The 387,729-nt window shown below is 44.9% G+C and carries 359 protein-coding genes, 6 tRNA genes and 1 riboswitch; of the genes, 146 read left to right on the top strand and 219 right to left on the bottom strand.

Annotated features, from left to right (window positions below):
* Positions 1-149: 149 nt before the first annotated feature.
* The 6 genes from R7Q09_RS12105 to zapE all read right to left on the bottom strand — a co-directional run bounded on the left by R7Q09_RS12105 (position 150) and on the right by zapE (position 5,625).
* Positions 150-887, bottom strand: coding sequence for a cytochrome c1 (locus tag R7Q09_RS12105; RefSeq protein ID WP_005372881.1), 738 nt, complete (start codon positions 885-887; stop codon positions 150-152).
* Positions 884-2,149, bottom strand: coding sequence for a cytochrome b (locus R7Q09_RS12100; RefSeq protein WP_005372880.1), 1,266 nt, complete (start codon positions 2,147-2,149; stop codon positions 884-886). The genes R7Q09_RS12105 and R7Q09_RS12100 overlap by 4 nt, the downstream gene beginning before the upstream one ends.
* Complete coding sequence (gene petA / locus R7Q09_RS12095) at positions 2,149-2,739, bottom strand: ubiquinol-cytochrome c reductase iron-sulfur subunit (protein WP_005372877.1); 591 nt, start codon at positions 2,737-2,739, stop codon at positions 2,149-2,151. Before petA ends, R7Q09_RS12100 begins: the two co-directional genes overlap by 1 nt.
* A gap of 694 nt (positions 2,740-3,433) precedes the next feature.
* Positions 3,434-3,826: a 30S ribosomal protein S9 gene (gene rpsI / locus R7Q09_RS12090; protein WP_005372876.1), complete on the bottom strand. Its 393-nt coding sequence runs from the start codon at positions 3,824-3,826 to the stop codon at positions 3,434-3,436.
* A gap of 15 nt (positions 3,827-3,841) precedes the next feature.
* The gene (gene rplM, locus R7Q09_RS12085) at positions 3,842-4,270 is read right to left on the bottom strand and encodes a 50S ribosomal protein L13 (protein ID WP_005372872.1); all 429 of its coding nucleotides are present in this window, start codon (positions 4,268-4,270) and stop codon (positions 3,842-3,844) included.
* A 251-nt stretch (positions 4,271-4,521) separates the two neighbouring features.
* On the bottom strand, positions 4,522-5,625 hold the full coding sequence (gene zapE / locus R7Q09_RS12080) for a cell division protein ZapE (protein ID WP_005387411.1): 1,104 nt from the start codon (positions 5,623-5,625) through the stop codon (positions 4,522-4,524).
* Between the two features lie 196 nt (positions 5,626-5,821).
* Here zapE and zapG point away from each other — a divergent pair, with 196 nt between their 5' ends.
* From zapG to degS, 3 genes are all read left to right on the top strand, one after another.
* Positions 5,822-6,265 (top strand): Z-ring associated protein ZapG, encoded by a 444-nt coding sequence (zapG, locus tag R7Q09_RS12075; RefSeq protein WP_213987294.1) that lies wholly within the window; start codon positions 5,822-5,824, stop codon positions 6,263-6,265.
* Between the two features lie 200 nt (positions 6,266-6,465).
* On the top strand, positions 6,466-7,833 hold the full coding sequence (locus R7Q09_RS12070) for a Do family serine endopeptidase (protein WP_025768400.1): 1,368 nt from the start codon (positions 6,466-6,468) through the stop codon (positions 7,831-7,833).
* A gap of 190 nt (positions 7,834-8,023) precedes the next feature.
* Positions 8,024-9,088: an outer membrane-stress sensor serine endopeptidase DegS gene (degS, locus tag R7Q09_RS12065; protein ID WP_318070470.1), complete on the top strand. Its 1,065-nt coding sequence runs from the start codon at positions 8,024-8,026 to the stop codon at positions 9,086-9,088.
* Between the two features lie 37 nt (positions 9,089-9,125).
* Here degS and parC read toward each other — a convergent pair whose 3' ends face one another.
* From parC to nudF, 6 genes are all read right to left on the bottom strand, one after another.
* Positions 9,126-11,411, bottom strand: coding sequence for a DNA topoisomerase IV subunit A (parC, locus tag R7Q09_RS12060; protein WP_017633605.1), 2,286 nt, complete (start codon positions 11,409-11,411; stop codon positions 9,126-9,128).
* Between the two features lie 3 nt (positions 11,412-11,414).
* Positions 11,415-13,295 carry a DNA topoisomerase IV subunit B gene (gene parE / locus R7Q09_RS12055; RefSeq protein WP_005379872.1) on the bottom strand — a complete coding sequence of 627 codons (1,881 nt, stop codon included), beginning with the start codon at positions 13,293-13,295 and terminating at the stop codon, positions 11,415-11,417.
* 249 nt (positions 13,296-13,544) lie between these two features.
* Positions 13,545-14,129 (bottom strand): esterase YqiA, encoded by a 585-nt coding sequence (gene yqiA / locus R7Q09_RS12050; RefSeq protein WP_064353617.1) that lies wholly within the window; start codon positions 14,127-14,129, stop codon positions 13,545-13,547.
* Positions 14,130-14,176: 47 nt separating this feature from the next.
* The gene (gene cpdA, locus R7Q09_RS12045; protein ID WP_005387419.1) at positions 14,177-14,983 is read right to left on the bottom strand and encodes a 3',5'-cyclic-AMP phosphodiesterase; all 807 of its coding nucleotides are present in this window, start codon (positions 14,981-14,983) and stop codon (positions 14,177-14,179) included.
* Positions 14,984-15,044: 61 nt separating this feature from the next.
* On the bottom strand, positions 15,045-15,488 hold the full coding sequence (locus R7Q09_RS12040) for a DUF1249 family protein (RefSeq protein ID WP_005379879.1): 444 nt from the start codon (positions 15,486-15,488) through the stop codon (positions 15,045-15,047).
* Positions 15,488-16,138: an ADP-ribose diphosphatase gene (gene nudF / locus R7Q09_RS12035; RefSeq protein ID WP_017633602.1), complete on the bottom strand. Its 651-nt coding sequence runs from the start codon at positions 16,136-16,138 to the stop codon at positions 15,488-15,490. Before nudF ends, R7Q09_RS12040 begins: the two co-directional genes overlap by 1 nt.
* 229 nt (positions 16,139-16,367) lie before the next feature.
* Here nudF and tolC point away from each other — a divergent pair, with 229 nt between their 5' ends.
* Complete coding sequence (tolC, locus tag R7Q09_RS12030) at positions 16,368-17,696, top strand: outer membrane channel protein TolC (protein WP_005379884.1); 1,329 nt, start codon at positions 16,368-16,370, stop codon at positions 17,694-17,696.
* 177 nt (positions 17,697-17,873) lie between these two features.
* On the opposite strand, the gene hldE is transcribed toward tolC, so the two are convergent.
* The 3 genes from hldE to R7Q09_RS12015 all read right to left on the bottom strand — a co-directional run bounded on the left by hldE (position 17,874) and on the right by R7Q09_RS12015 (position 23,585).
* Positions 17,874-19,304, bottom strand: a complete 1,431-nt coding sequence (hldE, locus tag R7Q09_RS12025) for a bifunctional D-glycero-beta-D-manno-heptose-7-phosphate kinase/D-glycero-beta-D-manno-heptose 1-phosphate adenylyltransferase HldE (protein WP_017633601.1) — start codon at positions 19,302-19,304, stop codon at positions 17,874-17,876.
* A 67-nt stretch (positions 19,305-19,371) separates the two neighbouring features.
* Complete coding sequence (glnE, locus tag R7Q09_RS12020; protein WP_213968481.1) at positions 19,372-22,215, bottom strand: bifunctional [glutamate--ammonia ligase]-adenylyl-L-tyrosine phosphorylase/[glutamate--ammonia-ligase] adenylyltransferase; 2,844 nt, start codon at positions 22,213-22,215, stop codon at positions 19,372-19,374.
* 113 nt (positions 22,216-22,328) lie between these two features.
* The gene (locus tag R7Q09_RS12015) at positions 22,329-23,585 is read right to left on the bottom strand and encodes a methyl-accepting chemotaxis protein (protein ID WP_005379890.1); all 1,257 of its coding nucleotides are present in this window, start codon (positions 23,583-23,585) and stop codon (positions 22,329-22,331) included.
* 105 nt (positions 23,586-23,690) lie between these two features.
* Here R7Q09_RS12015 and R7Q09_RS12010 point away from each other — a divergent pair, with 105 nt between their 5' ends.
* Positions 23,691-24,464, top strand: a complete 774-nt coding sequence (locus tag R7Q09_RS12010) for a potassium channel family protein (RefSeq protein ID WP_005387432.1) — start codon at positions 23,691-23,693, stop codon at positions 24,462-24,464.
* Between the two features lie 41 nt (positions 24,465-24,505).
* Here R7Q09_RS12010 and R7Q09_RS12005 read toward each other — a convergent pair whose 3' ends face one another.
* Positions 24,506-26,038: an inorganic triphosphatase gene (locus tag R7Q09_RS12005; protein ID WP_005379894.1), complete on the bottom strand. Its 1,533-nt coding sequence runs from the start codon at positions 26,036-26,038 to the stop codon at positions 24,506-24,508.
* Between the two features lie 212 nt (positions 26,039-26,250).
* Here R7Q09_RS12005 and R7Q09_RS12000 point away from each other — a divergent pair, with 212 nt between their 5' ends.
* From R7Q09_RS12000 to R7Q09_RS11990, 3 genes are all read left to right on the top strand, one after another.
* Positions 26,251-26,931: a TIGR00153 family protein gene (locus R7Q09_RS12000; RefSeq protein WP_005379896.1), complete on the top strand. Its 681-nt coding sequence runs from the start codon at positions 26,251-26,253 to the stop codon at positions 26,929-26,931.
* A 131-nt stretch (positions 26,932-27,062) separates the two neighbouring features.
* Entirely contained in the window at positions 27,063-28,322 is a 1,260-nt protein-coding gene (locus R7Q09_RS11995) for an inorganic phosphate transporter (protein ID WP_005379898.1), read from the top strand.
* A 178-nt stretch (positions 28,323-28,500) separates the two neighbouring features.
* On the top strand, positions 28,501-29,112 hold the full coding sequence (locus R7Q09_RS11990; protein ID WP_005379900.1) for a TIGR04211 family SH3 domain-containing protein: 612 nt from the start codon (positions 28,501-28,503) through the stop codon (positions 29,110-29,112).
* Positions 29,113-29,200: 88 nt separating this feature from the next.
* Here R7Q09_RS11990 and ggt read toward each other — a convergent pair whose 3' ends face one another.
* The 3 genes from ggt to R7Q09_RS11975 all read right to left on the bottom strand — a co-directional run bounded on the left by ggt (position 29,201) and on the right by R7Q09_RS11975 (position 33,507).
* On the bottom strand, positions 29,201-30,931 hold the full coding sequence (gene ggt / locus R7Q09_RS11985) for a gamma-glutamyltransferase (RefSeq protein ID WP_318070469.1): 1,731 nt from the start codon (positions 30,929-30,931) through the stop codon (positions 29,201-29,203).
* Between the two features lie 273 nt (positions 30,932-31,204).
* Positions 31,205-31,891, bottom strand: coding sequence for a general secretion pathway protein GspB (locus R7Q09_RS11980; protein WP_005379904.1), 687 nt, complete (start codon positions 31,889-31,891; stop codon positions 31,205-31,207).
* The gene (locus R7Q09_RS11975) at positions 31,891-33,507 is read right to left on the bottom strand and encodes an ExeA family protein (protein ID WP_213903643.1); all 1,617 of its coding nucleotides are present in this window, start codon (positions 33,505-33,507) and stop codon (positions 31,891-31,893) included. Before R7Q09_RS11975 ends, R7Q09_RS11980 begins: the two co-directional genes overlap by 1 nt.
* Positions 33,508-33,645: 138 nt before the next feature.
* Between R7Q09_RS11975 and R7Q09_RS11970 the strand changes: the two genes are divergently transcribed.
* On the top strand, positions 33,646-34,866 hold the full coding sequence (locus R7Q09_RS11970) for a multifunctional CCA addition/repair protein (protein WP_213962863.1): 1,221 nt from the start codon (positions 33,646-33,648) through the stop codon (positions 34,864-34,866).
* 52 nt (positions 34,867-34,918) lie between these two features.
* Here R7Q09_RS11970 and R7Q09_RS11965 read toward each other — a convergent pair whose 3' ends face one another.
* Genes R7Q09_RS11965 through folB form a run of 3 tightly spaced genes read right to left on the bottom strand, consistent with a single transcriptional unit; the run spans position 34,919 to position 36,575 of the window.
* Positions 34,919-35,722, bottom strand: coding sequence for an undecaprenyl-diphosphate phosphatase (locus R7Q09_RS11965; RefSeq protein ID WP_137281697.1), 804 nt, complete (start codon positions 35,720-35,722; stop codon positions 34,919-34,921).
* Between the two features lie 14 nt (positions 35,723-35,736).
* Complete coding sequence (gene folK / locus R7Q09_RS11960; RefSeq protein ID WP_005387457.1) at positions 35,737-36,219, bottom strand: 2-amino-4-hydroxy-6-hydroxymethyldihydropteridine diphosphokinase; 483 nt, start codon at positions 36,217-36,219, stop codon at positions 35,737-35,739.
* Positions 36,216-36,575, bottom strand: coding sequence for a bifunctional dihydroneopterin aldolase/7,8-dihydroneopterin epimerase (gene folB / locus R7Q09_RS11955; protein ID WP_005387458.1), 360 nt, complete (start codon positions 36,573-36,575; stop codon positions 36,216-36,218). Before folB ends, folK begins: the two co-directional genes overlap by 4 nt.
* 250 nt (positions 36,576-36,825) lie before the next feature.
* On the opposite strand from folB, the gene plsY reads away from it, so the two are divergent.
* Positions 36,826-37,437, top strand: a complete 612-nt coding sequence (gene plsY, locus R7Q09_RS11950) for a glycerol-3-phosphate 1-O-acyltransferase PlsY (RefSeq protein WP_005379857.1) — start codon at positions 36,826-36,828, stop codon at positions 37,435-37,437.
* Positions 37,438-37,471: 34 nt separating this feature from the next.
* Here the strand turns inward: plsY and R7Q09_RS11945 are convergent, their stop codons facing one another.
* Together R7Q09_RS11945 and tsaD are read right to left on the bottom strand one after the other, a co-directional pair.
* Positions 37,472-38,287 (bottom strand): alpha/beta fold hydrolase, encoded by an 816-nt coding sequence (locus tag R7Q09_RS11945; RefSeq protein ID WP_065274166.1) that lies wholly within the window; start codon positions 38,285-38,287, stop codon positions 37,472-37,474.
* A gap of 176 nt (positions 38,288-38,463) precedes the next feature.
* The gene (gene tsaD, locus R7Q09_RS11940) at positions 38,464-39,480 is read right to left on the bottom strand and encodes a tRNA (adenosine(37)-N6)-threonylcarbamoyltransferase complex transferase subunit TsaD (protein ID WP_005379854.1); all 1,017 of its coding nucleotides are present in this window, start codon (positions 39,478-39,480) and stop codon (positions 38,464-38,466) included.
* 230 nt (positions 39,481-39,710) lie between these two features.
* Between tsaD and rpsU the strand changes: the two genes are divergently transcribed.
* The 6 genes from rpsU (at position 39,711) to R7Q09_RS11910 (ending at position 45,572) form a co-directional block, all read left to right on the top strand.
* Positions 39,711-39,926 carry a 30S ribosomal protein S21 gene (gene rpsU, locus R7Q09_RS11935; RefSeq protein WP_001145625.1) on the top strand — a complete coding sequence of 72 codons (216 nt, stop codon included), beginning with the start codon at positions 39,711-39,713 and terminating at the stop codon, positions 39,924-39,926.
* A gap of 27 nt (positions 39,927-39,953) precedes the next feature.
* The gene (locus R7Q09_RS11930; protein WP_054574265.1) at positions 39,954-40,397 is read left to right on the top strand and encodes a GatB/YqeY domain-containing protein; all 444 of its coding nucleotides are present in this window, start codon (positions 39,954-39,956) and stop codon (positions 40,395-40,397) included.
* Positions 40,398-40,546: 149 nt separating this feature from the next.
* Positions 40,547-42,313 (top strand): DNA primase, encoded by a 1,767-nt coding sequence (gene dnaG / locus R7Q09_RS11925; RefSeq protein ID WP_054576656.1) that lies wholly within the window; start codon positions 40,547-40,549, stop codon positions 42,311-42,313.
* 99 nt (positions 42,314-42,412) lie between these two features.
* Positions 42,413-44,275 (top strand): RNA polymerase sigma factor RpoD, encoded by a 1,863-nt coding sequence (gene rpoD / locus R7Q09_RS11920; protein ID WP_005395986.1) that lies wholly within the window; start codon positions 42,413-42,415, stop codon positions 44,273-44,275.
* Between the two features lie 155 nt (positions 44,276-44,430).
* Positions 44,431-44,506, top strand: a tRNA-Ile gene (locus R7Q09_RS11915).
* A 262-nt stretch (positions 44,507-44,768) separates the two neighbouring features.
* Positions 44,769-45,572, top strand: a complete 804-nt coding sequence (locus tag R7Q09_RS11910; RefSeq protein ID WP_017633488.1) for a MetQ/NlpA family ABC transporter substrate-binding protein — start codon at positions 44,769-44,771, stop codon at positions 45,570-45,572.
* 95 nt (positions 45,573-45,667) lie between these two features.
* Here the strand turns inward: R7Q09_RS11910 and R7Q09_RS11905 are convergent, their stop codons facing one another.
* Complete coding sequence (locus R7Q09_RS11905; protein ID WP_005383040.1) at positions 45,668-45,943, bottom strand: hypothetical protein; 276 nt, start codon at positions 45,941-45,943, stop codon at positions 45,668-45,670.
* Positions 45,944-46,172: 229 nt separating this feature from the next.
* On the opposite strand from R7Q09_RS11905, the gene R7Q09_RS11900 reads away from it, so the two are divergent.
* On the top strand, positions 46,173-47,222 hold the full coding sequence (locus R7Q09_RS11900) for a DUF4382 domain-containing protein (protein WP_262658967.1): 1,050 nt from the start codon (positions 46,173-46,175) through the stop codon (positions 47,220-47,222).
* Positions 47,223-47,265: 43 nt separating this feature from the next.
* On the opposite strand, the gene R7Q09_RS11895 is transcribed toward R7Q09_RS11900, so the two are convergent.
* On the bottom strand, positions 47,266-47,985 hold the full coding sequence (locus R7Q09_RS11895) for an SIMPL domain-containing protein (RefSeq protein WP_005379714.1): 720 nt from the start codon (positions 47,983-47,985) through the stop codon (positions 47,266-47,268).
* 233 nt (positions 47,986-48,218) lie between these two features.
* Here R7Q09_RS11895 and R7Q09_RS11890 point away from each other — a divergent pair, with 233 nt between their 5' ends.
* The 5 genes from R7Q09_RS11890 (at position 48,219) to dhaR (ending at position 56,479) form a co-directional block, all read left to right on the top strand.
* On the top strand, positions 48,219-49,970 hold the full coding sequence (locus R7Q09_RS11890) for a lysophospholipid acyltransferase family protein (RefSeq protein ID WP_239932134.1): 1,752 nt from the start codon (positions 48,219-48,221) through the stop codon (positions 49,968-49,970).
* Positions 49,971-50,578: 608 nt separating this feature from the next.
* On the top strand, positions 50,579-52,531 hold the full coding sequence (locus R7Q09_RS11885; RefSeq protein WP_005379710.1) for a PTS mannitol transporter subunit IICBA: 1,953 nt from the start codon (positions 50,579-50,581) through the stop codon (positions 52,529-52,531).
* Positions 52,532-52,642: 111 nt separating this feature from the next.
* Complete coding sequence (locus tag R7Q09_RS11880) at positions 52,643-53,791, top strand: mannitol-1-phosphate 5-dehydrogenase (protein ID WP_262658968.1); 1,149 nt, start codon at positions 52,643-52,645, stop codon at positions 53,789-53,791.
* Positions 53,792-53,877: 86 nt separating this feature from the next.
* On the top strand, positions 53,878-54,408 hold the full coding sequence (locus R7Q09_RS11875; protein WP_005379708.1) for an MltR family transcriptional regulator: 531 nt from the start codon (positions 53,878-53,880) through the stop codon (positions 54,406-54,408).
* 145 nt (positions 54,409-54,553) lie between these two features.
* Positions 54,554-56,479, top strand: a complete 1,926-nt coding sequence (gene dhaR / locus R7Q09_RS11870) for a dihydroxyacetone kinase operon transcriptional regulator DhaR (protein WP_318070468.1) — start codon at positions 54,554-54,556, stop codon at positions 56,477-56,479.
* 80 nt (positions 56,480-56,559) lie between these two features.
* Here the strand turns inward: dhaR and ptsP are convergent, their stop codons facing one another.
* Genes ptsP through dhaK form a run of 3 tightly spaced genes read right to left on the bottom strand, consistent with a single transcriptional unit; the run spans position 56,560 to position 60,670 of the window.
* A complete protein-coding gene (ptsP, locus tag R7Q09_RS11865) occupies positions 56,560-58,959 on the bottom strand; it encodes a phosphoenolpyruvate--protein phosphotransferase (RefSeq protein WP_318070467.1) in 2,400 nt (799 codons plus the stop codon).
* A gap of 1 nt (position 58,960) precedes the next feature.
* Positions 58,961-59,596 (bottom strand): dihydroxyacetone kinase subunit DhaL, encoded by a 636-nt coding sequence (gene dhaL / locus R7Q09_RS11860; RefSeq protein ID WP_213912270.1) that lies wholly within the window; start codon positions 59,594-59,596, stop codon positions 58,961-58,963.
* Positions 59,597-59,611: 15 nt separating this feature from the next.
* Complete coding sequence (gene dhaK, locus R7Q09_RS11855) at positions 59,612-60,670, bottom strand: dihydroxyacetone kinase subunit DhaK (protein ID WP_020904270.1); 1,059 nt, start codon at positions 60,668-60,670, stop codon at positions 59,612-59,614.
* 353 nt (positions 60,671-61,023) lie between these two features.
* Here dhaK and R7Q09_RS11850 point away from each other — a divergent pair, with 353 nt between their 5' ends.
* The gene (locus R7Q09_RS11850) at positions 61,024-62,106 is read left to right on the top strand and encodes a glycerol dehydrogenase (protein WP_005379703.1); all 1,083 of its coding nucleotides are present in this window, start codon (positions 61,024-61,026) and stop codon (positions 62,104-62,106) included.
* Between the two features lie 90 nt (positions 62,107-62,196).
* Here R7Q09_RS11850 and glmS read toward each other — a convergent pair whose 3' ends face one another.
* Together glmS and R7Q09_RS11840 are read right to left on the bottom strand one after the other, a co-directional pair.
* A complete protein-coding gene (gene glmS, locus R7Q09_RS11845; RefSeq protein ID WP_033906046.1) occupies positions 62,197-64,029 on the bottom strand; it encodes a glutamine--fructose-6-phosphate transaminase (isomerizing) in 1,833 nt (610 codons plus the stop codon).
* Between the two features lie 110 nt (positions 64,030-64,139).
* Positions 64,140-64,901: a DeoR/GlpR family DNA-binding transcription regulator gene (locus R7Q09_RS11840; protein WP_005379701.1), complete on the bottom strand. Its 762-nt coding sequence runs from the start codon at positions 64,899-64,901 to the stop codon at positions 64,140-64,142.
* A 433-nt stretch (positions 64,902-65,334) separates the two neighbouring features.
* On the opposite strand from R7Q09_RS11840, the gene pykF reads away from it, so the two are divergent.
* Positions 65,335-66,747 carry a pyruvate kinase PykF gene (pykF, locus tag R7Q09_RS11835; RefSeq protein WP_005392243.1) on the top strand — a complete coding sequence of 471 codons (1,413 nt, stop codon included), beginning with the start codon at positions 65,335-65,337 and terminating at the stop codon, positions 66,745-66,747.
* Positions 66,748-66,904: 157 nt separating this feature from the next.
* Positions 66,905-67,591: a GntR family transcriptional regulator gene (locus R7Q09_RS11830; protein ID WP_081248147.1), complete on the top strand. Its 687-nt coding sequence runs from the start codon at positions 66,905-66,907 to the stop codon at positions 67,589-67,591.
* Between the two features lie 54 nt (positions 67,592-67,645).
* Here R7Q09_RS11830 and R7Q09_RS11825 read toward each other — a convergent pair whose 3' ends face one another.
* The 8 genes from R7Q09_RS11825 to R7Q09_RS11790 all read right to left on the bottom strand — a co-directional run bounded on the left by R7Q09_RS11825 (position 67,646) and on the right by R7Q09_RS11790 (position 78,472).
* Complete coding sequence (locus R7Q09_RS11825; RefSeq protein WP_064353597.1) at positions 67,646-69,526, bottom strand: GGDEF domain-containing protein; 1,881 nt, start codon at positions 69,524-69,526, stop codon at positions 67,646-67,648.
* Between the two features lie 110 nt (positions 69,527-69,636).
* Positions 69,637-70,131: an acetolactate synthase small subunit gene (ilvN, locus tag R7Q09_RS11820; protein WP_005379697.1), complete on the bottom strand. Its 495-nt coding sequence runs from the start codon at positions 70,129-70,131 to the stop codon at positions 69,637-69,639.
* A gap of 1 nt (position 70,132) precedes the next feature.
* A complete protein-coding gene (locus R7Q09_RS11815; RefSeq protein ID WP_005379695.1) occupies positions 70,133-71,857 on the bottom strand; it encodes an acetolactate synthase 3 large subunit in 1,725 nt (574 codons plus the stop codon).
* Between the two features lie 449 nt (positions 71,858-72,306).
* Entirely contained in the window at positions 72,307-74,115 is a 1,809-nt protein-coding gene (locus R7Q09_RS11810; protein ID WP_005379694.1) for an AMP-dependent synthetase/ligase, read from the bottom strand.
* Between the two features lie 293 nt (positions 74,116-74,408).
* Positions 74,409-75,368, bottom strand: a complete 960-nt coding sequence (gene calR, locus R7Q09_RS11805) for a LysR family transcriptional regulator CalR (RefSeq protein ID WP_005379693.1) — start codon at positions 75,366-75,368, stop codon at positions 74,409-74,411.
* Positions 75,369-75,923: 555 nt separating this feature from the next.
* On the bottom strand, positions 75,924-76,970 hold the full coding sequence (locus R7Q09_RS11800; protein ID WP_005379691.1) for an MJ1255/VC2487 family glycosyltransferase: 1,047 nt from the start codon (positions 76,968-76,970) through the stop codon (positions 75,924-75,926).
* A gap of 3 nt (positions 76,971-76,973) precedes the next feature.
* The gene (locus R7Q09_RS11795; RefSeq protein ID WP_005379690.1) at positions 76,974-77,522 is read right to left on the bottom strand and encodes a phosphatase PAP2 family protein; all 549 of its coding nucleotides are present in this window, start codon (positions 77,520-77,522) and stop codon (positions 76,974-76,976) included.
* 152 nt (positions 77,523-77,674) lie between these two features.
* The gene (locus R7Q09_RS11790) at positions 77,675-78,472 is read right to left on the bottom strand and encodes an SH3 domain-containing protein (protein WP_025768373.1); all 798 of its coding nucleotides are present in this window, start codon (positions 78,470-78,472) and stop codon (positions 77,675-77,677) included.
* A 519-nt stretch (positions 78,473-78,991) separates the two neighbouring features.
* On the opposite strand from R7Q09_RS11790, the gene leuA reads away from it, so the two are divergent.
* The 5 genes from leuA (at position 78,992) to R7Q09_RS11765 (ending at position 84,956) form a co-directional block, all read left to right on the top strand.
* Positions 78,992-80,539 (top strand): 2-isopropylmalate synthase, encoded by a 1,548-nt coding sequence (gene leuA / locus R7Q09_RS11785; protein WP_005379685.1) that lies wholly within the window; start codon positions 78,992-78,994, stop codon positions 80,537-80,539.
* Between the two features lie 82 nt (positions 80,540-80,621).
* Positions 80,622-81,713 (top strand): 3-isopropylmalate dehydrogenase, encoded by a 1,092-nt coding sequence (leuB, locus tag R7Q09_RS11780; RefSeq protein ID WP_005379683.1) that lies wholly within the window; start codon positions 80,622-80,624, stop codon positions 81,711-81,713.
* Between the two features lie 110 nt (positions 81,714-81,823).
* Complete coding sequence (gene leuC, locus R7Q09_RS11775; RefSeq protein WP_005379681.1) at positions 81,824-83,224, top strand: 3-isopropylmalate dehydratase large subunit; 1,401 nt, start codon at positions 81,824-81,826, stop codon at positions 83,222-83,224.
* Between the two features lie 11 nt (positions 83,225-83,235).
* A complete protein-coding gene (gene leuD / locus R7Q09_RS11770; protein WP_005379679.1) occupies positions 83,236-83,838 on the top strand; it encodes a 3-isopropylmalate dehydratase small subunit in 603 nt (200 codons plus the stop codon).
* Between the two features lie 335 nt (positions 83,839-84,173).
* Positions 84,174-84,956, top strand: a complete 783-nt coding sequence (locus R7Q09_RS11765) for a DUF547 domain-containing protein (protein WP_213968490.1) — start codon at positions 84,174-84,176, stop codon at positions 84,954-84,956.
* A gap of 140 nt (positions 84,957-85,096) precedes the next feature.
* Here R7Q09_RS11765 and djlA read toward each other — a convergent pair whose 3' ends face one another.
* Entirely contained in the window at positions 85,097-85,951 is an 855-nt protein-coding gene (gene djlA, locus R7Q09_RS11760; protein WP_005383076.1) for a co-chaperone DjlA, read from the bottom strand.
* Between the two features lie 266 nt (positions 85,952-86,217).
* On the opposite strand from djlA, the gene lptD reads away from it, so the two are divergent.
* From lptD to apaH, 6 genes are all read left to right on the top strand, one after another.
* Positions 86,218-88,563 carry an LPS assembly protein LptD gene (gene lptD / locus R7Q09_RS11755; RefSeq protein WP_005379673.1) on the top strand — a complete coding sequence of 782 codons (2,346 nt, stop codon included), beginning with the start codon at positions 86,218-86,220 and terminating at the stop codon, positions 88,561-88,563.
* A 59-nt stretch (positions 88,564-88,622) separates the two neighbouring features.
* Complete coding sequence (surA, locus tag R7Q09_RS11750) at positions 88,623-89,906, top strand: peptidylprolyl isomerase SurA (RefSeq protein ID WP_053306855.1); 1,284 nt, start codon at positions 88,623-88,625, stop codon at positions 89,904-89,906.
* Positions 89,896-90,894 (top strand): 4-hydroxythreonine-4-phosphate dehydrogenase PdxA, encoded by a 999-nt coding sequence (gene pdxA / locus R7Q09_RS11745; protein ID WP_005383085.1) that lies wholly within the window; start codon positions 89,896-89,898, stop codon positions 90,892-90,894. Before surA ends, pdxA begins: the two co-directional genes overlap by 11 nt.
* Positions 90,891-91,700: a 16S rRNA (adenine(1518)-N(6)/adenine(1519)-N(6))-dimethyltransferase RsmA gene (rsmA, locus tag R7Q09_RS11740; protein ID WP_085569674.1), complete on the top strand. Its 810-nt coding sequence runs from the start codon at positions 90,891-90,893 to the stop codon at positions 91,698-91,700. Before pdxA ends, rsmA begins: the two co-directional genes overlap by 4 nt.
* Positions 91,701-91,775: 75 nt before the next feature.
* The gene (gene apaG / locus R7Q09_RS11735; protein ID WP_005379668.1) at positions 91,776-92,156 is read left to right on the top strand and encodes a Co2+/Mg2+ efflux protein ApaG; all 381 of its coding nucleotides are present in this window, start codon (positions 91,776-91,778) and stop codon (positions 92,154-92,156) included.
* Positions 92,157-92,171: 15 nt separating this feature from the next.
* A complete protein-coding gene (apaH, locus tag R7Q09_RS11730; protein WP_005383087.1) occupies positions 92,172-92,978 on the top strand; it encodes a bis(5'-nucleosyl)-tetraphosphatase (symmetrical) ApaH in 807 nt (268 codons plus the stop codon).
* Positions 92,979-93,247: 269 nt separating this feature from the next.
* Here apaH and folA read toward each other — a convergent pair whose 3' ends face one another.
* From folA to rplU, 6 genes are all read right to left on the bottom strand, one after another.
* Positions 93,248-93,727: a type 3 dihydrofolate reductase gene (folA, locus tag R7Q09_RS11725; protein WP_005379666.1), complete on the bottom strand. Its 480-nt coding sequence runs from the start codon at positions 93,725-93,727 to the stop codon at positions 93,248-93,250.
* 9 nt (positions 93,728-93,736) lie between these two features.
* Positions 93,737-94,210, bottom strand: a complete 474-nt coding sequence (locus R7Q09_RS11720) for a threonine/serine exporter family protein (RefSeq protein ID WP_005379665.1) — start codon at positions 94,208-94,210, stop codon at positions 93,737-93,739.
* Complete coding sequence (locus R7Q09_RS11715; protein ID WP_005383089.1) at positions 94,210-95,010, bottom strand: threonine/serine exporter family protein; 801 nt, start codon at positions 95,008-95,010, stop codon at positions 94,210-94,212. Before R7Q09_RS11715 ends, R7Q09_RS11720 begins: the two co-directional genes overlap by 1 nt.
* Positions 95,011-95,205: 195 nt before the next feature.
* The gene (cgtA, locus tag R7Q09_RS11710; protein ID WP_005383091.1) at positions 95,206-96,381 is read right to left on the bottom strand and encodes an Obg family GTPase CgtA; all 1,176 of its coding nucleotides are present in this window, start codon (positions 96,379-96,381) and stop codon (positions 95,206-95,208) included.
* A gap of 212 nt (positions 96,382-96,593) precedes the next feature.
* Positions 96,594-96,851, bottom strand: a complete 258-nt coding sequence (rpmA, locus tag R7Q09_RS11705; protein WP_005383095.1) for a 50S ribosomal protein L27 — start codon at positions 96,849-96,851, stop codon at positions 96,594-96,596.
* 20 nt (positions 96,852-96,871) lie between these two features.
* Positions 96,872-97,183: a 50S ribosomal protein L21 gene (gene rplU, locus R7Q09_RS11700; RefSeq protein ID WP_005383096.1), complete on the bottom strand. Its 312-nt coding sequence runs from the start codon at positions 97,181-97,183 to the stop codon at positions 96,872-96,874.
* Positions 97,184-97,439: 256 nt separating this feature from the next.
* Here rplU and ispB point away from each other — a divergent pair, with 256 nt between their 5' ends.
* The gene (ispB, locus tag R7Q09_RS11695) at positions 97,440-98,411 is read left to right on the top strand and encodes an octaprenyl diphosphate synthase (protein WP_005383097.1); all 972 of its coding nucleotides are present in this window, start codon (positions 97,440-97,442) and stop codon (positions 98,409-98,411) included.
* Between the two features lie 93 nt (positions 98,412-98,504).
* Here the strand turns inward: ispB and R7Q09_RS11690 are convergent, their stop codons facing one another.
* Positions 98,505-98,696: a hypothetical protein gene (locus tag R7Q09_RS11690; protein ID WP_005379661.1), complete on the bottom strand. Its 192-nt coding sequence runs from the start codon at positions 98,694-98,696 to the stop codon at positions 98,505-98,507.
* A gap of 113 nt (positions 98,697-98,809) precedes the next feature.
* Complete coding sequence (gene mdh, locus R7Q09_RS11685; protein ID WP_005383098.1) at positions 98,810-99,745, bottom strand: malate dehydrogenase; 936 nt, start codon at positions 99,743-99,745, stop codon at positions 98,810-98,812.
* Between the two features lie 359 nt (positions 99,746-100,104).
* Between mdh and argR the strand changes: the two genes are divergently transcribed.
* The 4 genes from argR (at position 100,105) to R7Q09_RS11665 (ending at position 105,303) form a co-directional block, all read left to right on the top strand.
* On the top strand, positions 100,105-100,575 hold the full coding sequence (gene argR / locus R7Q09_RS11680) for a transcriptional regulator ArgR (RefSeq protein ID WP_005379659.1): 471 nt from the start codon (positions 100,105-100,107) through the stop codon (positions 100,573-100,575).
* Between the two features lie 405 nt (positions 100,576-100,980).
* Positions 100,981-101,949, top strand: coding sequence for a TAXI family TRAP transporter solute-binding subunit (locus tag R7Q09_RS11675; RefSeq protein ID WP_005379657.1), 969 nt, complete (start codon positions 100,981-100,983; stop codon positions 101,947-101,949).
* A gap of 291 nt (positions 101,950-102,240) precedes the next feature.
* Positions 102,241-104,820, top strand: coding sequence for a TRAP transporter permease (locus tag R7Q09_RS11670; protein WP_005383099.1), 2,580 nt, complete (start codon positions 102,241-102,243; stop codon positions 104,818-104,820).
* 45 nt (positions 104,821-104,865) lie between these two features.
* Positions 104,866-105,303: a universal stress protein gene (locus R7Q09_RS11665; protein WP_005379654.1), complete on the top strand. Its 438-nt coding sequence runs from the start codon at positions 104,866-104,868 to the stop codon at positions 105,301-105,303.
* A gap of 63 nt (positions 105,304-105,366) precedes the next feature.
* On the opposite strand, the gene R7Q09_RS11660 is transcribed toward R7Q09_RS11665, so the two are convergent.
* A complete protein-coding gene (locus R7Q09_RS11660) occupies positions 105,367-106,443 on the bottom strand; it encodes an alkene reductase (protein ID WP_025768366.1) in 1,077 nt (358 codons plus the stop codon).
* 92 nt (positions 106,444-106,535) lie between these two features.
* Between R7Q09_RS11660 and R7Q09_RS11655 the strand changes: the two genes are divergently transcribed.
* Positions 106,536-107,483 carry a LysR family transcriptional regulator gene (locus R7Q09_RS11655; protein WP_042522435.1) on the top strand — a complete coding sequence of 316 codons (948 nt, stop codon included), beginning with the start codon at positions 106,536-106,538 and terminating at the stop codon, positions 107,481-107,483.
* A gap of 18 nt (positions 107,484-107,501) precedes the next feature.
* Here R7Q09_RS11655 and thiQ read toward each other — a convergent pair whose 3' ends face one another.
* The 5 genes from thiQ to mpl form a co-directional block, all read right to left on the bottom strand.
* The gene (thiQ, locus tag R7Q09_RS11650; protein ID WP_005379648.1) at positions 107,502-108,206 is read right to left on the bottom strand and encodes a thiamine ABC transporter ATP-binding protein; all 705 of its coding nucleotides are present in this window, start codon (positions 108,204-108,206) and stop codon (positions 107,502-107,504) included.
* On the bottom strand, positions 108,206-109,792 hold the full coding sequence (thiP, locus tag R7Q09_RS11645) for a thiamine/thiamine pyrophosphate ABC transporter permease ThiP (protein WP_017820277.1): 1,587 nt from the start codon (positions 109,790-109,792) through the stop codon (positions 108,206-108,208). The genes thiQ and thiP overlap by 1 nt, the downstream gene beginning before the upstream one ends.
* 41 nt (positions 109,793-109,833) lie before the next feature.
* Positions 109,834-110,826, bottom strand: coding sequence for a thiamine ABC transporter substrate binding subunit (gene thiB / locus R7Q09_RS11640; protein WP_104978741.1), 993 nt, complete (start codon positions 110,824-110,826; stop codon positions 109,834-109,836).
* Positions 110,827-110,898: 72 nt separating this feature from the next.
* Positions 110,899-111,035: riboswitch (TPP riboswitch) on the bottom strand.
* Between the two features lie 37 nt (positions 111,036-111,072).
* Positions 111,073-111,711 carry a flavin prenyltransferase UbiX gene (locus R7Q09_RS11635; protein ID WP_025768362.1) on the bottom strand — a complete coding sequence of 213 codons (639 nt, stop codon included), beginning with the start codon at positions 111,709-111,711 and terminating at the stop codon, positions 111,073-111,075.
* 5 nt (positions 111,712-111,716) lie between these two features.
* Entirely contained in the window at positions 111,717-113,075 is a 1,359-nt protein-coding gene (gene mpl, locus R7Q09_RS11630) for a UDP-N-acetylmuramate:L-alanyl-gamma-D-glutamyl-meso-diaminopimelate ligase (RefSeq protein ID WP_054728440.1), read from the bottom strand.
* 312 nt (positions 113,076-113,387) lie between these two features.
* Here mpl and fbp point away from each other — a divergent pair, with 312 nt between their 5' ends.
* Both fbp and ppa read left to right on the top strand, forming a co-directional pair.
* On the top strand, positions 113,388-114,404 hold the full coding sequence (fbp, locus tag R7Q09_RS11625; protein WP_005383114.1) for a class 1 fructose-bisphosphatase: 1,017 nt from the start codon (positions 113,388-113,390) through the stop codon (positions 114,402-114,404).
* A 127-nt stretch (positions 114,405-114,531) separates the two neighbouring features.
* Positions 114,532-115,062, top strand: a complete 531-nt coding sequence (gene ppa, locus R7Q09_RS11620; RefSeq protein ID WP_005379635.1) for an inorganic diphosphatase — start codon at positions 114,532-114,534, stop codon at positions 115,060-115,062.
* A gap of 73 nt (positions 115,063-115,135) precedes the next feature.
* Here ppa and R7Q09_RS11615 read toward each other — a convergent pair whose 3' ends face one another.
* Genes R7Q09_RS11615 through R7Q09_RS11600 form a run of 4 tightly spaced genes read right to left on the bottom strand, consistent with a single transcriptional unit; the run spans position 115,136 to position 121,413 of the window.
* Positions 115,136-115,498 carry a DUF2799 domain-containing protein gene (locus tag R7Q09_RS11615; RefSeq protein ID WP_042522443.1) on the bottom strand — a complete coding sequence of 121 codons (363 nt, stop codon included), beginning with the start codon at positions 115,496-115,498 and terminating at the stop codon, positions 115,136-115,138.
* Positions 115,499-115,547: 49 nt separating this feature from the next.
* Positions 115,548-115,895 (bottom strand): gamma-glutamylcyclotransferase, encoded by a 348-nt coding sequence (locus tag R7Q09_RS11610; protein WP_005379626.1) that lies wholly within the window; start codon positions 115,893-115,895, stop codon positions 115,548-115,550.
* Between the two features lie 44 nt (positions 115,896-115,939).
* On the bottom strand, positions 115,940-119,704 hold the full coding sequence (locus R7Q09_RS11605; RefSeq protein ID WP_318070466.1) for a translocation/assembly module TamB domain-containing protein: 3,765 nt from the start codon (positions 119,702-119,704) through the stop codon (positions 115,940-115,942).
* On the bottom strand, positions 119,701-121,413 hold the full coding sequence (locus R7Q09_RS11600; protein WP_005383121.1) for an autotransporter assembly complex protein TamA: 1,713 nt from the start codon (positions 121,411-121,413) through the stop codon (positions 119,701-119,703). The genes R7Q09_RS11605 and R7Q09_RS11600 overlap by 4 nt, the downstream gene beginning before the upstream one ends.
* Before the next feature lie 167 nt (positions 121,414-121,580).
* Here R7Q09_RS11600 and msrA point away from each other — a divergent pair, with 167 nt between their 5' ends.
* On the top strand, positions 121,581-122,219 hold the full coding sequence (gene msrA / locus R7Q09_RS11595) for a peptide-methionine (S)-S-oxide reductase MsrA (RefSeq protein ID WP_005379620.1): 639 nt from the start codon (positions 121,581-121,583) through the stop codon (positions 122,217-122,219).
* Positions 122,220-122,289: 70 nt separating this feature from the next.
* Here msrA and R7Q09_RS11590 read toward each other — a convergent pair whose 3' ends face one another.
* A complete protein-coding gene (locus tag R7Q09_RS11590) occupies positions 122,290-122,490 on the bottom strand; it encodes a DUF1107 domain-containing protein (protein ID WP_005379612.1) in 201 nt (66 codons plus the stop codon).
* Positions 122,491-122,705: 215 nt separating this feature from the next.
* Between R7Q09_RS11590 and R7Q09_RS11585 the strand changes: the two genes are divergently transcribed.
* From R7Q09_RS11585 to R7Q09_RS11555, 7 genes are all read left to right on the top strand, one after another.
* Positions 122,706-123,257, top strand: coding sequence for a YtfJ family protein (locus R7Q09_RS11585; protein WP_182015966.1), 552 nt, complete (start codon positions 122,706-122,708; stop codon positions 123,255-123,257).
* A 227-nt stretch (positions 123,258-123,484) separates the two neighbouring features.
* The gene (locus R7Q09_RS11580) at positions 123,485-123,784 is read left to right on the top strand and encodes a DUF2607 family protein (protein WP_080996158.1); all 300 of its coding nucleotides are present in this window, start codon (positions 123,485-123,487) and stop codon (positions 123,782-123,784) included.
* 134 nt (positions 123,785-123,918) lie between these two features.
* A complete protein-coding gene (zrgA, locus tag R7Q09_RS11575; protein ID WP_033906016.1) occupies positions 123,919-124,572 on the top strand; it encodes a zinc uptake protein ZrgA in 654 nt (217 codons plus the stop codon).
* Positions 124,573-124,624: 52 nt separating this feature from the next.
* Positions 124,625-125,353: an ABC transporter ATP-binding protein gene (locus R7Q09_RS11570; RefSeq protein ID WP_005379603.1), complete on the top strand. Its 729-nt coding sequence runs from the start codon at positions 124,625-124,627 to the stop codon at positions 125,351-125,353.
* A complete protein-coding gene (locus R7Q09_RS11565; protein WP_005379602.1) occupies positions 125,350-126,609 on the top strand; it encodes an ABC transporter permease in 1,260 nt (419 codons plus the stop codon). Before R7Q09_RS11570 ends, R7Q09_RS11565 begins: the two co-directional genes overlap by 4 nt.
* Positions 126,610-126,613: 4 nt before the next feature.
* The gene (locus tag R7Q09_RS11560; RefSeq protein ID WP_005379600.1) at positions 126,614-127,108 is read left to right on the top strand and encodes a DUF3299 domain-containing protein; all 495 of its coding nucleotides are present in this window, start codon (positions 126,614-126,616) and stop codon (positions 127,106-127,108) included.
* Positions 127,109-127,430: 322 nt separating this feature from the next.
* Positions 127,431-128,336, top strand: coding sequence for a TIGR03899 family protein (locus R7Q09_RS11555; RefSeq protein ID WP_005379599.1), 906 nt, complete (start codon positions 127,431-127,433; stop codon positions 128,334-128,336).
* A gap of 89 nt (positions 128,337-128,425) precedes the next feature.
* On the opposite strand, the gene cysC is transcribed toward R7Q09_RS11555, so the two are convergent.
* The 5 genes from cysC to cobA form a co-directional block, all read right to left on the bottom strand.
* Positions 128,426-129,043, bottom strand: a complete 618-nt coding sequence (gene cysC, locus R7Q09_RS11550) for an adenylyl-sulfate kinase (RefSeq protein ID WP_005379598.1) — start codon at positions 129,041-129,043, stop codon at positions 128,426-128,428.
* A gap of 24 nt (positions 129,044-129,067) precedes the next feature.
* A complete protein-coding gene (locus R7Q09_RS11545; protein WP_005379596.1) occupies positions 129,068-130,792 on the bottom strand; it encodes an SLC13 family permease in 1,725 nt (574 codons plus the stop codon).
* Between the two features lie 251 nt (positions 130,793-131,043).
* Entirely contained in the window at positions 131,044-132,474 is a 1,431-nt protein-coding gene (gene cysN / locus R7Q09_RS11540) for a sulfate adenylyltransferase subunit CysN (protein ID WP_017633444.1), read from the bottom strand.
* A gap of 18 nt (positions 132,475-132,492) precedes the next feature.
* Positions 132,493-133,401 carry a sulfate adenylyltransferase subunit CysD gene (gene cysD, locus R7Q09_RS11535; protein WP_005379592.1) on the bottom strand — a complete coding sequence of 303 codons (909 nt, stop codon included), beginning with the start codon at positions 133,399-133,401 and terminating at the stop codon, positions 132,493-132,495.
* A gap of 59 nt (positions 133,402-133,460) precedes the next feature.
* On the bottom strand, positions 133,461-134,336 hold the full coding sequence (gene cobA, locus R7Q09_RS11530) for a uroporphyrinogen-III C-methyltransferase (protein WP_318070465.1): 876 nt from the start codon (positions 134,334-134,336) through the stop codon (positions 133,461-133,463).
* Between the two features lie 275 nt (positions 134,337-134,611).
* Between cobA and cpdB the strand changes: the two genes are divergently transcribed.
* Positions 134,612-136,573, top strand: a complete 1,962-nt coding sequence (gene cpdB / locus R7Q09_RS11525; protein WP_262657352.1) for a 2',3'-cyclic-nucleotide 2'-phosphodiesterase — start codon at positions 134,612-134,614, stop codon at positions 136,571-136,573.
* A gap of 97 nt (positions 136,574-136,670) precedes the next feature.
* Positions 136,671-137,249, top strand: coding sequence for a Crp/Fnr family transcriptional regulator (locus R7Q09_RS11520; RefSeq protein ID WP_318070464.1), 579 nt, complete (start codon positions 136,671-136,673; stop codon positions 137,247-137,249).
* A 54-nt stretch (positions 137,250-137,303) separates the two neighbouring features.
* Here R7Q09_RS11520 and dbpA read toward each other — a convergent pair whose 3' ends face one another.
* Positions 137,304-138,683 (bottom strand): ATP-dependent RNA helicase DbpA, encoded by a 1,380-nt coding sequence (dbpA, locus tag R7Q09_RS11515; protein WP_005379583.1) that lies wholly within the window; start codon positions 138,681-138,683, stop codon positions 137,304-137,306.
* 142 nt (positions 138,684-138,825) lie between these two features.
* On the opposite strand from dbpA, the gene R7Q09_RS11510 reads away from it, so the two are divergent.
* Positions 138,826-139,287, top strand: coding sequence for a GNAT family N-acetyltransferase (locus tag R7Q09_RS11510; protein ID WP_017820295.1), 462 nt, complete (start codon positions 138,826-138,828; stop codon positions 139,285-139,287).
* A 91-nt stretch (positions 139,288-139,378) separates the two neighbouring features.
* Here the strand turns inward: R7Q09_RS11510 and R7Q09_RS11505 are convergent, their stop codons facing one another.
* Positions 139,379-139,975 carry a LysM-like peptidoglycan-binding domain-containing protein gene (locus R7Q09_RS11505; RefSeq protein WP_017820296.1) on the bottom strand — a complete coding sequence of 199 codons (597 nt, stop codon included), beginning with the start codon at positions 139,973-139,975 and terminating at the stop codon, positions 139,379-139,381.
* A 232-nt stretch (positions 139,976-140,207) separates the two neighbouring features.
* On the opposite strand from R7Q09_RS11505, the gene R7Q09_RS11500 reads away from it, so the two are divergent.
* Together R7Q09_RS11500 and R7Q09_RS11495 are read left to right on the top strand one after the other, a co-directional pair.
* On the top strand, positions 140,208-140,828 hold the full coding sequence (locus tag R7Q09_RS11500; protein ID WP_005383137.1) for an FKBP-type peptidyl-prolyl cis-trans isomerase: 621 nt from the start codon (positions 140,208-140,210) through the stop codon (positions 140,826-140,828).
* 153 nt (positions 140,829-140,981) lie between these two features.
* On the top strand, positions 140,982-141,461 hold the full coding sequence (locus R7Q09_RS11495) for a DUF2780 domain-containing protein (RefSeq protein ID WP_318070463.1): 480 nt from the start codon (positions 140,982-140,984) through the stop codon (positions 141,459-141,461).
* Positions 141,462-141,596: 135 nt separating this feature from the next.
* Here R7Q09_RS11495 and rplQ read toward each other — a convergent pair whose 3' ends face one another.
* The 29 genes from rplQ to rpmE form a co-directional block, all read right to left on the bottom strand.
* On the bottom strand, positions 141,597-141,977 hold the full coding sequence (gene rplQ, locus R7Q09_RS11490) for a 50S ribosomal protein L17 (RefSeq protein WP_005383141.1): 381 nt from the start codon (positions 141,975-141,977) through the stop codon (positions 141,597-141,599).
* A gap of 26 nt (positions 141,978-142,003) precedes the next feature.
* Positions 142,004-142,996: a DNA-directed RNA polymerase subunit alpha gene (locus R7Q09_RS11485; RefSeq protein ID WP_005383143.1), complete on the bottom strand. Its 993-nt coding sequence runs from the start codon at positions 142,994-142,996 to the stop codon at positions 142,004-142,006.
* Between the two features lie 24 nt (positions 142,997-143,020).
* Positions 143,021-143,641, bottom strand: a complete 621-nt coding sequence (gene rpsD, locus R7Q09_RS11480) for a 30S ribosomal protein S4 (RefSeq protein WP_005383146.1) — start codon at positions 143,639-143,641, stop codon at positions 143,021-143,023.
* Positions 143,642-143,668: 27 nt separating this feature from the next.
* Complete coding sequence (gene rpsK, locus R7Q09_RS11475; RefSeq protein WP_001118870.1) at positions 143,669-144,058, bottom strand: 30S ribosomal protein S11; 390 nt, start codon at positions 144,056-144,058, stop codon at positions 143,669-143,671.
* Between the two features lie 18 nt (positions 144,059-144,076).
* Entirely contained in the window at positions 144,077-144,433 is a 357-nt protein-coding gene (gene rpsM, locus R7Q09_RS11470) for a 30S ribosomal protein S13 (protein WP_005383154.1), read from the bottom strand.
* Between the two features lie 149 nt (positions 144,434-144,582).
* Positions 144,583-144,696, bottom strand: a complete 114-nt coding sequence (gene rpmJ, locus R7Q09_RS11465) for a 50S ribosomal protein L36 (RefSeq protein WP_000868186.1) — start codon at positions 144,694-144,696, stop codon at positions 144,583-144,585.
* 38 nt (positions 144,697-144,734) lie between these two features.
* Positions 144,735-146,069: a preprotein translocase subunit SecY gene (secY, locus tag R7Q09_RS11460; protein ID WP_005379562.1), complete on the bottom strand. Its 1,335-nt coding sequence runs from the start codon at positions 146,067-146,069 to the stop codon at positions 144,735-144,737.
* Positions 146,070-146,089: 20 nt separating this feature from the next.
* Positions 146,090-146,524: a 50S ribosomal protein L15 gene (gene rplO / locus R7Q09_RS11455; protein WP_005383155.1), complete on the bottom strand. Its 435-nt coding sequence runs from the start codon at positions 146,522-146,524 to the stop codon at positions 146,090-146,092.
* A gap of 5 nt (positions 146,525-146,529) precedes the next feature.
* The gene (gene rpmD, locus R7Q09_RS11450; RefSeq protein WP_005379565.1) at positions 146,530-146,706 is read right to left on the bottom strand and encodes a 50S ribosomal protein L30; all 177 of its coding nucleotides are present in this window, start codon (positions 146,704-146,706) and stop codon (positions 146,530-146,532) included.
* 7 nt (positions 146,707-146,713) lie between these two features.
* Positions 146,714-147,217, bottom strand: a complete 504-nt coding sequence (gene rpsE, locus R7Q09_RS11445; protein WP_004745894.1) for a 30S ribosomal protein S5 — start codon at positions 147,215-147,217, stop codon at positions 146,714-146,716.
* A gap of 14 nt (positions 147,218-147,231) precedes the next feature.
* Positions 147,232-147,585 (bottom strand): 50S ribosomal protein L18, encoded by a 354-nt coding sequence (rplR, locus tag R7Q09_RS11440; protein ID WP_005379568.1) that lies wholly within the window; start codon positions 147,583-147,585, stop codon positions 147,232-147,234.
* A gap of 9 nt (positions 147,586-147,594) precedes the next feature.
* Positions 147,595-148,128 (bottom strand): 50S ribosomal protein L6, encoded by a 534-nt coding sequence (gene rplF, locus R7Q09_RS11435; protein WP_005379570.1) that lies wholly within the window; start codon positions 148,126-148,128, stop codon positions 147,595-147,597.
* Between the two features lie 13 nt (positions 148,129-148,141).
* Positions 148,142-148,534, bottom strand: coding sequence for a 30S ribosomal protein S8 (gene rpsH, locus R7Q09_RS11430; protein WP_005379572.1), 393 nt, complete (start codon positions 148,532-148,534; stop codon positions 148,142-148,144).
* Positions 148,535-148,563: 29 nt separating this feature from the next.
* Positions 148,564-148,869 carry a 30S ribosomal protein S14 gene (rpsN, locus tag R7Q09_RS11425; RefSeq protein ID WP_004410442.1) on the bottom strand — a complete coding sequence of 102 codons (306 nt, stop codon included), beginning with the start codon at positions 148,867-148,869 and terminating at the stop codon, positions 148,564-148,566.
* 17 nt (positions 148,870-148,886) lie between these two features.
* Complete coding sequence (rplE, locus tag R7Q09_RS11420) at positions 148,887-149,426, bottom strand: 50S ribosomal protein L5 (RefSeq protein ID WP_005379573.1); 540 nt, start codon at positions 149,424-149,426, stop codon at positions 148,887-148,889.
* A gap of 23 nt (positions 149,427-149,449) precedes the next feature.
* Positions 149,450-149,767, bottom strand: a complete 318-nt coding sequence (rplX, locus tag R7Q09_RS11415; protein ID WP_005379574.1) for a 50S ribosomal protein L24 — start codon at positions 149,765-149,767, stop codon at positions 149,450-149,452.
* Positions 149,768-149,780: 13 nt separating this feature from the next.
* Positions 149,781-150,152: a 50S ribosomal protein L14 gene (gene rplN / locus R7Q09_RS11410; protein WP_004410450.1), complete on the bottom strand. Its 372-nt coding sequence runs from the start codon at positions 150,150-150,152 to the stop codon at positions 149,781-149,783.
* 162 nt (positions 150,153-150,314) lie between these two features.
* Entirely contained in the window at positions 150,315-150,569 is a 255-nt protein-coding gene (gene rpsQ / locus R7Q09_RS11405; RefSeq protein ID WP_005379575.1) for a 30S ribosomal protein S17, read from the bottom strand.
* Positions 150,569-150,760, bottom strand: a complete 192-nt coding sequence (gene rpmC / locus R7Q09_RS11400; RefSeq protein WP_005379576.1) for a 50S ribosomal protein L29 — start codon at positions 150,758-150,760, stop codon at positions 150,569-150,571. The genes rpsQ and rpmC overlap by 1 nt, the downstream gene beginning before the upstream one ends.
* The gene (gene rplP, locus R7Q09_RS11395; protein WP_005379577.1) at positions 150,760-151,170 is read right to left on the bottom strand and encodes a 50S ribosomal protein L16; all 411 of its coding nucleotides are present in this window, start codon (positions 151,168-151,170) and stop codon (positions 150,760-150,762) included. The genes rpmC and rplP overlap by 1 nt, the downstream gene beginning before the upstream one ends.
* A gap of 11 nt (positions 151,171-151,181) precedes the next feature.
* Entirely contained in the window at positions 151,182-151,880 is a 699-nt protein-coding gene (gene rpsC, locus R7Q09_RS11390; RefSeq protein WP_005383161.1) for a 30S ribosomal protein S3, read from the bottom strand.
* Between the two features lie 18 nt (positions 151,881-151,898).
* Positions 151,899-152,231, bottom strand: coding sequence for a 50S ribosomal protein L22 (rplV, locus tag R7Q09_RS11385; RefSeq protein ID WP_005383164.1), 333 nt, complete (start codon positions 152,229-152,231; stop codon positions 151,899-151,901).
* Positions 152,232-152,241: 10 nt separating this feature from the next.
* On the bottom strand, positions 152,242-152,520 hold the full coding sequence (rpsS, locus tag R7Q09_RS11380) for a 30S ribosomal protein S19 (protein WP_004394525.1): 279 nt from the start codon (positions 152,518-152,520) through the stop codon (positions 152,242-152,244).
* Positions 152,521-152,541: 21 nt separating this feature from the next.
* A complete protein-coding gene (rplB, locus tag R7Q09_RS11375; RefSeq protein ID WP_005383168.1) occupies positions 152,542-153,366 on the bottom strand; it encodes a 50S ribosomal protein L2 in 825 nt (274 codons plus the stop codon).
* 15 nt (positions 153,367-153,381) lie between these two features.
* Positions 153,382-153,684, bottom strand: a complete 303-nt coding sequence (gene rplW / locus R7Q09_RS11370; RefSeq protein ID WP_004398471.1) for a 50S ribosomal protein L23 — start codon at positions 153,682-153,684, stop codon at positions 153,382-153,384.
* Positions 153,681-154,283: a 50S ribosomal protein L4 gene (gene rplD / locus R7Q09_RS11365; protein ID WP_005379556.1), complete on the bottom strand. Its 603-nt coding sequence runs from the start codon at positions 154,281-154,283 to the stop codon at positions 153,681-153,683. The genes rplW and rplD overlap by 4 nt, the downstream gene beginning before the upstream one ends.
* 17 nt (positions 154,284-154,300) lie before the next feature.
* The gene (gene rplC / locus R7Q09_RS11360) at positions 154,301-154,930 is read right to left on the bottom strand and encodes a 50S ribosomal protein L3 (RefSeq protein WP_005379555.1); all 630 of its coding nucleotides are present in this window, start codon (positions 154,928-154,930) and stop codon (positions 154,301-154,303) included.
* A gap of 14 nt (positions 154,931-154,944) precedes the next feature.
* Complete coding sequence (gene rpsJ / locus R7Q09_RS11355; RefSeq protein WP_004410492.1) at positions 154,945-155,256, bottom strand: 30S ribosomal protein S10; 312 nt, start codon at positions 155,254-155,256, stop codon at positions 154,945-154,947.
* A 456-nt stretch (positions 155,257-155,712) separates the two neighbouring features.
* Positions 155,713-155,934 (bottom strand): 50S ribosomal protein L31, encoded by a 222-nt coding sequence (gene rpmE / locus R7Q09_RS11350; RefSeq protein WP_005379546.1) that lies wholly within the window; start codon positions 155,932-155,934, stop codon positions 155,713-155,715.
* A gap of 296 nt (positions 155,935-156,230) precedes the next feature.
* Between rpmE and priA the strand changes: the two genes are divergently transcribed.
* The 7 genes from priA (at position 156,231) to rraA (ending at position 165,176) form a co-directional block, all read left to right on the top strand.
* Positions 156,231-158,435, top strand: a complete 2,205-nt coding sequence (priA, locus tag R7Q09_RS11345) for a primosomal protein N' (RefSeq protein ID WP_318070462.1) — start codon at positions 156,231-156,233, stop codon at positions 158,433-158,435.
* Between the two features lie 303 nt (positions 158,436-158,738).
* Complete coding sequence (gene cytR / locus R7Q09_RS11340; RefSeq protein ID WP_254901949.1) at positions 158,739-159,767, top strand: DNA-binding transcriptional regulator CytR; 1,029 nt, start codon at positions 158,739-158,741, stop codon at positions 159,765-159,767.
* 224 nt (positions 159,768-159,991) lie between these two features.
* The gene (ftsN, locus tag R7Q09_RS11335; RefSeq protein WP_017820300.1) at positions 159,992-160,540 is read left to right on the top strand and encodes a cell division protein FtsN; all 549 of its coding nucleotides are present in this window, start codon (positions 159,992-159,994) and stop codon (positions 160,538-160,540) included.
* A gap of 115 nt (positions 160,541-160,655) precedes the next feature.
* Positions 160,656-161,207, top strand: a complete 552-nt coding sequence (gene hslV, locus R7Q09_RS11330) for an ATP-dependent protease subunit HslV (protein ID WP_005383176.1) — start codon at positions 160,656-160,658, stop codon at positions 161,205-161,207.
* A 23-nt stretch (positions 161,208-161,230) separates the two neighbouring features.
* A complete protein-coding gene (gene hslU, locus R7Q09_RS11325; RefSeq protein ID WP_318070461.1) occupies positions 161,231-162,562 on the top strand; it encodes an HslU--HslV peptidase ATPase subunit in 1,332 nt (443 codons plus the stop codon).
* Between the two features lie 1,113 nt (positions 162,563-163,675).
* Positions 163,676-164,593 carry a 1,4-dihydroxy-2-naphthoate polyprenyltransferase gene (locus tag R7Q09_RS11320; protein WP_005383178.1) on the top strand — a complete coding sequence of 306 codons (918 nt, stop codon included), beginning with the start codon at positions 163,676-163,678 and terminating at the stop codon, positions 164,591-164,593.
* Positions 164,594-164,669: 76 nt separating this feature from the next.
* Entirely contained in the window at positions 164,670-165,176 is a 507-nt protein-coding gene (gene rraA / locus R7Q09_RS11315; protein WP_005379537.1) for a ribonuclease E activity regulator RraA, read from the top strand.
* A gap of 135 nt (positions 165,177-165,311) precedes the next feature.
* Here rraA and zapB read toward each other — a convergent pair whose 3' ends face one another.
* Positions 165,312-165,554, bottom strand: a complete 243-nt coding sequence (zapB, locus tag R7Q09_RS11310) for a cell division protein ZapB (RefSeq protein WP_005379536.1) — start codon at positions 165,552-165,554, stop codon at positions 165,312-165,314.
* Between the two features lie 348 nt (positions 165,555-165,902).
* Between zapB and glpX the strand changes: the two genes are divergently transcribed.
* From glpX to R7Q09_RS11295, 3 genes are all read left to right on the top strand, one after another.
* Positions 165,903-166,910 carry a class II fructose-bisphosphatase gene (gene glpX / locus R7Q09_RS11305; protein ID WP_047101877.1) on the top strand — a complete coding sequence of 336 codons (1,008 nt, stop codon included), beginning with the start codon at positions 165,903-165,905 and terminating at the stop codon, positions 166,908-166,910.
* 717 nt (positions 166,911-167,627) lie between these two features.
* Positions 167,628-168,248, top strand: coding sequence for a helix-turn-helix transcriptional regulator (locus tag R7Q09_RS11300; RefSeq protein ID WP_213885605.1), 621 nt, complete (start codon positions 167,628-167,630; stop codon positions 168,246-168,248).
* Between the two features lie 160 nt (positions 168,249-168,408).
* Positions 168,409-168,759 carry a DUF3135 domain-containing protein gene (locus R7Q09_RS11295; protein ID WP_239938882.1) on the top strand — a complete coding sequence of 117 codons (351 nt, stop codon included), beginning with the start codon at positions 168,409-168,411 and terminating at the stop codon, positions 168,757-168,759.
* Here R7Q09_RS11295 and R7Q09_RS11290 read toward each other — a convergent pair.
* The 3 genes from R7Q09_RS11290 to R7Q09_RS11280 form a co-directional block, all read right to left on the bottom strand.
* Positions 168,753-169,019, bottom strand: coding sequence for a GIY-YIG nuclease family protein (locus tag R7Q09_RS11290; protein ID WP_373417398.1), 267 nt, complete (start codon positions 169,017-169,019; stop codon positions 168,753-168,755). The two genes, R7Q09_RS11295 and R7Q09_RS11290, sit on opposite strands and share 7 nt — an antisense overlap.
* Positions 169,020-169,937: 918 nt before the next feature.
* The gene (locus R7Q09_RS11285; protein ID WP_005384868.1) at positions 169,938-170,360 is read right to left on the bottom strand and encodes a DUF805 domain-containing protein; all 423 of its coding nucleotides are present in this window, start codon (positions 170,358-170,360) and stop codon (positions 169,938-169,940) included.
* Between the two features lie 162 nt (positions 170,361-170,522).
* The gene (locus tag R7Q09_RS11280; protein WP_017820736.1) at positions 170,523-170,870 is read right to left on the bottom strand and encodes a 5-carboxymethyl-2-hydroxymuconate Delta-isomerase; all 348 of its coding nucleotides are present in this window, start codon (positions 170,868-170,870) and stop codon (positions 170,523-170,525) included.
* A gap of 270 nt (positions 170,871-171,140) precedes the next feature.
* Between R7Q09_RS11280 and tpiA the strand changes: the two genes are divergently transcribed.
* A complete protein-coding gene (tpiA, locus tag R7Q09_RS11275; RefSeq protein ID WP_005384863.1) occupies positions 171,141-171,911 on the top strand; it encodes a triose-phosphate isomerase in 771 nt (256 codons plus the stop codon).
* Between the two features lie 97 nt (positions 171,912-172,008).
* Here the strand turns inward: tpiA and galU are convergent, their stop codons facing one another.
* From galU to wecA, 12 genes are all read right to left on the bottom strand, one after another.
* Positions 172,009-172,887, bottom strand: a complete 879-nt coding sequence (gene galU / locus R7Q09_RS11270) for a UTP--glucose-1-phosphate uridylyltransferase GalU (RefSeq protein ID WP_021487153.1) — start codon at positions 172,885-172,887, stop codon at positions 172,009-172,011.
* Positions 172,888-172,955: 68 nt separating this feature from the next.
* A complete protein-coding gene (locus R7Q09_RS11265; RefSeq protein WP_169628330.1) occupies positions 172,956-174,122 on the bottom strand; it encodes a nucleotide sugar dehydrogenase in 1,167 nt (388 codons plus the stop codon).
* 97 nt (positions 174,123-174,219) lie between these two features.
* A complete protein-coding gene (locus tag R7Q09_RS11260) occupies positions 174,220-176,325 on the bottom strand; it encodes a YjbH domain-containing protein (RefSeq protein WP_256901139.1) in 2,106 nt (701 codons plus the stop codon).
* 24 nt (positions 176,326-176,349) lie between these two features.
* Complete coding sequence (locus tag R7Q09_RS11255; protein ID WP_318070460.1) at positions 176,350-177,501, bottom strand: glycosyltransferase family 4 protein; 1,152 nt, start codon at positions 177,499-177,501, stop codon at positions 176,350-176,352.
* 8 nt (positions 177,502-177,509) lie between these two features.
* On the bottom strand, positions 177,510-178,517 hold the full coding sequence (locus tag R7Q09_RS11250; RefSeq protein ID WP_005384851.1) for an NAD-dependent epimerase: 1,008 nt from the start codon (positions 178,515-178,517) through the stop codon (positions 177,510-177,512).
* Entirely contained in the window at positions 178,514-179,416 is a 903-nt protein-coding gene (locus R7Q09_RS11245) for an ATP-grasp fold amidoligase family protein (RefSeq protein ID WP_025768342.1), read from the bottom strand. Before R7Q09_RS11245 ends, R7Q09_RS11250 begins: the two co-directional genes overlap by 4 nt.
* The gene (locus tag R7Q09_RS11240) at positions 179,382-180,578 is read right to left on the bottom strand and encodes a glycosyltransferase family 4 protein (RefSeq protein ID WP_222716777.1); all 1,197 of its coding nucleotides are present in this window, start codon (positions 180,576-180,578) and stop codon (positions 179,382-179,384) included. The genes R7Q09_RS11245 and R7Q09_RS11240 overlap by 35 nt, the downstream gene beginning before the upstream one ends.
* A 4-nt stretch (positions 180,579-180,582) precedes the next feature.
* Complete coding sequence (locus tag R7Q09_RS11235; RefSeq protein ID WP_318070459.1) at positions 180,583-181,644, bottom strand: glycosyltransferase; 1,062 nt, start codon at positions 181,642-181,644, stop codon at positions 180,583-180,585.
* Between the two features lie 9 nt (positions 181,645-181,653).
* The gene (locus R7Q09_RS11230) at positions 181,654-182,832 is read right to left on the bottom strand and encodes a hypothetical protein (protein ID WP_054729053.1); all 1,179 of its coding nucleotides are present in this window, start codon (positions 182,830-182,832) and stop codon (positions 181,654-181,656) included.
* 39 nt (positions 182,833-182,871) lie between these two features.
* On the bottom strand, positions 182,872-183,774 hold the full coding sequence (locus R7Q09_RS11225; RefSeq protein WP_054729049.1) for an ATP-grasp fold amidoligase family protein: 903 nt from the start codon (positions 183,772-183,774) through the stop codon (positions 182,872-182,874).
* Positions 183,758-184,969, bottom strand: coding sequence for an oligosaccharide flippase family protein (locus tag R7Q09_RS11220; protein WP_167415640.1), 1,212 nt, complete (start codon positions 184,967-184,969; stop codon positions 183,758-183,760). Before R7Q09_RS11220 ends, R7Q09_RS11225 begins: the two co-directional genes overlap by 17 nt.
* A 101-nt stretch (positions 184,970-185,070) precedes the next feature.
* Complete coding sequence (gene wecA, locus R7Q09_RS11215; RefSeq protein ID WP_005384836.1) at positions 185,071-186,153, bottom strand: UDP-N-acetylglucosamine--undecaprenyl-phosphate N-acetylglucosaminephosphotransferase; 1,083 nt, start codon at positions 186,151-186,153, stop codon at positions 185,071-185,073.
* Between the two features lie 1,147 nt (positions 186,154-187,300).
* On the opposite strand from wecA, the gene R7Q09_RS11210 reads away from it, so the two are divergent.
* Both R7Q09_RS11210 and R7Q09_RS11205 read left to right on the top strand, forming a co-directional pair.
* On the top strand, positions 187,301-188,617 hold the full coding sequence (locus R7Q09_RS11210; protein WP_318070458.1) for an MBL fold metallo-hydrolase: 1,317 nt from the start codon (positions 187,301-187,303) through the stop codon (positions 188,615-188,617).
* Between the two features lie 239 nt (positions 188,618-188,856).
* On the top strand, positions 188,857-189,864 hold the full coding sequence (locus tag R7Q09_RS11205) for a sugar transferase (RefSeq protein WP_005384832.1): 1,008 nt from the start codon (positions 188,857-188,859) through the stop codon (positions 189,862-189,864).
* A gap of 110 nt (positions 189,865-189,974) precedes the next feature.
* On the opposite strand, the gene R7Q09_RS11200 is transcribed toward R7Q09_RS11205, so the two are convergent.
* The 9 genes from R7Q09_RS11200 to R7Q09_RS11160 form a co-directional block, all read right to left on the bottom strand.
* Positions 189,975-190,706 carry a glycosyltransferase family 2 protein gene (locus tag R7Q09_RS11200; RefSeq protein ID WP_411913106.1) on the bottom strand — a complete coding sequence of 244 codons (732 nt, stop codon included), beginning with the start codon at positions 190,704-190,706 and terminating at the stop codon, positions 189,975-189,977.
* 57 nt (positions 190,707-190,763) lie between these two features.
* The gene (locus tag R7Q09_RS11195; RefSeq protein WP_182038472.1) at positions 190,764-191,738 is read right to left on the bottom strand and encodes a glycosyltransferase family 2 protein; all 975 of its coding nucleotides are present in this window, start codon (positions 191,736-191,738) and stop codon (positions 190,764-190,766) included.
* A gap of 7 nt (positions 191,739-191,745) precedes the next feature.
* On the bottom strand, positions 191,746-193,002 hold the full coding sequence (locus R7Q09_RS11190; RefSeq protein WP_213874579.1) for a lipid II flippase MurJ: 1,257 nt from the start codon (positions 193,000-193,002) through the stop codon (positions 191,746-191,748).
* Between the two features lie 4 nt (positions 193,003-193,006).
* Positions 193,007-193,837 (bottom strand): polysaccharide pyruvyl transferase family protein, encoded by an 831-nt coding sequence (locus R7Q09_RS11185; protein WP_182038468.1) that lies wholly within the window; start codon positions 193,835-193,837, stop codon positions 193,007-193,009.
* A 1-nt stretch (position 193,838) separates the two neighbouring features.
* Positions 193,839-194,969: a glycosyltransferase gene (locus R7Q09_RS11180; RefSeq protein WP_213874580.1), complete on the bottom strand. Its 1,131-nt coding sequence runs from the start codon at positions 194,967-194,969 to the stop codon at positions 193,839-193,841.
* Positions 194,970-196,010 (bottom strand): EpsG family protein, encoded by a 1,041-nt coding sequence (locus R7Q09_RS11175; protein WP_182038462.1) that lies wholly within the window; start codon positions 196,008-196,010, stop codon positions 194,970-194,972.
* A gap of 96 nt (positions 196,011-196,106) precedes the next feature.
* Positions 196,107-197,093, bottom strand: coding sequence for a Wzz/FepE/Etk N-terminal domain-containing protein (locus R7Q09_RS11170; protein WP_213874581.1), 987 nt, complete (start codon positions 197,091-197,093; stop codon positions 196,107-196,109).
* 65 nt (positions 197,094-197,158) lie between these two features.
* On the bottom strand, positions 197,159-199,861 hold the full coding sequence (locus tag R7Q09_RS11165; RefSeq protein WP_213874582.1) for an SLBB domain-containing protein: 2,703 nt from the start codon (positions 199,859-199,861) through the stop codon (positions 197,159-197,161).
* Positions 199,862-199,925: 64 nt separating this feature from the next.
* Entirely contained in the window at positions 199,926-200,444 is a 519-nt protein-coding gene (locus tag R7Q09_RS11160; protein WP_017820722.1) for an outer membrane beta-barrel protein, read from the bottom strand.
* 404 nt (positions 200,445-200,848) lie between these two features.
* Between R7Q09_RS11160 and R7Q09_RS11155 the strand changes: the two genes are divergently transcribed.
* The 12 genes from R7Q09_RS11155 to R7Q09_RS11100 all read left to right on the top strand — a co-directional run bounded on the left by R7Q09_RS11155 (position 200,849) and on the right by R7Q09_RS11100 (position 213,025).
* A complete protein-coding gene (locus R7Q09_RS11155) occupies positions 200,849-201,070 on the top strand; it encodes a hypothetical protein (RefSeq protein ID WP_005535462.1) in 222 nt (73 codons plus the stop codon).
* Between the two features lie 68 nt (positions 201,071-201,138).
* Positions 201,139-201,819 carry a YjbF family lipoprotein gene (locus R7Q09_RS11150; protein WP_104974573.1) on the top strand — a complete coding sequence of 227 codons (681 nt, stop codon included), beginning with the start codon at positions 201,139-201,141 and terminating at the stop codon, positions 201,817-201,819.
* Positions 201,816-202,574, top strand: a complete 759-nt coding sequence (locus R7Q09_RS11145; RefSeq protein WP_104974574.1) for a capsule biosynthesis GfcC family protein — start codon at positions 201,816-201,818, stop codon at positions 202,572-202,574. Before R7Q09_RS11150 ends, R7Q09_RS11145 begins: the two co-directional genes overlap by 4 nt.
* Positions 202,571-204,766, top strand: coding sequence for a YjbH domain-containing protein (locus R7Q09_RS11140; RefSeq protein ID WP_262645659.1), 2,196 nt, complete (start codon positions 202,571-202,573; stop codon positions 204,764-204,766). Before R7Q09_RS11145 ends, R7Q09_RS11140 begins: the two co-directional genes overlap by 4 nt.
* Positions 204,767-204,914: 148 nt before the next feature.
* The gene (gene rfaD / locus R7Q09_RS11135; protein WP_017634969.1) at positions 204,915-205,856 is read left to right on the top strand and encodes an ADP-glyceromanno-heptose 6-epimerase; all 942 of its coding nucleotides are present in this window, start codon (positions 204,915-204,917) and stop codon (positions 205,854-205,856) included.
* 127 nt (positions 205,857-205,983) lie between these two features.
* The gene (gene lpxM, locus R7Q09_RS11130) at positions 205,984-206,970 is read left to right on the top strand and encodes a lauroyl-Kdo(2)-lipid IV(A) myristoyltransferase (RefSeq protein ID WP_262645658.1); all 987 of its coding nucleotides are present in this window, start codon (positions 205,984-205,986) and stop codon (positions 206,968-206,970) included.
* Positions 206,967-207,689, top strand: a complete 723-nt coding sequence (locus R7Q09_RS11125) for a glycosyltransferase family 25 protein (protein WP_318070456.1) — start codon at positions 206,967-206,969, stop codon at positions 207,687-207,689. Before lpxM ends, R7Q09_RS11125 begins: the two co-directional genes overlap by 4 nt.
* The gene (gene waaF / locus R7Q09_RS11120) at positions 207,686-208,741 is read left to right on the top strand and encodes a lipopolysaccharide heptosyltransferase II (RefSeq protein WP_262645657.1); all 1,056 of its coding nucleotides are present in this window, start codon (positions 207,686-207,688) and stop codon (positions 208,739-208,741) included. Before R7Q09_RS11125 ends, waaF begins: the two co-directional genes overlap by 4 nt.
* Positions 208,735-210,009 carry a lipid IV(A) 3-deoxy-D-manno-octulosonic acid transferase gene (waaA, locus tag R7Q09_RS11115; protein WP_318070455.1) on the top strand — a complete coding sequence of 425 codons (1,275 nt, stop codon included), beginning with the start codon at positions 208,735-208,737 and terminating at the stop codon, positions 210,007-210,009. Before waaF ends, waaA begins: the two co-directional genes overlap by 7 nt.
* 103 nt (positions 210,010-210,112) lie before the next feature.
* On the top strand, positions 210,113-211,723 hold the full coding sequence (locus R7Q09_RS11110; RefSeq protein ID WP_017634974.1) for an aldolase catalytic domain-containing protein: 1,611 nt from the start codon (positions 210,113-210,115) through the stop codon (positions 211,721-211,723).
* Positions 211,707-212,342: an HAD family hydrolase gene (locus R7Q09_RS11105; protein ID WP_054701124.1), complete on the top strand. Its 636-nt coding sequence runs from the start codon at positions 211,707-211,709 to the stop codon at positions 212,340-212,342. The genes R7Q09_RS11110 and R7Q09_RS11105 overlap by 17 nt, the downstream gene beginning before the upstream one ends.
* Before the next feature lie 2 nt (positions 212,343-212,344).
* Entirely contained in the window at positions 212,345-213,025 is a 681-nt protein-coding gene (locus R7Q09_RS11100; protein ID WP_318070454.1) for a cytidylyltransferase domain-containing protein, read from the top strand.
* 48 nt (positions 213,026-213,073) lie between these two features.
* Here R7Q09_RS11100 and R7Q09_RS11095 read toward each other — a convergent pair whose 3' ends face one another.
* The 9 genes from R7Q09_RS11095 to R7Q09_RS11055 all read right to left on the bottom strand — a co-directional run bounded on the left by R7Q09_RS11095 (position 213,074) and on the right by R7Q09_RS11055 (position 220,101).
* Positions 213,074-213,937, bottom strand: a complete 864-nt coding sequence (locus R7Q09_RS11095; RefSeq protein WP_017820716.1) for a hypothetical protein — start codon at positions 213,935-213,937, stop codon at positions 213,074-213,076.
* Positions 213,934-214,866: a glycosyltransferase family 2 protein gene (locus tag R7Q09_RS11090; protein ID WP_017820715.1), complete on the bottom strand. Its 933-nt coding sequence runs from the start codon at positions 214,864-214,866 to the stop codon at positions 213,934-213,936. The genes R7Q09_RS11095 and R7Q09_RS11090 overlap by 4 nt, the downstream gene beginning before the upstream one ends.
* Positions 214,866-215,975, bottom strand: coding sequence for a DegT/DnrJ/EryC1/StrS family aminotransferase (locus R7Q09_RS11085; protein WP_262636628.1), 1,110 nt, complete (start codon positions 215,973-215,975; stop codon positions 214,866-214,868). The genes R7Q09_RS11090 and R7Q09_RS11085 overlap by 1 nt, the downstream gene beginning before the upstream one ends.
* Positions 215,975-216,496 carry a GNAT family N-acetyltransferase gene (locus tag R7Q09_RS11080; protein ID WP_262636627.1) on the bottom strand — a complete coding sequence of 174 codons (522 nt, stop codon included), beginning with the start codon at positions 216,494-216,496 and terminating at the stop codon, positions 215,975-215,977. The genes R7Q09_RS11085 and R7Q09_RS11080 overlap by 1 nt, the downstream gene beginning before the upstream one ends.
* On the bottom strand, positions 216,483-216,896 hold the full coding sequence (locus tag R7Q09_RS11075; RefSeq protein WP_005489486.1) for a sugar 3,4-ketoisomerase: 414 nt from the start codon (positions 216,894-216,896) through the stop codon (positions 216,483-216,485). The genes R7Q09_RS11080 and R7Q09_RS11075 overlap by 14 nt, the downstream gene beginning before the upstream one ends.
* Positions 216,897-217,763, bottom strand: coding sequence for a glucose-1-phosphate thymidylyltransferase RfbA (gene rfbA, locus R7Q09_RS11070; RefSeq protein ID WP_025520720.1), 867 nt, complete (start codon positions 217,761-217,763; stop codon positions 216,897-216,899).
* Complete coding sequence (gene rfbB / locus R7Q09_RS11065) at positions 217,763-218,827, bottom strand: dTDP-glucose 4,6-dehydratase (RefSeq protein WP_213872026.1); 1,065 nt, start codon at positions 218,825-218,827, stop codon at positions 217,763-217,765. Before rfbB ends, rfbA begins: the two co-directional genes overlap by 1 nt.
* A 144-nt stretch (positions 218,828-218,971) precedes the next feature.
* A complete protein-coding gene (locus R7Q09_RS11060; RefSeq protein WP_005379425.1) occupies positions 218,972-219,682 on the bottom strand; it encodes a 3-deoxy-D-manno-octulosonic acid kinase in 711 nt (236 codons plus the stop codon).
* Between the two features lie 11 nt (positions 219,683-219,693).
* Entirely contained in the window at positions 219,694-220,101 is a 408-nt protein-coding gene (locus R7Q09_RS11055) for a diacylglycerol kinase (RefSeq protein WP_005395798.1), read from the bottom strand.
* Between the two features lie 107 nt (positions 220,102-220,208).
* On the opposite strand from R7Q09_RS11055, the gene R7Q09_RS11050 reads away from it, so the two are divergent.
* From R7Q09_RS11050 to R7Q09_RS11040, 3 genes are read left to right on the top strand one after another with little or no spacing between them, the layout of a single operon-like run.
* On the top strand, positions 220,209-221,264 hold the full coding sequence (locus tag R7Q09_RS11050; protein ID WP_005384789.1) for a glycosyltransferase family 9 protein: 1,056 nt from the start codon (positions 220,209-220,211) through the stop codon (positions 221,262-221,264).
* Positions 221,265-221,299: 35 nt separating this feature from the next.
* The gene (locus R7Q09_RS11045) at positions 221,300-222,067 is read left to right on the top strand and encodes a glycosyltransferase family 2 protein (protein WP_318070453.1); all 768 of its coding nucleotides are present in this window, start codon (positions 221,300-221,302) and stop codon (positions 222,065-222,067) included.
* Positions 222,064-222,852: a glycosyltransferase family 2 protein gene (locus R7Q09_RS11040; protein WP_137281652.1), complete on the top strand. Its 789-nt coding sequence runs from the start codon at positions 222,064-222,066 to the stop codon at positions 222,850-222,852. The genes R7Q09_RS11045 and R7Q09_RS11040 overlap by 4 nt, the downstream gene beginning before the upstream one ends.
* Positions 222,853-222,882: 30 nt before the next feature.
* On the opposite strand, the gene R7Q09_RS11035 is transcribed toward R7Q09_RS11040, so the two are convergent.
* The 8 genes from R7Q09_RS11035 to R7Q09_RS11000 form a co-directional block, all read right to left on the bottom strand.
* The gene (locus R7Q09_RS11035; RefSeq protein ID WP_017820710.1) at positions 222,883-223,818 is read right to left on the bottom strand and encodes a glycosyl transferase family 90; all 936 of its coding nucleotides are present in this window, start codon (positions 223,816-223,818) and stop codon (positions 222,883-222,885) included.
* A complete protein-coding gene (gene coaD, locus R7Q09_RS11030; protein ID WP_017820709.1) occupies positions 223,805-224,287 on the bottom strand; it encodes a pantetheine-phosphate adenylyltransferase in 483 nt (160 codons plus the stop codon). Before coaD ends, R7Q09_RS11035 begins: the two co-directional genes overlap by 14 nt.
* 86 nt (positions 224,288-224,373) lie before the next feature.
* Positions 224,374-225,183 (bottom strand): bifunctional DNA-formamidopyrimidine glycosylase/DNA-(apurinic or apyrimidinic site) lyase, encoded by an 810-nt coding sequence (gene mutM, locus R7Q09_RS11025; protein WP_150916115.1) that lies wholly within the window; start codon positions 225,181-225,183, stop codon positions 224,374-224,376.
* A 102-nt stretch (positions 225,184-225,285) separates the two neighbouring features.
* Positions 225,286-225,762, bottom strand: coding sequence for a hypothetical protein (locus R7Q09_RS11020; protein WP_031777180.1), 477 nt, complete (start codon positions 225,760-225,762; stop codon positions 225,286-225,288).
* A 275-nt stretch (positions 225,763-226,037) separates the two neighbouring features.
* Positions 226,038-226,208, bottom strand: a complete 171-nt coding sequence (rpmG, locus tag R7Q09_RS11015; protein ID WP_004410866.1) for a 50S ribosomal protein L33 — start codon at positions 226,206-226,208, stop codon at positions 226,038-226,040.
* Between the two features lie 13 nt (positions 226,209-226,221).
* On the bottom strand, positions 226,222-226,458 hold the full coding sequence (rpmB, locus tag R7Q09_RS11010; RefSeq protein ID WP_005384783.1) for a 50S ribosomal protein L28: 237 nt from the start codon (positions 226,456-226,458) through the stop codon (positions 226,222-226,224).
* A gap of 302 nt (positions 226,459-226,760) precedes the next feature.
* Positions 226,761-227,435: a RadC family protein gene (gene radC / locus R7Q09_RS11005; protein ID WP_017820707.1), complete on the bottom strand. Its 675-nt coding sequence runs from the start codon at positions 227,433-227,435 to the stop codon at positions 226,761-226,763.
* Between the two features lie 114 nt (positions 227,436-227,549).
* Positions 227,550-229,223 carry a methyl-accepting chemotaxis protein gene (locus tag R7Q09_RS11000; protein ID WP_318070479.1) on the bottom strand — a complete coding sequence of 558 codons (1,674 nt, stop codon included), beginning with the start codon at positions 229,221-229,223 and terminating at the stop codon, positions 227,550-227,552.
* Positions 229,224-229,416: 193 nt separating this feature from the next.
* Here R7Q09_RS11000 and coaBC point away from each other — a divergent pair, with 193 nt between their 5' ends.
* The 3 genes from coaBC (at position 229,417) to R7Q09_RS10985 (ending at position 232,335) form a co-directional block, all read left to right on the top strand.
* Positions 229,417-230,616 carry a bifunctional phosphopantothenoylcysteine decarboxylase/phosphopantothenate--cysteine ligase CoaBC gene (gene coaBC / locus R7Q09_RS10995; protein ID WP_025768318.1) on the top strand — a complete coding sequence of 400 codons (1,200 nt, stop codon included), beginning with the start codon at positions 229,417-229,419 and terminating at the stop codon, positions 230,614-230,616.
* A 171-nt stretch (positions 230,617-230,787) separates the two neighbouring features.
* Positions 230,788-231,378 carry a nucleoid occlusion factor SlmA gene (slmA, locus tag R7Q09_RS10990; protein ID WP_005379386.1) on the top strand — a complete coding sequence of 197 codons (591 nt, stop codon included), beginning with the start codon at positions 230,788-230,790 and terminating at the stop codon, positions 231,376-231,378.
* Positions 231,379-231,384: 6 nt separating this feature from the next.
* Positions 231,385-232,335, top strand: coding sequence for a Kdo(2)-lipid IV(A) acyltransferase (locus R7Q09_RS10985; protein ID WP_033905948.1), 951 nt, complete (start codon positions 231,385-231,387; stop codon positions 232,333-232,335).
* A gap of 84 nt (positions 232,336-232,419) precedes the next feature.
* On the opposite strand, the gene pyrE is transcribed toward R7Q09_RS10985, so the two are convergent.
* Both pyrE and rph read right to left on the bottom strand, forming a co-directional pair.
* Positions 232,420-233,061: an orotate phosphoribosyltransferase gene (pyrE, locus tag R7Q09_RS10980; RefSeq protein ID WP_104979943.1), complete on the bottom strand. Its 642-nt coding sequence runs from the start codon at positions 233,059-233,061 to the stop codon at positions 232,420-232,422.
* A 104-nt stretch (positions 233,062-233,165) separates the two neighbouring features.
* The gene (gene rph / locus R7Q09_RS10975; RefSeq protein WP_017634994.1) at positions 233,166-233,882 is read right to left on the bottom strand and encodes a ribonuclease PH; all 717 of its coding nucleotides are present in this window, start codon (positions 233,880-233,882) and stop codon (positions 233,166-233,168) included.
* 184 nt (positions 233,883-234,066) lie between these two features.
* Between rph and R7Q09_RS10970 the strand changes: the two genes are divergently transcribed.
* Entirely contained in the window at positions 234,067-234,933 is an 867-nt protein-coding gene (locus tag R7Q09_RS10970; RefSeq protein ID WP_151514496.1) for a YicC/YloC family endoribonuclease, read from the top strand.
* A gap of 55 nt (positions 234,934-234,988) precedes the next feature.
* On the opposite strand, the gene R7Q09_RS10965 is transcribed toward R7Q09_RS10970, so the two are convergent.
* The 6 genes from R7Q09_RS10965 to R7Q09_RS10940 all read right to left on the bottom strand — a co-directional run bounded on the left by R7Q09_RS10965 (position 234,989) and on the right by R7Q09_RS10940 (position 241,260).
* Positions 234,989-235,414: a phosphate-starvation-inducible protein PsiE gene (locus R7Q09_RS10965; RefSeq protein WP_222712365.1), complete on the bottom strand. Its 426-nt coding sequence runs from the start codon at positions 235,412-235,414 to the stop codon at positions 234,989-234,991.
* Positions 235,415-235,582: 168 nt separating this feature from the next.
* Complete coding sequence (locus R7Q09_RS10960; protein ID WP_005379372.1) at positions 235,583-236,422, bottom strand: ABC transporter ATP-binding protein; 840 nt, start codon at positions 236,420-236,422, stop codon at positions 235,583-235,585.
* 35 nt (positions 236,423-236,457) lie between these two features.
* Positions 236,458-237,315, bottom strand: a complete 858-nt coding sequence (locus R7Q09_RS10955) for an ABC transporter ATP-binding protein (protein WP_005379371.1) — start codon at positions 237,313-237,315, stop codon at positions 236,458-236,460.
* 9 nt (positions 237,316-237,324) lie between these two features.
* Entirely contained in the window at positions 237,325-239,151 is a 1,827-nt protein-coding gene (locus R7Q09_RS10950) for an extracellular solute-binding protein (RefSeq protein ID WP_017634997.1), read from the bottom strand.
* A gap of 38 nt (positions 239,152-239,189) precedes the next feature.
* The gene (locus R7Q09_RS10945) at positions 239,190-240,233 is read right to left on the bottom strand and encodes an ABC transporter permease (protein ID WP_053303397.1); all 1,044 of its coding nucleotides are present in this window, start codon (positions 240,231-240,233) and stop codon (positions 239,190-239,192) included.
* A gap of 1 nt (position 240,234) precedes the next feature.
* On the bottom strand, positions 240,235-241,260 hold the full coding sequence (locus R7Q09_RS10940; RefSeq protein ID WP_005384771.1) for an ABC transporter permease subunit: 1,026 nt from the start codon (positions 241,258-241,260) through the stop codon (positions 240,235-240,237).
* Between the two features lie 820 nt (positions 241,261-242,080).
* Here R7Q09_RS10940 and R7Q09_RS10935 point away from each other — a divergent pair.
* The 13 genes from R7Q09_RS10935 (at position 242,081) to R7Q09_RS10875 (ending at position 258,094) form a co-directional block, all read left to right on the top strand.
* Positions 242,081-244,681: a TonB-dependent receptor plug domain-containing protein gene (locus R7Q09_RS10935; RefSeq protein WP_137281641.1), complete on the top strand. Its 2,601-nt coding sequence runs from the start codon at positions 242,081-242,083 to the stop codon at positions 244,679-244,681.
* Between the two features lie 65 nt (positions 244,682-244,746).
* Positions 244,747-245,511, top strand: a complete 765-nt coding sequence (locus tag R7Q09_RS10930; RefSeq protein ID WP_005379365.1) for a DUF3450 domain-containing protein — start codon at positions 244,747-244,749, stop codon at positions 245,509-245,511.
* A 3-nt stretch (positions 245,512-245,514) separates the two neighbouring features.
* The gene (locus tag R7Q09_RS10925) at positions 245,515-246,876 is read left to right on the top strand and encodes a MotA/TolQ/ExbB proton channel family protein (RefSeq protein ID WP_017634999.1); all 1,362 of its coding nucleotides are present in this window, start codon (positions 245,515-245,517) and stop codon (positions 246,874-246,876) included.
* A 9-nt stretch (positions 246,877-246,885) separates the two neighbouring features.
* Positions 246,886-247,413, top strand: coding sequence for a MotA/TolQ/ExbB proton channel family protein (locus R7Q09_RS10920; RefSeq protein WP_005379363.1), 528 nt, complete (start codon positions 246,886-246,888; stop codon positions 247,411-247,413).
* A gap of 25 nt (positions 247,414-247,438) precedes the next feature.
* Positions 247,439-247,846 carry an ExbD/TolR family protein gene (locus tag R7Q09_RS10915; RefSeq protein ID WP_005379359.1) on the top strand — a complete coding sequence of 136 codons (408 nt, stop codon included), beginning with the start codon at positions 247,439-247,441 and terminating at the stop codon, positions 247,844-247,846.
* 4 nt (positions 247,847-247,850) lie between these two features.
* Positions 247,851-248,483, top strand: a complete 633-nt coding sequence (locus R7Q09_RS10910; RefSeq protein WP_005379353.1) for an energy transducer TonB — start codon at positions 247,851-247,853, stop codon at positions 248,481-248,483.
* 9 nt (positions 248,484-248,492) lie between these two features.
* The gene (locus tag R7Q09_RS10905) at positions 248,493-249,716 is read left to right on the top strand and encodes a tetratricopeptide repeat protein (RefSeq protein ID WP_005379348.1); all 1,224 of its coding nucleotides are present in this window, start codon (positions 248,493-248,495) and stop codon (positions 249,714-249,716) included.
* 448 nt (positions 249,717-250,164) lie between these two features.
* Positions 250,165-250,788: a guanylate kinase gene (gene gmk, locus R7Q09_RS10900; RefSeq protein ID WP_005379347.1), complete on the top strand. Its 624-nt coding sequence runs from the start codon at positions 250,165-250,167 to the stop codon at positions 250,786-250,788.
* 181 nt (positions 250,789-250,969) lie between these two features.
* On the top strand, positions 250,970-251,242 hold the full coding sequence (gene rpoZ, locus R7Q09_RS10895; RefSeq protein WP_005379346.1) for a DNA-directed RNA polymerase subunit omega: 273 nt from the start codon (positions 250,970-250,972) through the stop codon (positions 251,240-251,242).
* A 39-nt stretch (positions 251,243-251,281) separates the two neighbouring features.
* Complete coding sequence (gene spoT / locus R7Q09_RS10890; RefSeq protein ID WP_005379340.1) at positions 251,282-253,402, top strand: bifunctional GTP diphosphokinase/guanosine-3',5'-bis pyrophosphate 3'-pyrophosphohydrolase; 2,121 nt, start codon at positions 251,282-251,284, stop codon at positions 253,400-253,402.
* Positions 253,403-253,454: 52 nt separating this feature from the next.
* Positions 253,455-254,138, top strand: a complete 684-nt coding sequence (trmH, locus tag R7Q09_RS10885; protein WP_017820702.1) for a tRNA (guanosine(18)-2'-O)-methyltransferase TrmH — start codon at positions 253,455-253,457, stop codon at positions 254,136-254,138.
* Positions 254,139-254,391: 253 nt separating this feature from the next.
* Positions 254,392-256,473 (top strand): ATP-dependent DNA helicase RecG, encoded by a 2,082-nt coding sequence (gene recG, locus R7Q09_RS10880; protein WP_205391079.1) that lies wholly within the window; start codon positions 254,392-254,394, stop codon positions 256,471-256,473.
* A gap of 232 nt (positions 256,474-256,705) precedes the next feature.
* Positions 256,706-258,094: a uracil-xanthine permease family protein gene (locus R7Q09_RS10875; RefSeq protein ID WP_318070448.1), complete on the top strand. Its 1,389-nt coding sequence runs from the start codon at positions 256,706-256,708 to the stop codon at positions 258,092-258,094.
* A gap of 71 nt (positions 258,095-258,165) precedes the next feature.
* Here R7Q09_RS10875 and envZ read toward each other — a convergent pair whose 3' ends face one another.
* The 5 genes from envZ to R7Q09_RS10850 all read right to left on the bottom strand — a co-directional run bounded on the left by envZ (position 258,166) and on the right by R7Q09_RS10850 (position 263,400).
* Complete coding sequence (gene envZ, locus R7Q09_RS10870) at positions 258,166-259,458, bottom strand: two-component system sensor histidine kinase EnvZ (protein ID WP_017820700.1); 1,293 nt, start codon at positions 259,456-259,458, stop codon at positions 258,166-258,168.
* Between the two features lie 102 nt (positions 259,459-259,560).
* Positions 259,561-260,280 carry a two-component system response regulator OmpR gene (gene ompR, locus R7Q09_RS10865; RefSeq protein ID WP_005379333.1) on the bottom strand — a complete coding sequence of 240 codons (720 nt, stop codon included), beginning with the start codon at positions 260,278-260,280 and terminating at the stop codon, positions 259,561-259,563.
* Positions 260,281-260,409: 129 nt separating this feature from the next.
* Positions 260,410-260,805, bottom strand: a complete 396-nt coding sequence (locus R7Q09_RS10860; protein WP_171343037.1) for a DUF1090 domain-containing protein — start codon at positions 260,803-260,805, stop codon at positions 260,410-260,412.
* A 105-nt stretch (positions 260,806-260,910) separates the two neighbouring features.
* The gene (gene greB, locus R7Q09_RS10855; protein ID WP_176311232.1) at positions 260,911-261,402 is read right to left on the bottom strand and encodes a transcription elongation factor GreB; all 492 of its coding nucleotides are present in this window, start codon (positions 261,400-261,402) and stop codon (positions 260,911-260,913) included.
* A 117-nt stretch (positions 261,403-261,519) separates the two neighbouring features.
* Positions 261,520-263,400: an ATP-dependent zinc protease gene (locus R7Q09_RS10850; RefSeq protein ID WP_086013892.1), complete on the bottom strand. Its 1,881-nt coding sequence runs from the start codon at positions 263,398-263,400 to the stop codon at positions 261,520-261,522.
* A gap of 229 nt (positions 263,401-263,629) precedes the next feature.
* On the opposite strand from R7Q09_RS10850, the gene R7Q09_RS10845 reads away from it, so the two are divergent.
* Positions 263,630-265,951, top strand: coding sequence for a Tex family protein (locus R7Q09_RS10845; RefSeq protein ID WP_213867103.1), 2,322 nt, complete (start codon positions 263,630-263,632; stop codon positions 265,949-265,951).
* A 104-nt stretch (positions 265,952-266,055) separates the two neighbouring features.
* On the opposite strand, the gene R7Q09_RS10840 is transcribed toward R7Q09_RS10845, so the two are convergent.
* Together R7Q09_RS10840 and bioH are read right to left on the bottom strand one after the other, a co-directional pair.
* A complete protein-coding gene (locus tag R7Q09_RS10840) occupies positions 266,056-266,520 on the bottom strand; it encodes a hypothetical protein (protein ID WP_005379316.1) in 465 nt (154 codons plus the stop codon).
* 124 nt (positions 266,521-266,644) lie between these two features.
* Entirely contained in the window at positions 266,645-267,412 is a 768-nt protein-coding gene (gene bioH, locus R7Q09_RS10835; RefSeq protein WP_005384724.1) for a pimeloyl-ACP methyl ester esterase BioH, read from the bottom strand.
* Between the two features lie 84 nt (positions 267,413-267,496).
* On the opposite strand from bioH, the gene R7Q09_RS10830 reads away from it, so the two are divergent.
* The 4 genes from R7Q09_RS10830 to cysQ all read left to right on the top strand — a co-directional run bounded on the left by R7Q09_RS10830 (position 267,497) and on the right by cysQ (position 270,522).
* Entirely contained in the window at positions 267,497-268,222 is a 726-nt protein-coding gene (locus R7Q09_RS10830; protein ID WP_025998648.1) for an amidophosphoribosyltransferase, read from the top strand.
* Between the two features lie 97 nt (positions 268,223-268,319).
* On the top strand, positions 268,320-268,904 hold the full coding sequence (nfuA, locus tag R7Q09_RS10825) for a Fe-S biogenesis protein NfuA (RefSeq protein WP_005379313.1): 585 nt from the start codon (positions 268,320-268,322) through the stop codon (positions 268,902-268,904).
* Between the two features lie 176 nt (positions 268,905-269,080).
* Positions 269,081-269,650 (top strand): ADP compounds hydrolase NudE, encoded by a 570-nt coding sequence (nudE, locus tag R7Q09_RS10820; protein WP_005379309.1) that lies wholly within the window; start codon positions 269,081-269,083, stop codon positions 269,648-269,650.
* 44 nt (positions 269,651-269,694) lie between these two features.
* The gene (gene cysQ / locus R7Q09_RS10815) at positions 269,695-270,522 is read left to right on the top strand and encodes a 3'(2'),5'-bisphosphate nucleotidase CysQ (RefSeq protein ID WP_005379308.1); all 828 of its coding nucleotides are present in this window, start codon (positions 269,695-269,697) and stop codon (positions 270,520-270,522) included.
* Between the two features lie 303 nt (positions 270,523-270,825).
* Here cysQ and R7Q09_RS10810 read toward each other — a convergent pair whose 3' ends face one another.
* The 12 genes from R7Q09_RS10810 to gspC are packed head-to-tail and all read right to left on the bottom strand — an operon-like array spanning position 270,826 to position 282,134.
* Positions 270,826-271,587 (bottom strand): type II secretion system protein N, encoded by a 762-nt coding sequence (locus tag R7Q09_RS10810; RefSeq protein ID WP_062730773.1) that lies wholly within the window; start codon positions 271,585-271,587, stop codon positions 270,826-270,828.
* Position 271,588: 1 nt separating this feature from the next.
* Entirely contained in the window at positions 271,589-272,080 is a 492-nt protein-coding gene (locus R7Q09_RS10805) for a type II secretion system protein M (protein WP_005383002.1), read from the bottom strand.
* A 7-nt stretch (positions 272,081-272,087) separates the two neighbouring features.
* Positions 272,088-273,290: a type II secretion system protein GspL gene (gene gspL, locus R7Q09_RS10800; RefSeq protein ID WP_213867102.1), complete on the bottom strand. Its 1,203-nt coding sequence runs from the start codon at positions 273,288-273,290 to the stop codon at positions 272,088-272,090.
* On the bottom strand, positions 273,259-274,269 hold the full coding sequence (gene gspK / locus R7Q09_RS10795) for a type II secretion system minor pseudopilin GspK (protein WP_318070446.1): 1,011 nt from the start codon (positions 274,267-274,269) through the stop codon (positions 273,259-273,261). Before gspK ends, gspL begins: the two co-directional genes overlap by 32 nt.
* Complete coding sequence (gene gspJ / locus R7Q09_RS10790) at positions 274,262-274,939, bottom strand: type II secretion system minor pseudopilin GspJ (protein ID WP_047103742.1); 678 nt, start codon at positions 274,937-274,939, stop codon at positions 274,262-274,264. Before gspJ ends, gspK begins: the two co-directional genes overlap by 8 nt.
* Positions 274,926-275,315 carry a type II secretion system minor pseudopilin GspI gene (gene gspI, locus R7Q09_RS10785; RefSeq protein WP_017635009.1) on the bottom strand — a complete coding sequence of 130 codons (390 nt, stop codon included), beginning with the start codon at positions 275,313-275,315 and terminating at the stop codon, positions 274,926-274,928. The genes gspJ and gspI overlap by 14 nt, the downstream gene beginning before the upstream one ends.
* Positions 275,302-275,901, bottom strand: coding sequence for a prepilin-type N-terminal cleavage/methylation domain-containing protein (locus R7Q09_RS10780; protein WP_017635010.1), 600 nt, complete (start codon positions 275,899-275,901; stop codon positions 275,302-275,304). Before R7Q09_RS10780 ends, gspI begins: the two co-directional genes overlap by 14 nt.
* Before the next feature lie 29 nt (positions 275,902-275,930).
* Positions 275,931-276,374 (bottom strand): type II secretion system major pseudopilin GspG, encoded by a 444-nt coding sequence (gene gspG, locus R7Q09_RS10775; protein WP_005379298.1) that lies wholly within the window; start codon positions 276,372-276,374, stop codon positions 275,931-275,933.
* 59 nt (positions 276,375-276,433) lie between these two features.
* Positions 276,434-277,651 carry a type II secretion system inner membrane protein GspF gene (gene gspF / locus R7Q09_RS10770; RefSeq protein WP_033905910.1) on the bottom strand — a complete coding sequence of 406 codons (1,218 nt, stop codon included), beginning with the start codon at positions 277,649-277,651 and terminating at the stop codon, positions 276,434-276,436.
* Positions 277,651-279,153: a type II secretion system ATPase GspE gene (gene gspE, locus R7Q09_RS10765; RefSeq protein WP_005379296.1), complete on the bottom strand. Its 1,503-nt coding sequence runs from the start codon at positions 279,151-279,153 to the stop codon at positions 277,651-277,653. Before gspE ends, gspF begins: the two co-directional genes overlap by 1 nt.
* On the bottom strand, positions 279,153-281,171 hold the full coding sequence (gene gspD / locus R7Q09_RS10760) for a type II secretion system secretin GspD (RefSeq protein WP_005379295.1): 2,019 nt from the start codon (positions 281,169-281,171) through the stop codon (positions 279,153-279,155). The genes gspE and gspD overlap by 1 nt, the downstream gene beginning before the upstream one ends.
* Before the next feature lie 36 nt (positions 281,172-281,207).
* Complete coding sequence (gene gspC / locus R7Q09_RS10755; protein WP_115385654.1) at positions 281,208-282,134, bottom strand: type II secretion system protein GspC; 927 nt, start codon at positions 282,132-282,134, stop codon at positions 281,208-281,210.
* Positions 282,135-282,387: 253 nt separating this feature from the next.
* On the opposite strand from gspC, the gene hslR reads away from it, so the two are divergent.
* From hslR to R7Q09_RS10735, 4 genes are all read left to right on the top strand, one after another.
* On the top strand, positions 282,388-282,774 hold the full coding sequence (gene hslR / locus R7Q09_RS10750; protein WP_005379292.1) for a ribosome-associated heat shock protein Hsp15: 387 nt from the start codon (positions 282,388-282,390) through the stop codon (positions 282,772-282,774).
* A 31-nt stretch (positions 282,775-282,805) separates the two neighbouring features.
* Complete coding sequence (hslO, locus tag R7Q09_RS10745; protein ID WP_031780788.1) at positions 282,806-283,681, top strand: Hsp33 family molecular chaperone HslO; 876 nt, start codon at positions 282,806-282,808, stop codon at positions 283,679-283,681.
* A gap of 336 nt (positions 283,682-284,017) precedes the next feature.
* Entirely contained in the window at positions 284,018-285,646 is a 1,629-nt protein-coding gene (gene pckA / locus R7Q09_RS10740; RefSeq protein ID WP_017820689.1) for a phosphoenolpyruvate carboxykinase (ATP), read from the top strand.
* Positions 285,647-285,836: 190 nt separating this feature from the next.
* Positions 285,837-287,954 carry an AsmA family protein gene (locus tag R7Q09_RS10735; RefSeq protein WP_318070445.1) on the top strand — a complete coding sequence of 706 codons (2,118 nt, stop codon included), beginning with the start codon at positions 285,837-285,839 and terminating at the stop codon, positions 287,952-287,954.
* Here the strand turns inward: R7Q09_RS10735 and R7Q09_RS10730 are convergent.
* From R7Q09_RS10730 to R7Q09_RS10720, 3 genes are all read right to left on the bottom strand, one after another.
* Positions 287,940-288,857 (bottom strand): bifunctional GNAT family N-acetyltransferase/hotdog fold thioesterase, encoded by a 918-nt coding sequence (locus R7Q09_RS10730; protein ID WP_005379283.1) that lies wholly within the window; start codon positions 288,855-288,857, stop codon positions 287,940-287,942. The two genes, R7Q09_RS10735 and R7Q09_RS10730, sit on opposite strands and share 15 nt — an antisense overlap.
* A 106-nt stretch (positions 288,858-288,963) precedes the next feature.
* Entirely contained in the window at positions 288,964-289,398 is a 435-nt protein-coding gene (gene dtd / locus R7Q09_RS10725) for a D-aminoacyl-tRNA deacylase (RefSeq protein ID WP_267922946.1), read from the bottom strand.
* The gene (locus tag R7Q09_RS10720) at positions 289,370-290,314 is read right to left on the bottom strand and encodes a virulence factor BrkB family protein (RefSeq protein WP_033905908.1); all 945 of its coding nucleotides are present in this window, start codon (positions 290,312-290,314) and stop codon (positions 289,370-289,372) included. The genes dtd and R7Q09_RS10720 overlap by 29 nt, the downstream gene beginning before the upstream one ends.
* Before the next feature lie 34 nt (positions 290,315-290,348).
* Between R7Q09_RS10720 and R7Q09_RS10715 the strand changes: the two genes are divergently transcribed.
* A complete protein-coding gene (locus R7Q09_RS10715; protein WP_005382972.1) occupies positions 290,349-290,990 on the top strand; it encodes a DUF2959 domain-containing protein in 642 nt (213 codons plus the stop codon).
* A 31-nt stretch (positions 290,991-291,021) separates the two neighbouring features.
* On the opposite strand, the gene R7Q09_RS10710 is transcribed toward R7Q09_RS10715, so the two are convergent.
* Both R7Q09_RS10710 and typA read right to left on the bottom strand, forming a co-directional pair.
* A complete protein-coding gene (locus tag R7Q09_RS10710; RefSeq protein WP_065275007.1) occupies positions 291,022-291,564 on the bottom strand; it encodes an AAA family ATPase in 543 nt (180 codons plus the stop codon).
* A gap of 72 nt (positions 291,565-291,636) precedes the next feature.
* Positions 291,637-293,466, bottom strand: a complete 1,830-nt coding sequence (gene typA, locus R7Q09_RS10705; RefSeq protein ID WP_005379276.1) for a translational GTPase TypA — start codon at positions 293,464-293,466, stop codon at positions 291,637-291,639.
* A 530-nt stretch (positions 293,467-293,996) separates the two neighbouring features.
* Between typA and glnA the strand changes: the two genes are divergently transcribed.
* The 6 genes from glnA to add all read left to right on the top strand — a co-directional run bounded on the left by glnA (position 293,997) and on the right by add (position 302,625).
* Positions 293,997-295,406, top strand: coding sequence for a glutamate--ammonia ligase (gene glnA / locus R7Q09_RS10700; protein ID WP_005379275.1), 1,410 nt, complete (start codon positions 293,997-293,999; stop codon positions 295,404-295,406).
* 195 nt (positions 295,407-295,601) lie between these two features.
* Positions 295,602-296,183, top strand: coding sequence for a DUF4124 domain-containing protein (locus tag R7Q09_RS10695; protein WP_130544867.1), 582 nt, complete (start codon positions 295,602-295,604; stop codon positions 296,181-296,183).
* Between the two features lie 133 nt (positions 296,184-296,316).
* Positions 296,317-297,363: a nitrogen regulation protein NR(II) gene (glnL, locus tag R7Q09_RS10690; protein WP_017821940.1), complete on the top strand. Its 1,047-nt coding sequence runs from the start codon at positions 296,317-296,319 to the stop codon at positions 297,361-297,363.
* A 57-nt stretch (positions 297,364-297,420) separates the two neighbouring features.
* On the top strand, positions 297,421-298,824 hold the full coding sequence (glnG, locus tag R7Q09_RS10685; protein WP_005379267.1) for a nitrogen regulation protein NR(I): 1,404 nt from the start codon (positions 297,421-297,423) through the stop codon (positions 298,822-298,824).
* A gap of 102 nt (positions 298,825-298,926) precedes the next feature.
* On the top strand, positions 298,927-301,473 hold the full coding sequence (locus tag R7Q09_RS10680) for an EAL domain-containing protein (RefSeq protein ID WP_318070444.1): 2,547 nt from the start codon (positions 298,927-298,929) through the stop codon (positions 301,471-301,473).
* A gap of 147 nt (positions 301,474-301,620) precedes the next feature.
* Positions 301,621-302,625 (top strand): adenosine deaminase, encoded by a 1,005-nt coding sequence (gene add / locus R7Q09_RS10675; RefSeq protein ID WP_137281630.1) that lies wholly within the window; start codon positions 301,621-301,623, stop codon positions 302,623-302,625.
* 68 nt (positions 302,626-302,693) lie between these two features.
* On the opposite strand, the gene hemN is transcribed toward add, so the two are convergent.
* The 5 genes from hemN to R7Q09_RS10650 all read right to left on the bottom strand — a co-directional run bounded on the left by hemN (position 302,694) and on the right by R7Q09_RS10650 (position 307,402).
* Entirely contained in the window at positions 302,694-304,085 is a 1,392-nt protein-coding gene (gene hemN, locus R7Q09_RS10670; protein WP_104979917.1) for an oxygen-independent coproporphyrinogen III oxidase, read from the bottom strand.
* A gap of 184 nt (positions 304,086-304,269) precedes the next feature.
* The gene (locus R7Q09_RS10665; protein WP_005379254.1) at positions 304,270-304,758 is read right to left on the bottom strand and encodes a DUF2489 domain-containing protein; all 489 of its coding nucleotides are present in this window, start codon (positions 304,756-304,758) and stop codon (positions 304,270-304,272) included.
* A 7-nt stretch (positions 304,759-304,765) separates the two neighbouring features.
* A complete protein-coding gene (gene yihI, locus R7Q09_RS10660) occupies positions 304,766-305,308 on the bottom strand; it encodes a Der GTPase-activating protein YihI (protein ID WP_005379252.1) in 543 nt (180 codons plus the stop codon).
* Positions 305,308-305,946: a class I SAM-dependent methyltransferase gene (locus R7Q09_RS10655; RefSeq protein ID WP_005379250.1), complete on the bottom strand. Its 639-nt coding sequence runs from the start codon at positions 305,944-305,946 to the stop codon at positions 305,308-305,310. Before R7Q09_RS10655 ends, yihI begins: the two co-directional genes overlap by 1 nt.
* Before the next feature lie 838 nt (positions 305,947-306,784).
* A complete protein-coding gene (locus R7Q09_RS10650) occupies positions 306,785-307,402 on the bottom strand; it encodes a c-type cytochrome (RefSeq protein ID WP_005379248.1) in 618 nt (205 codons plus the stop codon).
* Positions 307,403-307,561: 159 nt separating this feature from the next.
* Between R7Q09_RS10650 and yihA the strand changes: the two genes are divergently transcribed.
* Entirely contained in the window at positions 307,562-308,221 is a 660-nt protein-coding gene (gene yihA, locus R7Q09_RS10645; RefSeq protein WP_017635019.1) for a ribosome biogenesis GTP-binding protein YihA/YsxC, read from the top strand.
* A gap of 747 nt (positions 308,222-308,968) precedes the next feature.
* On the opposite strand, the gene polA is transcribed toward yihA, so the two are convergent.
* From polA to hemB, 3 genes are all read right to left on the bottom strand, one after another.
* Positions 308,969-311,755 carry a DNA polymerase I gene (gene polA / locus R7Q09_RS10640; protein ID WP_005379246.1) on the bottom strand — a complete coding sequence of 929 codons (2,787 nt, stop codon included), beginning with the start codon at positions 311,753-311,755 and terminating at the stop codon, positions 308,969-308,971.
* A gap of 619 nt (positions 311,756-312,374) precedes the next feature.
* The gene (locus tag R7Q09_RS10635) at positions 312,375-312,809 is read right to left on the bottom strand and encodes a GNAT family N-acetyltransferase (protein WP_005379245.1); all 435 of its coding nucleotides are present in this window, start codon (positions 312,807-312,809) and stop codon (positions 312,375-312,377) included.
* A gap of 127 nt (positions 312,810-312,936) precedes the next feature.
* Entirely contained in the window at positions 312,937-313,998 is a 1,062-nt protein-coding gene (gene hemB / locus R7Q09_RS10630) for a porphobilinogen synthase (protein WP_031777176.1), read from the bottom strand.
* A 184-nt stretch (positions 313,999-314,182) separates the two neighbouring features.
* On the opposite strand from hemB, the gene R7Q09_RS10625 reads away from it, so the two are divergent.
* On the top strand, positions 314,183-314,944 hold the full coding sequence (locus R7Q09_RS10625; RefSeq protein ID WP_115385649.1) for a TatD family hydrolase: 762 nt from the start codon (positions 314,183-314,185) through the stop codon (positions 314,942-314,944).
* A 459-nt stretch (positions 314,945-315,403) separates the two neighbouring features.
* Here the strand turns inward: R7Q09_RS10625 and tatC are convergent, their stop codons facing one another.
* The 7 genes from tatC to rmuC all read right to left on the bottom strand — a co-directional run bounded on the left by tatC (position 315,404) and on the right by rmuC (position 321,592).
* Complete coding sequence (gene tatC / locus R7Q09_RS10620) at positions 315,404-316,156, bottom strand: twin-arginine translocase subunit TatC (protein WP_005379234.1); 753 nt, start codon at positions 316,154-316,156, stop codon at positions 315,404-315,406.
* Between the two features lie 68 nt (positions 316,157-316,224).
* Entirely contained in the window at positions 316,225-316,623 is a 399-nt protein-coding gene (tatB, locus tag R7Q09_RS10615) for a Sec-independent protein translocase protein TatB (protein WP_318070442.1), read from the bottom strand.
* A gap of 3 nt (positions 316,624-316,626) precedes the next feature.
* Positions 316,627-316,872 (bottom strand): Sec-independent protein translocase subunit TatA, encoded by a 246-nt coding sequence (tatA, locus tag R7Q09_RS10610; protein WP_005382958.1) that lies wholly within the window; start codon positions 316,870-316,872, stop codon positions 316,627-316,629.
* Between the two features lie 52 nt (positions 316,873-316,924).
* Positions 316,925-318,559 carry a ubiquinone biosynthesis regulatory protein kinase UbiB gene (gene ubiB, locus R7Q09_RS10605; protein WP_005379226.1) on the bottom strand — a complete coding sequence of 545 codons (1,635 nt, stop codon included), beginning with the start codon at positions 318,557-318,559 and terminating at the stop codon, positions 316,925-316,927.
* Positions 318,556-319,191, bottom strand: coding sequence for an SCP2 domain-containing protein (locus tag R7Q09_RS10600; RefSeq protein ID WP_318070441.1), 636 nt, complete (start codon positions 319,189-319,191; stop codon positions 318,556-318,558). Before R7Q09_RS10600 ends, ubiB begins: the two co-directional genes overlap by 4 nt.
* Positions 319,192-319,202: 11 nt before the next feature.
* Entirely contained in the window at positions 319,203-319,982 is a 780-nt protein-coding gene (gene ubiE, locus R7Q09_RS10595; protein ID WP_005379210.1) for a bifunctional demethylmenaquinone methyltransferase/2-methoxy-6-polyprenyl-1,4-benzoquinol methylase UbiE, read from the bottom strand.
* Between the two features lie 77 nt (positions 319,983-320,059).
* Entirely contained in the window at positions 320,060-321,592 is a 1,533-nt protein-coding gene (rmuC, locus tag R7Q09_RS10590) for a DNA recombination protein RmuC (protein WP_005379209.1), read from the bottom strand.
* 168 nt (positions 321,593-321,760) lie between these two features.
* On the opposite strand from rmuC, the gene R7Q09_RS10585 reads away from it, so the two are divergent.
* Both R7Q09_RS10585 and R7Q09_RS10580 read left to right on the top strand, forming a co-directional pair.
* On the top strand, positions 321,761-322,666 hold the full coding sequence (locus R7Q09_RS10585) for a DMT family transporter (RefSeq protein WP_318070440.1): 906 nt from the start codon (positions 321,761-321,763) through the stop codon (positions 322,664-322,666).
* A 194-nt stretch (positions 322,667-322,860) separates the two neighbouring features.
* Positions 322,861-325,308: an EAL domain-containing protein gene (locus tag R7Q09_RS10580; RefSeq protein ID WP_017635024.1), complete on the top strand. Its 2,448-nt coding sequence runs from the start codon at positions 322,861-322,863 to the stop codon at positions 325,306-325,308.
* Positions 325,309-325,326: 18 nt separating this feature from the next.
* Here the strand turns inward: R7Q09_RS10580 and R7Q09_RS10575 are convergent, their stop codons facing one another.
* The 4 genes from R7Q09_RS10575 to R7Q09_RS10560 are packed head-to-tail and all read right to left on the bottom strand — an operon-like array spanning position 325,327 to position 327,568.
* Positions 325,327-326,397, bottom strand: coding sequence for an AI-2E family transporter (locus R7Q09_RS10575; RefSeq protein ID WP_318070439.1), 1,071 nt, complete (start codon positions 326,395-326,397; stop codon positions 325,327-325,329).
* A 45-nt stretch (positions 326,398-326,442) separates the two neighbouring features.
* Positions 326,443-326,769: a hypothetical protein gene (locus R7Q09_RS10570; protein ID WP_005379200.1), complete on the bottom strand. Its 327-nt coding sequence runs from the start codon at positions 326,767-326,769 to the stop codon at positions 326,443-326,445.
* The gene (locus tag R7Q09_RS10565; RefSeq protein ID WP_005379198.1) at positions 326,759-327,271 is read right to left on the bottom strand and encodes a phage holin family protein; all 513 of its coding nucleotides are present in this window, start codon (positions 327,269-327,271) and stop codon (positions 326,759-326,761) included. The genes R7Q09_RS10570 and R7Q09_RS10565 overlap by 11 nt, the downstream gene beginning before the upstream one ends.
* A gap of 48 nt (positions 327,272-327,319) precedes the next feature.
* Positions 327,320-327,568: a hypothetical protein gene (locus tag R7Q09_RS10560; protein ID WP_005379196.1), complete on the bottom strand. Its 249-nt coding sequence runs from the start codon at positions 327,566-327,568 to the stop codon at positions 327,320-327,322.
* Positions 327,569-327,929: 361 nt separating this feature from the next.
* Here R7Q09_RS10560 and R7Q09_RS10555 point away from each other — a divergent pair, with 361 nt between their 5' ends.
* A complete protein-coding gene (locus R7Q09_RS10555; RefSeq protein WP_005379194.1) occupies positions 327,930-328,367 on the top strand; it encodes a DUF2383 domain-containing protein in 438 nt (145 codons plus the stop codon).
* Between the two features lie 148 nt (positions 328,368-328,515).
* Positions 328,516-328,914: a hypothetical protein gene (locus tag R7Q09_RS10550; RefSeq protein WP_005379193.1), complete on the top strand. Its 399-nt coding sequence runs from the start codon at positions 328,516-328,518 to the stop codon at positions 328,912-328,914.
* A gap of 204 nt (positions 328,915-329,118) precedes the next feature.
* Here R7Q09_RS10550 and R7Q09_RS10545 read toward each other — a convergent pair whose 3' ends face one another.
* From R7Q09_RS10545 to R7Q09_RS10525, 5 genes are all read right to left on the bottom strand, one after another.
* On the bottom strand, positions 329,119-330,783 hold the full coding sequence (locus R7Q09_RS10545; protein ID WP_318070438.1) for a diacylglycerol kinase family protein: 1,665 nt from the start codon (positions 330,781-330,783) through the stop codon (positions 329,119-329,121).
* A 144-nt stretch (positions 330,784-330,927) separates the two neighbouring features.
* Positions 330,928-331,359 carry a hemerythrin domain-containing protein gene (locus tag R7Q09_RS10540; protein WP_005379185.1) on the bottom strand — a complete coding sequence of 144 codons (432 nt, stop codon included), beginning with the start codon at positions 331,357-331,359 and terminating at the stop codon, positions 330,928-330,930.
* 103 nt (positions 331,360-331,462) lie between these two features.
* Entirely contained in the window at positions 331,463-331,660 is a 198-nt protein-coding gene (locus tag R7Q09_RS10535; protein ID WP_005379178.1) for a hypothetical protein, read from the bottom strand.
* 8 nt (positions 331,661-331,668) lie between these two features.
* Positions 331,669-331,845: a DUF1328 family protein gene (locus R7Q09_RS10530; RefSeq protein ID WP_005379177.1), complete on the bottom strand. Its 177-nt coding sequence runs from the start codon at positions 331,843-331,845 to the stop codon at positions 331,669-331,671.
* A gap of 45 nt (positions 331,846-331,890) precedes the next feature.
* Positions 331,891-332,442 carry a BON domain-containing protein gene (locus tag R7Q09_RS10525; RefSeq protein ID WP_005379174.1) on the bottom strand — a complete coding sequence of 184 codons (552 nt, stop codon included), beginning with the start codon at positions 332,440-332,442 and terminating at the stop codon, positions 331,891-331,893.
* A gap of 436 nt (positions 332,443-332,878) precedes the next feature.
* Between R7Q09_RS10525 and R7Q09_RS10520 the strand changes: the two genes are divergently transcribed.
* Entirely contained in the window at positions 332,879-334,222 is a 1,344-nt protein-coding gene (locus R7Q09_RS10520) for a sigma-54 interaction domain-containing protein (protein ID WP_005382945.1), read from the top strand.
* A 93-nt stretch (positions 334,223-334,315) separates the two neighbouring features.
* Here R7Q09_RS10520 and R7Q09_RS10515 read toward each other — a convergent pair whose 3' ends face one another.
* From R7Q09_RS10515 to ftnA, 3 genes are all read right to left on the bottom strand, one after another.
* The gene (locus R7Q09_RS10515; RefSeq protein WP_005382944.1) at positions 334,316-335,509 is read right to left on the bottom strand and encodes an NAD(P)/FAD-dependent oxidoreductase; all 1,194 of its coding nucleotides are present in this window, start codon (positions 335,507-335,509) and stop codon (positions 334,316-334,318) included.
* A 179-nt stretch (positions 335,510-335,688) separates the two neighbouring features.
* Positions 335,689-336,012 carry a universal stress protein UspB gene (gene uspB / locus R7Q09_RS10510; RefSeq protein ID WP_005379169.1) on the bottom strand — a complete coding sequence of 108 codons (324 nt, stop codon included), beginning with the start codon at positions 336,010-336,012 and terminating at the stop codon, positions 335,689-335,691.
* A 91-nt stretch (positions 336,013-336,103) separates the two neighbouring features.
* Positions 336,104-336,631: a non-heme ferritin gene (gene ftnA / locus R7Q09_RS10505; RefSeq protein WP_005379167.1), complete on the bottom strand. Its 528-nt coding sequence runs from the start codon at positions 336,629-336,631 to the stop codon at positions 336,104-336,106.
* Positions 336,632-336,913: 282 nt separating this feature from the next.
* On the opposite strand from ftnA, the gene uspA reads away from it, so the two are divergent.
* Together uspA and R7Q09_RS10495 are read left to right on the top strand one after the other, a co-directional pair.
* Positions 336,914-337,339 (top strand): universal stress protein UspA, encoded by a 426-nt coding sequence (gene uspA / locus R7Q09_RS10500; RefSeq protein ID WP_005379165.1) that lies wholly within the window; start codon positions 336,914-336,916, stop codon positions 337,337-337,339.
* Positions 337,340-337,403: 64 nt separating this feature from the next.
* Complete coding sequence (locus R7Q09_RS10495; protein ID WP_065274996.1) at positions 337,404-338,282, top strand: carboxylate/amino acid/amine transporter; 879 nt, start codon at positions 337,404-337,406, stop codon at positions 338,280-338,282.
* Positions 338,283-338,350: 68 nt separating this feature from the next.
* Here the strand turns inward: R7Q09_RS10495 and R7Q09_RS10490 are convergent, their stop codons facing one another.
* From R7Q09_RS10490 to R7Q09_RS10480, 3 genes are all read right to left on the bottom strand, one after another.
* A complete protein-coding gene (locus R7Q09_RS10490; protein ID WP_318070437.1) occupies positions 338,351-338,923 on the bottom strand; it encodes a hypothetical protein in 573 nt (190 codons plus the stop codon).
* 186 nt (positions 338,924-339,109) lie between these two features.
* A complete protein-coding gene (locus tag R7Q09_RS10485) occupies positions 339,110-339,889 on the bottom strand; it encodes a class I SAM-dependent methyltransferase (protein ID WP_053349765.1) in 780 nt (259 codons plus the stop codon).
* Positions 339,890-339,978: 89 nt separating this feature from the next.
* A complete protein-coding gene (locus tag R7Q09_RS10480; protein ID WP_213891690.1) occupies positions 339,979-343,104 on the bottom strand; it encodes an EAL domain-containing protein in 3,126 nt (1,041 codons plus the stop codon).
* A 113-nt stretch (positions 343,105-343,217) separates the two neighbouring features.
* Here R7Q09_RS10480 and asnC point away from each other — a divergent pair, with 113 nt between their 5' ends.
* Positions 343,218-343,682, top strand: a complete 465-nt coding sequence (asnC, locus tag R7Q09_RS10475; RefSeq protein ID WP_005389595.1) for a transcriptional regulator AsnC — start codon at positions 343,218-343,220, stop codon at positions 343,680-343,682.
* A 66-nt stretch (positions 343,683-343,748) separates the two neighbouring features.
* Here the strand turns inward: asnC and prlC are convergent, their stop codons facing one another.
* The gene (prlC, locus tag R7Q09_RS10470; protein ID WP_213893889.1) at positions 343,749-345,791 is read right to left on the bottom strand and encodes an oligopeptidase A; all 2,043 of its coding nucleotides are present in this window, start codon (positions 345,789-345,791) and stop codon (positions 343,749-343,751) included.
* Positions 345,792-346,190: 399 nt separating this feature from the next.
* Here prlC and R7Q09_RS10465 point away from each other — a divergent pair, with 399 nt between their 5' ends.
* Positions 346,191-347,030 (top strand): 23S rRNA (adenine(2030)-N(6))-methyltransferase RlmJ, encoded by an 840-nt coding sequence (locus R7Q09_RS10465; RefSeq protein ID WP_005379158.1) that lies wholly within the window; start codon positions 346,191-346,193, stop codon positions 347,028-347,030.
* 259 nt (positions 347,031-347,289) lie between these two features.
* Positions 347,290-348,645, top strand: coding sequence for a glutathione-disulfide reductase (gene gorA / locus R7Q09_RS10460; protein ID WP_318070436.1), 1,356 nt, complete (start codon positions 347,290-347,292; stop codon positions 348,643-348,645).
* A gap of 81 nt (positions 348,646-348,726) precedes the next feature.
* Here the strand turns inward: gorA and R7Q09_RS10455 are convergent, their stop codons facing one another.
* The gene (locus R7Q09_RS10455) at positions 348,727-349,632 is read right to left on the bottom strand and encodes a LysR family transcriptional regulator (RefSeq protein WP_318070435.1); all 906 of its coding nucleotides are present in this window, start codon (positions 349,630-349,632) and stop codon (positions 348,727-348,729) included.
* Between the two features lie 121 nt (positions 349,633-349,753).
* Here R7Q09_RS10455 and xapA point away from each other — a divergent pair, with 121 nt between their 5' ends.
* The gene (gene xapA / locus R7Q09_RS10450) at positions 349,754-350,578 is read left to right on the top strand and encodes a xanthosine phosphorylase (RefSeq protein WP_318070434.1); all 825 of its coding nucleotides are present in this window, start codon (positions 349,754-349,756) and stop codon (positions 350,576-350,578) included.
* Between the two features lie 105 nt (positions 350,579-350,683).
* Here xapA and R7Q09_RS10445 read toward each other — a convergent pair whose 3' ends face one another.
* Both R7Q09_RS10445 and R7Q09_RS10440 read right to left on the bottom strand, forming a co-directional pair.
* Positions 350,684-351,295: a bifunctional 4-hydroxy-2-oxoglutarate aldolase/2-dehydro-3-deoxy-phosphogluconate aldolase gene (locus tag R7Q09_RS10445; RefSeq protein ID WP_005394384.1), complete on the bottom strand. Its 612-nt coding sequence runs from the start codon at positions 351,293-351,295 to the stop codon at positions 350,684-350,686.
* A 9-nt stretch (positions 351,296-351,304) separates the two neighbouring features.
* On the bottom strand, positions 351,305-352,681 hold the full coding sequence (locus R7Q09_RS10440) for a GntP family permease (RefSeq protein ID WP_005478622.1): 1,377 nt from the start codon (positions 352,679-352,681) through the stop codon (positions 351,305-351,307).
* A gap of 153 nt (positions 352,682-352,834) precedes the next feature.
* Between R7Q09_RS10440 and R7Q09_RS10435 the strand changes: the two genes are divergently transcribed.
* Positions 352,835-353,359 (top strand): gluconokinase, encoded by a 525-nt coding sequence (locus R7Q09_RS10435; RefSeq protein WP_047103696.1) that lies wholly within the window; start codon positions 352,835-352,837, stop codon positions 353,357-353,359.
* On the top strand, positions 353,359-355,155 hold the full coding sequence (gene edd / locus R7Q09_RS10430) for a phosphogluconate dehydratase (RefSeq protein ID WP_318070433.1): 1,797 nt from the start codon (positions 353,359-353,361) through the stop codon (positions 355,153-355,155). The genes R7Q09_RS10435 and edd overlap by 1 nt, the downstream gene beginning before the upstream one ends.
* A 1,601-nt stretch (positions 355,156-356,756) precedes the next feature.
* On the opposite strand, the gene R7Q09_RS10425 is transcribed toward edd, so the two are convergent.
* The 4 genes from R7Q09_RS10425 to R7Q09_RS10410 all read right to left on the bottom strand — a co-directional run bounded on the left by R7Q09_RS10425 (position 356,757) and on the right by R7Q09_RS10410 (position 359,755).
* Positions 356,757-357,086 carry an SMR family transporter gene (locus R7Q09_RS10425; protein ID WP_031780884.1) on the bottom strand — a complete coding sequence of 110 codons (330 nt, stop codon included), beginning with the start codon at positions 357,084-357,086 and terminating at the stop codon, positions 356,757-356,759.
* Complete coding sequence (locus R7Q09_RS10420) at positions 357,083-357,487, bottom strand: SMR family transporter (RefSeq protein WP_005379135.1); 405 nt, start codon at positions 357,485-357,487, stop codon at positions 357,083-357,085. The genes R7Q09_RS10425 and R7Q09_RS10420 overlap by 4 nt, the downstream gene beginning before the upstream one ends.
* A gap of 269 nt (positions 357,488-357,756) precedes the next feature.
* A complete protein-coding gene (locus R7Q09_RS10415; protein WP_005379132.1) occupies positions 357,757-358,692 on the bottom strand; it encodes a LysR family transcriptional regulator in 936 nt (311 codons plus the stop codon).
* A 55-nt stretch (positions 358,693-358,747) separates the two neighbouring features.
* Positions 358,748-359,755 carry a substrate-binding domain-containing protein gene (locus tag R7Q09_RS10410; RefSeq protein ID WP_175413419.1) on the bottom strand — a complete coding sequence of 336 codons (1,008 nt, stop codon included), beginning with the start codon at positions 359,753-359,755 and terminating at the stop codon, positions 358,748-358,750.
* Between the two features lie 219 nt (positions 359,756-359,974).
* Between R7Q09_RS10410 and R7Q09_RS10405 the strand changes: the two genes are divergently transcribed.
* The 6 genes from R7Q09_RS10405 to R7Q09_RS10380 all read left to right on the top strand — a co-directional run bounded on the left by R7Q09_RS10405 (position 359,975) and on the right by R7Q09_RS10380 (position 367,667).
* Positions 359,975-361,327 carry a serine/threonine-protein kinase gene (locus R7Q09_RS10405; RefSeq protein WP_213910739.1) on the top strand — a complete coding sequence of 451 codons (1,353 nt, stop codon included), beginning with the start codon at positions 359,975-359,977 and terminating at the stop codon, positions 361,325-361,327.
* Positions 361,328-361,340: 13 nt separating this feature from the next.
* The gene (locus R7Q09_RS10400; protein WP_318070432.1) at positions 361,341-362,813 is read left to right on the top strand and encodes a chromosome partitioning protein ParA; all 1,473 of its coding nucleotides are present in this window, start codon (positions 361,341-361,343) and stop codon (positions 362,811-362,813) included.
* A 2-nt stretch (positions 362,814-362,815) separates the two neighbouring features.
* Positions 362,816-363,388 (top strand): sigma-70 family RNA polymerase sigma factor, encoded by a 573-nt coding sequence (locus tag R7Q09_RS10395; protein ID WP_005379118.1) that lies wholly within the window; start codon positions 362,816-362,818, stop codon positions 363,386-363,388.
* A 2-nt stretch (positions 363,389-363,390) separates the two neighbouring features.
* Positions 363,391-364,950: a hypothetical protein gene (locus R7Q09_RS10390; protein WP_318070431.1), complete on the top strand. Its 1,560-nt coding sequence runs from the start codon at positions 363,391-363,393 to the stop codon at positions 364,948-364,950.
* Between the two features lie 262 nt (positions 364,951-365,212).
* Complete coding sequence (locus R7Q09_RS10385) at positions 365,213-367,534, top strand: acid phosphatase (RefSeq protein ID WP_318070430.1); 2,322 nt, start codon at positions 365,213-365,215, stop codon at positions 367,532-367,534.
* Positions 367,524-367,667 (top strand): hypothetical protein, encoded by a 144-nt coding sequence (locus R7Q09_RS10380; protein WP_012841245.1) that lies wholly within the window; start codon positions 367,524-367,526, stop codon positions 367,665-367,667. The genes R7Q09_RS10385 and R7Q09_RS10380 overlap by 11 nt, the downstream gene beginning before the upstream one ends.
* A gap of 74 nt (positions 367,668-367,741) precedes the next feature.
* Here R7Q09_RS10380 and R7Q09_RS10375 read toward each other — a convergent pair whose 3' ends face one another.
* The 5 genes from R7Q09_RS10375 to R7Q09_RS10355 all read right to left on the bottom strand — a co-directional run bounded on the left by R7Q09_RS10375 (position 367,742) and on the right by R7Q09_RS10355 (position 374,358).
* Positions 367,742-368,761, bottom strand: a complete 1,020-nt coding sequence (locus tag R7Q09_RS10375; protein WP_262658850.1) for an SPOR domain-containing protein — start codon at positions 368,759-368,761, stop codon at positions 367,742-367,744.
* A gap of 157 nt (positions 368,762-368,918) precedes the next feature.
* Positions 368,919-369,869, bottom strand: a complete 951-nt coding sequence (locus R7Q09_RS10370) for an ABC transporter permease (protein WP_033907403.1) — start codon at positions 369,867-369,869, stop codon at positions 368,919-368,921.
* Positions 369,870-369,871: 2 nt separating this feature from the next.
* Positions 369,872-370,849 carry an ABC transporter permease gene (locus tag R7Q09_RS10365; protein WP_005379110.1) on the bottom strand — a complete coding sequence of 326 codons (978 nt, stop codon included), beginning with the start codon at positions 370,847-370,849 and terminating at the stop codon, positions 369,872-369,874.
* A 147-nt stretch (positions 370,850-370,996) separates the two neighbouring features.
* Entirely contained in the window at positions 370,997-372,550 is a 1,554-nt protein-coding gene (locus R7Q09_RS10360) for an ABC transporter substrate-binding protein (protein ID WP_005379109.1), read from the bottom strand.
* Positions 372,551-372,642: 92 nt separating this feature from the next.
* Positions 372,643-374,358: a dipeptide ABC transporter ATP-binding protein gene (locus tag R7Q09_RS10355; RefSeq protein WP_005379108.1), complete on the bottom strand. Its 1,716-nt coding sequence runs from the start codon at positions 374,356-374,358 to the stop codon at positions 372,643-372,645.
* Positions 374,359-375,019: 661 nt separating this feature from the next.
* On the opposite strand from R7Q09_RS10355, the gene R7Q09_RS10350 reads away from it, so the two are divergent.
* Positions 375,020-375,745, top strand: a complete 726-nt coding sequence (locus tag R7Q09_RS10350; RefSeq protein ID WP_318070429.1) for an HAD-IA family hydrolase — start codon at positions 375,020-375,022, stop codon at positions 375,743-375,745.
* Positions 375,746-375,940: 195 nt separating this feature from the next.
* Here the strand turns inward: R7Q09_RS10350 and R7Q09_RS10345 are convergent.
* The 5 genes from R7Q09_RS10345 to R7Q09_RS10325 form a co-directional block, all read right to left on the bottom strand.
* Positions 375,941-376,017, bottom strand: a tRNA-Pro gene (locus R7Q09_RS10345).
* A 64-nt stretch (positions 376,018-376,081) separates the two neighbouring features.
* A tRNA-His gene (locus tag R7Q09_RS10340) sits at positions 376,082-376,157 on the bottom strand.
* A 48-nt stretch (positions 376,158-376,205) separates the two neighbouring features.
* A tRNA-Pro gene (locus tag R7Q09_RS10335) sits at positions 376,206-376,282 on the bottom strand.
* Positions 376,283-376,351: 69 nt separating this feature from the next.
* A tRNA-His gene (locus tag R7Q09_RS10330) sits at positions 376,352-376,427 on the bottom strand.
* Between the two features lie 33 nt (positions 376,428-376,460).
* A tRNA-Arg gene (locus R7Q09_RS10325) sits at positions 376,461-376,537 on the bottom strand.
* A gap of 335 nt (positions 376,538-376,872) precedes the next feature.
* Here R7Q09_RS10325 and R7Q09_RS10320 point away from each other — a divergent pair.
* A complete protein-coding gene (locus R7Q09_RS10320; RefSeq protein WP_262652863.1) occupies positions 376,873-377,286 on the top strand; it encodes a c-type cytochrome in 414 nt (137 codons plus the stop codon).
* Positions 377,287-377,359: 73 nt separating this feature from the next.
* Here the strand turns inward: R7Q09_RS10320 and rep are convergent, their stop codons facing one another.
* Positions 377,360-379,375, bottom strand: a complete 2,016-nt coding sequence (gene rep / locus R7Q09_RS10315; RefSeq protein ID WP_005379104.1) for a DNA helicase Rep — start codon at positions 379,373-379,375, stop codon at positions 377,360-377,362.
* Between the two features lie 170 nt (positions 379,376-379,545).
* Here rep and R7Q09_RS10310 point away from each other — a divergent pair, with 170 nt between their 5' ends.
* From R7Q09_RS10310 to ubiK, 4 genes are all read left to right on the top strand, one after another.
* A complete protein-coding gene (locus tag R7Q09_RS10310; RefSeq protein WP_005384254.1) occupies positions 379,546-380,127 on the top strand; it encodes a TetR/AcrR family transcriptional regulator in 582 nt (193 codons plus the stop codon).
* A gap of 18 nt (positions 380,128-380,145) precedes the next feature.
* Complete coding sequence (vmeC, locus tag R7Q09_RS10305; protein ID WP_005379101.1) at positions 380,146-381,252, top strand: multidrug efflux RND transporter periplasmic adaptor subunit VmeC; 1,107 nt, start codon at positions 380,146-380,148, stop codon at positions 381,250-381,252.
* A gap of 12 nt (positions 381,253-381,264) precedes the next feature.
* On the top strand, positions 381,265-384,387 hold the full coding sequence (gene vmeD / locus R7Q09_RS10300) for a multidrug efflux RND transporter permease subunit VmeD (RefSeq protein ID WP_005379100.1): 3,123 nt from the start codon (positions 381,265-381,267) through the stop codon (positions 384,385-384,387).
* 131 nt (positions 384,388-384,518) lie between these two features.
* Positions 384,519-384,770: a ubiquinone biosynthesis accessory factor UbiK gene (gene ubiK, locus R7Q09_RS10295; RefSeq protein ID WP_005379099.1), complete on the top strand. Its 252-nt coding sequence runs from the start codon at positions 384,519-384,521 to the stop codon at positions 384,768-384,770.
* Between the two features lie 278 nt (positions 384,771-385,048).
* Here the strand turns inward: ubiK and ilvC are convergent, their stop codons facing one another.
* Positions 385,049-386,533: a ketol-acid reductoisomerase gene (ilvC, locus tag R7Q09_RS10290; protein WP_005379098.1), complete on the bottom strand. Its 1,485-nt coding sequence runs from the start codon at positions 386,531-386,533 to the stop codon at positions 385,049-385,051.
* Between the two features lie 143 nt (positions 386,534-386,676).
* On the opposite strand from ilvC, the gene ilvY reads away from it, so the two are divergent.
* Positions 386,677-387,567 carry an HTH-type transcriptional activator IlvY gene (gene ilvY / locus R7Q09_RS10285; protein ID WP_005379097.1) on the top strand — a complete coding sequence of 297 codons (891 nt, stop codon included), beginning with the start codon at positions 386,677-386,679 and terminating at the stop codon, positions 387,565-387,567.
* Positions 387,568-387,729 lie beyond the last annotated feature (162 nt).

Here is a 387,729-nt window from a genome sequence, read left to right as displayed (position 1 = left end):
TTAGCATGAGTAGTTTTACAGGCAAAGCCGAAACGGATGATAACCACCTACTGAAGTAGGTGGTTTAGGGCTGAAAATAAAAACAATGGAGGCTAAGCCTCCATTGTACATCAATTAAAATTGGGAATTAGCACGGTATTTTAGCACAATTAATGCACATCGCGCCAATACTCTTTCTTGAGCATCACGACAACGATGGTTAGAAGCACTAAGAAGCCCATTACCCACCAGCCTAGAGCGTGACGCTCAAGCTGCACTGGGTCACCTGAATAAACTAAGAAGTTAACGAGATCGCCAACCGCTTTGTCATATTCGCCTTCACTCAGCTCACCCGTGCCATCGGTTTCAGTACCAACAACAACTTGTACTTCTTCGCCATCTACGATTTTCGTATCGTAAATAGGCGTCGGGATGCCCTGTAGCTCTTCAAGCACATGCGGCATACCAACACTCGGGAAGACGATGTTGTTCACGCCGAATGGACGAGATGGATCAACATAGAAAGAGCGTAAGTAAGTGTATAACCAATCAGCACCACGAACTCGTGCAACCAACGTAAGATCTGGTGGTGGAGCACCAAACCAGTTTGCCGCTTGCTTCGGTGGCATAGCATTGACCATTAGATCACCGATTTTCGCTTCAGGATTGAAAATCAGGTTTTCTTTCATTAAGTCTGTTGGAATTTCCAAGTCTGTTGCTACACGCTCGTAACGCTGGTATTGCGTAGAGTGACAAGCAAAACAGTAGTTCATGAATAACTTCGCGCCGTTTTGTAGCGAAGCTTTATCCGTAAGGTCAACATTCGCTTTATCCAGCGGAACATTGGCCCCAGCTGCCATCGCTAGTGATGGCAACATAGCAAATAGAATTACAATCCACTTCTTCATTTGAATGTCACCCTCTCTGGTAATGGTTTGGTTGCTTCATTTTTGCTGTAGAAGAACAGCAACACAAAGAACATGAAGTAACACAAGCTAAAGATCTGAGATAGTAGTGTGTACGTTGGTGTCGCTGGTAACGCACCTAAAATACCCAGAGCGATAAAGGCGATAGTGAACTGTACAATATTCAATAGATGAAGTTTGCTACGGTAACGGTATGAACGAACTTTACAACGATCCAACCAAGGTAAAACAAACAGCACTGCAATTGACGCACCCATTAGGATAACACCTAATAGTTTGTCTGGAACCGCACGTAGGATTGCGTAGAACGGCGTGAAGTACCATACCGGAGCAATATGCTCTGGTGTCTTCAATGGGTTTGCAGCTTCAAAGTTAGGCGGCTCAAGGAAGTACCCACCCATTTCTGGGTTAAAGAACAGCACGTAACAGAAGAAGAACAAGAAACCAGCAACACCGACCAAGTCCTTAACCGTGCCGTACGGATGGAAAGGAATCGAATCAATGATGTCATATTTCTTCGTGTAGTAATCGTGGAACTTGAATTGCGTTTTGTAATCGTCGCCCATTGAGCCTTTTGGCAGCTTAGTTTCGATACCATCCGGGTTGTTTGAGCCTACTTCGTGCAGCGCCAATACGTGCAGAACAACAAGAAGAAGCAAAACAATAGGCAAGGCAATAACGTGTAGTGCGAAGAAACGGTTTAGCGTTGCACCAGAGATGATGTAGTCACCACGAATCCAAAGCGTTAGGTCATCACCGATAACAGGAATAGCGCCAAACAGGGAAATGATTACCTGCGCACCCCAGTATGACATCTGACCCCATGGAAGTAGGTAACCCATGAACGCTTCAGCCATGAGAACAAGGAAGATCAACATACCGAAGATCCACAATAGTTCACGAGGTTTTTGGTATGAACCGTAGATCAAACCACGGAACATGTGAAGATACACAACAACGAAAAACGCTGACGCGCCAGTGGAATGCATGTAACGCAGAAGCCAACCGTACTCTACATCACGCATAATGTATTCGATAGACGCAAATGCACCGTCACCTGAAGGAACATAGTTCATCGTTAGCCAAATACCCGTTAGGATTTGGTTAACAAGAACCAGCATCGCCAGAGAACCGAAAAGGTACCAAAAGTTGAAGTTCTTAGGCATTGGGTATTCAGACAAATGCTTTTTATAAGCATTCATTGCAGGAATACGCTTTTCAACCCAATCTAACATTGCTTGCATTATGCATCTCCCTCATCAACACCCACAATGAGCTTGGTATCGCTCAAATACATGTGCTTAGGAACGACAAGGTTCAACGGAGCAGGTACTCCTTGGAACACTCGACCAGCCATGTCGAACTTAGAACCATGACAAGGACAGAAGAAGCCAGATCTTACGCCCTGCACCTGCTCTGAGAAAGAGTCAGGTAGATAGGTTGGTGAACAACCTAAGTGGGTACAGAAACCAACTGCGACGAAAAACTCTTCCTTAATCGAACGAAACTCATTCTGAGCGTACTCAGGCTGCTGCTCCATTTCAGATTGTGGATCGCGAAGCTTATCACCGATCGATTTTAAGTTATCCAGAACGCTTTGAGTGCGGCGAACAATCCATACAGGCTTTCCCTGCCACTCAACACGAACCAGCTGACCTGGTTCAATTTTACTTATATCCACTTCAACCGGTGCGCCCGCCGCTTTGGCTTTAGCACTCGGATTCCATGATTTGATAAAAGGCACGGCGACGGCGACTGCCCCTAACCCACCAACAACTGCCGTTGTAGCGGTTAGAAAACGCCTGCGACCGTTATTTAAAGGCGCGTTGCTCATCCAAACATTCTCCCATTTGCTCCCTTTGGATCGTTATTATTCCGCTTATAAGAGCATGGCTAACAAATAATGAATTTAGTTCTATTTATTGGAGGGAAATGATAAAGAAAACCCTACTTTTTGACAAGATAAAGCTACCTTTTTGTAACATTTGTGAGGCAAATCGCTCGCGTCGTCACAAAAGCGGCAGAATTATAAAAAATTGATGTGATTTGTAACAAGAAAGCACCACATAGAAGCCCCGCTGAAAGCGGATAAAACCTTTTATCTTGGTAGTTTTCAGTTAATTACACAGAGAAATATTTCGTATTACGCGTTCAGCTTACTGTGTTTATATTTTCAATTTTGTAGCACGCAGAATGCTCAAAAAGGAACGTAAGTCATTTTAAAACATGTTACAGGAAGAATAAGATACAAAGACATTCTTGTTGATGAATACATCTATGCTGCATCGCAAGAGAAAGCGTGGTGAGTCGCGGTTAAATAAGGCACACATATAAAACGGCACTGGCAACCTTTCGACGAAGAGGACGAATAAGAAGGTCTGCTCGGAGTGTGATGATAAGTGAAGGCTGTTCGTTGCTTGAAGACAAGTATGATGTCCTTAAATACAAAAAAGCCCGGCATAGAGCCGAGCTTTTGGTACACAGTTTCCAGAGTAACTCTGAAAAGCATAATTCCCGATAAGAGGAAATTAACGCTTAGAGAACTGTGGACGACGACGTGCTTTACGTAGACCAACTTTCTTACGTTCAACGCAACGAGCGTCACGAGTAACGTAGCCAGCTGCGCGTAGAGCAGGACGTAGAGACTCATCGTATTCCATAAGCGCGCGAGTGATACCGTGACGGATAGCACCAGCTTGACCAGAAATACCGCCGCCTTTAACTGTTACGTAAAGGTCTAGCTTTTCAGTTAGTTCAACTAGCTCTAGAGGTTGTTGTACAACCATACGTGCTGTTGGACGACCGAAGTATTCGTCAAGGTTACGCTTGTTTACTACAATGTTACCGCTGCCTGGTTTAATGAAAACACGTGCAGCTGAGCTTTTGCGACGGCCAGTGCCGTAGTATTGATTCTCTGCCATTTCCGAAATCCCCAATTAGATGTCTAGTACTTGTGGTTGTTGAGCAACATGGTTGTGCTCAGCGCCCGCGTAAACTTTTAGCTTACGGTACATAGCACGGCCTAGAGGACCACGTGGAAGCATGCCTTTAACTGCAAGCTCAAGAGCCATCTCAGGTTTACGATCGATCAACTTTTCAAAAGTGATAGATTTTAGACCACCTGGGAATTCAGAGTGACGGTAGTACACTTTGTTCTTAGCTTTGTTACCAGTTACAGCAACTTTCTCAGCGTTGATAACGATGATGTAATCACCAGTGTCAACGTGAGGAGTGTATTCAGCTTTATGTTTGCCACGTAGGCGAGATGCAATTTCACTTGCTAGACGGCCAAGAGTTTTACCTTCAGCGTCTACAACGTACCAGTCGCGTTTTACAGTTTCTGGTTTAGCAACGAAAGTTTTCATGCTAACAATAACCCGTTAATTAAATTTTAAACTTTAAAGGAACACCCAATAGTGCTCCCACACTGTCTAAGAGCCCAGTCATCACCCCTTCGAGTCGTTGGTACTCTCGACCTTCAATTTCGAAATAACTTCGATAATCAGGTCTGCAGTAACGGTGGGTCGCAGGATTATAGAGAAGAGCGAAGAAAAAATCACCTTTTTTTGCGCCAAATCACTAATTTTTTCTTCACTTTTTTAAGAACCCATTGGATCTAGGCCAAATGTTCACGCGCGAGATACTCATGACTTTGCATCTCAGTAAGCCGAGACAAACAGCGCTTAAATTCGAACTCTAACTGCCCATCAGTATATAAGTCGGCCATTGGCACTTCAGCAGAAATAATCAACTTAACATTGCGCTCGTAAAACTCATCGACCAGCGCGATAAAGCGTCTCGCCGCATCATCGATTTTTCGGTTCATTTGTTGAACATCTGCCAGTAATACCGTGTGGTAAATACGAGACAATTCAATGTAGTCATTTTGACTGCGAGCAGTTTGACACAACTGAGCAAACGACGCATGCAGCACCCCGTCGCTTGCTTCAATCACCGCTAGTTGACGGTGGTTAACTTCGATTTGATGAGCAACAAACTGACGCTCTCCAGTCAGCTGCTGATAATATTTGTTAAGGTTTATGCTAGCCTGCTCATCAAGCGGGTAATGGTATATTTCAGCCTGTTCTAACGTTCTTAAGCGATAATCAACGCCACTATCGACATTCAACACTTCACAACGTGCCAAAATCATATCGATCGCGGGCAAAAAGCGCGCTCTTTGCAAACCGTTACGATATAAGTTCTGCGGCTCGATGTTTGAAGTCGCGACTAGGATCATCTGCCGCTTGAACATTTCTTGAAGTAGCGTTGCGAGGATCATCGCATCAGTAATGTCGGAAACAAAAAATTCATCAAAGCAAACCACATCGGCTTCTTCTTTAAATTTATCCGCCACTTTTGATAGCGGATTTTCCACATCACCTAACAGCTTCAACTCATCATGTACTCGATACATAAATCGATGGAAGTGGACGCGCATTTTTCTTTGGGTCGGTAAAGCATCAAAAAATGCGTCCATAAGGTAGGTTTTACCGCGACCTACTCCACCCCAAAAGTAAAGGCCTTTTGGTGGTTCAGGCTTGTCGATTTTTTTCCCCATTAGCTTTTGCCATTTGGAAAGCTGAGGCACAGGAGCTGACTGAAATTCAACGATAGCATGGTAAAGCTTGTCTAATGCAACGACCGCTTGATACTGAGCTTCATCACGCTGAAACCCGTGTTCTGCTATGTCTTTTTGATATTGTTGTAGTGGTGTCATCGTATGTAAGTCGTATAGAGGTATAGAGAAAAGGGTTACCTCGGGGTCAACTTTGAGAATAGAGAGAAGTAGTTATCAGTCCCCGAAGACATACTGCTATTTTTCTTTATCGGCTGTTCAAGCCATAGTAACATGGACGAGCACCGCGTGTAACTAAGTAGTAAAAGACTTGTTAAAACAACTATAAGGAGCAGTTATGCCTTGGATTTATGCCATTGTGGGTTTGCTGGTCGGTACAATCGTAGGCGTAGTCATTAGTAGACTAACCACCCCTGAATACAAGAAACAAAAGTCTGTGCAGAAAGAACTTGAAGCGGCCAAGTTTGAATTAGAGCAACAACGTCAAGAGCTCGTCGATCATTTTGCACAAACCGCAGAAATGTTGGACACCCTAGGTAAAGATTACACCAAGCTATACCAACATATGGCCAAGACCTCTTCTGAGCTTTTGCCAAACTTACCAGAACAAGACAACCCGTTTGATAAGAAAACGGCAATGTCATCTGAAACCATTGCAGAAGATCAACCAGAGTTTAACGAACAACCAAAAGACTACGCTAATGGCGCCACCGGTCTTTTGAGGGATCAAGAGAAAGAAATCATTAATGCTCCCGAAGCGGTAACCGCAAAAGCATCATAATCCTCTCTTACTTCTATCTAGGGCCGATACATTTGTATCGGCCCTTTTTTGAACTTTTTCACCTCACCTTCGCTCTAACTTGGATGTGCACTGCCTCCCCTTTTGATTGTCCGAACTAGACCCTATATTAGTTATTAACAAAGTGAACTAACCGTTCGGATATTTCTTTTTGGCAGACATGTTTCAAGAGGAGTTATTGGATGAAAAAACCACTGCTTGCGCTCACCGTTCTATCTCTGAGTTTGGGGTCGATTATTGCCCCAGTTCAAGCCACTGCCGCATTACCTTTGAATGTGGATGGCCAACAGTTACCTAGCTTGGCACCAATGCTTGAGAAGGTGACCCCAGCTGTTGTGAGTATTGCTGTAGAAGGTAAACAAGTACAAACCAGCCGCATTCCCGAGCAATTTCAATTTTTCTTTGGCCCAGACTTTCCTATGGAACAAAGGCGAGAGCGCCCGTTCAGAGGTTTAGGGTCTGGTGTCATTATTGATGCGAAGAAAGGCCATATTGTCACTAACTACCACGTGATCAAGGGAGCAGATGAGATTCGAGTTCGCCTCTTTGACGGGCGCGAATATGACGCTACGCTCGTTGGCGGTGATGAAATGGCCGATGTTGCGTTACTTAAATTAGAGAAAGCGAAAAACTTAACGCAGATTAAGGTCGCGGATTCCGACAAACTGCGTGTCGGTGACTTTACGGTTGCGATTGGTAACCCATTTGGACTCGGTCAAACTGTGACTTCGGGTATTGTTTCAGCCCTTGGTCGTAGCGGCTTAAACGTTGAAAACTTCGAAAACTTCATCCAAACCGATGCCGCAATTAACAGCGGTAACTCTGGTGGTGCATTGGTCAACCTTAATGGTGAGCTGATCGGTATTAATACTGCAATTTTAGGCCCTAACGGCGGTAACGTAGGTATTGGTTTTGCGATTCCATCAAACATGATGAAAAACCTCACTGATCAAATTCTAGAGTTTGGTGAAGTCAAACGCGGCATGTTGGGTGTGCAAGGTGGCGAAGTAACCTCTGAGCTAGCTGATGCATTGGGTTACGAGTCAAGTAAAGGTGCCTTTATTGGTCAAGTCGTACCGGACAGCGCAGCCGATAAAGCAGGATTAAAAGCCGGTGACGTAATTGTATCGGTGAACGGCAAAGCGATTAATACTTTCTCAGAGCTCCGCGCAAAAGTGGCAACATTGGGCGCAGGTAAAGAAATCACATTAGGTGTGGTTCGAGATGGTAAGAATAAAACCTTTGATGTAACGCTTGGCGAATCTACGAATATGAAAGCTAAAGCGGAGACATTACATGAGGGACTCAAAGGGGCGGAATTAAGCAATACAACACCAAGTGATGTAATCCAAGGTGTTAAAGTATCGAGCGTTGCAGATAACTCTCCAGCGGCTCAATATCAATTACAACAAGGTGACATTATTATCGGTGTGAACCGTCAACGAGTGAAAAACCTTGCCGAGCTTCGTACAATCGTAGAGAAACACAAAGGTGTACTGGCTCTTAATATTCAACGTGGTGAACGTACTATTTATCTTGTCATTCGTTAACCACTTTCAAAGTGATAGAAAATAAGGTTTTCGATGCATAGTGTTGAGTGATAAGGCTCGATCACTTTTCCTTATCGCTCAATAACTAATGAAAAGGGCAGCGCGATGACGTGCTGCCCTTTTGTTATTTTTCAATGTAATGCTATTCTTCATCTTCGATGCCATTTTGGCGCTCACGCATGGAGAGGATATGCTCAGCTTTTTATTACGTTCTGTCTTTTTAGGCTTGGCTACTGCCGCAGTGGTATTACTGGCGGTTCCATCTTTGCGCAACAACGTAATTCCTGCCGCGCTTGATCCTCAACCTGTTAATATCGCATCAGTCGAGTTGACGTTTAATCAAGCAGTCCGAAGAGCAGCACCTGCAGTGGTAAACATCTACAGTCGTAAGTATGTTGAGAGTGACCGCAGTAAACTCTCGACTCAAGGCCTGGGGTCAGGTGTGATTGTTAGTGAGAAAGGCTACATCATTACTAACTATCATGTGGTTGCTCAAGCTGATCAAATTGTTGTGGCATTACAAGACGGCAGAGCCGCAGCGGCTCAGCTCGTAGGGACAGATAAGCGTACTGATATAGCCGTGCTGCGTGTCGAAGGTTCGAATTTGCCAGTAATCCCTCTGAACTCTAACTACAAACCACAAGTGGGCGATGTAGTACTAGCCATCGGTAACCCATACAACCTTGGACAAACCACAACGTTCGGCATTATTTCTGCCACAGGTCGTTCATCTATTAGCGATGGTCGTCAAGCATTCATTCAAACCGATGCCGCCATCAATGAAGGTAACTCTGGTGGAGCCCTAGTGAACACACAAGGCGAGCTCGTCGGCATTAACACCGCCTCTTTTCAGCAAGCGACAGACTTAGAAACTTACGGTATTTCTTTTGCGATCCCTGCGCCGCTAGCGAGTAAGATCATGCAGAAAATCATCGCTGATGGCCGCGTGATTCGTGGTTATATTGGAATCGACGGCCAAGACATTAATGCGGTCACTGCTCGCCTGCTTGGAAATGAACACATAGGTGGTATTGTCGTACTTGGTATTGATCCAAATGGTCCAGCCAATGCGGCAGGCTTCCAAAAGCAGGACATCATTATCAGTATTGATGGCAATAAAGTACAAGGGCGTCAGAGCGTTATGGATATCGTCACCGATTTACGTCCTGGCACCACCGTGGACGTCGGTATCATTCGCAAAGGAAAAGAGATGACCTTGAAAGTCACCATTGCCGAAGACAAGCAAGAAGCATAAAAAATCCCAGCCATTGGCTGGGATTTTTATTTGTGCGTTACTCGCTATCGCTCGGTGTTTCCGTCGTATCGGAATCATCTAGCTCAACTTCAATACGAGTGACTCGCTGCAAACCTCTCGGTAATAACCCACCTCGGCGACCACGTTCGCCACGGAAGTTATCAAGGTCAGACGGTTTAAGACCCAACTTTCGCTTACCCGCGTACAGCGTTAACGATGCACCTTTTGGTAAAGACATTAAGTGAGATAGTACTTCTTCTCGCTCTTTTGCTTTAGCAGCAGGAATGTTGATGATCTTATTCCCTTTACCTTTCGCCAGTTGTGGCAAGTCTTTGATTGGGAACAGCAGCATGCGACCTTGGTTAGTGATTGCTAAGATTTCATCAGAGTCTAAATCTTCAATCTCTTTTGGCGTCATGATCTCAGAGTTGGCAGGTAAAGTGACGAGCGCTTTACCACTGCGGTTTTTAGACAGCAAGTCCGCGCCTTTACATACAAAGCCGTAACCTGCATCTGAGCCCACCAGCCACAGCTGATCTTCTTCACTCATGATGACTTGGCGAATACTGCTACCAGCCGTAATATTCAAGCGACCGGTAATCGGCTCACCTTGACTACGAGCAGAAGGCAGTGAGTGCGATTCCAGAGAGTAACTTCGACCGTCACTACCTAGGAATACCGCAGGCTGATTACTCTTACCTCGAGCATGCGCTAAATACTTATCACCCGACTTATAGTTTAAGCCTTCGGCATCCACGTCATGGCCTTTCGCGTGACGAATCCAACCTTTCTCAGAAAGCACAACCGTGATTGGCTCACTTGGTACGAGGTCACGTTCAGTCAGCGCTTTTGCTTCTGCACGCTCAACCATTGGAGAGCGACGGTCATCACCGTATTTCTCTGCGTCTGCTTTGATTTCTTTTTTCAGTAGTGTATTCAGACGACGCTCAGAACCGAGTAGCTGTTCTAGCTTCTCACGCTCTTTCTCTAGCTCGTCTTGCTCACCACGGATCTTCATCTCTTCTAGTTTTGCTAGATGACGAAGTTTAGTATCTAAAATTGCATCCGCTTGGATATCGGTAATACCAAAGCGTTCCATCAGCACCGCTTTTGGATCGTCTTCAGTACGGATGATCTCAATCACTTCATCTAGGTTGAGGTAAGCAACCAACAAACCTTCCAAGATGTGTAGACGAGCCATTACTTTGTCTAGCCGGTGTTGTAGACGACGACGCACAGTCGTACGACGAAACTCGATCCACTCAGACAGAATTTGCACCAGACCTTTAACTTGAGGACGGTTATCCAAACCAATCATGTTCAAGTTAACACGGTAACTGCGCTCAAGATCCGTTGATGCGAACAAGTGGTTCATCAACAAATCACAATCGACGCGGTTTGACTTAGGCACCACAACGATACGCGTTGGGTTCTCGTGATCCGATTCGTCACGAAGATCGTCAACCATTGGCAGCTTCTTCGCACGCATCTGGTTAGCGATTTGCTCAAGCAGTTTGGCACCCGATACTTGGTGTGGCAAAGAAGTGATAACAATGTCAGAACCTTCTTTGTGCCAAACCGCACGCATTTTGATGCTGCCACGACCGTTGCGGTAAATCTTCTCGATATCCGCTTGCGGCGAGATGATTTCTGCTTCTGTTGGGTAATCCGGACCTTTGACATACTGCATCACGTCCGGCAGTTCTGCTTTCGGGTTGTCGATCAAATGAATAGTCGCATCTGCGATTTCACGAACGTTGTGCGGTGGGATGTCTGTTGCCATACCAACGGCAATGCCGGTTACACCGTTAAGCAGGATGTGAGGCAGACGTGCTGGCAACATTTGTGGCTCTTTCATTGTGCCATCAAAGTTAGGTTGCCATTCAACCGTGCCCTGGCCAAGTTCGCCAAGCAATACTTCAGCAAACTTAGACAGTTTTGCTTCGGTATAACGCATTGCCGCAAATGATTTCGGATCATCTGGCGCACCCCAGTTACCTTGACCATCCACTAATGGATAGCGGTAAGAGAATGGCTGAGCCATCAATACCATCGCTTCGTAACACGCTGAATCACCGTGCGGATGGTATTTACCTAGCACGTCACCAACGGTACGTGCAGATTTTTTGTATTTTGCTGATGCAGAGAGACCAAGCTCTGACATCGCATAAATGATGCGTCGTTGAACCGGCTTTAAGCCATCACCAATGTATGGCAAGGCGCGGTCCATGATTACGTACATCGAGTAGTTCAGATAAGCGTCTTCAGTGAACTTGCGCATTGGCAATTGTTCGACGCCATCGTAGGTAATTTCTGTAGACATCCGTTACACCTCTGCCAAGTCGCCGTTGTTTTGTAGCCAAGAACGACGGTCATCTGCACGCTTTTTACCTAGCAGCATGTCCATCATTTCCATGGTCGCCGTAGAGTCGTCAATGGTTAACTGCACTAAGCGACGCGTGTTCGGATCCATGGTGGTTTCACGCAACTGAAGTGGGTTCATCTCACCCAGACCTTTGAATCGTTGCACGTTGATTTTGGCTTTCTTCTTCGACAAGCGCTCTAAAATGCCATCTTTTTCATCATCATCGAGGGCGTAGAACACTTCTTTCCCGCAGTCGATTCGATACAGAGGCGGCATCGCCACATAGATATGACCCGCTTCCACTAGTGCGCGGAAGTGACGAGTAAATAGAGCACAAAGCAGCGTTGCGATGTGAAGACCATCCGAGTCCGCATCGGCAAGGATACAGATCTTACCGTAACGAAGACTCTCGAGGTTGTCGCTATCTGGGTCAATACCCAAAGCAACAGAGATATCGTGTACTTCTTGAGACGCAAGAACTTGATCGGCAGAGACTTCCCACGTGTTCAAGATCTTACCACGCAGTGGCATCACGGCTTGGAATTCACGGTCACGTGCCTGTTTTGCCGAGCCACCCGCAGAGTCACCCTCCACAAAGAAGATTTCCGTGCGACTTAAGTCCTGTGCAGAACAGTCGGTCAACTTGCCTGGCAATGCCGGGCCGGATGCCACTTTCTTACGTACGACTTTTTTCGCCGCTCGCATACGACGGTGCGCGTTAGCGATACAGACTTCTGCCAATTGCTCTGCGAGCTGAGGCTTTTCGTTCAACCAAAGACTGAACGCATCTTTTACAACGCCAGAGACAAATGCCGCGGTTTGACGAGAAGAGAGACGTTCCTTGGTCTGGCCTGCAAATTGTGGATCTTGAATTTTAACCGACAGCACGTAAGAACAGCGGTCGAAAACGTCATCACCCGTTAGCTTCACACCACGAGGTAATAGATTACGGAACTCACAGAATTCGCGCATCGCTTCCAACAAGCCTTGGCGTAAACCATTAACGTGCGTACCACCTTGAGCGGTTGGGATCAGGTTAACGTAGCTTTCGGTGATCATCTCACCGCCTTCTGGCTGCCAAATTACCGCCCAGTTTGCCGCTTCAGTATCCGCCAAGAACTCACCAGTAAATGGTTCTTCAGGAATAACTGGATAGCCTTTTACACCTTCCGCAAGATAGTCTTTCAAACCATCTTCGTAGTACCACTTATAGTCTTTGTCATTAACTTTGTCGGTTAATGTGATTTCTAAGCCCGGACACAAAACCGCTTTTGCGCGCAGGTTGTTGACTAAGCGCGTCACAGAGAAGTTAGCCGAATCGAAGTACTTCGCATCAGGCCAGAAATGTACGCTGGTACCGCGATTGCGACGACCACATGTGCCAGTTACGGTCAGATCAGACACTTTCTCGCCGTGTTCAAATGCAATTTCATACACTTGACCATCACGACGAACTGTTACTTCAACGCGTTTTGACAACGCGTTTACTACAGATATACCTACCCCGTGCAAACCACCAGAGAATTGGTAGTTTTTGTTAGAGAACTTACCACCCGCATGTAGCTTACATAGAATTAGCTCTACGCCTGATACTTTCTCTTCTGGGTGGATATCAACAGGCATGCCTCGACCATCATCGATCACTTCGAGTGATTGGTCAGCATGTAGGATGACTTGTACTTTTGAGGCATGTCCGGCTAGCGCTTCATCGACACTGTTGTCGATAACTTCTTGGCCCAAATGGTTTGGGCGCGCTGTATCCGTATACATCCCTGGTCGGCGACGTACTGGCTCTAAGCCATTCAGTACTTCAATGGCACCAGCATTATATTGTTCAGTCATAATACGGAATTATTCTCAAAGTTTACTTGTTGCCTGAGTATCACCAATGGGCGTACCCATACTCAGGAAACGAAAAAGCCACCCTGTTCACATCACTAAGAGTTTGTAAACATGATGCATAACAAAGTAGCCAGGGTCCTCGACCCTTAAGATCTTTTGGCAAAACATAGTCGGAAAGCATACCGCCCATGTCAAGAAACGGTTGGATATATCAATAAAAACTATGAGCCTTTTCCAATCGCTTTCGAATTACAGTTCTAGAAATTCGATAATCTGTGCAGGATAACGCTCAAAGCCTACAAAACTGTGATCACCGCCTTGTTCTACTGTTTGCTTAGCGTCTGCAAACTTATCTACCGCTTGTCGATAGTCTAAAACCTCATCTTCTGTTTGTTGCAATAACCAAAAAGAATGTGGCGACGCGATGCTTTGTACATCAAGAGCTTTTAACTCGTCAATATGACAAGCTTCAAGTGTATAGGTTTCATGCGTATATGGGTTAGTTTGCTTACCCAAATAATCTACTAGCAACTCATAAGGCTTGACTGCGGGGTTGACCACTACCGCTTTAAACCCAAACTTGTCATTTAGCCACGTTGACATAAAACCACCTAATGAGCTGCCCACTAGACCAATTTTATAGTCGTCTTTATATTGCTCGATAATATCCAACAACATTTTCGCCGCTTGCTGAGGATAACAAGGTAACTGGGGAACAATCACCTTAATATCAGGCCTATGTTGCTCGCAGTAGGCTCTCATCACATTCGCTTTAATGGAGAGTGGAGAGCTATTAAAGCCATGGATATAGAGAAGAAGTGAAGGTTTACTCATAGATATCTCGCACAAAAAAGCGAGCCCGAACAGAGAGCTCGGGCGCGTTAGTAGCCGTTAGAAGAGAAGTCTGGTTGGAACTGGCCATCAGGAAGCCGACCTACTTGGGTCGTAATATCGCCACAAGCGTGTAGTTGCAGCTCCCGCCAACCAGGCGAAGTGGTATCAAGGGCAAAATCATCCGAGTTAGGCTTAAACTGAACACAAGTTGAGGGTGTTGCCATCACTCGAATGCCCTTGTGAAGCACATTCATATCTTGATGAACATGACCACAGAGAATGCCTTTCACGTTATCAAAACGCTCGACAACCTGCCAAAACGCTTCGGCATCTTTTAAAGTATGTTGATCAAGCCACGCGCTTCCCACCAGTAACGGGTGATGATGCAACAAAACAAGTGTGTGTCTTTCTGGGTGTTCGGCTAACTTTTCTTCGAGTAGCGTTAATTGCTGATCGCTCAAGCGCCCATGAGGAACGCCAACCACTTGCGAGTCTAAAAGAATTAACTGCCAATGCTCGCCAAGCAACACATGCTCTGCGGCTTTGATTTGTGGCGAAGGCAAAACACTGCCCATATTAGGCTTGTAATCATGATTACCAGGTAGCCAAAAACAGTCTTTCTCTAGCGGTTCAATGCCGTTGGCAAAGCGCTGATAAGATTCTGCACTATGGTCTTGGGAAATATCGCCCGTCGCCAAGATGTAATCAAACGCCACGTTGCGGCGTAAAACATCAGCAACAACAGCATTGAAGCTATCGACTGTTTTTACGCTTAGCAAACTTCCCTCATCGGCAGCAAACAGATGAGTATCCGTAATTTGTAAAAGTTTGATGCTGTCACTAGATGATTGCAAAATGAAAACCTGATTCGTCCACTATATCGTTATTTGTTATTTTCCTTTAGTGACGTGACGATCAATTGAAGGCAAGTGGTGTTCTACTGATACCACTTCGTAAACAAAACGTCAGCCATTCACCGAGGAATGTGTTTAATTGATGCTTTTCATCTTTCTGCATCAGTTGGTCATTGGGATAATCATACTTAGCTTTTATGCGAGAGAACTCTCCGCTTGAGCATACTTCGGCTACTCTCGCATCATGATAAAGCCTGACAGACATCGTCGGTAAAGGAAACACTGGCGTTTCATCACTCTGACATATCTCAACAACTGTGGTGTATTTTGTGATTTCATTCACGGTCAATTGGTAAACCATGTTCGCCGCTTGGTAGCAACGTACATCCCCAACTTCAGCAGAAGCAGGCAATAAGGCATTCAATTTAGCGTAGTTGGTCTCATACGTTCTCATAAGACCAGCTAAATCAACATGATATCTCTGTTTTTCAGCCAATTGTGCCATTACTCACTCTCCACCGTTTGGGATAGTCCCCATTCTGACTTTAACTCTTGATGGTGTAATTGCAGCCATTGCAACGCAATAATCGACGCACCATTTTCAAATTTTCCGTCCTTCACCCATTGATACGCCGTTTCACGACTCATGACATGAACTCGGATATCTTCATTCTCATAGTCTAAACCATGAATGCCGTGCGCTTTAGACGCATCCACTTCACCAACAAAGACGTCTAGCTTTTCCGAGCAACCACCAGCCGAAGGATAATAGGACGTAACAGGTACAACGCGCCCCACCTGAATCCCCGCTTCTTCGACAGCCTCTCGACGAATTACGGCTTCAGCAGATTCATCGCGGTCAATCATACCGGCGACAATTTCTAGCTGCCAAGGGTGTTCATGTTCCAACGCGCCAATACGAATCTGTTCAATGATTACGACCTGGTCCGTCTTTGGATCATAAGGAAGCATCGCTGCTGCGTGACCACGCTCGAACATTTCTCGTTCAACAACTCCACTCCAACCACCAGCAAATAGCCTATGCTGAAATCGGTATTTCACCATTTTGAAAAAACCTTCAAATAAGGTTTCTTTCGAGATGACTTTTACATCTCGCGAAGTAAAATCTTGTTGTTGTTTGTCACGCTGTTGCATTCAACACCTCTCTGAGTGAATCCTGTAGTTTACTCATTGTTATTCGCTTGCTCAAAGGACTTGGCTCAACTTTTTGTATAATAGTTACAAATTAATTTAAGTCTTTGCTAAAAATTTATTGCACAAGTGGATAATTACGTGTAAAAAAGTGCAAACTTTAGAGTAAATATCGTGCAAATTGAGTTAAACTACTGAGAATTAACCAATCTATGGACCGCGGGAATAGAAAATGAAAAAATTGCTTCCACTATTTATCAGTGCAGCGCTAGGTAGCATGAGTACGTCTGCGTTCGCAGACTCTTTGGCTGAAATCTACGACTTGGCAAAACAAAATGATCCACAATTGCTCAGTGTAGCAGCACAACGTGACCAAGCTTTCGAAGCAATCACCTCAAGCCGTAGTGCTCTATTACCACAGATCAACCTTACTGCGGGTTACAATTTAACTCGTGGTGATACTGAATACGATTCAAATCTAATTAGTGACGTATCAAACGATGGCAACGCGCTAACCGCTGGCGTTAGCTTTTCACAAGCACTTTACAACCGCGCATCTTGGATCTCTCTAGATACTGCTGAGAAAAGTGCTCGCCAAGCAGACGCAACTTACGCAGCGACGCAACAGGCACTGATTCTTCGCGTGTCACAAGCGTATTTTGAAGTTCTACGCGCACAAGATAATCTTGTTTTCGTACGTGCAGAAAAAGCCGCGGTTGGCCGTCAACTTGAGCAAACTAAACAACGTTTTGAAGTAGGTTTGTCTGCAATCACTGACGTGCATGACGCACAAGCTCAGTACGACCAAGTGCTAGCGGACGAAGTGTTGGCAGAAAACGCGCTAACTAATAGCTACGAGTCACTGCGTGAAATTACAGGCCAAGAGCACAAAGATCTCAACATTTTGGACACTGGCCGCTTCACTGCTAGCCCATCGACCGTACCTGCTGAATCGCTCATTGATGAAGCAAAAACCAAAAACCTGACCTTGCTATCTTCACGTATTCTTCAAGACATTGCGCGTGACAATATTTCACTAGCAAGCTCTGGCCACCTACCAACGCTCTCTCTAGACGGTGGTTACAACTACGGTGATACTTCTCATAGCTCTCGTGACAACACGACAGACAACTTCAATATTGGTGTGAACCTTGCAGTACCGCTATACACAGGTGGTAACGTAACCTCTCAAACCAAACAAGCTGAATACGCATACGTGGCAGCAAGCGAAGATCTTGAAGCACAGTACCGTAGCGTAGTCAAAGATGTTCGCGCACAAAACAACAACATTAACGCCTCTATCGGCGCATTACGTGCGTATGAGCAAGCGGTTATTTCTGCACGCTCTGCACTAGAAGCAACAGAAGCTGGCTTTGATGTAGGTACTCGTACTATCGTTGATGTACTGGACGCGACTCGTCGTCTATACGATGCGAACAAAAACCTATCGAACGCTCGTTACGACTACATTTTAAGTGTTCTTCAGCTACGCCAAGCAGTTGGTACGCTAAGCGAACAAGACATCTTGGACGTTGATGCAGGTTTGAAAGCGGCAAAATAACCGCGAACTGAATACTTCAGGTCTTAATAAATAAAAACGCCAGTTGAGTTATCAGCTGGCGTTTTTTATTACTTGTAGTTCAGAGCCTAAAAGTGTCTCTGAACTACAAATATCAAAAAGGCCGCACTTAGCGACCTTTATGAGCAAATAGCATTTCAATACTAACAAACAGCAGGCTTAGCCCTTACCGCCTTTGATTGCATTAATGATTTCACTGGTCGAGCAGCCATCTTCAAAGTTCAATACACGAACTTCACCACCCGCCGCAATGACTTCTTTACCACCAGCAATCTCTTCTGGTTTGTAGTCACCGCCTTTTACTAGCAAGCTTGGTAGAACTTCTGAGATCAAACGCTGCGGCGTATCTTCACTAAATGGTACAACCCAATCCACAGCACCCAAACCTGCCAACACCGCCATGCGGCGATCGGTTGGGTTTACCGGACGACCAGGGCCTTTAAGGCGTTTTACTGACTCATCGGTATTTACCGCAACGATTAAGCGATCGCCCAGTTCAGCAGCATGATTTAAGTAAGACACATGCCCAGCGTGTAGAATATCAAAGCAGCCATTTGTCATAACGACTTTCTCGCCACGAGCTCGTGCTTTTTTCACCGCTTCGATCAGTGCTTTTTCTGAAATCACACCGTAATCCGTGTCTTGGCTGCCATGTACCGCTTCTGCTAATTCAATCTCAGAAAGCGTTGACGTGCCTAGTTTACCAACCACAACACCTGCCGCTGCGTTTGCTAATGCACACGCTTCTTCAAATGATTTGCCTGCGGCAACAGACGCTGCCAATACAGAGATAACCGTGTCGCCCGCACCTGTCACGTCGTACACTTCTTTCGCTTGAGTTGGAAGGTGGAACGGTTCCTGGCCACGACGAATCAAGGTCATTCCGTTTTCGCTGCGTGTCACTAAAAGCGCTTCAAATTCAAACTCTTCAACCAAAGCCAGTGCTTTCTCTACTAGCTCTTGGTCAGATTTCACTTTACCTACAACGTCTTCGAACTCTTTCATGTTTGGCGTAAGAAGTGTTGCGCCACGGTAGCGTTCAAAATCAGCACCTTTCGGGTCAATGAAAACCGGAATATTTGCTGCGCGCGCTTTTTGAATGTATGCCTGAACATGCTCTAACGAACCTTTTGCGTAATCAGACATAATCACGGCTTTAACGTTTGGCAGTGCGGCATCCATTCGAGATAACACTGGCGCAGAATCTGTGTTTTCAAACTTGTCTTCGAAGTCGAGACGAATAAGCTGTTGTCCACGGCTCATTACGCGAAGCTTCGTAATCGTTGGGTAATCAGGCAGTGCAACGAAATCGCACTTCACATTGAGTGAGCTCAGCGTCTCCGTCAGCACTTTTGCAGGCTCATCTTCCCCAGTTAGACCAACAATGTGAGCATGGCCACCTAGTGATGCGATGTTCATCGCAACGTTCGCAGCACCACCAGGACGCTCTTCATTGTTTTCTACTTTTACAACAGGAACCGGCGCTTCAGGAGAAATGCGTCCGGTTGGGCCATACCAGTAACGATCTAGCATGACATCACCGATGATGAGCACACCAGCGCTGTTGTAATCAGGTAGAATTGGTTTCATTGTTGGTCTCCAAAAATTAAATCGAAGTGAGTTTATCACAGCCCTTATCGAGGCTAAATATATGGTCTTAACTGAACCACTGATTCCAAGCCTGTTTTACCCACTCCCTTTCGGCAACAAACTTATCTTCCACCACATCAGCGTCTAAATTAAGTAGATTTCGGCGGTGTATTTCGTTTCGCATTGTCGTGTAAGCACGTATCAACTGCATTGCTTGGTCTTCGTCCATAACATCTTGCGCAATGAGCGTTTCAAAGATGCGCACATTATCACACCAACGCGTCAATTTCGGCTTATCGTGACTATAGTTGAGCACTAGGTACTGAGCGAGAAATTCGATATCGGTAATCCCACCTACATCTTGCTTGAGCATAAAGCGGCCTGGCTTTTTCCCCCCAAGATGACCGCGCATTTTTTCTCTCATTTCGACAACGTCTTTTTTCAGTTCAGCTTGATCGCGTGCTTTGCACAACACATCATGCCGCGTATTGTGAAATGCAATTGCCAGTGGTTCATCACCATAAATCATGCGCGCGCGGACAAGTGCTTGATGCTCCCATGTCCACGCGTCTTGATGTTGATAGTCGTCGAACGCGTCCGTTGGGCTAACCAACAAACCCGATGCACCGGACGGACGCAATCGGGTATCGACCTCGTATAAAATACCGGAAGCGGTGCGAGTGGAGAAAATATGAATGATACGCTGTGCTAAACGAAGGTAGAACTGACGACCATCAATCTCTTTTTTGCCGTCAGTGTAGACATTGACTGGGCAGTCATGCATGAAGACAATATCCAAGTCGGAGTTATAGCCGAGCTCCCACCCTCCGACTTTACCATAGCCAATTACAGCAAAGCCTTTACCTTCACGATCTTTCACATGCGTTGGCTCGCCGTACTTTTCAGACACTTGCAACCAAGCCTGACTGATCACCGCATCAACGATAGCTTCCGCTAAATAAGTTAAATGGTCACTCACTTTCATCACTGGCAATGCGCCAGCAATATCTGCCGCTGCAATACGCAAAATACAAATTTGCTTAAACTGACGCAACGCTTCCATTTGCTGTTCCATATCATCTTCAGGAATACGCGCCAAATAATCACGTAGCTCTGTACGGTAACTGTCTAATGGAATGGGATTGTACAGCTGCGCAGGGTCGATCAACTCATCAAGCAAGATAGGATAACGAGACAGCTGCTCTGAAATCATTGGGCTTGCGGTACACAAACGTACGAGCTGCACCAGAGCCGCTGGATGCTCATCCAATAATTCCAAGTAAGTCGTGCGAGTGCAGATGTTGTGTAGCAAGTGAAGTACACGAGATAAACCAAACTGTGCATCAGGATGGGCAAAGACCGCATCAAACACTTTCGGCATCAAACGGTTGAGCACTTCGCGTCCTCGTGGGCCTAACGTTTTTTTGGCCAGATCGGTTTTAAAGTTGATGATGGTTTTTGCGCATGAAGCAAAGTCTTCAATCTGAATATCCTGCTGCAAGATATGCTCAAGAACGTCTTGTTTGTCGGCCATATCCCATAGCTCATGAAAATGACGAGCAACGGTAGTCCCCTCGTCTTCTTCATCATCACCAATTAGTGATTCAAAAACTTGGTGAACATTTGCCATATGCTGCTGGGTTTGCTCAATCAATTGCTCCCAACAGCTCATTTTCATCGCGGTGGCGAGCTTTAAGCGTTCGGTTTCGCAATCAGGCAGCGTCTGGGTTTGCTTATCCGCCATTGCTTGCAACAAGTTTTCTAATTGACGCAAGTACTTGTATGCGGCTTCTAGATCGCTGACTTCTTGTGGAGTAAGCAATGCCAGTTCTTCAATGCCTTGCAGCGTTTCCAACAGCCCTCGATTACGCAAAGAAGGTTCTCGACCACCTCGAATCAATTGAAAAACTTGAGCGATAAATTCAATTTCTCGGATGCCACCCGCACCTAGCTTAATGTTGTTATTCAACCCTCGGCGGCGAACCTCGCTACTGATCATCGACTTCATTCGACGCAAAGATTGAATCGCACTGAAATCAATATAACGACGAAAAACAAAAGGGCGCAGCATTTGGCGTAGCTCTTGATACTGCGGGTACATCTCACATCCCATCACCCGAGCTTTGATCATCGCGTAACGTTCCCAATCTCGTCCCTGTTCTTGGTAATAATCTTCAAGTGCGGCATAGCTCATAACCAAGGGGCCACTTTCTCCAAATGGGCGAAGCCGCATGTCGACGCGGTAGCAAAAACCATCGAAGGTTTGTTGGTCGAGCGCTTTGATGATGCGTTGACCAAGACGAGTAAAGAACTGGGCATTGGCAATGCTTCGGCGTGCGCCTTGGGTTTCGCCATTCTCTGGATACGTGAAAATTAGATCAATATCGGAAGAAAAGTTTAGCTCGCCACCACCCAGTTTCCCCATACCGATAATTAACATCGGCTGCACTTCACCGTCCTCACTTGTTGGCGTGCCCCACTCCTGACAACACACTTGATATTGCCATTGATAGGTTTCAAAAATCATCGCTTCTGCCAACTCAGATAAGTGGCTTAAAGACGTCTCTAGCGACCATGCATGCGTGAAATCCTTCCACGCAATGTACACCATTTCTCGGTTGCGAAACTGACGCAACACGCGATGACCAGACATCTCATCAGGACATTGTTCCAACAGTTCAGCAAGACGTGAGCGGTAAGACTCCTGACGACTTGGCTGCGCTAACATACTTGGCAACTCACAGGCTAGGACTTCATCGCGATGAATGGCTTCAGTTATAAACTGGCTTAAGCCCGCCACATAACGAAATTGCTGCGCAACCTCATCGGGCCAAAGGGGAAAATAACCTGCGTCTTGGGCGTTTTGTACGGCAGATTCAGCGATAGAAATCAGTGGCGAAGGCAGCTGCATTTTTCTTCCTTGTTTGAAAAGCACGGTAACTCATTCTTTATACCAGACTGAAAGCAAATAAAAACGCCCACAAAAGGTTTGTGGGCGTTTTATCAAAAGTTCGGGATCGAATATTAAACTTGGAAAGATTTGATCTTCTTGTCTAGCTCACCTGCATTATTTTGCATCATTTCAGAGGTTTCTAGCAGCTCGGTAACAACAACAACTGAGGCTTCAACCAACTCACGTACATTGGTGAGGTTTTGGCTCATCTCTTCTGCAACACTGCTTTGCTGACCAGACGCCGTCGCGATCTGGAAGTTCATGTCATTGATTTGCGTCACTTGCCCAACAATACCATCGAGCTCAGATCCAGCATTAGAAACCAGCTCGTTTCCATCTGCCGCTTCCACAACGCTTTTTTCCATGAGTTCTACCGCAGATTCAGCACTGGTTTGCAGCTGTGCGATCATCTCTTGAATTTCTACCGTCGCTTGTTGTGTGCGTTGGGCAAGGTTACGAACTTCATCTGCAACCACAGCAAAACCTCGCCCAGCCTCGCCAGCTCGCGCCGCTTCAATCGCCGCATTCAGTGCAAGCAGGTTGGTTTGTTCAGAAATGCCTTGAATCGTCCCCACAACGCTACCAATGGCTTCAACACGTTCTTCAACTTGGTTAACCGCTTGTGCCGATGAAGCGATATCCGACGAAAGTTCACTCATTTTCGCCATTGTACTTTGCAAGAACTGCTGACCAGAAATTGCTTGTGCGGAAGCTTGCTCTGTTAGAGAAGATGCCGTCTGGGCATGTTCCGCAACCGTTTGGACCGTCGACGACATTTCACTCATCGCCGTAGCAAGTTGATCAATTTCGTTAAACTCTTCTTGCGCCGATTCCTTCGTTTCCGACATGCTCAGTGTCATGACTTCGGTGAGCGTTGATAATTCATCAGACGCATTAATTTGCATTTGAATCACATCGTGCAATTGTCGACGTGTCTTTTCTAATTCACGTGCCACGTCTCCGTATTCATCTTTACAATCCATACCAAATGGAACAGAGAGGTTCTTGCTCGCCATCAGTTTGATCGCGTCGCTCAGATACTGTGTTTGACGCAACATCACTCTAGCCGCCGCTAATAAGAGCACGACAAAAACCACTATCAATAAGGCGGTTTGCCAAGCAACTTGCGTTAAGTATGCTTCATAATGCTGTTGGGCAACTTGCGCGTTTTGTGTCGCCGCTAAAAGTGAGTCGTAAAAAGTGTTTGCGTCCCACAGTTGTTTTGCCACGATCAGGACAGTACTGAAGACCATCAACATGACCATTTTAGGCACCAGTCGAATGTCGGATATGACCCTTTCCCATGGCTTAAATGCCAGCTTTTCCATTGTCAGTTCTCCACCGAGTCTTATATAGTCTTTATCTATAATCTTTATATTACTTATAGTTATGTTCGCGCTTTGCGTGGTTACGCGATTTATTTTGAGCTTCGTATGAAAAACAATGATATCAAAGACAGCACACGACCGATGGGCCTGTTGTCACTAATATTGTCTTTTATGGCACTATTTGTGATCTCTGGCTTGTTGTTTTTCCCGATCGATCACGAAACCCGTCAAGTTCTTATCGGTCTGGATTTCATAATCTGTAGTATTTTTCTACTACAGCTCACCATTGATTTGATCCGGTCCACAGATCGCTGGTTATTCCTTAAACGTCATTGGATAGATTTCGTTGCGAGCATCCCATTGATAGAGCCCCTGCGCTTTGCTCGTATTTTTCATATTATGCGAGTGGTATTAGTACTGCGTTCGTCAAAGTTCATTTTGCATCAGCTCAAAGAAAACCGCCGCGAAACCACGGTCGCCTCTATACTGCTATTGATGGTTATCCTCATAACACTCGGTTCTAGTGCAATGCTGTTTATCGAAGCGAAAAACCCAGAAGCGAATATTCGTACTGGCGCCGATGCTTTGTGGTGGGTATTTGTAACAATCTCAACGGTTGGTTACGGCGATCATTATCCAGTGACCTCCATAGGAAAGTTTTTGGCTGTCATCATCATTGTTTGCGGGGTGGGTATCTTTGGTATGATCTCGGGTCTTATCACCTCTATTCTTACTGCCCCAACGAAACAACAGACGCACAGTTCAATCAATAAAGAACGTATGCTCGAGCAGCTCCTAAGCCAACAAGCGCAAATACTAGAACGACTCGATTTCATGGAAAAAGAGCTACAACAACGTAAAACAGAGACAAAAAAATAGGACCATGCGGTCCTATTTTTTTGTTCTTATCACCAGAACGATCATTCACGCCAATAAGGCTGAACTTCCACACTGATCGCTCGGGTTTGATCCATTGCATGCAAAATTGAGCGCTCTTGACGGTGTAACCAGCGTTCTAACTGCTCTTTTTCTGCGTCTTCCAGCATATCAACCAACGGGAGCAAGTGGTTCAGCATTAGCAGATCATCGATACCATGCACTAGATCCGCCCATGGTAAACGGAAGCTGTTACGCTCATCTGAATTATACAAACTCGCGAAACCAATACCAGTATAGAGGTTACGCAATAAGCGATAACGCTGATCAACGTACTCTTGCGCCGTCAGATCGCGCTCTGCTGGGAAAGCTTCCATTAGCTCAGCCCAAGTGCGATCGAGCTGAGTAACTGAAAACGGCATGATGTTACTTGCCATTTTTTCACGTGCTTTTTCATCAAGAAATGGCTGCCAACCGCGCGCTAAGATCCAGCGGCTTAGATCCAGCAGTAACCCTGTGTAACGCGCGGAATTGAGCAACCCTAGCACTTCTTCACGGCTTGGCAACTCTTGTAACTGCTGAGTCAGCTCAGATACTAAGAACTTACGCGCATCCAACTTACGCAGCACATTGCCTTTGTCATCTAAGAGCTCTTCAAGGTGTGCATGCTCATCCAACCAACTCAGTTCTTCTTCCAACCATTTAAGCTCTTGGCGCAGAATCGCGCTCGCGCGACGAGGGACAATCCCGCCAAAAATAGTCAATGTTTGACGAATGAAACGAATGGCATTACTGATTTCACGCAGTGCTTCCACGCTGTCACGCTCAGCATAAATTTGCTCGTGATAATGCCAATGAGACAAAGCGTGCTCTAAAGAGTTGATCAAGCAAAATTCAACGGTATCCGTCGGACTACTGTCCACAAGTGCCAATGATTTTACTTCATCACCCGCATAACCGCTTGCAAGTCGATAACCTTTCGCCGCTTTGCTCAAGTTACCCAAACGCATACCGCCTTGCTCGCAAAAGCTACGTGCCAGCGTGAATAAAGCTTCGGTTTGGCCAGACTTAAGTTCCAGTTCAACTTCGCAAATCGGCTCTTGCTTCTCTTCTTCGTCTTCACCTTTGGCTACAACTAAGCCTTGGTCAAAGGCAACTTCAATCTGACTGCCATCGGGCATGCCAATCAGCCATTGTTCACGTGTGAAGTTGGTCGAGAATAATGGCATAAGCTCGGATTGCAGCGTTTCTGCATCTTTACCTGGAGGCCAAATATCTAGAGGATGAAGCGACAGATTAGGCTCGTCGCTAGTGTGCTCAGCATTGTATTCTGGTCTTTGATGTAAGCCTGCGACGACGCGTCCTGCTGTCTTTACGGTTTGGACGAATACATCATCAAAACGGCGAATTCTTAAACCAATGTCGTGCTTTCTGAGCCATTTATCGGCAGTATCAAAATAGGTGTTACCCAAGTCACGACAACTATGCTGAAGTACTTTTGTCTCAGAAATTTTTTCTTTTAAAGTTTCTGAAAATTCAGGAGAAACAAAAAACTTCAGTTCTATTTCGGTTTCCATAGCTATACCTTTCAAAGCAGATAGAAACAGGATATTGCGTAATTTCTCACACGGCAAGAGAGAAATATCGCCGGATTGATGATCTAAAACAGTTTTAATGAGCGATTTAATGCGTTACCATGCGCGCCTTTATAGCCATCGTTCAACATTTCGCCAAGCACTCAGAAATGGTGTATGTTTTTTTAAGGTTATAGTTATTAGGTTGAATGACCATGCCAGTAAATACAATTATGGGGTTATTTGCAAAGTCCCCAATTAAGCCTTTGCAACGCCACGTTGTGTGTGTCAACGAATGTTGTTCACACTTGGTGAAATTCTTTGAAGTATCTTCAAAGGGTGATTGGGAAAAAGCAGCAGAAATCCGTGCACAAATTTCTCACCTAGAGAAAGAAGCGGATGTGCTGAAACGTGAAATCCGTCTAAAACTGCCTCGCGGTTTGTTCATGCCAGTCGACCGTACTGACATGCTTGAGCTTTTGACTCAACAGGACAAACTTGCAAACCTGGCAAAAGACATTGCTGGCCGTGTATATGGTCGTCAACTTGTCATCCCTGAGGCTCTCCAACCAAACTTCCTCGCTTACGTTCAACGTTGTCTTGATGCTGCCGATCAGGCGCAAAAGGTAATCAATGAACTTGATGAATTGCTAGAAACCGGCTTCAAAGGCCGTGAAGTGACGCTCGTCGCTGAAATGATTCATCAATTAGACGTTATCGAAGATGATACCGATGCCATGCAGATTGAACTTCGCCAACAGTTGATGGTGATTGAAGCTGACATGAACCCTATCGATGTCATGTTCCTGTACAAGATTCTTGAATGGGTAGGTGGTATTGCCGACCAAGCGCAGCGCGTAGGTGCTCGTTTGGAAGTCATGCTATCTCGATCTTAAAACATAAAGTTAACGACATAACGAAGAGCATAATTAACACGTGTCATAGGGACGATGACTATTTTCATCGTCTTATGGTTTGGCGCGCGTAAAATTTTGTTCCGCTTGTTATAAAACAACTAGGTATTACGATGGATATCCTTGCGAACTACGGCACTGTCCTGATTATTGTTGCAGCGATTTTTGGTTTCATGATGGCGATTGGTATTGGCGCGAACGACGTTGCTAATGCGATGGGTACATCTGTAGGTTCAAAAGCGCTAACTGTAAAACAAGCTATCATCATTGCGATGATCTTCGAATTTGCAGGTGCTTACCTTGCAGGCGGTGAAGTAACCGACACTATCCGTAAAGGTGTAATCGAAACTTCTTTATTTGCTAGTCAACCAGATGTTCTTGTCTACGGCATGATGTCTGCGCTTTTAGCAGCAGGTACATGGCTGCTTCTTGCTTCTTACATGGGCTGGCCAGTATCAACGACTCACTCAATCATCGGTGCAATCATTGGTTTTGCATGCGTATCAGTAGGTACTGAAGCGGTTGACTGGGGCAGCGTTCAAGGCATTGTTGGTAGCTGGATTATTACGCCAGTGATTTCAGGTTTCTTTGCTTACGTTATCTTTGTCAGCGCACAACGCCTGATTTTTGATACAGAGAACCCTCTGTTTAACGCGAAACGTTTTGTACCTGTTTACATGTTCATCACAACAATGGTGATTGCACTTGTAACCATCAAAAAAGGTCTAAAACACGTTGGTCTTCACCTGACCAATGGTGAAGCCTGGATGTGGGCAGCAGCAGTTTCAGCACTTGTGATGATTGGCGGCTACGTATACATCCAGAAAAAATTCGCTAATCGCGAAGAGGACCGCAGCTTTTCTGGCGTGGAAGGTATCTTCAGCGTTCTGATGGTTATCACCGCTTGTGCGATGGCATTTGCACACGGTTCAAACGACGTTGCAAACGCCATTGGTCCACTGTCTGCTGTCGTATCGACTGTTGAACACATGGGCGAAATCAGCACGAAAAGCACCATCGCTTGGTGGATTCTACCTCTTGGTGGTATTGGTATCGTGGTCGGTCTTGCGACACTGGGTCACAAAGTAATGGCAACCGTTGGTACAGGCATCACTGAGCTAACGCCTAGCCGCGGTTTTGCAGCACAGCTAGCAACAGCATGTACGGTAGTTCTAGCGTCAGGTACTGGTCTGCCTATCTCTACTACTCAAACTCTAGTGGGTGCGGTTCTAGGTGTAGGTTTTGCTCGTGGTATCGCAGCACTGAACCTAGGCGTAGTTCGTAACATCGTGGCATCATGGATCGTTACACTACCAGCAGGTGCGTTATTGGCCGTAGTATTCTTCTACGGACTTCAAGCGATGTTCGCTTAAGACACTCGTCAATAGAATGTAAGCGCTTTGTCATTATTGACTCAAACGCACAGAAAGGGAGGCTTTGCCTCCCTTCTTTGTTGCACCGAAGTTTGAAACTGCATACTATTCGTCTATTTCCGGCTCCAATCATTCGGTGCCAACGCTGTCTCCAAGAAAAATCGTTAAGGGATTTACTGTGAAAAAACTAATCATCACGGTTTTGTTTACTTTGCTAGCAGCGCCAGCGGCCCTAGCAGCAGACCGTTATATTTCTGATGACCTCTTCACTTTTATGCACTCAGGTCCAAATAACACCTACCGTATTATTGGTAGTGTTAACGCCGGTTCTAAAGTACAACTGATTAAAACCAACCGAGATACTGGCTACACGCAAGTTCGTGATGACCGTGGTCGCACTGGTTGGGTACAAAGCAAGTTTGTGACAAACCAAGAGAGCATGGCAATTCGCCTTCCTCGCATTGAGAAAGAGCTAGCCGAAGTAAAAGAGCAGCTTGCTAATGCTCGTCAAACTTCTGATGCAGAGAAAGCCGGTCTTGTTACCTCTCTCGAAACACGTAACCAACAAATTTCAGATCTAGAAAATAAATACTCTGAGATCAGCGATCAGCTTACTTCTGTTGAAACAGAAAACCGCGAGCTACGCGCAAAACTGGATACTCAAAAAGATGACATGCTGCTTAAGTACTTCACTTATGGCGGCGGTGTCGCAGGTTTAGGTTTACTATTTGGTTTGATTCTTCCGCATGTCATGCCTCGTAGAAAGCGCTCTCCTGCGGGTTGGGCATAAACCCTCACGCTTTTATCTTTAAAAAGAACGCAAAAGCCAGTCGATATCGACTGGCTTTTTAGTTTGCTTCGTTTGACAGAAGTAAGTACTACTCCCCCATTGAACTAGAGGCTCGACGACGATCCGTTGCGCCATAAAGCTTGCCATCTTTTAGCTCAATTGCATTCAAACCGCTTACCACTGGAATAACGTGCACTGGGTAGCCAAGCTCCATAAACTCAGGCACCAGCATTTCTGCGAACGTTTTCTTTTCCACCAGCAAACCAGTCGGGTCATAAGACTTGGTGCGGTCTATCTTAGTGCCATACTGGATGTTTGGTAAGTCAATAGCCTCTTGCGCTGATAAATTCCAATCCAGCACCCCAACCACGGTTTTGAGTACATACCCCGGGATTTGCGAACTGCCCGGAGAACCAACCACCAAACGCAGGTTGTCGTCACTGTCCATCACCATTAATGGCGTAATGGCAGAACGTGGACGTTTACCCTCTTCAATCGAGTTCTGAGTTGGTTTACCGTTAACCGTTGGCAGAGGTGAGAAGTTAGCCATCTGCGCATTCAAGATAACGCCATCGACCATCACACCCGAGCCCATACCCGTTCCTACCGTGCTGGTCATCGCAATTGCATTTCCATCTCTATCGACGATAGAAATATGCCCTGTATCTTTGCTCTCGAAGCCTTGATATTGCGCATACTGAGTTTGCGTTATCTGTCCTGCTTTTGGATCCTCTTTTAAAGTGCCATTATCAGGGATTAAATCACGTCTCTGATCTAGATAGGCTTTAGACAATAACTGTTCAACTGGCGCTTCCACATAATCCGGATCTCCGGCATACGCAATACGATCGGCTTTTGCTATTCGCATCGCTTCAGTCATGAGACGCCAAGGTTCCACATCCGTTTTCGCCATATGGGCAATGTCATAGGGTGCGAGCAGTTCAAGACTCTGAGCGACCATCACACCGCCCGAAGCTGGGTAACCAAAAGAGACGATTTTATTCCCACGGTAGTCGCTCTCAATGATGTCACGCTGCTTCACTTGGTAATGTTTAAAATCTTCTAAAGACAACTTCTCGTGTTGGTCGTCAATACGACTATTAACCGTCTCTACGATGTGCTGACCAAGCTCACCACCATAAAGGTAACGATCGCCTTGTTGCGCGATCTTCCTCAGCGTCTCAGCCATCTTAGGGTTCTTCATCAAGGCTCCCGTCGGCTTAATATCGTCCCCTTGCCAATACAAGGCTTTCACTTCCGGATCTTGCTCAAGTCGGCTTTGCTCTCTTACTACGATGTCGTAGGTGTAGCTGTTCATCGCGTACCCATTGCTCGCCAATGTAATCGCCGGCTTAATCAGCTCTGCCCATGGCAACTTGCCGTATTGTTCATGAGTGGTGTAAAGCAACCGCAATGTGCCCGGAACCGCAACAGAACGAGGGCCTAATATTTCGTTGCGACTGAGTACTTCCCCATTCTCAACAAACATTTCAGGGTTCGCGCTAGAGGGCGCTTCATCTCGACCATCAAGGGCCAGAAATTTTTTCTCGTCATGTTGATAAAACAGCGCGAAAGTCCCGCCGCCAATTCCGGTCATATCTGGCTCAACGACAGACATCACCATCTGCATCGCGACCATAGCATCAACAGCGTTACCGCCTTCTTTCAATATTGAGTAACCGGTACTGCTCACGTAAGGATTCGTCGCACTGACCATGAAATCTTGCCCGCGACTATCTGGTGTAACTGGGAATGGGTCTGGCTTTGCTGCATAGCTTGTCGATGCAACAATGCTTAAAGAAAAAATCAGAATACGCATGTGTCTCTGTTTAGACTCCTATTATGTGATGGGGTCTAACGTGGACCAAGTCATTACTCCGAAGTTCGTGAAGATGGTGTCTTTTTACACAACGCTGACTGGAACCGCGCTATCAATAGATGAATGATATTGGTGCTGTTTAAACGACTGAGGAAAGCTATATTTTGCTTGTTTGAGTATCTAGAAATCATCACCAGAATAGATGCAAAAGATGCTCTGAAAAATAAAAAGCCAGCGATATGATTTCGCTGGCTTGATGTGTTTCTACACGAGTTACCCTTTCCACTCATACAACGCTGGTATACGAATTTGCTCACCTTGGAACTCAACAATCACAGCTTGCGGTTGTATTTCTCTTAGAGTGACCTGATCATCAACGACATCCCCCTGATGATACTCAACATTGTTAATTTTCACCCAACGGCGATTTTCATCACTAGCGTACATATGGGTTTGCAAATTAAGCGCAGGTAGACGCCCTTGCCACTGGTGAGCGTTGCGCTCTAAATCGTTCACGCGTGCCGTTTGTGATGACGAATTGTCATCATCTCGGGATAAGGCATTTTCGACCTTCCTAGCTAAATCAGGAGATAATGAGGATAAATCCAGATCATCCAAAGACAACCCGAGGTCCTCTTCAGCAGCAGAAGTCGTTTGGGTTGATGCTGAGTCGCGTGTTTCATCTCTGCTTGGTGTATGGCTCGTGTATTCATCGGGGGTGGTAAATGTACCAAAATCACGCGATAGCTCTGCACTTGGCCACTCTCTTGGCAATTGGGCCAACTGGGTGTTCTCTGGATAGTCTAATACTTTGAAAGGTGATACCACTTCGACCTTTTCTATCGGGGACGTTGTATCTACTTCAACACTCGGTGCAAAGAGATCTAAGTACCAAGCGACTCCAATAGCAGAAGCAGTGATTGGCAGCAAGAACAGACCTATATGTTTCACAGCTGACATTATGCGTCCTCCTTCTCTATTCTCGCCAGTTGAGGCGCATCTGGCTGAACATTTTGCTGAAGTCGGTCTAGCGTTCGCTTACCTGCAATACCATCGACACCAATTCCTTGCCAGCGTTGAAATAATTCGACTCGCTCTTTCATCGCACCATCAAAAATAGACGTTTCAAGCAGTGGCTCACTCACCGCTTCTGCTAATAATCGGTCTAATACTTCAATCGCAGGGCCTTCCATGTCTAAACGTAATGTTTCATTCAGCGGAGCATGCCACAGTTCGATAATATTGCCCTGCCACAACGGCTTTAGCCATGAAATTGGCAGACGGAGACGCTGCTTACCATTGAGCACTTCAGCTTGATCATTACCGACGGCATATAGAATGACATACCCAACATCACCTTGATAATTCAACTCCAAGATCACAGGGCGATTTTGTTGCATCAACAGCGGCCAAGTCGCCATTTTACGCTCACAACGCATAGTCGACTGCGGTTCTGACAAACAAAGATTATCGCGAACCGATGCTTGATATCCCCACAAACGATACAAATCATTTACAGCGAGGTTCGACTGTTTTTGTGTTAACAATAAATCACGCTGCTCATCCGTTAACTGTTGGCTGACGACGGTTGGTGTTGGCTCTACTCTTGGCTCCGTCACTTGTGTCAACACTGACGTCGCTTGAGCTGGCATATAATTCACGACCGCCCATCCCGTACTTAATGCAGCAATAAGGCCTACCGTGACAGAGCCCCAAGCAGGCCAACGGAAAGTCCGGCGCTCTTTTTTATCTTGCTGATAAATATCTGCCTGAAACTGCATCACCTCTTCACAGGCCTGCTGAACGGTTTGCTTATCCACAACCACATTACCCTGGTGATAACTAATGTTGAGGGATTTGTCACAGATAAGGTTGATGAGCCGCGGTATACCGTGACTGTATTTGGCTATAAGTTTACAAGAAGCACGATTAAACAGTTGCTGGTCGCCACCTGCTGTATGTAGTCGAAATGCGATGTAATCTTCTGTCTCTTTTTCATCCAACGGCAACAGGTGATAACGCCCGGTAATACGCTGGGCAAGTTGGCGTAGTTGTGTTGTTTGTAATAACCGCTGCAATTCAGGCTGCCCGACCAACAACACTTTGAGCAGTTTTCTGGTATCGGTTTCCAAGTTAGTCAACAAGCGCAACTGCTCTAAAACGTCGGCAGCAAGGTGTTGAGCCTCATCAATGACCAGCAATGTCTGCCAGCCTGAACGATAATTACGCAGCAAATATTGATGGATAACCTGGTTTAGCTGTTTGAGGTTTGCGTCTGGCGGATAGGTGATTTTGAACTCATCACAAATGGCCTCGAGCAAGTCTCTACTCGAAAACGTGGGATTGAGAATAAGACCCGCTTTGGTGTTATCACCCAAATTCGCCAGCATCGCTTTTGCGACGGTCGTTTTGCCTGTACCTACTTCGCCAGTAAGCATAGCAAAGCCACCGCCATCGCCTAGCCCAGCTTGGAGATGTGTGATTGCCTCTTTGTGACGTTGGCTTAAATACAAATAACGTGAGTTTGGAACAATCGAAAATGGTTGTTCGACAAACCCAAAAAAGTCCTTATACATTAGGCTCTCCAGCTAAAAAACCACCTGAGAATAGTCAGATATAATATAAACATAGCCGCATCTACTCTCGGGAGTAAAGAAAAGTACCATTGCTTGCTACAATGTCCAACGGCATATCCATAAATTAAGAGGTAATTCGTGCAAGTTTATTTAGTAGGTGGCGCAGTTCGAGATAAATTGCTCGGAATTGATAGTTATGACAATGATTGGGTGGTCGTAGGCGCGACGCCTGAGATGATGTTGTCCCAAGGGTACACCGCCGTTGGTAAAGACTTTCCTGTATTTCTGCATCCCAAAAGTAAAGAAGAACATGCCCTTGCACGAACAGAGAGAAAGTCAGGTTCTGGTTACACTGGTTTTGAATGTTTCTTCGATCAAAACGTCACCTTAGAAGAAGATTTGATACGTCGTGATTTAACCATTAACGCGATGGCAATGGAGAGTGATGGCACGATCCATGACCCATATGGTGGCCAGCAAGATCTCAACGATAAACTGCTACGCCATGTATCAGACGCCTTTATTGAAGATCCTCTACGCGTTTTACGTGTCGCTCGCTTCGCAGCGAAGCTTGCTGATCTAAACTTTACGGTTGCCGACGAAACTATGCGGTTAATGCGTCACATGGCAGAGTCCGGAGAGCTGAGCACACTGACTCCCGAGCGTGTTTGGCAAGAATGGCATAAATCTCTCTCTACTCCTCGCCCTGATATTTTCTTATCGGTTCTACGAGACTGTGGTGCATTAACCGTGGTGTTACCTGAAATTGATGCACTATTTGGCGTACCTCAACCTGAGAAGTGGCATCCAGAAATCGATACTGGCATCCATACTTTGATGGTGGCAGAGCAAGCCGCAAAATTGAGTAACTCACTCCCCGTCAGGTTTGCCGCCCAAGTGCATGACTTGGGTAAAGGCGTGACGCCAGAGAGCGAATGGCCAAGCCACAAAATGCATTGCCATACAGGATTAAAACTGATCAAAAAGCTGTGCGAACGTGTCCGGGTACCAAATGAGTTTCGTGATTTAGCCTTGATGGTGTGCGAACAGCACTCCAATATTCATCGCGCGGCTGAACTTAAACCACAAACCATAATTAAAATACTCAATAAACTTGATGTGTGGCGTAAGTCCGAACGTCTGCAAGATATCTTGCTTTCCTGCCAAGCGGATCACGCTGGTCGTAAAGGACTGGAAACGCAACCATATCCACAGGCGGATATTTTTAGGCAAGCCTACCAAGCAGCAGCGGCAGTTGACGTTCAAACCATAATCAAAGAGGGCTTTAAAGGCCCTGCGATTCGTGACGAGCAAGAAAAACGACGTATTGAAGCAGTGAAAGCAGCACTTAAGAAGTAACGAACAAACAAAAACGCCCGCGGATTTCACGGGCGTTTTTCGTTAACATCAATTATGCACTTAATAGAAAAGCGAACAAACCGACGCCCAAAATCAGACGGTAAATCACAAACGGTGTCATGCCCATGCGTGAAATCATCTTCAAGAAGAAGTGGATACAGATGTACGCACTAATAAACGATGTGATAATGCCAGTAAGTAAGAAACCAACATGGACAGGTTCACCACTGGTCACTAACTTCATACCTAAGTAGCTACCAGCTAATGTAATGATTGGGATCGACATTAAAAATGAAAAGCGGGCAGCCGCTTCTCGAGTAAAGCCAAGGTAAAGCGCTGCTGTAATGGTCGCCCCTGAACGTGAAGTTCCAGGAATCATCGCTAAGGCTTGGGCAATACCGATAAATACAGCTTTCTTCCAACCCGTTTGGTATTCATCGGCAACGAGTTCAGCGTTTTTGTCTACCCACCATAGCAACAAGCCAAATACGATCGTGGTAGTCGCGATGACGTAAGCGCTACGTAGATACACTTCAATGATGTCTTTCATCAATAGGCCGAACACACAAGCTGGAATCGTCGCAATCACGATCATCCAAGCCAATTTAGCTTCTTTACTGCGATCTCCTTTAAAGATCGAAGCAAATAACGCTTGAAACAAAGTGATTACTTCATGACGAAAATAGATCACGACAGCCATTAATGTACCGACGTGAACAGCAACATCAAAGGCTAGACCTTGGTCTTCCCATCCTAAAATAGCGGAAGGCAGGATCAAATGGGCAGAGCTTGAGATAGGCAAAAACTCTGTCAGCCCCTGAATCAGAGCCAAAATAAAGGCTTCAAAATAACTCATGTAAACAACTCAAATTAAAAATGAAAGGAAACGGGTTTGAGCGAATCGACTGGCTGCATAGCATGCCAAATGTCTGCGACTGTGCGTCCATCGCCTGGGATCACTAATTGCGGTTCGAGATCATACAGCGGCTTTGTGACAAAAGGATATTTGTAGATATCACTGCGAGGTAGCTCAGGTTTTTTCTTGGAGACGCGCTCACCGAACAACACTATATCGAGATCCAGTGTTCGATCCTGATACTTTTGCGCGTTTTCTTCGCGTCCCCACTTAAATTCAATCTCGCGTAGTTGATGGCTCAACTCTTCTAATGACAACTCGGTACGCATTGCAACGACAAAGTTGTAGAAATTCTTGCTGCTAAAGCCAATAGGTTCGCATTCATATATCGGTGATACGAGGAGATTTTCTCCAAGCCGTTGCAGCTCCTGATACGCAGCAAGCACATGTTGCTCTCTTTCTACGTTCGTCCCAACACCGATATAAGTGGTGATCATGCTCGTCCTCGCTCAATCACCACACCAACAGCACGTGCTTGCGGCACGGCGCCAGGCTTCGCTAGGCGGATTTTCACCCAAGGCACAGAGAAACGCTGCATGATAAGCTCTGCTACTTCTTCAGCCACGCGCTCGACCAGTAAGAAACGACCATTTTCAATGTGGTTAAGTACCGCCTCACTCACCTGCGAATAATCCAGTGCATCTTGCACATCATCACTTTTGCCCGCAGGTTTATTATCGTGTGCCATTTCAATATCTAGAACCAACTTTTGTTTGATTTGTTGTTCCCAGTCGTACACGCCAATGGTGGTGATTACTTCTAACTGTTCAATAAAAACTTTATCCAGAGCCATCTTATGTCCTTCTATTACAGAGGTCGGATACCCGTGAGGGGTAATTTGATCGTAGTATTCTATACCTAAGTAACATTTACTTTGGTCATCACAATGTTACTTAGGTATAAACTGCGAAAGCATCTTTATATACAAGAAATCACATAATGCAAGCTCTATCACAGTGAGGATTTCTGCATTATGTAAATTCGGGGTATGATAGCAACTACGCGGGAACCGAGCATTAAATTCCAATCCATCAAGGACTTCTATGGACGCACTGGCACTGATAATGACAATGGCCGCCTATTTATTAGGTTCGGTTTCCAGTGCGGTTTTGATCTGTCGACTCTTAAAACTGCCAGACCCACGCAGTGTGGGATCTAACAATCCTGGAGCAACGAACGTATTGCGTATTGGCGGACGAGGAGCCGCTGTTTCAGTCTTGTTGTGCGATATGCTCAAAGGCACTATCCCCGTGTGGGGCGGATACTTTCTTGGTATCGACCCTATCATTCTTGGCGTCATCGCCATTGCTGCCTGTCTTGGCCACATGTACCCCATCTTTTTCCACTTTAAAGGCGGAAAAGGTGTCGCAACCGCGCTTGGCGCTATCGCTCCGATTGGTTTGGACTTAACAGGATTGGTGATGTTAACTTGGCTGTCAGTAGCCGCGCTATTCCGCTATTCATCCTTAGCGGCTCTCGTCACGGTTTTGGTCACTCCGTTTTATACTTGGATGTTTAAACCGCAATACACGTTACCTGTTGCTATGCTGTGTTGCTTAATCGTATTTAAGCATCATCAAAATATTCGTCGGCTTTTGTCTGGCGACGAGCCAAAAATCGGCGAGAAGAAACTGACACAAAAAAACTCGGCTTAATGCCGAGTTTTTCGTTTAAAGAGGGATGCATTGGTTATGCATGAACTCGATTCAGGAAGTTCAACAACATTTGGTTGACGAACTCCGGCTGTTCTAAACAACTGATGTGTCCCGCTTGCGGAATTTCTACCAACTCACTGCCTGTGATACAGTCTTTCATTAAATAAGATTCAAAAACTGGACGGGGTTTATCTTCACAGCCCACTGCAATTAACGTCGGCAGAGCAAATTTTTCCGAATCCTCAATCACATCCCGGCGACCAAACACCATGCGCCCTATGCGAGCTACTTCCACCGCACGCTCACCATTCAGGTCTTCTAAACTGCGTTTGAATGAAGCGACAAGTTTAGGGTTATCCTGATTGACGTTGTTGGCAAAGAACAGCGGCACAACGGCTTCAATAATTGGCGCAGGCACTGCTTGGACTTGGCTGATGGTATCAAGCATTGCAAAATACTTCTTATACGTAACTTCTGGCTCCCAGCCAATGAAGGTATCCATCAATACCAGTGACTTAACACGTTGCGGCGCTTGAGCCGTTAGCTCTGCTCCCCACATGCCGCCAACAGATAAGCCCACTATCGAGAACTCTTCGATATCTAAATGATCCATCAATGCCAACATATGTTGTGCATAGTCGGCCAATGACTGTGTCGATGCAGGTGCAGCGTCCGATTCACCATGTGCCCAAAGATCTGGCACAATACAACGGAATGACTGGCTTAAAACCTCAACTTGCGGCGCCCACATTTGGCTATCCCAAAGGTAACTATGACCAAATAGAAGCACAGGGCCCTCACCTTTATCTAGATAAGCAAGTTGCTGACCTTCAATTTCAAACTTATTCATTGTTATATCCATTTCTTATTCTTCCACGTCATCCTAGCACTGAAACAATAGCGAACTGCTCGCATCAGTCAGAATGTAAAACGAGGCGGTTCATTGAATAATTAAAAATAAAGGCCTCTGAGGAGCAGAGACCTTTATTACACAGAACCGGTTTCAAACCTACCGCATAAATTTGACTAAGCGACAGGTGTTAGTTGATCAATTGGCCAACGTGGACGAGCCTCTACTGACATATCAGCCACTTCGCCATTCTTCAAGCGCTGCATGCCTGCGTAAGCGATCATCGCACCGTTATCTGTACAGAACTCAGTACGTGGGTAGTAAACTTCGCCACCAACTTTCTTCGCTAACTTCTCTAACTCAGCTCGCAAACGACGGTTAGCACTCACACCACCAGCAATAACAATGCGTTTCATGCCTGTTTGCTCAAGCGCGCGCTTACATTTAATAGCCAACGTAGCACACACAGCCTCTTCAAATGCCAATGCGATGTCCGCGCGGGTTTGCTCGTCATCACCGTTTGCAGCAATCGTGTTAGCCGTAAAGGTTTTTAGACCAGAGAAACTCATGTCCAAACCTGGCACATTCGTCATTGGGCGTGGGAACTTAAAGCGGCCCGGTGTACCTTTTTCCGCCAGTTTAGATAATAGTGGACCGCCTGGGTAATCCAAACCCATTAGCTTCGCTGTTTTATCAAACGCTTCGCCCGCCGCATCATCAATCGACTCACCTAGAATTTTGTACTCACCGATGCCTCTCACTTCCACCATCATAGAGTGACCGCCCGATACTAATACCGCCACAAACGGGAACGGTGGAGGGTTATCTTCCAACATTGGGGCCAATAGGTGACCTTCCATATGATGAACAGGTACCGCTGGCACTCCCCAAGCATAAGCAATACTGCGACCGATAGTCGCACCCACTAATAGCGCCCCAACAAGACCAGGCCCTGCGGTATACGCGACACCATCGATGTCTTTTGAAGTTAAGTTCGCTTCTTTTAGTGCCTCTTTAATAAGAGGAATGGTTTTCTTTACGTGGTCACGTGAAGCCAACTCAGGCACCACACCGCCGTAATCTGCGTGCAGTTTTACTTGGCTGTATAGCTTGTGTGACAAGAGACCGTTTTCATCGTCATAAATTGCGATGCCAGTCTCGTCACAAGAGGTTTCAATACCAATAATGCGCATGGTTTTCTCAGTATGCTTTCTGTATAGAGGAAATTTGGGCGTCATATTACCTCGCCTTGGTGCTGCAAACAAATTTTGTACAGACAATAATCGACAAAAGGCTTTACAAAGTAGTTGTGATCGGATTAAAATTCCGCACCATTTTTGATCAAGCTGGTAAGAGACCTAACAATTGTGATTTGGTCTGTTGAATACCAGCGTTAACGAATAACCCCTGAGGTGAAAGGCATATGCCAGTAGTTAAAGTACGTGAAAACGAACCGTTCGACGTTGCTCTACGTCGTTTTAAGCGCTCTTGCGAAAAAGCAGGTATCCTTTCTGAAGTGCGTCGTCGTGAGCACTACGAAAAACCAACTACAGTTCGCAAACGCGCTAAAGCAGCAGCTCAAAAGCGTCACGCTAAGAAGCTAGCTCGTGAAAACGCTCGTCGCGTTCGCCTGTACTAATAACTGAGCTCCAAAAGGAATTTAGTTATGGCTCTGATTGATCAACTCAAAGAAGAGCAAAAATTAGCGATGAAAGCCAAGGACAAATTGCGCCTTGGTACTATTCGTTTAGCCCTATCAGCAATCAAGCAACGTGAAGTTGACGAACAGATTACTCTGAACGATGACGACATTCTTGCAGTATTGACCAAGATGGTTAAACAACGTCGCGACTCTGTAACGCAGTTTGAAGCAGCGGGTCGTCAAGATCTTGCTGATGCGGAACAAGCAGAAATTACCGTTCTTGAGGACTTTATGCCTCAACCACTGACAGACGAAGAAGTAGCGGCTCTCATCGAGAACGCGATTGCTGAATCTGGAGCAGCTGGCATGCAAGACATGGGCAAAGTAATGGGCGTTCTGAAACCGCAAATTCAAGGGCGTGCAGATATGGGTAAAGTAAGCGGTTTAGTTCGCGCTAAATTGGCTTAAGGTACCCCACCCAATTGCAGCAAGCCGTGCTATCCTTTGGAGCGCACGGCTTGTTTGTATCTGGATGGATGGAATGAAATCAATGGGCAATACGCTCATTCTTTTAAGGCATTCACTCCACTCATCATCTTCTTTTTTTGTTAGGTTTTATGGCTGGACACATCCCTCGCAGTTTTATCGATGACCTTCTAGCTCGACTTGATATTGTCGATATCATCGACGCACGTGTGAAACTTAAGAAAAAAGGCAAAAACTACGGCGCATGCTGCCCTTTCCACAACGAAAAGACACCCTCATTCAGTGTCAGTCAAGAAAAGCAGTTCTACCATTGTTTTGGTTGTGGCGCGCACGGAAATGCCATCGATTTTTTGATGGAATTCGACCGACTAGAATTCGTCGAAGCCATTGAAGAACTCGCTTCATACTTGGGTTTAGATGTTCCTCGAGAACAACGTGGCGGCGGTAATGGTTCGTTTCAGTCAGGCCCACAAGCAAGCAGCAGTGAAAAACGTAACCTATACGACTTAATGGGCAGCATTGCTCAATTTTATCGTAACCAACTCAAACAGCCAGCAAGTAAGGTGGCGATTGAGTATCTAAAAGATCGTGGCCTGTCTGGTGAAATCGTCCAGAAGTTTGGCATCGGCTATGTGGCTGATGAATGGGATTTAGTTCGTAAGAACTTTGGCCAGAATAAAGAAAACCAAGACATGCTCGTCACAGGCGGCATGTTGATTGAAAACGATAAAGGCAACCGCTACGACCGATTCCGTGGTCGAGTGATGTTTCCTATTCGAGACAGACGCGGCCGAGTAATAGGCTTTGGTGGTCGAGTATTAGGTGATGGGACACCAAAATATCTCAACTCACCCGAAACCCCGATATTTCATAAAGGTAAAGAGTTGTATGGCCTTTATGAAGTACTACAAGCGTATCGTGAGCCACCACAAATTTTAGTGGTTGAAGGCTATATGGATGTTGTCGCGCTTGCTCAATATGGCGTAGATTATTCCGTTGCCTCATTAGGAACCTCGACAACGGGCGATCACTTGCAGGTGTTATTCAGGCAAACAAGCACCGTCGTGTGTTGTTATGACGGTGACCGCGCAGGCCGTGAAGCCGCGTGGCGTGCCATGGAAAATGCATTGCCTTACCTAACGGATGGTCGCCAGTTAAAATTCATGTTTTTGCCGGATGGAGAAGATCCCGACTCTTATATCCGACAAAACGGAAAACAAGCATTTGAGCAGCAAGTGTCTAATGCGATGCCCTTGTCTGAATTCATGTTCAGCTCATTGACTCAGCAGGTCGACATGAGCACGAAAGAAGGCATGGCAAAACTGAGTACTCTTGCGGTTCCTCTCATTGATAAAGTCCCTGGCGGCACTTTAAGACTATACTTGAGAGAATTGCTTGGCCGCCGTTTGGGTTTGGTTGATGAACGCCAACTACAGCAGCTAATTTCAAAACAAGGTAAAGAGGATAAAAGGCCTCAACCTCATAAAGAAATCAAGCGAACGCCGATGCGAGAAGTGATCGCGTTACTGATTCAAAACCCACAATACGTAAGTATGGTGCCAGATCTAACTAGCGTTAGAGATTTGCCCATTCCTGGTCTAAGTTTATTTGTTGATGTACTTGATAAATGCCAAGCGCATCCCCATATCAACACAGGCCAATTATTAGAGCATTGGCGAAACAGCCAAAATGAGACCCTTCTGTCTCGTCTCGCGAGTTGGGACATTCCACTCGATGAGGACAACCAAGAAGAAATCTTTTTAGACTCACTGGATAAAATTATTGCCCAGTGCGTAGAAAAACAAATTGAAAACCTGCAGGCCAAAGCAAGAAGTGTCGGTTTATCAGCCGAAGAGAAAAGGGAGCTGCTAGCACTTATGCTAGATTTAAAAGCGTAACCCTGTTTAATTAGTCAGCAACGATTTAATTTGTTATAGTAAGTGGTTTGCATTTCGCATACTGATTCCTTCACCAGATTACGAAGTTGGATACCGTCTATGGATCACAATCCGCAGTCACAGCTAAAGTCACTTGTTATTAAAGGCAAGGAACAAGGCTATCTGACCTACGCCGAAGTAAATGACCACCTACCTGCTGAAATCGTAGATTCAGAACAGGTAGAAGACATCATTCAGATGATCAACGACATGGGCATTAAGGTAGTAGAAACTGCTCCTGATGCTGATGATTTAGCACTGAACGATGACACAAATATTACCGATGAAGATGCAGCCGAAGCTGCAGCCGCTGCACTTTCTAGCGTAGAGAGTGAGATTGGTCGTACAACAGACCCAGTACGTATGTACATGCGTGAGATGGGTACTGTCGAACTTCTAACTCGCGAAGGCGAAATCGACATCGCAAAACGTATTGAAGAAGGTATTAACCAAGTTCAATCGTCTGTTGCTGAATACCCAGGCACAATTCCGTACATTCTTGAGCAATTTGACAAAGTTCAAGCTGAAGAACTACGTCTTACAGACCTAATTTCAGGTTTTGTAGATCCAGATGCTGACGACACCGCTGCACCAACGGCAACACACATCGGTTCTGAACTGACTGAATCTCAGTTAGAAGAAGAAGACGATGAAGACGTTGATGACGACGAAGATAGCGATGACGATTCAGATGATTCTGAAGAAGATGTAGGTATCGATCCAGAATTAGCGCTAGAGAAATTCAACCAACTACGCAGCACCTATCAAAATCTTCAATTAGCAATCAACGAGTACGGCTATAACAGCCCGAAAGCAACCGTTGCTAATGAAATGATGCTAGACGTATTCCGCGAGTTTCGTCTAACGCCTAAACAGTTTGATCACCTAGTGAATGAACTGCGTACTGCTATGGATCGCGTTCGTACACAAGAGCGTCTGATCATGAAGTCAGTGGTTGAATACGGCAAAATGCCGAAGAAATCATTCATCGCGCTGTTCACTGGTAATGAATCAAGTGAAGCTTGGCTGGATGAAGTTCTTGCTTCAGACAAGCCATACGCTGAAAAGATCAAACGTAACGAAGAAGAAATCCGTCGTTCAATCGCTAAGCTAAAAATGATTGAAGAAGAGACTTCTCTAAACGTACAGAACATTAAAGACATCAGCCGTCGTATGTCTATCGGTGAAGCAAAAGCTCGCCGTGCGAAGAAAGAGATGGTTGAAGCGAACTTGCGTCTTGTAATTTCTATCGCGAAGAAATACACCAACCGTGGCCTACAGTTCTTGGATCTGATCCAGGAAGGTAACATCGGTCTGATGAAAGCGGTAGATAAGTTCGAATATCGTCGTGGTTACAAGTTCTCGACTTACGCAACGTGGTGGATCCGTCAGGCAATCACTCGTTCAATCGCGGACCAAGCACGTACGATTCGTATCCCGGTACACATGATCGAAACGATCAACAAGCTAAACCGTATTTCTCGTCAAATGTTGCAAGAGATGGGTCGCGAGCCACTACCGGAAGAACTGGCAGAGCGCATGCAAATGCCAGAAGACAAGATTCGTAAAGTTCTAAAAATCGCTAAAGAGCCTATCTCAATGGAGACACCAATCGGTGACGACGAAGATTCGCATCTAGGTGATTTTATCGAAGATACAACGCTAGAACTTCCGCTAGATTCTGCAACTGCAACTAGCCTTAAGGTGGCAACAAAAGACGTGCTTGCAGGTCTAACGCCACGTGAAGCGAAAGTACTTCGTATGCGCTTTGGTATCGACATGAACACTGACCATACTCTAGAAGAAGTTGGTAAGCAGTTCGACGTTACTCGTGAGCGTATCCGTCAGATCGAAGCAAAAGCACTACGTAAACTTCGTCACCCAAGCCGCTCAGAGACTCTGCGCAGCTTCCTAGACGAATAATCGCAGCGCATACAAGCTTTTAGAAATCAAAAAAGGTGACTTTAGGTCACCTTTTTTATTATCTACTGTTCTAAGTGGATAAAAACTAAGCGCAATTGCCCTAGTTGGTATCTAGACACCTTGCAACGCTTCCCCTATAATCGTTGTCCTATTAAGGCCCCTTAGCTCAGTGGTTAGAGCAGTCGACTCATAATCGATTGGTCCGCAGTTCAAGTCTGCGAGGGGCCACCATATTTCGAAAGGCGTAGCAGGTTAATACCTGCTACGCCTTTTTTGTATCTTATATCTTTGGGTACAATTTCGGTTGCGGTAACTCGTCATTAACCTCGTAATAGCTTTTCCTCTTCCCCTTTTCTTTAACTATTATCTGGCTTTCTATATGTAGCAATGAAACAAAATGTCCGCTCGTGATTTAAACCATTGACCCTCAGACAACTTCTGATAGGATGGACATACAAACGTATGGACGTCTAAAACAAAAAATGGAGCTACAATGAAAAGTATTGGTCACTTAAAGAAACTAGCTTTGATTCTCACGGCAGTAGTCGGCTTAAGCGCTTGTGGAGAAAAAGATGACTCTGTCATTAAAGTGGGCGCGACAGTTGGGCCACATGCACAAGTAGTCGAGGCGGTAGCGAAGGAGGCAGCGAAGCAAGGTTTGAATGTCGAAGTCATTGAGTTTTCTGACTACGTGACACCTAATGCCGCTCTTAGCGATGGTAGCATCGATATTAATAGCTATCAGCACCAGCCATTTTTAGACAACTTCAACAGTAGCCATAACGCCCAATTAGTATCAATTGGTCAGTCCATTCTTATGCGTATGGGGCTTTATTCCAATAAGTATCGCTCACTGCAAGAGCTTCCAAACAATGCACGTATAGCGCTTCCAAATGACCCTACCAACGGTGGTCGTGGTCTGTTGCTACTCGCCGATGCAGGTTTAATTGAGCTGAAACAGGGTGTTGGCCATAAAGCCGCCCTAACTGATATCACAAAAAACGCAAAATCATTTGAATTTGTCGAGGTAGATGCCGCTCAGCTACCAAGAACATTAGATGATGTGGACGCGGCTGCGATTACAATGAACTACGTAATGTCTTCTGGTTTAGATCCGAAGAAACAAAGTATCTATCTTGAAGCAAAAGACGCCCCATTAGCAGTCATGGTCATCGCCACTCGTGACGCAGACAAAAATAATGAAGCGTATAAAAAGTTCGTTTCTATTTATCAATCTCAAGCGATTCGTGATTATCTCGATCGCACTTTCAAAGGCACAATCGAAGCAGCTTTTTAATCAATAAAGCAGCGAATATTTTGCTCCACGAATCAGATAGAAAAGAGGCTAATGTTTTCTCATAGCCTCTTCTTTTCATTACTCACTAAATCGACTCATTGTCGACTTTCAGCCTCTAACTTCATTGCCAAATAAGCTTGGTCAGCAGAAACCAATTCAGGACGGTTAATCAACTTCCAGAGGAAGTATGGTGGGATTAAAAATACGATGAAGTAGAGAGATTCATGGAAGAAAACATCGGCTATCGTTTGCTGATGCTCCCAAAGTGCCGTCAGTGCGAAGAGCTCTAACATCACGCCTAATACGCCAAAGACGACAGAGACAACAATCGCTAAACCCAGTAGTTCTCTAATAAAGTGCTTGTATGCCATGATACTAATTCCTTCTAGCAATAAGTCATACTAACTTACGCTCATAAGAAAGAAGCCAGCTTGACTATCATCAAACTCCCCTCATCACAGTTAAGAACTTAGTTTTATAAAAAAGGACTTGTATATAGCACCATTGAAGATTGACCTTTCTATCACAATACAATGACATCATTTCTCGACTTTGAGACTAGCCTTTTACATTTATCAGCAGTGTAAACAAGAGGTCATAATGAAAAAATATACCTATCCTTTACTTGCTATCTCAGGTGGTCTTTTATTGACGGGCTGCGGTAGCGACGACTCTTCATCCGATACAGAAGCAGCCACTTTTTCTCTCAGCGTTTCCGATGCTCCTGTCGACGATGCCAACAAAATCGTTTTAGCGTTTCAAGATGTTGTCCTTGTACCATTTGACCCTGAAACTGGCGAGCAAACTGGAGAACACATTCTGTTAGATGCTAGTGACAATGGAGCACTACACCAAGTTGATCTAATGGAATATCAGGGAAGCAACGCTAAAACGATCATTCACGAACAGGACATCGCTCCTGGTGATTATGCTATGTGTGTGTACGCTAAAGACGGCAAACAATTAAACGATACAACACTGTCATACGTAGAGAAGACAGACGGCAACATCAAAGGCTTAGTTGTACCTAGCCGAGGCAGCTGTTTTGGTTTTAAACCAGATACGAGCGATCAAGGTCGCTTAAAGTTTTCGCAAAAAGGTCAGTATGTAAAAATTCATACTGGTCATAATAGCTATGTTGTCGAGTTTGACTTACGCAAAGGTCTGGCGGATCCAACAGGCAAAGATTACATGAACATGAACTCTAATGCGGTAAGCTTAGTAAACGCATCAGAATCAGGTCATATTAGTGGTGAAGTCAGTGAAATTCAGTATCAAGCATGTGAAGCAGACAGTGCCGCATCAAATGCAATAAATGACGTTCCTGTCGTTCACTCTGTTTATCTGTATACAGGTTCAATGGATCGCTCAACCATGGGCGATATGGGTGCGACAGATCCACTCAACGCGCCAGTTGCGGTAGCTAACGTGAATGAATCGCAAGACGAAGAAGGTAATACAACCTACAGCTACGAGTTTGGTTACATCGGCCCGGGTACTTACAGCATTGGCTACACATGTACTGCGTATATTGATACGCCAGACGCTCATGAAACTTCAGAAGACGGTTTCTTGATTTACCAGCACTACACGCCAGTTGATGTTGTCGAGGCAGAGCTGACAACTCAGGACATTAATCCAATTCTTTAAGTCACCACATTAAAAAAGCCGCTCGTACTGAGCGGCTTTTTACTTAGTCAGAAAGGTAATATTGAACCGTCGATACCACTCGTACTTTCTTAATGTAAGGCGTGTTGCTGTCTCGGTCATAAATCGAGAACTGCCCTTGAGTTGCACGTTTGATCTTACCCAGTGAACTCTGTGAGTCTTTCGCAAATTTCTCAGCCACTTCACGCGCATTCTTAGTCGCTTCTTCGATCATGTCTGGCTTCACATCATTCAGCTTAGTAAAGCTGTACTCAACACGATTTGCATAAGGATCTTGGTTAAGCAAAACGCCTTGTTTTCCTAGCTCACCTATTTCATTGATTGCCGCTCGAACAACATCAACACTCTGGCTGTAAACCGTAACGGTTCGCGAGGCCAAATAACGATACTCAATGTCTTGCTCGCTCCCATATTGCTGTGCTTTTCTGTCAATGACCGCAGGGGAAGAAAGGGAAACGCTGGTTTCAGGAAGCCCTTTGGCACTTAGAAAGTCCAAAATCAAACGGGTTTGCTGGTCAATTTCATCAAACATGGCTCCCATATCATTACTCGCTAGAGTAAATTGAATCGGCCAAATCACCGTATCAGCAGGATACTCACGCTCCGACAAACCTTTTACTGTCACGACTCTTTCATAGGCTCGGTATTTCACCGCCGTCTGCTGCATAAAATAGCCAAGGATGCCAAGACCAAGTATCAAACTTAGCCCAATCCAAAGTGCTGCTTTATTGGAAACTCGTTCCATTATTTCCCCCTGATAAATATCAACTTAGCTTAATCTTTGTTCTAGATAAGATAGCCTATCTATTGTTTTAAGAGGGAGACATAACGCGAGTTTTGATTCATAGCACAGTGATATACCGTTTTCTTTAGTCAATAAAGCTTCATTGGTTTGTCACCAAAGGCTCATGCTTTTGCCTCTTAACTGTCATCTGTAATTTCTACTATCCAATCAGCAACTTGTACGCTGAGGTAAATATGGATAGTTCAACCCCTTTTCGTCTCCCTCGTAAAACGCCGTTTGGCATTGGTGAAAACGTTGCTGAATGGGCAACCGGTTTAAACCAACTTGATAAGTTCTACGCCCAACGCCCCGTTAATGCCGATACCAAAACTTTTCTCCGCTTCACGCTGGATATCTTAGGTATCGATTATCGCATTGCTCATGGTTCACTCGACTCAGTACCTAAACAAGGTGCTACCGTCATTGTGGCGAACCATCCGCTTGGTTGTGTGGAAGGCGTCATCTTGGCCGAACTCTTGTTGATGGTACGAGACGATATCCAAATTCTAGCCAATCAATACCTGAAAACCGTGCCGGAGTTAGATCAGCTCTTCATTGGTGTCGATGTGTTTGAAGGCAAAGACGCCGTCAAATCGAATATGAAGGCCCTCAGAGCGGCTAATAAACACCTAGCAAGTGGCGGCTTACTGCTTGTCTTTCCTGCCGGTGAGGTTTCCCAGTTAGTCGATGCCAAACAGCAACGCTTGGAAGATAAAGCGTGGAGTCGAAGCGTAAGTAGCCTAATCCGCAAAAACAAAGCAACGACAGTTCCAGTATTCATCAGTGGTCAGAACTCGAAACGCTTCTATATGGCAGGGAAAATCCATCCACTTTTGCGTACCCTAATGCTCGGGCGGGAGCTACTGAACAAACATGCACAAACCATCAACTTGTCTTTTGGCCAAGCGATTAAATTCAAAGAGCTCAACACACTTAACGATGATCAAGTGGTGAACTATTTGCGGCTCAACACTTACTTGCTCAATCGTGAACCCCATTCAGTGAAGCCTTCTTCTTCATCAGAAATGCTCTCTCCAATAGCGGCAGGGTTACCCGTAGGCGAATTGCTTGAAGAGCTGAACGGCTTACCAAAAGAGTCCAAGCTGCTAACAAGTGGTGAGTTCGATGTCTACTGCACGGAGTCGCAGAATATCCCTTCCCTACTGCATGAAATTGGTCGCCTACGTGAGCTCAATTTTCGACAAGTTGGCGAAGGGACGGGACTAGCAATAGACATTGACCATTTCGATCATGATTACCTGCATCTGTTTGTGTGGGACAGAGAGAACCAATGCTTGGTGGGCGCGTATCGTTTAGGTCTGGTTGATCAACTGATTCAAAAGCGCGGCGTAGCAGGTCTGTATTCACGAACGTTGTTTAACTATGACCAACGCTTTATCGACCAAATGGGTAAATCCATTGAGATGGGGCGCTCTGTGATTGCACAGCAATATCAAAAGAGCATGAGCGCGCTACTGCTGCTGTGGAAAGGCATCGCAACGTTCGTTCATCAAAACCCAGATTACACTCACCTATTTGGTCCGGTAAGCATTAGCAACGACTATAGTGATACTGCACGCCAACTGCTGGCTCAATCAATGACGCTTCACCACTACGATAACAACTGCGCAGAGTATGTCACACCTTCTAACCCACTTCCTGAGCACCACCGTGACTGGAACACCAGCATGCTCACTGCTCTGGGTGATTTACAGCTATTGTCACGTGTCATTGCCAGAATCGATGAAGGGAAAGGAGTGCCCGTTTTGCTGCGTCAGTACTTAAGCCTCAATGGCAAGCTGGTATGCTTCAACGTCGACCCTGCATTCAATAACGCTCTAGATGGATTGATTATGGTGGATTTGCGCGATGTTCAAGAAAAGACGTTGGCAAGGTATATGGGACGCGAGCAAGCTCATGACTACCTCGTCTATCATACTAAATAGCAACGATGATTAAGAACAGTGATTAAATAGAGAGTTGGGAATCACAAGAAGAACCGTGTGGCGACTCTCTTTATTTACCCTTTCATTAACTAATTAGGCGTGCTCCGTGAAGTGCGCCGAAAAGACTCTTATAGATACAATCTATCGAAAGATCTAGATAGCATTTATCTCGCCAATTCCGTCACAAACTTTCACAAAAAACAAAAACAGATCCAAGTCACACTTTAAATTCACCACAACTCAACACAAAACGTGATATTGATCATCACAAGTATTTAATTCGAATTTCAAAAAAAATTAAAAGTGATCAAAGTCACAAGGTATTTTAATTTTAAATTTGTCAGAAGATCGGATTGATCACTAAGATTTTTATTGACAGATTTGAAAGTGGCTTTTTGTTATTAAGTTACAAGTTAATAAGTTGAACTTGGTCACTTAAAAACCGTTTCTCAGCCTAAGAAATGCGGGCGTAGATCACAAAAAACCCGTTGTCAGTTCCAATTGGAAAATGTGTGGTAAATTGATTGGGTACTAAGCAATCAAACAAACGGTTTTGGCGAACCGTTTACTACAACAAGATTCATCAGAACATCGAACGGGGAATTGTTATGATATCACCAGATGCCAAGATCAAGATACAAAATTTTGGTCGTTTTCTGTCAAACATGGTAATGCCAAACATCGGCGCGTTTATCGCGTGGGGCTTTATCACTGCTCTATTTATCCCAACAGGATGGCTACCAAACGAAACGTTAGCCTCTATGGTTGGCCCAATGATTACCTACTTGCTGCCACTACTTATCGGTTACACCGGTGGTAAATTAGTTGGTGGCGATCGTGGTGCGGTAGTCGGTGCAATCACAACAATGGGTGTGATTGTCGGCACAGACATCCCAATGTTTATGGGTGCAATGATGGTCGGCCCAATGGGCGGCTGGGCTATCAAGAAATTCGATAACTACATCGATGGTAAAGTAAAAAGTGGCTTCGAGATGTTGGTTAACAACTTCTCTGCGGGCATCATCGGCATGCTATGTGCGATCCTTGCTTTCATCTTTATCGGTCCATTCGTAAAAATTCTTTCTGGTGGCTTGGCGGCTGGCGTTAACTTCCTAGTTTCTGCTCACCTACTACCACTGACTTCAATCTTCGTTGAACCTGCGAAGATCCTGTTCCTAAACAATGCGATCAACCACGGTATTTTCTCTCCACTGGGTATCCAACAAGCGTCTGAAACAGGTCAGTCGATCTTCTTCCTAATCGAAGCAAACCCAGGTCCTGGTCTAGGTATCCTGCTAGCTTACATGGTGTTTGGTAAAGGTACGGCTCGTCAAACGGCAGGTGGTGCATCAATCATCCACTTCTTCGGCGGTATCCACGAGATTTACTTCCCATACATCCTAATGAACCCTCGCCTAATCCTTGCGGCTATCGCAGGTGGTATGACTGGCGTATTCGTTCTAACTATCTTTAACGCAGGTATTGTTTCTCCAGCATCACCAGGTTCAATCTTTGCAATCTTGTTGATGACTCAGAAAGGCTCAATCGTTGGTGTTCTAGCGTCTATCGCAGCAGCAACAGGTGTGTCATTCGCGGTAGCAGCACTGCTAATGAAGACGCAAACGTCAACAGAAGAAGACGGTGATGAAGCAGCACTAGAAAAAGCAACATCACAAATGAAAGACATGAAATCTGCATCTAAAAACGATGCGGTGGTAAACAGCCAAAGCAAAGGTGACGTAGACCTAGCGACAGTACAAAGCATCATTGTCGCTTGTGATGCGGGCATGGGCTCGAGTGCAATGGGCGCGAGCATGCTACGCAAAAAGGTTCAAGACGCAGGTCTGAACATCCACGTAACCAACCTTGCCATTAACAGCTTACCAGAGAGTGCAGATATCGTGATTACTCATAAAGACTTAACGGATCGTGCACGTAAGCATGCTCCAAACGCACACCACATTTCATTGACTAACTTCCTAGACAGCGAGATGTACAACCAGCTAGTCACCAAACTACTAGCAGCGCAAAACCAATCCGCAGCCAATGACGACCAAATGGTAAAAGTTTCGCTCGTGGCAGCAAACGACGACAACTTCGAGCCACAGCAAACGTCGGTGTTCCAAATCCAGCGTGAAAACATTCACCTAGGTTTGAAAGCTGCCAACAAAGAAGAAGCGATTCGCTTCGCGGGCAACAAGTTGGTCGAACTTGGCTACGCAGAACCAGAATACGTAGACGCGATGTTTGAGCGTGAAGCATTGGTTCCAACTTACCTAGGCGAATCTATCGCAGTGCCTCACGGTACGGTGGAAGCGAAAGACCGCGTGAAGAAAACCGGCATTGTAATCTGCCAATACCCATCGGGTATCCAATTTACTGAAGACGACGACGATGTTGCGAAACTGGTTATCGGCATTGCCGCTAAGAACGATGAGCACATCCAGGTGATTACCACCATTACGAACGCGCTCGATGAGCCGGAGGCAATTGAGAAGCTAACCAGCACCAACGATGTGGAAGAGATTCTAAACATCCTTGGCGGTCAACAAGCGGCTTAATTACCCCTTTAATTTGCTCCTGAGGCAAATGAGGTCAGCTGTCACCCCCTATGCGGTTGGCCTCCCCCTAGTTTCGTAAGTCAACATTTTAGACATTGGTAGGTAAGAATTATGAAAAACGCAGTTCATTTTGGCGCAGGTAACATTGGTCGTGGCTTCATCGGTAAACTATTAGCAGACGCAGAAGTCGAGGTGACATTCGCAGACGTTGACGCTCCACTCGTCGACCAACTGAGTCACAAGCAAGAATACAAAGTAAAAGTGGTCGGTACTGAGTGCCTAATCGACACAGTAACTCACGTCACCGCAGTAAACTCAGCCAGTGAAGATGTCATTGACCGCCTTGTAAAAACCGACTTGGTCACAACAGCGGTTGGCCCTAACGTACTGGACATCATTGCAAAAACCATCGCTACCGGCATTGCTAAACGCTTTGCAGCAGGTAACGATAAACCATTGAACATCATCGCGTGTGAAAACATGGTTCGCGGCACCACACACCTAAAAGGTGAGGTGTACAAACACTTAGATGAATCATTACACGCAAAAACAGACGAGTTGGTTGGCTTTGTCGATTCAGCGGTAGACCGTATCGTCCCACCAGCAGAAGCGGCGAACGATGACCCACTAGAAGTGACGGTAGAAAGCTTTAGCGAATGGATTGTGGATGAGCAGCAATTCAAGGGCGAAATCCCTGACATAGCTGGCATGGAAAGAACCAACAACCTAATGGCATTCGTAGAACGCAAGCTATTCACTCTCAATACAGGCCACTGCATTACCGCTTACCTAGGTTGCTTGAAAGGCCATCGCACCATTCGTGAAGCAATTGAAGACCCAAGCATTCACGCTGAAGTAAAACAGGCGATGCAAGAGAGTGGTGAAGTGCTGATCAAACGCTACGGCTTCGACCGTGACATGCACAACGCCTACATCGAGAAGATTTTAGGACGCTTTGCCAACCCATACTTAGTGGATGAGGTGGATCGCGTAGGTCGTCAACCAATTCGAAAATTGGGTGCAAACGATAGATTAGTGAAGCCTTTACTCGGTACAATTGAGTATGGCACTGAAAATCAAACACTTTTGAAAGGCATTGCCGCTGCGTTGAAGTACACTAACGACACTGACCCACAAGCCGTAGAGCTACAAAACTCATTAAAAGAAGTGGGAGTGAAGAAGACGCTAGCGACATACACAGGTCTTGCAGAAGACAGCGATGAAGTGGCTCAAATCGAGACACTTTACAACCAACTTTGATTTACCTAGGGGAGCTCGGCTCCCCTTCTATGTCCTTCTCTGCTTGAAGAGTTGGGATAGCTAATAATTAGAAATGTATTCAGTATATGGCAGATAACATCAACGAAACCGAGATCATTGAGCGATTAAACAGCGCACCATCGGTACGAGGCTTTTTCATTGCAGCAGTCGACGTTTTTAACGATTCGATCGACGGGTTAGTGCAAAGAATCTTTCGTAAAGATAACTTCGCTGTTCAATCGGTTGTCGGTCCGCTGCTACAAGACTCTGGACCGCTGGGCGATCTGTCTGTTCGTTTGAAGTTATTGTTTGGCTTGGGAGTGCTCCCCGATGACATTTACCACGACATCGAAGACATCATCAAACTCAAAAACCAACTCAATAGTGACGCTTCAGATTACGAATTCACTGACCCGAATATTCTAGAACCAATTAAGAAACTGCACTTGGTGAAGAAAATGGGCATGGTACAACTGGAAGTCAGCGAACCAGATGACGACATCGACCTTGAGTTTTATCAGCTACAACTGCAACGTCAACAACAAATCATTAAGTCAGGGCTCTCACTTGCCATTGTCGAGATTTGCAATGAGCTCGGCAAAGACAGCCCTTTTTAATCGAAAAACTGGCACGGAAGCCTCCTCAACTCGCCCCTCTTTTTGCACATTCTTCTATACAACGTGCGTGAAAGCCATCACAGTCCATATTCCGATGTCTCTGTAACATCAGACCAATCTATCGCTAGTATTGAAACGGTATCGCATGCTTTCAATCGAAGACACTAAAACTAAGTGGGAGTTTTTCCAGAAACACCACTGGGTATCTCCAGAATTTTCCCGCACTCCCGTCCTCGAGTCGTGGGAGCGTTGCATAAAGCAATGCAGCCCTTACACCTGGTCAAAACCACATATTGCCTCTGGATTTACCTTCTCATCTCTAATGAAGCGCAACGAACATCTCATCGAATGCGCCACGACCGTACTTGAAGACACTTACGACATGCTAGGTGACGAAGACCTGGTATTGATGGTAACCGATGGCAACGGCTGTATTCTCTCCACCGTCGGGCACGACTCTATGCGACAAGAGATGCAAACGCTCGGCATAAAACAAGGCTGTTTTCTCTCCGAAGGAAAGATAGGCACAAATGCAGTCAATCTCTGTATCAACACTCATATCCCGTGTGAAGTTTTTGCCGCCGAACATTTCAATCGCCACTTGCACTCTTATGCCTCTGTAGCGGCGCCTGTTTTCGACCAATTTGGCAAATTACGCGGTACAACATGCCTTTTCAGAAAAGCGGAAAGCTATAAGAAAGAAGACTTAGTCATCATCGCGTCGAGCGCGAAAGAAGTCAGCTTGCAAATCCACATTCAGTCGGAACAAGAGAACATGAACCGCCTCACTTGTGCGCATAACGCAACGTTAGAGTGCATGGATGACGGCCTTCTAGCGTGGGATGAAGAAAATCGCATCACCATGGTAAATCACCAGTCCGAGCGTTTGTTAAACATTGAAGCCAGTCAGGTCTTGGATAAAGAAGTCTTTTCTGTTTTACGCTTCCCACCGAATGTCCTTACTAGTATTGAGTCAGGTGCGAGCATAAACCGTAAACTCACAACGGTAGAGGTTCGTGGCGAGTTTGTTGAAGCGATCATCACCTTGCGTCCACTCAACGACGGCACACACTTATTGTTCTTGCACCCTATCGATAAAATTCGCGAACTTGCTCAACAACAAATAGGTGGCAGTGCGCGCTATACGTTCAGTACTTTGCCAGTCATCTCACGAAAAATGAAGCATGTCATTACCGTGGCAAAACGGGCCATAAAGTCAAAATCACCGATTCTAATTACAGGTGAAGAAGGCGTAGGAAAAGCCACTCTCGCCATGGCGCTCCATAACGAAAGCACTTACAAAGAAGGGCCGTTCATTACGCTCAACTGCCGCTCCATCAATACAGAGCAACTGGTCAAAGAAACTCTGGGGTATGACGAAGGGCAAGGCATGCCTTCAAAGTTTGAGCTCGCCCATGGCGGTACGCTCTTTTTAGAAAAGGTGGAATATCTGTCGCCCGATTTACAAGCAGTGCTACTTAAGTTGTTAAAAACTGGGCTCGTCAGCCGCAGCGACAGTTTGCGATTGATCCCCGTAGATTTTCAACTTATTACCAGCACCGCTTCAGAGATCAGCGAGTATGTCACTCAGCGCTCATTTGGTCGGCAACTTTATTATGAAATCTCCTCGAACGAGCTGCATATTCCGCCACTACGAAAGCGTAAAGAAGACATTGAATTTCTCGTCCAGCAACTTATCAGCCATTATGAACGCCGCCACAATGTGACGATCTCGATAGAGCCAGTCGCACTGGAAGCGTTGATGAATTTTCGTTGGTCAGGCAACAACTCTGAATTAAGAAATCGAACTGAGCGAATTTTGCTTAACCGCAGTTCCAACTTAATCAAGCTGAACGATATTCCTGAAGACATTAAACTGAATTCTCGCCATACCGCAGAAAATACGCCAGTAATCACGTTAGAAGAAGCCGAGAGAAGAGCGATTGTTCAGGCTTGGAATCAGTGTGATGGCAAAATGCATGATATGGCGAAAGCATTGCAAATTGGCCGCACGACCTTATGGAGAAAAATTAATAAGTTTGGGCTGCAGGAGCAAATGAAGCTGTATTAAGTCGTGAATTGGCGTTCCTATAACAAAAGTAAAACCGGCGTAAGCACGCCGGTACAGGTGTACTAACGATAAGGTATCGATTAAACATCGACAGACAACTGACGAATCTGCGCTTTTAGTCCCGGTAGCATGCTCGAACTGGCGCTGAATTTTCGCAACCCCACGCGAAGCAATGTTTCTGTGACATTTGGATCGCCAGCCATCTCACCACACATACTAACCGTTATGCCCGCGCGATCGCCTGCTGCACACGTGAGCTCAATGGCTTTTAGTACCGATGGTTCAAAGTAGTTCACCAATTCAGCAACGGCGGCGTTACCTCGATCGGCGGCCATAACATATTGAGTCAAATCATTGGTGCCGATAGAGAAAAAGTCGACTTCTTGGGCTAACGCATCAGCATTTAATACCGCGGCTGGCACCTCAATCATAATACCAACGGGCAAATGAGTCGCATCCAAGCCGAGTTGGTTTGCTTGATGCGCCAACAGCGCTTTTACTTTTCTCACTTCTTCAACCTGAGCCACCATCGGTATCATCAATTGAATATTCGGTTGCTCGTGAAAGGCTCTCAGAATGGCTCGAAGTTGAGCGGTAAACAATGACTCATGTTGAAGACACAACCGCACCCCTCTCAAACCTAAAAATGGATTATCTTCTGCTGGCATAGGATAAGCGGCTAAAGGCTTGTCACCGCCAACATCTAGACTACGAATCGTAAGTGGCTTATCACCAAGTGCGGCAGCAATATCACGATACACTTGATATTGCGCTTCCTCAGTCGGCAACTCATCACTGTTTTGAAATAGAAACTCAGTCCGAAATAGACCAACGCCCTCAGCCCCCGATGTTAGTGCATCATCAATATCTTTCGGTCCACCAATATTGGCGAATACTTGAATATGGACACCATCACAGGTGACTGCGACTTGCTGAGCACTCGCTAGTGCACTCTGTCGGGAGTTTTGCCACTCAATTTGCTGAGCTTCTAATTCCTGCTGTACGGCATCTGAAGGAGAGAACCATAAATGCCCTCGGAAGCCATCAATAGTCACCACTTGACCAGCACGCACAGCATCAAGGCAGCCCTGAGCTTTAACGATGGCAGGAATCCCCATCGCACGAGCAAGAATCGCACTGTGAGAGGTTTTCCCTCCCTCATTCAAACAGATACCAAGCACTTTCGATTTATCAAGCCCGGCCACATCAGAAGGCATCAGGTCGCGGGCCAACAAAATACTCGGTTCCTGAATGTCGATGGCATTAGGCGTTACGCCTGTCATTTCGACCATAACTTGGCGTGCGATATCATGTACATCTGCTTCGCGTTCCCGCATGTACTGACTTTCTGCCTGGCGAAACTCTTCGGCCAACGTTTGCAGTGATTCTACCCAAGCTTGCTCGGCTATCATGCCCGTTTGAATTCGCGACTCGACCGATGCCCATAATTCTGGGTCACTGAGCATCATGCTATGAGCAGAAAATATTTCCCCTTTCGGCTGCTTCGCTTGCTCCTGCAAATGTTGAACAACCACGCCTATCGCACGCTTAACCCGTTCAATTTCATCTTGTTCACTTTGGAAATCACGTTCAGGCACTGCTGGCATTTCATGAGTAAAAAGGACAGCAGGAGCAGTAGCGATACCGTCATTGACTCGAATACCAACAACAGCACCTTCAATCTGACTTGAGGCCATGCCATCGAGCAGAGTATCTGAACTTTCTTCAGGTTCGACAATGCCTTGCTCAACCGCCTCTTTTTCTCCGAAGTGCTCACTAGCTAAGGCCTCAAATGCCTTGATTGCTTCACTGGATTGAGGTCCAAGTGCGCATAAGGTGATCGTCTCTTGACTACGAACGCCAAGTTTCGCAATGCTGTTCAAGCTTTTCGCGTTCACACGGCGCTCGCCTTTTTTCAACCATAATTGGCAGTCGAAAGGCGCGAGTGCACCAACAATGGCCGCAGCGGGACGAGCATGTAATCCATGCGGATTTTGCACTACCCAATCAAATGTCCGTTCTTGCTCAAAGTTTTCTGATACTGGCGCTATCTCAGCGGATGTTAGTGGCTGATCACCAAGATGCTCTTGTTTTACGCTTAACGCATTCTGTGCCTCTTCGACTACCGTCGATAAAGGTAGTCCGGCAGCAGCAGCCACCGACGCCGCCATGGTTCCTTCAACAATAGGTGCCGAGATAAGGGTGACATTTTCCCTCACATGATCATCAATCAGGTCCAGAGCCATTTCCGTGCTAAGCAACGCGCTGCCAAGATCCATCAACACAACAACCCCTTGTTGATCTTGTACCTGCTCAATCGCTTCCATCACGGCAATGGCATCGGTTCCGATCGGGTTCTCTGGATCATCAATCCCAGCAGCAATCGCAAGCTTGGCTTTGCCTTGCGTCATTTGGGTGGCAAGTTCTGCCACCCCTTCTGCAAGTCGACGACTATGAGATACAACTACAATTCCCACCATCTTAATTACCTGCTATTGCCTGCTGGAGTCCTTTAATCATTAACAAAGAAGAGGTTGCACCGGGATCTTGGTGACCAATACTACGTTCCCCCAGATAGCTTGCTCGCCCTTTTTTCGCCAACATTTCAATCGTGGCAACCGCGTTCGTTTCTGCTAGCTCAACCATTTCATTCAGTAAGTGATCGGCGCTCATGCCATTTTCTAACGACGCCTTCACGCTAACTAAGACGGGTAACCAAACATCACACATGGTTTTATCACCCAGCTCTGCTTTACCACGAGACACCACGCCATCCACACCGCTTTTTAGTGCATCCACTAACTCTTCAAACGTTAATTGCTCTCGAGTTCCGACAGCGGCAGCCGTGCGAATAAACAGCGTGCCATACAGCGGGCCACTTGCCCCACCGACACTAGAAAGCAAGGTCATGCCCGTATTCTTGAGAATGCTGCCGATATTTTGGTCCGCAAATTGCGGCAGTTTTTCAGCAACTTTTTTAAAGCCTCGGTTCATATTGAGACCATGGTCTGCGTCACCAATATCACGATCAAGGTCGGTCAGAAAATCTTGATTCTCTTGATACGTTTTTGCACATAACTCTAACCAGTGAACGATATGTTGTTTTTCAATTTGCATGTTTGCTCCCCCCTGTTACCACTTGATCGCAGCCGTATCGACAGGAGCATCAAACAGCTCCAACATCTCTTTATCTGCTTTCAGCAACGTAATTGAAACGCCTTCCATATCAAGTGACGTACAAAAGTTACCGACCATATTACGCACGATACGGAACCCCGCTTGCTCGCAGTTATGGGCAAGACGGCGGTACACTCCGTAAAGCTCAGAAATTGGCGTTCCGCCCATACCATTCACCATCACAATATAGTCGTGTTCAGCGGCGAAAGGCTCAATGCTGGATTCCACTTCATCCCATTCACCTTCGTCACGATTCCAAATACGCAATGTGCGCTGATAAGGCGTGTTTTCAGCAACTTCAGCAAACATCTCATCCACTAACGTATCGGCGTCGGTGTATTTCACTCGCTTGATACCTGGTTCACCATGGATACCAACACCAAACTCCACTTCATCATCTTCCAGAACAAAAGATGGTTTACCCGCAGCTGGCACAACACAAGCATTAAGCGCCACGCCAAATGAACGACAGTGATTATTAACGCGACGAGCCAGTGCTTCACATTGCTCCAGCGAATAACCTTTGTTCGCGGCAGCACCAACTAACTTCTCAACTAATACCGTTCCAGCAACACCACGACGACCAGCGGTGTACAGGCTGTCTTTGACCGCAACATCGTCATCCACCAACACCGCCCCAACTTTGATACCATCGGTATGAAGCAGCTCCACGGCCGTTTCAAAGTTCAACACATCACCGGTGTAGTTTTTAATGATAAACAGCACGCCTTCACCAGTATTCACTTGGTTACCACATTCGTACATTTGATCTGGCGTAGGTGAAGTAAATACCTCTCCAGGGCAAGCACCTGTCAGCATGCCTTTACCAATAAAACCTGCGTGTAAAGGTTCATGACCACAGCCACCACCAGAAACCAATGCCACTTGCCCCGGCGTTTCCTCATGCCACATGTAACGAGGTTCGTAGTTAGCTTTTAGCTCAGGGCGGGACAATGCCAGGCCTTCCATTTGCTGCAATACAACATCATCGACTTGGTTAATTAACTTTTTCATCGTTCTATCTCATTCCATTTATATTTTTATGTAGGGTATGAATTCATCTTAAACAGAGAAAAAGCGTACTCAACAAAAATCAATCTGTTTCATATTGAAACAAAATCTTCGACATTCTCGTTTCAATATGAAACAAAAAACGACAAATTTTCCTGAATAGTGATCGTCGCCATAAAGCATGCTGATGCTTATTACTTCTGACAGTCGGTTTGACACAGAGGTCATAAAAGCATGGAACAAAATCAGAGATATCCTTAACCACTTACCACACCAAACCTAATATAAACCTTATCGCTACAATGGATTTTCATTGCAGTCAAAAACACACATAAAAAAGGTTAAAGGTTTGAATTATGGATAAAATTATTATCAGCCCAAGCAAATACGTCCAAGGTGAACAAGTACTTACATCTATCGCTCACTATGTGAAAACATTAGGTGAACGTCCGTTAGTAATTGCTGATGAGTTCGTGACTAACCTGGTTGGTGATGACGTCAAACAAAGCTTTGCTGACGAGAAGCTTCCACTCACTATGAACATTTTTGGTGGCGAATGTTCGCGCGTTGAGATTGAACGCATCACGGACATTTGTGCGACTCAAAAACATGATGTCATTGTCGGTATTGGTGGCGGTAAAACGTTAGATACAGCAAAGGCTGTTGCGTTTTACACCAAAATTCCTGTCGTGGTGGTTCCTACGATTGCCTCGACTGATGCGCCAACCTCAGCGCTTGCGGTGATATACACACCTGAAGGTGAATTTGCAGAATATTTGATGATCCCTAAAAACCCAGACATGGTCATCATGGATACGTCAGTCATCGCCAAAGCCCCAGTTCGCTTACTTGTATCGGGGATGGGCGACGCGCTTTCCACCTACTTTGAAGCTCGTGCCAATATGACTTCTGGTAAGGCAACAATGGCTGGTGGGTTAGCGACGCGTTCAGCACAAGCGCTTGCGAAACTTTGCTATGAAACCTTGCTTGAAGATGGTGTAAAAGCAAAAGCTGCGGTAGAAAATGGTGTGAGCACCAAAGCGGTAGAAAACATTATTGAAGCCAATACATACCTAAGCGGTATCGGTTTTGAAAGCAGTGGTCTAGCGGGTGCTCACGCTATTCATAACGGCCTAACTAAGCTTGAAGAGTGTCATCATCTCTATCATGGTGAGAAAGTCGCGTTCGGCACACTTGTTCAGCTGGTACTAGAAAACGCAGCGATGGAAGAGATTAATACGGTTCTTGCATTCTGCCGCTCTGTAGGTCTACCAACCAACTTATTTGATATGGGCGTTAAAGAGCTTAACCACGCTAAGTTGCGCGAGGTCGCCGAAGCCTCAACGGCCGAGGGAGAAACCATCCACAATATGCCATTCCCAGTGACGGCAGAAAATGTCTACTCTGCAATTCTAACCGCTCACCAGTTGGGTCAATAACCCCCCCCCCCCCCCCTTAAAGTGGGCTTAAATAAAAAAGCGGCACATACTCTCGCATGTGCCGCTCAGGATTTTTGCTGTTAAGCGTAATTACTCAACCGTCACCGCTTTCGCTAGGTTACGTGGTTGGTCTACGTCCGTACCTTTGATCAGTGCTACGTAGTAAGACAGCAACTGCATAGGGATGGTGTAGTAGATCGCCGCCGTGATTTCACTAACGTGAGGCATCGTGATGATCTTCATTGTCTCATCGCCTTCGAAGCCTGCATCTGCATCTGCGAATACGTATAGAAGGCCGCCACGCGCACGCACTTCTTCAACGTTTGATTTTAGCTTTTCAAGTAGGTCGTTGCTTGGTGCAACCACAACAACTGGCATGTCAGCATCAATTAGAGCCAGAGGACCGTGTTTTAGTTCACCCGCCGCGTACGCTTCTGCGTGGATGTAAGAGATCTCTTTCAGTTTTAGAGACGCTTCCATCGCGATTGGGTAGAACTCGCCACGGCCTAGGAACAATGTGTGGTGCTTGTCTGCAAAATCCGTTGCTAGTGCTTCAATTTCTTTCTCGAAAGAAAGTGCCGCGTTGATTTGCTTAGGAAGTGCGTGTAGCGCTTCAACAATCTCTTTTTCTTTCTCTTTGCTGATGCGACCTTGCTCTTTACCCAGTGCCGTTACCAGCATAAGTAGTGCAGAAAGCTGAGTCGTGAACGCTTTAGTTGAAGCCACACCGATTTCAACACCAGCGCGAGTCATGAATGCAAAATCTGATTCACGAACCAAAGAGGAACCCGCTACGTTACAGATGGTCATCGCCGCCATGTAACCTTTCTCTTTTGCTAGGCGAAGTGCTGCTAGCGTATCAGCGGTTTCACCAGACTGAGACAACGTGATCAATAGGCTGTTTGGACGAGTCACAAACTTGCGGTAACGGAATTCAGACGCAATTTCTACATCACAGCTAACGCCTGCAATGTCTTCAAACCAGTAACGTGCCGTCATACCTGCGTTGTAAGACGTACCACACGCCACGATTTGTACGTGTTCTACTTTGCTTAGAATGTCTGCCGCGTGCACACCGATCGCGTCTGTCACAACAGAGTCTGCCGTGATACGACCTTCCATTGTGTTGATCAACGCTTTAGGTTGCTCATAGATTTCTTTTTGCATGAAGTGACGGTATTGACCTTTATCACCTGCATCATGCTCTGCATTAGATTCAACTATTTCACGCTCAACTGGCTCACCCGTTGCATCAAACACAGTGACTTCACGGCGAGTAATTTCTGCTACGTCACCTTCTTCTAAGTACATGAAACGGCGCGTAACGTTAAGTAATGCAAGTTGGTCAGACGCTAGGAAGTTTTCACCTACACCAAAACCGATCACGATCGGGCTGCCTGAACGTGCTACTACGATGCGAGATGGGTCTTTGCGATCCAACGCTACCGTGCCGTATGCGCCTTCAAGTTGTTTTGCTGTTTTTTGTACCGCTTCTAATAGCGTTTCTGAAGTACGAAGTTCCCACTCAACCATGTGTGCGATAACTTCTGTATCCGTTTGCGATTCAAACACGTAGCCACGAGATTGAAGCAACTCACGCAGCTCTTCATGGTTTTCGATGATGCCGTTATGGACCACTGCGATATCACCAGACATGTGTGGGTGAGCATTGATTTCAGAAGGTTCACCGTGCGTCGCCCAACGAGTGTGCGCAATACCAGTTCCGCCGATCACTTTTGCTTCTTCTACTGCATCAGCCAATTCTTGTACTTTACCCAAGCGACGAACGCGCGTTAGGTTTGATTCGCCATCAACAACCGCAACGCCAGCAGAGTCGTAACCGCGGTACTCTAAGCGGCGTAGACCTTCAACCAAAATTTCTGCAACATCTCGTTGTGCTACTGCACCTACGATTCCACACATGTGTTTATCTCCGTTTGTAGTTTTGTTCTTCCCTAGCCATGATTTCAAATAGAGGCAGCAAGCAAAGGCCTTTATCCAGAGGGAAGTAAAATATGAAACTGATTACATTATTAGGCGCAAATGACTTTCACGCCATGTTGTTCAATCTGTACTTTATGCTCTGCTTGGATATCTGCATCGGTCACCAACACATCAACTTGATGCCAAGCGAGCTCTAAGTTTGGGATCTTACGGCCGATTTTTTCGGACTCGATCATTACGATCACTTCACGTGACGCTTCTGCCATTACCTTACTTAAGCCAACCAACTCATTAAATGTCGTGGTTCCACGCTCGAGATCGATGCCATCCGCACCGATGAATAGTTGGTCAAAGTCGTAAGCTCGTAATACAGATTCGGCCACTTTGCCTTGAAAGGACTCTGAGTGCGTATCCCAAGTACCACCAGTCATCAGCAGTGTCGGTTCGCTCTCTAATTCATTTAGGGCGTTAGCAACATGCAACGAGTTGGTCATGACCACTAAGCCACGTTTGTCATTCAACTGTTGAATCAGCGCGGCAGTCGTGCTGCCACTGTCGATCACGATGCGATTATGATCGCGAATCAATGATGCAGCTGCTTTTGCTAAGCTTAACTTTCGAGTCGAAACATTAGCGCCCAATTCTTCGTGAATGACTTCCTTTGGGATAGCAATCGCACCGCCATAGCGGCGTAGAAGTTGGCCGTTTTTCTCTAAAGAAGCTAAATCCTTTCTAATCGTGACCTCTGAGGTTTCGAATTTCTGAGCAAGTTCATCAACGCTGACTTCTCCTAGTTCAGAAACCAAGTTAGAAATGGCGTGTCTTCTTAATTGAGTATTTCGTTTCGACATTTAAGTTTTGATTTTAAGTTTCGATGTGAAACTTATTATAGTCAAACCGAAACTTTTAAGTCCATTTATTTCGATCCAAAAAATTAATATTTCTCGATAAAACCTTGTCCTAAGACAATTCTTAAACAGTGATATTGGATTCATTCAGTGGTAGAATTCGCCACCGAAAAGAAAAAAAATTACAGAATTGAAGGCTATTTTTTTGCAACTTTCTGCATATAAAGTGGGATTAGTCACAAAAAGGTAACCAAAATCGCCGATCTTTTAGTCATAAAATGACTAAACTTGGTGAAAGACTTTCAGAATCTGAAGTTCTAATAATGAGACGAAAAATCGGTGGGTGACAGGTACTAAATGTCATCAAAAACGTCCTGACTTCAGAGTAAATAACCGACTTTCAAATTGTAACTATACTTACCGGAGAGTATCTTCCATGAAAAAGACCAAAATCGTATGTACGATTGGCCCTAAAACAGAATCTGTAGAGAAGCTAACTGAACTAGTTAACGCAGGCATGAACGTAATGCGCCTTAACTTCTCTCACGGTGACTACGAAGAACACGGCACTCGTATCGCGAACTTCCGTAAAGTAATGGAAGCTACTGGCAAACCACTAGCAATTCTTCTAGATACTAAAGGTCCAGAAATCCGCACTATCAAGCTAGAAGGCGGTAACGATGTTGATCTAGTAGCAGGTCAAGAATTCACTTTCACAACTGACACTTCAGTTGTAGGTAACAAAGATAAAGTTGCAGTAACTTACGCTGGCTTCGCAGCGGACCTAAACGTTGGTAACACTATCCTAGTAGACGACGGTCTAATCGAGATGGAAGTTATCTCTAAGACTGAAACTGAAGTAAAATGTAAAGTTCTTAACAACGGTGCACTAGGCGAAAACAAAGGTGTTAACCTTCCTGGCGTTTCTGTAAACCTACCTGCACTATCTGAAAAAGATAAGAACGACCTTAAGTTTGGTTGTGAGCAAGGCGTTGACTTCGTAGCAGCTTCTTTCATCCGTAAAGCGTCTGACGTTCAAGAAATCCGTGAAGTACTTGCTGCAAACGGCGGCGAGAACATCCACATCATCTCTAAGATCGAAAACCAAGAAGGTGTTGATAACTTCGACGAGATCCTAGAGCTTTCTGACGGCATCATGGTTGCACGTGGTGACCTAGGTGTGGAAATCCCAGCTGAAGAAGTAATCTTCGCTCAGAAAATGATGATCGAGAAGTGTAACCGTGCACGTAAGATGGTTATCACAGCAACTCAAATGCTTGATTCTATGATCAACAACCCACGTCCTACTCGTGCGGAAGCAGGCGACGTTGCTAACGCGGTAATGGACGGTACTGACGCAGTAATGCTTTCTGGTGAAACGGCGAAAGGTAAATACCCTGTTGAAGCGGTAACTATCATGGCTCAAATCGCGAACCGTACTGACTCAGCGCTAAAAGCCGAACTAGGTTCTCGTCTAGACAGCCCACGCCTACGCATCACTGAAGCAGTATGTAAAGGTGCAGTAGACACAGCTGAGAAACTAGCTGCTCCACTTATCGTTGTTGCAACTGAAGGCGGTAAGTCTGCACGTTCAGTACGTAAGTACTTCCCAACTGCAAACATTCTAGCGCTAACAACTAACAAGAAAACTGCTGCACAGCTAGTTCTAACTAAAGGTGTTACTCCTGTAGTTGTTGATTCAATCGAAAGCACTGACGCATTCTACGTAGCGGGTAAAGAACTTGCTCTAGAATCAGGTCTAGGTAACAAAGGCGATATCGTTGTTATGGTTTCTGGCGCTCTAGTTGCTTCAGGTACTACGAACACAGCTTCTGTACACGTGCTATAAGACTGAACTTTTAACACTTCAGTTTCTTGAGAAGGAGGGCTTATGCCCTCCTTTTTTATATGGCTTTCTTGCTCTCATAATAGGCTAATTGTATTATTTACCTCTATCAGAATTTCGTACTGTTTAATTTTATCGTCACGATTAAAGTTTCTATGAGGTGTATGTGTCTAGTCCCACTCTTACCGACAAAGTATTAAGAATGATCCGTCAGGATATTCTCGATGGCGAGCTTAAACCAGGTCAAAAACTCGTGGTTGCCGAACTCAAAGAGAAGTACAACGTAGGAGCGTCACCCATTCGAGAAGCATTGGTGCAATTATCTTGGAGCAAGTACGTCAAACTCGAGCCGCAAAAAGGCTGCTGGGTTGCACCTGTATGTAAAGATGAGTTACATGACTTGTACGAAAGCCTGCAAATGGTCTCCGCATGCTTACTCAGTAAGGCAATTATGATTGGCGATGAAAAATGGGAACTGGATGTACTAACTGCTTATCACAAGTTATCCCGAGTAAAACCTGGCGAAAGCTTTTGTTGGAGGGAATGGGAAGAGCGCCAAAATCAGTTTCTTACTGCGCTGTTTGAAGGTGCTGGCTCTGTCAATATGTTTGGGTTTTTCCACGATCTACTCACGCAAATTAAACGCTACCAATACTTCGCGATGCAGATTTTAGGCACAGGGAACCCTGGGCACTGTAATCTCGATGAGCAAGAAATACTGATGAAGGCATCGCTAGACAAAAAGAGTCAGGATGCTTTAGGTTATCTAGAGCGTTATTTGAGACAGTCAATACAGTGTATCGAAGCCGCCATCGACAACCAATGTCGCATACTGGCTAGCGAATAACGCTGAGACTAAAAAGCGGGGGTCTATCCCCGTTTTTTCGTTTTTGTAAAAGCACTAAGCAATATCATCATAACTATGACATAGCGATACGCAGTTACGCCCTGCACTTTTTGACTCATACAAAGCAATATCAGCACATTTATACGTTCTTGTACGATCAGAGGTTAAATCACTATACCCAGCACTGACAGTAATGCCTCTATCACTACGCATTTGAACCGCGACACGTAGCCTGTTCAATACAATTTCAGCCTCTTCTAGTGTTGTATGCGGCATAATCACTGCAAATTCCTCACCACCGACACGAGATACAAAGTCTGTGCTGCGGACTTCTTCTAGGAGGGTTTCTGCGACACTACAAATCACTTTGTCTCCTTCGTCGTGGCCAAGCTCGTCATTAATACGTTTAAAATGGTCAATATCAAACAACGCCAAACAAGCAGGAGGGCTATCAGGATAGCGTTCAATAATCCCCGCATATTGCGCCAATTGCTCTTCAAATTTTCGGCGGTTCCACAACCCCGTCAAGCCATCTTTTTCGCTTAGGTTTCGTAATTTTTCTTCTAACTCTTTTTGCCCAGAGATATCCACCAGCGACGTAATGTAATAACTCACTTTACCTGATTTGGTTAAATTCGCCTGAATACGCATTATTGCGGTAAAGACTTGATTAAACTTAGTTCGACAACGAATCTCCCCTTCCCATACGTGTTCACTCTTCAGTGTTTTCCAGATACTCAGGTTTGCTTCGAGATCTTCAGGTAAGAGAATTAAATGATGTGCACTCCAACCTTGGGCATGCTTGGTTGAGTAACCCATCATGTTTTCAAACTCTTGATTAACCATGATGATTCTATGCGAAGCATCCGAGATCATCACCGCAGTCATACCATCAAGAGCAGCTCGAGCCAACTTCGATTCCATACTATGACGCCGATAATGCAGAGCAAGGGCTGCCGTCGGCAAAGTGAAGCCGAGCACCAAACTTAGAACAAAAAACGCTTCTTGGATTAAGTCATCAATATCCCTCTGAGCTCGGGATAATAACTGCTCATTGGTAAGATCAATAACCAGATGAAGAGGTTCGCTAGAAACAAACTGGATGGTGCGATACACGACCAAATTCGAACCATTGTAAGCATAGCCCGAATCTTTTGAGTTTAAACTACGCCAAATGTTTGGGTACATCCGGCCAAAATTAAATTGAGAGCGAGCGGGAATTATATGGCCATACAAACGAGCTGATTTAGGGCTATCAATGTAAAATCCGTCACTCTTAATCAGCTCAATATGGAAATCAAGCACTGACGAATAGTTGAGTCGAGAGGATAAATAGTCAATATCAACATTAAGCACAAGATACCCTTCGCGCTTTCCGTTAAGCGAAATAGGCATCAAAATACGCAGTGACGGACTATAGGGATAGACTAACTCGCCATACTCTCGTTCTAAACCTATCCCCCACGAAGCGATTTCGCCATCGTCTAAGTTCTTAGCGAATTGAAAGTAATCTCGCTCTGACTTATTTTGCAATTTGATCGCGGGCAACGCAGCGCCTGTTTCAATATCATAATTAATCCTCACTTTTTCTCGACCAGAAACATCAAGAAAGCGAATTTGCTTATACAACTTTTGATTGATTGCGACCGAGATCCACATGTCTTCTAAGATGGAACGGTTCACCCGGTTAGGTTGGCGCAGATATTCATACAGACTTTGGCTGTGACCAAGTAGGTCACTGATCGTTTCGATTTGATCCTGAATATTGCTGTATTCACGGCCAGTATAGGCCAATTGATGTAACGCTTCTTGAGCGGTGTTCTCAACATTGTTTTCTAACAACGTCAGATATTTCTGATAGTAGTAAGCGGCAGTGAGTGCACTAAAAAATAGTGCTGTCGCCAATAAGGTGCCGACTCGCTTAGGTACTTTCACACGTCTAATGCCTATCATGCTTACTAAAACGACAATTATATCATTAATTGTTATTTTCTAAACAAAAAAGCCACTTAGATTAAGTGGCTTTTCTATATGCAATCAGAGAGTTAAGGTTTGAGGGCTCGCTCTCCTCGCGCAATGCCAACGACACCACTACGAGCAACTTCGACAACCTCGGTCACTTCGGATATCGCTTGAATGAAGGCATCTAGCTTTTCACTCGTACCCGCAAGTTGTACGGTGTATTGAGAAGCCGTGACATCCACGATCTGGCCACGAAAGATGTCTGCCGTCCGCTTCACTTCTGCTCGCGCAAAACCACTGGCTTTCACTTTCACCATCATCAGTTCACGTTCAATGTGCTCATACTCGGTGACTTCTTGTACTTTCAGCACATCGATCAATTTGTGTAACTGCTTCTGAATTTGTTCCAACTGCATCTCATCAGATGTCGTGGTAATGTTCATTCGCGACAGGGTTTCATCATCAGTCGGTGATACCGTCAAAGATTCAATGTTGTAACCACGTTGAGAGAACAAACCAACAACACGAGACAACGCACCCGGTTGGTTTTCCAATAGCAATGAAATAATGTGTCTCATATTAAGTTCTCTCCGTTTTGCTTAGCCACATTTTATCCATACCCTCACCTTTGATTTGCATCGGGTATACGTGTTCGGTTTCGTCTACGTTGATGTCCACAAACACCAGACGATCTTTCATATCCAACGCTTTTTGTAGCCCTTCTTCGAGCTGATCAGGCGTTTCGATACGAATACCGACGTGACCATAAGCTTCTGCAATCGCTGCAAAGTCAGGAACAGAACTCATGTAAGAATTAGAGTGACGACCTTGATAAATAATGTCTTGCCACTGTTTTACCATGCCTAAGAATCGGTTGTTCAGGTTGATGATCTTCACCGGAATGTCGTATTGCATGGCTGTCGACAATTCTTGAATATTCATCTGAATACTGCCGTCACCAGTCACAACCACGACCTCTTCTTGTGGCATGGCAAACTTCACGCCCATGCCAGCCGGAAGACCAAATCCCATGGTGCCAAGACCACCAGAGTTTATCCAACGGCGCGGCTTATTGAATGGGTAGTACAACGCCGCAAACATCTGATGCTGGCCCACATCAGACGCCACATATGCGTCACCATTAGTTAGCTTGTGCAGCGTTTCAATTACTTGCTGTGGCTTGATTCGTTCTGGAGACGTTTCATAAGACAAGCAGTTACGGTCACGCCATACTTGAATGTCATCCCACCATGCGGTGATAGCATCTTGATCATTTCCACTACCTTGCTCTGCAAGCAGCCCGAGCATGGTTGTCAGCACTTTTTCCGCAGAACCTACGATCGGCAAATCCACTTTCACGTTTTTCGAGATCGATGACGGATCGATATCAATATGCATCACTTTTGCGTTTGGGCAGTACTTTTCAAGGTTGTTGGTTGTACGGTCATCAAAACGCACACCGATACCAAAAATAAGATCCGCTTCATGCATTGCCATATTAGCTTCGTAAGTGCCGTGCATACCCAACATGCCCAGTGAGTTTTTATGTGTACCCGGGAATGCCCCCAAGCCCATCAAAGTACTCACAACGGGTAGGTTCAGTTTGTCGGAAAGCTCTAAAATATGTTCATGGGCGCCAGAAATCACCGCACCACCACCGATATAAAGCACTGGTTTTTTCGCTTCTAATAGCGATTTAAGCGCTTTTTTAATCTGGCCTTTATGGCCCGAAGTTGTCGGCTTGTAAGAGCGCATTGAAAGCGTTTCTGGATATTGATAAGGCAGTTTGATTTGCGGGTTCATTACATCTTTTGGCAAATCAATCACAACTGGACCAGGTCGACCTGTAGTCGCGATATAAAACGCTTTTTTGATTGTTTCAGGAATATCTTCCGCTTTTTTTACTAAAAAGCTGTGTTTGACCACTGGGCGGGAGACACCGACGATGTCACACTCTTGGAAAGCATCATTACCAATTAGGCTATTCGGTACGTTACCCGAGATAACGATCATTGGGATAGAGTCCATATACGCTGTTGCAATACCCGTAATGGTATTGGTCGCGCCCGGCCCCGAGCACACAAGTACGACACCCGGTTTACCGGTAGCTCGAGCGTAACCATCTGCCATATGAGTGGCGGCTTGCTCATGCCTTACAAGTACGTGTTTGATTTGATCGGTTTTGGCATGCAGTGCATCGTAGATATCCAAAACAGAGCCACCTGGGTAGCCAAAGATCTGCTCTACGTGCTCTTCTATCAGAGATTGAACCACCATCTCTGCGCCTGACAACATTGCTGTCATAATTGCTCTCCTTAGCCAGTTTCCTCACCGTAAGGTCAACGGATTGGTCTGGTTTTACATAGTCTAGGTCTTATTCGTAGCCTAATCGAAATACTTCCACGTTTTCGGCTATGTCTTGCGTTCGTCATAACATCCCGCAAGGTTACCCAACAAATGTAACGTTTTATTATCAAAGGGTCTAATGAGAGATTGATCTACTTTTTAAACAAGATACTAGTAATTAGAATGTTAGTAGGAATAGCAGCCACACATCTCCTATTTCACAGTACAACCTAAAAACTCAACGCTCAAAAAAAGAACATTATTTCATAAGCTTTTAGCTACAGAGGGCGAAATAGCGTTATTTGACGAGCAGAGCAGAAAAAATCAATACAAACAAAAATCCCCAGCAATGCGCGATCACATCACTGGGGATTTTTTCATCAATATAAAATCTAAGTCAGCTTAAGTTACTTTTTATCCGACTTTTCCTTATACATTTCTTCAATTTCATCTTGGTATTTGTCATTGATGACTTTACGACGAAGTTTTTGAGTTGGCGTTAACTCACCATCATCCATAGAGAAAGCTCTTGGTAACAGTTTAAACTTCTTCACTTGTTCAAACTTTGCCAACTCTTTTTGAAGATCGTTCACCCGCTTCTCAAGCATTTCGACCACCTGGTGGTGCTTAATCAACTCAACGCGATCGTGATATTTGATATTCAGCTCTTTCGCGTACTCTTCTAGCGAGTCATAACAAGGCACGATAAGCGCAGAAACAAACTTACGAGTATCCGCAATGACTGCGATTTGCTCGATGAAGTGGTCTTTACCAATCGCACCTTCAATCATTTGTGGAGCGATGTATTTACCACCTGAAGTTTTCATCAACTCTTTGATACGATCGGTGATGAACAAGTTGCCATTTTCATCAATGTAACCAGCGTCGCCCGTTTTTAGGAAACCGTGCTCATCAAAGGTCTTTTCCGTCTCTTCTGGCATTTTGTAATAGCCACGCATCACCATTGGACCACGAACCAGAATCTCGTTGTTTTCGCCGATCTTAACCTGTGCGCCAGGCATCGACATACCAATAGAGTCGGGGTTAAAACATTTATCATCCCAACACGATACTGTCGCCGTGGTTTCAGTCATACCGTAGCCCAACTTAACGTTGATACCAATCGCATGGAAGAATCGACCGATGGTTTCATCCAACTTTGCACCGCCACAAGGCATAAAGTTGATTTGCCCGCCAAGTAGCGCACGCAGTTTGCTCAGAACCAACTTATCCGCCAAAGCGTATGACTTACGCAGCAAGAGCGATGGCTGACGTTTTTCTTGATGACAAGCGGCCATTTTTGCGCCCATGTTGACTGCCCAAGTAAACATGATCTTACGGTGAATCGGCGCGCGAGACACTTTCTCGTGAATCGCAGAGAAGATCTTCTCATAGAAACGCGGTACGGCACACATCACGGTAGGTCGCACCTGGCTCAGTGCATCACGTACTTGCATGGTGTCTTGCAAATAGCAGTTGGTCGCCCCTTTGTACAATACATAAAAGGTCCAAGCGCGCTCAAATACGTGTGACAACGGAAGGAAACATAATGACACGTCACTTTGAGAAAGGCTCAAGCGCTGATCGTGCCCTTCCAATTGCGCCGCAATGTTTGCGTAGTCCAACATAACGCCTTTTGGCTGGCCTGTTGTACCCGAGGTGTAGATCAGCGTGAGTAGATCATCTTCTTTTGCCTGATCTAAACGCGCGTCCAATTCAACTTGATATGTAGCGTCGCCTTTGGCAACAAATGCTTGCCAAGAGATAACGAAATCATGATCGCCAAGTTCTATATCATCAGACATCGCAACAATGAGCTCTAACTGTTCGCACTGGTCGAAAATGCTCACTGCTGCATCAAATTGAGGCTGTTCACCAACAAACAGAACTTTGACGTCTGCATTGTTAATGATGTACGCCGACTGGGCGGCAGTATTGGTTGGGTAAATAGGTACTGTCACGCTGCGTAATTGCAGTGCTGCGATATCAGCGATCGTCCATTGCGGCATGTTGTTCGAGAAAATGCCGATCTTATCTTGGACTCCTAATCCCTGAGCCAAAAGTGCAAGTGATAAAGCATCAACTTGCTGACCAAATTGCGTCCACGTAATACCTTGCCACTCCTCACCCACTTTATGCTTGAGTGCAACGCGTGTACCACCGTTCGCAATTTGTTCACGAATACGTTTAACGATATGAAAATCTAACTTGGCCATTCTTTTACTTACCTTTTGGCTTACAGGCGTAAGCTAATTGAGCGAACAAGTGTACTCACGGCTTGCTAAAACGCAACTGACCAGTATCAAACTTATCACTAATAAGAGACAACTATCACTTATACGTCGCGAACGTACCTCAAATTGCTGAATGATTACTCTATTTAACTTACTGTTTCGATTGTTGATTACGAAAACAAAAAGCCCCGAGAGACAAAAATCGCTCGGGGACCAATGAATTGTAAAAATTGATGATTACCAATATGGTCTAATCGAGAAGACCAAACGTCATCTTATTTTGCGGCAACGACTTCACCACAAGTGATCATCAGTTGATCGCGCAGCCAAATGTGGCCTTTATCTTTTTCGCTTGATTCATGCCAGCTTAAGAAGCCGCTGATTTCTTTGTTCGCAAATGGGAAATCAAGAATTTGCAGTTGATCGCTGTTTACCGCATTTTCCGCCATCCAACGTGGTGCAATAGTCACAAGCTCAGATTGACCCACCACGTATAGTAGGTTGCTTAAACTAGAACCTTCATACGCCGCTTGGCAATCCAGTTCACGGTACGCTTGCTCTGAGAAACTACGTTGGCCATGCACTTTCGATAACTTCGCATGCTTTTCGTTAAGCAGTTGCTCAGCCGTCACACCACCTTGAATGCGTGGGTGTGTTTTTGATGCGATAACCACTAATTCATCTTTGAAGATTTCAGTACTTGAGAAACCTTGCTCATCAAAACGAGCGTAGTCGATCACGAAATCAATTTCTTGGTAGCGCATACGCTCAGACAACAAACGGTCAAATTCTGCATCTAGGTGAAGCTGAACGTTTGGTGCTTGTTGATTCACTTTTGCCATGATCTTCGGAGCAAAACGCATGTCACAAGGGCTGCAAATCGCAAGCTTGAATAAGCGAGTCGAAGATTCTGGTTGGAATACAGAGCTAGGAAGTTCATTGCGAATCAGCTGTAGTGCTTGGCGAATAGGGCCAAACAGTTGACGAGCTCGTTGCGTAGGCTGAATACCACGGCCTTGGCGCATGAATAGCTCGTCGTTAAACATCACTTTTAAGCGTGCCACGGCGTTACTTACTGCCGGTTGAGACATGCCTAGGTTATGTGCTGCACGAGTAATATTTTGCTCTTGCATTACAGCATCAAATACAGTCAGTAGGTTTAAATCTACACCACGCAAAGTGCTTTCCATACGGTAGCTAGCAATTGCGCTCATCGCGTCTTTCTTCTCTAACATTGAGTGCGCCTCTTTTGTAATCGTCAACTTTGTTCATTAAATTCATAACGAATAGAATCCCATCTCGCACAAAAGACGGCGGCTGGATTCGAATCATTTTACGAATAGATAACCTAACTTTTTATTATATTTATCGTCCGGATACTTCCGGCTCGAACTGTACTATCAACTAATCGATTGCGGTTTCGCAACTAGATTGATATTTAATCAGTAAATTTTAGCCAATTAGGTATTTATTTGTTAAATAACAAATACTTGATAAAAACATAAAAAACTATAAAACACGTAAAAATGCATTCTTTGAGGACGTATTTAGCAAATTGATAGGACAGGCGGTCAACACAAGCATGCATTTAGCTCAGTTATTAGTTGGAATAAGAACAACAGATGACAGCTATATCTCTGATTGAATTTTGCACTTATCAGTCAAATTATCAGCAAATACACACTGAATAGAAATGAGAGAGGAAGAATAAAAATGCAGCCTTCCAAACAGAAAGGCTGCAACAAAATCGTGTCAAAAATGGAAGGAACAATGTACTTAGAACAACGTACTTAAATGTTCGACACGTAACTTGGAAAATCAACCTGCTCCCACAGCTGTCTGGATAACTCTGCTTTTGAATCCCATGCACCTTGCAGTACCCAATGAACAATAGCCTGAGCAACATCTGGGTATTTCACACTTTCGGCTTGTTGCTCCTTTAGCCACTGGCGTACTGCGGAAATGTCTAAGCTCTCCATCGACATCGCAAGCCCTAAATCTTCTAAGGTCGCAACATTGCTCTGCTGCTCGAATTGACCCGCGAGTGGCTTTAGTAACAATTTTTTCCCCAAAGACAAGGCTTCTGAAGGAAGCTCAAACCCACCATTAGCAATGACACCACTACAGCGATGCAAATGATGCTGGAAGTTGCTGTGGCATAAAGGGCGCAGTTCTATGTTTTCTACCTGCTCACATTCGATCACATCCGGGTGATAACAGATAAACGCTTGTTGATTAAAGTGGAACAATAAGTCCGAGATATCTTCAATCGATTCGAACGGTAGATACACCAACACGAAGTCGTCGTTTTCTGCTTGGCTATCGACGGTATGCACTATCGGTGGTAACAAAGGTTGATCAAAATGATGCCAATGCAAACCAAGGTGGTGTTGAGAAGGCGCAAAGTATTCAATGACGGATTTATCTAACCAACTTGCTCCCTTTAGTGGCACCGGATAACGGAAAGCATTTTGGTGGCTGATACCAATAGAAGGCTTATTTTGTTGTCTCGCTGCCCACGCAGTCACAGGTTCGAAATCATTAATGATAAGATCGTAGGACGATAGATCGAGTTGCTTAACTTCTTTGAAAAACTGCACCAAATTGTTATTCAATGCTGTTTTCGCGTAGTTTACAGAGCCTTTTTCGGTAATAAAGGTGAAGCCTCGGCGAGTCTGGTAATCGCCAAATGCTTCCATTGAAAAGTATTTTTCCGGCGCTCGCCCAGAAAACAAAAAGTCGACCTCAACATCGTGCTCTTTAAACGCATGACTCATCGCCCTTGCGCGTGCAATATGTCCGTTTCCTGTCCCTTGAACACCGTACAAGATTTTCATCAATTAGCCTCCTAACATCGCAATCGCTAATCCACCACAAAGACTGCCAAGCAGTGCACCAATGATGACATCGGTAAAAAAGTGCACACCCAATAAGATTCGCGCGGTTCCGATTAAACTTGCCCAAAAGAATGCAGCAACGCCTAGGCTCGGATAGAAATGATCAATCAGCGTCGCCATGACAAACGCAGCGGCAGTGTGTCCTGAAGGAAGACTATAGCGATCAGAGGGGGTAATAAAAGCAGGAAGGAGTGCACTAAGCTCTTCAGGGCGACGACGCTTAAAACTATTTTTCAGCGTCCAATAAATTGGTAGCTCGATAGCAAAAGCAAGTAAACCCGCCAGTAAAAACCAGACTCCTTGCTCCTTATCTAAATACCAAGCTAATAACCCCAACACCAAGTAAAGATGCCCGTCACCACTGTGGGAAACTCCTTTACTGATATTGGCGACTTGTTGATTAAAACGGTGCTTAAGACAAACACTAGAGAGCGCTAAATCAAACTTAGCAATGGTTGCAATTGGCTGTGTAATTGTCTCTATGGTTCTCATGTGACCTTTCCTTACTTTGACAACGCCTTTTTGTGAAAAGTAGGAGGTTTAGGTGACAACAGCATGACGGGAGTTTGGACAATTAATGACAAAGGCCAAATTAAGGTGTGCCCAACGATTTATCTATTGGGCATAACCATAAAAATAGAACATTAAGAAGGGTTTGATGGTTGCGGTTGAGGGGTGTCTATATACCAGACTTTTCTCTTCTTGCGGCAGGCGCGCAAAGAGCCTGTCGTCATGTCACCATCTTTGGTTAGCTCATAACTCAGTGAGCGGCAAGTATAGTTTCCCGACAGTTCATGCTCTATACTCGTTTTCTCCGTTTTACTCGAGTTAGGCTCTAGTAGAGGGTTAGGCTGAGTAGATAAAATGTCACGATTTATCACATTGCTGCGCGCATAATCCTTATGGACATAACCTTTTATCACTCCTTTCTGTTCAACGAGAAACCAAGGTTGATCAACCACTTTTGCTAGCACATTAAAGACTTCCCCTTTCGATAATACGCCAAGCTTTGCCCCTTCAAGACTCGGTTTGGAGCGTAGGTTTAATGTGGTCTTAGAGCGGTAAGAGACATCCATAAACTCTACTGGGTTTGAGGTATCGACACCTTCAGTGGTTGGTCGGAAAACTTCCGCTTGCTGTTTCTCACTAGGCTGGACACGGATCTTCCACCAAGAATACGTTTCCGGATCTTTACCTTTAAACTTATTTCGGCTGTCAGACTCAAGGGCAACAAGCATCTGATTCAAGAACGATTCGCGTCCTTCATAACTCAAAAATCGATCCATTTGATCATTGATGACCATGACGCTCTGTGAGTGATCATTCATAACAACGGGGGAAGCCACTTCCACATAGGTCTGCGATTGAAACAGCTGACAACCCGACAAGCTGACCAGAGTAAGTACTATGGCTGAACGTCCAAATTGTTTTGTTAACCTCATTCTTTCCCTAACCCTTATATTTCTTTTACCTAGTGCAACTGCACTACTATAAATGGTCATTCAAAACTTTTGCCAAACAATTCGGACCTTTGTGTGACAAGTCGCAATCCCGATGCTTGTTTTGGTAATGAAACGTCGCAAACTTGATGAGAACTTACTTCTTCTAGCACGTTTCTATCGCATCATGTTGTTTCACTTAGTGCATCATTTTTTTCAAGCAAACGAAAAGACTCATCCGATATGAATAAAAAATCGACTTTAGGGTTGACGCGCTTCATGGAGTGCGGTACTAATTTGTTAACTTAATTATGTGGAAAGCTTAACAACTATGTCAGCTCATTTTTCTATCCTGCTTAGCCTCCTCCTGATCGTGACCAGTTCGCGCGGGTAGGCTGTGGAAGAAAAATAACCACACCAATTTCTAAGAACCCGCATGAGAATGCGGGTTTTTTTATATCTAAATACTGGAAGTAAACGATTCACTTGCGCGAAAGTGCAGAAATCAGGAAGGAAGCAAACATGAACGATCAGGTCATTATATTCGACACCACATTGCGTGATGGCGAGCAAGCGTTGTCAGCAAGCTTGACGGTTAAAGAAAAACTGCAGATTGCCTATGCGCTGGAAAGACTCGGCGTTGATGTTATCGAAGCTGGCTTCCCAATCTCTTCACCAGGTGATTTCGAGTCTGTACAAACCATCGCAAAAAACATAAAAAACAGTCGAGTTTGTGCCCTTTCGCGTGCCGTTGCGAAAGACATTGATGCTGCCGCTGAAGCATTAAAAGTGGCTGACCAATTCCGTATCCACACGTTTTTAGCCACTTCCACCATTCACGTAGAAGACAAACTACGCCGCAGCTACGACGATGTACTAGAAATGGCAGTCAACGCCGTTAAACATGCACGTAACTACACTGATGATGTCGAGTTTTCTTGTGAAGATGCTGGTCGTACTCCAATCGACAACCTATGTCGCATGGTAGAAGCCGCCATCAATGCAGGTGCGAGTACAATCAACATTCCAGATACCGTTGGCTACACCGTACCAAGTGAGTTTGGTGGGATTATTGAAACCCTATTTAACCGCGTTCCGAACATTGATAAAGCGATCATCTCCGTTCACTGTCACGACGATTTGGGGATGTCAGTTGCCAACTCTATTGCCGCCGTTCAAGCTGGCGCACGTCAGATAGAAGGCACGATCAATGGCATTGGAGAGCGAGCGGGTAACTGTTCACTTGAAGAGATCGCAATGATCATCAAGACGCGTCAAGAGTTTTTGGGCGTTCACACTGGCATTAAGCATGATGAAATTCACCGCACCAGTAAGTTGGTTAGCCAGCTATGCAATATGCCTATTCAAAGCAACAAAGCAATTGTGGGTGCAAATGCGTTTAGCCACTCTTCAGGCATCCACCAAGATGGCATGTTGAAGAATAAGAATACCTACGAAATCATGACCCCTGAGTCTATTGGCCTAAAAAACCAAGCTCTGAACCTAACCAGCCGCAGCGGTCGCGCTGCCGTGAAGAGCCATATGGACACCATGGGTTACAACGAAGACGAGTACAACCTAGACGCACTGTATGCGGATTTCTTGAAACTTGCTGACCGCAAAGGCCAAGTGTTCGATTACGACCTAGAAGCCCTAATGCACTTCTCGAACTTGCGTGAAGAAGATGACTTCTACAAATTGAGCTACCTAAGCGTGCAGTCTGGCAGCGTAATGGCTACCACCAGCATCAAAATGCAATGCGGTGATGAAGAAATGTGTGAAGCAGCGGTCGGTAATGGCCCAGTTGATGCGCTGTACCAATGTATCTACCGCGTGACAGGCTACGACATCGTTCTGGATAAATTCGACCTAACCGCGAAAGGTGAAGGTGAAGATGGTTTGGGTCAAGCAGACATCATTGCCAACTACAAAGGTCGCAAATACCACGGTACGGGTGTTTCCACCGACATCGTTGAGGCTTCCGGCCAAGCATTATTGCACGTTATTAACAGCATTCATCGTGCAGATAAAATCGAAGAAATGAAGCAGAAAAAGATTGCGACTGTGTAATAACAACCGGGCTACACGGCTCAGGAAAGAACACGCTCGTTGAAATAATTAAGCTCAAAATTAGAAAACTTAAAGGATTAACATGACAGACAAATCGTACAAAATTGCCGTCCTACCCGGTGACGGCATTGGCCCGGAAGTAATGGCGCAGGCACATAAAGTATTGGATGCAATCGAAAAGAAACATGGTATTGCGTTTGAGCGTGACGAGCATGATGTCGGTGGTATCGCGATCGACAATCACGGTTGCCCACTTCCAGAGAGCACAATAAAAGCATGTGAAGAGTCTGATGCAGTCCTATTCGGCTCGGTTGGCGGCCCTAAGTGGGAGCACTTACCACCAAATGACCAACCTGAACGCGGTGCCCTACTGCCACTACGCAAACACTTCCAACTGTTCTGTAACTTACGTCCAGCGCAAATTCACTCAGGTCTTGAAGCTTTCTCACCGCTACGTGCAGACATCTCGGGTCGCGGCTTTGACATCGTGGTAGTCCGTGAACTGACGGGTGGTATCTACTTCGGCCAACCGAAAGGTCGTGAAGGTGAAGGCGCAACAGAAAAAGCATTTGATACTGAGGTGTACCACCGCTTTGAGATCGAACGTATTGCAAAAATCGCTTTTGAATCTGCTCGTCTACGTCGCAAGAAAGTGTGCTCTATCGACAAAGCGAACGTTTTACAAAGCTCTATCTTATGGCGTGAAGTAGTCGAAGAAATCGCAAAAGACTACCCAGATGTCGAGTTGTCACATATGTACATTGATAACGCGACTATGCAGCTTATCAAAGACCCTGCTCAGTTCGACGTAATGCTGTGTTCAAACATCTTCGGCGACATCATTTCTGATGAATGCGCGATGATCACAGGCTCTATGGGTATGTTGCCATCAGCAAGTCTAAACGAAAGCAAATTCGGTCTGTACGAGCCAGCAGGTGGCAGTGCACCAGATATCGCAGGTAAGAACATCGCTAACCCTGTGGCACAAATCCTGTCTGCGGCACTGATGCTACGTTATAGCCTAGGTGAGGAAACGGCGGCACAAGACATTGAAGCGGCAGTTTCAAAAGCACTATCAGCGGGTGAGCTTACGGGTGACCTTGCTGGTGACAACCCAGCACTTTCGACGTCTGAGATGGGCGATAAGATCGCTGAGTACATCTTAAACTCTTAATACAGAACAGATTCATAATAAATACTAAATCCTCTATCCACCAATGACTTACCTCTAAGTCATTGGTGCTAAAACAAAGCAACAAGGATAACGAGGAAAGGAAGCAAACAATGGGCAAAACATTATACGAAAAAGTCTACGACGCACACGTTGCCGTCGCAGCAGAAGGGGAAAACCCAATCTTGTACATCGACCGTCACTTGGTACATGAAGTGACGTCTCCGCAAGCATTTGACGGCTTGCGTGAAAAAGGTCGCAAAGTGCGTCAGGTCAGCAAAACTTTTGCCACCATGGACCACAACGTCTCCACAACAACCAAAGACATCAACGCATCCGGTGAGATGGCACGTATCCAGATGGAAACGCTATCGAAAAACTGTGAAGAATTTGGCGTTACGCTTTACGACATTAACCACAAATACCAAGGTATTGTGCACGTTATGGGCCCAGAGCTTGGTATTACCCTACCGGGAATGACCATTGTTTGTGGTGACTCGCACACGGCTACACACGGTGCGTTCGGTTCTCTCGCTTTTGGTATTGGTACATCTGAAGTTGAGCACGTATTAGCAACTCAAACGCTAAAACAAGCGCGCGCTAAAACGATGAAGATCGAAGTAAAAGGCAAAGTGGCTCCGGGTATCACGGCTAAAGATATCGTGCTAGCCATCATCGGTGAAACCACAGCTGCTGGCGGTACAGGTTACGTAGTTGAATTCTGCGGTGAAGCGATCACAGACCTTTCAATGGAAGGCCGCATGACCGTATGTAACATGGCGATTGAGCTAGGAGCGAAAGCCGGTTTGATTGCACCAGATGAAACCACGTTCGAATACATCAAAGGCCGTAAATTCTCACCTCAAGGTGCGGATTTTGATGCAGCAGTAGAGTACTGGAAGACATTAAAAACGGACGATGATGCTCAGTTTGATGCAGTCGTGACACTAAACGCAGCGGATATCAAACCACAAGTCACTTGGGGAACTAACCCAGGCCAAGTTATCGCGGTAGATCAACCTATCCCAGCACCAGAAAGCTTTGCCGACCCAGTAGAAAAAGCATCGGCAGAAAAAGCATTGGCTTACATGGGCCTAGAGGCAGGCAAGTCATTGTCTGATTACAACGTCGATAAAGTCTTCGTTGGTTCTTGTACTAACTCACGTATCGAAGACATGCGCGCAGCCGCTGAAGTAGCGAAAGGTCGCAAAGTCGCGCCTCACGTTCAAGCGCTAATCGTTCCTGGCTCTGAGCAAGTAAAAGCGCAAGCAGAAGCGGAAGGCTTGGACGTTATCTTTAAAGAAGCGGGCTTTGAGTGGCGCCTACCAGGTTGCTCGATGTGTCTAGCAATGAACAATGACCGTTTGGGTCCACATGAACGTTGTGCGTCTACTTCAAACCGTAACTTTGAAGGCCGCCAAGGTCGTGATGGCCGTACCCACCTAGTGAGCCCTGCGATGGCAGCGGCAGCAGCAATTGCTGGTCACTTTGTAGATATTCGTGAACTAGACTAAGGAGCAAACCAATGTCAGGCTTTAAACAACACACAGGCTTAGTTGTTCCTCTAGATGCAGCGAACGTTGATACTGATGCCATCATTCCAAAGCAGTTCCTACAAAAGGTCTCTCGCCTAGGCTTCGGTAAGCACCTATTCCATGACTGGCGCTTCCTAGACGATGCTGGCGAACAGCCAAATCCAGAGTTCGTGATGAACGCACCTCGCTACCAAGGCGCATCTATCTTGCTGGCTCGTGAGAACTTCGGCTGTGGCTCATCTCGTGAGCACGCACCGTGGGCACTAGCGGATTACGGCATCAAAGCGATGATCGCTCCAAGCTTTGCCGATATTTTTTACGGCAACTCGATCAACAACCAAATGGTACCAGTTCGCTTGACTGAGCAAGAAGTGGATGAAATCTTCCAGTTTGTTGAGGCGAATGAAGGTGCAGAAGTCGAGGTCGACCTAGAAGCGAATGTGGTTCGCGCCAACGGCAAAGAGTACAGCTTTGAAATCGATTCGTTCCGTCGTCATTGCTTGCTAAACGGTTTGGACAACATTGGCCTAACCCTTCAGCATGAAGATAAGATTGCCGAGTACGAGGCAAATATCCCGAGCTTCTTGCGTTAAGACGCGTTAGTACATACACAAATCAAGGGCTGGCAATTGTCGGCCCTTTTAATTATTTAGACAACTGATTTTATATCGCTTTGCTTACGGAATACCGAACGCCTCTGTTGAAATTCGTCATCCTGAACAGCGACGAAGGAGTGTGATTCAGGATCGACTGCCAGAGCGCACTGTGCAGATTAATACTGCCTTTACTCAAGAGTTTGTGGGTATTAGATTCCTGATATCGCTTATGCTCCTCGGAATGACGGCGAATAAAGGCCACTGATTACTGAAAGAAAACAAGCACTAAACTGGTCTACACTATCAACAATATCTCATTCAAAGGTATCTCTATGAAGCGTCTGTTATTGCTGTTGTGTGCTCTGGTTTCTTTCTCGACATTTTCCGCGCCTAAATCCGACTTATGGCCATATTGGAAACAATCGAATCAAGCCAACCAAACCCAAATTTCTCATCAAGAATGGCAACAACTGCTCGATACTTATTTAGTTGAACAAGGCGAGAATACCTTGTTTCGTTATAGCCAAGTCTCCTCTGTCGATAAAACCAAGCTGAAACAATACATCCAGCGTTTGGCAAAACTAGACCCTCTACAATACAGCCAAGCAGAGCAATATGCCTATTGGGTAAACCTTTACAACGCCATCACGGTAGATCTTATTTTGGATAACTATCCAGTCGAATCAATCACCAAGCTAGGTGGTTTATTTAGCTTTGGTCCTTGGGGAGACGATGTGGTCGTGGTCAATGGGAAGGATCTAACTTTAAACGATATTGAACATCGAATTTTGCGTCCAATTTGGAATGACCCAAGGACGCATTACGCCGTAAATTGTGCAAGTTTGGGATGCCCTAACCTACAAGCTCAAGCATTCACTGCTGACAACACGCAAGCTCTACTGGATAGTGCCGCCAAAACATTTATCAACAGCAGCAAAGGCGTATCTATCCAAGGAAACACGGCGCAGCTGTCTTCTATTTATGATTGGTTTGCAGCGGACTTTGGTGGAGAGAAACAAGTCTTCAACCACATCGCAAAGTATGCTCCGCAATACAAAAACTTCTCTGGCAAAGTGAAATACGAATACGATTGGGACTTGAATCAAGCCAACTAAACTGGGGGATGTGAGGTCAATTAGCATTAGGGACATAATAGGCCAAAAGCTAAAGACACCGGCAACTCAAAGACTAAGACATGAAAAAAAAGGGCACTGAGTGCCCTTTTTAAATCCAATACTTGATAGAAAACGTCCGACTACTTAAAGCCTTTGACTTTCTTAATCAGATCGTAAGCGTTTTGAATCTCTTGAGATTTCTCTTTCGCAACGTTCATCATCTCTGGTGGCAAACCTTTTGCCATCAATTTATCTGGGTGATGCTCGTTCATTAGTTTACGATAAGCACGCTTAACGGTTTTACTGTCTGCATCTGAAGACACATCCAGAATTTTGTACGCGTCGGCCAACTGATCCGCTTGTGAAGCTTGTTGCCAGCTACCACCTGAAGATTGGCCTTGATGCTGACCATGAAAACCGCCCTGGCTTTGGAAACGAAATGCGGCTTCTTGCATTTGCAAACGACGCTCTAATTGCTCAGAAGAGAAACCCAAACCACGTGCAATCTTGTGTAGTACATTTCGTTCACTCGGGTGGATCGAGCCATCTGCAAAGGCCGCCGAGATTTGCAGCTCTAAGAAAAATTGCAACAAGTCAAAGCGACCAGCTGTCGAAATTTTCACACGAACAAGAACATCTTCTAACGGAAAGTCGCTGTCTTTACCTTCACGAAACGCGTCTTGCGCTGCGCGACGCTGTTCGCCATGCAAATTCATGCGGTCCATCATGGCTGAAGCCAGTTGGATTTCCTCTTTGGTGACTTGGCCTTTCGCTTTTGCCACATGTCCCATTACCGCAAACGCCGCTTTAAAAAACTCTTCTTGGCGCTGAGCTTGACTTGGCCCTTTTCCAAAGCCGCCAGTAGAGAACCCGGCTTGACTCAAGCGACGTGCTTTATCGAATTGATGGCCAATAAATAAGCCAAAGAGTAAACCTAGCGGCCCGCCAAGTAACAAGCCAAAAAAGGCACCCAGAATTTTGCCAAAAATATGCATTATGTGTTCTCTATCAATGAATTTTTATCGACGACGGCGGTCTTATAGTGCCGGATGCAACGATTTCCTTTATGATAATGGAATTAGTTTTATTTCGGCTAGGCCATTTCGCCTGCTTATCTTTGCAGCTATTTTGTCGTCATTATGCCACAGTGAATCAATACGCTGGGATAAATGCGACTATAGTTGATTCATTTGGCTATTACGCTAGGGTACAACAAGCCCTATAGCCATCGAGTAGTAGTGACACAGGAAAGTTCAATTCAATGCAACATTTCTCCCGCACATTTTTAGCGGCCTCTATCAGCACCGCCTTGTTTGTACCCACCACTCAAGCTGAAGCGAATATCCATGATAGTGTGCAGGAAATGCCCGCCACAGATCAATGTTTGGTCGATACAAGTGGCGAGGAGGACGCTCTTAATACCCCAGTAGTGGTAGAAGCTGACACCCTGCAAGCCATCAATGGTGACAAAGCTCAGTACTCAGGTAATGTACAAGTCACCCAAGGCCAGAAGAAAATTACCGCAGATAGCGTAACGCTGCACCAACAAGACAACGTCGTGGTTGCCGAAGGCAACGTGACTTTCAATGACGGCCAAGTCAAAGCTCGATCTGATCGTGTTACTAACGACATTAATCAAGATACGTTTTCACTTGAGAACACCGATTATCAGTTCCTTTGCCAACAAGGCCGAGGCACTGCAGCCTATATCGCTCGCACAGGTCAGTCGGTTTATGAACTCGAAGACGGCTCTATCACATCGTGCCCTCAAGGCGATAATTCATGGCGATTGGTTGCGTCAGGCATCGATGTTGACCAAGATGAAGAGACAGCGACGCTGCATCATCCTCGATTTGAAGTGTTAGATGTGCCTGTTTTCTATGTGCCGTATCTAACCATGCCAATAGGAGATACGCGTAAAACGGGTTTCCTCTTCCCTTCTTTATCGTACGGTTCTAGTGATGGTATGGAAGTCGAGGTGCCATTCTATTGGAACATCGCGCCTCAATATGACATGACACTCACCACGCTCTATATGCAGCAACGTGGTACAAAACTCGATACTGACTTCCGCTACCTAACAGATGGTTGGGGAAATGGAGAAATCAAAGGCGAATACCTCAATAGTGATCGCAAATATCAGGACGAGTCTCGTTGGGGCTACCAAGTTAAACACGACGGTATCATCAATAAACAGTGGATAGTCAAAGTCGATTACTCAAAAGTGAGTGATATTGATTACTTCCTCGATCTCGACTCCGACATTGGTAACCGTGAAGATGGTCAACTGGTTCAAGAAGGACAAGTACAATATCGTTCTGACTTCTGGGATGCCTCGTTAACCGTTCGTGACTTCCAAATCTTATTGAAAGAAGAGAACCGCCCTTATCGCCTGCTTCCTCAGTTAGACTTGAACTACTACACGCCATTGTGGGGAGACTACCTTAACTTTGACGTTAAGAGCCAAGTCAGCCGCTTCGATACCAGCGATGCTGCGCGACCAAATGCGACCCGTGTTCACATTGAACCAGGGCTTACATTACCACTCTCAAACTCATGGGCAACGTGGACAACAGAAGCTCGCGTGCTCTCTACGTATTACTCTCAAGACTTAACGGGTTTGACAGATGTAAACTTGCAAAACCAGTTGGATGATGAAGTTTCTCGTGTTATTCCTGAGTTCCGTACGCATGCGCAACTTTACTTAGAGCGAGATACAAGCTGGATCAAGGGCTACACACAAACACTGGAGCCTCAGCTGCAGTACTTGTACGTACCTGAAGAAGATCAAACCAACATCTACAACTACGATACCACCTTGCTACAAACCGACTACTACGGGCTATTCCGCAGTCGTAAGTACAGTGGCATTGATAAAATCGCCTCGGCGAACCAGTTAAGCTACGGTGCGAGTACTCGCTTCTTTGATGATGACTATAAAGAGCGTCTTAACGTTTCATTTGGTCAGATTTACTACTTCGATAAAAAGACCAAACTGAGCAACAGCCCAAATCTTCCGGATGAGACAACCAATTACTCATCATGGGCAATTGAAGCTGATTTCAACTACAACGATTACTTGTTCTATCACGGTGGAATTCAATACGATATTGATTTGAGCTCCATGCAGTTGGCAAACAGTACCTTGGAATACCAATTCAACGGCGGCTTTATTCAGGGTAACTATCGCTACGTTACGCGTGAATACATCGAAGATACGATCATTCTCGAAAACCTAGACACAATTACTCGTAAAGGTATTTCTCAAGCAGGTATTGTAGCGGCCTACGAGTTCAACCCGAACTGGTCTGCGAGTGGTCAATACTACTACGACCTCAATGAAAATGCGGACCTAGAATGGTTAGCGAGCCTACGTTACCAATCTGACTGTTGGTACATTGGCGTCACTTACTCAAACCAATTGCTTGGTTGGGAAGACCAAGCTATCGGCAGCACCGGGGCATCACCTGAATACGAAAATAACTTCAGCGTTAACTTCGGTATTCAAGGCTTTGCGACCAACCAGCGTGAAGACACTGCTGTCAAAGAACTGGATGGTTCTGACAACGCGATTAAGTACGGCCGCCCATTCTATCTGAACAATTAATCAAAATAGGCGTCTTAAATGAATAAGACGCCTATTCAAAAATACTGACGGAATTTTAAATGAAAATTTGGAAATCAATCTTATTCACGACCCTACTCTCTTGCGGAGCGGTTGCAGCACCAGTAGAGATCGATAAGGTTGCGGTCATCGTGAACGACGGTGTAGTTCTACAAAGCGACATCGAAACAGCGATGAAAACGCTGCAAGCCAACGCACGTCAAAGTGGAAAGAGCTTACCTTCTACCAGCGTATTAAAAGAACAAGTTGTTGAAAAACTTATTATTGACACGTTGCAAGGCCAAGAAGCAGACCGTATTGGTGTGCGTATTGACGACAACCGTTTAAACCAAGCGATTGCAGAGATCGCACGTAATAATGAGCAAACAGTAGAACAACTCGCCGCTTCTGTAGAAAGTGAAGGTTTAAGTTACCCAGAATTCCGCGAACAAATTCGTAAGGAAATCGCCGCATCAGAAGCTCGCAATGCACTGGTTCGTCGCCGTATTAATATCCTTCCAGCAGAGGTCGATAGCCTTGCTGAGCAACTATCACAAGAAACCAATGCGACTGTTCAATACAAAATTGGACACATTCAACTGCGCTTCTCTGACGATAAAGAAAAGTCAGCTGTAGAAGCAGAAGCTAAAGCGCTCGCGAAAAAGCTAAACGAAGGTGCAGACTTTACGGAGATGGCCTACACCTACTCAAAAGGTCCTAAAGCTTTACAAGGTGGTGACTGGGGCTGGATGCGTAAAGAAGAGATGCCAACCATCTTTGCTGATCAGATCAAGATGCAAAACAAAGGCAGCATTATTGGTCCTTTCCGTAGTGGCGTTGGTTTCCACATCCTAAAAATAGAGGATGTAAAAGGCCTAGAAACGGTTGCGGTAACAGAAGTAAATGCGCGTCATATTTTGATTAAACCAACCGTGATTCTGAGCGACGAAGGGGCGAAGAAGCAACTGAATGAATTTGTACGCCGCATCAAAGCCGGTGAAGCAACGTTCGCTCAATTGGCAACACAATACAGTCAAGATCCTGGCTCGGCAGCACAAGACGGTGAACTAGGTTATCAAACACCAGATCTTTACGTGCCAGAATTTAAGCACCAAGTAGAAACTCTGCCAGTTGGCTCAATCAGCGAACCGTTCAAAACCGTTCACGGCTGGCATATCGTTGAAGTGTTGGATCGTCGCCAAGTTGACCGCACTGACTCAGCGATGAAGAACAAAGCTTACCGTATTCTATTTAATCGTAAATTTAATGAAGAAGCGGGCGCATGGATGCAAGAGCTACGCGCAAGTGCGTTTGTTGAAATCGTGGATGACAACAATGACAACTAATACAATTCGTAGAATTGTCGTAACCGCAGGGGAACCTGCGGGTATCGGCCCAGACTTAGTGCTTGCCCTATCGAAAGAAGATTGGGCGCACCAAATTGTCGTCTGTGCCGATAAGAATATGCTGACGGAGCGAGCCAAGCAGCTTGGCATCGAAGTCCAACTGTCTGATTACAATCCAGAAGAAGCACCTAAAGCACAAAAAGCGGGCACGCTTATCGTTGACCATATCCAAATATCAGAACCTGCGGTCGCAGGCGAGCTCAATGAAGCGAATGGCCACTATGTACTAAAAACGCTAGAAAGAGCGGCTTTAGGCTGTATGAATGATGAATTTGATGCTATTGTCACCGGCCCTGTTCATAAGGGGGTGATTAATCGCGCAGGTGTTGCATTCAGTGGTCATACTGAATTTTTCGCCGAGAAGTCACAAACGCCGCTAGTCGTAATGATGCTAGCAACGGAAGGACTACGCGTGGCGCTGGTTACAACACATATTCCTTTAGCTTATGTGTCCAAAGCTGTCACCGAAGAGCGATTAGAAAAAATCATCGATATTCTTCATAAAGACCTTGTAGAAAAGTTTGCTATCGCACAACCAAACATCTACGTTTGCGGGCTTAACCCTCATGCTGGCGAAGATGGCTGCTTAGGTCGTGAAGAGATCGAAACCATCACTCCGACACTGGAAAAAATTCGACAAGAAAAAGGTATCAACCTGATCGGCCCTCTGCCGGCTGATACCATTTTCAATGAAAAATATTTAAATGATGCTGATGCTGTTTTAGGCATGTACCATGATCAAGTGTTGCCAGTATTAAAATACAAAGGCTTTGGTCGTTCAGTAAACATTACTCTTGGTCTACCTTTTATTAGAACATCGGTGGACCACGGTACTGCATTAGATCTGGCAGGGACAGGTCAAGCGGATACAGGGAGTTTCCGAACAGCGCTCACGCATGCGATAGATTTGGTAGAGAAGAAACAATGAGAAATGATGTCCATTTAGGACACAAAGCGCGTAAACGTTTTGGTCAAAACTTCCTGAACGATCCATACATTATTGATGGAATCGTATCAGCGATTAACCCAAAACCAGGTCAAAACCTGGTTGAAATCGGTCCTGGTCTTGGTGCAATCACTGAGCCGGTAGGTCGTGAAGTAGATAAGTTCACAGTTATCGAATTAGACCGCGATCTGGCGGAACGCCTACGTACTCACCCTGAACTGGCAGATAAGTTGATCATCCATGAGGGTGACGCTATGCGTTTTGACTTCACTCAACTAGTGAAGCCAAACAACAAGCTGCGCATTTTTGGTAACTTGCCATACAACATCTCTACACCATTGATGTTCCACCTTTTTGAGTTCCATAAAGACATTCAAGACATGCACTTTATGCTGCAAAAAGAAGTGGTAAACCGCTTAGCCGCCGGCCCTGGCAGCAAAGCTTACGGCCGTTTAACGGTAATGGCTCAGTACTACTGTAAAGTGGTACCGGTACTGGAAGTACCGCCAACGGCATTCGTTCCACCACCGAAAGTGGATTCTGCCGTTGTTCGTTTAGTGCCTTACGAAGAGCTGCCATGCCCGGCGAAAGATCTGCGTTTGCTCGATCGCGTTTGTCGTGAAGGCTTTAACCAACGTCGTAAAACCGTTCGTAACTGCTACAAATCGTTGTTAAGCACAGAAGTACTAGAAGAGCTAGGTGTTAATCCAAGCATGCGTCCAGAGAACCTGACGCTAGAACAATTCGTCGCAATGGCGAACTGGCTTGCGGATAACCCGCAGCACTAAGAACTCAAACAATGAGCCAAACCCTTGTAGGTTTGGCTTATTATTATTGGGATATTACGTTTCTGAGGAGTGCACATGGACGTCATTCAACCTTGCATCAAAATTCAAGTTCACACCAAATACATCGAAGAACAGTCCAACCCAGAGCTACAACGCTACGTTTTCGCTTATATCATCACCATCAAAAACCTTAGCCAACAAACCGTACAGTTAGTGAGCCGCCGCTGGCTAATCACAGACTCGAATGGCAAGCAAATGACGGTTGAAGGTGACGGAGTTGTAGGCCAGCAGCCCTTTATTCCAAGCAATGATGAATACACGTACAGTAGCGGAACCGCGTTAGAAACCCCTGTCGGCGTTATGCAAGGACACTACAAAATGCTGGATGAGAAAGGGCAAGAGTTCATCACCGAAATTGAACCATTTCGCTTGGCTGTTCCAAATGTTTTAAATTAGTAAATTGGAGATTCAGTGGCTACCTATATTGTTGGTGACATCCAAGGCTGTTTTGATGAATTGCAGCGACTACTAGAAAAAGTATCTTTCTCTGCGAAAAAAGACCAACTTTGGCTTGCTGGTGATTTGGTCGCCAGAGGGCCTAAATCATTAGAAACGTTACGCTTTGTGAAGTCACTTGGCGCAAGCGCAATCGTCGTGCTTGGTAATCACGACCTTCACCTTCTTGCAGTGGCTCACGGGATAAAAAAGGTCAAAGACAAAGATAGAACCGCACCTATTTTCACGGCCCCTGACAAAGAGGAACTACTGACATGGCTAGCTCAGCAACCTCTAATGGCCGAGCATGACGAGTTCGTGATGTGTCACGCTGGCATATCACCGCAGTGGAATCTAAAAACAGCGAGAAAGTGTGCCCGTGAAGTTGAGCGCATCATCCAAAGTGAAGAGCTGCCTTGGCTATTAAAAAACATGTACAGCAATCAACCTGATTCCTGGGATGACTATCTACAGGGTTTGGACCGATACCGTTATATTATCAATGCTTTTACGCGGATGCGCTTTTGTTTCCCTGATGGTCGTTTGGATATGGATTGTAAATTGCCACCGCAACAAGTTTCCGGTAACGAACTTATTCCATGGTTTGAGGTGCCTAAACGTATCCACTTAAACAAAGCGGTGCTCTTTGGGCACTGGGCTGCACTGCAAGGTTATATGAACAGCGAAGTCATCGGGCTAGATACTGGCTGTGTTTGGGGCGGAAGCCTAACCATGATCCGTTGGGAAGATAAGAAAATTTTTACTCAGGATGCGTTAAGTTAAACACTGAATAACAGTCGATAATCCATAGTAGGAGGAATACCTGTCACTTAACACCTCCTGTAGGGTCATTCCAACGAGCCTTAACGAGACTAGAAATCTAATATCCTCGCGCTGCGAATAGATAGAAATACCTTTGACAACAAAGTACTCGTATAGAGGCTCCTGAATCTCGCTCTTTCGTCGCTTTTCAGGATGACGGTAGGTTGGGATGGCCGCTCGCTGTTATACGAACGGCATTACCGTATTAACTACGCGGTGTTAATCTCGAATTACTTTTCTAACACAGTAAAGCGCATGTTGTAGGCGTTCTTCTCATCGGCTTGATACATTTCTGAGTAAGTTTCCTTAAACTCGTCTCCCCAATCTGGGAACTGAGTATCACCATCAATGGCCGCTTCAATGTGTGTTACATACAGTTTATTGGCCATAGGCAGACAAGTGGTGTAAATCGCACCACCACCAATGATCATCACTTCTTCCACATCACCTGCGACTTCCAGAGCCTGCTCAATCGATGTTACGGTAGTGACACCTTCGATCTTTAGTGTCTCATCACGGCTAATAACAATATTCAAGCGACCAGGTAAAGGGCGACCAATAGACTCATAGGTTTTGCGTCCCATCACAACCGGTTTTCCCATGGTACAACGCTTAAACCAAGCGAAATCGGCGGGAAGGTGCCAAGGCATTTGATTGTCTTTGCCAATGATGCGATTGTCGGCCATCGCGGCAATCATACTAATGATCATGTTAGGTCCTTATACAATAGGTCTGCGGCGATAGAATAACAGCCCTGGAACCGCAAGACCAACTGCTAAACCTGCAATAATAAACATGGCCTTAAGAAAGTTTTCCATACAGGTTGCGACAAGCTCGGGTGAGTAGCCAACATGATTGATTTCTACCATAGCGATCATTGCTTTGTACGCAAACACACCCGGCACCATCGGGATCAAAGCAGCCACAGTAAACACTTTTGGATGCGCGAGAAAACGGTGAGACCAGTACACACCAATCATCCCAACTAACGTCGCAGCAAAAAAGGTTGCCCACTCAATAGGAATGCCAAACTGCATCATCAAGTAGCGGCTACCATGACCAATCGCGCCACCAACAGCGCAATACACTAAGGCTCTTTGTGGCACGTTAAAAACCAATGCAAATCCTACGGCGGGAATCGCCGCAAAAAACATGTCATTCAAAAGGCCAAACATCAAATCAAATAAACTCATTAGATAGCCCACCCCCAAATTCCAGTTACACTCATCGCAGCAACGATCCCCAAACATGTCGCCAACGTTAGTAAACTAGCCATCACAAATCGAGCAATCCCCATATTAATGTGGCCTTTCAACATATCTGCGACAGAGTTAATGAGTGGGAAACCAGGTACAAGCATTAATACTGACGATGCCATTGCTACGGTAGGTAGATTACCGATTTGGTAAATTTCCGCCTGTGCTGAAATTAAGGTAGTCACAAAAGCGGTCGCAGCAAAGTTCAATAGAGGGTTGAAATGACGATGACCAATTTCTTGGCGAACGATCATGCCACCAGCTGAAGCTAAAAAGGTCATGATGAAGACTCCCCAATCACCACCAGCTAGATGACTGAATGCCGCACAAGACAAGCCAATCATAAACACCACCAACCAGCGGTTATAACGCTCTGGACTGATAGCGTTCAGCTTTTTCTGCGCCATGGTTGCATCGAGCAGACCACGCTCCATCATGATACAGATTCGTTGAATTTGCGTAATAACGCGCATATTGATGCCACGATCAGCGCAGCTTCGGGTGGTGGTGATGCAATGCCCATCCATTACCGTCGTCACAACCAATGCATTAGCTGATAGTGCTACCGCAACTTCATTCACCCCACAAGCTAGGCCAATACGACGCATAATATCGCTCACAAGAGTACTTTCAGCACCATGAGCAAGTAGCATTTGTCCGGCTTGGGCGACAAGACGAGAAATCGATCGTTGAGTAGATACCGCCAACTCTCTAGGCGGTATGGTTTCTAGAGTCATAAATAAGTCTAATTCCTTTTAGGGTGTTACTCATTCATACGCGCGAGGGCCAAACTAACCCTCAAAAAACACGACGTATCGGTTATTGTGCCGTAAATCACATCACCTAAATATGATTTAGATACAAAAAAAGCCGCAATAAATAATTGCGGCTTAATGAATTATAGGCAAACAGGCATTGTTTGACCGTTCTGATTAGTCACGAACGTAGACAACGTGACCGTCATCTTCTTCATCGTCCCAGTCATCCCAATCGTCGTCGTCATCTTCAGTGATAACGTCTTTACCCGCCATCGCATCTTTATGGTAATCATCCCACATGAAGTTAACTTTATCTTCTTCAGCCACTTCTTCCTCTTCGCGAGGTAGGTTATCCATAAAGTCAGCCAGTTTGTAACAAAGCTCTTTAGTACCGTTACGATTGATCGCCGAGATCTTAAAGTACTCGTCTTCCCAACCTAGTGCGTCTAAGATTTCTTGGATCTTCTCATTCGCTTCTTCTTCAGGCATTAGATCAACTTTGTTGAACACTAACCAGCGCGGCTTACTTGCCAGTTTTTCGCTGTATTGTTCTAGTTCATCAATGATCGTCAATGCATTTTGCACCGGATCGGACTGATCAATTGGCATAATATCGATCATGTGCAGCAACACTCGACAACGCTCTAAGTGCTTCAAGAATCGAATACCAAGGCCAGCGCCATCTGCTGCACCCTCGATCAAACCAGGGATGTCTGCAACAACAAAACTTTTCTCTGGTACGACACTTACGACACCCAAGCTTGGGATCAAAGTCGTGAATGGGTAATCAGCGACTTTCGGTTTTGCTGCTGATACTGCGCGGATAAAGGTTGATTTACCGGCATTAGGTAGACCAAGCATACCCACATCAGCAAGAAGCAATAGCTCAAGGCGAATTTCGCGTACTTCACCTTTTGTACCCAATGTTCTCTGACGAGGCGCGCGGTTTACTGAAGATTTGAAACGCGTGTTACCTAGACCGTGCCAACCGCCTTTTGCGATCATCACTTTCTTACCGTGTTCAGCAACTTCCGCCACGATTTCATTTGTGTGGATATCCACGGCGCGCGTACCCACAGGTACACGAAGAACGATGTCTTTACCACGCTTACCTGTACAGTTACCACCGCGACCGTTTTCACCACGCTCAGCTTCGTAGAAGCGCTGGAAACGGTAATCAATCAGGGTATTTAGGTTTTCATCGGCTTGGATATAAACATCACCACCGTCACCGCCATCACCGCCATCAGGGCCACCTTTAGTGATGAATTTTTCACGCCAGAAACTGACAACGCCACTACCGCCATCACCAGCCTGAACTTTTACTACCGCTTCATCTACGAACTTCATCTTTTACTCCGACTACTTCGTGCGTGGATTAAATCTTACTATGTCATCCGACAATTTTAGCAGATGACAGATCTAAGCTCCCAGATTCAAATCGCTTAGGATCTTAGCGAGAAACTTCGATATGTCGACTGCCACAAATAAAAAACCCCGCCGATTCGGCAGGGCTTTTGAATTCAGCTTAAAGCTATTAAGTAATTTGGTTAAAAACCTAATTACTCAGCTTCGATGCTTACAAACTTACGGTTCTTAGGACCTTTCACTTCGAACTTCACTTTACCTTCAGTAAGAGCGAATAGAGTGTGGTCTTTACCGATACCTACGTTGTTACCAGCGTGGAACTTAGTACCACGTTGACGAACGATGATGTTACCTGCAAGTACAGATTCACCACCGAAACGCTTAACACCTAGACGTTTGCTTTCTGAATCGCGGCCGTTACGAGTAGAACCACCAGCTTTTTTGTGTGCCATTGTTAAACTCTCCTAATAGATTAAGCGTTGATACCAGTGATCTTCACTTCAGTGAACCACTGACGGTGACCCTGTTGCTTACGAGAGTGCTTACGACGACGGAACTTAACGATTTTAACTTTATCGCCACGACCGTGTTGTACAACTTCAGCAACAATTTTGCCGCCCTCTACAAGAGGAGCACCAACTTTGATGTCTTCGCCGTTAGCAACAAGAAGAACTTTATCAAATTCTACAGTTGCACCAGTTTCAACGTCTAATTTCTCTAAACGAAGAGTTTGACCTTCGCTTACACGGTGTTGTTTACCACCAGATTGGAAAACAGCGTACATATTTTACTCCGCTTTTTCCGCACAGCCTTTCTTGAGGGTGTGCGCTAAACTAATCATCAATAGGGCGCAGATTCTACAGAATAGATGCTCCTATGACAAGCCATATTTTGAAAAAATTGGCGAAAAGCTAATCGCCAAAGAAAAGTGCGGCAATCATGCCCTTTAGTAATGTATTAATCAACGTTTTTTAGTGTATTATTCGACAATTATATAAATCGAATAAGCCTTGCAGGGTCTAACTTCAGCCGGATATACGATGGATTTTAAAACTATCCAAGCGCTTACTGCCGATGACATGGCAAAAGTGAATGAAACAATTCAAGCCCAACTTAATTCTGATGTCTCTTTAATCAACCAGCTCGGTTTTTATATCGTGAGTGGTGGAGGCAAACGTCTAAGACCGCTTTTAGCGATACTGTCAGCCCGTGCACTTGGTTACCAAGGCAATGGTCATACAATGGCAGCTGCGTTTATTGAGTTCATCCATACAGCGACTTTGCTGCATGATGACGTGGTAGATGAATCAGACATGCGCCGTGGTAAAGCCACTGCGAATGCAGCATTTGGCAATGCGGCTAGCGTATTAGTTGGGGACTTTATCTATACACGCTCATTTCAGATGATGACGGAACTAGGATCCATGAAGATCCTTAAACTAATGAGCAATGCCGTAAACGTGATCGCCGAAGGTGAAGTACAGCAGTTGATGAACTGTAACGACCCTGACACGACAGAAGAAAGCTACATGCAAGTCATCTACTCTAAGACTGCGCGCTTATTTGAATCCGCAACTCAAATCGGTGCAATCTTAAATGATGCTCCTGAGCATGTGGAAATCGCAATGCAAAATTACGGTAAGTATCTAGGCACTGCGTTTCAGCTCATTGATGACGTCATGGATTACACTTCTGATGGCGAAGACATGGGTAAAAATGTGGGTGATGACTTGGCCGAAGGCAAGCCAACTTTACCTCTACTCCATGCTATGCGTAATACCACACCAGAAAACGCCATCATGATTCGTGAAGCGATTGAGAAAGCGAATGGCATGGATCGCTTAGAAGAAATTCTTGCGGTCATGAAAGAAGCAGGCTCTCTGGAATACACAACGCAAAAAGCTCTAGAAGAAGCAGACAAAGCAATCGCAGAACTATCAGTGTTGCCAGAGTCTGAATACAAACAAGCGCTTGTTACTCTGGCTCATGTCGCAGTACAACGCACGAAGTAATCAATAGCTACCCATAACGCAAGACTTATAGCAAAAAGGAAGAGCATACTCTTCCTTTTTTACGTTTGATACCTAATGACGACGCCCGAGGCGCTAGTAATATCTGTCACTACCGCCATGCAGTTGTGGATCATCTTCTATTTCATCAAAGCTAACGGCGAGTTGCTGTTCAGTCCCTTGTTTAGACAACAATACCGTCTCTGCTTCATGGTCGACCACTAATATCGTACCGACGCCTTGTTGGCACTCAACAACCATGCCTTTACGGATTCGACTCGCTTCCATCATCTTCTCCTTCACTACGTGGTTTTATTCGACCATTTTTACGAAGTTGAGAAATCAAGGATCAAAAAAGCCGATCAAAATGATCGGCTTTCTTCTTATATAGGCTTTCTAGATTACTTTGCGAATTCAACACCAATGTTGATGTCGCCATTTAGTGTTTCTAGCATACCGCCTAATGCAGACTTTTCGTAATCGCTGAGTTTGCCGTAGCTTAGTACTTCTTCAACGCCTTCTTTACCCAGTTTCACAGGTTGCGCAAAGTAAGTCGCGTGTTCGCCGTCGCCTTCAACGTAAGCGCACTCAACTACGCCTTCTTCACCTTGAAGAGCACGAACCAGAGACAGACCAAAGCGACATGCAGCTTGGCCCATTGATAGTGTTGCACTACCACCACCCGCTTTCGCTTCTACAACTTCAGTACCTGCATTTTGAATACGTTTCGTTAATGCTTCTACTTCTTCAGCTGTAAACTCAACACCTTCCACTTGAGACAGTAGAGGTAAGATCGTTACGCCAGAGTGACCACCAATTACTGGCACGCGAACGTCACCTGGATCTTTGTCTTTTAGCTCAGCAACAAACGTTTCTGAACGGATAACATCCAACGTTGTTACACCAAATAGACGACGCTTATCATAAACACCCGCTTTTTTAAGAACTTCAGCAGCAATTGGCACTGTTGTATTTACAGGGTTTGTGATGATACCAACACAAGCTTTCGGACAAACAACCGCAATCTTCTCCGCTAGCGATTTAACGATACCAGCGTTTACATTAAATAGATCCGCACGATCCATACCTGGCTTACGCGCAACACCAGCAGAAATTAGCACAACATCCGCGCCTTCTAGTGCTGGAGTAGGATCTTCACCAGCGTAACCTTTGATAGAAACTGGCGTAGGGATGTGGCTAAGATCAGCGGCCACACCAGGAGTTACTGGAGCAATATCATATAGGGCTAGATCAGAACCAGCAGGAAGACGGTTCTTAAGTAGAAGGGCCAGGGCTTGACCGATGCCACCAGCGGCACCAATAACGGCTACTTTCATGTAGTTCTCCTTGAGAGTATTTCTCTTATAAACGTATTCGTAGGGTAGTTTGTAACCAACTTAAATAAAGCTATCGGAATCACAACTTGATTACAATCAATTAACGCTAGCTTTGCGACCTCGCGCAACTCGCTGTTACCGTGCTACAAATGGGGCTTGGATTATTCTTTTATTCTGTTGAAATGACAAGGAATTCAAGAAAACAGATACAGCCCTACTTCAGCGCGCTAAAGAATTCTATGTGGTATATAGTTTACAGTGACGCATCTAACATAATCCTGGGACTCTTTGGCACCGCCTGAATATATATGCGAGAATATGCAAAATTGCTGACCCGTAATAAGAGATTTGTAATGACTATGCGCAATTCAGAAAAACAAGACAACTTAGTTCGCGCCTTTAAAGCCCTGTTAAAAGAAGAAAGCTTTGGCTCACAGGGCGAGATTGTTGACGCACTCAAACAGCAAGGGTTTGAGAGTATCAACCAATCTAAAGTCTCACGTATGCTGACTAAATTTGGCGCCGTCCGTACGCGCAATGCAAAAATGGAAATGGTTTACTGTCTTCCTGCTGAGCTAGGTGTCCCAACAGTCAGCAGCTCTCTGCGTGAACTGGTACTAGACATCGATCGTAATGCAGCGTTAGTGGTAATTCACACCGGCCCAGGTGCAGCACAGTTGATTGCTCGCTTGCTTGATTCACTCGGTAAATCCGAAGGTATTCTTGGCGTTGTCGCGGGTGACGATACCATTTTCATTACGCCAACCATGGCAATTACGACTGAGCAACTCTTCAAATCAGTGTGCGAGCTGTTCGAATATACTGGTTAAGTTCTATAAAGCTTCAATCAGCTAACTCATTGTGGGTTATAAAAGAAGTCTCATTTTGTAGCCCATAATTTATGTAAATTTTTTGCTTACTCCGCTCGTTCTTTAACCACCCATTTTGTGATTAACATCACGCAATTGATCTTTTTCATTTCAGTCACTAAACGTTAATTAAGTAATTGTTATAAAAAGAATTAAATCACAAATTGAATCCTATCCCCTGATACAAAATTCAGACTTATCAACTATAACATTTAACAATTGGATAATTTTCTGCCAATTTTTTGTTATGATTCGCTCGCTTTTTCAAACGATTGGATTGAAAAAGGTGCCGTTTCCAAATAGGAAACTCCAGAAGTGATTTATGGTTATTTCCGGGTAAATAATGAATATAAGGAAGGGAAATTCATGGCATTTAACAAACTTCTCAAAGTAGGCGCTATCGCTGCAGCCGTAATGGGCGCAGGCGCAGTTAACGCTCAAGAGTTTATTACCATCGGTACTGGCTCTGTGACAGGTGTTTACTACCCAACTGGTGGTGCTATCTGTAAGTTGGTAAATAAAGGTCGTAAAGACCACAACATCCGTTGTTCAGTAGAATCGACTGGTGGCTCAATTTACAACGTTAACACTATCCGTGCAGGCGAATTAGATTTTGGTATCGTGCAATCGGATTGGCAGTACCACGGCTACAACGGTACGAGCAAGTTTGAAGAACAAGGCCCGTACAAGAAGCTACGCGCAATGTTCTCTCTTCATACAGAACCTTTCAACATCATTGCGCGTGCAGATTCAGGTATTGAAAACGTTGAAGACCTGAAAGGTAAGCGAGTAAACATCGGTAACCCAGGCTCTGGTGACCGTGCAACGATGGGCGTTGTCATGGAAGCGATGGGTTGGACAAACGACAGCTTCAAATTGGCGTCTGAGCTAAAAGGCTCTGAACGCTCTCAGGCACTTTGTGATAACAAAATTGACGCCTTCATTTACATGGTCGGCCACCCGAACGGTTCAATCAAAGAAGCAACCACATCATGTGATGCGAAGCTAGTTTCAGCAACAGGCCCTAAAATCGATAAAATTGTTGCCGACAACCCATACTACGCCTTTAGCTCAGTACCGGCTGGTATGTACCGCGGTACAGACAAAGACGTAAACAGCTTTGGTGTTGCAGCAACAATGGTAACGACCTCTGATGTTTCAGACGATGTCGCTTACAACGTGGCAAAAGCTGTGTTTGAAAACTTTGATACCTTCAAACGTCTACACCCTGCATTCGCAAACTTGAAGAAAGAAGACATGGTGAAAGCTGGTCTTTCTATTCCTCTTCACCCAGGTGCAGAAAAATACTACAAAGAAATGGGTCTAATTAAGTAATTACCTCAGACTCTACATACAGGCAGGAAAGAATATTTTCTGCCTGTTTGAGCATACAGGTTGTAGCACGTTCTAACTGTATGCTTCATTCGCCAGTTTTCTTCTGAAAACTGCGAGCTCATACCCAAGAAAACTTAAACGCCGCCTAACAGAGTATCCAACAATCAACACTTTGAGTTCAGGCAGCAAAATACTCGAAAGCAAACTTCGCTCCATTCACTACACTGATAGAGGCGAAGTGTGGTTCTCGATAAAAATCAGACAGGACCATCAATAATAAGGAAAAAGTACATGGCGACGAATCAAGCTCCGTCACAAGATGTGCAAGAAATGGTGGCTCAGGCAGACACAGGTGCACGTAGCCCTTCGGGAATGCAAGGACGAATCCTTTGGTTTGTTCCTCTGTGTTGGTCACTATTTCAATTATGGTACGCATCCCCGTTACCATTTATTTTCAATTTTGGCGTACTGAACGACACGGAAGCGCGATCTATCCACCTTACTTTCGCGATCTTTTTGGCTTTCACTGCTTATCCAGCGATGAAGAACTCTCCTCGCGATCATATCCCTCTTGTTGATTGGATACTCGCGTTGGCTGGCAGCTTTTCAGCAGCCTATATATACCTTTTTTATACCGAGCTAGCGGGACGCTCAGGCGCACCGACAACGGTTGATATCGTTGTTGCTGTTATCGGTATGATCCTCCTTTTAGAAGCAACACGCCGAGCTCTTGGTCCACCATTAATGGTCGTGGCTGCTGTTTTCCTTACTTACACCTTTGCAGGCCCTTACATGCCTGACGTTATCGCACACAAAGGGGCAAGCTTGAACAAGGCCATGTCTCACTTGTGGCTAACAACAGAAGGCGTATTTGGGGTTGCGCTAGGTGTTTCTACCTCTTTTGTCTTCTTGTTTGTATTGTTTGGAGCAATGCTGGAACGCGCTGGTGCTGGTGCTTACTTCATTAAAGTTGCCTTCTCGTTACTTGGCCATATGAAAGGTGGTCCAGCTAAAGCGGCCGTTGTTGCATCAGGTTTATCTGGTCTGGTTTCTGGTTCTTCAATCGCAAACGTAGTAACAACTGGCACCTTTACGATTCCACTGATGAAGCGTGTTGGCTTTCCCGGCACAAAAGCGGGTGCGGTAGAGGTAGCGGCTTCAACCAATGGTCAGTTAACACCGCCAATCATGGGTGCAGCAGCATTTTTGATGGTGGAATACGTCGGTATCTCCTACGTTGAGGTGATTAAAGCTGCCCTACTTCCAGCGCTAATCTCTTATATTGCTTTAATTTACATTGTTCACCTTGAAGCATGTAAAGCAGGCATGACAGGCCTTCCTCGTCGCCACAATCCAACACTAGTACAAAGTCTGCTGTCCTTTACTGGCACAATCTTAGGATTGTGTGTGATCAGCGCATTGGTTTACTACGGAGTGGGTTGGACAAAGGACGTCTTTGGTGATGCCGCGACACCAATTGTTACCGTCGCACTATTAATCGCGTACGTTGGGTTGGTGAAAGTCTCAGCAAATCACGTGCAAGATGGCGCAATTGAGATTGATGCAGAATTAACAGAAGTACCTGATCCTGGCCCAACCGTTAAGTCAGGCTTGCACTACCTACTCCCTATCGTCGTATTGGTTTGGTGTTTGACTGTCGAACGTTTCTCACCTGGCCTTTCGGCATTCTGGGCAACGGTATTCATGATTTTCATTTTGCTGACTCAACGTCCGTTGATTGCACTGCTGTCAAAGCAAGGAGACATGCTTCAGCAAACCAAAGATGGCTTTGTCGATCTTGCCGAGAGCTTAGTTTCTGGTGCGCGCAATATGATTGGTATCGGCGTTGCAACCGCGGCAGCGGGCACCGTTGTTGGTGTTGTTACACTAACGGGTATCGGCCTAGTGATGACCGACTTCGTCGAGTTTATCTCTGGTGGCAGCATCATTCTTATGCTGCTGTTTACCGCCATCATTAGCTTGGTTCTGGGGATGGGTCTGCCAACAACGGCGAACTACATCGTGGTCTCTACGCTAATGGCGCCGGTTATTGTTACGCTCGGCGCAGCGCATGGCTTAATTATTCCGTTGATAGCGGTGCACTTGTTCGTTTTCTACTTTGGTATTTTGGCCGACGATACCCCACCTGTAGGCCTTGCGGCTTTTGCAGCAGCAGCAATTGCGAAATCAGATCCAATTCGTACTGGTATCCAAGGTTTTACTTACGATATTCGAACCGCTATTTTGCCGTTCATGTTTGTGTTCAATACCCAGCTATTGTTAATGGGGATCGACTCTTGGTGGCATTTGGCACTCACAGTCATCTCATCGATCATTGCAATGCTGATATTCTCTGCGGCAACTCAAGGGTGGTGGTTCACGCGTAACAAGTGGTGGGAAACAGTCCTATTATTAGTACTGACATTTTCGTTTTTCCGTCCAGGTTTTTGGTGGGACATGCTGTACCCAGCGAAAGTTCTTTCTCCTGGCGTTGAGGTAGCTCAAATCACGGAAACACTAAATGTAGGAGAATCATTGGAGTTACGTGTTGCCGGTGAAAACCTTGAGGGCGACTACATTGAGAAAACGGTTCGTCTTCCATTCGAAGACAGTGCGACAACAGCAGACGCACGTATTTCATCTATGGGTCTGATGCTGACCGAAAGTGACAACAAAATGATTGTCGATATGGTTGAATTTGGTAGTCCAGCAGAGTCCGCAGGTATCGACTTTGATTGGGAAATCAAGTGGGTTATCCAGGATGCAGACCGTCCGATGAAAGAGTGGGTGTTTGTACCATGCTTAATGATTTTGCTGGTGCTTGCAATGAACCAAAAACGTCGTGCTCGTAAGGAACAATTGAGCGCATAACCGATTTGGCCCCGAGGATAAAGGGGCCTTAATGAGAGACATTGAATGTACAAACAAATTCTTGTTCCGGTTGATCTAAATGACCAAGGCTTTTCAGACCGAGCGGTTGAACTAGCGGTTTGGCAGGCAAAGCAAGCAAATGCTCAAATCCATCTTCTGACTGTACTACCTGGTATTCACATGTCGATGGTTGCCACATACTTTCCGAAAGATGCTGCGGCCAAAATGAAGCAAGACGTGAAGCAGCAACTAAAAACTTTCGCTAATGAGCATATTGCTGAAGATGTGGTTTACCAAGTGCATGTTGCTGAAGGCAAGGCCTACGCGACCATTCTTGATTATGCAGAACGTTTAGGCGCTGATCTCATCATTATGCCAAGCCACAAGCGCTCTAAAATCAATAAAGTAATGCTTGGCTCTGTCGCGAGTAAGGTTGTGGAATATTCTCCAATCAATGTGATGGTCGTAAAACCGCAAGGCTAAGTAAATACAGAAACGAAAAAGGACGCTAACATTAGCGTCCTTTTTATATGAAACAAGTAAGGGTTATGCCATCACTGGGTAATCGGTATAACCTTCTGCTCCCCCCAAATAAAAGTGTTCTGGTTTCGCCTCATTAAGAGGTGCATTTTTCTTAAATCGCTCAACTAAATCTGGGTTTGCGATAAAGGGAACGCCAAATGCGACCACATCAACTTTGTTTTCTGCAATTGCTGTTGCCGCTTCTTGTGCACTGTAGCCCACGTTCGCCATTAAGTGACCTTGATAGTTTTCGCGTGCTGGCTTGAGAACATCTGCTTTTTGTACGCCTTTCAGATCCGCACGCATCACGTGCCAATAAGCAAGATCGAAAGAATTAAGTTGCTCTGCTAAGTAACGCACCAAACCAACTGGATCACTGTCTTTCATGTCATTAAATCCATTTAGCGGAGATGTACGCAGACCGACTCTTCCGGGTCCCCACACCTCAACGACTTCTTTCACTATCTCAAGTAAAAATCGAGCACGATTTTCAACCGAGCCACCGTATTCATCGGTACGTAAATTTGAGCCGTCACGAAGGAAGTTATCAATAAGATAACCATTGGCGCCATGTATCTCGACCCCATCAAAGCCGGCTTTCTTGGCGTTTTCTGCACCTTGTTTAAACGCCGCAACAATGGAAGCTATCTCATCCACTTCGAGTGCTCGTGGTACCGTATATGCTTGCTTACCCGAAGGGGTATGGACTAATTCATCACGAATGGCCAATGCGCTCGCCGCTACAGGTGTTTTTCCTTCATTCAGATCAGGATGACAAGCTCGTCCCGCATGCCAAATTTGCAGTACAATCTTACCGCCTCTCTCATGAACCGCATCCGTTACCTTTTTCCAAGCTGCGATTTGCTCTTCGTTGTAAATGCCCGGTTCTGCCATAAAAGCAGACGTACCTTCCATCACCATGGTGCATTCAGCAATGATAAGTCCGGCACTCGCACGTTGAGCGTAGTATTCAACCATAAGGTCATTAGGAATATGGTCTGCGCCAGCACGAGCTCTCGTTAAAGGCGCCATAATAGCACGGTTATCTAATGCTAATTGACCGAGTTCGATAGGAGAAAATAAGTCTACAGAGTTGGACATGTTGTTTACCTCAAATGACAATAACTTGATGGCTAAGGATGAGGTGCCAGACTATAATCAGATTAATATTGAAACAATATGGATAATTGAAAGTGATTGTTCGCAATTTAGAAACAATTGACTTTAGAACGCTTTCTATCTTTGTCACAAGCTGTCGACTACTGAGCTTAACCAAGTGCGCGCTGGAGTTAAACCTACCGAAATCTACTGTTAGTAAAGCCATAACCAAACTCGAACAACACTTTGAAGCCAAACTCCTAGAGCGCACAACCCGAAAGTTAGTGATCACCGAAGCTGGCCAAATGGTTTTAGAGCGTGCTGCAAGCTTAGTTGAGGAATTCCACTCAATTGGCCATGACGTACTGGAGATGGAACAACAGATCCAAGGCCGGCTGCGTATTTCCGCGCCACCAGCGTTGGATGCGTATATGGCGGAACACATCTTTTTGCCATTTTTAAAACAATGGCCAAAAGTACAAATTGCGTTAGAAGCATCGAACGATTTTGTTGATCTGTTTTCACACGGCTTTGATATGGCAATTCGAGTCGGTCAGATAGTTGATGATCGATTGATCGCAAAAAAATTAGGCTATACGACTCGAGTCCTGGCTGCTAGCCCTGAGTATTTAGCTGAGTTCGGCGTACCTGAAACGCCAGAAGACCTGACAAAACACAACTGTTTGAGGTATCAATATGTTTCAGAAATAGGGCCTTGGACGCTGATCTCACACGATAATACCGTCAATGTTTCAATAACCAGTAACTTCTCAAGTACAACTGTAGAAGCAATATTAAAAGGCGCACTTAAAGGACTAGGCATCGCTAACTTACCTGTGCAAAACATGACGCAAGAGCTAGAAAGTGGCACCTTAGTCAGAGTGTTGCCGCAATGGCACACGGTACCAATGCCTATTTATCTAGTCTATCGTCCTGGAGCAAACCGCCCACGGCGCGTACAAGCAATGATTGACCATATCATGAGCTTAAGATCTCAATTTGAATTTGGCCCTAGGCATGGTTTGTGTTGCGGAGAAGCATGACCTAGCAACTATCAGGCACTAGCATGCGGCTCGGATAAATGCCGCAAGCTTCTCACTAGCATGCTGTTCACTCAATGCAGACATATCACCCGCGGCTTCCACTTTACCATCCGCCACAAACACAAAGTGGCTGGCAATCGCTTTGGCATCGCTTAAATGGTGCGTGACCATCAATACGGTTATTCCCCGCTCTGCTGCCAGTTTTTTTACCAAGCTCAGCATCTCTTCACGCAACACCGGATCAAGCGCCGAGAACGGCTCATCCAACAGCCACATGGGATGAGGCTGAACAAAACAACGCGCTAAGGCAACACGTTGACGCTGGCCACCAGAAAGATGCTCTGGCAAACGGTCGAGGTACTCTGCAACACCAACTTGCTGCGCGGCTTGTTCAATCTGACGATTTTGGTCCACCGTAAGCTTTAGCCCTGGGTGTAAGCCCAAACCGATGTTGTCACGCACCGATAAGTGAGCAAACAAATTGTGCTCTTGGAACAACATAGAGAACGGACGCAGATAAGGCTCTTTACGCACAATGGACTCACCATCAACACAAATATCACCACGGTCAGGATGGATGAATCCTGCCACCAACGCCAGCAAGGTTGACTTCCCTGCCCCACTTGGTCCCATCAGCGATACAATCTGTCCTTGCTCAATCGTTAAGTCAAAACGAAACAGTTCACGTTGGTAGGTGTACTGCACATCATCCAACACTAACATTACGCTCTCTCCTTCGTTTTCAATACTTTCTCAATCAAGGCAAAACAGCCCACACTCAACAACAATAGGGTCACCGATACCACCGCAGCTGCGTCCATCTGATAACTGCCAAGCAACTGGAACAAATACAGAGGTAAGGTACGAAACTCTTGTCCACCAAACAGTGCTATGGCACTTAAATCCCCTATTGCAAACATAAAGCTGATCGCAAACGCATGTGCAAACGGCTTGCGTAGCGCCTGCCACTCCACCACTTTAAACCGTTGCCAGCCACGCATGCCTAAGCTGGCACATACATACTGATACTGTTGTTCAATGTGCAGCATTGGCTGCGCTAGCGTTTTGATCACGTAAGGCAAAGCCATTAAACCGTTCACCAAAATCACGACAAAAAATGCCAAGCTAAAAACATCGGTAAATGCGCGCAGTAGTAAGAATAAACCGGTGCTAATCACCAGACCTGGAGTCACCAAAATAACGGTGCCGATTAACTCAATCTGATCGGCTCGCGTGTTTTTGTACTGCAACCGCCAACGGCGACTGGTCAATAGTATGGACACCCCTGCAGCGACCGCAAGCGCGCTAGCGACACAGGCGACTTTGAGGGAGTTCAATAGCGCAGACCAAAAACGCTCATCGGTTAATACAGTCCAAACTTGTTGGTTGATGCCACTCAGTAACACCATCAATAACGGCGGTATTACCAGTAAAAAGGCACCTATGATCCAAAAGCTATCCCAAGCTTTTGACCACCCATGATCCTTCGTTAAATATTGCTGTACCGATGTGCTTCCAGCACTGATAGAAACAGGCCTTGTTAACTTCTGCACTCCAATAGCAAGCAGTCCACATAACAGCATCTGCCACAGCGCCAATAACGCCCCAGCTTGTAAATCAAAATCAAACTTAATCGCTTGGTAAATGGCCAATTCAATGGTGGTGGATTTTGGCCCGCCCCCCAACGCCATTACAGTGGCAAAACTGGTAAAGCACAACATAAACACCAACCCACAAACGTGGGGAAGCTGCTGCCTTAAACGCGGCCATTCTACCCAGCGAAACTTATCCCAATGGCTCATCCCAAGATGCGCGCAAAGCTTATGCTGCTCGGCAGGAATAGACTCCAAGGCTTGCAGAAGCAATCGTGCCGCGTAAGGTAAATTAAAGAACACATGGGCGAGTAAAATGCCGTTCAAACCGTAAATAGAGAATGGCAGTTTAGTGTCGAAACTTTGCAACCACTGCGCCAACAAACCACTGTTGCCATAAATCGCTAACAGCCCAAAAACACCAACCAAAACCGGCAAAACCAGTGTCGATGCAAACAGCTTAAGCAGTAATGATTTACCAATAAATTGGCGACGCGAAAGTGCGTGCGCTACTGGAATGGCAAAGCCAACACTGAGCAATGTGGAAAGAAACGCTTGGTAGAAACTGAACTTGGTGACATGTTGATAGTACGGGTCGCCCCATACCACAGACACATCAAGTGAAGGGGCTTGAACAATCAAAGCACCTAGGGCAGAAATAACAAAGGTCGCGATGATCATCGCGACCCCTAAACCTATTTTTGGAACAGAATTCAAAGGTAAAACCTATCTCATTCAGATGAGGATGGAAACGTCAGCTAAAACGTCAATGCGCTTTGCCATTCGCGAATCCAAGACTTACGCATTTTTGCCACTTCATCAGCACTAAAGCTCAACGACTTGCTTGGAACACTCAAAGTTTCAAAACCTTTAGGTAACTCAACGTCAGTGACTGGGTACATCCAGTTACCCGTTGGCATCGCCGATTGGAACTCATCACTTAAAATGAAACTCATAAATTGATCAGCAAGTTCTGAGTTTTTTGCCCCTTTCACTTTGGCGGCTACTTCAACTTGCATGTAGTGGCCTTCAGCAAAATTCGCCGTAGCAAACTTCGAATCGTTTTCCGCAATTAAGTGGTACGCAGGTGAAGTGGTGTAAGAAAGCACTAAATCGGACTCACCATTGAGGAACATAGAATACGCCTCAGACCAACCTTTCGTGACCGTTACGGTTTTGCTCGCTAGCTTCTGCCACGCTTGCGTCACATCGTCGCCATAAATAGATTTCATCCATAGCATTAAGCCTTGGCCCGGCGTTGAAGTCCGCGGATCTTGGTAAATCACTTTCAGATCGTCGCGCGTTTCCACCAGCTCTTTCATGCTTTTCGGCGGATTAGCCAGTTTCTCTTTGTTGTACACAAACGCGAAGTAGCCGTAATCGTACGGTACAAACGTCGTGTCACTCCAACCGTTTGGTAACACTGTATTGGACGTATCTACATTGTGCTCGGCAAGCAGACCGGTTTTCTTCGCTTCTGCCATCAGATTGTTATCCAAACCTAATACGATGTCCGCTTTGCTATTACCGCCTTCAAGACGAAGACGATTCAGAATCGACACACCATCGTCCAACGCTACGAAGTTAACGTCACAGCCACATTTTGCTTCAAAAGCTTGCTCGATTTTAGGACCCGGCCCCCAATCTGCGGCAAAAGAATCGTAGGTATAAATAGTTAATGGGTTTTCAGCAGCAAACGCTGAAGTTGAAGTAATTGCAGCTAGGGCAATCAGATTTAGAGTGGGTTTCACTGCTCGCTCTCCATGAGTATTTCAGAGAAATAAGTTGAGCGGCACAGGGTTTGAGGCGGCTATTAAGGACTTCCAATATCCAGACTCAATTCCTACGCCAGCATTATCTGGTTCAGGTAATACGGGTCCCTAGTTAAACACTTAGGTCTCAGCGCCCCAATGCATTGATTGACTCAATGCTAAATGGGTTTGCTCCCCGATGAGTTGGATGGATTGTAAAGGTATTTGAGTGGTTACACAATCAGCTCACGAACGCTGGTCATAACCCCAACGAGGCACTAAACCTTGCTCAATACCTAAGTGGTCGAGAATTCTCGCCACCATAAAATCCACTAAGTCTTCAATGCTCTTTGGCTGATGGTAGAAACCCGGAGCCGCTGGCATGATGGTGACGCCCATTTGCGATAGCTTGTGCATGTTCTCCAGATGTAGCGTTGAAAATGGCGTTTCGCGAACCACGAGCAACAGCTGCCCGCGCTCTTTCATTACTACATCAGCGGCCCGTTCGATCAAGTTGTCCGACATACCATGTGCTATGGCCGCAACGCTTCCCGCAGAGCATGGGCAAACCACCATTTGCTTAGGTGCAGCAGAACCAGACGCAACCGGCGAGAACCAATCGTCTTTACCGCAAACGGTGATGTTATTTGGATTGCAGTTCAGGTGCTCTACCAATGCTTGCTGCGCCGCTTCTGGGCCACTTGGCAACTTAAGATTATGCTCGGTTGCCATCACAACACGAGCCGCCGAAGAAATCAGAACGTAGACATGATAATCCGCCGCAACCAAGCATTCTAAAAGACGAAGGCCGTAGGGAGCACCAGAAGCACCCGTTAATGCCAACGTGATGGCTTTTTTATGAGAGGGTTGTGTTTTGTTTTGCATATCAATCAGGCTTTTTGTTTTAACTGCTCAAGAAGTTTTCCGTGAATACCACCAAAGCCACCGTTACTCATGACTAGAATTTGGTCACCTGGTCGCGCACGTTCGACGATCTTGGCTACAAAGTTATCTATATCCGCATCGACAAACGCTGGCTGTGTGCATTGGTCGGCAATGTCTTGCACAGACCACTCGATATTATCTGGCTGGAACAAGAAGACTTCATCTGCACTGTGTAGTGACTCTGCAAGTGTGTTTTTGTGTACACCTCGCTTCATGGTGGCAGAACGCGGCTCCAACACAGCAAGGATGCGTTTTTCACCTACCTTGTTACGCAAACCACCGACAGTAAGTTCAATTGCCGTTGGGTGATGCGCAAAATCATCGTAAACCGTCACACCTTGTTCTTCACCTTTCAGCTCTAAACGGCGCTTGGTATTGATGAAACGCCCTAATGCCTGGCAAGCAAGATCCGGAGTGACTCCAACATGTCGTGCAGCAGCGATTGCCATCAGCGCATTATCCACATTGTGGTCACCCACCAAATTCCATTCGACGGTACCAACCTTCTCGCCTTGCAACGCAACGTCAAATTTTGAGCCATCAAGCACTAATTTGTGCGCTTGCCAGTCGCCATCAACACCTGAAAACTGCTTTTCTGTCCAGCAACCACGCTCGAATACATCCGCCAAAGCTTGGTCTTGCTTCGGAGCTAAGATTAAGCCATTGCCGGGAACCGTTCGCACTAAATGATGGAATTGGCGCTTGATCGCTTCTAGATCATCGAAGATATCAGCATGATCAAACTCAAGATTGTTCATGATTAAAGTGCGAGGATGGTAATGCACAAACTTAGAACGCTTATCGAAAAAAGCACTGTCATATTCGTCCGCTTCAACGACAAAAAACATGCTTTCACCCAAACGAGCAGACACTCCGAAGTTACCGAGTACCCCACCGACTAAGAAACCCGGTTGATAACCACAATCTTCAAGTATCCAAGCAAGCATGCTCGACGTAGTCGTTTTCCCATGTGTACCCGATACCGCCAATACCCACCGATCATGCAGCAAAAACTCGTTGAGCCACTGCGGGCCAGAGGTGTAACGCATGTTAGTGTTGAGCACATGCTCGACACACGGGTTGCCACGGCTCATGGCATTACCAATCACAACAAGGTCTGGTTGAGGGTCGAGTTGAGACGGGTCGAAGCCTTCAATAATTTCAATACCTTGAGACTCAAGCAACGTGCTCATCGGTGGGTAAACGTTGGCATCAGAACCAGTGACTTTATGCCCTAATTGGCGCGCTAAAATCGCAGCGCCGCCCATAAATGTGCCACAGATACCCAAGATATGAATGTGCATAAACTAAACCTTGTAATGCGTTCTTTAATGCTTTCATTATCGCGATTACCGCCTGAAAAGCGAGTGACTTTAGCCTTCTTCTTGCAGTCCCTTTCACAAATATGACAAGGTTGAACACAGACTGTACAACCTCTTGCTTACTGATGAATCCCTCAAACAAGTCTACAAATAAATTGAGATCTCAAACAGTTACTTCATTACCATTAAAAAGATCTGCGACTTAAACTTACATCCAGCGCAATCGTTTAACATCCATAAAGAGATGCTCACTTGCGCACTACCCCCAATGAAATGAAAATGTAAGGATTAACCATGTCAGGACTGCGCACCCTAGGCGAGTTCATTGTCGAAAAACAAGCGGATTTCCCCCACGCTAGCGGTGATCTATCATCCCTTTTAGCCTCCATTCGTTTAGCTGCAAAAATCGTTAACCGCGAAATCAACGCAGCGGGTCTCGGTGATATCACTGGTGCTGTAGGCACGGAAAATGTCCAAGGTGAAGATCAGCAAAAGCTCGATGTTTACGCGAACGATAAGTTCAAAGCCGCGCTTGAAGCTCGTGATCAAGTGTGTGGCGTTGCCAGTGAAGAAGAAGACGAAGCAGTTGCGTTCAATAAAGAACTCAACCAAAACGCCAAATATGTAGTATTGATGGACCCACTTGATGGTTCTTCTAACATCGATGTGAACGTCTCTGTTGGTACTATCTTCTCGATTTACCGTCGTGTTTCTCCAATCGGTACTCCACCAACTGAAGAAGACTTCCTACAACCTGGTCACAAACAAGTGGCTGCGGGCTACGTGATTTACGGCTCCTCCACCATGTTGGTATACACAACTGGTAACGGCGTAAACGGCTTTACTTACGACCCATCTATCGGCAGCTTCTGTCTTTCTCATGAAAACATGATGATTCCTGATGATGGTAAGATCTACTCCATCAACGAAGGTAATTACATTCGTTTCCCTCAAGGGGTGAAGAAGTACATCAAGTACTGCCAAGAAAACGTGCCAGAAGACGGTCGCCCATACACTTCTCGCTACATTGGCTCGCTGGTTGCTGATTTCCACCGCAACCTACTGAAAGGCGGTATCTACCTTTACCCAAGCACACAAAGCCACCCGCAAGGCAAGCTACGCCTGCTTTACGAATGTAACCCTATGGCATTCCTCATTGAGCAAGCTGGCGGCATTGCATCGGACGGCGTGAATCGCATTATGGACATCAAGCCTACTGAGTTGCACCAGCGTGTACCTTTCTTTGTGGGTTCGAAGAACATGGTTCGCAAAGTTGAAGAGTTCCTTGAACTGCACCGCGACGAAGAATAATTTCAGACCTTTGTCCAACGCGGCAGGTGTTTACCTGCCGCGTTTTTGTCGCTAAAGTGAAACGCGAATTTATCATCAGATGAAGCCGCTTTTGTGTGACTCATCGTTAATGAAAAGGAATATTCTAATGAGCTTAAACCATGTACCAGCAGGCAAGTCGCTGCCTGAAGATATCTATGTCGTTATCGAAATTCCTGCAAATGCAGATCCAATCAAGTACGAAGTAGATAAAGACTCTGGTGCTGTATTTGTCGACCGTTTCATGTCTGCACCAATGTTCTACCCATGCAACTATGGCTACGTGAACAATACCCTGTCTCTTGATGGCGACCCAGTCGACGTATTGGTACCAACACCATACCCACTCATGCCAGGTTCAGTCATTCGCTGCCGTCCTGTTGGCGTTTTGAAGATGACAGATGAATCGGGTGAAGATGCAAAAGTGTTTGCGGTTCCCCACTCAAAAATCTCGAAAGAGTACGAGCACATCCAAGATGTGGACGATATCCCAGAACTATTGAAAGCGCAGATCACGCAATTCTTTGAGCGTTACAAAGAGCTTGAAGCAGGCAAATGGGTGAAAGTGGATGGTTGGGCAGATGTTGCTGCCGCCAAAGCTGAAATCCTAGAATCTTACGAACGAGCTCAGAAAAAATAAGCATCACTGCTGATACAAAATTAAAAAGAGCTGCTCTAGGGCAGCTCTTTTGCTTTCATCTTACCTGTGTCAACTAGATAGGTGCGCCTGCTGAAGACATTCGTCCAGCGTCGTAGTCATGTTGAAAGAAGGGGTCAACATCATCACAAATGCCAAAATACGGCCGCCCGATAACACCGAGCATATAAGCACTTTGCTCACAATACTCTTGTTTGCCTTGCTGGTAACCCGCTTGATAAGCCATTATCAGTTCTGGCGTCGCATGGTTAACATCATCCAGCTTCGCAATTCGCTCCTCAGATAACTCCCGTAATCCATCTAAAGCTGACTGCCTACCAAACACTTGCCAATCGGTCACATTATTCGAAGTCGGTAGTGTTGTTTGTGCGCATGCAGCAAGAAGCAACGCCATTACTCCAATTACGAATGCTTTCATCGTGACTCCTTAGTGTTTAGCTCGTTGCTATTGATAATGTCAGTATAGCTCACACCTTTTGACACCAATCTCCGGAAGCGATTTCTTCGGTTAATTGCTCAGTATCTTGATATAAGTAGATCCAAGCTTGGCCAAAAGGCGTAACGATGCTCTCTCGGCGATATTCCACTGGCACATCTTCTAACCTATCTAGCTCAGATAAGGTTTCACTGTCAATCAGGTACACTTCACCTTGAATCGAGCGTTGCCCATCAGACAACGCTGGATAAGGGCCTAAGTCATACATTGCAAATTGAGCATCCGTTTCATGTAAACCAAGAAACTGCGCCGAGCGCAAATACTGATGGTTGTACTCTCCCTTGCGTAACGTGCCGTAGACAAAAATCAAATGCTGCATAACCACTCCTTAGTCATGACTGTGTATGCTTAGGTTAAAGCACTTTAATCGAACTCAAACTGATAGAGTAGGTCAACGGCGCTATCTACACCAGATACTGCTTCTAAATACAAGTCTTGCATCAATCGGTAACGCACAGTGAACTCACCTAGGGAGTTAAAGATGCCGACACCATATTTCACCTGCAAACCTGGCAGAATATAACCACTCACCGTCACTTGCGAATCATCGCCCGACCCAGCAGTGTCCAGCTGTAAATCTTGTACGCCAAAGGCTTCACCGATTTCACCAACCACACGACCACTCTTCGCCAAGCTTAAACCAATTAAGGTAGTCGTCATTGCATTACCACCGGCTTCACCATCAATATCTTGACCACGAAGTAGATAAGAAAGTGCATTGGCTTGGTTCATCGCGGGCTCTGAGAAAATTTCTATACTCGGATCAGATGCTGGGCCTGACACTTGTACCCCCGCAATGACATCATCTTGGGTATTGTCTGGATTACGAATCGCTTTGATAGACAAGTAAGGTTGATCTGGTGGACCATTCATCAGAATCTTACCTTCTTTAATCAATAAGTCCTGACCAAACGAACGATAAGAACCGTCGACAACATTCACTTCACCAACGATGAAAGGACCTTTGTCTTTTTGTGTCACGTTTAGGTTCCCTTTCAACCCACCTTTTAAACCAAAAGCGGCAAGTTGGAAGTCATCACCAATTTTAATGTTGATGTTCGTTTCCACATCAAACGGCATCGCAGCCACATCGTCCACTGGCTGCAAGTTTTTATCGAGAATAACGGTATCACTCGATACGCCTACCGCACTTGGTGGAAGCTCTTCGACGACAATTCTGCCCCATGGCAAATTAATATCACCCTCAATTTTCGCAAGCTGAGGGGTCACATCTATTGTCATGTCAGGCTCCACTTTGATTTTTACCATTGGAGGCAAATCAACATTGAGCTCTTTAGCAAATACACGCGCTTTAGTGCGCCAGTTCTGTAAGTCCTGCCAGTCGGCATCACCGGTAACGTTCAACTCACCATCCGGGGTTAAAATTCCGGCATCCAAGTCCGCTTGATGGCCTTTAAAGTTGATGACGACCTGCCCTGAGTTTATATCTATCGGTGTGACTTCACCCTGTAGCTTCATTTGGTCAATCAAGAACTGGCCGTTCACCTTCGGATGCATGACGTCACCTGATATCGCTAGGTCAGTATTCATGTTTGCTTTAAACAAGCTGTACTCACCAATCAACGGTGCCAAGAAATCCAAGTGGAACGTAGAGAGTGAAACCTTACCATCAATAGTGGGCTTTTCAGACGAGACATTCAGTAAAGAAACCTTACCAGACAAGTCACCGTTATCTTTCACATCAAATAGCCACTCGGCATCAAGCTTGTCTTTCGCTAATGCTGCTTTAAAGTTGAAGCTTTCCCAACCGACTTTAATTGGCTGTTCAAGCGCTTGTTCAACTTGGCCTTTTGGCATATTGACACTTAAGGTTACTTCAGGCTTTTTCTCTGGTGCCCATTTAGCAAAAGCCTGTGCATTAACCGAGCCTTGCAGCTTGGTTTCTGGCGGCAGGAATTGTTTGATTTGGTCAAAATCAAAATCATTGATAGCTAACTTCGCCTGGCCACTCTTACCGACACTAATGTCTTCGGTTAGACATACGCTCGACTCCGCTTGCAACCAACAATGCGCTTGAACGTTCGCGATCTGTTTGTCGATATTGACCTTCACCGCGGTCGATTTTTGCAACGCCCACGGGCCTTGTTGCGAGCTCAGCGTCAAGCGGCGCAGCGCCCCATTCCAAATCATTTCTGGTTTCTGCTGGAATGTCCCTTCAATTTCTAAACTGGTCGACACCAGGTCAGACACTACATCGAGCGTCAGTTGATGCAGTTTTTCATCCCCAGAGACTTCAAGGTCAGCACTATCAACTTTTATGTCGTCATAGGTAATGTTGTTCGCAATTAGGCTTATGTTCGCTTTTGGTGCTGGCAGAGGCTTCACATCACCCTTTAAGGTGATCGTTTCTACGTTCGCCTGTTGCTGCCAGTTTATCTGATTTAAAGCGAGATCAAGATTGATGTCTGGTTCTTTCAAGCTACCACGTAGTGCGACTTTACCTTGCATTTTACCTGCAAGATCCGGAACACTTTTCGCAAAATCAGGGAAGTTAACCTCAACATCCATCAGAATTTGCTTATCGATCTTACCCTTTGCACTGAGTTGGTTTGGACCATGAGAAAGCGCTAAACCCTGAGTGGTAAGTTGGATGTCTTCGCCTTTGCCGTTTTTATCAGACGCTTCAAGTTGCCCTTCAACATTCAGCGGATAACCTCGCAAAATGCCGTCAATGTCTAACTTAGGCAAACTGACTTGCCAACCGCCTTGTTCTGTTAACGACCCCGAAGTCGAAAGATTACCGCTAATATCCCCTTCGGCTTCTTTCCATTGTAAACCTGGTTGAATGTTTTTCAGGTTTAAGTCAGCTTGCCAGTTGATTGGCGCGGCCCAATTGGCCATGACTTTCCCAGAGAGTTCGCCCCCTAAGGTTTTCACTACAAGGCTTTCGAGGTCAATTTGCTCTAACGTACCTTTGCCGTTTAGTGCGACATCAACGGCGGGAATATCTTTGCCTGACGCTTTGGTTTCTAATGCGACTTCATAGCCATCAAGTGAGCCTTTTGCCACCAAGCTTGGTACAGAAACCTGGTAATCGCTTTGTCCAAATAGCGGCCATTGCGCCTGTACATTTTTAATCACGACATCAAACGGTAACTGCGTTTTAAGCGGTTGAATATCACCTTTGATCTCCGCTTGTACAAGCTCAGAAAGCGTAGCATTTAGTGACAAATCACCAACCGAACCCGAGACCGAAAGCGACAGTTTTTGTCCCTTCGCATCCGCTTGCTTCACTAACGCGTCCAGTTGCGCTTTGATAGGGTAATCAGAAGAAAGCGTCACTTGTGTGCTCAACTTGCCTTCCACTTCTGGCATGTCGAGCTCTAACGTTTTGACATCAACACGTTCACCGCCTGCTCTTGCAACCAAACCAAGATGATTGACGATCACTGGCGTTTCACCCGCCAGTTTGAAATTGTGAATATCAAGATGACGCGCTTCAACCGTCAGTGGAATCCATACTTCGGGTAACACAATATCTTGCGGCGTAACGTCAGTTTCTTTCGGCTCCTCGGCAGCCGCTTCAGGTTCAGCCTCACTTGGTGCTAAAGCCACATTAATGTCTTTCAACGCGGTAGGTGCGATCACCAAACGATCACCCTGCATCGACAAAGCGGTCGAGAATGTTTGCCAATCAATTTGATTGCCCAGCACATTGACATTGATGTCATTAAAGCTGACTTTATTAACAAAAATTGGCACTGGCGTACTGATAGAACGCAGTGGTTGTGTTTCCTCTTGCTCCTCGCTTGCTGGCGGTAGCTCTGGCATCTTAAAGTCAAGCCCCTGCAGTCTTAACTCATCGACACAGACCTTAGGGTCAAAGAAACAGCGGAAGTTCACTGCCAAAGCTAAACGCTCAACTTTGGCGTCGATATTCAAAGACTCATCGACAAAACTGACGTTATGCAGTTCGAAGCGAGGAAACAATGAACCCTGCACTTTTTCAATCTGCAATTGTGATAATGCTTTTTCAGCTCCCCACAAGGCAAATTTGAGGCCTGGGTGGGTAAACAAAACTGTCGCGACAATAATGATGAGCAACAGCAATAGACCAATCAAACTGAGCGACAGCCATTTGGTCCACTTAAACATCATTTTGATCATAGCTCAGGCCCCAATGAGAAGTGGATACGAAACTCTCGTTCTGGTTTTGCATCCAACCCCCATGCAAAATCAAAACTAACAGGGCCCACCGGAGACGCCCAGCGGATACCAACACCAGCACCTGATTTCCAATCTGGTGTTTCATTAAACGCATCACCAATATCGTAAAACGTTGCAGCCCACCAGTTTCCATAAACACGATATTGGTATTCTAATGTACTGCTAACAATGTATTTACCACCCGTCAAAGCACCACTCTCATCCACAGGTGAAATAGATTCATAGCCGTAACCACGAATATTATTGTCACCACCAGCGAAGAAACGCAGCGACGGTGATAGCTTTTCAAGTTCATCGGTAATATTCGCACCACCTTCTAGGCGGAACAAACCACGATGATTCTCTCCAATACCACGAATCCAAGAAGTCGAGCCAATTAAGCGGAGCACTCTAGTTTCAGAAAGCATAGCGGTATCACCATACTCAATAGTGATGCTTTGCTTGTCTCCCCACATTGGCATATTGCCCCCTCGAACCCTAGTCCGAGAAAATGTCGCACCTGGAAGTACGAAGTTGAATTCATCATCTTGTAAACCTTGCGTAAAGCTCTCGTACAAATGACGAACATAAACGGTATTATGCCAACCACCGTCTGCTAACCAATGGCGTTCCACTGCAAGGTTAGACTCGATACTCTGTGTGTCACGGTTGTCTAGGTTTTTAAGCCCATATTGAACTTGATAATAATCGTTAGCGACATCTTCTAAAGGAATTTTGTAAGAAGCAGTCACGGTTTGCTCTGGCTTAGATAGGGATAAAGCAGTGTTGAAACTGTGTCCTCGGGAGCTCACCCAAGGTTTCTTCCACTTCAACGTTCCTCGAACGCCGACATCCGTTGAGTAACCAATACCCGTCTCGATCTGATTCTTCGAAGCAGGAGATAAAGACACTTTAATTGGCAAGTCTCGGCCATCATCAAGCCTATCCAATTCAGGCTCAACAAAAACTGAGGAAAACCACTCCGTATTTGATAGCTTCTGGTTAAACTCGCCCAGCTTCGAAACGTTGTATGGGTCCCCTTCTTTAAAAGGTTGTAATGATGCGACACGATCTTCCCAGATGTGGTTGCCAATAAAAGAAACGTCGCCAAAATTGAAACGTATTCCACTGCTGTAGTGCAAACGGACATTAGCTTCGTTCAGATCAGGGATAACCTCTAATCGACTTAGCGTAAATTCACCATTGAAGTAACCACGCTGAAGCGCCAAGTTACGAATGCCTGACTTAAGGCTGTCGTATTGGCCTTGATTCAAAACTTGACCAACTTTTAGCGGAGAGCGCTCAATAAGTTTTGCAAACTCTTCATCGTCTTTAGCCTCTCCAGTGATGACCACATCCATGACTTTCACTTTCACTGGCAAGCCCGGCTTGATGAGCACAATTAACTCATCATTCGCTTCGGGAATAGAGTATGAAATTTTTGCATGATAATACCCAAGCGCGTTAAGCGCTTCAGTGATACTTTGATCTAATCTCGCTTGAAAACGCAGAGAAGTGGAGTAATCCTTCTCTGGAATAGATGACAGATACGCACTGACATTCTCTTCTAAAGCGCCATCAATGCCTTTCAAAGTCAAAGAAACATCGGCATAGGCACCATGAGAAAAGGCAAACAGGCCAACAATGGTGGGGAGAGCTTTTTTTATCATGCTTTTATGGCTGAATGAGGTTAAGTAAACGTAAATAATGATAACGCCAATTAGATTCTAAGTCTGTAATATTAATAGGTTTAACGCGGTCTATGTCATCACAGCATCAGATACAGACGAAATGAAAAAGTTCGCAAATTTAAGACACGTATTGAAGGACAAATACCATGCTCAACAAACAAACATTGATCAGTATAGAAGATGCCTTGCCAGGTAGAGATCAACCAATGCAGATTGACGATCATCATTTTGTAAATAAATCTAACCTAAAGGCGCCTCTGGCGTCACACCAACAGCAGATTTTGCTCGGAATGGGCTGTTTTTGGGGCGCTGAGCGCGTATTTTGGCAACTCGACGGCGTTGTATCTACTTCGGTCGGTTACGCTGGGGGGTACACACCCAATCCCACCTATGAAGAAGTCTGTACGGGTAAAACGGGTCATACAGAAGTCGTACGAGTCGTTTTCGATGAACGCGTCATCTCATTAGAAAAGCTACTGGCTGTTTTTTGGGAAAAACACGACCCAACTCAGGGAATGCGTCAAGGTAACGACTTAGGTACTCAATATCGTTCTGCAATTTACACTTATTCGACGGAGCAACTCGAGAGCGCAGAGAAATCGAAACTCTTGTATCAGCAAGCACTGCAAGAAGAGCAGCGCGCGAACATCACCACCGAAATACAACCAGCAGGTCCGTATTACTTTGCGGAAACCTACCACCAGCAATATTTGGCGAAAAACCCTGATGGTTACTGTGGCATCGGAGGAACGGGAGTTTGCTTCCCACCAAGCCTCCAAGGATAAACCTAACCAGCAACAAAAAGAGCGACCGATATGGTCGCTCTTTTCTAAATCTAAGTGGGTACCAAGCTAACTAAGCCGATAATGATGCTATCACTTGGTTGACTTCTTTAAAGATGGTGAGCCTTTTATGATCGTTGACGTCAGGTAGTAACACTTTGCCATTGTCGAACTGAAAACAGCCAACCCCAACAATAAAAAACTGACCTTTGAACAACGTTTTAACAAAACGGGCCACTTGTAATGGTCGATATACAGCAAACTCACGTAGCATAACTCACCTCAATTCCTTTGAGAAAACACGGATTGCTTATTTTTCCTCTGCAATCTTAATGCGCAATTTGCGACGGAACTCATTTTAGCAAATTCTAAATATAACGCAAGATTACACCACTCCATACGTTAAATAAATGTTATCAACGGTCCTACAAATTTCTAGGATCTGGATATATACTGGAAGCTTCCAAACCTCGTACGGAATATAACAATATGAAAACTAAGACTCTCCTACCTCTATTACTGGCCTTAACGCCAAGCTTGACCTTTGCACACAACTTGTCAGTGGGAAAAAGCGTTCCTCCTGTCAATGTTGCCGCTTACGGCGAGATTGTTTTACAAGGCGAAGGCGTTGCATACCAACCCTGGGCAACTCAACATATGCAAGGCAAAGTTCGTGTCATTCAAGCCATTGCAGGCCGTAGCAGTTCAAAAGAAATGAATGCCCCTTTAATGTCGGCAATAACTGCGGAAAACTTTCCACAAGAAAGCTACCAGACCACGACTATCATCAACCAAGATGATGCAATTTGGGGGACAGGCTCTTTCGTGAAGTCTTCAGCTCAAGACAGCAAAAAAGAGTTTCCATGGTCATCCATGGTTCTTGATGAAAATGGCGTAGTTGCCAATACTTGGGACCTGAAAGAAGAAAGTTCGGCCATTATTGTTCAAGACAAAACGGGCAAAATTCTGTTCGTCAAAGAGGGCGCACTTGAGCAAGATGAGATAACAAAAGTCATTGAGCTTATTAAACAGAACATCTAGCTTCATTGAATGGCTCCTTGTTCTTGTTGTAAGGAGCTATATGAATTTGATTAGAAGCATGGGCAGTGATAACTCTGCTCTTTATAAGTGCGACACTTCCATCAGAGAGTATTACCAATATTTTTCGGCACGTATGTGTTGAGTTAAATTTTTCTGCTAGCCAACAAAAGAGTGAACTTTTATTCATTATGGGTGTTATATTATAACAGTCGGTAAGAGGAGCTCAGATGTACCACCACCAGCAAAAAATACTAAGATATTGGTATCGCACTGCTTTATTTTTCAGTGTTGCGTTGCTGATCGCTTGGAACTTTGCGGTTGTACTTCATCAAGTCGATCTGACGCCCGACCATCATACCCATCATCATTGCCAATTATTTTCTGGTGTTCAGCACGGTATAGCAAAGGTACAACCTACCCTCTCTACACCGACTTTTACGCGCGCCCAGCATCATCATGTTTTTTTGCATCTCGTGTACGGCGAAGAAGTTCTTGGCGCTGCTCGTGCCCCTCCTTATTTTGCTTAATTTCCAAACTATTCCACACTCAAAATTATTGAGTTCATTTCCGCACCTAGTGTGTCAGGGAACAATAACTTAGTGAAACTCGAATCTGAGCAATACCGCCTTTGGTTAATGCCAGTAAAATTAGGAAAAATACAATGTCATCAAAACACGTTTTAGCCCTTGCTATTGGCCTCACTTTATCGACAGCAGCGAATGCAAACGAATACCGCCAGCATGGTGCTCATGTGCATGGTCACGTCGAGTTTAATATCGCCCAAGATGGCAAAGATCTGTTAGTAGAGATCACAGCTCCTGGAGCTGATGTTGTGGGTTTCGAACATGCTCCAGAAAACGCGCAACAAGAGCAAGCGCTTAAACAAGCCGTCGCTACACTCGAAGACAGCAACGCATTGTTCGCTATTAACTCACAAGCTGATTGTAATATTGAAGAAGCTTACGTGAGCCACAACCTAAGCGAAACTCATGAGGAACATGATCATAGTGAGCACGACCATGATGACCATGCACATCACGATCATGAAGGGCACGAACACCATGATCATAATGAACATCATGATAAACATGACCACCATGACGCTCATGATGAGGCGCACGATCATGGCGGGCACGGTGAATTTTCGGTGCAATATCGCTTCAGTTGCGAACAAGTTAATCAGCTTAGCCAAATCCAAACCGATTGGTTCAACCAATTCCCAACTACAGAGTCCATCAGCGTCAATATATTCACTGATACCATGCAATCAGCAATTAAATTAAGCAAAGATAACACCCAAATCGTAATCAAATAACACGAGTGGCGTGTAAGTACCCACTTACACGCCACAGCTTTGGTGATTTAATATGACTGAAACCACACCAAATGTTGTCGAGCTAGAGGATGCCCAATTTTTCTGGCCCGGTTCAACCAACCCAACCATCCACATCCCCAAATTACACATTACACAAGGCGAGCATGTGTTTATCAAAGGTCCAAGTGGCTGCGGTAAATCGACCTTGCTCGCTTTGTTGACGGGGATTAACACATTAACTTCAGGCTCTCTATCTGTACTCGATACTGACCTTGCTAGTTTAAGTGCCAGTCAGAGAGACCGCTTTCGCGCCAATCATATTGGCTACATCTTTCAACAGTTCAATTTATTGCCGTACCTTAACGTACTTGAAAACGTATTATTGCCATGTCAGTTCAGTAAAATACGACGTGACCGTGCCCATTTAGGTGCCTCATCTCAAACGTTAAATGAACAGGCTCAGGCCCTACTAGAACGACTGCACTTGCCAAACGAGCTTCATACACGCCCTGTCTCTGAATTGAGTATTGGTCAACAACAACGTGTGGCTGCGGCTCGAGCTCTGATAGGACATCCAGAGTTAGTGATCGCTGACGAACCAACCTCAGCTTTAGACTATGACAATCGTAAAGCATTTATTGAGCTCCTTATGGAGCAAGCGAATCAAGCCAATGCCACACTGGTATTCGTTAGCCACGACCCAACACTCGAACCCTTATTCGATCGCACGCTCAATCTACCCGACATTAATCAAGTATCTAGCCTAGGAGCCATATCATGAGTGCTGTTGTAAAGCTCGCCTGGAAGAGCTTGATGAACCGCAAAGCGACGGCAATTCTAACCATCATGACCGTTGCGATTTCAGTGGTACTCCTCTTGGGCGTCGAGCGTATCCGAACTCAAGCCAAGGATAGCTTCGCCAATACAATTTCAGGCACAGACCTCATTATTGGTGGACGCTCTGGGCAAGTGAACCTATTGCTCTATTCTGTGTTTCGTATTGGTAATGCGACCAACAACATCGATTGGAAAAGCTACCAAGAGTTTGCCAATCATCGTTCAGTCGATTGGGCTATTCCAATCTCGCTTGGCGACTCGCATAAAGGCTTCCGAGTTATGGGAACCAATCACAGTTACTTTGAGCATTACAAGTTTGGAAGTAAGCAACCACTAACATTCAGCAAGGGTAGAGAATTCAATGGTTTATTTGAAACCGTACTAGGTTCTGATGTCGCTAAACAACTTGGTTATGATATCGGTAGCGAAATCATCATTGCCCACGGCATTAGCGACGTTGGCTTTAGCCGTCATGACAATCTGCCATTTAAAGTTGTCGGTATCCTTGCACCTACAGGAACACCAGTCGACAAAACTGTCCATGTATCATTGGAAGCCATCGAAGCCATTCACGTTGGGTGGGAAAGTGGTGCGCGTTTGGGCCCGACACCCAAGGCACAAGATCTCAAAAACAGAGACTTTCAGCCCAAACAAATTACCGCTATGCTCGTTGGTTTGAAATCTCGTATTCAAACTTTCGCCCTGCAAAGACAAATTAACACCTACCCCAAAGAGCCGCTCAGCGCCATTATGCCCGGCGTTGCGTTGCATGAGTTATGGGGAATGATGTCGGTTGCAGAGCAAGCCCTAATGGCAGTATCTGGTTTTGTCGTGATCGCAGGGTTGTTAGGTATGTTAAGCAGTCTATTAACTAGCCTACAGGAACGCCGCCGTGAAATGGCGATTTTGCGTGCCATGGGAGCAAGGCCTCGTCATGTTTTCTCACTCTTAATTAGTGAAGCCAGCTTGCTCACTGCTGCTGGTATTATTACTGGCGTTACTGGGCTGTATGCCATTCTGGCTATCGCGCAGCCGATCATCCAACAGCACTATGGAATACATCTCACCTTAAGCATCTTATCTACTTATGAGTGGATGCTATTAGGTTTCGTACAATGCGCTGGTATTGTGATTGGTTTCATTCCCGCACTCCGCGCCTACCGACAGTCACTGAGTGACGGAATGACAATAAGGATTTAATAAAATGTGGAAAAAAATACTCGCAAGTTGCTTGCTGGTCGTCGCATTCACAGCGCCTGTTATGGCCAGCGAAGAACCATTGAAGCTTGACTGGATTGACCTTGTTCCAGAAAAAGAGCGTAAATTGTTCGACAGTATAGGCATGCCTGCATCTGATCACAGTGGTGGCGCAGCCCAGCAGTCCAAGATTGGTAACGTTCGACCAGAACTGAACGGAAGCCAAGTTAAAATTCCAGGGTTTGTTATCCCACTTGAAGGTGATGCCGATACCGTCACCGAATTTTTATTGGTGCCATATTTTGGAGCTTGTATTCACGTGCCACCACCGCCTCCAAACCAGATCATTTACGTGAAGTTTCCGAAAGGCGCGCCTGTTCAAGAGTTGTGGGATGTTATATATGTGGTTGGAACGTTGAAAACCGAGACGATAAACCACGAACTGGCAGAAACGGCTTACGTTATTGAGGGATCAGAAATAGAAGCCTACGACGATATGTAATTTAAGTCGTCGATAAGCCTCGCTACACCTAAGGCGTCACACTGGCGCCTTTTTTAGCTTTGTGCTACACGATATAACGAGATAAATACGCTAATACGCCCACATAAATAACCAAAAGAAACGCTATCGACAGGTGCTTTTTGAGTTTACCTGCTTCTGAGAACTTCATAGCCCCTCCAAAATAACGATAACAATTTTAACAACTCATTATCATTTTGAATAGCCCTATTCGTTCAAAAACTGAGAACTCCTGTCTGGTCGCTTGGTCAGATAAGGTGTAAATTTAAACGTGCGAACCGCGCAGTTCTTGGTAGGAAAACGAATGGCAGACCCGACAAAGCAACCTGTTGTCATCGAACATCAGTCAGACACAAAAAAAAATACGCAACAAGAAAAGAAACAAGGCTACATAAAAGACAGTGCTAGTAAGGTAAAAACCATAGCCCAAATACACGGTCTTGACGCCTTACTGCAAACCGAACCGCCAGCCAAATCTGCGTTTGAAAGAGCCCAATTGCGAGAGCAAAGACGCCAAGAACAGCGACAAAAAAACTTAGAACAGATTTTAAAATTAGCGCACAGTTCATGCCGAGATGAGACAGCGGGAGAGCCAGACCAAGATTGGTTGCATCGATTTTTTGAGATGGCTCAAGACATCCATAACAGCGCGATGCAAAAGCTATGGGCTCAAGTGATGAAGCGTGAAGTGACCAATCCGGGCTCAACGTCCATGAAAGCGTTGAAAACCCTCAAGGATATGTCACCAAAGGAAGCACAAACTCTGCAAAGAGCCGCCTCTTTAGCGTGCAGTTTTGGAGGGGATCACAGCAGAAAACTGCTGATTGGTTACAAAGCGCAAGGAGGCATATTTAGCTTCGGCAAGCGAGACGTCGCTAACAGCCTAAATATGGGAAGTTTTCAACTGCCGTATTCAAGCTTGTTGCTCTTAATTGAATTAGGGCTGCTGCACAGTGCCGAACTTGAATCTGGCGAAATTAGTATCGAGACACCGTTGGTCCTCACCTACCAAGGTAAAAACTTATCACTGAACGTAAACAGCAAAGGTGTCCGCCTTTTATATTACCGCTTCACACCGACAGGTAATGAGCTCTGTACCTTACTCGGAAACAAACCACATGCCGAATACTACGATCAAATGCTTGCACTGTTAAATCATAGGTTTAGTGTCCATAGTGAAGCTAAAAGTACGGTTCATCATACCGTCTAGCCAGCTTGAGAAGCATTTGTTCACCTATGATCCAAATACTTCTCAAGCTGCTCAAAGAGCTTTAGGTCACCTATGATCTAAATGCTTTTTTATCGAATCACACCGCGTTGTTTAAGATCGATTAAGCACAAATCCACCAGCTCATCGACACTCTTTTCTCCCGCGGGCAAATCGATTTCAGGGTTCTCTGGCGCTTGATATTCCGAATCAATACCAGTGAAATTAGGAATCTCTCCCGCACGGGCTTTACGGTATAAACCCTTAGGATCTCGACCTTCGCAAACCTCTAGAGATGCATTGACATACACTTCGATAAACTCGCCTTCTGGCAATAAATCGCGCACTAACTTCCGCTCTGCACGATGCGGTGAAATAAACGCCGACAGAACAATTAAACCCGCATCTGCCATCAACTTCGCCAGTTCACCAATGCGACGAATGTTCTCGCGACGGTCCTGTTCAGAAAAACCTAAATCGCTACACAAACCATGTCGTACATTGTCACCATCCAATAAATAGGTGTGGTAACCCAATGCTGCAAGGCGATTTTCCAACGCCCCAGCTACGGTTGATTTACCCGCTCCAGATAAACCAGTGAACCACAATACGGCAGGTTTTTGCTTCTTTAATTCAGCACGAAACTGTTTATCAACCGAATGCTGGTGCCAAACAATGTTTTCATCTTTTACCGTCGTTTCGGCAGTCATAACGTATCCTTGTAAATATCGGAATTAAAACGGGAAAAAGACCGGGATCAAAGTAAGTACTAATACAGAGTACACAATCGAAATTGGCACTCCAATTCTCACGTAGTCGGTCAATTTGTAATTTCCTACGCTGTACACCAGCAGGTTAGTTTGGTAACCGTAGGGAGAGATAAAGCTCGCACTCGCGCCGAACAAAACCGCCATGATGAATGGCATCGGATCCACGCCATAACCCACCGCCATGCTATAGCCGATAGGAAAAGAAAGCGCAGCCGCGGCATTGTTTGTCACCAATTCAGTGAGTACCAATGTCATGATATAAGTCGCCACCAAGGCACCAAATACTCCCCAGCCATTAAACGCTTCAATAAACATCACTCCCATTCTTTCTGACAATCCAGAAGAGATCATCAGTTGAGCAATAGACAAAGCGGAACCGACAATCACGACGATATCAATCGGAAAACGGCGGCGCAGTTCTGAAATCTGCACAATACCAAACGCAATAAGCGCGATAAGGTACGCAGCTAGACCTTTAATAATCGGTACTAACTCTAATAGAGCGCATCCAATTACGGCTGCAAAGCCCAGTAATACAATGGAAGACTTATTAGTATCAAGCCGAGCGCTAGAGTCCAAGTCATGCACTAAAACAAACTCTTTACGATGAGCTCGGCGTTCAGACTCAAAACGCTTGCCTGGAACCAGAACTAACGTGTCCCCTGGCGCTAAGGTAATGCTACCCAAGCCACCTTCTAGGCGTTCGTGGCCTCGGCGAATCGCCACAACAACGGCATCGAATCGGTCGCGGAATCGGCTCTCTTTGAGGGTTTTGTAGCAAAACGTCGCCGACGAGCTCACCACAACTTCGATAAAGTTTTGCCCATTTAAGTGCTGCTGACCAAACAACTTGAGGCCCGGAATTTCTTGCAGGGTCGCGACGCTCTCAACATCGCCACAAAATAACAGGCGGTCTTTTGCATTGAGCACAAAATCCGGTCCCACAGAAGAAACAGTAACACCATCGCGCACCACTTCTGCAAGAAACAGTTTGCGCAGCGCACGTAAATTATTCTCGCTGATCGTACGCCCAACTAACGGTGAGCCTGGCTCAACGCGAGACTCAAGAAAGTAAGGTAAATCTTCTTGGTTTTGATCATCATAATTCGGTAGCAAGTAGCTGAGCGGGATAAGAATCAGCATCCCTCCCACCAGCACAGCCAAACCTATCATCGTGGGTGTAAAAAAGCTCAGGCTCGGTAAGCCTGCGTCTTCGACAAAGCTGTTGATGATTAAGTTAGTCGACGTACCAATCAAAGTTAACGTGCCACCAAAAATGGCGGCGTAAGACAAGGGAATAAGTAATTTCGAAGGTGCATGCTGCTGATTACGCTTAATCGCCCCAATCAATGAGACAACCACAGCGGTATTATTCGTAAATGAAGAAAGCAAGGCGGTCGACACACCGAGCTTAGCAATCACGCTGCCTAACTGGCCCTCAGAGATACTTCGGCTCACCCAACTGATCAGCAGTGTTTTTTCTAGAGCACAGGATGCAAGAATCAATAGAACCAGGGTTAACAATGAAGAGTTGGTAAAATTGGATGCGATAGTGGCTGAATCCATCATCCCAGCCATGAATGCAATAAAAGCGGCACCCGCAAAGACATAACTAGGCTTAATTTTCGTGACAAGCAAGCAAGTGATAATGCCAAGCAAAATCGCTAACACAAACCCTTGTTCCCACATAGCCTTTCCTTACCAAATAGCCCCAAAGGGCACAACAACGACTCATTTATCCATGAGACACCGACAAACGAGTAAACAGACAAAAATCAGCGCAAGCGAAAAGAACATCAGAATGCTCGGTTTTCTTGGGCTCCACCGAAGCATTCTGGTATTAGGAGAATACCTAACGACATTTCGCAATTCAGTTAGGTAGCGACGCCCCAAGTACAGCAGCAGACAGTGTCTGAAATTATCGTACTTGGGTGAGCCAGTTACTTTTTCAGAAACTGGCTGACGTCTTTTGCTTCCCAGTGTGGGAAGTGTTTACGGACAAGCGCATTAAGCTCAACTTCAAACGCAGAGATGTCCGTCAAATCGCGCTCAACCACGGCGAGGCTCTCTTTAACCATGCCGGCACCAACCGTCACGTTCGTCAGACGATCGATAATGATAAAGCCACCGGTATCTGCACAGTCTTGATAATTGTCCAGCGCGACTGACTCATTAAGAGACCATTCACACAAACCAATACCATTCAATGGCAGCTCTGCCGAGCTATGAGTCGAGAGATTATTAATGTCATATTGATGACGAATCGCTTCAACATGACCTACGGTTTTCTTACCTGCGATTTTGATGTCATAGTCACGACCCGGTTGCAGGGGTTGCTCTGTCATCCACACCACATCGGCAAGCAAATGGTTTGTGGTTTCCACTTGAGCATTATCTAGAACAATTAAGTCGCCACGGCTAATATCGATCTCATCGCTTAGCGTCAGAGTGACAGCTAATCCGGCACGAGCTTCTTCGATATCACCATCAAAGGTCACAATACGTGCCACAGTTGACGTTTTACCCGATGGCAATGCTTTAATGGCATCACCGACTTTGATCGAACCAGAAGAAATGGTCCCCGCAAAACCACGGAAATCGAGGTTAGGACGATTAACGTATTGCACAGGGAAGCGGAATTCACCCGCGCCTTTTTCTTGATCCACATCGACCGTTTCAAGAAGCTCAAGCAATGATGGGCCTTTAAACCAAGTCAGGTTTTGGCCTTTATCCACCACATTGTCCCCTTCAAGCGCTGAGATCGGGATGATTTGAATATCAATATCCCCTGTCAGATTCTCAGAGAACTTCAAATACTCGTCGCGGATCTCTTCAAAGCGCTCTTGCGAGTAATCCACTAAGTCCATCTTGTTGATCGCCACAACAAAGTGCTTCAAGCCCAACAGGTTGGAAATGAAAGAGTGACGACGAGTTTGATCGAGAATGCCCTTACGTGCATCAACCAGAATCACAGCTAAGTCACATGTCGATGCACCTGTAGCCATGTTACGTGTGTACTGCTCGTGTCCAGGAGTATCTGCAATGATGAATTTACGTTTCTGCGTCGAGAAATAGCGGTAAGCCACATCAATCGTGATCCCCTGCTCACGCTCAGCTTGTAAGCCATCGACCAACAACGCAAGGTCAGGCTTTTCACCCGTGGTACCCACACGTTGGCTGTCTGAGTGCACTGCCGCTAGCTGATCTTCATAAATTTGTTTTGAGTCATGGAGTAAGCGACCGATTAATGTACTTTTACCGTCATCCACCGAGCCACAAGTCAAGAATCTAAGTAACGACTTGTACTGGTGTTGTGTTAAATAGCCTTCGATACCAAGCTCGGCTAATTGAGCTTCAACTGCACTGTTCATTATCTTTCCTTAGATCCTTTAGAAGTAACCTTGACGTTTCTTAAGCTCCATCGATCCTGACTGATCGTGGTCGATCGCTCGGCCTTGGCGCTCACTCGACGTTGCCACCAGCATCTCTTCGATAATGCCAGTTAAAGTGTTTGCTTCAGACTCGATGGCCCCAGTCAATGGATAACAACCAAGGGTACGGAAGCGCACACTCTTCTCTTCAATCACTTCACCCGGTTGAAGCTCCATACGATCATCATCAACCATGATCAGCATGCCATCGCGTTCAACAACTGGGCGTTTGTCCGCGAGGTAAAGCGGCACGATCTCGATGTTTTCTAAATAGATGTATTGCCAGATATCAAGCTCAGTCCAGTTAGACAGCGGGAATACACGAATGCTCTCACCCTTATTAACCTGACCGTTGTACGTCTTCCATAGCTCAGGACGTTGGTTTTTAGGGTCCCATGTATGGTTCTTATCGCGGAATGAATACACACGCTCTTTCGCCCGTGATTTCTCTTCATCGCGGCGCGCGCCACCAAAGGCCGCATCAAAACCGTACTTGTTCAGCGCTTGTTTTAAGCCTTGAGTCTTCATGATGTCAGTGTGCTTAGAAGAACCATGAACAAACGGACTACAGCCCATGGCTAGACCTTCTGGATTCTTATGTACCAAAAGCTCAAAACCGTATTTGGCCGCGGTGCGATCACGAAATTCAATCATCTCGCGGAACTTCCAATCGGTGTCGACATGCAGCAATGGAAATGGAATCTTACCTGGGTAAAAAGCTTTACGCGCTAGGTGCAGCATCACTGATGAGTCTTTACCAATCGAATACATCATGACTGGGTTATCAAACTCAGCCGCAACTTCACGGATGATGTGGATACTCTCCGCTTCGAGTTGTTTAAGGTGAGTTAAACGTTGTTGGTCCATGTTTTGTATTTCCTTTTTAAGCTTGAAGGCGCATTACGTCTCTAATCTTTGGTCTGAAATTATATGGAGTTGGCAATAGCACTTTTGTTGAATTCAGTACTAGACGAAAACCAGTCTAACTTTTGAGACAGTCGCACTACCTCTCCGACAACAATCAAAGATGGCGACTGTGCTTCCTTCGATAAATCAGAGAGTTGGGAGAGTTCTCCCGTAAATACTTTTTGTTGAATCTGCGTGCCACGCTCAATAATGGCAATCGGAGTCGACGCTGAACGACCATGCTTAATGAGTTGATTCTGAATATAGTGTGATTTCATCAGCCCCATGTAGATCACTAAAGTCTGATTCCCACGCGCCAACGTGGACCAATCCATCTCATCACTTTCTTCTTTCAAGTGGCCAGTCACAAAGATGGCCGATTGCGCATAATCACGATGAGTCAGTGGAATACCAGCATAAGCGGTTGCGCCAGCTGCTGCGGTAATGCCAGGGACAACTTGAAAACGAACGCCGGCATCAGCAAGCACTTCTAACTCTTCACCACCACGACCGAATACAAACGGATCCCCACCTTTAATGCGCACTACTTTGTAGCCCTGCTTGGCAAAATCCACCAAAAGCTGATTCGTCTTCTCCTGCGGCACACTGTGATGCCCAGCTCGCTTCCCAACGCACACCAAAATCGTATCGCTTGGAATCAATGCCATGATTTCTTCAGACACCAAGTAGTCGTACAAAACCACGTCAGCTTGCTGCAAGCAGTTCAGTGCTTTCACCGTCAGAAGTTCAGGATCGCCTGGTCCTGCACCTACTAAGGCGACTTCACCAGGCTGTAGCGATTGCTTTGCAAAACGAGTAACACCAGCGACTGGGTTGTCAGAAACTAACCGGGGCTTTGGTTTAGGAAAAGAAGTGACTGAATCGTTCGTTGCCATGTGCTTGCTCATCGTCCATTGATATCGTTATGCAAGCATTATGGCGGGGCGTTTATATTACCTGAAATTCTAAAATTTCATTTTTTATTCAAAAATCTGCTAAGAAGTTTTTGTTTGGTCTCATTCAAAAGCGTGAAAAAGTCGGCGGTTAATATGAATAAGGTTCAGTAAACTGATTAATGTTCACAGTTTTCTGTATCTTTATCATCGAGTTGCACCTGTGTTTGATACATTACGCAGTACGATTTCCCCTTATCATTGAATTGGAGCACCAAATGAAAGTGGCAGTTCATCCTATTTCCCTCGCAGTTTTAAGTGGCATGCTAACGCTTGCTGGCCCAGCAATGGCCGATACCATCAAGCTTCGTATTATCGAAACCACCGACATTCACACCAACGTGATGGATTACGATTACTACAAAGACCAACCATCACAGCAAATCGGTTTAAGTCGCGCAGCAACAATAGTGAAACAAGCTAAGTCCGAGGCAGAAAACTCGGTACTAGTAGATAACGGTGATTTAATTCAGGGCAGCCCAATGGGCGATTACATGGCAGCAAAGGGGATTAATCCCGGCGACGTGCACCCAGTCTACAAAGCGATGAACCAGCTAGACTACGATGTGGGCAACATTGGCAATCATGAGTTCAACTATGGCTTAGATTTTCTACAAAAGACGTTGAAGGGGGCAAACTTCCCTTACATCAACGCAAACGTATTTGATAAACAAACCGGTGAGCATTACTTCAAGCCTTACCTCATCAAAACTCACACATTTAAAGACACAAACGGCGAAGCGCATCAAATAAAAGTGGGTTACATCGGCTTTGTACCACCACAAATTATGGTGTGGGATAAGAAGAACTTAGAAGGCAAAGTCTTTGCTAAAGACATTAAGGAAACAGCAGAGAAACTGATTCCTCAAATGAAGAAAGAAGGCGCAGACGTGATTGTGGCGATTCCACACTCGGGCATTTCTACTGATCCATACAAACTAGGCGCTGAAAACTCTGTTTACTACCTCACAGAAGTTGAAGGTATTGATGCGATTGCTTTTGGTCACTCTCACGCCGTCTTCCCAGGGAAAGACTTCGCAAACCTACCTGGTGTTGATATAGATAAAGGGACCATCAATGGTGTAACGTCAGTGATGCCTGGTCGCTGGGGAAGTCACGTAGGTGTGATGGATTTGATGCTGAAAGAGAAAGACGGCAGATGGCAAGTCGTCGAAGGCCAAGCAGAAGCACGCCCTATCTTCGATAAAGTAAATAAGAAGTCATTAGCTAAAGCCGATGCAGATATTGTGAAAGCGTTAGAAGAAGATCACAAAGGCACTCGTGAATTTGTAAACCAACCAATCGGCAAAGCAAATGATGTCATGTACAGCTTCTTGGCATTAGTGCAGGACGACCCCACCATTCAAATCGTTAACCTTGCTCAGAAAGACTACGTAGAACGCTTTATTCAAGGCGACCCAGACCTTTCTGACATTCCAGTACTGAGTGCGGCAGCACCATTTAAAGTCGGCGGTCGTAAGAACGATCCGAATAACTTTACAGAAGTAGAGTCCGGTCAGCTCACCTTCCGTAATGCGGCCGATCTTTACTTATACCCAAACACCTTGGTTGCGATGAAAGTGAAAGGTAAAGAAGTTCGCGAATGGCTAGAGTGCAGTGCGGGTCAATTCAACCACATCGACATCAACAATCCTAAACCGCAACCTTTGATTGATTGGGATAATTTCCGTACTTACAACTTCGATGTTATTGATGGGGTTAACTACCAAATCGACGTTACCCAACCGCCGAAGTACGATGCAGATTGTAAAGTGATTAATCCAGATTCTCAGCGTATTGTAAACCTGACGTTCAATGGTAAGCCTGTCAATCCGAAGCAAGATTTCATCATCGCAACCAATAACTACCGTGCTTATAGCAATACTTTCCCTGGTACAGGCCCAGATTTCATTGCGTTTGACGCACCAGATGAAAACCGCTCTGTCGTCGCCACTTATATTTCTCGCGTGAGTGAAGAAAAAGGAGAAGTGACACCAAGCGCTGACAACAACTGGTCTTTCGCACCGATTAAGTCCGATAACAAGCTAGATATTCGTTTCGAAACCTCCCCTAGCGATAAAGCGGCGCAGTTCATCAAAGAGAAAGGACAATACCCAATGAAACGCGTGTCAACAGACGACATTGGTTTCGCAATTTATCAAATCGATCTGAATAAATAAGGTTGATTTGACAACAACACTAAGCGGCTCTCATGAGCCGCTTTTTTGTTATCAATAAAACCCGTTAAAATAAAGAAAACCGTTTCTGAGTTATCACATGCACAGCGATCTTTTTTCAGACTTAGTCAAACATGGCTTTTTAGAGACAGAAGCAAACCAACTTATTGAAAATGGTGAGTTGCTCGAACTGCCTACACGCCACATTCTTAATCACCAAGGGGAGTTTAGCTCACACCTTTACTTCATCATTGAGGGGTTATGCCACGCAAGCTATCTTACTGAGCACGGCAAAGAATTTAGTAAAGAATTTTATTGGGAGAAGGACTGGGTTATCGGGTTTGAGAGCATAATAAAGGACCAACCTTCGCCTTACTTATTGGAAACGCTGAGCGCTTGTCAGCTATTTTGCTTGCCAATTGAAACGTTGCATCACTGGCGAGCAGAAAAGCACGCCATTTACTCAAAGCTACTCGAAAACCAACTGGTTAATAAAGAGAACAAAGAACGCTTTATGTTGCTCTACTCTCCAGAAGAACGATATCAATTATTTTGCGCTCATTACCCAGATTTAAAGCAACGTATTACCGATAGTCAAATTGCGGCCTACCTCGGCATTACGCCAATCAGTTTGAGCCGAATCAAAGCGCGCTTAACCAAAGATCACACTCTCAAATAAACTCAAAAAAGAAAAAAGCTCTTCAAACGAAGAGCTTTTTCTCTGCTATTTGAGCTATTTAAGAATTCGCGCCCGGAACTGTCGCCCTTTCATCTTGCCGTTACTAATGGTCTGTAGAGCCTTTTTAGCCACAGACTTTTCGACGGCAACATAAGCGCGTACAGGGAACAGGTGAATCTTTCCGACTTGAGAGCCTGGAATACCATTTTTTCCTGTCAAACAACCTAAAATATCACCCGGTCGTACTTTCTGTTTCTTACCGCCATCAATGTTAATCGTCACCATCTTCGCTTGGTATGGCTGCTGATTTGATTTGGCAGGCAATGTTGCTGGTACCACGTCCATCTCTAGGTATTCTTCAATACGAGCTACACGTAAACCGTCTTTCTCACCAAAAAAGCTGAACGCTAAACCTTTACTACCCGCACGACCTGTACGACCAATACGGTGCACATGAACCTCAGGATCGCGCGATAGCTCAAAGTTAAAGACAGCATCAAGATTATCAACGTCCAAACCACGCGCCGCAACGTCTGTTGCAACAAGGATAGACACACTCTTGTTAGCAAACTGCACCAATGCTTGGTCGCGTTCACGCTGCTCTAAGTCCCCATGGATATCGATAACGCTGAATCCTTTGTGATGCAACTCATCTGCGACACTTTGAACTTCTTTTTTGGTATTACAAAAAACCACCGCGGACTCTGGTTGGTGAGTCAGCAGCAAATTAGCCAACGCTTCATCACGTGCTTCCGAGCCTTCAACTTTATAGAAGTACTGCGCAATGCTTGAGGTATCATGCGTCGATTCCACCTTAATCACTTCCGGTGTCTGCATTATACGCTGCGCAATTTGCTCAATTTTTTCTGGAAAAGTAGCACTGAAAAGTAGAGTTTGACGCTGCTTTGGCGCTGCATCGATGATTGCATCTAATGCGTCTTGGAACCCCATGTCCAACATGCGATCAGCTTCATCTAGCACCAAGGTATTCAGTTCGCTAAGATCAATTCGGCCTTTTTCAAGGTGATCCAAAATACGACCAGGAGTACCAACTAGGATATGCGCACCATGCTCCAGCGAACCAATTTGTGGCCCCATAGGCATCCCACCGCAGAGAGTAAGCACTTTAATATTATGAATGCCGCGACCTAAAGTACGAATTTCCTTCGCTACTTGGTCTGCAAGCTCACGCGTTGGACACAATACTAATGACTGGACACGAAAGCGTTTGACGTTGAGGTTCGATAAAACCCCTAAACCAAATGCAGCGGTTTTACCTGAGCCCGTTTTACCCTGCCCGATGACATCACGATGTTTTAGGATTGCAGGCAAGCTCAAAGCTTGAATTGGCGTCATGTGGGTATAGTTCAGGGAATCAAGTGTGGCAAGTAACGCTGGGTTAAGCCCTACTTGATCGAATGTTTGTTTGCTCACGGGGATATCCTCAGGTGAGATGGAAAGAGGGCACATTATCACCAGATTTGGTGGGAAAACCAGTGCTAATTAACCTTTGTTAATGAGTATGAGCTCAAAACAAAGTAAAGTCAGTCACTCTATTCTCATTACGGATGACAACATGCTCACTTGGATTACTTTGCCCTTTGCTCAGCTAACAACCACACAGCTGTATGAAATGATGAAATTGCGTGTGGATGTATTCGTTGTTGAACAAACCTGCCCTTATCCTGAACTTGATGGTAAGGACACACTCGAAGGCGTTTATCATCTAATAGGCTATCACGGTGATGAACTGGTTGCTTGCGCACGATTACTGCCCGCAGGCACTACGTATGACAATGTGAGTATTGGTCGAGTGGTGACAAAGCAGACCGCGCGAGGCGGTGGCTTAGGTCATAAGTTATTGGACAAGGCATTGGCACAATGCGAAACATTATGGCCAGGGCAGACAATAGATATAGGTGCTCAAGAACACCTCATCCAGTTTTATGCAAGTCATGGATTCAAGGTTATCTCAGAGTGCTACCTTGAAGATGGTATCCCTCATGTGGATATGCGGAAAGAATCCGTAGCGCTATAAGTTTCAATTCGATTGGTTACTATGAAAACTAATCGAATTAAAAAACTAACTAAAAAGACGCGATATATTCGCGTCTTTTCATTTGAAGCGTTTACTTGTTACGCCCAAAGGTCCCATCCGACAAACGGAAAAACATAACGGACCGCCCGCTTTTTTCCAGCTGTAGCATATCTAACTCGCCTTCGTCACTAAGCTTAAAGCGAATCAACTGTCCCTGCTTTATTTGGCTTAGCGGCTTATCACTGCCTTCTATTTTGACCAGAGCGCTAAGATCCGCCATAGAGAGCTGATTACTTCTGAAAACCTGCGCTAATGTATCACCATTTTTAACCGTGTACTCTTTCCAGTCTTCAGATTTCGGTCCAGAGTTCTGAGAGGTTCTCTGCTGGCTTAAACTCTGCGCGTTCAGCTCAATCGCTACGCGTTGATGATCGACCTCAGTCTGCTCAACTGGTTGATCTGTTTTATTTGGCAAAGGAATAACAAGGAGTACCAGAATCAATGGCACTAAGACCATCAAAGCACGCTGATGAAATTTAGGCAGACGCAACCAAAACTGCTTAACAGGCTGTATACGCTCCAACCATTGCTCTTTGTTGAACGGCTGCTTCCAGTCGATAGCAGCGAATTTTTGTTTAACCAATTCGACATAGTCGACTTGCTGCTTTTTCTTTCTGCGACGATTCATTGTAATGAGTCCCTTAATACTTCTACGGTCAGTATAAAAATACCGACGCGGAGAGTATATGTTTTTCACCAAACTAAAATGGAATTGGGATTAAATTAGCAGAAATTTCACTTGGAGTAAGAGATAAGTCACAACCTGGCCGCCTCAATTAAGCATTCAGTCGCAATCATTTAAACCTAAGCTCGAAACTGATATCCTGTTACCTTTATCACTCCTAATAAGAGCGACATTCATGTCTGAAATTAAATTTGAAACTGCAGAACAAAAAGCAAGCTACGGCATTGGTCTGCAAATGGGTCAGCAACTTGCAGGCTCTGGTCTTGAAGGTCTTAGCGTTGATGCTATCGCAGCGGGTATTGCAACAGCACTAACTGGTGACATGCCATCAATCGAAATTGATGAAATCAACAAAGCACTACAAGAACTTCACACTCGTGCAGAAACAGCTCGCCAAGAAGCAGCAAAAATTGCGGCAGCAGAAGGCGAAGCGTTCCTAAAAGACAACGCTCTACGACCTGAAGTTAACGTTCTAGACTCTGGTCTTCAGTACGAAATCATTTCTGAAGGTACTGGTGCAGTTCCTACAGCAGAAAGCTCAGTTCGCGTTCACTACCACGGTGAGCTAACTGACGGTACTGTATTCGATAGCTCTGTATCTCGCGGTCAACCTGCTGAATTCCCTGTTACAGGTGTAATCAAAGGTTGGGTAGAGGCACTACAACTAATGCCTGTTGGCTCTAAGTGGAAGCTATACGTACCACAAGATCTTGCGTACGGTGAGCGTGGCGCTGGTGCGGCTATCCCTCCATTTGCAGCTTTAGTTTTCGAAGTAGAACTATTAGATATTATCTAATTGAAACCATTTTCAATTATGATTAAATAAAACGGCGCACTAGCGCCGTTTTTTTGTCTAAACTGAATAAACTTTCTCACCTCTGAACCTTTCACTCTGATAGCCTTTAAAAATAAAATCACTTTTAAAAAACGCTCAACCTTTGGAGGTACTATGCGTAAAACACTCCTAACTCTAGCACTCCTATCAATCAACATTGGTAGTGCGCACGCATTCTTAGATTCAGTCACTCAAAAAAGTAAAGAAAGTGGCCTGATGGACATGGTCGGCAGCAGCTTGAACACCGAGTCGTCTCCATTAACAGACATGCTAACTAGCCAATTACCAGTATCCACTGAGCAAGCAGCCGGAGGCAGTGGTGCACTACTCGCTTTGGCTCAAAGCCAGCTTTCGCAAGAAAATAGTAGTGAATTACAGTCTTTGATTCCTGGACTTTCAAACTTGCAAGGAGCACAAAGCTTACTAGGAAATATTGAGAATATCAGTGCAGTAAAAAGTGCATTCGATACGTTAGGTTTAGACTCATCTATGATCAGTCAGTTTGCTCCAGTAATCTTGGATTACTTGAACAAGCAAGGCGCTAGCGAAGGGCTTCTAAGTTCGTTGGGCGGGTTGTGGAATACTAGTAAATAAGCGCAAGTGATAATCACTTTTTAAATTGCCAGTCTGCATGGGTTGAAATAAATGCAGGCTGGATATAAAGGTTTACTGAACTACAGATACAAAAAAGCCGAGCTAATGCTCGGCTTTCTCGTTCTTACGAACTGATTACTCAGCAGCTTCTTCAGCAGCTGGGCGATCTACAAGCTCAATGTAAGCCATTGGAGCTTTATCACCAGCACGGAAGCCAGCTTTTAGGATACGAGTGTAACCGCCCTGACGAGCAGCAAAACGTGGACCTAGTTCGTTAAATAGTTTTGCAACTACTTCGTTGTCACGAGTACGTGCAAATGCTAGACGACGGTTAGCAACACTGTCAGTCTTAGCTAGTGTAATCAAAGGCTCAACTACGCGACGTAGCTCTTTTGCTTTTGGCAAAGTAGTCTTGATAACTTCATGACGTACTAGAGAGCTAGCCATGTTGCTGAACATCGCTTTGCGATGTGAGCTGTTGCGGTTGAGTTGACGACCACTCTTACGATGGCGCATGACCTAATCCTTCTAACTAGTATCGATTAATCTTCAGCGATTGATGCAGGTGGCCAGTTTTCTAGGCGCATGCCCAGAGACAGACCACGTGACGCAAGTACGTCTTTAATCTCAGTAAGAGACTTTTTACCAAGGTTAGGCGTTTTAAGTAGCTCAACCTCAGTACGTTGTACTAGATCACCGATGTAGTGAATCGCTTCTGCTTTCAGACAGTTAGCAGAGCGAACTGTTAGTTCAAGATCGTCTACAGGACGCAGTAGGATCGGATCGAATTCTGGCTTCTCTTCCTTCTCCTCAGGAACTCGTACATCACGAAGATCTACGAATGCATCCAATTGTTCAGCTAGGATTGTAGCTGCACGACGGATTGCTTCCTCAGGTTCTAGAGTACCGTTTGTTTCCATATCGATAACAAGCTTGTCTAGATCAGTACGCTGTTCTACACGAGCTGCTTCTACAGCGTAGGCAATTTTGTCTACTGGGCTGTAAGTAGCATCTACTAGTAGGCGACCGATAGGACGCTCGTCTTCTTCGTTATGGATACGCGCAGAAGCTGGAACATAACCACGACCACGTTCAACTTTGATACGCATTGCGATCTCAGCGTTGTCATCCGTTAGGTGACAAATTACGTGTTCAGGGTTAGCGATCTCTACATCACCATCATGGGTGATGTCACCTGCAACCACAGGGCCCGAGCCTGATTTGTTCAAAGTAATGAACACTTCATCTTTGCCTTCGGCAACGCGCACAGCCAAACCTTTAAGGTTTAGAAGAATTTCAAGAATATCTTCTTGAACGCCTTCTTTCGTGCTGTACTCATGAAGTACGCCTTCAATTTCTACTTCTGTTACAGCACAACCTGGCATAGAAGATAGAAGGATGCGGCGAAGTGCATTACCCAGAGTATGACCAAAGCCACGCTCTAATGGCTCAAGAGTTACTTTTGCGTGAGTCGAGCTGATTTGTTCGATGTCAACTAGACGTGGCTTAAGAAATTCTGTTACAGAACCCTGCATTGTGTCCTCTCTTTAGTTTAAACCTTACTTAGAGTAAAGCTCGACGATCAATTGTTCGTTGATGTCAGCTGATAGATCAGAACGCTCAGGCATACGCTTGAATGTACCTTCCATCTTGCCACCATCTACTTCAATCCAAGTTGGTTTTTCACGTTGTTCAGCAACTTCTAGAGCTGCTTTGATACGAGCTTGCTGTTTAGCTTTCTCGCGAATAGAAACAACGTCATTAGCCGCTACTTTGAAAGAAGGAACGTTTACAACTTTACCGTTTACTAGGATAGCTTTGTGGCTAACTAGCTGACGTGCTTCTGCGCGAGTTGCGCCAAAGCCCATGCGGTAAACTACGTTATCAAGACGACCTTCAAGAAGCTGAAGTAGGTTTTCACCAGTGTTGCCTTTTAGGCGAGCAGCTTCTTTGTAGTAGTTACGGAATTGTTTTTCTAGAACGCCGTACATACGACGTACTTTTTGCTTCTCACGAAGCTGAACGCCATACTCAGATAGACGACCGCGACGAGCGCCGTGTACACCTGGTGCGTTATCAATTTTACACTTGGTATCGATCGCGCGAACACCAGACTTAAGGAATAAGTCAGTGCCTTCACGACGGCTAAGCTTCAGCTTAGGACCCAAATATCTTGCCATGATTCTTCTCCAATTGTCCTAGAAACGTTATACGCGACGTTTCTTAGGTGGACGACAACCGTTATGAGGGATTGGTGTAGCATCAACGATGTTTGTGATGCGGAAACCAGCGGCGTTTAGTGCACGAACAGTAGATTCGCGACCTGGACCAGGACCCTTAACCATAACTTCCAAGTTCTTTAGGCCGTATTCTTTAGCCATTTCAGCACAACGCTCAGCAGCAACCTGTGCAGCGAACGGAGTAGACTTACGAGAACCACGGAAACCAGAACCACCTGCAGTAGCCCATGCAAGAGCGTTACCTTGACGGTCAGTAATGGTTACGATTGTGTTATTGAAAGAAGCATGGATGTGCGCAACGCCATCTGCAACTTGCTTGCGTACGCGCTTACGAGCGCGAGTTGGTTGTTTAGCCATTGTACTCTACCTTCCCGATTATTTCTTGATCGGCTTACGCGGACCCTTACGGGTGCGAGCGTTGGTTTTAGTACGCTGTCCACGTAGTGGTAGACTGCGACGATGACGAAGACCACGGTAACAGCCAAGGTCCATAAGACGCTTGATGTTCATAGATACTTCACGACGTAGATCACCTTCTACAGTGTACTTAGCTACACCATCACGCAGTTGATCGATCTGCTCTTCAGTTAGTTCACTGATCTTAACATTTTCAGCAATACCCACTTCAGCTAGGATAGCTTGAGAGCGAGTTTTACCGATGCCGTAGATCGCTGTTAGAGCGATTACTGCATGTTTCTGATCAGGAATGTTAATGCCTGCTATACGGGCCATTATTCACTCCTAAGTGTTTCTATAAAAGAATTAGCCGCAGCAAAGCCCGTTATGGATACGCTGCGGAATACTACTTCTTTTGCACGCAAAAGGTAGGCCGAGGAATATACTCGACCCAACCTTCATTTTCAAGTAAAAATTTCTGCTAATTAGCCTTGGCGCTGTTTGTGCTTTGGCTCACTGCAAATCACGCGAACGACACCGTTACGCTTGATTACTTTACAGTTACGGCAGATTTTTTTAACGGAAGCACGAACTTTCATTGCTAAACTCCGTAAATGAAACTGAGTCTACCGCCGGATTAACGGCCGTAGCCTTTCAGATTCGCTTTCTTCAACACAGAATCATACTGTTGAGACATCAGATGAGTCTGTACCTGTGCCATAAAGTCCATAATTACAACAACTACGATTAGTAGCGATGTACCGCCGAAGTAGAAACGTACGTTCCACGCGACCATCATGAACTCGGGAATCAGACAGATAAAGGTAATGTACAGTGCACCAGCAAGGGTTAAACGTGTCATTACTTTATCAATGTATTTCGCTGTCTGCTCACCTGGGCGGATACCGGGTACGAATGCACCAGACTTCTTCAAGTTATCTGCTGTTTCACGCGGGTTGAAAACCAACGCCGTGTAGAAGAAACAGAAGAAGATAATTGCTGCTGCATAAAGCATTACATACAACGGTTGACCTGGGCTAAGAGCCAAAGACACGTCAGTTAACCAACCGAACGCGCTGCTCTCACCGTTTTGACCAAACCACTGAGCCAATGTTCCTGGGAACAAGATAATACTTGATGCAAAAATCGCTGGAATTACACCTGCCATGTTAATTTTAAGAGGCAAGTGCGAGCTTTGCGCAGCAAACACTTTACGACCTTGTTGACGTTTCGCATAGTTAACGACGATTCGGCGTTGACCACGTTCCATGAAAACAACGAAGTAAATTACTGCAAAAGCTAATACCGCGATTAGCAACAGAAGAAGTACATGCAATTCACCTTGACGCGCTTGCTCGATTGTTTGACCGATTGCAGAAGGCAATCCAGCAACAATACCTGCAAAAATCAGTATCGAAATACCGTTACCAATTCCGCGCTCTGTAATTTGTTCACCTAACCACATCAAGAACATGGTACCGGTTACTAAACTTACGGTAGCAATTAGCGTAAACATGGTTTGGTTGATAACAACCAGATTGTCGACCATGTTTGGTAGGCCAGTTGCAATACCTATAGCTTGGAAGGTTGCAAGTACAAGCGTGCCGTAGCGTGTGTATTGGCTTATCTTACGACGGCCTGCTTCACCCTCTTTTTTGAGTTCAGCTAACGCTGGATGAACTACAGTTAGCAATTGGACAACAATAGATGCCGAAATATACGGCATGATGCCCAATGCTAATATAGATGCACGCTCAAGAGCACCACCGGAGAACATGTTAAACATTTCAACGATGGTACCTTTTTGCTGTTCGAACAAATCGGCAAGTACAGCAGCGTCAATACCAGGAATCGGCACAAAAGAGCCGGCTCGGAATACTAAAAGTGCACCAATTACGAATAACAAGCGCGACTTTAGTTCACTTAAGCCGCTCTGAGCACTACGAAAATCTTGTCCTGGTTTCTTAGCCATCTGTACCTCGTTCCTCGAGATTATTCCTCGATTTTACCGCCTGCAGCTTCGATTGCAGCTTTAGCGCCTTTAGTCACACGTAGACCTTTAACAGTCACTGCTTTGTTGATTTCACCAGAAAGAACAACTTTTACAAATTCGATGTTCTTAGTGATGATGTTAGCAGCTTTAAGACTGTTTAGATCAACTACGTCACCAGAAACTTTCGCTAGCTCAGCTAGACGAACTTCAGCAGACACTAGGCTCTTACGAGAAGTGAAACCGAATTTTGGTAGACGTTGTTTCAGAGGCATCTGACCGCCTTCGAAACCTGGACGAACACTGCCGCCAGAACGTGATTTTTGACCTTTGTGACCACGGCCACCAGTTTTACCTAGGCCTGAACCGATACCACGACCTACTCGCTTCGCAGAAGTTTTCGCGCCAGCAGCCGGTGCTAGAGTATTCAAACGCATTCTGATTACTCCTCAACTTTAACCATGTAGTAAACCTTGTTGATCATACCGCGAATACACGGAGTATCTTCAAGTTCTACTGTGTGGTTGATTTTACGAAGACCTAGACCGCGCAAAGTAGCTTTGTGCTTTGGCAGACGACCAATTGAGCTTTTAGTTTGAGTTACTTTAATAGTTGCCATGGTGTTCTTACTCCGAAATAGATTCAACAGTTAGACCACGTTTAGCAGCAACCATTTCTGGTGACTTCATGCTACCTAGTGCATCGATCGTTGCACGAACGATGTTGATAGGGTTCGTAGAACCGTACGCTTTAGATAGTACGTTGTGTACACCAGCAACTTCTAGTACTGCACGCATCGCACCACCTGCGATAACACCAGTACCTTCTGCAGCAGGCTGCATGTAAACTTTAGAGCCCGAATGGCGACCTTTCACTGGGTGGTGAAGAGTGCCTTCGTTTAGAGCGATCGTAGTCATGTTACGACGCGCTTTTTCCATTGCTTTTTGAATCGCTGCAGGTACTTCACGAGCTTTGCCGTAACCGAAACCTACACGACCGTTACCGTCACCAACTACTGTTAGTGCAGTGAAGCTCATGATTCGACCACCTTTAACCGTTTTAGAAACACGGTTAACTGCGATTAGCTTTTCTTGCAAATCATTCGCTTGAACTTGTTGTTCTTTAGCCATCTTCCAACCCTACCTTAGAATTTCAGACCAGCTTCGCGAGCAGATTCTGCTAGCGCCGCTACTCGACCGTGGTATTGGAAACCAGAACGATCAAATGCAACTGCAGTTACGCCCTTCTCTAGAGCGCGCTCAGCAATAGCTTTACCCACTGCTTTAGCTGCATCAACGTTACCAGTGTATTTCACTTGCTCACGGATCGCTTTTTCTACAGTAGAAGCTGCTGCGATAACCTCAGAGCCGTTAGCCGCGATAACCTGTGCGTACACGTGACGAGGAGTACGGTGTACAACTAGGCGAGTCGCACCCAGTTCTGCAATCTTACGACGTGCACGTGTAGCACGACGGATGCGAGATGCTTTCTTATCCATAGTGTTACCTTACTTCTTCTTAGCTTCTTTAGTACGCACATTTTCATCTGCGTAACGAACACCTTTGCCTTTGTATGGCTCAGGCTCACGGTAAGAACGAATGTCAGCCGCAACTTGACCAACTAGTTGCTTGTCAGCACCAGTGATCACGATTTCAGTTTGGCTTGGACATTCAGCTTTAATACCCGCTGGCAACTCGTGCTCAACTGGGTGTGAGAAGCCTAGTGTTAGACCTACAGCGTTGCCTTTGATAGCAGCACGGTAACCTACACCTTTAAGAGTTAGCTTCTTAGTAAAGCCTTCAGTAACACCAACAACCATGTTGTTAACTAGAGCGCGAGCAGTACCTGCTTGAGCCCATGCGTTAGCAACACCTTCTTTAGGACCGAAAGTCAGGTTATTTTCTTCCTGAGCGATTACAACTGCGTTGTTAAGAACGCGAGTTAGTTCGCCTTTCGCACCTTTTACAGTGATTTCTTGGCCGTTTAGTTTCACCTCTACGCCAGCTGGAATAGCGACAGGTGCTTTTGCAACACGAGACATAGTCTACTCCTTATTAAGCTACGTAAGCGATGATTTCACCACCAAGACCTGCTTTACGTGCAGCGCGGTCTGACATAAGACCCTTGGAAGTAGAAACGATAGCAATACCAAGACCACCCATTACAGAAGGAAGTTCATCTTTCTTCTTGTAAACACGTAGACCTGGACGAGAAACACGTTTAAGTTGCTCGATTACTGGTTTAGCTTGGAAGTACTTAAGTGTAACTTCTAGCTCAGGTTTTGCTTCGCCTTCAACAGCGAAGTCAACGATGTAACCTTCAGCTTTTAGTAGTGCAGCAATTGCAACTTTAAGCTTTGAAGAAGGCATTTTTACAGCAACTTTGTTTGCTGCCTGACCGTTACGAACGCGGGTCAGCATATCCGAAATCGGATCTTGCATGCTCATATGATTTACTCCAAATGATTAAGTGGCAATTACCAGCTAGCCTTACGAAGACCCGGAATCTCGCCTTTCATGCAAGCTTCACGAACCTTAATACGGCTTAGACCGAACTTACGTAGGTAACCGTGTGGACGACCAGTTTGGTTGCAACGGTTGCGCTGACGTGATGCACTTGAATCACGTGGAAGAGATTGCAGTGTAAGAACCGCGTTCCAACGATCTTCTTCAGATGCGTTTACATCGCTGATGATAGCTTTTAGCGCTGCACGCTTTTCAGCGAACTTAGCTACTAGCTTCGCACGTTTTGCTTCACGTGCTTTCATTGAATTTTTAGCCATAACAGTAACCCTTCACCTTACTTACGGAATGGGAAGTTAAAGGCAGCCAGCAGAGCACGGCCTTCCTCATCAGTACCAGCAGACGTCGTAATAGTGATGTCTAGACCGCGTACTCGATCAACTTTATCAAAGTCGATTTCCGGGAAGATGATTTGCTCGCGAACGCCCATGCTGTAGTTACCGCGACCGTCAAAAGACTTAGCGCTAACACCACGGAAGTCACGTACACGTGGAAGAGCGATGTTAATTAAACGCTCAAGAAAATCCCACATACGTTCGCCACGCAAGGTTACTTTACAACCGATAGGGTAGCCTTCACGGATTTTGAAACCTGCAACAGATTTGCGCGCTTTTGTGATAAGTGGCTTTTGACCAGAGATCGTTGCCATATCAGACGCTGCATTTTCTAGCAGTTTCTTATCGTTGATTGCTTCACCAACACCCATGTTTAGGGTGATTTTCTCGATTCTAGGGACTTGCATGACGCTTGTGTAACCGAACTGTTTGGTCAGTTCAGCGACTACAGACGACTTGTAGTAATCATGCAGTTTCGCCATAGTAGAACTCCAAATTACTTCTATTAGTTAGAAACGGTTTCGCCGTTAGACTTGAAGAAACGAACTTTTTTGCCGTCTTCAAAACGGAAACCGATACGGTCAGCTTTACCAGTAGCTGCGTTAAAGATAGCCACGTTAGAAACGTCGATAGCTGCTTCTTGCTCTACGATACCGCCTTGGATACCCATAGCTGGAACAGGTTTCTGATGTTTCTTAACTAGGTTGATACCTTCAACGATAACTTTACCAGTTGCTAGAACCTTAGTTACTTTACCTTTCTTGCCTTTGTCTTTACCAGCAAGAACGATTACTTCGTCATTACGACGGATTTTAGCTGCCATTTCTACGTGCTCCTTACAGAACTTCTGGAGCCAGTGAAACGATCTTCATGAACTTATCGCCACGAAGTTCGCGTGTCACAGGACCAAAGATACGTGTACCGATTGGTTGCTCAGTATTGTCGTTTAGCAATACGCAAGCATTTCGGTCGAAGCGAATGACAGAACCGTCAGGACGACGTACGCCTTTACGGGTGCGCACTACCACCGCCTTCAGAACATCACCTTTTTTAACTTTACCGCGAGGGATTGCTTCCTTCACAGTAACTTTGATGACGTCACCGATATGTGCATAACGGCGGTGAGAGCCACCCAGAACCTTAATACACATTACGCTGCGTGCGCCTGAGTTATCAGCTGCGTCCAGCATACTTTGCATTTGGATCATGTTAGTGCTCCGCTAAATATTAATAACTAGACCCATCACGGGTCGGGCTGCCTCTTTAAAAGGGACGCGAATTGTACCACCCTTTTTTGTGATTGGGTAGTCAAAAAATAAACGGCTCCAAAAATATTTTGGAGCCGCTTTAGTTTCATAGAATTAACGAGATTAAATCTTCGCCTTTTCTAGAACTTTTACCAAAGTCCAAGACTTAGTCTTAGACAGTGGACGACACTCTGCGATTTCAACTGTGTCGCCTAGGCCACACTCGTTGTTCTCGTCATGTGCGTGTACTTTAGTCGTACGTTTTACGTATTTACCGTAGATTGGGTGTTTTACGAAACGTTCGATAGCAACAGTGATAGACTTGTCCATCTTGTCGCTAACAACACGACCTTGTTGAGTACGTTTTACTTCGCTCATTATGCGCCTGCCTTCTCAGTCAAAACAGTTTTCACACGTGCGATATCACGGCGTACAGCTTTCAGAGTATGAGTTTGCTGTAGTTGACCAGTCGCAGCTTGCATGCGCAAGTTGAACTGTTCGCGTAGCAAATTCATTAGCTCAGCGTTAAGCTCTTCAACGCTTTTCTCGCGTAGATCTTGTGCTTTCATCACATCACCTGCTTAGTTACAAATGTAGTTTTGAAAGGCAGTTTACGTGCCGCAAGACGGAACGCTTCACGTGCCAATTCTTCAGGTACACCACCCATTTCGTACATAACCTTACCAGGTTGGATTTGGGCTACCCAGTACTCAACGTTACCTTTACCCTTACCTTGACGAACTTCAAGTGGTTTTTCTGTGATTGGTTTGTCTGGGAACACACGGATCCAGATTTTACCTTGACGCTTAACGTGACGTGTCATTGCACGACGTGCCGCTTCGATTTGACGAGCAGTTAGACGACCACGGCCAACAGCTTTAAGACCGAATTCGCCGAAGCTTACATCAGTACCTTTAGCTAGACCACGGTTACGACCAGTCTGAACCTTACGGAACTTAGTACGTTTAGGTTGTAGCATCTGTCGACTCCTTACTTACGGCCTTTACGCTGCTTCTTAGGCTTGTCGCCTTTAGGCTCTACAGCGTTAGCTGCTGGCATACCACCTAGGATTTCACCTTTGAAGATCCAAGTTTTAATGCCGATCACACCGTATTGAGTGTGAGCCGAAGAAGTTGCGTAATCAATGTCAGCACGTAGAGTGTGTAGAGGCACACGGCCTTCACGGTACCACTCTGAACGTGCGATTTCAGCGCCGCCTAGACGACCGCTTACTTCCACTTTGATACCTTTAGCGCCTAGGCGCATTGCGTTTTGTACTGCGCGCTTCATAGCACGACGGAACATAACACGACGCTCTAGCTGAGACGCGATGCTGTCACCAACAAGTTGCGCATCTAGTTCAGGCTTACGTACTTCAGCGATGTTAATTTGCGCTGGTACACCTGCAATTTTAGCTACAGCTGCGCGTAGCTTCTCAACGTCTTCACCTTTCTTACCGATAACAACGCCTGGACGAGCAGTGTGAATAGTCACACGGATGCTCTTAGCAGGACGCTCGATAACGATACGTGATAGAGACGCTTTTTTCAGTTCACTTGTAAGGAACTGACGTACCTTGAAGTCGCCGTCTAGGTTGTCAGCGAAATCTTTGGTGTTAGCAAACCATGTAGCATTCCAAGGCTTAACGATGCCTAGACGAATACCATTTGGATGTACTTTTTGACCCATTGCTTACTCTCCTAGTCTCTAGCGATCTGCTACAACAACAGTGATGTGGCTTGAACGCTTCAAGATACGATCCGCACGACCTTTAGCACGAGGCATAATACGCTTCATGGTTGGGCCTTCATCTACAAAGATTTTTGCGACATTCAGATCGTCAATATCTGCACCTTCGTTGTGCTCCGCGTTAGCGATAGCAGACTCTAGAACTTTCTTAACTAGTGCAGCAGCTTTTTTGTTGCTGAACGTTAGGATTTCTAGAGCTTGGTCAACAGATTTACCACGGATTAGATCCGCAACTAAGCGAGCTTTCTGAGGCGAAATGCGAGCAAAGTTATGTTTAGCAATTGCTTCCATTATCTACTCCTTAGCGCTTCTTAGCTTTCTTATCCGCAGCGTGACCGCGGTAAGTGCGTGTTGGTGCGAATTCACCCAGTTTGTGACCGATCATTTCATCAGTTACAAATACTGGTACGTGCTGACGACCATTATGGACAGCGATGGTCAAACCGATCATCGTAGGGATGATCATTGAACGACGGGACCAAGTCTTAATAGGCTTTTTGTCTCCGCTTTCCACCGCTTTCTCTACCTTCTTCAGCAAGTGTAGGTCAATAAAAGGACCTTTCTTGAGAGAACGTGGCATGGCGATTCCTCTTTATATAGATTACTTGTTACGACGACGTACGATGTACTTGTCAGTGCGTTTGTTCTTACGAGTCTTGAAGCCTTTAGTAGGCATACCCCAAGGAGATACTGGGTGACGACCACCAGAAGTACGGCCTTCACCACCACCATGTGGGTGGTCAATCGGGTTCATTACAACACCACGAACCGTTGGACGGATACCGCGATGACGTGATGCACCTGCTTTACCAAGTTCACGTAGCATGTGCTCAGAGTTACCAACTTCACCGATTGTTGCACGGCCTTCAGAAAGAACTTTGCGCATCTCGCCAGAACGTAGACGGATAGTTACGTACGCACCGTCGCGAGCAACGATTTGAGCGTAAGCACCAGCCGAACGAGCTAGCTGACCACCTTTACCAGGCTTAAGTTCAACGTTATGTACTGTTGAACCTACTGGGATATTACGCATTGGTAGAGTGTTACCAGCTTTGATTGGTGCATCAACACCAGACTGAATAACATCACCAGCTACAACACCTTTAGGTGCTAGGATGTAGCGACGCTCACCGTCTTTGTAAAGAACTAGAGCAATGTTTGCGCTACGGTTTGGATCGTATTCAAGACGCTCAACTGTCGCTGGAATACCATCTTTAGTACGTTTGAAGTCAACTACACGGTAGTGGTGCTTGTGACCACCGCCGATGTGACGTACTGTGATACGACCCTTGTTGTTACGACCACCGTTCTTAGAGTTTTTCTCTAGAAGAGGTGCGTATGGCTTGCCCTTGTGTAGGTCAGCGTTAACAACTTTAACAACGTGACGACGACCAGGGGAAGTCGGCTTACATTTAACAATAGCCATTTTTAACTACTCCTGTTATTCCGCGCCGCCAACGAAGTCAAGATCTTGACCTTCTTTCAAAGTAACGTACGCTTTCTTAACGTCGCTGCGGCGACCTTGGCGTAGACCTTGACGTTTGGTCTTACCCTTAGTGATAAGAGTATTTACAGACTTAACTTCAACTTCAAATAGCTTTTCTACAGCTGCTTTGATCTCTTTTTTAGTCGCATCTTTAGCTACTTTGAAAACGATAGTGTTCGCTTTCTCAGCTGCCATAGTTGCTTTTTCAGAGATGTGCGGTGCACGTAGAACTTTTAGGATACGCTCTTCAGTGATCATGCTAGCATTTCCTCTACTTGCTTAACTGCTTCTGCAGTCATTACAACTTTGTCAAACGCGATTAGAGATACTGGATCGATACCAGCAACATCACGTGCGTCAACTTTGTATAGGTTACGAGCAGCTAGGAATAGATTCTCATCTACTTCGCTAGTCACGATTAGAGCGTCAGTTAGCTCAAGCTCTTTAAGCTTAGCAACTAGCTCTTTAGTCTTTGGTGCTTCAACTGAGAAGTTATCAACAACGATTAGACGCTCTTGACGAACAAGCTCAGAAAGAATGCTCTTCATAGCACCACGGTACATTTTTTTGTTTACTTTTTGGCTGTGATCTTGTGGTTTCGCAGCAAAAGTAACACCACCTGTACGCCAGATTGGGCTACGGATTGTACCAGCACGCGCACGGCCAGTACCTTTTTGACGCCATGGCTTAGCGCCACCGCCAGAAACTTCTGAACGTGTTTTTTGAGCACGAGTACCTTGACGAGCACCTGCTGCGTACGCAACAACTACTTGGTGTACAAGAGCTTCGTTAAACTCACGTCCGAAAGTAGTTTCGGAAACAGTTAGTGCATCGGCACCTTTAACCATTAGTTCCATTACTTACTCCTGAGACGTTATGCTTTAACAGCTGGTTTAACGATCACGTTGCCGCCAGTTGCGCCTGGGACTGCACCTTTAATAAGAAGCAGGTTGCGCTCAGCGTCAACACGTACGATCTCTAGGTTTTGAGTCGTTACACGCTCAGCACCCATGTGACCTGCCATTTTCTTGCCTTTAAATACGCGACCTGGAGTCTGACATTGACCGATAGAACCAGGAGCACGGTGAGACAATGAGTTACCGTGAGTCATATCTTGAGTACGGAAGTTCCAACGCTTAACAGCGCCTTGGAAACCTTTACCCTTAGATGTACCAGTAACGTCTACTTTCTTAGTTTCGTTGAATAGTTCAACAGTTAGTTCTGAACCAACTTCGAACTCTTCGCCGTTTTCTAAACGGAATTCCCAAAGACCGCGACCAGCTTCAACGCCAGCTTTAGCAAAGTGACCTGCTTCAGCTTTGTTTACACGGTTAGCTTTCTTAGAACCAGCTGTAACCTGGATTGCTGCGTAGCCGTCAGTTTCAAGAGTTTTCACTTGAGAAACACGGTTAGCTTCAACCTCAACAACTGTTACTGGGATAGAAACGCCTTCTTCAGTAAATACGCGGGTCATGCCCACTTTACGACCGATTAGACCAATCATACTTCTAATCTCCCTTAACCTAGGCTAATTTGAACGTCAACGCCCGCAGCAAGGTCTAGACGCATTAGAGCATCAACAGTCTTGTCTGTTGGCTCAACGATGTCGATTAGACGCTTGTGAGTACGGATTTCGTACTGGTCACGTGCTTTCTTGTTAACGTGTGGAGAGATAAGAACTGTGAAACGCTCTTTACGAGTTGGCAGTGGGATTGGACCACGAACCTGTGCGCCAGTGCGCTTAGCTGTTTCAACGATTTCCGCTGTAGAAGCATCGATTAGTTTGTAATCGAAAGCTTTTAGGCGGATACGGATACGTTGGTTCTGCATGAGACAGAGCTCCAAATTTAATAAATTACACAAACAATATCGCCACTCAAACTCGTCAAGACGAGAGAATGCCGATTGATTTATGTGAAACCGTAGCATCCAAGATTAGGACGCATTGTCAGTTAATTTTCGATTAACTATCCCTATATGCCAAAGTCACCTTTGAGGATAGTTTTTCCGAAGAAAAGATAGCTAATTGTATTAACCGCGAACATAAGCTGAGTATACATTACCTCACAAATCCTTAGATTTGCTCGCTCCTCACTGCTCATTGGTTCACAACTGGCTTAACCAGTGCGCTGCATTATACAGATCACACTTTAGGTTGCAAGCGCTGAGTGAAAAATAATCGGGAATATTCCAAACCCCATACATTCCTCTTCGCTTGGTAGCCATTAAAACAAAAAGGACGCCGAAGCGTCCTTTTCTAAACTGTAATCGTAATAGCGGCTGCTATTATTTCTTACCGCTTGATAGTGCACCGAAACGCTTGTTGAAGCGATCAACACGGCCGCCTGTATCAACGATACGTTGCTTACCAGTGTAGAATGGGTGACACTTGTCACATACGTCTAGGTGGATAGACTCTTTACCTAGAGTAGAGTTGAACTCAAAAGAGTTGCCGCAAGAACAAGTCGCTTTTACTGCTTTGTATTCTGGGTGGATACCAGCTTTCATGGGATAACCTCAATAGTAGGCCGTGTCGCTATACGAATCTAAGCCGCACACCACACGCAATTAATAATAAAATGGGATACCGCATCAACTAATTGCCGAAGCCATATCTCAAGGCGCGATATAGTAAAGAATCACATTGCTCGGATCAACACATTTGGCAACTTTTTCGCCACTTTTTTAGCCAGACTAATCATAGAGGCACGATTCACGCTGAATCGCATTGCTTTACTCGAATTTCCATACCGATTTTAATAGACTCTCATTTCCTTTCCCTCTTTTTTAATAGCTAAGAATTTATGCGTCCAACCATTGCTAGAGTGGCATTACCCGTTCCGCTCGACAAACAATTTGATTACGCCATTCCGGGGCACCTGTTTCCGGTCATTGGTGGACGCGTTTCCGTACCTTTTGGACGCCAAACGTTAGTTGGCATCGTCACCGCGATGGTTAATCACTCGGACTTTCCCAAAGATCAACTCAAGCCAATCAAAGCAGTTCTTGATTCTCAGCCGATATGGTCTGAAAAGCTTTATTCGTTGCTGACTTGGTGCAGCCAGTTCTACCAATACCCACTTGGAGATACGCTACACAATGCGATGCCAGCAGCTCTACGTAAAGGAAAGCCTGCAGATTTTGCGACGCTACAAGAGTGGCAAATTACCGAATCCGGTAAAGACAAGCTGATGCAAGGGCTTGATCGTCGAGCGGTCAAACAACAAAAGGTCTTGCAAATGTTGGTTAACGGCGCTTTGCCTCACCAGGAATTTGTCGACCAAGAGATAGCCTCAACAGTACTAAAGTCTTTAGAAGAGAAAGGCTGGATTGAACGTATCGAGAAGAAGCCTGTAATCACCCAGTGGGGACAGCACGTTGAATGCGACGTCGAAAAGCCAAAGCTCAACCACGAACAAGCGCTGGCTATTGCGAGTGTAAATAGCCAAACAGGTTTTGCCTCCTATTTATTAGAAGGCGTCACGGGCTCAGGTAAGACAGAAGTGTACCTCAACCTTATCAAGCCAGTTTTAGAGCAAGGGAAACAAGCCTTGGTTTTAGTACCAGAGATTGGCTTAACGCCCCAAACCATCAACCGCTTTAAACGCCGTTTTAATGTGCCAGTTGACGTCATCCACTCCGGGTTAAACGAGACGGAGCGTCTGAATGCGTGGCTTTCTGCACGCGACAAAGCGGCCGGAATCATTATCGGCACACGCTCTGCCCTACTCGCGCCTTTTGCTGATCTCGGGATTATCATTGTGGACGAGGAACATGACACCTCTTACAAACAGCAAGATAGCTTGCGTTATCATGCACGCGATGTTGCTGTCATGCGCGCTCATAAAGAACAAGTTCCGATTGTTCTGGGCTCAGCCACACCTGCACTGGAGACATTGCACAATGCCTTGTCAGGCAAATATCACCATTTAACACTAACCCAACGAGCTGGCTCTGCCGTGCCAACCACTAATAAAGTGTTAGATGTAAAAGGTCAGTATTTAGAAAGTGGCTTATCTGCCCAACTGATTGCCGAGATGCGCAAGCATTTAAAAGCGGGCAATCAAGTAATGTTGTTTCTTAACCGTCGAGGCTTTTCGCCCGCTTTGATGTGCCATGAATGCGGTTGGATTGCAGAATGTAAACGCTGTGATGCGTACTATACGTTCCACCATTACAGCAACGAAATACGCTGCCATCACTGCGGCTCACAACAACCGGTGATTCATCAATGTCAGGGGTGTGGTTCAACCCAATTGGTTACCGTCGGCGTAGGAACGGAACAACTCGAACAACAATTGGCTCAGTTATTTCCAGAATACAACGCCATTCGCATCGACAGAGACAGCACACGTCGCAAAGGTAGTTTGGAAGATGCCCTTGAATCGATTCGTAAAGGTGAACATCAAATTCTGATTGGCACCCAAATGCTGGCTAAGGGGCACCATTTTCCAAATGTAACGCTCGTTGCTCTTTTGGATGTTGATGGCTCTCTCTATAGTAGTGACTTCCGCGCTTCCGAGCGACTAGCGCAGTTGTTTATTCAAGTCGCAGGTCGTGCCGGCCGCGCAAGTAAACCTGGCGAGGTTATCCTACAAACCCACCATCCTGAGCACAGCTTGCTGCAGGCCCTGCTTCAAAAAAACTATCGCCACTTTGCTATGACTGCTCTGGAAGAACGCAAATTGGCTCAGCTTCCGCCTTATAGTTTCTTGACTCTGTTTAAAGCAGAGGCGAACCAAAGTGAGGTAGTTGAAGACTTCCTGCGTCAGGTTCGCTTTACGTTAGAGTCACACCCTCTGTTCGATGATTCCTGCATGGTGTTAGGCCCTACTCCTTCACCTTTGGCCAAGCGGGCTGGTAAATACCGTTGGCAACTATTACTGCAAACTCAGCATCGTTCATTGATGCAAAAGTTATTAACCAGTGCCAAACCTGCTATTGAGTTGTTGCCAAATGCTAAGAAAGTACGCTGGAATTTAGACATAGAACCACAAGATCTCAGCTAGCAAACGTTTAACTATGTAATGAATTACCATTTAATGTGACCAGAATCACACCAAGATTACAGTTTTTGTTAAACAGACCGTAACTTTCACTTTAGAAATGAATAGACTATCCAAATTAGAAAAGTCTAAAGTGACTTGTTTGCACAGGCTTAGATTAAAACAATGACTATTCCCACAAATTGATATCGCGGTGAAGAATCCATTTTCCCACTCGTTAACACGAACTGAGCGAAGAGCAAACACAGCTCTAACTCGGTTTGATTACTCTGATTTCAAACCGGAATAACGTCATCTTGGCAAAAAATAAATGAGAGGTTAAAAACTATGGCGACAATGAAGGATGTTGCCCAGCTTGCGGGAGTGTCTACGGCTACGGTATCTCGAGCCTTAATGAATCCAGAGAAAGTCTCTTCTTCTACACGAAAGAGAGTAGAAGATGCCGTACTTGAAGCGGGTTATTCTCCAAACTCATTAGCGCGTAACTTACGTAGAAACGAATCAAAAACCATTGTTACTATCGTTCCCGACATCTGTGATCCTTATTTTTCTGAAATTATTCGCGGTATTGAAGATGCAGCCATGGAACATGGCTATCTAGTCCTGCTGGGCGATAGCGGACAACAGAAGAAACGCGAAAGCTCTTTCGTAAACCTCGTATTTACTAAGCAGGCAGATGGAATGCTACTGCTTGGTACAGATCTACCATTCGATGTCAGTAAGCCAGAGCAAAAGAACTTACCTCCGATGGTAATGGCGTGTGAATTTGCGCCAGAGCTCGAGCTTCCGACAGTACATATTGATAACCTGACCTCAGCATTTGAAGCGGTGAATTACTTGACTCAATTAGGTCATAAACGCATTGCTCAAATCTCTGGACCAGATACAGCAATATTGTGTCAGTTCCGCCAGCAAGGCTACCAACAAGCCCTGCGCCGTGCCGGCATCAATAAAGATCCACAATATAGTGTCATTACTGAGTTCTCTTTTGATGGCGGAGCAAAAGCCGTTCGTAAACTGCTCGAATTGCCAGAACCACCAACGGCTATTTTCTGTCACTGTGACACAATGGCCATCGGCGCAATTCAAGAAGCGAAAAAGCTTGGCTTACGAGTACCGCAAGATCTCTCTGTTGTGGGCTTTGATGACATTAACTTCGCTCAGTACTGCGATCCACCGTTGACCACCATCTCTCAACCTCGCTATGAGATTGGTCGACAAGCGATGCTAATGATGCTCGAGATGTTAAAAGGCCACGACGTGCATTCAGGCTCGCGTCTGCTTGAAACTAATCTCGTCATTCGTGGAAGTGCAGCGCCACCACAGCGCCCTTAACCTAAAGATTAGGTATTCATCCCCAAAGCGGTGCCAAGGCGCCGCTTTTTATTTACCCCTCCTGCTTTTTGTATATCCCCGAATAAACATAAGCGAGAACGGAAACACACTCCTACACTCGGACGTTGTCGCGCTTTAGCTATCAAGATTCTATCAATAGGGTGTTTTCTCAACTCGTTCTGGATTAACATATTTGCAAGAATCCTTGATGACCAGAAATAACCGTGGCAAATAGAGATTATGTAAGACGGGGGCGAGGCGCCCCAAAAAAGTCGACAAAAAAACAGCCGCCGAGAAGAAAAAAACCTTGGCGCAGTGGCCTGCTCGCTATCTTGCTCGTGGGCGGTTTTGGCTATGGTCTTTACCTTTTGAGTAGCGACCCAGAACCTAAACAACCAGTCGTGAAGCAGCCAACAACCACTGTCAGCAAACCAAAGCCGAAAAAAGACTTGCCGCCACCACCAGAAGAAAAATGGGAATATGTTGAGTCACTACCGAAACGTGAAGTTGAAGTTGTGGCTAAAGAAATTGAAGTTTCTAAAATTCCTTACATCATGCAGTGTGGCGCGTACAAAACTCAGGCACAAGCGGAAGAGCGCAAGCTTGCAATCGCGTTCCAAGGGATGTCGAGCAAGATTCGTAAGAAAGAAGGCAGTTCATGGTATCGCGTGGTGCTAGGTCCGTATAAGTTCAAACGTGATGCAGAACGTGACCGCCATAAACTGCAACGCGCGAAAATCGAGCCGTGTGCGATTTGGAAAGAAAATCTTTAAACTCAGGCCCTAGGAGCTAAGATCCTAGGGCCTTTCTTTTTGCCCCCTTGAATCCCCATTTCTCCTCCCCCATATACTGAATTAAATCCAAAGAGAAATAATCAAGAGGTCGACTGTGACTACCATTGTATCTGTACGTCGAAATAATAAAGTCGTCATCGCGGGTGATGGCCAAGTATCTCTAGGCAATACCGTAATGAAAGGTAATGCGCGCAAAGTTCGCCGCCTATACAACAACCAAGTACTAGCGGGCTTTGCCGGCGGTACTGCGGATGCCTTCACCCTTTTTGAGCGCTTCGAAAGCAAACTGCAAATGCACCAAGGTCACCTAACCAAAGCGGCAGTTGAGCTAGCCAAAGACTGGCGTAGCGATCGTGCTTTGCGCAAGCTCGAAGCCTTACTTGCCGTTGCCGACGAAACCGCATCGTTAATCATTACCGGTAATGGTGATGTCGTACAGCCAGAACACGACCTGATTGCGATTGGCTCTGGTGGTGCTTACGCACAAGCTGCCGCAACCGCCCTACTAGAAAACACAGATCTAGATGCTCGTGAGATCGCGGAAAAAGCTCTCAATATCGCGGGTGACATTTGTGTCTTCACTAACCATCACCACACGGTAGAAGAGCTAGACTCAACAGTAGAGCCTGAAAAACCAACCGCGTAATCGTAACGAAGTAAGGAAAGAATATGTCTGAAATGACGCCTCGCGAAATCGTTCATGAATTGAACCGCCACATTATCGGTCAAGAAAAAGCCAAACGTTCGGTTGCGATTGCACTTCGTAACCGCTGGCGCCGCATGCAGCTTGAAGAAAGCTTGCGTGCCGAAGTGACGCCAAAAAACATCTTGATGATTGGCCCTACTGGTGTTGGTAAGACTGAAATCGCACGACGCCTCGCAAAACTGGCAAATGCCCCTTTCATCAAAGTTGAAGCGACAAAATTCACCGAAGTGGGTTACGTTGGTAAAGAAGTTGAAACCATCATCCGTGACCTAACCGATGTCGCTGTGAAAATGACGCATCAACAAGCAATGGAGAAAGTGAAATTCCGCGCAGAAGAGCAAGCAGAAGAACGCATTCTTGATGCGCTACTGCCACCAGCACGTGATAGTTGGGGTCAAGCAGAGCAAACGGAAGAGTCTTCTCACACTCGCCAGATCTTCCGTAAGAAACTGCGTGAAGGCCAACTAGACGATAAAGAAATTGAAATCGACGTAGCCGCACCGCAGATGGGCGTAGAGATCATGGCGCCTCCTGGTATGGAAGAGATGACTAACCAGCTGCAAGGCATGTTCCAAAACCTGGCAGGCGACACTAAGAAAAAACGTAAGCTGAAAATCAAAGACGCAATGAAAGCGTTAGCGGAAGAAGAAGCGGCGAAACTGGTAAACCAAGAAGAGCTAAAAGAAGCAGCGATTTTCAACGTTGAAAACAACGGCATCGTATTTATCGATGAGATCGACAAGATCTGTAAACGCGGCGAGAGCTCAGGCCCAGACGTTTCACGCGAAGGTGTTCAGCGCGACCTACTTCCATTGATTGAAGGCAGCACGGTATCAACCAAGCACGGCATGGTAAAAACAGACCACATTCTGTTTGTTGCATCTGGTGCATTCCAAGTGGCAAAACCATCTGACTTGATCCCAGAATTGCAAGGTCGTCTACCAATTCGTGTTGAGCTAGAAGCACTAAGCAGCAACGACTTCAAACGCATTCTGACAGAACCAAAAGCCTCTCTAACAGAGCAGTACGTTGCGTTGATGAAAACGGAAGATGTGGACATCGAATTCACAGAAGACGGCATCACGCAAATCGCGGAAGCGGCATGGACGGTCAACGAAAGCACAGAAAACATCGGTGCTCGTCGCTTACACACCGTAATGGAACGCTTGATGGATGAAATCTCTTACGATGCAGCGGAGCAATCTGGCGCTAAATTCGTTATTGATTCCGCTTACGTGAAAGCGCGCCTAGGCGACACGATTGAAAATGAAGATCTAAGCCGCTTTATTCTTTAATCGCAATCTATTTTACCAAAGCCCAGAACCTTGTTTCTGGGCTTTTTGTATAGAATGACGGCCACTGTGACAACACCTAAATCAAAAGTTCTCGTCATTCTAGCGAGCTCAAGTGAGACTAAGAATCTGCTAACAGCAGACGCCTATTCTTTCCAACTCACCTTAACCACGGCACTATTGGGACGATAGATTCTGAATCACCTCGTTCCTCGCTGTTCAGAATGACGGTTACTGTGACAACACCTAAATCAAAAAGATCTCGTCATTCTAGCGAGCTCAAGCGAGACTAAGAATCTAGTAACAGCAGACGCCTATTCTTTCACACTCACCTTCACCACCGCACAACCGGGACGATAGATTCTGAATCACCTCGTTCCTCGCTGTTCAGAATGACGGTTACTGTGACAACACCTAAATCAAAAGATCTCGCATTCTAGCGAGCTTAAGCAAGACTAAGAATCTGGTAACAGCAGACGCCTATTCTTTCCAACTCACCTTCACCACCGCACAACCGGGACGATAGATTCTGAATCACCTCGTTCCTCGCTGTTCAGAATGACGGTGACTTAGACAACATCTAAATCAAAAGACCTGGTCATTCTAGCGAGCTCAAGCGAGACTAAGAATCTGGTAACAGCAGACGCCTATTCTTTCCCACTCCCCTTCACCACCGCACAATCGGATGATCGATTCTGAATCACACTCGTTGTTCAGAATGACGGTGACTTTGACAACACCTAAATCAAAAGATCTCGCATTCTAGCGAGCTTAAGCAAGACTAAGAATCTGGCAACAGCAGACGCCTATTCTTCCCCACTCACCTTAACCACCGCACAATCGGATGATCGATTCTGAATCACACTCGTTGTTCAGAATGACGGTGACTTTGACAATACCTAAATCAAAAAAGATCTCGTCATTCTAGCGAGCTCAAGCGAGACTAAGAATCTGCTAACAGCAAACGCCTTTCTTTCCCACTCACCTTCACCACTGCACAACCGGATGATAGATTCTGAATAACCCTTTGACTTCTAGTTGAGTTGTTTTAGGTCAATAGCGTATCTGCCTCTTTGTGCTTATACTGGGCACATTGGTTACTAGCACGAAATTTCCATGAAACAATCTCTACAGATCTGGCTTGAAGCCGCTCGTCCAAAAACATTACCTCTGGCATTGGTCTCTATCTTAACAGGTAGCGTGCTCGCCTACTCGGCGGGTCATTTCTCACTGACGATTGCCATCATGGCTTTCGTAACCGCGACATTGCTGCAAATTCTGTCCAACCTGGCAAACGACTATGGCGATGCCGTTCAAGGTACAGATAATGACAAACGCCTCGGCCCATTACGAGCGATGCAGTCTGGCGCGGTAAGTGCTAAACAGATGAAACAAGCGATTATCTTTAACATCGTTCTGACCGCAATCTCAGGCTTGGTGTTAGTTTTCTATTCACTAAGTTCACTGGAAAGCATTGTTACTTTTATCGGGCTGGGAATTTTGGCCATTCTCGCCGCCATTGCTTATACCATGGGTAGCAAACCATACGGTTACGTGGGGCTTGGCGATATATCAGTATTCTTGTTTTTTGGTTTACTCGGCGTATCCGGTACCTACTTCTTGCATACTGGTCACGTAGACACCACGCTATTCTTACCTGCTTTAGGCTGCGGTTTACTCGCCGTTGCAGTCCTCAATATCAACAATATGCGTGATATAGAGAACGACCGAGAGTGTGGTAAACGCACGGTGGCGGTACGCTTAGGTCAACGTAAAGCCAAACAGTACCACTTTATTTTACTTGGCGGAGCTATCCTTGCCTTTGCGGCTTACTTGTTAATTCAAGACAAACCCGTTTGGATTAGCTTGCCATTCTTACTTAGTATTTATTTCGTGGCCGATCATGGTAAAGCGGTTTGGCATACACAAAAGCCTGCTCAAATAGCACCAATGATGCCAGTCATCGTGAAATGCTCTCTAGTCACCAACGTTTTGTTTGCAACAATTGTGGTAGCTCAAACTCTAGTAAGTTAAAAAAGGATTGTCATTGCATTGACTTAATGCCTAGATATACTCAAAGACAACCAATTTCTGTTTAGAAAGGTACGCTATGGAATACAATACCTCAGCACTCTGTGATATCTACCTCGATCAGGTAGATGTGGTTGAACCAATGTTCAGTAACTTTGGCGGTCGCGCTTCATTTGCCGGGCAAATCACCACCATCAAGTGTTTTGAAGATAATTCGTTGATCCGCGAGACATTAGAGCAAGATGGACTTGGTCGCGTTTTGTTAATTGACGGTGGCGGTTCCCTACGTAAAGCCCTTATCGATGCAGAAATCGCAACCATTGCGGAAGAAAACGAGTGGGAAGGCATTGTCGTTTACGGCTGTGTTCGTGAAGTAGATGAACTTGAAGATATGAACTTAGGCATTCAAGCCCTCGCTTCTATTCCTGTTGGAGCGACCAGTCAGGGTATTGGCGAATTGGATGTACCAGTCAACTTTGGCGGCGTTAGCTTCCTTCCAGAAGATTACATTTATGCTGATAGCACCGGAATTATCCTGTCGCCTGAACCATTGAATATTGATTTAGAGTTGGATGAAGAAGCATAGCGAGTCTTAGGTGTCTAAGTTATAGGGTCTTCTCTTAGCTATCAGCGCCTAGCCTTGTCTTAACATTTTCTACTTCCCTAAAACACAAACACCCGCTTAGCGCGGGTGTTTTTAATTTGGAATGAAGAAGCTGAATTATTCCACTTCGTCCATTTTGCCAAGTAGTGCACGAATGCGCTCTTGCCATTGTGCGTGCTCTTGCTGTGCTTGTTGTGCTTTTTGCTCTAGCTCTTCACGTTGAGAGCGAAGCTCGTTAGCTTCTTCCGCAAGTTTAGCTTTATCTTCTTTCAGCTCTTCGACTTCCATCTGAAGAAGAGTGATTGTGTCAACTGCAGTTTGAATTTTAGATTCTAGTTGTTCTAGTACTTCAAAAGACATCTTGGCCTACCTATGTTATTCCGTTGGGACGATGTGCGAGATTGATGCACACCTAACCTATATAAGGTTCATTCTACTCAGCGTCGCGATGAGAAACACTCACTATATTCGATATTTTGCATCATTCGGTCAAAAAATCAGCGCAATCTCACTAAACGCTGACTTTTCTTGTCGCCGAAGCATTTTTGAGCAAGGATTTTGCGTCCCGCTACTCTGAAAATCGCCCTAAGTATTGATCAAATTCAAGTTAGATAAAGTAAAAGCCTCGCAAAAAGGCAAACGTTTACTCGACCTTGTGATAGAATCGCCGCGCAAATTCTTCTTCCCTCTTGCTTACTTGGAGACATCATGAAACGCGATTTAGCAATGGCATTTTCCCGTGTGACTGAAGGTGCAGCTCTGGCTGGTTACAAATGGCTTGGCCGTGGCGATAAAAATGCAGCCGATGGCGCAGCTGTTGAAGTTATGCGCACGCTACTGAACAAAACAGATATCAGTGGTGAAATTGTCATTGGTGAAGGTGAAATCGATGATGCGCCAATGCTGTACATTGGAGAGCAAGTTGGTATTGGTGGTGATGAAGTGGATATCGCTGTCGACCCGATTGAAGGGACGCGTATGACGGCAATGGGACAATCGAACGCACTAGCCGTACTTGCCGCAGGTGAGAAAGGCAGCTTTCTTAAAGCGCCAGATATGTACATGGAAAAACTGGTTGTTGGCCCTGGTGCAAAAGGCGTAATTGACTTAGAAAAGCCGTTAAAAGAAAACCTAGAGAACGTAGCAAAAGCCCTGAACAAGCCACTTGATACCCTAGTCGTTATTACCCTTGCAAAACCTCGCCACGATAACGTTATTGCAGAAATGCAAGCAATGGGCGTGCGTGTCTTTGCGGTGCCTGATGGTGACGTGGCTGCCTCTATTCTAACTTGTATGCCAGACAGTGAAGTGGACATGATGTACTGTATTGGCGGTGCGCCAGAAGGGGTTGTATCAGCAGCGGTAATTCGAGCGCTAGATGGTGACATGCACGGTCGCCTGCTTCCTCGTCATGAGGTAAAAGGCGATACTGAAGAAAACCGCATTTACGGCGCAGATGAACTAAAACGCTGCGATGAAATGGGCGTAAAAGCGAATGTTGTCCTCAAAATGGAAGACATGGCTCGTAGCGACAATGTGGTATTTTCAGCAACAGGCATTACTAAAGGTGACTTGCTAGAAGGCATCTCTCGCCAAGGCAATATCGCAACCACAGAAACGCTGCTCGTGCGTGGTCGATGCCGTACTATTCGTCGCATTAAGTCGACTCACTACCTAGATCGTAAAGATCCAGAAGTGCGTGATATTATTCTTTAAGCATTTCTCGAGGCTCTCGCTCAATCTGAGTTTGAGCCTTTCTTTCCGCACAACGGGCAATAGATTCTGAATCACACTCGTTCCTCGTTGTTCAGAATGACGTTGACTTTAATAAGCTCTAAATCAAAAGAGCTCGTCATTCTAGCGAGCTCCAGCGAGACTAAGAATCTGGTAACAGCAAACTCCTATTCTGTCCTGCTCGCCTTAACCGCTGCTCAACCAAAAGATAGATTCTGAATCACTCTCGTTCCTCGTTGTTCTGAATGACGGTGACTTTAATTAGCCCTAAATCAAAAAATTCGTCATTCTAGCGAGCCCCAGCGAGACTAAGAATCTAGTAGTAACAAGCTCCTGTTCTTGCCTGGTCACCTTAACCACTACTCAACCAAAAGATAGATTCTGAATCACTCTCGTTCCTCGTTGTTCAGAATGACGGTGGTTTTAATTAGCCCTAAATCAAAAGAATTCGTCATTCTAGCGAGCCCCAGCGAGACTAAGAATCTAGTAGTAACAAGCTCCTATTCTTGCCTGGTCACCTTAACCACTACTCAACCAAAAGATAGATTCTGAATCACCTCGTTCCTCGTTGTTCAGAATGACGACATATCTTGGCTCATATGAACATAGCCCCTACAAATCCACACTCAAATTAAGTCAACACTTTTCTTTACTAACCCTATCGCGCATAATATGTACTGACGTATAAATGGTGGGTATATGAAGACCGTAGATAGGATATTGCAAATCGTTAAGCGTGATGGCTCCGTCACTGCAAAACAACTCTCTTCTGAGCTAGGTATGACAACCATGGGGGCTCGTCAGCACCTGCAAAGTTTAGAAGATGATGGCATTCTTTCTATCCATGACGTAAAAGTAAAAGTTGGTCGCCCTGCTCGTCATTGGTCTCTCACTCAAAAGGGTCATGAGCAATTTGCTGACCGTCACGGTGAGTTGACCATTCAGTTTATAGAAGCTGTCGAACATATCTTTGGCAAAGATGGACTGGAAAAAGTCACATCAGAGAGGGAAAAACTCACGTTACAAAGTTATCGTCAGCACCTTGAGCAATGCGACTCTCTGCAAAGCAAACTAGAAACACTCGTCACATTAAGAGAGCAAGAAGGCTATATGGCTGAACTCGAGAAAGATGAGAACGGATTTATTTTAATCGAAAATCACTGTCCGATTTGTAAAGCCGCAACTCGCTGCCCAAGCTTGTGCCAATCAGAACTGAGTGTCTTTCAGTCTTTACTTGGACATGACACCAAAGTAGAGCGTACCGAACACATCATTAGCGGCCAAAGACGCTGCGTTTACCGCATCCAACAACTGCAGTAACCACCACAACCAAACATCGACATGCCGCACTTATTCAATCTCCAGCTTGAAAGCTTCTCTTATAAGTGAGACGGCTGAAGAATTCATCCTCTCTCCTCTTTCTAGTGGTGTAGGCTTTTAGTAACTAAAGGCAATTTCCATAAGGATTTGGAGAGCATCGATGTCTACTCTACGTCATATCCCGTCCCAAACGCTTCCTCCATTCGATGAAATGGTTCTAATGGCAGAGCGAGACCCAGAAGCTTTTGAGCAATTTCGTCATGAGATGGCGAAAGAGATGATCGAAAGCGCATCAGAAGATATGAAAGAAAGATTGTGGGCTCAACAAAGCCATATTGATAGAGTCATCAGCACGTGTAAAAACCCTCATCACACCAATGTGGTATTGATGAACGAGTTGCAAAAACAGGTCGTAAAGTTCAAAGCAGCGCTAGAAGGGGAAGCGGCACCGACACAAAAAGCGGATGTGGTTAGCTTAAATGCGTTTAAAGATAGGGATGATTTTTACTGATACTCAGTAGATAGATCGAGAAAGTTAGGGTTCGTTTCTCTTACCAAGGCTAACTTCCACTCACGCTTCCACTGCTTGAGCTGCTTTTCTCGGTTTATAGCATTAGCCATATCGTCGAATAACTCAAAGTAAACGAGCTTATGAACGTTGTATTTCTTAGTAAATCCTTCCACTACTCCATTTTTATGTTGCCATATTCTTTGGGGCAGCTGACTGGTAACACCTATGTAGAGAACGGCGTTGTTATTTGACGTTAGGATATAAACGCAAGGTGTCTTATCGATGATTCATTCTCCTTCATTATTCGCTGTTACTTTTCCATTGTAATTCGCAAGCTCAGTCAGTTTATTTCGAACTCGGAGCGCTCTGTACGTAGATTCTGAATCACACTCGTCCCTCGCTGTTCAGAATGACGATGACTTTAACAACCTCTAAACCAAAGGGGAGCGTCATTCTAGCGAGCCTTGGCGAGACTAAGAATCTCATAACAGCAAGCTCCTATTCTTTCGCACTCACCTTGGCCACTGCGCAATCGGACGATAGATTCTGAACAACACTCGTTCCTCGTTGTTCAGAATGACGATGACTTTAAGAGCCTCTAGATCAAAAGAGTCCGTCATTCTAGCGAGCCGCAGCGAAACTAAGAATCTGGTATCAGCAAGCTCCTATTCTTTCCCGCTCAGCTAACCACTGCTCAGCCGGATGATAGATTCTGAGTCACCTCGTTCCTCGCTGTTCAGAATGACGATGGCTTTAACAGTTTCTAAATCAAAAGAGTTCGTCATTCTAGCGAGCCTTAACGAGACTAAAAATCTCGTAACAGCAAGCTCCTATTCTTTCCCGTTCACCTAAACCACCGTACAATCGGATGATAGATTCTGAACCACACTCGCACCTCTCTGTTCAGAATAACGATGACTTTATCAGCCTCTAAATAAAAAGAGCTCGTCATTCTAGCGAGCCTCAGCGAGACTAAGGATCTGGTAACAGCAAACTCCTACTCTTTCACACACAGCTTAACCAGGGCTCAAGCGGACGATAGATTCTGAATCACACTCGTCCCTCGTTGTTCAGAATGACGATGACTTTAAGAGCCTCTAAATAAAAAGAGCTCGTCATTCTAGCGAGCCTTAGCGAGACTAAGAATCTACTTTCAGCACGCACGATACTTGAAGCAATTACTCCGGCTCAGGGCCATATTGATTTGGTCCTGATGTTCCCTTTAAGAAACCACATTCAATTAGAATCCATAAACCACAAATCAGAGAAATGGAAGCAACGAACATCTGTGGGGTCGACGGCTCTTGCGCGGCAGGGCTGGTCATTGGCGTGGCAATTCGTCCGATAATCAACGGAATATTCAGTGCTAGCCAATAGATCGATTTGTTGCGGTCGTGCCAACGCTTGGTGGTGATCGCCAAATCAGGGATCAACAGAACCACCAAGAAAATAGGAAGAAGCACATAGGAGAGAGTAGGAAGCAGTTGGCTGATACCGGCACCAAAGCCTAGAATGGACACATAGTAAATGACGTTCCAAATCCAGTAGGTTTTACGGTTTATACGTCCTTGAAAAGAAAACAGTAACTCTTTAGTCGACATCAAATTTTACCCCAAAGTAGAAAGGTTATAGATTAGCCGAGTCGATATAGTTTGGAAAGGACACCGATAGCTTGGGTGCCCACAACGACCTTACAATAAGCAGAGCCAGGCTGAGAATTCGTAACAATAACCCCTCGCTATTCTCGGGCAATTCAGCGCAACCTAGTTCACTACCTTTTGGAAGCTATCTATATCCATATCTCGGATATTGACCGTTAAACTGTGCACGTGACTAGCTTGCTCTTGAAGTGTCGCCATCAAGGCTCGTGACAGTTCTCGCTTCTGCTCTTGGGAACGGCCAGATAACAAATCAAAGTTGATATGGATAAAGTCGAGGCTATCACCCTCCTCTCCTATCAACCAATTGTGGCACCGGAGCGTTCTAGATTTCACTGACGCGAGTTCAAAAAGGCCACTTTCTAACGCCGTTTTATGTAAATCCTCCAGCAACCCCTGAACATTGACGCGTTCTTCCACCGAGTTTGAATACTCTAAAACGAGATTTGGCATTTCGATTCCTTTCTACAACAATTAATTCCAGCGCGTAGTAATACCAATCTCAGCAGCAATTTCCGAGGAATGAACTATCATTCTGTCTACGCGATCACCAATCGGTTGCTTTTGACAAAAATAACAGGATCGATGCTTGGTCGAATCAACAAAGAAAGCCGGACAAGACATGACGCCAATCATGATCTGTTCACATTATTCTGTTATATTCCTACATAGATTTTTTTACATTAATTGACTATTTACATTAAAGATAAGGGAGATATTCCTATGCGTCGTCCTGTAGTGATGGGTAACTGGAAACTAAACGGCAGCAAAGCAATGGTAACTGAGCTGCTAACTGGTCTTAACGCTGAACTTGAAGGCGTTGAAGGTGTTGACGTAGCAGTCGCTCCACCAGCACTTTACATCGACCTAGCAGAGCGCGTAATCGCTGAAGGCGGTAACAAGATCATCCTGGGTGCTCAAAACACTGACCTAAACAACAGCGGTGCGTTCACTGGCGATATGTCTCCAGAAATGCTGAAAGATTTCGGTGCTACTCACATCATCATCGGTCACTCAGAGCGTCGTGAATACCACAACGAATCTGACGAGTTCATCGCTAAGAAATTCAATTTCCTAAAAGAAAACGGTCTAACACCTGTTTTCTGTATCGGTGAATCTGAAGCGCAAAACGAAGCTGGCGAAACTGAAGCAGTATGTGCACGTCAAATCAACGCAGTTATCGACACTTACGGTGTTGAAGCTCTAAACGGCGCAATCATCGCTTACGAACCAATCTGGGCTATCGGTACTGGTAAAGCAGCAACTGCTGAAGATGCACAACGCATCCACGCTTCTATCCGCGCACTAATCGCAGCGAAAGACGAAGCAGTTGCAGCACAAGTAATCATCCAATACGGTGGCTCTGTTAAACCAGAAAACGCTGAAGCTTACTTCTCACAACCAGACATCGACGGCGCTCTAGTTGGCGGTGCTTCTCTAGACGCGAAAAGCTTCGCGGCAATCGCTAAAGCAGCGGCAAAAGCAAAAGCTTAATCTCGTTTTTACTGAGAGTAAAAATAACAAAGGGATGCATCATGCATCCCTTTTTGTTTGTGTTGTACCGTCGGAGTACCTAATAGGAAGTTCCGATTTACGCTGGCTCAGCAATTTTCACGGTTGGCTTTTTCGCGAGCTCCGCACTGGAATCTTTCTTATAAAGGTTCTCGTAGCAGTAATTTGTAGCTTCAATGTAGCCTTCTACACTACCGCAATCAAAGCGTTGACCTTTAAATTTGTATGCCAAAACACAACCAGATTGAGCTTGTTGCATCAACGCATCGGTGATTTGAATCTCACCACCTTTACCCGGCTCTGTATTTTCAATCAGTTCAAAGATATCAGGTGTCAGAATGTAGCGACCAATAATCGCTAGATTGCTAGGTGCAGTACCTGGCTCTGGCTTTTCAACCATGTTATCAATGCGGAAGATATCATCTTTGATCATCTCGCCAGCAATCACACCGTATTTATGCGTTTCTGATTCCGGCACTTCTTGTACCGCAACGATTGAACAGCGGAACTGTTTGTACAGCTCAACCATTTGCGCTAGAACGCCTTGGTCCTCATTCACACATAGGTCATCCGCGAGCACAACAGCAAACGGTTCATCACCGACCAGTTCACGTCCCGTAAGAATAGCGTGACCTAAGCCTTTCATTTCACGCTGACGAATGTAAGTGTAACTCGCAGAATCAATCAAAGAACGAATATCATCAAGCAGCGCTTCTTTACTTGTACCGCTAATTTGATGCTCTAACTCATAGTTTTTATCAAAGTGATCCATTAACGAGTGCTTACCACGACCGGTGACGATGCACATACCGTCCATACCGGCTTCAATCGCTTCTTCAACACCGTATTCAATCAATGGCTTGTTCACCACTGGCATCATTTCTTTCGGCATCGACTTAGTTGCAGGAAGGAAACGTGTGCCGTAGCCCGCTGCAGGGAATAAACATTTTTTAATCATAACCATTACCAACTAAAAAAAGGCTCCTCTGAGGGAGCCTGTTATATTATTTTGAATATAAAGACTAATTAATCGCTACCAAACAGGTCACGGGTGTAAACTTTATCAGCCACATCAGCTAGTTCCTCAACCATGCGGTTAGAAACAATAACATCAGACATTTGTTTGAACTCTTCAATATCGCGGATAACGGCAGAATGGAAGAACTCATCTTCCTGCAGTACCGGCTCGTAAACCACTACTTCAATACCTTTCGCTTTAATACGCTTCATAATGCCTTGAATAGACGAAGCGCGGAAGTTATCTGAACCAGCTTTCATAATTAAGCGGTAAATGCCCACTACTTTTGGCTGACGTTTGATAATGGAGTCTGCAATAAAATCTTTACGAGTGCGGTTTGCATCAACAATTGCACCAATGATGTTATTAGGAACTTCTTGGTAGTTTGCTAACAATTGCTTTGTATCTTTTGGTAAGCAGTAACCACCATAACCGAATGACGGGTTGTTGTAGTGATTGCCAATACGAGGGTCTAAGCCAACACCTTCTATAATTTGGCGAGCATCAAGGTTGTGTGCTTCAGCATACGAATCTAACTCATTGAAATAAGCTACGCGCATCGCTAGGTATGTGTTTGAGAACAACTTAACCGCTTCGGCTTCTGTAGAGTCAGTAAACAAAACCGAGATGTCTTCTTTTACCGCACCTTCAACTAAAAGATTAGCGAACTTCTCTGCACGTTCGCTACGCTCACCAACGATAATGCGAGACGGGTGTAGGTTATCGTAAAGAGCTTTACCTTCACGAAGAAACTCTGGAGAGAACATAACATTCTGACAACCGAACTCCTCTTTAATGCGCGCAGTATAACCCACAGGTACAGTCGACTTAATCACCATAACTGCATCTGGATTAATTGCCATCACATCTTTAATCACTGCTTCAACTGAAGAAGTATTAAAGTAGTTCGTTTGAGGGTCATAATCCGTTGGTGTAGCAATAACAACAAACTCCGCGTCTTTGTAAGCCAGCTCTTTATCTAGCGTCGCGATAAAGTTGAGTTCTTTGTTTGCAAGGAAATGTTCGATTTCCGCATCAACAATTGGAGATTTCTTGTCATTCAACAAGTCCACTTTTTCTTGGATAATATCAACCGCCACAACCTCATGGTTTTGTGACAATAACATGGCATTGGACAAACCGACGTAGCCCGTGCCTGCTACAGCAATTTTCATTTTTATTTCCTATTATTTAACTGACGCTAGCATATCAAAACACCGACACTCTCGGTAGAGTGCGGCGATTAACTAAAAGCCTAACTAGCAACACAACTTAATTCAATTGAGTACCCAAGTAACGCAAATAAGCATTGCGAATGCGAAGCTTGTTCTGCTCAAAGTACTCTTGACCATAACGGCCTCGGTTAAAGTAGCGGCGAAGCATACTATTATCCATCACGAGTTCATCACCCTGGCCTGCTGCCAAATAGTTTGTATCGTTGCCAACTCGTGTCGTAACGTTGAAATCATAAGCCTCGTTACCACGAACTTGTATCACTCCCGGCGACATATCGCGCCATGGCGTTAATGGCAGTTTTACTGACACAGTGACAAACTGCTCTTCGTCTGTATCATTAAACTTTGTCACCTGATAACTTGCTGATACTTCTATGTCCTCAAACCAATGTGAGGTCGTGAATTTTGCGCCGACATCCCCCTTCCAAAACTCTCCGGCAGTCGCATTAAACTGCCAATCCCACTCCGGCATAGAGAATGTATAACGAGTTAAAAAGGTTTGTCGGTCTGGATTCGCATAACCATTTTTGTCTTTTTCGTCTTGATGTTGGAAGTAGCTCATCTCTAGTCCCAACTCATGGTTGCCCGATTGAGAGAACCAAGCTGATTCGCTGCGCGCACCGATATAATCCGACTTAACCAAGCCTAGAGAGACCTGGTTAGCAATATCGACATATGGTAAACGGAAGAACTGATGCACCATTGCACGATCAATCTCGTTCTCGTACGCGCTGTCTTCGAAATACCCACCTTCTTCAAAATCGTCACTTTCAGCTAAAGGTAAAATATGACGAACATCAATTGCCGCGCCAGACCATAGGTAGGTGTATAAGTTGCTAGACATAGCAAAAGAGTAATCATACACACCGTACTCGGTTGCAAAACCATGCCTTACCATAGGAGAAAGCACGATCTGCGAATCTAAAGTGCCTGAATTAACTCGCTCCGTTTTCCAATCAACCATGTCTAATCTTTCCGGTAAATCGCGCGTGATAAACTGAATGTCATCACAAGCTGCGCTACCATTGACAAAACTTTGGTAACAGTTAGCGTCAGACAAAACGCTGACCACTGGTTTTTGGTTGGCAAGCATCACAAGTTCAAATTGATCCGATGCAGCGCCTATATCTTGCGCCGCATTTTGACCTAAATGACTCGACACAATACCCAGAGCGACACCTAGTCCGTCAACTTGGTTATGGTTGTAGCGGCGGTTTTCTACAGCCACCACAACTTTGCCATTTGATACGCCCACTTGAACATTAACGAAGCCTTCATTTTTTAACGCACTAACCAAAGAGGAAATTGACGCTTGTTGCGCTTTGTTTTGCTCAACGACTAAACGATCCATTAACGTCATATTATTCTTCGCGTAGTCGCGAGAGCGAGAGTATTCCGTTATCAATGGCATCGAGAGTGCAGCACTCCAAACGCTTGAACCATCCGATTCATGACCAGAATAAATCTGGTAACTTAATGAGGCGGTTATATCATTAGGCAGTAAATTATCGGGAGTAAACACTTTTATAGAAGAGTTGAATTCTACTGAATCGTACTCTCCTACTAGTTGAACAAAGTCAAAAGGTTGGTATTCAAAGCCACCAAAAGGGCCATCTAGAACACCCATCAAACGCTCTTCTGACTGACCGAAACCAGCAGAAACCCTTAAGGGAAGTACATTAAACGTATAATCAGCGACGGCAAAATTAGTCATGAGCTTAGTTGCAGCGCCACCGACATCTTGCATACCTAAAGCAAAATCTAAGTTCTCATTCCCCCAAAAATTGGGAACCTGATACTTCAGTGATAGTGATAAATCTCGAATACCGCCACAGCCTGTTTTAAAACAGTTCGAGTTATAATCATAAGTAACGATACTACCATGAGCCTCTAACCCTTCAATGAGGCCGAAAGATACTTTTATAGAATCTAAACCTTGCACCTCGTCAAGCCAAGGGCGCCCTTGGGCAAAAGATACACCAAAGTCGCCATACTCTTTCACTTGAGCATTAGGGTTAAAAACCAGTCCACTAAAGCTTTGGTTAGAATTTAGCGTCTGCAATTCGTTTGCCGCGACGCCACAACTAAAAGCCAACGATAGGGTAATTATCGTTACTTCATCCACTGAAATCTTTTTGATCATAACTCTTTATTTTATTTAGTTTTGCTAGCTGGCACTTAGGCCTTCTGCTTGAGTTTTTTCTTTTTGAAAGCAACCTTCCACTGCGTCCAAGTATTTTTGTATGACTAACTGCTCATCAAACTCTCGTTCAACTTTTTGACGACTGAATTGTCCCATTGTTAACCTTTCTTGATGAGTGAGGTTGATCACCAAATCCAGTTTTTCAATTAAACTATCTGTCGAACGAGGAGCACATAAATAACCATTGACTCCATCGTCAACCGTTTCACGACAACCAACATTGTCGGTTGTTACTATGGGTTTCCCCATTGCCGCCGCTTCAAGTAACGATTTAGGAACTCCCTCTCGATAGAATGAAGGAAGCACCATGCAATCTACCTTCGCAATCTCCTCTTCTACACAATCAGAAGTGCCAAGATAACTTACAATGCCTTCATCAACCCACTTTTGCATATCACTACTAGAGACAGCTGAAGGGTTATTAACATCAAGAAAACCTAGTAATCGAAATTCAACCTTATCACCATGTTTAGACTTCAATGCACGAGCCGCTTCAACGTAGTGACCAATGCCTTTGTCGTACAACATTCTGGCAATCAATAAAAAGCGAATTACACCGTCATCATTTGCAGGGCTAACTTGAAAACGGTTGAGATCAGCTCCCGAACCAGGTAAACGATCAACAAGACACGATGGCGCTAACCGATTCTCCAAAAACAACGTTTTATCGTCTTCATTTTGAAAGAAGATCTTACTTGCTTTAGATTGGCTCATTTTATACAGCAATCTGGCAATCTTAGACGTAAGGCCTTCATTAATAAAGACCATACCTAAGCCAGCAATATTATTGACCGACTTAGAGCCAACAAAATGCCCAGCTAACGTACCGTAGATATTATTCTTTGGAGTAAAGTTCAGTACCACATCGGGTTTGACGCTCTTAAAGATTTTGATAAATGAGAAAAACGTACCAATATCTTTAACAGGGTTTGTACCCCCTTGGTCAATGTTGATATGACAAAAGCTTGCTCCAAGTGATTCAAGCTTCGGTGAATAATCATCTTTAGGGGCTATAGCTACAACCTGATAACCAGCGTCCAACAACGCCGTAATGGTGTTTCTTCTGAAATTATATAAATACCAACTTGTATTTGCTGAAATCGCAACCGTTTTCATCTAACTACCTAAACCTTATAAAACTCGCGATACCAATCAACTAAGGCTTGAACGCCTTGTTTAAGACCAACTTGAGGTTTGTAGCCAGTCGCTTCGAATAAATCAGAAGTATCAGCATAAGTCTTATACACATCACCAGGCTGCATCTCGCGGAAATTCTTTTTCGCTTCAATACCAAGCGCAGATTCGATTTCCGTGATGAAGTCCATAAGGTTAACTGGACTACCGTGACCGATATTGTAAACAGAGTATGGAGCTGAACTAGAAGCAGGCGTACCGGATTCAACGGTCCAGTCGTCATTTCTTTGAGGGATAACCTCAGAAATACGTACAATACCTTCAACAATGTCGTCAATGTAAGTGAAGTCTCGCCACATATCGCCATTATTGTTTATATCAATTGTATCGCCCTCTAATATCTTCTTAGTGAAAATAAAAGGTGCCATGTCAGGACGACCCCATGGACCGTAAACGGTGAAGAACCGCAATCCAGTGGTCGGTAAGTCATACAAGTGAGAATATGAATGTGCCATTAACTCATTTGATTTCTTCGTCGCTGCATACAAAGAAACTGGATGGTCAACCGTATCACTTGTTTCAAAAGGTGTTTTTTGATTCAAGCCATAAACAGAAGATGACGATGCGTAAACTAGATGCTTAACTTTTGAATGTCGGCAACCCTCTAGGATGTTTAGGTGACCAACTAAGTTAGAATCCGCATAGGCCATCGGGTTTTCTATAGAGTATCTCACACCAGCTTGAGCTGCTAAGTGGATAACACAATCAAACTGGTTGTTAGCGAAGAAATCAGCTACAGCTTGTCTATCCGAGAGATCCATCTTTACAAATTCGAATCGCTCACTATTGTTGATCGTCAGTAGTCGAGCTTCTTTAAGATTAACATCATAGTAGTCATTAATATTATCTACACCAACAACACTCGCACCTTTACTCAAAAGCACTTCAATGGTTTTAGCGCCAATAAAACCCGCTGCGCCAGTTACTAAATATTTCATTTATCAAATTCCTTCCAATAACTACCTAATAAGACATCTGCATCTTTACTTGAAAGTGGTTCCCAACCACTACCATGACAAAACGTTAGTTCTCCAAAATAAACCTTTCCATCGACGTTATACATATCAACTCGAACGTACTTAAAAGGTTTCGCTAATTTTTTTGCTAGTGAAACCACGTCAGGCATATTAATTGGAAACTCGTAGGAATCATCAACTGATTCATACTTGGGTTGTATAGCAAAATCTAACTTTTCTAAATTCTCGGAATACAGTGATCTTTTATGATTACTAAACCGGTCACTATCAACCTGAATTATTACTTTTTCCTGGTTACTATCGTCCCCTTGAAAAATATGCAATTTGTAATCGGATGGCAGAGAACCATCTTTATGCATTAATAACTCTTCCATGAGTACTTGAGGCGTTTCAAGATCATAGAAATTTTCATCAATCTTTTGTCCTATTTTTACTTTTAGGTAACGATTGAATTGTGCTGATAATGCATTTAAATCTGTTAATTTTGACTTATCAAGTACTACTTTAACATTCTCACCACCACCTCCATTACTCGTTTTGATAACAAACTTATCAGGTGCTTTGTGAAAGAAATCAGGCGTTACATGAGTTGTTTTAGCAATTAAAGGAATTAAATGTTCTTTACCAATAGTATCTTCGACGTATTTTCTCACAGTATACTTATCAACATAACGAGAGAAGCTTAATGATTGTGAATCTAACTTTCGAGCAAATACTTTTTCTGAAAATGTACTAGGAGATATAAAGTCTGGATAATACTTATGAGTTATAACAAATCTAATTTTATTATAAACATTGGGAGTAATAACCAATCTAAGAACATCTCTAGTTATATTCTTTAATTCTTTTTTCAGATTCATTACTCAAATCATCCATATTCTTCATTATATTTTCAAAGCCATTTACGAAACCATCGTAATCAAATTTATCTTTCACATATTGAGTTCTTTGATTACGACAAGACAACACATCATCATCAATCGATAGAATATTTGAAGTAAACTCATCAACAAAGGTGTCATCACTGGCTTTTGTTTTCGTAATTAAGCCAATACTCTCGTTAACTAATACATCATTAATTCCATCAACTAGAGAAGAGCAAACAAAGCACCCTGCATTAAGTGCCTCTATAACGACTCTAGGTAGTCCTTCTTTGTGACTAGCGAATAAAAAAACGTCAGATAAAGACAAGTATTCATTAACAAAAGGAGTATATGGGACTATTATTACATTATCTTTTAGCCCAGAATCGTTTATTAAATTTAACACCTCGTCCTGATACTTAATGTCAATTTCAGTAGGTGGGCTTCCGATCATAAGTAATACATCACCATCTTTGTAGACTTTACCAAAAGCTCTTACAATATCTAGTTGATTTTTCCTTATACAAATACTTCCAACTGTAATATAAACTTTATTATATTTTCCTATTGTTCCTTTTATTTCTTCGACTGCGCTATAGTCCAAGATCTTAAAATTAAATCCTGTATTCAAAATAGTTAGCTTTTTTTGATATCGCTGCTTTTCATTTTCTGACAGAACATCACTACAGTCACTAGATATAAGAATTATCTTATTTGAAAGGGCTGCAGCGATTGAGGATATAAACTTAACTCGGTCATTTATCCTTACATACCAAGAAACTCTATCCCTTAAAATAAAAATAATAGGAAGGTAGAATAGAAAGCTGCGAATGTCATTCACACATATATAATCAGACTTTCCAATCAAGTTAATATTAAAAAGTTGCTTAATCCATAAATATATTAGCAGAAAAGGATATACAACCTTTTGGTAAAGTTTAAATTTACTTCTCGGCTTTAACAACAATTCAGGAACAGGAAGAACAAATGAATTTATTCCTAAATCATTGGACTTCTGAGCTAACGGGCCGTTTTTAGATGTAATTAAACTAACATCCAAATATTCTTTACTATTTAATCCAGAAGCTAGCTCCAACATACTTTTTGGAGCTCCGTAAAGTCCCTTATAATAACTTTCTATAAAAATAATTTTTTTCATTAAATTAAATACTCTTTATGAATTTTTCATATTGACTCGTAATTTTCTCTAATGAGTATTTCTCGGTCGTATGATATATATCGTTATAGTTCCAAGACTTATTGATACAAAAAGACATCGCTTCTGCTAACTTTTCTACTGATAGATATTCAACTAATATACCATTATGATCATTAATTATGTCTCTCGGACCGCTTGGACAATCATAAGAAACTATAGGCGTTCTATATAATATAGATTCCAACAATACATTAGGGAACCCTTCATTGAATGAAGATAAAACTGTTAATTTTGCATTTTCATAATAAGGTTTAGTATTTTTTTGATGACCAGCAAATGAAACATTATTCTCTATCCCAAGTTTTCTCGAAAGTTGCATTAAACTTTCTTTTTCTGGTCCATCGCCTACTATAACCAATTTATAATCAGGGAATGTATTTAAGAACAGGGAAAATGCTTTTATCGTATCTTTAACGTTCTTCTGCTTTACTAATCTTCCCACATACAAAATATAATTTTCTTTTTTAACTTCTTTGTCGACGCCACTTTTAAAACGATCTATTGGATTATTAATGACAACATATCTTTCATTAACAGAATAGTTATCATCCATGTCCTTTTGTATACCAGTAGACTGGAATATATAGCCGTCGATATATCGATAAAAGGCCTTCATCAACGGACTGACTACGTATTGATACTTTTTGCTTTTATGTTTGATTGTTACGCTAAGTGTATTATTTATTCTGCTAATGATTTTTACATTATATTTAAATAATTTCTTTATTAGGAGAGCTACTAAACTGAGCTCATGATTAAATATTAAAACAGAATGTCCATTGATGTCTTTTAAAACTTTTTTCAACTTCCAAAAGCTTTTTAATGTACTCGTTTTGCCTAGATAAACAATTTTTACTTTATCAGACACCTCATAAGAAGATCCTTCATCATCTAAAACAAAAATAGTAACATCATTTTTATCTTGAGATAGCCTTGAAGATATTTGGCAGCATACCTTTTCTGTGCCACCACCGATAAGAGAATTTATAATAATATAATAATTCATAGATTTTACTTAGACTGAATGGCTATGTTTCATGTTTTTCCTAATAAAAACATAGAAAATATATATTAAAAATATGAAACTAGTGTATTTTAATTTTGTAATTAATATCACAAGACTACATAAGAAATGACGATTACTCTTCAAGTTAAACTTTAGAATTCCAAGTAATAGTATCAGACCGATGACACCAAATTTCATGAGAATAAAAGTACCCAAACCATTATCATTTAATGCAGGTAATCCTTGTCTTGCCCAAGATGCTCCTGGATTATTAACTAGATACTCAATTTCACGAGGAACTCCTACGGGCCCACTACCAAAAAATATATCAAGCATAGACTGATTAAATATCACATCAAAAAGTCCTAATCGCATACCAATAGCATCATAATTTCCTGACGTTCTCAAAACTAGCAAATCAATAACAAATGGAATAAGGGTAACAACCACTGTAGTTGCTAATAAAAACTTCAGCTTATAGTTCTCTTTGTTGTTTTTGATAAAATACATAAGAAAGAATGCACAAAAAATAGAAGCAAAAGAAAGAGACAAGAACAATGAGGCTAATAATGCCTTATCCAATTTATCTATTTTATTTGTTATATGATATCGCAATATAAACAAGCAGATAACAAAAGCGCTATATGTTGATGGCTCATTATAAAATCCAGTAGGTCTGTATGTATTACCAATGATAGGTAAGCGGACTCCCCAAGTATAACGAGATGCTTCGCCGGTGAATGGCTGTAGAAGATCAATGTAATAACCAGTCGAATAAACCACTATTAATTGAAAAAAGAAGACCGACACATGAATAGCAATTACAATCTTTAAACTATCTGCCAATACTTTACTTTCAAGACCACTAATATAAAAGCATATAGCTATCAATATTAATTTAAAAACCATAGTTCCGAAAAAATCAATGGAACCATAATTGGTCATATTATTTACATATGATAACCATTCATAATGAGAAAAAATGGAAACAGTCATTATTAAAAAAGAAATAGAAAAGAAAACCTTAAGTATATTCTTATTTAAGTAAGACTTGGGATGAATGATGAAATATATAAAAAGTATAGCAAATATAATTATAAGACGTGTGTTGTCGTGATTCTCTAGAGAAAGAAAAAATATTGATAAAGCTAGAGTGGCTTTTTTTAAAGTATCTTCATTAAGGATCATCAGAAATCTTATATATTAATTTTGGTCAAAAATAATAAACTAAAGATTAGTTTTTTTTTGATAAGGATTATTTTCATCGTCAAATACCCATAAACTGCCTAACCACTTGTCATAATGTATTGAAGAGAATTTTTCACATCCAGAACCATGAGCAAATGTCATTTCCCCAAAGTATATTTTTCCACTAACATTATATAGGTCAACTCGAGCATATGAGAAAGGTTCTGCTAGCTTCCTAGCAATTACTACCATCTCTTCAAAATTATTAGGCTTTTTAAGGTCAGTATGAATGCAAGGTTTCTCTAGAGAAAATGGCAGCCAATTCAAGTTTTCGTCAAAAAATGAGCGTGTATGATTGGTATTTCTATCAAAATCCACATGCAATACAACTTTTGCCTCTCCAGACTTTTGTTTAAAGACATGAAACTTAAAGTCTTTTAAATCATTCGCTCCATTTTCATCATAGAGACGCTCTTCGATTAAGATCTTAGGTTCAATTTGGCTATACCACGTTTCTCCTTTAGTCGCTCCATAATCTACTTTTAATTGACTATTTAGATCTTCAACTATTGAAGCAAGCTTATTTTGACTTATTTTATCATCAATGACATAAACAGGCCCTGAGTTATGGTTTGCTTTAAGGACTAAACCTTTATGCTTTTTTAAAAGATCATTAGTCAAATCAACACTGATGCTTTCTCCCGTATATAATGTTGGGATAACAATTTTAGAGCTAACTAACTTTTCAACGTGATCTTTTACAAGAATTTTATCCGCATACTGCGAGAACTTAGATGCATTTGAGTATTTTTTTCTATGAAGAACTTTCTCGTTATAAGTTTTAGGTCTAGAAATTTTTGGAATATAATTGTTAGCAAGAATAAACCTTTTAGCAAAAGCTAGACTTCTATATGTTTTAAATCTTCTAAGATAACTTTTCATTATAAATTCTTTTATAGCTCAATGTATAATTAAAAAACAAAATTGCTCTAGCAGTAAGCAATCCTAAAGCACAACCTATAACCGAAAATTTATAGATGAGAAAAAATACGATTACAGCTGACAGTATCGATGTTTTAATCGCTATATTTCGATATTCAACATCTAGGTTATTAGGCAAAAAATAACCAACACTAAAGGAGTTCGAGATTGCAACAAAGATCAAGCTAGTTGAAATTACTTTTATATATATATCACTCTCTAAGCTCACACCTAGAATAACTTTGATCAGGTCGGAACCAAAGAAAAACAATATTAACACACAAGGAATGACGATTAATAAATTCAAAAAAAGAGTAGGTTTAAATCCATTTTTGTTTCTTGAGGTAATTGGATATATTGATTTTGCGACAACATTTTGCAACATAAATATCACACCACATACTTTCAATGATATTGCAAAGTTCGCAAATTCTAACTTGTCCGCATAATTACCTAATAACATTAGTGGAATAGCATTATATAAATTGGGGGCTAATAAACCAATGAATACGCTTAATCCGTCATTAACTGTTCTTTTGATATTATTTAAAGAAAACAATTTAATCTGATAGCGACTTCTCAGAAAAAACAGCAATAATATAGAGGTAATAAAGATGGGAATAGTTGTGAAAAGTACAAGAAGGAAGAAATCATCTTTACTTTTTATAAAAACAACAATTGCTATAAGAAGTAGGATCTTATTAGAAATCGATGCAATCGATAGATATTTGGTTAGTGCTGCTCCTTGGAAAAACCAAGCGGAAGTCAGAAGATATCCCAAAATATAAAGAAAAAGAGGGATCAAATACCATATAGAGTTAAATACATTTACAACATATAACGAGGAAAATAAAAAGAACACACCAGATAAAACAAACCGCAACCCTTGATAATCAGCATAAGCTGTTTCTAAAGCTAATTTATTTGCTCTATTTTTTGCAGCCGCTCTAACGCCTGAATATTGGACACCATAATCAATGATTGTATGACCAAATGTAAGCATTGTTACAAATAAAAGGTATTGTCCATACAACTCTAAACCAATAGCTCTTGTGATAATTGGCATGGTTATAATAGGTATCAACATGCCCAGAAAGTCAATCGCTCCTAGGCTAAGAACATTTGATAGAAGTTCTTTTTTATTTTTTTTTAACATTCACTTACCGATGATAAACCAACTGCATTTAAAGCCATTTATAATAAGAAGCATAATACTTCCTACTTTACACATTAAAAATGAAGAACTAACGCTATGATTTACTTCATTTCAGTCCCCATTAGTGCCGGCTTTTTGAACATACGATTTATCCATGCTGAAACTCTCCATATGTGACTAATAATGGAGAAATAACACGCAAACAGAATTATAAAGGCGAGGAACATTGTAGATTCACTGACATCAGTAAAATCAGCCCACAAACCGATAGCGGCACAAATTGATGCCATCGAACAGATGAAAATTAACGTTGCACCTGGAGAAAGCCCAATACGCTGACAAATATGGTGTAGATGTTCTCTGTCTGGTTGGAATGGTGACTGACCTTTACGAATACGACGGATCATAATGGTTGCCATGTCCATCAAGGGTAAAGCTATTAGCCACAGTGCTGTGACTGGCTTGAAGGCTACCGCTCCTGGTTCTTGCGTGCCGCGAATCAGCATCCAGACCACTGTAAAGCCGATAAACATACTGCCAGCATCACCCATAAAGATTTTAAAGCGACGACCAAGTGGGAAACCTAAGTTCAGGAAGATGTAAGGAAGCATCGCAGTCACGATCATTAAACAGATCGTGGCTAAATATTCGTTTCCGTTGTAGGCAAACACAATACCTAATGCTGTAAAGGTGACCGAGGCTAACCCGCCCAGCAAGCCGTCTATGCCATCAACCATATTAAATGCGTTAATTGCGCCTATTACCGCAATAACGGTGATCACTGCGCCAGCGACTTCATTAAGGGCAATGGTTTCGCTCCCCATCAAGTAGCCTAAATCGTGTAAGCTGTGGCCTCCGATGTAAATCATCGCAAGGGATATTCCTGCTTGGATAATAAGACGAATTTTGAAACTTACATCGTAGTAGTCATCTAATGCGCCGAGCACTATAAGCACAGCCGAACAAGATAAGTAGAGTGATAGGTTGTCATTCATTGGTAGGAACAGAAGGAACCCGACCAGTATAGTAGAGAAAATGGAGATGCCTCCTACAAGGGGTACTACTCCTTGGTGGAGCTTTCTTGCATTGGGTTTATCTACTAGACCTACGCGCTTAGCAACTTTGCGCATAACAAAAAGTAGAACGAACGACAAAATAAATACAAATAAATATGCATTATTCATGGTAGCCAACTGTGTTATTAAATAAGTTTGAGGTAAATCTATAACGCATCCGACTGATTCCCTTTACGGATTCCATTGCATCACAGGTCCGATACTGCTGATTCTTGCTTCGCTCGTATCTAGACACGCCGAACTCTAAGAATGAGCAGGTGATTTTTTGGCGTGACAAAACCACATTAGCCAACGTGGGTTGTAACGCATTGCAAACGCTAATTTCTAATATTGAATATGTAAGTAACTGAGTTCCACCGACACTAGCTCGTGACGGTCATCGGTTCTCAGCCTTTTATAGGCAGGCCAAATACAAAGCTGAATACACTAACTAACGGTTTGGGCTGGTAGTTATGTACTTCTATAAACCTAGTATTTGGTTTTGATAGGTATGAGAAATGGAGATTTAAATTGTAACCTATGCCTAACCAACATTTGCTCGCCACTTTGTTAGCTTTGAGCGTCCCTCTGACAAAAGGGAATTACATAAATTTGTAATAGTTCTCGTTTTTTATAAATCAATCTTGCCAGAAATGCACTTAGGTGCTTATTATTATTAAAAATTATCTTGCTTGGTCTCTCTTCTGTTAGGAAAGAGACTAACAGATGATTTGGGCACGCTACCGCCCCTAGGTCTGGCTCCTAGAAGCAAGTTTTATACGTAGTGTTTAATGGTTGCGTTTCCAAACAGGAGACGAATTGTATAGTAAACACGTTGCAACTAAAAGTAGAACGTGTAAAAAGCTTGCAAAAAAATGTCTTTTTTCTGACACTTAACTCGCCATAAACGTGACGCTTTTTTTGTTGGCTTACTAATTATTAAACTCCTTCCGGCATAGCTGATGTTTGTATAGCTAGCGCGTTAATCTCAGAAGTCTAAGTAAAAATAGTTGCAATAATATGAATTGCATCACAACAGGTTGCAATGCTACACAGTCAAATTTATGACGAATATCTAAGTCTCTCTAAACTTTCGGTTTTGCTGTTTTCTTACTCTCATTATCCTTGCCTACAATACGCTCACTTATTCACCACTTTCTGCTTACCTTGTTCATTGCGCGATTGACTGAGCCGTCTTTACGTCGCGAGGTGTCGCTATATATGAAAGCAAATACTCGTAAGCGTGGGTTAACAAAGGAAAAGACGTCGTTTCGTTATGAAAGTACTGCACCACGGTGGGAAAAATACGGTTACTGGCTCTTGTCACGAGCTCGTATTACAAAATGGAAGTGTGCTGATCGACTGTGGTTTGCTACAAGGTCAAGATAATGCTCAGCAGGAGAGTTTGAATATCGACTTTTCTATCTCTGATCTCAAAGCGGTTGTTCTAACCCATTCTCATATCGATCATGTTGGTCGGCTACCTTGGCTATTGGCTGCAGGTTATAAGGGGCCTATCTACTGTACGGAAGCCACCGCTGAGCTCGTACCGCTTATGTTAGAAGATGGATTAAAGCTCCAGTTAGGCATGAGGCGCCATCAAAGGGAAAGCTTGCTCGATTTTATTCGAACGCTTATTCGCCCTTGCTCTTACTCCCAATGGATAGAGATAGAAGAACATACCTATCTTCGCTTTCAACCAGCAGGACACATTTTAGGGTCTGCATATGTTGAGTTTCATTTATCAAACAATGAAGTTGTTGTGTTCTCAGGGGATTTGGGACCTCGTAACACGCCTCTCCTACCTGACCCGGTATCGCCTGAAAAAGCTGACTATTTGTTTATCGAGTCAACATACGGCAATAAAGTTCACGAAGATGTTGAGTCTCGCAGTAGGCGATTGCTTTCTATTATTGAGCATGCACTTCAGGATGGTGGCGTAATTGTTATACCTGCTTTTAGCGTCGGGAGAACTCAAGAGTTACTGTTTGATATAGAACAGCTTATTCATGAGCACGCCTTGCAAGATTCTCTGCCTATTATTCTCGATTCTCCTTTGGCTAAAAAGGTAACTACTACCTATCGGCAATTTAAAAAGCTTTGGGGAGCTGAAGCGAAAGAGCGAATCGAGCATCACCGACACCCTCTTGCGTTTGATCAATGTATTACCGTCGAAAGCCACACTGACCATTTAAAGCTCGTCAATCGACTCGCGAGCACGACAGAAGCTGCTATCGTGGTTGCGGCCTCTGGTATGTGTGAAGGTGGACGTGTCGTCAATTATTTAGAAGCATTGCTGCCAGATAAAAGAAATGATGTGCTATTTGCAGGCTATCAAGCAGAAGGGACGTTAGGTCGGCGAATTCAGGATGGAGAAGAGAACATACTGATTGAAGGAAGGCGCGTTAGAGTGGAGGCTCAAGTACATACCATGTCAGGTTACTCTGCACATGCGGATAGGGACGATTTAATACAGTTTGTTTCTGGTATTCCTACTCCTCCGAAAGAAGTTCACCTTATTCATGGTGAACAAGCGTCGAAAAGATCGCTTTATCAACAACTGATAACCCTCGGATATAACTGCGTTATATAGTGAAATGAACAATCATTTAATTTCGAGGCAATATAATATATCGCAAACATAGTTTTTCGAATTCATTGATATAATTTCGTTAAGATTCAAAAACAAGTCATAGACAAGGACTCAGGTTCAAGAAAATTAACAAAGTTATGAGCATGTTCTGGATTAAGGGATATAATTTCTATACGAAATAAATTATAATCGCCGACTTGTAAGCAATTGGCTAGTCGATAACAACTTATTCCATTCCTATGACAGACAGTATGAGCGACACGCTTCAAGAACGAGAAGCTTCTGAATTAACTAAGCATAATTCTATCAGCATAACATCAGCATTGGACGAGTTATCCGCAAGTGAATCAAATGCTTGCCTTTATATCTACTGTCCAAAAGAAGACGAAGCAAAAATTGCTCAAGTGCTTAAGAGGCATCCTGAGATTAACGCTCAGGTTAATAACTATGCTCTTAGAGACTTCAAGAGCAAAACGCTTTGCCACTTCAAAAGCTCGCATCTAGATCCTGAACAGCAAGCGTTTCTTGTCGCGGCGACAGAGCTAGGTGCTTGGGTTGAGCCATTAGTGAGCTATTTTGACCGTTCACTCGGATATACTGAAACTGAGCTTTTGCACAGCGGCTACTTCTTACACCAAAAAGCTTTTTCTATCCTTTCTAATCGCAAGAACAGCTGGCAAAAACGCTTCATCGATCTGTTGTTTGTTTTCATGCTGTCATGGGTTGCTATTCCAGTAGGGCTTATTACGGCACTACTCATTAAGCTTGAATCGCCAGGTCCGGTATTCTTTAAACAGCGTCGTACCGGCCAGTATAATGAAGAGTTTGAAGTGATTAAGTTTCGCTCGATGCGAAACGATGCAGAAAAGAACGGAGCCCAATGGGCAACAAAAAATGACGCGCGCGTAACGAAAGTCGGCTGTTTTATTCGTAAAACTCGCATTGATGAGCTCCCTCAGTTAATCAACGTACTAAAGGGAGAGATGTCGATGGTTGGCCCTCGCCCAGAACGTGAAGTGTTCATCTCTGAGTTGGAAAAAGCCATTCCTTACTATCGCTTTCGTCACGCCGTTAAACCTGGGGTCACTGGCCTAGCTCAAGTAAAATATCCTTACGGCGCATCGGTAGAAGACGCTATTTGGAAGCATAAATACGATGTCTACTATATCAAACACCAAAACTGGATGATGGAAGTGAAGATTCTTTTCCTTACAGTCAAAACGGTGTTATTTGGGATGGGTCGCTAAAACACGGCGAAGTTAATCGAACGGATCACAGGTATAAAAAAGAGCAGCGCCTTACGGTCGCTGCTCTTTTTGTGTGTATATTCTGTAAGCTCTATCGAGGATTAAGGAAACTAAGATTTGCGCTTAGTCCGGTGTTTCATCGTACCTTTAACGGCGTAGACAGAAAATGTAAATAGGCTTCTTGGCAAGCTCAAGCCTACTACGTCTCTGTAAAACTTCCATTGATATGACAAAACGCTAAATTTGTTAGCTGTCATACCACTATCCAACCGATACTTTGCTAATGGCTTAGGTAGACAGTACGCTTTAGGAGTATCTTTCAGTATATCTAACCACAATCCCATATCCTGACGTTTACGAATAAGCGGCATATAGCGCTTACCGAGTGCCTGTGCATCATAAACGGCGGTCAGGCACCCGATAACATTACTGTACATAAGTTTTTTATACGTTGTATATTCGGGAGCAGTTACAACACTCAGCTCTTCTTCACTAGTAAAACGGCTGTAGTGAGTGTATGTGAGTGGGTAGTTATTCTCCAGCATGAATGGAATTTGCTCTGCGAGTTTGTCTTCTGTCCAAAGGTCGTCAGAATCCAAAAAAGCAATAAAGCGGCCTTTTGCTTTTTCTATCGCGAAATTACGACTTGCACCAGCCCCTTGGTTGACAACATTTTGATAAACTTTAATGTTCTCATACTTGTTTGCATAACCTGTAATTAGATCCCAAGTTCCGTCTGTCGAGCAATCATCGACTATGAGCAACTCCCAATCACTATACGTCTGAGCTAATACACTCGAAATACTTGCTTCTATAGTAGCTCGAGAGTTATAACTTGGCATGACTACAGAAACTTTAGCAGTGGAATTCTTAATCATCTAAATAACTTGACCATTCATTTATTTACGCTTGAAACGAAGGATTAGAGGGGTTATGTTTAGAAACAAAGCATATGAAAACACTTTTGTCTTTAATGGAAGGTATTTTAATAAGTAAAATAGCTCTTTATATGAAACTTCATAAGCACTCTTTAAGTACTTAATCTCTTCTTTATAATTATTAACACCACCATTATTTATATTACTTAAAAATATAAGCTTCGCCATGTTAACAAATCTAAAAATTTTAAGCTCATTGGAAAAGCCACCTTTCTTAAAAACTGAAAGGTCTTCATCTAGTACGCTATCAACTCTATCTTTACCATAACTGCTTTCATACTTTCGAGATGAATTTTCAAAAGAAGATAACGATCCTGCACGTTGTCTATAGTACACTTTGGCATTACACGCTAGGCCACTCTTAATACCTTTGGCAAATTGTAATTTAGTGAGTGTCGTTTCTCCCTGTAGATAGCTGTAGGAGTATTCTTCTAGCACTTCTTTCTTAGTCATCCTTGACCAGGATGAATATGGCAATGAAAGTACATTGCAAATATTATTTTCGTCAAATAATAAATTTTCATTAAACTGTTTATATTCGCTTTTTATTTCTGAGCCAATTTCATCAACTAACACTACATTTGAAAGGACCATATCAAGATCGTTGTCACTGGCTAAGTTATACAGTGACTCTAAAAATGTTGGTGATATATAATCATCAGAATCAAGATTGATAACATATTCACCTTGCGAAAGATTATATGCATCCTGTCTGGCCTGCATTTCCCCCTGATTAACTTTTTTATTTATATATGTAAAACGCTCATCTCTGGACACATACTCTCGAATAATATCATCCGAACGATCTGGAGATGCATCATTTACTATAATAAACTCTGCAGCACCTAACGTTTGTTGACACAAGCTATCTAAGAATACCTTAAGATACTTTTCGACTCCATAAACCGGAACGAGAACACTAACTTTCTTTTTCATATAATTCCTATAGCAACTTAAATGTATTTATTTTCAACTTAAACAGTACATACATATAGGAGGATAAATTTACCAACACAACTGTAGCAGATGCCATTATTGCCGCGCCTAAAGGCCCAAACTCAGGAATAAGAAGAAAACCTAAACACAATGACATAGCCAGTGAAATTAATAGAATATTCCTCTGTACCTTTTCGTGCCCAGTCATCGACAATAGAAGGCCGATATTACCCGTAATGACGTTCACCAGTTGGCCAAATGTCAAGATAACAAGAATAACACTTTGCTCTTTATAGGAATCATCAATTAACCCTAGAACTTCTTTACTAAACAACATTAATATAAAAACCGCCGGAAGGCAAAGAGCCCACATCAACCTAGATGATTTTGTGATGAGCTTTTGCAAGTCTTGCATATCACCATTTTTGTAAGTTGATGCAATCTTAGGAGCTAGCACTTTATTAACCGATATTATAATAAATGATAATAGCGTTGTTAGTTTCAGTGAAACAGCAATGATTGATAAGTCGCTTCCAACCCATAAAAAGCCTAAGAGTAATATAGCTGCATTATTATTATATTGCACGATACATTGAGTAACGAACATCGAAGAACATGTAGTGCGAAAAGCTACCTTATCAAACATCTCATTATCGGAGTTTAACCGCTTGAGAAAATAATAGGCTGCAACTAGGCAAGCAATAGCATGCCCAACTGAAAATGCGATTACTGAGTCTAGATAACTATTAGCGAAAAGCATCAAGGCTGTGAGCAAAACTACGTTTTGTAAAACGCCCGATGTTATCATGGCTAAAACAACGCTTCCTCTACCCTGCAACGCGGAAGAAAGAACAAGCGATAATGACGTTAATGGTAACAGTATGAATATTGAAGTAATAAAATCACTGTTAGTGGAAACCTCATGCCACATATTTCCCATATATAACGTTAAAACAACTATCAAAGAAAATACTGATGTTAAAGCACAGGCGCTAAAAACAACATTTCTTATTAACTTCCCTTTTGACTTATTTATAGCGACAAACTTCAGTATTGCATCGGGACAACCAAAGGTAGAGATGGCGGTTAAAAACGAAGATAGTGATACTAAAAAGAAATAATCACTCGATGTTTCTCCCCCTAACTGCTTCACCAAGATAATCGTCGTGCTAAAACCAACAATTGATGAAACAACTTTGACAAGAAACACTAAAATTGTTTGTCTATAAAAACTATCATGGAGAAACTTATTTAAAAAACTCATAAGTTTAAATATTGTATGGAAATAGTTTAAGGATAGAGTCAATCTTTGCGTCTGATACTTCGTTATAGTAGGAATTTTCGCTTAGATTTTCTATTGTTGTTCCATCAGTGACAATGATCGGTTGTCGTTTTTTCCCTGAAATCCCCAAAGCATAATCATCGAATTTAAACTGACCACCGAGTAGCTTATCTGAAAAAATGACATGTATATTAGGAATTGAATAAGAGTCTGAGGCAATAAGCCCATGTAGAGATGAAGAAATTATTTTTTCACATGACAACAGTTGGTCAATAAAAGGCTCGATATCTTGTTGAATATCGATGAAGAGTACATCATCTCTTTCTAACCATTCTTTTAAAGTACTATTATTTTTATCTACATGATGTGGAATCAAACCATATTTGAATTTTTTTTCTACTACGGGATTGTAAAACTTGCGAATACAAACACCTGGATCTCCAAACTCAACTTGTTCACAATGAAGTTTTTCACTAGTAAGAGGACCTCTGAGCAGCCTAATATCTATTTTTTTTGTTGTTTCACTTTCCTTTGAGATAAAGCCACTTCCCCAAACAATACTATTATCTTTTGCTCTGTGAAGAATAGAGCCTATCCCTAAGACATGCTTTTTTTTCGAGTAAGGATACATTACTACTTTTTTTCCAGAGACCTTTTCTATAAGGTAGACATTCAAATCATCTCCCCAATTTGGAACACCTTTAAAGTAGTTTACTAATATACAGTTATCTCTCCCATACTTAACAATTGCATAGTGATAGTTAAATATAGCTTCTAGCTTCGCTCTAATAATTTTATATAAAGATATTAACTTCATTTTAAAGTACTTCTCGATAAATTTGTTCTAACTTAGAAAACTCTTTTTCCCAGCAGTTATTCTCAACATACTTTTTCCCATTTATTCCCATTACCGGTAGTATGTCTCTTTTACTAACTAACTTCAGGATACTCTTTGCTAACGTATTCGGCTGTTGTGGCTGAACGAAAACACCTGCATTAGTTCTTTGAAGTTTATCTCTCCAAGCAGGAAAATCACTCGCGACAAAAGGTTTACCAAACGACATATATTCATACAGTTTATTAGGATCTGTTCTTGCATGATCTCCCACGTCATGAATATAAATTAATCCAAGGTCCGATTCAGATACATAAGCAAATGCGATATCTTGCTCTAGCCTGCCTAAGTAATCAACATATTGCCATCCAGGTAGTATTTTTAGTGAATTTAAATAGGCAGTGTCCATTTCACCAATCAACCATAATTTAGTTGGTTCAACTTTATTTATCTCTTCTAAGGAATTTACTATGTCTGTAATACCTCTAGATTTGTTAATACTACCTAGGTAAACTAAACGTAAACTTTCATTACTCAGATCGAGATTAGACTTTATCTTATTAACTTTATTTATTAGCTTTTCGTTATATCTCGGTGGATTCCCTATCAGATGAGCTTTCTTTCCTAACCTTTTCACTACTCCTTCTTGAGTACCAATAGCGGCTAAAGAAATATTTGCTGTAAACTTTTCTAGAAATGACACAAGCCAACAAGCAGGTTTACGTACTACTTTTGGAATCCACTCTCTAAATAGAAGTCTTTCTGAATAATCTTCATGAGTGTCATATATCACTCTTTTTGAAGCCAGACGCAGTGAAATGGCAATTGGTATCGTATTTGGATTGTGCAAATGGTATATGTCGGCCTTACAAGCTAAAGCTTGACGGAGGACTTGATAAGAAAAAAAGATTCGCCCTAGCTTTCCCTTATCCGATAATTTAGAACGAACTAATTTAACTCCATCCTGTATAGTGCCATCTAGTTCCTGATCCATACGAGCAATAAGAGTTACATCATATCCGCTACAAGATAATGATACAGCTTGTTTTTTAAACACCCTTACATCATCCCAAATATGAATGGGAGCTAATATACAGACTTTTTTACCACTCATTTAAAAATTCCCTAATATTGACTGATAATCATATTCAGATGTTGCCAAAACTGTGACCTTTAATACATATGGAGCAGATATGTACAAAATAGTAATTATCGCAGAATAGACTTTACCTCTATCTATATACCTTTCGATAAGATAGTAAATAGGGAATATATAGAATATCATAAAATACTGTGCTACTCGCCCAAAAAAACCAAAATACATGTTAACGATAAACAGCCAGTAAGTGACTGATAGGATCATAAAAAATCGCATAATCATATCATGCTTATGATCAAACCTATTTTCTATCAAATCTTTTTTGTACATCAAAATAGAAAGTACAAAAAGAGGAAAATAATACAACTTAGTGATAAGAGAAGTAATATTAGCGCTTGCTGAAAGCGCACTATCAAAGTATCCTGCATAGTTGCCAAACAAAGCTCCAACAACAATAGGAAGAACTTTTGGTATAATTACAGCAGAGAAAACAAAGCTAATAAAGAATAGGATGCCGATCCGATAAGGAGAAGGTTTAATGAATAAAAATATATAGAAAGGGTATAACAAAACAAAAGTAGCATGACATAACGATGCTATTATAGTCAAAATAAAAGAGCTGACAAACTTTCTTCTATATAGCAAGATAAATATACAGGGTAAGATAGCGATAGCCATATATTGTCGTAAGCCATTTAACTGGTTCTGATAAATACCTGTAATACAAAAATACAAAAATACAATTATCCAAACCTTATAATTTGAGCTTTTCAACAAACATACAAAATACGCCCAAAATATTGAATATACTATTGAAACAAGGATGAATATTGACTGCTCTCCCAGCTTTAATCCTGTTGCTATCTTAAGTATTGAATAAAATATGAGTTCCTTCTTGTTAAAGTAATATTCTATATTATAGCCATACTTATACATATCTACATAAGACATGTAATCAGTACCAACATTGTATTGAAACGCTGGCATCTGAAAATAGAAAAACATAACAGGAAACAGAACTAAGACAAAAGCTAATTTGTCAAACTTCTTATCCATGATGTACAGGTATAGCACACTAATTATTGTAGTAATTAAATACATATGGGTTATTTTTCAAATAAAAAGAAGAGGCATTAACCTCTTCTTTTTATTTTAAATATTGGAATTCAATTTGTTTTTATCTCTGATGAGAACAAACCGTATAAAGACAACACTGAGGCCAATAATAAATCCAAATAAAGTTCCACCGATACATATGAGTGCTCTACTTGGTTTAACTTTGACTTCTGGCACTACTGCTGGGTCAACAACTTTAAATACAAACTCTTCCTGTACCTCTGCAAGCATTAGGCTTTTAGTTTGCTCTTCAATCAATTTATAGAACGTACTTTGCATCTCAGCAACTGAAGTTTTGTTAAGTTGATTGTTCAAATAGGCCAAATTTTGTGTAGATTCTGCGATAGTTCGCTCTCTCATTACTTTATTTATATCAGAGACTATCCAATTTACCCATTTCTCTGCGATATATGGCGAGTAATGCATGATAGAGACGGTATATAAACCACTCTCTTTGTCTTGAGTTATCGAGAATACATCATTGATGAAGACTTCATAAGCTTCTTGCTTTGAAGGTTTTGCCCCTCTCAGACCGTCAGGTTTACGAAGCCACTTTTCACTCTCCAGATCATAAGCATCTTCATCATACACTAACGTATCACTACCTATGTTCCAGCCTCTTGTACCCATTAAGGTAACAAGTAGATTATGCTTTTCGATAAACTCTGATACAAACTTTCTTGACTTCATCACTTGTACAGCGAGCTCCGTCTGACGACTTTCAGCCCCTCCTAAACTAACCCCAGCCAACGCAGCCAAACCACCAAATTGACCAGCCATTTGCCCTAAGCCAGAGCTTGATTGAGAATCAGATGGTGATAGTAGAGCACTGGCACGGTAAATATTTGGTTGATAAAGAGCAAAAACAACTGATGCAACTGCGAGTATCAGTGTAGTCATTATTATAATTAGCTTTCCTTGCCAAATAGCACGAATCAACTCTAGTAAAGTAATTGACTCATCCGTAGTTTGATAGGAAAAACTAGTAGATAATTTTGTGTATTCTTCAGGCTTTAAGTTCATTCTAGTTAAATAAGATTCTGTTTAATTAATGAAAAGGGAGGTTATCCTCCCTCCCTAATTAGCCATTATTTGAGTGCATTGATTGCTACACCCGTCTGATACAATATTTGAGTAGCAGCGGTCCAGGTGCTTAACGCATCACGATAGTCGGTATCAATTGGCACAACAATAGTATCACCAGCTTTTAGTTCTTCTTTGTTATTTCCAAACCAATAACCAGAGGATGGCTTGTAAACTGAACCATCAGCTCGTACGACAAAGATACGATCTTCGTCCGCTTGCTTCTTGGCACCACCGGCTTTGTTAAGATAGTCATCGACATCAAGTTTGTTGTCTAACAAGTAGGTAATTGGAACCTGAACTTCACCCATAATCGATACAGTATTGCGGAAGGTTGGGACAAAGAGGAAGTCTCCATCTTCTAGCATAAAATCTGCTGAACGCTCACCCTTTAAGATGCGATTTAACTGTACCACCATACGGCCAAGTGCTTTGCTGCGACTTGCTTCTTCAACAAATGCTAACGTTTTTTCTGGGTCTGAAATTACAGAGCCTATATTGCTATCTGCTCGGAACGTTTTCTTCGCGGTTTCTTTACGCATATCTGCGGCGTATTGATTTAAAAGCTTCTGCTCTTGTAAACGCAATGCTTCACGCGTAAATATTGCTCCTTGAGGGTGAGCAAACTCTGTCAGACCTCCAGCTCTGTCCAATAACTCACTTAAGGTTTCACCTTGGCGCACGGTATAAGTGCCAGGGAAGCGAACTTCACCCTGTAAAGTGACTGTGCTTTGTAGCTTCACATTTGGCTTTTCTAAGATGTTCAAACGATCTCGTCCCACGATAACTGCATCGTCTGAAGCACTGCCTTGAATTGCTTTACGCAGGTCAATACGTTCAACATCAATATAAGCGCGCTCATCCGCATTATTAATCGCGGTTCGTGCAAGTTCTGCATTAATTGTAAATGCGTTGTAAGTCAAACCACCAGCTGCTTCAATAAGCGTTGATACCGTCATTCTTGGAGTAATCGGGTAACGCCCTGGGTGCTTCACTTCACCAAAGACTTCAGCAATTTGAGGGGCTAGTCCCAAACGAGACTGTTGCTGAAGTTGTAACAACACAGGGGCAAGTAAAGTGCGACGAGTATTTTGCTTCAGCTTTTCAAAGTCTTCCTCTGTAATCTCTTTACCACGGAAAATGATTTTAGCTGGTTTCGCCTGCTCTGTAGTGCTCGGGTTGTTCAGCGTACCGTTTGCTGAATGCGAAACGGAAACAGAAGAGCTCATCACTTCTTGCTCTTTCTGTTGTTCCAGCTCAGCTTGTTCTTGCGCTTGCTCCAATGTTTTTGCTTTTGCAACAGCCTCTTGTGTTGCTAATGTATCCAAGTCTTCGTTATTAAAGCGGTTGAAAACCAATATACGGTCTCGTGAGTGTAACTTAAGGTTGTCTTGGCTACCTGGTGATAGAATCGCGTTAGCTAAGCTTAGTTGGAACACCTCAATATCACGCTGTGGATTAATCTCTCTTACCACAACCGCATAGTTAACATCAGCTGTAGAATTAAAAGCTGAGTCAACAGATTTGAAAAGATCGGCAACACGAAGGCCATTGCGCCATTCCACATAGCCAGGATGACGAACATCCCCCTCTATCTGCACGTAACGAGTAAGCTCTTCGCTTTTTTTCAAGATCTTAATGGCGTCGCCATTTTTAACTTTACTCTGTCGATCTTGCATTTTATTGAAATCAAGCGTCAAAGCCTCTCGAGCGCCATGTGAAGCGTAGCGTTTTATCTCCAACTGCTCGACATGAGCATTCGCAGTAAAACCACCAGCCATCTGAATAAGTTGTTGGTAAGTTTCACCGGCCTTGACTTCATAAATTGCCGGACGGTTTATCTCGCCCTCTATAGACACTGTATCGTTAACAGAACCAATTAAAACAACATCATCCGGTAGCAAGCGCACATCATTACTTGCATCACCTTTTAGTAAAAGGTCATACATATCCAACTTACGAATAATTTTCCCATCACGCTTTAGCTGAATATCTCGCAGAGCCCCACTTTCACCAAAGCCGCCGCTGTAATAGATAGCTTGTGAAATTGTCGTCAATGCGCTAACCGTGTAGGCTCCTGGTTTATATGCATCACCCATGACAAACACTTGCATGGTGCGCAATTCACCCAATGAGATATCACTGCGCACACCAATCATTTGTTCTTTTACACGTTGCGTAAGAGAGTCTCGAACATCAGAAAAGTGCATGCCAGCAACGTTTACTGGTCCAAGTGAAGGGAAGTTGATTGTGCCTGCGCGATTTACACGTAAGCGATGTGTCTCGTTCTCCTTACCAAACAACTGCACAATGATTTCATCACCAGCCCCCACAGTGTAATTTGCAGGTACAGGAACATCACTGATCGGAGCAAACGTGCTTGGAGAACCAGCAAAAAGATCTAAACCAAAGCGTTTGAGCTCTTCTTGCTCACCTTTTTTGAGCCATTGTTCTTCGATATTGGAAGATACAGCACCACTAGATTCTGCTCTAGGTTTGATGACTTGTGGGTTTTCGTAAGGAGACTTACTTGAAGATGAACTAGAAGGAATGGAGAAACCATATTTACTCGCCAAAGCTTGTTGTTGGTCGGCGGGTAGATTTTGAAACATTTTCATTTGTTCTGGAGTGGGTGTTTGTGCCATTGAATAAGACGCAAACGTACTTGCCAATATAAAAGCGGCAATAGAGAAATATCCTTTAAACATGGTATGTCACTATAATAATTGAATAAAAGACCCTAGCCCCAAGTTTGAGCTCTAGGTATTTAAATTAGAAACGGTGCTGAAAACCCAATGTAATCGAGTTAAGGCGAACTTGGTCTTCAGAGACGTTATCAACGAACTCAAATATCACCGCGCTTTGGTTATTTAAAGCGTAGTGCATACCTAACCCAAAACTAAATCCTTGTTCTTTGTGAGAACCTACATTTTGTAGATCAAGCTGAACGCTTGAATACCCAGCTAAACCATAAAGTGCAACTCGCTCTGAAACCGGCATATTCAACTTAACAAAGCCGCTCAAAGCGCTATCAACGGCAAGACCACTGTCACGTTGAACTGATGTCCCATAACGTCCTTCGAGACCAATGTAGTCATTAAAGAAGTACCCTGCTTGCGCACTAAGAAGGAAAGGACTCCCCTCTTTTACGGACTCAGAAGACGAGCTTTTCAATTCTGCATTTGAGTAGCTCACTAACGCACCAGCATAAAAATCGGCTGACGCTGAAAAAGAACTCAGGCTCAAGCCCAGTGCACCAAGTATTCCCAAACAATGCTGCTTTCTTATCACGTAAAAGTCCCTAGTACTGGTAATAATATGGGCTGCCAAAGCAAAGTTAAGCGTGCTATGCAGGCCATTAAATACTGAAGAGTTGGCACGCTACCGCCCTGAGGCGTTGAGCGTAAGCCACTGTATCGCTTTCTATATGGTGTAAGTAAAAACGACCTATTTCCTCCAAACCTCTAGTTCTGGAGGAAATAGACCGACAAATTATGCACTCTTGATAGTTTATCAGCAAGCAAGGGAGCAAGATAACCGCACAATGTCACGCTGGTGTTAGAAATGAGATCGTAAGCCATAGCAAAATAAGAAACTATTTACATGCTAAGGCTTTTTTATCTAGAATATAATTTGGAGCATTTTTTATGCTACCAAACATCGATGTTTTTATACCGGATATACAAGGATTAATAATGAAGAATACAGCTCTAGCTATTCTTATGGCTCTAAGCGCATCAACTGCATTTGCAGCAGAAGAAGCAGGTTCAGCAGGCGCAGCTTCTGCATCTGCAACAGGCACAACAGCTGTAGCAGTAGGTGCAGCAGCAGCAGTAACTGTTGTAGCAGTTGCAGCGTCAGATAGCGATTCAACATCTACTTCAACATCTACTTCTACTTCTACTTCTACTAACTAGTTTCGTTTTGTAGATAGAAGATAATCGCCCTGAATGATTCAGGGCGATTTTATTTGTAAGAGGGAATAATGAACATCTTCAGAACGTCCAAATGGATACAACCACTCCTCGCTCTTCCGCTACTAGGTTTACTCTTCGGCTGCACACAGAAGTTCAATGATGTTTCAGCAACCGTTCAAGAAGCCTACAGTAACTACATCGATGTAGAGATGACACCAGAAGAAATAAATGCTGTTCCATATGCTAGCGCCTACTTGAAACTTGGGAATCAAAAACAGGTCTTTGTTGTTTTAGCTTTTGCAGAACAAAACCCTCTCAATGGAAAAATACAACTGAAATGGGTAAGTGCTGACAAAGCTATGATCGTTACGGAGAATGGGCATATAGTCAAAACAATAGGTCTACAGAATGGGGACTTAGCGGGTATTTATGGTGATGTGCCAGATTTTTCTTCTGATTCAGCCTCTGTCAACTTTGCACTCTCATACGACTGGGCAACACAATACCGTTATGGTTTTCCTGTAAATGTAACGCGCTCTTACTCAGGCCAAGAAACGTTAATAACACCTATTTCTAACGCCATGACCGACGTATATAAAGAAGTTGTTGAGTTTAGCAGCCTTTCTCAATCGGTCGAAAACTACTATTGGGTCAATGAACAGGGTCAGGTTGTTAAAACCTTACAATATTTAGGACCTAATATGATCCCGGTTGAGTTGACCATTTTAAAGGGGTATAGCAAATCATGAGCAAGCGACTAATCACATTATTCTGTTTGGTCATGCCACTTTTTAGCTCACATAGCTTCGCTCAAACAGAAGCCTCAACTACACAGCCATTAAATGTTGAGTTGCTGGAGGTAGGCAAACAGCTACAATTCCAAGGACCTGCTCGTTTAGAAAGTGTGTTAGCACTCGCTACGGAGCAAGACGCCTCACTACAATACTCTCTTGGTACGACTTTGTTTGATAAATCGGATCGTGCCGACAAAACCTCTACCGCTTTAAAGAACTCGGTACTCAATCAAATGATTCAGCACAATTTGATTGCACATCCATTCTACAAGTTTATTCAGAAGCAAAGCTTTGCACCACGTTTACTGTCTGCAATCGATGTTGATAAAATCCGACTAAACAAATTCGAGAATCCGCTTTTGTATGGCAATGCCCTTCTAGCAAGCCCTCTACGCGAAGAAAAAGTGTATTACTTGGGAAACCTAAATAGCGTGTATACCGTTAAGGACCAGGCAGGTATCCCTTTGCAGAGACAAATAGAGAATTTGAAAAGTAACATTGGTACGTTATCAACGCGGCCGGTATTGATATACCCAGATGGTCATGTAGTTAAACCGCATCACGGAGCTTGGTTAACAACACAATATTACTTACCACCTCTGACATTGGTATATGTCCCGTTTGGTGATCTTGAACACTCCGAAATGGACCAAGATATTGTCCGCCTACTCACTCAACTGATACCAAATTCCACAAAGAGACCACAATGATGCCAATTAGAAAAAGCTTAACCCTTTATTTAATGGGCCCAGCATTGGTTTGGGCTCAAGACATGCCCTTTGAGGCTCCCACGTTACAGCCTTCTCAGTCTGACTTTGGTGGTGTTGGCTTAATGCAGATGCCAACCGGACGTATGGCCCCTGAAGGGGAGTTCAACTTTTCAATAAACTATGCTGATGAATACACTTTTTACAACGTTTCTTTGCAGCTAATGCCTTGGCTTGAAACAACCTTGCGTTACACTACCGTCAACGACGTTTTATTTAGTGAAGACCCCTCCTTCTCTGGAGACAATAAATATACAGATAAAGGTATCGATCTCAAGCTAAGAATATTACAAGAGAGTGAATATCTTCCAGAAATATCGCTTGGCATACGAGACTTCGCTGGCAATGGTTTTTTTGACGCAGAATACCTAGCTGCAACAAAAAGATATTCGAGTAAAAGTTTAGGTACTCTTGATCTTACGCTTGGTATTGGGTGGGGTTCATTAGGAATGCGAGATAACATTAGTAACCCTTTTTGTAGTATTTCTGATAGCTATTGTGACAGAGAGTATGGCTTTAACGAAACAGGTGGTACATCTAATTACCATCGATGGTTCAAGGGTCCAAGTTCCCTATTTGGTGGTGTTGAGTATCAAACACTACATAAGCCATTGAGGTTCAAGTTAGAATATGACAGTAATGACTACAGCGATGAATACCCAGTCAGAAAAATTGGTGTAGACATGAGACCGCATACACCGTGGAACTTTGGTGTGCTCTATCGTCTAGGAATGGCTGATTTTCGTTTAAGCTATGAACGCGGCGACACTTTGGTCGCAGGCTTAACACTAAACACTAATTTCAATGACATGCCATCTTTTTGGCGAGACACACCTACGCCAGAAGTAGAAAGCAATCAGCCAGAAGAACTGTCTGATGTTGACTGGGAACGTGTAACAGAAGATATAGACAAAATTGCAGGTTACCAAAACACGCGCATTTATGTTGATGACAACACCGTAACTGTCGTTGGTGAACAGAAGAAATATCGTGACCGTACAGAGGCACATGAAAAAGCGGCGGCTGTACTTCATAATGAAATGCCTAAAAGTATTGATACCTATGCGATCAATGAACGTAGCCGAGGCTTAGTCGGCGAACAAACGATTATTTCCAAAGAAAAGTACCGCGACTTTGCCCAAGTTAATTACATCAACCCCAAAATAGAAGATGCAACCGCAAAGGCTAGCAATAAGCCAAATGGAGAATCTGTCTATGATGGTTTTAAGCGTTTTGATTGGGGCTTTGCACCGAAGCTTGTTCAAACTCTAGGTAACGCTGAAGATTTCTATCTCTTTAGTGTAGGGCTAAGCGGGAATGCCTCATACTGGCTGACGGACAACCTTGAAATTGGCGGTTCGTTATACTGGGATTGGTATAACAACTACGATAAGTTTAATTATGTCACTCCACCCGATGGTACTACCGTTCCTCGGGTTCGCACCATGTTCCGTGCTTACCAAAATGAACACGCTGTGACCATGTCAAACCTACAGTTGACTTTGTTCCAAGAGTATTCCGATACCATGGATCAACAATTCTACGCGGGTTATCTGGAGAGTATGTTTGCTGGAGTCGGTACCGAGTTTCTTTACCGTCCACAAGGAGCTAACTGGGCGATTGGCGCTGACGTCAACGTAATTTCTCAACGTGATCCACAAAGTTACTTCGGTGTTTACGATGAGAAATGGCAAAACGTGCCAGAATATGGACGTCCGTTCCAAGTTATTGATAAAGGCTTCACTGGTTTTGTATCTGGTTACTACTACCCTCAATGGGAATTCCTACAAGATTTGATGATCCAAGTCGATGTTGGTCAGTTCCTAGCTGGTGATGTTGGTACACAAATCAATGTTTCTAAGCAGTTCAAGAGTGGCGTAATTGCTGGTGCCTTTGCGTCATTTACAGACTTGTCTGCGGATGAATTTGGTGAAGGTAGCTTTACCAAAGGTTTCTACTTGTCGATTCCATTTGACATCATGACCGTTAAGCCAAGCAACAATCGTGCGAACTTTAGTTGGCAGCCTCTTACTCGTGACGGAGGACAGAAACTCGGACGTAAATACAGCTTGATTGAGTTGACCGACGAGCGAAATCCTTGGTATCAAAGGCCTAACCGTTCGGATGTGGAATAATAAAGTAATCAAGGGAGCTGCGGCTCCCTTTTTCATATCTAGATACTGAGTCATAGAAGACTCAAACCTATCTTCCTGCTTCCAATAGCGCTACTTTTCGTTTCTTGCTAGAATTCCTGAGAAAATTTTAATCTATGGTGGAAGTTCTATGATCATCGTAACTGGTGGCGCTGGCATGATCGGCAGCAACATTGTTAAAGCACTAAACGAAGCTGGTATTAACGATATCCTGGTTGTCGACAACCTAAAAAATGGCAAAAAGTTTAAGAACTTAGTTGATCTGGACATCACAGATTACATGGATCGTGACGACTTTCTGACCCAAATTATGGCGGGCGATGATTTTGGTCCGATTGAGGCAATTTTCCACGAAGGTGCTTGCTCTGCAACGACTGAGTGGGATGGTAAGTACATGATGCTAAACAACTACGAGTACTCTAAAGAGCTGCTTCATTACTGTTTAGATCGCGAGATTCCATTCCTATACGCTTCTTCAGCAGCCACTTACGGCGATACAGATACTTTCGTTGAAGAACGCGAATACGAAGGTGCACTGAATGTATACGGTTACTCGAAACAGCAGTTTGATAACTACGTTCGTCGCCTATGGCAAGACGCTGAAGAACATGGTGAGACCCTTTCTCAAATCACCGGCTTCCGCTACTTCAACGTATATGGCCCACGTGAAGACCACAAAGGTAGCATGGCATCAGTTGCGTTCCACCTAAACAACCAACTTAACGCAGGTGAAAATCCTAAATTGTTCGCGGGCAGCGAATCATTCAAACGCGACTTCGTTTACGTTGGTGATGTCTGTAAAGTAAACCTGTGGTTCTTAGAAAACGGCGTATCAGGCATTTTTAACTGTGGTACTGGCCGTGCTGAATCTTTTGAAGAGGTAGCAAAAGCAGTTATCAAGCATCATGGCAAAGGCCAAATTGAAACCATCCCATTCCCTGAGCACCTAAAAGGCGCTTACCAAGAATTCACACAAGCGGATCTGACCAAACTGCGCACCGCAGGCTGTGATGTTGAATTCAAGACAGTTGCAGAAGGCGTTGCCGAATACTTGACTATCCAAAACAGTTAAGCACCACAAGGTGGTAGAACCATAACCTGCCACCTTTACTCAAATGCAATAGCCTGTATCATTCCTAACTATCTTTTTTCTCATTTAAACCACTTCGCCCGTACACGAATAGGTAACTAGACACGCCATGACCATAAAACGTGATGACTTCGACCCTAAAGCATATAACCCTGAGTTTAAGCGCCACTTTCTGTCGCCTAAGTACTGGGGCACGTGGTTAGGTGTTATCTTATTTTTACCTTTATCATTAATGCCACTGGGTTTACAAAAGTGGTTGGCGAAAACCATAGCCAAAAAACTGTCGAAATCCCACAAGGGGCCAGCTCACCGAGCGAGGGTTAACTTTGAGCTGTGTTTTCCGGAAAAGTCGTTCCAAGAACGTGAAGCTTTGATAGAAAAAACACTCTACACAGCAGCCATGTTCTTTTTTCGCTTCGGGTTACTAAGTTTACGCTCACCAAAATGGCTTCAGAACCGTTGCCAAATTCGCGGCCTAGACATTTTACGACAGCACATTGATAACAACGAAAATGTGATTTTAATGGTTCCCCACTCTTGGGCAATTGATGTGCCTGCTATCTTGCTCGCGTCAATGGGAATGCCAGTTTCTGCAATGGCGAAGAAACAAAAGAATGATGTTGCTGACTGGCTAATGCACAAGCAAAGAGTCCAATACGGTGGCCGTGTTTATGAACGCTCAGGTGGCATTAAGCATTTCCTGAAATCCATTCGAGATGGCTATGTAGGGTATTACCTACCCGATCAAGATCACGGCCCAGAGCATAGTGTGTTTGTGGATTTTTTTGCAACACGTAAAGCAACGCTACCTGGTTTAGGCAAAATTGCGAAACTATCACGCTCAAAAGTACTGCCTCTATTTGCGTCGATGAACACTGAAGATGGTACGTTTGATATTGAGATTTTACCAGCGTTTGAGCTGGATAAAGGCGAAGAGCAAGACGCTCGTACCTGTAATGAAGCCATTGAATATTTTGTCGGTGATAAACCCGAACAATATATGTGGGTACTACAGTTGCTGCACTCTCAAGAAGACGGCAATAACTATTACAATTTGTTTAAACCAAGATATAACAGCGACTGGAAAGTGCAGTGAAAGTATTTGTCGTAAGCTTGGCTCGATCGCTAGATCGCCGAGAACGTATTGAAGAAAAGTTAAAACAACAAGGCATTACGTTTGAATTTTTTGATGCAGTAGATGGCTCTGTTGACCGTTTTCTTCATTCAGAAAAAAGTCGTCCTACCATTACTCTACGCCGCAAAGGGTATCAATTAAAAACCAGTGAAGTCGCCTGTTTTGCAAGCCATCACGAGTTGTGGGTTCGCTGTGTTGAGCTTGATGAACCGATCGTCATCTTAGAAGACAACGTCGACCCCGTAGAAGGGCTGAAGCAAGTACTCGAACATACCCTTCCATTGACTTCTAATTATGACTACATCAAGTTGTCTGCCACTCAGAAGCGTGTATTCACCCCAATCGTACCGATTGATGATAATCATATGCTAGGGGGATACTCAGCAGGCACTTGTGGTACCACCGCTTATATCGTTACACCTAAAGCAGCCTCAAAGTTTGTTATGCATGCTCAAGAGTTTATTGAACCAGTCGATGACTACATGGAAAAACCATGGAGACATGGTGTTCAAGTCTACAGCGTGTCTCCAGATCTCTTTACTAGAGCAGAGATTGCTTCGACGATTGGTGGTAAAAGAAAAGATAAATCCAAAATGACTCTTGCGAATAAAATATACGCTGAACTTTTTAGAACTTATGAGTCAATTTTGAAATTCCTATACTGGAAAAACAAAGCATGAAGATTTTAGTCATTGGCCCTGCATGGGTCGGCGATATGGTAATGTCGCAATCGTTATATATCGTATTAAAGCAACGCCATCCAGATAGCCAAATTGACGTTATCGCTCCAGGATGGTGTAAACCGATTCTTGATCGTATGCCAGAAATCCACCAAGCGATTGAAATGCCTATCGGTCATGGTGAGTTTAACTTATTAGGCCGCAGGGAAATTGGTAAATCATTACGTGAAAAGCAATATGACCACGCCTATATCTTGCCTAAATCAGCGAAATCAGCACTGATCCCATGGTTTGCCAACATTCCTCTTCGTACTGGCTGGAAAGGAGAAATGCGCTATGGTTTATTGAATGACTTACGCCCTAACATGAAGTCTTTTCAGTACATGGTAGAGCGCTATGTAGCGTTAGCTTATCCAAAAGCAGAAATGGTGGATTCTAACTCTCTTGGCGGGCTTGAAACTTTACCTCGCCCACGCCTTGCAATCAACGAAGCAGAGCAACAAGCCACGCTCAAAAAGTTCAACTTAACGCAAGACCAACCAATTATTGGACTGTGCCCAGGAGCAGAGTTTGGTCCTGCCAAAAAATGGCCCGAAACACACTACGCTGAAGTTGCGACGCAAATGGCTCGTTCTGGGCATCAAATCTGGTTGTTTGGTTCTCAAAAGGACTTAGAGACTTGTAACAATATTCGCGCACTTGTTCCGACGCAATTCCATGAGCACATTCATGTTCTGGCAGGCCAAACCAGCTTAATTGAAGCGGTCGACCTACTTGCTGCATGTAAGACTGTTGTCGCGAATGACTCAGGCTTAATGCATGTGGCAGCTGCGGTTGGTTGTAATGTTGTTGCAGTGTATGGCTCAACTTCACCGAAGTACACCCCCCCACTCGCAGAAAAAGTGGAGATTGTTCATACCGATATTGATTGTCGCCCTTGTTTCCAGCGTGAATGTCAATACAAACACCTTAAGTGTTTGACAGAACTTTCGCCTAAGCAAGTGCTAGATAGTATCCAAAAACTTGACGCCATTACGATAAGCTCATGTTAGTTCGTATTGTTTATACCTTACTACTCGCCCTAGCGTCACCGCTGCTTTTATTTGGTTTGTACAAGAGCAAACCAAATAAGCCTCAGTTTGGCTCTCGCTGGAAAGAGCACTTTGGCATAACTCCCAAGCTAAAAAGCAACGACAAACCTATTTGGATACATGCCGTATCTGTTGGTGAAAGCATAGCAGCAACACCTTTAATTAAATCCCTTAAGGAACAAAACCCCGAACAATCTATTCTAGTTACTACAACAACAAGTACCGGAGCTGAACAGATTGCTAAGTTGGGTGATTTAATTGAACACCGCTATATGCCAATTGACTTTGGTTTTGCTATCAAAGGTTTTCTTAAATCAGTACAACCAAAACAAATGTTGATCATTGAGACTGAGCTGTGGCCAAACACGCTTCACCATGTTTACAAAGCGGGTATCCCTATAACAGTCGTGAATGCTCGCCTATCTGAAAAATCGTGTCAGAACTACGCCAAAATACAGCGGCTTTTTAACCAGCTTCATCCATGCCTAACTCAAGTACTCTGCCAAACGGATTCAGATGCAGAGCGCTTCGAACGCTTAGGCGTTGAGAAAAAGAAACTATCCGTTACTGGCTCGATTAAGTTCGATATTCAAATATCAGAGCAAGTGAAACAGCAAGGACAGCAGCTTCGAGCCCAACTTGGAAAGGATCGTCCAATTTGGATTGCAGCTAGCACCCACAAAGGCGAGGACGAACAGGTATTAGATGCACATAGACAAGTTTTAAAATCTCATCCAAATACATTACTTATTTTGGTTCCTCGCCATCCGGAACGATTTGATGATGTATTCACGCTTTGCCAACAGCAAGGATTTAAAACTGTGCGTCGTACTTCAACGCATGCAGTAGAGACGAATACTCAAGTATATCTCGGCGATACAATGGGTGAGATGCTAACGTTGATGGGCGCAGCGGACATCTGCTTTATGGGTGGAAGCCTAATTGGAGATAAGGTTGGTGGGCACAATGTGCTAGAGCCTGCCATGTTAGAAAAAGTCATCATTACTGGCCCCAGCTATTTCAACTTTAAGGAGATTGTTGAAAACTTACTAGCTGTGGATGGTATCTTAATTGTGCCAGACTCAACGACCCTTGCCCTAAGGACTACAGAGATCATTTCTCAACAAGATAAATATTTACTCCGAGCTTTGCATGCTAATAAATGGGCCTCATCCAATCAAGGCGCTCTAAACCGAACAATGAGCTTACTCCCCCAAAGTGATAAGTAATAACTTAATAATTAGTTTGATAAATACCTCACTTTTACTATTAAGCTTGTATGTTTTACTGTACTAAGCACTTTACCTGTTTAACTTAAAAAGAATATCCATTATGCAAAAAATTTTAGACTGTACTCTTCGCGATGGTGGCTACTATAACCACTGGGACTTTTCACCAGAAGTCGTTGACGCTTACCTCACAGCAGTTGCAAAAGCTAAAATTGATTATGTTGAGTTAGGGCTTCGTAACTATCCTAAGTCTGTTTACAGTGGTCCATTTGCTTATACGACTGAAGAGTTTCTAAACACGCTACACCTACCGAAAGGTCCGACATACGGCGTAATGGTTGACGCAAAAACTTTGCTAGATGCGGGTAAACCTGTTGTCGCTGCCATCAATGATCTTTTTGTACCAGCACAAGAAAGTAAAGTGGATCTCGTTCGTATCGCGGCACATTTCAATGAAGCAGAGCAGTGTGAAAGCATGATTAAAGCTTTCAAAGAAATGGGGTATATCGTTGGCTTAAATCTGATGCAAGCGGGCGGAAAACCATCCGTGGTTATAGCGGAAAAAGTACAGGCGGTAGCAAAAGCAAACCCTGACGTCATCTATTTTGCTGACTCTCTCGGTAATATGGATAGTGCAGAAGTCACTCGCATTGCCGAAATTGTAAAGCAAAACTGGGATGGCGACATTGGCATCCACACCCATAACAACATGGGTCAAGCAATGTCTAATACGATGACAGCTCGTTCGAATGGTGTTACATGGTTGGATGTGACCGTTACCGGAATGGGACGAGGCGCTGGGAACGCCCAGACCGAAAACCTGCTCGCCGAACTTGATGGACTAGATAAATACTTGCCAACAGCAATATATGAACTAGTTATTCGCCATTTTGAGCCAATGCAAAGAAGATACGGTTGGGGCTCAAGCCTTCTATATTACTTGGGAGCCAAAAACGATATTCACCCAACTTATATTCAGAATATGCTTTCTAATCCTAATTACGGAACAGAAGAAATTGTTGGTGCTATCGAGCATTTAAAAAAGCTAGAAGGTACGACAAGCTATAATGGTGATGTCTTAGAAGAAGCGCTTACTGTAGGGAAAATAAGCCAACCAACTGAAAGCCAATCAGACCTATCAGGGATCTTTTCAGGAAAAGAAATTTTACTGGTCACTAATACGCCTAATGCTGCAACACATAGAGTCGCGATCGAGACATACATTAAGACTCGAAAGCCTATCGTAATTGGCATCAATACAAAGCATGAGATTAACACTGAGCTTTTCGATTACTTTGCTGTATCTCATAACTCTAAATACTTGTCAGAAAGCAGCCATTACTCAGAGGTAGCCAAACCCGTATTTTTGCCAAAGAACCGCTTTGACGAAGACGAGCTAAGTAAATTTAGTAATATTTCTATGATTGATTACAGTAGCACCATAGAGAAGGATACTCTCACCGCCCATAAAAACTACTGTACACTACCGTATGATAATACCGCTGCATATGCGTTATGTATCGCTTTTATAGGTCAAGCGCAGAAGATATCTCTCGTTGGTTTTGATGGTTATGATGTGACTGACCGACGCCAAATGGAAATGAATGAGATCTTTAGCATGGTTAGTCAGCAGTTTGGAAGTACATCAATTCAAGCGTTAACCCCAACCACTTATCCAGTAAAAGCAGGGTCTATTTATGCACCCGCTATTTAATGGCTATGATACTGTTATTTTTGACTGCGATGGCGTGATCCTAGACTCAAATAACCTCAAAATTGATGCCATGCGTAATGCTTTACGCATGGCCCAAGTATCAGAGCTCGAAATAGATAAGTGTTGCACTTATTTTAAAGCTAATTTTGGCAAATCGCGTTTTCATCATGTGAGTTACTTTGTTGAACATTTCATCACAAATGCAGATGAAGCATTGTACGAACGTATACTAAACTGCTACTCAAAGCAGTGTGAAGAGCTATACATGGAAGCTCAACTGACGCCTAATTTTATTGCAGCAATTACAGATTGCCCAGCCAAACTCTATGTAGCGAGTGGATCTGCTCAAGACGAATTACGAGAAGTATTTGTTAAAAGAGAGCTGGCGCAATATTTTACGTTAATTCTAGGATCACCTACCGCGAAAGCAGATAACGTTGCAACCATCCTAAAGGAGTCTTCAGGCGCGGCTCTAATGATCGGTGACGCATTATCAGACTTTCACGCAGCCAAAGAGAATAATATTGATTTTCTTGGCTATCTTCCTTTTTCAAATGTAAAAGAAGAGCTTGAAAGCTTATCAAAAAGTGAAGGTTTCAATATTCTAAGGAGTTGGTAAGCATGAGTGTCCATGTTTTTCTACCATGCCGGAAAGGCAGTGAACGTATCCCAAACAAAAATACCAAAGACTTTGCAGGTGTAAAAGGTGGGTTATTAAAAATCAAACTGGATCAGTTAATCAATATAACTGACCTAGATTCGATAGTCGTATCTTCAAACGATGACTTTGTACTGGATTTTGCTTCAACATATAAAGATTCTCGCATACGAATAGATGAACGCCCAGAGCACCTAGGGGCAAGTTCAACAAGCACTGATGATCTTATTAGATATGTTCCTTCGCTTATTACTACGGGTCACGTACTTTGGACTCATGTAACCTCACCATTCTTAGACGAGTCAGGTTATAGCGCTATTATCAAACAGTATAATCAAGCACTCACGGAAGGTTATGATTCATTAATGACGGTCAAAGAACTACGTGGGTTTATTTGGAATAAAGATAAGCCAATTAGCTACGATCGTAATATAGAAAAATGGCCTAGAACTCAGACAATTGAACCTCTTTATGAAATCGATAGCTCAGTCTTTTTAAATAGTGTAGAAAACTACAAAAAGCTAAATGATCGAATTGGACTAAAGCCTTCGATGTACATACAGGATGCAGAGAGCTCAATTGATATAGATTGGCCAGAGGACTTTACTTTCGCTGAATCTATGTGGTTACAGAAAAATAAATGATCATCGGTAAATAGACATTACAATTGTAGCGTCTATTTACCTGTCATTTCATCGTCTAGGATAAGCATCGATCATAGAGAAACTAGACCTATTCACGATTTTTACCCCTTTGAGATCGGCCCATTTATTTAACAGTTGATGTGCATAAAACGTCAAGAAAGTTAATCGCATCAAGTCCGTCATATTAAAAGGTTTGACCTTTTGAGGATTTTCTAGGAGCGGCAACTTCTCTTCTTTTCCATAGAAATGCTTGTAGACCATATAAAGCTGGTTGCTCTCTTGATCAACATGGACATCATTATGGAAGCTCATATCCGCTCCAAATATTTCCACTGAATCATATTCACATAGAATTGCTACATACACAGCAAAGATAAGCACATTGACAGCTGGAGGTGCGACGATACCAGAAGATAGTGCCATTGGGCCATATTTAATATTAGTTACATTACTAGGAATTGCTCGCAGCACTTTTATCGCTATGTTGCTGTTTTTGATATTGCCTTGAATGAACTCTCTGTCAGCAAAGTCAGGAATAATCAATTGCATTTCCCAAGACACAAGTTCATTTAGATCTTTAAACAATTTATCTCTTTTTTCCACCAGAGAGCTATGGGTGGTTTCATCCCAGAAATAGCTATCAATTAAAATATATTTATTAGGTTTCAACGCCGTAAAATGCTCAGACTCTGAGAAATGATTAACAGCAATCACATCACTATCTGTACCAATACTATTAATATCTGACTTTAAGGATGGTCCATTACCTAAAACCGTACATTTCTCATGTGTACGATAAAAGTCTTTAGGTGAATCAGTGCTTTTATCGCTTCGCTTTTTGAATGAACGGAAAGTTGAAGAAAAATGCCTCTTCATACTTATCGATTGCTTTATATTTTTAATTTTATTCATCTTAACCTACGCAAAACTTTTAAAACCGTTCGATAATCCAGCGTTTTAACAAAATAACAAATCGCTTCGCTGTACAAAGCAGACTTTGATTGTGAAAGTGATGCCATAAACTCAGCGGTACACATACGCTTTTTAATCGCACTCACAACTTTAGTGGCGTTTTTACTCTCTGCATCTCGCAAGTTCATTTTAAGATCTTGCAGTTCACGCTGAGCATTAATTACTGTGTTGTCATACCTTTCTTCACGTGTTTCTTTTGCGAACGTTGATATGCCACCCAATCGATATTGGATCCATTTTTTGTTTTCATGATGAATACCATTTAACAAAAAGGCTCGAAGGACATTGATGCGATCTTCATTGATGATGTCTTTGTTGTAAGGAGCAAACTCGTTCAGTACATCAGAGGTAAAAGCGGCGCAACAACCATCTACTGCACACTTTCTATTAATAATATTTTCGAGTGTGTACGGCTTTTTATTTTGCTTAATCGATTCGAATGACTCAATAACATCGCCTTGCTCAGAAATTTTGTCGTAACCACCAATAATTAAGCTTGGTTTGCCATTTTTCAACCAGGCTTCATAAGTTTCCTCAACTCGGCTCGGCATCGCTATATCATCGCCAGCTTGTACAATAATAAGCTTATTTTGGTATTGCCCCCGCAAGGAGTTGATTTGGCTAACTAAACCAACATTTTGCTTATTGTGGCGATATTCAATATTTAATCCTTTAGGCGCAAACTCTAAAAGCGATAGAATTATTTTATGACTATCATCAGGTGAACAGTCATCCAAGATCAATAATTGGCTTGGCCACACGGTCTGGTTCAATGCCGCTGGCAATGTTTTCTCAAGATAACGAGATTGTTTATAACAAAAGAAGACATAAACCACGTCTTCTAATACTTGCACATGCTCTTGTGTCATTACTCAACCTTAAAAGAGTTGATTGCATCGACTACTTCTTGACTCTCGTCTTCACTCAAGTAGGACGACATTGGCAATGACAGCACCTCATTTTGTAACTGCTCAGTCAACGCTAATGACAGATGACCAAACTCTTTATAAGCCTGCTGTTTATGCGGCGCTATCGGGTAATGTACTTGTGTTTGAATACCATGCTCTGATAAATGCTTAACCAATGCACCTCGGTGTGAAGTTCGCACCACAAACAAATGCCATACATGTGCCTCAGGCTCTGTCACTTCCGGCAAGATAATATTCGGGTTGTTGATTTCGCGTAAGTAAAATGCCGCCAGCTCCTGACGCGCTTTCGTCTGCGCTGGAAGGTAGTTCAGTTTCACTGACAACATCGCCGACTGAATTTCATCCAAACGACTGTTCAATCCTTGATAAAGATTCTGGTATTTAACATGTGAACCGTAGTTTCGAAGGGCACGCAAGGTTTCGGCAAGCTCTTCATCGTTGGTCGTAATAGCGCCACCATCACCCAATGCACCTAGGTTTTTACCCGGATAGAAGCTAAAGCCTGAGGCGTCACCCCATGCTCCAGACTTCTTACCATCAAGTGTCGCACCATGAGACTGGGCGCTGTCTTCCAACACGAGAAGATTGTGTTTTGTTGCCAACGCCATAATCGCTGGCATATCGGCCAACTGGCCGTACAGGTGCACCGGCAAAATGACTTTCGTCTTTTCTGTAATCGCCGCTTCAATCGCTTCAGGACTGATATTGTGCGTCTGCTCATCCGGCTCCACAAACACCGGAACCAAGTCCGCTTCGGTGACCGCCAATACCGATGCGATATAGGTATTACCCGGTACGATAACTTCATCACCTTTGTTGATTTTTCCTAGCTCTCGCCAAGCCTTTAACGTCAGTGTTAAAGCATCTAAGCCATTCGCAACGCCTATACAGTGTTTAACACCACAGTAGTCAGCAAATGCTTGTTCAAACTGTTCCGTTTCCTTGCCAAGGATATACCAGCCAGATTCAATCACGCGTGCACAGGCTTGTTTCAATTCGTCTTCGTACTCGGCATTTAAGCGCTTTAGCTCTAAAAAATTAACGTTCATTATCTACCTAGGATTTTTTCACACTTCAATTTCATTGGCTCAATATCTGACGGGTATATTTCATAAAGATAATCCAAGTCTGTATCGCCAACGAGTCGAGCACCGAACTTTTCATGGAATTTGTTTACCGCATGGTTATCTTTGCGAACATCGAAGTGGCATTTTTTAAAACCCAACACATCAAAGCCAAATTGATAAACTAAAAGAGCACTTTCGAGGGCAGCGTAACGTGTTTTTTCATGATTCAGGATCCAACTTCCCCAACAAAAAGAAACACCTTTAAAGTCGTAAAGTCTAACTGTTCCGCATTTGGTTCCATCTAGCCTCTCTATAATGAAGTAAAACTGCTTCTTTTGTTGCTCGTCCTCTTTATACGCTCTTATCCATAATCTTTGTGCTTCAACACTCGTATCGCATTTGGACAAGTGTGTATTGTATTTTTCATCACCTCGAAGCTGAGTTATAAACTCTGCATCATCTTCTTGAACAAGGCGAAATTGTATTGTCTTACTTTTCAGCATGTTTGTTTACCACATTCAAAAATTCAGCATAATCGCGTATGTAATCGGCTTCATCATACAATTCACTAGCGACAACCATTAGCACACAATCTTCAGAAAAGTCGTGCATCTCACGCCATTTTAAGCCTTTGATATGCAGTCCTACATCGGGAGATGAAAGCGTCACTTTCTCTTTCGTGGTGCCATCATCAATGACGAAAGTCACGCTACCTTTCATACAGATAGCGACTTGCTCTAAGTCGTAGTGTGCATGAAAGCCCCTAGCTAAACCGCTTTGTGTATCAAAAATGTAGTAAATACGTTTGATATCAAACGGAATGTTTTTGTGTTGCTCTAACGAGATTAGTGAACCTCGCTCATCACCCATTTTCTGAAAAGATATTAGCGGTATATTTGACATTTATTCTTCCAATAACTCTAGAAGATAGCGGCCATAATCGTTTTTAGATAAGGCTTTTCCTGCAGCTTGAATATGATCTCGTGTTAACCACCCTCGGCGATAAGCAATCTCTTCTAAGCAAGCCACTTTATAACCTTGTCGTTTCTCGATCGTTTCGACAAAGTGAGCAGCTTCAAGCAAGCTGCCATGTGTCCCCGTGTCTAACCACGCAAAGCCGCGCCCTAGCACGTCAACCGTCAATTTCCCTTGCTCTAAGTAAGCTTGGTTAATACTCGTAATTTCTAACTCGCCACGATGAGACGGTTGAATAGTTTTGGCAATGTCCACGACGCGGTTATCGTAGAAATACAGTCCGGTAACGGCGTAATTGGATTTTGGCTTGAATGGCTTCTCTTCAATCGATAGCGCTCTCATCTCTTCATCAAATTCCACCACACCAAAGCGCTCAGGATCTTTCACTTTATAGCCAAAGACCGTCGCACCTTCCGTCAAAGCAGCAGCTTGCTGCAACTTCGGAGTGAACCCTTGTCCATAAAAGATGTTGTCACCCAGCACTAAACATACTGAATCATCGCCAATGAATTCTTCGCCAATGATGAACGCTTGAGCTAAGCCGTCTGGGCTTGGTTGAATCGCGTATTGCAACTCAATGCCAAACTCTGAGCCATCACCCAATAGGCGCTGAAATCCTTCCTGGTCTTCTGGCGTGGTGATGATCAAGATTTCACGAATACCAGCTAGCATGAGTACCGACAACGGGTAGTAAATCATTGGTTTGTCATAAACCGGCAGTAACTGCTTAGAGACACCGCGTGTAATAGGGTAAAGGCGAGTGCCCGAGCCACCTGCTAAAATAATGCCTTTCATTATTCGCCCGCTCCTAATCGCTCTAAACTGTATGAACCATCAAGTACGCGTTGCCACCATTGCGGATTATTGAGGTACCATTCCACGGTTTTGCGAATACCGCTTTCAAACGTTTCTTCTGGCGTCCAGCCAAGCTCTTGAGCAATCTTGGTGGCATCAATTGCGTAACGCACATCATGACCTGGGCGATCTTTCACATACGTGATCAAAGATTCATAAGACTCAACACCTGCAGGTTTGTTTGGTTGCAGCTCTTCAAGCAAAGCACAAATGGTTTTCACCACTTCGATGTTGGCTTTTTCGTTATGGCCACCAATGTTGTAGGTTTCACCGACTTCACCTTCGTTGACCACTTTGTACAGCGCGCGAGCATGGTCTTCCACAAACAGCCAATCTCGGATCTGCATACCATCACCATACACAGGCAACGGCTTGCCATCGAGGGCATTTAAAATCATCAGAGGGATCAACTTCTCTGGGAAGTGGTACGGGCCATAGTTGTTCGAGCAATTAGTGATAAGTGTTGGTAAGCCATAAGTACGTTGCCAAGCGCGAACCAGGTGATCGCTCGAAGCTTTAGATGCAGAATATGGGCTGCTCGGCGCGTATGAAGTGGTTTCGGTGAACAAATCATCCGTTCCCTCTAAATCACCATACACTTCATCCGTAGAAATATGATGAAAACGGAATGCCGATTGGCGCGCTTCATTTAAGCCCGACCAATATTGACGAGCCGCTTCAAGCAAATGGTAAGTGCCCATCACGTTGGTCTCAATAAAAGCAGCAGGACCATCAATAGAGCGATCGACATGAGACTCGGCGGCCAAATGCATCACCCTATCGGGTTGATGCTCTGAAAACACGCGATCTAGTTCAGCTCGGTCACAGATATCTACTTGCTCAAAGTAGTAACGTTCACTCTCTGAGACATCAACCAGTGATTCTAGATTCCCTGCGTAGGTCAGTTTATCTAAATTGATGACGGTATCTTGGGTGTCACGAATGATATGTCGGACAACAGCTGACCCAATAAAGCCTGCTCCACCGGTTACTAATATTTTCATTACAAATGTTACCTACGTTAATTTTTGTGCCATCAGATACACATGAATACTTTATGATTATTGTAGTTTATAGACTCACTCGAGCATCGTTAGACTCAAGAAGGCTTACTTAGAGCAATCAACATAAAATGATAAAAAACCCAATTAAGATTGAGAAGCATAACCGTCCTGAAAATGTTCAAAATCGGATTCTTGCCAAATAATCTGTCGCTTTAAACGCTCTTTATTAAATGAACGCAGAAGTCTATTTAGATTTTGATGCTTCCAGTCACCAGAAGTTTCAAAACGACACTTATCAAAATCGATAATCCATACCTTATCTTTGTCGTCGATCAAGATATTGTGGATATTCAAATCAGTATGGTTAACGCCAACCTGATGCATCTTGGCAATTTCTTGCCCTATTTTCTGATACATTTCTACCGATAAAGACTGTTCTTGCAAGATACTAACCAGATCTCTGGCGTTTGGGATTCGCTCACTTAATAAATCAGCTTGATAGAAGAGTCCTGACTTTACGGCTCTTGCTGCAATAGGACGAGGAACGTGCACCCCAGCCTCAATTAGCGCCAACAAAAGCTGAAACTCTTGCGCACAACGGGTGTTATCCCAGCCAGAGAACCAATAATGATCGTTAACTAACTTCCCAAACAAACCGCCACGACGGTAATGACGTAGTGCCGCTTGCATGTTCTCTAGTTGGATAAACCATGTCGTGCCTCGCCCCGTCGCACTGCCAACCACCTTGTCGGAGGACTGCCAGTATTCCGCATCAAATATCGGTTGGCTAGGGTCTGTAATGATCTCGTCATCAAACCAGATCACTTGGTTGTTGTTTTTATACTGTTGAGTCATACGCTCACCCTCTAGCCTAAATACCGGCTGGCTAATATATACAACCAAGTAAATGCAGCAAACGCCAAAGCAACCATAACGGCAGCAGAGCCTATATCTTTAGCTCGACCACTGAGTTCATGCCGTTCAATACCGATACGATCAACCACTGCCTCAATCGCTGAGTTTACAAGCTCTACAATCAAGACTAATACCACGACCCCGATCATTAAGATACGCTCAACCATGCCGACATCCACTAGCCAAGCCAAAATCACGGCGATACTCAACAGAGCCAACTCTTGTCGAATGGCAGCTTCATGCTTAAAAGCCGCTTTTAATCCTTGGATCGAATAACCCGTCGCTTTAACGATGCGCTTTAGTCCGGTATTACCCGGCTTGCCAGATTCTTGTGATTGATGTGGTGTTGTCTTTGACATTGCAGAACACTTATCAGTACTTAGCTATATTCGAGCCGTGTATTTTACATTTATTGGGGATGTCTGCATAATTTACCTGCCTCTATTCATCGAATCAGACAATAATTATGTTCACTTCTGCCCCATCGTCACTATGCGTCTTGCGTTTGTCCGCTATCGGAGACGTTTGCAATACTATCGCCACAATTCAAGCTATTCAGAAACACTGGCCTTCGACCCAGATTACTTGGATAACGGGTAAACTTGAAGCCCAGTTATTAGCCGCCATCGATGGTGTAGAAGTGATTGTTTTTGATAAAAAAGCGGGACTTGATGGCTACAAATCACTTTGGCGACAGCTGAAAGGCAGAGAGTTTGATGCGCTATTGCATATGCAGTACGCGATTCGAGCGAGTGTCGCAACGTTGGGCATTAAAGCAAAATACAAACTTGGTTTCTCTTCTGATAGAAGCCAGGACTTTCAAACACTATTTACCAATGTCAAAGTGCCTTCCCCGCAATCTCTGCATGTCGCAGATGGCTTAATGGCCTTTGCCCATCAAATTGGGGTACCAAAGGCAGGACTAGACTGGGTACTTTCTTATTCAGACCACGACCAAGCTTGGGCAGAGTCTCATATTTCTCGTAGTAAACCTAACCTGCTGATTGTGCCTGGTGCGAGCAAAGCTTATAAAAACTGGAACGCGGAAGGTTATGTGGATGTGATTCATCACGCCAGAGCAAAAGGCTGGAACGTGATTCTGGCAGGCAGCCCTGCTCAGGTAGAATTGGATCTGGCAGAGGCCATTCAATCTCGCTTGGAAGAACCGTGTCTAAATTTAGTTGGACAAAGTTCAATTCTGCAAATGCTTGCGTTAATAGATAAGGTTGAAATGGTCATCGCCCCCGATACCGGACCAGCACACATGGCGAATGCAATGAAAACACCAATCATCGGGCTCTATGCACACCATAATCCGCTGCGAGTGGGACCTTACCGTTATCTAAAATACGTTGTCTCAGTGTATGAAGAAACGATCTTTGCGGAAACAGGTAAAAACAGTCACGAGTTAAGCTGGCGAACTCGCGCTAAAGATGAAACGGCAATGAACCGCATTACCAGCACTCAAGTAATGAGCATGTTCGATCAAGTCTTAGAAGATTTGTATCCTCAATACCAGTAAACTTACTGTCTTGATTTGTTAAGAAGGAAATGACCTTGTCCAAACCAACCTTAGCCGTTGCCTTAATTGTAAAAAATGAAGAGAAGCACTTACAAGCTTGTCTAGACACAGTAAAAGATTGGGTCGATGAGATTGTCCTTCTAGACTCGGGCAGCACTGATCGCACTGAAGAAATCGCCCGACAATACACAGATAAGTTTTACACCAATCTAGATTGGCCAGGATTCGGTAAACAGCGCCAACTGGCGCAGCAATACGTTACGGCAGACTACGTTTTGTGGCTTGATGCGGACGAACAAGTCACTCCAGAGCTAAAAGAAAGTATCTTACACGCGGTATCAGCCAATAAGCCGAACGTTTTATACAAACTTAATCGACTAAGCTCAGCATTTGGTAAGTTCATCTACCATTCTGGTTGGTCTCCAGACTGGATTGTGCGCTTATATCGCACCGAATATACACAATATAATGATTCGCTCGTTCATGAAAAAGTTGATGAGAAAAACTATCAAACTGAAAAACTGGATGGTCGACTGCATCACTACACTTACGAGCACCTGCATCATTACATCAATAAAACCACTAGCTACCTCAAGGCCTGGACAGATGAACGTGAAGGTAAAAAGAAAGCGGGGTTAACGACCGCTATCGTTCACGCTCTTGCGAGCTTTTTGAAGATGTATGTGCTCAAACGAGGTTTCCTTGATGGCAAACATGGCTTCATTCTAGCTTGGCTAAGCATGCACTCTACTTTTGTAAAATACATCGATCTCTACTTACGTGAACAGGCAAGAAAATCATGAAAACGACTTTAATTATCACCACTTACAACTGGAAAGAAGCATTAAAAGCGGTGTTAGAAAGCGTGAAACGTCAAACCGTTTTGCCTGACGAAGTAATTGTTGCAGATGATGGCTCTCGAGAAGACACCAAAGCAATGGTTGACCAAATGCGTGAAGGTTTTCCGGTTCCACTGATTCATAGTTGGCACGAGGATAATGGCTTTCAGCTTTCAATGAGCCGCAACCGTGCGATCGCCAAAGCATCAGGTGACTACCTCATCATGATTGATGGCGACATGGTGCTGTCCCAAACGTTTATTGAATCACATAAGCAAGTCGCAAAACCAAATTGGTTTGTGCAGGGTGGACGTGTGTTAACGGATGAAAGCTGCAGCAAGGCCATCATGGAAAACGGCTTAGTGCCTTCCATTTTCAGCAAAGGCATTCGCAATCGTAAAAACTGCATCACCAACGCCTTGCTATCGAAATGGTTCTCTTACGAGCGTAATAACGATAAAGCCACTCGCGGCTGCAACATGGCGTTTTGGCGACAAGATGTCATCGAGGTGAATGGCTTCAACCAAGATTTTGTTGGATGGGGACGCGAAGACAGCGAGTTTGTTCATCGCATGTTGAATGCGGGTAAGTCACGTCTTTACCTAAAATTCGCAGGTGTAGGCTACCACTTGTACCACGTAGAAAACTCTCGTGCGTCACTCGGACAAAATGACGAGATTTTAGAGAACACCATTAAAAACAAGCTTAAACGCTGTAAGAATGGTGTTGATCAATTTCTAGAAGCTTAAGATTATTAAAAGGGGCGCTTCGCCCCTTTTTTATTGTTGCTGAGATAAAGCGAAGTACTTATCGGCAACCATCAATGAGATCAAACGCTCTTTACGTTTATCTTTGAACTGCTCAACCCACTGGTGCGCATTTTCAATGATCGCTAATGCTTCTTGCTCATTCGCTAGGTAATAATCCATCTTTTCGGGCAAATCCGAATAGTCATCCTTCACTTCAACATAGTGGACGCCTGCCTCTAACTTACCTTCCATAAACCAAGTCTCATATTTTGGCTTTGACATAATAACCAAGGAGTTAGACGACATAGCCCACTTAAGGTTGGTGGCCACATCATTGCCTTCTATACAGAGCAAAAACTTATACTGCAGTTGCTCTTCAATACTCATAAAGCCCTTTTCCCATGGTTTCCCTTCTACCGGGCGGGTCTGGCCAATATTGCATTGCGGATGGTTATAAAACGCATGAATCACCTTTTTACGATGCGGCTGAAAACCCACGCCACGCCACGCTACCATGTCCTTTTTATCTTGATAGCGAACAGGATCATCAATAAATTTAAAATGACGAACTTGATTAAGTTTCAACACCACTGAATTTTGGTTGTTACCAAAAATAGGGCGGCTTTTTATAAAGCTCGGTACATTGGGGATGTGTGTAACATCGCCGTTGATGTAGTTAAACGCAAAACTGGAAGGGAAATAGCGTACAACTTGGCGAAGATCGAAAAAATACGTCCAGCCTTTCGTTTTTTTGAATGTATCGATGGTCGAGTAACTTTGTTCTCGGCTATCGACTGAAAACGGCGTTTCACACTTATTGTAATAGTTCACCCGCTCAAGACAGCGTTGCAGCTCTGCCTCGGTCAGATTCGAAAGTAAACGCTTGGCTTGTGCTCGATATACAAAGCGAGGGATAAGTATCGAGAGAGCGTTTGAGAAATAATAAGGGAACTTACTGTCTTTCATTCAGTTTTTCCCCAATCGCGATGGCTACTGGCTTGGGAACGAATTGTTCGATACTTCCGCCATGAATCGCTACTTCTCTCACGATAGTCGACGATAAAAACGCAAACTCTTCTTCAGGAGTTAAAAATACGCTCTCGATTCCTGGTAATAGCTTTCGGTACATGTTGGTCAGTCCAAACTCGTATTCAAAGTCTACCGTTGTTCGTAAACCACGAATAAGAACCTTAGCTTTCTCATTTCTCGCGAAATCCACTAATAACCCGGAGAACCCCTTTACCGTCACACCAGGTAAATGCGCTACAACGTCCTGCATCAGTGCAACGCGCTCTTCCAATGAAAACATAGTGTTCTTCGATGGGCTTGCGGCTACGCCAATCACAACCTCATCAAACATTTCGTGAGTACGTTCTATTAGATTGAGGTGACCATTAGTCACTGGATCAAAAGTGCCCGGATAAATGACTTTCATATAATTTACTAAGTTATTCGAAACTGATTGAATTATTGAGGCTCGAACGCAAGATTACAACAACTTAAGCTCGATATTAGCTCGTCTTACTTCTGACACTCACCACAAAAGAAGGTATTACGCTGCCCTATTTTTAGCTCTTGAAGTCGTTCGCCGCATTCTGGGCATGGCTCTCCGGCTTTTCCGTAAACTAATAACTCTTGTGCAAAGTAACCCGGCTTTCCATCGGCTTGCGCAAAGTCTTTCAGCGTAGTCCCACCTTGCGTAATGGCAATCTCAAGTGTCATTTTGATATTTTCAACAAGTAACCCCCACTCTTGAGAAGTTAGCTTACCTGCAGGCCTTGAAGGGTGAATTCGAGATTTAAACAACGACTCATTCGCGTAGATGTTCCCGACACCAACCACGACTTTGTTGTCCATGATGAACTGCTTGACGGCGACACGCTTATTTTTAGCTTTCTCCGCTACATATTCCGCATTGAACTCTTCAGTTAAAGGCTCAGGCCCCATGTTTGCTAGTACAGCATGTGACTCGCCAGGAGCACACCACAGCCATGCCCCAAAACGACGCGGATCGTTATAACGCAGTATTTTTCCACTGCTTAGTTTGAGATCCACATGATCGTGCTTTGCTGGCGGAAAGTCGGCATCTAGGACACGTAAAGACCCCGACATGCCCAAGTGAACAATGGCTGTACCTGTGTTTGTCTCGATCAGTAAGTATTTCGCGCGACGGCTAATCGCACGGATCACCTGCCCTTCCAATTTTTTAAGCTCTATAGGAATATCCCAGCGCAATTTAGGCGTTCGAAAAGTAAACGACTGGATCGTTTGTCCAACCATGTGGGGGCTAATTCCCATACGACTGACTTCAACTTCTGGCAACTCAGGCATTAGATTCTCCAATTCACCGGCTAATAGTTCTCGCTGCTAGCATAATCGAAAAGAAAAACGATAAATAGGGAAGCTTATTAGGGGTATAGGCGCAAAAAGGCTCTACTCTGGCATAAGGTAGTTTTCATCGACGGAGATAGCGACCCATTTGTCTTGCCAGGTTTTAAATAGCCAAAAATCAGGTAAACGAAAGAAAGTCACCCGCTGCGGCTCTTCGAGATCCTGATACCAAACTTCTACCGTTTCAGGTACCGTCAGGTTAGGTTTTAAATGATCGTACTGTTCTGAGGTGAGCTCGGTCCCTTCCAATGATTGCCAGCGTGATACAAGTTCACTGATCGGTGCATCAACTTTGATGTTGGATTGCCATCGTCCATCATGCAGTTCAAACTCCCAGCCACTATAGTACAAAGACTCCACCGTATAGTCGGAGCGAAGTACATTTGGGTAAGGGTCTGCTTGGTCTGTTAATAGGTAAGTTTTGATCCACATCGGCGCATTTAAGATCACTATAAACGCGATAATGCCCAGAATAAGAATATTGTTCCATCGGCGGCGACGAGCCGGACTCACACGCATAACCATCTCTACTCTCTTATAGTTATGAGTAAATTACCAAAGAGTATTGAGCTTGACTAGAACAACGGTGTGCAAGTGTGTAGGGAAGTGGTAACTAAGCGGCAGAGAGCGATCAATCAAAAATTCGAGTATAGAGTCGGACCAGTAAAATAACTTCAGCAGTACTTTATAATCCGATGACGTACTGAACCTTTTCTTCAGCACTTTTATTCAGGTAATAAAAAAACCCAACTCGAAAGTTGGGTTTTTCAATTCATCAAAGAGACTGAAACCAATTATTTGATTTTTGCTTCTTTGTACATAACGTGCTGGCGAACTACTGGATCAAACTTTTTGATCTCAAATTTGCCTGGCATGTTACGCTTGTTCTTATCAGTTGTGTAGAAGTGGCCTGTACCTGCAGAAGATACTAGACGGATTTTCTCACGAACGCCTTTCTTTGCCATTGCTTATTTCCTCTTAAACGTTTTCGCCACGTGCACGCATGTCTGCAAGAACAGTATCAATACCTTTCTTGTCGATGATGCGCATACCTTTAGCAGATAGACGTAGTTTAACAAAACGTTTTTCGCTCTCTACCCAGAAACGATGAGTTTGTAGGTTCGGCAGAAAACGACGCTTAGTAGCATTTCGTGCGTGTGAACGGTTGTTACCCGTTACTGGACGCTTACCAGTTACTTGGCATACTCGTGACATGAATGTCTTCTCCAAAATCGTTTCAGCTCGATATCAACCTTGGTGGCCGAACCTCTCTATCTCTCGAAAAGAAGTTAGAGGTTAAGAACCGCTATGGAAAATCCATACAAGGCTATCAAAGGTCGCGCATTATACTAACTTGATATGCATTGCTCAAGACCCGAACAGATCCTTTTTACAGGTTTTCGTGATCTTTTTTTAGACAGCAGATTTTTTTAGCAGTCCAAGCTGAATTCAGTTAAAAATTTAGTGGCGTGGATGATAGCAGATTTTTAGCAACTAACAACCTAAAAAACGCACAGTTATATCCAGCCTCTTTCAGCAAAAGAGACACTTTCCCCATCTCCGATGACGAAATGGTCCAAAATACGAATATCCACCAATGCTAATGCGTCGATGAGACGCCTTGTAATCCTTCTGTCAGCTTGGCTCGGCTCAGCGACGCCTGAAGGATGATTGTGCGCTAGAATCAAAGCCGCCGCGTTATGATGCAGAGCACGCTTGACGACTTCTCTCGGATACACCGACGCTGCATCCAACGTTCCTTCAAATAAAATTTCGTCTTTTATCACTCGGTGCTGGTTATCGAGAAAAAGAATATAAAAAGCCTCTCTTTGCCGATCCCTTAAAATAGAAGACAGATATAACTTAGTTTGGTCGGGGCTGGTTAAGGCATCACCACGCTTTAGCGTCTCCGCCAAGTAACGTTGTGTCATTTCTAGTACAGCTTGCAATTGAACATACTTGGCTTGCCCCAATCCTTTGTGACGACAAAACTCTTCTTCTGATGCTGAAAATAGTTGTCTGAGCGAACCAAAGTCTTGAATAAGGAAGTCTGCGAGCTCAATCACGTTCATTCCGCGGGTGCCTGTGCGCAAGAAGATGGCCAGTAGCTCAGCATCGGTCAAAGCTTGCGGCCCTCGTTGCAGTAGCTTCTCTCTGGGCATGGACTCATTTGGCAAAGCTTTCAGTATCATCTGATGTCTCTTTATATAGAAAGTGTCCCTATTCCACAAAACAAAAAGCGAAAGTCGAGTATGACTTTCGCTTTCTTCGTACCATCAGTGCTTTCCATGCAACTTAACAGTTCATCAGAGTTTAAAGTTGCCAACCAAGCCGTGAATTTCTGTTCCAGACTGTGATAGCTGCGTGCTGATTGACTCGGCATGCTGCAACGTCTCATTAATGTTGTTCACGATCTGTTGAATAGCCACTAAGTTTTGGTTGATGTCTTCTGCAACCGCGCTTTGTTCTTCTGCGGCAGACGCGGTTTGAATACCCATATCTCGAATTGTTCCGATAGAATGATGAACACCAGAAAGAGATTGCTGAATGAGCGCAGATTCTTCCGCCGTTTTGACACCTCGTTTTTGGCTCACCGACATCGTACTGACCGCTCTTGATACACCATTTTGTAGCTGCTTGAGCATGTCGCCAATTTCATGAGTACTATTTTGCGTACGACTGGCTAACGAGCGCACTTCATCCGCAACGACGGCAAACCCTCGACCTTGCTCACCGGCTCTAGCCGCTTCAATCGCCGCATTTAGGGCCAACAAATTCGTTTGCTCGGCTATCTCGCCAATCACATCCAGCACTTTGGTTATTTTTTCGGTCTGTAAACTCAACTCAGAAATTGCATCTGACGTGCTGTCTATCTCCGTCACGAGTTCGGTAATGCCTTCTATTGCTTGCTCGACCTCATGCTGAGCGGCGGTGACTTGACTGTTGGCATCGTCAATTGCCTGCGCGGTCGCATTGGTATTGCTGGCTACTTCTTTGGCAGTCATGCTCATTTGCGTCACTGCCGTCACAACTTTGTCCGTCTCTAAACAGTGATCCTGCATTTGACCGCTCGCTTGGCTGGTCTGAGTGTTCAGGCTTTGAGAAACGGTCTGTACTGTCGTCGCAGAGCGATGAATGTCCTGCATCAGTGGGTGCAGCTTATCCATAAACTCATTAAACGCGGCCGCCACTTCACCAACTTCATCCTGACTTTCGACTTTTAAACGAGCCGTTAAGTCACCGCCGCCTGCGGCAACATCTTTTAATGAAGCCGCGACATGTTGTAATGGCTGAATACCTTTAGACACCACGATACTGGTGAGAACACTGGTAATGATCAATCCAATAACGGAAATCAACACGGCAGATAATGTATGCTCTTTTAGCTCTTGAGTCTTTAACTCTCTGTGCATCGCAACTTGCTGGTCGATGTCATCAATATAAACGCCAGTACCTAAAACCCAGTCCCATTTCGATAGATATTCTGCATAGCCCAACTTAGGCGCTTGTGCGTCAATGGTCGGTTTGTGCCACGAGAAATAGAGGAACCCATCCCCTTTTTGAGAAGCGTCAATCAAGCCCGCAATAACTGCGACCCCATTTTCATCTTTTAAGTCGTAAAGGTTTTTACCCTCTAATGCAGGTTTGATGGCGTGCAACGTATTCACACCTTGAGAGTCGTAGGCAAAAAAGTAACCATCGCTTTCAAAGCGCATGGCTTTCAGAATTTCTTTTGCTGCCTCTTTATTACTTCCATTTACATCCGTGTCGTATAACGGTTTTATCGCCGTCACGCCCATCATCATATAGGCTTGTAACTCTTTCTTTTTCGTTTCGATGAGCTCTTGCCTGTCTCTTGCCAGCTCCACTTCCAAACTTTTACTGCTGTTGATGTAATACACCACTGAGATCAACGTGGTGATCAACAACAGCGGAATTAGGGTTATCAGCAGCAATTTGTTTCGACTTTTCAACACCATGGTTTCCACTACCTCTTTTTCTTTTCAGACTTGCAAACTCCGCGCAACTTGTCTGTGAGGTAGGCGAGAATTTTCCCTTCCTCGGTCAGATTAACACTATGGAGTTTGATGTGAATTATCTTCTCGTTATATATGCTCGGGCGGTCAGACTTTGAATTGTGTTAAAATCCGGTCATCAAATTGGAGATCTCACATGCAAACACTAGCAGGAAAGAAAATTCTACTCGGCATCAGTGGCGGTATTGCCGCGTATAAATGTGCGGAGCTAACCCGTCGCCTCATAGAGAGAGGAGCGCAAGTTCAAGTTGTAATGACGAAAGCCGCAAAAGAGTTCATTACCCCTTTAACCATGCAAGCCGTTTCGGGCCGTCCTGTCTCGGACAGTTTACTAGACCCAGCAGCGGAAGCCTCTATGGGCCATATTGAATTGGCCAAATGGGCAGATTTAGTGCTATTAGCGCCCGCGACCGCGGACTTAATCGCGCGCATGTCCGCAGGCATGGGGAACGATTTACTTACTACGCTCGTGCTCGCGACGGATTCCCCTGTTGCTGTTTCTCCGGCGATGAATCAACAGATGTATCGCAATATCGCAACCCAAGAGAACATCGCTACGTTAGCGCGTCGTGGTATGCACATCTGGGGCCCTGCGGCAGGAGAGCAAGCCTGTGGTGATGTAGGACCAGGTCGAATGCTGGAACCAATGCAGCTAGTACAGCTATGTGAACAGTTCTTTCAACCAAAATTGCTAGAAGGTAGGTCGATACTCATTACCGCCGGACCAACTCGCGAAGCGATTGATCCAGTGCGTTACATTACGAACCATAGCTCCGGGAAAATGGGCTATGCATTGGCGAGCGCCGCAGCGCAGATGGGAGCAAAAGTCACCCTCGTGAGCGGTCCTGTCAGTTTAAATACGCCCGTAGGTGTTGAGCGCATAAATGTTTCCAGTGCACAAGAGATGCACGAAGCCGTTATGACACATGCAAACCAGCATGATGCCTTTATTAGCTGCGCTGCCGTTGCCGACTACCGCCCACAAACGATCGCGTCTCAAAAGTTGAAAAAGACAGAAGACAACGACGAAATGGTCATTAATATGGTTAAAAATCCTGATATTGTTGCATCTGTGGCAGCAATGACGGAGAAGCGTCCGTTTACCGTCGGTTTTGCGGCTGAAACCAATGATGTAGAGACCTATGCTCGAGGCAAGTTAACAAAGAAAAACCTCGATATGATCTGTGCAAACGACGTTTCGGTTGCAGGGCAAGGATTTAACAGCAACGACAACGCAATTACCCTTTACTGGCCTGAAGGTGAACTTGCGCTCGCTTTGGAATCAAAAGAAGCATTGAGCTTTAAAATTCTCGAAAAAATGCATCAATTGATGTAACTAACGTTTGAAAACCCTGCCAATTTTTTACAAAAGCTGGCATAAATTTGGTACAAAAATGACAACTAAGGGTGTTAAATCTCCCATTCCACCCTTAGTGGTCTAGTTTGAGGCGAAATAGCGTCTTATAATCCCCTCCGCTCAACTTTGTATTTTGAAAGGAAGTAACTAATGGCCGGCAGTAAAAAATCCAACCGTCGTGAAGAAATCTTACAAGCATTGGCAGAAATGCTTGAATCAACAGATGGCGCTTCACGCATTACTACGGCAAAACTGGCCAAGCAAGTCGGCGTTTCAGAAGCCGCGCTGTATCGTCATTTCCCAAGTAAAGCGCGCATGTTCGAAGGGTTGATTGAGTTCATTGAAGAAGCCTTGATGACACGTATCAACCGTATTCTAGACGACGAAAAAGATACACTAGAGCGTATTCGTATGGTGATGCACCTTATTTTGGCGTTCTCTGAACGTAACCCAGGTCTGACACGCATTTTGTCGGGTCATGCTCTAATGTTTGAAAATGAACGTCTACGTGAACGCATCAATCAACTCTTTGAGCGTATAGAAACACAATTGCGCCAAATCCTGCGTGAACGTAAGATTCGTGAAGGGAAGTCTTTCCCTGTCGAAGAGCGCATCCTAGCCGCGCAAATTCTGGGACAAGTTGAGGGGAGCCTAAACCGCTTTGTGCGTAGCGACTTTAAATACCAGCCGACTGCAAACTTTGACGAGTACTGGGCGCTTTTGAGTGCACAAATAAAGTAAAAGACTATGAGTAAAGACAAATACACGCAGCCCGAGTTTTCTCTTTCACTTCTTCACCCTCGTAACTGGGGCGTATGGCTTGGTTTTGGTCTGTTGGCCATCCTCGTCAATATTCTTCCTTATCGGCTGCTGCTTTCATTAGGTCGTTCACTCGGTAAACTTGGCATGCGCTACGGTAAAAAGCGTGTCCACGTTGCTCAGCGTAACTTAGAATTGGCCTTTCCAGACAAAACACCTGAAGAGATTCAACATATTGTTGAAGAGAACTTCAAAAATACCGGTATGGCACTGATAGAAACCGGAATCACTTGGTTCTGGCCGACTTGGCGCTTTAAAAACCTGATCGTCGAGAAAGATCTCGGCGCACTGCGTGAAAAAGCCAAAGAAGGTAAAGGCGTCCTACTTTGTTGTGTCCACGCTCTTAATCTAGAGATCACTGCGCGTGCTTTCGCCGTGTTAGGCGTGGCCGGGTACGGCGCGTTTCGTCCGCATAATAATCCTGCTTATAACTTTATCCAGTATTGGGGACGGACACATAACGGCAATAAACTGATTGATCGTAAAGATGTAAAAAAGATGATTCGTGTATTACGCAGTGGTGAGCGTCTGTTCTATTTACCGGATCACGATTACGGTCGCAAAAAATCAGTATTTGTGCCCTTCTTTGCCGTAGACGATGCGTGTACAACAACAGGCACGAGCATTCTGGCGTATACCTCAAAATGTGCGATCATCCCAGGCTCAGGGTTTCGCAATGACGAAGGAAAATACGACATCATCGCCGATAAGTGCATTGAAGCCGACTATCCACAAAAAGACGAAGTCGCCGCTGCCGCTTATATGAACAAGTATGTGGAAGAAGTCATTCTACGCGCTCCAGAGCAATGGATGTGGCTCCATAAACGCTATAAAACCATGCAAGATGAGCATGTCGAGAAAGGCATTCGCTATAAGTAAGTGGTCAAGGCGATGAATCCAAAAACAAAAAAGGGCAGATGAATATCCATCTGCCCTTTTTACTTTTTCAGAAAAAGTAACCAATTAAATGCCGTATTCTGCGCGGTATGCTTTGACTGCTTCTAGATGCTCTTTGTCTGTGCCTTTCTCTTCAAGGAAAGTCACAAGGTCAGTCAGGCTAATGATTGAGATGATTGCACAACCAAAGTCACGCTCCACTTCTTGAATCGCAGACAACTCACCTTTGCCTTTTTCTTGGCGGTCAATCGCAACCAACACACCAGCAAGGTCTGCGCCATTTGCTTGAATGATTTCCATCGATTCACGAATCGCAGTACCTGCTGTGATTACGTCATCCACTAGCATGATACGACCTTCAAGCGCAGAGCCTACAAGGTTACCGCCTTCGCCGTGATCTTTCGCTTCTTTACGGTTGAAGCAGTAAGGCGTGTCGATATCGTGGTGATCCGCCAGCGCGACTGCTGTTGTCGTCGCGATTGGGATACCTTTGTACGCCGGGCCAAACAGCACATCAAACTCAATGCCAGAATCAGCAAGCGCTGCTGCGTAAAAACGACCAAGACGCGCTAGGTCACGACCAGTATTGAAAAGACCAGCGTTAAAGAAGTACGGGCTTTTACGGCCAGATTTCAAAGTAAACTCACCAAACTTAAGAACTTCTTTCTCAAGTGCAAACTCAATAAATTCACGCTGGTATGCTTTCATTATTTTCTCTCTATGTCCTTGGTTTCTTGTGTCTCTTCTCGACAATCATTCATTTCTCTATTGTCGAGATAAAAAAATAGCCCCCATAATGGGAGCTATTTAAATCAATTGGCTAACGCCGCCTTCTGCGCTGCGACAATTTCCGTAATGCCGACTTTCGCCGACTCTAGCAGAGCCATCAGCTGCTCGTGACTGAACGGTTCACCTTCTGCGGTGCCCTGAATTTCAATCATCTTGCCTTCTTCGGTCATTACTACGTTCATGTCTGTGTCTGCCGCTGAATCTTCAACGTACTCAAGGTCACACAGAACATCATCACCTAGCAAACCAACTGAAACTGCCGCTACGTGGCCTTTCATTGGGTTTGCTTTTAGCTTGCCGCTATCTACTAGGTGTTGGAACGCATCGGCCATTGCAACACTTGCACCGCTGATGGATGCAGTACGCGTACCACCGTCAGCTTGGATAACATCACAGTCAACGGTGATCATGAACTCACCCATGGCTTTTAGATCGACAACAGCGCGTAGGCTTCGCGCGATAAGACGCTGAATTTCCATCGTACGGCCGCCTTGTTTGCCACTTGCCGCTTCACGACGAGTACGCGAATGTGTTGCTCGAGGTAGCATGCCGTATTCAGCTGTAACCCAGCCTTTACCTTGACCTTTTAGCCAACGTGGCACAGATTCTTCGACGGTCGCATTACACAACACTTTGGTGTTACCGAACTCAACTAGCACTGACCCTTCAGCGTAAGCTGTGTAGTTACGAGTAATTTTGATAGGGCGAACTTGATCCGCCTTGCGATCGTTTGGACGCATGGGCATCTACCTTAAATATGAGGAGAAGACGATTTGGTTGGGCGAAGATTATAACGGAATCGATTCCGGATTCATAGGTTACGCATCTGGCACAACATAAACAATCCATACATCCCGCGCACCTATCGACGCAGCGTGATACACTCTTGAAGTAATTTTCAAAAAATGAAGACAGGAAAATTCGATGATTTACAGTATGACAGCGTATGCACGCAAAGAAGTAAAAGGCGATTGGGGTTCTGCGGTATGGGAAATCCGCAGCGTGAACCAGCGTTATTTAGAAACATACTTCCGCATGCCAGAGCAATTTCGCGGGTTAGAGCCCGTTTTACGTGAGCGTTTTCGTAAGCGCTTAGCGCGAGGCAAAGTAGAATGTAATCTACGCTTTGAAGCAAACCCTGCCGCAAAAGGTGAGCTTAGCATCAATGAAGCGCTTGCTAGCCAGGTAATTAAAGCCGCTGAACAAGTCATGCACATGACTGGTGAACTGAGCCGAATCAATCCATTTCAAGTCATGCAATGGCCGGGGGTAATGGAAACGCCAGAGCAAGACATGGATGCGGTAAATAAAGTGCTACTAGAAGCGTTTGATGGCGCAATGGATGAATTTATTGAAGCGCGCGCTCGTGAAGGCGAGAACATGAAGGCGCTAATTGAGCAACGCCTAGAAGCGATCACATCAGAAGTTGTGAAAGTGCGCGCACGCATGCCAGAAATACTAGAGTGGCAACGTGAGCGTCTGTTCTCTAAATTTGAAGATGCGAAAGTAGAGTTAGAACCATCTCGCGTTGAGCAAGAGCTTATCCTTCTGGCACAGAAATCAGACGTAGCAGAAGAGCTAGACCGTCTTGATTCTCACGTAAAAGAAACCACAAACATTCTGAAAAAAGGTGGCGCAGTCGGTCGTCGTCTGGACTTCATGATGCAAGAGTTCAACCGTGAATCGAACACGCTAGCGTCGAAATCCATCAGCACCGACATCACCGCTTCGGGCGTTGAACTGAAAGTTCTAATTGAACAGATGCGTGAGCAGATCCAAAACATTGAATGATCTAAAAGTCATCGAGTATTGAAACAAAAAAGCCCCGCTAATACGGGGCTTTCTTTTATTCGTCTTTTTCCAAGGTTCTGTTATCAACGTAGGGCCAATAATGGTGCCCAATTCTGATCAGCAAAGTAGCCGCAGCCAAAATAAACGCAGCCAGAGATAACCACACAACCAAAACCGCATCCAGCTCTTTCATTCCGAGTGTGATGTAGCGGGCGATCGCCATCATCGCGATATAGATAGGATAGCGTACCGGAATTTTACCATTCATCACGAACTGCTGCACCATGGCGAGCACTTCCAGATAGATAAACATCAAAAGAATATCTGTGAGTAAGACACGCTTCTCTACAAATACGTGCACAAACTCTTGCATCATGGCGTACAACGTCGCCAAGGTAATAGAGACTAATAACACCGCCTCCAAAATATGGAAGACTCTCAGGAAAGGTCGACTAAAGGATTTCGGTAAATTCGACGGCATGGTCCATTATCCAAACAAAGAAAATAGGCCTTGAGTTTAGCATGCAACGATCTTCAATCAATCAGAATAAACATCAATGCGAATCGACTCCAAGTCCTGGCATTTGCTTATAAAAACGCTCCGCTTATTTGGCGGAGCGTTTTTGTGTTATAGGACCTGTGGCATCACTTACGCCACTTGCTGCTTTTTTTCAGCTACGCGCTTTTTCTTCCGATATTTAGGGTGAGTGATCGGAATCGCAGATAGGAGTTTTTTGGTGTATTCGTTTTGCGGGTTTGCATAAATTTCTTTAGCGCTGCCTGCTTCTACCACTTTACCAAAATACATCACGGCAACTTTGTCAGAGACATGTTTCACCACAGAGAGATCGTGAGAGATAAATATGATCGCCAAGTTCATTTCTTGTTGCAGTTGTAGCAATAGGTTCAAGATTTGCGCCTGTACCGACACATCTAACGCAGATACCGATTCATCACAAATCAGCAGTTTAGGCTTCAATGCAATCGCGCGAGCGATACCGATACGCTGCCGTTGTCCGCCTGAAAATTCATGTGGATAACGGTTTACTGCCGTTTCTGGTAATCCCACTTTGATTAAAAGCTCTTTTACCCATTGTTTACGCTCTGTTGGCGTGCCAATTTTATGAATAACAAACGGTTCTTCCAGAATCATACCGATGGTATGACGCTGATTGAGTGACTCCATTGGGTCTTGAAAGACGATTTGCATGTCTTTACGCAGCGAGCGCATCTCTTTAACAGACAGTTTAGTGATGTCTTTACCTTCAAAGAAAATCTTACCTTCTGTTGGCTCGTATAACTTTAAGATCGTGCGACCAAGGGTGCTTTTACCACAACCTGACTCACCAACTAGCCCCAGTGTTTCACCTTCAGAAACAGACAGTGAAACTCCGTCTACCGCTTTGATGGTGTAGCCTTTCTTGAACAGCCCTTTACCAGAAACAAAGTGCTGCTTAAGATTTTCAATTCTTAATACTTCTTTTGCCATAACATCCTCTTTTATGACTGGTTCACTTTGCTCAGTTAACTGGCAAACATACTGGCATCAATAGGCTTGATATCGATCATCTGCTTTGGCTCATTATCTAAGCTCGGCATCAACCCCATCAAACGCTCTGTATATGGGTGCTGTGGGTTATCAAACAACTCAAAAATTTCTGCTTTTTCGACAATACGCCCGCCATACATCACGGCAACATCATCACACACTTCTGCCACAACCCCGAGATCGTGAGTGATGAAGATCATCGCCATGCCCGTTTCTTCCTGAAGCTCGTTCATCAGTTCAAGGATAGACGCCTGAACCGTAACATCCAACGCTGTAGTCGGTTCATCACAAATCAGAATATCCGGCTTACAGGCCAATGCCATCGCGATCATGACACGCTGGCGCATACCACCAGATAGGTTATGGGGATACTCATTCAATCGCTTCTCTGGCATTGGAATTTTTACTTTTGCCAGCATTTCAATCGAGTACGCCTCCCGCTCCTTTTTGTCGAGCTCAGGTCGATGGAGCTCAAGCACTTCACATATTTGACGACCAATGGTGTGCACTGGGTTGAGCGCCGTCATCGGGTCTTGGAAGATGATCGAAATGCGATCGCCACGCATGGCGTACATCTCTTCCGCAGGCAAATCAACTAGGTTGGTGCCGCGATAATTCACTTCACCTTTGATAATGTTGCCATATGGCTTAGGTAATAGCCCCATGATCGACATTGAGGTTACGCTCTTACCACTACCTGACTCTCCTACCAGACCGAGTGTACGTCCAGCTCTCACATCAAAGTTCACACCATGCAGAACCTTCACTGGCCCATCATCGGTGGTAAATTCAACTTCGAGATCTTTAACACTTAGGATTACATCGTTTTCCATAACCAATCCTTACAGCTTATAAGTGTCATCTACGACAACAACAGGTTCAAAAGCTTTGCCTGACTTCATCGCTTGTTTCGTTTCTTTTTTGATATCACTATCAATCCAGTAAGTGCCATCGCCTATGATTGCACCACTGAACAGCGCCTCTGTCATGCGATTCATTGGCTTATCTGGAAACTTTAACCAGCGCCAGTGACCATAGCGGACATAAGGAACCATGTAGCCTGGGACGATAACGTGAGCATCAATGATGTCACGCTGAATCTCATGACCTAGCTGGATCTTTTTATCCATATCCATGCCAAAACGATACTCGATGATCTTTTCATCCAGTTCAGGCGTGCTGTAGTTTGTGAAAGAGTTAGTTTGCGGCTTGTTCGCATTGACTGAATGGAAATACTCCCAATACGTTGGGATCTCAGACGTACCCATATCTAAGAAAGCCAAATCGTGCTTTTTCTCACGTACGTATTTGAACATGGATGAGCCATCAACTAACTTGAGCTCAATATCCAGCCCTGCTAGCTTGGCTTGCTCACGCAAAAAGGCAATACGAGGAGTATGAACAGGTGTTCCGTAGGTCAGCTCGAAGCTTAAGCGCTCACCTTTATCATTGACACGAATACCATCAGAACCAATTTTGTTAAAGCCTGCGGCTTCGAATGCCTCGGCCGCTTTTGCGGGATCAAACTTCGGTGCCTTAGCATCTGGTAGGGTGTATTTACCATGACCATAACCGGTCGGGTTCGGTTTACGGGAGTAGTCGCCACGCATGACATTCTCTATCATGCCATCAAAGTCAATCGCGTAAGTAATGCCCTTGCGAATGTTTAAATCATCCAGCAAAGGCATCGCGGTGTTCATCCATACACCACCAGCCCCAACTGGAAATTGGTTGTAACCCCAGAACTTTTGAATGTATCCCTTTTGGTAAGGTTCCGTATTCGATTTATCATGCCATAAGCTTGGTAAAACAAGACCAAATGCATCCAGCTTCCCTTTCTCAAAGTGCTTCATCGCGATATCACTGTCGCGAATCACTGTGATGCGGATTTTGTCGACATTATAACGATGTTGATAATACTTATTGCTGTAACCCCACCAGTCTTCACCGACATGTTTGAAGGTAACACTTTTACCTTTTTTAATGTCATCTAGGTAGTATGCACTGGTCGTTGGTTCACTTTTAAAATTGTAGTAGCGGACAAAGTTGTCATGTATACCGTCACCATTTTCATCTTTTGAAGGGTTAGCATAAAAATGTGCGGGACGTGGGCGCAGGGCCCCCATTCGTAACAGCAACTCTTCCGGATTAAACTCTTTCGCCGCCTTAACAGCAAACGTGTGAGTGTCGTACTTGATAACATCCGCAATCGTTTTGTTGTAGTAATCGTTGTACCAAGGCTCCAAGATGTCCTTGGAACGATAAAACTTCAGCATGAACACGAAATCGTCGGCAGTCACAGGTTTGCCGTCCGACCATTTGGCTTCAGGGTTGAGTTTAAAATAGACCGTTTTGTTGTCACCTGCTAACGCCCACTCGTTAGCAAGCTCAGGGATAAACTCTAAAGTATCTGGGTGGCGGACCACCAAGCCTGGTGTTTCATCTAAAATAAAAGAACGTAGCCCTGCATTAGCATCTGGGCCAACACTACGTAACGTCTGCGGGAAACTTGACATAAAGGTGCGATAAGTCCCTCCACGTTTCGCTTCTGGCGAACCATATTGAGGCTCATCCCAGTTTGTTTGCCAGTTTAAGTCAGTCGGAAGCGTTGCTGACATTGCACCAAAACTCAGGGCGCTCAGCGTGGACGCTAAAAATAATTTCTTCATAAAACTTCCCTTTTTTATGTTTTGCTCACAATGCTCGCTTAAACATAGCGTGTGAATTTTTTCGGGTCGAAAGCCGCTCGAATGGCTTCACCAATAAAGGTCACCATTACCAGAACCAGAACAATAGAAGTCACTACTGACGCAACAATCCATGGCGAATCTAAGTTTGACTTACCTTGTTGCAGTAGTTCACCCCAACTTGGCGTTGGTGGCATCAAGCCTAATCCTAGGTAATCTAGAGCAGTCAGTGCTGTGATGTTAGCTGCAATAGTGAAAGGCGCTAGGGTTACAATCATCACCATCGTATTTGGCAAGATGTGATTAAACAAGATACGTCCGGTCGATGCCCCTAAAGCACGAGCCGCCATTACATATTCTCGTGCCGCTTCTTTATAGGTCATGGTCCGCATGTACCATGTCATACCCATCCAAGTGAAAAGCACGTTAATAGCGACAAAGAGAGCAAACGTCGGTTGAACGATTGAAACAAGAATCATTATGACGTACAAAAACGGTACCATTGACCAGATTTCGATAAGTCGCTGTACAAACAAGTCAAATTTACCGCCCCAAAAACCCATAGCACAACCGACTGCAGTACCGATCGCGTAGGAAATGGCCATCGTAAGCAACGCAAATCCCATCGCCGTTCTGAATCCGTAGACGAGTCGCGCCAAAATATCGCGACCTATCACATCTGTACCTAAATAATGCTTATTTTCGGCACTAGGTGCTGTTGGCGGGAAATCACCACTAAAATCTTGTTCATATGGGTTCCACGGCACAAGCGGCAAAATAACAAAGTTGTCGCCCCCTTCAGCCTCAAACGCTTTTTGCAGTACACGATAATCGGCTTCACTGGATGACTCTTGGCCGAATTCGCTACCTAAACGTACGTCACTGACAACAGGAAAATAGTAGCTACCATCGTACTTGACGACTAGCGCTTTACTGTTGATCAAAAGTTCGGCGAATAGAGAAAGGAGCAACATGATAGAAAGAGCAACAAACGACCAATAGCCTCGTTTGATCTCTTTAAAGTGACGAATTTTCTTTTGAGTTAATGGACTAACTTTAATCATGTTACGCTCCAAACTTCACACGTGGGTCGACTAAAGCAACACAAATATCTGAAATGATGTTACCAATGAGCAGTAACAACGCATTAATGGCGACAATACCCATAACAACAGGGTAATCACGCTCCATGATTGATTCGTAACCTAATAAGCCAATGCCATCAATATTGAAGATAACTTCAATCAGGAAGGCACCGGTCATGAAGAACAACAAAGAGTTACCAAAGTGACTCGCGATTGGAATTAAGCTGTTACGCAACGCGTGCTTACGAACTGCTTTTTTGAAAGGTAATCCTTTCGCAATTGCGGTGCGGATGTAATCTGAGGAAAGGTTTTCCATCAGGTTATTTTTCATTGTCATCGTCAGCGTGGCAAAATCACCAATGAGGTAACAGATCAAAGGCAACACCGCATGCCACATAATGTCTTTAGCGCGTTCAAAGAAGGTTTCGTAATCGTCGAAGTCATCGCCGACAAAACCTCCCATCGGAAACCATTCCAAGTGATAACTAAATAACGTGATCAGCAATACACCCACCACATAACCTGGTAGCGCGTAGCCTACGAAAATGAGTACTGAAGAAGCGGAATCAAACACAGAACCGTGCTTGAGTGCCTTATAGTAACCAAGAGGAATCGAGATAAAATAACTAATAAAGAAGGTCATGCCGCCATAAAACAACGACACTGGCAAACGCTCTGCGATCATGTCCGAGACAGGCTCGTAGTAACGCGTCGACTCGCCAAGATCTAGCATTACCAAACGACTTAACCACTCGACGTACGCTTCCGTTACTGGTTTATCCAGGCCATAAAACGCATTCAGCTCCGCGATTTGATCGTCAGAAAGGGCCGTATTACCACCAGCAGACGTCATTGATGCGGCGCCGTCCCCCTGGGACTGCATTTGTGACAACATGCGTTCAACAGGTCCGCCAGGCACGAAACGAGTGATAGCAAAGATGAGAATAGTTATCCCGAGAAACGTTGGGATAACCAACGCCAAACGGCGTAAAAAGTACGACAGCATATACAACTTGCTCCTTGTCTACTGTCCAGTTCAAACGGAGTGAAAGAGGATATTTTCCGCCCAAAATGGTGCATATTTATCTCGTAGTAACTAAAACTGTTGAAGCACACTCCCTGCGCCTCAAGAGCTAGACTTTTCTACTACTGCAATAATTTCAGCGTCATATTTATCTTGAATCCACATCAGCTTCAAGTGTTTGAAACCAAAACATGACAAACTTCCTTCGATGTCGAAAAACAGAAATGTTTTTGTAAAAAATTATAAAAAACCACAAAAATAATTCATACAGAATATCAATCTAGGCTGTTTAGAGCCAAAACCCCACATAAAAATGCACCCTACACACATAAATAGACACATGATCCAAGGTTATATTTGACCTAAAAATACGAGTGAGCCCTTTAACCGCAATGGGTATCATATTTTGATACCACCTAATAAGTTCGAGCTAACAAAGTATGGATTCGATATAAAACTCATCTCAGAACAATTCACTGGAAAAATATCTTTTTCCAGATTCAATTACCCACTAAAAAACCATAGGCAAGATAAGTCATTAAAGTTTATAAGAAACACAAAATACGGTGTTTTATTGAAATTTAATATCGATTCATAAACATTATTCGGTTTTTTATTCCGCCTTTTAAATAAAGCCTGGTTATTTACATCTTTTTTACATTTAAGCATCCCCGTTTACCACTGGTTTGACTTCCTTTTTTCATCTCGGTTATACATTGGCCGAACGTTAACGAAATATTAACGTCACATTTGGCCGCTATGCGGCCAGACATAGGAAATAATAATAATCGGAGCAACAAGGATGTATAAAAACACAACCGCTTTATCTGTTGCGATAAGCCTTGCTTTGGGGACAGCAGCAGTTGCAGCCCCAGCAACAGCACTGGCAGAAGAGCAGCAAGTTGAAAAACTTCAAAAGATGAAAGTTACTGGTTCGCGTATCTCCACGACGGATATGGAAGGTCCTTCACCAGTTACTGTTATTAATAGTAAAGACATTGAGTCTAAAGGCTTTAACAGCGCGCAAGACGTATTGAACAGTTTGACCCAAAACACAGGTGGTGTAATGGCTCAAACAGACTCTTTCTCGTTTACACCAGCAGCGCAGTCAGTCAACTTACGTGGCCTTGGCGCATCACGCACATTGATTCTTATTGATGGCCGTCGTCTTCCTCAATACCCGCTAGCACAAAATGGTACATCTAACTTCCAAGATATCGGCCAAATCCCTGTCGCCGCCATTGAGCGTGTTGAAGTAATGACCGACTCAGGTTCTGCTATCTACGGCTCCGACGCAATCGGTGGTGTCGTAAACTTCATTTTAAAGAAAGACTTTGATGGCGTTTCTGTAAAAGTACGCGCGGGTGACGCGACGGATGGTGGTTACCAAAACGGCCGTTTAGACGTTGTGGCTGGCAAAAACTTTGACGACAAACGTATTCTCTTCGTTGGCCAATTTGCGGGCAACGAAATGCTAAAGCAATCTGACCGAGATGATTGGGCTGGCGATGACGGTTCTAGCCGTTCTCAGCTAAGTGGCTACTCTAGCTACGGTGCAAACTTTGAAGGCGCCAACGGAACACTTCTAACACCAGCTGATGCTGGTTCTTCATGTAAAGAAGTCGTTGGTGATGCCGCGATTGAACGAGCGGATGGAAAGTGTGGTGTTAACCGTTCTGCATACCGAACATTAAAACCAGAAAACAAACAAGTAGACCTACTTTTACGTGGTGAAATGGACATTAACGACAATGTCACTGCCATGGCAGAAGCCCGTTTTGGCTACAAGTCTACAGAATCTGAATTCGAACCTAACCCTTACAGCGTTGAAGTTGATGCCACTCACTTCCGCGGCGAAGGCGAATACACTCGCCGTATGGTCGAATTTGGACCACGCGAAAGTAACACTGAAGCCGATTCTTTTGGCTTAACCTTAGGCTTGAACGGCCTGCTTGCTGATACGTATGATTGGGACCTATCCGCTGGTTACTCTGAGCAAAGCGTTGAAACAAGCAACCCAGCAATCTTCCTAACTCTCGACCAAGCTGTACAAAATGGTGATGTCGATCTTCTAGGGCCTATCTCACAAGACGTTGTAGACAAATACAGCGGCACTTCAAGCAAAGAAGCTTACTCAAAGCTTTACTCTGTTAACGGCTCACTGGCTGGTGATTTGGTTGAACTTCCTGCAGGTATGTCTGGCTTTGCTGTTTATGGTGAATGGAACCGTACTGACTACAATGAGACGATTGATGCTACAACAGCAGCGGGTGGTTTCTCTGGTCTAGGTGGAACATCAGGCGGCGGTGACCGCGATCAGATTGGTCTTGGTGTTGAAGCTCTTATTCCTATCATTGAAGATTTAGAAATGACTGTCGCTGGTCGTTACGACCACTACTTCGACGACTCGGCAACTGGTGGCGCATTCACTCCTAAAGTAGCCCTAGCATACCGTCCTACTGACACCCTATTGCTACGTGGTAGCTACGGTCTAGGCTTCCGAGCTCCAGACTTGAAGCGACTATTTGGTGATCAAACTCGAGGCTTTGGTTCTGGCTTTGACCCAGAGCTTTGTGCCAACGCTGGTGGTAGCGGCCCACAAGATAAAGACAAGTACCCAGAGTGTGATACTCAATACTTCGATACGCTTAATGGCCCTAACTCTGAGCTGAAAGAAGAAACAAGTACAAACATTAACTTGGGCCTAGCGTGGGAGCCTGTGGATGATCTTGGTGTAACTGTTGACTGGTACCACATCAAGATGGAAGACGTCGTAACAGCACCAACTTACCAAGACGTAATTAACGATCCAGGTAAATACCCAGGTACTGAAGTCGTTCGTAACCCAGATGGCACCATCAAGTCGGTATCCTATGGTCCAGTGAACCAGTCGTATGAAGAGCGTTCTGGTATTGACCTAGCGATCAAATACGCATACGACACTAATGAGTTCGGCTCATTTAACACGCGTGTTGCTGTAACGAAGATCTTGATTGCTGAATATCAAGAAAACGACAGCGAGCCTGTAACGGATGAAAGAGATTTCATGCCTGAATACACCGCAACGTTAAATCTTGGCTGGGCATATGAAGATGTCGCTATCAACCTATTTGGTAAATACCGCGACCGTATGTGTTCAAGCTACGCTAACCGTTACTACTTTGATGACTGTGATTCTGCTAAAAAAGCGGGTTACAAAGCAGAAATCGCTAGTATGACAACGTGGAACCTAACGGCTTCTTACCAATTCAACGAGAGTGGTCGTGTAACTCTTGGTGCTATCAACATGTTTGACAAAGTACCGCCTGCAGATCCTCTAAGCGATACCTCTCCATTCTATGCAACTGGGTATGACGATCCAATCGGACGTCAGCTATACGTCGAGGCATCATACGACTTCTAAAAAATATTTGGCGCGGGTTTTCCGCGCCCTTTTCGACTGACTAAAACACTGACAAGGATGCAACCATGAAATTCAAGGAATTTGGTCTCAGTGCCATAGCTGCAGCATTGCTTACTATCAGTAGTAGCTCTATAGCGGCCAACTCTGGTGCTGTCGTTTCCACACAAGCAAAAGCAAATCAATCTTCAGAAGCTTCGCAACAAAAAATCGACAATTATGCCGAAAGTACTGAAGGCATGTTGGCAGAATACAAAGGCTTACTACGTCAAATCGACAGCATGAAAGTCTACAACGAGCAAATTAATCGTATGGTTCAATCACAGCAAGGTGAATTGGACTCATTAAATAACCAAATTGCTCAGATCGATCAAACGGCAACAGAAGTAGTGCCACTAACACTTAAAATGATCGATGCACTCGATGAGTTTGTGACTCTCGATCTGCCTTTCCAGAAAAAAGAACGTAATAAACGTGTCCAAGAACTGCGTCGTCTCATGGATCGCGCCGACGTAACGACTTCTGAGAAATTCCGTAAAGTGATGGAAGCCTACCAAATTGAAGAAGGCTTCTCTCGCTCAATTGAATCTTACAAAGCTAGCCTAGATAGAAATGGGGAAACCGTGACTTACGATTTCCTACGTATTGGTCGCACGGCGCTTTTATTCCAATCTCCAGACGGTGGTGAGACAGGTATGTGGAACCAACAAACACGTCAATGGGAAACATTACCGGAAAGCTACCGCATAGCGGTACAGCAAGGCCTTCGTATCGCGAAGAAGCAAGCGCCACCAGCGCTAATCAAATTGCCTGTATATGCTGGGGAGGAATAAGAGATGAAAGGATTCAAAACTCTAGCCGCTGGTCTACTAGCGAGCTTATTTATGGCTTCAGGCGTACAAGCAGAAACGCCTAAAAACCTATCTGAACTACTCAAAAACGTAAAATCAGAAAGCATCGTTGAGTCAAAAGAGAACAAAGCCCGTGAAGCTGAGTTCAAGAACAACCGAGATAAGCAAGCGGCATTATTGCAACAGGCTCGTGAAGAGCTAGCTTCACAGCAAGCACTGGGCGATCAACTTAAAGCGACATTTGATGAAAACGATAAGCAGCTGACTGAACTAACAGAAACCTTACGTGTTCGCTCTGGTACTTTGGGCGAAATGTTTGGTGTGGTCCGCCAATATGCGGGCGAGTTTAAAGGCTTATTTGCAGCCTCTCAAAACGCAGTTCAGTTCCCAGAGCGTGACGCTCTACTAACGAAACTGGCTGAAAGCAAAGAACTGCCATCAACACAAGAGCTAGAAGCATTCTGGCATACCATTCTTCAACAAGTGGTTGCCTCAGGCGAGACAGCAACAACCCAAGCAACGGTTGTTTATGGCGAAGGTAAAGAAGCGGTTCGCGATGTTACTCTTGTCGGTGAATTTAACGCGATTGCCGATGGTAAGTACGTTACTTATGTACCTCAAACAGGTAAGTTCGAAGAACTCTCTCGACAGCCTCGCACCAATATTACGCGTCATGTTGCAGGCTTTGAGTCAGCGTCAAACAGCTATGAGCCACTGTTTATTGACCCATCCCGTGGTGTAATTCTGTCTCTACTTGTACAAAGCCCTACCGTTCAAGAACGTATTGATCAAGGTGGCATTGTAGGTTACGTCATCCTTGGTATGGGTGCAGTTGGCGCTATCATTGCTCTAGTTTGCTTCCTACGCCTTCAAGTGATTGGCGGTAAAATGCGTAAGCAAGCGAAATCAGAAACCGTGATTCCTGGTAACCCTCTGGGTGAAGTTATCCAAGCTTACCAAGAGCACAAAGGTGACAACCTTGAAGATCTGGAAGCGAAGCTTGACGAAATCATCCTACGTAACGCACCGAGCATTGAACGCTTTATCAGCTCAATCAAACTGTTCGCTTCTGTAGCACCACTTCTAGGTCTACTGGGTACGGTTATGGGTATGATCGGTACGTTCCAAGCAATCACACTATTTGGTACCGGCGATCCTAAGCTAATGGCTGGCGGTATCTCTGAAGCACTTGTTACAACCATGCTTGGTCTGGTTGTCGCAATTCCTCTACTGTTCCTGTACACCATCGTACACAGTAAAGGTCGTCGTTTGGTTCAAACTCTTGAAGAACAGAGTGCAGGCTTCATCGCTCGCTATCAGGAAAAACTACATAAAGCCGAAAGCTAAGGAGGCGCTATGTGGTGGTTAGTTGGAGAACTTGAATCAATTAGGCGCTTCTTGGGAATGGGTGGCGATGTACTCGTCGCCATCTTCATCCTCAGCTTTATGCTGTGGGCAGTATTGTTAGAACGTTGGTTCTATTTTGCTGCCGTCGCTCCAAAAGCCATGAAAAAAGCCGTTGGCTCATGGCAGGGGCGCTCAGAGCACCAGAGCTGGAACGCTAAGATGATCCGACAAGAAATTGTTTCTCGTCAGGACATTGAGAATAAAAAGGGCCTGCCAATCGTGAAAGTATTGATTGCGCTTTGTCCCTTACTGGGTTTGCTCGGCACCGTTGTTGGCATGATCCAAGTATTCGACATCTTAGCGGTAACAGGAACAGGAAGCCCTCGAGCAATGGCCTCGGGGATCTCAAAGGCAACAATCCCAACGTTAGCCGGGATGGTGGCTTCTCTATCAGGACTGTTCTTTAGTTCACGTCTTGATCATTTAGCCAAAGTCACAACGCAAAAGCTGGAAGATAAGCTAAAGCATATTGCCTGAGTAAATGGAATTAGAGGTATAGGTCATGAAAAGACGCTATAGCAGTGATAGCAGTGATGAAACCGCTATCGATATGACACCGATGCTCGACATCGTATTCATCATGTTGATCTTCTTTATCGTAACAACATCGTTCGTCAAAGAAGCTGGTCTAGAAGTAAACCGCCCTACGGCAAGCTCTGCGCAAACCGTGAAAAAAGGTAACATCATGGTCGCAGTTGGTGCGGCGGGTGATGTTTGGGTTGATAAACGCCGCATCGAAGTGGACGCAGTTCGCGCGAATATTGAACGTCTTCGTGCAGAAAGCCCTGATGGCGCAGTTGTTATCCAAGCCGACACTGAAGCAAATGCTGGCGTAGTCGTGAAGGTTATGGACCAGATCAAAATGGCAGGTGTAGAAAGCATCTCCATTGCCGCAACCAATAAGGATTAAGCTTATGCGGTATCTGGCCTCAATTGCACTGGCGCTCATTGTCTCCCTCGGGTTGTTCTGGGGGATGGACAAGCTAGTAAACAAAGAGCGCCACGAGTTAGTGTCGAATGATGACCTGCGTATGGTCGAGTTTATTCGCATTAAACCAGACGAAAAAATACAGGAGAAAAAACGCGAACTTCCAAAACCACCACCGCCTAAGCGTCCGCCGCCACCGCCAGAAATGAAAGTGACAGCGACAGTAAAACCGGTGATGGAGCAGACCCCAATGGATATGCCAAAGCTTGACCTACCCGTAAATGTTACAGGTGGTTCGGTGCTTGGACATTATAGCCAGGGTGGAGGTGCGCAACTCGCGGGTAGCGGAGGTCCAACACCTCTAGCGACATTCCAACCTCAAATGCCTAGGAAGGCTGCGAAAGCAGGAATAGAAAAAGGGGTCGTCTTATTAGAGTTTACTGTAAACGCACGTGGTGCCGTAGAGGACATCAAAGTTCTTAAAGAGCAACCACGACGCTTAGGCCTCGGTCGAGCGGCAAGAAAAACAGTCTCTAAATGGACATTTAAACCAAAATTGGTTGACGGGAAACCTGTTAGCTCGCGCCTATCGCAAGAAATAGAGTTCTCAACCAATTAAGGAGTCACGATGAAAAGTTTATGGAAAAGCAAAGTGGCTTCTTTAATTCTCTTCGCAGGAGTGGCAATGGCCGCTCCTACGATGGCAAAAGAAGCTCCTCAGTTATCAGATCGGACATTTCGAACCGTTAACAAAGTGCAAGAGTTGATCGCAACTGAAAAATATTCAGCAGCGAAAGAAAAACTAGCAAGCGCTTTAGAAAGCACAAGTTCGAAAAAATACGACCGAGCAGTTTTACTTCAGCAGACTGGCTTTTTGTATTCGCTACAAGACAATTATGTGCAAGCAGCAAAATACTTTGCCGAAGCATTACAGCTCGACGCACTTCCCGTTCCGGTTGCTCAACAAGTTCGCTACAGCTTGGCTCAGCTTTACCTAGCTGAAGAAAAGTATACGTTGTCTGTAAAAACGATGAAGGAATGGTTCAAGGTTGCAGAAACAACCAAAGAGAAGCCTCAAGCTCATGCTTATATCACGTTAGCGAGCGCTTATGTTCAGTTGGAAGATTACAAAAATGCAATCCCGCCAACCAAAAAAGCCATCGCGATGAGCAAGAGCCCAAGTGAGTCTTGGTACTTAATTCTCGTTGCATCTCACTACGAGTTAGGCCAGCTGAAAAGCGTTGCCAGTGTACTCAAAACTCTGACTTCAAAGTACCCTCAGAAAAAGCGTTACTGGATGCAACTTTCTGGTGTCTACATGGAGCTAGGTCAAGAGCGCAACTCTCTAGCCACCCTAGAAATGGTTTACAAAATGGGGAAACTAGAAGGAGAGAAGGAATATTTACGCTTTGTAAACTTCTTGGCTTATCAAGGTATTCCATATAAAGCAGCCAAAACTCTTGAAAAGGAAATGGCAGCTGGAAACATTGAAAAGACGAAGGAAAACTATGACCGCCTAGCCAGCTTCTGGCAGCAAGCTAAAGAGCTAGATAAATCAATTCTCGCTTATAAAAAGTCATATAACCTCGCTCCTTCTGCTAAAACGCAAATTCAGATTGCTCGCTTAATGATACAAGACAAGCAGTATTCTGAAGCAACTCGTTTTGTAGAAAGCGCGGCATCCAGTGCCTCTAAAGAGCAAAAGGCAGAACTTGAATACATTCGCGGGATGGCCTATTTCGAGCTTAAGCAGCCACAAAAGGCCTTGCAGGCGATGAAAGGCGCTGCTCAATCGCCAAAATTCAGGTCAACCGTTAGCCCTTGGATAAATTTCCTAGAGTCTCAAGGATAATTCGAAGATTAAGTGTGAGTCAGTCGCACGCCTGGGGAAGTGAAAGCTTCCCCTTTTTTCCGTTTTATCTTTATTAACCCCTATTTTTAACCAGAGTCACTCACGCAAGCCAAATCGGGACTCTAAACCTAAAATCAGCACACTAAACGGTTGTAGAAATGGTTTTAATAACAGAGTGCGCGGATGGTAAGTCCTGTATCACGCTCCTTCTTCGCTGTTTAGGAACACTCTGGCGTAAGTAACTATTTCATCTGAGACGATCACAGACAGAAAGATCAACTGGTAACAAAATAGAGATCATGATACTCTTCGCCTCCATTTTTCTGGCGGGATTATCACCAATATCCACCCCTTTGGTGGTTGATTTCTCAATGCCAGTGCTATCGTTATAAGAATGTCGAACTTTCCTTCGGCACTCAATCAATCCAATCAAAAGTGGAACAGTACAATGGGCAAAGGTACTCTCTATATCGTATCTGCACCTAGCGGCGCAGGTAAATCTAGCTTGATCTCAGCGATGTTGGAACGCAACCCAACCTACGCAATGAAAGTGTCTGTGTCTCACACCACGCGCAACATGCGACCTGGTGAAGAAAATGGTGTCCACTACCATTTTGTAGCGAAAGATGAGTTTGAAGCCCTGATCGCTAAAGGTGACTTCCTAGAATACGCAGAAGTGTTTGGTAATTATTACGGCACATCTCGTGTATGGATTGAAGAAACACTAAATAAAGGTATCGACGTTTTTCTAGATATCGACTGGCAAGGCGCACGCCAAATCCGTGAACAAATGCCAGAAGCCAAAAGCATCTTCATCCTGCCACCATCAAACGGTGAGTTAGAGCGTCGCTTGAACACTCGTGGTCAAGATAGCGATGAAGTGATCGCAAAGCGTATGGCTGAAGCCAAGTCGGAAATCTCTCATTACAACGAGTACGACTACGTGATCGTAAACGACGATTTTGATACCGCTTTGATGGATTTTAAAGCTATCTTGCGTGCTGAAAGATTGAAGGAAGAAAAGCAAGCTGCTAAATATAAAGGTATGCTTGACGCGTTGTTAGCAGAGTAACTTCAAAAAAGTCACGCTGTAAAACATAAAGAATTTCCCGTTTTTTGCCCAGTGCGAAAAACACAATAAACTACCTGAGAAAGTCCACAAACGGTGGCTTGTCTAATTGCTAGTAAATAAAGTAGTTAGGTTGTATACTTTCTCGTCATTCTAAAATTTTAGTTAACTATTTGGAGTCCTCATGGCACGCGTAACTGTTCAAGACGCTGTTGAAAAAGTTGGCAACCGTTTCGACCTAGTACTGATTGCGGCTCGCCGCGCTCGTCAAATGCAAACTGGCGGTAAAGATGCACTAGTGCCAGAAGAGAACGATAAGCCAACGGTTATCGCTCTACGCGAAATCGAAGAAGGTTTAATTACTAAAGAAGTTCTAGACGCTCGTGAACGTCAAGAACAGCAAGAGCAAGAAGCGGCAGAGCTAGCGGCAGTAAGCAGCATCGCTCACAACCGTTAATTCTGACTTTAGAATTCAACAACCTCCCGGGCCTATAATTTGTATCTATTCGATAGCCTCAAAGACGTTGCCCAAGAATACCTAACAGAGCCTCAGATTGAGGCTCTGCGTCAATCTTATGTGGTAGCGAGAGATGCCCATGAAGGGCAAACCCGCTCTAGCGGTGAACCATACATCATCCACCCTGTCGCAGTGGCTCGTATCTTGGCCGAAATGCGCCTTGATATCGAAACCCTCCAAGCTGCTTTGCTGCATGACGTCATTGAAGACTGTGATGTAACTAAAGAAGATCTCGAAGAGAAATTCGGCAACACTGTCGCAGAATTGGTTGATGGTGTATCTAAACTGGACAAACTCAAATTCCGCGATAGGAAAGAGGCTCAGGCTGAGAACTTTCGTAAGATGGTTCTGGCCATGGTGCAAGATATCCGCGTCATTCTGATCAAACTGGCTGACCGCACGCATAACATGCGTACGCTTGGCGCGCTTCGACCAGATAAAAAGCGTCGTATTGCTCGTGAAACGTTAGAAATTTACGCGCCCCTCGCTCATCGTCTTGGTATTCACAATATCAAAACCGAACTCGAAGAGTTGGGCTTTGAGGCGCTATATCCCAACCGCTACCGCGTACTGAAAGAAGTGGTTAAAGCCGCACGTGGTAATCGTAAAGAGATGATCCAACGCATTCACAGCGAAATAGAAGGCCGTCTGCAAGATTTTGGCTTGAATGCTCGCGTCGTTGGTCGTGAGAAAAACCTGTTCTCTATCTACAACAAGATGAAAACCAAAGAACAGCGCTTTCACACCATCATGGATATCTATGCGTTCCGAGTCGTTGTTGATACCGCTGATACTTGTTATCGCGTTTTAGGCCAAGTACACAGCTTGTATAAGCCACGTCCTGGTCGCATGAAAGATTACATCGCGGTACCAAAGGCGAACGGCTATCAATCGCTACACACTTCCATGGTTGGCCCACACGGCGTACCTGTTGAAGTTCAGATCCGTACTGAAGATATGGATCAAATGGCGGACAAAGGTGTCGCGGCACACTGGTCTTACAAAGACAAAGGCGACAAGTCTGGCACCACTGCGCAAGTGAAAGCTCAGCGTTGGATGCAAAGCCTGTTAGAGCTACAACAAAGCGCGGGTAACTCATTCGAATTCATTGAAAACGTAAAATCCGATCTTTTCCCAGATGAGATTTACGTCTTCACACCAAAAGGTCGTATCGTTGAATTGCCTTTAGGCGCAACGGCTGTCGACTTTGCCTATGCGGTACATACCGATGTAGGCAACTCTTGTGTTGGTGCTCGTGTTGACCGTAACCCTTACCCATTGAGTAAGGCATTGAAAAACGGTCAGACGGTGGAAATTATCAGTGCCCCTGGTGCGCGTCCGAATGCGGCATGGCTAAACTATGTCGTGACTTCTCGTGCCCGCACTAAGATTCGACAAGTACTGAAAACGATGCGTCGTGAAGAGTCGATTACTTTAGGTCGTCGCCTACTTAATCACGCACTTGGCCGTCACTCGATTGATTCAATTTATCCAGAAAATATCCAAGAAGTCTTGAATGATCTTCGCCTAGAAAGCATCGATGATTTATTGGCTGCTATTGGATTGGGTGAGTTGATGAGCATTGTGATCGCACGTCGTCTCCTTGGTGACACCGAAGAGCTCACGACAACAAGTTCAATCCCAACGGACTCGAAGAAGAAGCTTCCGATTCGTGGCGCAGAAGGCTTATTGCTGACGTTTGCAAATTGTTGTCATCCTATCCCAGATGATCACATTATTGCTCACGTATCGCCTGGTCGTGGTTTGGTTGTTCACCGAGAAACATGTCCGAACGTTCGTGGTTATCAGAAAGAGCCAGACCGTTATATGGCTGTCGCTTGGTCTGAAGACTACGATAAAGAGTTCATTGCTGAACTTAAAGTCGACATGCTTAACAACCAAGGTGCTCTTGCAGAACTAACCAACGTGATCTCGAAAACAGGATCAAACATTCATGGCCTTTCAACGGAAGAACGTGATGGTCGTCTATACACTGTGACTGTGCTGTTGACGACGAAAGATCGTGTCCACCTTGCTGGTATCATGCGTAAGATTAAGGCAATGCCTCAAGCAACCCGAGTCAGACGCAGAAAGAACTAACCTCTATCGCCACCTACTCTGTTAGGTGGCGATTTTTTATACCTCAATAAATATGAACCTAGAACGTTACAACCGTATTCACCAAGTCCTAAAAACTCGCCAAACTGATCTGACACTTTGTCTCGAAGAAGTACATAAGCCAAACAACGTCTCTGCCGTGATCCGCACCGCTGACGCGACAGGCTTACACAAAGTTCACGCAATTTGGCCTGACAAAATGCGTACGCTGAGCCATACCTCAGCTGGCGCGCGTAACTGGGTTGAAGTGGATACTCACGATTCGATTGAAACTGCGATTACCGAACTCAAAGCGCAAGGTATGCAGGTTTTGGTGACCAATCTTTCGGACACCGCCGTCGATTTTCGCGAGATCGACTACACCAAACCAACGGCAATCATTTTAGGCAGCGAAAAGGTTGGCGCTTCAGAGCAAGCCAAACAGCTTGCTGATCAAGACATTATTATCCCGATGGTGGGCATGGTGCAGTCACTAAACGTATCGGTTGCCAGTGCCGTAATTTTGTATGAAGCGCAACGTCAACGTGAAGCCGCAGGCATGTACGACCGAGAAGAAAGCGCTCTGCCTAAAGAGACAATCAACCGTATTCTCTTTGAACGTGGTCACCCAGTGCTGGCAAAGGTCGCGAAACGAAAAGGGCTCGTTTACCCACCACTCGATGAAGAAGGTCAAATCATCGCCGATGACGCGTGGTGGCAAGAGATGCAAAGCAAGTAACAGACTTTCGTCATCCTGAACGGCGGCGAAGGAGCGTGGTTCAGGATCTAATTCTCAAATATACAGATGCTGATAGTGTTAACTTCAGCGACATACTTGTTGGAAATAGAATCCTGATGTCGCTAAAGCTCCTCGGAATGATAGGTTATCAGTCAAATCATGACACTAACTAAAGCATGACTATTTTTTCCTGTACAAAAACACAGCTCCATGGTTAACATACTGCTATGTTAACCATTTTCTTGAGCCCTCTATGTCCGCCCAAATGTTATCTGCCGTCCCATTAACCTCCCTTTCTGGAGTTGGCGCGAAAGTCGCAGAAAAACTCGCCAAAGTTGGCTTACATAGCGTTCAAGATTTGCTGTTTCACCTTCCGTTACGCTACGAAGATCGTACTCGTATTTACCCTATTGCCAAACTGCATGCTGGCCTTTGGGCGGCAGTGCAAGGTAAGGTCATGGCAGTCGACACCATCTTCGGTAAGCGCAAAATGCTAACGGTAAAAATCAGCGACGGTAATGGCACTATCACGCTGCGCTTTTTCAACTTTACCGCAGCCATGAAGAACAATTTCACGCAAGGTAAGTTAGTACATGCTTACGGTGAAATTAAGCGCGGTGGCATGGGTTTGGAAATTGTTCATCCTGACTACAAGTTTTACGTCAGCGAGCAAAAGCCCGATGTAGAACAGAGCTTAACCCCTGTTTATCCCACCACCGATGGTTTACGCCAAATCACATTACGCAACCTTACCGAACAAGCTTTAGCCCTGCTTGATAAAACCGCAGTGCAGGAATTACTTCCAGCGGGGTTGTATGACCATCAAATCACGATGTCGCAAGCGCTGCACACCATTCATCGCCCACCACCAACCATTAATTTAGATGAGTTTGACGAAGGCAAACATCCTGCCCAAATCCGCTTGATCATGGAAGAATTGCTCGCACAAAACTTATCGATGCTAGCGGTGCGTAGCAAAGGTCAGAAGGATTCAGCGCTACCTCTCGGTCCTTGTAATAAACTAAAAACGCAGCTTTTAGCCCAACTGCCTTTCTCTCCTACAAACGCTCAAACCCGAGTCGTACAAGAGATTGAAGCCGATCTAGAAAAACCGCACCCAATGATGCGATTAGTGCAAGGCGATGTTGGTTCGGGGAAAACGTTGGTTGCCGCTTTGGCCGCTGTTAGAGCCATTGAGCATGGCCATCAGGTGGCACTCATGGCGCCAACCGAACTATTGGCCGAGCAACACGCTATCAACTTCGCAAACTGGTTTGAAACCATGGGCATTCAAGTCGGTTGGTTAGCGGGCAAACTCAAAGGTAAGGCAAAGGAAGCCGAGCTGGCTCGTATTGCCAGTGGTGAAGCGCAAATGGTAGTGGGTACTCACGCGCTATTCCAAGAGCACGTTGAATTTCATCACCTTGCTTTGGTCATCATTGATGAACAACACCGCTTCGGTGTCCATCAGCGATTAGAATTGCGTGAAAAAGGCGCAAAACAAGGCGCCTACCCACATCAGTTGATCATGACGGCGACGCCTATTCCTCGCACCTTAGCGATGACCGCTTACGCCGATCTGGAAACTTCCGTGATTGACGAGCTACCACCGGGTCGAACGCCGATTCAAACCGTTGCCATTCCTGATACAAAACGTGACGACATCGTCGAGCGTGTCCGAAATGCCTGCTTAAACGAAGGCAAGCAGGCATATTGGGTGTGTACCCTGATTGATGAGTCGGAAGTATTAGAAGCGCAAGCCGCGGCAGATACCGCAGAAGAGCTTCAACGTAAACTGCCGGACGTAAAAATTGGTCTAGTGCACGGACGAATGAAGCCGGCAGAGAAACAAGCGGTGATGCAAGATTTCAAAGACAATAAACTGCATTTGCTGGTCGCAACGACAGTGATTGAAGTTGGTGTGGATGTGCCAAACTCTAGCTTGATGATCATAGAAAACCCTGAACGTCTTGGTTTGGCACAATTACACCAGTTAAGAGGTCGCGTGGGCCGAGGTTCCGTTGCTAGCCATTGTGTGCTGCTGTACCACTCTCCGCTGTCAAAAACCGCGCAAAAACGTCTCGGAGTACTACGTGAAAGTAACGATGGCTTCGTCATTGCGCAGAAAGACCTAGAAATTCGTGGCCCTGGAGAACTATTGGGTACAAAGCAGACAGGTCTTGCTGATTTCAAAATCGCAGACTTAGTTCGAGATCAACGCCTGATTCCCGAAGTTCAGCGTATTGCGCGTCATATTCATGACAATTACCCGACTAACGCAACAGCGATTATCGATCGCTGGTTGGGTGAGCGGGATATTTACTCCAAAGCGTAATGATTGAAAGCGAGCCAAATGGCTCGTTTTTTAATACGCCAAAAACAAAGCAAACGTTTGCTTTTTGAGTAAATCTCTCTATAATCGCGCACAAATTTTTAAGTGTGTTAGATCACACTCCACCAACCTGAGTTGACTCTGATTAACAGCAATCACAGGTAACGACGTCAACTCCACCCTGCTCTCCCATTCAGCGAGAACTAGGGAAATATTGCGACTAGCGAGACAAACAATGACAACTTCAAACCGATCTTCGGAACTGGTCTATCAACTCAACGAACGACCACCTTTGCCTCAAACCATTTTTGCCGCACTTCAGCACTTATTGGCGATGTTCGTCGCGGTTATCACTCCGTCACTGATCATCTGTCAGTCTTTGGGTGTACCAGCAGACCAAACGAATACCATCATCAGCATGTCTTTGTTTGCGTCAGGCGTGTCTTCGTTTATTCAAATTCGCACCGTTGGCCCAATTGGCTCTGGTTTGCTCTCTGTTCAAGGCACCAGCTTTAACTTTTTAGGTCCTATTATTGGTGCAGGCCTATCGCTGAAAGCCGGTGGAGCAGACATCAGCACCATGATGGCTGCCATTTTTGGTACGATTTTAGTCGCATCATTTGCAGAAATTTTTCTATCTCGCGTGTTGGAGCATGCCCGCCGAATCATCACTCCGCTTGTTTCAGGCATCGTCGTCACTCTTATCGGTCTCACACTGATTCAAGTCGGCTTAGTATCAATGGGCGGTGGCTACGCAGCATTAAATGAAGGAACCTTCGGCAGCTTAGACAAACTTGCTCTGGCTGGGACGGTACTTGGATTAATTGTGATTTTAAACCGCTCGAAAAACCCATACATCCGTGTGGCTTCAATCGTGATTGCGATGCTAGTGGGCTACATCATGGCGTATTTTATGGGGATGGTAGATACTTCTCAGCTAGGCGCAACCGAGATCGTAGCACTGCCCGTACCAATGCAATATGGCTTATCGTTTGACTGGTCTCTGTTCATTCCGCTGGTACTGATTTTCTTTATTACCGCACTAGAGGCCATCGGTGATATTACCGCAACATCTGAAGTGTCTGGTGAGCCAGTAAAAGGCCCAGTGTACATGAAACGCATTAAGGGCGGTGTGTTAGCAGACGGCTTAAACTCTGCAATCGCAGCCGTTTTCAACAGCTTCCCGAACTCAACGTTTAGCCAGAATAACGGCATCATCATGCTAACAGGAGTCGCGAGCCGCTACGTGGGTTACTTTATTTCAGGCATGTTAGTGATTCTTGGCTTGTTTCCTGGCGTCGCTAGCTTTGTTCAGCTGATTCCTGAGCCAGTACTTGGCGGCGCAACGATTGTCATGTTTGGTACGATTGCTGCCGCTGGTGTGCGTATTATCTCTCGTGTTGAGCTCGATCGCCGCGCAATTCTGATCATGGCCTTATCCTTCTCAATGGGACTTGGTATCGCACAAAAACCAGAGATCCTGCAATTTATGCCAGAATTTATTAAGAGTATTTTCTCAACTGGTGTTGCAGCAGGTGGCATCACTGCGATCATTTTAAATTTACTTCTGCCAGAGAAACTGGAAGACGAAGATGAACTTCCTCAGGAAGTGAAAGAGTCTTAAGATTATTGAGAATAAGAAAAGCCCAACCTATTTAGGTTGGGCTTTTTGTTTAAAGGGTGCAGGCCATCGACTTACTTGGTAGGAAAGCTGATTTGAGCGATTAAACCGCCTTCACTGCGATTACGCATCACCACAGAGCCTGAATGTTGGCTGATTATACGCTTCACAATCGCCAACCCTAGCCCAGTGCCTTCACTACCGCGAGCGGTGTCACCACGCGTAAAGGGTTCAAATAACCTCGCGATTTGGGAATGCTCGATACCCGGTCCGTTGTCCTCTACTGAAATCCACACTAGCTGCTTATCTGCTGTCACACCAGTGCTGATTTTGACCCAGCCATTGCCATAGCGTAGCGCATTCACAACTAAGTTACTGATCGCCCGCTTAATCGCAATCGCGCTTCCTTTGGCTGGCGGCAAGTTAAGATTAAGATCTGTTTCAATTTCAACCTCATAACCACCTTCAGAACTGGCGACGTCACTGGCAATCGTACTGATATCAACCGCTTCAAACGATTCTTGGTTCACCGGTTTGAGGTAATCCATAAACTGACTGATGATCTCATTACATTCTTCCGTATCGCTAATGATCCCCTCCGCAAGATAGCTGTCCTCAGGAGACATCATTTCTGTCGCTAGGCGAATACGCGTCAGAGGTGTTCGTAAGTCATGGCTAATCCCTGCCATTAATAAGGCTCGGTCTTCTTCTAGCTCTTGAATACCTTTCGACATTTGATTAAAGGCTCGAGTTACAGAGCGAATCTCCGATGCGCCTTTCTCTGCTAAGGGGGGCGGGATCTCACCTCGACCGACGTCTTTCGCGGCTCTCTCTAAAGCCAAAAGTGGACGGTTTTGCAAACGAATAAACAACCAACCACCTGCAATGATCAGCAGCGCCATAATCAAGCTGTTACGAAACAGCGGGGCAAAATCTTCTTCTTGCAGCTCAGATAACGGAATACGAATGATGGAGTTCGGCAACTTTTCGATGTGCATCCACAAAATGTAACTTTCATCGCCAAGCAATAAGCGCACTTCTGTGGGCGAACCCAGCTCTTGGCTCATTTCTTCAGACATCAAATCAATCGACATTGCGTGATGAAATTCAATCGCCTTATCGCTATCGAGACTATGAACCGTCACCCCTAATCTTTCTAACAATTGACGCCTTAACGGTGCATCAGACTTTAAAGGTCCTTCATCATCAAGCACCAAATTGAGCTCATGGGCGAGAATTTTATTGAACTGCTGCAAACTCGGCATCAACGCGTAGTTAAAAACGGCGTAGTAAGAGAAAACTTGGCTCGCGAGAAGCAAAGAGATGAACAGCAGAATAGATTGTGTCAGTGAACTTCGGATGCGCATGGAACGTTCCTAGTGGTCCTAATCGCGAAATTTCAGCCTTCAAAGGGAAGGTAATGAAGGCTGAAGTTGCTATAGCCAAGTGCTGGCTATGGAGTGAAGAGGTTACACCTCTTTGCCGTCTGGGACGAAAACATAACCTAGGCCCCATACGGTTTGAATGTAGCGCGGCTTGCTCGGATCGTCTTCTAACATGCGACGTAAACGTGAGATTTGTACGTCAATAGAACGTTCCATTGCAGAATATTCACGGCCACGCGCCATGTTCATCAATTTGTCTCGTGACATTGGCTCACGTGCATTCATCACGAGCGCCTTTAGAACAGCAAACTCTCCAGAGGTGAGTGGCATTGCCTCGTCACCGCGGAACATCTCGCGAGTGCCTAGATTGAGTCGGAACTCCCCGAACTCCACCACTTTTTCTTCCGTGCTTGGTGCACCCGGCAACTCTACAGTTTGGCGGCGTAATACGGCCTTGATGCGAGCCAATAATTCGCGTGGGTTAAACGGTTTTGGCAAATAATCATCCGCCCCTACCTCAAGACCTACGATGCGGTCCACTTCATCACCTTTCGCGGTGAGCATTAAGATTGGCAACATATTGTTCGCGTGGCGTAGACGACGACAAATTGACAAACCGTCTTCACCTGGCAACATTAGGTCCAGCACCATTAAGTGAAAGTTTTCGCGCGTCAGTAGGCGATCCATCTGTTCGCCATTGGCGACACTTCGTACCTGAAAACCTTGCTCAGAAAGGTAACGCTCCAATAGAGCACGTAAACGAGCATCGTCATCAACCACTAAAATTTTATGATTTTCTTGCATTGAAACATCCTTTCAGAAGCGTCTATTGTCGAAAATGTATCACTGTTTTTCCTAACGTGCTCAAGCAAATTGTTACTCTTTTTATCTTAAGCGCTTTATTCTCTCTCTAGCAGGTATTTTCAGCACCTACTATTGACCATAATTCCATTCCAGTTCACGTTTGGCCTCAAGCAGCTCTTGCTGTGCCTCCGCCAACTTGTGACGTTTTTTCTCAATTTTGTCTGCTTTACCTGAATGCTGAGCTTCGACTAATTCTTCCTCTCGCTCCTCAACTTCTTTAATCTTTTCTTCCACTTCTGCTTGCAGCTCTTGGCGCAGCTCACCTTCCGAGCATTCATTCTGGATAGCGGAAAGTGCTTGCTCCAAGCCTTTAATGCGATGCTCATTACCTTGCGCTTTTGCATACTCAAGCTGCTGCTCTACCGCTAACTCTTTAGCGTCACAGCCTTTCACTTCATCTTGAGCAAAAACTGAAAGTGAGAAACCTATTGTTAGTGCAGCACTACACATGACTGCTTTGTTCATTTTACTTCTCCGAGAAAGGCACCATGCCTTTATACCAAATATTCTGACGTTGAGACCCAAGTCACTTCTAGTGAACTTCATGAGACTTGAATCGGTGATAAAGCCTCAGTCTTCCGAGGCCGGTTGAGTGTATTCAATTGAGTTGATGAACCACTCTTTTTCACCTTCTGGGGTGCGTACCGTGAACTCTTCATCCACTTGTTTTTTCAACATCGCTCGCGCCATAGGTGAATCGATAGAGATGTAGTCTTTCGCATCGCCATAAATCTCTTCAGGCCCGACAATACGAAACTTTTTCACTTCTCCTACCTCATTTTCTATTTCCACCCATGCACCAAAAAAGACTTTGCCTTCTTGTTGCGGAGAATAGTCAACGATCGTGACTTCTGGCAGGAATTTACGAAGGAAGCGGACACGACGGTCGATCTGACGGAGTAAACGTTTATTGAAGGTGTAATCCGCATTTTCTGAGCGATCGCCCAGGCTCGCCGCCCAAGTGACGATCTTGGTGATTTCCGGGCGCTTTTCATTCCAAAGGTAATCATGCTCTTGTTTGAGTTTGTTGTAACCTTCTCGTGTAATCAGCTTAGTTTTCAAATTAACTCCTATCTCAACTAAAAAATGCTGCTCTTTGGCAGCATTAAGGAGATGATATACCCAAAGATCCAACGTTGTTCAGGCTTTGGGTATCAAGGTGATAAGGCGGCCAGAGTGTTACTTTTCGTAATCCGGTTTTTGCGTCACGATGTAATTCGTATCACTCGAAACAACCGCGCCATGTTTTAGGAAGTTTTTACCTAAAATCATGCTGTAATGGAAGCGACCTCGGTCCTGTAAGTTGACTCGGATCTTCTTCTCTAATTCGCCAAGCTTAACATGCATTTCAACCACAGGGCGTACGTTCGCTTTCTCGCCTTTCTTCGCTTTAATACGCATGACATCAACAACAGGCTTGGTAAACGCCTGTTTCATGCCAAGATCGTTCTCATAGGTAAAGCTCACCATGTCTTTGCCGTCTTTCTTAAACTGCTTGATGTTCTTAGCATTGATTGAGCTTACATCTGCACCCGTGTCTAACTTCACAGGGAAAGACATCCCCTCAACTTCAGCCACTTCGATATGGCCAGCTTTGAAAAGTGGCCTTGCATCTAGTAGATGGTCTGCGCGAGTGTTCAGCAACACACCACCCTTGGCTATGTCATGACCAAAGACGAAAAAGGGTTGAGTGTCACCCTCATCAAGCACATCGAGCGCAAACTTCATTGATGTGTCTTTTCTACCGAGAAGAAAGTCTCCTTCGACAACAGGGCGAACCGCGCTGCCAACCTTGAGCTTTTTCAACACTGGTTTGGTGATTTTTTCTTCTTTCCCCTCATCGTTCATTAAATAAAACGTGACGGATTCATCCTTACCTTTTTCTGTTACTTCAAACCCATTTACACGCAGTAATGGCGTTTTCACAGTAAAAGTGGGGTAAGCAGGGACGGTATAACCATCAATGGTGACCTGTTCTTCTGGTGAAACGACAAGAGGTTTTGATTTGAGCGCGCTTTTGAACGTTTTTTCTACGCCACCCAGTAGATTTTCTCTGTCCGTATCAATAACAAAGTGCTGACTCGCGACGTCCCGACCTAAGCGAATTTGCGAACTGAACTTACTGCGATCACGCAGATACACCAACCAACGTTGAGTTTCATTTTCGCCGACTTTGACGGGTAAATAGACTAAAGGGCGCTCGCTTTTGGTCGTTTTCAGCATTCGTACCAAGGGTAATGTCATTGGATGACGCTTGCCATTCTCGCCCTCTAACATAAAAGAGACTTCGTTATGCTTTTTGTCTACCTTGATGTCCAGTGCATGGACGTTGGTATAACGGCTAGAAGTTGAGATGCTGATCTTATATGGCACACCTTCGACTTCAACCGTCTCTTTTTTGCCAATCATTTTTGCGCGTGGCTGTTCTTGAAGGTAATCGTAACCAGCGAAGACCCATGCGTTATCATCGAGATAGGTTTTACCAATCAAGATAGGAGAAGAGAATTGCGTACGCTTGGTCAGGTTCACTTCCGTATCAACGGTGTGACCAGCGATTGTCATCGGCATTTTTATTGTCGGGCGTAGGATGGGCTTTTTGCTTGTTCGGCTGCGAATCGCGCTCACTCTTTCCAGATCATCGGTAATCTGTATTTCCTTCCCTGTATAAGGGTGAGGAACCGTAAAGCTAACCTTTACTTGATATGGCTTAAAGCTGTCGGCGTCCCACTTTGCCTTCGTACCACCTAAGTCATCGACAATCGCCCAAAGTAACTCGTTATCTTTCAAATCTTGGTAATCTGGGTGTGAGCTACTGACATGGATATTCTCCGCATGCATCGATGTCGTATCTGCACCAGTATCAATCTTGCCAATAAATGGCACCGCTTTTAGTTCCGGAATGTCACTGTAGTAGACGCTCTCCACACGCCCTAGTACCAATTTGTTATCGAGCTGATAAACGGGAGCTTGTGTGGTTCCTGAGATAGATTGCGCCCAACTAAGCGGGGCGACAAGTAAGGCACTCGTAAGCGCTAACGCCAAAGACATTTTTTTCATCATGATTATCCGTATAAGCCGAGGTACATTTAGTGATATCAACAACCGTGGAATTAGGTTAGTCGATAACTGCGGATATAAGTTCTCAATTTAATTACAGTTTTGACATAAATCTGACTGATGTCCACCAGCGCCCGGTAAATTTTTGCCTCGTTAATTTAAAACATTGCAAATTCTTCGAATGACCCCAATGTTCTATACAACCCAAACCGAATTAAAAGAGAAAACACGGATGAGCCAAGCTATCTGTCGCATGATTGCTCAAGAACTGAATGTTCGCCCAGAGCAAGTCAACGCCGCTGTCACCCTAATTGATGATGGCAACACTGTCCCTTTTATTGCACGTTACCGCAAAGAGGTGACGGGGGGCCTTGATGATACCCAGCTGCGTACTTTGGACAGCCGTCTGTCTTACCTTCGTGAAATGGATGATCGCCGTCAAACCATCCTCAAATCAATCCAAGAGCAAGGCAAACTGACGCCAGAGCTAGAACAAGAGATCGCGCAGGCAGACAGCAAAACTCGTCTTGAAGACTTATACCTACCTTACAAACCCAAGCGTCGTACGAAAGGTCAGATCGCGATTGAGGCTGGTCTTGAGCCACTCGCAGATCAACTTTGGAATCATCCACAAACCGAGCCAGAAAGCGAAGCAAGCAAATACCTTGATGCAGACAAAGGCATCGCAGACACCAAAGCTGCATTGGATGGCGCTCGCGCGATCATCATGGAGCGCATCGCAGAAGACGCAAACTTACTGGAAAAAATTCGCAACCACTTAAATCGCAATGCGGAACTGGTTTCACGAGTCGTTGAAGGCAAAGAGCAAGAAGGCGAGAAGTTTAAAGATTACTTCAACCACAACGAGCCCCTAAGCAAAGTGCCATCGCACCGCGCACTGGCGATGCTACGCGGCCGTAACGAAGGCTTCCTGACATTGGCGATGAACGCTGATCCAGAACAGGAAGAAGGCGCTCGTCAGTCTTACTGCGAAACGATTATCGCCGACCATTATGGCGTAACGCTAAGCAGCGCACCGGCGGATACCTGGCGTAAGCAAGTGATCAGCTGGGCATGGCGCATCAAAGTATCGATGCACATGGAAACCGAGCTAATGGGCGCAATGAAAGAGCGCGCTGAAATCGAAGCGATTGAAGTATTCGCCACTAACCTAAAAGACTTGTTGATGGCAGCACCGGCTGGCCCTCGTGCAACACTTGGTCTCGATCCGGGTCTGCGTACAGGTTCAAAAATCGCGGTTGTCGACTCAACAGGTAAAGTGCTTGCAACCGAAACCATCTACCCTCACCCACCACAAAAACAATACGACAAGTCAGCACAAATCGTTGAGCAGTTGGTGCGTAAGTACAACGTGGATTTGATTGCGATTGGTAACGGTACGGCTTCACGTGAAACCGACAGCTTTGTCGCAGACGTCATCAAACGTGGCAACCTGAAAGTTCAGAAGATCATCGTAAGTGAAGCGGGTGCATCGGTTTACTCAGCGTCTGAGCTTGCAGCAAAAGAGTTCCCGAATATGGACGTATCACTGCGTGGTGCAGTGTCGATTGCACGTCGTTTGCAAGATCCATTGGCTGAACTCGTGAAAATTGATCCGAAATCTATTGGTGTGGGTCAATACCAGCACGATGTAAGCCAATCTATGTTGGCAAAACGCCTAGATGCGATTGTGGAAGACTGTGTAAACGCGGTTGGTGTTGATGTGAACACCGCTTCTGCGGCGCTACTGACGCGCGTAGCAGGCTTATCAAGTACCATCGCGCAGAACATTGTCGACTTCCGCGATGAGAACGGCCGCTTCGAAGCACGTACAACCTTAAAGAAAGTACCTCGTTTAGGTCCTAAGGCGTTCGAGCAGTGTGCAGGCTTCCTACGAATCATGGATGGTAAGAACCCACTTGATGCGTCTGCGGTTCACCCAGAAGCGTACCCAGTGGTCAAAGCGATTTCTGAGAAGAACAACAAAGATATCAAAGCACTGATTGGTGATTCAAGCTTCCTTAAAGGTCTGCATGCGGTCGATTACACCGACGATAACTTCGGCGTTCCAACCATTACAGACATCATCAAAGAGTTAGACAAGCCGGGTCGTGACCCACGTCCAGAATTCAAAACGGCGACGTTTGCAGAGGGTGTAAACTCGGTATCTGACTTGGAACCGGGCATGATTCTAGAAGGTGTGGTATCGAACGTAGCCAACTTCGGTGCCTTCGTTGATATCGGCGTTCACCAAGATGGTCTCGTACACATCTCTGCACTGACAGATCGTTATGTGTCTGACCCACGTGAAGTGGTGAAAGCGGGCGACATCGTCAAAGTGAAAGTGATGGAAGTTGACGTGCAGCGTAAACGTATTGGTCTATCGATGCGTATGAACGACGAACCGGGTCAAGACAACCGTAGCCAACGCTCATCAGCAGCGCCGCGTCGTAATGACCAACCGCAGCGTCGTCAGCCTCGCCGTGATGATTCGTCATCGAACAGCGCGATGGGCGGTGCATTTGCTGCAGCGTTTGCTAGAGCGAAAAAGTAATCTTACCTAGGCTTCACCGCTAACGAGCTTTCATAACTAAAAAGAAAACGCTCCAATCAGTCAACCTGCTTGGAGCGTTTTTGTTTGAGTAGGATATTGAGTCGTCATAATACTGCTATCACTTCTGACGGTGTATGGGGAGCGACTGCATGACCATAATGAAACTTGATCACCTTCCTGCGCTTTTCCATTAATCCTTCATTGATCGCAGCATCCAAAATGCGCTTTGGTAAGCGAAAGCGGATCGCGTAGCCTTTCCCCTGGTCTTCACTATACGATTTGAGCGCAAGCAAACTAAAAAGCCGTTCTAGTGTATCTTCCGGCTCTTCTTGATAACGCGTGTCGACTTCCGTTTCCATATCATAATCAGGATGCTCTGAAGGATCCCAAGAAGACTGACGTCGGCGCTTGTCATCACCTTTTACTTTTCGCTCTGCATTGGTTTTGGCCAATGCGACCGTTGGCGTTACAGGCTCTCGGACTTTATTGTCGCGAGCTGCTTGTTCCGTCTGCACATTCACGGATGGGGCGATCAGTGGCACACTTACGTTGGTCGGTGACACAATCATTGCGAACCCTCCTCAGAGTCGCCCAACTCGTCAATATGGCTTAGCTTTATTGGCTAATAAAACCTCACCAGCCTTTATATCGACCACTTTTTAAACAACTTGAGGTATTTCCGCTCGTACTTGCTCAATCGTGAGCAAACTCTCGGATTTGAACACAAAATTCGTCATGTTCGGTGATAAAAGGCGCATGAGAGGACTGATTAAAAACAAACTGCTGGGTATGAGGCAACTGTTCACTTAAATCGTTAGCTACTTTAATTGGCACCAACCCATCTAAACGGCCATAAAGACGCAACATTGGAACAGAAAGAGACGTCAACGCATCGCGCAGATCCACATCAGCAAGGATGTTTAGCCCAACCAACAGCGATTCAGGGTTTGGCTGAGGGCGCGATAGTACCGCTTGCTTGAGCTGTTTAACGTCTTTACGCGCTGATGGGCTGCCCATCGCTTGCAACGCCATAAAGCGCTCAATGGTCAGTGAGAAATCTTCTAGCAACTGAGAGGTGAACGCACTCAGTACATTCGGTTGAATGCCACGCCACGGTTTTTCTGCGGCAAATTTAGGTGAGCTGGCAACCGTAATCAACTTAGCCACGCGCTCGGGCATATTTAATGCCACATGCGTCGCCACTAAACCTCCGAGGGACCAACCAAGCCAAATCGCTTTCTCTGGCGCACCTTGCACCACCAAGTTAGCAATATGGTCTAAATCTTCAGCATGAGATTCGGCGCTATGTCCGTACCCCGGAAGGTCAACCACATGAACTCGGAAATAAGGTTGAAGAGACTCGACTGTCTGCTGCCATACCGCACCATTCATGCCCCACCCATGAAGTAACACCAAATCTGGTCCCTGACCAAATGACTGCCAGTGTAATTTCGTGCTCATGCTCTCAATCTCTCCCACTTATTTTATTCCCTACGGCTTCAGCCAAGCGTTAGGCTGAGTAAAATATCATCATGAATAAACGCTATGTTATCTCATCACTGGCAAAACATCATGCATCGTGTATTGAGCAGTCAATGCGGCCTGTGTCGGTTCCCTATTCAAACACCAAGCCACACAAATACTCTGCGCTGGTGCGAGCACTGTTTAAAATACCTAACTCCGGTAAAACGATGTCAACGCTGCGGTTTATCATTACAGAAAGAAGAAATGAGTACGGATAGTATTTGTGGTGAATGTCTTTCAGAGCCACCGCCATGGCAAAGGCTATACACGTTAGGCGATTACGACTTTCCCCTTTCACGGGAAGTACAACGCTTTAAAGATCACGGAGAGTCTTGGCATGTAAAAGCATTAACCGAGCAACTGGCACAGCGCATCACCACGCCAGCTCCAATCATTACCAGTGTGCCATTGCACTGGCAGCGTTACCTGCGCCGGGGTTTTAATCAAAGTGATGTTTTAGCCCGACACCTCGCCAAGCAATTGCAGACTAATTTTGATGCGAAGGTCTTTCGTCGAGTAAAGCTCGCCCAATCACAGCGTGGTAATACCAAAACAAGCCGTGAACAAAACTTAAAAGGCGCGTTTATTCTCAATAAGCAACCTCACTCTTCCCATGTTGCCATCGTCGATGATGTAGTCACCACAGGCAGTACCGTCCGACAATTATGTCATTTACTACTTGAAGTTGGCGTAGAAAGCATCGATATTTACTGCATCTGCAGAACACCTGCTCCTCGTTCTCTCTAGATCGCTTCGCCATGCCTTAGCATCAAAAAGACTAGACCCATACGTCAACAAGAGTAGAATAGCAGCAGTAACCTACAAATTTACTCGGGTATTCGTCGTGTCAAATATTACTATTACAGAAACTGCGCAAACGCATTTCGCTAACCTTTTAGGTCAACAACCTGAAGGCACTAACATTCGTATTTTCGTTGTGAACCCAGGTACACAAAACGCTGAGTGTGGCGTGTCTTACTGCCCACCAGAAGCAGTAGAATCGACCGACACTGAACTCTCTTACAGCGGTTTTTCAGCTTACGTGGATGAGCTAAGCCTGCCATTCCTTGAAGACGCTGAAATCGATTTTGTTACCGATAAAATGGGCTCTCAGCTAACGCTAAAAGCACCTAACGCTAAAATGCGTAAAGTTGCGGACGACGCACCACTGGTTGAGCGCGTTGAGTACGTTATCCAAACTCAAGTGAACCCACAACTTGCTGGCCACGGTGGTCACGTAAACTTGGTTGAGATCACTGAAGACGGTGTTGCGATTGTTGCATTTGGTGGCGGTTGTAATGGCTGTTCTATGGTTGACGTAACACTAAAAGAAGGCATCGAGAAAGAGCTGCTAAACCAGTTCATTGGTGAACTAACCGCAGTTCGTGATGCTACAGAACATGACCGTGGTGATCACTCTTACTACTAAGAGTAAACACTGTCAGAAAATGGGAGGCTTCGGTCTCCCATTTTTGTATCGATACTGAGGTGATGCTGAGATGCTTAGCTCGACTCGTAAAATCCGCTAGAAACTCAGGCGGAGTTCTCATATATTAAGAATCTTACGCATCTCGTAAACGCCAACGACACCAAGGAGCCAGCGTCATGCCGAAACGAACCCCACCAGAGATACTCTCATGCCAGACGGTTGCAAAATCCAAACTGTTTGCTGTGGAAGCGCTCGACCTTCGTTTTTCCAATGGTGAGCACCGTACTTATGAGCGTATGAAGCCAAGTGGACGAGATGCTGTAATGGTAGTCCCTGTAACAGAACAAGGCGATTTATTACTGGTGCGTGAATACGCCGCTGGAACTGAACGCTACGAGCTAGGTTTCCCAAAAGGGCTGATTGACCCAGGAGAAACACCACACCAAGCTGCGGATCGTGAGTTAAAAGAAGAAATCGGCTTTGGCTGTAATCAGTTAACCCCGTTGAAACAAGTTATCCTCGCGCCATCTTACTTTTCGAGCAAAATGACTCTATTTTTAGGACAGGCGCTTTATCCAGAGAAGCAAGAAGGCGATGAGCCTGAACCACTGGAAATTGTGCGTTGGCCACTTGCGCAAGCCGAAGAGTTATTAACTCACATGGATTTCTGTGAAGCACGAAGCATCACAGCGCTAATGTTGGCACTGAAACACTTACCAAACACCACTCACAAGCATAACCAATAACGGTCATTAGAACCGAATAACACTGTGAGTAAGGACTATCACTTATGCCAATGACAAAAGATCTATCTCACCTACTTCCTCAAGTCATCGAGATTGCCCGCAGTGCTGGGCAAATGATCCTCGAAATATATGAAAAGAAGCAATACGAGGCCTACACCAAAAGTGACGAAACTCCCGTAACAAGTGCAGATATTGCAGCTCACAAGTTCATCACTGAACGCTTGAGTGATCTGACGCCTGACATTCCCGTGTTGTCAGAAGAAGACGCAGACATAAGCTTAGAGCAACGCGCTCAGTGGGAACGTTATTGGTTAGTCGACCCTCTTGATGGTACTCAAGAATTCATCGCTCGCAGTGGTGACTTTGCCACTATTATTGCGTTGGTCGACAACAATCGACCAACCATGGGCGTCGTTTACGGCCCTGTATCTGGCGTGACTTACTACGCTTATAATGGCAAAGGCGCCTGGAAAATTCCCGACATGTCGGACAGCGTCAAAATCCATACACACAAACACGAACAGCCAGAGCAAAGCATCGCAATTGCTATTAGTCGTCGCCAAGACATCAATCGTATTACTAACCGTATGAGTAGCGCCTGGAATTACGACTTAATACCGCTCGGTTCTGCAGCATTGAAAGCATGCCTCGTCGCGGAAGGGGCGGTAGATTGCTATCTCCGACTAGGTCCAACAGGTGAGTGGGACACCGCTGCGACACAATGCATTGTTGAAGAAGCTGGCGGACGTATTCTCAGCACGCAATTAGAACCGCTGTCATATAACGAGCGGGAAACACTAGAAAACCCGAACTTTATTGTTCTTGGTGATGCGGATTTACCTTGGAATGAGATTTTACAACGCAAAGATTAAGCGCCCTATCGGTAAAATTTAGAGCACAAAATTCTAGCAATAGAAAGGCCACGAATATCTTCGTGGCCTTTTCTTTTTGACCTTCTGTACAGCACTTGGAGTATTTGGCCCACTATGTTCCAATTGCTTGCAAAGCTGAACGAAAGAAAACAAATCAATTAAAAATCATGGTTTTAAACTTTCACTCATTCCCAATCAAGATCGAATGTACAGCGAATAGAGGTTTTAGCTTACGATGATCCAAAAGCAAAAAGAGCTGCACAATAGCAGCTCTTTTAAGATATTGGATTTTGTCACGATTGGTTAGAAGCGCCCTTGGTAATTAAACTCATATTGACCTTGAGCATTCGGCTTACCCAACCATTTCAATTGCTCCCCCATGCTGGATGGGAACTCTGCTCCAGGTTTGAACCACGCTTTGGTTGAGTATCGTTGATTAGGCATCAGCTCTGCTGAGAACGCCGCAGAGACTTGTTTGCTGCTCTGCTCACCAGTTGCCGTCAATACACTATCCTGACAGTTTATATCGGCAATCACAGGACCGAGATCTAAGCTGCCAACGGGGCTTTGAATACCACTGGCATTCCATACTAAAGTGCCTTCACCGTTCTTACACCAAGGCGCAGCATAAGTCGCATGACGAATATTCAGCTCAAGTTGCCCATCAACACCAACAGGCACAGGGAGGCGCGCTTGCTCAACAACTTTTACCGCCGGAATCGAGGCAACTAAGTTTTTGGCATAAGGGCCATCACTTAAGCTATAGCCGACAAAACCGCGCCCACGAACGTCCATTTCACTACCACGACCAAAGCGCACAGCAAACTCAGCTTTACCTGTCAGTAGACTCGACCATTGGAAATCCCAATTAACTTCTCCAAGGTTCTGGCGCTGCCAACGAATACTAGAAGCTTGACCTTGCCATACCGAACCGTTGGCTCCTTGAATGTCCAGACCTCTCACTGTTGGTGCTTGTTGTAACACCCAAGAGACTGGTAATCCCATTAAAAGACTGACTGAAAAAAAGACGATAAAGATAACAACGTAAAGTACTGCTCGCTTCACCTTAACCTCGCTTAAACTGAAGGCGGTTTACATCGATCATGCCCGCTTGCTCTGTTCGGTCGATATCTAAAAATTCGACTTCAATACCCTGTTGCTCTTTCAAGTAACGTAACCAATCCACTAGTTGATTAAACGCGAGTGGTTTGATCCACACTTGAACGCTCTCATTACGAGGTTGTACTCGAATCAACTCAACTTTATAACGACGAGCTGAAGAAGAAACTAACTGATTCAACGGTTGACTAGAGTAGCTCACACCGCTGCTTTTTCGCAGTGCAGTGATGCCATCCGCTTTATCTTGTACCCAAGCTAGCAACTGCTTTTCACTTTGAATACGTGACTGAGCTAGCTCCGCACGTTGACTCATTGGTTGTAATAAACCCCAATAAATAATACCGATAACGGCAATAGCGCCACATCCCATGACCAAACGCTGCTCACGCTGCGAGATGCTGCTCCACCAAACCTGAGCTTGAGAAATTAAATTTTTCATCATCACCTCACAAACGCTTCAAAACAAAGCTGCCAACCACAACGTTATCGCTACGGTTCAACTGACCTTGCTCAACATTAAACTTCTCTGCCAATTTCACACGAGCCTGCTCAAAAGGTTGGAAGTCTGAACTACGAGCCTGAATACGTACTTCGCCACGTTGTCCGTCGTATTTAAAGCTAGTGATCTCCAAGTCGCTGACCTGACCAAGCGTCGCGGGTAATGCCGCCAACCATGACAACATTGCCTGCTGACCACTTCCACCAGATAAGCGGCGCTCTTCATCATCCATTTGTCGTTTGAGGTAACTAACGGTAGGAATGCGTCGTTTATTTGGGAACACCTGGCGGAAAATACGCTCACTCTCCTCACGATACGCTTGAGCTTGTGCTTCGTACTTATGGACCACGAGCAACTGCTGCGCAACCATAACGACGATAAGCATCCCCGCAGCAATGGTGGCTTTTTGCCAGAGCTTCCAGTATTTACCCCAAGAAGATTTCGGCTTGAAGCTCCCAGTCAGCAAATTGACTTTGCTTTCTGTCACCCCCTTCGCCAGTAAAGCCATCGTCATTTCTTCTGGTTGCGGATCCCATATTTCAGGTAACGCAGATTCCGGGACCGAGCTATAGCAATCGAGCTTCCAACCTTCATGATTTTGTAGATAAGAAGAGAGGTAAAGGTCTAACCAAGAAGCGTCGACAACCGCGCCCTCTGTCGCAGAGTGACGAATTAGCCATTGCTCGCCAATCATTGCAGCACTGCTGTGATCTCCACGAACCGGTAACGCAAGCACATCGGGTAAAATGCGTTTAATGGCGATACCTTGGCTTGAGAAACGTTGCAGTACAGTCTGAATCCAAGCACGTTCAACTGCGCAAATCTGCGCTTTATCCGCTTGTTTACCCAACACGCTAAAGTGCAGGCCATCAACGTCCTGAGCAACTTCGTCTTCCACTAAGTACGGTAACATAGCCTCGAATTGGCGTGTTGCACCAGGTGGTATATCCACTTGCGTCAGGACTACATCATTACTCGCCAGCAGCGCCACAACTTGGCGCTGACCAGCATATGAGACCAACTCATCTAAGTGTTCCCATCCGGCGATTTCACCGCTAGCAATCACTTCCTGTTGATCTGTCGACCACACCACCCAAGGAATGGTACTTTGTTGTTCGCTACTCAGCCGAACGGTCAGAAACTCGCTCACTGATCCCTCCAAAACGACGGCGAACTACGGTCACCGTTTCTCTATTTGTACTTTGTAAAAGGCTTCGGATACGTACACGTGATTCATCCACCAACACTTGTGCATCCAATTCAAAAAAGGCGCTATCCACACCCAAATAGCCTTTGGCGTTTTTCTTTACATCTTCACTTAAGCCAGCCATTTCTGACTCTGCTAAAAATTCATCAATGCTATCCCACCCATCAAATGGGCGTTTTTCAATTAGCTGAATCGCATCACTACTGCTTAAGTTTGGTGAGAACATTGCCACCAAAATCGGAGTTTGCTCAACATCAATCGTATTCACGTTTAAACGCCAGTCATCACTTGGTAATGCACAGACCAGCGGCTCCAATTTTTGGAAAATTTCACCACTCACCTGATAGACAGCCCGTAACTCGGAAGCATCTGCCATCCAACCATTTGATGCTAAATAGGAAGGCTTCATCGCTTCATATGTGCTGTCTTCAACCCCAGTAGTCGAACGGACAGAGTCGTCAGCATCAATGTATTCCCAAGTAGAGTCTGCAATGATTTCTGCTTGATATGGCTCGACATCCAGCTCTTCTAATAGGCGCTGCAATACATTCACTAAATATGGTCTTGTAATTTGCAGACCCGTTGGTTGCACACGACTCAATACATTTAGATTAAAGCACGCTTGCTTGTCTCTAATTCGTCCCGCCGCTTGACCATAATCTAACGGATAGACTTGCTCTTTTATCGCCCACGGTTGACTCATATTAATCGTGTCGGTGTCTTTATAACTTTGTTCGATACCCACTTTTGCTAGCGCCTCGACGCCAAGGCTGTACCAGTACGCTTGCTGATAATTGATTTGATTAGCGCCTCGCTGAAACTGCAAGAACAAACGTTCCGACATGCTGGCGGCAACCGTCGCCATAATCGCCAGCAACATCAACACTATAATCAAAGCAACACCGCGCTGACGGTTAACCATTATTGCTGTCTCCTGAACTTTCCTCTTTCTGACTCAATGTGCCATCAGGAGTGAGATAAGTGCGGGCAATTTCTCCATAGTCTTTGAGAGTGAGAACAACAGAAACCGCTTTCGGCAGCGCTTTTTCTTCAGCCCACTCTTTTTTCCATTGCTTACCATCATAAAAACGCATATCAAATGACTCGACCTGCGTTAGCAATGGAGTAACAGTGCCTTGTTGCCCAACCGGCGTATCAGGGTAGCGCCACCATACTCGCTGCAGTGTTTCTTCTTTTAAGCGATAGCCAACCTTGGTTACTTCTCCACGAGGGAACTGTTGCTGAGGGTTGTGCCAACCTAAACGGGCAAACATCAGCCCTTTAGTATCGGAGTCCAACAGGTAATCGGACCAAAAAATTAGCCGGCTAGCAGGCTCTTCACCATTAGTACGTGTTTGACGCATCGCCATTTGACGAAAATCGTTATCCATCATAACCATGGCACGCTGAATTTCGTTTAAGCGTTGGGTTCGTTCTTGTGATAGCGCATTGCTACGCTGTACTTGCGATACCACTTGGTACGCAGCGACACTTAAACTGGCAAAGATGGCAATCGATACCAACACTTCAATAAGTGTAAAACCTTTTACCCTTTGGCGCGTATTTGCGCGGGGATTATTATTGCGCCACATAGCTTCGTACCGTTACTACAGGGCTCGCGCTTTTCTCTACCGAGACGCTCACATCAAATGCTTTCAGCAATGGCTGCGTCGTGGCGACTGGCGTGACTTTCCAGAACCAAGTGCGTCCTGCCAGCTCTTCTGTGCCGTTTTTCGCTTTGAGTTCTCCGGTATTCAACATCACATTTGCCATCTGATTATCCACAACCATGGCTGCAAACATTTTTTCTTCTAAATAACTGATTGTATTAATATGCTGGCTCACGGAGCGAATGACACTGATGGCAGCGGTGGCGAAAATTGCCAGTGCGACCAATACTTCCAGTAAGGTCATGCCTCTCGTCCGGCGATGACTCAAATTTGGGCGAGCTTGCTTAAAATTGCGCATTCTCATCCTCTTTCACTTCTTCGCCCGGAGCTAATAACAAAATTTGTCCACTTTCTTTGCCAATAACTCGCCAACCGTCATTAAAGGCATCACCATTTTGCGGAAAAAAAGACAGGGTAAATGGCGTGACTTCGGCGCTGGAAAATATAAACACTTGCGGTGGCTCAATTTTCTTTTCGTCCTCTTCTTCTGCGAACATGTCTTCATCAAAAAGAGAACCTGGTTTGAATAAGCGCTCATCATTATCCCAAGCACCACCTCCGAGCTCGAGTTGTAGCGTAATATCTTCTTCTAGCTTGGTTTTGCTCGGAATCTGCTTTAATTTCAGAGGCTGCCAACCTTCTGAGGTTAAACTCAGTAGAGCGTAGGTCGATTTGGCATCATCCACTCGAACACCAAAATCTTTACCGCTCAGCACCGCTTCTTCATTGAGCAGCTGTAAACGCTGAAAAAAGCTTTGAGCATACTGTTTGGAAAGATCTTTTTGGCTAGTCGGTAACGTCGAGATCACGGCCACAGCCGTAAGAGATAGCAAAACCAGCACCAATAGAATTTCTATCAATGTAAAACCGTTATGTTTTCGCATTTGTTTCATTAGTGCTGGCTTAGGCTCAATTATTGGAAGTCTTGCATGTTCCAGTTGCCAATATCTGCAGCTGGACCTTCTCCACCCTCTTGGCCATCTGCGCCTAGAGTGAAGATATCGATTGTACCGTTATCACCTGGGCTTAAGTATTGGTACTGGTTGCCCCAAGGGTCATTAGGAAGACGTTTGATGTAACCACCATCACGGTAGTTGCGTGGCTCTGGGTTAGATGGCTTGCTAACCAATGCTTCTAGACCTTGGTCCGTTGTTGGGTAAACGCTGTTGTCCAACTTGTACATATCTAAGGCATTTTCCAACGCGACAATGTCCGTAATCGCTTTTTGTTGGTCTGCCTTCTCTTTGTTACCCAATAGGTTTGGAACAACAAAACTTGCCAAAATACCCAGGATAACTACAACAACCATCACTTCTAAAAGTGTAAAACCCTGTTGTTTACTACGCTTAAACTTCATTTTTTTCTCCGAAAGTTAGATTAAAGCCATGCCGTTAGTAGACACGTCTTAATTCGAAATTATCCGCTCATCAAGTTATTCATTTCTAGCATTGGCATCAAGGTCGCCATCACAATGAACAACACTAATCCAGCCATTAATGCAATCAGCGCAGGAGTAAACACACCCAGAGCAATATTGACTGTTGATTCAAAGTTTTGATCTTGGTTATCGGCTGCCCGCGTCAACATGCTCTCTAATTCACCACTTTGCTCACCACTGGCGATCATGTGTAGCATCATTGGTGGAAACAAGCGGGTTTGGTCCAACGCCTTACGCAGACTAGCGCCCTCTCGAACGTTATCCGCTGCAAGCAACACTTGCTGCTTCACATAACGGTTAGACATAACATCTACCGCAACGCGCATACCCTCTAGAATTGGAATCGCACTGGAAGTACAGATCGAAAGCGTTCGTGCGAATCGTGCGGTATTCAAACCTCGAGAGATCTTACCTATTAGCGGTAAGCTCAAGATTTTTCTGTCCCAAGCTAAGCGAAAGTCTGGCTTTTGCAACGCCAGTTTGAGGCCATAGAAAAGCACCACCAGCACAACGAAAATAATCAGCCCCCAATCTTGCACAAACTCACTGGCTGCCAGTAAAAATTGCGTCGATTGAGGTAACTCTTGGCCCATCTGAATGATGGGTTCAATGATTTTAGGAACCACTGTCGCCAATAAGAACGAAACGATGACAACCGCGAATACCACCAAAACTACAGGATAAATCATGGCTTGAAGCAATTTAGATCGCATCTTTTGGCGGTTTTCGACATAGTCTGCCAAACGCTCTAATACGGTATCGAGGTGACCTGATTTTTCACCCGCCGCAACCATGGAGCGGTACAGTTCATCAAACACGTGTGGGTAATCGGCAAAACTGTCGGCAAGCGGATAACCCTCTGTTACTTTCGAGCGAACCGCAGCCAACATAGAACGAATCCTCGGCTTTTCAGCCTGCTCAGAGACCGCACGCAAACACTCTTCCAAAGGCATTCCTGATTGGACTAGCGTAGACAATTGCCGTGTGATGAGTGCCAGCTCAGATGTTGAGATACCGCGCTTAAAGCTGACTGAACCTGAAGACTTAGCCGATTTAGCTTTCGTCTCGACCACTTCAATCGGGATCATCCCTTGCTCTTTGAGTCGCTGGCGCACTTGTCGGGCGTTGTCCCCTTCTATCGTGCCTTTTTTATGCTTGCCTTTTGCATCTAGCGCTTTGTACTCAAATGCCGCCATTAGGTTTCCTTCGTCACTCGCATCACTTCTTCAAGTGACGTAATACCACGACGTACTTTGCTTAAACCATCACTGCGAATACTTGGCGTATGGGCGCGAACGGCTCTCTCAATTTCTTGTTCACCAGACTCTCGATGAATCAACTCTTGCACTTGCTCATCAACCATAATGAGCTCGTGGATACCTGTTCGACCTCGGTAGCCTTTTTGGTTGCACGCTTCACAGCCTTTTGCTCGGTGCAGTTCTAACGGTTCATGCGCTTCCATACCAAACAGTTTTTTCTGTTCCGCATCGGCTTCATACGGCTCTTTACAGCTTGGACAAAGCGTTCGAACTAAGCGCTGCGCTAGCACCCCTAATAACGAAGAAGAAATAAGGAATGGCTCAATACCCATATCACGTAGACGCGTAATCGCACCCACTGCGGTGTTGGTGTGGAGAGTAGACATTACCAAGTGACCCGTTAAGGACGCTTGCACTGCAATTTGTGCGGTTTCTAAGTCACGGATCTCACCGACCATCACCACATCCGGGTCCTGACGCAGAATGGCACGCAAGCCGCGCGCAAACGTCATGTCGACCTTTGGGTTCACCTGAGTTTGACCGATGCCATCAATATCAAATTCGATCGGGTCTTCAACCGTTAGAATGTTGCGTTCGTTGCTATTGATCTCTTGCAAGCCAGCGTACAAGGTGGTGGATTTACCAGAACCTGTCGGGCCCGTCACCAAGATGATACCGTGAGGGCGGCCAATCAAGTGACGGAAGTTGTCATGCACTGAAGGTGTCATGCCCAAACTATGTAAATCAAGACGAGTCGCGTTTTTATCCAACAAACGCATTACCACGCGCTCACCATGTGAGGACGGCATCGTAGATACACGCACGTCCACCGCACGACCACCGATACGCAACGAAATACGGCCATCTTGAGGCACACGCTTTTCTGCGATATCTAGTTTAGCCATAACCTTCACACGAGAAACTAGCAAAGGCGCTAGCTTACGGCTTGGAGTCAGGACTTCACGCAATACGCCATCGACACGGAAACGAATCGAAAGGGTTTTCTCGAACGTCTCAATATGAATATCCGACGCACCTTCTTTGATCGCTTCGCCCAACATGGCGTTGATCAATTTGATGATTGGCGCATCGTCTTCCGATTCTAATAAGTCTTCATCGTGCGGCAGTTCTTCAGCCAAAGAGAAGAAATCATCGCTATCAGCACCAATATCTTCCATCAACTGACGCGCTTCAGACGAGTCGCGTTGATATGCTTCGGTCAGCTTTTTATCAAAGGCTTCTTTATCGATAGGTTGCGGTACGAAGCTTTTCTTTAATACACGACGGACTTCAACCAGAGCCGCAGGGTTAAGCGGCTCGACATAGTAAAGAATAGGTGGACGCTCAGGATGCTCTGTCTCCAGCACCAGTTTAAAGCGGTTGGCAAAACTGAATGGCAGACGACGCATACTTGGCGCTGTGTCTAACATATCAACCATTAGTTGTTTTCCATTTGATCAATAAACGCTTGAATCTCTGTTGGGTGCTGACGCTCCTGGCCAAAGGCTGGCATAACCGGGATCTTCTCGTCTGCCATCAACTTCAACCCTTGATCCGCTTTATAAAGCTGTTCTGCGCGAATAAAGTTGTATTTACGCTGCGTAATACCGTCAGCCGTCACACCATCGCGAATAATCGTCGGCTTGATGAACACCATCAAGTTACGTTTTTCTGTTTGCGTGCTAGTTGACTTGAACAGATGGCCAAGTACCGGAATGTCACCCAATAGCGGCACTTTAGACTCACTTTCAAGTGCGCGTTCATCGACCAAACCACCAAGAACCAACATCTGACCATCTTGGATCATGACAGAGGTGTTTAACTGTCGTTTAGCAAAGCGAACGTCAACCGCACCGTTTGCGCCTAATACGTTGGAAACTTCTTGTTCAATGTTTAACTGTACAGAGTCACCTTCGTTAATTTGTGGCACTACTTTGAGTTTGATACCGACTTCTTTACGGTCAACCGTTTGGAATGGGTTGTCGTTGTTTGAGCCAGCCGTAGAGCCCGTAATAACCGGAACCTCTTCACCCACAATAAATGATGCTTCGCCATTATCCATTACGGTAATACTCGGAGAAGATAGAATGTTTGAGTTGGAGTCAGAAGCAACAGCACTAATTAGCGCTGTCCAGTCACCCATGACAATACTCATTGCCGCACCATTTACTCCGCTAAGCGCTGACGCTAGCGTAGAGTAGTCACCTGATTCAGTAACATCATATGGCGTTCGTTCGCCATTAGAGTTGGTATAGTATTCAGTGCGGGTTTGATCTTTTGCTTCTTCTAGACCAACCATCACCTGACCAATCGGGGCTCCTGAGTTACCGTACTGAATTACAGCACCCGTTTCTAACGAACCCCACTGAACACCTAGGTTAATACCATCACCTTCAGACATTTCGACAATTAACGCTTCAATAAGAACCTGAGCACGACGAATATCGAGTTGAGAAATGACGTCTTGTAATGCCATCATAATATCTGGTGGCGCTGTTAAAACTAACGAGTTAGTTGCAGCGTGAGCAGCAATGACGACCTCACCACGCGATGCACCTGATGTTTTCTGACCGGCTTGCTTTTCAGCTTGCAGGTTATCGGAAACACCTTTCAATACATCCACCAAGTCTTCAGCTTTCGCATTTTTCAGGTACACAACTCGGTTGTTACCTTTTGTCGCCATTTCAACATCAAGTTGACGAATCAAACGTTTCAAGCGGGCTCTTACTTTTGGATCACCAGAAATTAAAATCGCGTTAGTACGTTCATCGGCCACAATTTTAGGTTCAAGGAACTCTGGCGTGCTTTTCTGATTCGCACTTTTATTCAGTGCTTCGACAATGCGTACCATTTCAGCAGCAGATGCATTACGCAGCTCCACCAATTCAATTTCTTTATCACCGGCTTGGTCAACACGCTTGATGATCTCTGCTAAGCGATTCACTACTGCCGCACGACCAGTAATCAAGATAATATTCGCTGGATCATAATGAACCACGTTACCGGCACCGGCGTTATCAATCAGCTGACGAAGTAGAGGAGACAACTCACGGACCGACACATTACGCACCGCGACAACTCGAGTGATAACACTATCGCCTTGCGCGCTGCCATCACCTAACACAGGGATTGCTGAGGTTTTTGAGTCTTTTGCTTTGATAACCTTAAGTACCCCATTGTCCATCTCTACGACTGCGTAACCGTATACTTCAAGGACATTAAGGAAAAAGCTGTAATATTGCTCTTCGTTAAGTACGTCATAGCTGCGGACATCGATCTTACCGCGTACTGAAGGATCAACAATGATGGTCTTTTCGAGGTTACGACCCACTATGTTGATGAATTCTTGAATATCAGTGCCTTTAAAGCTCGCACTAAATTCGTTTGCCATTGCACCTGGTACGCAGAGTAAACTTCCTGCTAGTAGCCAAGCACTTTTGCTGAACCAATGTTTCACGTATGTCTCCCTGAACTTACGCCGGTTGCCTAAGTCTTACAATTGGATATAGATATCGTACTGTTGGCCGTCTCGCTCAACAGTTAAATTTAATTCTTGCGGATCGCTCATCACTTGCATCAGTTGTACTGAAGAAGACGGGTCACTTAAATCGATCCCGTTCAGTTGAACCGCAATATCACCAGGTTGTAGCCCTACATCATTAAATAATGCGGCATCACGACCAGGTGATACTCGATAACCAACAATGTCTCCGTCTTTTTTGACGGGTGAAATGGTGATGTATTTAAAAACGCTTTGTGGATCTTTCGCAATTTCCTCGCGGATTTGCTCTAATTTCTCTCCAACGTCAGACGTCGCTGCTTCTGCTCGCTGAGCTTGCGCCCTAGCTACCTGCGGCGATTCAGATAGCTTCTTATATTCTATACCTTGCATCATTAAGGTCTCGTCTCGACCTTGGTTATCAATGATGACGCGATCCACCAATACCGCTTTTAGCGTCGCACGTGTCCCTTCGATTTCTTCACCCAAACCGTACGTAGCTTGCTTACCTCGGTTAGCAATAACAGCAAGGCTGGTATTGGCATCACTGCTGGCAACCGCACCGACTAGGGTGAGGTTAAGGCGCGTCTTAGGGGCGTCTTTAACAATAGGCTGTTCTACAACTGCCGCTTTTTGCTCAGTGAATTTACCGAATAGGTTGGCATTCTGAAGGGCATTAAAATCTATCGCGTCGCCTTTATTACTCGCAGTAACGCTACTCGCCGATGGACGCCATTGCGGCACTTCCGACGATTGAGGTATGGCTAACCACACAATTTTGCCAAGTATCCATCCGGTTATCGCAATAAACAGACAGGTAAGCAACAAGCTAAGTTTGGCTTGAATGGTATAATGATTGGACTTGATCTGAGCCAGTAGCGGTCTGCTTGATAATCCTGCACTTAGCTCTAAACGTTTCACTGAATGGATTCCTTTATTCTAACGTCCGTCATTTAAGCTATAACGATAGCTATCGACTTTAAATTGCTAAATTTGCAATAAAATTATTACTCAACAAAGAGCAGTGAACTATATCACAAGTTGTCTTTCATACCTTTTTCTTATGCAGTTTTTGCCAACTCCCTTGAAAAAAATACGCCTTGACTCCATCTGTAGGTGAATAATCCATCACTCATTGCCGTATTCGGGCAGTGATTAGATAGCGTAGTGTTCTATGAGTTCCCTAAATGAAGCCGTTAGGCTAGATAAATGGCTATGGGCCGCAAGATTTTACAAAACCCGCTCCATCGCGCGTAACATGGTCGATGGCGGTAAAGTCCACTATAATGGCCAACGAAGCAAGCCGAGTAAAATCGTTGAAGTGGGCGCTGAAGTAAGACTTCGTCAAGGCAACGAAGAAAAAATCGTGATCATCGAACAAATCTCAGATCAACGCCGAGGCGCTCCCATCGCACAAACCTTATATCGCGAAACTAATGAAAGTATAGCGAAACGTGAGGAACACGCGACTCAACGTAAGCTTAATGCCCACAACCCAAGTCCGGAACGCCGCCCAGATAAAAAGCAGCGCCGAGACATCATTAAGTTCAAACACCAATAAAAGCCGGAATTACCAACGAGGAAAGCACTCCATGGCAAATAATGTTTTAAACCGCTACCTATTCGAAGATCTTTCAGTACGTGGCGAGTTGGTACAATTAGATGAAGCGTACCAACGTGTTATCTCCAGCAAGGAATATCCGGCAGCAATAGAGAAACTGCTGGGTGAGCTACTCGTTTCAACTACTCTTTTAACTGCCACTCTTAAGTTCGAAGGTTCGATCACCATCCAGCTACAAGGCGACGGTCCTGTGTCTCTTGCCGTTATCAACGGTGACCATAACCAACGTGTTCGTGGCGTAGCTCGCTGGGAAGGCGATATTGCCGATGACGCAAACATTCACGATCTAATGGGTAAGGGCTACCTTGTGATCACTATCGAACCGAAAAACGGCGAGCGTTACCAAGGTGTCGTTGGATTAGAAGGTGACACTTTAGCAGAAGTGCTAGAAGGCTACTTTGCAAACTCAGAGCAGTTAAAAACGCGCCTATGGATCCGCACTGGTGAGCATGAGGGCAAAGCACACGCAGCAGGTATGTTGATTCAAGTGATCCCTGACGGCACTGGCTCTCCAGATGATTTCGAACATCTAGAGCAGCTCACTGATACAGTAAAAGATGAAGAATTGTTTGGTTTAGAAGCGAACGAGTTATTGTATCGACTATATAACCAAGACAAAGTACGTCTGTACGAGCCGCAACCTGTCGAGTTCCATTGTGGCTGTTCTCGTGAGCGTAGCGGTGCCGCAATCATCACCGTTGAGAAAGCTGAAATTTATGACATTTTGGCAGAAGTTGGATCAGTTTCTTTACATTGTGATTACTGTGGCACAACTTATACGTTCGACGAATCTGAAGTCACTGAACTGTATGCACAAGCTTCTACGGACAAGAAAACCCTGCATTAATTTACATAGCTTATCAAGCACGTAATTTACCCTACAAAAGGCCAGCTTAATGCTGGCCTTTTTGTGATCAACCCCTCGTAATAACTAACCTCAAGCGTAATAAAACAACTGCTTAATTTTAAACAATTAATAATGATTTTGCCCTAGCGCAAAGGATTGCGTGCACGATAGACTATTCCCACCAATATGTGACGGGTTACCTAAAACCTTATTGAAATCATGGGTAAATTTTGAGCTATCTCCCTGTTTTCTCCCCGCCCCGTTGCTAGCATGGTGAGCAGATTAAAATTAAAACATTCTTACAAAATCCCTACAAAATCCTTATAAGGAGCACCTATGACCGTTATGGAACATACTAAGGCTGCAACACTTGATCTAACCAAGCACGGACTGCATAACGTAAAAGAGGTTATTCGCAACCCAAGCTACGAAATGTTGTTTGAGGAAGAAACGCGTGAAGACCTAACCGGTTATGAGCGCGGCGTGGTTACTGAACTAGGTGCGGTTGCCGTTGACACTGGCATCTTTACTGGTCGCTCACCAAAAGATAAATACATCGTCAAAGACGCTACGACAGAAGAACATATGTGGTGGACGTCTGATCAAGTGAAAAATGATAACAAGCCAATCACTCCTGAAGTGTGGGACGAGCTAAAAGAACTGGTCACAAACCAGCTTTCTAACAAACGCTTGTTTGTTGTTGACGGTTACTGTGGTGCAAACCCAGATACACGTTTGAGCATTCGTGTTATCACAGAAGTCGCATGGCAAGCGCACTTCGTTAAAAACATGTTTATTCGCCCGACAGAAGAAGAGTTAGCGACATTTGAACCAGACTTCGTAGTAATGAATGGCGCAAAATGCACTAATCCAAAATGGGAAGAGCAAGGCCTGAACTCAGAAAACTTCACCGTATTTAACCTAACTGAGCGCATGCAACTTATCGGTGGTACTTGGTACGGCGGTGAAATGAAGAAAGGTATGTTCGCCATGATGAACTACTTCCTTCCACTAAAAGACATCGCATCAATGCACTGTAGCGCTAACATGGGCAAAGATGGCGATGTAGCGGTATTCTTCGGTCTATCTGGTACGGGTAAAACGACCCTGTCGACTGATCCTAAACGTGCGCTAATTGGTGATGATGAGCACGGCTGGGATGATGACGGTGTCTTCAACTTCGAAGGTGGTTGTTACGCAAAAACCATCAAACTTTCGAAAGAAGCGGAGCCGGACATCTACAACGCAATTCGTCGTGATGCACTGCTAGAAAACGTAACAGTACGTGGCGATGGCTCTATCGACTTTGATGATGGTTCGAAAACAGAAAACACACGTGTTTCTTACCCTATCTACCATATCGATAATATCGTTAAGCCAGTATCAAAAGGCGGTCACGCGAATAAAGTGATCTTCCTATCAGCCGATGCATTTGGCGTACTGCCTCCAGTATCTAAATTGACACCTGAGCAAACTAAGTACCACTTCCTGTCTGGCTTTACCGCCAAACTAGCGGGAACAGAGCGCGGTATTACTGAGCCAACACCAACTTTCTCTGCTTGTTTCGGCGCGGCGTTCCTAACACTTCACCCAACTAAATACGCAGAAGTACTGGTTAAACGCATGGAAGCAGCAGGCGCTGAGGCTTACCTAGTGAACACAGGTTGGAACGGCACTGGCAAACGTATCTCGATTCAAGATACGCGCGGAATTATTGATGCGATTCTTGATGGTTCGATTGAAGATGCACCAACTAAGCACATTCCTATCTTCAATCTTGAAGTACCGACTTCACTACCAGGTGTGGATCCTAGCATTCTAGACCCTCGCGACACGTACGTTGACCCACTTCAGTGGGAAAGCAAAGCGAAAGATTTAGCAGCGCGCTTTATCAATAACTTTGATAAGTACACAGACAACGCTGAAGGTAAATCTCTGGTTGCGGCTGGTCCTCAGATTGATTAAATCGAGTAACAGCGACGTCGCGTAAACTCAGTGAAAAGTTGGCATTAACTTATCACCTTTACGTAGGCCAAGTTACAAAAATTGCTTCAAGCCCCTCTTTTGAGGGGCTTTTTATTGAATACCACAGAATATTGATACAAGCTAAAGCCTATCTAGTTTTATTTCATAACACACGTAGGTTCTAGCAAAGATGAAAACAGCGCGTCGAGTTCTACTTCTGTTACTGGTTATCTTAGTTGCCATTCCGGCCGCTACGATTGCGCTGCTAACAACATCTTACGCGGACGCAACCTGGCGCTTGCTGTCAAACACCTTTTCTCTTCCCTTCCGGGCCGAAAGCGTGCGTTATGGCTTTCCCTATCACCTAACTTTACAACGCGTGAACACCAGCGGAGACGATGCGTCTTACATCGAGCAAGTCGATTTATGGATGAATCCCGATGTTTATCGCGATGGTAAATGGATCGTTGATAGTTTATTGATTGATGGTATGAGCTTGCAGTATGGTGCACCAAAGCTCCCACCTTTAGATAACGTTTTATTCCATCAAATCGCGCTCAAAAATATTGATTACGCCGACGAGCAGTTCTCTGCCAATGGCATTGACCTTCAAATTCAATCACCACAATGGAATGGTCAATTAATACCATATGGCGAAGTTCAACTTGCAGCTGACCAACTCTATTGGAATGGCGAAGCCTTTAATCAAGTCTTAGTCGATATAGACTACAAACCGCAAGACAGTACGCTTTATGGCATCTCTTTTAACTGGCGTCACAGTCAAATATCTGGGCAAGGGGAGCAGTATCCTCAAGGTTGGTCTTTAGTAAATGTGACCATCAACAAGCTGAAACTGAGTAATACGCAGCGCCAATCACTGCTTGCAAAACCTTGGCACGATCTACCATTTAACATTAATCATATTAATAGCTTAGATTTGCTTAACGTCGATATTGAATGGGGCGACTGGCACTGGCAGAACTTGGATCTTTCTGTGGAAAACGCCACACTGCCACTGTCTCTCTGGAAGACAAAAGCTCAAGTGTCATTGCAGGCGGATAGCGTTCGATTCCAGCAGCAAACCGCAATAGAGCCACGTTTGAGTGCCGCTATCGAGCCAGGAGTAATCCAGCTCAACGAGCTCAGTTTAGATTGGCAGCAAGGTCGAGTGCAAGTTTCTGGATTGTTCACGCCAACACAATGGAAGCTCAAAGAAGCCTCTATTCAAGGCCTCAAGTGGGCAACACAGCCAGAAGACAACCTAAATTGGTGGCACGCCGCCACCAGCGAGTTAGAGCATGTTGCAATCGAACGACTCGACATTGAGCGCAGCCAAATTATCCAGCTATCTCACGAACCTTATTGGCAACTTTCCGGTTTAAATATCGAAGGACAACAGCTTGATATTAAACAGTCGGCTCAACGTTGGGGCCTTTGGCAAGGCGAATTGGAAGTCAGCGTTGTCAACGCCAGCTATGACCAAATACTCACGTCTCACGCAGCACTTGCCATGCAAAGCAAAGATGGCTTTTGGCAATTGACTCGCCTTTTTGCGCCACTCGAGCAAGGCTACGTAGAAGGCATCGGACAGATAGATTTGAGTACCCCGAGCCAACCTTGGGCGCTCAACGTCAATGCTGATGGTATTCCCTTATCGCTCTTCCACGATTATTTTTTACCCGACACACTGGCTATTGATGGTTTTTCCGATCTCAGCCTCGATCTACAAGGGTTGTCAGGTGATCGCAACATGCTGGCCTACAGCTTGTCGGGTGAAGTGGAAGCCAACCTCCGAGATACCCGCTTGAAGTCCCAAGCGGATCATTCGCTCAAAGCCATTACCTTAAGTCCACTGCGTTTAAGCGCGCAACGAGGGGAAGTTGCCATAAAGCCGGTCACCATCTCAGGAAAAGCCATAAGTGGTAAGGTTTGGGGAACATTTGATATGGCCAACAACCCGCTAAGTGGCATTACTTATCAATTGGAAGAGTCGTGCGGAAACATTGAAGGCGATCTACTAAGTGGTGAAACCCACCGTAATGAGTGCGTGAACGCATCAAAACTGGCCGAGCCTACTGATATTGAGACTCCACTGAAAAATGAGCCTTCCATCGAGCAACCTATCGTGATTGATAACATCCATTTGGAGACTCAAGAGGAAGAGCTTTACGAAGAAGTTATCGAAGAAGATGAAGTACCCGACACGAATTCCGCAGCAGAACAAACCCTCTCACCGACAGAGCAAGAAGGTGAAACAGATAAGCGCCCAGCAGATCAGTCGGCGCTTACCCCATCAGCAACTGAGTAACTGCGAGTAGTTCGGTATCAACATATAGGTACCGACAAAATCCACAGCTGGCGTGTCACCACTATAAATCACTACGTGAATAACGATGCGTGCTTTGCGTCCCGACTCCAATCGGTCTAGGTCACCACTGATCCCATCCAACGAAGTACTCGCCACGGGGTTTTGTTCGACTGGTTGACGATAACGAATCGAGCTGTCGGCCAACACAATATCACCGTGCAGCCCACGCTCTTTAAGCAGCAGCCACGTCATCCCCCACCCTGTCAGGGTTGCTAAGGTAAAAGCTGACCCGGCGAACATGGTGTTATGCGGATTAAGGTTAGGATTAAGCTGCGCACAGCATTCAAACTGGTAACCCGTGTACTGGTTAATTTTGATCCCCATTTTGTCGCTAATTGGGATTTGTTGCTCCCAGCGCTGTTGAAGCTCAGTACACCATTCAGGGCGACGTAACACATTAGCCATCGGATCCAGTTGCTTCACCATTTGCTGATGGCGCACAGGGCCACGCTCATCGGTCAGCTCACCTCGACGCTCAAAGCCATTTTTTTCATAAAAGGCGATGGCATCTTCACGGGCATTACACACCAAGCGTTTCGCTCCTTCTTGGCGCGCTAACGACTCTAGTGCAACCAAAACCAGCGAACCCATCCCTTTGCTACGGCGATTATTTTTAACCGCCATATAGCGGATCTGGCCATCATTGTCCGGCGTAATGTATAAACGGCCAATCGCCATAGGACGACCTCGACCATCAACAATCATGCGGTGATGGCTCATTTCGTCGTATTCATCGCGCTCAGAGCCGATCGGCATACGCCATGGCTCACGAAGCAGTTGCCAGCGAAACTGATAATACTTGTTTATCTGATTATCGGTTTTGGGAGTAATGAGTTTGAACATATCAATCCTTTGAAAGCACAACACTAATCAGTGTCGGAAAAATTACTCCAAGCCAATTCCATGAGCTTGGAGTTAAAGCTTAGACTATGGCGCCTGTGTTACCAGATTAGACCTGCAACCAAAACGTCACTGGACCGTCATTCACCAAAGACACTTTCATATCGGCAGCGAAGCGGCCACGCTGTGTGGGTAAGACTTCTTCACACAAGTCAGAAAAGTAATCATACAAGCGCTCTGCATCAACAGGATGCGCACCGCGAGAAAAGCCAGCTCGCGTGCCTTTTTTTGTATCCGCAGGCAGCGTAAATTGAGAAACCACCAGCACTTTACCTTCCACCTGTTTAACGTTTAGGTTCATCTTGCCTTCGTCATCTTCGAACACACGGTAGGTTGTAACACGCTCCATTAAACGCTTTGCTTTAGCTTCATCGTCGTCCCTCTCTACGCCCAATAAGACCAGCAGACCACGATCAATTTCTCCTACGACTTCACCATCCACACGGACGGCTGCTTCACTGACTCGTTGAATTAGCGCTATCACTACTCTCGCTTCCTTCATCTGTTAACTGAGATTCAGCGGTCGAGTGTATCATGTCTAAATCTTCACTCCAGTGCTCTCGCTCACCAAGCGCAGCCGTAACTTCCGCCCCCAATAACACGATCATCCAGCATAAATACACCCAAACAAATAAGATAGGAATCGCCGCTAACGCGCCGTAGATGAGCTGATAAGACGGAAACTGAGTGATGTAGAGTGCAAAGCCTTTTTTACTCAACTCGAACAGTATCGCGGCGACTGCTGCCCCCATGGCACCATGAGCGAGGTGTACTTTTTTATTCGGCACTAGAATATACAAGCCAAGAAAAGCAAAAAAGGACAGCAACAACGGTAGCCAACGCAGAAATAAATTAAACGCACCAGATAATGTCTCATTCTCTAAAATTTGCAGCGAAGTCACGTACGACGTCGCCGCAATACTCGCACCGACCATGATCGGCCCTAACGTGAGTACCATCCAATACATAGAGAATGAAAAGACTAAACGGCGCTTGTCTTTAACTCGCCAAATGTAGTTTAAGTTCTTATCAATGTTGGAAATCAGCATGACCGCTGCGATGAATAAAAACCCACCGCCAACCGCGCTCATTTTGCCCGTATTCGCCACAAATTCCTGTAATGCCGTATGTACAGCTTCTCCAGAAGCCGGCACAAAATTCTCAATAATGTAGCCTTGCAGCACCTCACCAACGTTCGCAAAAACGGGAAATTTCGACAATATTGATAACAATACCGTCAGCATTGGCACAATAGACAACAAGGTAATGTAGGCAAGATAGCCCGCGTTCACATTCACACGGTCATGCGTTAATCGCTTAAGAAGGTACGTAAAAAACGCGACGCAACTTGGCAGTAGATTGATTAATCTCGCCTTGTAACTCTCTGATAACTGGTTCATAGTTCATCCCATAATTAGCGCCGAGGACATAAGAATGCCTTATTTATTAGCAATTGTACTATCAATTTTCACTTTAACAGGGTGTCAATCTGCTTATTACTCAGCAATGGAGCAGGTTGGGTATCATAAACGAGATATTATGGTCGACCGCGTCGAAGATGCCAAAGAATCTCAACAAGATGCACAAGAAGAATTCACCAGTGCACTTGAAGCCTTATCTGCGATCACCAACTTTGATGGTGGTGAGCTAGAAAATGTCTACAACAACATCAATGACAAATACGAAGATAGCGAAAAAGCGGCTCAAGACGTACGTGACCGTATTGCTGCGATTGAAGACGTATCCGGCGCACTGTTTGATGAGTGGCAAGATGAGCTAGAGCTGTACTCGAGTGCGAAACTGCGTCGTTCAAGCGAGCAAAAGCTACGTGAAACCAAAGCCTCGTACAAAACCATGCTTAGCGCTATGAAGCGTGCAGAGAAAAAGATGACACCGGTACTGGACACGCTGCGTGACAACACGTTGTACTTAAAACACAACCTTAACGCCAGTGCGATTGGTTCTTTGCAAGGTGAGTTCTCTAGCTTAGAGAAGGACATTCAGTTTGCGATCAAACAAATGAACGAAGCGATTGCAGAGTCCGATAAATTCCTACAAAAGCTCAATCAAAAGTAAATGATTCAGACCTCCTCCTAGCGAGGAGGTTTTAGTCGGCGACCTTACCGAGTAAACCGATGACTCTTCGAACAAAGCCTACCCTCTCTGGCACAGTTCCCCATGGCACTTCTACCACTTCATAACCCAACTCAGTATAGACACTCACTAACGACTGATGAATCTCCAATGCTTCTTCAAAGCTGTGCGGACGCACTTCATCTTGTACGTAAATGGATGCTTCAGGTCGACAAGTAAACACCTGACTATGGTACCCAGCGCTTTCGGTTAAGAAAGCTTGGTCAACCTTACAGCCGCCCACTTGTAGGTATGCAATGATGTCGGGGATGGCGCGATCAACAAACGCAACATCATGACAACGCGCATCACTCTTTTGTTTGTCCATCAACCCAAGGCATAACTTGGCAAACTCAGGTAAATTCGTCCACGGCAAAATACCATTTTCTAACTGGCTTTGCTGCTCAATCAAGTCGCGAGACCCTTCAGGAAACGTGGCGTAACCACACGCGTCTAGCGCATTCAGCAGTGTTGTTTTTCCCGCACCAGGCCCACCGGTGATAATAATCGGGTTCATATTCAACTCCAGAAAACAAAAAGCCCCGAGCATAACTCGAGGCTTCTTCTTAATTGAATCGCTTAACGAAAATTATTTCGCGCCACGAGAAGCACGCTTACGGTCGCTTTCCGTTAGGAACTTCTTACGGATACGGATGCTTTCAGGCGTTACTTCTACTAGCTCGTCGTCATCGATGAATTCTAGTGCTTGCTCAAGAGTCATCTTGATTGGCGGAGTAAGAACCTGTGCGTCATCGGTACCTGATGCACGAACGTTGGTTAGCTGCTTACCTTTCAGTGCGTTTACCGTTAGGTCGTTGTCACGGCTGTGAATACCGATAACCATACCTTCGTAAACTTCAACACCGTGACCGATAAATAGACGACCACGCTCTTGAAGGTTGAACAGTGCGTTAGTTAGCGCTTTACCCATCGCGTTCGCGATTAGTACACCGTTTACACGTTGACCGATGTTACCGCCTTTGTGAGGGCCGTAGTGATCAAACGTATGGTAAAGAAGACCTGAACCTGAAGTCAGTGTCATGAATTCCGTTTGGAAACCGATCAGACCACGTGATGGCATAACGAAGTCCATACGTACACGACCTTTACCGTCTGGAGACATGTCTTTCAGCTCACCTTTACGTAGGCCGATGTTCTCCATGATGCCGCCTTGGTGCTCTTCCATTACGTCGATAGTTACCGTTTCGAACGGTTCCATCAACTGACCATCTTCTTCTTTGATGATTACTTCTGGACGAGATACTGCTAGCTCGAAGCCTTCACGACGCATGTTTTCGATCAGGATAGAAAGGTGAAGTTCACCACGACCTGATACGCGGAATTTATCTGGATCGTCTGTTTGCTCAACGCGTAGTGCAACGTTGTGTACCAGTTCCTTCTCAAGACGCTCAAGGATGTTACGTGACGTTACGAACTTACCTTCTTTACCCGCGAATGGAGACGTGTTTACTTGGAACGTCATTGTTACTGTTGGTTCATCAACAGACAATGGTGGTAATGCTTCTACTGCGTTTTGTGCACAGATAGTGTCAGAAATTTTCAGCTCGCCAAGACCAGTGATTGCGATGATATCACCCGCGTTAGCTTGTTCCACTTCGTGACGCTCTAGGCCAAGGTAGCCCATTACTGTACCCACTTTACCGTTGCGAGTTTTACCATCAGCACCAATAATGGTTACCTGCTGGTTTGGTTTAACGCTACCACGAGTTACGCGAGCCACGCCGATAACACCAACGTAAGAGCTGTAGTCTAGCTGAGAAACTTGCATCTGTAGTGGACCATCAAGGTCAACATTTGGCGCGTCAACAACATCAACGATAGTTTGGAATAGTGGTTCCATGTTCTCGCCAGTTTCGCCTTCTTCTAGAGAAGCCCAACCGTTAAGTGCTGATGCGTAAACTACTTTAAAGTCTAGCTGGTCATCAGTTGCACCTAGGTTGTCGAACAGGTCGAACACTTGGTCCATAACCCAATCAGGACGTGCGCCAGGGCGGTCAATCTTGTTGATTACAACGATTGGTTTTAGACCGTGAGCAAACGCTTTTTGTGTTACGAAACGCGTTTGAGGCATTGGACCATCAACTGCGTCAACGATAAGTAGTACAGAGTCTACCATCGACATGATACGCTCAACTTCACCACCGAAGTCCGCGTGTCCCGGAGTATCTACGATGTTGATACGGTAATCGTTCCAGTCGATTGCTGTGTTTTTAGCAAGAATGGTAATACCGCGCTCTTTCTCGATGTCGTTCGAGTCCATGACTCGCTCTTCAGCTTCACCGCGAGACTCAAGCGTGCCTGATTGTTGTAGCAGCTTGTCAACCAACGTGGTTTTACCGTGGTCAACGTGCGCGATGATCGCGATATTTCTTAATTTATCAATCTGTGGAGTAGCCATGGATATTGATTCACTTAGATAGATGAAATGCCCCCACGCTGAGAACGGGTGCTCTCTGGCGACATTTGCTGATTAAAAAAACGGCCATAATGTACCAGATTTTAGCAAAAAGCCTAGAAATATGTGATCTACTCCCGAGCATTTCTGCGATTTTTACGCTTAATGCCCATTTTCTTCCTCAGAACGAATTGATTAAACGCAACTTTATTCTAATCGATGCATAATTCAAATTGACTCTTGCTCAAAAACTGGGCTGAATACGCAATGTACCTGTCACATTATGGTGCAACAATGATTTTTGGCACCATAATAGTGCAAGCAAAGATCATTTTGGTGCAAGCAACTGCACCAAACTAGCATTCAAAAACACAATTGCTTGAAATTAATGGAATATTTTTTTTGGCACGGTTTTGGCTTTAGTTAAAACAGCATCGATTAATGAAAAGTCAAATTGATTAATCAATGCCAGGTTTCATGAATAATTCATAAATCGAGCTTTTACCGCTTATTAACACTGGAGGTTATCCAAGATGTCAGTAGAAAACGTTCTATCGCTGATCCAAGAAAACGAAGTTAAGTTTGTTGACCTACGCTTCACTGATACAAAAGGTAAAGAGCAGCACATTTCGATCCCTGCTCACCAAATCGACGCAGACTTCTTCGAAGAAGGTAAAATGTTCGATGGTTCATCAGTTGCTGGCTGGAAAGGTATCAACGAATCAGACATGGTAATGATGCCTGACGCATCTTCTGCTGTGCTTGACCCATTCACGGAAGACGCAACACTAAATATCCGTTGTGACATCTTAGAGCCTGCAACAATGCAAGGCTACGACCGTGACCCACGCTCTATCGCAAAACGCGCTGAAGACTTCATGCGTTCTACAGGTGTTGCAGATACTGTACTTATCGGTCCTGAGCCAGAATTCTTCCTATTTGATGACGTGAAGTTCTCGACAGACATGTCAGGCTCTTTCTTCAAAATCGACGACGTAGAAGCGGCATGGAACACAGGTTCTGACTACGAAGAAGGTAACAAAGGTCACCGTCCAGGCGTTAAAGGTGGTTACTTCCCAGTAGCTCCAGTAGATTCATCTCAAGACATCCGTTCTGCTATGTGTCTAGTAATGGAAGAAATGGGTCTTGTTGTTGAAGCGCACCACCACGAAGTGGCAACGGCGGGTCAAAACGAAATCGCAACTCGTTTCAACACGCTAACAACCAAAGCTGACGAAATCCAAATCTACAAGTACGTTGTGCACAACGTTGCTCACGCGTTTGGTAAAACAGCGACGTTTATGCCTAAACCACTTGTTGGCGACAACGGCAGCGGTATGCACGTTCACCAGTCTCTAGCAAAAGATGGCGTAAACCTATTTGCTGGTGACAAGTACGGCGGTCTATCTGAAATGGCGCTTTACTACATCGGTGGTATCATCAAACACGCTCGTGCAATCAACGCATTCGCTAACCCATCAACAAACTCGTACAAACGTCTTGTACCAGGCTTCGAAGCACCAGTAATGCTAGCTTACTCAGCGCGTAACCGCTCTGCTTCAATCCGTATCCCAGTGGTACCAAGCCCGAAAGCACGTCGTATCGAAGTTCGTTTCGGTGACCCAGCGGCGAACCCATACCTATGTTTCGCAGCAATGCTTATGGCTGGTCTTGACGGTATCAAGAATAAGATCCACCCAGGCGAAGCGATGGATAAAGACCTTTACGATCTTCCAGCTGAAGAAGCAGCAGAAATCCCAACTGTTGCATACTCACTAAAAGACGCGCTAGCAGAGCTAGATGCTGATCGGGAGTTCTTAACAGCGGGCGGCGTATTCTCTGACGACTTCATCGATTCATACATCGACCTTAAGTCTCAGGACGTAGAGCGTGTGAACATGACAACTCACCCTGTTGAGTTCGAACTTTACTACTCTGTGTAAGGTCGACACTGTGTAAAATGTAAACACAGCAATAAAATATTAGGCTCGCCTCGCAGGCGGGCCTTTTTTGTATTCGCCACTCAAGCTTCGACGTTTAACATGAGGGGATAATAAAAATACGCTTAGAATTTTTGCTTACAGGTCAAAGAGCTAAGCCATTGAAACGTGAAATCATCGAACAAGAGAAGGTGAGCAATGAAAGTTCAGCTTATTCCATCACTGTGTGCACTCAGCGGATTGTTAATCGCCTCTATCGCCTTCGCGCAGGTCGCGTATACGTGGGTAGATGAAAATGGCGTGGTTCACTTTAGTGATACGCCAAACAAAGGAGCAAAAGCGATCGCACTGCCAAACCTTGAAGCCAGCGCACCAGCTCCTGAGGTAGAAAGTACTGAATCGCTCGCACCTCAGACTACGCCATCTACTGCATCACAAAACAAGCCAGATAAAACAACCGAGAAGCCTCTCCCATTACAACTCTCGATGCTGACTCCCAAGCACAACGAGACCATCCGCAGTAATCGAGGCATCATCAATATTCAATTAGAAACCAATCGCAAGCTTGGTATCGGTGAGCAATTGCAATTGTTACTCGATGGAAAACCTTATGGTGCACCACAAAACCATATAGTGTGGCAGTTAAACAATATTGACCGAGGCACTCACACACTTGCTGTGCACGCGAAAAGAAGCGGCAAGCTTATTGCATCTACTAGCCCTATAACGGTGCATTTACATAGAGCAAGTGTTAAGCCGACCGTAAAAGGGGCAAAATAGAATATCTGGTGAAAAAAAATCACATCACAGCGATGCTTTTCACTTTTTCTTCTAAGATTTATTCGCCATACTTAACGTTCAATTGCACCATTATTGTGCACCGCACAATCTTAAAGCAAAACAAGGACGTAATGTGGATACCAGTCTTCCTAGTGCCATTCTCAACAATATGGTGACAGCAACGCTGATTCTTGATGATGGATTGGCCATCCGTTATGCCAATCCGGCTGCCGAATTGCTGTTTTCTCAAAGCGCCAAACGAATTATTGAACAATCACTTTCTCAATTGATTCAGCATGCGTCGCTGGATCTCGCGCTGCTCACTCAACCGTTGCAAAGTGGCCAAAGCATCACCGACAGTGACGTCACTTTCGTTGTTGATGGCCGCCCTTTAATGCTAGAGGTGACGGTTAGCCCTATCACTTGGCAAAAGCAGTTGATGCTTCTGGTCGAGATGCGCAAAATTGATCAGCAGCGCCGACTCTCTCAAGAACTGAACCAACACGCCCAACAACAAGCAGCGAAGCTGTTAGTCCGAGGGCTTGCACATGAGATTAAAAATCCGCTTGGCGGCTTACGCGGTGCGGCGCAATTGCTAGAAAAAATGCTGCCAGAGCCCTCTCTCACCGAATATACACACATCATCATTGAGCAAGCAGACCGTTTAAGGGCGCTCGTGGATCGATTACTAGGACCGCAAAAGCCAGGTAAGAAGACACAAGAGAATCTGCACCAAATTCTTGAAAAGGTTCGCCAACTGGTTGAATTAGAGTCACAACGCTCAATCATCATTGAACGAGATTATGACCCAAGCTTGCCAGAGATTTTGATGGATACAGACCAAATCGAACAGGCAATGCTTAATATCGTCAGCAACGCCGCACAAATTCTTAGCCATCAAGAACACGGGAAAATAACCATTCGCACCAGAACGGTGCATCAAGCCAATATTCACGGCAAACGCTGTAAACTCGCTGCTCGTGTCGAAATCACAGACAACGGCCCAGGTATTCCACCGGAACTACAAGACACGCTGTTCTATCCCATGGTCAGTGGCCGCGAGGGAGGAACTGGATTAGGGCTATCTATTTCGCAAAATTTGATCGACCAGCACAATGGAAAAATAGACGTAGAAAGCTGGCCTGGTCACACAACATTTACTATTTATCTGCCGATCTGATTGCGCTAATGGACTTCAAGTCGCGTCAGTTTTTCGGTTTGCTGCAAGGATTACTACATGAGTAAAGGATATGTTTGGGTCGTTGATGACGACAGTTCAATTCGCTGGGTAATGGAGAAAACGCTCTCCTCTGCCAACATCAAATGTGAAACCTATGCCGATGGAGAAAGCGTGTTAATGGCGCTCGAACGCGAAGTGCCGGATGTTCTAGTATCAGACATTCGCATGCCAGGTATTGATGGGTTGGAGCTACTAAAGCAAGTACAGCGCGATTACCCAGACCTTCCCGTGATTATCATGACCGCGCACTCAGATTTAGATGCAGCAGTGAATGCGTACCAAAAAGGTGCTTTTGAATATTTACCAAAACCTTTTGATATTGATGAAACTTTAACTCTGGTTGAACGAGCCATTGCACACAGCCACGAAAACAAACGCGAGCAGCTCTCTCCAGAAGACATTCCAGCAGAAACGCCTGAAATTATCGGTGAAGCACCAGCGATGCAAGAGGTGTTTCGCGCCATTGGTCGTCTTTCTCGCTCCTCTATTTCAGTCTTGATTAACGGTGAATCGGGCACGGGTAAAGAACTCGTTGCTCATGCACTGCACCGTCACAGTCCACGTGCTAACAAACCTTTCATTGCGCTCAATATGGCGGCGATTCCCAAAGACTTGATTGAATCAGAACTGTTTGGCCACGAAAAAGGCGCGTTTACGGGGGCAAACAATGTTCGTCAAGGACGATTCGAACAAGCCAATGGCGGCACTCTATTTTTAGACGAAATCGGCGACATGCCATTGGACATTCAAACTCGTTTACTACGCGTTCTAGCTGACGGGCAGTTTTATCGAGTGGGCGGTCACTCTCCGATCAGTGTCGATGTACGAATTGTCGCGGCAACACACCAGAACTTAGAAAAGCTGGTGCACGAAGGTGACTTTCGTGAGGACCTATTTCATCGCTTAAACGTGATTCGCGTTCAGATCCCGGCACTGCGTGAGCGTAAGCAAGACATTGAAAAGCTTACACAGCATTTTCTTATCCGTGCGGCTGATGAGCTTGGTGTGGAAACAAAGACTCTCCACCCGTCGACCGTAGAGATTCTTAACCGTCTTGATTGGCCTGGCAACGTGCGTCAATTAGAGAATATTTGCCGTTGGTTAACCGTTATGGCCAGTGGTAGCGAAGTGTTACCAAATGACTTGCCAAGCGAACTACTCGAAGAGAAAAAATCCATTTCAGACTCTGCACACGGTAGTTGGCAAGAACAATTGGCGGATTGGGCACGGCATTCACTCGCAGCAGGAGATAAAGAACTACTTTCTTACGCTTTACCAGAATTTGAACGCATTTTATTAGAAGCAGCCTTAGAGCACACTAAAGGTCATAAGCAAGATGCCGCTAAAGTATTAGGCTGGGGGCGAAATACACTCACCAGAAAATTAAAAGAATTGTACTGATAATCACTTACGTGGTGCGTTAACAACGAGCGTCGTTTGTCACTCGATATTAATAAAAACATCAGTACAATTGTGGCGCACCACCATCTATGTGATTAGGCGATGTCTACTGCTACGACTCAAATTACACTGCGTACTGCTGTTCTGATTCCATTTGTCATGATCTTCTTACTGGCGATCGGTGTCATTGTCTACGTCCAAAAACAAAGTTACGAAGAAGTGGTCACGGATATCAGTGACAAGCAACTTTCCGTGTTAACCGAAAGTGTCCACGACCACCTCAATAGCTATCTACGTAAGCCTTTTACTGCGGTTATGGCTCTCGCGCACAACGTCAGCTATCACAACCTTTATCGCCCTCACGATACCTCAGACATTCAAAACTACCTGCTAAGTGCATTCAAAAATCTTTACCAATCGATACCGCAGTTGGATGTAATCGCATTTGGTTCAGAAAACGGCGACTTTGCAGGCTTTCGCCGCGAGCTTTCCGACGATTACACCTTAATGGTGCAAGATCGCTACACCGATGGTGATCTGGTTATTTATGGAACCAACCATGTGAGTAACAACATTCGAACGGTTATCTCCCAATACGATCCTCGCACTCGCCCATGGTATAAGCCCGTTGCAAAGAGCCAAAACGCCACTTGGTCTGAAATTTATACCAACGCTGATGAACGCCAGGATATTACGCTATCAGCCATGACGCCGGTGTACAAACACGACCAATTTGCTGGTGTTTTGGTGACAGACATTCGTATCAATACATTCAACGAGTTCCTGCGCGAGTTAAAATACAACACTAAAGCGTCGGTCTACATCATGGACCCAGATCATCGTTTAATCGCTCACTCAGGCCCGGGAAGCGTCATCTCATGGGGCACAAAATTTTCGGATAAAGGGCAGCGTTTGCTTGCCGCTGAAAACGCGGACCCGATCATCAAAATCAGTGCGAGCCGAGTCCGGTCTTTCGATCTCAACAACACCAAGCAACCTTATACTTTTTCATTTGAACATGATGGCCAACGTATTTTCAGTCGGCTAACCCCGTATCGAGACCAAGACGGCTTAACATGGTTTATCGGCACCTCCATTTCGGAGTCTGAGCTTCTCGGCCTGTTACCGAAAAGCCAGCAAGAGAGTTGGCTCGTTGGCATTATTGTAAGCCTATTTGGGATCGCCATCAGTTGGATCATTTTCAACCGAGTTACCAGACCAATTAACGCGACGGCCGCCGCCGCTCAGCACCTGGCAAATGGGGATTGGGATAGCGGCATGCCAAAGCCTGGTTATGTGTATGAGACAACCGTACTGGTTCATGCTTTTAATGAAATGGCGAACAATCTAAGAGCTTCATTCAAAGCATTGCGTGAACAGTTGGTTTATGACTCTCTAACACGCTTATATAGCCGTCAGGGTTTGGTCGAAATCTGTGAAAATCAGTCTGATCTTTGTCACGGCAGTTTATTTTTACTTGGTATCAACAAATTTAGAGATATCAACGACAGTGTGGGTCATCACAACGGCGACCAGCTGTTGGTCAGCATCGCTGAAAGGTTAAAACAGCAGTTTCGTGACAACGCATTATTGGCTCGGATTGGTGGTGATGAGTTCGCGGTGTTTCTCTCAAATGTCGACACTGAAACCAAAATTAAACAAACCGAGCGTCGATTACAGCAACTCTTTTCCACCCCATTTATGGTGGAAGGCGAGAATGTAGTGATGAAGATTTCACTTGGTATTGTACAAACCCAGCCAAACGAAACCATGCCTTTATGGTTACGCAACGCCAGCATCGCATTAAGTTACGCCAAACAAGACTCACTGACTGGTGTTTGTCACTACAGCCCAGAACTAGCGAGCGCTTCAAAGTTTCGTACGCAAATGCTGACCAAGATCCAAACTGGCATTGAAAACCGAGAGTTTATTCCTCATTACCAACCGATTGTGGATCTCGTCAGTGGCACAGTGTGTGGCGCCGAAGCACTTGCGCGTTGGCATAGCGACTCAGGTATGGTGTCACCATTAGATTTTATCCCAATCGCGGAAGAAAGCGGCATGATCAAAGCCATCGGCCAACAGATTCTGTTACAAGCTTGTCGCGACACTTACCAAGCGATCGAAAGCAAACAGTGGCCGTCGGACTTCCAACTGCATGTGAATATCTCCGTTAATCAACTATCTTGCCCAAGTTTTGTTGATACGGTGACAAGCGTATTGGATATCACGAAATTACCAGCAAGTAACCTCACACTAGAGATCACAGAATCACGCATCATTGATAGCGCACCGACCACACTAGAAAATATGACTAAGCTGCGTGAAATGGGTATTGGTATCGCGATAGATGACTTTGGCACCGGTTACTCATCACTGGGTTACCTCCACTCTCTACCGTTTACTTGCTTGAAGATTGATCGCACCTTCATCAATCAACTCACGCAAGAAAACTTAAACAGTTCAGTCGTCGCTGCCGTCATCAATATCACAGCAGGTCTCAAAACTAATGTCGTCGCGGAAGGTGTCGAGGATAGCAATCAAGCACAATTACTCCGCTCTTTAGGCTGTAATCAGGTGCAAGGCTTCTACTACAGCCGCCCTATGCCACTAGAAGAATGGCCAACACATTTGGTGAACATGAAGTAGAAAAGAGCGAGAATCGTTGATTTCCTAGTCATCCTCTACTGACAATCTACCCAACTGTTATTTATACTTAACTGCAAATCTTACCCATGTATTGTCACAGATGATGTTTGGGCCCTGTTCCAGTTCATAACTATCCGGATCGACAAAATGATAACGAAGAACCTTCCTCTTACTGATTTGCACCGTCACCTCGACGGTAACATTCGTACTAAAACGATTCTTGAGCTAGGCCAAAAGTTTGGCATTGCCCTACCAGCGTACGATATTGAGTCTCTCACTCCTCACGTTCAAATTGTCGAAGCGGAACCCTCTCTTGTTGCTTTCCTTTCTAAGCTCGACTGGGGTGTTGCTGTACTGGGCGATCTAGATGCATGTCGTCGTGTCGCGTACGAAAACGTAGAAGACGCGCTAAACGCACAAATCGATTACGCAGAGCTGCGTTTCTCTCCTTACTACATGGCGATGAAACACAAACTACCAGTAACGGGGGTTGTTGAAGCCGTCGTGGACGGTGTGCAAGCGGGTATGCGCGATTTTGGCGTGAAAGCCAACCTGATCGGTATCATGAGTCGCACATTTGGCACTGACGCATGTCAACAAGAACTGGACGGCATTCTGAGCCAGAAAGATCACATCGTTGCCGTCGACCTTGCGGGTGACGAGCTAGGCCAACCGGGTGATCGCTTTGTGTCTCACTTCAAGCAAGTACGCGATGCTGGCCTTGGGGTAACGGTCCATGCTGGTGAAGCAGCAGGTGCAGAGAGCATGTGGCAAGCAATCAATGAGCTGGGCGCAACTCGTATCGGTCACGGCGTAAAAGCGATTCACGATCCAAAACTGATGGATTACCTAGCAGAAAACCGCATTGGTATTGAATCTTGCCTGACGTCAAACTACCAAACAAGTACGGTAGAAACGCTAGAAAACCACCCTCTCAAGCAGTTCCTAGAGCATGGCGTTCTTGCGTGTTTGAACACTGACGATCCAGCGGTTGAAGGCATCGAACTGCCATACGAATACGAAGTAGCGGCACCAGCCGCTGGTCTGAGCCAAGACCAGATTCGCCAAGCGCAAATTAATGGCCTTGAGATTGCATTCCTTTCAGAAGCAGAAAAAGCGGAACTGAAAGAAAAAGTAAAAGATCGCGCTTAAATCCAGCGAAAACATAAAAAATGCCAGCATCTGCTGGCATTTTTTATATCTTGAATCTGTATCTCTGATTAAATCACACGAGAGAACTGTTGCTGACGTGCCTTCGCTCGTAGGTATTTATCGAAGCTCATACAAATATTACGGATCAGCAAACGACCTCGCAGCGTCACACGAATTTCATTGTCATCCACTTCCACCAGCTCATCGTTGATGAAGGTCTGAAGTAGCTGTAAGTCTTCTTTAAAGTACTGATCAAACTTCACTTTAAACTCAGACTCAATGGCTTTCTTGTCTAACTTGAAGTTACAAATCAGCTGCTTAATCACTTCACGACGGAGCAAATCATCGGAGTCCAGAGAGACCCCTTTCCATAGAGCGTGACGAAGTTCGTTGACTTGAGCGTAGTATTTCTTCAGCTCTTTCTGGTTTTGCGCGTACGCATCGCCGATCATCGAGATTGCAGAAACACCAAAGCCAACCAAGTCACATTCACCTTGTGTGGTGTAGCCTTGGAAATTGCGATGCAAAATACCTTCGCGCTGGGCAACAGCAAGTTCATCGTCCGGCAAAGCAAAGTGGTCCATACCGATAAATTGGTAGCCAGCATCAGTCAGTGTCGCGATGGTGTCTTGCAGAATCGCCATCTTCTCTTCTGCCTTTGGCAGGTCTTCGTCTTTAATCTTACGCTGCGCTGCAAATAACTGTGGCATGTGCGCGTAGTTAAACACGGATAGACGGCCCGGCTGCATCTCTAGCACTTGTTCTAGAGTCTTGGCAAAAGATTCTTTGGTCTGCTTCGGTAAACCGTAAATCAAATCTAGGTTCGTCGAACGAAAGCCTAACTCTTTTGCGCGCGCAACCATCGCAACGATGAACTCTTCATCTTGCTCACGATTCACCAGTTTTTGCACTTCTTTGTTGAAGTCCTGAACACCGATGCTCAAGCGATTGAAGCCTTCACTACGCAGATGATCCAGCATGGTCAGCTCGATTTCACGCGGGTCAACCTCGATACTGATTTCAGCATCGCTACTAAAAGTAAACTCTTGGCGTAGCAGGCTCATTACACGCGTGATTTGCTTTTCAGAGAGAAACGTCGGTGTACCACCACCAAAATGCAATTGCGTCACGGTGCGACCAACAAGTAATGCAGCACGTTGACGAATTTCGTGTTCAAGCACGTCGAGGTATTCATCCGCTTTGTGCGAGTGGCGCGTAATGACTTTATTACATCCACAGTAGTAACAAAGCTTGTGACAGAACGGAATGTGTACGTACAGCGATAATGGGCGTTCTGGGTATTGAGTGCATGCCATATCATAATCAGAAATGGTGAACGCTTCATGAAACTCCAGCGCCGTTGGGTACGACGTATAACGAGGCCCGGAATAGTTGTACTTATCCAATACCGCTTGATCCCAGACGATTTGCTGTTTCGATTCAGTGTGTTGATTCGACATGGTGGTACTTTCCGTTAAATGCTAGGGCAACGAAAGCCGTCACCCGATATTCAGAGCCGCTATTTTGCCATACGACGATGACAAGCGTGGCAACGCCGACTGGCTTTTTAAGTATAAAACTAAAGAAGTGCTAGCGTGATCACGATACCCCCATTAGCCATAAGGAGACTATTGGGGGTCGCGCTTAAATCATCTGAATATTGATTTGATTATTCAGTGGCTGGACGTTTTTCTGCAACACTTTGAGCTCCTCAATAATCGCATCAGTGAGGCGGCTTTCCGCTTTATGACGCGTCAAGTTCTGTTGCATACGCTCTTTCTTGGCAAGTTGTTGGCGTTCTTCGCCACGCGCCATATCTTTCACGATGTGGTAAAGCTCAGAAATCGCAGGGTACGTTTTATCGAAATCAACGCGGTCTTCACCTTGTACATAATCCATGATGTTATACACACGGATACTGATTTCAGATAAATCGCACTGGCCTTGAATGCCCGCCTGACACAAGGTATGCACATTCTCAAAAATGTTGGCGTTACGTTTGTCTATCGCCAATTTTTGATGCTTCAGCTGCAATTCCTTTTGCTTTTTCAATTGAAGCAGAAGGTAACCTGCATAAGAAGCGAGTGCGATGATAATCACAACACCAGCAATAGCTAATAAGGTTACATTCATAGCTTAATTATCCTTTATAGTCGTCGAAATTAATGTCGTCGAAATCTGCCAGCAAGTCATCATCGTTGCGCGTGCTTTTCTCAGCAGGTGCAGTGAAGTCTTCCTCTTCTTCAGGTTCCAACAAACCTAGTTGGTCCATTAGTTTCTCAATGCGATCGAGTTTCTCATCGACGAATTTCTGTAGACCTGTGCCCAGGTTTTCACCCGCTTCAATACGGTCTAGCAACACGTTCAATTGCGCGTCATTTTCTAGCATCTCTAGTTCTTGCTCTGCCGACAAACGACGCTCTTGCTTCGTCATTTTCTTCGCAGGTTCAACAATCAGAGGTATTTTCTTTTTGCTGCCTAAGCGCGGGTCGCGATTTTGTGCAGCAGCTTGCTTTTTCTGCTCGTTAACTTCTGAGTTACGGTTACCCGTTTTCAGACCCTTACGCTTTTTAGCACGCTTGCGTAAGCGGCCTTCCACATCAGATTCTGTACGGTTACGAGTTACAACAAACTCAGGTGCACCAGCGGCACCCGGTTTTCTAGATTTTTTACTACGGCTCATTACTGGGGTTTCCTCAGTAAAATTACATCATTACCAATAAATTCGAGTTCGAGCTTATCCCGCTCTGCTAGGAACTGGAACGTGTCACGACTAAAGAACACTACGTGAGTGAGATCGTTCTTATAATGCCATGATTTGAAAGCCTCCACGTCGATGACCATTTTCGTCATCAGGCCTATCCAGCCCCCTGGCTTAACTAAATTCAACCATTGCTTCCACACCAAATCTGGGTGGTAGAGGTGCTCTATCACCTCTGTTGCTGTCATGAAGTCGTACGTTTTTTCTAAAACCGACGTATCAGGGTGGTAATAGAGATCGTACAACGCCATGTTGTGCCCCGCCTCTTCCAGCATCAAGGAGAGCGTTGGGCCAGGACCACAACCAAAGTCGATACCATTTGATTGTGGAGAAATTCGCTCTGTGATCGGGTCAGCAATACGCGACAAAAAGCGTCGGTAACCCAAATCATCGGGGTTGTTCTCATGCAAATCATAGTGAGCTTTTTCGCTTTCCGCATCCAAACGTTGGTCTGGATTTACGAATACCAAGCTGCACTGCTCACATTGAAGATATTCACGACGCTTATCTTCAAAATAATGGTGAGTGCGCTGATTTTGGCATAAAGGACAGGTATGCATGCTGACTTCCTCAAACAGGGATGCGAAACATACCAGAAAGTGAACTCGGATTGGAGTGTTGTTGAGTATTTTTTCAGCAATTTTTGTTAAAAAACTTTGTTTACAACCTATAAAGCTAAATAAGTGCAGTAATCTCAATTCAAGTTACGACTGAGCAAGTCAACGGATATAAAAAAAGCGACAGTCAGACTGTCGCTTTCTAAGTGCCATCAATTGGCGAAACTGTGTTGCACACATTTGGTGCACCAATGAACCCTTTGTTTTTAGAGCTTTCCCTGCCAAAAAGAGTTGTTTTTCATCTTCCTGATGAGTTTTGGCTATCCGTTTACTTCCTGTCTACTGAGCAACTTCCTGTGCCTGATCCGTTTCACTGTCTTAACCGTCAGACGAGATGACCATCCTTATCTGATAGGCTCCCTACCTATCTAAATCCCTTTCTAAATCACCAAGCATCCGAGCTACATCCTTGGAGACCTAAACCGTGGTCTTAAATCCTTACATTCACTCCCTGTGAACGACTTCTACTTTACGCCATCCCGTTATGCTCACAAGTAATGGGTTGAAAAAATAATCCGCCTATTTTTCTAAAAAATCAAAATTATCATTTAATCAAAAACTTAAAAACACTAACAAGAAAAAGCCAACATCAAGTATGGCAAATGTCTCACAAACTGCCGAGCCAACTATCGCTTTCGTATCCAAACTCGACTGTGATATCTGTCACGAACAAAAATGCCCTAGTGGATTCACTAGGGCATTTTTGTACAAGTTGCTCGAACGATGTAGGGACATCTACCCAACCAGCTCAAGATGCAGGTTCTTGAGCGATTTAGGTATATTAGTGCAGACCGCCAACGTATTTAGACAGCACTTCGATATCTTCGTCTGTCATTTTCTTCGCGATGTCGCGCATCATGGCATTCATATCATTACCACGGTCGCCATCACGGAATTTTTCTAGCTGAGCTTTGATGTAGTCAGCATGCTGACCAGAAATTTTCGGGAAACCTGAAAGCTCAGTACCATTGCCACGAGGACCATGACATGCAATACATGCGGTTAGGCCACGCTCGGCATCACCAGCGGTATAAAGCGTTTTGCCTTTTGCTACTACATCTTCAGGTGTTGAGTTTTCTGAAACTGGTAGCGAAGCGTAGTAAGCAGATAGGTCTGCGATATCTTCATCGCTCAGTGGCATTGCCATACCACTCATTACAGGATCGTAACGACCTTGTTTACCACCACTTGTCATGCCTAGCTTAAGTTCTTTTAACTGCTTCTCAAGATACTTAGCGTGTTGGCCTGCGAGTTTCGGGTACGTTGTTATTGCACTGTTGCCATCTGCTCCGTGACAGGCGACACAGGTTTGTGATTTTGCTTTACCAGCCTCAATATTACCTTGGGCCCATACTGAGCAACTGGCTAAAAGACTCAAAATTAGCGCTAATTTCTTCATGACATTCCATTATAATTATCAAGCTTCCAGTACCACGGAATGTGAACATACCGCGTACACTCATGGTACAATAGGCGACCTTATGCCGAGCACGGTTATTTTACACATTTTCACAAAAAAGTAATCAATCGACTACACAAAGTCGAGATGGAGTTAACAGTGAGCGTAAAAATTCATTACCAAAATACGCATTTCATCACCAGCGCACCCGATATTCGTCACCTGCCGGAAGACGAAGGTGTCGAAATTGCGTTTGCAGGACGCTCAAACGCTGGTAAATCGAGTGCACTTAACCGTCTAACTAATCAAAAAAGCTTAGCCAAGACATCAAAGACACCTGGTCGTACGCAATTAATCAACCTTTTCAAAGTAGAAGAAGGTTGTCACATTGTCGATCTACCTGGATACGGTTTTGCTCAAGTACCGGTAGAAATGAAAAACAAATGGCAGAAATCTTTGGGTGAATACCTACAGAAACGCGAGTGCCTAAAAGGCTTAGTGGTTCTAATGGACATTCGTCATCCAATGAAAGATCTCGACCAACAAATGATTTTCTGGGCCATCGATAGCCACATTCCTGTGCAGGTTTTGCTAACCAAAGCAGATAAACTAAAAAGTGGTGCACGCAAACAAACTCTACTGAAAGTTCGTAAGCAAGTAGAAACTTTCGGTGGTGACGTTTCTGTTGATGTGTTCTCCTCACTTAAAGGATTAGGTGTCGATCAGCTACGTGCAAAACTGGATACCTGGTTTGCACCAGCACTAGCACACCTGATAGAAGAAGACGAACAAGAGATACCAGCGAGCGATGAAGAATAATTAACAATATTTGTTAAATTTCTTCGACACGGCCCTGCCATTTGGTGGGGCTTTTGTTTATCTGAACTAAATAACAGGCAATAAAAATCCCCGCCTTCCTGGCAGGGATAACGGGAGAGAAAAATTGGTAATTATTGTTATGTGACGAAGCATTGCTGAACTGAGATTCGATTTCAATAGGTTAAAAAGCGCTCTTGTTTCCTGTGTATCACCAAACATTCACTCCAAAAACACCCAATAGCGTTACAATTCAGACAGTTAAGCCAAGCAAATCTTCAAAAAGATGTAACTTAGTTTCTTTCAAGAAAAAATAATAGTGTGACTGGCGTAAATTTACAGGATGAATAACGCAATAAATTTGAAGGAAAAATCGAGATTTTGCAGTAACTTAGAAAGGTCAAAAAAGAAGGTTTTTGAAGGCTAACTTTAAGCTGCTGATCCAAAAGAATAATTTTCTTTCGCCCAATAAAAAACGCCCCAGTCAAAAACTGACTGGGGCGGCTGAATCAGCCTAATCCAATAACGTGAAACAAAAGGTCTGAAAGATAGAACATCTTACCTCTGTACCCTACGAGTATTAATGTACAACAATTGGTCAGAATTGCAAAGAATTTTTGTAGTTTTTTTTCATGAAATTTTTATTAAGCAACATCAAAGTTAACTTTGCGCTAGCTTTTTTAATCTCAAAAAAAAGCCAGCGTTTGTGCGCTGGCTCATAATTAATTGGTTATTTTGGTCTAAAAGTGACTAATGAGCTTGATCCCAGTTATCACCGTGACCTGCTTCTGCAACCAACGGTACTTTTAGCTCTGCTGCAGATTCCATCAATTTCTGTACTTTACTTTCAATTTCGGACAATGATGACTCTTCAACTTCAAAGACCAATTCATCGTGTACTTGCATTAATAACTTCACACGACCATTGCCTTCTTCCTGAATCCACTGATCAACCAACAGCATCGCTTTCTTAATGATGTCCGCTGCCGTACCTTGCATTGGTGCGTTGATTGCCGCACGTTCAGCAGCTTTACGACGCATCCCGTTGCGCGATTTGATTTCTGGCAAATGCAAACGTCGACCAAAAATCGTTTCAACATACCCTTTATCTGCTGCTGTGCTGCGTGTGTCTTCCATGTACTGCATCACGCCTGGGTAACGTTCAAAGTATGTATCCATGTACGCTTGAGCCTCACCACGAGGAATGCCTAATTGCTTCGCCAAACCAAACGCACTCATGCCGTAAATAAGACCGAAATTAACCGCTTTCGCACGACGACGTTGCTCACTTGAAACGTCTTCAATAGAAACACCCATGATTTCTGCTGCGGTTGCCGCGTGGATATCTTTGCCATCACGGAATGCATCCAATAACGCTTGGTCACCAGAAAGGTGCGCCATGATGCGAAGTTCGATTTGCGAGTAGTCGACCGCTAAGATTTTATGCCCTGATGGCGCGACAAACGCTTGACGAATACGACGGCCAGCTTCGTTACGAATTGGAATGTTCTGTAAGTTCGGATCAGTAGAAGATAGACGACCCGTTGCAGTCACTGCTTGGTGGTAAGAAGTATGCACGCGCCCCGTTGATGGGTTGATCATCTTCGGCAGTTTGTCGGTGTAAGTTGATTTTAGCTTCGCCAAACCACGGTATTCCAAAATCAGTTTTGGTAGTGGGTAGTCTAGCGCGAGTTCTTGCAGAACTTCTTCATTCGTCGATGGTGTGCCTGATGGCGTTTTCTTCACAACCGGTAAACCCATTTTTTCAAATAGGATGGCTTGTAATTGCTTTGGCGAGTTCATGTTAAACTCTTGCTCTGCAATTTCGTACGCTTTCTTTTCAAGCTCATCAAGGCGAGCGGTAATCTCGACCGACTGCGCACTCAGCTTCATTTCATCGATAAAGACCCCAGTGCGTTCAATGCGCGAAAGAACTGGCACCAACGGCATTTCAATCTCTTCGTAAACTGTCTTCAGGCTTTCATCCTGCTCGATATTAGCAAACAAGCGATTGTGCAGACGAAGGGTCACATCCGCATCTTCTGCCGCGTATGGCGATGCTTGTTCCAGTTCGATTTGGTTAAACGTAAGCTGATTTTTGCCTTTACCTGCAATTTGCTCAAAAGAAATGCAGCTGTGCTGTAGGAAGCGAAGCGCCAAGCTGTCCATATCGTGTTTACCGCCGACACTGTTGTAGATATACGATTCCAACATCGTGTCGTGCTTGATACCTTTTAGCTCAATGTCGTAACGAGCGAGTACAGACGCATCATACTTTAAGTTTTGACCGACTTTTGCTTTCGCTGCATCTTCAAGAATTGGCTTCAGCTGTTCTAGTACCCAATCACGATCAAGCTGTTCAGGCGCATCTAAATAGTCATGTGCAACTGGCACATAAGCCGCAATACCTTCATCGACAGCGAATGACAAACCAACTAGATTCGCTAGCATGTAATCTAGGTTATCGGTCTCCGTATCAAATGCAAACAGCTCAGCCGTTTGAAGTTTATCTAGCCAAGCATTGAAGGTTTCTTTATCCAGAATTGTTTCATATTGGCTGCGATCGATTGTTACCGCAGAAGTTTCCATCTCGGCTTGAGAAGAAGAAGCTTGTGAAGATCCTGCAAGCTCTACGGCCTCCACAGATCCAGAACCGCCTTCAAGTAGTTCATTCAACCAAGATTTAAACGTCAGTTGGCCATACAGCTTCACTAATTCGTCTTTATTTGGTTCCGCTTTCAGCAATGATTCTGGCGTTTCCTCAAGCTCAACATCCAATTTGATGGTCGCGAGCTCATACGAAAGCATGGCATTTTCTTTGTTGTCGATGAGCTTTTTCGCCATGGTTTTAGAACCACGGAAACCAAGCCCTGCAATATCATCGAGGTTTTCATACAACTTCGTCAGACCACCAATGCCTTGCAGTAGTGCGGTCGCTGTTTTATCACCGACACCCGGTACACCAGGAATGTTATCTACTTTATCGCCCATCAGTGCTAAGTAGTCGATGATCAACTCAGGTGGAATGCCAAACTTTTCAACCACACCTTCACGATCCATTACGACGTTCGTCATGGTGTTGATCAAGGTAATGTTATCATCCACTAGCTGCGCCATGTCTTTATCACCAGTACTGATCAATACAGGCATGCCCTTTTGTGATGCTTGGTATGCTAACGTACCGATGACGTCATCCGCCTCGACGCCAGGAACACAGATCAGCGGCAAACCCATTGCACGAATAACATTGTGTAATGGTTCAATTTGACAACGCAGGTCATCCGGCATTGGCGGACGATTCGCTTTGTATTCTGCATACATATCATCACGAAAGGTTTTTCCCTTTGCATCGAAAACCACCGCGATGCGCTCAGACGCAAACTGACGCATCATGCTGCGTAACATGTTCACGACGCCGTAAACGGCATTAGTTGGAATTTCACCATTGCTCATGGTGCCCGGGTAGGCGTGAAAAGCGCGATATAGGTAAGAAGAGCCGTCGATAAGGATCAACGGATTTTCAGGAATACTTGCCATAATTGTCTGTATCCAATTCAGTACTTGAGAGATCTGCCTAGGATGCCATGACTGCTGATCTGAATCTATCTTGTTCGCTCGATCTAGGTCGCGTAAATTTTTCCGACTTTATTCACGAAAACACCACCCCCTGTGGATAACTCTGTTTATAGAAATTATCCACTGGTTATCCAATAACAAAAAACACAAGAAAACACCAACTCAAACTATTGATTTATAATAATAAATTCACATAACGGCGAGAAGATCAACGATCCTAAAATGATCATCGCATGTGGAAAAGATATTAATAGTGACGTCAAATAGAAATCGTAGAAAAGAAAAAAGCGACCCGAATGGGGTCGCCTAGCAGAAGTGGTAAAGCAAATTCTGTAAATAGAGCAGCTTAACCAAGAAGCTATAAATTACACTGGAAGCAATGTGAGCAATGTCGTGTCAAAAAGAATTCGTGCAAGTTCTCGGAAAAATGTTTCATCACTTCTCAACTTTCAGTTAATTAACTTCTGTTAATAAGTCACTCAACGTCCTTGTGAACTTTCCTCATTCCCTAAGACAGGTTTAATAATAATGATTCTCATTTCGTAGTCAACAGTTAAATGAGAAAAAATCTCATTTATTTTCACATTGCTTTAATGAAATGCACTCGAGACTCTCGAAGATTTACTTTTTCTTCAAACTTTTCAATGATATAGCCATTTCTCAATAACAAGCGAAGCATAGCCGGAAACTGGTTTCGAGATTTCACTTTTAATGTGTTGTAGCCTTGTTCTGCCACCCAATCCTCTTGAGCTTCCAAAAGCAGCTGTGCCACGCCTTCATTTCGAGCTTCAGGGACAACACCACCTAACCAGCTATAGAAAACACCATCCTCTAATTCGTAACCTATTTTGAAGCCGACAATCGTGCCATTTTTTTCTGCAACGAGGATTAAACTGTTTTTCTCTTCTAAACGTTGAGTCATGGAGTCTACCGTTTCTCCTTTCGAAAACTCGGTAACACGCGCCACAACTTGAAGTGCTTCTTCCAATGTGCCTTCACGAATCAGCATTGTCATTGTTCTCTTCTCCAAAATAAAAATACCCAAGCACCTTGGATTGTTACTGTTGTAATCCGCCTGAGGTTACTTGGGTATATACAGACGAACAACTCTTGTTGGTCTGGTATTTCTCACTGAGCGATAATTACTCTTCTGTCGCTTCCGGAGTACGATTTAGGTGTTGAGCAGTTTGTGCATTCTCTTCTGCCAACCACTCAGCAACGTCTTTCGCAAAGTACGTTAAGATGCCATCTGCACCTGCACGTTTGAAGCACAATAGTGATTCCATCACAATTTCACGCTCTTTGAGCCAGCCATTCATGATCGCCGCTTTATGCATCGCGTACTCGCCAGAGACTTGATAAGCAAATGTCGGTACTTGAAGTTCAGTTTTTACTCGGCGAACTACATCTAAGTATGGCATACCAGGTTTAACCATCACCATGTCCGCACCTTCATTGATGTCTAGCGCCACTTCGTGAATCGCTTCATCAATGTTTGCTGGGTCCATTTGGTAGTTTTTCTTGTTGCCGCCTTTTAGATTTGAAGAAGAGCCAACCGCATCACGGAATGGTCCGTAGTAGTTCGATGCGTACTTAGCCGAGTAAGCCATGATTTGAGTATGAATGTAGCCCGCGTTTTCTAATGCTTCGCGGATCTTACCAATTCGGCCATCCATCATGTCTGAAGGCGCGACTACGTCAGCACCCGCTTCTGCATGAGACAAAGCCTGCTTAACCAATACTTCTGTGGTTTCATCATTCATTACGTAGCCATCTTCATCGATGATGCCGTCTTGGCCATGTGTCGTGAATGGGTCGAGTGCCACGTCTGTGATTACACCAATTTGAGGAATGTGTTCTTTAAGCGCTCGTACTGCTCGCTGAACCAAACCTTCTGGGTTGTAGGCTTCAGTAGCACATAAGCTTTTAGCGTCTTGGTTTACGACAGGGAAAAGCGCGATTGCTGGAACGCCTAGATTTGCAAGGTATTGTGCTTCTTCTAGCATTAAATCAATCGACAAACGCTCTACACCCGGCATGGACTCCACGCTCTCACGACGATCTTTACCCATAAGAATGAACATTGGGTAAATCAGATCATTAACAGAAAGTTGGTTCTCAGCCATCAAACGACGACTAAAATCGTGCTTACGTAAACGACGCATACGGCGTGCAGGGAATGGACCTTGAATTGATACAGACACCATTTTCTCCTTGTCTGGACGGTTATGATGATCAAATCATCTGGTGAACAAAATCATATCACTCTTGATGCATGTTGCGAGTGACAATCTGGAAAAAGGTAATGAAAAAAACTGAAAATGACCCAGCACTCACACTCAAGTATACTTCGAATACGAAACCAACCATGAAGCACAGAGAGTAACGATGATCGATACCCACGCGCACATCTATGCTAGCGAATTTGATAACGACCGCGATGAAGTAGTACAACGCGCCTTAACGCAAGGCATTAATAAAATCCTGTTGCCAAACATCGATCTGGACTCAATTGAGCCCATGCTAAAAACCGAAGCGGCATATCCTGACGTATGCCACTCAATGATGGGGCTGCACCCTTGTTATGTGGACAGCAATGTTGAACAAACGTTGGAGATCATCCGCGGTTGGTTTGAGAAACACAAGTTTATTGCGGTGGGCGAAATTGGTATCGACCTATATTGGGATAAAACCTATCGTGCTGAGCAAGAAATGGCGTTCGTAGCTCAACTTAACTGGGCAAAAGAGATGGATTTACCAGTCGTTATCCACACTCGTGATTCGATTGAAGAAACACTCACTTTGCTACGACAAGAGCAAGATGGTCGTCTGCGTGGTGTATTCCACTGTTTTGGAGGCAGCTTAGAAGAAGCACAAGCAATCAATGAGCTAGGCTTCCACTTAGGCTTGGGTGGCGTATCAACCTTTAAGAATGGCGGGATGGATAAAGTCATTCCACATTTGGATATGCAGTGGGTCATTTTAGAAACCGACTGTCCATATTTAGCGCCGGTGCCACACCGTGGTAAACGTAATGAACCAGCCTACACTTCTCTCGTTGCACAACGTGTTGCCGACTTGCGTGATGTCGACATCGCAACCATCGATGCCATAACGACTGAGAATGCCAAAAAGCTGTTTAATATTTAATTCACGAGAATTGAAAAAAGCGACGAAATCAACGTCGCTTTTTTATCACCTAAACTATTGAATGAACGATTCAACCCGTTGAAATAGTAGAACAATCCATACAAAATTATTGATAAACATAATAATTAACTAGCAACTCTACTTACTTCTCATATCGTCACTTTACTTCGTCCGCTTTGCAAAACTGTCGACAACTCGACACATTATTTTTCTATACTGATTTACGCCCATTAATTAGCACAAATGTAAAACAGCATGAATATGGAAGTTGAAGTGTGTACACATGGTGCTTACTTACAACGCGTACCGCGCAGTTTTTTTCAAAAGCTGCTGGGCATCAAGGAAGTATACGTATGCACAAAATGTGGTTACGTCATGAAAGTTAAGTAATTAGCCCAAGAAAAAACCAACCGCAAAAAAAGCGGCTCAATTGAGCCGCTTTTCACATCTAGATTAGCCTTATTCTTCGGTTTCCGCTTCTACTTCTTCGCTTCGACGAGTATAAAAACGCGCGAAGAACAAACCGACTTCAAACAGTAAACACATCGGAATAGCGAGTAAGGTTTGCGAGATCATGTCTGGTGGCGTTAACACCATACCTACGACAAACGCAGCCACTATAATATAAGGACGTTTCTGTCTTAAATCTTCTGGTGTAGTGGCCCCAGTCCAACACAACAAAATAATCGCAACAGGCACCTCGAATGCGATACCAAACGCCATAAATAGCGCCAGCACAAAGTCGAGATAACTCGAGATATCAGTTGCAAACTCTACTCCACCAAGAGAGATGGCGGTAAAGAAGCCAAATACCAATGGAAATACCACGAAGTAGGCAAATGCCACTCCACAGTAGAACAATAGCGAACTAGAGAACAGCAGTGGCATGATCAATCGACGTTCATGCTTGTACAAACCTGGCGCTACAAATGCCCACACTTGATACAAGATAAACGGCACCGCAATAAATACCGAAGCAATTAACGTCAGCTTAAGTGGCGTAAAAAAAGGTGACGCTACATCCGTAGCAATCATGGTCGCGCCTTCAGGTAGACGTTCTACTAAAGGTGCGGAAACAAACTCGTAAATGTGGTTAGAGAAATAAATTAGTCCGACAAACACGACCAACACTGCGAGGATTGAGCGCAGTAGTCGGTTGCGAAGCTCCAACAAATGACTAATTAAAGGTTGTGTCTGCTCGACGGTAGACATGGCAAACCTCTTATTAAAAACCAGATCAAAAAGGAGCTACCAATCACTAGTAGCTCCTCCTAATGAGACTATTCGGCTTTCTTATCTGCCGCTGTAACCTTGCTCTCTTCCGCTTTCTCTACCTTTTCTGCTGCTGGCCCTGTTTTTACAGGCTCAGCCTCTGAATCGGTGTTCTTTGCGTAAGGACGATTTACAGATTGCGCTGCCTTCTTCAACTCTTCAACTGAAGATTTCAACTCAGGGGACAAATCATCCATCCCCATTTGTTCTGCTTTGCGCAAGTTTTCTTGCAGCTCTTGGACTTTCAGCTCGTGTGACAATTCGTCTTTGACGCTATTTGCCATACTCTTAGCGGCACCGATAAAGCGAGACACGCTGCGAATAGCATGAGGCAAACGCTCCGGCCCAAGAACGACCAGACCAACAACAGATATTAATACCAGTTCCCAAAAACCGATATCAAACACGTTTTACGCCTGCTCTTTGTCTTTTTTCGTTTCAGGAGCAGCTTCTTTTTTCTGCTGCTCTTCTAGACTTTTTGGTTCGAAGTCTGCGTCTTTGTCATTTTTCGCAGGTTCATCTTCGCTCATCGCTTTTTTGAAGCCCTTAACGGCACCACCCAGATCGCCACCGATACCGCGTAGTTTCTTTGTTCCGAATAGCAATACAACAATTACAGCAATGATTAGAAGTTGCCAAACACTGATACCACCCATTCTCTTTACCTCGGGTCTTTAAACAAACAAAAATATTTCAAGAGTTTAACGTCTATTGACGATAAGCTCGCCAACTAAGCAGCCAAAATGTGACACCTGCGATACCGCAGGCCAACGAAAGCTGCTCAAAAGCATCGTTCACCAATATTGCCGAGCATACGACTAAAGTCGCGCCAACGCCAAACAAAAACTTTCCTGTCGCCTGCTGGCGCTTGCTCTGGCGATACCCTTGATAAAGCTGATCCATACGTTGATTCATCGCTTTACCTTGTTTCAGGCTATCGTAAAGTAGCTCTGGCAGTTCAGGTAATTTCTCTGCCCAAAATGGTGCGCGGTCTTTAATCGCATTCACTAGAGCTTGCGGCCCAACTTGATTCATCATCCATTCTTCCAGGAATGGTTTTGCGGTCTCCCACAAATCAAGTTGAGGATATAGCTGCCTACCAAGCCCTTCCACGTACAACAGCGTTTTTTGCAACAGTACAAGTTGTGGCTGAACCTCCATATTGAATCGACGTGCCGTGTTGAACAAATTCAACAACACATGACCAAAGGAGATTTCGCACAATGGCTTAGCAAAAATAGGCTCACACACAATGCGAATCGCGAACTCAAACTCATCGACATTGGTATCCGCAGGCACCCACCCTGAATCAACATGTAACTCCGCCACTCGGCGGTAGTCACGATTGAAAAACGCCAGGAAGTTTTCCGCCAGATAACGCTTGTCTTCGCTATTAAGTGTACCAACGATTCCGCAATCTAGCCCTATCCACATTGGGTTCTCTGGATGTTCGGGTTTGACGAACACATTACCCGGATGCATATCGGCATGGAAAAAGCTGTCTCGGAACACCTGAGTGAAGAACACACTCACACCGCGTTCCGCGAGCAATTTCATATTGGTGCCATTTGCTTTCAAGCCTTCAATATCAGAGACTTGAATTCCATATATTCGCTCAGAAACCATGACAGTTTCATTACTGAAGTCGGGAAAAACTTCAGGAACATACAATTCTTCGCTGCCCTCAAAGTTGCGGCGCAACTGAATGGCATTCGCCGCCTCACGTCGCAAGTCGAGTTCATCAAGCAGGGTTTTCTCGTACTCACGCACGACTTCAACTGGTTTTAAACGACGTGCTTCAGGCATCGCTCCGGCGACTATACGCGCCATTCGGTGCATCAGTTTTAGATCTGAATCAATGACTGGGCGAATATCTGGGCGGATAACCTTTAATACCACTTCTTGGTTAGTGTCTTTTATGCGCGCAGTATGTACCTGAGCAATCGACGCAGACGCCAGTGGTTTGATATCAAACTCGGTAAACCATTTTTCTAACGGACCACCTAATGCTTGCTCCATCTGCTTTTTTGCCAACTCGCCATCAAAAGGCGCGACTTGGTCTTGAAGTAAAGCTAGAGGATCAGCGATATGCGGAGGAAATAAGTCACGGCGCGTCGACATCATCTGACCGAACTTAATCCAAACCGGCCCCAGCTCTTGCAGTGCTAAACGCAGACGTTCACCGAGTGGTTTTTCTGGGTGCTTGTTCTTAATCCAAAACAAGCTTTTGCGCAGTAAAAGCGGAGCTTTGGTCAGTTGGTGATCGGGAAGCAGCTCATCTAAGCCGTATTCCAGTTGTACTTTGGCGATGTGGTATAAGCGCTTTAGTTCTGCTGGCGTCATGGTTTCTCCAATGCAGGCTTATCTGCATCCAGCTTATTCAGCAAAGCCGTTAAACGAGCTTCAATGCGAGAAGCCTGGCTACGAACCTCATCAACTTGGTCGCAGAAATAGGCCACTTCTAACGGAGCGGGAGCCAGTTTCCATTCTTCAGTCACTACTTGCGCAAGATGACGCTGGTGTTTTTCTGCTTGAGACGCAAGAAAGTTGCCGATGTTTTTTGAACCTTGCACAAAGGTATGTGCGGCGACATCGCCAGTCACGCGAGACAACCACTCTTCAACATCTGGTTTGCAATCCACCATCAACTGAGAGAATTTCTGCGCCAATTGAATATCGCCTTCGAGTTCAAGTTTATCTTGTTTAATAAGACGAGTGATGTTGGCCTGATCGCGCAGCTCTGGTAACACACTCAAGTTGAGCGATAGATAGCAGTTAGGCTGCCCTTCGTAATGACCAAGCACATCAATATGCTGACTAAAAACGAATGTCAGTGTTTTATTGATCTCTTTCAGGTGAACTTGAATAACTTGACCTTTTAGACGCGCTAAACGACGGCCCAATGCAGGGTCGTCTTTGATCAGTGTATTCAGTGACGTTTCAATCACAGCGGTGATAAGTGGTTCAAATGGCATGCCGTTAACCCTTAGAATTTATAACCGCGATGCAAAGCCACAATACCACCAGTTAAGTTGTAGTATTTGGTGTTTTCAAAACCTGCGTCTTGCATCATGCCTTCCAGCGTTTCTTGGTCTGGATGCATACGGATTGACTCCGCTAGGTAGCGGTAACTCTCTGAGTCATTCGCAACTAGCTCACCGATTCTCGGCAACAAGTGGAATGAATATGCGTCGTATACTTTCGATAACGGCTCTAGCACTGGTTTTGAAAATTCCAACACCAATAGGCGGCCGCCTGGCTTCAGTACGCGGAACATTGAACGAAGCGCTTTGTCTTTGTCAGTCACATTACGCAAACAAAAACTGATGGTGATAACATCAAAATAATCATCTGGGAACGGCAGTTCTTCTGCGTTGGCTTGAACGTAATGCACGTTACCCACAATACCGTTATCACGCAGTTTATCGCGACCAACGTTAAGCATTGAGTTATTGATATCGGCAAGGATGACATGGCCTTCATCGCCAACAATGCGCGAGAATTTCGCCGTCAAATCCCCCGTACCACCACCTAGGTCAAGAATACGTTGGCCAGGGCGAGCGCCACTACAATCGATAGTGAAGCGCTTCCAAAGGCGGTGAATACCACCTGACATCAGGTCATTCATGATGTCGTATTTTGTTGCCACGGAGTGGAATACTTCGGCAACCTTAGTCACTTTTTCGTCTTTTGCCACTGTAGAGAAACCAAAGTGAGTGGTTTCATTCTCTAACGCTGTATTGGATTGCAAACTTGTGTCCGTCATTCTAATTCCTCTTAGGCAGCGCTTTCCTCTACGGGGCGTTTGTTGACAAATAAAATCGCCCACTGCACTGCGGGCGATTAGTTTACTTTATCCTCAGCCGGATGTCTTTCTACTAACGGGTCATTTTCTGAAAATGCATCACTCTGCGCTAACTGCGCGAGGTCGGAAGAAATCGGTCGTTTAATTTCAACTCCCAAGTGTTTAAAGCTTTCGGCTTGGCGAATCACATTTCCGCGCCCTGTGGCAAGCTTGTTCATCGCACCTTGATAGCTTTGATTCGCCTTATCCAGCGCACCGCCGAGCCCCTCCATGTCGTCTACAAACAATCGTAATTTGTCGTAGAGTTTTGTCGCACGCTGCGCAATCATTTTGGCGTTTTCATTTTGGCGTTCATTGCGCCATAGATTATCAATGGTGCGCAATGCCACCAGCAACGTTGTTGGGCTCACCAAAATGATGTTTTGCTCCATCGCGTCTTTAATCAAGCTCGGATCGGCTTGAATCGCGACTTGGAACGCCGGCTCAACCGGGATAAACATCAGAACATAGTCCAAACTCTGAATACCTTTGAGTTTGTGGTAGTCCTTCATGCTTAACCCTTTGATATGTGCACGTAGAGCAGCTAAGTGCGCATTCAAAGCCTGATCGCGCTCAGCATCAGTTTCGGCGTTGAAGTAGCGCTCATAGGCAACCAGCGCCATTTTAGAATCCACAACCACTTGTTTGTTTTGTGGGAGATGAACAATGACATCAGGTTGGTAACGCTTGCCTGCTTCATTTTGTAAGTTCACCTGAGTCTGATATTCGTGCCCTTCACGCAAGCCAGATTCGGCAAGTACCCTAGCGAGCACCACTTCGCCCCAGTTACCTTGCTGTTTGTTGTCCCCTTTCAACGCTTGGGTCAAATTAACTGCTTCGCGCGTCATTTGCTCGTTCAAACGTTGCAGGTTTTTCAGCTCATGCACTAAGGTATGGCGCTCTTTAGCTTCTTGGCTAAAGCTGTCATTAACGTGCTTTTTGAACCCTTCTAACTGTTCTCTAAGCGGTGACAACAAGCCTTCTAAACTCTGACGGTTTTGCAAATCGACCTTCGCGGTTTTTTCTTCAAACAGTTGATTTGCCAAGTGCTCAAATTGTTGTTTCAAGCGTGCTTCCGCTTGTTCTAAAATTTGCAGTTTTTCGGCATTGGCTTGGTTAATTTGCTCATGGCGAGCTTGCTGTTCACGCAGTTGCGTTTCTAGACGTGATTTGTGTTCACGCATTTGACCAAGCTCATCAAAGTATTGCTGGCGCTCTTGCTTTACGGCCTCGAAGTAACGCAGTTTTTCCATAGCTGCCATCAGCTTTCCGTGCGTTTGACGCACTTCAAACGCGGCTTTATCGCGCTCATCATCTAATTCATCCAACTCTTGCTGGGCATCGGCAAGGCTTTGCTTGACCTGTTCAAGTTGCTGTTGATGAAGCTGTTTTTCTGAAACAAGTTGTTGCTCGAGAAGCTGAGTTTGGGTGATAAAACGCTGTTTCACCCACCAACCGGCAGCGACACCACTAAGCGTGGCAGCACAAAGAGAAGAGAGAATGAGAGATTGGTACTCAAGAATCCATTGCATAATAGCGAGTTAGCCTGTGTTTTGTATCTATAACAATGGTATTTAGACACTGGATAAATGTCCAGTTTGTTGGATGAAAAATCCTCGCATACACTAGGCCTTCCTATAATATTCTTTCTTCCGCTCAAATTATCCAAACCGAGCGGCACATCATCACGCAGAGGCATCATGAACGAGCGTCGCGCCCTAGGATTTGGGCTCTCAGCAGTATTACTTTGGTCTACCGTTGCAACCGCATTTAAACTCACGCTGGCAGAATTTACGCCGATTCAAATGCTATGCATTGCCAGCATCGTCTCTGCGATTGCACTAACAGTAATCTGTGGTGTGCAAGGTAAACTGGGCCAGTTAAGCGCTACATTTTTCTCAAACCCTTGGTATTACCTACTGCTTGGGTTGATTAACCCTTTGGCGTATTACGTTATTCTGTTCAAAGCATATGACTTGCTGCCCGCATCTCAGGCTCAAGCGATCAACTACAGCTGGGCCATCACCTTAACGCTAATGGCCGCTGTTTTCTTAGGACAAAAGATCCGTGGTAAGGACTGGCTGGCTTGCGGTTTTAGTTATGTCGGCGTGATAGTGATTGCCACACAAGGCAATCTTTTAGGCATGGAATTTGAGAGCCCGTTGGGTGTTGGTCTTGCGCTGCTATCAACACTGCTGTGGGCCGGTTACTGGATTTTAAATACCAAAAATAAGGCCGACCCTGTGGTTGGCGTTCTGCTCGGCTTTTTGGTCGCTATTCCATTCGCCATTGGTTTAAGTCTTTATGAAGGTGCGAGCTGGCAGGCAATCTCAATTAAAGGCTGGGCAGCGGTGACGTATGTCGGATTGTTTGAAATGGGGATCACTTTCGTTTTGTGGCTAAGCGCACTCAAATCAACGCAAAACACCGCGCGTATCAGTAATCTGATCTTTGCTTCTCCATTTATCTCACTCATGTTGTTAGCTACCATCATCGGCGAAGAAATTCATCCTTCAACCTTGATTGGCCTGGTATTGATCATCAGTGGCTTAGTCATTCAGCAATTCTCATGGGGCAAGAAAACCAAAGCGGTAAACGCTTCTTAATCACCTATCAAAAGCCCTAAAAAACGATGCAATAAGTTGGATAAAAAAGAGATATAGATAACATTTTAATGATAGAAAGCACTTTACGCTGCTAGGATTTAGCTACGCGTTGGATACGATACTCACAAAGCCCAATAGCTTACGCTAGATTCTAATATAATTACCTTTGGGCGATTTAGGACTCGTTATTAATTATGTTTCGCTTCGCTATTCCTTCGCCTTTGATGGCAGACTGGCAACACGTTCTGCGACAATGCTGTAATGTAACTCAAGCTCAGGGACAGCTTTATACTCTGAGCGATACTCAGCAGTGGCTATCGACTGAGGTGTCCACCTCAACCCAAAATCATCGTGCTATCGTCGATGTGATAACGCAAGTTGTCGATCACTTTACGCCGACAGATTTTACAGTTAGCCATACCCCCTTTGAAGAGCAAACCTTGAGCATTGGACCGATTTGGCTACCTAATGGCGAATTGCTTGCCGTACTGACACTGACTCACCCTAATGATCAATCGACGGTTGTTTCGGCATGGCTAAGCGCAATCGCGGGGCGGATCAGCTTTGATATCAACTTGCACTGTCAGCAAGAACAAACGCGACATCAAAGCGCGGAAATAAAGCCAACACCAACACTACAAGAGTTTATCGACTGCCTTGAAGACCACGTATGGATAAAAGGCATGGATGGCCTTTATTCGATGACCAACCGAAGCGTAGAAAACGCGTGGCAAAAAACCAACAGTGAAATCATTGGAAAAGACGATTTTGCCCTGTTTAGCCATGAACGTGCGGAAAAATTCATTGATGCCGATAAATTGGTGGTAGCCACTGGCACGCAAAATATTGTTGAAGAATGCCGTCAAATTGATGAAAACAATAACCCCACTTGGCTAGAAACCATTAAGTCTCCTGTCCGTGATCATGCGGGAAACTTAATCGGCATTCTGGGGATGACACGTAACATCACCCGCCGAAAAATGGTAGAAACGCAGCTCTCCTTAGCGTCCCAAATTTTCAACAATTCGCAAGAAGGCATGGTCATTACAGACCGCAATGCCAACATCATTGATGTAAACACGGCTTTTACCCAAATTACAGGTTACCGCTCTGAAGAGGTGATAGGAAAAAACCCACGAATTCTGCGCTCAGGCCATCATGATCAAGGTTTCTATCAACAGTTGTGGCATCAACTCGAAAACAAAGGCCAATGGAAAGGCGAATTCATCAACAGAAAGAAAGATGGCAGCATTTATCCGCAATTAGCGACCATTAGCGCCGTAATGGACGATAAAAACCACCTTATTAACTACATTTGTGTATTTGAAGATATCTCTGTGCGTAAGGCACACGAAGAAAAGCTGCAGCGCATGGCTTTTTACGATCCATTAACCAATCTACCTAATCGCACTCATTTACTTAGCTTACTCGAGCAACACATCGAAACCGGACACAAAAGCCAGCAGACGTTTGCCACCCTATTCTTAGATATCGACCATTTCAAACACATCAACGATAGTATGGGCCACTTCTGTGGTGACCAATTGCTGTCTAAGTTAGCGATTCGTCTGCAAGATGTGCTTCACCTCAATGCGCATGTGGCTCGCATTGGCGGCGATGAATTTGTGATTATTTTGCCAGACATCCATAGTGATGTTGCCTTACTGGAAACCGTCGGCGATATTCTAAGCGTATTCCAGCAACCATTCGACTTGGCAAACCACGACTCACTTCGTGTCTCGACCAGTATTGGTATTGCCTTGTACCCAAGAGACGGTCAAGACAGTGAAACCTTACTGAAAAACGCAGACACTGCGATGTACTTAGCGAAGAAAAATGGACGCAACGGCTACGCGTTTTACTCACCGGATTTGACCGATAAATCCGTATCCCATGTACGCATTCAATCCGCTTTGCATCAAGCAATAGAAAAACAACAACTCCGGTTAGAATTCCAACCGCAATACAACTTGGAACAAAATACGATTGTCGGCGTGGAAGCTTTATTACGCTGGCAGCATCCAGAGTTTGGCCTTGTACCACCAGCAGACTTTATTCCAATTGCAGAAAAAACAGGGCTGATTCAAAGCATTGGTGAGTGGGTGTTACAACAAGCTTGTTTGCAAGGTAATGCTTGGCTAGACCAGGGCATCGAGTTTGGCAAAATCGCCGTCAATGTTTCTGCGTTGCAGCTTCAGCAGTCAAATTTCATTCAGCGATTAAGTACTATCCTCGATAACACCGGATACCCTGCCCAACGGTTAGATTTGGAGATCACAGAGAGCTTTTTACTGATCGACCCTCAGCAAGCCATTGCATCGTTAAATCAATTACGAGAACTGGGTATTGAGATTTCTCTGGATGACTTTGGAACTGGCTATTCGTCTTTGTCTTACTTGAAAGGTTTGCCAATCAACAAACTGAAAATTGACCGCTCATTTGTCAGTGATGTCCCAAGTAATAGCGACAGCAACGCGATTGTGAATGCCATTATTGCCATGGGAAAAACGCTGTCGTTGAAAGTCGTCGCGGAAGGGATAGAAACTCGGGAACAAGCCGATTATTTATTCGAAAAAGGCTGTATTTATGGTCAGGGATATTTATTTAGTCAGCCAGTGAGCGCTGAAAAACTGTTTCGTTGAACCAGCTTGCTCCTCAAGTCACTCTCGCGGTGCCACGTCCGCGGAGGTGATTTGTTTTGCTTGATTTTGGGTTGATTGGCACAACTCTAGGCGATCAACCAAAATATTGATACAAACCAGTAACGGCACACCGATCAATAGTCCCATTCCGCCCCAAAGCCAGCCCCAAAAAACAAGCCAAACAAAAATCACTAACGGGTTTAAGTTAAACCTTTTCCCCAATAGTGTTGGTGTAACAAACTGACTTTCAATCAAATTGAGCAGTAAATAGATAGACACCACCGTCAGCATAAAACTGACCGACTCCAACTGAAGATAAGCAACAAAGCCAAAGCTCACCATGGATATGACAGGGCCGAGGTACGGCGCAAAATTCATCACGCCTGCAAATGCGCCCCATAGAAATGGATCTTCAAGGCCTAGAACAAAAAACACGGCCCCGACACTCAACCCCAGCCCCGCATTCACTAAAGTGATGGTGCCAATGTATCGAGATAGGTCTTTCTGTAGCGCTTTGACCAACTCAATCGCTTGGCGCTGTTTGGCGAACCCATGTAGGTAAGACACTGACTTTCGAAATAAGCTTCGTCCATGATTGAGCATAAAGTAAACCATAAACAGCACGATCATCGCTTGTGTCAAAATCGTCGGCGTAGTGGTCGCGAGCGTTTTTACCAAAGAAAATACGGTGTTGTTCCCGACCTCATCCATACTCATATCGTTGGCGATATTCAATGGAGTATTAAGGTGATCAGCCGAAGCTTTAGTAACTTCGCTTACTTCTTGCGACACATTTTTCACGATACTGGGCAGCTCAGACCACCATTGCTTGGTGGGCTCCGACATGGCGGCAAGACCAATAATTGAAGCGCCAACGAGGAATGACAGCGTCAACACGACGGTAATAGCACGTGGTAAGCCTTTGTCTTCAAGATAATTAATGAAAGGGCTGCACAGCAGAGAAATAAAGGTGCTAAGCACAATAGGTAACAATATTGGCTTGGCAAAATACAGCCCTGGGACGAGTAACAGGACGAGAAGCGTTGCACCAATCGCAGTGTTGGCAGGAATGTTCAATTTCGCTGTCATAATAAGCTCAGAATCGGTAAGAAAATTTTGCGGTGAAATCCGCTATTAGAGTGGTTCGCCCTCTGTCGTCGCAGCGTTGCTTACTTGTGTTGCTGCATTTCCATTTTGCTCCGCATCTGACTCATCCAGAGAAGCTGCCGCGACCGGCTTTGTGAGCGAATCGGTAATATCAGACACGCTGCTAACCAATAGCCCCATTGACGAAATAGAAGAAGTCAGTCGAGACAATCGACCTGCTTTTGCAGCGGTAACGGCAACGACAGCACTAATGCCTAATGTCGTCCAAGGGTTTTCTCTCACAAACTTCTTGGTGGTAAACGTGAACATTTCCATCGACAAACAACATTGCTCTAGAGATGCTTTACCTTCCATCCGCTTGATCCGCATGGCTCGATTGAGCTTTTGTAGCGAGCGCATCCCACCCCTCCTGTAATTGTTCTGTCGTATTTTTGAATCCAAGAAATCCAACTAAACGCTTCTGCCACCAGGCTAAAGCAAATAATGCCAAGCCTAATGATGTGATAAATACACCCACGGCAACATATACGTTGGCAGTTAACTGATAAGCCACCACCCCAGAGGCAAGGCACAAACTGAATACGAACAATACCGACAATAGGGTAAAAACAACGGTACACAGCAAAATCTGACGCACTGCGGACACGTTAACTTTCATCTCCAAGAGGAACAAATCCAACGTTGAACCTGACCATGCTTTTAGCGATTTCGTCAGTTGGTCCAATTGCGCAAGAATGCTGCTCAAACCATTAATGGTTTGTTGGATATCCTGTTCTTCTGCCCCATCAGGGGCTCGGCCGCTGTCTGAAGCCGCCGAGCCTGATTGCTGATTGGTAACTTGCCCTGAGTTATTCATGTGAAGCCTCGCCTTTCTGTTGTGTGGCTTAATCCTTGGTGACCACTATTATTTGATCAGCTTCGAAACCGCCCAACCAGCAAGGAAGGCACAGCCTATGCTCAGCAATGGGCGCTCCTTGATTACATTTTCTGCCGACTTGGTCGCCTGCTGAACTTGCTGTGCACCGACATCCAGCTTCTCTTTGGCTTGGTCTTTCATCGCGCCAACAGCTTCCGTCGTGGCTTGCTCCGCTAAGTGATATGCTTCTTCTAACTGCTCTTGAGGTTTTACTGTGCTTTCTTTTGTAGTAGCCATAACTAGCCTCCATTAATGAGTTGAGTAGTGAATCAAGTGAAACAATGTTTGACCTCACTTACTCCCTACAAAGCCATATCCATGCCAGAATTTTAAGGTATTGTTTTTTATTGGTTTTATTTTTGTTTCGATAAAAAGCCGTATCTGTACGTGTAATTCTTTCCAGGCTTTCCCCGCCATTCTTGTAATTTTTTCTTAGCGCCTTACCGACTGTTAGCAAGTTATTGCAAAACAAGACATTAAGCCACTGATTAATAAGACTTAAAGTTCATTGGCATACAACCTGCAACTGAAGACGAAACATCGTGTTTGTATTCCATACGCTCAAACACCCCTATCACCAGTAAATAAGGAGTGGCATATGAAAAATGAAAACATCGCCTCAATCATTGAGCTTATCGAAAGCGGAAATGAAATTTACAACAAGGCCATCGAGAACATCGACAACACTTCTTTGAATAATGTGTTGGTAGAACTGCTCAGAGTACGTGAGCGTGCAGTCATTGAGCTCACTCCCTACTCTCTAGCAAGTAACAATGAAGAATCTGCCGACGACACTCCGGTTTCCTACACCATCAAGGCGCGTGAGGTTTACAGCGACGTGATGAAGGAAGTGTCCTCTGACAAAGAGTCAATGTATTTAGAACAGCTTGAAGGTGTCGAAAGCAAGGTACTCAAAGAGATTGAGAATTTGATTACTTCCCACCCAGAGCAGGCGGATAACTCGGTTCTGCTGAAAGTTCGTAGCGATATAAAAAGCTGCAAAGAAAAACTCAGCAGCATCAGCCTTATTAGCTAAAACCTGGTGGTCGCCTTTGCAACAAAGCTCGGTATTGAGCAAAGAAATGGCCAACTTGCTTTGGCCATTTCTGACAAGCCCACAGGCGCATTAACATAACCATCACGAGAAATGTCCCACGACAATAGTCATAAATAAAGAGGTCACTATGACATTGGATAACAATCGAGTAAGGGAGCTACTCGTAAAAATGACACACCATCGCCAAACGTGTTTGCCTCTCGTTAACCCGCAATCACATATGACACTCGCAAGAGCGGCATATCGATTCGTGAAAATAGAAAAAGTGATGATCAAAAAGATGGCGAAGCTGTTCTTCGATCAAGACGGTGAACAATTCATTGCAGAAAATGCCACCGAATACGGCGTTGCCGAGCTAGGTAATTACAAAGAAATGCATTTTATGAATAAATTACTGTTAGATGATTTAAAAGCCCTGCTTAGAGCCATTGACGACACCAACTTAACCGCACTTGTTTCTTATTGGTTAGCTGCTTTACAAGTTGAAAACGATGAAATTGAAAAGCACTTACCTCAGGGTGAGTAATTATACTCGCCCTTCTTTCTTCACTTTGTTTAAACCACATCCCCAATCAACCTAGTAAAAGGTGCAGATAGAAAAAAAGCCGCTGCATCTACTACGCAGCGACCTTGATAGCCTTTTTACGACGCACACCAAATCATCAAACAACACAGAAAAAGCGCCATGTAGAATACGAAGCAAATGGCGCGTTATCCGCGGATTACAGTGTTAAAGCGAAGCTGATTTACGTCTCTGGCCTGGAACAAATACGTTCAATGACTTTGGACGCAGCTTGATTGCCAGTTGCTCATCAGAATACAGTTCACCATCAATCACATACTCAATCGGCTTATTCGCAGAAATAGTGACACTCTGAGCCGTCGCGTATTGAAAATGTGTCGATTCTTCCTGTGCGCCTACGCTCGTTAATGTCAGATCCGACAAGGCGATAAGACGTCCGCCTAAAGACTCGGTGTTATCTAAATATGTGATATGCAGCTTGCCATCATCAGGCTGCGGCGCATCACCACCTTGGGCAAGCAACGTACTAAATGGAGCGATATTCGCAACGACAAAACTATGGACTTCAAGCGTTTGTGTATTATTGTCGTGGTTTCCATCTTCAGTTGGAGCGTCTAACGAAACGGTTAAAGCTTGCGTTTCTTCCGCCACTACAGCATTAAAAAAGCCGGTGAGGTAAGCGAGTTGTCCAAAAACATTTTTCTCTTCTCGCTGAGCGTGCTCGATCATCTTCTGTTCTAGCCCAATACCTAAGACCAATAAAATAAGCCGCTGATTGCAGTCCGCAGTATCAATACGTTGGCAGTGTCCGCCAAGCAACGCTTCACACGCTTTTTCGACCGGTGAGAATTTGGCGCCAACGCCATAGAGCACATGACATAACGCATTGGCAGTTCCGAGCGGAACAATACCGAGTTTTAGGTCGGTATCCACCAATTGGCTAGCCACCTCTGTTACTGTGCCATCGCCACCAGCTACGATGATTTGCTTAGCTCCACTTTCTTTTGCCTGTTGTGTTAGCTGCTCGGCGCTGAGGTTTGTGGTGGTTTGATGAATACTCAAGCGATATTTTTTGGTTAGCTCACGAATCAAGTGCTGTTCGTTTTCCTCCCATTTGCCGCCACCTGAAACAGGGTTAACCACCATCCAAGTGGATTGATCCAGCCCCAGTACGCCTTTTTCACTGATCGCTCGTAACGTCCTAATCTGTAATTTATTCAATCTCGCGGTACTACGTACGTCATTGATTTTTTTCATCACGGATTCAACCGTCAGTGACGGGTCTTTGCTCAGTAAATACGCCGCCACAACAAACACTGAACGACCACGCCCTAACGCACAATGCACAACCACGGCCCGCGAGCACGAGATTTGAGTATCAATCCAGTTAATCGCATGGCGAAGACGCTCTAGCGTCGGGGCTTTGTGGTCGAGTACCGGAATCGAAAGGTAATGAAACTGCTTGTCGGTCATCGCACTTTCAAGACCTGCAAATTCTGCGGTGACATCGACAATACAAGAGATCTCATTGGATTCGAGAAAATCTAAGTCACTCTGAAACAAACGGCGAGATAGGTATAAATTGTCGCTGACTTTTTGGATTGGAGGCACTGTATCACGCCGTCTTTCCCAGGCGTTATATGCTTTAGCCCCCAATAAAAATGGGATGAATGCCCAGCGAATCCATCTGACAATCTTGCCATCTTGGTTTTTTCTAAAAATAGAGGGAATGTCGAATACGTAGGCTACGCTGACCAACGCTAAAGAAAGAGATATCCACAAGAACAGCAGACTAACGATAATTTGAGGCGTATAGATAGCGGCCAATAAACTGATCAGAGCGCCAAGAATATAATATTTGATGATAAACATTCGCTCTCCTTGCCTTCAGCGAGTGCACTTTTTAGTGGAAGTTAGAATACGCGGGGGATTGAGCTTGGATACATGAACTTGAGTAAACGCCTTGATTGAGTGCCTTCCCGTGCCGAAATGGCACGAAAAGGTCCAACACTCTACCTAGCTTGCCATCTCTTCAACATAACCATCCGCTAGTTTCATTTTCTGCTTATCGGTCATTACCTTACCGGCTAACTGGAAGAAACGCTGCTCTTCTTCCTCAAGATGGTGCAACACTTTGTGACGCAAGGTTTTCATTAGGTTGAGCCACGCTGGCGAGCTCATATCGGTTGCATCAAGCTGTGCAATCACTTTATCAATTTCATGATGCTCTGCGATGCCATGGCGAGTGAGATCAATGGTCTTATCGCTATCTATTAAAGGCGCGTAGAAAAATCGCTCTTCTGCCGCTGCGTGCTGTTCGAGTTCCTCTTTAAGGTTGTGGTAAAACTCTTCACGAGCGGGGGAATCTCCAGACGTTTCCATCAGAGCATCGAGTAAAAGGCGCTGCTTTTCATGACTCTCTTTCAGTACATCAAATATGTTTTTCATCTTTGACTCCTTATCTGATTGTAAACAATTGGGACAAAAGGAAGGGCGGTGATTGACCGCCCCTCTCTTACATAGCTATGCGTAAAAACCTAACCTGATTCGGCTAACAATCTTGGTCTTCAGCGTTTAGATTTTCTTTAATGTTTTCACATTCATCTTCAATCGCATTTTGGGTTTCTTCGGCGGCTTCATCTATCTTTTTGCCGGCCTGTTCCATTGGCCCTTCTTCACTACAAGCTGCCAACGCAAACACCAAACCGAATACTGCGGCGATACGGTAAATAAATGACGTAAGTCGCATGTAATCTCCTATCTATTTACGTTTTTTCTTCCCAGCAGAACAATCACTATTGATACAATTAATGACAATAGGAATAGGTAAAATATCACTTGCGCGATAGAGGCAGCAGCTCCTGCAATACCGGTAAAGCCTAATAGTGCAGAAATTAGTGCCAGTGCCAGAAAAATAAACATCCAACGAACCATAGTGTTACCTCCTAATAAAAGTGGGTTAAATCACTCGGCTCGCTATTATTGAACCACTTCTAGCTTATCAATCACCTTATTTACGTCATTGGTGTTATTTGCAATTGAAATTGCAAGATCATGCTCCGCATCTGAATTAACTTTACCTGCCAACGTTACCGTTTTGCGTTCTGTCGTTACATCAATATCCGTACCACTCACATTGGTATCCATTAGTAGGCGCGTTTTAACTATAGTCGTGATTTTAGAATCGGTCAGTGTAGCTAAAGCTTCTGAATCAGTTTCTTTCTTGCCTTCATTCACTACTGACAATTCGTTGTTTACTTTTTTCACACCATCAAGACCAGTAACAAGCTCTTCGGCAAGAGATTTTTCAAGATCATTGTTTACCGAACCAGAAAGGGTAACGACCTGATTCTCAACATCGGTATTGATATCAAAAGAGTTGAGATTGCTGTTTAGCAGTAGTGTGGTTTCAGCTTTACCATCTAGCCAAGCGTCCATGGATTCTTTTTCCCATTTATCACTCGCTAAGACTGCTGTAGATGAAGTAGCAAGAACTGACGTAAGTACAATTTTAGCTGCGATGTTATTCATGGTAATTCTCCTTTATTGACGTTGCACTTCCCTAGGAGCAAACCATGTGCCAACTTTATAACTCATTGTTTTTAAGTGACTAATAAAGGAAAGAGGTAAAAATGAGATGAGCAATAAAGTATAAGCATGAATTATTTACACGTAAAAAATGTAATTTTTAATCGGTGATAAAGCCTCCGTCACTTGTGCCGAAATAACCTGATAAAACAGAAAGGCTATTTATCCAGAATCAATTAATAGCAAAATTATTATTTTAAAAATAAAAATCTGAACAAAAGGAAATATCTACTGATGGCTCTCACCGATATATATCAAAAAGGGGCTAACAACATAAAAATACCGAACAAATCCTTAAATCTATGCTGACAATATTTTGTCTTGTGAAGTGAGAATAATCCACGTACATTGTTTCTGTCATAGTAAAGAGGACATTTCTATGTCGATGCCAAGCCTGTTTCTAAGAATACAAGATCCATCACTTAAAAATGCCATCGCTTCTTGCCAGGAACTGAACAAATTTCGTCTGCATGACATCGATGCCGCAGACCAATGGATTGAAGATTTCCTACAACTCAAACCGGAAGTTGCGATTGTTGAAGTCGCCCACTTTACTAGTGCAGATTATCAACGTCTTTCTAATATCGAAGACATCTACGATATGGACTTGATCATCATTAGCTCAGGCGCTCCAAATGAGAACTTGGATAAGCTGATGAACTTGGGTGCTATTTTTCACTACAGAAAGCCCGTTGATATTGCCATTCTGACGGACACCCTGAGCGAAGTCAGCCAGTACTATCAACACAAACAAGATCAAGGGCGTAAAGTGTCCACCAGCGATCTTGACCAATTTGGTCTTTTGGTCGGCTCTTCCTCTCCGATGCATCAGCTCTATCGTATGATCAGGCGCGTTGCTAAAACAGAAGCCAACGTCCTTATTGTCGGTGAAAGTGGATCAGGCAAAGAACTGGTGGCGCAGACCATCCACTTAGCGAGTGAGCGTAAACAACAGCCCTTTATAGCGATTAACTGTGGTGCCATTAGCCCTGAATTGGTTGATAGTGAACTGTTTGGCCATGAGAAAGGCGCTTTTACCGGAGCAAATAAAACTCACCAAGGTGTATTTAAGCAGGCAGAGGGCGGCACACTATTTTTAGATGAAATCACCGAGATGCCTATCGAGCACCAAGTGAAGCTATTACGGGTGCTAGAAACCGGAGAGTATCGCCCAGTTGGCAGTAATACGGTTCATATCGCTAATACTCGCATCATTGCTGCTACAAACCGTGATCCTAAAATCGCCATTGAGGAGCAGTTCCTGCGTGAAGATCTGTTTTTCCGCTTATCGCATTTCCCATTAACGATACCGCCACTGCGAGAACGAGGCGGTGATATCGTAGGTCTGGCCAAGCACTTTATTGCGCACCGCAACGCCAATGAGGCAAAAACCAAAACGATTCTTGACTCTGCGATCCAAAAAATCGCTGCACACGACTGGCCAGGTAATGTCCGTGAGCTCAAACACACGATCGAGCGTGCATTCATTTTGGCTGATGACACCATCCGAGATGAACACCTTATCTTCGACACACCACCATTGGAAACAGGCACCAGCATCGAAGACCTTGTTCCGGCGGGCGTTTCGCTAGAAGAGCTAGAAAAAGCCGCCATTCTCAATACCCTTGAAGAGAATCAAGGCAATAAAACGGAATCAGCGCAGGAGTTAGGCATTAGCGTGAAAACGCTCTATAACAAACTCGAAAAGTATCAAGACGAGTAACTCGCTATGGGAATACAAAAAGAGCACTGACTTTTATTCAGTGCTCTTTTTGTATCTTATCTTTTATGCAGTTAGGCTGCGTTTGGTGTTTGATTAAACCCACTGCCCCGCAACAAAGCCGCTCGACCAGCACCACTGAAAATTGTAGCCCCCTAGCCAACCAGTCACATCCATCACTTCACCAATAAAATAAAGCCCTTTAATGTCTTTGCATTCCATGGTTTTCGAGGATAAGTGATCAGTATCGACACCGCCGAGTGTCACTTCCGCAGTTCGGTAGCCTTCAGTGCCATTCGGGGCGATATCCCAATGCTCTAGACGCTCCACAATCGCCGCAAGCTCCTTTTGATTGAACTGTTTTAGCGGTTTATCGACTAGCTCTTTACGTTCAATTAAGACTTCAACCAGACGCTTAGGCAGCACTTTGGCAAGCGTATTCTTGAGTGACTGATTTGGATGCTTCTCACGACTGCGTTCTAATAACTCAGCAACATCATCGTTTGGCACAAGATTGATCAACACCTTTTGTCCGGCCCGCCAGAATGAAGAAATCTGTAACACTGCTGGACCAGATAACCCACGATGTGTGAAGAGCAGGGCTTCTTTGAACATGGTGCCATCTTCAGCCGTAATTTCCGCAGGTACCGCGATACCAGATAACTCAGCAAAGTCTTCTTTGTCTTCTTTATGCAGAGTAAATGGTACAAGCCCTGCCGTGGTTGGGATAACTCGAAGACCAAATTGTTCCGCGACTTTATAACCAAATGGTGTCGCTCCCAGTTTTGGCATCGACAAGCCACCTGTTGCGATAACTAAAGACTCACATTCGACAATCTCAGTACCAGCATGCAAACGAAAGCCTTCATCAATTTTTTCAATCGAATGAACATCGCATTGGTAACGCTGCTCGATGTTCGGCATGTCACACTCAGCTAACAACATCTTCACGATATCTTTGGCCGTAAATGCATCGACACAAAACAACTGGCCGTGATCACGCTCTTCGAACTCAATGCCATGTTTACACACCATCGAGATGAAATCCCAGTTAGTGTATTGGGAGAGCGCCGACTTAACAAAGTGCGGGTTTTGACACAAATAGTGATTAGCTGAAACGTCGTAGTTAGTGAAGTTACAACGACCACCGCCCGAGATAAGGATTTTACGTCCTGGCTTTTTAGCATGGTCGAGCACCAAAACACGGCGGCCTCGCTTGCCTGCTTCTGCAGCACACATTAAACCTGCTGCGCCTGCGCCAATTACAACAACATCAAATTTCTTACTCATCGGTAGCTCTTAGACTGATTGGTATCGAATCAAAATAAAAAAGGATGTGCACATTGCACATCCTTGCTTTCTAGGCGCGACATTCTACCGACAAATACCGAAAGGGAAAAGCGCTTAAACTCTAAGCGCTCTGTATGTCCGCAAAATCTCAGACAGAACAACTTCTGGATTATTGACTCTTAGAGAATGAAGGCTGCAAGTAGCGTCACGCCGAGCAACGCGGTCGATAGAACAAACAATTCACGCACTCTTTCACACTTACCAGTAAAAATTTCATCGTGGTGATGATGATATTCTTTACTTTTAATGTAGTGATACAACCTCACCTGCTTGGTGACATTTCCATGAGTGGTAAAAAAACCATTACCATCAACTTGCTGATATAACAGCGGATGCGCTTCACGCATGATATAAATTAGAGAACGAAGAGCGGTGAGATACCGGACCATATTAACTCCAGTTACCACCATTAGCGCAAATAAGATTGTGTCTCCACTGATCATCTTTTCCTCCCTACATCTTCAACAATGCTCAAGAGAAAAAGACGACCAAGACTTCGTCTTTACCCGCTACTTACAACGTCCCAAAACGCGTTTACGCAGCTGGAGCATCCATGATTGAAGATGAACCTTCTTTCGCCATTTGTGCTAGATCTTTGTCGATGAAGAACAACGCTTTACCGTCTTCACCTACCAGTTCGATCTTATCTAAAATCCCTTTAAACAACTTCTCTTCTTCGTGCTGTTCTGACACGTACCACTGTAGGAAGTTAAACGTTGAGTAGTCTTGGCTAGTAAATGCAACGTGCGCCAGTTTGTTGATTTTTTCCGTGATCATTTGCTCATGTTCAAATGTCTCGCGGAAAACGTCACCTAGGCTCGCAAAGTCATGCTTTGGCGCATCAATAGCGCCTAAGATTGGCATTGAGCCAGTTTCACTCACGTAAGTGAATAGGCGTTGCATGTGCTCCATTTCTTCTACGGCGTGAGCGCGTAAAAATTCAGCCGCACCTTCAAAACCTTTGTCTTCACACCAAGCACTCATTTGTAAGTATAGATTGGATGAGAAAAATTCTAGGTTAATTTGCTCATTCAATTGTTCGACCATAGTTTGAGACAGCATGTTAACTCCTATTATTGTGCATGCAATATACCCAAGTAACCTCGAAATAAATGACGCTGCGAGAATAGCTTGGTCTGGCAGACACGGCGAAGTTTCACTTCAACTCTAGTCAGTAACACTACGCTTATTTCAGCATATCAAAGTCACTTGGGTATAACGCCACTATAACATGATTACTGAGACAAGACTTTGTACCTACGGCACCGATATGAGATCACTTCAGCAAATTTTTTTTGGGGTTGGTGCTAATCTAAAACTATGACCTTACAAGGAGATAGCAATATGAGTTACAAACACATACTTGTGGCAGTCGACCTTTCAGACGACAGTAAAGTGTTGATTAAGAAAGCCGTATCACTGGCTAAACCTCTGGATGCGAAAGTCTCTTTTATTCACATCGACGTGAACTACGCAGAACTCTACACCGGGCTTATCGATATCAATATGGCAGAAGCGCAACATCAAGCAATGGAAGCATCGCGCACACAATTGGCAAACTTCGCAGAATATGCGCAATACCCAATTGCCCATACTTTAGTCGGTAGTGGCGATTTGAGTAATGAGCTGTGCGATACCATTCAAGACTACAGTATCGATTTGGTGGTTTGTGGTCATCACCAAGATTTCTGGAGCAAGATTCTATCTTCGACTCGACAGCTTATTAACTGCTCACCAGTCGATATGCTGGTCGTACCGCTAAAAGACTGATTGGCGCAACGATAAAACTTGGTTAGACTGCGGGCACATTTGTTGTTGATAAAGATTCTCATCCATGGCTTATCTATCCGCAGTTACCCTACTTTGGGCATTCTCATTTAGCCTGATCGGCGTTTACCTCGCCGGTCAGGTTGATTCTTGGTTCTCGGTGTTCATGCGCGTGGCACTGGCGAGCCTGGTTTTCATTCCCTTTTTGAAATTCCGTGGCGTTAGCAAACCCCTGATCGCGAAACTGATGACCGTCGGTGGCTTCCAGCTCGGCTTGATGTATTGCTTCTACTACCAATCTTTTTTGCTCCTTTCCGTGCCAGAAGTATTGCTGTTCACCGTATTCACACCCATTTACGTCACGCTAATCTATGACTTCTTGAAAGGTCGCTTTTCACCTTGGTACTTAGTTACCGCAGCAATAGCCGTATTTGGTGCCGCCTGGATTAAATTTGCAGGCATTAATGAAGATTTCCTACTGGGCTTTTTGGTCGTACAAGGAGCAAACCTCTGCTTTGCCATCGGTCAGGTGGGCTACAAATATATCATGGAGAGTGAACCCGTCGATTTGCCACAACACACCGTGTTTGGCTACTTCTACTTAGGTGCACTTTGTGTAGCAACCGTGGCTTTCGCGCTCATGGGTAACCTCGACAAACTACCAACCACTACAACGCAATGGGGCATTCTGACATACCTTGGGTTGATTGCTTCTGGTTTTGGTTACTTTGCTTGGAACAAAGGCGCGACTATGGTGAACGCAGGTGCACTGGCAGTAATGAACAATGCATTGGTTCCGGCGGGCTTGATTGTAAACATTGTGATTTGGAACCGCGATGTTGATGTCATGCGACTCGCCATTGGCGGTGCGATCATCATGCTATCCCTATGGATTAACGAAACCTGGGTGAAAAAGCGCGTAGAGATGAGCTACGCCAATAAGTAACGCAGCTAATCCTATAAACATTTCGACAATAAAAAACGCTCTCCGACTGGAGAGCGTTTTTTGTTTGATTAATGCACTTTGGCTTGTGAGATTGCGTTCATCAAAGCATTAGGTGGCGTTGGCAGCAACACTTCTAGTTTCGCATTGCGCGCTTCAAGCTTGCGCTGACGCTTAAGTAACTTTTGTTGTTTTTTCGCCACTTTTAGCAACTTCTTTTGCTGCTTATAGTGCTTTTTCAGTGTTTTTTTCGCTTTCTTGAGCGATTTTTTATCCGCTAAATCAAACCATACTGGTGCGTCGGGTCTTACTGGCTCCGGAGATTTTTCGGCTTGTTTTTTCTCTTTCACGCGCTCAACAACACGCTTCACAATCGCGGCTTTTTCGTTGCTTTGTTTAGTGGTCACTGGAATCGCTTGTGATGGCAGAGCTTCAACCAATAAGCCACATGCTTGTTGCTCACTCAATGGCTTGTCTTGGCATTTTTGTGGAGGAATTGCGGCTGGCTTACAAAGGGTATCTTTGGCCGATGAAGAGCGTGCGCAAGAACGACAAACGAATTTTGGTGCGACAACTAAACGATGGATATCACCAAGTTCTGCCGCGATCTGTTTGCGACTCATTTTACATAAACGTTTAGCCATTCTACTACTCCAGCTTCCCAGTTATCGACCGCATCACAACAAGTGAAATAATAATAATTCTTAGTTAGATATACAGTCAGGGAAGGGAATTAGCAAGAGAAAACTATCAATAGAGACGAGGAAAGAGAGGCTGAGTCACAGCACGATACACCATACTGTGACAAGAAAAGTTGAGCCGTCAGGAAGTTATGCCATCGATGCTTTAACATAGACATCGAAGCGATTTTTTTTCGTTTCAATCGCCATGGTCGGTTTTTTCTCGTTCAGCCAGTTAGCATAGTCTGGGCGTTTAACTACTACACGCTTTGTGGCTAACGCCATGGCTGGTTCTAGTAGGCCATCGGCGTCCAAATCGGCGCCAACCAACGATTGGAAAACGCGCATTTCTTTTTTCACGAGCGCCGACTTCTTTTTATTTTCTGGGTGCGGATACATCGGGTCAAGATACACCACATCTGGCTGGACAAAGTCTTTATCTTGCGCCAATTGTTCCAGCGCATCATGGCTAGAAGCATGGATTAGCGACATGCGCTCAGATACCCAGGTGCCAATTTCGGAGTCTTGTTTCGCTCGAGCCAAGCCATCATCTAACAAAGCGGCTACGACTGGATGGCGCTCGACCATCTGCACTTTACAACCTAGCGAGGCGAGCACAAACGCATCACGACCAAGACCTGCCGTGCCGTCTAACACGGTTGGCGTTGCCCCTTTGTTCAAACCCGCCGCTTTCGCAATTGCTTGGCCTTTACCACCACCGAACTTGCGACGATGACCGACCGCACCACCAATCAAATCCACAAAGATTGCACCCAGCTTTGGCTCATCCACTTTACGTAGCTCCAAACGCTCGGTGGTTAGCACCAAAGCAAAATCGCTATCGTCAGTGTGTGAAAGCTGCCAACGCGCAGCGAGTTCATCAAGATGAGATTGTTGAGACGGGTTTTCACAGATCAATTGCAGTTGCAAAAGGAGGCTCCAATAAAAATCGAGGTAACTGGCGCTGAGTGTATACCTAAGTTACCTATTAATGCTAGGTTGAGCTTGCTACGCAGAGGTTATACAGCCGTCAGTTGCTCCACTAGCTCAGAAAGCGGCTTAGGATGGCCAATACCGTAGCCTTGGCCGTAGTCCACACCGAGGTCTATCAAATGCTGCATGACCTGGTCATTTTCGACAAACTCCGCCACCGTCACTTTGCCTAGTTGCTTCGCCAAGTCATTGATTGAACGAACCATCACGCGGTCCATTTCATTTACGTTGATATCTTGCACGAAAAGACCATCAATTTTCACGATATCGACAGGAAGTTTCTTTAAGTAACCAAATGAAGACAATCCAGATCCGAAATCATCCAATGCAATCATGCAACCCAAAGACTTTAGCTTGGTAAACAGCTCAATGGCTTGATCCAGATTGCTCATCGCCGCTGTCTCGGTGATTTCTAAGCAGATTTTTTCACACGGCAGAGTCGAACTTTCCAATCGCTCCAATAAGAAGTCAATAAACTCTTGATTCCCCATAGATTGACCTGAAAGGTTTATCGAGCAGCGACCAAGCTGTTCAACCACCTCAGGACGCTGTTCAAACCACTCTAGTGTTTGAGTAATAACCTGCTTATCAATCCAATGGGCAATGTTGTAGCGCTCGGAAGCAGGGATAAACAGCGCAGGAGAAACATAATCACCGTACCCATTGCGAATACGCACCAAAATCTCAAAATACATTTGAGTCTCGTGCTTTTGTAAGCTTTTTATCGGTTGAGCAAACAGTTCTAAACGTTGATTCGACAATGCCTCATGCACCAAATTGACGCTCTGCATTTCCATCTGACGACGCTGCAACTCTTCGTTATCTAAGCTGAATAGATTATAGCGGTTACGGCCTTGCTCTTTAGCGGCGTGACAAGCAGAGTCTGCTTGAGCATGCACCATTTGTGGCGTATCAGCGGTATGATCGATGATACGGATACCAATTGAGCAACTGATGAACAGGCGTGTGTCTTCCCAAATAAAGAGGTGTTCGCTTAGTGTCGAGATGATCAGTTTGGCAATATTGATGGCGCCATATTCGTCACAGTCTTTGAGTAACACCGCAAACTCATCGCCTCCCATTCGAGCCAAGATGGAATTGTACGGCAGAACGCCTTCCAGCATACTGGCGCAGAATTGAATCGCCGCATCACCTGCATCATGCCCAACCGTATCATTGAGGACTTTTAGTTGATCTAAGTCGAGGTACAACATGGCGTGGACTCGACGATGGCTGTCCACTTCGCACAGTGCGGTCTTAAGCTCTAGTTCAAAATGGTTTCTGTTGTAAGTCCCCGTCAGTAAGTCATAGCGAGCTTGGTATTCCAATTTCTCGGAAAGCAGTTTGGTTTCGGTAATATCTTCGCCCACAATCAGTAGTTGCTCAGATTCACTCAGCGGACGAATATTCTCGCGCACCCAAACACGATGACCATTTGCATGACGATACTCGACTTCACGTCGCCAAACACCATGCACTTGCTGGTTGGGTTGCAATAACACTTGGCGAGGGAACAGCACTTTGTCATCAAAATAGAACTCCCTCAGGCGATGTCCGAGCATGTCCATCGGTTTGTAGCCAAGAAGTAGTTGAGCAAATCGATTCACTTCTTGAATTCGGTTATTACTATCAAGCGTCACCATCATCACTGGCTGCTGCTCGTAATAGTTGCGTAGAGTTGACTCACGTTGGTAGAGCTTGTCCTCCATCAATTTACGACTGGTAATATCGCGCGCTTCAAACAAGTATTGCTTATGATTCCCTACTTGCTGAGAAAAAGGCTTGAGCGAAACTTCTAATACCAAGGCGCCGTGTTCTTTACTCCAAATTTCAGCTTCAAACGTCGACACTTGATGGTGAGGCGCATGGAAATACTCCTCTAGCAGCGCTTGGGCTTTCTCACTCCAGTTGGGATGAAACCAAAGTGGTCGGTCTAAACGCAGTCCTTGGTGATAAAGTAAGGATTGAAGGTGATCGTTGCCCGATTTAAGCACACCGTTGGCATCCAAAATGCCCATATACTGCATGCTCTGATCGAAAATCGATTCTAGAATAGCCTGGCTTTCTCGCGCAGCGCTCTCACTTCGACGCATCCGCTGTAAATAATAACCCATCAGCAAAATGACCACCGACATCACCACAAACAGGCTACCAAACAGGCGAATTTCCTTGGCAAAACGTTCAGAAAGCTTCATTGGCTTATTAAAAAATACCGCAGAAACCTCTTGTTCAGCCCCCAATCCCCAACGCGCTACCGCTTGGTAATCGAGCTTTATTTCAGAATCACTTTTTTTCACCGCAGGCAGAGGCTGATCAGGGTTATCCAAAACGAATTCAAGCATCTCTGCACTCTCAATACCATGCCGATAACCACTTTGAATAACCCCTCCAACTGCGCCATGACCCAAACCAATGTCATGCACCATAAACAGCGGCGCGTTTGAGACTTTGTTGACACCAACCCAGTCACGCTCGCTGCCAACCATACCTTGTTTATCTCGGTAATAGGTCCAGAACAAGACGACTTTATCGGAACTCAGTTTTGCGACTTGTTGTTTTAGATCGATGATACTGTCTGGGACAACTTGTACAATTTTGTCTCGATATTGCGGGAACTTGAGGACAAAATTGTCGATTTGATAACGCAACACCTCACCGGTCACCGAGTGGTCACTGACGATGAGAACTTGTGTGTAGTTCGGATGTAAGCGCTCAATAAGAGCGAGATTCGCTTCCAAATCGACATCTTCCATGACTCCGGTTGCATTCAGAGAACGATGTAAAGAAGGATGGTAGTTATTAATGCCGTTAAATATAACTGGGGTGTCTTTGATGATTGGGGCTAAACGCTGCATGAGTTCAAGCGCATTGTTATCGCTCACTAAAATGGCATCGAATCGCTCTTTGCGTAATTTCGTAAGATATAAGGATTTTAGTTGTGCAAAAAACTGCTCACTCTGGTTACGTTTCGAGTCTAGATAGAGCACACGCATGTCCAGCGCTCGATCGCCCAGCTGTTGCTCGATGCCTCGCTGTATGGAGTCCGTCCAGAAAAAACCCTGATGATAGGAGTGCACGACCAACACCTTCGGATCTGAGGCCGTAGCAAACGCGCTCCAACATAGCGCGGCAATAACCAGAAAACGCTGCACATTATCTCCATAGCTCGGAGTTAACCCGCAGTTACTCCTGCCAAACCTTGTGAATCCTATCCGCTATGAGTATAAAAGGGAGGTAAAACTCTATCCCTAACGGAAATCATAGTATGAATGCGAGCCTGCCGAAACTCGACGACCTTGACCGCGCAATATTAAAAACACTGATGGCTGACGCCAGAACGCCCTACGCAGAAATGGCAAAGCAGTTCGATGTCAGCCCTGCCACTATCCATGTGCGTATCGAGAAGATGAAGTCGGCGGACATCATCGAAGGAACGGAGGTGATCATCAATACCAAAAAGCTTGGCTACGATGTGTGCTGCTTTATTGGTATTAACCTCAATGCAGCTCGTGATTACCACTCCGCGTTAGAAAAACTCAACGCGCTCGACGAAGTCGTTGAAGCTTACTACACCACGGGCGCGTATAACATATTCGTCAAATTGATGTGCAAATCGATTGAAGAGCTGCAATTTGTACTGATCGACAAGCTGCAAGCCATTGATGAGGTTCAGTCCACGGAGACATTGATATCGTTGCAGAACCCGATCAACCGCAACGTAAATCCGTAAAATTTTTTATAAAAACTGTACAAAAAAGGCCAACCGAACGGTTGGCCTTGATGTTTTTTGCTCAATTTACGCCGCAATACCCGAGTGGCGCAACAGTGCATCGATTTGTGGCTCGCGGCCACGGAAGCGCTTGAACAGCTCCATTGGCTCTTCACTGCCCCCCATTTCTAGGATGTTGTTCAGGAAGCTTAGACCCGTCTCTTTGTTGAAGATGCCTTCTTCTTCAAAGCGAGAATACGCGTCTGACGACAGCACTTCAGCCCACAGGTAGCTGTAGTAACCCGCACTGTAGCCACCAGCAAAAATATGGCCGAAGCTGTGTGAGAAACGCGCCCACTCAACCGCAGGAACTACCGCGACTTTCTCTTTCACTTTCGCCAGAGTTTCCAGTACACGCGCACCCACTTCAGGGTCATATTCGGTGTGAAGCGTGAAGTCGAACAAGCCGAATTCTAGCTGACGCAAAATACCCATCGCAGATTGGAAGTTTTTCGCTGCGAGCATTTTGTCTAGCATCGCTTTAGGTAGCGGCTCACCTGTCTCATAGTGACCAGAAATGAACGCCAGCGCATCCTCTTCCCAACACCAGTTTTCTAGGAACTGACTTGGTAGCTCAACCGCATCCCAAGGCACGCCATTAATACCTGAAACAGCACCTGTATCAACTTGCGTCAACATGTGGTGGATTCCATGACCAAACTCATGGAATAGCGTCACGACTTCATCGTGCGTGAACAGTGCTGGTTTGTCGCCCACTGGACGGTTGAAGTTACACGTTAGATACGCAACCGGCGTTTGCAGCTCGCCAGATAGCGTAACGCGACGGCCACGACAATCATCCATCCACGCGCCGCCACGTTTGTGTTCACGTGCATAGAGATCTAGGTAGAAACTGCCACGGAGTGTGCCTTCAGCATCAAAGATATCGAAAAAGCGCACGGACTCATGCCAAGTGTCTACGCCTTCACGCTCAGTAACGGTCATGCCAAACACGCGGTTTAGCACTTCAAACAGACCGCTCACGACTTTTGACTCTGGGAAGTATGGGCGCAGTTCTTCATCCGAAATTTGGAACAGGTGCTGCTTTTGTTTCTCGCTGTAGTAAGCGATATCCCAAACGTTCAGCTCTTCAACACCAAACTCACTTTTCGCAAACTGACGTAACTCTTCGACTTCACGTTCACCTTGCGGTTTCGCTCGTGTCGCTAGGTCATTCAGGAAGCCCAGCACTTGATCCGGCGTTTCAGCCATCTTTGTTGCTAACGACTTTTCACTGTAAGTATTGAAACCTAGCATACGTGAAATTTCATGGCGCAGTTTTAGCTGCTCAGTAATGATTTCTGAGTTATCCCATTTGCCTGCGTTTGGACCTCGATCAGAAGCGCGCGTCACGTACGCTTCGTACACTTCTTTACGCAACTCTTGGTTATCGCAGTACGTCATGACAGGTAGGTAAGATGGGATATCTAGCGTAATGAGGTAACCATCTAACTCTTTTGCTTCTGCGGCAGCTTTCGCTGCTGCCAGCGCCGATTCTGGCATACCTGCTAGGTCTTTCTCGTCTGTGATGTGCTTGGTCCAACCCATGGTGGCATCCAGCACATTGTTAGAGAATTTAGAACTCAGCTCAGACATACGTTTGCTGATCTCGCCGTAACGGTGCTGCTCATCGGATGGCAAACCAATGCCTGATAACTCGAAATCACGCAGTGCATCAGTGATGGTTTTCTGCTGGGCACGAGTTAACGTTGCAAATTCTTCGCTCGCTTTGATGGTTTTGTACGCTTCGTACAACCCTTTGTGCTGACCAACCCAAGTGCCGTACTCTGACAAAATTGGTAGGCAACTTTCGTAAGCTTCACGTAGCTCTTCGCTGTTCACTACCGAGTTCATGTGACCCACTGGCGACCAGATGCGGCTTAAGCGATCATCCGCTTCTTCAATTGGCGCAATCACACTGTCCCAAGTTGGGTGAGCGTTGTCTTGTAGAACTTCATCGATTTTTGCTCGGCAGTCAGCAATCGCTTCCTCAACGGCAGGCTTGATGTGTTCTGGTTTAATTTGAGAAAACGGAGGTAGGTCCGTAAACGTCAGTAGAGGATTAGACATGAATAATTCCTTTTGTGTTTTGACTCTGTGATTGCCTGTCTATTTTGTGTAGATAGGCCAACTCAATGTACAGACGAGCCAGCAACATGGATTGGGGGAGCTCCGTTCCCTTTCTCTATGCCGCGATGACCATCATATAGTCAACCAGCGCTACTCTGTCCTTGAGTCTTGTTATACCTAAATGAAATTTCACACCCTTTTGAGTGCGAGAAACTCACCTAGTTCAATTCGATTACCAATAGTAAGTGTGGGTGACTTAAAGAAATTTCAATAGCGTCCCCTTATCAGAGGAACAGATTTGATTGGAAGTTCTACATCTTTAAGTTACTTGAGTATAATACCGCCATAGAGTGAAAATCACAGACCACACTCAACCAAAGAGTGTTTCGAGAGTTTAATTTGTTAAGTTACCGCCACAGCTTCCACGCTGGCAACCATGCCGACGTGGTCAAACACATCGTTCAAAGCCTCATTCTTGATGCGCTGAAACAAAAAGATAAGCCATTCGTTTATCACGATACCCACTCGGGTGTGGGCCGTTACGATCTGACTCACGAATGGTCTGAAAAAACGGGCGAATACAAACAAGGCATCGCACGTATTTGGGATAACCCAAGCATTCCCGAAGACATCAAAAGCTACATCGATGCCATTAAAGTGCTCAACAATGGCGAGAAGCTGCGTTACTACCCAGGCTCACCACGTGTGGCGCGCGCGCAAATCCGCCCACAAGATCGCATGGTGCTGACCGAGTTGCACCCGGCCGATCACCCATTGTTAGAGCAAGAATTCCATCGTGATCGCCAAGTGAGCATCTTCAAAGAAGACGGATTCCAACGCCTCAAAGCAAGCTTACCGCCACAAGAGCGTCGTGGTTTGGTGCTGATTGACCCACCATACGAACTCGCGAAAGAGTACCGCGATGTGGTGCGAGCGATTCATCAGAGCCATAAACGTTGGGCAACCGGTATCTACGCGATTTGGTACCCAGTGGTAAACCGCCACGACATCGAAGATATGATCGAAGGCTTGGAAGCACTGGGCATTCGTAAAATTCTGCAAATCGAGTTAGGTGTTGCACCAGATACCAACGAGCGCGGCATGACGGCATCCGGCATGATTGTGATTAACCCACCGTGGAAACTGGAAAGCCAGATGAAAGAGATTCTGCCATTCCTGCAAGACGCGATCGCACCAGCAACTGGCCACTGGAAAGTGGACTGGATTGTGCCAGAGTAAGCACTTCAGTACCGATATCTTCAAGCGCAACGATATTCTCGTTGCGCTTTTTTATGCTCTCACCTTCTCCCTCCAGTCGTGCTTATTCTTCTTTTTGTGCCTCTCATCGCTATTTGTCATAAGTATTGTCGCTTTTTCCCATTTAGGAATTAGTCGAATTCGATTTATGATAGTGGGATAACGGTGGCATTGAGTTCGGACAAGGTCATCCCAATCTATCTATGTACCAGATAAAATTTATAAGCTCTTGGAGAAAGTAATGGCGACTCATTTTGACTATATCTGTATCGGTGGCGGCAGTGGCGGCATCGCATCTGCAAACCGTGCGGCGATGTACGGCGCGAAAGTTGCGCTAATCGAAGCTCAAGACCTTGGCGGTACCTGTGTCAACGTAGGTTGTGTACCGAAAAAAGTAATGTGGCATGGCGCGCAAATCGCAGAAGCGATGAACCTGTACGCAGAAGATTACGGTTTTGATGTCGACGTGAAAGGTTTCGACTGGAGCAAACTGGTTGAGAGCCGTCAGGCGTACATTGGTCGTATTCACCAATCTTACGATCGCGTTCTAGGCAACAATAAAGTAAACGTGATTAAAGGCTTTGCTAAGTTTGTTGACGAAAAAACTGTCGAAGTAAACGGTGAACACTACACAGCAGATCACATCCTGATCGCGGTTGGTGGTCGTCCTACTATTCCAAACATTCCAGGCGCTGAATACGGCATCGATTCAAACGGCTTCTTCGACCTAGCAGAGCAACCAAAACGCGTTGCGGTTGTTGGCGCTGGCTACATCGCAGTTGAAATTGCTGGCGTACTGCACGCGCTAGGTACAGAAACGCACCTGTTCGTACGTAAAGAGTCACCACTGCGTAGCTTCGATCCAATGATCATCGATACGTTGGTTGAAGTGATGGACGCAGAAGGTCCAAAACTGCACACCCACTCTGTACCAAAAGAAGTGGTAAAAGAAGCCGATGGCAGCCTAACTCTGCACCTAGAAAACGGTGAAAGCCAAAACGTTGACCAACTGATTTGGGCAATCGGTCGTCACCCAGCGACAGACGCAATCAACCTAGCGTCAACCGGTGTGGCAACGAACGAAAAAGGCTACATCAAGGTAGACGAATACCAAGAAACCAACGTGAAAGGCATCTACTGTGTGGGTGACATCATGGAAGGCGGTATCGAACTAACACCAGTAGCAGTGAAAGCCGGTCGTCAACTTTCTGAGCGTCTTTTCAACAACAAACCAAACGCGAAGGTGGACTACGATTTGGTACCAACTGTGGTATTTAGCCACCCACCAATCGGCACTATCGGTCTTACAACGCAAGAAGCAGAAGAGAAGTACGGCAAAGACAACATCAAAGTCTACACATCTGGCTTTACGGCGATGTACACCGCTGTTACTAAGCACCGTCAACCATGTAAGATGAAGCTTGTATGTGCGGGCGAAGAAGAAACGGTTGTTGGCCTACACGGCATCGGTTTCACGGTAGATGAAATGATCCAAGGCTTCGGCGTAGCAATGAAGATGGGCGCAACCAAAGCAGACTTCGACTCTGTTGTGGCTATCCACCCGACGGGCTCAGAAGAGTTCGTAACGATGCGTTAATTGCGCGCTAATCGCATTGCTGATTTCAGCGAATCATTTGAAAAGGTCATCTTAGGATGACCTTCTTTTGTTATCCCATGCTTAACTCGCATTCTCTAATAATGTGCGAATAAACTCGGCTTTAATAGCACTCTCCTGCTTACCATCATGAATCAGACACAAGTCTGCACGCAGTGATTCTTTCAGCTTGATAAAACGAATCCCACGCCAATGATGCTGAGAAAACGTCGACGGCACCAACGTCACAGTATTGCTGTTTGCCACATACGCCATCAAGGTGCTTGGCTCCACCACTTGTTTACCAATATGGGGTGAAAAGCCTTCTTGCAGACAGGCATTGATGATGAAGTTTGCCGAGGCTGAATTTGCCAAACTCATAAACGCAAACTCACACGTCTTTAAATCTTGGAGCCGCAGCAAAGATTTGCTGGCTAACTCATGTTGCTCCGACATCGCCACCACAAACACATCTTTGCCCAAAGATACCGACTGATACGGATAAATGTTGAGTGCATCGGCAAAACGCACAATGCCCACATCAATTTTCTTCTCGCTCAGATGCTTCTTTTGCGTCTCTGGGTTGAGGTCAAAAATGTCGGCGTGATAAGTGCTATGCTCAGCATGGAAGCGCTGTAACAAACGATCAAATCCGCCCCAAAATGCACTACTTACCACACCAACTCGCAAGATATTTCTCTGGTTCAAACCCACTTGCTGCACTTGATTGAGCGAGACATCCAAGGTCTGAAAAATCAGTTGGCATTTGGACTCCAACAATCGCCCGGCCTCCGTCAGCATGACGTTTCTTGAATCACGCTCAAACAGTTTGACGTTAAGCACCTCTTCCAACTCTTTGATGCGATTGCTCAACGGCGAATTGGTGATATTGAGATTCTCGGCCGCCTTAGTGAAATGCTTGGTTTGTGCGACCTCGTAAAAGTAACGCAGCATCTTCAGCGTCACGCGCTCAAATGGTTCTGACTTCATGCATTGAGTCCTAGCGAATTTCATCATCCTCTTTTTAAGGATGATAGTAGCGAATAAAGCAAAGATAACCAGCGCAGAAAGTCACACAATGGAATCAACACACAACCAGAAGGTGACTAACATGAATCACGATCCAGTAATCGACGCGCTACAAACCATTCGCGAACGCAAACCAAACTTCCAACCTAAAGCGGCGTTTATTTTAGGCTCTGGCTTAGGCGTATTGGCAGACGAACTACAAGACAAAGTGGTCATTCCATACGAAGAGCTCGAAGGCTTTCCGGTTAGCACCGTGCAAGGCCACTCTGGTGAGTTGGTGCTTGGTACCATGGGCGGCGTAGACGTGGTGTGCATGAAAGGTCGCGGTCACTACTACGAACACGGCTCAATGAAGGTCATGACCACGCCCGTGCGCACCTTTAAAAAGCTAGGCTGTGAGTTTTTACTCGTCACCAACGCGGCAGGCTCACTTCGCCCTGAGCGTATTGATGTCGGCTCTCTGGTGGTATTTCATGACCACATCAATACCATGCCAGAATCGCCAATGCTCGGTCCGAATGATGAAGAGTACGGCCCGAGGTTCTTCAGCCTCGCCAATGCGTACGACAAAGACCTGCGCGCAGAAGCGTTTGAAGTTGGCAAAGCCAATGGCATTCACCTGAATGAAGGTGTGTTTGTCTCTTACACAGGCCCCAACTTTGAGACCGCAGCCGAAATCCGCATGATGCAAATCATCGGTGGTGATGTGGTGGGCATGTCGGTCGTGCCAGAAGTGATTTCTGCGGCGCATTGCGGCTTACCCGTATTGGCAGTGTGTGCGATCACCAACATGGCAGAAGGCTTGGGAGATGTAGAATTGTCTCACGCCCAAACATTGAAGTGCGCGAAGCTAGCCGAAGCAGATTTCATTCGCTTTATTAAGCGCTTTATGAAGCATCACTTCTAAAACCGTTTCATTCCCAAAAGCAAAAGGGTCATCAAGTAACTTGATGACCCTTTTTCGTATCACGTTTTCTAACGTTCGGGGGTATTTCGGGGCCGTTTGTGCGTTTTACTTAACTGCGCGAACCAATTCAGCAATGCCTTCCCAATCGCCGTTGTCCATCATTGCGGTTGGCACCATCCAAGTACCGCCACAAGCTACAACCGATTTCAGCGCTAGGTAATCTTCCACGTTGGATGGGCTTACGCCACCTGTTGGCATGAATTCCACTGGGTAAACCGCCGTGAGTGCTTTCAACATGTTTACGCCGCCTGATGGCTCAGCAGGGAAGAACTTCAACGTACGCAGACCCATTTCCATCGCTTGCTCAACCAAGCTTGGGTTGTTTACACCCGGTACGATAGTCACGCCACGTTGCTGACAGTATTTCACTGTGGTTGGGTTGAAGCCTGGGCTAACGATAAAGTCCACGCCCGCTTCGATGGCGATATCCACTTGTTCTGTGGTCAGAACGGTGCCCGCGCCAATCAACAGTTCTGGGTACGCTTCACGCATGATGCGAATCGACTCCGCCGCCGCTTCGGTGCGGAATGTCACTTCCGCACATGGTAAACCGTTTTCTACCAACACTTTTGCCAGTGGCAGAGCATGTGCTACGTCGTTGATTGCGATAACTGGGACGATTTTGATTTCTCTTAATCGTTGTTCAAGTGTTGTCATGGGGAACCTCTAAAGAATAAAGCTTAATGTTGCGACGATAATAAACGCGATACCGCCAAGTAACGTTTCCATTACCGTCCAAGTTTTTAATGTGGTTTTCTCATCCATCTCAAGCAGACGAGAGACCAACCAGAAACCAGAGTCATTGAAGTGAGACAGTACCGTTGCACCACCCGCAATCGCGATTACGATAAAGCAAAGGTCGAGTTCACTCAAACCTGTTGATGCTGCCACAACTGGCGCGATAAGAGCCGCCGTAGTGGTTAGCGCTACGGTTGCCGAGCCTTGAGCAACACGCAGACAGGTTGAAATCACAAACGCCGCCACAATCACAGGCATACCTGTGTCTGTAAGAACGTCAGCCAGTGCATCACCAATACCGCTTGAGCGCAGTACGCCGCCAAACATGCCACCTGCACCCGTGACTAGGATAACACCACAGATAGGAGCCAATGACTCACCACATAATTTTTCTAGTTTTGCCATGCCGTAGTCTTTGGCAAACACAGCCAGACAGACAATCAAAGTAATCAGCAACGCAACTGGGGTTTTACCTAGCATACGTAGGAACTCAACCAGTGCCGTTTTGCCATCAATCAAACCTGCAACCGCCAGTGTGTTCAATACCGTATCCAAACAGATTAGCAGGACTGGCAGCACAAGGATGGTCATAACCGTGCCAAATTTTGGTGCGTTGCGCTCATCCACCATCGCTTCGCCATTAAAGAAGGCTTTAGATAGTGGGATATCGAATTTTTTGCCCGCGTACAAACCAAATAGGTAAGCGCCAAGGTACCAAGTTGGAATAGCTACCAGAATACCCACCACCAATAGCAGACCGATGTTTGCGCCAAGGAATTCTGCCGCTGCAACCGGACCTGGGTGTGGTGGAACAAACGCGTGCATAACCGCAAAAGCACCGGCAGCAGGCAACGCGTATTTAATTGGTGAGCCACCAAAACGAGCCGCCACACTTAGGATGATTGGCATCATCACTACAAGGCCAGCATCGAAGAAGATTGGGAAGCCAAACAGTAATGAAGCGACGCCCAAAGCAAATGGTGCGCGCTCTTTACCAAAGCGACCAATCAAAGTGTCTGCCAGCACTTTCGCACCGCCAGTCACTTCAAGAATTTTACCGATCATCGCACCAAGACCAACCAGCAATGCCACGGAAGCCAGCGTGCCGCCGAAGCCGCCCATCATGGTCGATACGACTTTCTCTGAAGGAACGCCAGTGGCGATTGCCGTACCTAAACTCACCATAGTAAGGGAAGCAAAAGCATGGACTTTCAGTTTAATGATCAGAACGAGTAACGCTGCAATGGCAAGGCCTGCAATCGTCAGTAGGAACGTAGGATCTGGGGCTTGGGTTAATTGCTCCATAGGTTCACCTTTAAGAATTATTGTTTGTGTTATGGTTCACATTTATTTCAGTTACCGGTAACATGTTACCGATAACATGAATAAGATAAACCCATATTTTAAAGTGAATTCAAAAATTGAGATCACGCGCAAATTTGGTTATGAGGATAAGTTATGGCTGGTAGTAGTGTCATCGTTATGGGCGTTTGTGCTAGTGGTAAAAGCACAATTGGTGAGCATCTAGCGAAAAAGCTAGGGCGTAAATTCATTGATGGTGATGATCTTCATCCACGAGCGAACATTCAGAAAATGGCATCGGGCCAGCCTCTGAACGATGATGATCGCAAGCCATGGCTAGAACGCATTCGTGATGCGGCGTACAGCCTAGAAAGCAAAAACGAACACGGCATTATTGTCTGTTCAGCACTGAAAAAGATTTACCGCGATCAGATCCGCGAAGGTAACAACAACGTGACCTTCTTGTTCCTTGATGGCGATATGGAGTTGATCCTTAATCGCATGCGTATGCGCAAAGGCCACTTCATGAAAGAAAACATGGTGAAGAGCCAATTCGAGACACTAGAGCGCCCAGACAACGAGCCTCAAACTCTGATCGTCAGTATCGACGGAGACATCAGCGACGTGGTGGAACGCTCTGCTACTGAGCTAATCAAAATGCAAGCGATCGAGGTGGCGTAATGACTCACTCTGTTGTTATTGAGGTCACACAACGCTTGACCGAGCGCAGCCGCGAAGCGCGCGCTGCCTTTCTTGCTCGCACCGAAGTGCAAGCCGAAGCTGGCAAAGGCCGCGTTGGTTTATCTTGTGGTAACTTAGCCCATGCAGTCGCCGCTTCTTGCTCTTCTGAAAAGAAAAATATTCTCGATTTTACTCATGCCAATGTCGCGCTGATCAGCGCCTACAACGACATGTTGAGCGCCCACCAGCCGTACCAAGATTACCCAGTGCAAATCAAACAAGTGCTGGCGGACTACGGCCATACAGCGCAAGTCGCAGGTTGTGTGCCAGCGATGTGCGATGGGGTGACTCAAGGTCAAGCAGGCATGGATATGTCGCTGTTTTCACGTGACTTAATTGCGCAATCAACGGCGTTGTCTTTGAGTCACAATGTCTTTGATGCCACATTACTGCTTGGCATCTGTGACAAAATCGCCCCGGGGCAACTGATGGGCGCACTGTCTTACGCGCACCTGCCGACTGCGTTTGTACCAGCGGGTCTGATGGCTACGGGCATCAGCAACGAAGAGAAAGTCGACGTGCGCCAAAAATACGCAGCGGGTGAAGTCGGCAAAGACGCTCTGCTGGATATGGAGTGTCGCGCTTACCACTCTGCGGGGACGTGTACGTTTTACGGCACAGCCAACACCAACCAGTTAGTGTTCGAAGCCATGGGCTTAATGCTGCCAGGTTCGGCATTCATCCATCCCCATACCCAACTGCGTAAAGCGTTAACCGATCACGCGGCTCTGAAAATCGCCTCAATGACGGCGGGTTCTGCACACTTCCGTCCGTTGGCAGAAGTGGTCACAGAAAAGAGCTTGGTCAACGGCATCATCGCTCTACTCGCATCTGGCGGCAGTACCAATCACACCATTCATATGATCGCCGTGGCGCGTGCTGCTGGTATCTTGCTCACGTGGCAAGACATCAGCGATCTGTCGGATGTGGTTCCTTTGTTAGCTCGCGTTTACCCGAACGGCCCAGCCGATATGAACGCGTTCCAAGACGCGGGGGGCGTGCCCGCGTTATTGCACCGCTTGAACCAATCCGAGCTTTTGCATCGCGATGTGAGACCCGTGTTTGGTGAATTTGAAGACCAGATGACGCTACCGAGCCTTGTCGATGGCCAACTGACCTGGACATCGTGCCAAGGCAGCCAAGACGGTGACGTGATCGCCAAACCAGACGCCACATTCCAAAATACTGGCGGCACTCGCGTATTGACTGGCAACTTAGGCAAAGCCGTGGTGAAAGTGTCTGCGGTGAAAGAAGAGCAACGCGTGATTGTGGCACCAGCGATCGTATTCCAATGCCAACACGAAGTGGAGGCCGCGTACAAACGTGGCGACCTGAACAAAGACTGCATCGTTGTGGTCACACACAACGGCCCAGCGGCAAACGGCATGCCTGAACTGCACAAGCTGATGCCAATTTTAGGGAACGTGCAAAAAGCGGGCTTTAAAGTCGCGCTAGTGACGGACGGTCGTTTATCTGGTGCATCCGGTAAAATTCCGTCTGCGATTCACGTTTCTCCAGAAGCCATTCGTGGTGGCGCGATTGGTTTGGTGCGCAACGGTGATTTGATTCGTCTGGATTGCCAAACGGGTGAACTGAACAACTTAAGCGACACCACTGGTCGCGAGTTGATTCATTTCGATACCGAATCGACCCAACAAACTTGGGGACGAGGTCTGTTTAGCGTGATCCGCCAAAACGTATCGAGTGCAGAAGAAGGCGCAAGCTTTATTGTTTAAGGCGAGAAGAAAGACCTCGTCGTTCCGACGAGCCCAAGCAAGATCAGGAATTTAATATCAACGTGCTGTGAAGCCAGAGAAAACTCCTCTGCCACAGCACTTTTTGTTGGTAGATTCTGAATCACGCTCGTCCCTCGCTGTTCAGAATGACGAGCGTTGGGATTGGCCTCGGTTCTTTTTAAAAATGAATGAGTCCGTCATTCCGACGAGCCTAAGCAAGATTAGGAATCTACTATCAACGTGCTGTGAAGCAAGAGAAAATCCCCCTCTGTTACAGCACTTTTTGTTGGTAGATTCTGAATCACGCTCGTCCCTCACTATTAAGAATGACGAGCTTTGAGATTGGCCACCGCTATTTCTAAAAACGAATGAATCCGTCATTCCGACGAGCCTAGGCGAGATCAGGAATCTAATATCGACATGCTATGACGTCAGAGAAAACTCCTCTGCCACAGCACTTTTTTGTTAGTAGATTCTGAATCACGCTCGTCCCTCGCTGTTCAGAATGACGAGTTTTTGAGATTGGCCACCGCTCTTTCTAAAACGAATGAATCCGTCATTCCGACGAGCCTAGGCGAGATCAGGAATCTAATATCAACGTGCTGTGAAGCCAGAGAAAATCCCCTCTGCTACAGCACTTTTTGTTGGTAGATTCTGAATCACGCTCGTCCCTCGCTGTCCAGAATGACAAGCTTTAGGATTGGTCACTGCTCTTTCTAAAAAAATGAATCCGTCGTTCCGACGAGCCTAGGCGAGATCAGGAATCTAATATCAACGTGCTGTGAAGCCAGAGAAACCCCCTCTGCCACTGCACTTTTTGTTGGTAGATTCTGAATCACGCTCGTCCCTCGCTGTTCAGAATGACGAGCGTTGGGATTGGCCTCAGTTCTTTCTAAAAACGAATGAATCCGTCGTTCCGACGAGCCTAAGCGAGAGCAGGAATCCACTATCAACGTGCTGTGAATCCAGAGAAAACACCTCTGCCACAGCGCTTTTTGTTGGTAGATTCTGAATCACGCTCGTCCCTCGCTGTCCAGAATGACAAGCTTTAGGATTGGTCACTGCTCTTTCTAAAAACGAATGAATCCGTCATTCCGACGAGCCTAGGCGAGATCAGGAATCCACTATCAACGTGCTGTGAATCCAGAGAAAACACCTCTGCCACTGCACTTTTTGTTGGTAGATTCTGAATCACACTCGTTCCTCGCTGTTCAGAATGGCAAGCTTTAGGATTGGTCACTGCTCTTTCTAAAAAAATGAATCCGTCATTCCGACGAGCCTAGGCGAGATCAGGAATCCACTATCAACGTGCTGTGAATCCAGAGAAAACTCCTCTGCCACTGCACTTTTTGTTGGTAGATTCTGAATCTTGCTCGTCCCTCGCTGTTCAAAATGACGAACTTTAGGATTGGCCTCAGTTCTTTCTAAAAAACGAATGAATCCGTCATTCCGACGAGCCTAGGCGAGATCAGGAATCTACTATCAACATGCTGTGAAGCCAGAAAAAACACTTCTGCCACAGCACTTTTTGTTGGTAGATTCTGAATCACGCTCGTCTCTTGCTGCTCAGAATGACGATATCTAGCATTCAGTAAATTACATCAAGCGGTCTTCATCATTACGACCGCAGCAATCACCACAAAGATACCAAACCAGCCGATTGGCTTAAGTTTCTGCTTAAACAGCAAGGCTCCACCCACTGCGGTACCCAAGATACCGATCGCACCCCAAGAGGCATAAGCAATGGCTAAGTCGATCTCTTTCACCGCTTGTGCCAACAGCGTGAATGCTGTCAGTACCAACACAATCGCCGCAATGCCCCAGCCTTTATATTTAAAACCTTTTGAGCGTGTCAGCGCCATATTGGCCATGATATCGACCAAGGCAGCCATCACGACAAATCCAAATGACATCGTAAAAAATTGACTCATGATTCGCACCTTGTACTAGTAGAAAATGAACGTTCTTTTGCCGGTTTATCGGCGTTTTTCTTGGCGTTAGGTTGACCATGTGATTCCCCTAAGGTCACACACACAATGCCAACAACGGCTAACATCAAACCAAACAACTCTTGATGGTTTAAGTTGGCATCAAAGGCGATGATCGACACCACGGTGATCAACGAGATACCTAACCCTTCCCAGACAGCGTATGCCACACCGATAGATATTTTCTTCGCGGCAAACGCGAGAAAGTAGTAAGAGATTGCGATCAGCACATACATTACGATGTAGCCCCACCACCCGTGCCCTTGTCCGATAAGAGACATAGTGCTTGTGCCAGCTACTTCGGCAACGATGGCGAGCAATAAAAATAGACGTGCAACTAGCATGATTAATCCTCCATCAGAAATTAAAAAAATGCATAACGGAGAATGGTGAATGCCGCGTACCTGTATCGACATTCAAAAAGTTAAAAAGATAAAAATGAGCCACTTCTCCTGACTATTTGAGATAAGGTTAGCGCTGGGTAGGAAAAAGAGACAGGTAATTGAGATATTCATTTTTGAATATCTTAAGAAGTAAGTTGTCTATGTAATCACACAATATTGATAAGGTTAAAGCATCTACTCTCTCATTCAGCCGATGCCATAAGGTGACGTCATTGCGTAAAAATCAGCGGCGTATTGAGGGTTTGTCGCACCACTTTATGCAGGTGTCTGTGCAAAGGATGGTTGCGGTTGGTTTGAAGGAAACCGCCAGAGACAACAAACTGGCTAAACTCACGATTAACGGGTGGCATTGCGTAAGAGGCGAGTTCTGGCATCAACAATGCCGAGCTTTGACTGGCATACATAATCGCGTCGGTTTCTTGCAACATTTGGCAAGCCAAACGCAAATTATAGGACTTCAGTAACACTACTGGCTCATAACCCATGCGTCGATACTCGGACTCCACGGTACAAAGCGGTTTATATGACGCAGGCGCAGGCAAAGAGACGAGTGGTAGTTTGGACACCGTGTCCCAATCATTGCTGACTTTCGACAACGTTGGGTGGTTTTTGCGCGCCAAAATCACTCGTTTTTCAACGAATAACGGGCGCATGTAAATGTCTTTCGACAGCTCGGTCTCTTGGTCAAGAATGCAGTAATCGTGCTCGCCTTCTAACATTTCATCGTGCGAGTAAGTATTCCAGCTGGAAAAGGCAAAGTGCGCTTTGGGAAAGGCTCGATGACAACCAGTGAGCAGTCGCTGCCCTTGTTCATCCATCAAATAAGGGTCAGTTACAATCGCAATCTGCCCTTGGTATTGCAGTGGGTCGAACACTTCAAATTCTTGCACCACTTTTTCCAGTGGCGCAACCATATTGTCGAACTCGGCGGCGAGACGAATCGCCATGGGTGATGGCTCTACCCCATGTGCTTTACGCACAAAAAGCGGGTCATCAAACACTTGCTTCAACTTCATCACACCGCGGCTGGCGCTCGGTTGAGAAATGCCAAGCTGCATTGCGGCCAGCTTGATGCTGCGGTTTTCCACCACGGCTTTTAATAAACGCATTAAGTTGAGATCCAATGCATCCAGCTGATGTGCCATACCCTAACCTACCAATACCATTGATGAGCGAATACAAAGAGCAGTTAACAATTAGTTAAACACTCTCTCCCGACGTGATCTGATACCCCATATCGAAGACTTTTTCTTCTTGCGTTTCGCCTTTCAGGCGCGCAATTAATAGCTCTGCGCTCTTTACACCAATTTGGAAACGCGGCGTATCAACGCTGGTCAGTTTCGGGCTGATGGTTTGACCGATATCCAGCGCGTTATAGCCCGCCACTGCCAATTTCTGTGGAACTTGAATGCCACGTTGCTGCGCACTCAGCATGGTGCCAATTGCGATGTCATCGTTGGTACAGAACACCCCATCGAGCGTTGGGTGCGTTTCCAGTGCGCGTTCGAGCAAATCATGCGCTAAAGAAAAACTAGAATGATCACCAGTTAATACATGTTTGGGTTCTAGCCCTGCTTCTGTCATCGCGCGATCGTAACCTTGCATCCGCAATTTGGTTCGCGTATCCAGACGCGCGCCAAAATAGACGATTGTACGCTTCCCCGTATCTAGCATCTGCTTAACCACGGTGTACGACGCATCTTCATGATCGAGTCCAACCGCCATATCAATCGGCTCCGATGGCAGTTCCATGGTTTCGACCACCGGAATGCCCGCATTTTTGATCATCTGTAATGTACGCGGCGTGTGATGGCTTTCAGTTAGAATAAGCCCATCGACTTGATAAGAGAGTAATGACGCGATCTTGCGCTCTTCTTCAAGCTCATCGTAGCTAAAATGCGCTAAAAGCGTCTCATAGCCATTGGCTTTGGTCACCATCTCTATGCCCTGAACAAAGGAAGCAAAAATTTGGTTGGACAAAGACGGCAGTAAAATACCAATGGCTTTACTGGAGGACTTTGACAACATCGCCGGTGCACGGTTTTCGATGTAACCCATCTCTTCAATCGCAGTCGCAATCTTGGCCCGAGTCTTTTCTGCCACCGATTCAGGGTTACGCATATAGCGTGAAACGGTCATCTTCGTGACGCCAACCTGGTCTGCGACATCCTGCAATGTCGTACGAGTTTTCTTATTCTGTTGAGCCATAAATATGTGATTTATCAGTAATGTTACAAGTAACATTATGACGAATAGACTCTCTGCCGACAAGCTCAGTGAAAATAATTCGCAAAATCATGACGTTATTACTCCACTAGCCATCAAATTGCGTTTCATGGATTGTGAATCAAAACCGAATAAATAAATGACATTTATATCAAAGTTCTTATAAAATGCCGTACCTAAAAGAATAAGACATTAGTCACAGTGCAGTTAGGCTCTAGCGAAACCCAGATTTACTACCACCTGCTTGATCTGGACGACTCCCAAAAGCAGCAATACCTCCAAGCATTGCAACGAAGTCAACCTGAGCTGTATCGACAACTCGTTCCTCTTTTAGCCAACGAGACACCGGAAGAACAACTAACGCAGTTACTTTATTTTGGTGCTCATCAGGCTACGAACCAAGACGTCGATCTAAGCGGAGAAATCATCAGTAAGTACCGCCTAACTCATGAGTTGGGGCGTGGTGGCATGGGTGTCGTATACGCCGCTCTACGTGCAGATGAAACGTTCGAGCAAGATCTGGCTATCAAGTTTATTCAAAGCAATTTGAGCAATGTGTTAGGGCAACGCGCACTCTTCGATGAAGCTCAACTTCTCGCGCGTCTAAACCATCCTTACATCGCGAAAGTGTTTGACGGCGGTCTCCATCAAGATTCGGTTTACATCGTGATGGAGCGGGTGTTTGGTCAAACTTTGGATGAGTATCTATCTGAAAATAAGCTAGAAAAAACGGAGAAGCTGCTGTTGTTTAAGCAGATCTGCCAGGCGATGGAGCACGCCCACCAGCACCAGGTTTTGCATGCCGATCTAAAACCAGAAAATATACTGATTGATCGTAGCAAGCGTCCCAAGCTGCTTGACTTCAACTTGACTCAAAAAGCGCACTCCAACCGAGAACATTCACCCTCAGCGCTGATTGCGTTTAGCCAAAATTTTGCCAGCCCAGAGCAGCAAGCAGGACAGGTTCTAACAGAGCAAAGCGACGTGTACTCCTTAGGCAAAATTCTCGCTTTGATGTTTCCATCACCAACAATTTGGTCTGATGTTTACTGGGTGATAAGACGCGCAACGCGTCCTGCCACTCAAATGCGATATATCAATGTTCGAGCATTGCGCATTGATATCGAACGAATTATCGAACGCCGTCCAATCGAGCAGAAAAAAAACTGGCCATTGTATAGCGCCTTTCGCTTGGTACAACGACGTCCCCTTGCTTCGGTATTGTCAGGCATCATTGTGCTCTCTGGTGTGTTATTTGGCAGCGCCATGATGCAAAAGAATATCCAGCTGCAACAAGAGAAGAAGATTGCAGAAGATATGATGTACGAAATGACTCGCCTCATCTTCCACGCGAAGGGGCAAAATGTCGAACATCTCTCAGTGAACTCCATGATGGAGTTAACACGAAGGCGGATACTCTCTAACCCAGATATCCCCAAACATATAAAACAAAAAATGTTGTTGGCGATGATGACACCAGTGCCAGAGAAGCACCTAACTACACCAATGAGTTGTCAGCCAAATTGTGCGTCTAAGGACAGCACCAACCAATAAGGCTTAAAACAAGATGTATACACGTTCAGTGGTATTTTGGCTGTCTGCATTGACGGCTACGTCCACGTTGGCAGCAGACGTTTCAGTTGCCACTTCACACCCACCAGCTTCAACCTTGAAGCAAGGCTACTTTATCGACGCCCCAGTGACTGGCCTGTATTACAAAACCAGTTCCAATATCACTGGCGTCACTCAGCAAGGAGCATTTCATTACCAACCCGGTGATGTAATTAGCTTCTTCCTTGGTAACGATGATAAAGGTTATCTGCTGACGACCTTATCAAGCCAAGAAGTGCTGACGCCGACGATGGCGACAACCAAACCTAGCCGCAGCATCAATATGACGCGTCTGCTGCTTTCTCTCGACAGCACGCCTGAGAATCGTGAGGAAATTGTCCTAGCAAACCGTGTGCTGTCTGATCCTCACTTTCAAAGCCAGCTCAAAGGCCTTGATCTCAATTACCTGGATGACGCTAAACGCTACCTCAATCTCGATTGGGTATCTGTCAATGAGGCGATTGAGCACCTAAACGAAAGCCAGCAGTACATTGAAAAAAACTTTTCCTCTGATGAGATCATTTTTGAACCTCGCGACATGACGTTCAAAAACATCGTCATCAAAAAGAAGGATTGGCAAGGCCGCGCTTGTGCTTACGATCTACGCTATCAGCATCATCCCAAATATCGTCCTCCTATTGGTGAAACTCGATTCACCATCACCAAAGACTCATTGATTGAACACCCAAGCGTTGGCGACCATTTTCAAGGCTGCTTCCTCTCGATGAAGCGCCCTATCACGGAAGATGTCGTCGAACCGATAAGCAAGTTTGCGGATTGGTTGAATATCGTTGGTTGTTCAATCACAGGGTGCACCCGCAACGACTTGAATGGCTTTTCTCTCGAAGACTTCGATGATGAAGGCGACTGGAAGTACCGCTCCGTTGCCCTCAATTTTGATCCGAGCACCGAGTTATTGATGGAAAAAGTACAAGGTCTCGGGCGTAAAAAAAACATCCAACACAATAACCGCACAGAAATGCTCTGGTTTACGTATCCCAATACTAGCGAACACGATATTGACTACCTCGGTGTGTGGCAGCAAACCGAATACCACCAACAGTCCATGACACAATCGTGCCTATTGATGCGCCATCAACAAGTCATGCGACTGCCGCAAAATACGGACACCTGCCCAACCGATATAAGCCTGTACACCCAAGATGTTACCCGCGAATTTTCCGACATGTGGTGGGTCAACAATAGCGCCCCCAAAGCCGAACTCGCGCAAATGAACGTCATGGTACGTTGGTCAACAACCCCATCCGAAATCAATTACACCACCTGGGAATACTTGCCAGCTGGTGCAACTTGGGAGCAAGGCATTTTATATCGCTATCAACAAAATGTTCTGCGCAACCAAGACGGCTCTGATCGCATTGAAACCCACACCATTTCTGAATTTGTCAAAGTGAGCGAGGATGTATAACCATGGCAACAGCAGTAGCACTGACACAAATCATTCAACAATGGCAATCTGGTGATAAACGAGCTGAGAGCGAGCTCTATCAGTTTGCTTATTTACAGTTGCGTAAGATCGCCCAACACGAGCGTGAACGAAATGCAGAAAAGTACGGCACCGACAACAAAGTACTGGCAGACAGCGTCAACAGCACCACGGCATTAATTCATGATGCTTACCTGAAAATGTCCAACTGCGACATGAGTGAAATTGAAACAAAACGTGATTTCTTTTTGATGGCCGCCAAAGTGATGCGTCAAATCTTGATCGACAACGCACGCTCGCACCAAGCACAAAAGCGTCAACACATTACATTGATGAGAGATGAAGAAGATCGTTTCGAGCAATTGATTATCATGGATAAAGCTCTGGATAGTTTCAGTAGCCGCTATCCACGCCAATCGAGCGCACTCAAACTCAAGTATTTAATGGGCATGAAAAACCAAGAAATCAGTGAGCTACTCGAGTGCAGCGCAAGCCTGATAGAGAAAGATCTCAAATTCTCTCGCAGTTGGCTGCAATCACGAATGGCGCACACGTAATCATGAACAAAAAGCTTTGGATAATCGGCGCAGTATGCGTCGGTTTGTTTGGTATTTACTTCATTTCAAACGAACACAATTTGGCATCTGTAAAAGACTCGTCAGACAACGCCGACAAGTCAACCCAGCAAGCACATCGTCAATATGAGCGCACATCTTTAGTTGAAGTAAAGCAAGCGTTGACAGGTTCTGCGTTGGATCGCACTCATAAAAAAGCGGGAGATGACGCATTTAACTCCGCCCTTTTAGGACAACCAGGCCCTGTTACGAATCCATTTCATACCACAGAAGACAACACTTTTTACGAGTCAGCATTGGGTGATAAGAACAGCCGACCACAAGAGGACCCATCAGAGAATAATAAACCCATCATCAACCTCACTGTGGAACAGCAGCTACAAACCATTATTTATGCTTGGGAGCTGAAACAAAACTCTCCGGTGAGTTATTCGCTCAACCTTAACCAGCTTTTTGAAGACCCAGATGGCGATCTCCTCACCACTCAGATTTGGCTTGAAAACGCCAATGGGTTAAGAGTCCTCAACCAAGGACAAATGATGGTGCAAGGAGCGCCTGAGGAAATAAAAACCACCACATATTTGGCGGTAGCAGCGCGCGATGATTATCACGGTAATAGCGATCATGCATGGGTCACAACGCGCTTTGAGTTACCCGTTATCACACCCGATCAAAATGACACAGAACACCCGTTAGTTGGCGATGTAGTTTATCGCCTAGAGACGACACAAAATCTTGCTGGTATCGCGTACGCGTATGAAGTGGTGTATTGCGAGGCCTTTCAGTTTGAGGGGGGCGAAGTAAGTTATGCCGCCTCACACAACAAACGCCAGTGTCCTGAAAAGGGAGACTTGAAAAAAGTGGGCAAGTACAAAATCAGTGATGACTCGTTGATCGTTTATGTCCAAGGTGTACGCCAAATTTGGACCATCAAAAAAGAATACCCATCTCAGGTTCATGAAGATACTCGGAACTACTTCACCACCGTGTTTGATGGTAAACAATTCGAAAGCTACACCATGCAAAAAAACAAGCAATCGATGGAAAAACGCATCAATGTCCACACTGGTGAGTACGAATATCAAGGAACGTTGTTTGACTACCTCTTTCCCATTTCAGGAGGGGGTTACATAAACGGGACTGCTAGCAACTACATATTTGATAGAAGTGTTCAGGGTAACGAACCAGTGCACAAGCTGGACTCTGATCTCAATATGAAATCAAATCAACATGACCTATTTTGTCATGATTATTTATTTTACTGGTACAGCTCTATCGTAGCGGGGCGAGGCGAGTTTACCGATATTATCTCTAGCTCAATGGATTTTGACGGCGTAAATCCAATACATTGTGCTGAATGGCCAGATGATTACTGGCAACGAACATTTATGTTTTACAACCTTGAATACACAGATTACGACATATTCATTCCAGGCGAAGTCTACAGTTATGTGCTTAAACCTCATCCTCAATTTGCTGATCGCGTTGAGGAGTTTAAGATCAACATGATTTATCACGCCCCAGCCCTTACTAACACCCAATAAACCTTTATTTACAGATGGTTATTTTGACAAAACAATCATCCCAAAAACAAAACTGGAACCGTGATCAAATTATCAATTTTCCACCATAGACAAAAAATAGAAATAAATTTTACGGGTTTTGTGCGGTTTTTCGTGTCTTGAACCTAGGCTCAATAGTCATTAAAAAGACACCACTCTCTTCAATCTCACTAGTGAGATTGAAAGATAAAAACAATAAAAAAGCGACTTTCTCATTCGGAAACGAAACAAGGACAAATGAATAATGAATAAGGTGAGTTTATTAGCAGCGTCAGTGGCTATCGCTCTTACTGGCTGTGGCGGTTCAGATGGTGGTTCAAGCAGTGCTAACAACGGTGTTGTGATCACAGGCTTTGACGGCTACTTCAAACATGCAGTTGTTTTTGAAGATACGAACAACAACGGCCAATGGGACACTCAAGAAACACTCCTTGGTCTGACCGATGAGAAAGGTCAGCTTAAATTGGATGCCAAACCAGAAAACACTCTAGCACTGCAGACCATTACACCAAACGGTGCAAAGCAGAAACAGCTTATCGCTTTGGATTCTAAAGAGTACGCTGGCAAATACACGGTTGATATGGATCATCCAGGCCAAGCCATGGCCCACGAAATCGTGTTCCGTGCACCAACATCGTCAAACGTGATTTCACCTATCACAGACCTTGTTGCGATTGAAATGGCAAAAGATCCAGCCATTAGTGAAGAAGATGCGAAAGCGAAAGTAAACCAAGCGCTAGGAGGCTCAGAAGAAGCACCAATTGATCTGTACAGTGATTTTGTTGAAGGTGCGACAAAAAACGCCGAACTACATAAAACCGCTCAGATTCTGACCGACTCGAAAGCACAAAACCCAACGAACTACGAGAAAAAAGCCACGGAGTTTGCTCAAGCGGCAAACCAAGAAGTGGAACGTCTTGTTGCATCTGGCGAAAACATCAATGACCCAAATCTACGTCCAATCATCACTGACGCGACCCCAGACAGCGACACCTTAGCACCTGAAACGGCAGTTAATAACAAGCTAACCATAAACAAAATCGTCGAAAAGGCAGCTAAAGATAAGCTAGAAAAACTACCAAAAATCGTACAAGGCGTGGACTTTGATGGCTTAGAGCTAGACATTGAAGGTCTATTTGCAGACAAAGACCAAAACCTTGTGACAACCAAACTGACGCACAGCTTTGCAGGCACAGGCATTGAAGTTGTGCAAACTGGCAACCTGATTGTTCTACATCCAACTGCAATCGTAGAGAAAGCTGGTGATTTTGAGATTGTTCTAACGGCGCAAGACATTGATTCGTCAGGTAAGGTTTTGGGTACGGTAAGCACCGTATTTCAGTTCGAAATCGAATCGGCAAACTTACCACCAATGGTTGTAGAAACAGAACAAGCGCGTCTGCAGTCCATCGTTGATGGTTGGTACCTACAACAAGGTGAAGTGTTTGAACAAACACTCGATATTTCTGGTTTGTTCCAAGATAAAGACGGTCAAATTACCGACTACTCAGCGGACTATGTAGACATTGAAGGTCTAACAGTATCTGAGGATGGTAATGCAATTATCACCATTAAAGGCACACCAACAAAAGCAGGTGAAGCTGGAGCAGTACTTGCGATTAGCGCAACAGATGGCCATACCGCGGTACAAATTGCGCTCAGCATGCCAACGGTTATCGAAGGCGTCACGCCACCACCAGTAGTACCGACTTTGGGCTTCACTCACGAGCACTTCAACGGTCAAGAATGGAAAATGGGTAGCTTTGCACAGAAAGATGGTGAAATTGGCTACGCCATGTTGATGCAAGATTCTGAAGGCCTACTATTCTGCTGGGGTTCAAACCACGATGAGATGAATCAAGAGTACAAAGCGAACATCAGTGACTTCCTAAAAGACACATGGGAACACGATGCTTACGCCATTCTTGCCGATCTGGACCAACAAACTGGTTACACAGAATACAACAATAAAGACTGTAACGACGTTGAGTTGAAAGACGGCAAGCTATACAACAGCTACGGCGACGAGTATGAAATGTTGTACCAGCACAAAACCGAGCATAACGGCACTCAAATGATCGTTAAAATCTCAGATGATGAGCTGTTCTGGATGGATTCAAGCAATACCCCATTCGCAGAATCACTTTCGGTTGCAGAACACATCAAACAAGGCACGGTAGAGCATGACTTGATGGTAGAAAGTAATGGCACAGGCGACGACACAGTCCTGAAATACTCGTCAGGTGCGTACGAATACGACACTGATACTTACAACTACACTTCGTTCATGCCAACAGGATTCCAAACTCCAGGTAATTGGGAAATCCAGAATGCTGAAGACCGTGAACTGCTGATTCTAGAAGAAACAGGCTCAGAGTCAGATTACAAAACTCGTCATCGTTACATTAACCGCGATTTTGGTGATTTTTATATCGGTATTCGTTGGAGTAAAGAACAAAACGGTCATGAATCCGCGCCGGAATATGGTCTGTACTCTAACAGCAAAGAAGCCATGACAAGCATCGCGAGTTCACTACCGATTTTGGAGCCTGGTGATGATGACTAAAGCAACCATCGTTAACCCTTGCTGTGATAGCGTGCATTTGCGTAGAAGACGCAGAACACTTTGGGAACGATTGGTCGGCATCAAAGAAGTGTATATCTGCTCTAACTGTCACAAAGAAACGCCACTCAAATAGCGATAATATTTGAGACCGCAAAAAGCCCCGAACTCGGGGCTTTCTTCTATATTTTGACCGCAATATCTGAGTCGTTATTTCACGCACACCACGTTCAATAATGAGGTTCCGGTGAGCTGATTGGGCTCACGATCGGCGAACAAACCTTTCTTATCTTTGCCCCAATACGGCAGTTGCAGTGGCCATTGATTTTTTTCCATCACCCCAGACGCCCTCAGCGCTTTAAACTCTGCAGGGTTGGCTAAGCTCATACCCAGTTGCTGACATACTTTGTGCGAGTTTTCGTAGTTGAGGCGGTTCCACGGCTTACCATGTTCCATGTAAAACTGATTATGGTGATCGAGTAAATATGGGATCACGTACGTTTTGCCCTGTACTGAAGTTCTCAACCGAACTTCAATGTCATCATTTCCAGTGACAATTGGCTTCGCTTTGGTCTTAGCAACAGGCTTAGACGAAGAGCTATCACGTGAACTTTTTGCCTTGGTATCTGGCTTCTCTGCCCGCGCTTTAAAGGCGTCGGTATCAGCTCGCACAGCAGGAACTGGCGCGGGTTTCGGGGTCACCGTCGGTGTTGGCTTAACCGAAGATGCGGCTGATTTCGACGATACAGTAGATTTAGGTGTAGGTGGTGTTACTGGTTGTTTCGTCCCTTTCCCAACCACTCGGATGAACGCCTCTTTGTAATTCGACAAGGTTTTGACTCCTCGTAAGTCATCCCTCGCATCAGACAATGCCTTGTAAGGTCCAATCAAACAGCGATAGCCTTTGGATTCAGGCTTCATCCATACGTCAGTCGTGATTTTACTATAGAGAGGCTTAGCTTTCGCGAGAGACATAGGCTTGGGTAGCAATCCGCATTGAATCCAGTAAAGGTAGTTGCCCCCCTGCGGCACTTTCTTTCCCCATACTCCGTTACCAATTGGGCACGTTTTCTCAAGCATCGGTAATTCTTTCTCGCTGGCTTGAGTGGCTTGGCAAAGGAACTCCTCCGCCGATACTGGGCTAGAAAACTGGGCGCATACCAGCAACAAGCCGAAAGCTAGGCTTGCTTGGAAGATACGAGATGGGTGTTGTGCCTTCTTCATTTCCATACACTTCACTCTAAATTAGTGGGTAAGGTCATCATGGCGGAAAAGCGCCAAAAAAATGTGAACAAAGAATAACTAGCAAAAAAAGAGCCGGAATTTGCATCCGGCTCTCAGTTTAGGAAGGAATTAAGTGAATTTACAACGCTTGGTGGGAAAATTCTTATCCTTTGTACAGTTTCGGGTTGAATACATCACGTAGCCAGTCGCCCAACAGGTTGATAACCAAAACCAATGTTACTAGCACGATGCCAGGGAAAGCAGTAATCCACCATGCACCAGAGAAGATGTAGTTAAAGCCGATGCTGATTAGCGCACCCAGAGACGGCTGATCGACTGGCAGACCTAAGCCTAGGAATGACAGCGCCGCTTCCGACATGATCGCGTTCGCTACCTGTACCGTCGAGATAACCAAGATTGGCGATAGACAGTTCGGCAGAATGTGACGGAACATGATTCGCGGAGCTTTAAAGCCCATCACACGCGCCGCTTCGACGTATTCTTTCTTCTTCTCTGCCAATACCGAGGCACGAATAGTACGTGCGTATTGCGGCCATTCTGCCACACCGATGATCACCACCAGCATGACCACCGCATATTGGCTGTAAAAATCACTGCCAAAGCTGGCTTTGAAGATAGCTGACACGATGATCGCGACCATCATGGTCGAGAACGACAACTGTACGTCTGCAAAACGCATCAAGAAGCTATCGATACGGCCGCCGAAATAACCCGCCGACAAACCAATGATGATACCCAGTACCAACTGAAGACCAACCGCCAGGAAGCCGATGGTTAGAGACAGACGAGAGCCGTAAAGAATGGTCGATAAAATATCGCGACCTTGCTCGTCAGTACCCAACACAAAGCGCTCATCGCCATCTTCCATCCACGAAGGTGGCAACTCAGAATCCATGATGTCGATAGACGTCAGATCGTACGGGTCTGTTGGCGCAAGAATCGGTGCAGCCAATGCCAATACTAAGAACATCATAAAGACGGTAAAACTCGCCATCGCCACTTTGTCGCGTTTGAAGTAATACAGAAAATCTGACTCTTTGAAACGCTGCCACGCTGATGGAGCAGGAGCTGGTGTTAAATTTGATTGGCTCATGATTAAGCTCCTTTTCCAGTTAGGTTCACAGTTGGGTTGATGATGCCGTACAGCAAGTCAACGATGGTATTGGTTACCACGAAGATCAGACCAACAAAGATAACGTAGGCAGTGATCAGCGGTGTATCTACACGGTTGATTGCCTCTAGGAAAAGGAAGCCAGTGCCCGGCCATTGGAACACGGTTTCAGTAAGAATGGTGTAGGCCACCATGGTACCAATCTGCACGCCACCTACCGTCAATACTGGTAGCATGGTGTTCTTAAGTGCATGTTGGTAATAAATCTTTTGTAAGTTCAAACCTTTTGCTTTGGCGAACTTAATGTATTCCGAACTCAGAACTTCCAGCATTTCTGAACGCACCAAGCGGATGAACAACGGCAACATGATAGACGCTAGCGCAATACAAGGTAGGATGAGGTGCTTGATACCATCAATGGTAAAGAAGCCAGATTCCCAACCGAGCACATTAGCGGTCTCGCCCCGCCCGTAGGAAGGCAGCCAACCGAGTTCTATGGAGAAGACATACATCAGCATGATTGCGGTTAAGAACACCGGAATCGAGATACCGACACTGCTCATCGCCATGACAAATTTGGTAAAAACACTCTTAGGATGAATCGCAGAGTACACCCCAAGCGGAATAGAGAAAACAATGATGATAAGCGTCGCGCCAAACACGAGCTCTAATGTAGCTACCAGCTTGTCGAGAATCACCTCAACCGCAGGTCGCTTGAAAAAATATGAGGTACCCAAATCACCTTGCAGTGCATTACCCACAAAGCGCGTGTACTTTGTGATAAAGGGATCGTTCAGGCCCAAGTCGTCGCGTAGCGCTTGACGCTCCGATTCCGAAACCGACTGACCTACAAGCTCACGCAGCGGATCACCCAGGTTGTCCTGAATGGCAAACGCCACCAAACTGATCACAAACATCACTATCAGTGCCTGAAACAGGCGCTTGACCAGAAACGAAAACATTCCTTGCCCCTTAACTATCCATAGATCTCTAAATTAGAGAGAAAATTCAGTCTAAATAACCAACTCAATCCGACTGAAACAAAACTGAGTCGAGTGCTTTAAGTTGAGGAGGGAAATCCATCCCTCCTCAAAGTCGACTAACCGTGATTATTCAACCACTAGGTCACCGAAGTAAGGCATTACCATTGGGTTAACGATATCTGCCGCTTTCACGTTAGACTTCGCGCCCCATGCTTCACTTTGCCAGTGTAGCGGTACGAATGCTGCGTCGTTGTATAGTGTCGCTTCTACGCCCTTCAGCATTTCTGCACGTTTCGCAGGGTCCGTCTCTACGTTCGCAGCTTCAACCACTTTGTCCATTTCTGGGTTTGAGTAGTAACCACAGTTGTACTGACCACGACCGGTTTCTTCGTTACGAGTCATGGTTAGGAACTCGTTGAAGTTCGCTGAGTCTTCTGTATCTGAGTGCCAACCGATCATCAGCATGTCTGCCGCACACTTGTCGAACTCAGGCCAGTACTGCGCTTTTGGCATGGTCTTCAGATCAACCTTGATACCGATCTTAGACAACATTGCTGCAGCCGCTTGTGCTACTTTCGCATCGTTCACGTAACGGTTGTTTGGTGCGATCATAGTTAGCGTCAGGCCATTTTCGTAACCCGCTTCTTTCATCAGCTCTTTCGCTTTCTTCAAATCGTAGCGAGGAACCAGTTTGTCATCGTGACCCACGTAACCTGCCGGGCTTTGCTGACCAGCGGCCGTTGCGAAGCCTTTCATGATTTTCTTCACGATACCTTCGTTATTGATTGCGTGAACAATCGCTTGGCGAACGCGAACGTCTTTCAATGCTTCGTTGCTGTTTTGGTTTAGTTGGAACGTGATGATACGAGTACCAGGTAGCGTAACTAGGTCGATGCCGTCAGCATCTTCAACGCGTTTGTGGTCGTTTGGCGCTACAGGGTGAATCATGTCAACACCGCCAGAAAGCAGCGCTGCTACACGAGTTGCGTCTTCTTTGATTGGCACAAGTGTTAGCTTATCAACATTACCTTTCGACTCTTTGTCCCAGTAATCTTTAAAGCGTTCAAATTCCACTTTTACGCCCTGCTCACGTGAAGTCACAATGAATGGACCCGTGCCAGATACGTTAGTCGATGCAAATGAGTTACCGTGCTTCACTAACTCAGACTTATCTTTGCCGTCCGCAGTTTTGCCAGTGTAGAACTTGCTGTCCATTGGGAAAATGTACGTTGCGGTTTGCAACACTAGTGGGTAAGGACCTTTAGTTACAAGATCGAACGTGTTGTCGTCAACTTTGACGATTTTTTCGTACGGGTCGAAGATGTTTTTAAAGTCAGGAGAGCTTTGTAAACGCTGGAACGTCCACACGACGTCGTCAGCCGTTAGAGTATTGCCAGAATGGAATTTCACACCTTCACGTAGTTTGAAACGAACAGTCGTATCGTTAATACGTTCCCAGCTTTCTGCTAGGCGAGGCTCGAAATCCATTTTTTGAGTAAAGCGAACCAACGGATCAAATACCATGTGTGACATTTGCAGTGTGCCACCTGATAGCTGCTCATGTGGGTCAAGCGATACTGGGTCAGCTGCATAGCCAACTTTGATATCTGCTGCCATTGCGTTAAAGCTTAGGCCCGCAGCCATTAGCGCCACTGCTAATTTGCTTTTCATGGTTTTCATTTGCATAACTCCTTCATGCGGGGATACGGATCCCTTGTTGTTGTGTTTGCGTCTTTGTTATGACTAAAGGTTAGCCAAGCGAATTGCTTGGTTTATGCCGTTTCGATCTCTTCTCGCAAGCCAGTAAACTCCGGCATCAGAGAAATCAATTTTTTGCTGTATTCGTGTTGAGGTGCCGTGAATAACTGTTCTGTTGGTGCCACTTCTAAAAGTGTACCCATTTGCATCACACCTACTCGGTCACACATCTGACGAATAACAGGTAAATCGTGGCTGATAAACAACATAGTCAAGTTCAGCTCACTTTGCAGATCTTTCAGCAAGTTTAGAATTTGTGCCTGTACCGATACGTCCAGTGCTGAGGTCGGTTCATCACAAATCAAAAGTCGAGGACGAGTCGCCAACGCACGCGCAATAGAAATACGCTGACGCTGACCACCGGAGAATTCATGAGGGTACTTAAGCCCAGCCATTCGACCCAAACCAACATGATCCAATAAGTCATTCACGATTTGGCGAGTTTCCGACTCGTTTTTCGTCAATTTATGGAAACGGATTGGCTCAGCAATAATATCGAATACCTTCATACGAGGGTTCATTGAAGTATATGGGTTTTGGAACACCATCTGCATTTGACGACGCATCGGGCGGCGCTCTTTCTCAGAGGTTAAAGCGGTCAGGTCAATGCCCTCGAATTTCACCTGACCAGAGTTAGGTTGGTATAAACCAGCAATCACACGTGCAATGGTCGATTTACCTGAACCAGACTCGCCCACCAAACCAAAGGTTTCGCCTTCGTGCACTTCAAAGCTCACATTATTAGATGCTTGCACGTATTCTCGGCGGCTCTCGAACAAAGAGTCTTTGGTCACAAAGCGAAGATTGACGTTCTTCACGTCCAAAAGCGGGCCAGTGTACTCACGCTCATCTTGGCTTTGTCCTAACCAGTGGTTCTTGATATCGAGTGGCTCCATTTCCGCCGCTTCTTCGATATAGCTTACTAACGGGAAACGATCTAGCTTTCTGTCTGAACGTGGTACCGCTGAAATTAGACTGCGAGTGTAAGAGTGATCAGGATCGCCCAATACTTTGGCTGTTGGTCCAAACTCCACCAAGTCACCACGATACATTACCGCCACGCGATCGGTGACGTTGGAGACGACACCCATATCGTGAGTAACCAACATACAGCCGACATTGTTCTTGATACACAGCTCGCGGATCAAGTTGAGGATTTGGTCTTGGATAGAAACGTCTAACGCCGTAGTTGGTTCGTCCGCGATGATGAGATCAGGCTCACCAGCCAAAGCAATAGCAATGACAACACGCTGACGCATACCACCAGAGAATTGGTGCGGGTACTGTTTTAAGCGGTTTTCTGGTTGCGGAATACCAACCTGCTGCATAAGAGAAAGCGCGCGCTGATACGCCTCTTCATCAGAGACCTTCATGTTAGCGTGGATCGTCTCTTTCAGCTGTTGCTCAACAGTAAAAAGTGGATTGAGCGAGGTCATCGGATCTTGGAAAATAAAACCTATTTTCGAGCCGCGAACCTTACGCATCGCTTCTGGTGATAGGCCAGAAATTTTTTCTCCATCCAAGAATACATCACCGCTAGCAACGCGACCTGGGGGACTAAGCAAATCGATAACAGCGTTACCAACGGTGGATTTACCCGCACCTGATTCGCCAACAACACCCACGATTTCACCACGTTCAATATGAAAAGAAAGTGACTTCACGGCAGCGTGAACGCCGTGTCGGGATGGGTATTCAATACGAAGGTTTTTCACTTCTAATAGTGACATTTCAGACCTCTACTGCCTTGTCTGTGGTATCGAATCATGCCAAAGGCACCATTCATCACCTGAATGAATCCGTTCAAATTCAGAATAATACTCTGAAATCTTAATGCGGAAATAATTTGGCAAAAATCACACAAAAAAGCAACAATTAAAGTATATTCCGCCGAAAAAACATTAAATAAACGCACAATTAGCGAATAAAAATGCATTAACAAGTATTTAACCATTTTCATATCACACTATTTTTGTGCGTCATGCACCAATAAAACTAGAAAAATGCTCTAAAAGTAAACATGAGCTAAACAAGATTATTAACCATATTATTCATGTGCATTTATTAACATTTAACAAACAATATCATATGCAAAAAGTGTTTTTTCAACATAAAAAACTATTAATAAAATAGTCGGCAAATACAAAAAGCCAAACTTAGGAAGAGAAAGGATAGGTCAAAACGTGAACAAAACAGCAAAACCACACAAATCCTGCTCCAACGCAGATTATGCGCCACTTAAGCGGTTTATTGACTAAGCAAAGGAAAGTACCGCTATCCTCATTCGTACGTCATAAGAAAACTCGCCGATTTTAACCCTTTACGACACAATTGAGAGTGGGATAATAGATGAACAGTGTCAAAGCCAAGCCGTAAATAAAAGGAGCTCCTGTGCTTAAAGCGATTTTTTTTGATATGGACGAGACTTTATGTGCAACGTCACAAGCCGATAAAGTTGCAGGACAAGCGTTTACAACTTGGATTCATAAAACCTACCCACAAGTGACTGAGCCAAAAGCGTTTTTTCAGCGCTACTTACAGGGTGTATACAAAAAGCTGAATGCTGATTTCCCTCACCTTGTGACTCTGCTACCCGATGAAAATGCCTTCCGTTGTGGCCTGATCCAAAACATCTTGGCGGAGCACGGCGTCAACATTACTGCAAAAGAGGCTCAACAAGCTCAAGACTACTTTGACTCTGCACGTATGGGCGCGTTCACTTTCTTCCCTGGTGTAAAAGAAATGCTCAGCGACCTTCGTCAACATTACAAACTCGTCGTGATCACTAACGGCCCGATTTTTTCTCAACACCCTAAATTAAACGCGACACAAATGAGCAACTGGGTGGACCATATTATTGTGGGAGGAGAAGAGCCAGAAGAGAAACCTGCTACAAGTATTTTCCAAAAAGCGCTCGACTTGGTCGAAGTAAAACCAGAAGAGGCTCTACACGTGGGCGACTCTTTACCTGCTGACATTGCTGGCGCTAACAATATGGGCATTTTGAGTGTATGGGTGAATGCGACAGGCGCAAGCAACTCAACGGATATAACGCCAAGTTTTGAAATCCAAGAAACGGTAGAACTGAAAGAAATCCTTAAAACACTCGCCCAATAAAAGCAGCGGATTAGAAAACTACAAAACCCCAGACACTGCTCTGGGGTTTATTTTGTCAGCTCGAAAAGCATTTGGATCATAGGTGGTCAAAAGCCCCTAGAGCTGTACACTTTTGGGAAAAATTGAAATGGAATGCCGATTCTTTTCAGGAGAGATGCAAAAAAGCCCCAGTCTTTCGACTGAGGCTTTAAATAGTGGTCGGTGAAGAGGGATTCGAACCCCCGACCCTCTGGTCCCAAACCAGATGCGCTACCAAGCTGCGCTATTCACCGAACTGTATTTGCTGATTTTCTCAAATCAGACAGGACACTTCAACTAAGAAGTCACCTTAATTAATGGGGTGGCTAACGAGATTCGAACTCGCGACCACCGGAATCACAATCCAGGGCTCTACCAACTGAGCTATAGCCACCATCAATTTTTGCTGTTTACCGCTCTATTAGAGCCATAAACTAAATAGTGGTCGGTGAAGAGGGATTCGAACCCCCGACCCTCTGGTCCCAAACCAGATGCGCTACCAAGCTGCGCTATTCACCGACGATGTTTTATCTTGATTGAATCAAGATTGGGAGCAATGCTACCGCATTCAATCTAAAAAAGAAAGAATGGGGTGGCTAACGAGACTTGAACTCGCGACAACCGGAATCACAATCCGGGGCTCTACCAACTGAGCTATAGCCACCACTGATTTTTACCGATGTATCCTCCGAGGCAATGGTACGCCCGAAAGGATTCGAACCTTCGACCTTTGGCTCCGGAGGCCAACGCTCTATCCAACTGAGCTACGGGCGCATGCCCTATCGGCGGAGTGGAATAATACGGATATCACACTATGCCGTCTAGTACTTTTTTTACTTTTTTTATCGTTTGGTCTCTTTTTCGACAGTTATCTTCCGTTAAAGTGGATTTTTGATGTGATTCACGCCCTGTCATGGATAACTTGTTGTTTATTGCAACAAGTTATCGGGATATAATCACCCATTATTTACATTGATTTAACAGCTGCAACCAAGTTGTCTAATCATTCTATGCCATTCAGTGGAATTTAATGATTTCTCTGCTCGGCATTAATACTCTAACTATATAAATAGGTAAGTCACTTACCTCGGGAATGTGAAGTGGGTTTAATGGATATGTCTCGACAAATGATTAGCGTTTTGTTCGCTGCCTTAACGTTTTCTACGGCAGCTTTAGCTTCTGACATCAGCCAAACTGAATACGATGCGATCGCAGAACGCATCCAACCTGTCGGTGATGTTTATCTAGCAGGTTCTGAGCCAGTGAAAGAAGAACCAACCGGTCCACGTGATGGCGCCACAGTTTATGGTACTTTTTGTATTGCTTGTCACGCATCTGGTGTAAACGGCGCACCTAAAACAGGTAATGCCGATGATTGGGCACCACGTATTGCACATGGCAAAGATACGTTAGTGAAGCACGCATTAGAAGGCTTCAATGCGATGCCAGCCAAAGGAACCTGTATGGACTGTTCTGACGATGAAATCATCGCAGCAATTGACCACATGATTGAAGGTCTATAAGTAAAGACATCAACGAAAAAGGCTTGCCAGTTGGCAAGCCTTTTTGTTTTTAGTCAGTGAGAACAAGGTTACTTTACTTCTTAAACATTGCTCGAATATTGGCAATGTGTGCTTGACCTTTCGCCATACGCTCTTCTGCTGATACTGGCTTTTTGTTTACTTCCCATTCAACGTCATCAAATGGCAACTCATCCAAAAAGCGGCTTTGAGTCGGTTTGATCAACTCGCCGAACTGCCGACGCTCTTTGCACATAGTGAAAGTCAGTTCACGTTGCGCGCGAGTAATACCAACGTACATCAGGCGACGCTCTTCTTCCACGTTATCTTCATCAATACTGGTTTGGTGCGGTAAAATACCTTCTTCGGACCCAATTAAGTATACATATGGGAACTCAAGGCCTTTTGATGCGTGCAAGGTCATCAGTTGTACTGCATCACTGTCTTCATCTTCTTCACCGCGCTCCATCATGTCACGCAAGGTCAAACGTTGAACGACTTCTTTTAACGTTTTCTCTTCTTGATCGTAGTTGTCACCCTCTAGGTCCGCCACTATCCAGGAATAAAGGTCAGAAACGTTCTTCATTCTCATTTCAGCGGCTTTCGGACTTGCTGAAGTTTCGTATAGCCAATCTTCATAATGGATATCACGAACTAGCGAACGAACCGCTTCGACGGTATCACCACGCTCAGCTTGATCAGCAATCGCCACTAGCCATTGGGTGAAACGACGCAGGTTTTCTAGGCCACGTCCCGTTAGGTGCTGTTCGAGCCCCATTTCAAAGCTCGACTCAAACAGGCTCTTGCCTCGCATATTGGCATAACTGCCTAATTTCTCTAACGTTACTGGGCCAATTTCACGTCGCGGAGTGTTCACAATGCGCAAAAATGCATTGTCGTCATCCGGATTAACCAAAACACGCAAATACGCCATGATGTCTTTAATCTCTGCGCGTGCAAAAAACGAGGTGCCACCAGAAATTTTATACGGTACACGGTTTTGCATCAGAGACTTTTCAATCAAACGTGATTGGTGGTTACCACGATATAGAATCGCATAATCTTTATATTCGGTACGGTTTAGGAACTTATGCGCAATTAGTTCACCCGTTACGCGCTCTGCTTCGTGCTCTTCATTTTTAGCCAACAACACTTTGAGTTTTTCACCGTCAGGAATTTCAGAGAACAAGGACTTCTCATAGACGTGAGGGTTGTTAGCTATCAAAATGTTGGCCGCACGCAGGATTCGACTCGTTGAACGGTAGTTTTGCTCTAGCTTAATCAAACGCAAATTCGGATAATCTTCACCCAGCAACACGAGGTTCTGAGGTTTCGCACCACGCCATGAATAAATAGACTGATCGTCATCCCCTACAACAGTCAATCGCCCACGTTCTCCGACAATTAATTTGACCAGCTCATACTGACTCGTGTTGGTATCTTGATACTCGTCAACCAGTAGGTAACGGATACGATTCTGCCAACGCTGACGAACATCTTCATGATTACGTAAGAGTAAAACGGGCATCAAAATTAGGTCATCAAAATCAAGCGCGTTATAGGCTTTCATTTGCTTTTGGTACATATCAAAACAGAACGCAAACAATTGTTGCTGTTCACCTTGCGCACGCGCTTTGGCTTGCTCTGGCGTCAACATGTCGTTTTTCCAGTTGGAAATACAACTCAGAAGCTGACGTAGCAGATCTTTATCACCATCAAGCTGCTTTTCGGTAAGTTCTTTGAGCAGCGCTAGCTGGTCTTGGTCATCAAACAGTGAGAAGCCCGCTTTCAACCCTAAATGCTTGTACTCACGCTTGATGATGTTCAATCCTAAAGTGTGGAATGTTGATACCATCAAACCTTTAGACTCACCTTTCCCTAACGTTTGACCTACACGCTCCTTCATTTCACGTGCTGCTTTGTTGGTAAACGTCACCGCCGCAATGTTACGCGCTTTGTAACCACATTGCTGAACCAGATAAGCGATTTTATTGGTAATAACACGAGTTTTGCCCGAACCAGCACCTGCTAGCACTAGGCATGGGCCAGACACGTATTTCACGGCTTCATCTTGACTAGGGTTCAGCTTCATAGAAATTCTCTGCGGGTGATGAATGTGGCGCCTATGATAAAGGGGTGGCCTCGTGAAAGCTATGCTGATTTCTTGTAATTTTTACACCAATTAAGTGCAATATTCTGTTGCATAAATGGCGGGTATTTAAGCTATAATGAATGAACGTTCATTCACTAAAGGGTGACATTATGAAGGATAACCCTGCTGTAGATAAACGAGAACAAATCTTAGTCGCTGCTGAACAACTCATTGCTGAATCTGGCTTTCAAGGGCTTTCCATGCAAAAGCTCGCCAATGAGGCAGGTGTCGCAGCAGGGACGATTTACCGTTATTTCTCAGATAAAGAACATCTTTTAGAGGAACTACGCCTTAACGTTGCTAAGCGTGTTGCTACTGCGGTGCAACTAGGTGTTAGTGAAGAGATGCCTTTAAAACAGCGTTATCGAACCATGTGGCTCAATATTTGGAATTTAGCGAGCTCGAACTTAAGTGCGATCAGCAACCGAGTCCAATATGAGTCTTTACCCTGTTCAAATAGTAGCAAAGCTCGGGAACTTGAGAGACAAATGTTTGCCCAAGTAGATCTTCTTTTTAATCAGGGTAAAGACGAGGGAGTATTCAAGCTTCTCGATAACGAAGTACTTTCTGGATTAAGTTTTGAGGCAAGTGTTGCACTTGCTCGGAAACACGCTTTGGGATTTTATCAACTGGATAAGACGGCATTAGAGGCCGCTATTGAAGCCAGTTGGGATGCAATTATTAAACACTAACTTGGAGTTCTTAATAGAATGAAAAAGTGGACTTTCTTTATGTTACTTATCGCCGTTCTCTTGTTCGGCAGCGTGATAGGTTTCAATTTATTTAAGCAACAAAAGATCGCTGAATACATGGCAAACCGTCCTGAACCTGAGTTCCCAGTAACCGTGACAGAAGTGCAAGCGGTGGATTGGGTACCAGTCATCGAGGCAATTGGTTTTATCGAGCCAAACCAAGGCGTGACGGTAGCGAACGAAACGAGCGGTGTTATCGATAAAATCGCGTTTGATTCCGGTACTCAAGTTAAATCGGGTCAGCCATTAGTGTTGCTTGATTCTGAAGTCGAAAAAGCAAATTTGAAGAGCTCGCAAGCTAAGTTGCCAGCGGCAGAAGCGAAATACAAACGCTACCAAGGCCTATTCAAAAAAGGCTCTATTTCTAAAGAAGCGTATGACGAAGCAGAAGCAAACTACTTCTCCTTAAAAGCGGATATTGAAAGCCTGAAAGCAACCATCGACCGACGTGAAATAAAAGCGCCATTTGATGGTGTGGTAGGTATTCGTAACGTGTACCTCGGTCAGTACCTACAGGCGGGCACCGATATTGTTCGCCTTGAAGATACCAGCGTGATGCGCTTGCGCTTCACCGTGCCACAAACCGATATTTCACGTATCAATATCGATCAAGAAGTGGATATCTTTGTTGACGCTTATCCAGACCAACCTTTCAAAGGGTCTATTTCTGCGATTGAACCAGCTGTAAACGTACAAAGTGGTTTGATTCAAGTTCAAGCGGATATCCCTAACAGTGACGGCAAACTACGTAGTGGTATGTTCGCGCGTGCAAACATCATTCTGCCTAAATTAGAAAATCAGGTCACGCTACCTCAAACCGCGATCACATTTACGCTGTATGGCGACAATGTTTACATCGTAACAGAAGAAGATGGCGAAAAACGCGTTAAGCAGCATGTGGTAAAAGTTGGCGAACGCTCTAAAGATATCGCACACATTCTAGAAGGCGTGAAGCCAGGTGATGTAGTGGTGACATCGGGTCAAGTCCGTTTGAGTAACCATGCGAAAGTAAGCATTGTCGAAAGCGATGCAACTACCCCACCTGCTGAAACACCAATGCTTTAAGTTGGAGGCATCATGCGCTTTACAGATGTTTTTATAAAACGTCCAGTTTTAGCGGTATCGATCAGCTTTTTGATTGCATTGCTTGGTTTGCAAGCGGTGTTCAAAATGCAGGTTCGTGAATACCCTGAAATGACGAATACGGTGGTCACCGTGACCACCAGTTACTACGGTGCAAGTGCCAACTTGATCCAAGGCTTTATTACTCAGCCATTGGAGCAAGCGGTAGCGCAAGCCGATAATATTGATTACATGACTTCGCAATCGGTACTGGGTAAATCGACCATTACTGTAAACATGAAGTTGAATACTGATCCAAATGCGGCGTTGTCTGACATTCTGGCGAAAACCAACTCGGTACGTTCACAGCTACCAAAAGAAGCCGAAGACCCAACCGTAACCATGTCGACAGGTTCGACAACGGCGGTACTGTACATCGGCTTTACGAGTGACGAGTTATCTTCAAGCCAGATCACTGACTACCTTGAGCGTGTAATCAACCCGCAGTTGTTCACCGTAAACGGTGTGTCCAAAGTTGACCTGTATGGTGGTATGAAGTACGCACTGCGCGTATGGCTAGATCCTGCCAAAATGGGCGCTTTGAAGTTGACCGCAACCGATGTGATGAGCGTTCTTAACGCCAACAACTACCAATCTGCAACCGGTCAAGCGACGGGTGAGTTCGTGCTTTATAACGGTAGCGCAGATACTCAGGTATCAAACGTTGCTGAACTTGAAGCATTGGTCGTGAAAACTGGTGAAGGGGATGTCATCCGCCTAGGTGATATCGCTAAAGTAACGCTAGAGAAGAGTCACGACGTTTATCGCGCAAGTGCAAACGGTCAAGAAGCTGTGGTTGCGGCGATCAACGCAGCGCCAAGTGCTAACCCAATCAACATTGCAGCAGACGTACTTGAACTGTTGCCTCAGCTTGAGCGCAATCTACCAAGTAACATCAAAATGAACGTAATGTACGACTCAACTATCGCCATCAACGAATCGATTCACGAAGTAGTGAAAACGATTCTTGAAGCAGCAGTAATCGTACTTGTGGTTATCACACTGTTCCTAGGTTCATTCCGCGCGGTAATCATTCCTATCGTGACCATTCCACTTTCATTGATTGGTGTGGCAATGGTGATGCAGGCAATGGGTTTCTCTTGGAACTTGATGACGCTACTGGCGATGGTGCTTGCCATCGGTCTGGTGGTGGATGACGCGATCGTTGTACTAGAAAACGTTGACCGTCACATCAAAGAAGGGGAATCACCATTCCGAGCTGCAATCATTGGTACACGTGAAATTGCGGTTCCAGTTATCGCGATGACATTGACGCTAGGTGCAGTGTACGCACCGATCGCATTGATGGGTGGTATCACCGGTTCATTGTTCAAAGAGTTCGCTTTGACACTGGCAGGTTCAGTATTCGTATCCGGCATCATCGCTTTGACACTATCACCAATGATGTGTTCGAAGATGCTGAAGGCGAACGAGAAGCCAAGCAAGTTTGAGCAAAAAGTTCACCATATCCTTGATGGCATGACCACTCGTTACGAAGGCATGTTGAAAGCGGTAATGGCTCATCGTCCGGTTGTTATTGCGTTTGCAATCATTGTATTTGCAAGCTTACCGGTCTTGTTCAAGTTTATTCCTAGCGAACTAGCACCATCTGAAGATAAAGGTGTGGTCATGCTGATGGGTACCGCCCCATCAAACGCGAACTTGGACTATATCCAAAATACCATGGATGACGTAAACCAAATACTCTCAGATCAACCGGAGGTGGAATACGCGCAGGTCTTTAATGGTGTACCAAACTCAAACCAAGCGTTTGGCCTAGCAACATTGAAGCCTTGGAGTGAACGAGAGGCAAGCCAATCTGAAATCACGAAACGTGTGGGTGGCCTAGTATCAAGTGTACCTGGTATGTCTGTCACTGCATTCCAAATGCCAGAGCTTCCAGGTGCAGGCTCAGGTCTACCTGTTCAGTTTGTAATTACAACACCAAATAGCTTCGAGAGCTTGTTTACTATCGCTAGCGATATTCTAACCGATGTTGCAAGTAGCCCAATGTTTGTCTATTCCGACCTGGATTTGAACTACGATTCAGCAACGATGAAGATCAAGATCGATAAAGACAAAGCGGGTGCCTACGGTGTGACTATGCAAGACATTGGCATCACTCTCAGCACCATGATGGCAGATGGTTATGTAAACCGAATCGACCTGAATGGCCGCTCGTATGAGGTGATCCCTCAAGTTGAGCGTAAATGGCGTCTAAACCCAGAATCGATGAAGAACTACTATGTACGCTCTGTGGATGGTAAAGCGGTTCCATTAGGCAGTCTGATTACTATCGATGTGGTGGCTGAGCCTCGCTCTTTGCCACACTTCAACCAGCTAAACTCAGCGACTGTGGGTGCAGTACCATCGCCTAGTGTTGCTATGGGTGACGCAATCGACTGGTTTGAAAATATTGCACAAACCAAGCTGCCTGCAGGCTATAACCACGATTACATGGGCGAATCTCGTCAGTTTGTAACGGAAGGTAGTGCCTTGTATGCAACCTTCGGTCTTGCACTTGCGATCATCTTCCTCGTTCTGGCGATTCAATTTGAATCACTCCGCGATCCTATTGTCATCATGGTATCTGTACCTCTGGCAATATGTGGTGCCTTGATCGCATTGGCCTGGGGTACGGCCTCGATGAACATCTACTCGCAGGTTGGTTTGATCACGCTGGTCGGCCTAATAACCAAGCACGGTATCTTGATCTGTGAAGTCGCCAAGGAAGAGCAGTTACATAATAAACTGTCTCGTATTGATGCGGTGATGGAAGCTGCGAAAGTGCGTCTTCGCCCTATCCTAATGACCACTGCTGCGATGATCGCAGGTCTTATCCCACTGATGTACGCAACAGGTGCAGGTGCCGCGCAACGTTTCAGTATCGGTATCGTCATCGTTGCTGGCCTTGCAATCGGTACACTGTTCACACTATTTGTACTACCTGTGATTTACAGCTACCTAGCTGAAAAACACAAACCTCTGCCAGTATTTGTTGAAGACAAAGACTTGGAGAAGTTAGCGCGAGTTGACGAAGCGAAAGCAGCTCATCGTGAATTAGCGGATAACAGATAAGCTATTAAGGCATTCAAAAAGGTCACTTCGGTGGCCTTTTTTATTGCCGCTCTCTTTTTTGCCATCTAAGTGGCGACTTTCACGTATCATTTACTTAAAATGAGGACAAATCAAAAGGAGTTTTAGCCACTATGTTTGACCCAAAGAAATTAGAGCAAATTGCTAAACAGATTCACGACTCAATGCCTCAACCTGTAAAAGAGTTGGGCTCTGATGTCGATCAGAAAGTTCGTCAAGTAATCCAAGGCCAGCTAAACAAGCTAGATGTTGTAAGTCGCGAAGAGTTTGATGTTCAAACTCAAGTTTTACTACGTACACGTCAAAAGCTAACAGAAATGGAACAGAAGTTGGCGCAACTTGAAGAAAAGCTTGCTGAAAAATAAGTATCAAAGCGCTCCTCACAAAGGAGCGTTTTTCTTATCGGCGCGCAGATAAATCGGCTAAAAACAAAAAGGCTTGGTCAACGGCGACCAAGCCTTTTGATTAGATGTTGTGTTTTATTTTGTATTTATCACTCCAGTCTGCCTGGAGTTTATCTACTGCGTTACTTGAGACTAAGTAAATTACGCTGTATTAAGGTTTCATTTCTAGGAGAAGGCGCGGACTTTACGATAGTAAACGAGCACCTTCGACACCGAAATGGAGCCTTAAGGCCAGTCATTTAGCCGCCCACCGCGATACGCTTCATATCAGTCATGTAACCACGTAGCTCTTCACCGATGTACTCTACAGGGTGGTTACGGATTGTTTCATTCACAGCGATAAGAGTCGCGTTATCCACTTGGTTAGACGTTTCACCTAAACCTTTACCAATTACGTCAGTATTTACGGCTGGCATAAACTTCTCACGTAGAAGCGGCGTTGCTACGTTAGCGAACAGGTAGTTACCGTATTCCGCAGTGTCTGAGATAACCACGTTCATCTCGTATAAACGCTTACGTGCGATAGTGTTTGCGATAAGTGGCAGCTCGTGTAGAGACTCGTAGTAAGCAGACTCATCGATGATGCCAGATGCCGTCATCGCTTCGAATGCTAGCTCAACACCCGCACGAACCATAGCAACCATCAAGATACCGTTATCGAAGTACTCTTGCTCAGAGATTTCTACGTCAGTTTCTGGGTAGTTTTCGAAAGCAGTTTCACCTGTTTCTGCACGCCAGCCTAGTAGATTTGCATCGTCGTTTGCCCAGTCAGCCATCATAGTGCTAGAGAAGTGACCGGTGATGATGTCATCCATGTGCTTGTTGTATAGCGGACGCATCAGTTCTTTTAGCTCTTCAGAAAGCTCAAATGCTTTCACTTTTGCAGGGTTAGTTAGGCGATCCATCATGTGAGTGATACCACCAAACTTCAGTGCTTCAGTGATGGTTTCCCAACCGTATTGAAGAAGCTTACCAGCGTAGCCAGGATCGATACCATCAGCAATCATCTTCTCGTAACACACGATAGAGCCAGCCTGTAGCATACCACAAAGGATAGTTTGCTCACCCATTAGGTCAGATTTCACCTCAGCAACGAAAGAAGACTCTAGACAGCCAGCACGGTGACCACCGGTTGCTGCTGCCCAAGCTTTCGCGATATCCCAACCTTCACCTTTTGGGTCGTTCTCTGGGTGAACAGCGATAAGAGTCGGTACACCGAAACCGCGCTTGTATTCTTCACGAACTTCCGTACCTGGACATTTAGGTGCAACCATTACTACCGTTAGGTCTTTACGGATTTGCATGCCTTCTTCAACAACGTTGAAACCGTGAGAGTAACCTAGTGCTGCGCCTTCTTTCATCAACGGCATTACCGTCTCAACAACGTTTGTGTGCTGCTTATCTGGAGTAAGGTTTACTACTAGATCAGCTTGTGGAATTAGCGTTTCGTAGCTACCTACCTCAAAACCGTTGTCTTTTGCGTTTTTGAATGACTGGCGTTGCTCATCAATCGCGGCTTGGCGAAGCGCATAAGCAACGTCTAGACCAGAGTCGCGCATGTTCAGACCTTGGTTAAGACCTTGAGCACCACAACCTACAATGACTACTTTCTTACCTTTCAGATAATCCGCTTCTGAAGCGAACTCACTGCGGTCCATAAAACGACAACGACCTAATTGGTCCAACTGCTCGCGCAAGTTTAGGGTATTGAAATAATTAGCCATCTGGGTGCTCCTTTGAGATTCTTCCATTGAGGTCAGTAATTGCCTTACCGAATAACTTCATACTAAAACAGACATGAGATTGCTTAAAGTGATATATTCACAATTAGTTATTGCAATTTATGCAACATGGAAATGAAAATTTAATGAATATCAAAAGCCTGCAACTTTTCATTCATCTCTGTGAGAGTAAAAGTTTCGCCAAGACCGCAGCGGCAATGCATATTAGCCCTTCAGCCTTAAGCCGACAGATACAAAAATTAGAGGAGGAAACCAGCCAACAATTGTTTTTACGCGACAACCGTAGCGTTGATTTAACTATCCAAGGTAAAAAGCTAGTCCCAGTTGCCTTAAAGATTCTTGGCGAATGGCAGCAGTATCAGAGTCACCTGAAGGGAACCGAGGATGAATTGAAAGGAGAAATCCGTCTCTTTTGTTCTGTTACTGCAAGCTACAGCCATCTTCCGGAGCTAATCTCTGACTTTCGTATTCAGAACCCTTTCATTGAGTTCAAACTATCAACCGGCGATCCAGCTCAAGCGATCGACAAAATACTAGCAGATGAAGCCGATATTGCCATATCAGCCAAGTCAGAACAGATGCCAAATAAAATCGCATTTGAAACGATCAGTGAAATCCCACTTTCTGTCATCGTACCTGTTGGGGTTAGTGCGTTTGCTGAAGAGCTACAAAAAGAAAAACCAGACTGGTCGGTCATTCCATTCATACTCCCAGAAGCAGGAACGGCAAGGGACAGGGCCAATACTTGGCTCAAACAAATGAAAATAAAGCCAAAGATCTACGCACAAACCTCCGGACATGAAGCCATCGTAAGTATGGTTGCATTGGGGTGTGGAGTAGGTATCGCACCTGATGTTGTAATCAACAACAGTCCGGTAAGAGAAAAGATAAATCGTTTAAAAGTCTTACCAATTAAACCTTTTAAACTTGGTGTTTGCTGCAACAAAACTCAGCTGGAAAATCCGCTTGTTAAAGCCTTTTGGAAGGTTGCAGAAAGCAAGTATATCGCACCTTAGATGAACACTTTTTAGGTATAAAGTGAGCTAATTTTAAAACTCTATAGATGCAAAAAAGCCCGCTCTTTCGAGCGGGCTTCTTAAATTTAAAGCCTGGCGATGTCCTACTCTCACATGGGGAAGCCCCACACTACCATCGGCGCTATTTCGTTTCACTTCTGA

This window comes from Vibrio sp. 2130-1, from assembly GCF_033339515.1.
This window is presented reverse-complemented; position numbering and strand designations above follow the sequence as displayed.

What these genes read in the sequence shown, in the direction of transcription:
- coaBC (WP_025768318.1), top strand. Translation starts at nt 229,417, where the DNA reads ATGCAAACACTAGCAGGAAAGAAAATTCTACTCGGCATCAGTGGCGGT.
- R7Q09_RS10515 (WP_005382944.1), bottom strand. Translation starts at nt 335,509, where the DNA reads ATGAGTAAGAAATTTGATGTTGTTGTAATTGGCGCAGGCGCAGCAGGT.
- R7Q09_RS11500 (WP_005383137.1), top strand. Translation starts at nt 140,208, where the DNA reads ATGTCTGAAATTAAATTTGAAACTGCAGAACAAAAAGCAAGCTACGGC.
- rpoD (WP_005395986.1), top strand. Translation starts at nt 42,413, where the DNA reads ATGGATCACAATCCGCAGTCACAGCTAAAGTCACTTGTTATTAAAGGC.
- R7Q09_RS10360 (WP_005379109.1), bottom strand. Translation starts at nt 372,550, where the DNA reads ATGAAAACCATGAAAAGCAAATTAGCAGTGGCGCTAATGGCTGCGGGC.
- R7Q09_RS10955 (WP_005379371.1), bottom strand. Translation starts at nt 237,315, where the DNA reads ATGGAAAACGATGTAATCCTAAGTGTTAAAGATCTCGAAGTTGAATTT.
- R7Q09_RS10970 (WP_151514496.1), top strand. Translation starts at nt 234,067, where the DNA reads ATGATTTACAGTATGACAGCGTATGCACGCAAAGAAGTAAAAGGCGAT.
- R7Q09_RS10945 (WP_053303397.1), bottom strand. Translation starts at nt 240,233, where the DNA reads ATGATTAAAGTTAGTCCATTAACTCAAAAGAAAATTCGTCACTTTAAA.
- rplP (WP_005379577.1), bottom strand. Translation starts at nt 151,170, where the DNA reads ATGCTACAACCTAAACGTACTAAGTTCCGTAAGGTTCAGACTGGTCGT.
- R7Q09_RS11250 (WP_005384851.1), bottom strand. Translation starts at nt 178,517, where the DNA reads ATGAAATATTTAGTAACTGGCGCAGCGGGTTTTATTGGCGCTAAAACC.
- R7Q09_RS11055 (WP_005395798.1), bottom strand. Translation starts at nt 220,101, where the DNA reads ATGTCAAAGACAACACCACATCAATCACAAGAATCTGGCAAGCCGGGT.
- R7Q09_RS11225 (WP_054729049.1), bottom strand. Translation starts at nt 183,774, where the DNA reads ATGAAAAGTTATCTTAGAAGATTTAAAACATATAGAAGTCTAGCTTTT.
- R7Q09_RS10960 (WP_005379372.1), bottom strand. Translation starts at nt 236,422, where the DNA reads ATGGCAAAAGAAGTATTAAGAATTGAAAATCTTAAGCAGCACTTTGTT.
- R7Q09_RS11905 (WP_005383040.1), bottom strand. Translation starts at nt 45,943, where the DNA reads ATGGCATACAAGCACTTTATTAGAGAACTACTGGGTTTAGCGATTGTT.
- bioH (WP_005384724.1), bottom strand. Translation starts at nt 267,412, where the DNA reads ATGAGCACGAAATTACACTGGCAGTCATTTGGTCAGGGACCAGATTTG.
- R7Q09_RS11930 (WP_054574265.1), top strand. Translation starts at nt 39,954, where the DNA reads ATGGCTCTGATTGATCAACTCAAAGAAGAGCAAAAATTAGCGATGAAA.
- R7Q09_RS10985 (WP_033905948.1), top strand. Translation starts at nt 231,385, where the DNA reads ATGAGTAAAGACAAATACACGCAGCCCGAGTTTTCTCTTTCACTTCTT.
- R7Q09_RS12010 (WP_005387432.1), top strand. Translation starts at nt 23,691, where the DNA reads ATGAAAAACAATGATATCAAAGACAGCACACGACCGATGGGCCTGTTG.
- R7Q09_RS10650 (WP_005379248.1), bottom strand. Translation starts at nt 307,402, where the DNA reads ATGAAGAAATTAGCGCTAATTTTGAGTCTTTTAGCCAGTTGCTCAGTA.
- R7Q09_RS11145 (WP_104974574.1), top strand. Translation starts at nt 201,816, where the DNA reads ATGAGCAAGCGACTAATCACATTATTCTGTTTGGTCATGCCACTTTTT.
- R7Q09_RS11100 (WP_318070454.1), top strand. Translation starts at nt 212,345, where the DNA reads ATGAGTGTCCATGTTTTTCTACCATGCCGGAAAGGCAGTGAACGTATC.
- R7Q09_RS11570 (WP_005379603.1), top strand. Translation starts at nt 124,625, where the DNA reads ATGACTGAAACCACACCAAATGTTGTCGAGCTAGAGGATGCCCAATTT.
- zapB (WP_005379536.1), bottom strand. Translation starts at nt 165,554, where the DNA reads ATGTCTTTTGAAGTACTAGAACAACTAGAATCTAAAATTCAAACTGCA.
- R7Q09_RS11175 (WP_182038462.1), bottom strand. Translation starts at nt 196,010, where the DNA reads ATGGATAAGAAGTTTGACAAATTAGCTTTTGTCTTAGTTCTGTTTCCT.
- R7Q09_RS11715 (WP_005383089.1), bottom strand. Translation starts at nt 95,010, where the DNA reads ATGACTCTAGAAACCATACCGCCTAGAGAGTTGGCGGTATCTACTCAA.
- R7Q09_RS11260 (WP_256901139.1), bottom strand. Translation starts at nt 176,325, where the DNA reads ATGATCAAAAAGATTTCAGTGGATGAAGTAACGATAATTACCCTATCG.
- R7Q09_RS10830 (WP_025998648.1), top strand. Translation starts at nt 267,497, where the DNA reads ATGTTATCTCATCACTGGCAAAACATCATGCATCGTGTATTGAGCAGT.
- rplV (WP_005383164.1), bottom strand. Translation starts at nt 152,231, where the DNA reads ATGGAAGCAATTGCTAAACATAACTTTGCTCGCATTTCGCCTCAGAAA.
- apaG (WP_005379668.1), top strand. Translation starts at nt 91,776, where the DNA reads ATGGACGTCATTCAACCTTGCATCAAAATTCAAGTTCACACCAAATAC.
- R7Q09_RS11110 (WP_017634974.1), top strand. Translation starts at nt 210,113, where the DNA reads ATGCAAAAAATTTTAGACTGTACTCTTCGCGATGGTGGCTACTATAAC.
- R7Q09_RS10440 (WP_005478622.1), bottom strand. Translation starts at nt 352,681, where the DNA reads ATGGAGCAATTAACCCAAGCCCCAGATCCTACGTTCCTACTGACGATT.
- R7Q09_RS10915 (WP_005379359.1), top strand. Translation starts at nt 247,439, where the DNA reads ATGAAAAGACGCTATAGCAGTGATAGCAGTGATGAAACCGCTATCGAT.
- R7Q09_RS10545 (WP_318070438.1), bottom strand. Translation starts at nt 330,783, where the DNA reads ATGTTTATCATCAAATATTATATTCTTGGCGCTCTGATCAGTTTATTG.
- R7Q09_RS11230 (WP_054729053.1), bottom strand. Translation starts at nt 182,832, where the DNA reads ATGATCCTTAATGAAGATACTTTAAAAAAAGCCACTCTAGCTTTATCA.
- nudE (WP_005379309.1), top strand. Translation starts at nt 269,081, where the DNA reads ATGCCGAAACGAACCCCACCAGAGATACTCTCATGCCAGACGGTTGCA.
- R7Q09_RS10965 (WP_222712365.1), bottom strand. Translation starts at nt 235,414, where the DNA reads ATGCCGTCGAATTTACCGAAATCCTTTAGTCGACCTTTCCTGAGAGTC.
- ubiB (WP_005379226.1), bottom strand. Translation starts at nt 318,559, where the DNA reads ATGACGCCAGCAGAACTAAAGCGCTTATACCACATCGCCAAAGTACAA.
- R7Q09_RS10875 (WP_318070448.1), top strand. Translation starts at nt 256,706, where the DNA reads ATGACAACTTCAAACCGATCTTCGGAACTGGTCTATCAACTCAACGAA.
- lptD (WP_005379673.1), top strand. Translation starts at nt 86,218, where the DNA reads ATGCAACATTTCTCCCGCACATTTTTAGCGGCCTCTATCAGCACCGCC.
- R7Q09_RS11000 (WP_318070479.1), bottom strand. Translation starts at nt 229,223, where the DNA reads ATGGTGTTGAAAAGTCGAAACAAATTGCTGCTGATAACCCTAATTCCG.
- rpsM (WP_005383154.1), bottom strand. Translation starts at nt 144,433, where the DNA reads ATGGCCCGTATAGCAGGCATTAACATTCCTGATCAGAAACATGCAGTA.
- rpsQ (WP_005379575.1), bottom strand. Translation starts at nt 150,569, where the DNA reads ATGAGCGAAGTAAAACGTACTCAACAAGGTCGTGTTGTTAGCGACAAG.
- R7Q09_RS12000 (WP_005379896.1), top strand. Translation starts at nt 26,251, where the DNA reads ATGCCAGTAAATACAATTATGGGGTTATTTGCAAAGTCCCCAATTAAG.
- R7Q09_RS10665 (WP_005379254.1), bottom strand. Translation starts at nt 304,758, where the DNA reads ATGAATGTAACCTTATTAGCTATTGCTGGTGTTGTGATTATCATCGCA.
- gspI (WP_017635009.1), bottom strand. Translation starts at nt 275,315, where the DNA reads ATGCGCAATTTTAAGCAAGCTCGCCCAAATTTGAGTCATCGCCGGACG.
- R7Q09_RS10695 (WP_130544867.1), top strand. Translation starts at nt 295,602, where the DNA reads ATGAAAGTTCAGCTTATTCCATCACTGTGTGCACTCAGCGGATTGTTA.
- R7Q09_RS12105 (WP_005372881.1), bottom strand. Translation starts at nt 887, where the DNA reads ATGAAGAAGTGGATTGTAATTCTATTTGCTATGTTGCCATCACTAGCG.
- vmeD (WP_005379100.1), top strand. Translation starts at nt 381,265, where the DNA reads ATGCGCTTTACAGATGTTTTTATAAAACGTCCAGTTTTAGCGGTATCG.
- R7Q09_RS11060 (WP_005379425.1), bottom strand. Translation starts at nt 219,682, where the DNA reads ATGACTCAACAGTATAAAAACAACAACCAAGTGATCTGGTTTGATGAC.
- R7Q09_RS10560 (WP_005379196.1), bottom strand. Translation starts at nt 327,568, where the DNA reads ATGGCTACTACAAAAGAAAGCACAGTAAAACCTCAAGAGCAGTTAGAA.
- R7Q09_RS11235 (WP_318070459.1), bottom strand. Translation starts at nt 181,644, where the DNA reads ATGAATTATTATATTATTATAAATTCTCTTATCGGTGGTGGCACAGAA.
- gspE (WP_005379296.1), bottom strand. Translation starts at nt 279,153, where the DNA reads ATGGTTGATATGTTAGACACAGCGCCAAGTATGCGTCGTCTGCCATTC.
- R7Q09_RS10860 (WP_171343037.1), bottom strand. Translation starts at nt 260,805, where the DNA reads ATGAACAAAGCAGTCATGTGTAGTGCTGCACTAACAATAGGTTTCTCA.
- folK (WP_005387457.1), bottom strand. Translation starts at nt 36,219, where the DNA reads ATGATCACCACTTATATCGGTGTTGGGACGAACGTAGAAAGAGAGCAA.
- gmk (WP_005379347.1), top strand. Translation starts at nt 250,165, where the DNA reads ATGGGCAAAGGTACTCTCTATATCGTATCTGCACCTAGCGGCGCAGGT.
- cysD (WP_005379592.1), bottom strand. Translation starts at nt 133,401, where the DNA reads ATGGACCAACAACGTTTAACTCACCTTAAACAACTCGAAGCGGAGAGT.
- R7Q09_RS10720 (WP_033905908.1), bottom strand. Translation starts at nt 290,314, where the DNA reads ATGAACCAGTTATCAGAGAGTTACAAGGCGAGATTAATCAATCTACTG.
- leuA (WP_005379685.1), top strand. Translation starts at nt 78,992, where the DNA reads ATGAACGATCAGGTCATTATATTCGACACCACATTGCGTGATGGCGAG.
- R7Q09_RS11220 (WP_167415640.1), bottom strand. Translation starts at nt 184,969, where the DNA reads ATGTTAAAAAAAAATAAAAAAGAACTTCTATCAAATGTTCTTAGCCTA.
- R7Q09_RS10385 (WP_318070430.1), top strand. Translation starts at nt 365,213, where the DNA reads ATGAATAAGGTGAGTTTATTAGCAGCGTCAGTGGCTATCGCTCTTACT.
- hslO (WP_031780788.1), top strand. Translation starts at nt 282,806, where the DNA reads ATGGCAAATAATGTTTTAAACCGCTACCTATTCGAAGATCTTTCAGTA.
- R7Q09_RS11565 (WP_005379602.1), top strand. Translation starts at nt 125,350, where the DNA reads ATGAGTGCTGTTGTAAAGCTCGCCTGGAAGAGCTTGATGAACCGCAAA.
- R7Q09_RS11245 (WP_025768342.1), bottom strand. Translation starts at nt 179,416, where the DNA reads ATGAATCTGAAAAAAGAATTAAAGAATATAACTAGAGATGTTCTTAGA.
- R7Q09_RS11810 (WP_005379694.1), bottom strand. Translation starts at nt 74,115, where the DNA reads ATGGCCAAGTTAGATTTTCATATCGTTAAACGTATTCGTGAACAAATT.
- R7Q09_RS10910 (WP_005379353.1), top strand. Translation starts at nt 247,851, where the DNA reads ATGCGGTATCTGGCCTCAATTGCACTGGCGCTCATTGTCTCCCTCGGG.
- gspJ (WP_047103742.1), bottom strand. Translation starts at nt 274,939, where the DNA reads ATGTGGCGCAATAATAATCCCCGCGCAAATACGCGCCAAAGGGTAAAA.
- R7Q09_RS11295 (WP_239938882.1), top strand. Translation starts at nt 168,409, where the DNA reads ATGTCTACTCTACGTCATATCCCGTCCCAAACGCTTCCTCCATTCGAT.
- R7Q09_RS10935 (WP_137281641.1), top strand. Translation starts at nt 242,081, where the DNA reads ATGTATAAAAACACAACCGCTTTATCTGTTGCGATAAGCCTTGCTTTG.
- gorA (WP_318070436.1), top strand. Translation starts at nt 347,290, where the DNA reads ATGGCGACTCATTTTGACTATATCTGTATCGGTGGCGGCAGTGGCGGC.
- R7Q09_RS11660 (WP_025768366.1), bottom strand. Translation starts at nt 106,443, where the DNA reads ATGTCCAACTCTGTAGACTTATTTTCTCCTATCGAACTCGGTCAATTA.
- rplN (WP_004410450.1), bottom strand. Translation starts at nt 150,152, where the DNA reads ATGATCCAAATGCAAAGTATGCTGGACGCAGCTGATAACTCAGGCGCA.
- R7Q09_RS10805 (WP_005383002.1), bottom strand. Translation starts at nt 272,080, where the DNA reads ATGAAAAATTTAATTTCTCAAGCTCAGGTTTGGTGGAGCAGCATCTCG.
- R7Q09_RS11585 (WP_182015966.1), top strand. Translation starts at nt 122,706, where the DNA reads ATGAAAACTAAGACTCTCCTACCTCTATTACTGGCCTTAACGCCAAGC.
- R7Q09_RS11085 (WP_262636628.1), bottom strand. Translation starts at nt 215,975, where the DNA reads ATGAACGTTAATTTTTTAGAGCTAAAGCGCTTAAATGCCGAGTACGAA.
- envZ (WP_017820700.1), bottom strand. Translation starts at nt 259,458, where the DNA reads ATGCGCATCCGAAGTTCACTGACACAATCTATTCTGCTGTTCATCTCT.
- R7Q09_RS10390 (WP_318070431.1), top strand. Translation starts at nt 363,391, where the DNA reads ATGAACAAAAAGCTTTGGATAATCGGCGCAGTATGCGTCGGTTTGTTT.
- rfbB (WP_213872026.1), bottom strand. Translation starts at nt 218,827, where the DNA reads ATGAAAATATTAGTAACCGGTGGAGCAGGCTTTATTGGGTCAGCTGTT.
- rplQ (WP_005383141.1), bottom strand. Translation starts at nt 141,977, where the DNA reads ATGCGCCATCGTAAGAGTGGTCGTCAACTCAACCGCAACAGCTCACAT.
- cysC (WP_005379598.1), bottom strand. Translation starts at nt 129,043, where the DNA reads ATGACTGCCGAAACGACGGTAAAAGATGAAAACATTGTTTGGCACCAG.
- R7Q09_RS10735 (WP_318070445.1), top strand. Translation starts at nt 285,837, where the DNA reads ATGAAAACAGCGCGTCGAGTTCTACTTCTGTTACTGGTTATCTTAGTT.
- R7Q09_RS11505 (WP_017820296.1), bottom strand. Translation starts at nt 139,975, where the DNA reads ATGAATCGTCGCAGAAAGAAAAAGCAGCAAGTCGACTATGTCGAATTG.
- R7Q09_RS11610 (WP_005379626.1), bottom strand. Translation starts at nt 115,895, where the DNA reads ATGCAGCATTTGATTTTTGTCTACGGCACGTTACGCAAGGGAGAGTAC.
- gspF (WP_033905910.1), bottom strand. Translation starts at nt 277,651, where the DNA reads ATGGCGGCATTTGAGTACAAAGCGCTAGATGCAAAAGGCAAGCATAAA.
- dnaG (WP_054576656.1), top strand. Translation starts at nt 40,547, where the DNA reads ATGGCTGGACACATCCCTCGCAGTTTTATCGATGACCTTCTAGCTCGA.
- hslR (WP_005379292.1), top strand. Translation starts at nt 282,388, where the DNA reads ATGAGTTCCCTAAATGAAGCCGTTAGGCTAGATAAATGGCTATGGGCC.
- nudF (WP_017633602.1), bottom strand. Translation starts at nt 16,138, where the DNA reads ATGCAACAGCGTGACAAACAACAACAAGATTTTACTTCGCGAGATGTA.
- waaF (WP_262645657.1), top strand. Translation starts at nt 207,686, where the DNA reads ATGAAGATTTTAGTCATTGGCCCTGCATGGGTCGGCGATATGGTAATG.
- rfaD (WP_017634969.1), top strand. Translation starts at nt 204,915, where the DNA reads ATGATCATCGTAACTGGTGGCGCTGGCATGATCGGCAGCAACATTGTT.
- ilvN (WP_005379697.1), bottom strand. Translation starts at nt 70,131, where the DNA reads ATGAGACACATTATTTCATTGCTATTGGAAAACCAACCGGGTGCGTTG.
- hemN (WP_104979917.1), bottom strand. Translation starts at nt 304,085, where the DNA reads ATGTCGAATCAACACACTGAATCGAAACAGCAAATCGTCTGGGATCAA.
- galU (WP_021487153.1), bottom strand. Translation starts at nt 172,887, where the DNA reads ATGATTAAAAAATGTTTATTCCCTGCAGCGGGCTACGGCACACGTTTC.
- coaD (WP_017820709.1), bottom strand. Translation starts at nt 224,287, where the DNA reads ATGAAAGTCATTTATCCGGGCACTTTTGATCCAGTGACTAATGGTCAC.
- rplW (WP_004398471.1), bottom strand. Translation starts at nt 153,684, where the DNA reads ATGATCACTGAAGAGCGTATCCTAAAAGTTCTACGTGCACCGCACATC.
- R7Q09_RS10635 (WP_005379245.1), bottom strand. Translation starts at nt 312,809, where the DNA reads ATGACAATGCTGATTCGTGAAGGCACATTGGAAGAAGCACTTCAAGTT.
- R7Q09_RS11945 (WP_065274166.1), bottom strand. Translation starts at nt 38,287, where the DNA reads ATGAATAAGTTTGAAATTGAAGGTCAGCAACTTGCTTATCTAGATAAA.
- R7Q09_RS11675 (WP_005379657.1), top strand. Translation starts at nt 100,981, where the DNA reads ATGGCATTTAACAAACTTCTCAAAGTAGGCGCTATCGCTGCAGCCGTA.
- R7Q09_RS12100 (WP_005372880.1), bottom strand. Translation starts at nt 2,149, where the DNA reads ATGCAAGCAATGTTAGATTGGGTTGAAAAGCGTATTCCTGCAATGAAT.
- R7Q09_RS10420 (WP_005379135.1), bottom strand. Translation starts at nt 357,487, where the DNA reads ATGCTAGTTGCACGTCTATTTTTATTGCTCGCCATCGTTGCCGAAGTA.
- R7Q09_RS10495 (WP_065274996.1), top strand. Translation starts at nt 337,404, where the DNA reads ATGGCTTATCTATCCGCAGTTACCCTACTTTGGGCATTCTCATTTAGC.
- R7Q09_RS10490 (WP_318070437.1), bottom strand. Translation starts at nt 338,923, where the DNA reads ATGGCTAAACGTTTATGTAAAATGAGTCGCAAACAGATCGCGGCAGAA.
- pdxA (WP_005383085.1), top strand. Translation starts at nt 89,896, where the DNA reads ATGACAACTAATACAATTCGTAGAATTGTCGTAACCGCAGGGGAACCT.
- leuC (WP_005379681.1), top strand. Translation starts at nt 81,824, where the DNA reads ATGGGCAAAACATTATACGAAAAAGTCTACGACGCACACGTTGCCGTC.
- R7Q09_RS11185 (WP_182038468.1), bottom strand. Translation starts at nt 193,837, where the DNA reads ATGAAGTTAATATCTTTATATAAAATTATTAGAGCGAAGCTAGAAGCT.
- R7Q09_RS12005 (WP_005379894.1), bottom strand. Translation starts at nt 26,038, where the DNA reads ATGGAAACCGAAATAGAACTGAAGTTTTTTGTTTCTCCTGAATTTTCA.
- R7Q09_RS10655 (WP_005379250.1), bottom strand. Translation starts at nt 305,946, where the DNA reads ATGCATACCTGTCCTTTATGCCAAAATCAGCGCACTCACCATTATTTT.
- add (WP_137281630.1), top strand. Translation starts at nt 301,621, where the DNA reads ATGATAACGAAGAACCTTCCTCTTACTGATTTGCACCGTCACCTCGAC.
- R7Q09_RS10355 (WP_005379108.1), bottom strand. Translation starts at nt 374,358, where the DNA reads ATGTCACTATTAGAAGTGAAAAACCTTCGTATTGAATACCCATCCCGA.
- ilvY (WP_005379097.1), top strand. Translation starts at nt 386,677, where the DNA reads ATGAATATCAAAAGCCTGCAACTTTTCATTCATCTCTGTGAGAGTAAA.
- R7Q09_RS10710 (WP_065275007.1), bottom strand. Translation starts at nt 291,564, where the DNA reads ATGAACCCGATTATTATCACCGGTGGGCCTGGTGCGGGAAAAACAACA.
- R7Q09_RS11850 (WP_005379703.1), top strand. Translation starts at nt 61,024, where the DNA reads ATGGATAAAATTATTATCAGCCCAAGCAAATACGTCCAAGGTGAACAA.
- R7Q09_RS10415 (WP_005379132.1), bottom strand. Translation starts at nt 358,692, where the DNA reads ATGGCACATCAGCTGGATGCATTGGATCTCAACTTAATGCGTTTATTA.
- hslU (WP_318070461.1), top strand. Translation starts at nt 161,231, where the DNA reads ATGTCTGAAATGACGCCTCGCGAAATCGTTCATGAATTGAACCGCCAC.
- R7Q09_RS10435 (WP_047103696.1), top strand. Translation starts at nt 352,835, where the DNA reads ATGGCTGGTAGTAGTGTCATCGTTATGGGCGTTTGTGCTAGTGGTAAA.
- R7Q09_RS11815 (WP_005379695.1), bottom strand. Translation starts at nt 71,857, where the DNA reads ATGACAGCAATGTTGTCAGGCGCAGAGATGGTGGTTCAATCTCTGATA.
- R7Q09_RS11890 (WP_239932134.1), top strand. Translation starts at nt 48,219, where the DNA reads ATGGATAGTTCAACCCCTTTTCGTCTCCCTCGTAAAACGCCGTTTGGC.
- rpsI (WP_005372876.1), bottom strand. Translation starts at nt 3,826, where the DNA reads ATGGCAGAGAATCAATACTACGGCACTGGCCGTCGCAAAAGCTCAGCT.
- R7Q09_RS10455 (WP_318070435.1), bottom strand. Translation starts at nt 349,632, where the DNA reads ATGAAGTCAGAACCATTTGAGCGCGTGACGCTGAAGATGCTGCGTTAC.
- tatC (WP_005379234.1), bottom strand. Translation starts at nt 316,156, where the DNA reads ATGTCTACCGTCGAGCAGACACAACCTTTAATTAGTCATTTGTTGGAG.
- R7Q09_RS10625 (WP_115385649.1), top strand. Translation starts at nt 314,183, where the DNA reads ATGATCGATACCCACGCGCACATCTATGCTAGCGAATTTGATAACGAC.
- R7Q09_RS11615 (WP_042522443.1), bottom strand. Translation starts at nt 115,498, where the DNA reads ATGAAAGCATTCGTAATTGGAGTAATGGCGTTGCTTCTTGCTGCATGC.
- R7Q09_RS11995 (WP_005379898.1), top strand. Translation starts at nt 27,063, where the DNA reads ATGGATATCCTTGCGAACTACGGCACTGTCCTGATTATTGTTGCAGCG.
- R7Q09_RS10780 (WP_017635010.1), bottom strand. Translation starts at nt 275,901, where the DNA reads ATGCGAAAACATAACGGTTTTACATTGATAGAAATTCTATTGGTGCTG.
- R7Q09_RS11580 (WP_080996158.1), top strand. Translation starts at nt 123,485, where the DNA reads ATGTACCACCACCAGCAAAAAATACTAAGATATTGGTATCGCACTGCT.
- R7Q09_RS11665 (WP_005379654.1), top strand. Translation starts at nt 104,866, where the DNA reads ATGTACAAACAAATTCTTGTTCCGGTTGATCTAAATGACCAAGGCTTT.
- ubiE (WP_005379210.1), bottom strand. Translation starts at nt 319,982, where the DNA reads ATGACGGACACAAGTTTGCAATCCAATACAGCGTTAGAGAATGAAACC.
- glnE (WP_213968481.1), bottom strand. Translation starts at nt 22,215, where the DNA reads ATGCAGCTGCCTTCGCCACTGATTTCTATCGCTGAATCTGCCGTACAA.
- R7Q09_RS10950 (WP_017634997.1), bottom strand. Translation starts at nt 239,151, where the DNA reads ATGAAGAAATTATTTTTAGCGTCCACGCTGAGCGCCCTGAGTTTTGGT.
- rpsK (WP_001118870.1), bottom strand. Translation starts at nt 144,058, where the DNA reads ATGGCTAAACAACCAACTCGCGCTCGTAAGCGCGTACGCAAGCAAGTT.
- R7Q09_RS11020 (WP_031777180.1), bottom strand. Translation starts at nt 225,762, where the DNA reads ATGCGTGTGAGTCCGGCTCGTCGCCGCCGATGGAACAATATTCTTATT.
- R7Q09_RS11495 (WP_318070463.1), top strand. Translation starts at nt 140,982, where the DNA reads ATGCGTAAAACACTCCTAACTCTAGCACTCCTATCAATCAACATTGGT.
- pyrE (WP_104979943.1), bottom strand. Translation starts at nt 233,061, where the DNA reads ATGAAAGCATACCAGCGTGAATTTATTGAGTTTGCACTTGAGAAAGAA.
- R7Q09_RS11170 (WP_213874581.1), bottom strand. Translation starts at nt 197,093, where the DNA reads ATGAACTTAAAGCCTGAAGAATACACAAAATTATCTACTAGTTTTTCC.
- rpsJ (WP_004410492.1), bottom strand. Translation starts at nt 155,256, where the DNA reads ATGCAGAACCAACGTATCCGTATCCGCCTAAAAGCTTTCGATTACAAA.
- uspA (WP_005379165.1), top strand. Translation starts at nt 336,914, where the DNA reads ATGAGTTACAAACACATACTTGTGGCAGTCGACCTTTCAGACGACAGT.
- ompR (WP_005379333.1), bottom strand. Translation starts at nt 260,280, where the DNA reads ATGCAAGAAAATCATAAAATTTTAGTGGTTGATGACGATGCTCGTTTA.
- R7Q09_RS11200 (WP_411913106.1), bottom strand. Translation starts at nt 190,706, where the DNA reads ATGCCAAGTTATAACTCTCGAGCTACTATAGAAGCAAGTATTTCGAGT.
- R7Q09_RS11840 (WP_005379701.1), bottom strand. Translation starts at nt 64,901, where the DNA reads ATGTCGAAACGAAATACTCAATTAAGAAGACACGCCATTTCTAACTTG.
- rpsN (WP_004410442.1), bottom strand. Translation starts at nt 148,869, where the DNA reads ATGGCTAAAAATTCAATGAAAGCACGTGAAGCAAAACGTGCGAAGCTA.
- R7Q09_RS11155 (WP_005535462.1), top strand. Translation starts at nt 200,849, where the DNA reads ATGAAGAATACAGCTCTAGCTATTCTTATGGCTCTAAGCGCATCAACT.
- R7Q09_RS10580 (WP_017635024.1), top strand. Translation starts at nt 322,861, where the DNA reads ATGTTTCGCTTCGCTATTCCTTCGCCTTTGATGGCAGACTGGCAACAC.
- tolC (WP_005379884.1), top strand. Translation starts at nt 16,368, where the DNA reads ATGAAAAAATTGCTTCCACTATTTATCAGTGCAGCGCTAGGTAGCATG.
- rpsH (WP_005379572.1), bottom strand. Translation starts at nt 148,534, where the DNA reads ATGAGCATGCAAGATCCGATTTCGGATATGCTGACCCGCGTTCGTAAC.
- ggt (WP_318070469.1), bottom strand. Translation starts at nt 30,931, where the DNA reads ATGCGTATTCTGATTTTTTCTTTAAGCATTGTTGCATCGACAAGCTAT.
- R7Q09_RS12040 (WP_005379879.1), bottom strand. Translation starts at nt 15,488, where the DNA reads ATGGCACAATTGGCTGAAAAACAGAGATATCATGTTGATTTAGCTGGT.
- degS (WP_318070470.1), top strand. Translation starts at nt 8,024, where the DNA reads ATGCTCAGCTTTTTATTACGTTCTGTCTTTTTAGGCTTGGCTACTGCC.
- R7Q09_RS10550 (WP_005379193.1), top strand. Translation starts at nt 328,516, where the DNA reads ATGACATTGGATAACAATCGAGTAAGGGAGCTACTCGTAAAAATGACA.
- leuD (WP_005379679.1), top strand. Translation starts at nt 83,236, where the DNA reads ATGTCAGGCTTTAAACAACACACAGGCTTAGTTGTTCCTCTAGATGCA.
- pykF (WP_005392243.1), top strand. Translation starts at nt 65,335, where the DNA reads ATGAAAAAGACCAAAATCGTATGTACGATTGGCCCTAAAACAGAATCT.
- R7Q09_RS11205 (WP_005384832.1), top strand. Translation starts at nt 188,857, where the DNA reads ATGACAGACAGTATGAGCGACACGCTTCAAGAACGAGAAGCTTCTGAA.
- R7Q09_RS10375 (WP_262658850.1), bottom strand. Translation starts at nt 368,761, where the DNA reads ATGGAAATGAAGAAGGCACAACACCCATCTCGTATCTTCCAAGCAAGC.
- yqiA (WP_064353617.1), bottom strand. Translation starts at nt 14,129, where the DNA reads ATGAGTAAACCTTCACTTCTTCTCTATATCCATGGCTTTAATAGCTCT.
- R7Q09_RS10930 (WP_005379365.1), top strand. Translation starts at nt 244,747, where the DNA reads ATGAAATTCAAGGAATTTGGTCTCAGTGCCATAGCTGCAGCATTGCTT.
- R7Q09_RS10600 (WP_318070441.1), bottom strand. Translation starts at nt 319,191, where the DNA reads ATGCCATTTGAACCACTTATCACCGCTGTGATTGAAACGTCACTGAAT.
- ispB (WP_005383097.1), top strand. Translation starts at nt 97,440, where the DNA reads ATGGATTTTAAAACTATCCAAGCGCTTACTGCCGATGACATGGCAAAA.
- R7Q09_RS11285 (WP_005384868.1), bottom strand. Translation starts at nt 170,360, where the DNA reads ATGTCGACTAAAGAGTTACTGTTTTCTTTTCAAGGACGTATAAACCGT.
- yihI (WP_005379252.1), bottom strand. Translation starts at nt 305,308, where the DNA reads ATGAGCCGTAGTAAAAAATCTAGAAAACCGGGTGCCGCTGGTGCACCT.
- R7Q09_RS11035 (WP_017820710.1), bottom strand. Translation starts at nt 223,818, where the DNA reads ATGAAAGACAGTAAGTTCCCTTATTATTTCTCAAACGCTCTCTCGATA.
- R7Q09_RS10310 (WP_005384254.1), top strand. Translation starts at nt 379,546, where the DNA reads ATGAAGGATAACCCTGCTGTAGATAAACGAGAACAAATCTTAGTCGCT.
- R7Q09_RS11635 (WP_025768362.1), bottom strand. Translation starts at nt 111,711, where the DNA reads ATGCAAAACAAAACACAACCCTCTCATAAAAAAGCCATCACGTTGGCA.
- R7Q09_RS11105 (WP_054701124.1), top strand. Translation starts at nt 211,707, where the DNA reads ATGCACCCGCTATTTAATGGCTATGATACTGTTATTTTTGACTGCGAT.
- petA (WP_005372877.1), bottom strand. Translation starts at nt 2,739, where the DNA reads ATGAGCAACGCGCCTTTAAATAACGGTCGCAGGCGTTTTCTAACCGCT.
- R7Q09_RS12070 (WP_025768400.1), top strand. Translation starts at nt 6,466, where the DNA reads ATGAAAAAACCACTGCTTGCGCTCACCGTTCTATCTCTGAGTTTGGGG.
- R7Q09_RS11600 (WP_005383121.1), bottom strand. Translation starts at nt 121,413, where the DNA reads ATGATAAAAAAAGCTCTCCCCACCATTGTTGGCCTGTTTGCCTTTTCT.
- R7Q09_RS10365 (WP_005379110.1), bottom strand. Translation starts at nt 370,849, where the DNA reads ATGTTTTCGTTTCTGGTCAAGCGCCTGTTTCAGGCACTGATAGTGATG.
- R7Q09_RS11965 (WP_137281697.1), bottom strand. Translation starts at nt 35,722, where the DNA reads ATGAGTTATTTTGAAGCCTTTATTTTGGCTCTGATTCAGGGGCTGACA.
- R7Q09_RS11910 (WP_017633488.1), top strand. Translation starts at nt 44,769, where the DNA reads ATGAAAAGTATTGGTCACTTAAAGAAACTAGCTTTGATTCTCACGGCA.
- dhaK (WP_020904270.1), bottom strand. Translation starts at nt 60,670, where the DNA reads ATGAAAAAGTTAATTAACCAAGTCGATGATGTTGTATTGCAGCAAATG.
- folA (WP_005379666.1), bottom strand. Translation starts at nt 93,727, where the DNA reads ATGATCATTAGTATGATTGCCGCGATGGCCGACAATCGCATCATTGGC.
- thiQ (WP_005379648.1), bottom strand. Translation starts at nt 108,206, where the DNA reads ATGTTAGTGTTGGATGATGTGCAGTACACCTACCAACGTGAACTGTTT.
- rplB (WP_005383168.1), bottom strand. Translation starts at nt 153,366, where the DNA reads ATGGCTATTGTTAAATGTAAGCCGACTTCCCCTGGTCGTCGTCACGTT.
- R7Q09_RS11510 (WP_017820295.1), top strand. Translation starts at nt 138,826, where the DNA reads ATGCTCACTTGGATTACTTTGCCCTTTGCTCAGCTAACAACCACACAG.
- R7Q09_RS11670 (WP_005383099.1), top strand. Translation starts at nt 102,241, where the DNA reads ATGGCGACGAATCAAGCTCCGTCACAAGATGTGCAAGAAATGGTGGCT.
- R7Q09_RS10540 (WP_005379185.1), bottom strand. Translation starts at nt 331,359, where the DNA reads ATGAAAAACATATTTGATGTACTGAAAGAGAGTCATGAAAAGCAGCGC.
- glnG (WP_005379267.1), top strand. Translation starts at nt 297,421, where the DNA reads ATGAGTAAAGGATATGTTTGGGTCGTTGATGACGACAGTTCAATTCGC.
- cpdB (WP_262657352.1), top strand. Translation starts at nt 134,612, where the DNA reads ATGAAAGTGGCAGTTCATCCTATTTCCCTCGCAGTTTTAAGTGGCATG.
- glmS (WP_033906046.1), bottom strand. Translation starts at nt 64,029, where the DNA reads ATGTGTGGAATCGTAGGTGCAGTAGCACAACGAGATGTTGCAGAAATT.
- R7Q09_RS11875 (WP_005379708.1), top strand. Translation starts at nt 53,878, where the DNA reads ATGGCAGATAACATCAACGAAACCGAGATCATTGAGCGATTAAACAGC.
- R7Q09_RS11560 (WP_005379600.1), top strand. Translation starts at nt 126,614, where the DNA reads ATGTGGAAAAAAATACTCGCAAGTTGCTTGCTGGTCGTCGCATTCACA.
- calR (WP_005379693.1), bottom strand. Translation starts at nt 75,368, where the DNA reads ATGTTAGAGAAGAAAGACGCGATGAGCGCAATTGCTAGCTACCGTATG.
- R7Q09_RS10840 (WP_005379316.1), bottom strand. Translation starts at nt 266,520, where the DNA reads ATGATTGTGTCACCGACCAACGTAAGTGTGCCACTGATCGCCCCATCC.
- R7Q09_RS10715 (WP_005382972.1), top strand. Translation starts at nt 290,349, where the DNA reads ATGCCTTATTTATTAGCAATTGTACTATCAATTTTCACTTTAACAGGG.
- gspG (WP_005379298.1), bottom strand. Translation starts at nt 276,374, where the DNA reads ATGAAGTTTAAGCGTAGTAAACAACAGGGTTTTACACTTTTAGAAGTG.
- cysQ (WP_005379308.1), top strand. Translation starts at nt 269,695, where the DNA reads ATGCCAATGACAAAAGATCTATCTCACCTACTTCCTCAAGTCATCGAG.
- R7Q09_RS11980 (WP_005379904.1), bottom strand. Translation starts at nt 31,891, where the DNA reads ATGTCAGCTGTGAAACATATAGGTCTGTTCTTGCTGCCAATCACTGCT.
- rpsS (WP_004394525.1), bottom strand. Translation starts at nt 152,520, where the DNA reads ATGCCACGTTCTCTCAAGAAAGGTCCTTTTATTGACCTACACTTGCTG.
- ftnA (WP_005379167.1), bottom strand. Translation starts at nt 336,631, where the DNA reads ATGCTGTCTCAAACTATGGTCGAACAATTGAATGAGCAAATTAACCTA.
- R7Q09_RS11690 (WP_005379661.1), bottom strand. Translation starts at nt 98,696, where the DNA reads ATGGAAGCGAGTCGAATCCGTAAAGGCATGGTTGTTGAGTGCCAACAA.
- R7Q09_RS11800 (WP_005379691.1), bottom strand. Translation starts at nt 76,970, where the DNA reads ATGAAAATCTTGTACGGTGTTCAAGGGACAGGAAACGGACATATTGCA.
- cysN (WP_017633444.1), bottom strand. Translation starts at nt 132,474, where the DNA reads ATGAACAGTGCAGTTGAAGCTCAATTAGCCGAGCTTGGTATCGAAGGC.
- R7Q09_RS11265 (WP_169628330.1), bottom strand. Translation starts at nt 174,122, where the DNA reads ATGAAAATTGCTGTAGCAGGCACGGGCTACGTCGGTTTGTCCAATGCC.
- R7Q09_RS10370 (WP_033907403.1), bottom strand. Translation starts at nt 369,869, where the DNA reads ATGAGCCAATCAAATTTAACACCAGCTCCTGCTCCATCAGCGTGGCAG.
- zapG (WP_213987294.1), top strand. Translation starts at nt 5,822, where the DNA reads ATGCCTTGGATTTATGCCATTGTGGGTTTGCTGGTCGGTACAATCGTA.
- R7Q09_RS11255 (WP_318070460.1), bottom strand. Translation starts at nt 177,501, where the DNA reads ATGAAAACGGTTGCGATTTCAGCAAATACAAGTTGGTATTTATATAAT.
- plsY (WP_005379857.1), top strand. Translation starts at nt 36,826, where the DNA reads ATGGACGCACTGGCACTGATAATGACAATGGCCGCCTATTTATTAGGT.
- R7Q09_RS11720 (WP_005379665.1), bottom strand. Translation starts at nt 94,210, where the DNA reads ATGAGTTTATTTGATTTGATGTTTGGCCTTTTGAATGACATGTTTTTT.
- R7Q09_RS10845 (WP_213867103.1), top strand. Translation starts at nt 263,630, where the DNA reads ATGAGCCAAGCTATCTGTCGCATGATTGCTCAAGAACTGAATGTTCGC.
- R7Q09_RS10535 (WP_005379178.1), bottom strand. Translation starts at nt 331,660, where the DNA reads ATGCGACTTACGTCATTTATTTACCGTATCGCCGCAGTATTCGGTTTG.
- edd (WP_318070433.1), top strand. Translation starts at nt 353,359, where the DNA reads ATGACTCACTCTGTTGTTATTGAGGTCACACAACGCTTGACCGAGCGC.
- R7Q09_RS10850 (WP_086013892.1), bottom strand. Translation starts at nt 263,400, where the DNA reads ATGATGAAAAAAATGTCTTTGGCGTTAGCGCTTACGAGTGCCTTACTT.
- gspK (WP_318070446.1), bottom strand. Translation starts at nt 274,269, where the DNA reads ATGGTTAACCGTCAGCGCGGTGTTGCTTTGATTATAGTGTTGATGTTG.
- R7Q09_RS11795 (WP_005379690.1), bottom strand. Translation starts at nt 77,522, where the DNA reads ATGAGAACCATAGAGACAATTACACAGCCAATTGCAACCATTGCTAAG.
- R7Q09_RS10555 (WP_005379194.1), top strand. Translation starts at nt 327,930, where the DNA reads ATGAAAAATGAAAACATCGCCTCAATCATTGAGCTTATCGAAAGCGGA.
- R7Q09_RS11150 (WP_104974573.1), top strand. Translation starts at nt 201,139, where the DNA reads ATGAACATCTTCAGAACGTCCAAATGGATACAACCACTCCTCGCTCTT.
- rep (WP_005379104.1), bottom strand. Translation starts at nt 379,375, where the DNA reads ATGAAGCTGAACCCTAGTCAAGATGAAGCCGTGAAATACGTGTCTGGC.
- glnA (WP_005379275.1), top strand. Translation starts at nt 293,997, where the DNA reads ATGTCAGTAGAAAACGTTCTATCGCTGATCCAAGAAAACGAAGTTAAG.
- tatA (WP_005382958.1), bottom strand. Translation starts at nt 316,872, where the DNA reads ATGGGTGGTATCAGTGTTTGGCAACTTCTAATCATTGCTGTAATTGTT.
- slmA (WP_005379386.1), top strand. Translation starts at nt 230,788, where the DNA reads ATGGCCGGCAGTAAAAAATCCAACCGTCGTGAAGAAATCTTACAAGCA.
- R7Q09_RS10380 (WP_012841245.1), top strand. Translation starts at nt 367,524, where the DNA reads ATGATGACTAAAGCAACCATCGTTAACCCTTGCTGTGATAGCGTGCAT.
- rplR (WP_005379568.1), bottom strand. Translation starts at nt 147,585, where the DNA reads ATGGATAAGAAAGCATCTCGCATCCGTCGTGCTACACGTGCACGTCGT.
- rpoZ (WP_005379346.1), top strand. Translation starts at nt 250,970, where the DNA reads ATGGCACGCGTAACTGTTCAAGACGCTGTTGAAAAAGTTGGCAACCGT.
- R7Q09_RS10530 (WP_005379177.1), bottom strand. Translation starts at nt 331,845, where the DNA reads ATGGTTCGTTGGATGTTTATTTTTCTGGCACTGGCACTAATTTCTGCA.
- cgtA (WP_005383091.1), bottom strand. Translation starts at nt 96,381, where the DNA reads ATGAAGTTCGTAGATGAAGCGGTAGTAAAAGTTCAGGCTGGTGATGGC.
- R7Q09_RS12015 (WP_005379890.1), bottom strand. Translation starts at nt 23,585, where the DNA reads ATGGAAAAGCTGGCATTTAAGCCATGGGAAAGGGTCATATCCGACATT.
- rpmE (WP_005379546.1), bottom strand. Translation starts at nt 155,934, where the DNA reads ATGAAAGCTGGTATCCACCCAGAATACAAAGCAGTAAAAGCGACTTGT.
- dhaR (WP_318070468.1), top strand. Translation starts at nt 54,554, where the DNA reads ATGCTTTCAATCGAAGACACTAAAACTAAGTGGGAGTTTTTCCAGAAA.
- rpsC (WP_005383161.1), bottom strand. Translation starts at nt 151,880, where the DNA reads ATGGGTCAAAAAGTACATCCAAATGGTATTCGTCTAGGCATCGTTAAG.
- R7Q09_RS11880 (WP_262658968.1), top strand. Translation starts at nt 52,643, where the DNA reads ATGAAAAACGCAGTTCATTTTGGCGCAGGTAACATTGGTCGTGGCTTC.
- leuB (WP_005379683.1), top strand. Translation starts at nt 80,622, where the DNA reads ATGACAGACAAATCGTACAAAATTGCCGTCCTACCCGGTGACGGCATT.
- pckA (WP_017820689.1), top strand. Translation starts at nt 284,018, where the DNA reads ATGACCGTTATGGAACATACTAAGGCTGCAACACTTGATCTAACCAAG.
- rpmG (WP_004410866.1), bottom strand. Translation starts at nt 226,208, where the DNA reads ATGGCAAAGAAAGGCGTTCGTGAGAAAATCCGTCTAGTATCTTCTGCA.
- asnC (WP_005389595.1), top strand. Translation starts at nt 343,218, where the DNA reads ATGAATGCGAGCCTGCCGAAACTCGACGACCTTGACCGCGCAATATTA.
- R7Q09_RS10410 (WP_175413419.1), bottom strand. Translation starts at nt 359,755, where the DNA reads ATGGCTCAACAGAATAAGAAAACTCGTACGACATTGCAGGATGTCGCA.
- dhaL (WP_213912270.1), bottom strand. Translation starts at nt 59,596, where the DNA reads ATGCAAATTGAAAAACAACATATCGTTCACTGGTTAGAGTTATGTGCA.
- recG (WP_205391079.1), top strand. Translation starts at nt 254,392, where the DNA reads ATGTCCGCCCAAATGTTATCTGCCGTCCCATTAACCTCCCTTTCTGGA.
- parC (WP_017633605.1), bottom strand. Translation starts at nt 11,411, where the DNA reads ATGTCTACAGAAATTACCTACGATGGCGTCGAACAATTGCCAATGCGC.
- djlA (WP_005383076.1), bottom strand. Translation starts at nt 85,951, where the DNA reads ATGCATATTTTTGGCAAAATTCTGGGTGCCTTTTTTGGCTTGTTACTT.
- R7Q09_RS11545 (WP_005379596.1), bottom strand. Translation starts at nt 130,792, where the DNA reads ATGTGGGAACAAGGGTTTGTGTTAGCGATTTTGCTTGGCATTATCACT.
- rplC (WP_005379555.1), bottom strand. Translation starts at nt 154,930, where the DNA reads ATGATTGGTCTAATCGGTCGTAAAGTGGGCATGACCCGCGTATTTACT.
- tsaD (WP_005379854.1), bottom strand. Translation starts at nt 39,480, where the DNA reads ATGCGCATTATTGGTATTGAAACCTCTTGTGACGAGACTGGCATCGCA.
- R7Q09_RS11040 (WP_137281652.1), top strand. Translation starts at nt 222,064, where the DNA reads ATGAAAACGACTTTAATTATCACCACTTACAACTGGAAAGAAGCATTA.
- rpmJ (WP_000868186.1), bottom strand. Translation starts at nt 144,696, where the DNA reads ATGAAAGTTCGTGCTTCCGTTAAAAAAATCTGCCGTAACTGTAAAGTA.
- R7Q09_RS11520 (WP_318070464.1), top strand. Translation starts at nt 136,671, where the DNA reads ATGCACAGCGATCTTTTTTCAGACTTAGTCAAACATGGCTTTTTAGAG.
- waaA (WP_318070455.1), top strand. Translation starts at nt 208,735, where the DNA reads ATGTTAGTTCGTATTGTTTATACCTTACTACTCGCCCTAGCGTCACCG.
- mdh (WP_005383098.1), bottom strand. Translation starts at nt 99,745, where the DNA reads ATGAAAGTAGCCGTTATTGGTGCCGCTGGTGGCATCGGTCAAGCCCTG.
- polA (WP_005379246.1), bottom strand. Translation starts at nt 311,755, where the DNA reads ATGGCAAGTATTCCTGAAAATCCGTTGATCCTTATCGACGGCTCTTCT.
- rpsU (WP_001145625.1), top strand. Translation starts at nt 39,711, where the DNA reads ATGCCAGTAGTTAAAGTACGTGAAAACGAACCGTTCGACGTTGCTCTA.
- R7Q09_RS10570 (WP_005379200.1), bottom strand. Translation starts at nt 326,769, where the DNA reads ATGGAAGGTAAAGCATCTCTAGAGCAATGTTGTTTGTCGATGGAAATG.
- R7Q09_RS10565 (WP_005379198.1), bottom strand. Translation starts at nt 327,271, where the DNA reads ATGAATAACTCAGGGCAAGTTACCAATCAGCAATCAGGCTCGGCGGCT.
- folB (WP_005387458.1), bottom strand. Translation starts at nt 36,575, where the DNA reads ATGGCTCTGGATAAAGTTTTTATTGAACAGTTAGAAGTAATCACCACC.
- priA (WP_318070462.1), top strand. Translation starts at nt 156,231, where the DNA reads ATGCGTCCAACCATTGCTAGAGTGGCATTACCCGTTCCGCTCGACAAA.
- R7Q09_RS11195 (WP_182038472.1), bottom strand. Translation starts at nt 191,738, where the DNA reads ATGAAAAAGAAAGTTAGTGTTCTCGTTCCGGTTTATGGAGTCGAAAAG.
- ubiK (WP_005379099.1), top strand. Translation starts at nt 384,519, where the DNA reads ATGTTTGACCCAAAGAAATTAGAGCAAATTGCTAAACAGATTCACGAC.
- rpmD (WP_005379565.1), bottom strand. Translation starts at nt 146,706, where the DNA reads ATGGCAACTATTAAAGTAACTCAAACTAAAAGCTCAATTGGTCGTCTG.
- xapA (WP_318070434.1), top strand. Translation starts at nt 349,754, where the DNA reads ATGAATCACGATCCAGTAATCGACGCGCTACAAACCATTCGCGAACGC.
- hldE (WP_017633601.1), bottom strand. Translation starts at nt 19,304, where the DNA reads ATGAAACCAATTCTACCTGATTACAACAGCGCTGGTGTGCTCATCATC.
- rpsE (WP_004745894.1), bottom strand. Translation starts at nt 147,217, where the DNA reads ATGGCTAAAGAACAACAAGTTCAAGCGAATGATTTGCAAGAAAAGCTA.
- R7Q09_RS11300 (WP_213885605.1), top strand. Translation starts at nt 167,628, where the DNA reads ATGAAGACCGTAGATAGGATATTGCAAATCGTTAAGCGTGATGGCTCC.
- R7Q09_RS11485 (WP_005383143.1), bottom strand. Translation starts at nt 142,996, where the DNA reads ATGCAGGGTTCTGTAACAGAATTTCTTAAGCCACGTCTAGTTGACATC.
- typA (WP_005379276.1), bottom strand. Translation starts at nt 293,466, where the DNA reads ATGGCTACTCCACAGATTGATAAATTAAGAAATATCGCGATCATCGCG.
- R7Q09_RS10425 (WP_031780884.1), bottom strand. Translation starts at nt 357,086, where the DNA reads ATGAGTCAATTTTTTACGATGTCATTTGGATTTGTCGTGATGGCTGCC.
- tpiA (WP_005384863.1), top strand. Translation starts at nt 171,141, where the DNA reads ATGCGTCGTCCTGTAGTGATGGGTAACTGGAAACTAAACGGCAGCAAA.
- rsmA (WP_085569674.1), top strand. Translation starts at nt 90,891, where the DNA reads ATGAGAAATGATGTCCATTTAGGACACAAAGCGCGTAAACGTTTTGGT.
- trmH (WP_017820702.1), top strand. Translation starts at nt 253,455, where the DNA reads ATGAACCTAGAACGTTACAACCGTATTCACCAAGTCCTAAAAACTCGC.
- R7Q09_RS11190 (WP_213874579.1), bottom strand. Translation starts at nt 193,002, where the DNA reads ATGAGTTTTTTAAATAAGTTTCTCCATGATAGTTTTTATAGACAAACA.
- parE (WP_005379872.1), bottom strand. Translation starts at nt 13,295, where the DNA reads ATGACTGAACAATATAATGCTGGTGCCATTGAAGTACTGAATGGCTTA.
- R7Q09_RS11210 (WP_318070458.1), top strand. Translation starts at nt 187,301, where the DNA reads ATGAAAGTACTGCACCACGGTGGGAAAAATACGGTTACTGGCTCTTGT.
- vmeC (WP_005379101.1), top strand. Translation starts at nt 380,146, where the DNA reads ATGAAAAAGTGGACTTTCTTTATGTTACTTATCGCCGTTCTCTTGTTC.
- prlC (WP_213893889.1), bottom strand. Translation starts at nt 345,791, where the DNA reads ATGTCTAATCCTCTACTGACGTTTACGGACCTACCTCCGTTTTCTCAA.
- msrA (WP_005379620.1), top strand. Translation starts at nt 121,581, where the DNA reads ATGCTCAACAAACAAACATTGATCAGTATAGAAGATGCCTTGCCAGGT.
- rplM (WP_005372872.1), bottom strand. Translation starts at nt 4,270, where the DNA reads ATGAAAACTTTCGTTGCTAAACCAGAAACTGTAAAACGCGACTGGTAC.
- rplF (WP_005379570.1), bottom strand. Translation starts at nt 148,128, where the DNA reads ATGTCTCGTGTTGCAAAAGCACCTGTCGCTATTCCAGCTGGCGTAGAG.
- R7Q09_RS11320 (WP_005383178.1), top strand. Translation starts at nt 163,676, where the DNA reads ATGAAACAATCTCTACAGATCTGGCTTGAAGCCGCTCGTCCAAAAACA.
- R7Q09_RS10575 (WP_318070439.1), bottom strand. Translation starts at nt 326,397, where the DNA reads ATGACAGCGAAATTGAACATTCCTGCCAACACTGCGATTGGTGCAACG.
- rph (WP_017634994.1), bottom strand. Translation starts at nt 233,882, where the DNA reads ATGCGTCCAAACGATCGCAAGGCGGATCAAGTTCGCCCTATCAAAATT.
- R7Q09_RS10445 (WP_005394384.1), bottom strand. Translation starts at nt 351,295, where the DNA reads ATGACAACACTTGAACAACGATTAAGAGAAATCAAAATCGTCCCAGTT.
- R7Q09_RS11240 (WP_222716777.1), bottom strand. Translation starts at nt 180,578, where the DNA reads ATGAAAAAAATTATTTTTATAGAAAGTTATTATAAGGGACTTTACGGA.
- R7Q09_RS10395 (WP_005379118.1), top strand. Translation starts at nt 362,816, where the DNA reads ATGGCAACAGCAGTAGCACTGACACAAATCATTCAACAATGGCAATCT.
- glpX (WP_047101877.1), top strand. Translation starts at nt 165,903, where the DNA reads ATGAAACGCGATTTAGCAATGGCATTTTCCCGTGTGACTGAAGGTGCA.
- ppa (WP_005379635.1), top strand. Translation starts at nt 114,532, where the DNA reads ATGAGCTTAAACCATGTACCAGCAGGCAAGTCGCTGCCTGAAGATATC.
- R7Q09_RS11790 (WP_025768373.1), bottom strand. Translation starts at nt 78,472, where the DNA reads ATGAGGTTAACAAAACAATTTGGACGTTCAGCCATAGTACTTACTCTG.
- R7Q09_RS11050 (WP_005384789.1), top strand. Translation starts at nt 220,209, where the DNA reads ATGTTCACTTCTGCCCCATCGTCACTATGCGTCTTGCGTTTGTCCGCT.
- R7Q09_RS10940 (WP_005384771.1), bottom strand. Translation starts at nt 241,260, where the DNA reads ATGCTGTCGTACTTTTTACGCCGTTTGGCGTTGGTTATCCCAACGTTT.
- wecA (WP_005384836.1), bottom strand. Translation starts at nt 186,153, where the DNA reads ATGAATAATGCATATTTATTTGTATTTATTTTGTCGTTCGTTCTACTT.
- lpxM (WP_262645658.1), top strand. Translation starts at nt 205,984, where the DNA reads ATGACCATAAAACGTGATGACTTCGACCCTAAAGCATATAACCCTGAG.
- R7Q09_RS10585 (WP_318070440.1), top strand. Translation starts at nt 321,761, where the DNA reads ATGAACGAGCGTCGCGCCCTAGGATTTGGGCTCTCAGCAGTATTACTT.
- rplE (WP_005379573.1), bottom strand. Translation starts at nt 149,426, where the DNA reads ATGGCGAAACTGCATGATTACTACAAGTCGTCTGTAGTCGCTGAACTG.
- R7Q09_RS11080 (WP_262636627.1), bottom strand. Translation starts at nt 216,496, where the DNA reads ATGCTGAAAAGTAAGACAATACAATTTCGCCTTGTTCAAGAAGATGAT.
- R7Q09_RS10680 (WP_318070444.1), top strand. Translation starts at nt 298,927, where the DNA reads ATGTCTACTGCTACGACTCAAATTACACTGCGTACTGCTGTTCTGATT.
- R7Q09_RS10520 (WP_005382945.1), top strand. Translation starts at nt 332,879, where the DNA reads ATGTCGATGCCAAGCCTGTTTCTAAGAATACAAGATCCATCACTTAAA.
- uspB (WP_005379169.1), bottom strand. Translation starts at nt 336,012, where the DNA reads ATGATCAGTGGAGACACAATCTTATTTGCGCTAATGGTGGTAACTGGA.
- R7Q09_RS11165 (WP_213874582.1), bottom strand. Translation starts at nt 199,861, where the DNA reads ATGTTTAAAGGATATTTCTCTATTGCCGCTTTTATATTGGCAAGTACG.
- rplD (WP_005379556.1), bottom strand. Translation starts at nt 154,283, where the DNA reads ATGGAACTAATGGTTAAAGGTGCCGATGCACTAACTGTTTCCGAAACT.
- ptsP (WP_318070467.1), bottom strand. Translation starts at nt 58,959, where the DNA reads ATGGTGGGAATTGTAGTTGTATCTCATAGTCGTCGACTTGCAGAAGGG.
- R7Q09_RS11605 (WP_318070466.1), bottom strand. Translation starts at nt 119,704, where the DNA reads ATGATCAAAATGATGTTTAAGTGGACCAAATGGCTGTCGCTCAGTTTG.
- R7Q09_RS10730 (WP_005379283.1), bottom strand. Translation starts at nt 288,857, where the DNA reads ATGTTCAAACTCATTACTCCCAAAACCGATAATCAGATAAACAAGTAT.
- rplO (WP_005383155.1), bottom strand. Translation starts at nt 146,524, where the DNA reads ATGCGTTTGAATACTCTAGCACCGGCTGCTGGCGCGAAAACTTCTGCG.
- R7Q09_RS10320 (WP_262652863.1), top strand. Translation starts at nt 376,873, where the DNA reads ATGGATATGTCTCGACAAATGATTAGCGTTTTGTTCGCTGCCTTAACG.
- fbp (WP_005383114.1), top strand. Translation starts at nt 113,388, where the DNA reads ATGTCAGGACTGCGCACCCTAGGCGAGTTCATTGTCGAAAAACAAGCG.
- argR (WP_005379659.1), top strand. Translation starts at nt 100,105, where the DNA reads ATGCGCAATTCAGAAAAACAAGACAACTTAGTTCGCGCCTTTAAAGCC.
- radC (WP_017820707.1), bottom strand. Translation starts at nt 227,435, where the DNA reads ATGATACTGAAAGCTTTGCCAAATGAGTCCATGCCCAGAGAGAAGCTA.
- R7Q09_RS11975 (WP_213903643.1), bottom strand. Translation starts at nt 33,507, where the DNA reads ATGTATAAGGACTTTTTTGGGTTTGTCGAACAACCATTTTCGATTGTT.
- R7Q09_RS11590 (WP_005379612.1), bottom strand. Translation starts at nt 122,490, where the DNA reads ATGCTACGTGAGTTTGCTGTATATCGACCATTACAAGTGGCCCGTTTT.
- rplU (WP_005383096.1), bottom strand. Translation starts at nt 97,183, where the DNA reads ATGTACGCTGTTTTCCAATCTGGTGGTAAACAACACCGTGTAAGCGAA.
- secY (WP_005379562.1), bottom strand. Translation starts at nt 146,069, where the DNA reads ATGGCTAAGAAACCAGGACAAGATTTTCGTAGTGCTCAGAGCGGCTTA.
- rpmC (WP_005379576.1), bottom strand. Translation starts at nt 150,760, where the DNA reads ATGAAAGCACAAGATCTACGCGAGAAAAGCGTTGAAGAGCTTAACGCT.
- rplX (WP_005379574.1), bottom strand. Translation starts at nt 149,767, where the DNA reads ATGGCAGCTAAAATCCGTCGTAATGACGAAGTAATCGTTCTTGCTGGT.
- mpl (WP_054728440.1), bottom strand. Translation starts at nt 113,075, where the DNA reads ATGCACATTCATATCTTGGGTATCTGTGGCACATTTATGGGCGGCGCT.
- R7Q09_RS10925 (WP_017634999.1), top strand. Translation starts at nt 245,515, where the DNA reads ATGAAAGGATTCAAAACTCTAGCCGCTGGTCTACTAGCGAGCTTATTT.
- R7Q09_RS11140 (WP_262645659.1), top strand. Translation starts at nt 202,571, where the DNA reads ATGATGCCAATTAGAAAAAGCTTAACCCTTTATTTAATGGGCCCAGCA.
- rpsD (WP_005383146.1), bottom strand. Translation starts at nt 143,641, where the DNA reads ATGGCAAGATATTTGGGTCCTAAGCTGAAGCTTAGCCGTCGTGAAGGC.
- R7Q09_RS10525 (WP_005379174.1), bottom strand. Translation starts at nt 332,442, where the DNA reads ATGAATAACATCGCAGCTAAAATTGTACTTACGTCAGTTCTTGCTACT.
- cobA (WP_318070465.1), bottom strand. Translation starts at nt 134,336, where the DNA reads ATGGCAACGAACGATTCAGTCACTTCTTTTCCTAAACCAAAGCCCCGG.
- zapE (WP_005387411.1), bottom strand. Translation starts at nt 5,625, where the DNA reads ATGACACCACTACAACAATATCAAAAAGACATAGCAGAACACGGGTTT.
- R7Q09_RS11885 (WP_005379710.1), top strand. Translation starts at nt 50,579, where the DNA reads ATGATATCACCAGATGCCAAGATCAAGATACAAAATTTTGGTCGTTTT.
- ilvC (WP_005379098.1), bottom strand. Translation starts at nt 386,533, where the DNA reads ATGGCTAATTATTTCAATACCCTAAACTTGCGCGAGCAGTTGGACCAA.
- R7Q09_RS11280 (WP_017820736.1), bottom strand. Translation starts at nt 170,870, where the DNA reads ATGCCAAATCTCGTTTTAGAGTATTCAAACTCGGTGGAAGAACGCGTC.
- R7Q09_RS11075 (WP_005489486.1), bottom strand. Translation starts at nt 216,896, where the DNA reads ATGTCAAATATACCGCTAATATCTTTTCAGAAAATGGGTGATGAGCGA.
- R7Q09_RS11895 (WP_005379714.1), bottom strand. Translation starts at nt 47,985, where the DNA reads ATGGAACGAGTTTCCAATAAAGCAGCACTTTGGATTGGGCTAAGTTTG.
- surA (WP_053306855.1), top strand. Translation starts at nt 88,623, where the DNA reads ATGAAAATTTGGAAATCAATCTTATTCACGACCCTACTCTCTTGCGGA.
- R7Q09_RS10905 (WP_005379348.1), top strand. Translation starts at nt 248,493, where the DNA reads ATGAAAAGTTTATGGAAAAGCAAAGTGGCTTCTTTAATTCTCTTCGCA.
- rpmB (WP_005384783.1), bottom strand. Translation starts at nt 226,458, where the DNA reads ATGTCACGAGTATGCCAAGTAACTGGTAAGCGTCCAGTAACGGGTAAC.
- mutM (WP_150916115.1), bottom strand. Translation starts at nt 225,183, where the DNA reads ATGCCTGAGTTGCCAGAAGTTGAAGTCAGTCGTATGGGAATTAGCCCC.
- R7Q09_RS11765 (WP_213968490.1), top strand. Translation starts at nt 84,174, where the DNA reads ATGAAGCGTCTGTTATTGCTGTTGTGTGCTCTGGTTTCTTTCTCGACA.
- R7Q09_RS11900 (WP_262658967.1), top strand. Translation starts at nt 46,173, where the DNA reads ATGAAAAAATATACCTATCCTTTACTTGCTATCTCAGGTGGTCTTTTA.
- R7Q09_RS11095 (WP_017820716.1), bottom strand. Translation starts at nt 213,937, where the DNA reads ATGAATAAAATTAAAAATATAAAGCAATCGATAAGTATGAAGAGGCAT.
- R7Q09_RS10920 (WP_005379363.1), top strand. Translation starts at nt 246,886, where the DNA reads ATGTGGTGGTTAGTTGGAGAACTTGAATCAATTAGGCGCTTCTTGGGA.
- R7Q09_RS10400 (WP_318070432.1), top strand. Translation starts at nt 361,341, where the DNA reads ATGTATACACGTTCAGTGGTATTTTGGCTGTCTGCATTGACGGCTACG.
- zrgA (WP_033906016.1), top strand. Translation starts at nt 123,919, where the DNA reads ATGTCATCAAAACACGTTTTAGCCCTTGCTATTGGCCTCACTTTATCG.
- rpmA (WP_005383095.1), bottom strand. Translation starts at nt 96,851, where the DNA reads ATGGCACACAAAAAAGCTGGTGGTTCTACTCGTAACGGCCGCGATTCA.
- rfbA (WP_025520720.1), bottom strand. Translation starts at nt 217,763, where the DNA reads ATGAAAGGCATTATTTTAGCAGGTGGCTCGGGCACTCGCCTTTACCCT.
- R7Q09_RS11090 (WP_017820715.1), bottom strand. Translation starts at nt 214,866, where the DNA reads ATGACACAAGAGCATGTGCAAGTATTAGAAGACGTGGTTTATGTCTTC.
- rraA (WP_005379537.1), top strand. Translation starts at nt 164,670, where the DNA reads ATGGAATACAATACCTCAGCACTCTGTGATATCTACCTCGATCAGGTA.
- R7Q09_RS11555 (WP_005379599.1), top strand. Translation starts at nt 127,431, where the DNA reads ATGGCAGACCCGACAAAGCAACCTGTTGTCATCGAACATCAGTCAGAC.
- R7Q09_RS11180 (WP_213874580.1), bottom strand. Translation starts at nt 194,969, where the DNA reads ATGAGTGGTAAAAAAGTCTGTATATTAGCTCCCATTCATATTTGGGAT.
- rmuC (WP_005379209.1), bottom strand. Translation starts at nt 321,592, where the DNA reads ATGCAATGGATTCTTGAGTACCAATCTCTCATTCTCTCTTCTCTTTGT.